Raw genomic sequence first — 461,373 nt, 5'->3', positions numbered from 1 at the left:
GCAACTCAAAGCCCAGGGTCGTCGCGTGGCCATGGCTGGCGATGGCATCAACGATGCGCCGGCCCTGGCGGCAGCCGATGTGGGCATCGCGATGGGGACGGGCACGGATGTGGCCATGTCCAGCGCCCAGCTCACCCTGGTCAAGGGTGATTTGAGGCGCATCGTGCAAGCCCGTGCCATCTCGTCTTTGACGGTGGCCAATATGAAGCAGAACCTGGGCTTCGCCTTCGTCTACAACGCCATCGGCGTGCCTATCGCCGCCGGCTTGCTGTATCCCAGCTTCGGCCTTTTGCTCAGTCCGATGATGGCGGCCCTGGCCATGAGCCTGAGCTCGGTTTCGGTGGTCACCAATGCCCTGCGTTTGTCCGGCTCCACCGTTGTTGCCACCCCCCACCCTGACCGCGCCGATGAGCCTGCGCGCGGCCATTCCTGTCACTGATGGCTCATATCCCACAAGGAGTACTGCAATGAAGCGTTATGCCTCCCTCTCGATGATGGCCTTGTTCCTGATGGCGGGCGCGGCCTTCGCCGGCGGCCAGACCACCACGCCCACCACCGACCACGGTCAGCACAAGCCGGCGGCGGCCGATGCCGATTTCACCAAGCTCGATGCCAACAAGGACGGCTCGCTGTCCAAGGAAGAACTGGCCAAGCACAAGCTGGCGCCGCACTTTGGCATGCTCGATAGCAACAAAGATGGCAAGCTGAGCCCGCAGGAATTCGCTGCCGGCAAGGGTATGTAAGTGTTCTCAGCCCGGGAGCTGTTCCAACAGTTCGCGGGTTCTTCCGCCGTTCTGCCATTCCCACGGAGATTGTTATGTCCTCTTCGCACGGTACGCACGAAAACGCGCAAGACCCGCAGTCCCAGCACGCAAAACCGCACGCCTCACACCAACCTGCCCACCAGGCACAACAAGGGCATCAAGGCCATTACGGCCGCCTGTTGTTGATGATGGGCCTGTCTTTCGTGGCCATGTACGCATTGATGTACGCAATGGTCGATCAGTGGGCTAACGTCTATAACAACGTGAACCAGTTCTACATGGCGGGCCTGATGGCCGCTCCCATGCTGCTGATCGAGCTGTGGCTAATGTCCAGCATGTACCCCGATCGCCGACGCAATCTGATTCTGGCTGGTCTGACGGTGGCGTTCATGCTGTTCTGCTGGTGGGGCATTCGCACTCAAGCAGCGGTCACTGACAAACAGTTCATCCGTTCGATGATTCCCCACCACGCTGGCGCCATCCTGATGTGTGAGGAGAATCGTCTGAAGGATCCTGAGTTGGTGAAGCTCTGCCAGGACATTATTACCTCGCAGACACAGGAGATCGCGCAAATGAAGCAGTTGCTGGCTGAGCGTTCCCATTAGCTCACTGCCTTTTGCCAGCCGATATCACTTCACTGAGCCTGCGCACTGACCATTCGGTGGATCAAACGCGCGGCCACACGTGCGGTGGCTTGATCCGGATCCAGGGGCGGACACAGTTCCGCCACGTCGACCACACGTACCTTGCCCGAGGCCATGACCAGATCCAGCAGGGCTTCCAGGACCTCCAGACTCACCCCGCGTGGGTTGGGGGCGCTCACGCCCGGGGCCACCACCATTGAGTACGCCGGCAAGATCACCAGCGGCTTGGGTAGCTACACCCAGTGGCGTGGCTTGGGCTCACTGCGTATGGGCAAGAACCGTTGGACCGGCGTCTATTCGGCGCAGTACATCGGCAGCGCGGACGACATCATCGCCGTGCCCGACACGATCGGCTCGCATGTGTCCAGCGTGGTGTACCACAGCCTGCAACTGAGCTACGGCATCAAGAAGAAGTGGGATATCTCCGCCGGCGTTGAAAAAGTGCTCGATAAGAAGGCGCCGTTCGTGAAGAACAACCCCAACACCGACACCGACACCATGACGTACGACTTGCTGGGTCGTCGCTGGAATGTCCGCTTTGGTTACCACTGGTAAGCCACGATCACGAGGAGCTACACATCATGAGAAACACGCAACTATCCGCCACACTACTGCTGTTCGCTGTGGCCGGCAGTGCCGGTGCGCACGACCTGTTTGTCGCTTTCTCCAAGCCTGGCACCGCAGCGGGCGAGGCGAACACAGCGTTGGTGAACAATGGCACCTTCGATGAAAGTGCAGGTGCAGTCACCCGAGCGCGTCTACAGGACGTTTCGCTGAGTCAGGGCGGCGCTAAGGCTGCACCGGACTTGGCCAGTTGGAAAGAGGTCGGCAAGCAGAGCCAGCTCACCGTGCATCCGGCGGGCGAGGGCACCTATCTGCTGGGGGTCTCGACGATGGCCTCCACCAGCACGCGTACGGCCAGCGAGTTCGGCAAGTACCTGGAGTTGGAAGACTTGCCCGATACCCTGGCCACCTATGATGCGAGCAAGTTTCCCAAAGGGGTCACCTATAGCTATACCAAGCATGCTCGTACCATTGGACAGGTGGGCACAAAACTGACCGACGATTTCGCTGCCTCGCTGGGCTATCCGCTGGAGATCCGCTTGGCCCGCAATCCTGGAAGCGTGAAGGTCGGCGAACAGCTGTCGTTCCAGGTGCTGCAGCAGGGCACGCCAGTGCCCAACCTACGCGTGTACGTCGGTCATCGTGCTGACGCACCGGTCAAGGGTGGGCACGGTAGCGCTACGCTCCTGCGCACCGATGCCCAAGGCCAAGCCAGTTTCCAGGTGACCACCGCCAAGACCTGGTACATCCACACCAATCACATTGTGCCCTCTACACAAAAGGGTTTGGATTTTGTGTCGGATCGGGCGTCGCTGAGCTTTGAGATTTCCCCGCACGCCGGGCACTGATAAGTAAGCATGTAGGCGGTACTCTCCCCTTTGACGCCAGTCATGACTTCTTCCATGACTGGCGTCTTTTTGTGGGGACTTACCTCAAGTGCTCAGTCTGTCTCTCATTGGTCGCCCCGCGCCGCGCGCAATCCACGTCGCCGCACTAGATAGAACGCTGCGGGAATCACCACCATAGAGAGCACCGGTGCGGTGAGCATGCCACCCAGCATCGGCGCGGCGATACGTTGCATGACCTCCGAGCCGGCACCGGCACCGACGAAAAGCGGAAACAACCCGGCCAGGATGACGGCTACCGTCATCGCCTTCGGGCGCACCCGTTGCACGGCGCCTTCGTAGATAGCCTCTTGCAGGGTAGACACATCTTCCGGCGCACCGCTGGCCAAGCGCTGCTCCCAGGCATGACGCAGGTACAGCAGCATGATGACGCCGAACTCAGCCGCAACGCCGCCCAGGGCGATGAATCCGATCATGCTGGCCACCGAAATCGCATGGCCCAGCCCCCAGATCAACCAGAAACCGCCCACCAACGCCAAGGGCAAGCTGAGCAGGATGATGGATACATCGCTAAGCCGGCGAAACACCATCCAGATGACCAGGAAGATGATCGCCAACGCCGCGGGCACCACCCATTGCAGGCGTGCCAAAGCCCGTTGCAGATACTCGTACTGCCCCGACCACGCCAGACCATAGCCGGCAGGCAAACTCACCTGGGTCTGCACCGCGGCTTGCAGGTCCTGGACCACCGATCCCAAGTCGCGATCGGCCACATCCACGTAGATGTAGCCCACCAACCGGCCGTTATCGCTCTTGAGCATCGGCGGGCCTGGGCTGATTGACAGCTCCGCCACCTGGCTCAAGGTCAGTTGCACACCGCCTGGCGCGATCAGCGGCAGATCCTGCAAGGCCTGCAACGAGTCACGCTGGCCACGGGGGTAGCGCAAGACGATGGGATAGCGTTCGCGCCCCTCGATCGTTTCCCCGATTGGATCACCGCCAACGACCGTGGCAATCAGTTGCTGGAGTTGGCCTTGAGTGAATCCGTAACGTGCAGCGATTTCCGGGCGCACCTGTACATCGACATAGCGCCCACCCGTGACGCGTTCGGCCAGTGCCGAACTCACGCCGGGCACAGTCTTGGCCACCTGCTCGATCTGCTGGCTCAGGCGCTCGATCTGCTCCACATCGGGTCCGGAGACCTTGATCCCAATCGGGCTCTTGATGCCGGTGGCCAACATATCGATGCGATTGCGAATGGGCGGGACCCATAGGTTGGTCAGACCGGGAATCTTGACCGCTGCGTCCAACTCCTGGCGTAGCTTCTGGGGGGTCATGCCCGGGCGCCATTGATCCCGCGGCTTGAAGGTCACGGTGGTCTCAAACATTTCGATCGGTGCCGGATCGGTCGCACTTTCGGCACGGCCCGCCTTGCCGAACACGTGCTCAACCTCCGGTACGGTCTTGATCATCCGGCCCGAGAGCTGGAGCAACTGACGGGCCTTGTCGGCGGACAGGCCGGGCAGGGCCGTGGGCATGTACAACAGGCTGCCTTCTTCCAAGGGCGGCATGAACTCACTGCCCAACCGGCTAAAGGGGATCAAGGTGAGCACTAGCAGCAGGCCGCTGAGCAGCAAGGTGACACCGGGATGTTTGAGGACCCACAGCAGGATGGGCCGATAGCCAGCGATCAGGATGCGATTGATGGGGTTCTGCTGTTCCGGGCGGATGCGGCCGCGGATCAGGTAGCCCATCAAGACGGGGATCAAGGTCACCGACAACCCTGCTGCGGCGGCCATCGCGTAGGTCTTGGTGTAGGCCAGAGGCGAGAACAATCGCCCTTCCTGCGCCTGCAGGGCAAAAACCGGCACGAAAGACAGGGTGATGACCAGCAAGCTGGCGAACAGGGCCGGTCCGACCTCGGCCGCCGAGCGGGCCATCAGCTGCCAGCGCTCCTCACCCTGAGGTTCCCGGCCGTGCGCCTCCCGCCAGTGCTCCAGATGCTTGTGTGCATTTTCGATCATCACCACCGCTGCATCGACCATCGCACCAATGGCGATGGCGATGCCGCCTAATGACAGCAAGTTGGCGGAGATCCCCTGGGCGTGCATCACGATGAAGGCCGCCAGGATACCCAAAGGCAGGGTGATGACGGCCACCAACGCCGAGCGTAGGTGCCACAGGAACAGCAGGCATACCAGCGCTACGACCAGAAACTCTTCGCCAAGCTTGTGGGTGAGGTTGCGTACCGCATCCTGGATCAGCTCGGAGCGGTCGTACACCGGCACCACTTCCACGCCCTCGGGCAAGCTGGATTGCAACGCCTGCAGTCGCGCTTTGACGTTCCAAATGGCCCCCAAGGCATCCTTGCCGGTCCGCAGGACGATCACGCCGCCGGCCACCTCACCTTGACCATCCAACTCTGCGATACCACGACGGAAGACCGGCCCGCGACTGATCGTGGCCACCTCGCCGAGCAGGACGGGGATGCCGTCGTTGCCGGTTACCGGCACCTGTTCGAACGCCTCCTGTGTGCGCAGGTAGCCTTCGCTGCGCACCATCAGTTCGGCTTCGCCTTGTTCGATCACCGAGCCCCCGGTAGCGCCGTTGGCCGCATCCACCGCCTCGATGAGCTCGGCCACCGTCAGTCCACGGGCCGCCAACGCCTGCGGATCGGGCTGGATCTGCCAGGCGCGCACCGCACCGCCCACACTGGCTACTTCAGCCACGTCCGGCACGGTTTTTAGCTCATAACGAAGAAACCAGTCCTGCAACGCACGCAGCTGCCCCACATCACGTTGACCTGTCCGATCCACCAAGGCGTACTGGTAGATCCAGCCCAGTCCTGTCGCATCAGGACCCAGCGCCGGATTCACATTCGGCGGAAGTCGATCGCGTACCTGGCTCAAGTACTCGAGCACTCGAGAGCGCGCCCAGTAAAGATCAGTGGCATCGTCAAACAGGATGTAGACGAATGAATCACCGAAGAAGGAGAAGCCGCGTACCGCCTTCACGCCCGGCACGGACAACATCGTGGTGGCCAACGGGTAGGTGACCTGGTCTTCGATGATGCGCGGGGTTTGCCCCGCCCATTGCGTGCGGATGATGACCTGGGTATCGGACAGGTCCGGCAGCGCATCCAGCGGCGTGTTCTTTACCGACCAGATACCGACCACCGCCAGCAGCGCGGCGGCAACCAGCACCAGCACGCGATTGGCGATGCAAGCATGGATCAGGCGCGCGATCATGGTGTGCCCTCCATCGCTTCGGACATGACCTCGCTTGCCTGGCAATCAGCGGCTGCGGCGGGGCCGAACTTGGGTACCAACTGCATATCCATGAACGGTGACTTGCCCGGCTTGTCGAAATGCTTCTCCGGCACCATCGGGTCATACCAGTACTGCACCGGGCAGCGCGGCGGCGTAGAGGTGGAGGTGTCTGGCGCGACAGGCGCCGGCTGTCTGGACGGTGACGGCACGACAGTGCGTGGTTCGTGCCCGGCGTCATGGCGCTCGTGCACACCTGATGCGCTGGCAGGGCGTGTCGGTTGTGCAGCACCCAGGCGCTCCAACGCACCGGAGAGACTGGCTTCGGAGTCGAGCAAGAACTGACCCGAGACGACCACGCGTTCACCACCGGCCAAGCCTGCCACGATCTGCGTGCGCCCTTGCACGCTACGTCCCACACTCACCCGCACTGGCCGGAAGCTCCCGTCCGGATCCTGCACGATGACCCGGCTGTCCCGCCCGGTGGCGATCAGCGCCTCCGTGGGAACGACTGGCAGGGCCTGCTCGGCGTCGGGCTGCACCAGAACCTCGGCGAACATGCCCGGCACCAGCCGACGCTGCGGGTTGCGCAGCACAATTCGCGCCCGCTGCGTGCGACTAGCCATGTCGACCTGGGGAAGCAACGCCTGGATCTGTCCGGCAAAGCGCTCTGCCGGCCAGGCACTGACCGTGGCCTGCACTGAGGTCCCCGGCCGCAAGGTGCCCAGCGCTGCCTGGGGTACCGAGGCCTCCAGCCACAACGTGTCCAGCCCATTGATCTTGAACAGTGGCGTACCGGGCATCACCGTCTGTCCCTCGCGTGCCAGGATCTCGGTCACGACACCACTGTGGTCTGCGCTAAGCACGACGCCACTTCTGGCCGAGGCGCCAGAAGGAACACCCAACGAACGCAACCGTTGTTGCGCCGCACCCTGCAGCTCACGCGCGCCCGCGGACTGAGCTTGGCTCAGGGCATGTGCTTCGGCGATGGCCGCGTTCCATGCCGGGGCCTGCACGGTGGCCAGCGTTTGACCACGACGAACCTCGGTAAACGGCGCCTTTACCTGCACGTGGGTGATCAAGCCTTCCATGCGCGCACTGATCACGCTTTCCTGGGTCAGATCCCACGTCAGTGTGCCCGGCACGCGTACGGCAGTCCCTAGTAACTCTACCGTCACTTCCTGAGTGCGTATGCCCACGTTCTGCTGCAGGCGCGGATCGATCTGCGTTCCGCCCCCTATGGCCTCATCTGCGTATTTGGGCAGCAACTCCATATCCATGAACGGAGATTTGCCCGGCTTGTCGAATCGCTGCTCCGGCGCCATGGGGTCGTACCAGTACAGCACCTTGCGTGCTTGATCTGCGACGCTCGTGCCGGGGGGCGGGGTGGTATCAGAGGTTCGAGTCATCCAGGCGTAGCCGCCGGCAAAGCCGAGCGCCAGCAACCCGAGGGCCACGGCGAGCTGTGTGAGACGCGTCTTGGTCGGGCTCATGGCGTGTTCTCCTCATGGGGTAGCAGATAGGCCAGTGCCGCCCAGGCACGGCCCTGTTCGCCCAGCAGACGGGCGTTCTCCAGGTGCAATTCGATCTCATCGCGCCGCGCTTCCAGCCACGGCTGCAGGTCGGCACCGGCGCCGTAGGCGGCCAACGCCGTGCGTGCACGATCGCGCGCCAAAGGCAGGCTCTGCGTGTTCTGGCGCTCCAACTGGCCGGTTAACCCGCGCCATCGCGCTATCGCGCGTTGCACCGACTCGGCTTGGATGCGCCGGGCCTCATCGCGCTCTGCGGACACCGCCTCCAGCTCGGCCCGCCGTGCCGCGATGCCTCGTGCTTGGCGGTTCTTCTGGAACAGCGGCAGGCCCACACCCACTTCCACCATGAGCATGTCGCTGCGCGCCATGCCGTCGGGTGCGCGCTCGCGACGTCCGTAGGTGAGCTCCACACTCCAATCCGGGCGGGTTTCGGCCACGGCCGCATCCACCTGGGCCTGGGCTAAGCTCTCGCGTGCCTCCCAGCCCAGTAGTGGCGTGTGTTGGTCCAGTTTGGCCAGCAGTTGGGTGGGCTCCAATGGCAACTGCGAAAAATCCGGTGCCGCACCACTGGCCAAGATCGCCTCTGGTGCAATACCCAACCACCGCGCCAGGCCGGCCTGCGCGGCGGCGTGCTCCGCATGTACCTGCTCCAGGCGATTGTCCAACTGCAGTAGGGCGGCCTGGGCGGCAAGCACATCACTGGCCCCGGCCGTGCCGCCTGCCAAGCGAGCACGCGCCGCACGCTCGGCTATACGGGCCGGCTCGCGCAGACCTTCCAACGCATCTACGGCTTGCTGCGTACTCCACAGCTCGATCCAGGCCAGCGCGGCCGCTTGGGCCACCATCTGCTGTTCGGCCATCGACAGTGAGCGCGCTTGCGCCAGCGTCGCTTGCGCCAACGCGTGCTCGGCACGTCGTTTCGCACGCGCAGGAAACTCCTGCATCAGACCGATTTGCTGGGTGGTCATCTCATCGGCCCGCAAGCTGAAGGCATCGGGTCCGCTGACGGGCCAGTTCGCCAGCCCCACGATCAAACGTGGGTCGGGAAGCGCGCCAGCACGCGCGGCTTCTTCGGTACTGGCATCGATCTGCGATCGGCGCACCTGCAGGGTTGGGGCGTTAGCAAGCGCCCGTTGTAGGGCTTCTGTGTAGCTGATCGGGATAGCGGGCGATGCCGCCAGCACAGGACCACTGAGCGCCAGGGCAAACACGAACCCACACGCCATCTTGCGCCTTGCACGCAAGAAGAAAGACATCTCCATAAGACCTCCGGGAAACGACAACGAGCGCGCTGCAACGCATGCAGCACGAGCACGGGTCAATCCAGGAGGGGGCTTAAATCAGCAGGCTACAGAAGCGCTGCAGGGGAGGCGGATCGGACACGCACACCGGAACATCCCGATACAACTGCGCGTGTACCGGTGGCAACAGAGCCTGCACCAGCGCGAAGGCGGCCAGCGCGGGCTGGTAAGGCACTTGAGGGGCCTTCGCATCGGCCGTGGCGATGTGATCGCGCTGGCAATGCTGGTCGCACAACGCCGGAGCATCGGGATCCGGCGTGGACATCTCTTCGCAACCGACCATCAGGGTCGCTTGTCCAGCTTCCACCGATTCCAGCGGACAGGCGTAAGCCACCAGCGCGAGTTGCTGCAGCAGCAGCGCCCACAGTCCCAGCCATGCCAGTCGGGCACGAGAACGGGGTCGCCGCCATCGCCTCAGCAGCCTCACCATGACAGCTCCCGCACGCCCGAAGCAGCGCCTGCGGACGCTGGGCAGATCAGGGCAGGGGACGTGCGAGCTCTCATGATGGCCAGTCTAGCCCTCTTGGGGCCGACTGTCATTGATCAGGATCAAGCCCTCGCGCGGACTCAGCGGTGGCATCCGCCGCAGCAGGAGGATGCGACGGCCGGGGCGGCCGGCGTACCAGCCTCAGAAGGGAGCACCGCAGCGATCACATAGCCTTGCCGCTGGATAGCCTCAACCGCCTGTTCTACGGCAAGCAGGCCCTCGATCTTGACCACGCCACTGCCCAGATCGACGTCCACCTGGGCGTGGGGGTCAAGGGCCTGAATGGCTTGGGTGACCGTTCGGACACAGTGACCACAGGTCATACCTTCAACAACGAGATTCATGGACAACCCTCCAAAAGCATCGGCGGTTTGCCGACGGCGTGACGATGAGCCTTCCCACGGTGGGAAGGTCAAACGACAGGCAAGTTGAGTGGTAATCCGTCCCGCGTTGTTGACCTTCCCATCATGGGAAGGCTCAGGCTACCTGCTCGTTCCTATTGGCCCTCACTCCATGGACATAACGCTCACTTATGCGAATTAAGTTATTGATTATATTACATTAATACAGGAATCGCAAGGTCTGTAGTTGCACCGTGCCCTGGCCGGCCACAAACGCGATAAGCTAAGCATTCCTTAGTGCTAGTCATTCTTGATGTCATGACGATGCCATCTGAGCGCACCCGCAATGTGCTGCAGGCGGGCGCGTTCCTCAGGCAGCTAGCGGCCAGCCAAGCCGTGCCTAAAGAGGTGCGGCAAGAGGCATATCGACTGCTGCGGCACTATCCAACCGTCAGCGACATCGAGGCGATTGCTGAGCACGAAGAGCGGCTGCGAGCGCTGACCCAGTCGGCCTTCGTACGACCCTACCTGAGCAGCGAGATCGAGGCGGATTGGTTCTCCGGGTACCCGCTCGGCCCTCATCGCATCTGACCATGAAGCAACCGAGCAGGCCGCGTGGAAGAGGGACTACGTCTGCGGAGACAGCGCTGGAGGCTTCCTTTGAACGGGCCCGCGACAGTGCGGCCGAGGAACGCGCATTCTTCAAGCGACTGATGGATGCGATCGTGTACGTGCATGCGCCCATCTCGGACGACGCGCAGACACTGCGGCTGGTCCAGTTCCGCCATCCTGACGGTTTCGATGCGATCCCTTTCTTTACCTCGCTCGACAAGGCGCAGGCGGCCAGCTCGTCTGCTGTCAGAATTCTGGGAGTTTCAGGCCGTGAGCTGCTAACCGGTACTCGCGGCGCGACGTTGATGCTCAATCCCAACTACGGCGGCGTTGTCCTGTACCCGGAAGAGGTTGCGACATTGTTGGATACGGGCTTTCTGGCCAGGGTGGAACGTCTGGCGCCGGCGGAGTTCGCGGTGAGACCTGCCCAGGCCGCGCCGGCTTGGCTCGCTCCGGCCATCAGCGGCAGCCTTGAGCACGCCGACTTCGTCTCGTCGGCCTATCTCCTGGAAACTCACTCGTCAGGGGGCGTCGAACAGCCTCCCGGTCTGTTGATCTGGCTGGTGGTGGACCTGGCTTTCGCCGAGCGGGCGGCTCGTCTGGTGACCACCGCCATACAGCCCTTATGCTCAGATTTGGACGTCATCATCGACTTGGCGGTCCACGACGTATCGCTGCCTTTGCCGGCGGGCTTGGATGATCCCCAGATCCTGCCCATATTTTTTCACGAGAATCAAGCCAACTTGAGCACAGCTCATCGGCCTATGAGCCCTGAAGATAAGCTACTAGCACTCCTTCCGGGATTGACCGAGGAAGAGAAGGAACGGCGGACCCGCGAGGGTATGGCCGACGTCGACGCTGGACGTACGATCCCGCACGAGGAACTACTGCAATGGATCAGGCGACGGTCAGAGCCTTCTTGAAGGTTTCCGTTGGGTCAGGAGCGTGGAAACTCTTGAATCCAATATTCAAGAAGGGCACGCGTGCCTGAGCAGTACTCCAGGAATGCCTGTGTCACGCGGCTTCTGGTTCAATCAAGCCTAGGTCTGTAATCCACGAACTGCCTGACGTCGAGGGGTGTTTCCTCGTTGAATCATGGTGTTAGAGACGATTCGGCTGTTTTTCTCACGAATCCCTGCCGACCTTCTTGAAAAACTGAACCAGACCTACCCAAACGCTTCCGTAAGGCAGGTGGTGAGAGGGCAGGTTAAGCACATCAGGGATAGCAATCCCAAGGAGATAGAAGCGCTACGACAGGAGGCCAACGATCAACTTCCTACTATCGCCGAGCTAAAGAGGGTCAGTGCGGTTGATCCAGAGTTCCGGATGGAAAACAGCTTCTTTGGGCCCAAGCCAGTCATCACCGCCCGCATCATCAACCGCTCAACACTGCCATTGAGCGAAGCGAGCTGGAATGCGGCGCTGTACATCAATGGCGATGTACAGCCTGTAGCCACGTCGAAGGTGCGCAGCGATTTCCGTTCCATCGAAGGCCTCAAGCCCGAACACCATGTTACGGCTCGATTCACTGTCGGATTCGTCAAGGGCGATAAGGCCTGGACCACCTTGGCAATTCGTCAAGCTACATCCACACGCGTCGAGCTGGAGATGATCCCTGAGACAGCAATGGACTTTACGGACAAAGCCTATCTAAGTGCCGATCTTCAGAAGCGCATTGATTTCCTTGAGAACCAACTCAAGCAAGCGAGCGAGTTCGAAGATGTCTGATGCTACCAAGCCCCGCCGGCGGATCACCCTCCGGCGGGGCTTGGTAGCGGTACCGACGTTCACCCCCGCCAAAGAGGACCATTACACAATGCGCCCGTCCATCCTCGCCTTGGACTTAGAAGGAACGCTGATTTCCAACGCTGTAAGCCAGATCCCGCGCCCGGGCCTCTACGAATTTCTGGAGTCGGCAAAGTCGCTCTTTGAGGGTCTAGTCATCTTCACCACAGTTCCGGAGCCTAGATTTCGCGAGATTGCCGACCTATTGGCTTGCGAAGGAGCGGCCCCGGGTTGGTTTGCCCGCTTGCCATACATAGACTGGACTGGGCCGACGAAGGATCTTGCCAACGTTTCCCAGCCCATCGGCTCAGCGACAGGTCGGAGTCGTTGAAGGTGTAGTAGCGGATCAGGTCATCCTGGCTTTCTGGCAACGCGAGCAGGGTGCCCCGCTCCGTGGCCGAGAGGATCAAGCGACGCGGCATGTGTCAGTCGTCCGTGCGGAGGTACTGGTAGAGGGTTTCCCGGCTGATGTTGAACTCGCGGGCAAGCTGCGCCTTGGGCTCGCCGGCCGTCGCTCGCTGCCGCAGGGTAGCAGCCTGCTCATCGGACAGGGCTTTCTTGCGGCCCCGGTACGCGCCACGCTGCTTGGCCAAGGTGATGCCCTCACGCTGCCGCTCGCGGATCAGGGCGCGCTCGAACTCAGCGAAGGCCCCCATCACCGACAGCATCAGGTTGGCCATCGGCGAGTCCTCGCCAGTGAACACCAGGCCCTCCTTCAGGAACTCGATGCGCACGCCGCGTTGAGTCAGCTTCTGTACCAAGCGACGCAGGTCATCGAGGTTGCGGGCCAGCCGGTCCATGCTGTGCACCACCACTGTATCGCCTTCGCGGACGAAGCTCAGCAGCGCTTCGAGCTGGGGGCGCTGGGTGTCCTTGCCCGATGCCTTGTCGGTGAACACCTTGCTCACCTGTGTCTGTTCCAGCTGGCGTTCCGGGTTCTGGTCGAAGCTGCTGACCCGGACGTAGCCGATGCGGTGCCCCTGCACGATGTCTCCTTGGTTGAAGGCGGCTTAAGTGCTCCTTCTGTTCCGTTGTGCCTCAAACCCCGTTTCTGTCAGGCTGAAATCTATGACCTTCGCAGGCATGTGTCAAAAAATGCGAAAGATGACTCTATTCTGACTAAGCGGCGCGGCCCTGCCTGACATCCAGTTAGGGTATGCCTCAATCTGACGGTAGCGAGTCGCAGGCGTTCGGATCGGCATCGGTTTCGTTCCCTGTCTTGGCACGCGCTTCGAAGCGTTGATAACACTCCAACCCGCAGAAGTGCTCGACGTATTCCGCGCCTTCCGGGGTGAAGGCGGCATCGAGCGGGATTTCCTTGCAGCACACGCAGCAACTGGTGGTGGTCGAGTCACTTGCATTCATGGTGGCACCCCTCCATTGACTGACGAAGACGGCGAATGCCGCCGCCGGCATTGGCTTCGCGAACAGGAAGCCTTGTCCTGTGTCGCAGTCCGCTTGTCGCAATAGATCAAGACTCGCCGATGTTTCCACGCCTTCAGCCACCACATCCATGCCCAGCCCGTGCGCAAGCTGAATCACGGTGTGCACGATGGTTTGGTCGCGGCGGTCGTTGGCGAGCCCGGCGACAAACGATTGGTCGATCTTGAGCGTGCTGATTGGGCAGCACTTCAGATGTTGCAGACAGGAATACCCCGTCCCGAAGTCATCGGCGGCGAAGCGCACACCGATCTGCCGCAAGGCGTCCAGGGCGGGGAAGATCGCCGGATCACCAAACGCGACCGATTCGGTCAGCTCGATTTCGAGATACTCGGCGGGCAACTCGGCATCAGCCAGCACGCCCTTTACCCACCCGTCGAAGTCCGGTCCCACTTGGCTCGCCGAAACATTGACGGCCAGCCGGAACGGTCGCCATGCCAGCATTCGCCAGTCACGCATCTGGCGGCAGGCTTCGCCCAGCACCCAAGCGCCGATTTCAGGCATCAGGCCGGACGATTCGACCACGGGCAGGAACTGGCCCGGTGGCAATAGTCCAAGCGTCGGATGACGCCAGCGCAACAGGGCTTCCGCGCCGACAATCCCACCACTGCGCAGATCGACGACGGGCTGGTAGTGCAGTTCAAGCTGCCCGCGCTCGACCGCTTGGGCCAGTTCCGGCGTCGTCCATCCATCCGGCCGGAAAGCGCTCATTCTCTTTCCCTGAATGCCCGCAACGCCCGCGACAGGGACAGAAGGAACAGGCCGGTCAAACCGAGCGCCGCGATGACCCAATGCTCGCCGAGGAAAGCACCGGCGGTTGTGCCGGCCAGCACGACAGCGAGGATGGGCAGGTGGCAGGGGCAAGTCAGCACAGCCAGTCCGCCCCACAGGTAGCCGGTGATCGGTTTGTGCGTCTCGGACGGCAAGCGCTCGGGGTTGTTCATGGCAGACTCTCCGCGTGCTGTGCCGGCTCGGTCGGCAGGGTGGCCAACTGCACTTCCAGATCGGCCAACGCTTCGCGCCGACGCTCGACGAACTGACGCAGCAGGGCAAGCTGCGCGGCCGCTTCGTCGCCGTCCGCCGCATCCAGCGCCCGGCACAGCCGCGCCAGCGCGTCGAGGCCGATGCCCGCCTCGAAGGCCGCCCGCACGAAGCACAGCCGTTGCAAGGCGGCGTCATCGAACAAGCCGTAGCCGCCTGGTGTGCACGCCACCGGGCGCAGCAATCCGCGCAGCAGGTAGTCGCGCACGATATGCACGCTCACCCCGGCATCAAGAGCCAGCCGGGACACCGTGTAGGCGTTCATTGAACACCTCCTTTTTCTCACCCGGCGCAGCAGGAAAGCTGCTTCACATCCTTGTTGAAGGTCTGCGCCGCGAGCTTCAACCCCTCGACCATCGTCAGGTAGGGGAACAACTGGTCGGCCAGTTCCTGCACCGTCATGCGGTTGCGAATGGCCAGAGCCGCCGTCTGGATCAGTTCACCCGCTTCCGGCGCGACCGCCTGTACGCCGATCAGCCGATGGCTGCCTTCCTCGATAACCAACTTGATGAAGCCGCGTGTGTCGAAGTTGGCGAGCGCACGCGGCACGTTGTCCAAGGTCAAGGTGCGGCTGTCGGTCTCGATCCCGTCGTGGTGGGCTTCCGCCTCGCTGTAGCCCACGGTCGCCACTTGCGGATCGGTGAACACCACGGCCGGCATTGCGGTCAGGTCGAGCGCCGCATCGCCGCCGGTCATGTTGATCGCGGCACGGGTGCCGGCCGCTGCCGCCACATAGACGAACTGCGGCTGGTCGGTGCAGTCGCCGGCCGCGTAGATGTTCGGGTTGCTCGTGCGCATGCCTTGGTCGATGACGATGGCACCTTGCGCATTGACAGTGACCCCCGCTGCGTCCAGCGCGAGGCTGCGCGTGTTCGGTGTCCGACCGGTGGCAACCAGCAGTTTGTCGGCGCGCAATTCACCGTGCGTGGTGGTCAGCACGAATTCACCGTCCATATGGGCGACCTGGCTGGCTTGCGTGTGCTCCAGCACCTCGATGCCCTCGGCACGGAAAGCGGCTGTCACCGCCTCGCCGATGGCCGGGTCTTCACGGAAGAACAAGGTATTGCGCGCCAGGACCGTGACCTTGCTGCCCAGCCGGGCAAAGGCTTGCGCCAGCTCCAGCGCCACCACCGACGAGCCGATTACGGCAAGGCGTTCGGGAATGGTGTCGCTCGCCAGGGCCTCGGTGGAAGTCCAGTAGGGTGACTCTTTCAAGCCCGGAATCGGCGGGACCGCCGGGCTGGCACCCGTGGCGACCAGGCAGCGGTCGAACATCACGACGCGCTCGCCACCCTCGTTCAAACGGACGGTAAGGCTCTGGTCGTCCTTGAAGCGCGCCTCACCGTGCACAACGGTGATGGCCGGATTACCGCCCAGGATGCCTTCGTACTTGGCGTGCCGCAGTTCGTCGACGCGGGCCTGCTGCTGGGCCAGCAGCTTACTGCGGTCAATCGTAGGCACAGTTGCCGCAATACCGCCATCGAACGGGCTTTCCCGGCGCAGATGGGCGATGTGGGCGGCGCGGATCATGATCTTGGACGGCACACAGCCGACATTGACGCAGGTGCCGCCGATGGTGCCGCGCTCGATCAGCGTGACCTGCGCGCCTTGCTCGACGGCCTTCAGCGCCGCCGCCATCGCGGCTCCACCGCTGCCAATGACCGCTACCTGCACCGGGGGCTCGTTGCCACTGTGCTTTTCGGCGGCGGCCATCCATCCCCGCACCTTGTCGAGCAGTCCGACGCGGTTGTCCGCCAGTGGCGCATCGGCTAGCGTTGCCTTGTAGCCCAGTCCGGCCACGGCGGCAGTCAGCGCGTCCGGCGATGTGCCCGGCACGATGGCGAGTTGCGCTGTGCCCTTCGGATAGGACACCAGCGCCGACTGCACGCCTGGCACTTTTTCCAGCGCTTCCTTGACGTGCGCCGCGCACGAGTCGCAAGTCATGCCGGTGATTTTTAGATGGGTCATGCAACAGATCCTTTATCGTTTGTGGCGCCAGACAATGACGTCCGTTGTGCTGCGGTGCCGTTTTCAGTGACTCACTGCTTGACGCTGGACGGATAGCCCGCGTCTGCGGTTGCCTTGGTCAGCTTCTGCACGCTGGTCTTGGCATCGTCGAAGGTGACGACCGCTTGGCGTGTCTCGAAAGTCACGTCAACTTTGCTGACGCCTTCGACCTTGGAAATCGCCTTCTTGACAGTGATCGGGCAGGCGGAGCAGGTCATGCCCGGTACGGACAGCGTGACGGTCTGGGTGGCGGCCCAGACGGGGGCAACAACGGCGGCGAGGGCGAGGGAGGCAAACAGTTTCTTCATGGTGAACTCCGATCAGTAGAAAAATGGCATGACGTAGGGAAATCCGAGCGCGACCAGAACCAGCGCGGCCACGATCCAGAAAATGAGCTTGTAAGTAGCTCGCACTTGGGGAATCGCGCAGACCTCACCCGGTTTGCAGGCCGCTGCCTGCCGGTAGATGCGCCGCCAGGCGAAGAACAACGCCACCAGCGCCACGCCGATAAAGATGGGGCGATAGGGTTCCAACACCGCCAAGTTGCCGATCCAAGCGCCGCTGAACCCCAAGGCGATCAGAACCAACGGCCCGAGGCAGCAAGCCGAGGCGAGGATGGCGGCAAGCCCTCCAGTGAAGAGCGCGCCGCGCCCGGTTTTTGGTTCAGACATGCGCTTGTCCTTTCGAATTGAAATTGGATAGCGTAACCTTACTTCCGTACTCATGTACGGAGTCAAGCGATATGGAAAACAATTTGGAGAACCTGACCATTGGCGTTTTCGCCAAGGCGGCCGGGGTCAATGTGGAGACCATCCGTTTCTATCAGCGCAAGGGCTTGTTGCTGGAGCCTGACAAGCCCTATGGCAGCATCCGCCGCTATGGCGAGGCGAATGTAACGCGGGTGCGCTTCGTGAAATCAGCCCAGCGGCTGGGCTTCAGCCTGGATGAGATCGCCGAGCTGCTGCGGCTGGAGGATGGCACCCATTGCGAGGAAGCCAGCAGTCTGGCCGAGCACAAGCTCAAGGACGTGCGCGAGAAAATGGCTGACCTGGCGCGCATGGAGGCCGTGCTGTCTGAGTTGGTGCGCGCCTGCCATGCGCGAAGGGGGAACGTTTCCTGCCCGCTGATCGCGTCACTACAGGGTGGAGCAAGCTTGGCAGGTTCGGCTATGCCTTAGCGTGCTTTATTTTCCGTTTTCTGAGACGACCCCTTAGAAAGCCTAGTCAAAGAGCTGTCACGAGAACACCGTTAGCTTAGCGTACGATTTTTTCCGAATTCTGCGGTTCCCCCTTCCTCCGCATCTACGAGCTTGCACTGCAGGCCAGCTTCCGCGCAGATTTCACAATAGAACAGCTATCTGCCGAGCTAGGGCTGGTGGTGGACCAACTCTGGCCGAACTTTGAGAAAGCGGTTAGCGAAGCGGGATTGCCGATCGAGCAACTCGGGACCGAGTTGGTGCTTGGTGGATGGTCGTTGAAGAACGGCCGGATGATGGCCACGGCGTATGCGAAGAGTGACAGCCGGCGCCCTTGCGTTGTCCAGCCGATCGGGGGGCAGATGGCGTCGCCGGGCGAACCGCTCCAGGCCGCGACCCCTAGCATGGCCCAGGTGGATCTGCTGGCCCATGCGCGTCTCCAGGTCAGCTACCTCAATGGGCAATTGGGCCGGAAAGTAGCAGGAGGTCGACTGCTAGTTGGGTTTCTGCAGAAGGGGCAAGCCCTGCTCAAGGATCTAGGAGAGATCTAGGTCGCGGGAGTCAAATACGCTAGGGGCTGAAATCGAAGTTCAGGTCTGGCCCTAAGGCAGAAGGCCAAAGCAGACCAAGGTCGTCCGTGGATTTGGGATGTTTATCGAGGGCAGGGTGGATGTCCGCTTCTGGCCGGAAGCGGACATTGGGCGGCGACCGGCCCGGTGATGGCATCCGCCTTCGACCCAAAGCGGGCATCGTTCTCGACACACCTGAGTTGATCCGTACTCCAAAGCCTGTTTCCGCTACCCCTTGTAGTGCTCGACGTAGAGCCCCAAAGCTGCCAACGACGCATACACGGCGGACCCAGCGTTGGTCGCGTACAAGGCAAAGGGAACCGGAGGATCGCAGGGAACTGTTGCGATGAACCACGGAGCTGAGCTCGTCAAGCTCGTCCTAGGTGATGTGAGGAATCCTAGCTCCCTACGCATACCTAGCGCCTCGCGGACGTACGCCTTGTTCCAGCCGCCAGTCTTGCACGAGACCCCAAGAAGTAACTCCGTAAATGCGGGATAGCGACGGGTCTTAATCGGACGATATACACCGACGTCAATCTCGTGACGGTCAGCCGCTTTGACCACCGTCGTGCCTTTCCAGCTATGGCTTAGTGTGGTGACCTGCACTGAAATCCTAATCTCGAGCTTCTCAGTAGACGTAGATCCACTGATGTAATCGTGATCCGGATGGTTTGCTTTGCATGGAGATCCTCCAAACGTCAGGACGCCTGCCATCTTGGGGGTACACGTGAGCTTGTAGCCCGCACTATCGATGATTCGCAGAAGCCTAAGCAGCACCCGAAGTTCGTAAGCCTTTCCTTGCGCGTAGGGAGACCCGCTCGCCTTAGCACGCGAAATGGCTGCTTTCACAGCGTTGAGGATTGCTAACTTACTGATCGTCACAGTCGCGGTCCTCGTGGCGCGTGTTCCTCGCGAGGGTCGTCCGGTGGCAGATATCGAGCGATATAGGCCTCAAGATCTGCCTGCTCGTGATCCGTCAAACGCTGGGGTGATACAGTTGGTAGATGTGACCGGATTGAGCGAACTCGGCGACCTTCTGGTGTCTCAACAGTGTAATGAACGTCCTCCAGTCCGGTGAGACCTTGGACCAGCTTCCCGATCTCACCCAAGGTTTGCGAGAGGGCGTCTTGGGTCGTCACAGGTCTAAAATCGAGAACCGCCGCAAGTGCGGCTGCAGCTTGTGCATTCGTGTCGTCCTCGTAATCAGACATCGCCTGAACAATCGCGGAGCGAAGCGATCTAACAATTTGTGGATCAAGCTCAGACGCAAGGGCTAGCGCCTTCCCTATCTCCCTAATTACCTCTTCACCACCTTGATCTTCTGCCATTCACAACTCCACAGCTGTAGACATTAACGGGCCGCGCGGGATGAACCGCCCGGATTCTCTAAATTCAATTGCCGAAGGTTGCCGTTGGCAATGTTCCTTAAGAGTAAGGCACAGTGCGGTTTGGTTCCATAAGCGGATCGCGCTGGCTGTATCCCGAAGTGTGCGATGACGCCGAAGCTGGATAGTGTCGCTGAATTGGACCATCAGGCACTTAGGTCTGAGCCCTGATACAGATTGATGATATGACTCCAAGTCGCGTACGGGCTGCGAAGAGCACCGGCTACTTTGGTCCGCTTCTGACCGAAAGCGGACATTCGTTTAACCAAGGGTGAAGGAAACTTTTAGGGCCAGGATGGACTTCAACTCTCTCGTTCGCTCGCTTCTATCCGATGCGAAGATGCGCCGTAACAAGCCTCTGCGAGACTAGTGCGCGAGCCAGGTCGCTGACATTGCTCCATGGCCTATGACGTGCCCCGCACCCGCTGGTCAAATGGAACCGCCCTCGGCACCATGGGCACGACCATCTAAGGAGTTCTTCATGCTCTACCAAGATAAGTACGTCGCCTTCATCGACATGCTCGGGTTCTCCGCACTTGTCCAAGAGTCGGCAGCCGACATGAGCAAGCTTGATGAAATAGCAGAGGCCATCGACAGACTAAAGAACACAGCGTGCTGCAACCCAGCAACAGGACTTTTGTTCACTTACTTCAGCGACTGCATCGTCATATCAAGCAGCCGCTCTCCTGCTGGCCTTGCCGACATCCTGAGCTGCATCAGAATGTTGGCCGAGAACCTGCTAGTTGTTGATATATTGATACGTGGAGGGCTCACAGTTGGAAGCATTCATCATGATTCTCAGATGATCTTCGGACCGGCGATGCTGGACGCCTATCGCATGGAATGTAAGGAAGCACGCAATCCCATGGTGCTCGTGAGCGAAGAGGTGCGATCGGATGCTCGCGCTGCGGGGTTAAGCAACCTGTTGACGTGGGATGACGAAGAGCCAGACCGCCACTATGTCCACTATCTGATCTCGTACAGCGCTTATGACTCTAATCCAAGGGCGGGCGTCGTGATTCTCGATAGCCAGGCCGCTCTCATCCGGCATTTCATCGCCAAGAGGCTGCTAGGCGCTCCGGGTAAGATCCTGGATAAAGCCGAGTGGATGGAACGATATTGGAACGAGAAGGTGGCGACAGGTGGAATTCTCGGACGTGTTGACAGGGTCGCAGACCTTGTTAGGCCCAATGCGCGACCATTTCGCAGCAGACTCGCCGTTCTAGCACCGCAACCGGGCGCCACTAGTGTGGACTAGCGAATCAGGCAAGCAGCTGCCGATTCCTTGCAAAGATTCAATTCAATTGGCCATACGGAAGCACGTGCAATCCCTGATGGCAGTCGGGACCACCATCTCCCCATTGCCAGCCGCGTCTGAACCAGCGCCCGGAACGCTTCAGCGGAAGGGGCTGGTCCCTTCCGCTGGTGCCTGCCCTGGTTGCACCGGCTATGCGCGGCCACCACGTTCCCGGACACGTCTCTGCCCCCGTCCTGTTGGGCCACCAGGTGCTCGGCGGCGCATTGAAAGGCTCGGGCCTTACTGGCCTTCAGCCCGAGCTCTGAGGGTGCAGTGAGCCACATCGGCAGGCCGCAATAGAAGCAACGGCCCGATTGGGCGTAGAAGGCAGAAGTGCGAAGGGATCTGCGGCGTTTGGCGGTCATGGATGGCTCCGGAATCGAAGGATTCCCGTGCCCCCATTGGGTGGACCTCGGGCACCCGGAGCCTATTGGCTATGCGGGCACAACACCGGCGCTTTATAGCGACTGGCTAAGGCGTTATAGCTCAGCGCTTGAGCCGCTACAAGGCCCAGATGCCGACCAGAACGGGAGGGAGTCACCGACGCCCAGTTAAGGTCAAAGCTTGGTCAGGGGGCGAGCGACGCGCTTGAGCAGGTGGAGCGGGGCGTGGCGCGTCACCCAGGGAAGTCGCGGTGTTGTAGTCCTGCTCAACCCGCTGAACTGTTCGCACGTTCAGGCCCGAGATCTCGTCTAATTGTTCTTGCGACCAATGTCGCGACTGGCGGAACTGGGAAGTGCAGGCGACAAGCTCTGACCGATCAGGTGCGCAGTTGGGAACTCAAGGGCGAGCTGGATGTGGAGCCAGAAATCGAGGGCGTCTTAGGTGCGGATCCAGGAATCAAGGGCATCTTTGGGGGAGATCTGGAAATCGCGGGCGTCCTTGTGGGGAAATACGGGCGGACAGCTGTGGGATCTGGGGCGTTTCCGTTGTGGCAGTCAGCCACGCGGACCCAACAAAGGCCCAGATCCGGCGGATACGAGATTTCGCAATCTTGGTAGGTATGTTTAGTGTTGCATCAGTAACGGACTAAATTTAAAAGCGTTTTTGCCGATATAGCACATTAATCTGTTGCGCCTTTTGCATCGAGCCTTGTGTTGCGCGACTCAGGCTCCTAAGCGCAACAGGCCAACTCGTGGTCCGCAACACCCAGAACAGTCGCTGCAAGGCTTCTGACTAGTGGCCAGTCCCCCTCGCCGCTTGTCCCCTCTTTGAGCTTCAAAGCTTGCGGCTTCATGGGTCAACGCATTTTTTTATCGGTGGGGCTGAAAGAGGTCGCCATTACCGTCTCCATGAACCAGCTCGACGTGGAGACCTTGCCTCCCGACAATGATCGAAAGCTGCGGTCGCTTGTCTTTTCTCCCCGTAGCCAGTCGGCGCCATTCCGAGCGGTCCAATCCGGACGGGGTCGGGTAGTCCTCCGGGTGGGTGTGCCATTCGCCCAGATATCGTACCGTGCCACGTGAGGCGCGCCAGCGATCAAGGGCAAGCTTGGAATGACCGAATGGGGAGCGGTGAAAAAAGGTGCGCAGCCTGAGGTCCCAGATAGTTGGGGCTGTGGCCTGTTCAATGATCAGATGCTCGCCATGAACTGTCCCAAGAAGTAGCCCGCCTGACTCGGGAGCTTGATCGCCGTCTTGCACGTAGCGGGCAAACACATCCAAAGTGGCCGGCGAGAGATGAATGAGCTCGCCCAAGCCCGCCAGGTCATCGCCGACTGGCGACGCGACTACAACCAGGTGCGACCACACAGCAGCTGCGGTCGAATCCCGCCTGCCCAGTTCGCTGCCAACCACCGAGCACAACAAGCCGACAACGCAGTAACCTTCAACCCCGGGCTTTATCAGTAATCACTGGTATGGCCAGTGGGGGCAGGTCAAAGCTGAAGTCTGATCCGGATGGCCCAGATATCTTTCAGCTTGAGCGGAGCCTTCTGTCCGATCAGCTTTCCCTTGTTCCAAGGCTCGTGGGGCTGAGATGTGTGAAGAATTGCCATGACCTACTCCTGATGAAGGGGGTGGTCAGGGTTCTCCCACGTCAAGAATCAAGGCGTGATGCGACCCGAAGCGGACATCTGCTGATTGAGGGTATTGCCAACGGACTGTACAAGGCCGAGGTGATCCACCGTCGCTCCTGGCAAAGCCTCGAGGCCGTCGAGCTGGCCACGCTGGAATGGGTGAACTGGTTCAATCTTCGACGCCTGCTGGAGCCGATCAGCAACATCCCCCCCAGCCGAAGCTGAAGCAGCCTACTATCAGCAGACCCGTGAGCTCGCCATGGCGGCGTGACTCACACCAACGAGCCTCCGGGATTTCCGGGGCGGTTCAGCCAGCAGATCGCTGGATATTGACGCTTGACTTTCGGCATGGTAAGCGCAATATCTTGCAAAGTCTTGCAAGAACTTCCTCAGGCGAGGCCGCGTGACGACGGAACTTGTGGGGGTGGTATGACAGCGCGCCAGCAGGCGATCTTCACACTCGACGAGTTGGCTGCCTACTTGAAAGTCGGCAAGCGGACGCTTTACCGGCTCGCCGCGCACGGGGACATTCCGGCCTTCAAGGTCGGCGGGACGTGGCGGTTTCGTCAAAGTGAAATCGATCGATGGATCAATGATCAGACCCAAGCAGGCAGAAAGAAGGAGGTGATACGCACGGATGAGCAGCCAAAGTCAGCGGAACAACCCGTGTCGCCAGGGCGCGCTGTCCGTCGCCGCAGGCAAACGGAGTGAGCGAGAGTCTTCAATTTTTCTTCTGGAGGTGTGACATGGACATTGATCTCAAGAAATTGGCTCCCTGGAACTGGTTCAAGAAGGAGCAGGAAGAACAACAGAGCACTGCCTCGCTGCCGGTGCAGCGCAATGACCTGCCGGTGGCGGGTGGGTCGGTCAGTCCCATCCTGCAATTGCATCGCGAGATCGATCGCCTGTTCGACGACGCGTTTCGAGGCTTCGGTTTCCCGACGCTGGCCATGCCACGCTGGCCGTCGGAGTGGCCGGGCCTGCTGAAGCCGGCCCTGGACATCCAGGAGACCGACAAGCAGTACAAGATCGCCCTGGAAGTGCCCGGGGTCGAGGAAAAGGACATCCAGATCACGCTCGATAACGATGTGTTGCTGGTGCGCGGTGAGAAGCATCGGGAACAGGAAACGAAGGATGGTGGTTTCCACCGCGTGGAGCGTTCCTACGGCAGCTTTCAGCGCGCCCTGAATCTGCCGGCCGATGCCAACCAGGAAACGATCAAGGCCGCTTTCAAGAACGGCGTGCTCACGATCACGATGGACAAGCGCGAGGCCAGTGCCCCCAGGCAGGGGCGCTCGATCCCGATCAACGGCTGACGCCGATCGGCTCGTCCTCCGAAAAACAACCAAGTGAATGGCGAGGCGCCGTGACCTTCGGTGCCTCGTCAAATCAGTCCCTTTAAGGAGCATCAGCATGGCCAGAAAGCAGTGCCAAGTCTGCGGCCAGCCCGCCACGGTGCGGGTGGAAGCCAATCTCAATGGTCGCCACAGCACCATGCTGTTGTGTGACGATCACTATCGCCAACTGGCGCGCCAGCAAAAGCGCACCGTCTCGCCGCTGGAGGCTCTGTTTGGCTCGCGCAGCGGTTCGTTCGAAGACTTCCTCGGCAGCGACTTCTTCCGCATCGGTGACGATGCACCGTCCGTGGCGGCCGATACCGACGAGGTCGTCGATGCCTCGTTCGGCGAATCCGCTCCCGCAACGGCGGGCACGGCGCGCCGCCGCGGCAGTGGGCTGGCCAGCCGTATCAGCGAACAGTCTGAGGCCCTGTTGCAGGAAGCCGCCAAACATGCTGCCGAGTTCGGCCGGCCCGAAGTCGATACCGAACACCTGCTGCTGGCGCTGACCGACAGCGACGTGGTCAAGACCATCCTGGGGCAGTTCAAGATCAAGGTCGATGACCTCAAGCGGCAGATCGAATCCGAAGCCAAGCGTGGCGACAAGCCGTTCGAAGGCGAGATCGGCGTGTCGCCACGTGTCAAGGATGCGCTCAGCCGTGCCTTCGTGGCCTCCAACGAGTTGAGTCATTCCTATGTGGGGCCAGAGCACTTTCTGATCGGCCTGGCCGAAGAAGGCGAAGGCTTGGCAGCCAACCTGCTGCGCCGCTACGGGCTCACGCCGCAGGCGCTGCGCCAGCAGGTGAGCAAGGTGGTCGGCAAGGGGGCCGAGGACGGCCGTGCCGAGACGCCGACCAATACGCCGGAACTCGACAAGTATTCGCGCGACCTCACCAAGATGGCGCGCGAGGGCAAGCTCGATCCGGTCATCGGCCGCGCGCAGGAGATCGAGACGACCATCGAAGTGCTGGCCCGGCGCAAGAAGAACAACCCGGTGCTGATCGGCGAGCCTGGCGTGGGCAAGACCGCCATCGTCGAAGGGCTGGCGCAGCGCATGGTCGCAGGCGAGGTGCCCGAGACGCTGCGCGACAAGCGCCTGGTGGAACTCAACATCAACGCCATGGTGGCCGGCGCCAAGTACCGCGGCGAGTTCGAGGAGCGTGTGCAGAAGGTGCTCAAGGAAGTGACCGAGCACCAGGGCGAGCTGATTCTCTTCATCGACGAGGTGCACACCATCGTCGGTGCCGGCCAGGGTGGCGGCGAAGGCGGGCTGGACGTGGCCAACGTGTTCAAGCCGATGATGGCGCGCGGCGAGCTGAACCTGATCGGCGCCACCACGCTCAACGAGTATCAGAAGTACATCGAAAAGGATGCCGCGCTGGAGCGTCGCTTCCAGCCGGTGATGGTGCCCGAGCCGACGGTAGCGCAGACCATTATGATCCTGCGCGGCCTGCGCGACACGTTCGAAGCGCACCACAAGGTCAGTATCACAGAGGACGCGATCATCGCCGCCGCCGAGTTGTCCGACCGTTACATCACCGCCCGCTTTCTGCCCGACAAGGCCATCGACCTGCTCGACCAGGCAGCCGCACGCGTGAAGCTGTCAGCCACGGCCCGCCCGGTTGCCGTGCAGGAGCTGGAGGCCGAACTGCACCAGCTGCGGCGTGAGCAGGACTACATGGCCTCGCGCAAGCAGTACGACAAGGCCGCCGAGCTGGGCAAGCGCATCGAGGCCAAGGAGGCCGAACTCAAGAAGCTCGTCGAGGAATGGGAACGCGAGCGCGCCTCGGGCAGCGCCGAGGTCAAAGCCGAGCATGTCGCGCAGATCGTCTCGCGGCTGACCGGCATCCCGGTCAGCGAGCTGACGGTGGAAGAGCGCGAGAAGCTGCTGCATCTGGAGCAGCGGCTGCACGAGCGCGTGGTGGGCCAGGACGAAGCGGTGCGCGCGGTGGCCGATGCCGTGCGTCTGGCGCGCGCGGGCCTGCGCGAAGGCAGCAAGCCGGTGGCGACTTTTCTGTTCCTCGGGCCGACCGGCGTGGGCAAGACCGAGCTCGCCAAGGCGCTGGCCGAGTCCATCTATGGCGATGAAGGTGCGCTGCTGCGCATCGACATGTCCGAGTACGGGGAACGCCATACCGTGGCACGCCTGGTGGGCGCGCCTCCGGGTTATGTGGGCTATGACGAGGGCGGCCAGCTCACCGAGAAGGTGCGTCGCAAGCCCTACAGCGTGTTGCTGCTGGACGAGATCGAAAAAGCGCACCCCGACGTCTACAACATCCTGCTACAGGTGTTCGACGACGGTCGCCTCACCGACGGCAAGGGCCGGGTGGTGGATTTCACCAACACCATCATCATCGCCACCTCGAATCTGGGCTCGGACATCATCCAGCGTCGGCTGAAGGCCCGTGGCGCCGCCGGCGAGGAATACGAGAGGACCAAGTCCGAGGTGATGGACGTGCTGCGCGGACACTTCCGCCCCGAGTTCCTCAACCGCATCGACGAGATCATCGTCTTCCATGCGCTGGGCAAGGAGGAGATCCGCCATATCGTCGGCCTGCAGCTCGATCGTGTGGCCCGCAACGCCGCCAGCCAGGGCGTGACGCTGACCTTCGATCAGACCTTGATCGATCACTTCGCGGAGGAAGGCTACAAGCCCGAGTTCGGCGCGCGTGAGCTCAAGCGGCTGATCCGCAGCGAACTGGAGACCGCATTGGCGCGCGAGATGCTGGGTGGCGGTATCGGCAAGGGCGATCACGCCAGCGCCCGCTGGGACGACAAGGCCGAACGCGTCGTCTTCGAGCGCAAGGAGCCACCCGCGCAGCCGGCCGAGCCTGATAAGTCCGATGCCGCGAACGTGGCCGAGGCACCGCCGAACGGCGAGAGCAAGCCTAAGCGCAAGAAGAAGCCGGCGGGCGGCGAATCTTGAGTCATGAGGAGGCTATCGTGTCCGACCCCAACGGGCTGACATGGGCAGCCACCCTCGTGTCGCTGGCGGTCGCTGTCCCCACGGCGGGGCACGCGGTCATCTACAAGCGTGACCCTCGATCGGCCACGCTGTGGATACTGCTGATCGCCTTGTTGCCGCTGGGCGGTTCGCTGCTGTATGGGCTGTTCGGCATCAACCGTTACCAGCGGCGGGCACGGCGGCTGTTTCCGGGGACGGATCTTGCTGTTCGACAGGATCTCTCGCCCACGGTGCCCGAGCCCGTATCGCCGCCGCTTGCCGGCCTGGCGCACCTGGTAGGACGCGCCACCGGCCAGTCGCTGACCGGCGGCAACCGCATCGAGCCGCTTGTCGATGGCGAGCGGGCCTACCCGGCCATGCTCGCCGCCATCGAATCGGCGCGGAACAGCGTCGCCTTGGCCTCGTACATCTTCGACAGCCAAGGCATCGGGGCGCAGTTCGTCGATGCGCTGCGCCGGGCTCATGAGCGCGGCGTGCAAGTGCGGGTGCTGATCGACGACGTGTATGCCCGCTGGACGCCCCGCAGCGCCTACCGCGCCTTGCAACGCGCCGGCGTTCCGGCGGCGACGTTCAACCCGACGTTGATTCCCGCGCGCCTGCATGCCGCGCATCTGCGCAATCACCGCAAGCTGCTGGTGATCGATGGCGAGGCAGGTTTCACCGGTGGCATGAATATCTGCAGCCCGTATTGGCGGCCCGATGCGCCGGGCCAGGCCTGTCACGATTTGCACTTTCGTCTGCGCGGGCCGGTGGTTGCGCATCTGATGCAGTGCTTCACCGATGATTGGTGCGATGCCACGGGCGAGCAGCTCGGCGAGGGTTTCTGGCGCGAATCGCCCGCAATGGCTGATGAGCAAGGGACCTCTTGGGCGCGCGGCATCGAGGCCGGTCCCGACGAGGCCCTGGACAGGATGCGCTGGACCTTCATGGGCGCTTTGAGCGCGGCGAAGCATTCGGTGCGCATCTGGACACCTTATTTCGTCCCCGATCAGCCGATGATCGCGGCGCTTAGCACGGCTGCGTTGCGCGGGGTGCGTATCGACGTGCTGACGCCCGCAAACGGTGACCATCCCGCGGTGCAATGGGCCGCGCGCGCCCACTACTGGCAGGTGCTGGAGCACGGTGTGCGCATCTTCGAACGTCCTGGCCCGTTCGACCACAGCAAGCTGATGCTGATAGACGGCCAGTGGTGCTGCCTGGGTTCGGCCAACTGGGATGCGCGCAGCCTGCGCCTCAACTTCGAGTTCAATGTGGAGGTGTACGACACCGCGCTGTCTACGCGGCTGGAATCCCTTTTTGATGCCGCCCGTGATGCATCGAACGAGATATCGGCCATGGCGTTGCGCGCCCGCCCGCTGGCCATCCGCTTGCGCGACGGGGTGGCCCGTCTGTTCACCCCCATTCTCTAGCGACACGACTTGCGAGGAACATTGCCGATGGAAAAGAAAGATCAATGGAACATCGGCTACTGGATCGTCGCCGGCCTGTTGCTGCTGACGCTGCAGAACTACTGGCAGGCGGCGAAGACGGTTGAACCCGTTCCCTATAGTGAGTTCGAGAAAGCGCTGGCCGAGGGGCGCGTCGCCGAAGTACTGGTGTCGGACCGCACGGTGACCGGGCGCCTGAAATCACCGGACAGCCGGGGCAAGACCACCATCGTGGCCACCCGTGTCGAACCCGACCTGGCCGAGCGGCTGTCCAAATACGACGTGCCTTACGCGCGGGTGGTGGAAAGCACCTGGCTGCGTGATGTGCTCTCCTGGATTCTGCCGGCGGTGGCCTTCTTCGGCGTCTGGTTCTTCCTGTTCCGCCGCTTTGCCGAGAAGCAGGGCATGGGCGGTTTCCTGAGCATCGGCAAGAGCCGCGCCAAGGTATTCATGGAGAAGAACACTGGCGTGACCTTTGCCGATGTCGCTGGCGTCGATGAAGCCAAGGCGGAGTTGGTTGAGATCGTCGATTTCCTCAAGAATCCGCAGGAGTATGGACGGCTCGGGGCGCGCATTCCCAAGGGCGTGTTGCTGGTGGGCCCACCGGGCACCGGCAAGACATTGCTGGCCAAGGCTGTTGCCGGCGAGGCGGCGGTGCCCTTCTTCTCCATCTCCGGATCAGAGTTTGTCGAGATGTTCGTCGGCGTGGGTGCGGCGCGCGTGCGCGACCTGTTCGAGCAGGCGCGCGGGCAGGCGCCCGGCATCATCTTCATCGACGAACTCGACGCACTGGGCCGCGCGCGCGGTGTCGGCGGTCCCATCGGCGGCCACGACGAGCGCGAGCAGACCTTGAACCAGTTGCTTACCGAGATGGATGGCTTCGACAGTTCGGTGGGGCTCATCATCCTGGCTGCCACCAACCGGCCCGAAATCCTCGACCAGGCGCTGCTGCGCGCCGGTCGCTTCGACCGTCAGGTGCTGGTGGACCGGCCCGACAAGAATGGTCGCCTGGATATCCTGAAGGTCCATGTCAAGAAGATCACCCTGGCCCACGGTGTAGATCTGGAACAGGTGGCGGCGCTGACCACCGGCTTTTCCGGCGCTGATCTGGCCAATCTCGTGAACGAAGCAGCGCTGAACGCGACGCGGCGCAAGGCGCAGGCTGTGGAACTGCAAAACTTCACCGCCGCCATCGAGCGCATCGTGGCGGGCCTGGAGAAGAAGAACCGCGTGCTCAATCCCAAGGAGCGGGAAACCGTGGCCTATCACGAGATGGGCCATGCGCCGGTGGCGCTGGCGCTGCCCGGCACCGACCCCGTGCACAAGATCTCGATCATCCCGCGCGGCATCGGCGCGCTGGGCTACACCCTGCAACGCCCCACCGAAGACCGCTTCCTGATGACGCGCGCCGATCTGGAGTACAAGATCGCCGTGCTGTTGGGCGGGCGCGCCGCAGAGAAGTTGGTGTTTGGCGAACTGTCGACCGGTGCCGCAGACGATCTCGCGCGGGCCACCGACATCGCCCGCGACATGATTACACGCTTCGGCATGGATGAGGGCTTGGGGTACGTTGCTTTTGAGGCACAGAGGCCGCGTTTTCTTGATGCGCCTGAACTGGTTCAGGGTGGCTGCCGGGTAGCCGAATCGACTCAGACACGCATCGACCAAGCCATCCGTGACATCGTGATGGGTGTGTTTGATCGTGCATACCGAATTCTCGAAATCAACCGAGAAGTGCTGGAGCGCTGCGCGCGCGAGCTGCTGGCGCGGGAAACGCTCGACGAAAGCGATATCCGTCAATTGACTCAAGGACTTGCTCGGAACTGAAAACAGTAGTAGGTGCCATTCAGAGTAAGCCGACGGCTCTGTTCAGTGCGTCATCCAATTCGCCGGCATTGTTCAAGGAGAACCGATATGTCTGCATTGACTCCGTGGGACCCCTTCCGGGAGCTGGATGAATTGCAAAACCGCCTGGCGACGATGTTGGGACGGACACCCCAGCGACAGGGCGCCCGTACCGGCAACGAAGCCATGACCACGGCGGACTGGGCACCAATGGTGGACGTCAGCGAGGATGAGAACGCATTCATCCTCAAGCTGGATCTGCCGGAGGTCCCCAAGGATGCCGTGCGCGTCAGCGCGGAAAACGGCGTGCTCACCATCAGCGGCGAGCGCAAACTGGAAAAAGAGGAGCAGGGCAAGAAGTTCCACCGCATCGAACGTGCGTATGGCCGCTTTGTGCGCAGCTTTGTCTTGCCTGACAACGTTGATCCGACCAAGGTGACGGCTTCGATGAAAGACGGCGTGCTGGAAGTGCGGCTTGTCAAGGCCGAGCAAGCCAAACCGAAACAGATTGAAATCTCAGTCAACTAACTTCAATCAGGAGCCCAAGATCATGAATATCAAACAGCCACAATACATCTTCTCCGCACTTGCCCTGGCGGTCGTCGTCGGACTGAGCGGACCGGCTCTGGCCCAATCGGCGGCAGGTTCTAGCCCAGGTGCTGCAGCACCCTCTGCCGCATCCAAGGCGGCACAGCCACAGGTAGATGACAAGGTCGCCCGGGAAGCCGCGGGAAAGCGCGCCAAACTCGCCCAAGATGCAATCACTGCGCTGGCCAAGACCCATGAGGCATTGATCCTCCTTGATGCAAGGAAGACCAAGGAGGCGCTCGCTGCGCTGGAACTGGCCAGCGGAAAGCTGGAACTGGTATTGGCGCGTGACCCAAAACTTGCTTTGGCGCCCGTCGATGTACGCGTCATCACCCATGACATCCACGCCGACGTGGAATCGGTCAAGAAAGCGGTCAAGTTGTCTCGGGAGTTGTTGGATGATGGCGAGGTGCAAAAGGCACGGCCCATCGTCGCCAATCTTGCCAGCGAAATCGTGATCGAAACCGACAACCTGCCGATGGCAACGTACCCGGCAGCGATCAAGTCGGCCGCACGGCTCATCGACAGCGGCAAGATTGACGATGCCAAGGCGGTGCTCGCCCGAGCGCTGAACACGATGGTGATGACCTCGGTCGCCTTTCCTCTGCCCGTGCTACGGGCCGAAGCCGCGATGGCAAAAGCGGAAAAGCTGGCCGAGACCGGCAAGCGCAATGCCAAACAGAGCGAGGAGCTCAGCGCCCTGCTGGCCTACGTGCGCACGGAGATCGAGCTGGCGCAGATCCTGGGTTATGGCAAGAAGGCGGACTTCAAGCCCATCTTCGATCAGGTGAAGGCTATCGAGCAGAAATCCGCCGGAGGAAAAAGCGGCAAGGGGTGGTTCGACGAGTTGAAGATGCGCATCCAAAGGCTGTCTTGATGTGGTGAAGGAGCTGACTGCACCATCGGCTAGTCTCGCGATGGGCGCAGTCAGCCCAATAGATTCGCCTATTTTCACTAACTCATACGAGACATATCACCATGAATGAGCAAACATCGAATCCCAATGCGACGAACAAAGAAATAAACGAACAGGCCGCGGTAAGCAGCCTTCCTGTCAGTCCAGAGGCCAAGCCTGAAGTCGTCACGGAGGTACAGCCTGAGGTTCAGAAGGAAACGGACTCGCAGGCGGCAGACAAACGTAAACAAGTCCTCGATGAGGCCGTCTCGGCCTTGGCGCTGACCAAATCAGCGCTGGCCGCACTTGACGGCAAGGACGCTGCACGCGCATTGGCAACGCTGGCCGAAGTGACGGGAAAGCTGGAGCTGATCGTTGCGCGCGAACCCACGCTCGCCCTGGCCCCCGTTGATGTGCGCACCATCGTGCACGACCTGTTCGCCAACACGGACACCATTGAGGCGATGACCGACGAGGCGCTGGATGCCCTCAAACATGGCGAGGTGCAACAGGCACGTCACGTGCTGGCTTTGCTGGCCAGTGAGATCGTGATCGCGGTCACCAACATCCCTCTGGCGTCCTATCCCGCAGCCGTGAAGTCAGTCGTGCCGCTGATCGATCAGGGCAAGATCGAAGAAGCCAAAGCCGCGCTGCAGGCAGCGCTCAGCACGCTGGTCGAGACGCGCAGCGTGCATCCGCTGCCCGCCCTGCGCGCCAGGCTGCTCCTGAAGCGCGCCGAGCCCCTGGTAGAAGATGGTCAGCGCAGCGAAGCATCCAATGAGCGCCTGGAGACATTGTTGAACGAAGCCCGGCAGCAGTTGGAAATGGCAGAACTGCTGGGCTATGGAAAAAGGAAGGACTTTGAGTCCATGTACGATGAACTCAAGAAAATCAAGCAGAAGACGGGAGGGGGAGGCGGCGGAAAAGGCTGGCTCGATGAAGTCAAGGCAAAACTGTCCAGGTTGTTCTGAAACCGCTGGAGAGGGGGCGCATAGCGCCCCCTCTCTTGTCCCATGAGTGTTTGATTTTTCATCTCGTATAGGTCTTTAGGAGATATTGCATGAACACAGACACCATCGCCAATTCCAATGCGGATGACCCCACCAAAGCACTGTGTTCGCTGAGCCAAAATTGGTGGCTTTTTGCGCTGCGCGGTGTCTTGGCATTGATTTTCGCAGCCCTTGCGTTCTGGATGCCACAATCGGCTCTGTTGGCCACGACCTTAGTGTTCGGCGCATTCTCCTTGGTCAATGGCGCTTTCAACTTGGTTGCAGCGGTGCGCCATATCCAGAAAAAAGAGCGCTGGGGCTGGCTGCTGTTCAGCGGCATTGTCGGCATGCTTACCGGCGTTGTCGTCCTGGTTGCTCCTTTGGTCGCCACGATGGTCATGGCTTCTTTTTTATGGGCTAGCGTGGGGGTCTGGGCGATTTTCACCGGTGTGCTGGAGATATCCGCCGCGGTTCGGCTGCGTCAAGAAATCAAGGGTGAAATCTGGCTTGCCTTCAGTGGACTGCTCTCGATAGTCCTTGGCGCTATCGTCTTGTGGATATTCTTCTCCCGTCCGGCCGAGTCATTCCTGGCCGCAGGCTGGCTGCTGGGCTTCTATGCGGCAGTCTATGGTGTCACGCTTTTGTTCTTGAGTTGGCGTCTTCGCAGAACGCGCCAGGGATAAGAGCGGGTCAAACTAAATTCTATGGATATGAGCATTTTCGGTTCGTGACTCCATAGAAATGACATCAAAGGAGTCATACATGCAGACGCAATATAGCTATCGAGCTGTCGACAAAGAGTTTCATGAACCATGGCAGAGAGCTTTGGGAAATGCGGTCGAGCACGCCCTCAAGCCATTGCTCGACAAACACACTAAAGATTCAGTGCGACTTCGAATCGTCCTTGATCGCGACAAGACCAAGCGGCAATTTCTGGCCAGTGGCTATATGCACCTGCCCGGCAGAAAGATTGTCAGCGTTACTGCATCACATGACGAGCTGACGCCCCTCGCGCAGATGCTCGCACAGTCGTTGTGCCGTCAGGCCAAGAAGCATTTTGACCGGCTGCATGCTCAGGACCAGATCAAGCGCAAAGCACGACGCGAGCGCTTGCGCGAGCTCAAGGTGCGAATTGCCGCAAAACCCGCGTCAGCCGCCCATGAGGCCAAAGTGACCCGAATGCCTCTACTGTCGAAACTTGAGGCTGTCGCAAGGCGTGAGCTGGCTTATCTGCGTGCCGTCGGCGATTTACCGCGCGATTATCCGACGCTGCGCGACGTGGTGGATGAAGCGATTGTCCAAGCTGAGGTGGAATGGCAATCCGTGCCGGAAGAAAAAGCGGCTTACTTCGGTCTTCTGAAGCATCTGTTCGCCGTGCTGGATCACGAAGTGGCAAACAGCCGGCAATTTGGCGAATTCGTTTCTCTGGACGCGCCGGTCGAAGCGGATGCCCAGGACGTCGCCGAGGCCATGGTGGAAGAGGAAGTCTTCGAATTTTATCAGCCCGATGACACACTCAGGCTGGCCGATATCATCGCTGACAGTCAGCATCCCGATGCCGCAACGATCGCGGAACAGCAGGAGCTAGTTGATCGGTCGAGCGAGTTCGCTTTTGCATTCGACCTGCTGAAGGACATGCCGCGTTTGTGGCGGCGCATTTTTCTGCTTATCCGTGTGGACGGGCTGGATGCCAGCAGCGTCTCTGAAATCCTGCTGATTCCTAGTAAGGAAGATACTGTCCAAAGGTGGCTCATGCAGGCCGAAGCGTTCATCGCTGCTCATTTGGAAGAGGCCGGAGTAAGCAAAGACGGGAACGATTGGCTCCAAGGCGTTGATTGGTCGGCATTGTCTGTGACCCGAAGCGCGGCAGCCTCACTGTGGTCCAAGGAGGCGAACCATGAAGAATGATCTTCACCTCGTCTGTCCGCATTGCCAGTCCATCAACCGCGTACCGACTGCGAAGCTATCGGAACATCCCAACTGCGGCCGCTGCCAGCAGCCCTTGTTCACGGGCGAACCCATCGAGTTGACCACGGCGACGTTCTCGCGCCACGTGGAGCGCAGCGACCTGCCACTGTTGGTAGATTTCTGGGCACCTTGGTGCGGGCCGTGCAAGATGATGGCCCCGCAGTTCCAGCAAGCGGCGCGTCAGCTCGAACCCAGGGTCAGGCTGGCCAAGGTCAATACCGAGGCAGAACCCCACCTGGCCGCGCAGTTCGGCATCCGCAGCATTCCGACGCTCGCCCTGTTCCAAGGTGGGCGGGAGATCGGGCGTCAGGCGGGCGCCATGGGCGCGCAGGACATCGTGCGCTGGGCATCTGCACAGGTGGGGCGCTGACCGATGCAGGACTTGCTCGGCGCCACCCTGATCCTGCTGGCGGCATGCAGTCTCGCGGCGGTGGCGACGGCGGCGTTCAGAGTACCCGCCTTGCTGGGTTACCTCGCCGTCGGCGCCTTGCTGGGCCCGTCGGTCAGCGGTGTAGTCGCGCCGGGAGAAGCGCTTGATTTTCTGTCCGAGCTGGGCGTGGCCCTGCTGCTGTTCATGGTTGGGCTGGAGTTCTCCCTCGGGCACTTCTGGCTTTCCCGTAAAACCGTATTGGCGGCCGGCAGCTTGCAGATGATCGCTGTCGCCACGCCACTGACCTTGATGTTGATGTGGCTGGGACAGCCAGTTCAGTGCGCTGCGTTGCTCAGCACTGCGGCGGCCATGTCGTCCACGGCGCTGGTCAGCCGACAGCTGGCCGACCAAGGCGAGCTCACCACCCGCCACGGCCGCAGCGCCATCGCCGTGCTGGTCTTTCAGGACCTGGCCAGCGTGCCCCTGCTGGCCCTGCTGGCGATCTGGGCGCGCGGCGAGTCGCCGAAGATCGAGAGCGTGCTGCTCGAAGTGTTGGGCGTGCTGATGTTGTTCGCGGCAGCGGCCCTCGCCTCCCGTCGTCTGTTGCATGGCCTGCTGGGCTGGGTGGCGCGGCAGGGCCACGAAGAATCCTTCGTGCTGGTTTCCTTGTGCGTGGTGGTGGCTGCCGCCGCTGCTGCACACGCGGTCGGCGTATCCGCCGCCCTGGGTGCGTTTTTGGCCGGCATGGTGCTGGGCGAGAGCGACTTCCGTCACCACATGGAAAGCCACCTCAAACCGTTTCGCGATGTGTTGTCGGGGGTGTTCTTCGTGACCATCGGCCTGCAGTTGGACGGAGCGCAGATTCTTTCGGCACCACTGGCGGTGTTCGCGTGGCTGGCAGTGCTGGTACCGGTCAAGATCGGGCTCAACACCCTGGCCTTGCGGGCGACGCGCCTGTCCGCCTTCGATGCCTGGCGCACGGGCATAGCGTTGGGGCATGGCGGCGAGTTCGCCCTGCTGTTGTTGGGCATGGTCTTGCAGCAGCATCTGATTCCCGCGACCGTCGTACAACCCATGCTGGTCGCGCTGGTGCTCAGCATGGCCTTGGCACCGCTGCTGATCCGCCATCACGATGTACTTGCCCGGTTCTTGAGCCGCACCGGCGGCGTCATTCAGCCACCCCAGGCTGAAGAAGTTGAGATCACCGCGCAGACAGCGCGATTTCGAGACCACGTCATCATCTGCGGCGCAGGCGAGCTTGGCCTGACAGTCAGCGAAATTCTTCGACACGCGGGCGTGGCGCATCTGCTGCTGGAAGCAGACGAGCAGAAGGTCGAGGCCGCACGTGCCGCCGGCGCGCCGGTGTTCCATGGCGATGCCAGTCGCCCCGATACCTTGCTGGCTGCCGGGTTGGCGCAAGCGCGTCTGGTGGTGCTCACGTTCGACCATGCCCAGCAAGTGCTGCGCATCGCCCAGGCGATTGCCGAGCGCCGTCCGGCGCTGACCTTGTGGGTGTCATGCAGAAGTACGACCGCGGCCGATGCACTTCGCGCCATGCCCAACGTGCATGTACACCAGCAATCCTTTGCCGCGGCCCTTGGGCTGGCGGAACAGGTGATGTCGTCGCTTGGCATGTCGGCCGAGCTCGTCGAACGAAACATCAGTGCGATGCGCCGCCGTCTCGACAGCGGCAATGTCGCAGGGAGTCCATCTGCATGAAGTCAACAGGCCGCAATCCATTTCAGGTCTTCCGTGACCAATGGGCCATCATGAGTTTATACGATCGCTTCGAGCAGGTCGTCGCCCTCGTTCTGTCGGCGGTAATTGCCGTCATCATCGTGGTGTCGCTGTTCCAGCTCATCGCCATCGTCTTCACGCTGCTGGTCCTCGATGCCTTCAATCCCCTGGATCACAAGGTATTCCAGAGTGTGTTCGGCATGATCATGACGCTCTTGATCGCGATGGAGTTCAAGCATTCCATTGTGCGCGTGGCGCTGCGTCGGGACAGCATCATCCAGGTCAAGACCGTGATCCTCATCGGTCTGATCGCGCTGGCGCGCAAGTTCGTGATCCTTGACCCCGAGGCGAGCCCCGCAAAGATAGCCGCGCTGGCAGGCGCCACGCTGGCTCTGGGTGCGACCTACTGGCTGCTGCGCGAGCGCGGCGACCGCGCCGCCGAGACCTCTTGACCTGCCCCCACTGAGCCGTACCACGTGAAGCTGTAAAGTCCGTCAACCCGAGAGGACGGACATGCGCAAGAGTCGCTTCACCACCGAACAGATCATCGGATTCATCAAGCAGGCCGAGGCCGGCATGGCAGTCGCGGAACTGGGCCGCCAGCACGGCTTCAGCCCCGCCAGCTTCTACGCCTGGCGGGCCAAGTACGGCGGCATGGAGGCCGAGGACGCCAAGCGCCTGAAGGAGCTGGAAGCCGAGAACAACCGGCTCAAGCGGTTGCTGGCCGACGCCCATTTGGACATCGAGGTGCTGAAGATCGGCTTCGGGGTAAAACGCTAGCCCCGCAACGCAAGCGCGAGGCAGTCCGACGCATGCTCGACCAGACGGTGTTGAGCGAGCGCCGGGCTTGCCGCCTTGCGGGGCTGTCCCGCGATGCCTTCCGCCACCCGCCCGTGCCGACGCCTGCCACCCAGGCACTGTCGGCACGGATCATCGAACTGGCCCAGATCCGCCGCAGGTTCGGCTATCGCCGCCTGCACGACCTGCTGCGCCCGGAGTTCCCAGACGTGAACCACAAGAAGGTCTATCGGCTCTACAGCGAGGCCAGCCTCGCCGTGCGCCGACGCAAGAAGGCCAAGCGCCCCCCGCTTGAGCGACAGCCTCTGGCGATCGCTACGGCGCCCAACCAGGTCTGGAGCATGGACTTCGTCAGCGACGCCCTGGCCAACGCCCGGCGGCTCAAGTGCCTGACCGTGGCCGACGACTTCACCCACGAGTGCGTGGACATCACGGTTGACCATGGCATGGGTGGCGCCTACGTCGTCCGGGTCCTCGACCAGGCCGCCTGCTTCCGGGGCTACCCGCGGGCCGTACGCACGGACAACGTGCTAACTCTGGAGTCAACAACAAATTGGGAGCGAACGGATCCGCGGACGTCGCTGACGTCCGGTCAGGCAAGTCGCACCGCTATTTGCACCAAGTCCCGTGGGCTTCCACGTCTTCAGGGTCTCCTGGTCTGACCATAGTGAACACGAGGTCCAGAACGGCCTCGAACGTGCCTAAAACAGCATGGAGTCCCGTGGAAGGCCCGAGCATTATCTACAGGATCCTAAGAGGTCCCGACGGCCCTACGGAGAGGGGTCGATCCACGGGGTAAAGCATTTTCGAAGTAGCAGCGGTATTGGGTTTGTTGCTTGACCAGGCCATAGGCGACACGCGCCATCTTCGCGGCCACGGCAGTCAGTGCTTTTCTTTTGCGGTCGGCGTTGGATGGATCGTTCCGGATGTAGCGCTCGTACTTCTCCCGGAAGCTGTTCTCCCGCATCCGGATGGCCACTGTGGCGGCAAACCAGAAGGCGAAGCGAAGGCGCGCATTGCCGCGCTTGGACAGCCGCTCCTGGCCCTTGTATTGGCCTGATTGGCACTTGGCCAGATCGAGGCCGCAGTACTTCAGGAACTGGCGATGGTGGGCGAAGCGACGCAGGTCGCCAGCCTCGGCCAGAATGGTCAGTGCAAGCACAGGTCCAATACCCGGAATCGAACGCAGCGACTCATAGTCTGGGCGCCCCGAAAGGGTCTGGTGCGCCTGTTCCGCGAGCCGGTCGCGCTGCTGGACCAGCTCCTGGAAGCGCTGCAATTGCAGGCGGAAGCTCTGAACCTCGAGCGAGTCATCGGCGACAGGCAAGCCAATGCTTCGCAGGGCGATTTCATATAGTTCGCGTAGCCATGCCGCCTTGTTGACCTTGCGCCCCACCAGGTCCCACGCCTCCTTGCGGAACGTCTCGTAGTCACGCTGTTGGATTGATGCCGCAGTAGGAAAGCGGAGCATGAAGCGGGCGAACCAGTCCGCATGTGCGCTGTCGAAGTAGCGCTCGATTTCGGGAAAGTACAGCGGCAGATAGTGCGTCATCAAAGCTGTGCTGCAGTCGCGTCCTTGCCAGGCTGATCTGATAGTGAGTCTTGGACAGCTCCTGCAATCCGTGGTACCCGGCCAGCAAGGGATCAATGTAGCGCAGCGTCATGCCCTGCTTGAGCAGGGCGAGAATCACGCGGGCATCTTTCGGGTCGTTCTTGCCCCATGAGTTGAACATTGCTTCGCGGTAGCGGGCGCCAGCGACCGATGAGACAAGGCAAACGTCGAAGCCTTCCGTGAGAAGCCGGAAAGCCAGCGTTCGATGGCAGTCTCCAGTGGGTTCCATGGCGATCCTGGCAGGCTGGGGTAATCCACGCAGCAGAGCGACCAGACGATCGTGCTCTTCCATCGAGCTGGCCATCCGAAACTGCTGCTGCTTGCCGTCAGGCGTTTCAATCAGGACGGCATGGTGACGCTTGGCAATATCAATCGCGACCCACGTGGCCGCAGGCGTAGCATTGGGCTGGGCAGTCATCGTCGGCAAGCTCCTGTGGTGTGTGAGAACCCTCAGGATGACCTTGGAGACGGTGGCTGCCCACGTCATGGGGATGCTTCCAGATGTACTACGGCCCCGAGTTCACCAGCCGGGCCTTCATCGCATGGACGCAACGCCACGGCATCAAGCACCTGTTGATCGAGCCGGGCAGGCCCATGCAGAACGGCTACATCGAGAGCTTCAACGGCAAGTTCAGGGACGAGTGCCTCAACGAACACTGGTTCACCTCGCTCGCCCAAGCCCGCCAGGTCATCGCCGACTGGCGACGCGACTACAACCAGGTGCGACCACACAGCAGCTGCGGTCGAATCCCGCCTGCCCAGTTCGCTGCCAACCACCGAGCACAACAAGCCGACAACGCAGTAACCTTCAACCCCGGGCTTTATCAGTAATCACTGGTATGGCCAGTGGGGGCAGGTCAGCCGCGCGAATCCGCGAGATGCACGAGGACAGCCGTGGCACTCTCGGCGCCGGTCGCATGCACGAAGACCTGGTCGATCAGGGCGAGTCGGCCAGCTTGAACCGCGTGGCGCGACTGATGGCGGCCGAGGGTTTGCAGGGCTGGCCGCGCCCGAAGCGGCGCGGTCAGCGCGGACGGCCGGCGCTCACGCCTCCGGGCGTGCGCAACCTGCTGGAGCGGGACTTCACCGCACTGGAGCCGGAGACCAAATGGGTCGGCGCTCAGCCTGTTCCAGGTCAAGAGCTATGCCGACGAATTCCGCGCGGCGGTGGGCGGCAAGTCCGCACCTCCGTTGCCGGTGGACCAGGACCATTCGGTGAGCCTGGTCACCGATGACATGGAAGACACCACCCGCGACTTCGTGCTCAAGCGCCTGGCGCAGGAATTGAAGGGCCTGCCTCTGGAGGATTTCGTGGTGCACCTGCTGCAGTGCATGGGCTACCACGCGCGCAAGACCCGTGTGAACGAGCCCAGCGTGGACGTGATCGCCCACAAGGACCACCTGGGCATCGAGCCGCCCATCATCAAGGTGCAGGTCAAGAGCAGCCCCAACACCGTGGCCGACAAGGACGTGTCGGCGCTGTACGGCAAGCTGTCCCACGGCGAATACGGGCTGTTCGTGACCCTGGGCAGCTACAGCCCGTCCTGCCGCAATTTCGAACAGGGCAAGGGCAACCTGCGCCTGATCGACGGAGATGAACTGGTGGACCTGATCTTCGCCCACTACGAGCAGTTCGATTCACGCCACAAGGGCCTGCTGCCGTTGCGCCGCATCTACGTGCCGCAGGTGCTGGAGGCGGACTAACAATGGCAGGGCTGCGAATTTGATGCATCGCTCCATCTATCTGGTACGCCACGGAGAAAGTGTCTCCAATGCGGGTGGCATCACCATGCCCCATGCCTTGATTCCACTAACAGAAGCGGGGCGCAAGCAGGCAGAGGCGCTATCGGCTCGGTTGCCAGCTCAGCCCCCCAGGATTCTTGCCTCGCCCTTTATCAGGGCGCTGGACACCGCCGAGCCTTACGCCAAGCGAAGGCAGGTCAAGATCGAGCAGGAGCCGTTGCTGCAGGAATTCGACATGATCGACCCGGTGTTGATCGCCGGCATGGACCAAGACCAACGGCGCCCGATCGCCGATGCGTTCTGGAAAGAGGGTGATCCCACAAAGCAGATGGGCGAGCAGGCCGAAAGCTTCGGGCAGTTCGCGAGCCGAGTATCCGCGTTCATGACCGACCGGCTCCCGCTGCTACCCGACGGAACGGTCTGCTTCGGTCACGGCATCTGGATCGGCATGGTGGCGTGGAAGCTGTTGGGGTTCGGCGCAGACACCAGTGATGACATGCGCCGCTTCCGGCGTTTCCAGACTGGCCTGCCGCTGCCCAACGGCGCGGTCTACGCGCTTGAGGAATTGGCGCCCGCTCAGTGGTTACTCCTCAATAGATTCGCGTGAATCACACGCTTCCGCACCGCGGTCGAAGCATCGCCGATTACTTTGGCCTGCGCTGCGGAAGTGACTCCACCGTTGCTTCTGGCAGCGCGCCCAGCTGCGCCAGCTGGTCCCTTGAGCCGCTGTACGATTCATAGAACTGTGCCCACTTGCTGAAGCCGCCCAGTTCGCCTACTGCGCGGATCATCGCGACGTGGGATGCCGTGAGCAGAGCGACCTGCGATTCAAGCTCGGCGATGCGCACATCGCGATCTGCCAGGGCGCTGGCCGCGGCATCACCAGAGAGCTTTCCAGGCCTGCCTCGCCAACGACGGAATTCGGCTTGCCGCTCCTGATACTGCGCAAGCATGCGGCTGCGTTCTTTGCTGCGGGTGATCGATGATGCGGCTTTGATTTGCGGATGCAAGCGTGCAACCGCCCGCGCGGTGATGTCCTCGTCGCGCGATAGCAGGTCGTCCAGCACTCGGCGCATTTCCGGATCGCAATCGCGTGTGGCTTGTTGCAAGCTGTCGTTATCCATCCATGACTCCGCTGCGGCGAGGAAGAGAGAGGTCGGGACCATCAGGGAATGGCTTATCGCCTTCCTTGGTCGCCAGGAGCGTGCGCACGCCGTCAAGTCTGACCTTGGCATGTTGAACCTGGTTCGTGCGGCCGATGCTCTTTGATGGCCTGGCTTCTGCGATCTCGACAGCCGCGGCCAACTTGAGTTCGAGCGTCCGCAGGTGACGGCGGTTCTCCGGCAAGTTGGTTGCCGACAGATGACGGCAGCCGGAGAAGCACTCCAGATGCTTTGGACACGGATCGACAGTGAAGCTGTTCAAGCAATGTCCGTATGGAGTCGCGTGAAAGCCATCGGCTTCGACCTTCAGAAACTCGAACGCTGCGGTGTCACCCTCCGCGCTCTGGATCTTCTTGAACGCATCCACGATTGGACCACTGGCTTTGCCGGATTGGATCATCTTCGCGACAGTGCTGGCTTTCTCGCCGAGTGCCATTTCCACGTCTGGAGGCAGTTCGAGTTGATCCAACTCTTCCGCCAAGCTGCGATGATCGTACTCGTAGCTTTGGGCCACGCTGCGGCGATTGAAGCGTTTGGAGATGACGGTGTCGGCTACGCCGAGACGGAAAAGCTCGGTGTTCTGTAGGTGACGCAGGGTATGGGAGGTGAGTACCAGGTCCTTGTCGTCGTCAGATTGCCCATACCGTTTGAAAAGCGTGTCGCGGGACTTCTGCTCGCCGAGGGAAAGATTGACCAAGCTTGTATCGGGCCGACCAACGGAGATGTATCGGGTGACATCGCAGACCCCATTGTTTCGCTCCTCGGCTAGGGACCGTTTCGGATGCAGGAAAAGGAATTCCCAGGAAGCAAAGCTGCGATCGGTCAGACTGAAAAGCTCGGTGTCCGGCAACTTTGAGCTGGCCGCGACACGAAGGTAACTTTCAAGATCTCCGATTCTTACGAAGACCTTGCTCATGTCGCGCTTGCCGTTGGGTGAGACCGCCCTGCCTTCGACGTCTCTCAGCACCAATGCGCCACCATCTTTGCCCTCGAATCCCGCCATCCGGCGAAAGTACATGCGAGCGGTCGCACTCATTTCACCTTGAAGACTGGCATTCAAGCTCTCTTGAACTTTCTGGAGCTCGTCGAAGCAATCAGCGGAATAGTTTTGACGGCACTTCTGCATCCAATACTGTTTCTTGTCCTCGGCCAGGTCTAGCCAGAAGGCGTTTCCGGAAAGGCGAGAGTAGATTTGCGTGGTCGGCACCAGCTCACCGAGCGCAAAGTCTGGCAGAACGCGCCCTGTTTCAGTTTGCTTCCTCAGCGTGCTTCGTAGCGGATTTGTGATTGCCTCAGCACGGGTCAGGGTCTCGCTCACGATCTCCTCGAACATCTGGGGAACGTAGTGAGTCTTGGCGACTAGCACCTTGCTATCTGCATTCTTTGCCTGCTGCTTTTCGGCGAAGTGCCGAATCATGAGCGATTTGGAGTAGCCACCTAGCTCCCCTGCAGGCCGCTGCTTCGAGTCGTAATAGTGCCGGTCCGTCCGCCACTCAGCGGGGAGGAGCGTGGCCTCACCAATTCGGAAGCCCGTCAAGATCATGATGCGAATGGCCGCAAAGCGCAGTTCGTCCATGAAGGTCAGGGGCTGCTCGGTCATAACGATCCGGACCAACTCCCAGAACGCGCGACGTTCTGGTAGGCGCTCAGCGCGCTTGCGATCTTCCAGGTTGTGCCGAATCTCCGCTTGAGAATTGAGAAATTTGGACCGCCGAGTGGCTCTAGGCTGGAGACGTGCGGCGGCGAGGGCAGGGTAGAGCGGCCCCACATCGGCCAAATGGTTGGCATCAAACACCACCTTGGTCAGACCCGCGATCAAGTCGCCAAGCTTGCCCGACGCCTGGATGCTGTTGCCGGTGCGAACCGCGAGAGCCATCTCGTCGACGGTGACACTCCACGGCTCAGCGTCCCCCGCGCATGTAGCGATCACGCGCAAGGGGCGTGCCACATTGTTGGCGATGTGACCGAACGAGTTGCGGCGAACAAACAGCTGTTCCATGACGGCAGCTTTGATGAGGTCTTGCCATGCGAGCGAAAAAGTGCGCGCATGCAGAACCGGTAGCCCGTTCGAAGAGTGGGCTGCGTTGAGCGCATCAAGTGCCGAAGGTTCCGAACTGAAGTGGCGCAAGCGATGCTTAGGTGCAACGCCTCCTGCAAGCGCAGTGAGGTCCCAGTCGTACCCTTTGATCGCCGTGCCGCTCTGGTCCAGAGGAATTCCCCAAGGAACCCCATGCGTCGCGGCCAGTTCCATTCCGAGCTTGATGAAAGCGGCGAAGTGGGGATTCAAGACGGCGTACCTTCGAGCTCAACCACCACTGCCTGAACCTCTGCGATCGTCCGTTCAAGCTGTAGATAGGCCGGCGAAACCGCGTCGCCACGAGACGAGTCGTGGAAAAACCGCGCCACATCCCGAAAGTCGGCTAGAACTCTCGAGTGCATCTGAACGTCGTGAATCGGCATGAACTTCCTGCAGCCGTAGCAGGACAAGATCGGGTTGTAGGGACACGCAGCCTGCCCGGAGGTGCACCCACCGATCCCCGCGATCGGAACACCATGTGGCGCTCCGCCAATCTGCTGGGACTCTTTCAATTGCGCGAGTTCTTCTGGACCGATAAAACGATTGTGGGCAATGCGAGCCACGCGCTGATAGATCTCGGAGATTCCCAGGGCTTTGTTCACCCGCTCAGCCTGGTTGGCCGATGTTTCGTAGTACACGAGCGCAGTCGTCATATCCGAGTGCCCAAGGAACTCGGCCAGTTCCTCTTGGCTTGCGCCGGCGTCAACGAGGCGTTGAGCGGCTGTATGTCGTAGATTGACGGCAGTCGCGCCAAGCTCGAGCAGATCGCGGAGTAGGGAGCTGATGCGACGACTTGCTTCATTTGCGGATGTGGCGCCGAACACCCTAGCGCCCGCGTCATCGCCATCAACCTGAAAGCGCCGTTCGATCTCGACGAAAAGAGGTGTCCACTCGCGTTTTACTCGTCTAAGCAGCGGCTTGGCGGCACTAGAACTCCGCTGTTTCGCCATGCGGAATGTGATGTGGACGGAAGCGAACATGTCGACGGATTCGTGACGAACTTTGACGTCACGAAACGTGAGCATTGCGATCTGAACCGGTCGCATCCCGAACTGGTACGCACACAGCAGCATCGCTGCGTCTTGCACATCTTCGAGGGTCAGCGACGACGCTTTGGCCTGGATTGCCGCTTCGTCCAAAAAACGAACTACCGCCGCTTCATCATCCACCGAGAGAAACGCTTCGCCAGACCGGACGACGGCGTACTTGTCGTTGAAGGGAAGGGGCAGGGCGGATATCACACCGTGATAGGAGTCAGCCCATTGGTTGAGTCGATATTTGCATAGCAGTCGCAGGATAGATTTCGCGCACGCGTACGCTTCCGCCGGCAGGTCGCGTGCAAAAAATGTCGCCCAGAATGATCCTATTCCTGTTGGTGCTACCCCCAACAACCTGACGATTTCTGCCTCGCCGATTGCCTTGCTGCCACGGGCGTACTTGCTTGCCGACGATGGAGCCAGGCCTTCACCCAGGAGGTACAAGAAGACGTGTTTTATCAACAAGGCGAGTTGCTCGGACAGATGATCAAAGCCAACTTTCACAACCCGGCCATCGATATGAACCGCAAAACATCTGGCATTGGCTGGATCTCGAATTGATCGTTGCTTTCCGTCGAAATCGTCGTAGTACCGAATCACCGGAGGCAACGACGGTAGTTGAGCAACTATTTCGCAAGCCCCAGCTTCCAGCTGCCATTGAATATTTTCATTTCTAGCCATGTCGCGCTCCAAGCGAGGCCTAGGAGGGGATCGCTCTTAGAACGGAAACTCTCTCGTCTAACGCGTCGTTCCAGACTGACGAGAGACGATCTTCAAACACTGCCCGGGCATAGCGAACTGGCATCTGTGACTCTCTGGACCAACCAAAAAACGCCCTGAGCTTCTGGAGCGCTTCTTCCATTGGATCACCCTGCTGCAGCAGCTGATTCAGTCTTACCACGGCGCATGTATGACGCAGATCGTGGGGTGTTATGGTCGTCTTCTGATTTCTGTCCGTTAGCTCTTTAAGGGCAGCGCGTGGGAGGCTCACGGAGATCTTTGCGAACATCTTCGTCAAAGACTCCGTTGACAACGGCGTGTTCTGCTGCGTGTTCAACAGGAAGGCGTGACTTGGCTTTCCTCGATAGTTCTCGACGTAGGTTTGCACCAACGCAGCAATCGTGTTGCTCACTGGCAGTTGACGAACGGAATCCGCAGATTTAATGCTGGGTCGCGAATACCGTGGATCAACCTCGTCATCGGAATACTTGCTTTCCGACACGTTCAACCAGTGCCGGGGTCGTTGTTGACGATCATCGAATCCGCTTTTGACAACATCCGCCGTGAGGAGCATCAGCTCACCGCGCCGGAGGCCCTGGTGAAGCATCAACAAGAAGGCCACGAAGGTTAGCCACCTGGTATGCGTTCTGGGGAATGGGTTGGTCGCAGATGCTGGGTCCAACATTTCGTATAACACTTCAACCACGCTGGCCGGCAGTGAACGGATCTGGCTCGCGTGCTTGCTCTTTCGCACATGTAGCTGCCCATAGAGATTGGACAGGCGATGCAGCCGACCCTCGATATGCCGTAATCGATCCGTTGGCAGGGTTGTCTTCGACAGCCAAGTGACTACGGCCGTGACGAAGGACAACCCGGTTCTCCAACGTGTCTCGTCGGCGGACCCTACGTAGGCTTGGTTTCGGATGGATATGAACCAAGACTCAAGAATCTCGGCAAGCCGTACGTCATCCAGGTCGCCCAATGCATCGTCTAGAGAACTGGTTCCAAATAGGCTGTCTGCGTGGGCGTAGAGGTTCTCCACATAGCGTAGCCGCTTGACCTGAGTGGATGCGGCAAGCTCAGAACTCGACATCGATGTCCAGACGCTGGCCCAGTAGCGCGGCAGCCTGTAGCGATCATCGACAATCAATGCGCCTCGGAGTGAGCTCGGGACTTGAGGATCATTCAGCAGTCTAAGCACAAGGAACTCTTGGAGAGAGCAACATGATTTGTACCATTTATCACGTCACTGTTGCGGTCAAGTAGGCCTAGAAGGCCTTCTCAACGCAACACCTCAATAACTACCACTTTTTCGCATAATGTATACACCGTGGGCTTTATCGAAGCCCGCGACTGCCGCCTGAGCCTTGTGGGGTAGCGCGAAACCTACAGCCAGACATAGCGCCATCGCTGTGGCGGCGAGCTTGCGCCATACCGCTTTTTCCTCGCGGCTGACCGCTCGTGCTTCTCCGACGATCCCTAGGACACGGGCCAGCGGAAGGCCGGTCAGGCCCGCCAAAGTTGCGCACATCACGGTATCCGGCAGCGAATAGCCTGATTTCCAGTTCGCAATCGTTCCGCGCGATACGCCGAGCTGCCGCGCAAATTCCGCGTCACTACTGACGTTCAGCGCTTTCCGCGCTGCATCGATGAGGTCTGTAACCGTCTGCATCGTTCAACCCTGTTGACACCCGTGTTCAACCCCTTTATACATTGCTCCGCGTTCAACGGCGTTGAGCGCCCCTCCACCGGCACCCCAAGGCCGGTCGGGGGGTCCCCTTGGGGCTTGGGGAGGGGTAGGGCACATGGACGCACTTGTTCTCGCCGTGCTGCTGGGGTGTATCGCAGCCGTGTCGTTGGGGTTAGCCAAATTCGTGACGTGGTGTGTTGATCGGCGTGCGTTCTCCGCTGGTCGTACTGCACGCGAAAGCCAGTTTGTTGCCCAGGCGGTCGTCGACCTTCGCCGCATGGAAATCGAAGCCACCAAACGCGGCAACCTGCTAGCCGCTGCTGAACTCGCTGAAGAGCAGGAGCGCGCCGCATGAGCAGGTTTCCTTCATTCGCCGAACTGGCGGAGTTCGATATGGGTCTTGCGGGGTGCGCCGCGCTCATCGCCGTTTGGCTGGGAGTGGCATTGCTCTCCATCGTGATCGAGCAGGCATGGCTGGCGCTTCGCTACTGGTTCAAGCGGCGGAAGGGCAATGTCCGATGAACAGTCACTTCCCCAACAGTCCGTGCTACCTGTGCGGGGGCAGCCTACAGACCCTCCGAGCATCGGATGCGACGCTGAACTGCTGCGCCAGCTGCGGCACGTTGATTACCAAGCGCAGGGATACGCCGAGCTACTCCAGCGCGTTCCCTGGCAACAGTTTTGGACGCTCACGTTCAAGCTCAGTAAGACCAGTCGAACAGGCGGCATGCACGAGGAAGCGGCTGATAAAGCGTTCCGCTACTTCGTCAGCTGCCTCAACCGCAGCATCTACGGTCCCAAGTGGGCATCACGCTGGCACGGCGGCATTCAGTGGGCGCGAGGGCAGGAGTTCCATCGCGATGGCCGCTTGCACTTCCACGCCGTTGCAGCTGCACCTACCGATGACCTCAACCGCCTCGCCAGTCGTTACGAGTGGCACGAATGGTGGTACCGGGAGTTCGGCCGCAATCGCATCGAAGCGCCGCGCAGCCAGGCAGACATTACCGGCTACGTAAGCAAGTACGTCACGAAAGGGGGTGTGGTCGATTTCTCGCGGAACTTCGGGGCATGGAACCCGCCGCCCATCGACTACACCCGCCGCCCAGAGCAAGACGCCTTGATCGCAGGCGACAGCAACACGCGATCCGACCGGCCAGGGCGACACCTGGTCACCGGGCGGACTGATGCAAGCATCGCGCAACGGGGCAACAAGCGGTCCACCACGTCTCCCTGCGGGGGGGTAGGGGGGGACTTAGCTTGACCCCACAGTACCGCCCGAAATTTGCCGAAGACGAAACAACGAAACCACACACAGACCCGAACGAGGAAATGAAATGAACGCTCCCAAGATCACGATCAACAGCGCTGTCGAGACCCGCTATGTCACCACGAAGGCCGGCGTGCAAAAGCCTGTGTACTCACAGCGTGCCACGTTGGAAACCGAAGCCATGCGCATCCAGGTGGAAGTCGAGGTTGATGGCCCCGAGAAGGGCTACGCGGTTGGCTCCGTCAAGGAATGGGACGTTGTCACTGACCTGGTGCCCGGTCGTTATGGCATCGAACTCGCTCGCCGCATGACCTTGGTTGACCCGGCAGGCGCGAAGCCGCAGCCGGCTAACAAGGCGGCCTGATCATGTCCGGCCCGGCACCCCTCTACGTGGTCGGTTGCGCTACTGAGAACGTGCAGCAGGACGGCACGTGTTCGGTGCCGGTCTGGATGCCATACCACCAGCCAATTCTGCCTCCCCTGGATTTGGCCGATGGGACCCTCGTTGCAGGAGCGATTGTTTTGTCCTGGGCGATTGGGTTGAAGGCGCGCCTCGTATTCCGCGCTGCGCGCATAGGGGTCTACTGATGACGAGGAAAACCACAATGAAGTACATGAACATCGCCCGCCGTTTCGGTGCCTCCGCGGTCGCCAAGCTCAGTGCCGGTACCACCGCCCTGGTCGTTTCAGGTGCCGCGCTGGCTTCCGGCAGCACCTCGCCTGGTGCGGCCATCGCTGCGGAGGTCTCCAAGGGCAACGCAGACATGGCGATCGTGATCGGCGCCATCGCCCTGCTGCTGGGCATCCTGGTGGTGTGGGCTTTCACCAAACGCGCCGCCAAGGGTTGATCGGGGCGCAAGGTCACTATCGGGGGTGCGCGGAAACGCTCGCCCCCTTTTTCATTTAGGGAGAAGTGTCATGGGGTACTTCGTGATTATCGCCTTCTGTGGTGCCTGCTGGATTGCGTTTGAGGGCGTGTGATGGGCCTCCGTCTACTTAGCACCTTTATCCTGATCCTGTTGATGCTGGTTGTGGGGACTTCGTTTGAGGCCACTGCGCAGGTTCCGGTTTACCCCTGTTCAACGTCGAAGGACGTGTACAGTAGTCAATGCCCTGATGAGGGTAAGGCGTATGCCGCAGCTTGGGCAGTGGCGAGGGCTGTAGCTCAGTCCTCAAACGCGAGTTCGCCGGGTGTTTGGTGTCCTGGCGTGAAGCGTGCGGGTGGGGCAACTGCATATACCGCCTATGTCACACCTTGTGCCAATCAAGGCCCTCAGTGGGAGACTCGCACTCGCACGTGGCCGCAAGGCCAGGAGTGTTCGAGTCAGACAGGCGGAGTGACGCCGTTCTTCCCTCCATCGGGCTCAACCAGGTGCCGCGAGGGGTGCGAGTTCCAGTACCGCGATAACGGCGACGATACGACGACCTATAGTGCTACCGGCAAGGTTTGCGATGGCAAGCCGGATTGCACGGCGGGCGGTCGCAACATGGTTTGGAACGCCATGCTGGGCGTGTGCCAGCCGGTGGAGCCCGAGTGCCCGGAGGGTAAGGTCAAGGTGGGTAACGCTTGTGCCGATGAGAAGCCCTGCCCGGATGGCATGGCGTTGGTCGCAGGCTCGTGTAAGAAGAAGGACGAAGAGTGTCCTTCTGGCATGGTGCGCAGTCCTTTGGGCAGCTGCATACCTGGCGACGGACAGTGCGCCAAGGGAGAGGTGCGCGGCCCCGATGGAACGTGTAAGCGCGATAGTGATAACGACGGCGACCCTGACCCGACCGGGCCGGATGATCCGGAGACGTTCAGCGGTGGGGATGCTTGTAATGCCCCTCCTTCGTGCAGCGGCTCCCCGATCATGTGCGGCCAGGCCCGGATCCAGTGGCGCATCGAATGCAATACACGCAGGAACAACAACATCAGCGGTGGACACTGCTCGCAGTCGGGCATGCCGACTTGCACCGGTGAGAAGTGCAACGCCATGGAGTACGCGGGGTTGTTGATGCAGTGGCGCTCTGCGTGTGCGCTAGAAAAGATGGCGGGAGAGAAGGCGGAGTCGCCCGGCACGAGCAAGACCGACGCGAATGGGAACGGTGTCCCTGATGCCCTGGAGGGCAGGGGAGAGGTCACCGGGATTGGGGACAACGCAGCTGATATCGCCAGTGCCAAAAAGTGGGGCATCGGTCTTTCGACCGACAGTCTTGACACTAGCAACATGTTCGGCGGTGCTGGAACGTGCCCTGAGCCTCCGGCGATCACGATCATGGGCAAAACCGTTAGTTCGGCAGAGTTCCCTTACTTCTGCCGTATTGCCGCAATCCTTCGCGCATTGATCCTGATCTTTGGTGCCTACTCCGCGATTCGAATTCTCATGGGAGGTCTTTTCTGATGGGCATGATTTCTGACTGGATCGTGGATGCAACAACGTCACTGGTCGGCAAGCTGAAGGATGCTGCAGCCGGGCTGGTTGGAAAAGGGCTTGCTACGTTCGGCCTGACTACTGTCACGTTCAATGCGCTGCTGCCCAAGCTCAAAGAGTTCGTCATGCAGTTCATTGGCGGAATCGACGGTCCTGCATGGCAGATGCTCAATTACCTTGGCGTTGGCATTTCTTTCTCAATGATCTTCTCTGCATTGACGGTGCGCATGGCCTGGAAGGTCTTCATCGTGCCCAAGGCTGTCGCTGACCAGTTGGGGGCGGGCTCATGATTTACTGGTATACCGGCCAGCCTGGGCACGGCAAAACGCTCCACGCCATCGAACGCTTGCTTGAGTTCAAGGATCAGGGGCGCATCGTCTACGCGTGCAATATTCGCGAGTTCGACTACGCTAAAACTGGCGTTCTAGAGATGACGCCGGAGCAGTTCCGCGACTGGCCCAACTTCCTTCCTGATGGCGCTGTCGCCCTGGTCGATGAGGCGTATGAGCACGGCATGCTCCCCAAGCGGCCAGCCGGTGCGAAGGTGCCGCATCACGTGGAGCAGCTTGCCAAGCATCGGCATAAGGGCTTGGACTTCATCTTCGTAAGCCAATCCCCCGACAAGCAGTGCGATCAGTTCGTACACGACCTGATTGAGCGCCACGTACATGTTCGTCGCCGCTTCGGAACGAAGTTTGTGCACCTGCGCGAGTTCGACAAGTTCGAGGCACGGGCTGAGAAGGCCACGCCCCTGACGATCAAGCGCAAGACGCTACCGAAGCGCCCGATGGGCATGTACAAGTCCACCGAACTTGATACCACTGAGCGCAAGATTCCTTGGTACTACATCGCGCTGCCGATTCTCATCGTCGCTGCCGTGGTGATGCTATACGTGGCGTTCGGGCGAATGGACAAGCGCATGAGCGGCGGCGAGCTTCCCGCGCCAGGTGGTGCCAGTGGCGTCAGCGCTCCGCGCGACGGAGCGTCAGCGACGGCGGGCGGAGCGGTGGCGACCAATCCTGCGCACCCTCTCAAGGATTACGTCGACAAGTTCTTACCGCGTGTCCCATCCCAGCCATGGAGCGCGCCGGTATACGACGACGCACTCAGTGTTCCCAGCGAGCCGCCGCGTGTGTTCTGCATGTCGTCGTTGGGTGGCGAGAATGGCCTCGGTGGTCATGACGAGCCTAGCTGCAATTGCGTGACGGAGCAGGGCAGTCGTTACGACCTGGACGAGCCAACGTGTCGGTACGTTGCACGGCGTGGGCAGTACGAGCCGTATCTGCCTCGGCGTGAGAACAGGCTTGTGGACGGTCAGACACAGATCAACCGCGCCCTGGATCAGATCGAGCAGCGGGGGCAGGGCGTAGCTATTGAGCGGCAGCCTCGCGCAATGGGGAGCTTTCCCGAATCGCCTCCCATCCCGACCAGCACCTATATGACAACGCCAGCTGGGGAGAATCGGCTATGACCAGCGGTGGACGTGAACTGCTCAAGTGGCTGGCCCTGGTGCTGATGACCGGCGATCACGTTGTGACTGTGTTTGGCTTGGGTCACGTGCCAGTCGTTTCCCAGCTCGGTCGGGTTGCATTCCCTGTGTTCGCCCTGGTCATGGCTTACAACCTGGCGCAACCTGGCGCCGATGCGGGGAAGTCTGCTCGGCGCCTGGCGCTTTGGGGCTTGGTTGCCACTCCCGCGGCTGTGCTGGCATTCGGCCAGGCGTTGCCGCTCAACGTCCTGCTGACGTTCGCCGCCGCAGCCGGCTGCATATGGGCGCTGGAACGCCGTCAGTGGGCGCTGGGCGCACTGCTTTGCATTGTCGCCCCTGTCGCCCTTGACTACGCCTGGCCCGGCGTATGGCTCGTTCTGGCGGCCTGGGCGTGGTTCAAGAATCATGGAAACCGCCCGCACTTCCTGCTGGGCTCTTGGGACTGGCGTCGCCAACACCTCTACCTGGTGCTGCCGATCTGGGTATGGGCTTGCATGGGTCTGCTCTGCCTCTACAACGGCAACGGCTGGGCGTTGTTGGCCCTGCCTGTCATCGTCCTGGGCGCACTACCGGCACGGATTCCACGATCAGGCCGGGCCTTCTACGCGTATTACGTGGGCCACCTCGCAATCTTGGTCGTGCTTGCGGCTATGGTCGGTGCATGAGCAGATTCTTCGACCTGCATTACTGGTTTGCCTGGTGGATGGACTGGGCGTTCAAGCGACGCTAGCCTTGTCGGAGTGATCAAACCTGACAGGGGTAGGGTATGGATATCCGCGCTGGCTTCCTTTTCGTACTACTGGCATTCGCTCTGCCCGCCACAGCGCAGCTGCAGTCGGCTACCGGCCCCAGGCCGAAGCCTCTCCCGGCGGCCCCGAAGCCTGCTTACAACTCGATGTCAAAGACCACCACGCCGCTCAATTGTCACGAATTGGCCTGGCCGAACCACCCGCATCCTGGCGTAAAGACGTACTGCGAGCACCTCGAAGCCCGTCTGCTTTCAGATGAGGCGCGCCGCGCCGGTCGCCCTGGTCCTTCCGATAGCGTCGTCGCGCTCCCTTCGCTCGGGTCCGAAGCTTCCAAGCGATCTGGACTCGCCTGTATTGGCGGCCAAGCCTTCCGAAAGCTCTCAAACGGATGGGAACAGGTTTCTTCGCCCGCAGGCGGCTGGCAGCGCTGCCGCGAGCAGTGACCGGGGTGTAGGGGCTGCGCCCCTACGGAAACGCCTTACACGCGCTCGCGACGTTTCGGCCCCGATACCGGCAGGATTGCTCCTGGTGGCTCGGCGTCGGGGCCAGCCATCGCCACCGCCGAACGCTCTTTGCGCCGGCTCACAACGTCTCGCAGATTGACGACAGTGGCAGGATGATGGTGAATGCCGGCGTTCCGATTGTGCACAATGCTGGAACTGTCGATCGACGGTGCCGAGCGCGCAGCTTCCATCATCCGGCGCCATTCCTGCGCCTGGCAGGCAGTGAGCGACAGCCAGGCCAGATCCTCGGGCAGCAGCTCGCGGCCTTCGGGCGTAATCAGACGGTCACCCAGGAAAGAAAAACCGGCCCAAGGGCCGGTCAAGTCGATACGGTGGTGCGGGTCGAACTCAATCATGCCGCGATCTCATCCTTGGCCGGGGTCCCAGGGCGCAGGCAAGAGCCGAGCCAGAGGCCCAGCCATTGCCACGCGGAGCCGACGAACGAGGACCAGCGCTGACCGAAGCGCCTGATACCACTTTTTCGCATAATGTATATTATGTTCACCTGAGACTGGACCGAACCGGTGGGTTGGCACCCATCCACTTCAGCTTTGCGTCTCCTCAAGACCTCTCTGTGAAGCCTCTGCGTAGGACGACCTTCAGCGCCATCTCTTACCGTCGATATCAAAGTGAACCGTCTTCACCTGCCGCCGGACATGACAAACCAGCAACACGATGAGCAATGCCTTGCCGAAATTCTGGGAATTCTCAACGAGCTGACAAGCGAGAAGCCGCTCTCGTTGCCCAGCACTACAGCGACCTGGCCATACCTCTTAGAACGCAGCCTTCTGATCGCATATGTTGGCGTGCTCGTGATCACTGCCGCCTCGGCAGTTGTGACTGCAGCTACATCTTTGCAGGAGCCGGCGGAGCCCTACCTTCAATCCGGTTTCTTTACAGGATTCGTACTCGTTGTCGCGTACATCCTATCCTCACTCGTCAATGCGGTTATCGCCAACCGAAGAGCGCGCAAGGATCCCACTCCTGCAATGCTCCGGAGAATGCGCCGCGACACGATTCAAGATTGGAAGCAGATCCAGTTGCTCCGCACCTTTCCAAAGCACCTTGTCGAGTACGCACTGACACAGTACAAGTGGCACTGGGACATGCTTGAGCAACGGGTTGGTCTCTTCTCGGGCGATCTCCGCCGGCTGGGTTTGGCCCCCGCATTGGCGGGCAGTGCTTTGGCTGCGGCCAATCTCATTAGGCAGGAAGGCGTGGTGTTGCTATGGGCGCCGATCGCAATGGCTTGTTGCCTCTACATCGTCGCCACTGTGCTCCTCGCATCCCGCGAAAGGCCGAGACAGGTCGTCGAGCTACTTTCATTCTTGATCAAGAGCTGGGAGTCGCTCAGCCCAACTCCAATGCCACAGCTCGCTCCCGAGCGCCTTGATCTGCCTATTGCGTTAGCTGCGGCTGGGCAATCACAGGAACCTGTGCATCACAAAGACATCCACCAAGCCCAGCGTCCCATGCCGGAACGCCTTCGGTAGCGTTCCCACCACATCGAACCCCAGCTTCCGATACAGCGCCACGGCCGGCCCATTGGTACTGACCACGTAATTGAACTGCATGGCCAGGAATCCTTCCGCCCTCGCCCGCTCCAGACTGTGTTCCACCAGGGCCCGGCCCACACCTTGCCCTTGTGCCGGCGCATCCACCACATACGTGGCGCTGGCCACATGCGCCCCAAGGTCGGGGAAATTCGGGCCCATCTTGTACATGCCCACAACTCGGCCCTCCAGCATAGCTACATGAGGTGCCTGGGCCTGGAACCAATGCGCGCGAAACGTTTCGACTCCAAAAGAGCCGGCAAAGGGCAGCGCATCCTGCGCCGCAATGGCCGCCTTGAACATGCCCCACATCGCGTCGAAATCGCCTGCACGGGCGGGCCGGATCTCCATGCGTCTCCTGCAGATCTGTGGTGGTGACCAGGCCGGACACTACCAGAATCCAGCCCCTGCCCCATGGCTGCTTCACGCGCCACCGCCGTCGGCTCCGCAATAGTTGTGGGAATTCCAGCCCTCAGAGCAGTAGATGCCTCCTGTTTCCGTGCACATCTCGCACCGGCTTCGACGGTGGCGCGTTCCCGCCTACGTCCTGCTGGGCATCTACCTGCTGTACCTGCTGGCCGGCAACATCTTCCTCAATACCCCGCTGTTCGATCAGGTCACCAACCGCAAGCCGCACAAGTTCGTGATGACCACCGGCCCGGCCATCACGCTGCTGCCCGGCCATGTCATCGCCTGGAACGTGCACATGCGCGGCCACGTGAACCACACGGTCTACGTGCTGCATGCCGAGCGCGCCAGCGCCCGGTTGGCGGTACTGCCCCTGTTCCAGCGCGAGGTACGGGTTCCGCGCTTGCAGGCGACGGGGGTTTCCGCCGAGATCAGCCGCGTCGAAGAAGCCATCCCGCCACCGCCGCGCAGCGACCGCGGCTGGACGCTCCGTTTCGACGCCATCCACAGCGACAGCATCCGCAGCGCACGCTTTGGCAAGTTGCTGATCATTGGCAAGGGCCGGGGTACGGTGGGCTTCCTCAAGCAGCTGCGCGGCGGGCCGTCGGAGCTCTTCGAATCCGAGGTGGCGTTCAGCGATGCGGACACCAGTTTTGACGGCGTGCAGCTGTTGGGCGACATGGATCTCACCGCGCGCTTCAGCTATCCGCGCCACTATCGGGACCAGGCGCCCGGTCTGGCCAAGTTGAAGCTGCTGCATGCCAAGCTCGAGGTCGACGCCCGCAGCCAGGGCCTGCGCATGGACACGGATGCCACAACGCCGAAGATCTCCAGCGCGCCCGTGCCCGGACGCCTGCAGCTGGCGCTGCACCTGATTGACGGCCAGCTGCAGCCCGGGGACCGCGCAATCTGGCAGGTGCCGCTCTACCTGGGTGACGGCGCCCCCAATCGCGGCGTGCTGGCCCTGCAGCTCAATGTGTCCAACGACCTGCGCCTGCAGGCCCGCCTGCCGCCAAAGCCCGGCTCAGGCAGCGAAGTGGATGCCGATCTGCACATCAGTGGCCGGAACGTTCCCTTCCAGCAGCCCGCCCAGCTGCTGGAACGCAGCTCCGGCACAGTGCGCGGCGAATGGACGTTCACTTCGCTCAACTGGATCCCTGCCCTGTTCGTTCGCAAGCCGTGGCTGCAGCTGGACGGCGGCGGCACGCTGAAGGCGGACCTGCGCGTGCGCAACGGCGAACTGATCGAAGGCAGCACCGTGGACATTCCGGCCGCCGAAGCCGTGGCCGAAGTCGCCGGCGTACGCCTGGCCGGCACGGCCAGCGCCCATGGCGAACTGAAGGCCGGCAGCCCCAGCCAGGCACAGCTGGCTGTCCGGCTGCCACGATTCACTGCTCGGCCAACCGATGCCAAGGACGTGCGCCTGTTCGACGGCCGTGATCTGGCCCTGGACCTGAGCGGCGATGGTCGCCTGCAGGAGCTGCGCAAGGGTGTCCGCGCGCACCTGCGATTCAGCCAGGCAACCATTCCCGACCTGGCCGCCTACAACCGTTACCTGGGCTCGCCGCAGGTGCGGCTGCTCCGTGGCACCGGCAGCCTGAGCGGCGATGCCACGCTCGACACCGATGGACGCGTCGGCCATGGCACTGCCCGGCTGCTGGGGCGCAATGCCAGTGCCAAGGTGGCAGGACTGGATATGGGCGGCGACATCGACGTGAAGGCAACACTGCGCCGCGGTGACTTCAATCAGCGTCATTTCGATCTGTCCGGCACCACCGTCGAACTTCGCAATGTGCAGGTGGCGGGCGCAGAGCGGGCAAGCGCATGGAAAGGCCGCGTGGCCTTCAAGCGTGGCCGCATCGACGCGCAATCGCCCTTCCAGGTCGATGCCACCACGGATCTGGATCTCAGCGATGCCCGGCCGTTGCTTGCACTGTTCGCAGAGCGTACCGACTACCCGCGCTGGACCCTGTCGCTGTTGGATTCCGGCCAGGTGCAGGCACGGGCGACGCTGCGCTGGCGCCCGGGCCATCTGATCATCGATGGACTGCAGGCCGAGAACGATCGGCTTTCGGTACGCGCGCGGCTGGACCTGCTCGACCAGCGCAAGCGCGGTGATCTCTACCTGCGCTGGGGGCTGCTGGGTGCGGGCATCGAGCTGGACGGTGACCAGCGCCAATGGCACCTGGCGAAAGCAAGGGAGTGGTTTGACCAGCGACCTTCCCTGCTGCCAGCGAGCCAGGGAGCGGGTGCCGTCGGTTCTTCAGATTGAAGGCCAGCAACCCGCATCCGTTCGCTGCCCCTGTGCGTAGACAGGCAGCACAAGCATCAGGGAGCTGCACGCTATGAAGCGGAGTTCACAGGTTTCCGGATTTCTGGGATGGGTGGCAATCACTTTCGTCGCGGCCACGCTGGGGGCATGGGCGTCCACGTCCGCGGCAAGCTTCTACGCTACCCTCACGCTTCCGGCATGGGCGCCACCGGCCAGCGTCTTTGGTCCGGTGTGGACGCTGCTCTACGCCATGATGGCGGTTGCCGCGTGGCTGGTCTGGCGCGAACGTGGCTGGCGCGGGGCACGACCCGCGCTGCTGCTCTATCTGGTGCAGCTGGCCGTCAACGCACTGTGGAGCTGGCTGTTCTTCGGCTGGAAGCTGGGCGCGCTTGCCTTCGCCGACATTCTCGTATTGATCGTGTTGGTGTGCGCGACGATCGTCGCGTTTGCGCGTACCCGCCCGGCCGCGGCAGTGCTGCTGCTTCCCTATCTCGCCTGGATCCTGTTCGCCTCGGCGCTCAACTTCGCCGTCTGGCGGGCCAATCCAGGGCTGCTGTGACACGCGGATCCAGCGTTCAGGCCTGGGCCACGGCCTGTGGGCACCAGGTCCGCAGCAGGGCCGGCTTGAACGCCTGCTGCCCGCAACCGGTGGGGCACCGCACCACTCGCGCTGCAGTATGGCTGACCAGGCCCTGCCCTTCTTCTGCCTTGAAGATCGTCTCGCAGGAAAGGCAACGCGCTACCAGCGAGTACAGGTGCAGCAGCCGGCCACTGGCTGGATCCTGCAGTGCATCCACATCCAGCAATTCAAATTGGCAGCTGTCAGGGAGCATACGGTACTGGGGCGCGGGTGCGGTCTGCAGGTTCACGGGCGTGGCATCTGTTGGAATTGCAGTCACCGTAGGGCAGTCGCTGTCTAGCCGGCGTGCAGCGCAGATGTGCTGGCCGCGAAACCTGCACCGGCCTCCGCATCGAAATCTGCTAGGGTGCGCGCCGATGCCTACATCCATATTGCCAGCACAGCCCGATCACCCCATGGCCCTCAGCGCTGCCCTGAAAGCGCACACCCGAGCGGCCCACGATCGCCTCGACCAGCACCTGTTGCAGCAACACATCTTCGCGTCGCGCCAGCGTTACCTCTGCTTCCTGCGCGTGCAATGGCACTTCCATAGCGCCGTTGCGCCGCTGTACCGGATGCAGGATCCGGGCGCGACCCGCTTGCCGCTGATCGAGGAGGATCTTCGCGACCTCGGCGCTTCCATGCCGGTACCCCATGCCTGGCAACCGCAGCCTCAAGCATTCTCGAAAGCGACCGTTCTGGGCTGGCGCTACGTGGCGGAGGGCTCGACGCTGGGAGCGTCCGTGCTGTTGAAGATGGCCGCTGCGTTGCAGCTTCATGCCGGGTACGGCGCGCGCCACCTGCGTCCTTCCGAGCTCGGTGTGGCCGAGTACTGGAGACGCGAGCGGGAGGAGCTGGATGCGCTCGTTTTAAGTGACCAGGAGCGCGCACAGGCATGCAGGGGCGCGACAGACGCCTTCCTGTTCATCCGTCGCTGCGTAGATGAAGAATTCAGGTTTGAATGAAAGGCCCTTCACATTCACGTGGTGGTATGCGGCGGCACGCTTTTGCTTCACCATCCATGCACACCGGATGCAGTGCTGGGCCGTTCCAGCCATCCACGAATCATGAGTCCCGCCCTTGACGCCTCCTACCGAATCCGCGCACGACACTGCCCTGTCCCGTTGCGCGCGCGAACCGATCCACACCCCTGGCGCGATCCAGCCCTACGGTGTGCTTCTGGTCGTTGAACCGCAGTCCCTGCAGGTACGCGAGCGCGCCATCAGCCACCCCGGGCTGCTGAAACAGTTCGGCGAACCGTTGATGCAGCACGTCAGTGAAGTGCTGGGCGGCGTGCTGGCACCGTTCCAGGGCGTGTTGCAACAGGCGACGGTGGGCAGCAGCGCGCATGTCGGTGCCGTGCACCTGGATGGGCACGGCCGCCATCAGTTGCTGGTGCACCGCTCCGCCACGGATCTTCTGGTCGAGCTGGAAGCACCGGTTCCCGGCCAGCCCGGCTCGCTGGAAGAACTGTATCCAGCCATCCGCGAGCTGATGACCGGCATTGAATCGGCAGCGACGGTGGAAGACCTGTGCAGGCTTGCGGCCGCGCACATGCGGCGGCTCACCGGCTTTGACCGCACCCTGGTCTATCAATTCGATGCTGGCTGGAATGGCATCGTGGTGGCCGAAGATGGCAATGGCCTGTTGCCGTCCTACCTGGACCTGCGCTTTCCCGAGTCGGACATTCCCGCACAGGCCCGCGAACTGTACCGCCGGAACCGGGTGCGCCTGATCGCGGACAACAACTATACCCCTACCCCGCTGATGCGGGCCGAAGACCACCGCGAGGCGCCACCGACCGACCTGAGCCTGGCCGTGCTGCGCAGCGTGTCCCCCGTGCATCTTCAGTACATGCGCAACATGGGGACCGGGGCGTCGATGTCGGTGTCACTGGTACATGAGGGGCGGTTATGGGGCCTGGTGTCCTGCCACACCGTGCAGCCACGCCGCCTGCCCTACCACGTGCGTACCGCCTGCGAGTTCATGGGCCAGATCCTGTCGCTGCAGATTGCACTGAAGGAGCGCGCGCTCGCGATTGAAGAACGCGTCGCGCGTCGCTCGATACTGGTCAAGCTGCTGGGCCGCATGGCCGGCGACGAAGAATTCATGGCGGCCCTGCGCCAGGACGAAGGCAGCCTGCTGTCGCTGACCGGCGCGGCCGGGGCTGCCATCGTGCACAAGGGCGACTGCATGCGCGTGGGTGAGTGCCCACCGGCCAGCGACGTGCTGGCCCTGGCCGATTGGCTGGCTACCCGGCAGGCCGGGCAGGAAACCTACTGCACCGACCACCTTGCCGCCGACTGGTCGCCTGCCGCGCACCTGGCCGATGTAGCCAGCGGCCTGCTGGCAGTGTCCATTTCGCAGCTGCATGACAGCTACCTGATGTGGTTCCGGCCGGAGGTGGTGCGAACCGTGCGCTGGGGGGGGAGACCCCCGCAAGACCGCAGCGCCCGGCGTCGCACTCTCCCCGCGGAGCTCCTTCGACGCCTGGAAAGAGACCGTGCGGCAGCGCAGCCTGCCGTGGACCGACGCCGACTGCGATGCGGCACACGAGATGCGCACGGCCATCGTCGATATCGTGCTGCGCAAGGCCGAGGAGATGGCGGAACTGAACGAGCAGCTCCTGCGCAGCAACAAGGAACTGGAAGCCTTTTCCTATTCGGTCAGCCACGACCTGCGCGCCCCCTTCCGCCACATCGTGGGCTATTCGGAGCTGCTTGGCAGCTCGGCGGGCGACCGCCTCAACGAGACCGAGCGCCGCTTCCTGGATACGATCGTCGATTCGGCAAAGTCCGCCGGCACACTGGTGGATGACCTGCTCAGCTTCTCGCAGATGGGACGCTCCACGCTGGGGCGGGTGCGGCTGGACATGGCTGCGCTGGCCGAGGACGTGCGCCGGAGCCTGGCGCTGGATTACGCCGGCCGCGACGTGCAGTGGACGCTCGCGCCGCTGCCGGAGGTGGAAGCCGACCCGACGATGCTTCGCCTGGTCTGGCAGAACCTGCTGGCCAACGCGATCAAGTTCACCCGCGAGCGTGAGCACGCGATGATCGAGATTGGGCACGACCGCAGCGACGACGAAGATCACTTCTTCGTGCGCGACAACGGCTGCGGCTTCGACATGCGTTACGTCGACAAGCTGTTCGGTGTGTTCCAGCGCCTGCACCATGTGGAAGAATTCGAAGGCACCGGCATCGGCCTGGCCAACGTACGCCGCATCATCGGCCGCCATGGCGGCCGTACCTGGGCCGAGGGCGAGCCCGGCAAGGGCGCGACCATTCACTTCACCCTACCCCGCTCCACAGGAGAACACCCATGAGGGACCTGCGGCCGATCCTCCTGGTAGAGGACAGCCCCAAGGATGCAGAGCTGACGATGGCCGCGCTTGAGCGCTGCCAGCTGTTGAACGATGTCATCCATGTACGCGACGGCGCCGAAGCGCTGGATTACCTGCGCTGCGAAGGCAAGTTCGCCGGTGCCATGCACGGCGGCCCGGTGGTCGTGCTGCTGGACCTGAAGCTGCCCAAAGTCAATGGCTTGGAGGTACTGGAGCAGGTCCGTGGCGACCCGTACCTGAGCAGCACCCCGGTTGTGATGCTGACCTCTTCGCGCGAGGAGCAGGATCTGGTGCGCAGTTACGAACTGGGCGTCAACGCATTCGTGGTCAAGCCGGTCGACTTCAAGGAATTCTTCGACGCCATCCAGGGCCTGGGCATGTTCTGGGGCATCACCAACCAGCCGCCACCGCATCGGCCCAACGGTTCGGGGCAGCGCAATGCGTGATGGATCGCGCCGCAGCGAGCGCCTGCGCATCCTCATGCTGGAGGACAGCGCGCTTGATGCGGAGCTGATCAGCGCCCAGCTGCAGCGTGCCGGCCTCGATTTCGAGGCCGAGCGCCTGTGGACCCGCAACGCGTTCATCGAGGCCATCGAAAACCGCCCGTTCGACGTGATCCTCGCCGATCATGTCCTGCCAGGCTTCGATGGTGACGCAGCACTTGCCCTGGCGCGCGAGTGCGTGCCGCAGACGCCTTTCATCTTTGTTTCCGGCACCCTGACCGAGGAACTGGCGGTACAGGCCCTCACGCGCGGTGCCCGCGACTATGTGGTGAAGCAACGCCTGCAACGCTTGCCCGATGCGATCCGCCGCGCCCGCCAGGAGGCGCAGGAGCGTATCCAGCTGGCCAATGCGCAGGCCGCGCTGAACGAAAGCCAGGCCCAGCTGCAGAAGGTGACCGATGCCGTCCCGGCGCTGATCGCCCAGTTGGACAAGGACCATCGCTACCGGTTTGCCAACAAGGCGTTCCTGGACTGGCATGGATTCAGCCTTGCAGAACTGCTGGGTCGGTCGGCTCGGGATGTCAGCGGCATTTCCGCCTTCGAGCACGCCCTGCCCAGCCTGGAACGGGTACTACAGGGCGAGCGCACCCGCTTCCAGGCCGAACTGATCCATCGCAGCGGCGAATCACGATTCGTGCAGATGGACTGCGTGCCTGAGCATGCCGCCGATGGCAGCGTGGCCGGGTATATCTGCCTGGGCAGCGACGTGTCGCTGCTGAAACAGGCCGAGCTGGCCCTGCGCGAAGACAACCAGCTGCTCGAGCAGCAGGTACAGGCACGCACGGCCGAGTTGCGCGCCAGCAAGCGGCGCCTGCAGGCGATCTTCGAATCCAGTTTCCAGCACCAGGTGCTGCTGGATCTGTCCGGACGCGTGGTCGATGCCAATGACGCGTCACTGGCCGCGGTGCTGGCAGACAAGAAGGACGTCGTTGGCCAACGCTTCGCCGAATCGGTCTGGTTCGGCACCACCGAGGGCATCGCAGCGCTGATCGATCGGGCCGTGGCCGCAGCGGTACAGGGCCGCAGTTCACTGCATGCGCTGGAACTGGAACTCCCGACCGGGCGGCGCAGCTTTGATTTCTCGTTCCGTCCACTACTCGATACGGAGGGCGTGGTCACCGCTGTGGTCTCCGAGGCCGTGGAAACCACCGCGCGCGTGCAGGCTGAGCATGCCCTGCGCCAGTCGCAGAAAATCGAGGCGGTCGGCCAGCTCACCGGCGGCATCGCACATGATTTCAACAACATCCTGACGGTCATCTCAGGCAACGTCGAGCACGCCATGCTGCTCAGCGAGCGCGCGGGCGAACCCGGAGCGATGGTGAGCCGTGCGCTGGACAATGCACTGAAGGGTGTCGGCCGTGCCGCCAGCCTGACCCAGCGCCTGCTGGCGTTTGCCCGCCGCCAGCCGCTGCGCAGCCAGGCCGCTGACCTCAATGTCCGCCTGCTGGACATGCACGACATGCTGCAGCGTGCGCTGGGTGAGCTGGTGCAGCTGGAGATCCGCAGCGCCGAGGACATCTGGTGCGTCGAGATCGACGTCAGCCAGCTGGAGGCCTCTGTACTGAACCTGGCGGTGAATGCCCGCGATGCGATGCCGCACGGCGGCCGACTGGTGATCGAGGTCGACAACAGCCACCTCGACCACGACTACGCCGCACTGTTCCCGGATGCAACGCCGGGCGAGTACGTGATGCTGCGGGTGCGCGACAACGGCCACGGCATGGATGCGGCGACGCTCGCCCGGGTCTTCGAACCCTTCTTCACCACCAAGCAGGTTGGCCGTGGCACCGGCCTGGGCCTGTCGATGGTGCACGGGTTCGTCAAGCAGTCAGGCGGCCACGTGCTGATCGATTCGGTGGAAGGCGGCGGCACCAGCATCACCATGATGTTCCCGCGTTCACTGCTGCCGTTGCCCAGCGAGGCGCGCACTCCGCAGACCGGCCTGGCAGGCTATTCGCCGCGCGAGGAAACCATCCTGGTGACCGAGGACAACGACGATGTCCGCGCCCACACGGTGGATGCACTGCGGCTGCTGGGCTACCGGGTATTGGAAGCCCACGACGGCCCTTCCGCACTGCGGCTGCTGGAACGCCCGGATACCAGGGTGGACCTGCTGTTCTCGGACGTGGTGATGCCCGGCATGTCGGGCTGGGAGCTGGTGCGGGAAGTCCGTGAACGCTGGCCGGAGGTCGCCGTGCTGTTCACGTCGGGCTATCCCCGCGACCACGACCAGGTGGGCAGCCAGGGCCGGGCCGTTGCGCTGCTGCCAAAGCCGTTCACCCGAAGTGATCTGGCGACGGCCGTGCGCACCGCGCTGGAAGCAGCGCCACACTGAGGTCAGGACGCCGGATCGCGCCCGCCGGCCGCGATCCGGTTGATGTCCGCGCATTCCACCGTGCCCGGCGGATGCTCCCTGGCGGCCAAGGCAATCATCGCCTGGCCCAGTGCCAGATTGCTCGTCACCAGCGAAGGCGCGACCGCGCCGACCAGTTTCATCAATGGCGCACCGCCCCAGTACAGCGGCTTCAGCACTGCATGACGGGTGCCGGTACCCGGTACCGGACGAACGCCTCCTGGGCGCAGCATCACCGAGCGCACCGGCAGGGCCTGCAATGCCACTTCGGTCTCGCCCTTGACCCTCAGCGGCATTACCCGGCTCTGCGGATCCGCACCCGCACCGGATACATATAGAAAGCGCCCCTCGGGATTCGCCGCCGCCCAGGCGCGTGCAACCGCCAGCGTGATGTCCAGGGTCACGCGTCGATACTCGGCCTCTGCCGTGCCGACCGGTGGCGCACCGGCACAGTAGAAGCATGCGTAGAAGCCGGCCAGTTGCTCATGCCGGCCTTGCATATGCAGAAAATCGGGGACGATCAGTTCGCTGCCAGGCCCGTTCAGGCTGCCCGGCCTGCGGACCAGGGCAGTCAGGTGGGCCACCTGCGGCGAGCGCTGGCAGGCCAACGCCACGCCCTGCCCGACCAGGCCCGAGGCACCGGTCAACAGAATCCTCAACGCACCTTTCCCGGCCATGGTCGCACCCACGCTAGAGTTTCACGAAACGCTGGAACTTCCGCGCCAGCCAGCCACTGAACACCAACGGCGCGTCCAGCGCTGAAACGCAGATGCAGGGAACACCCGGGGCAGTTACCGGTTGATGCTCCACCTCCTCGTCCAGGTCCGCCACGTCGCCCGGCGCGAACAGCCCCAGCGCGTCGTTGTACGAGCCTCGAAGGATGTGGGTCAGTTCGCTGCGGCCATGGCTGTGCATCGGCAGGCACTTGCCCGGGGCAATCTTCAGCATGATCAGCGAGGGCATCTGCTCAGCCCTGATGCAGTGCACGCCGGGCGCCATCCAGCGCCAGCGCAGGGCACTGAGCGAAGCGCCGAAGTAAGGATGCAACGAGGCGGGCAGATGGTCCGGATCGGCCTCGGGCCGCTCCCTCGGCACCGGGCGCCTGGCTCCGGCGATGGCGCTCGGCGCGTCCGAGGCCAGCTGCACCAGCATGGCCTCGCGCAACTGCTCGCGACGCGCGTCGGCCGCGGGCGGTTGGGTCTGCTCCAGCAGCACCGAGCCGATCGCCTCGGCATCGCGCAGGCGCTGGCGGCAGTGGGGGCACTGCTCGAGGTGGGCACCGGCCACGATGCTCAACGGCGCCGGCAGCGCGCCGGCGGCATAGCTCATCAGCGTGGATTCGTGCAGGTGGTGATGCGGATTCACAGCGCACCTCCCACTTTGGCCTGCAGTTGCAGGAACGCACGTCGCAGGTGTGACTTTACCGTTCCAAGCGGCATGCCCAGCGCCTGGGCAATCTCGCTGTGGCTCTTCGCCTCGAAATAGGACATCCGCACCAGCCTCGCCTGCACGGCGGGCAGCTCGTTGATGCGCTGGCGAAGGCGCGCCTGGTCGGCGAACTGCTCGGCGCTGCTGCGCTCGATCATGTCCACCGCCGCGGCGTCTTCCACCGCTGCCTGCACCTGCATCCAGCTGCGCTCTCGACGGATGCGGTCGATATGCAGGTTGCGCGCGATCCGGTACAGCCAGGTACTCAGCGCGCCTTGGGCCGCATCATACTCGGCCGCCCGCAACCACAGGCGCAGCAGGCACTCCTGCGCCATTTCCTCGGCCACGGCGTCGGGTGCGCCCAGGCCACGCAGATACACGCACAGCCGCGGCATGAAGTAGTCATAGATCCGCATGAAACAGTCGCGGTCGCGCAGCCGCGCCACACTGTCCATGTCATCGGCCCAGTTCGTCGGCTCGCTGCTGGGCTGCTGGGAACTGGACACGGTGCGTGCGGTATCGAAGTTGAGGAGGGTGCTGGCAGCGTCAGGGTACATCTGCGTGAGCGGCGGGCAGGTGAAGGTCTGTCCTCTCTACGCGCAGGGGCGGCCATTGGATGCAGCAGGCACTGTGCATCCAAGCAGCCGCGCCCGCCGTATGACCTGAGCCTCCCTACCGGATGAACACCATGCGCACTGCCTGGCTGCTGCTGTGCCTGCCCCATGCCGCGCTGGCGGCGCCCTGGCTGCGCAACGAGGGCGTGGCCACCTCGGCGCAGGGCGATCTGCTCTATCGTGAAGTGCACTGGCGGCGCGGCCCATCGGAGGGTGCCGAGCGCTGGGTGCTCTATCAGTGCCCGGATGGCCGCCCCTTCGCCCGCAAGCATCTGCCGGCCAGCGCCCGCCCGAAGGCCCGGGGTTATTCGCTGCAGGACAGCCGTAGTGGGCAAACCGCTGAAGTCGACGCGAGTGGCGAGTCGGTGTCGATCGCCTGGAAAGAAGATGCCGCCAGCGAGCTGCGTCAGCGTCGGCTTGAGCTGGCACCGGATGCGGTGATCGACACGGGCTTCGACGCCGCGGTGCGCCAGCATTGGCCAGCGCTGCTGCGAGGTGAACGCATCAGCCTGCCCTTCCTGGTGCCGGGGCGGCAGCGCTTCTTCCCGGTGCAGGTGCGGCGTACCGGCCCTGTTCGCTGGCAGGGCATCGACGCCCAGGCCATCGAGGTCAGTCTGGACACGTGGTACGGCGGCATCGCGCCGCGCCTGTCGCTGGTCTATGCCAGCGCCGACCGCCGCCTGCTGGAATTCCGCGGAACCAGCAACCTGCGCGATACCCGCGGCACCTATCCACAGGTCACGGTGCGCTTCAGCTCGCCGGTGGCCGAGCGGACCGCCAGCGAATGGCAACAGGCCTGGGCGCAACCGCTGGTCGAACGCTGTAGCGTGATGCCCAAGTGAAGCCGGAATTTTCCACAGTCGGCCGCATCCATTGCGCGCACTGCTGCGTAGAGGAAGACACGACACCCGCCGAGATCCGCCATGGCCTCTGTAGCGCCCCTCCCCCGCCGACGCTGGCGCCTGCTGCGCACCCTGAAGCGCTGGGTCGACACCGGCAGCGCTGCAGACCACGCCGCTGGCGAGCCCGGACGCATCGACTGGCTGCGCGCCGTACCGTTCGCGTTGATGCACCTGGCCTGCATCGCGGTGATCTGGGTAGGTATCTCGTGGACGGCAGTGATCGTCGCCGCAGCCCTCTACGCAGTGCGCATGTTTGCGATCACCGCCTTTTACCACCGCTACTTCTCGCACCGGACGTTCCAGGCATCGCGAACGGTGCAATTCGTGTTCGCGGTGATCGGCGCGTCCAGCGTGCAACGTGGGCCGCTGTGGTGGGCGGCCCACCATCGCCATCACCATCGGCATGCCGACCAACCGCTGGACCCGCACTCGCCGCGCGAAGGCGGCTTCTGGCGCAGCCACATGGGCTGGTTCCTCACCCGCGAGGCATTCGCCACGGATCTATCGCGCGTGCCTGACCTGGCGCGCTTCCCGGAACTGCGCTGGCTGGACCGCTTTGATACGGCGGTGCCGGTATTGCTGGCTGCCGCGCTGTACGCACTCGGCGCCGGCCTGGAGCGCTGGGCGCCCGGACTGCACACCTCTGGCCCGCAGTTGCTGGTGTGGGGCTTCTTCATTTCCACCGTGGTGTTGTTCCACGCCACCGTTACCATCAACTCGCTGGCCCATCGTTTTGGCCGGCGGCGCTTCGAGACCCGTGACGACAGCCGCAACAACCTCTGGCTGGCTCTGCTTACCTTCGGTGAAGGCTGGCACAACAACCACCATTTCTTCCCTGGGACCGTCCGCCAAGGGTTCCGCTGGTGGGAGATCGACCTGACCTGGTACGGGCTGCGCGCAATGGCGGCCATGGGCCTGGTGAGGGGGCTCAAGCCCATCCCCGAGTGGGTACTGGCCAAGGCGAGGTACTGACATGCGCATCGCGATCATCGGCTCCGGCATTGCCGGCCTGGCCAGTGCCTGGTGGCTGGACGGCGAACACGAAGTGACGCTGTTCGAGGCCAACGATTACCTGGGCGGGCATACCCACACCCATGACGTGCAGGTGGACGGCACGCGCATGGCGGTGGATACCGGTTTCATCGTCTTCAATCCCCTGCACTACCCACTGCTGACGGCACTGTTCGAAGAACTGGGTGTGGCCTCGCAGCCGACCACCATGAGCTTCTCCATGCACAGCGAGCGAAGTGGCGTCGAGTACAACGCCACTTCGCTGGATGGCCTGTTCTGCCAACGTCGCAATCTGGTTTCGCCACGTTTCTGGGGAATGCTGGCCGACCTGCGCCGGTTCTACCGGGATGCGCCGCTGCTGCTGGCGGAAGACGAAGGCCCGACACTGGGCCAGTACCTGCGCGGCCAGCGCTACGGCACCGCTTTCATCGACGAGCACCTGCTGCCGATGGCTTCGGCACTATGGTCGTCACCGACCGCCACGGTCATGCAGTTCCCGGCCCGCTACCTGGCCCAGTTCATGGCCAACCACCAGATGCTGCAGATGACCGGGCGCGCACCCTGGCGGGTGGTCAGCGGTGGCTCGGCACGCTATGTCGATGCCCTTCGCGCCCGCTGGCGGGTGCGTGAGCGGCTGGAATGCCCGGTTCACTCGGTCGAACGCATGCCGTGGGGCGCGCGCGTGCACAGCGCGGCCGGCGTGGAGGGGTTCGACGAGGTCATCCTGGCGTGCCACAGCGACCAGGCGCTTGCCCTGCTGCATGACGCCGATCAGGTCGAACGCGAAGTACTCGGCGCCATCCGCTACCAGCCCAACGAAGCAGTACTGCATACCGATGCATCGTTGCTGCCGCGCAACCGCAAAGCATGGGCTGCATGGAATGCACACGTGCCCAGGGATCCAGGCGCGCCCTGTACGGTCAGCTATTGCATGAACCTCCTGCAGGGCCTGCCCGGTGACACCCCGCTGGTCGTGACCCTCAACCGCAGCGAGGCGATCGATCCGGCCAAGGTGCTGCGCAGGCTGCACTATGCCCACCCGGTGCACGATCATGCCGCTATCCGCGCCCAGCAGCGCTGGGCAGAGCTGCAGGGCCGCCGCCACACCTGGTTCGCCGGCGCATACTGGGGCTGGGGCTTCCACGAAGACGGCATCCGCAGCGCCCGCCGCGTGGTGGACGCGATGCGCGAGTGCACCGCGCACCTTGACAGCGTTGCGCCCGGCGAGGTGGCAGCGTGAGTGCCAGCGCACTCTACTTCGGGCAGGTGATGCACCGACGGCATCATCCGCAGCCCCACGCGTTCCGCTATCCGATCGCGCAGCTGCTGCTCGATCTGGACGAGCTGGAGACCGTGTTCGCCGGGCGCTGGCTGTGGTCGGTCAATCGCCGCAACCTGGCCGAGTTCCGCCGCAGCGACTACTTCGGCAATCCCGCACAACCGCTGGCCGATGCGGTGCGCGATCATGCGGCGGCTACCCTGGGCTATCGGCCTGCCGGCCCGGTACGCCTGCTCACCCACCTTCGCTTCGGCGGGCACGTATTCAACCCGGTCAGCTTCTACTACTGCTACCAGTCCGATGGCAGCACCCTGGACTGCATCGTCGCCGAGATCACCAATACGCCCTGGAAGGAACGGCACGCCTATGTCCTGCCAGTCGCCACGGCCACCCACGAAGGCGGCTCGCTGCGCTGGCGGTTCGACAAGCGCTTCCATGTCTCGCCGTTCATGCCGATGGATTGCCACTACGACTGGCGGTTCAACTGCCCGGATGAGGATCTGCGCGTGCACATGCAGGTCTGGCGCCAAGGCGTTCGCCAGTTTGATGCCACCCAGGCCATGCAGCGACACGCCCTGGACGGCCGCGGGCTGGCCCGGGTCCTGGCCTGCTATCCCTTGATGACCCTGCAGGTGATGGCCGCCATCCACTGGCACGCGCTGCGGCTGTGGCTGAAACGCAACCCCGTGCATGACCACCCTGCCCTTGCCGAGAAACCGCGATGAACTCGACGACTCCCCTGATCGCCCTGCCACGTCCCGGCGCCTTGGATGCCTTCCTGCGCCGCCGCCTGCTGCAACAGCTTGCCCCCATGCGCGACGGCCGCCTGTGCGTGCGTGATGCACTCGGCGAAGTCTGGCTGGGCGATGCCCATGGCGAGCTGCATGTGACCGTCACCATCGATGACCCGGCGTTCTACCGCAAGGTTGCAGCGCAAGGCAGCGTGGGCGCAGGTGAAAGCTACATACAGGGGGAATGGCACTGCGATGACCTGGTGGCGCTGATCCGGCTGCTGGTACGCAATCGCGACCTGCTCGACGGCATGGAGCGCGGCCCGGCCCGCGTGGGTGGCTGGCTGCTGCGCGGCTGGAACCGCCTGCGCCGCAACAGCCGTGAAGGCAGCCGCCGCAACATTGCCGCGCACTACGACCTTGGCAACGACTTCTTTGCCCTGTTCCTGTCGCCGGACCTGATGTATTCCTCAGCCCTGTTCGACACAGAAGACGAGTCGCTGGAATCCGCCTCCCGGCGCAAGCTGGACCGCATCTGCCAGCAGCTCCAGCTCAAGCCGGGCGATCGCGTGGTGGAGATCGGCACCGGCTGGGGTGGTTTTGCGCTGCACGCGGCGCAGCACTACGGCTGCCACGTCACCACCACCACCATCTCCGCCGAGCAGCACGCGCTGGCTGCCCAGCGCGTGCAGGCGGCCGGCCTGCAGGACCAGGTCACGCTGCTGATGCAGGACTACCGCGACCTGCAGGGCCAGTTCGACAAGCTGGTGTCGATCGAGATGATCGAAGCCATCGGCGCAGAATACCTGGACACCTACATGGCCACGCTGCAGCGCCTGCTCAAGCCTGATGGCGTTGCCCTGCTGCAGGCCATCACCATCGAGGACCATCGCTACGAGCAGGCCCGGCGCAGCGTAGACTACATCAAGCGCTATGTGTTCCCCGGCAGCTTCATTCCGTCGATCAACGCGATCATGGCCGCCAAAACGCGGTCCAGCGACCTGCAGCTGATCGCCCAGCAAGACTTCGGTCACTCCTACGCGCTGACCCTGCGCGCCTGGCGCCAGCGCTTCCTCGCCCGGTTGCCCGACGTGCAGGCGCAGGGCTTCGATACGCGCTTCTGCCGCCTGTGGGAGTTCTACCTGGCCTACTGCGAGGGCGGCTTCCTGGAGCGCTCGATCGGGGTCTCCCATCTGCTGATGGCGCGCCCGGGGCATCGCCCGGGCGCCTCATCGGGCCAAGGCAGCTGAGATGCGCAGGTTCTGGCCCAATCTGCTTGGCAACCAGCTGGTCTGGCTGTGCGCCGTAGCCGGCGCCGGGCGCGGCTGGCAGTGGCCGGCGTTGCTGGCAGCCTCTCTCTACATCGGCAGCCAGCTGCTGACGTCGCCGCAACCACGGCTGGACCTTCGGTTGATGGTGTTGGCACTGGCCTGCGCATGGCTGGTCGATGCCAGCGCCGCCGCCAGCGGCACCGTGCGCTACGCCGCCGCCCCGCTGGGCTGGGTGCCACCCCCCTGGATCATGGCGCTGTGGGCCTCGTTCGCGATGACGCTGACCACCTCGATGCGCTTCCTGCTGCGCCACCCGGCCTTGCCGGCTCTGTTCGGCCTGCTGTCGGCACCGCTGGCCTATCTCTCCGCAGCGCGCGGTTTCGATGCGGTCCGTTTCGCCGCACCCACGTGGCAGGGCCTGCTGGTGTTGGGTGCGGGCTGGAGCATCGCGCTTTCGCTGCTGTGCGTCACCGCGCGTCGCGGCTCTCGCACCACCCCGCCCTCCCTGGCCGGAGCATCGTCATGATCAATCTGCTGTGGGTACTGCTGTATGCCGTGCTGGTGATGAGCTGGGGCTGGGCCTGGCAGCGCCGCCACCAGAACATCGGCGTTGTCGACGTGCTCTGGGCCAAGTGCGTGGGTGCCTCGGCCCTGCTGCTGGCGCTGCTCGGCGATGGCGCGATGTTGCCTCGGGTTGCGTTGGGCCTGCTCGGCGGCCTGTGGGGCGGCCGGTTGGCGCTGCACCTGTGGCGCCGGGTCCGTAGTGAACCCGAAGACGGGCGCTACCGTTATCTGCGCGAACACTGGCAGAGCCACCAGGGCAAGATCTTTGGCTTCTTCATGGCGCAGGCGCTGCTGGTCGTGCTGTTCGCTCTGCCCTTCGTTGCGGTGGCAGCCAATTCCCATGCCGGCCTGACACCGTGGACAGTCGCCGCAGCACTGGCCTGGCTGATGAGCGTCGGCGGCGAGAGCCTGGCCGATCGCCAGCTCGCACGTTTCCGTGCCGACCCGGCGAACAAGGGCCGCACTTGCCGCGAGGGGCTCTGGCGTTATTCACGCCACCCCAACTACTTCTTCGAGTGGCTGCACTGGTTCACCTATGTGCTGCTCGCCGTCGGTTCCCCCCTGTGGTGGCTGGCGTGGGCCGGGCCGCTGCTGATGTATCTGTTCCTGCGCTATCTCAGCGGCATCCCCTTCACCGAGAAGCAGGCGTTGCGCAGCCGCGGCGACGACTACCGTGCCTACCAGCGCAGCACGCCGATGTTCTTTCCCTGGTTCCCCCGTTCTTCCAAGGAGCATTCCGCATGAGCGCGATCCCGTCACTGAATCCGGCTGAAGATGCGGAAACCGGGCTGATCGCCTGGGCCGAACGCGGGCTGGTTCCCGATGCGGCGCTGCGTGCCGGCATCCGGCGCCTGTGCGCGCAACGCCTGCACGAGGAATCGGCGGGGGGTATCGAGGCACAGTCCGCGCGCTTCAGCCGTTGCATCGCAGAACTGACCGACAGTCCGCTCGCATTGCATACCGACGCGGCCAACCGCCAGCACTACGAAGTTCCCGCGGCATTCTTCCAGGCCTGCCTGGGAAAGCGGCTGAAGTACAGCAGCTGCTACTACCCTACCGGGCGCGAAACGCTGGACCAGGCTGAGGAAGCGATGCTGGAACTGTATGGCCAGCGCGCCGGACTTGCCGACGGCCAGCAGATTCTCGAACTGGGCTGTGGCTGGGGTTCGCTGACCCTGTGGATGGCCGAACGCTATCGGCAGGCCAACATCACTGCGGTATCCAACTCGCACAGCCAACGCCAGCACATCATGGCGCAGTGCCAGGCCAGGGGCCTGCACAACGTCGAGGTGCTGACCTGCGACGTCAACCAGCTTGAGCTGCCCACGGCACGCTTCGATCGCTGTGTCTCGGTGGAAATGTTCGAACATGTGCGCAACTACCAGCGACTGCTGGCGCACATCGCGCAGTGGCTGAAGCCCGACGGCGCGCTGTTCGTGCACATCTTCGCCCATCGCACGCTGATGTACCCGTTCGAGACCGAGGGCGGCGACAACTGGATGGGGCGCCATTTCTTCACCGGCGGCCTGATGCCGGCCGCCGACACGCTGCTGCATTTCCAGCGCGACCTGCGACTCGATCAGCGCTGGCTGCTGGACGGCACCCACTACCAGCGCACCGCCGACCATTGGCTGGCCAACCAGGATGCGGCCCGCGAGGCGGTGATGCCGGTACTGGTCGCAACCTACGGCCAAGCGGCGGCGAAGATCTGGTGGCAGCGCTGGCGCATGTTCTGGATGGCCTGCGCCGAGCTGTTCGGCTACGACGATGGCCAGCAGTGGCTGGTTGCCCACTATCTGTTCCGTCCCCGTTGAGGTGTGACATGCGCATGCGCTCCCTGCTTCCCCTGCTGGCCTTGAGCCTGTTCGGTTCCGGCTGCAGCTCCAGCGATACCCGTCCCCTGCCCCGCCCGCCCTCGGTGGACGTGCCGCGCTTCATGGGCGACTGGTATGTGATCGCCCACATACCCTCATGGCCGGAGCGCGAGGCCTTCGACGCGGTGGAGAGCTATGCGCTGCGGCCGGACGGGCGCATCCAGACGACCTTCACCTATCGCAAGGGCAGTTTCGACGCCCCGCAGAAGTCCATGCACCCGGTTGGACGGGTCGAGAAGAACGGCAATGGCGCGATCTGGGGCATGCAGTTCATCTGGCCGATCCAGGCCGAGTATGTGATTGCCTGGCTGGACGACGACTATGGCCAGACCATCGTCGCACGCAGCAAGCGCGACTATGTCTGGTACATGGCACGTACCCCGCACGTATCGGACAGCGACTACCAGCACGCCGTGGAGCGCATCGCGGCCATGGGCTACGACACCGGCAGGCTCAGGCGCGTACCTCAGTCGGTGCGATAGATCGCCAACCGCCGACCACTCGGCTCGCGGGTGACCAGGCACTTCGGCGTGACGCGTCACATTAATACCCCCCTCGAAGGGTGCCGGCAGCCCTGCAACCCAGGCCACCTGTACCCAGCGAGAGCGCACCAGGACACTGCGTCCACACGGCTTTCAACCTGACGATACGTCCAGCCCATGGATCAGCTCTTATCGATGGAGCTCATCCATCGATCTTTAGGAATAGTCGTAAAAACGCAACAAATTCGATGTTCGACGCGACAGCGGCGCCAGAATGGCGGCCACGCCCACGGGCGCTGACCACCTCCCGCGCATGAATGGATTTCCTGCACCGCGCCGGCTTCGACTGGCGCTCCTGGACGACCATGAAGTCGTCCGTCGCGGCACCGCCCTGCACCTGTCAGGCGATCTCCGGTTCGACATCGTCGCCAGCCATGGTTGCAGCAGTGCGCTGATCGACAGCCTGCACCGCTTGCCCGTGGATGTGGCCATCATCGATCTCACGCTCGCCCGTGGCGACCTGGGCGGCATCGAGCTGGTTACGCTGCTCTGTCGCGAATTCCCGCGCACACCAATGCTGGCCTTCGCCACGCTCTCTCCCACCACGAATCTCAACAGCCTGATCGATGCCGGACTCGGTGGGTTCGTCAGCAAGGCCGAACCCCTTGAGGCATTGTCCGACGCCATCGTGCGCGTCTTCCAGGGCCTGATCCGGATTCCGCCGGACGTCAGGCTGGCCGGCGATCGTGGCGAGCTCAGCCGCAACGAGCGGGAGGTACTGGAGCTGCTGTTGGAAGGCCTGACCGTATCGGAGATCGCGCTGCGCCGGCACCGCAGCATCAAGACCGTCAGCACACAGAAGGTCGCGGTGCTGCGCAAGCTGGGCTTGCGCAGCGATGTGGAGATCTATGCGCTGCGTGAACGGTTGGAGTCGCCGTGAGGCGCCATGCGCCATTGCGTCCGTGCCTGCTGATCCGGGGGTTGCTGGTACTGCTTCTCCTTCCCGCCGCGTCGGCGGAAGATATCCGGTCACCACGCTGGCTACCGGGCAGCAGCGTGCGGGTCTCCACCGCTCCGTCCCTACGCCCCGTGCCCGCAGCGATAGCCGATCCGTCATCACCGCCGACGCTCGCCCATGGCTACGCCAACCTGGTGGCGCGTCACGCCCAACTCAGCTTCCTGGAACACCCCTATCCGACGACCGCCGCATCAATCCTCGCTGTATGTCATCACGAGGCCGACCTGGTCATGGTGTTTGGCGGCGCGAGACACCAGAAGCTGCCCTGCCCCGACCTCGCCGCGTCCAGCCGCTTCCGGGGTGGCGCCACCCTGCTGGCAGGGCGCGCCGGTGAATGGCTGCCACGGGAGATACGCGAGCTCGACGGCCGGGTGGTGGCCGTCGTTGAAGGCGGGCCCTACGCCGGCTGGCTGCGCGCGCATCATCCTCAGATCCGGCTGCAGCACCTGCCTGATCGGTACGCAGCATTGACGGCAGTTCAATCCGGCCTGGCCGACGTGGCGATTGGCCTGGAATCCACGCTGCGCCCGCTGGTTCGACGCCATTTCAACGGCAGCCTGCGCCTGCAGCCATTCGACAGCGACTTCTCCACCGACCTCTACCTGCTCGTCCGCCAGGAAGACCAGCAGCTGCTTGAACGCATCGGACAGGCGTTGCGGGAGATCACGCTGGAGGAGCATGCGAGCCTGCTCCACCTGTGGGCAGGCCAGACCCTGCCAGCGGCGGCGGGAAACGCACTGGACTGGATGCAGGCCTCGCCCCCGCGCGGCTGGCTGCTGCTGCCCCCTCTGCTGGTCGCGCTGTTGCTGTGGCCCATGACCCGTCACCTGCGGGTACGCGGCGACCGCCGCAGCGCGCAGGCCATCGGGATGATCAGTCACGAGATGCGCAATTCGGCACAGGCCGTACTGGCCTCGATCGAGCTGCTTGGACGATCGACACTGCCGAAAGGCGAGCGCGATCTGCTCGCCGCTGCCAGCAGCGCCGGCCAATCCCTGCGCGGCCTGTTGAATCGCGCACTGGACTTTTCGCGCCTCGCCAGCGGCGCTTTCAGGCCGCATGCACAAGCCTGTGATGCGACCCGGCTTTGCCGGCAGGCACTGGAGGCCATTCGGCCTCAGGCGCAACAGAAAGGCCTGCAACTGCATCTTGATGCCCCGACCGAACCTTCGCCGATCATTCGGGTGGACATTGATGCGCTACGCCAGATTGCCAGCAATCTGCTGGCCAATGCGGTGAAGTTCAGTGATATCGGCGGCATCGAGCTGCGCCTGCGACTGCTTCCAGTAGCGCGGCCGCAAGAGCTGCTGCTGGAGGTGATCGACAGCGGGATCGGGATCGCGCCCGCACAGGTAGCCGAACTGTTCCAGCCTTTCCATCAAGGCAGCGGTGGGCATCAGCGTGGCGGTAGTGGCCTCGGGCTTTCCATTGCACGCGAGCTGGCACGTGCGATGGGGGGCGATCTGACCGTGCACAGCGTCCTCGGTCGCGGCAGCCGCTTCATCCTGCGCCTGCCGGTATGCGCTGCTGACTCTGCCGAGAGTGTCCGGGACATGCCCGTGGAGGGCACGCCACTGGCCGGGCTGCAACTGCTGCTGGTGGAGGACCACGCACTCAATCGCCACGTCATTGCTGAACAGTTGCGGCGCTGGGGCGCCGAGGTATGTGCCCTGGAAGATGCGGCCAGCGCGCTGGCCGAACAGATACGCCACCCCCGCCCTGCCGCGTTGATCGACATCGGGCTGCGTGGCATCGATGGCTACGCATTGGCACGCGAACTGCGCGCCCGTAACGGGCATCCGCTCCGCCTGATCGCCTTGTCCGCCCGCACCGGGCGAGGTCACCACGCACGCTGCCGCCGCTCGGGTTTCGACGCGGTGCTGGCCAAGCCGCTGCGCGCCGCCGAACTGCTCGCTGCGCTGGGCATTCCGGCGCCGGAGAGCGTGGACGCACTTGAGCAGGTGACTGAAATGGACGCGGCCTACAGCGCCGACATCTGCGATGAACTCGGCAGGATCGAGCGGATTGTCGATCATGCAGACGCATCGGCGCTCGGTCATCACGCGCACCGATTGCAGGGCGCGCTACAGATGCTGGGTCAATGCGAGCACGCCGCCATCGCGGCCGAGCTGGTCGATCTGGCGCAGGACGCCACGCCGGACTGGACCGACGCACGTCGCCTGCTGGGCGTACTGCAGGCCGGACAGGGCGCCCGCGTCGCGGGAACCCTGCCCACCCCCTTGATCACGCGGCCAGACGCTCGACCTGGCGACGGGTCAGGTCATTGAAGCGACCCAGCGACATCAGGTGCTGGTGGATCAGTGCCAGCCAGCCACTGCGGTGCCACTCGACCACGGTTGCTTCCGGCAGCGCGACGAACTTCTCGACGTCCACGACCAGGAAACCGTTGAGGTTGAACTCCCGGCCATCCGGGATACGCACGGTGGCGTTGCGCTCCACCAGCAGGCCGTTGTCGACCAGGGCCTTGGAGAAGGCCTGGGTCTGTTCGTGTTCGCGGGTGTACTGGCCGCAGAATTCCAGGGCCTGCTGCACCATCTCGGTGGCCTTGCCATCAACGAACAGCGGTTGGCCTTCCTCGCCACCCTTGACCACGCGTGGGCTCTCTTCGTCGATGCCCAGCAGGAAATCATTCTCCGCACCGGTGTCGATGAAGATGAAGGGGTGGCGGCGCAGGTAGGCGGGAATATAGGCCTCGTCTTCCCACAGGCCATCCTTGATGAACAGGTTCTGGTCGGACACGCCCACGGCAGCCATCGGAACCGCGCTCGGGCCGGCAAACAGGATCGGGAAGTGGTGCAGGGCCAGCGAGAACTCGCCCAGCACCAGCGGAATGGCATTGTTGCCGGCGGCGAACTCGAGCTTGCCCGGCAGGATGCGCAGATCGGCATGCACATCGGCCTGCAGCGGCACCGGGCGGGTATAGAACAGGGGGGCGCCGCTCGGCGCCGCTTCGGTGGTGGTGTCGCTGGTGGTGGTCATGTTGGGAACCGTTCGATCATGCGCGCCTGCCATCCCGGGCACGCCAGCGGGAACAACCTGAATCCCGCATTATCAACAAGCTCGATGACAACGGCCACCCCACCGGCGAACTATTTCAGCTGCAGGGGGTAGCGCTGCCAGAGTACGTGGACCAGGAAACCGGCCAGCTCGGTGTCGCGGGCACTGACCGCCGCACGGATCTTGTCCAGCAGCACCATGTCACTGCAGGAACGCACGTCGGCATGGTTGGCCTGCCCTGCCCTGCGCGCACGATAGCGCGCCGCCCGCTGCGCATCGCTCATCGCGTACCCGAACTTGGGCGGACGACCGCGCTTGCGCGGCAGGGTCAGCTCCAGGGTTCCGGGGTCTTTGTCATCACGCATGAGAGGGGTGCGGGCGGCGGCGAGCAACGGGGGGTGCGCAATTTATCGTGAGGCATCACTTTAATCCAGCTTTTTCTACAGATTTGGTGCGATGCAGCGCCAATGTTGCCGTGTCGGTGCGGATCCATCCACGCATGGCGTGGATCTACTGCAGAGCTCGCGACCCGGTCACCCGGTAGATCCACGCCATGCGCGGATACGGAAACCCGGACAAAAAAAATGGGAGCCCGCGAACGGGCTCCCTTGCCTTCTTCATGCCGCGCGTACTGGCTCATAGCCGTGCAGGTGCGCCTCACTGCTGGCCCGCCCCTGGCTGAGCGAACGCAGCGAGGTGGTGTACCCCACCAGCTGTGCCAGTGGCGCGAAACCACTGACCTCGGCACGACCGTCCTGGTCCTCGATGCGGGCGATGCGGCCATGGCGCCGGTTGAGGTCGCCGACCACATCACCTACCGACGCCGACGGCGAATGCACCGTCACCGCCATCACCGGCTCCAGCAGCTGCGTGCCACCCTCGGCCAGCGCCGCCTTGATCGCCTCGGCGCCTGCGCGATGGAACGCCATCTCCGAAGAGTCCTTGGCATGGGTCTGGCCATCGACAAGACTGACCTCGATGCCGACCACCGGATGTCCCTGCGGACCTTCCGACAGCGCGGCACGCACGCCCTTTTCCACCGCTGCGATGAAGCTGCGCGGCACCACGCCACCGACGATGCGGTCGTTGAACACGACAAGGTCGTCGTCGCGCGGCGCCACATCCAGCACCACGTGCGCGAACTGGCCCTGGCCACCGGTCTGCTTGACCAGCCGCCCGACGACACCGGTCATCGGGCGCATCGGCGTCTCCTGGTAGGCCACGCGCGGCGCACCTACGGCCACGTCGACCTTCCATTCGCTGCGCAGGCGCTCGACCATCACTTCCAGATGCAGCTCACCCATGCCCCAGACCAGGGTTTCACCCGTTTCCCGGTCCGTTTCCACACGGAACGAGGGATCTTCCTGGGCCAGGCTGGCCAGTCCCTGCGCCATCCGGATCAGGTCCGCCGCACGCGCCGGCTCCAACCGCCAGGCCAGCACCGGCGCCTGAGCCTGGATGTTCTCCAGGCGCAACGGCAGCGCACGGCTGCTCAGCGTCTCGCCACTGACCGCATCCTTCCAGCCCAGGACCGCGACGATGTCACCGGCCACGGCCTGCTCGATGTCATGGGTCTGGTCGGCCTGCACCCGCACCAGGCGACTGACACGCCGCCCCTGCGGATGCTGCGAACTGGCCACCGCGTCGCCCACCTTCAAGGTGCCCGAGTACAGCCGCACGAAGCTCAGCGCCCCGTGCTGCTGGTGGGTGATCTTGAACAGCAGGCCTGCCAGTGGACCGTCCGGATCCGGTGGCAGCATCACCTCGCCCTCATCGCTTTCAGCCCTGACAGCAGGGCGGTCCAGCGGCGACGGCAGGTAATCGACCACGGCATCCAGCAGCGTCTCGATGCCCTTGTCCTTGAACGCAGCACCGGCCAGCACAGGCACGCCTGCACCTGCCAGCGTCGCCCGCCGGATCGCCGCGCGCAGCATATCGGCACCAATCACGCGACCTTCCAGCCAGGCATCGGCCAGTTCTTCGTCATGATCGGCCACAGCTTCGACCAGCGCATCGCGCTGGGCCTGCCATTGGGCGCGCGCCGCTTCGTCCCACGGGGTCACCGTGGTTGCGCCGCCCTCCTGCCACTGCAGCACGCGCGCATCGACCAGATCGACCCAGCCACTGAAGCCGCTTTCGCTGCCCAACGGCACGCCCAGCGCCCACGGCCGCGCGCGCAGCTTGTCCTGCAGCTGCTCCAGCACGCGCTCAAACGAAGCGCCTACGCGGTCCATCTTGTTGACGAAAGCGATCAGCGGCACGTGATGGCGACGCGCCTGGCGCCACACCGTCTCGGACTGCGGCTGCACGCCATCCACGGCCGAGAACACCGCCACGGCGCCGTCGAGTACCCGCAGGGATCGCTCGACCTCGATGGCGAAATCGATGTGGCCGGGGGTATCGATCAGGGTCAACCGATGCGGCGGCAGATCACGCGGTGCCCACTGCGCCTGCACGGCGGCCGCGCCAATGGTGATGCCCCGTTCGCGCTCGATCGCCGAGAAGTCGGTGGTCGCATTGCCGTCGTGCACTTCGCCGACGCGATGGATCTCGCCGCTTTTCCACAGCAGGCGTTCGGTCAGCGTGGTCTTGCCGGCGTCGATGTGGGCAATGATGCCAAGGTTGCGACGGCGGGAAAGGACTTGGGTGTTCATGAGATAGGTTCCTGCAAAGCCAACTATGGGGGCCGCGCACCCCGGTTGGCGACAGGGTGCGCGGCTAGCGTTCGGTCTCGGCGATCTGGTGCATGGCACGTTCTCCTTGCGGTACGTCGGGTTAGGGAAATGAAACTGCAGAAACGAAAAGAGCGCCCCGAAGGGCGCTCTGTGGATGATCCAGCGATAGCCGCTTCAGCGGCCCTGTGGAGCTCCAGGCAGACACGCCCATTCCGCGCTTGCGCGGGTCAGGGTGAAAAACTTCAGGAGCGGCATCCGGTTCATGGGGCGCATTCTAGACCTGCCAATCTGGCGCGCAAGTGAATATTGCACGCATAAATGGAACGATGAGGCCGACAACGATCGGGGTCAGATCCCTTTGCCCCTGGCAAAGGAATCTGACCCCTGGCGGCCTTTACTTGCAGCCGTGCAGCGTGCGGGCATCCGCCACGGTCGCTGCCTGGTCATCCCCCATCGAAATCCACCCCTTCAACGACATCGCCGGATCCACATGCGGCTGCCGTGCGCCACCGTGGACCACCACTTCGGTCCAGCTGCCCACCGGCGCCAGTTCGGACAAGCGCGCCGCCTGGTCGTCCTCGGTGCTGAACATGTCGTCCGGACCCGCCGGAGGCGTGGCATTCACGGTTTCCGTCTTGCGGGTCCGGACCCGAAGTGCACCGTCCGGCAGCCGCTGGGTGATCACTTCGTATCGCTCAACACCATATGCCCAGCTATTTTCGCCAACGCTGCGGGTCTCGCTGCCATCATCAGCCACGGTCACCCTCTCCCCTGCCGGCCCGACAACGCCCGCGACAGCCGCCAGGCCGGACATCAATGCCTGATAGACGATCATCTGCCGCTGCCCGGTGGTCAACGCTCCGGCTTTGAGCTTGGCCGCAGGAATCTTCAGATACGCCGTCTCCCTGCACAGCACCAGCACCTGCTGGTCGTCCCAACTCACCGACATTTCCTCGTTGGCGAAGTACTGCGTCTTCATCGACGTCACAGCGGCGCCCTCGCCACTGGAATGCCGGGTTTCTATCAGCGAGGCGTTCTCGGCCGCGTCGGTCAGCGAAACCTGGGAGGTCGAAGCTGCATGGGCTGCGCAAACGGAAGCAACCATCGCGGCAAGCAGCACGCCGCGCGTAACGGTACGGATCATGGCATCAGTCCATTGAAGAAAACGAAGCAACCATGATACCCGGAGCAACCTGACGGCCTTCGCTCAGGTCACCACCACCAGCGGTACCCCGCGCCGCGGATGCTCCAGCACCACCACATCCTGCTGGTAGACCCGCTGCAGGTTACCTTCGGTCAGCACCTGCAGCGGCGTACCATCAGCGGCCACCCTGCCCTGCTCCAGCAGCACGATGCGGTCGGCATAGCCTCAACCACATAGGGGCTATGAATTCCCGTCGCAATTTTCCGCGTGCTGCAGGCAGTCCCAGTTTCCTTGCGCCTGCTCCCTCACACGACCGCTCCTATCCTTGGCGAGCGTCGGATACAACCTCGCGGCAAGCCCCTCCGAGATCCAACGCATGTGGCAAGCCACTCGGAATCTGACTTTGGCCATGGGGTGGGATGCGAGTTCAAACCAGACGCACTCTGTGGTTGGATGCGCTTTATTCAGCTTGCAAAGCCAGCTGCCGGCCGCCTCCCATGTCCCCGAGGCGCCGCCCACAAGACCCTTGCGAATCGCATTCAGTGCGCTCTCGATCGGAACGATGCCATCCTTGAAGTCGTGAATGGCATTGATGATGGCAAGCACCATCTGCAGTTCATCGTCCTTGCGGTGTCTGCGAATCGCGCATTTGATTTCATGCTCGCGGCCGAAGGTGAACATATGGGCTTCCTCGCTCTGGAACGCCCAATGGTCAGTCAACCCGAATCATCAAAGCAATGATCAACTACCACCGTACGCACCTGAAGGAGGGGCTCAGCCAGCGCAACTCCTACGACCCCAAGGCCCAACATCCCAGCCTCACCTGTGGCAGGGGCGGAGAATCACCGGACATCCACTCAGGACGACGTAAAAGACGCGGCTATTTGCGACACGAACCTCGAATCAGGTCACCACAACCAGCGGCACTCCTCGCCTTGGATGCTCCAGCACCACCACCTCCTGCTGGTAGACCCTACGCAGGTTGTCCTCGGTCAACACCTGCAATGGCGTTCCGTCGGCCGCCACGCCACCCTGCTCCAGCAGCACGATACGGTCGGCATAGCCGGCCGCCAGATTCAGGTCATGCAGGACCACGATCACGCACGCACCGGCTTGGGCACAGGCACGCACACTGCGCAGCGTGCGCTCCTGATGGCGCAGATCCAGCGCAGCAGTAGGCTCATCCAGCAGCAGCAATGGCGTGTCCTGTGCCAGCACGCGCGCGAACGTGGTCCGGGCGGACTCACCGCCGGAGAGCTGCTGCACCTCGCGCAGGCGCAGCGCCTGCAGTTCGGCGGCATCGATGGCCGCTTCCACCCGGGCATCGTCCGTGACCGGGTCCGGCGGATGCGGCAACCGTCCCATCGCCACCACTTCTTCCACGCTGAAGGCAAAGCGCACGCCATGCTCCTGCGGCATCACCGCGCGCTCGCGCGCCAGCGGCCCGGCCTTGTAGCTGGCCAGCGGCCTGCCCAGCAGGCTCACCTCGCCCGCATCGGCGCGCAGGTCGCCGGCCGCGACCGCCAACAGCGTCGACTTGCCCGCACCGTTCGGGCCCACCAGCGCGGTCACCGTACCCGGTTCGAACGCCAGGGAAATGCCGTGCAGGATCTCACGTTGCTGGCGGCGCACCACCACCTCGTGCAGCTTCAACAGCACGCTCATGGCACCGCCTTGCGGCGCTGCTGCAGCACCAGCCAGAGGAAGAACGGCGCACCCAGCGCCGCCGAGAACAGGCCCAGCGGAATCTCAGCGGGTGGATCCAGCGTGCGCGCCGCGGTATCCGCCACTACGATCAGCACTGCACCCAGCAGGCCGGACAACGGCAGCAACCAGCGATGGCCGGGACCCACCAGCAGGCGCGCCACGTGCGGCACCACCAGGCCGACGAAGCTGATCGAGCCCGCAAACGCCACCGCCGCCCCCACCAGCAGCGCGCTGAACGCTACCAGTCGGCGCCGCGTGCGGGTCACATCCAGCCCCAGATGCTGGGCCTGGCGCTCGCCCAGCGCCAGCATGTCCAGCGGCGTTGCCAATCGTTGCAACGCGAACACGCCAATCGCAAACAGCGGCACCACCGCCACCACATCGGCCCAGTTGGCACGTGCCAGCGAGCCCATCTGCCAGAACACCAGCGACTGCAGTTCGCTTTCGCTTGCGATATAGGTGAGAAAACCGATCAGCGCCGAACAGAAGGCCGCCATCGCGATACCGACCAGCAGCAGCGTCGCATTGCCACTGCCCTTGCCCGGCCGCGCCAGCGCATAGGTCAGGCCGATCGCCAGCGCGCCGCCGACGAAGGCTGCCACCGGCACCAGCCAGCCGGCCGCACCGGCAGCGCCGAGAACAATGGCAGCCACTGCACCCAGCGCAGCACCCTGGCTGACACCGACGATGCCGGGGTCGGCCAACGGATTGCCGAACAGGCCCTGCAGGCTGGCACCGGCCATCGCCAACGACGCACCGACCATCGCGCCCAACAGGGCACGCGGAATACGTAGCTGCCAGACCACCGCCAGATCGCGGCTGCTGACCGCCTGCGGATCAAGCAGGCCCAGCTTCACCGCCAGCGCCTGCATCACCTCCAGCGGTGGCAACCGCAGCGGGCCCACGGCGAACGACGCCAGCACCGCCCCCAGCAGGGCCAGCAAGGCCACCATCAACATCGCCCGCCCGCGACGGCGGCGCCGATCCGCCGGACTCATGCCTTCGGCAACGCTGCCAGGGCCTTGGCCAGCGCCAGCGCGCCCGCACCAGAACCCACGCTGGTGTACTTCAGCTGCACATCCGGCATCACCCAGACCCGGTTGGCCTGCCCGGCCGGGGTCTGCTTCAGCGTCGGGTACGCCTTCCACAGGCCATCGGCACCGCCGAACAGCTGCAGGTCGTGCTCGGTCACCAGGATCACTTCCGGTGCCGCCGCGACCACGCCCTCGTTGCTCAGCTGCGAGTAGTTCTTCACCCCGGCCTCGGTGCCGATGTTGATGCCGCCGGCCAGGGCGATCAGCTGCGCCGAGGCGCTGTCGGCACCCGCAACGGTGGGCGAGCCGCCAGCGCCGGTCGCCGATACGTGGATCAGTCGTGGCGCATGGCCCAGGCCCTTGCCAATCGCTGCAGCCTCGTCGAGCTGGCGCTGCACCTGCGTGGCCAGTGTTTGCCCCGCTTCGGCCAGCCCTAGTGCCGCAGCGACCTTGCGCACCTTGTCCGGCGCCGGCTGCAGGTCATCGATGACCACCGCCGGCTCGCCCACCTCGCGCAGCTTTTTCGCCAGCTCGGTGTGGCGGCGTAGGCTGTTGCCGAGGAACAGCGAGCCCTGCAGGCTCAGCACGCCTTCCACGCCCGTGGTGCGGTTGAACAGGAACTGGTGCGGGGCACCCAGGCCGGCCTGGGTGGTGGTGTTGGTTGGCGCAGCGAATACCTGCTTGCCCAGTCCCAGCGCCTCGATCACCGCGATGACGTCGTCACCACCGGCAATGATCCGGCTGGTGTCGGACACTTCAATGTCAGCGCCATCGTCGGAATGCACCTTGGCCGGGAGCACCGCCTTCTGGCCGTGCACGGTCGGCATTTCGGCACCTGCCACGCGCTGCCACCCTTCCGGCAACGCCGTTTCCGCAGCGGCCGTTGCGGCGGGCGGCTCGGCGGCCTTGTGGCCATCCGACGGCGTTGACGAGCCACTGCAGGCAGACAGCGCCAGCGAAACAGCCAACGGAAGCGCACACGGGCGCAGACGGGACGCGATGTTCATGGACGTTCTCCTTGCTGGCAGGGCGACGCGCACGCCGCCCTGCCCTGTGACTTACTGCTTCGGGGTGATGCGGGTGATGCGATCACCCTTCGGATCTTCGGCGCCACGTGACTTGTTCACCGCAAACACGTTGCCCTTGCCGTCGGCACGCACATGGTTCGGAAGGGTGCCGCCATCGAGGTTGGCCACCACCTTGCCGTCACCATTCACCACGGTGACCGTGCCAGCGCCACGGTTGCTGACATAGGCCAGGCCGGAGGCATCATCGAAGGCGACGTTCAGCGCGCCGGCGCCGACCGGCACGTCATGCAGCACCTTGCCGGCGGCCACGTCAACGATCAGCAGGTTGTCGGTGCCCTGCGAGGCCACATAGAGCCGGTTGCGTGCTGCGTCGAAGGCCACGCCAGAGGCGCTGATCGAATTGCCCAGGTCGATGACCTTGTCGACCTTGCCGCTGGCCACATCGATCACCGCCGCTTCCGGGGTACCGATGCTGACGGTGAACAGCTTGCCGCCCTTCTCGTCCAGCACCAGGCTCATCGGCGTGAACTTGCCGTCATCCACGCCGGATTCCAGCGTCACCTGCGGCAGCTCCTTGAACGTCTTCGCATCGAACACCGACAAATGGTCCTCACCCGTGGCCGACGCGAACACCTTGCCGTGGGTGCCGTCGACCACCACGTCGCGCGCGTGCGGCACGGTGTCGACCGGGAACTGGTGGACCAGCGACAGGTCCTTCTGGCGGTAGACCGCGATCGAGTTCTGGCGGGTATTGGTCACCCAGACAGTGCCGTTGGTGTCATCCACGCCCACGCCGTAGACCGCGTACACCGCACCATTGGTGCTGCCCGGCACCTGCGCCGGGGTGATCGCCTTGGTCACCTTCAGGGTCTTCGGGTCCAGCTTCAACAGCTGCGACTGGGTCACCGGCGGGCGGCCCACGGCCGAGGTGACGAACACGGCATTGCTGGCGGCGCTGTAGGCGGACTGGTACAGGCCCGGCACCAGCTTGTTGGACTGGGTGGCGAACTGCGCCTGGCCGGACAGCGGCAGCTGCGGCGACACGCGCAGCTTCAGCACGGTGGCTGCAGCCGGCTGGCTGGCGCGCACCACCACCGGGTGGGTGCCCGGCACCGCGTCGGTCGGAATGCTCAGCTGGGTCTTGAAGTTGCCATCGGCATCGACCACCACCGGCTGTGCGTTGAGCACGCTGTCGCCACGCAGCAGGCTGACCTTCTGGCCCGGCACGAAGCCCCGGCCGACCACGTCGGCGGTGCTGCCGGGAACCACGTTCTCACCGCGCGAGACGACCTCACCCTTGAAGGTGGCGTTGGCCGGCTGATCGAACACCGGCTGCGCGGTGGCGGTCACCGCGAGCAGCAGGCCGGCGGCGAGAGAGGTAAGGCGGAAAGACGGACGGAACGACATGGCAGGCTCCTTGCACACGTAGGCCGCGCCACGTGGCGCGGGAGTCATCGGTTGCCTGGGCCGCTGCACGCCGGCAGCCTCGCCTGGGTAGTGGGGTCGCACGGCATCGCGTGCGAAGGCATTCATTCGGCGGCGTTGTCCCCGCCACTGGGCGCGCCATCGCCGGCGCTGCGGTCGGACACGCCATACAGTTCATGCAGCGCAGCGTGGAACGACGCTGGCAGCATCGGGCCGTGACCGAGGCCGTCGAACTCGCGGTACTGCACGCTCAGGCCCGGCACCTTGCCCAGCCGCTCGGACAACTGCATCGCCGCATCCGGGGTGGCGCCACTGATCCGGCGCAGGTGCGCAACCACGCGCGGGTTGCTCATATCGCGCTTGCCGCGATCACCGACGCGCTCGGCGCCGCCCAGCATCAGCCAGAGCTTGGCCGGCTGGCCGTGCACGTTCTGCACGAACTGCTGCTCCGGATCACCCAGCGCCGCGCCCTGGCTCCACCACAGCGACGGACTGGCTGCCAGATAGGACTGGAACGCGGCAGGTCGCGTGTACAGCGCATTGAGCACGAATAGCCCGCCCAGCGAATGGCCCCACAGCGCCTGCTGCTGCGTATCGATGCGTGCGCGACGCTCGACTTCCGGCTTGATGCGGCGCTCGATCACATCCAGGAAAGCCGCAGCGCCGCCGCCGACGGCCTGGGCCGTGCCGCTCTCGTCGTCGGCACGGTCGATCCACGCGGTGTAGTCGCGGGTACGCGCCCTGGAATCGATGCGCAGGTCGTTGTCGTAGCCGATCAGCACCAGTACCGGCGGTGCCTTGCGCGCAGCCAGCTCGGCCAGCAGCGGCTGGTCCAGCACCATGGCCACGGCATTGCCATCCAGCGCGTACAGCACCGGGGATGGGGTCTTGCCGGCCCTGGCCGGAATCGCCAGGTTCACCCGCCAACGGCGCTGCTGGTCCGGGCTGTCCACCACGAAACGTTCAAAGCGATAGCTGGCCGCCGGCTCGTCCAGCACGGTGTGGCCGATCTTCTGCAGCGGATTGCGCTGCTGCGCATGGGCGTAGGGCGCGGCCATCAGGACCCCCATCATCAGGGCGGCCATGCCGCGGGCCAGTGGACCACGGCGCAAAGGCGGGACGAAATGCTTCATCAGCGGCGGCAGGAGCGGCCGATGGCCGCCGGTTCACAGGGGACCGCAGTCTACCTTAAACGCGAATGATTATCACATCGATCGAACGTCACGCTGTGTATCACGCGCGCGATGCGTTCATTTTCCCGGTTGCGCCGGAAACACCGGATCCACTATTTTGCCGGACAGCGGGGCGCAGGAGCGCCCTTCCCTCGCAGGGCTGCGGATGGATGGGCAATCGAGCCGCCGGCCGCGCCCTGTCCTTTGCCAAACCCATCCACGCATGGCGTGGATCTACTGACCACCATCCACGGGAATGAATCCCGTGACTGCGAGAACACCTTGAAGCGCACCGCCCTGATCGCCCTTTCCCTTGGCCTGATTGCACCGCTGGCCGCCCATGCCGCACAGGACCTGCCAACGCTCTACCAGGCCTTTGAAGAGGCCGGCAATTCGTCTCTGGGCATGGACGAACTCAACCAGACGGTGACATTCACTGCCGTGGCCCTGGGTGTCTCCAGCAACCTGGCGGGCGAGCCGCTGATCGAGGCCGGCGACGACCAGGGCAATGTCCTGGCCCGGCTGACCACCGACGACGAGCAGCAGGCGGCCAAGCTGGGCGCACTGGAAGAAGGCGCGACTTTCACCGCAAGCTGCACGCTGCAGTTCAGCTCGGGAACGGATTACCTGTCCTTCGGCGACTGCAGCATCAAGTAAGAAGGAAGCCGGCGAAACGCCGGCTTCGTTTTCCCGCCCTGTAGAAGTCGAGCCATGCTCGGCTGTCGCTTCCGCAGGTGCTGCTGGGTCGGTCCAGAGCGGAGTCGAGCATCGCTCGATGCTACATAAGCCAGCTCAACGGCCCTTCGCGGCCCTCGCCGCCTCACGTTCGGCGCGCAGCCGATCAAGCTTTTCCTTCAGCTTGATTTCCAGGCCACGCGGCACCGGGTTGTAGTACACGCGCTCGCCCATCGCATCCGGGAAACCGGTCTGGTCCAGCGCGATGCCGCCTTCGGCGTCGTGGTCGTACTGGTACTCGGCGCCGTAGCCGAGCTCCTTCATCAGCTTGGTCGGCGCATTGCGCAGGTGCAGCGGCACTTCTTCGGTGCCGCTCTGGCGCACGTCGGCCTTGGCCTGGTTGAACGCGGCGTAGCCCGCATTCGACTTGGCGGTGCTGGCCAGGTACAGCACCAGCTGGGCGAAGGCGAGCTCGCCTTCCGGGCTGCCCAAGCGTTCGTAGATGTCCCAGGCCTCCAGCGCCATGCTCTGTGCGCGCGGATCGGCCAGGCCGATGTCCTCGATGGCCATGCGGGTCAGCCGACGCGCCAGGTAGGACGGATCGCAGCCGCCATCGAGCATGCGGGTCAGCCAGTACAACGCGGCATCAGGATTGGAGCTGCGTACCGACTTGTGCAGCGCCGAGATCTGGTCGTAGAACTGCTCGCCGCCCTTATCGAAGCGGCGGGTACGATCGGCCAGCACCTGGGTCAGGGTCTGCGGGGTGATGCGCCCCCCCTCCCCACCCGCCAGTTCGGCGGCGATTTCAAGAAGGGTCAGTGCGCGGCGCACGTCACCATCGGCAGCGGTGGCGATTTCCAGCAGCAGCTCGGGCGCAACCTCGATACCCTCCTCGCCCAGGCCGCGTTCGCGGTCGCCCAGTGCACGTTCCAGCGCCTCGACGATATCGGTTGGCGAAACCGCTTCCAGCACATGCACGCGGCAACGCGACAGCAGCGCGGAGTTCAGTTCGAACGACGGATTCTCGGTGGTGGCACCGACGAACAGGATCGTGCCGCGTTCAATGTGCGGCAGGAAGGCATCCTGCTGCGCCTTGTTGAAACGATGCACCTCGTCCACGAACAGCACGGTGCGCCGGCCCTCGGCGAACCGTTGCGCAGCCTCGGCCAGCACCTGACGCACTTCCGGCAGCCCGGACAGCACGGCGGAGATGGCACGGAACTCGGCATCGGAGTACTCGGCCAGCAGCAGTGACAGCGTGGTCTTGCCGCAGCCCGGTGGCCCCCACAGGATCATCGAGTGCACACGTCCGGATTCGACTGCACGGCGCAATGCGCTGTCCGGCGCCAGCAGGCGCTTCTGCCCGACCATTTCGTCGAGGGTGCGCGGGCGCATGCGCTCGGCCAGCGGGCGCAGATGTTCCCGATCAACGCTCAGCAGATCGGGGCCGGGGAAGGAAGTTGAACGATGTCTTGCCACCCGCTCATTGTACCGCGACAGGGTGACGACGATTCCGGTAGTGCCGGCCGCTGGCCGGCAGATCAAAATTGCGTCAACCAAGGTTGACACCCACCAAGGCGGTGCCAGTTGACACCCACCGGAGCAGGCAGCGCCGGGCCATGCCCGGCATCCCCGATCAATTACCGATAACGTCGGTGCCCTTCGGCGGCGTAAAGCTGAAGGTGCCAGCCGCGAAGCCCGGGTTGCGCTTCCAGCCGCTGAAGCTGATCACGGTGCGCTGGCCAACCGCATCGGTGATTTCCATCTTGGCCAGGCCCTGGGCATTGAAGCCCAGCGCGGCGTACTGGAAGCTGGCCTCGGTCTCGCGCTTCGGCGACAGCGACAGCCACTGCAGGCCATCGCGCTGCGCGGCCTCTTCGCTGACGTCGTACTGCTGTTCCAGCAGCGCCGGGTTGATCAGCGCGGTCAGCGGGCTGTTCTGCTCTTCCTTGCCCTGCTCGCGCACGGTGGCCTGCTCCAGGTCCGGCTCGTACATCCAGACTTTTTTACCGTCGGCCACGATCAGCTGTTCGTGCGGGCGCACGTATTCCCAGCGGAACAGGCGCGGCGCCGACAGGGCCACGCGGCCACTGGTCGATTCCTTCACCTTGCCGCGGCTGTCGAACACCTGCTGGCTGAACTGTCCGTCCAGGCCCTTCAGGCCACTGGTGAAGGTCTTCAGGTCATCGCGGGCGCCAGCCCAGGCACTGCCGGCGGCGGCGCAGGCCACGGCCAGCGTGGTGGTGGCAAGGAAACGGCGGAAGCGGAAGTTCATGCGGAAATCCTGTGGGCGCGGGCGCCAGGAAAGGTGGTTGCCAGTGTGCCCGGAGAAAGATGAATGGCCGATCAGGGCGACATTATGCCGCCCTGAACGTCCATCGGCGATTCAGCCGCCAGATGCCGGCAGCTTGCCGTACAGCACCTGGCCGCGGAAGCCGCGACGCACTTCGCGGTACAGCGCGCGGAACGCGGGGTAGTCCTGCGGCTGGCACAGCGCCTCCGGCCCACGCACCGCGTTCTGCCGCAAGCGGTGGTGCACGATCACGTCCTGGCCCTCGCGGCTCCAGTCCACGCGGTACTCGCCGGCGGCGTTGGCGAAACGCTGGCTGGCCGGGATGGCGATGATCGGCGCATTGGCCGGGAACTGCAGGCGATAGGTTTCCTCGCGCAGGCTGGCATTGCAGTAGAACGGCGTCTCGTTGGCCTGCGCCGAGGCGGTGGCGTACAAGCCACGCACCGACTCGCCGCCCGGCGGATCCGGCACGGCCATGCCGCCGGCCACGCTGAAATCGGCGTAGTCCTCGGCCTGGAACGCCATGCGATAGCCGAAGGGCCGGGTCAGGTCGACCGGCACGCCCTGGATCTGCAGCTGCCCTCGCCCATCGAAACCGGACGAGGCCATGATCTGCTCTTCAGCGCGCGCACGGTTCTGCGCGTTGAGCTGTGAGAACTGCGCGCGCATGCCGATCTCGGCGTTCTCGCCCAGCTTCGGAATCGTTTCGCCGCGCAGGTTGCCGTTGGCATCAAACGTAAAACGCACTTCCATCGACGTCGCATTGCGCTCCGGCGTATTGGCCGGGGTACGCGCCAGCGTAGCGTCCCGGGTACGCATCACCGGCGCACCCAGGTCACCTTCCGGCAGCTGCCCGAAGCGTGCCCACGCGGTGGTCGAATCCAGGTAAAGATCAAACTCGGGGATATAGGTGATGGCGTGGTTGAAGCGGCCCAGCACCGGAATCTTCGGCAGCGTCGGGCCGCCCCCCGCACCGATCAGCACCGGCGAGCTGGCGATACCCTTGGCCGCCAGCAGCGCCTCGAGGATCGTCACGTGGTCCTTGCAGTCACCATAGTGATTGTCGAGGATGCTCTGCGCGCTGTTCGGCTCCAGGCCGCCGTTGCCCAGGTACACCGCCACATAGCGGATATTCTGCGCGACCCAGCGATACAGCGCATCAGCCTGTTCGCGGCGGTCGCTGATGCCGGCGGTGATCTCATCAGCGAGCGCCTGCAGCGCCGGGGTCACCTCGGCCGCCGGGCCCGCCTTGAGCTGGTAGGCGCGCCCCATCTGCGACCAGTCACGATACGTGCTGGCCATGATGTTCGGGCCGAACTCCCAGCCCGCCGCCGACCAGTTCTGCGCCGGCATCGCCTCGCGGCGCTGGTAGCGCCAGCGCCATTGCGCCTGGCCATTCTTCACGGTCGGCCGGTCACTGCCCTGCACGCCGCGGCTGTCGACGAACATCGGCAGGTTGGCCGGCGCACTCAGGGTGACCTCGGCGTCCTCGTACTCGGTGAAGACGTTGAAGGTCTCCCACAGGCCGAAATAGCCCGGGAAGTACGGCGTGGCCTGGGTGCGGCGCACCTGGTAGTACAGGCGCGTGCCCGGGGCCAGGTTCGGGAACACGATCACCCGCACCTTGCGGTCGGCATACATCGCCGCCGAAGCGCTGGAGTAGCTCTCCTGCGTGTAGATACGGTCGGCCGGAACGTCGCGGCGCTGGCCGTCGGCAGTGATGGTGTAGGCGCCGAGCACTTCCAGCGTTTCCATCTTCTCGCTGTAGCTCAGCCGCACCTGGCTGAACTGCTCGACGGAGGCCTTGGTCTTGAGCAGGACTTCGTAGGTTTCGGTCTGCACATTGCCCGCATCGGGCCGCACCTGGTAGTCGGCGCGGTAACGGACAATGCTGAAATTATTGCTGGCTTCGGTATCGCCGCTGGTGGATGGCGGCGCCGTGGCGGGCGCGGAGGTGGCGGTTTCTGCCAGTGCCGGGCCGGCAGCCATCAGGGCTGCCAGCGCCAGCGCCAGCGCGCTTGGTACGGGGTGAAGCATGCGTCGGTTCCTTGGACGTCGTGGGGGATACGTCGGGTCTTACCTCGGCGGCGGCGGTGCCAGCACCGTGCGGTCGCCGTTGTGCTCGGGCGGGCTGACCACGCCGGCCGCTTCCATGGCCTCGATCAGTCGCGCTGCACGGTTGTAGCCGATCTTCAGCCGGCGCTGCACGCCGGAAATCGAGGCACGGCGGGTCTCGGTGACCACCCGCAGTGCTTCGTCATACAACGGGTCGGACTCGTCGCCAGCGGAGCTGTTCTCGGGCAGGCCGGTGGCGCCGACGACCACGCCGTCGCCCATCGTCTGCACTTCGTCCAGCACGCCGTCGACATAGTCGGCCGGGCCCATCGCCTTGAGGTGCTCGACCACGCGGTGCACTTCGTCGTCGGACACGAACGCACCATGCACGCGCTCGGGCAGCGCAGTACCCGGCGGCAGATACAGCATGTCGCCGTGGCCGAGCAGGGTCTCCGCGCCGGACTGGTCGAGGATGGTGCGCGAGTCGATCTTGGAGCTGACCTGGAAGGCGATGCGGGTCGGGATGTTGGCCTTGATCAGGCCGGTGATCACATCCACCGACGGGCGCTGCGTGGCCAGGATCAGGTGGATGCCAGCCGCACGCGCCTTCTGTGCCAGGCGCGCGATCAGCTCTTCCACCTTCTTGCCGACGATCATCATCATGTCGGCGAATTCGTCGATGAAGATGACGATGAACGGCAGCGTTTCCAGCGGACGCGGCGCCTCGCCCAGCTCCGGGTTCGGCTTGAACAGCGGATCCATCAGCGGCTGGCCGGCGTCCTGGGCTTCCTTCACCTTCTTGTTGAAGCCAGCCAGGTTGCGCACACCCACCGCGCTCATCAGCTTGTAGCGGCGCTCCATCTCGGCCACGCACCAGCGCAGGCCGTTGGCGGCCTCCTTCATGTCGGTAACCACCGGCGCCAGCAGGTGCGGAATGCCCTGGTAGACGCTCAGCTCGAGCATCTTCGGGTCGATCATCAGCATCCGCAGGTCTTTCGGCGAGGCCTTGAACAGCAGGCTCAACACCATCGCGTTGACCGCCACCGACTTGCCCGAACCGGTCGTACCGGCCACCAGCAGGTGCGGCATGCGCGCCAGGTCGGCCACGGTCGGGCGGCCGGCGATGTCCTTGCCCAGCGCCAGGGTCAGCACGCTGGCCGATTTGTCATATTCCTTCGAGCGCAGCAGCTCGGACAGGAAGATCATCTCGCGGGTGACGTTGGGAATTTCCAGGCCGATGACCGACTTGCCCGGGATGACGTCGACCACGCGCACCGACTTCACCGACAGGCCGCGCGCGATGTCCTTGTCCAGCGAACTGATCTGGCTGACCTTGATGCCCGGTGCCGGCTCGATCTCGAAGCGGGTGATGACCGGGCCAGGGTTGGCGCCGACCACCTGCGCATCGATGCGGAAGTCCTTCAGCTTGAACTCGATCTGCCGCGACAGCGTTTCCAGCGTTTCTTCGTCGTAGCCCTTCGGCTGCGGCTTGGGATCATCCAGCAGCGCCAGCGGCGGCAGGTCGGAACCATCGCCGTTGACGCCACGGAACATCGGAATCTGGGTATCGCGCTTGGCACGATCACTCTTCTCGATCACCGGCTCAGGGCGCGGTTCGATCTTTACCGGCTCGCGCTTGGCGCGCACTTCGGCGTCGGCCTTGCGCACTTCCTGGCGCTCCTCGCGCATCACCCGGGTCTGCTTCCACTCGGTGACTTCTTCCTTCTTGCGTTCCAGCAGTGGCGCCAGCGACATCACGCCACGGCCGATCTTCTCCATCACCGTGAACCAGGACAGCCCGGTGGCCAGGGTGATCGAGGCCAGCAGCAATACCAGCACGAACAGGTTCGCCCCCAGCGCGCCGAAGCCCACCGTGAGCGAATTACCCACCAGCTTGCCGAGGATGCCGCCGGCACTGGCGACATCGCCACTGAACAGGCGCACATGCAGGAAGCCGGTGCCGGCGATCAGGAAACCGACCAGGCCGACCAGGCGCAGCGCCGGGTCCAGATCGTTCTCGCCCTTGCTCTCGCGCTTGAGGCCGAACATGGCGATCCACGCCAGTGCGCCGAGCACCACCGGCAGCAGGAAAGCGATGTAGCCGAACAGCTGCAGCAGCACGTCGGCAATCCAGGCCCCGGCGCGGCCACCCAGGTTGTGCACCGGCGCGACCACGCTGCCGGTATGCGACCAGCCCGGATCCGTGGCTGAATAGGTGAACAGACTGGCCGCCAGGTACAGCAGGGCCGGCGCGATGGCGATCAGGCCCAGATCGCGCCAGAGGCGCTGGCGGCGTGGATTGTCGGTCGTCGCCGCCGCGGCCGTGCGACGTGACGCCTTGCTGTCGTCGGACTTGGAGCGTTCGGGGACCTGCTTCGCCACCTTAGACCATACCTTTGGAATGCGCTGTTAGTGATTGATAATAAATGAGACGGCGTCAGTTTTCAGTTATGCGACGCCCGACAGGGCAATCCGAGGCCCGGAACCACCGTTGGATGACGGCGTTCTGTTCATCGGCTTGAATCGCCCTGCCCCAGCCGCCACTCTATGACCTGCCGAGGATGCTGCGCAAACGTCGCCAGCGCCTTGCCCCATCTACCTTTTCGCGAGTTTATATGAGCACCAGCCTGCCCTCCCGCCACCAGCGCCTCGTCATCCTCGGTTCCGGACCGGCCGGCTGGACCGCCGCCGTCTACGCCGCCCGTGCCAACCTGAAGCCGGTCGTCATCACCGGCCTGCAGCAGGGTGGCCAGCTGATGACCACCACCGAGGTGGACAACTGGCCGGGTGACGCCCACGGCCTGATGGGCCCGGACCTGATGGCGCGCATGCAGGCGCACGCCGAGCGCTTCGAAACCGAGGTCATCTTCGACCATATCCACACCGCCGACCTGTCGCAGCGCCCGTTCAAGCTGATCGGCGACAGCCACGAGTACACCTGCGACGCGCTGATCATCGCCACTGGCGCCACCGCCAAGTACTTGGGCATCCCGACCGAAGAGACCTTCAAGGGCCGCGGCGTCTCCGCCTGCGCCACCTGTGACGGCTTCTTCTACCGCGACCAGGACGTGGTCGTGGTCGGCGGCGGCAATACCGCCGTGGAAGAGGCGCTGTACCTGTCCAACATCGCCCGCAAGGTCTACCTGGTCCACCGCCGCGACACCCTGAAGGCGGAAAAGATCATGCAGGACAAGCTGTTCAGGAAGGTGGCCGAAGGCAAGATCGAGACCGTCTGGCACCACCAGGTGGAGGAAGTGCTGGGCAACGATGCCGGCGTGACTGGCGTGCGCGTAAAGTCCACCTTGGACGGCAGCACCCGCGACATCGACGCCCACGGCTTCTTCGTGGCCATCGGCCACCATCCGAACACGACCCTGTTCGACGGCCAGCTGGCGATGAACAACGGCTACCTGGAAATCCGCTCGGGCCTGGGCGGCAACGCCACGCAGACCTCGGTGGAAGGCGTGTTCGCCGCCGGCGACGTAGCCGACCAGCACTACCGCCAGGCGATCACCTCGGCCGGCTTCGGCTGCATGGCCGCGCTGGACGCCGAGCGCTACCTGGACGCGCAGGGGAAGGCCAGCTGACCGGCGGTTTGTAGAGTCGAGCCATGCTCGACTTAGGAAAACGGGCGCGCAAGCGCCCGTTTTCGCAACCCCACTACCCGCTCCAGGCACCACTCAGGCCCGGACACAGGACTGGGTGAACGCCACCGGCGCCGCGACGACATCGTCCGCATCGCGCATCAGGACATTCCAGCGGACTGAGCCGGGCTCCGTAGAGGAGCAGCTCACTCCGAACTTCACCGGCGCATCCGGATCCTCAAAGCGGCCCTTCCACGGCGTGCAGTATCCGGGCCGGTCACAATCTGCCACGACCACTTCAAGTTCCAGGGGGTACTGGGGATTGCCCGCAAAACCCACTGTCAGCTCGTGCACCGCCTGCAGCGGAACCTCGACATCGGGAATGGGGTGGAGCATCAAAGGCTCACAAGCCTTGCCCTGTGCCCACAGGCGATAGCCTTTCTCCACCCCTTTCATGGACGCCGAGCGAAAGACGGGGTCCTGCAAGGCAGCCACATCATCAGGATTGGAGTGATAGGCGGTTTCGATGATCACCGAGGGCATCTTCCCAATGCGGTTCTCGCCGTGCCTGGCCGAGGTCGAACTCTCGCGAATCGGGAAATGCCGATAGCCCGGTTGCGCTCGGATGATTTCACGCATCCCACAGAGGATGCTATCCGCTAGCGCCTTGTCCTGCGGTTTGTCCTGATGATAGTAGACCTCGGTTCCACGCAGACTGGCTGAATCGCTGCCATTGGTGTGCAGGCTCAGCATCACATCCACACCCAGATGGTTTGCGTAGTTGGGGCGAGCCCGTATGTCCTCTTCCTTTTCGCGAGCAGACTCTGGGCTGTTCGGAAACTCATTCCACATGTCGGTGCGTTCGGGGAAAAGAGCCTTCAGGTGGTAGCGGGATGACATGTGCTCCCATGGCTTCCCGGACTCCGGATGGAGTTCCGTGGAGCGGCTCCGTGCCCGGTGCACCGTCAAGCCGCTACGTTGTTCGATCAATCCTTGCAGTTCGTCGCCAAACAGTGGACTCAGCGTGTCTTCCTGAATGCCCAGAGGCGCCGGCCGCTCAAACTTCCATTCTCTACTGGGATGCAAGCTGATGTAGCCATGGCTTGCTGATACCAAAGCTGAGGTATGCGTCGATCTCGCCCGCGCCTGCGGCGGAACGGCGAGATCCTCCGGGTAGTACTCCTCAAGAGTTTTTCCGTCGAATAGGAAATCAATGTCGTTCACAATCAGTCCTGACTTTTCGGCATAGAACCTCAACGAGGACGCCATCGGAATCAGGAAGAGCTCGTCATAACCCCGATCGGGGCCAGGAAGATATCCAGGCCCAAAGCTGATCACCATTGATCTTGCCTTCGCATTGAGACGGATGCTGACGCTGACGTGTCGCAGCTCACCCCTCTCCTGCAAATGACGCGTCAACTGGCTCCCAACTTCACGCTCCAACAGCGCAACCACCTCCGCGTAGGCACCCGGATCCTCAAGCACTTCTGCTGGCTGATCTCCAAAAGCCAAAACAGGAAACGCAAAGATCAGGCCGCACGCGACCACGGCAGTTGCAAGCTTCAATCCCTTCATTGTTCATTTCTCCAACTGGTTGGATGCGCGCCAGTCATGCAGCGCCCCGCCACCCTGCCGACCCATGCGCCCGCGATTCCGCACCCAGCGCACATGGATGGAGACTTCAAACTTTCCTCATCCGTAACCAGAACAAACCAACCCAGCCCCGCCAGCACCGTTCGCGATCCACCTGGCCTATCCTTGCCAACCATGCCCTCCGCCCGCTTCCTCGACTCCCTGCAGTCCATTCCCGCCACCGACTGGGACGCCCTGCACGACGGCCAGAATCCGTTCGTCAGCCACGCCTTCCTCTCAGGCCTGGAACAGCACGGCTGCCTGCGCGAGGACTGGGGCTGGCAACCCCGGCACTTCACGCTTTGGGAGGGCGAGCGCCTGATCGGCGCCATTCCGGGCTACCTGAAGACCAACTCCCACGGCGAATTCGTGTTCGACCATGCCTGGGCCAACGCCTATGCCCGGCATGGCCGCGACTACTACCCGAAGTGGCTGGGCGCGGTGCCGTACTCGCCGGTCACCGGGCCGCGCCTGCTGGCCCGTCACGATTCAGAGCGCACCACGCTGCTGTCGGCGTTGCGCGACGCACTGCCAGCACTGGAGGTGTCATCGGCCCATATCAACTTCCACACCGCAGTGGACGAGGCCCTGTTCGGCGAGGACTGGCTGCTGCGCGAGGACGTGCAGTTCCAGTGGCAGAACCCGGGTGACTGGGCGACATTCGAGCAGTTCCTCGGTGCGATGAACCACAAGCATCGGAAGAACATCCGCCAGGAACGGGCCAAGGTCACCCGCCAGGGCATCAGCTTCCGCGTGGTACACGGCGATGAAGCCGGCCGCGCCGACCTGCAGGCGATGTACCGCTTCTACCTGCAGACCTTCCTTGAGTACGGCAATGCCCCGGCGCTGACCGAGGCCTTCCTGCGCCATCTGGCCATTTCATTGGGACGCGGGCTGGTGCTGTTCCTGGCCGAGCAGGAAGGCCAGCCGATTGCCGGCGCACTTTGCCTGCGCGGTGGTGACGCGCTGTACGGTCGCTACTGGGGCGGCGCCACATTGCCCGGCCTGCATTTCGAAGCCTGCTACTACCAGGGCATCGAATACTGCCTGCGCGAAGGCCTGAGCCGTTTCGAGCCGGGCGCCCAGGGCGAGCACAAACTGGCGCGCGGCTTCCTGCCAGCACTGGTGCGCAGTCGGCATTGGGTGGCCGACGCGGATTTCGCCGAGGCGTTGCAGGAGTGGTGCCGGCAGGAGCGGCGCGATGTGCGGCGGTACCGGCAGGAGCTGCTGGGGCACAGCCCATTTCGCGCGGACGGGTGACCAGCCAACCAGGGTTGGCATCTACCGCGGCATTCGCGCGGGGCCGCGACGACTACAATGCCGGCATGACCCGTCAGCTGCCCTGGCGCCTGGCCGATGCGCCGGACGCGCCCTTCCCTCCGGCCGAGACCGCCCTGCACCAGCCCGACGGCCTGCTCGCGGTGGGTGGTGACCTGCATCCAGCGCGCCTGCTCAACGCCTACGCCGGCGGCATCTTTCCGTGGTTCAGCGAGGGCGAGCCGATCCTGTGGTGGTCGCCTGATCCGCGAATGGTGTTCCGCACCGATGGCGTGCACCTGTCCAGCCGCTTCCGCCGCCACCTGCGCGGCACCAAGTGGGAGGTCACCGCCGACACCGCCTTCAGCCAGGTGATGCGCGCCTGTGCGGCGGCACCTCGGCCCGGCCAGGACGGCACCTGGATCAGCCCGGCGATGGTCGAGGCCTACAGCCAGTTGCACGACCTCGGCTTCGCCCATTCGTTCGAAGTCTGGGACCGTCAGTCGCTGGTCGGCGGCATCTACGGGGTGGCCATCGGGTCGATGTTCTTCGGCGAGAGCATGTTCAGCGGCGCCAGCGGGGGTTCCAAGATCGCGCTGGCGGCACTGGCGTCCACGATTCACGGCTGGGGCTGGGAGCTGATCGACGCCCAGGTGGAAAATCCGCACCTGCTGCGGATGGGCGCCGAACACCTGCCGCGCTCGGAATTCCTGCAGCACGTGCGCCAGGCCGTGCGCCATGACGGCCGTGAAGGCTCGTGGACACAGGCCGTCGGACGCTTGCCAGCCCGGCATTTGGCCGGCGGTTAACACAAACTTTGCAAGCTGGGCCGGTCACGCGTAAAATACCGCGCCTTAGGCCCAGCGTGGCCGTTTTCTGAACCGCACAGGACTACATGTCGAAAGACGATTCCATCGAGTTCGAGGGCACCGTCAGCGAGACGCTGCCGAACACCACTTTCCGCGTTCGTCTGGAAAATGGGCACGAAATCATCGCCCACATCTCCGGCCGCATGCGCAAGAACTACATCCGCATCCTCACCGGTGACCGGGTCAAGGTTGAAATGACCCCGTACGACCTGACCAAGGGTCGTATCACCTACCGCATGAAGTAAGCGGTCGGCGCGCTGCGCCACTTCGACAAGGCCAGCCCTGGTTGCTGGCCTTTTGTCATGCCTGCAATCCGGCCCTGCCGGAGGTCATCGTGACCGAACTCACCGTGACGTCGGTCAGCCCTGCTTGCGGCAGATTCGCATCTGCATCCGTAGCAGCATCGTGGGACCCGGTCCAGTCCGGACCGCCCCCCCCCCCCTGCCCTGCCATGAACATGCTCCCGCTGACCGCTCTGCTCGTCGCCCTTGCCGTGTCCGCCAGCGCGCTGCCTGCGCACGCCGCCGATGCCCCCGCTGCGGCGAACGCCGCTGACTGCATCCAACTGGGCAGCGACCAGCAACTGGTGCGCGCCGGCGCCTCGCGCAACATCCTGCTGCGCAATGGCCAGGACCACTACCTCGTGCATTTCCAGGACGACTGCTCGGCGGCAGGCTACTCGCGGAAACTGAGCTTCGCCACGGACGGCCAGCAGGGCCTGCTGTGCGCTGCCGGCCGCAGCCAGCTGAACACCGATTCCAGCCGCTGCATCGTGTCGCAGATCGAACCAGTTGACGAGGCAACCTTCAAGAAGAAAGCCCGCCAGCGCAGCCGCTGACGTCGCGTACAACAAGGGCGGCCGAAGCCGCCCTTGTCATTTCAGGTCCGCCGAAACCGGCCGGGGGGTCAGTTCATTCCACGGTGACCGGCAGCAGGCGCTCCGGTTCGGCCTGGGTTTCGACCACCAGCTCGTCGTCGCGCACATCGATGCTCACCTTGCCGCCGTTGACCAGCTTGCCGAACAGCAGCTCGTCGGCCAGCGGACGCTTGATCCTGTCCTGGATCACCCGGGCCATCGGACGCGCACCCATCAGCGGGTCGAAGCCGTGGTGTGCCAGCCAGTCGCGCGCGGTTGGCGTGGCCGAAAGGCTGACGTGCTTGTCCTGCAGCAGCATCTCCAGCTCGATCAGGAACTTGTCGACCACGCGCAGGATGTGCTCGAAGCCCAGCGCCTGGAACTGCACCACCGCATCGAGGCGGTTGCGGAATTCCGGGGTGAAGCTGCGGCGGATGGTCTCCATCGCGTCGGTGGCGTGGTCCTGCTTGGTGAAGCCGATCGAGCGCCGCGAGGCCTGCGCCGCGCCGGCATTGGTGGTCATCACCAGCACCACGTTCTTGAAGTTGGCCTCACGACCGTTGGTATCGGTCAGCACGCCGCGGTCCATCACCTGCAACAGGATGTTGAAGATGTCCGGGTGCGCCTTCTCGATTTCGTCCAGCAGCAGCACGCAGTGCGGCGTCTTGACGATCTTCTCGGTCAGCAGGCCACCTTGGTCGAACCCGACGTAGCCCGGAGGGGCACCGATCAGGCGGCTGATCGAATGCGGCTCCATGTACTCGGACATGTCGAAGCGGACCAGCTCGATGCCCAGCTGCAGCGCCAGCTGCTTGGTCACCTCGGTCTTGCCGACACCGGTCGGGCCGGCGAACAGGAAGTTGCCGATCGGCTTCTCCGGGTTGCCCAGGCCCGAGCGGGCCAGCTTGATTGCCGAGGACAGCGTCTCGATGGCCGGATCCTGCCCGAAGATCACCATCTTCAGGTTGCGCTCCAGGTGCTGCAGCACATCCTTGTCGGTGGCACTGACCTGCTTGGTCGGGATGCGCGCCATCTTGGCCACGATCGCCTCCACTTCCTCGACGTCGATCAGCTCCTTGCGCTGGCCTTCCGGCAGCAGGCGCTGGCGGGCACCGGCCTCGTCGATCACGTCGATGGCCTTGTCCGGCAGCAGGCGGTCGCCGATGTGCTTCACCGACAAGTCCACCGCAGCCTGCAGCGCTTCATCCGAATAGGTCACGCTGTGGTGCAGCTCGTACTTGGACTTCAGGCCCTGCAGGATCTCGTAGGTCTCGCCCACGGTAGGCTCGACGATATCGATCTTCTGGAAACGGCGGGCCAGCGCCCGGTCCTTCTCGAAGATGCCGCGGTATTCCTGGAAAGTGGTTGAACCGATGCAGCGCAGCTCGCCGGAGGCCAGCGCCGGCTTGATCAGGTTGGACGCATCCATGGTGCCGCCCGAAGCCGAGCCGGCGCCGATGATGGTGTGGATCTCGTCGATGAACAGCACTGCGTTGGGCACCTTCTTCAGCGCGGTCAACACACCCTTCAGCCGCTTCTCGAAGTCGCCGCGGTACTTGGTGCCGGCCACCAGCGCACCTAGGTCGAGCGAGTAGATCACCGCGTCGGCCAGCACGTCGGGTACCGAGCCCTCGACGATGCGGCGGGCCAGGCCCTCGGCGATGGCGGTCTTGCCCACGCCGGCCTCGCCCACGTACAGCGGGTTGTTCTTGCGGCGGCGGCACAGGACCTGGATGGTGCGCTCGATCTCGTCGCCACGACCGACCAGGGGATCGATGCGGCCGGACCGGGCCTGTTCGTTGAGGTTGCTGGCGAACTCGGTCAGGGCATCACCCTTCGGCTCGCCCTCCCCGCCTTCCATGCGGCCCTCGCCGTCGGAGGAGGAGGACGGCTGCTCGCCTTCCTCGCCCAGCTTGGCGATGCCGTGGGACAGGTAATTGACCACATCCAGCCGGGTCACGTCCTGCTGGTTGAGGTAGTAGACGGCGTGGGAGTCCTTTTCGCCGAAGATGGCGACCAGCACGTTGGCGCCGGTGACCTCCTTCTTGCCCGAGGACTGCACGTGGTACACGGCCCGCTGCAGCACCCGCTGGAAGCCCAGGGTCGGCTGGGTGTCACGGCCGTCATCTTCGGCCAGGCGTGACACCGAGGCCTCGATGGCCTGCTCCAGCTCCTGGCGCAGGCGTTCGGCGTCGGCACCACAGGCTTTCAGGACGGCCTGGGCGGACGGGTTGTCGAGCAGTGCCAACAGCAGGTGTTCGACCGTCATGAACTCATGCCGGGCCTCACGGGCGCGCTTGTAGCACTGGCCGATGGTGTGTTCGAGGTCTTTGCTGAACATGGATTACTCCGGCGGCAGATGGGAACAATATGCGGCCTGACTACGCGATTTCCATCACCCTAGCGGATTGCTGCGTTCAGATGGCGTTAGCACTGCAGAACGCTTGATCTTCGTTCACTCCAGAAGACCTCAATCGGCATGAGCGAACCCTACCTGAGCCGCTGGCGATTGCGGCGTGATGGCCCGGCCATCGAAACACCTCACGCCCGGCTCTGGCCGGTGCTGACCGCTGCCGGCGAGCCGGCGATGCTGAAGATCAGCAGCGAAGCGGAGGAGCAGAACAGCCATCGCCTGCTGCGCTGGTGGGACGGCGATGGCGCTGCCCGCCTGCTGGCCCACGCCGGGCCGGCGATCCTGATCGAACGTGCCGGCGGCGACTCGCTGCGGCAACGCTCGATCGAGGGCGACGATGAGGCCTGCGCCACGATCCTGTGCCAGGTCCTGCAACGGCTGCACCGGCCACGGAGCGCGCCGCCAGCGGAACTGGTCTGCCTGCGTACATGGTTCGCCGATCTGCTGCAGCCAAGGGCCGCGCTGCCGCCACTGCTGGAACAGTGCAGATCACTGGCGGAGGGGCTGCTGCGTGACGAACAGGAGATCCGGCCGCTGCACGGCGACCTGCACCACGACAACGTGCTGGATTTCGGCGCGCGCGGCTGGCTGGCGATCGACCCGAAGCGGCTGCTGGGCGACCGTGCGTTCGATTACACGACGCTGTTCAGCAACCCGGATCTCTGCGGCCCGGGCATCCACGTTGCGACGCGGCCCGAGCGGTTTGCCGCACGGCTGGAACAGGTCACTGCGCTGGCCGGCCTGGAACGTACGCGCCTGCTGCGCTGGATCGCGGCCAGTGCGGGGCTGTCGGCGGTATGGTTCAGGGATGATGGCGACCCTGCCGAGGTCGACGAGGCCGTGGCGCGGATGGCGCTGGAGGCGCTGGCGGCGGGGTGATCTCGACCTGTAGAGCCGAGCCCATGCTCGACTGTGCTTCCGGGAATGCGGAACATCTGAACGAAAAGCAGCCGAGCGCAGGCTCGGCTCCGCAGGCCTCTGCTTCGGTAGGTGCCCGCCTTGGTGGGCACACTGGGTCCGGGATCGTTGTGCCCGGACGAGAATCGCCAGCCGGTCAGGCCTTTTCCATCGTGCACAGCAGCGGATGCTGGTTCATCCGCGAGTACTCGTTGACCTGGGCAACCTTGGTCTCCGCCACTTCACGGGTGAAGACACCGCAGACGCCGCGGCCGCGGGTGTGGACGTGCAGCATCACCTGGGTGGCCTTGTCCAGGTCCATGCTGAAGAACTGCTGCAGCACATCCACCACGAAATCCATCGGGGTGTAGTCGTCGTTGAGCAGCATCACCTGGTAGAACGGCGGCGGCGCCACTTCCGGGCGCGCGGGCTCTACGGCAACGCCGTGCTCGTGCTGGGAATCGGGGGAGGACTCATGGGGCATCCGTCCATTATAGGGGCTCGGGCAGGCCTGCGTCGGCCCGCCGCAGATTGGACGGCACGCACGCCCACCGTCACAATTGCATCCTCTCCCAACACTGTTTCACAGGATCTTCATGAAAAGGACCCTTCTTCCCGCCCTGCTGATCGCGCTGGCCGCTGCCGGCTCTGCCACTGCCGCAACCAGCGCCGACAAGTCCGTGGCCCGCCACCTGGACAAGCTGGGCTATACCTACGAAGTCGACGAGGATGGCGACTACCGCATGGTCTTCGACGTCGAGGGTGACCGCACCCAGATGGTCTACGTGCGCTCGGCGGTGGAGGATTTCGGCAGCCACAACATCCGCGAGATCTGGTCGCCGGCCTACAACGCCAAGACCAAGCAGTTCCCGGTGGCCGTGGCCAACCGCCTGCTGGAAGATTCGCAGGACGCCAAGATGGGCGGCTGGGTGAAGCAGGACACCACCGCCATGTTCGTGGTCAAGATCGACGCCGATGCCACCCCGGACCAGCTCAGCGACGCCATCGATGCGGCCATCCGCACCGCCGACGCGATGGAGCTGGAGCTGACCAAGAAGGACGAGTTCTGAGTTGAACGCCACGCCGGACCCGCGCTGGGCACCGCACGCCACCGTCGCCACGGTAGTGGTTGACGGCGGCCGCGTGCTGCTGGTCGAAGAGACCATTGAAGGCCGCCAGGTGCTGAACCAGCCGGCCGGCCACCTCGAGCCAGGCGAAAGCCTGGCCGAGGCAGCCCTGCGCGAGACCCGGGAGGAAACCGGCTGGACCGTGCAGCTGACCCATTTCATCGGCTGCTACCAGTGGACTGCCGGCGACGGCACCGCCTTCCTGCGCTTCTGCTACGCAGCGCGCCCGGTCTCGCACGACCCGGCCCAACCGCTGGATACCGGCATCGACCGCGCGCTGTGGCTGACCCCGGCCGAGCTGCAGGCTGCCGGTGAGCGCCAGCGCAGCCCGCTGGTCTGGCAGGTGGTGGCGGATTACCTGGGTGGCCAGCGCCATCCGCTTTCGCTGGTCCGGGAGGTCGCATGAGCACGCCGCGCGTGGTGGTGGGCGTCTCGGGTGGTGTCGACTCTTCGGTCGCCGCCTGGCGCCTGGTCCAGCAGGGCGAGGCCGTGGCCGGCCTGTTCATGCAGAACTGGGCCGACGACGGCAGCGGTGACTGCCGCGCCGAGGATGACCGCCGCGATGCGGTCGCCGTATGCGGCCTGCTCGGTATCCCGTTCCACTTCCGGGACTTTTCCAGTGAGTACTGGCAGGGCGTGTTCGAGCACTTCCTGGCCGAATACGCCGCTGGCCGCACGCCGAACCCGGACGTGCTGTGCAACCGCGAGGTGAAGTTCAAGCATTTCCTGGATGCCGCCCGCGAGCTGGGCGCCGAGCGCATCGCCACCGGCCACTACGCGCGGGTGACCCAGCGCGGCCACCAGTGGCTGCTGCTGCGCGGCGCCGACCGTTCCAAGGACCAGAGCTACTTCCTGCACCAGCTGGGCCAGGAGCAGCTGGCGGCCACCCTGTTCCCGATCGGCGACCTGGAGAAGACCGACCTGCGCCGGATTGCGCGCGACGTCGGCCTGCCGACCCATGCCAAGAAGGACTCCACCGGCATCTGCTTCATCGGCGAGCGGGATTTCCGCGAGTTCCTCGGCCGCTACCTGCCGGCCAGGCCCGGCCAGATCCTCGACCCGGCCGACGGCAGCGTGATCGCCGAACATCCGGGCGTGTTCTATTTCACCCTGGGCCAGCGCGAGGGCCTGAACATCGGCGGCGTACGCGGCCGCCCGGCCGCACCGTGGTACGTGGTCGGCAAGGATGTGGCCAACAACGTGCTGTACGTCGACCAGGACCGCGACAGCCCATGGATGCTGTCCGAGCGCCTGCGCTCGGAGCCGGCGCATTGGATCGCGGGCTCGCCACCCGCGCGGCGCTTCGAATGCACCGCCCAGACCCGCTACCGACAGCCCGATGAGCCGTGTACGGTCAACGTGCTGGACGATGGCAGCGTGCTGGTCACCTTCGCGCGCCCGCAGCGCGCCGTTACCCCCGGTCAATCGCTGGTGCTGTATGACGGTGATGTGTGCCTGGGTGGCGCGGTGATCGCCGCCACCGATGCGCCGCTGGAACAGCGCCTGCGCACCACCCCCTCCCCCTTTTGAGGTAATCGCTGCATGAGTTTCACTGTCGACGACCGCGTCCTGGCCCTGGCCGGCATTGCCCAGGCCCTGCAGCAGGTACGCCGCATCGCCGATACCGGCCATTCCGACGCCGCCGCCGTGCGCACCGCCGTGGACAGCGTGTTCCGTGTCGATGCGTCCTCGCCGCAGGCGGTGTTCGGTGACCGCCATGCACTGAAGGCCGGGCTGCGCCTGCTGCACAACTACTTCCGCAACCAGGGCCAGGATCCGATCCTGCCGAAGCTGGCGCTGTCGGTGCTGCAGCTGGAGCGCCGCTTCGTTCAGGATGGCGCCACCGTGAACAAGGTTGCTTCGGGCATCGAGCGTGCCCAGCGCCAGGCCACCGAACTGGGCGACAGCGGCCACCCGGATGTGCTGGCCAGCCTGGGAAGCCTGTACGCGGACACCATCAGCCACCTCAAGCCGCGGGTGATGGTACAGGGCAACCCGCACTACCTCGGCCAGGCCGGCGTGGTGGCCGAGATCCGTGCCCTGCTGTTGGCGGCGGTGCGCTCGGCAGTGCTGTGGCGCCAGCTGGGCGGCAGCTACTGGGACTTCCTGTTCGGGCGAAAGACGATGATCGAGGCCGTGGACCGCCTGCTGGCCTGAGGGTGTGGGGTCAGAGCCCTTTCCCATGGAAAAGGGATCCGACCCCGAGACCGCACAGGCGCCGGAAATCCGGCGCATTCAGAATGCACTTCCAGGCACATCGACGTTAAAGAGAAAGGGGGTACGGCCGATACATCCTCCGTGCACCTCCCGAGAACGTCCATGTACTCACGCATTTTCATCCGTCTGGCCGCCCCCCTGGCTCTGACCCTGCTGCTCCCCTTCGCCATCGGATTCGAATGGCCGGCCGCCCTGCGATGGGCGATCCTGACCACGATGACGCTGAGCTGGCTCGGCTTTGCGTGGTGGACCACCCGCGCTCAGGCACACCGTTCCCCGGAACACGCCCGTGTCCTGCGTGAGCAGGACCAGCTGCTGACCGAACTGCGCAATTTCGTCGGCAACGAGATCGAGGGTTCGCGCGGCGAAGTGGAACGCGCCCGTGACCTGATCCGCCAGGCGGTCTCCAGCCTCGGTGGCAGCTTCGATGCGATGAACCGCAAGTCGCGCCAGCAGAGCCAGGCCCTGTCGCGTATCGTCGACCGCGCCGGCGATGAAGGCAATGCCGGCCTCGACGTTGCCCGTTTCGCCCAGCACGCCAGCCACCGCATGGAACAGCTGGTGGAAGCGCTGGAACAGGTGAGCGGCCAGAGCAGCACCACCGTGCAGCACATCGACCAGATGGCACAGCACCTGGATGGCATCTTCGCGCTGCTGGAAGACGTCAAGTCGATCGCCGACCAGACCAACCTGCTGGCGCTGAACGCCGCCATCGAAGCCGCGCGTGCCGGTGAAGCCGGCCGAGGCTTCGCGGTGGTCGCCGACGAAGTGCGCAACCTGTCCGAGCGCTCGACCACCTTCAACGAGCAGATCCGCAAGCTGGCGCACAGCTCCAAGGACGCCATCGCCAAGGTGCGCGAGACGGTCTCGCACATGGCCTCGCGTGACATGGACCGTTCCCGCGAAGCGCGCCAGGAAGCGGCGGCAATGCTCGACAACGTCGCGCAGATCAATGCCTCGCTCGGCGACGGCATGCGCGAAGTGTCCGAGTGCGCCCGCGCGATCGATGGCAGCGTGGCTGAAGCCGTGCGCGCCCTGCAGTTCGAAGACATCGCCACCCAGGCGCTGGGCGGCGTGCACACCCACCTGGACCGTCTGACCGCGATCAACCGCGAAGCGGTGGCCCTGCAGGAGCTGCTGCACCGCAATGGCGGCGTGTTCGACGAGGAGATCGCCACGGCCCTGCAGCGCACCGGCAACCGCCTGCGCGAACTGCGCAGCGAATGGGAACGCCCGCCGCACAAGCCGGTTGCCCAGCAGAGCATGGGTGCCGGCACGGTAGAGCTGTTCTGATCCTGATGTCCGCTGCCCTCGCCGGCAGCCCGCAAGGCCCCGGTTCGTCCGGGGCCTTTGCCTGTAACCCGCCGCTGGATGCATCCTGTACGCGCACCATGACCCTGATCCGCGCCCTGCCCGCCCTCACCGACACCGAGCGCCCGCGCAACGCGAGCGTGCGTGAGCAGCTGCAAAAGCTGGAAGAGGTGGCGCGTGAGGAGATCCGCGAACTGCAGCAGCTGGCGGATGCGCGCCCGGCCCCCGCTGTGGACGACCACGATCTGCTGGGGTTGGCGTGGGACCTGGGGTTGGATGGCGAAGCCCTGAAGTAGATCCACGCCATGCGTGGATGGGTGCCGCGACATCTGCAATCTCTGCTTCGCCTGTCGCCTTTTAGGATTTGTTGCATAGCCTGAGGAAGGGGAAGAGGACACACTGCCCACTCCTCCCCTGTCTCTCTGGCCTCTGCATGACGTTCAATCTGGAAGAAGCCCGCGAGGCATTTGAGCGATTCCTGGTGTTGATGGACGGCCAGATAGAATGGCTGGTTGCGCAGGCTCAAATGCATGGCATTGAACTGGATAGCAGCCCCGAAAGTCTCGACAGGCTGGAACACCTCCATGACTTGATGGCAGCCACGCTGTCTGAGGATGAGCGGGACTCTCTGAGGGTCGTGTTCGCCCGATATCTAGGAGAGACCGTCAGGCTGGTACACGGTGGGAAGTGGACCCTGCCACTTGATGACCCAAAGGACGTCAACTTCAACAGGCCTGTCATCGTGGGGCACTCGCGCTACCCCATGTGTGAATTCAGCCCCATCCATGCGATACGCGCCTACTCGCTTCGCCGCCGCCCGGGGCTGATCAGAAGCATCGTAGCCAGCAGCGTCAACCCGCAGATCCTGGACCTAAGCGATCTGGCGGAAGAGGATTGAGCCAAATCGATCCGGCAAGGCATGTGACTTGTTGCTCGCACTCGAACCCGCAGTGCTAGCGCCGGCCATCCACATGGCATGATGCCCCGGTCCCGTTCATGGAAGACCGATGGCCATCGCCCTCATCGCAGTGCTGTTGATCGAGACCGTCCTTTTGATGGCCTGGGTGGCCGGCTATTTCAGCTGGGGCATCACCCTGTTCAATGAGCGCATCGCGGCGTCACCGGCCATGCAGGCCCGGCTCTCGCTGGGCAGCCTGGAACGTGACCTGCCGCAGGACAAATGGCTGCACCTGGCATTCCATGCGCTACCCGACGGCAGCATGGCGTTCCGCGAGAGCTTCGCGCCGAGCTTCGGCCTGCGCTACTTCCCGGTGATGCGAGGACGCGTCGTGCTCAACGCGCGACGGCATGAGGTGCGGGTGATCGGCCTGTGCAGCTGGTTCGTGGCGATCCTGTCGCTGCTGCTGTTGCCGCTGGTGGCGATGCGCCCGATGGTGGCGCCGCTGCTGGTGGTGCTGCCGCTGTTCCTGGCCAGCTATCTGGTCCAGAAGCGGCGCTATGCGGACATTGTCGAGACGCTGCGCATGCAGTTGAAGGCGGAATTTTCGAGGTAGATCCACGCCATGCGTGGAGGGTCGCATGTGCAGGCATTGGTGCCGACCAAGATCCATGCCCACGAGGGTGGGGTTACGCCGAGCGCAGGCATTCGTGCCGACCAAGGTCGGCACCTACCAGCGTCGGGTGGTCAGCGCACCAGCACCGCTTCGCTGCTGGCGTCGGTGCGCATCGGTAACGGACGCTGCTGACGCAGCCACTGCGCCAGGTCGCGCGGGCTGAGCGGGCGCGAGTACAGGTAACCCTGGATTTCGTCGCAGCCCTGGCGGCGTAGCATGTCTTCTTCCTGGTGCGTTTCCACGCCCTCGGCCACCACCTTCATGCCCAGCGCGTGGCCCAGGTGCACGATGGCCTGGGTCACTTCGGCCGTGCCGGAGTCGTGCAGCATGCCCTGCACGAAACTGCGGTCGATCTTCAGGCGACCCACCGGGAAGCGGTTGAGGTAGTTGAGGTTGGAGAAGCCGGTACCGAAGTCGTCCACCGCCAGCGGCACGCCGTGTCGTTCGAGCACGTCGAAGCAGTGGCGCAGGATGTCGGTGTCACGGATCAGCGCCGATTCGGTCAGCTCCAGCTCCAGCCGCTGCGGCGGCCAGCCGTGGGCATGGCAGATCTCGATCACACGTTCGGCGAAGCCACGGTCGCGCAGCTGCACCGCCGACACGTTGACCGCGATGCGGTCGAAATGCAGTCCTGCCCGGTCCCAGGCCGTTGCCTGGCGGCAGGCTTCGTTCAGAACCCAGTCGCCGATGCGCACGATCTCGCCGCATTTCTCGGCGATGGGAATGAACTCGGCCGGGCTGCAATAGCCGATGCCGGGGCGATGCCAGCGCAGCAGTGCTTCGATTGCCGGCGGCTCGCCCTGGTGGGCATGCAGCAGCGGCTGATAGGCCAGGCTGAACTCCTCGCGCTCGATCGCACCGTGCAGCGCGTGCTCAAGCTCCAGCCTGCGCTGGATGCGGGCCAGGGCATCCTGGCTGTAGTACTGGTAGGTGTTGCGTCCGGCTTCCTTGGCCGCGTACATGGCGGCGTCGGCAGCGCGCAGCAGTGAATCGAAATCGGTCTGCGCATCGCCCAGCATCGCGATGCCGACGCTGGCGCCGACCTTCAACGTGGTCTCGCCACGGCGCAGCGGCTCGGCCAACGAGGCGATCAGCTTGCGCGCCACGTGGCCGGCGTCTTCCGGCTCGGCCAGGTCGCGCAGCACCACAATGAACTCGTCGCCACTGAAGCGGCCAAACAGATCGTTGTTGCGCAGGTTCTGGTGCAGGCGGGTCGCGGCAGCCTTCAGCAGCGCATCACCCGTGGCGTGGCCGAAGCTGTCGTTGATGGTCTTGAAGCCGTCCAGGTCGATGAACAGCATCGCCAATGAGGTGCCGCGATCACGCGCCTCCTCGATGGCCTCGGCGGTCTGTTCGCCGAGCAGCACGCGATTGGGCAGGCCGGTCAGCAGGTCGTAGTGGGCCAGCAGCTCAATGCGCTCGTTGGCCTCGCGCTCGCGGGTGATGTCACGGAACAGGACGACGAAGCGCGGCGGCAGTCCGTCACGACGATCCAGCTCGATCAGCACCTGCACCCAGACACGCAGGCCGGACTGGCGGTAGAAGCACAGGTCCAGCTGCTCGGGCAGGCCGCCGTTGGCGATGCGGGCCAGCGCCGCCTCGAACGCATCGCGCGAGTCTTCGGTATACAGCGCCATCGCCTGATCGAGGGTGATCGGCTCCTTGCGCAGGCCGTGGATGCGATAGCATTCCTCGGTCCATTGCATGCTCCGGGTCTGCACCTCGATCTCGCAGCCGCCGATGCGGCCCAGCGCGGAAACCCGGTTCAGCAGTTCGGTGCGCCAGCGAATCAACGCGTCGGTCTGGTGCTGTTCGGTGATGTTCTGCACCTGACCGAGCAGGCGCTTGGGCTGCCCGTCCATGTCCAGCAGCGGCTGCATCCACAGCCGCAGGTGCTGTGATGGCTCATGGCCACGGGTCAGCTCCAGCTCGAGATTGGCGGCACGACCATCGCGCCACAGGCGCCGCCATGCCGCACGCAACGCGCCACGCGAGCGCGGATGCAGCTGCTTCAGCCAGCGCCGCTGGCCGGGCACGGCGCCGTGCTCCAGCGCCAGCAGCGAGCGCAGTTCCGGCGACCACCAGAAGTGCCCGCTGTTGGGGTCGAACGACCAGCTGCCCATGCTGGCGATGCGCTGGGCCTCGCTTAGGTGCAGCTGCTGTTCCTGCAGCAGCGATTCGAGCTGCTTCTGCTGCTCGATGTCGGTATGCGTGCCGACCATGCGCAGCGGCTGGCCATCGGCGGTGCGCGCGACCACGCGGCCACGATCCAGCACCCAACGCCACTGGCCATCGGCCTGGCGGAAGCGGAACTGTGCACTGTACTGCTCACTGCGCCCGCGCAGGTGCTCGTCGAGCGCGGCACGCACCTGGTCGATGTCCTCGCTGTGCACGCGCGACAGCAGTTCGGTGGCCGTCTCGTCGCCCAGCGACGGCGTGCGCGCCACCCGGTCACTGGGGATGTCCCAGTCCCACAGGCTGTGGCCGGCGCTGTCCAGTGCCAGTTCCCAGCGCCCGCCCCCGTCGACCGGCACCGGCTCGGGAATGCTCAGGGTGAACGCCAGCAGGTTGCCGGCACCGTCATGCACGGCGCGCAGGTGACCGTCGTAGTGGCCGCGCGGGCCGCCCGGCAGCGTACAGGGCACGATGCCCCCATCGGCGGCCATCAGGCGCAGATCTTCCAGCATCGGCGCATAGGCAGCCACGGTGGCCGGCAGGCCATGCTCGCGCGCGGCCGGATTGGCCGCCAGCGGGCGCCCGGTACGGTCGACGATGACCAGCGCCGACGCAAGCGGGTGCTGCAGCAGGCTGGCGATGATCCCTTGGTCCACGCGATCTTGCTCCGGATGACACGCCCGTCAGCGGGGCACGCAGTGGTTAACGGCGCCTGCGGCGGATAATTGAGTGGTGACGGCACGCTGCAGGGTAAGATGACCGGCGCCCCTTTCACCCGCCCCATCCATGCCCGCAGAACCGACCGGCAACGCCCCAGTTCCCGACCCGCGGATGGCGCAGGCACTGAGCCGTGACCGGCGGCGGGTGGTGTTGAGCTACCTGGTGATGGCGCTGGCCTGGATGATCTCCACCGACAGCGTGGTGCAGGCGCTGGTGCCCGATCCGCAGCAGGCGGCCCTGTGGCAGGGCCTGAAGGGCTCGTTCTTCGCCCTGGCCAGCGCGGGCCTGCTGTACCTGCTGCTGCGCCCGCTGGCCGAGCACGTGCTGCATACCCACGCCCGCCAGCAGGCCTCGGAGCTGCGCCTGCGGCAGATGTTCGAGGGCAACCCCGGCCCGATCCTCGTCTATGACCTGGACACATTGGCGATCCTCGACGCCAACCCAGCCGCCTGCACCGCTTTCGGCTGGGAGCGCGATGAGCTGCTGGAACAGACCATCGACGCCTTGTGGCCACCCGGCCAGGGCCAGGCGCTGCAGGCCAAGCTGGAGGCGATCCGCGAGGCGCCCGACGAGCTGTGCATCCTGCGCGCGCAGCTGCAGCTGCGCGATGGCGCGCTGCGGCAGATGGAACTGCGCTCCAACGCGATCAGTTACGACGGTCACAATGCGCGCCTGCTGATCGCCATCGATCGCACTGCCGAGGACCTGGCCCAGCTGCGTCGCGACCAGGCGCTGGCACGGGTGGAAGAAGCCCACGAACTGGCCCGCATCGGCGCCTGGGAGCTGGACCCGTCCACCGGGCTGGGCCGCTATTCCAACCAGGTCTATCGCCTGCTCGGCCGCCGCCCGCCCGAAGCCCGCCGCTGGCACCGCTTCGACGAACTGCTGGTGCCGGCCGACCCGGCCACCGCCACCCAGACCGAGCAGCTGCTGGCCGAGCTGTGCTCCGGCGAGCCGGTACAGGTGGACGTGCTGCTACCGCTGCTGTCGATGGACGGGCGCGCGCTGATGGTGCACCTGCGCGCCGCCAGTGGTCTTGATGAAGCTGGCCGCAACCGCGTGCTGGGCACGCTGCAGGACGTGACCGAACGCGAGCAGTCGCGGCGCCTGCTGCGCGAGCGCGAGGAGCAGTTCCGCGAGCTGGTGCGGGTACTGCCCGACGGCGTGGTGATCCTCTCCGACGAGCATGTGCTGTACGCCAACGCCTGGGCCGCCGGCCTGTTCGGCTACGGCAGCCATACCCTGCTGGGCGAGCCCTTGTCGGCACTGGTCGCTGCCGCAGACCTGCCGCGGGTGCGCAGCCAGCTGCGTGCCGGCCAGCCACATCTGGGACCGGGCCACAGTAGCGTGGTGGCCATGCAGCGCGGCGACGGCCGCAGCTTCCATGCCGGCCTGGCGGTGGGCGACGTGCGCTACGGTGGCCGCGACTGCAAGCTGCTGATCGTGCGCGATCTCAGTGATTCCGAACGCATCCGCAGCGCGCTGGAAACCAGCAACCGCGAACTGCAGGCGATGGCCGGGCGGCTGTTCTCGCTGCAGGAAGACGAGCGTCGTGCGATTTCGCGCGACCTGCACGATGACATCGGCCAGGCCATCACCGCGATCAAGCTGTCGGCGCACGCGGCGCTGGAAGAGGACGATCCGCAGCGGCGTGGGCAGGATCTGGCGCAGATCGTCAGCCTGGCCGACACCACCGTGGCCAAACTGCGCGACATCTCCACCCTGCTGCGCCCCCCGCAGCTGGATGCACTGGGCCTGGAGGCAGCGCTCAGCTGGCAGGCGCGGGTTCTGTTCCGCTCCTCGCCGGTGGAGCTGCGGGCCGAGATCGAGCCGTTGCCGCATCGCCCCGACAACAGCATCGAACAGGCCTGCTTCCGCATCGCACAGGAAAGCCTGACCAATGCGCTGCGCCATGCGCGCGCCAGCCAGGTCCTGCTGCAGCTGCGCGATGTCGGCCAGCGCGGCCTGCATCTGCAGATCCGCGATGACGGCGAAGGCTTCGATCCGGACGGCCCGCGCGGCCTGGGCCTGATCGTGATGCGCGAGCGCGCACAGAGCGTCGGTGGCCACGTGCGGATTGAATCCGCGCATGGCGAAGGCACCTTGGTCGATGTCCACCTCCCCTACCAGGCGGCCAGCAGGGCTGCCGTCGATTCACCGGAATACTGAGCCTATGTGGAATCCCAACCTGCCCCCGGTCAGCATCGATGATGCCCCCGACCGCCTTGGCGCCGGCAACCCCGAGCTGCAGGCGATGGTTGCCGAGGCGGCCTCCGGCGGTATCGCGCTGATGCTGATGCACGTGGACATCGACCACTTCGCATCGGTCAACGAGAACATGAGTGCCGAAGTGGGCGATCAGGCGCTGGTGCTGGTGGCACAGCGCCTGCAGTCTTACCTGCGCGGGCGCGGCAAGCTGTGGCGGCATGGCAGCGACGAGTTCCTGATCGCGGTGCCGCGCACCGCCGATCTGCCGTTGCCGGAGGATTTCGCCGAGGAGATCCGCCAGCAGATGGAGCTGCCACTGTCGGTGCTGCCGTACACGTTGTTCATGACCGGCAAGCTGGGCGTGAGCCTGTGCCCGGAACATGCCAGCAGCACCTCGCGCCTGCTCGACCATGCCGAGGATGCGCTGTACCAGGCCGCCCGCGAAGGCGGCAATGCCGTGCGCATCCATGCGGTGGACACCCCGCCGAGTGCGCACAGCGAGAGCATCATCGCGCGCCAGATCGTCGATGCCATTCCCAATGGCGAGCTGAAGCTGCGCTACCAGCCGCTGGTAAGCGCGCGCGACGGCCACGTGGTGGGCATGGAAGCGCTGCTGCGTTGGCAGTCGCCGACCCTGGGCATGCTGGTGCCGGAGCGCTTCATGCGCACCGCCGAACGCCTGGGCATCATCGTGCAGATCGGCACCTGGGTGCTGGAAGGCGCCTTGAAGCAGGCGCGGCTGTGGCGCGACCAGGGCTTTGATGACTTCACCATCGCAGTAAACGTGTCCACCCTGCAGCTGCTGCGGCCGAACTTCTTCGCCGAAGTGATGTCACTGCTGCAGGCGGCGGGCGTACCGGCGCACATGCTGACGCTGGAGATCAACGAGAGTGCGTTGACCAACAACGTCAATTTCGTCCACGAAACGCTGGCCAACCTGCGCAACGAAGGCATCAGCCTGAGCCTGGACAACTTCGGTACCGGCGACTCCAGCCTCAGCGCGCTGGTGCGCTACCCGGTGGACAAGCTGAAGATCGACCGCAGCTTCATCAAGAGCGCACCGGCTGGCAATCGTGAAGCGGCCATCGCCCGCGCGATCATCGCCATGGGCCACCAGCTGGGCATGACCGTGATTGCCAACGGCGTGGAATCACAGGCCCAGCTGGGCTTCCTGCGCCGCAACGACTGCGACGTGTTCCAGGGCTACCTGTTCGGCGAACCGATGTCGGCCGATGCCGCCGGCATGACCCTGCGCCGCCGCTACCTGCGTCCGGAAGCCTTCGCCGAGACGCGCCCGGACCGGACGCTGCTGCTGCTGGATGACGAGGAGAACGTGCTGCGCTCGCTGGTGCGCCTGTTCCGCCGCGACGGCTACCGCATCCTGGCCGCCGGCAACGTGCGCGATGCGTTCGACCTGCTGGCGATCAACGACGTGCAGGTGATCCTGTCCGACCAGCGCATGAGCGACATGAGCGGCACCGAGTTCCTGGGCCGGGTGAAGATGCTGTACCCGGATACGATCCGCCTGGTGCTGTCGGGCTATACCGATCTGAACACGGTGACGGATGCAATCAACCGCGGCGCGATCTATCGCTTCCTGACCAAGCCGTGGAACGACGACGAACTGCGCAAGCACATCCACCAGGCGTTCCGCACGTACGAGGAGCAGCGCCGCAGCAATGCCGGCCCGGCGCCGGTGGAGAGCGGAGATGGCGGCGAGGATCGCCCATTGCGGTAGCCATCCCCTCTGGTAGAGCCGGCCGCTGGCCGGCTGCTCTGGATATCGGGTTCAATGAGATTGCCGGCCAGCGACCGGCACTACCAGAAGCGGTCAGCGCGGCTGCTTGACCGGCAGCACCACGCGGAAGCGCGAGCCCACGCCGGGCGTGCTGTCCAGGTCGATGCGGCCGTGGTGCTTGTTGATGATGCTGTAGGAGATCGACAGGCCCAGGCCGGTGCCACTGCCCACCGGCTTGGTGGTGAAGAAAGGATCGAAGATGCGCTGGCGCAGTTCCGGCGAGATGCCACCGCCGGTATCTTCGAACTCAACCCAAACGTGATCGCCATCAACGCCGGTACGCACCGTGATCGTGCCGCGCTCGGCGATGGCATGGCCGGCGTTGAGCAGCAGGTTCATGTAGACCTGGTTCAACTCCGATGGCAGGCACTCCACCAGGGGCAACTGGCCGAACTCGCGCACCAGGGTGACCTTGTACTTGAGTTCGTTCCAGATGATGTTGATGGTCGATTCCAGGCCCGCGTGCAGGTCGACCAGCTTCCACGACTCGTCGCGGCCGGAATACGAGAAATCCTTCAGGTCGCGCACGATGCGGGTGACCCGCTCGATGCCTTCGCGCGATTCCGCCATCAGCTGCGGCAGGTCGCGGCTGATGAAATCGATATCCAGGCGGTCACGGATATCATCGATTTCCGGGATCAGCGCTTTCGGGTCCGGCGCGCGCAGGGCACGCTCGTAGGCTTCGATCACGGTGAACAGGCTGCGCAGGTACTCCTGCAGGCTGCCCAGGTTGGAGTGCACGTAACCGATCGGGTTGTTGATCTCGTGCGCGACGCCGGCGGCCAGCTGGCCGATCGACGCCATCTTCTCCGACTGCAGCAGCTTTTCCTGGGTGCCATTGAGGCGCAGGTAGGCCTGGCGCAGTTCGGCATGACGCTGCTGCAGCTCGCGTTCGTAGTCTTCCTGCCCTTCGATGTGGCGGAACAGGGCGAGGAAATGCCCCTGGCCGACCGGACCATGGTGGTACAGATGGGCGATGACCACGCCCTCGCCCAGCGGCAGGCTGCCATTCCAGTGACCATGCTGGCGAGCCTGTTCCAGCGCATCGGGCGGCAGCAGTTCGCGCAGGCGCTGCGGCGGCGGCAACCCGCCGTCCTCGCCACTGGCCAGCAGGTTCTGTGCGGCCGGATTGGCCAGGGCCACCCGCCCGTCATCGGTGAACAGCAGCAGGCCTTCGCGCAGGCGCTCAAGCAGGGCCTGCAGCACCGGCTGCGGCGGAAGGGGGGCGGTAACCAGGGCGTTGGCAGCGGACACGGCGACTCGGGACGTTCGAACAGGCGCCCAATATACGCGGTCATGCAGCGGGCTTCAGCCCGCCGGGAGGGGATATGCGACCGCCGTCGCCTCAGGCGACGGCGAGGGGCCGGCCGATGCTGACCGTGTGCGACTGGCCCTTGGCATCGTAGGCCGAGGCGTCTTCGGTGCGGCCGAGCTGGCGCAGCGCCCAGTTCACCTCGCGGCGGCGGCGCGACAGCAGTACGCCGTTGGCCCGGTTGCGCTCGGCCAGTTCCTGCAGCTGTTCGCCCTCGCCCACCGGCGGCGCGCCTTCCAGCGCACGCAACGCTTCCAGCTTGGCGCCGGTAGCCCGGATCAGGGCGTGCACGTCGTGCTCGACCAGGGCCTGGCGTTCAACGTCCAGGGCCTGGGCGAGACGCTGCAGCGGCTCGCTCATCGCCGCAGTCATCCGTGCAGCTGCTGGTCCAGATCGAGCATGCGCGATGCGATCGCGTCCGGATTGATCTTGTAGGTGCCGTTCTGCAGCGACTCGCGCACGGCGGCCACGCGCTGGGCATCGATCGCCGGGGCGGTGGTCAGCTCGCGCTCGATGGCCTGCAGATTGGTGGCCTCGCCGGTCAGGCGCAGGCTGTCGGCCGCCTCGACCGGGCGCGCCGCCGCATCGGTGCTGACACCGGGCTTGTTGGCCGGGGTCGTCACGCTGCGCAGTGCCTGGGGGACCTGCAGGTTGCCGTCGATTTTCTGGCTCATGGGGTGTCCTGGAGTTGCCGTTCACAAGGGATAACGGCCGCAGGGCCGTGATCTTTAGGGATATTTTGCGGTAATTCAACGCGCCACGATTACGTCACCTGCGGCATCGACCGTGCCTTGCACGATCCGCCGCGAGGACAGGTTCTCGACCGAGACCCGTTCGTTCTCACCGGCATCACCCATCGCACGGCCGGCAATGCGGACCTCGACCGAACCGCGACGCGACACCAGGGAAACATTGTCTCCTCGCTTGATGAGACGCTGCACCACCAGATCGTTGTTCGACAGCAGGGCCCCGGCCTGCAGCGGACGGCGGGCGACGCGGCCGATCGCTGCATTGGGATCGGACAGCACCGCGCCGGCAATCCGGGCAGCGTCACGCTGGGCAGTGGTGATATCGGCGGCAGTGAGGGTTTCTCCAGTGCCGATTCCGCGGTTGAGCACCAGTACGGTCTGGTTGCGCCGCACCTTTACCGGCACGAACAGGCGCCAGCCGCCCGCATCCGGACAGCTGACCTCCACCGTGGTGTTGGCGGTGGGTTGCACCTGCAACGCGCTGCCACATTTCGGCAGGCGCAGCGCATCGGCCACCTGGGCCTCGCCCTCGCTGCCCGCCGGCAGCGTCGACAAGGCCGCCGCGCGGATGCTCGCCACCGGCTGCCAGTCGGCGGCAGCCGCCCACGGCGAGGCCAGTGCCAGCGCGATGGTGAATAGAGATGTGACCCGGCGCATGGCGCCTCCTTCAATCGGCAAGAGCTGGCCCAGGTGCGTGCAAGGCGTGTGCCAGAGGGGCAGAGCTGTCTCGGTCGAACATGGCGCGCCACCACAATTGCGGTGTGCAGCGCGCAGGTGGCAGAGCACCCTCAAGTTTGGCGCCCAACGCGCCGATACAGCAGCCATGTCCCATGACCTGCTCAACCGGATCGACCAGCGGACCCGACTGGCCGGCCACAACCGCCTGGCGCTGCTGCTGTTCCGTCTCGGCGGACGTCAGCTTTTTGGCGTCAATGTCTTCAAGGTGCAGGAAGTCCTGCGGCGCCCGGAGCTGTTCCAGGTACCCGGCCTGCCCAGCCAGTTCGCCGGTGTGGCCGACGTGCGCGGCCGCTCGGTGCCGGTGCTGGACCTGGGCCTGGCGATCGGCCACCCCGAACGTGAGCCCGATGCCGATACCTCGCCGGGTTACCTGGTCGTCACCGAATTCAACCGCTCGATCCAGGGGTTCCTGGTCAGCGGCGTCGAACGCATCGTCAACATCGCGGTGGAAGACATCCACCCGCCGCCGGAGCTTGGCGCCGAGTCGAGCTACCTGACCGCGGTAACCCGCTTCCAGGGTGAGCTGATCCAGGTGATCGACGTTGAAAGCGTGCTGGCCGATATCGCCCAGGTGCGCGGTGACGCCGTACTCGATCCGGCGATGGCGATGCCCGCCGATGGCCCCCAGCTGCAGGTGCTGGTGGTGGACGACTCGCGCGTGGCCCGCCAGCAGATCCGCAGCGTGCTGGATCAGCTGGGCGTGGGTGCCACCCTGCTTTCCGATGGCAAGCAGGCTCTCGACCATCTGTTGCAGATCCACGCCTCGGGCGAAAACCCGGCCGAACGCTATGCCATGGTCATCTCCGACATCGAGATGCCGGCCATGGATGGGTACACGTTGACGACGGAAATCCGGCGCCACCCCGGCCTGGCCGGCCTCTACGTGCTGCTGCACACCTCGCTGTCGGGCGTCTTCAACAACGCCATGGTCGAGCGTGTCGGCGCCAACGCGTTCGTCGCCAAGTACTCGCCGCACGAGCTGGCTGACTTCGTGCTGGACCGCCTGCGCAAGGTGGCGATGGCGGCGTAGGGCCCTATCCTGTGGAGCCGAGCCCATGCTCGGCTTGTGCGGCGCCTGAACGAAAGGCAGCCGAGCATGGCTCGGCTCTACCAAGACGCACCGTGCTTTGGCACACCCCTTGCAGCTTCCCGGGCAACGTTCCCGTGGGAGTGCACCGTGCGCAACCTGATTACCGACTACCTGGGCGTCCACGCCCAGGCCATGCCGTTGCGCGAACAGCGGATGAAGCTGATCGCCAGCAACCTCGGCAATGCCGACACCCCCGGCTACAAGGCCCAGGACCTGGACTTCGATGCCGCCCTGCGCCATGCCCAGGGGCAGGATGCCAACGGCCTGATGGCCACCACCCATGAGCAACACTACGAAATCAGTAGTGGCCTGAACCCGTTCCAGATCGCGCGCGAGGGCGTGCAGCCCAGCCTGGACGGCAACACCGTCGATCCCGATGCCGAGCGTGCCGCCTATGGCCGAGCCGCGCTCGAGTACCGCGCCTCGCTCAGCTTTGTCGAGAGCAAGGTGCGTTCCATGCTGACCGCGATCACGGGGCAATAAGCCATGAGCAACCTGCCGATCTTCGATATCGCCGGCTCCGCGCTGCAGGCGCAGTCGGTGCGCATGAGCACCATCGCCTCCAATCTCTCCAACGCCGACACCGTGGCCGGGTCTGCCGACGCCGTGTACAAGCCGCTGGAGCCGGTCTTCCAGGCCGTCACCAGCAAGAACGATCCCAACATCACCTCGGTGAAGGTGAAGGAGATCACCCAGAGCGAAGCGGCGCCGATCAAGCGCTACGAGCCGGGCCACCCGCTGGCAGACGCCGATGGCTACATCTACCAGCCCGATGTCGATCCGGTGGCGCAGATGGTCAACCTGATCTCGACCTCGCGCAATTACCAGGCCGGCGTGGAGATGTTGACCACCGCCAAGGAACTGGCCCTGGCCACCTTGACCATGGGCCGCTGAGGCCCGCAGCACCGGATACCGCCATGACCACCGCCGTCAACAACCAGACCAGCCAGGACGTCTATTCCGCGCTGGGCCTGAACGCCCCCAACAGCAACGCCACGAAAAAGAAGAACACGCTCGACCAGGCCGACTTCCTGCGCCTGATGACCGAGCAGCTGCAGCACCAGGATCCGCTGAAGCCGATGGACAACACGCAGATGGTCGCGCAGATGGCGCAGATGTCCACCGTGCAGGGCATCACCGATCTGAACAAGACGGTGAAGGGCTTCCAGGAATCGATGGCCAGCGACCAGGTGCTGCGTGGCGCGGCGCTGGTCGGCCACCAGGTGCTGGTGCCATCGGAAAAGCTGGTGCTGGAGAAGGAAGGCAGCGTCGAGGGCACGGTGGCCGCGCCGTCGGCCGGCATCATCACCGTGGATATCACCGATGCCACCGGCGCCAAGGTCACCTCGCTGAGCGTGGAAGCCAAGGCGGCAGGCGAAACCGCCTTCCAGTGGGACGGCAAGGACGCCAACGGCAAGCGCATGGAACCGGGCAAGTACTCCATCGTTGCCAACCATGTCGATACCGCCGGCAAGAGCACCAAGCTGTCCACCTATGTGCAGGCGCCGGTGGAAAGCGTGACCGTCGGGTCCGACGGCCTGTACCTGAACCTCAAGGGCCTGGGCACGGCCCCGATCGACTACGTGCTCCGCGTCAGCTGAGCCGCACATCCCGCATCAACCAGGAGCATCCCATGGGCTTCAATGTCTCGCTGTCCGGCATCAATGCCGCCAACACCGACCTGAGCGTCACCGCCAACAACGTCGCCAACGTCAACACCACCGGCTTCAAGCAGTCGCGCGCCGAGTTCGCCGATCTGTTCGCCTCCACCAGCTATGGCCTGTCGAAGAACCAGACCGGCTCGGGCGTGCGCGTCTCCAACGTCGCCCAGCAGTTCATCCAGGGCCACAACGAGCAGACCGGGCGCAGCCTGGACATGGCCATTTCCGGTGAGGGCTTCTTCACCATGAACATGAACGGTTCGCGTGTGTACTCGCGTGCCGGCAACTTCCAGACCGATTCGGCCGGCTACGTGGTCAATCCGCAGGGCGCGCGCCTGCAGGTGTTCGCGCCGAATGCCGATGGCACCAACTTCGACGCAGGCCGCCTGGTCGACCTGCAGCTGTTGACCACCGACAGCCCGCCGAAGCAGACCAGCGAAGTGAAGGTGGGCTTCACCCTGCCGGCCAACGCCAAGCAGCCGACCGTGGCCACGTTCGACCCGACCGACTCCAACAGCTACAACCACTCCAGCGGCGGCATCACCGTATACGACTCGCTGGGCGTGAGCCATATCCAGGTCTCGTACTTCGTGAAGGGCGCCAACCCCAACGAATGGACCGTGCACAACTATGTCGATGGCCAGCCCGCCGGCACCCCGACCGCGGTCACCTTCGACAACAGCGGCAAGCTGACCGCCCCGGCCAACGGCAAGGTTGGCCTCGGCACCTTCACCCCGACCACGGGCGCTGGCCAGCTGAACATGACGCTGGACATCAGCGGTTCGACCCAGTACGGCGAGAAGTTCGCCCTGCGCAACACCCAGCAGGACGGCTATGCCGCCGGCAAGCTCAACGAGATCACTGTGTCCGAGTCGGGCGTGGTCTATGCGCGCTACTCCAACGGCGACGACAAGCCGCTGGGCCAGGTCGCACTGACCACCTTCAACAACACCCAGGGACTGGAATCGAAGGGCAACAACCTGTGGGTGGAGACCTTCGAGTCGGGCACGCCGCGCACCGGCATGCCGGACACCTCCAATCTCGGCAAGATCCAGGCCGGCTCGCTGGAAGCGTCCACCGTCGATCTCACCGAGCAGCTGGTCAACATGATCACCGCGCAGCGCAACTTCCAGGCCAACGCGCAGATGATCACCACGCAGGACCAGATCACCCAGACCGTCATCAACATCCGTTGATGAGCTGCTGACCCTGTCACGGAACTCCCCGCATGGATAAAGCCCTTTACGTGGCGATGACCGGTGCCCGCGCCTCCCTGCAGGCGCAGGGAACGCTCAGCCACAACCTCGCCAACTCGGACACTCCTGGCTTCAAGGAAGCGCTGGCCAACACCGAAGCCTTCCCGATCAAGGGTCAGGGCTTTGCCTCGCGGGTGGATGCGCTGCACGTCGACGCCGGCTTCAACCGCCGGCCCGGCGCGCAGCACATCACCGGCAAACCACTGGACCTTGCACTGCAGAGCGGCACCTGGCTGGCGGTGCAGGCGAGCGATGGCAGCGAAGCGTATACACGCGGCGCAGCCCTGTCGGTGACGCCGAACGGCCAGCTGGTGACCTCTGGCGGCCGCACTGTGCTGGATGACAACAACAACCCGATCGCCATTCCGCCCTACCAGGCGATGGAGATCGGTGCCGACGGCACGATCTCGATCATCCCGCAGGGCGAAGGCCCGCAGACGATGGCGCAGATCGGCCGGATCAAGGTGGTGCAGGCGCCGGACGAGCGCCTCGAACGTGGCCTGGATGGCCTGTTCCGCAACACCGACCCGCGCCAGCCGTTCGCACCGGCACAGGGCACCGCCGTGCACAGCGGGCAACTGGAAGGCAGCAACGTCGATGCTGCCGGTGCGCTGGTGCAGATGATCCAGCTGCAGCGCCAGTACGAAATGCAGGTGCAGGTGATCAAGCACGGCGACGACAACGCGCGCAGCGCCAACAGCCTGCTCCGCCTGGGCAGCTGACGGATTTCCGGCGCCGCCCGGGCACGGCGCTGGCACACCGCTTGCACACCCGCTACCAAGGGCCGCATTGCGCGGCCGGCTTCACCCAGACAGGACTCCGAAGATGAACCAGGCATTGTGGATCGCGAAAACCGGACTGGATGCGCAGCAGATGCGCATGTCGGTGGTTTCCAACAACCTCGCCAACACCAACACCACCGGCTTCAAGCAGGACCGCGCCAGCTTCGAGGACCTGCTGTACCAGCAGGTGCGCCAGCCCGGCGGCTCTTCGTCGGCGCAGACGCAGCTGCCGACCGGCCTGCAGCTGGGTACCGGCGTGCGCGTGGTCGCCACCGCCAAGAACTTCGAGCAGGGTGGACAGCAGCAGACCGGCCGCGCACTGGACGTGATGGTCAACGGACGCGGCTTCTTCGAAGTGCAGATGCCCGACGGCAGCTCGGCCTACACCCGTGATGGCTCGTTCAAGATCAACCAGGACAGCGAGCTGGTTACCAACAGCGGCTACCCGGTGCAGCCGGGCATCCAGATTCCCGAGGGCGCGCAGTCGGTCACCATCGGCAGCGACGGCACCATCAGCGTGAAGATGGCCGACAACGCCGCCTCGGTGGAAGTCGGTGCGCTGACCCTGACCGACTTCGTCAATCCGGCCGGCCTGCAGGCGCGCGGCGAGAACCTGTTCCTGGAAACCACGGCCTCGGGCCCTGCCCAGAACGGCAATCCCGGCCTGAACGGTCTCGGCACCGTGGTGCAGGGTGCGCTGGAAGGCAGCAACGTCAATGTGGTGGAAGAGCTGGTGTCGATGATCGAAACCCAGCGCGCCTACGAAATGAATGCCAAGGCGATCTCCACCACCGACTCGATGCTCGGCTATCTCAACAACAAGATCTGACCGGCCCAACCGGGAAACCGCCATGTCGCCCATTTCCAACCTCGCCCGTACTGCCCTCGCCTGCACCGTGGTCGCCCTGCTCGGTGGCTGCGTGATCGCGGGCGACGTGCGCCCCTATCCGGCGATGGCACCGATCCAGCCGATCATGCCGCCGCAGGCCGCGCCGACCGCCGGTGCGATCTACGCCGCTGGCCCGACCCTGCAGCTGTATTCGGACCGCCGCGCGCGCGATGTCGGCGACCTGCTGACGATCACCCTGCTGGAAAACACCACCGCGCAGACCAGCGCCAACACGGCCACCAACAAGGAATCCAACCTGAGCCTGGGCACGCCGTCCATCCTCGGTGCGCCGGTCACCCTGGGCGGCAAGGACATCCTCAGTGCCACCGCCAAGGGCGCGCGTGACTTCACCGGCAAGGGCAACAGCGCGCAGAGCAACCGCCTGCAGGGCAGCGTCACGGTCACGGTGATCCAGCGCCTGCCCAACGGCAACCTGGTGGTGCAGGGGCAGAAGAACCTGCGGCTGAACCAGGGCGATGAACTGGTGCAGGTGCAGGGCATCGTGCGCCCGGGCGACATCAGCCAGGACAACACCATTCCCTCCAGCCGCGTGGCCGAGGCCCGCATCGTCTACGGCGGCCGCGGACCGGTCGCGCAGTCCAACGCGATGGGCTGGCTGAGCCGCTTCTTCAATTCCGGCCTGACGCCGTTCTGAGTATGGCCATGAAACTCTTCTCCTCTTCTTCCTGGCAGCGACGCATGGCGTCGCTCTACTGTGGCGTGTTCATGGTCTTCGCGGTGGCCGCCCCGGCCAGCGCCGAGCGCATCAAGGACCTCGCCCAGGTCGGCGGCGTGCGCGGCAATGCGCTGGTGGGCTATGGCCTGGTGGTCGGCCTGGATGGCAGCGGCGACCGTACCAGCCAGGCGCCCTTCACCGTGCAGAGCCTGAAAAACCTGCTTGGCGAGCTGGGCGTGAACGTGCCGCCGAACGTCAACCCGCAGCTGAAGAACGTGGCCGCCGTGGCGATCCATGCCGAGCTGCCGCCGTTCGCCAAGCCCGGCCAGCCGATCGACATCACGGTGTCTTCGATCGGCAACGCGGTGTCGCTGCGCGGCGGTTCGCTGCTGATGGCCCCGCTGCGCGGCGCCGATGGCCAGATCTATGCCATCGCCCAGGGCAATCTGATCGTGGGTGGCTTTGGCGCGCAGGGCAAGGACGGTTCCCGTGTCTCGGTGAACGTGCCCAGCGTCGGCCGTATTCCCAACGGCGCCACCGTGGAGCGTGCCCTGCCCGATCCGCTGGCCAACGGCGGCGACATCACCCTGAACCTGCACAACAATGATTTCACCACGGTCTCGCGCATGGTCGCCGCGCTCAACAACGCGTTCGGCGAAGGTGCGGCACGCGCGATCGATGGCGTGACCGTCGCCGTCACCGCACCGACCGATCCGGGCGCACGCATCGGCCTGCTGGCGCGCATCGAGAACCTTGAACTGACCCCCGGCAGCGCCCCGGCCAAGGTGGTGGTCAATTCGCGCACCGGCACCGTGGTCATCGGCCAGCAGGTGCGGGTCGGCCCTGCGGCGATTGCGCATGGTTCGCTGACGGTGACGATCCAGGAGAACACCAACGTCAGCCAGCCCAATGCGCTGTCGGGCGGCCGTACCGTGGCTAGCCCGCAGTCCACCATCACCGCCACCAACGACGGCAGCCGCATGTTCAAGTTCAGCGGCGGCACCACCCTGGACGAGATCGTGCATGCGGTGAACGCCGTGGGTGCGGCACCGGGCGACCTGATCGCGATCCTGGAAGCCCTGAAGCAGGCCGGCGCACTGAGTGCCGAGCTCGAGGTGATCTGACATGCGCATCAATCCCGCATTCGACCTGCACCCGGCGCAGCAGAACGATCCGGCGAAGATCGACAAGGTCGCACGCCAGCTGGAAGGCCAGTTCGCACAGATGCTGGTCAAGAGCATGCGCGATGCGAGCTTCGGCGACTCGCTGTTTCCCGGCGAGAACAAGATGTTCCGCGACATGTACGACCAGAAGATTGCCGAGGCGATGACCCGCGGCAAGGGCCTGGGCCTGTCCGGCATGATCACCCGCCAGCTGTCCGGCCAGGCCGCCGAAGGTCCGGCACTGGATACCCGCGTGGATCCGGCCAAGGCCAGCCGCGCTTACCAGCTCAACGCGCCGGCCAGGCCGGCACCGTCGCTGCCCCTGGAAGATGGCAGCCAGGCCGTGCGCATGCTGCAGCAGATGGCCGCAGGCGCGCAGCACGGTGCGCAGGCCGCGCTGGCACCGATGGAGCAGGCACTGGACCTGATCGCCGGCCGTGAGAGCAGCGGCCTGCACCGCTCGTTGGGCACCGAGGATCCGTACATCGGCAGCCTGCAGGGCGAGGACTGGGCCGCCAACAGCGACCAGTGGACGGCGACGGCCAGCAATCGCGGCACGGCCATGAGCCCGGCCGATGCCCTGGCCACGCGCACCGCCGTCGCCCAGCTCGGCGAGCATACCCCGGAGGGCTTCGTCGCCAGCATCTGGCAGCACGCACAGAGCGCGGCCAGGGAACTGGGCGTGGATGCCCGCGCCCTGGTCGCCCAGGCAGCGCTGGAGACCGGCTGGGGCAAGCGCCACATCAAGCATGCCGATGGCAGCACCTCGCACAACCTGTTCGGCATCAAGGCCACTGGCTGGAACGGCCAGCGCGCCACGGCCGGCACCCATGAATATGTCGATGGCGTGCGCCGCAACGAAACCGCCAGCTTCCGCGCCTACGGTTCAGCTGCCGAGAGCTTTGCCGACTACGTGCGCCTGCTGAAGACAAGCCCGCGCTACCAGCAGGCCCTGCAGGCCGGCACCGACGTGCAGGGCTTCGCCCGTGGCCTCCAGCGCGCCGGTTACGCCACCGATCCGCGCTACGCCGCCAAGATCGCTGCGATCGCCGGCGGCCCGACCATCGAGCGCGCCGTAGCCGCCGTGGCCGACGCCGGCTCGCGCCTTGGCCAGACCTTCGCCAGCACCGCGACCGCGGCGCTGGGTATCACTCGTCGTTGAGGAACACCATGTCCAGCGTACTTTCCACCGGTACCGGTGCCCTGCTCGCCTTCCAGCGAGCGTTGGCGACCACCAGCCACAACGTGGCCAACCTCAATACACCCGGCTACAGCCGGCAGAAGGTCAACTTCGCCACCGCCGATCCACAGAACTATGGCTACGGCACGGTCGGCAACGGCACCCGCATCACTGACATCCGTCGCACGGCCGACCAGCTGGCGATCTCGCGCCTGCTCGACAGCAGCGGTGAGCTGGCGCGCCTGAAGCAGCTTTCGGGCATGGCCGACCGGGTCAACGCGCTGTTCTCCGATGCTGCCACCAACGTGGCTGGCGTCTGGTCGAACTTCTTCGACTCGGTCAGTGGCCTGTCGTCCAACGCGGCCGGCACCGCCGACCGCCAGAACATGCTCGACGGTGGCAAGGCGCTGGCCAACCGCTTCGTGCAGCTCAACACGCACCTGAACAATCTCAACAGCGAGGTCAACAACGGCCTGCTGGCCGGTGCGACCGAGGTCAACCGCCTTGCGCAGGAGATCGCGCAGATCAACGGTGCCATCGGAACCAACATCGCCTCGGCTGCACCGGACCTGCTCGACCGCCGCGACCAGCTGATCACCCAGCTGATCGGCTACACCGGTGGCACCGCGGTGATCCAGGACGGCGGCATCATGAATGTCTACACTGCCGGCGGCAACGCGCTGGTGGTGGGTACCACGGCGACCAAGGTCACCACCGTAGCCGATCCTTACCAGCCCGAGCGCCTGCAGTTGGCACTGGAGACTCAGGGCAACACCATCCGTCTCGACCCGAAAGCGGTCGGTGGCCAGATCGGGGGCCTGCTGGAATTCCGCGACACCGTGCTGACGCCTGCGCAGGCCGAACTGGGCAAGCTGGCGGTGGGCCTGGCCGAGAGCTTCAACCAGGTCCACCACCAGGGTGTGGATCTGTATGGCCAGATGGGCGGGGACTTCTTCAACATCGGCAGCCCACGCGTGACCGGCAACAACAGCAATACCGGAACCGCCAGCCTCAGCGCCACCTATGGCGACCTGGGCAAACTGGACGCGCAGAACGTGGTGCTGCAGTTCGATGGCACCACCTGGAAGGCCAGCCGCGCCGACACCGGCGCCAGCATTCCCCTGACCGGTACCGGCACCGCCGCCGATCCGCTGGTGATCAACGGCGTGAACCTGGTCGTCGGCGGCACCCCGGCGGCCAATGACCGCTTCCTGCTGCAGCCCACCGCCGGCGTGGCCGGCAGCCTGGAGATGGCCATCACCGATCCGTCGCGCATTGCCGCGGCCGCCGCAGTCAAGGGCGCAGCCGCCACCGCCAACACCGGTACCGGCAAGCTGAGCGGCGTCACCGTCACCGATTCGGCCAACGCGAACCTGCGCAATCCGTCGGCGATCGTGTTCACCTCGGCGACCACCTACACCATCGACGGTGGCCCGCCGCAGACCTATACACCTGGCCAGACCATCAGTGCCAACGGCTGGAGCTTCGTACTGGACGGTGCGCCGAAGGTGGGCGATACCTTCAACATCACCCCGACCCCGGCCGGTTCGTCGGACAACAGCAACGCCTCCAGGTTGGCCAAGGTGGAAAGCACGAAGGCCTTCAACGCCGGAACGGTGACACTGAACGGTGCACTGGGTGGCCTGACCACCCAGGTCGGCGCCGCCGCCCGCTCGGCCGAGTACTCGCTCGATGCGCAGCTGGTGATCAATGACAAGGCACAGGAAGCCCGCGATGAGGTCTCCGGCGTGAACCTGGACGAAGAGGCCGCCGACATGCTGCGCCTGCAGCAGGCCTACCAGGCCGCCTCACAGCTGATCTCCACCGCCGACAGCATGTTCCAGACCATCCTGGGAGCCGTCCGCCGATGAGCAGCCGCATCTCCACCAGCATGATGTTCAACCAGTCGGTGTCGCTGATGATGGCCAAGCAGGCCAAGCTCAGCCACCTGGAGCAGCAGATTGCTACTGGCAGCAAGATCGTCAGCGCCAAGGACGATCCGGTTGCCGCCGGCACTGCAGTCGGCCTTGACCGCAGCCTGGCCGCACTGGACCGCATGAAGCTCAACGCCGGCAATGTGCAGAACCGCCTGGGCGTGCAGGAAAACACCCTGGCGCAGGTCAACGACCTGATGGCGCGCGTCAACGATCTGACCATCCAGGCCAGCAATCCGGCACTGAGCGCGGCGGACAAGAAGACGCTGATCACCGAGGTCAACCAGATCCGCGATGGCCTGCTGTCGCTGGCCAACGCCGACGATGGTACCGGCCGCTACGTGTTCGGTGGCACCAACGACGGTGACCCGCCGTTCGCCAAGATCAACGGCAAGGTCGTCTATCGCGGCGACCAGACCCAGCGCCAGGTTGAAGTCGGCCCCGATACCTATGTGCGCGACGCCCTGCCCGGCAGCGAGATCTTCATGCGCATCCCCACCGGCGACGGCTTCGTTGACGGCAGCGCCGCGGCCGGCAACACCGGCAACGGCGTGCTGACCAACATCACCCGCGACGGCAGCGACAGCTGGAACGGCCAGGGCTTCAGCGTGCGCTTCACCACCGGCACCCAGTACGAGGTGGTGGATGGTGCGGGCAACGTGACCGGCACCGGCACCTACAAGGCTGGCGACGACCTGGAAGTGAACGGTGTGCGCCTGCGCATCACCGGCGCACCTGCAGCGGGCGACAGCTTCAGCGTACAGGCCGCCAGCAGCCGCGACATCTTCGCCACCATGGACAACCTGGTCGCCGCGCTGGGTGCCGACACCGGTACCACCGCGCAGATGACTGCGCAGCAGAATCAGCTGCAGAGCGCACTGCGCGACGTCGCGCGCGCCTCGGAGCGGATGATCGATTCGCGCGCTGCCGGTGGTGCGCAGTTGAAGGCGCTGGACAACGCGGCGGAGATGCGCGAGGCCAATGGCGTGACCCTGAAGACCACGCTGTCGCAGATGCGCGACCTGGATTACGCCGATGCACTGAGCCAGTACCAGCTGCAGAGCACCGCACTGCAGGCGGCGCAGACGATCTTCTCGCAGATGCAGTCGATGTCGCTGTTCAACAAGCTGCGCTGACGCCTCTCCTGCGTCACCCCTGAAAGGCCGCGATGCCCTGCATCGCGGCCTTTTTCGTTTGCGCGCCTGCCCGCCACCACGCGGCCCTCTGGCCATCTCCGGCCGATTCTCCGTGATTGCCCATCAAGCCGGGTCGCACCCCGCCGATACCTTCATCAGCGCTGGTCAGGCCCTGCCCGACCGCCCCTCCCGGGCTCGCTTCCATCCTGGCAACAGGGCTGAAAACCCCGGGAAAACAGCTTCAGGCAACGAATTCTGGCTTCAGCGGAATTCACGGCTAAAGGTTGTTGACAAAGCGCCGTTATTCATTTGGCAACGGCGAAGCACACAGCCACACAAAAAAACAGGCGGCGCTTCGTTTCATTCACCAACGGGTTCCATATAAGAGGAGACGACCCCATGGCACAGGTAATCAACACCAATACGATGTCGCTCAACGCTCAGCGCAACCTGAGCACCAGCGGCAGCTCGCTCGCCACCACCATCCAGCGCCTCTCGTCCGGCCTGCGCATCAACAGCGCGAAGGACGACGCGGCCGGCCTGGCCATCAGCGAGCGCTTCACCACCCAGATCCGTGGCCTGGACGTGGCCATCCGCAACGCCAACGACGGCATCTCGCTGGCCCAGGTCGCCGAAGGTTCGCTGAACGAAGTCGGCAACAACCTGCAGCGCATCCGCGAACTGGGCGTGCAGGCCTCCAATGCCACCAACTCGGCCAGCGACCGCAAGGCCCTGCAGGCTGAAGTGACCCAGCTGGTTTCGGAAATCGATCGTGTGGCCAAGCAGGCCGACTTCAACGGCACCAAGCTGCTGGACGGCAGCTTCACCAGCCAGCTGTTCCAGGTGGGCGCCAACGCCGGCCAGGCCATCGCCATCAACAGCGTGGTCAACGCCAAGGCCGATTCGCTGGGGGCTGCCACCTTCGCCAACGGCTACACCGGCACTGCGCTGGCGGTGGACAAGGCCACGGCCGACACCACCTACTCCGGCCTGCAGGTCTCGGTCACCCCACCGGGCGGCACCGCCACCACGGTCACCATCAGCGACTTCACCGTGAAGGCCGGCGAGTCGATCACCTCGGCCACCGCTGCGGCGATCAACAACAAGCTGGGTGAAACCGGCGTGGTGGCCTCGGTCAATGCCGGCGTCATCAGCCTGGCTTCGGTCAAGGATGGCCAGACCTTCGCCCTGGGCGTCAGCGCAGCAACCCCGCCGGCCGGCGTCACCGCCGCGACCATCGCCGGCCTGGGCCTGACCGAGACCAGCACCAACGGCGGCACCCTGACCGGTGCAGCGGCCAGCTTCGTCAAGGACCTGAACGTCACCACCGCCGAAGGCGCACAGAAGGCGATGTCGATCGTCGACAAGGCCCTGGAATCGGTCAACAGCGTCCGCGCCGACCTCGGCGCGATCCAGAACCGCTTCACCTCGGTGGTCGCCAACCTGCAGACCTCCTCGGAGAACCTGTCCGCATCGCGCAGCCGCATCCGCGATACCGACTTCGCCAAGGAAACCGCCGAACTGACCCGCACCCAGATCCTGCAGCAGGCCGGTACGGCCATGCTGGCCCAGGCCAACCAGGTACCGCAGAACGTGCTCAGCCTGTTGCAGCGCTGACATGAGCCGCCCCCGGGGCACGTCGGGGGCGTCTGACCCAACTCACGTGCAACCGCTCAAGGACCTCTCCTCATGGCACAAGTCATCAACACCAATACGATGTCGTTGAATGCTCAGCGTAACCTGAGCACCAGCGGCAGCTCGCTGGCTACCACCATCCAGCGCCTGTCCTCCGGTTCGCGCATCAACAGCGCCAAGGACGACGCCGCCGGCCTGGCGATCTCCGAGCGCTTCGGCACGCAGATCCGCGGTACCGACGTCGCCATCCGCAATGCCAACGACGGCATCTCGCTGGCCCAGGTTGCCGAAGGTTCGCTGACCGAAATCGGCAACAACCTGCAGCGCGTCCGCGAGCTGTCGGTGCAGGCCGCCAACGCCACCAACTCGGCCAGCGACCGCAAGGCGCTGCAGGCCGAAGTGACCCAGCTGGTCTCGGAAATCGACCGCGTCGCCAAGCAGTCGGACTTCAACGGCACCAAGCTGCTGGACGGTTCGTTCTCCAGCCAGCTGTTCCAGGTCGGTGCCAACGCCGGCCAGGCCATCGCCATCGACAAGACCATCGATGCCAAGGCCAACGCCCTGGGCGGCGCCAAGTTCGACACCAACTCGCTGGCCCTGGCCGACCCGGGCACCAACGCCGACCTCAAGGTCACTGGCCTGCAGATCAATGGCGTGACCATCGCCGACGTCGATGTCAAGCAGGGTGCCGACGCCGCTGCTACCGGCAAGGCCTCCCGCGAGGCGCTGGTGACTGCCATCAACGCCAAGATCGGTGAGACCGGTGTCTACGCCGAAGTGAACGGTACCGCCGGCGTCACCCTGACCTCGGTCAAGGACAGCGTCAACGCCGATGGCTCGTTCAAGGCCATCACCGCTTCGGTGGGCACCTGGACCGGCGCCACCGCCCCGACCTTCACCGCCACCACTGCTGCTGCAGCGCCGGCCGCGAAGTACGCCAGCAACCTGGACGTCAGCACCGTGAAGGGCGCCCAGCAGGCGATGGAAATCGTCGACAAGGCCCTGGGTGCGATCAACAGCACTCGTGCCGACCTGGGCGCCGTGCAGAACCGCTTCACCTCGGTGGTGGCCAACCTGCAGACCTCGTCGGAGAACCTGTCGGCTTCGCGTAGCCGCATCAAGGACACCGACTTCGCCAAGGAAACCGCAGAACTGACCCGCACCCAGATCCTGCAGCAGGCCGGTACGGCCATGCTGGCCCAGGCCAACCAGGTGCCGCAGGGCGTGCTCAGCCTGCTGCGCTGATCCGCTCCCTGATCGACCTCCGGGCGCCGCATGACGCCGCGCCCGGATCCTGAAACACGTTCCACCTTCGCCAAAGGAAATGCACCATGGCACAAGTCATCAACACCAACACCATGTCCCTGAATGCTCAGCGCAACCTGAGCACCAGCGGCAGCTCGCTGGCCACCACCATCCAGCGCCTGTCCTCCGGTTCGCGCATCAACAGCGCCAAGGACGACGCCGCCGGCCTGGCGATCTCCGAGCGCTTCGGCACGCAGATCCGCGGTACCGACGTCGCCATCCGCAACGCCAACGACGGTATTTCGCTGGCCCAGGTCGCCGAAGGTTCGCTGACCGAAATCGGCAACAATCTGCAGCGCGTCCGCGAGCTGTCGGTGCAGGCCTCCAACGCCACCAACTCGGCCAGCGACCGCAAGGCGCTGCAGGCCGAAGTGACCCAGTTGGTCTCGGAAATCGACCGCGTCGCCAAGCAGTCGGACTTCAACGGCACCAAGCTGCTGGACGGCACCTTCTCCAGCCAGCTGTTCCAGGTCGGCGCCAATGCCGGCCAGGCCATCGCCATCGACAAGACCATCGATGCCAAGGCCGGCTCGCTGGGCACCTCGACCTTCGCCACCGGCGCGACCGCCGCCCTGGCCGCCAGCACCGACGGCGCACGCTTCTCCGGCACCGTGATGGGCGTGGACATCGGCACGGTTGAAGTCAAGGCCGGCGCCACCACGGCGGATGCCTCCAAGGCCGTCGCCACCGCCATCAACGCCAAGATCGGCGAGGCCGGCATCTACGCCGAAGCCAATGCCGACGGCTCCCTGAAGCTGAGCTCGGTGAAGGAAGGCAAGGCCGTTGCCGCTGCCGATATCGCCCTGATGCGCAGCGACTACGACGCCACCGCCAAGACCTGGGGCACCGCAGCGGCTGCCGGCGCCTACACTGCTGGCACCGACACCTCGGCGAACGTGCAGAAGCTGGACGTGAGCACCGTACTCGGTGCCCAGCAGGCCCTGGAAGTGGTCGACAAGGCCCTGGGTGCGATCAACAGCACCCGCGCCGACCTCGGTGCGATCCAGAACCGCTTCACCTCGGTGGTGGCCAACCTGCAGACCTCGTCGGAAAACCTGTCGGCATCGCGCAGCCGCATCAAGGACACCGACTTCGCCAAGGAAACCGCAGAGCTGACCCGCACCCAGATCCTGCAGCAGGCCGGTACGGCCATGCTGGCCCAGGCCAACCAGGTGCCGCAGGGCGTGCTCAGCCTGCTGCGCTGATCCACGGCAAGAAGGCGCCGCTACCGTCGGGTCGAACCGACGGTAGCGGCAACCGGGAAGCCACGATGCACGAAGGCGCGGGCCATGCCCGGCCCGGGATCAGTCCCGAACCGGCTTGGCATCGCCCGCTCCTGCGGACCTCTCTTTCAGCGCTGTACCTTTGACTGTACGTAACGGGCGGCTTCGTCTCCCCCCGATTGTCAGTAGCCTGATCCCTCCCCTGCATTGGGGGAGGGCTTTTTGCAGACTCCCGGCAGCCCGCGGTGAACCCACCCGCACCCTGCCCCAGCTCTCCTGCAACCCGCGTGCCAGAACCTGCGCCAGGCGAGTGGCACGGCACGTGCATCAACGAAGTCCTCAAGACCCAGCGGCGCAGGCCGCTATTTTCGTTGACGACGGGCCAGCGCACGACGGCCGGGCCCGGATACCAGGAGAAACGACGTGGCAGACTTTGGATACGGTGGCATTGGCTCGGGACTGGATATTTCCAGCATCGTCAACCAGCTGGTCGCAGCTGACCGCAAGCCCGCCGACAATGCGCTGAACCTGCAGCAGTCCAAGGCCAAGATGCAATTGTCGTCGATCGGCACCATCACCTCGGCCTTCGACAAGCTGAAGACGGCGCTGACCGCACTGAAGGCCACCACCGCGTTCGACACGCGCACGGTGACCGCCAGCAAAGGCGGCGACAAGGGCACCGACGAGATCCTGACGGCGTCGGTCGCGCTGTATGACGTTGGCACCACCAAGGCTGCGGCCTCCAACGGCACGCACGTGGTCAATGTCACCTCGCTGGCCACCGCGCACAAACTGATCGCCGATACTTCGGTACCCAAGACCGACACGTTTGCTGCCGGAACCTTGACGCTGACCGTTGGCGTGGGCGACAAGGCCAAGACCATGAACGTGGAGGTGGAGGACGGCGACACGCTGACCACCATCCGCAACAAGATCGATGCGGCCGGCCGCAAGGAAGGCGTGCAGGCCACCCTGATCAGCTCCGGCGACAACCAGTACCTGTCGATCGCACAGGAGAAGACCGGTGCCGCCAACGCGATCAAGCTCGAGTACGCAGGCAGCGACGCCAAGCTGGGGGGGCTGGTCAACAGCCTGAAGCAGAACACCGCCGCCGCCGACGCCGAGCTGACCATCGATGGCGTGAAGGTCGTCAGCGCCAGCAACACCGTGGCCGATGCGGTTCCGGGCCTGACCCTGAACCTGAAGATGCCGGGCACCAGCACGGTGACCATCAGCACCGACACTGCGGCGGCCACCAAGGTGATGCAGGAGTTCGTAACGGCCTACAACGCCGCACTGGCGGCGATCAACACCGAAACCAAGTACGACGCCAAGACCAAGGAAGCCTCCACGCTGACCGGCGATGCGCAGATGCGCGGCGCCACCAGCCAGCTGCGCTCGGTGATGTCGAGCGTGCTCAAGGACCTGGCCGGTGACAAGCTCGATGCCAAGGCGATCGGTCTGGATACCCGCGGCTACCCCAATGCCGACGGCACGCTGATCCTGGACACCACCAAGTTCGCCGCCGCACTGGCCAGCCAGCCGGAGAAGATGCGCCAGGCGATCACCGGTGATTCCGGCGGTGCCGGCAAGCTGTACACGCTGGTCGACGGCTATGTCAGCACCACGGTCGGCAAGGAAGGCGCGTTCGTCGCGCGCACCAAGGGCCTGAACACCACGCTGGACAACATCGACAAGCGCCGCAAGGACCTCGACACGCGGATGAAGAGCGTGGAAGAGCGCTACAAGAAGCAGTTCATCGCGCTGGACAGCCTGATGGGCAAGTTGCAGCAGAGCAACACGGCGCTGCAGCAGCAGCTGGCACAGTTGAACCGCTGACGATGCGTGCGTGGCACTCAAGTTTGCCGCGCAATGCACCGATAACGGACGCAACAGCAATCATCGCCGCGCCGCCGGCACCGATCCCCACGATCACCCGACGGCACCCCGCGCAAGGAGAATCACGAATGTACGGTTCCAGCCGTCAATATGCCGAGCAGTACCGCCAGGTGGGAGTGACCAGTGCGGTCGCCGATGCCGATCCGCACAAGCTGGTGGCGATGCTGCTGGCCGGCGCGCTGGAGCGCGTGCGTCGCGCCCTGGCCAGCCTCGAGCGGGGCGACCAGGCCGGCAAGGGCAAGGCGATCGGCGAAGTCTGCGCGATCGTCGGCCACCTCAACGGCTCGCTGGACCATGAGGCCGGCGGCGAGATCGCCGGCAACCTGTCGGCCCTGTACGATTACGTGCTGCAGCGCCTCACCGAAGCCAACCTGCACAACGACCGCGCCGCGCTGGATGAATCGCTGCAGCTGCTGGGCGAGATCGACAGCGCCTGGAACGCGATCCCGCACGAACAGCGCCGCCCGGCCGCGGTGGCGCCATGAGCCTGCCCGAACTGCACGCGCAGCTGGATGCCTTCGAGAAGGCACTGGGCGATGATGCCCTGGACCAGGCCGACAGCCTGCTCGACGGGCACGACAGCACCCTGCATGCCCTGCTCAGCCAGCCGCTGACCGCTGCGGACCACGGGCCGCTGAGCGCCCTGTTCGAGCGCCAGCAGAGCCTTCTGGGCCTGCTGCGCCAGCGCCGCGATGCAGCGGCCGCACTGATGAATGACGGCCAGCGCTCGCTTCGCGCCGCCCATGCCTACCTGCAGGCAGGATCGCTGGCATGACCCAGCTGCCGGCCACGTCGCTGCACCATCCTGCCGAAAGCGAGCTGTTCGACGAAACGCTCAGCTGCGAGCTGGCCCTGCCGGCCGAGTTCCAGGCGGGCAGCGCGGCCGGACGCACCAGCGGTGCCGAAGGCCTGCTGCGCAGCCTGGCACTGGTCGAAGACAGCCGTGTTGACGAGCACGACGAACGCAACGAGGCCACCCTGCAGCTGCAACGCCTTGAAGCCAAGCTGGACCTGGCGATGGTGCTGCTCGGCCGCTTGGTGCGCCAGCAGGGCCTGGAACTGCCCCTGCGCCCGGTGCGCTGGTCGCGCCGTGGCATCCGCCTGCAGCTGGGCCCGCGCAGCGGTGCCAGCCCCGGCCAGGCCGGCGTGGTGCGCCTGCAGCCCAGCGACTGGCTGCCCGACCACATCGACCTGCCGGTGGAAGTGATCGCCGAGGCAGCCGACGGCGGCGGCGGCCACTTCCTATGGCTGCGCTTCCAGCGCCTGGGCGACGGCCTGGAAATGGCCATGGAGCGGCACCTGTTCCGACTGCACCGCCGCCAGGTGGCCGAGGCACGCCGGGCGCGCTGAAAGCTGCCACCATCACGCTTGGCGGGCAAGCCTTGGCGCGCCCGTTCAGCTAAGTTAAGGTGGACTCCCCTACACGGATCTGTTGCGTGCCTGTGCGAGTTCTCATCGTCGACGATCACACCCTCGTCCGCGCCGGCCTGGCGCGGCTGCTGCAGGGGTTTGCCGACGTGCAGCTCGTCGCCGAGGCCAGCAACGCCGAACAGGCATTGCAGCTGGCCCTGCAGCACGCGCCGGATGTGGTGCTGATGGATCTCTCGTTGCCGGGCCGCACCGGCCTGGAAGCGCTCAGCGACATCCGCCTGCGCGCCCCCGGCACCCGGGTGGTGATGATGACCATGCACGACGATGCCGCGCATGTGCGCGATGCCCTGGATCGTGGCGCGGTCGGGTTCGTGGTGAAGGATGCAGCACCGCAGGAGCTGGAACTGGCGCTGCGCGCCGCGCATGCCGGCCAGGTGTTCCTGAGTCCCCAGATCTCGGCCAAGATGCTGGCCCCCATGCTGGGCCGCGAGAAGCCTACCGGCATTGCCGCGCTGTCGCCGCGCCAGCGCGAGATCCTGCGCCGCATCGGCAAGGGCGAAAGCAACAAGGAAATCGCCGCCGACCTCGGCATCAGCGTGAAGACGGTGGAAACCCACCGCGCACGCATGATGGAGTCATTGGGCTGCCGCCGCGCCAATGACCTTTTGCTGCTGGCCGCGCGCCACCAGCACGAGCTGGAGTAAGCGCCAGTAGCGGGCAAGGCCCTGCACTGACGACGAATTCCCGTCACCCCGACATTCCCTGACAGGAATCCGTACACCGGCCGCCGCGAACCCCGCCGCTTCGGCACGACGAATCAATGACTTGGCGGCCCGCTTCGTCAATATCCCGAGCCAATGTAGGGATAACCCCTACATCCTGTCGGGACAACCACGACCCCCCTCAGGAACCCCCCGATTCCGCCCACGCCGGATCAAAAGCAAGATGCGTTCCACAAGGCGCCGGGGAGCGGCGCCGGGGAACCACGATGAAGGCTGCACTCTCGACCCAGCTGGGCCAACAACTTCACCTCACCCCTCAGCTGCTGCAGTCGATCCGGCTGCTGCAGCTCGATGGCCTGCACCTGGAACAGGAAATCCAGCGCCTGCTGGACTCCAACCCGCTGCTGGAGATCGAAGAGGCCGAAGCGCCTGCCGCTGACGCCACCGAGGCCGCCGCCACCACGCTGGAAACCGCTGCGTTCGACGAGTTGCCGGAGTCTTCGATGTGGGACGTGGCCGGCGCCAGCTGGCAGGACGGCGACGACGATCGCATGGCGCGCATTGCCGCCGGTGAGTCGACCGACCCGCAGCTGCGCGTGCTGCAGCGCCTGGCGCTGGACATGGACGACCGCGAACTGGCGGTGGCCGCGTTCTGGCTCGACCACTGCGATGAGGCCGGCTACCTGCAGGCGCCGCTGGCGCAGCTGCAGCTGCTGGCCAGCGCCCAGTTCGACATCGCCGCCGAAGGCGTCGAGGCCATCCGCCAGCAGCTGCTGCACGGTGAACCCGCTGGCATGGCTGCGCAGGACCTGCGCGAAGGCCTGCAGGCACAGCTGCGCAGCCTGCACGGCGTGGTCCCTGCTCGCCACCTGGCCGCCCGCATCCTCGATGGCGCGCTCGATGCGCTGGCTGCGCACGACTACCCCGCCCTCGCCCGCCAGCACGACGCCGAGATCGACGACGTGCGCGAGGCGGTGCGCCTGATCCTCTCGCTGCAGCCGCGCCCCGGCGACAGCCTGCTGCCCGAACGCAACGCTGTGGTAGTGCCGGACGTCGTCGCCTGGCACGCCGATGGGCAATGGAAGGTGGCACTGAACCCGGCCACCAGCCGCCGCGTCTCGATCAACAGCCAGTACGAACAGGCGCTGGCCGAAACCAGCGAAGCCGCGCCGGCACTGCGCGAGATGCTGCAGGAGGCACGCTGGTTCAGCCGCGGCCTGTCGATGCGCTACGACACCCTGCTGCGCACCGCGCGGGTGATCGTCGAGCGCCAGGCCGCCTTCCTGGTCCGTGGCGAAGAGGCCATGGCCCCGCTGACCCTGAAGGAAGTGGCCGAGGAAATCGGCATGCACGAGTCCACCGTCTCACGCATCACCACCGGCAAGTTCCTGCAGACACCGCGCGGCACCTTCGAACTGAAGCACTTCTTCGCGGTGCGCCTGGAAGGCGCCAGCGTCTCCGGCCAGGCGGTGAAAGCCATGGTCCGCCGCCTGATCGACGCCGAACCCGCCGGCCGTCCGCTGGCCGACGAGGCCATTGCCGGCCTGCTGTCACGCCAGGGGGTGAACATTGCCCGCCGAACCGTCGCAAAATACCGAGAACAACTGGATATCGCCCCGGCCCGCGAACGGCGCCGGCTCAGCGCCAGGCAACCGCAGCTGGCCCGGGTGGGCTGAAAAGGATGTTGGACATGAACAAGCTCACGGTCCTGCTGGTCGATGACCACGAGGGCTTCATCAACGCGGCGATGCGCCATTTCCGCAAGATCGACTGGCTGCAGATCGTCGGCAGTGCCGGCAACGGCCTGGAAGCGATCGAGCGCTCGGAAACGCTGCGCCCGCAGGTGGTGTTGATGGACCTGGCCATGCCGGAGATGGGTGGCCTGCAGGCCACCCGCCTGATCAAGTCGCAGGACGATGCACCGTACATCGTGATCGCCAGCCACTTCGATGACGCCGAGCACCGCGAACACGCGCTGCGTGCCGGTGCCGACAACTTTGTCAGCAAGCTGTCCTACATCCAGGAAGTGATGCCGATCCTGGAAGGCCTCAGGGAGGAACAGTCGTGAGTGAATCGCGCATCCTGGTGCTGGACAACGACGCCGTGCGCGCAGAGCGCACCGTTGCCCTGCTGGAATTCATGGACTTCAACCCGCGCTGGGTATCCGACGCGGCCGACTTCGACCTGGGCCGGCAGCGCCAGAACGACTGGATGGCGGTGATCGTCGGCAGCCTGGACGACAGCCCCGCCAGCACCGCGCTGTACAACTGGCTGGGCGGCAGCAGCCTGCCGCCTCCGGTGCTGCTGGCCGATGGTGATGCTGCAGTGTTTGCCCGGCAGCACGGGCTGCATGAAGCGAACATCTGGCCGCTGGAAACGCCGCTGCGCCACGCACAGATGGAAGCCCTGCTGCGCCGCGCCAGCCTCAAGCGCCTGGATGCCGAGCATCAGGCAGGCGCCGCCCAGGACCAGGGCCCCACCGGCAACGGCCCGGCAGTGACCGCCCTGCGCACCATGATCGAGCAGGTCGCCGCATTCGATACCACCGTGCTCGTGCTGGGCGAATCCGGTACCGGCAAGGAAGTGGTGTCGCGCGCCATCCACCAGCGCTCGCCGCGCCGTGACGGCCCGTTCGTGGCGATCAACTGCGGCGCCATTCCGGCCGACCTGCTGGAAAGCGAACTGTTCGGCCATGAGAAGGGCGCCTTCACCGGCGCGCTGACCGCGCGCAAGGGCCGTTTCGAAATGGCCGAGGGCGGCACCCTGCTGCTCGACGAAATCGGCGACATGAGCCTGCCGATGCAGGTGAAGCTGCTGCGCGTGCTGCAGGAACGCAGCTTCGAGCGCGTCGGTGGCAACCAGACCATCCGCTGCAACGTGCGCGTGGTGGCCGCGACCCACCGCGACCTGGAGACCCGCATCGCCGAGGGCAAGTTCCGCGAGGATCTGTTCTACCGCCTCAACGTGTTCCCGATCGAAGTGCCCGCGCTGCGCGAGCGTCGCGAAGACCTGCCAGCGCTGGTGGAAACCATCGCCGCGCAGCTGGCCCGCACCGGCCGTGGCGAAGTGCGCTTCACCCCGGAAGCGCTGCAGGCCCTGGCCGGCTACGAATGGCCGGGCAACGTGCGCGAGCTGACCAACCTGGTCGAGCGCCTGGCGGTGCTGCATCCGGGTGGTTCGGTGCGCGTGCAGGACCTGCCGGCCCGTTACCGTGGCGATGCGGCACTGGCCGCCGCCACGCCGGCACCGGCACAGCCGGCCGCCAGCGAAGAACGCCTGGACCTGCGCAGCTTCTCCTTCCACACCCCGGGCAGCGGCAACCAGCCGGCGCTGGAGCACGGCATCGCCGTCAATCGCCCGGCGGCGCCGGCGGCGCTGCCTGACGAAGGCATGGACCTGCGCAACCACATGGCCAACATCGAACTGGGCCTGATCAACGAAGCACTGGAACGCACCCAGGGCGTGGTCGCCCACGCCGCCCAGCTGCTCGGCCTGCGCCGCACCACCCTGGTGGAAAAGCTGCGCAAGTACGGCATCGAGCGCGAGCAGGCCGAACTGGCCGGCTGAAACGCATTGCCAGCATGAAGGGGGCACGAACGCCTGGGCTTGCCCGGGCGTTGGTGTTTTGGGCCCCTGGGCTCACATCCCTTTGCTGCGGAACGGGATCTGAGCCCATTGCTTTTGCACGTTTTCCTAGAGACAACACCGCCGCAGTGCGGAGCATGGCAAGGACACCCCCAAGGAGGTTCCACCATGCATCGCCTTGCCCTGCTCGCCAGCCTGCTCTGCCCGGCCCTGGCCACTGCCGCCAACTGCACCCTGCCCGCAACGCTGGACCAGCGCCAGTTCATCAACCTCAGCGACCCGCTGTACGCCCCGGACAACCCCAACGCCGGACGCATGGTGCAGCTCAGCTTTGCCGGCAGCCAGTACGTGCTGGACATCCTCGGCACTGACTTGCGCATCGGCGGCAGCTACCGCTACCAGCGCCTGGCCCCGCATATCGCGGAAATCCAGATGACCGAGGCCCACCCGGCCGGTCCCGCCCACTACACCCTGCTGCTGACCTGCCAGAGCGACCGCCAGGGCCGCTTCATCTACACCCAGCACGACGGCCCCATCGCCCCGCGCCGGCGCCAGAATTCCGGCCGCTGGACCCTGCAGCCCTAGGCCAGAAAACCGACGCCGGATAAATGGCGCCACGACCGGGGTCAGAGCCCGTTGCGTTGCAACGGGATCTGACCCCATCCGATTAGTGCCGACCAACGGGCGGCACCCACCATCAGCAGCAGGTTCCAACAGATCGCGGCCAACTGTCGAAGGCGGGGTGGGTCCGGTTGCGGGGGCGTGAGCGCCATGGATGGCGCGACCGAGCCTACAGGGACGTATTCACGGCGTCCCCCGCAACCGGACCCACCCCGCCACCCCACGGATAGCCCGATTTTGACGTTGATGTTGACGTCGCGTCGGCGGGTGCAGGGCGCAGCCCTGCCACCAAACACCCACACCCTCACGTCACTGAATCGAAAACCGGTTTCGGCACGGCACTTGCACTGGTTCCAGCAGACAACCCCATCCCTGTTTCTGGAACCGTTGCAGATGTCCCACTCCGTCACTTCGATCCTTTCGCAGATCCGCTCCTATCAGACCCAGATGGGACAGCCGGCGCTCAACCCGCTGGGCGAAGCGCCGCGCAGCAACGCCCTGCCGGGCACGGTGCTGGACGCGCCGCAGGCCCAGCCGGCCAGCTTCACCGAAACCCTGCGTGGTGCGATTGCCGGCGTCAACGATGCGCAGCAGAAGTCCGGCGCCCTCGCCAAGGCCTTCGAAATGGGCGACCCCAGCGCCGACCTGGCCAAGGTGATGGTCGCCTCGCAGCAGTCCCAGATCGCCTTCCGCGCCACCGTGGAAGTCCGCAACCGTCTCGTCCAGGCCTACCAGGACGTGATGAACATGCCGCTGTAAGGAACATTGACGCATGGCACTGACGCTCTCCAAGGACAGCCTGAACGCCGAGAAGGCCGGGCAATGGTTCGACCGCCTGCAGAGTCTGCAGATCACCCGTCGGCTGGGCCTGATGGCGATGATCGCGGTGGCGGTGGCGGCAGGCCTGTCCGTGTTCTTCTGGTCACAGAAGCCGGGCATGGTCCCGCTGTACACCGGCCTGGACCAGAAGGCGACCGCTGAAGCGACCGACCTGCTGCGCGCGGCACAGATTCCGTTCGCGCTCGATCCGGCCACCGGTGGCATCACCGTGCCGGAAAAGAACCTGCACGACGCCCGCCTGAAACTGGCCGGCTCCGGCCTGACCGACAGCGGCAAGCTCGGCTTCGAGCTGATGGAACGCGATCCGGGCTTCGGCGTCAGCCAGTTCGTGGAAAGCGCGCGCTACCAGCACGCGTTGGAAACAGAGCTGTCGCGCACCATCAACACGCTGCGCCCGGTACGTGATTCACGCGTGCATCTGGCCATTCCCAAGCCCAGCGCCTTCACCCGCCAGCGTGACGTGGCCAGCGCCTCGGTGACCCTGGAACTGCGTGGCGGCCAGCAGCTGGAACGCAGCCAGGTGGATGCCATCGTGCACATGGTTGCGGCCAGCATTCCGGACCTGGCGCCGGAACGGGTGACCGTGGTCGACCAGAGCGGGCGCATGCTCAGCATCACCGACCCGAACAGCGAGGCGGCGGTCAACGCCGCGCAGTTTGAGCAGGTGCGCCGCCAGGAAACCTCGTTCAACCAGCGCATCCGCGAGCTGCTGGAGCCGATGACCGGCCCCGGCCGGGTCAATCCGGAAGTGAGCGTGGACATGGACTTCTCGGTGACCGAGGAAGCCCGTGAGCTCTACAACGGTGAACCGCAGAAGCTGCGCAGCGAGCAGATGAGCGAGAACACCACCAGCACGCCGGGTCCGCAGGGCGTGCCGGGTGCCACCAGCAACAGCCCGCCGGGCCAGCAGGCCGCGCCGGCCACCGCGCAGGCCCCGACCGAAAGCAGCAAGAACGCCACCCGCAACTACGAGCTGGACCGCACCCTGCAGCACACCCGCCAGCCGGCCGGCCGCATCAAGCGCGTGTCGGTGGCGGTGCTGGTGGACAACGTGCCGCGCGCCGGCGCCAACGGCAAGGTCAGCCCGCAGCCGCTGTCGGCGGCGGAACTGACCCGCGTCGAGGCGCTGGTGAAGCAGGCCGTCGGCTTCAACGCCGAGCGTGGCGACACCGTGTCGGTGATGAACGCCCCGTTCGTGCGCGAGACCACGCCCGAACAAGGCCCGGCCTGGTGGGAGCTGCCGTGGGTGCACGATGCCGGCCGCATGCTGCTGGGCGCGGTGGTGGTGCTGGCGCTGCTGTTCGGCGTGCTGCGCCCGGCGCTGCGCGCGATCACCGGCCAGAGCAGGAAGGACGACCCGCAGGCGCTGGAGCCGCATACGGCGGATGTGCAGCTGGTCGATGACGATGGCATTGCGCTGCCAGCGCTGGGCACCGACCGGGCAAGCCTGGGCGGACCGGATGCGCTCGCACTGCCGGTGGATTCATATGAGGAACGACTGCGGATGGCGCGTGAAGCCGTGAAGACCGACTCCAAGCGCGTGGCCCAGGTGGTCAAAGGCTGGGTGGCCAATGACTGAGGCACAACTGACCGGTGTACAGCGCGCGGCCGTGCTGCTGCTTTCGCTGGGTGAGCTGGATGCGGCCGAAGTGCTGCGCCACATGGAACCCAAGGAAGTACAGAAGATCGGCATCGCCATGGCCACCATGACCGACATCACCCGCGAGCAGGTGGAGCGAGTGATGGACCAGTTCGGCCAGGAACTGGGCTCGAAGACCTCGCTGGGCGTGGGCTCGGATGACTACATCCGCAACATGCTGGTGCAGGCGCTGGGCAGCGAGAAGGCCGGCAACCTGATCGACCGCATCCTGCTCGGCCGCAACACCACCGGCCTGGACGCGCTGAAGTGGATGGACCCGCGTGCGGTGGCCGACCTGGTGCGCAACGAGCACCCGCAGATCATCGCCATCGTGATGGCGCACCTGGAAACCGACCAGGCTGCCGACGCGCTGAAGCTGCTGCCGGACCGTACCCGCGTGGATGTGCTGCTGCGCATCGCCACCCTCGACGGTATTCCGCCGAACGCGCTCAATGAACTCAACGAGATCATGGAGCGCCAGTTCGCCGGCAACCAGAACCTGAAGTCGTCCAACATCGGCGGCGTGCAGTGCGCAGCCAACATCCTGAACTTCATGGACAGTGGCCAGGACCAGGCGATCCTGGGCGAAATCGCGCGCATCGATGCGCCGTTGAGCAACCGCATCCAGGACCTGATGTTCGTGTTCGACGACCTGGTCGACCTGGACGACCGCGAGATGCAGCTGGTGCTGCGCGAGGTGAGCGGCGAGCGCCTGGGCCTGGCCCTGCGCGGTGCCGACATCAAGGTGCGCGACAAGATCACCCGCAACATGTCGCAGCGCGCGGCCGAAATCCTGCTCGAAGACATGGAGGCCCGCGGTCCGGTGCGCCTGTCCGACGTGGAAGGCGCGCAGCGCGAGATCCTGGCCATCGTCAAGCGCATGGCCGATGAAGGCACCGTCACCATCGGTGGCAGCGCGGAGGCCATGCTGTGAGCAACGTCGTGCGCTGGCTTGCCCCGGACCTGCTGGCCCAGCCCGAACCGGTGCTGGAGCAGGAGGGTGCGTTCGGACTCACCGAGCCGGATCCGGAACACGATCCGGAGCCGCCGCTGCAGCTGCCGACCCTTGAAGAGATCCAGGCAATCCAGGACAGCGCCGAGAAGGAAGGGTTCGAACAGGGCCATGCCGACGGCTACGGCCAGGGCCAGGCCGAAGTACGTCGCCTCGCCGCACAGATCGAAGGGATCCTGGACAACTTCAGCCGGCCGCTGGTGCGGCTGGAGAACGAAGTGGTCGGCGCCCTCGGCGAACTGGCGGTGCGCATCGCCGGCGCACTGGTCGGCCGCGCCTACGAAGCCGAGCCGGCACTGCTGGCGCAGCTGGTCGGCGAAGCGATCGACGCCGTGGGGGGCAGCACCCGCGAGGTGGAAGTGCGGCTGCACCCGGATGACATCGCTGCGCTCGCCCCGCTGCTGAACCTTTCACCGGCGCAGCGCCTCGTACCGGATACCAGCCTCAGCCGTGGCGACCTGCGCGTGCACGCCGAAGCCGTGCGCATCGACGGCACCCTGGAAGCCCGCCTGCGCGGTGCGCTGGATGCGGTGATCCGCCAGACCGGAGCCACGGCATGAGTGCCGGACCACAAACCACTCCGCCGCCGGCCGACTGGGCCGTGGCCCGCAACCTGCGCCTGGCCCGGCGCCTGGATGGCCTGCGCGTGGACACCGCGCATGGTCGTGGCCTGATCCGCGAGGGCGTGTTGCGCCGTGCGGTCGGGCTGACCCTGGAAGCGGTCGGCTGCGAAGCGCCGCTGGGCGCCAGCTGCAAGGTGGAAGTGGTCGACGGTGGCTGGGTCGACGCCGAAGTGGTCGGCTTCGCCGGCGAACGCACCTACCTGATGCCCAGCGCCGAACTGCATGGCCTGCTGCCCAACGCCCGGGTGGTGCCATCGGCGCGCCGGGGCGGCGTGGAAGTGGGCGAAGGCCTGCTCGGCCGCGTCATCGACAGCGACGGCGTGCCGCTGGATGGCAAGGGCCCGATCCGCGCCGAAGGCCATGTTGGCATGGCCGGCGTGTCGATCAATCCGCTGGCGCGTGAACCGATCACCCAGCCGCTGGACGTGGGCGTGCGCGCGATCAACGCGCTGCTGCCGATCGGCCGCGGCCAGCGCGTCGGCCTGTTCGCCGGCTCCGGCGTCGGCAAGTCGACGCTGCTGGGCATGATGACCCGCTACACCGCCGCCGACGTGATCGTGGTCGGCCTGATCGGTGAACGTGGCCGCGAAGTGCGCGATTTCGTCGAGACGACGCTGGGCGAGGAAGGCCTGCGCCGCGCCGTGGTGGTCGCCAGCCCCGCCGACCGGCCGCCGCTGGCGCGACTGCATGGTGCCTACCGCGCCACCGCCATTGCCGAGTGGTTCCGCGACCAGGGCCTGAACGTGCTGTTGCTGATGGACTCGCTGACCCGCTTCGCCCAGGCGCAGCGCGAGATCGGGCTGTCGGTCGGCGAACCGCCGACCACCCGCGGCTATCCGCCGTCGGTGTTTGCCAAGCTGCCGGCACTGGTCGAACGCGCCGGCAATGGCGCCAAGGGCCGTGGCTCGATCACCGCGTTCTACACGGTGCTGACCGAAGGCGATGATCCGCAGGATCCGATCGCCGATGCCGCGCGCGCGATCCTCGATGGCCACATCCTGCTCTCGCGCCGCGTGGCCGACAGCGGGCTGTACCCGGCCATCGACGTCGAATCGTCAGTCAGCCGCGTGGTCACGGAAATCGCCGACGAACCGTGGCGCCTGCGCATCCGCAAGTTGAAGCGACTGGTCTCGGCCTACTCGGCCAACCGGGACCTGATCGCGATCGGTGCCTACCAGCGCGGCAACGACGCGGCCACCGACGAAGCCCTGGAACGCTGGCCGGAAATCATGGAGTTCCTCGGCCAGGACGTTGCCAAGGCCGCAGATCTCCCGCACAGCCAGGCGGCGCTGCAGCGCCTGGTGGAACAAGAGAGTTAAGCCATGAACCAGTCCAAGCGCATCGATCCCCTGCTCAAGCGGGCCCAGGAACATGAGGACGCGGTCGCCCGCGACCTGGCCGAACGCCAGCGCGTGCTCGACACCCATCTCTCGCGACTGGACGAACTGCGCCGCTATGCCGAGGAGTACGCCAACGCACAGATGGCGGCGACCAGCCCGGCACAGTTGCTCAACCGCCGCGCCTTCCTCGATCGACTGGACAGCGCGGTCGAGCAGCAGCAGGCCACGGTCAATGGCAACCGCGAAAAAGTGGAGGCCGAGCGCGCACGCCTGATCCTCGCCAGCCGTGACAAGGCGGTGCTGGAGCAGCTGGCCGCCAGCTACCGGGCGCAGGAAAAGGTGGTGACCGACCGCCGCGACCAGCGCGAGATGGACGACATTGGTGCACGGCGTGCACGCCTGGTGCAGGCCGAAGACCAGGACGGCGCCGAGCAGGGAGGCCGCTCGTGATGCCCGCCCCGCTCGCCAGCAGCGCCAACACGGCCACGCCCGCCACCAGCAACAGTGCCGCACGCGCCTCGCGCAGCGAAGGCGGAAAGGACTTCAGCCAGCTGCTGCAGGGCGGTGCGCCCTGCGCGCCCGCGTCTGCGGGAAACCCCACGACGCCGACGCCATCCACGCCGAGCCCGCCATCGACTGCCGACAGCAATGGCCAGGCACCGGATGAACGCAATGCGGGCGCCGAAGCGGCAACTGCTGAAACGCCGTCGCTGCCACCCGTTGCCGTGACCCCAGCGGGACCCGGCACCGAGAAGGACAAGCCCGCCGCGACCGAGGACGCCCCGTGGCCACCGCCCGGCCTGGCCGGCCTGGTGCTGGCGATGCCGATGCCTGCCGATCCGGCCGCTGCTCTGCCGACCACCGCTGCACCGGCGCTGGCCAGCGACGGTAGCGCGCTGCCTGCTGCTGCCCCCGCCACGAACCCGACACTGCCTGCAGACGCGCCGGCGACGGCCACCACAACCCCAGTGGCGGCTGACGCCAAACCGGCGGCGGCCAGTGCGGACGATGCGGCGCTGCCACTGCCGGAGATGATCCTGCCCGGCAAGCGCAGCGAGCGCGGCGAGCGCGGCGAAGGCAGTGACGTGGCCGCCGTTGGCGACCGCGCCAGCACATCCCTGCTGCACGCCCCGGCAGCAGCCGCCGTACAGGACCTCAAGGCGGCGCTCGCCGCCGGCAATGCGATCTTCAATGGCGAGCCGACGCCGAAACCCGTGCTGGGTGACGATGGCTTCGACCAGGCCATCGGCGCACGCCTGGGTTGGCTGGCCGACCAGAAGATCGGCCACGCCCACATCCGCCTGAGCCCGGACGACATGGGCCCGGTCGACGTGCGCCTGCAGTTGAACGGCGACAAGGTGCATGCCAGCTTCAGCAGCCCGCACGTGGACGTGCGGCAAGCGCTGGAAAGCAGCCTGCCGCGCCTGCGCGAGCTGCTGGGCGAACAGGGCTTCCAGCTGGCCCACGCCGATGTCGGCCACCAGTCACCGGGTGATGACGGCAATGCGCCGGGCCAGCCCGGTGGCAGCGGCATCATCGGCGACGGAGAACCGACGCCGGGCGAGGCCAGCATGTCGTCGGCGCAGTTGATCCGCCAGCGCGGACTGCTGGACGCCTACGCCTGACAGCCGTGCCGACCAGGGTCGGCACCCACCAGCGCAGAGCGGTCGGCGCCCACCAGGGCAGCCGGGCAATAGAGCCGCACCCACCCGTATCGCGTTGGTGGGTGCGGAGCTTGCTCCGCTCGGCCCCACCCAAACCCTGACGGAATTCCGTCGCATCCCGCTGCCCGGCCTTCGGCACGCCCCTTGCATATCCCGGTGAAGCAACCCTCAGGAGCTTCACCCGTGGCCGCAGCCGCTGACAAAACCAAGAAGACCGCAGAGAAGGACAAGGCCGCCAAGCCGCGTAGTCCGATCCTGATCACCGCGCTGGTGGCCGTACTGGCCGCCGCTGCCGCCGGTGGCGGCGTGTGGTTCTTCACCCAGTCCAAGCACGAAGAGAAGACCGCGCAGGCGCCGAAGAAGAGCGCGACCCCAGCCCCGGCACAGTACTTCGCGCTGGACCCGGCCTTCGTGGTCAACCTCAATGGCCCGGTCGACGGCCCGCGTTACCTGCAGCTGGAGGTCCAGCTGATGACCCGCGACCCGGCCGCGCTGGAAGCGATCAAGACCCACGCCCCGGCCATCCGTGCGCGCCTGCTGATGCTGTTCTCGCAGGTCAGCCCGGACCAGATCGCCGATGTCGCCGGCAAGCAGAAGCTGCAGGCCGCCTCATTGGCCGAGGTGCAGAAGGTGCTCAAGGCCGAGACCGGCAGCAACGGCGCCGACGATCTGCTGTTCACCAGCTTCGTGACCCAGTAAGGGCCCACCGATGAATGATCTGCTGTCCCAGGACGAGATCGATGCCCTGCTCCACGGCGTGGACAGTGGCGCGGTCGAGACCGATGCGGAACCCCCGTCAGGCGAAGCGCGCTCGTACGACTTCGCCAGCCAGGACCGCATCATCCGTGGTCGCATGCCGACCCTGGAAATGGTCCATGAGCGCTTCGCGCGCCTGTGGCGGATCGGCCTGTTCAACCTGATCCGCCGCTCGGCCGAACTGTCGGTGCGCGGCATCGAGCTGATCAAGTTCAACGACTACATGCACTCGCTGTATGTACCGACCAACCTGAACCTGATCCGCTTCAAGCCGCTGCGCGGCACCGGCCTGATCGTGTTCGAGCCGACCCTGGTGTTCGCCATCGTCGACAATTTCTTCGGTGGCGACGGGCGCTACCCCACCCGCATCGAGGGCCGCGAGTTCACAGCTACGGAAATGCGGGTGATCCACCTGCTGCTGAAGCAGACCTTCGCCGATCTGCGCGAAGCGTGGGCACCGGTGATGGATGTCGACTTCGAGTACATCAACTCGGAGATCAACCCGCATTTCGCCAACATCGTGACCCCGCGCGAGTACGTGGTGGTGTGCCGCCTGCACGTCGAGCTCGACGGTGGCGGCGGCGACATCCACGTCACCCTGCCCTACTCGATGCTGGAACCGATCCGCGAACTGCTCGACGCCGGCATCCAGAGCGACCGCAACGACCGCGACGAGAGCTGGGGCAAGACCCTGCGTGAGCAGCTCAACGTCGCCGAAGTCACCCTGTCCAGCGTACTGGCCAGCAAGCGCATGACCCTGCGCGACCTGACCCAGTTGAAGGTCGGCGACATCCTGCCGATCGAGCTGAGCCCGCAGGTGCCGCTGTGCGTGGAGAACATCCCCGTGTTCACCGGCGAGTTCGGCATCGCCAACGGCATGAACGCCGTGAAGATCACCGCTACCCATCCGCCGGGCACCCGCCCGCGCGTACCCGTCATCCAGGAAGACCCGCAATGAACGATATCGACGCCCTCGAACCGACCCCGGCCCAGTTCAGCAGCCTGCAGGCCGACGAGGCGAATGGTCCGGACCTGAACCTGGACGTGATCCTCGATGTGCCGGTGACCCTGTCGCTGGAAGTCGGTCGTGCCCGCCTGCCGATCCGCAACCTGCTGCAGCTCAACCAGGGGTCGGTGGTGGAACTGGAGCGCGGTGCTGGCGAGTCGCTGGACGTGTTCGTCAACGGCACCCTGATCGCCCACGGCGAAGTAGTAGTGATCAATGACCGCTTCGGCGTGCGCCTGACCGACGTGGTCAGCCCCAGCGAGCGTATCCGGAGACTGCGTTGAGCCTGCTGGCCTCCACCCTGCTGGCGGTCGGCAAGGCCGCCGCGCCGATCGGTCCGCAGGTCGGCCAGCATGCGGCCGCCGCACCCAGCCTGTTCGGTGCGGTGCTGGCGCTGCTGGCGGTGCTGGCGCTGGTGATCGGCCTGGGCTGGCTGCTCAAGCGCATGCCTGGCAGTGGCTTCCGCCCGGCCGAAGGCATGAAGCTGGTAGCCAGCCTCAGTGTCGGCGCCAAGGAGCGCGTGGTGGTGGTCGAGGTCAATGGCCAGCAACTGCTGCTGGGCGTCACCGCCGGCGGCATCAACACCCTGCATACCCTGCCCGAGCCGCTGCCGCCCCCTGCACCGGTGCGCGTGCCGGACTTCAAGAACCTGCCGAATTTCGCCCAGCTGCTGCAGCAGCGGCTGCGCAAGGATCCCTGACATGCGTGTCCCCCGTACCCGTCTCGCCACCCTGACGCCGTGGCTGCTGTTGCTTGCCCTGTGCCTGTTGCCGGCGCTGGCGTTCGGCGCACCCGGCGCTCCGGCCACCCCTCTGCCGGACGTCAACGTCGGCAAGATCGGCGGCCAGCCGGTCAGCCTGCCGCTGCAGACCCTGCTGCTGATGACCGCGATCACCCTGATCCCGTCGATGCTGCTGGTGCTGACCTCGTTCACCCGCATCATCATCGTGCTGGGCCTGCTGCGCCAGGCGCTGGGCACCGGCCAGACGCCGTCCAACCAGGTGCTGCTGGGCCTGGCCCTGTTCCTCACCGCAATGGTGATGATGCCGACCTGGGACAAGGCGTGGAGCGCGGGCATGGCGCCCTACCTCAACGGCGACATCGACTTCCAGACCGCATGGACGCTGACCACGCAGCCACTGCGCGGCTTCATGCTGGCGCAGATCCGCGAGACCGACCTGATGACCTTTGCCGGCATCGCCGGGCATGGCACCTACGCCAGCCCCGACGCGATCCCGTTCCCGGTGCTGGTCGCTTCGTTCGTCACCAGTGAATTGAAGACCGCCTTCGAGATCGGATTCCTGATCTTCATCCCGTTCGTGATCATCGACCTGGTCGTTGCCAGCGTGCTGATGTCGATGGGCATGATGATGCTGTCGCCGATGCTGGTATCGGCGCCCTTCAAGATCCTGCTGTTCGTGCTGGTCGATGGCTGGGTGCTGACCGTGGGTACGTTGGCGGCGAGCTTCAATCCGGCCTGATATCCCCCGTAACGCGCAGTCGAGCAGGGCTCGACTCTACATGAGCAGATGGAATCCGAATGTCTCCCGAACTTGCCCTGACTGAACTGCGTGGCGGCCTGATCACCGTGTTGTGGGTGGCCGGCCCGCTGCTGCTCACCGTACTGGTGGTGGGCGTGGTGGTTGGTGTCGTGCAGGCCGCGACCCAGCTCAATGAACCGACCATCGCCTTCGTCGCCAAAGCTGCAGCGCTGACCGCGGTGCTGTTCGCACTGGGCAGCCTGCTGATCGGCCACCTGGTTGAATTCACCACGCTGCTGTTCCAGCGAATTCCGCACCTGATCGGCTAGGACACGCGCTTCGATGGACGCCGCCACCCAGATGGCTGCCGACGGCCTTCAGGCCTTCGGCATGATCGGCACCGTACTGTGGACCATGCTGCGCATCGGCGCTGTGGCCATGGCCATGCCCATGGTCGGGACCCGCGCCGTCCCGTCACGGGTGCGCGTGGTGCTGGCTGGCACCCTGGCCATCGCACTGGCCCCGCTGCTGCCCCCGGTGCCGGACTGGACCGGCTTCGACGCCGCCACGGTGCTGACCATCGCGCGCGAGCTGGCCATTGGCGTATCCATCGGCTTCCTGCTGCGGCTGGTGTTCGAAGCCGGTGCGATGGCGGGCGAACTGATCGCGCAGGGCACCGGCCTGGCCTTTGCGCAGATGAGCGACCCGCTGCGCGGTGGTACCTCCGGCGTGATCGGACAGTGGTTCTATCTGCTGTTCGGGCTGCTGTTCTTCACCGCCAACGGCCACCTGGCGCTGATCTCGCTGCTGGTGGACAGCTATCGCGCGCTGCCGATTGGCGCCCCGCTGCCTGATCCCCATGCCTTCTTCAGCATCGCTCCGACCTTCCTGCTGACCGTGCTGCGCGGTGCGCTGACCCTGGCCATCCCGCTGACCGTGGCGATGCTGGCGGTGAACCTGGCCTTCGGTGTCCTGGCGCGTGCCGCCCCTGCGCTGAACCCGATCCAGCTGGGCCTGCCGGTTTCGCTGCTGCTGGGCCTGTTCCTCCTGGCGCTGCTGGCCGGGGAAATGGGGCCGCCGGTACAGCGCCTGTTCGACGTCGCCTTCCAGGCCGCGGACGCGGTCACACGCTGACCCGGTCATCACGTTCTATTGCTTGCCATGCATTTGTTTCTGTAGAGCCGAGCCCATGCTCGGCTGCCTTCGGCAGGAGTGGCAGCCGAGCATGGGCTCGGCTCTACAGGGGCGCAATTTCACGGATTGCCGCTTGAAGTCCCCCCCGGTCTGCGCGTTAGAGTGAATGCGCGGCAACCGGGGGGATGCCGCACCCGGCCGACGCCCGTTCGCGTTGGCCTGCCTCATGCATGCCCCACCGTGGTTTCCGTCGACAGGCAGGTCCGGGAGACTGACGAATGCTGGTAGGCACGTACAACCCGTGGCTGGTGGCGATCTCACTGCTGGTCGCCGTGATGGCGTCGTACACAGCGCTGGCCATGGCCGGGCGCACGGTCACCGCCCCGGGCCGGGCAGCCGCCTGGTGGTGGCGCCTGGGGGGCGGATTCGCCATGGGCCTGGGTGTCTGGTCGATGCACTTCATCGGCATGCTGGCCTTCGATCTGCCCATTGCACTGGGCTACGACCTGCCCATCACCCTGCTCTCGCTGGCCCTGGCGATCGCCTCGTCGGTGTTCGCACTGTGGCTGGTCTCACTGCGTACCCTGCCCCATCCTCGATTGGCCGGTGGTGCCCTGCTGATGGGCACCGGCATTGCCGGCATGCACTACGTCGGCATGGCAGCGATGCGCATGCAGCCCGGGATCGACTACGACCCGGGCTGGCTGCTGCTCTCCCTGGTGGTGGCGGTGGCCGCTTCGTGGACCGCGCTGTACGTGGCGTTCCGCCTGCGCGCGCAGCGCACCTGCGTCGGTGACCGGTTGGCGGCCGCCGGCCTGCTTGGCCTGGCCATCGTCGGCATGCACTACACCGGCATGGCCGCCGCGCGTTTCCCGGAAGGCAGCATCTGCGGCGCCGCGGTCGGTGATGGCCTGCAGAGCGAGTGGCTGGCGATGCTGGTGGTGGTGTTGACGGTTGCGATCCTGGCGGTGGTGCTGGTGGTCTCGTGGCTGGACCAGCGTGTGGAGGCGCAGCTGCTGCGGCTTCGCAACTCGATGCTGAGCACCTCGTTGACCGATGCCCAGCAGGAATTGACCCAGGCCGCGCTGCACGACCCGCTGACCCGCCTGCCGAACCGCCTGCTGCTGCAGCGGCGCATCGTGCAGGCGCTGGCCGAAGCCGAACAGGGCGGCAGCCGTTTCGCGGTGATGTTCATGGACCTGGACGGATTCAAGCAGGTCAATGATGCCTACGGCCATCAGGCCGGCGACGCACTGCTGGTGGCGGTGGCCGAGCGTACCCGGCAGCTGCTCCGGCCCAACGATATGCTGGCCCGTCTGGGCGGCGACGAATTCGTGCTGGTGGTGCGCATCGAGCACGACGAGGACCTGCCCACCCTCGCCCGGCGCATCCTGCAGGCGGTGGGCAGCGGCCCGTTGCTGCCGGACAACGAACTTCAAGTGACCGCCAGCATCGGCGTGGCGATCTGCCCCGACCACGCTGCCAGCGAGCGCCAGTTGATGGCCTTCGCCGACGCGGCGATGTACCAGGCCAAGGAATCCGGACGCAACGCCTTCGTGCTGTTCGCCGACTGGATGAACGACAGTGCCGAGCAGCAGTTCCGGCTGCTGGCCGACCTGCGCCGTGCGATCGGCAGCGAGCAGCTGTTCCTGCACTATCAGCCGAAGATCCGCGTGGCCACCCAGAAGGTGGCCGGTGCCGAAGCGCTGATCCGCTGGAAACACGCGGAGCACGGACTGATCCCACCGGACCGCTTCATCCGCCTGGCCGAACGCAGCGGCGCGATCAACGAGATCGGTCGCTGGGCACTGGACCAGGCCTGCCAGCAGCTGCGGCGCTGGCGCGACGCCGGGCATGAAGGCTGGTCGATGTCGGTGAACCTGTCGCCGGTGCAGTTCAGTTCGCCACACCTGCTGCAGGATGTGCGTGAAGTGATCGAACGCTATGGCATTGCCCCGCGCCACCTGGTGCTGGAGATCACCGAAAGCACGGTCATGCGCGATACCGATGCCAGCCTTCGCCTGCTGCAGGCGCTGTCGGCGCTGGGCGTGGGCATCTCCATCGACGATTTCGGAACCGGCTATTCCAGCCTGCTGTACCTGAAGCGGCTGCCCGCCACGGAGATCAAGATCGACCACGCGTTCGTGCGTGACCTGGAACACAGTGCGGAGGACGTGGTGATCGTCTCGGCGATCGTGGCGCTGGGCCATGCACTGGACATGGACATCGTCGCCGAGGGCGTGGAAACCGCCGCGCAGCGCGCCTACCTGGAGCGCCTGGGCTGCGACTTCCTGCAGGGGTACCTGCTCGGCCGCCCGGTCGACGCGGCGCGCTTCATGCAGCTGCACGACCTGCCGCGGCCGCGGGTGGAGCTGGCGCAGAGCCCGCCGCAACAACACCCGCCCGGATAGCGCCGGGCAGCGCGACCACCTGCCATCACGGAACGATTCCTGCGGCACCCTCCTGTAGAGCCGAGCCCACGCTCGGCTGCGCTTCGCGCCTGGACCCAACCGCAGCCGAGCGTGGGCCCGGCTCTACAAAAGGGTCGTCGGTTGATCCACGCCATGCGTGGAACAGTTCTTGCACGCCCTCCGGCAACCCCTGCCGCAGTACCCGTGATGTCCGAGAACGAATCCGCCGGCGAAAAGACCGAACAACCGACCGAAAAACGCCTGCGCGACGCCCGTGAACAGGGCAACCTGCCGCGCTCGCGCGAACTGGGCACCGCCGCCGTGTTCGGCGCCGGCGTGCTGGCGGTAATGGCCATGAGCGGCTCGATCGGACGCGGCGCCAGCGCCTGGATGAAGCAGGCGCTCAGCCCCGAGCAGAGCCTGCGGCAGAACCCGAAGGAACTGTTCGGCCACTTCGGTGATCTGCTGCTGCAGTTCATGCTGGTGATCGCACCGCTGGTGCTGGTCTGCCTGCTGGCCAGCTTCGTCGCCCCGCTGGTGATGGGCGGCCTGCGCTGGTCGCAGAAGGCGTTGCTGCCAGACATCAACCGCATGAACCCGATGAGCGGGTTCAAGCGCCTGTATGGCCCGGAAGCCATCGCCGAGTTCACCAAATCGCTGCTGCGCGTGGCCTTCGTCGGTGTCGCTGCCGGGATGGTGGTGTGGTCCGGCTTCGACACCCTGCGCGGGCTGATCCACCACCCGCTGGAGACCGCCATCACCGACGGCCTCGGCTTCACCCTGCGCCTGCTGCTGGCCACCGCCGGCGCAATGCTGGTGCTGGCCGCGATCGATGCGCCGTACCAGCGCTGGAACTGGATGCGCAAGCTGAAGATGACCCGTGAAGAGCTGCGCCGGGAAATGAAGGAAAGCGAGGGCAGCCCCGAGGTGAAGGGCCGTATCCGCCAGCTGCAGCAGCAGATGGCCAACCGCCGGATGATGGAAGCGGTGCCCACGGCGGACGTGGTGGTGGTCAACCCCACCCACTACGCGGTGGCCCTGAAGTACGAGGGCGGCGCCATGAACGCCCCCACCGTGGTCGCGCTGGGCGTGGACGAGACCGCCCTGCGCATCCGTGAAGTGGCCGACGGCAACAAGGTCGCGATCGTCTCTGCCCCGCCTTTGGCACGCGCCTTGTATCGGGAAGGCCAACTCGGAAAGGAAATCCCCGTGAGACTGTATTCGGCCGTCGCCCAGGTTCTGTCCTACGTCTACCAGCTGCGCGCCTGGCGCACTGGCCCGATGCCGGACGCCCCGCACATCCAGGTGGATGAATTCGGCAAGGGAGGCCGCCCGTGAGCGCCCAGCCCGCCACCGGATTCAACACCCGCCGTGCCCTGGAAATGATCCGCCAGGGCCTTGGCGCGCCGCTGATCGTGCTGGCCCTGCTGGCCATGGTCGTGGTGCCGCTGGCCGCGCCAGTCCTTGATGCGCTGTTCACCTTCAACATCGCCATCTCGCTGATGGTGCTGCTGGCGGTGGTCTACGTGAAGCGCCCGCTGGATTTCACCATCTTCCCGATCGTGCTGTTGATCACGACCATGCTGCGGCTGGCGCTGAACGTGGCCTCCACCCGCGTGATCCTGCTCAACGGCCAGAACGGCCACGACGCTGCGGGCAAGGTCATCGCCGCCTTCGGTGAATTCGTGATCGGCGGCAACTATGCGGTCGGCATCGTGGTGTTCGCGATCCTGACCATCATCAATTTCGTGGTCATCACCAAGGGCGCCGGCCGCGTCTCGGAAGTGACCGCGCGCTTCATCCTGGACGCGATGCCCGGCAAGCAGATGGCGATCGACGCCGACCTCAACGCCGGTTTGCTGACGCGCGAGGAAGCCAAGCTGCGCCGCGAGGAAGTCCGCGAGGAAGCCGACTTCTACGGTGCAATGGACGGTGCCAGCAAGTTCATCCGCGGCGACGCCATCGCCGGCATCCTGATCCTGTTCATCAACATGCTCGGCGGCCTGGCCGTGGGCGTGCTGCAGCATGGCATGCCGTTCGGCGACGCCGCTGCCACCTACACCCTGCTCTCCATCGGTGACGGCCTGGTGGCGCAGCTGCCGGCACTGCTGGTGTCCAGCGCGGTGGCGATGCTGGTCACCCGCGCCTCGCGCTCGCAGGACATGGCCCAGGCCATGACCGGGCAGGTGTTCGGCCAGTACCGCGCGCTGGCGATCACCGCCGGCATCATCGGCGTCGTTGGCCTGGTGCCGGGCATGCCCAACGTCGCTTTCCTGACGCTGGCCGCGATCCTTGGCTTCATCGCCTGGAAGCTGTATCGCAAGACCAAGGCACCGGCTGCCGATGCAACAGGCAGTGGCACCGATGCTGCCGCGCTCACTGCGCTCGGGCGCCCGGCCGTCGCGGCCCCCACTGCCGAACTGAGCTGGGACGAACTGCGCCCGGTCGATCCGCTGGGCCTGGAGGTCGGCTACCGGCTGATTCCACTGGTGGACAGCAACCAGGGCGGCGAACTGATGGCGCGCATCAAGGGCGTGCGCCGCAAGCTGACCCAGGATGTCGGCTTCCTGATTCCCTCGGTGCACATCCGCGACAACCTGGAACTGCCGGCCAACGGCTACCGCGTGCTGGTGCATGGCGTGCCGGTGGCCACCGCCGAGATCCACCCCGACCGCGAGCTGGCCCTGGATCCGGGCAGCGCGCTGGGCGCACTGGAGGGCATTGCCGGCAAGGATCCCGCGTTCGGCCTGGATGCCACCTGGATCCAGCCGCACCAGCGCGCCCAGGCCGAAACGCTGGGCTACACGGTGGTCGACCCGGCCACCGTGGTCGCCACCCATCTGTCGCACCTGATCCGCGAACACGCACCCGAGCTGCTCGGCCATGAGGAAGTGCAGCACCTGCTGGCCAACCTGGCCAAGAGCGCACCCAAGCTCGTCGAAGATCTGACGCCGAAGGCGCTGCCGCTGTCGGCGGTGGTGCGCGTGCTGCAGAACCTGCTGGTCGAGCGCATTCCGATCCGCCAGCTGCGCAAGATCGCCGAGGCACTGGTCGAACATGCGCCCAGCAGCCAGGACCCGGCCGTGCTGACCGCCGCGGTGCGCACCGCACTGGGCCGCTTCATCGTGCAGGAGATCGCCGGAATGTCGGCGGAGCTGCCGGTGTTCACCCTCAACCCGCAATTGGAACGTGTCTTGCAGGAGTCCACGCAGGGCAACGGCGCCGCGCTGGAACCCGGACTCGCTGAGCGACTGCACCAGAGCCTGGCCGAATGTGTCAGCAAGCAGGAAGCCCGCAACGAGCCCGCGGTCGTGCTGGTACCTGGCCCGGTGCGCGCCGCGCTGGCCCGCCTGGTCCGCCACAGCGTTCCTTCGCTGTCGGTCCTGGCCTACAGCGAGGTGCCGGAGGACAAGCGCCTGAAGCTGGTCGGAACGATCAGCTGACGCCGCCCGCCGATGCGCCAGAAAACAGACACCACTTTCGAACCAACGCAACAGACAGACACCAAGGGGAACCCGCACCGTGCAGACCACCGACCACCCGAGTTCCCCGACCGCCACCCCGCCGTCTTCGCCTCGTGACCACAGCATGAAAATCAAACGATTCGTCGCCGCCGACATGCGCTCGGCCATGAACCTGGTGCGCAAGGAGCATGGTCCTGACGCCGTGATCCTGTCCAACCGCCGGATCGAGGAAGGCATCGAGATCGTCGCCGCCGCCAACTACGACGAGAGCGCGGTGCAGCGTGCGCTGGAAGCCTCGCGCCGCGACGTCGCACCGCCGCCGGCACCCAAGCCGCGCACCGCCGCCGACGCGGTGATCGCCGCCGTCACCCGCCGCCGCAGCAGCACCCCGGCACCGGAACCGGTTGCCGCCACCACCTCGGCGGTGGCCGCCCTCGCCCGTGCAGCAGTGGGCGCTACCGGCCGCACCCTCGATAGCGCCGACGAGATCGTGCCAACCCGCGGCAGCACCGGCTTCGCCGCCACCCTGGCACGCGCCGCCGTCAATGAACCGGCACTGCCGGACCAGATCTTCGCCCCGTTCGCCGAGGCCATCGTTGCTCCGGCGCCGGCACCGACCGTCGCCGCGCCGGCCAACCGCGCCCGTTTCCAGATCGATCCGCCGCACGAGGCGCATCACGAAAGCGTGGCGCCGGCGGTGCAGCCGCCACCGCTGCCGACCGCAGCCCTGTCTGAAACGCAGCCGGAGGTCGCCGTCAGCGAACCGGCGTTGGCCGATGCCACCGTCGAAGCCGCGCCGACGCTCGCCCCAGCCCCTGTCCTGACCGTGGTCGCCCAAGACGACGCCGAGATCCGCCAGCTGCGCCAGGAAGTGGCCGGCATGCGCCAGGTCATCGAGCGCGAAATGAACCGCTTCACCGACGAGCGCCTGCGCGGCTGCCCGGTGCGCGCCACCGCGCTGGACCTGATGGACGAGTACGGCTTCGATGCTGGCCTGGCCCGCGACGTCGCCATGCAGATTCCGCTGGAGACCGAGGCGCACCGAGGCCGCGGCCTGATGCTGGGGCTGATCTCGCGCAAGCTGCCGATCGCCCCGGTCGACCCGCTGGAGGAAGGCGGCGTGATCGCGCTGGTGGGCCCGACCGGCGCCGGCAAGACCACCACCATCGCCAAGCTGGCCTCGCGGTTCGCCGAGAAGCACGCGCCGCGTGACGTGGCTCTGGTCACCACCGACACCACCCGCATCGGCGCCCGCGAGCAGCTGTATGGCTACGGCCGGCAGCTCGGCATCGCCGTGCACGAGGCCAACAGCGGCACCGACCTGGACCAGCTGCTGGAACGCCTGAAGGACTACAAGCTGGTACTGATCGACACCGCCGGACTGGGCCCGCGCGACCGCGCGCTGGCCGCGCAGCTGCAGTGGCTGCGCGCCGCGCGCCAGGTGCGCACCCTGCTGGTGCTGCCGGCCAACACCAGCTTCGGCGACATGGACGAGGTGGTCCGCCGCTTCGGTGCCGCCAACCTGCAGGGCCTGGTGCTGAGCAAGCTGGACGAAACCGGCCGCTTCGGCAACGCCCTGTCGGTGGCCGTGGACCACGCCCTGCCGATCACCTGGGTGACCGACGGCCAGGACGTTCCGGACGACCTGCACCGGGCCAGTGCGGCCAATCTCGTACTTCGCCTTGAAGATTTGCGCCGAGCGGCCGATATGCCCTGCAACCCGGAGTTGAACCATGCCGTCGCGTGAGTACGCCAAGCTGACCAAGACCTTCCCGCTGTCGGCCACCCGCAGCGAGCCGCTCGGCCCTGTGCGCACCATCGCCGTGACCGGCGGCAAGGGCGGCGTGGGCAAGACCAACGTGTCGGCCAACCTGGCCGTGGCGCTGGCCGGCATGGGCAAGCGCACGCTGCTGCTGGACGCCGACCTCGGCCTGGCCAACATCGACGTGATCCTGGGCTTGAACCCCACCTATACGCTGGCCGACCTGGTTGCCGGCCGCTGCTCGCTGGACGACGTCATCGTCGAAGGCCCGAACGGCGTGCTGGTGGTCCCGGCCGCGTCCGGCCGCCGGCACATGGCCGAGCTGGCCCCGGCCGAGCACGTCGGCCTGGTCAACGTGTTCTCCGAGCTGGAACGCGAGCTGGACATCATGGTGGTGGACACCGCCGCGGGCATCACCGACGGCGTGCTGACCTTCTGCCAGGCCGCGCAGGACACCGTGGTGGTGGTCTGTGACGAGCCGGCGTCGATCACCGACGCCTACGCGCTGATCAAGGTGCTCTCGCGCGAACGTGGCGTGGACCGCGTCCAGGTGGTGGCCAACATGGTGCGCGACCCCAACGAGGGCCGCGTACTGTACGAGAAGCTGACCCGCGTCTGCGAGAAGTTCCTCGCCGATGTCTCGCTGAACTACCTGGGCTGCGTGCCGCAGGATGACTGGCTGCGCCTGTCGGTGCAGCGCCAGCAGCCGGTGGTGAAGGCCTACCCGTCCAGCCCGTCCGCACTGGCCATCACCGAGATCGCGCGCCGCACGGCCCGCTGGCAGGCGCCCACCGAACCACGCGGCGGCGTCGAGTTCTTCCTCGAACGCATTCTCAAGCAGCGCGGGGTGGCGGCATGAAAGGCGCGGCCCAGTACAGGGAAGTCCAGCGCTCGGCGGCCAACGAGGTCATCGCCCAGCACTCGGACCTGGTGCGGCGCATCGCCCACCATCTGGCCGCGCGCCTGCCGGCCAGCGTCGAAGTCGACGACCTGATCCAGGCGGGCATGATGGGCCTGATCGAGGCTTCGCGCAGCTACGACGCCGACCAGGGCGCCTCGTTTGAGACCTATGCCTCGATCCGTATCCGTGGCTCGATGATCGACGAGATCCGCCGTGGCGACTGGGTGCCGCGCTCGGTGCACCGCCGTGCACGCGATGCTGCGGCCACCATCCGCCGCCTGGAACAGAGCAGCGGCCGCGCCGCCAGCGCCACCGAAGTGGCCGCCGCGATGGAGATGCCACTGCCCGAGTACCTGCGCCTGATGGAAGACGCCGCGCGTGGCCAGGTGCTGAGCCTGGAGTCGCGCATCGAGGACCAGGGCGAGCTGGACACGGTCGCCCAGGGTGGCCCGACCCCGCAGCAGGTGCTGGAGCGCAGCGAGTTCGGCCGCGAGCTGGGCAAGGCCATCGGCCATCTGCCCGAGCGCGAACAGCTGGTGCTCTCGCTCTACTACGAGCAGGAACTCAATCTGAAGGAGATCGGCGCGGTGCTCGGCGTGAGCGAGTCGCGGGTCTGCCAGATCCACGGCCAGGCCGTGCTGCGCCTGCGCGGCCGGCTGAAGGTATTCGAGGCCGTCGACGCCGGCCTCGAAGAATGAACATCCCCGAGGCAGCTGCCCCCGGCCGCCCGGAATGAACAACAAAGGAACTCTGCTTTGAACAAGAACATGCGCATCCTGATCGTCGACGACTTCTCGACCATGCGTCGCATCGTCAAGAACCTGCTGGGCGATCTGGGCTTCACCAACACCGCCGAAGCCGAGGACGGGCATGCCGCGCTGTCGCTGCTGCAGAGCCAGCCGTTCGATTTCGTGGTCACCGACTGGAATATGCCGGTGATGACCGGCATCGAGCTGCTCAAGGCGATCCGTGCCGACGCCAAGCTGAAGACCCTGCCGGTGCTGATGGTCACCGCCGAAGCCAAGCGCGAGCAGATCATCGAAGCGGCCCAGAACGGGGTGAACGGCTACATCATCAAGCCGTTCACCGCGCAGACGCTGGAAGAGAAGCTCGGCAAGATCTTCGAACGCCTGGCGGCCAGCGCCTGATGGACACCACGGTCGACAAGAATGCCCTCGCCCTGCGCCTGCAGGAAGCACTGGACGCACTGGAGTCCGGTGACGAAACCGCTTGGCGGCAACGCATCGACGGACTGGTCGCGCTGCGCACGCAGCCGATGATGAGCGGCCTCTCGCGGCTGGCCCGCGAGCTCGGGCAGGCCCTGGGTGAACTGCCGACCGTGCCCAGCGAGGCCGGCGAACTGGACGATGCCTGCGCACGCCTGGACCACGTGGTGGCGATGACCGAACAGGCGACGCACCGCACCCTGGACCTGGCCGAGGAATGCCGCAGCCTGACCGAACAGCTGCGCGCCGAAGGCCTGCAGCCGGGCCAGGATGCGCAGCTCGAGCGCATCCGCCACAACCTCACCGAGATCGCCCTGACCCAGAGCTACCAGGACCTGACCGGGCAGATCATCCGTCGCGTGGTCGGCATCGTCCGCCGCGTGCACGAGGGCTTCGGCGCGCTCGGCCTGCCGCCGGAACAGCATCGCACCGATCCGGAACTGGCCGGGCCGGCACTGAAGGGACTGGACCGCCACGCGGTCTCGCAGAACGACGCCGACGACCTGCTGTCGGACCTGGGGCTGTAAGCATGAGCGCGGTATCCGACGACATCACTGCCGATTTCATCATCGAGGCGCAGGAAATCCTGGATCGCCTGGGCGAACAGCTGGTGTCGCTGGAGCAGGCACCACAGGACACCGAGCAGCTCAACGCGGTGTTCCGGGGCTACCACACGCTCAAGGGCGGCGCCGGCTTCCTCGGCGTCACCGCCATGGTCGAGTTGTGCCACGCCGCCGAAGAAGCGCTGGGCATCGCGCGCGCGGGCCAGGCCGTGCTGCATGCCCATCACTTCGATGCCGCCCAGCAATCGCTGGACTACCTGCAAGCGATGCTGGATGCAGTTTCCTCCGGCACCGAGCCGGGCTATGCGCCGCCGGAGCTGATCGCCCAGTTCGACATGCATGGCGGTGCCGTGGCTGCACCCGCCGCCGCAGCAGCTCCCGCTGCGGGTGGCAGCGACCTGATCACCGACGACGAGTTCGAGGCCCTGCTCGACCAGCTGCACGGCGGCAACGCACCGACTGCAGTCGCGCCGGCAAAGAAGGCTGACGACGGCCTGATCAGCGAAGACGAGTTCGAAGCCCTGCTCGACCAGCTGCACGGTGGCGCCGCACCCGGCGCCAAGCCCATCGCTGCGGTAGCGCCCGCACCGATCGCGGCACCACGCCCACTGGCCGCACCGGCCGCACCGGCAACTGCAGCGGCGACCAAGCCGGCCGCCAAGCCGCTGGCCGAAGCCGAACATACCGTGCGCGTGGACACCAAGCGCCTGGACGCGATCGTCAATCTGATCGGCGAACTGGTGCTGTCGCGCAACCGGCTCAAGACCCTGCGTGCGCGCCTGCGCGACGAGGAACTGGACCGCGCCGTGTCGACCCTGGACATCGCCACCGCGCGCCTGCAGTCGGCGGTGATGCGTACCCGCATGCAGCCGGTGGGCAAGGTCTTCTCGCGCTTCCCCAAGGTCGCCCGAGACGTTGCCCGCTCGCTGAAGAAGGAAGTGGACCTGGAGCTGATCGGTGCCGAGACCGAGCTCGACCGCAACCTGGTCGAAGCGCTGGCCGACCCGCTGGTGCACCTGGTCCGCAACGCCATCGACCATGGCGTGGAAATGCCCGACCTGCGCGAAGCACAGGGCAAGCCGCGGATGGGCCATGTACGCCTGTCGGCCCAGCAGGAAGGCGACTACGTCAGCATTGAAGTGCAGGACGACGGTGCCGGCATCGATCCGGAGAAGCTGCGCGCGAAGGCGCGTGAGAAGGGCCTGATCGATCCGGAAGCTGCCGCGCGGCTGAGCAGCGAGGAGTGCCTGCACCTAGTGTTCCTGCCCGGCTTCTCGACCAAGCAGCAGGTCACGGATATCTCCGGCCGTGGCGTTGGCATGGATGTGGTGCAGTCGCGCATCCGCGAACTGAGTGGCCAGATCCAGATCCAGTCCGAGCTGGGCCGTGGCAGCCGCTTCCTGATCCGCGTGCCGCTCACCCTGGCGATCCTGCCGACCCTGCTGGTGCAGGCCGGCGAGGACGTCTATGCGCTGCCGCTGGCGCGCGTGATGGAAGTGCTGCACGCGCCGCGCACCTCGCTGGGCTGGTTCGATGGCCGCGCCGTGCTCGACCGCCGTTCGCACACGCTGCCACTGGTCGATCTGCGCCAGTGGCTGGATGTGACGCCGGCCGCCTCGACCCTGCTGACCATCGTGGTGCTGCAGGCCGGCGAAGCGCGCTTCGGCCTGGTCGTGGACCAGGTGCGCGGGCGCGAGGAAGTGGTCATCAAGCCACTGCCGAAAGCCCTGCGCGGCCTGCGCGGTTACGCCGGTGCAACCCTGATCGGCGATGGTCGCATGGCACTGATCCTGGATGTGGACGGCCTGCGCAGCCCGCACGACTGACCCGCTTGCTGAACCCGTAAAACTGTGAAGTCGCACCAGTAGCCCGTACCGGTGTCTCAAGTCCCATTCATACAAGCCGATACCGGATCCATGGATAGACTCAGCCTCATTGGACTCTTTCTCGCCCTGGCCTCGCTGGTCGGCGGCAGCATCCTCAAGGGCGCCGGCCTGGCGTCGCTGTGGTCGCCTGCGGCGTTCGTGATCGTCATCGTCGGCACCGTCGCTGCGATCCTGCTGCACACCTCGCCGGCGGTGTTCAAGCATGCGTTCAGCATCGTGCGCTGGGTCGTGCGTCCACCGCACAGCGACCGCCGCGAGCTGATCCAGCAGATCGTCGAGTGGAGCAACATCGCCCGCCGCCAGGGCCTGCTGGGCCTGGAATCGCAGGTGGAAGCACAGCAGGACCCGTTCCTGCGCAAGGGCCTGCAGCTGCTGGTGGACGGCGTCGAGCCCGAATCGATGCGGCACATGCTGGAAATCGAACTGGGCAGCCAGGAGCACCAGGACCAGGCCGGCGCCAAGGTGTTCGAAGCAATGGGCATCTATGCACCGACGCTGGGCATCATCGGTGCCGTGCTGGGCCTGATCGCAGTGATGAAGAACCTGGCCGACCCGAGCAAGCTCGGCCACGGCATCGCCGCCGCGTTCACCGCCACCATCTACGGCATCGCTTCGGCCAACCTGCTGTTCCTGCCGATCGCCGCCAAGCTCAAGAGTGTGATCTCGCACAACACGCGCGACCGCGAGATGGTCATCGAAGGCCTGATCTCGATCGCCCAGGGCGAGAACCCGCGCAACATCGAAACCAACCTCTCCGGCTTCCTGCACTGACATGGCCCGCCGCAAGCACCACGAAGAGCACGCCAACCACGAAGCATGGGCGATCCCCTATGCCGACCTGATGACGCTGCTGCTCGCCTTCTTCGTGGTCATGTATGCGATCTCCTCGGTGAACGAGGGCAAGTACCGGATCATGGCCGACGCGCTGACCGATGCCTTCGGTGGCGCACCGCGCACCATCAACCCGGTGCAGGTGGGCAACAAGCAGGTGCAGGGCGGCGGCTGGGACAGCCCCTCGGTGATCAAGTCCGGCACCAAGATCGGTCCCTCCGCGCCGGCGCCCTCGCACGACCCGACCCTGCTGCCGTCGATGGCCTCGCAGATGCGCATGCCGGTGTCAGTGCACAACCAGGAGCAGATCGCCCGTGCCGAGCGCCAGCTCAACACGATTGCCGATCGCCTCACCGCCGCACTGGCGCCGCTGATCGACCGCGGCATGATCAGCGTGCGCCGCACCGAACTGTGGATCGAAGTCGAGATCAACAGCGATATCCTGTTCCCTACCGGCTCGGCCGCGCTGGACGTGCATGCGCGGCAGACCCTGGCCAGCCTGGCCGAGGTGCTGCGCGACGTGCCCAACAGCGTGCGCGTGGAAGGCCACACCGACAACGTGCCGATCGCCACCGCGACTTTCCCGTCGAACTGGGAACTGTCGGCCGGGCGCGCCGCCAGCGTAGTGCACCTGTTCGCCGACCAGGGCGTGCAGCCGTCGCGGCTGGCGATGGTCGGCTATGGCCAGTTCCGCCCGCGCGAAGAGAACGACAGCGCGCAGGGCCGCAACCGCAACCGCCGGGTGATGGTCATCATCCTGGCCGACACGTCGCACTCGGTGGATCCGCTCGGCCAGCGCCTGAACGCAGCCACCGGCACCACAGACAGCACCGTCACCAAACAGGCCGCCGCAACTCCGGCCAGCGCCCCCACCTCCCCCATCGCACCGGTGAAGTTGCCGCCGGTGCCGGCTGGCAGCCGCGTCGGCGCCGCCGTTCCCCCGGCAATGAAGGAGTAATCCGATGCGCATCTGGGCAGTCGCCAACCAGAAGGGCGGAGTCGGCAAGACCACCACCACCCTCGCCCTCGGCCGCGGCCTGGCCGCACTCGGCCATCGCGTGCTGCTGATCGACCTCGATCCGCATGCCTCGCTCAGCCGCGCCTTCGGCGTGCCGGTGGACCCGCCGCCGGCCGGCGTGCTGGAGCTGTTCGGCACACCGCCAGCGGACCTGTCCGGCCTCTGCCATGCCAGCAACATCCATGGCCTGGACTACGTCTGCGCACAGTCGGCGCTGGCCACGCTGGAACGCCGCAGCGCCAACCAGCCCGGCCTCGGCCTGGCCCTGCAGAACGCGCTGGCGCGCCACCAGGGCCAGCACGACTACATCCTGCTGGACTGCGCACCCACCCTCGGCCTGCTGATGATCAACGCACTGGCTGCCGCCGATCGCCTGATCATCCCGACCCAGGCCGAGCCCCTGGCACTGCACGGCCTGGATGGCATGGTCCGCACCGGCGAGATGGTCGAGCGTTCGCGCCGCCGCCCGCTGCCGATCTCGATCCTGCCGACCCTGTTCGACCGCCGCACCCGCGCCGGCAACGAATCGCTGCGCACCATGCAGGATCGCCACGGCAACCGCGTGTGGGAAGACGCCATTCCGATCGATACCCGCATCAGCAACGCCGCCGGGCTGACCCTGCCGAGCGCTGGCGAGGACTACCCGGGCCGTGGCCTGGCCGCCTACCGGCGCGCCTTGAACTGGATCCTCGGCGAGGATGCCCGCGCCCTGGAGCAGGCCGCATGAACAGTACCGGCATCCTCGACGACTACCTGGACGAACTGCTGGGGGAGGCGATGGTCGCGCCGCCGCCTGCCGTTCTGCCGCCCGCAGGCGCCGGGCCAGGCCCGGCGATCGAAGCAGTCGCCGAACGCGAACCGACCTGGGACGACCTGCCGGCCGACGTGATCTACGAAACCGAAACCATCGCCGCCACGCCCAGCGGGGACAGCGCTGCGCTGGAAGCCGCCTTCGAGAGCGCCGCACCACCCACGCGCGAACCCACCTGGGATGACCTGCCCGCCGAGGTGATCTACGAAACAGAATCCGTCGCCGCCGCACCAAGCCCGGACGACGCGGTGCTGGAAGCGGCCTTCGAGAGCGCTGCCGCCTCCGCTAGCGCTGGGCCGGGTCCGGCGGGAGAAGCGGTTTCCGGACGCGAGCCGACCTGGGATGACCTGCCTGAGGAGGTCATCCACGAAACCGCGCCGGCACCCGCCGTCGTTGCAAACGCCGGTCCGGAACCTACCTGGGACGACCTGCCGGACGAGGTGATCTACGAAACCGATCCGGCGGACAGCCATCGCCTCGCCCACACCGACAGCCCCGGCCTGCAGGCCGCGTTCGAGGCGGCCGCGGGTGGCGAAGACGTAGCCACGCCACCGCCCGCCGTGGTCGCAGCACCGGTCGCCCCCACGGTTGCACCTGCAGCTCCGGCCCCGGCGGCGCGCACCGCCACTCCGCCGCCGCGCGTCGCCGTCGATGCCCCGGCAGGCAACCGTCCCGGCACCTGGCAGGAGCTGCAGGCGCAGGCCCACCAACCGGCCCGCAGCCCGCACCCGCAGAACCGACGCGCCGGCGAACGCACTTCGCGCTGGCTGCGCCTTCGCTGCGGCACCCAGGCCTATGCGCTGGAACTGCTGAAGGTGCAGGAAGTGGTGCTGCCGGTGCCCCTGCTGCCGCTGCGTGGCACTGCAGCGGCCATGCTCGGCATCATGAACCTGCGCGGCCAGGTGGTCCCGGTGATGGACCTGGGCCTGCACTTGGGCGCGGCCGCCGCCGAGGACGACGCGCAGACCCGCATCGTGGTCCTGGAGGAGGACGGCGAGACCATCGGCCTGCGCGTGTCAGCGGTCGAAGATGTCGCCAACCTCACCGATTCGCAGATCGAACCGCCCGATACCGCGCGCATCTGCCAGATCTCAAACGACCTGTTCCGCGGCGTGGCCCGGGTCAGCCAGCGGCCGATGATCCTGCTCGACGCCACCCGGCTGTTGAGCTGAGCCGCCAAGAAAAAGGGGACGGAGGGGATTAAGTCGCAAGTGGCTCGGTGCTTTGCACCGAAGCGGTGCCTGTCGGGGACGCAAGGAGTTGATCCGTTGGATCAACACCTTACGTCCCCACTGCGCGGTCGCCGTTGCAGAGGGCGCTGCAGTAGAGCCAGGTCGATTGCGACTTGATCCCCTCCGTCCCCTTTTAAGCAGCGACCGCATCGACGTACCGCGTCGATTCTTCTAAAGAACCCTACCGGGGTGCCGTTATGGATCACGGAACCGTTTGTCCGGAGCAACGATGAGCACTGTCGAACTGGGTGGGGATCTCGGCATCGAGAGCACTACCGAGCTCAAGAACCGCCTCGCCCCCCTCGTGGAGCAGGCTGGCGAGCTGACCCTGGATGCCAGCCAGGTCGCCCGCATCCACACGGCCGCCGTGCAGGTGCTGTGTGCGTTCGTGCAGGCCCGCCGCGAGGCAGGCCTGGGCACCGGCTTCCACGGTTGCACTGCAACCTTCAGTGACGCCGCGCGCCTGCTGGGCGTCACCCAGGCCCTGGGCCTGGACGTAACCCATGACAACCTGAAATCTGTGGAGAACGCTGCATGAGCGCACGTATCTTGGTGGTGGACGATTCGGCGTCGATGCGCCAGATGGTGTCCTTCGCCCTCACCTCGGCCGGTTTTGCCGTCGAAGAAGCTGAAGACGGCGCGGTCGCGCTCGGTCGCGCCAAGGGCCAGCGCTTCAATGCGGTGGTGACCGACGTCAACATGCCGAACATGGACGGCATCGCGCTGATCCGCGAACTGCGCCAGCTGCCGGACTACAAGTTCACCCCGCTGCTGATGCTGACCACCGAATCGGCCGCCGACAAGAAGTCCGAAGGCAAGGCCGCCGGTGCCACCGGCTGGCTGGTCAAGCCGTTCAATCCCGAACAGCTGGTCGCCACCGTGCAGAAAGTGCTGGGCTGATCGCCCGGCGCCGCTCCCCCTCCTCGCTTCCGGATCACCACTGCCATGAGCATGGACCTGCAACGCTTCCACGCCACCTTCTTCGAGGAGAGCCGCGAAGGCCTCGATGCGATGGAGGCTGGCCTGCTGGCCCTGGAATCGGGGCAGCAGGACGCGGAGATCATCAATTCGGTGTTCCGCGCCGCCCACTCGATCAAGGGCGGCGCCGGCACCTTCGGCTTCGACGCGATCGCCGGCCTGACCCACGTGCTGGAAACGCTGCTCGATGAGCTGCGCGCCGGCAAGCGGGTCCTGGAAGGCCACGCCGTCGACGCCATGCTGTCCTCGGTGGACGTGCTGCGCGCCCTGCTGCGCGAAGCCGAACACGGCCAAGCCGCAGATCCCGCCGCAGTCGCTGCGGTGAAAGCGCGCCTGGAAGCGGTTCTTTCCGGCCAGGCCGCAGCGAGCGCCCCGGCGGCCGCGGCAGCCAAGGTGGACGATACGCCGGAAGCCTGGCAGATCGGCTTCACCCCGGCGCCGTCGCTGTTCATGAGCGGCAACGATCCATTGCGCATCATCCGCGAACTGGAACACCTCGGTTCGCTGCAGGTCGCTGCGCGCATGGAACGCCTGCCGGGCTTCGCCCAGCTTGATCCGCTCGAAGCCCATCTTGCGTGGGATCTGGGCCTGGTCGGCAAGGTGCCGCGCAGCAAGATCGAAGACACCTTCGCCTGGGTGCTGGACGATTGCGAGCTGGACATCCGTCCCGCCGCGCCGCCGAGCCTGGCCACGCAGGCGCCGGCCGCTGCGGCTCCCGCTCCGGTCGCAGCGGCACCGTCTGCACCTGCCGCGCCTGCCGCCAGCGGTGGTGCCAGCCAGGAAGCGGAAACCTCGATCCGCGTCAGCGTCGACAAGGTCGATGCGCTGATCAACCTGGTCGGCGAGCTGGTCATCACCCAGGCCATGCTCAAGCAGGTCTCGCATGCGCTGGACCCGGTCCACGCCGAGAGCCTGTTCGCCGGGCTGGACCAGCTTGAACGCAACACCCGCGACCTGCAGGAAGCGGTGATCGGCGTGCGCATGCTGCCGGTTGATGCGGTGTTCCGCCGCTTCCCGCGCCTGGTCCGCGACCTGTCCAGCCGCCTCGGCAAGCAGGTGCGCCTGCGCACCGTCGGCGAAGGCACCGAACTGGACAAGGGCCTGATCGAAAAGATCGCCGATCCGCTGGTGCACCTGGTGCGCAACTCGATCGACCACGGCCTGGAAATGCCCGACGTCCGCCGCGGTGCAGGCAAGGACGAGACCGGCACGATCACGCTGGCAGCTTCGCATCAGGGCGGCCATATCGTCATCGAAGTCAGCGACGACGGTCGCGGCCTGGACCGCGCCAAGATCCTGGCCAAGGCTCACGAACGCGGCCTGGCCGTGCCGGACAACCCGACCGATTCGCAGGTCTGGGACCTGATCTTCCAACCCGGCTTCTCCACGGCCGATGCGGTCACCGACCTGTCCGGGCGTGGCGTCGGCATGGACGTGGTCCGCCGTAACATCCAGGCACTGGGCGGCGAGGTGCAGATCGAAAGCAGCCTCGGTACCGGCACCCGCACGCTGATCCGCCTGCCGCTGACCCTGGCCATCCTCGATGGCATGACGGTGGCCGTGGCCGGCGAAACCCTGATCCTGCCGCTTGCCTATGTGCTTGAGGCGTTGCAGCCGCAGCCCGAGGATATCCGCAGCATGGCCGGCGAAGGCCGCGTGCTGCGCGTGCGAGGCGAGTACCTGCCGATCCTATCGTTGAGCGAGTACTACGGCTACGGCAACCGCGCACCGGGCAGCGAATCGCTGGTGGTGGTGGTGGAAGGCGATGGCCAGAAAATCGCGCTGGAAGTGGACGAACTGGTCGGCCAGCAGCAGGTGGTGGTGAAGAACATCGAGAACAACTACCGCCGTATCGGCGGGGTGTCCGGTGCCACCATCCTTGGCGACGGCCGCGTCGCGTTGATCGTCGACATCGGCGGACTGGTGCGCTCGCTGCGGATGCCGCAGGCCGCCTGATCCACGCCGCATGCGGGTCATGGACCGCCGCCCTTCGGGGCGGCGGTTTTTGTTTGTGTGCTCCATTCCAGCCGGGGTCAGATCCCTTTTCAGGGAAAAGGGATCTGACCCCATCCCTTCTGTGAACTCCGTCGAGGCGATGGTTTCGCGCGCAACCACGTCATCCGAGCGCAAGCCCCGCCAGACCAGCACTTTCGTGCCGTCATCCCTACGCAACCGAATGTGATCTGCGTCCATAAAGTCCGCGCGGACGGCGCCGTTATTTCGCTTTGACGGTCGTCACCGAACCCCACCGGGCGCCCCCGTTCGCTCTGCAACCACCCCCAAACCGGCGCACAGACGCCGGCACTCTGCCCACCTGGAGCACCCTGCATGAAGTGGTTCCAAGATCTGCCCATCGCCCGCAAGCTGGCCGTGGGGTTCACCCTCACCACCCTGATGACCGTCGTACTGGGTGCCTTTGCCCTGATCCGCCTGTCCGAGGCCAATGCGCAGCTGCGCGACATGGCCGGCAACGATATCCCCTCGGTCCAGCACCTGGGCGAGGCGCGCTCGCAGCTCGGCGAGTTCCGCACCTACGAACTGGCCCAGCTGAGCATGCTCGACCAGCCGGAAAAGGTGGCCGACTACAACAAGCGCATGAACGACACCGCCAAGGCCGTGCATGACGAACTGGCGGCGTACACGGCGCTGCCGGCGCTGGACAAGGAGCGTGAACTGTATCGCGCAGCCAGCGCACAGCTCGACCGCTACTTCGCCGCCAACAAGGCGATGCGCGACGCCGTGACCGCCGGTGACGGCGTCCTGGCGCGGCAGATCTCCGACGAACAGTCACGCCCGGCGCGTCGCGACCTGTTCGCTGCGATGAAGGCACTGGGCACCCACATCGCCGGCCAGATGGACCGCAAGATCGCCGACGCCAACGCCACCCACCGCACCAGCATGATTGCCATCATCGGCTGCATCGTGCTGCTGTCGCTGGTCGCTGCCGCGCTGGCCATCGTCATCTCGCGTGCAGTGACCGGCCCACTCGGCAAGGCCGTGCATGCCATCCAGGCCGTTGCCCGCGGTGATCTCAGCGTCAGCACCCAGGCCACCAGCAACGATGAAGCCGGCAGGATGCTCGCTGCCACCGCCGAGATGACGGCGATGCTGCGACGCTTCAGCGAGCAGACACAGCTGATGGCACAGATGCACGCTGGCCCGGACATCAGCCATCGCATCCCGGAAGATTTCCCGGGTGTCTACGGCCAGCTGGCCAACGGCATCAACACGGTGATCTTCGAGCACCTCGATGCGATCGTCGATGCCATTGAAGTACTCAACCAGTACGCCATCGGCAATCTGAGCCCGGATGCACGCCGCCTGCCCGGCAGCCGCGCGATCCTGCATGAATCCATGGACGCAGCCAAGGCCAGCCTGCTGGCCATCAATTCGCAGATCCAGCACCTGGCTGCGGCGGCCGCCGCCGGTGACTTCAGCCAGCGCGGCGACGCACAGCGGTTCCAGCACGACTTCAAGCTGATGATCGAGCACCTCAACACCATGATGCAGGTGGCTGACGGCAACCTTGGCCAGCTCTCGCAGCTGCTGCAGTCGATCGCCACCGGCGACCTGACCGCGCGCATGGAAGGCCAGTTCAATGGCGTGTTCGCCCGCATGCGTGATGATGCCAACACCACGGTCGCGCAGCTGACCCAGATCGTCGGCCAGATCCAGGCCAGCGCTTCCAGCATCACCCTGGCCGCCGGCGAGATCGCCTCAGGCAACAGCGACCTGTCGCGCCGGACCGAGCAGCAGGCCGCCAACCTGGAAGAAACCGCAGCCTCGATGGAGGAACTGACCTCCACCGTGCGCCAGAACGCCGAACACGCCCGCCAGGCCAACCAGCTCGCCATCGGCGCGCACGGTGTCGCCTCGCAGGGCGGTGAAGTGGTCGGCCAGGTGGTCACCACCATGTCCGCCATCGAAGCCTCGTCGAAGAAGATCGCCGAGATCATCTCGGTCATCGACGGCATCGCCTTCCAGACCAACATCCTGGCGCTGAACGCCGCCGTGGAAGCCGCGCGTGCCGGTGAACAGGGTCGCGGATTCGCCGTGGTCGCCAGCGAAGTGCGCACCCTCGCCCAGCGCTCGGCCGCTGCCGCCAAGGAAATCAAGGGCCTGATCGACGACTCGGTCGGCAAGGTCGCCGAGGGCTCCAGCCTGGTGCACCAGGCCGGCAGCACCATGGGCGAGATCGTCGCCTCGGTGCAGCGTGTGACCGACATCATGGCAGAGATATCTGCGGCCTCGCAGGAACAGAGCGCGGGCATCGAGCAGGTCAACCAGACCGTGGTGCAGATGGACGAGACCACCCAGCAGAACGCCGCACTGGTGGAGGAAGCCACCGCCGCCGCACGTGCGATGGAGGATCAGGCCGTGCAGCTGGGTGAAGCCGTGGCCCGCTTCCGGCTGGCATCGCACGGCACGACGGCCATTCCGGCACGCCCGCTGGCGGCACCGGTACCGCGCCAGGTCGCAGCCGCCGCGCCTTCGGCAAAGCCGGCTTCCGCGCGCCCCCTGCGCAGCTCGACGGCGCAGCCGGTACTGGCCGCCGACGGCGACTGGCAGGAGTTCTGACAGAACCACGGGGTCAGATCCCTTTCCCGCAGAAAGGGATCTGACCCCTTACGCGTGGAAAGTGATGCAAATCCCACTTCATAATCCGGTGCAGAGGCCGATATCCCCATCGAGCCTCGCGCCAATGCGTGCTGGCGCCCGCCCCTGACCGTAGATTCCATGTCCGACGGCAACGACACTGCAGTGCATGATGTCCACGCGGCCGACGCCGCTGACGAGCGCTTCCTGGTCCGCAACCCGCGCCAGCTGCGGCAGCTGCTGCGCTCGCTGATCGACCAGCGATCACTGATCAACGCGCACATCGACGGCCGTGACCGTTCGTTCCCCACTGCGCTGCTCGACCTCGACGAGGACGAGGACTACCTGCTGCTCGATGGCAGCCCGCAGGAAGCTTCCAACCGCGCCGCTGAGCAGGCCGATCACCTGCTGTGCTTCGCCCAGCTCGAACGGGTGCTGGTGCGCTTCCGCCTGCACGAACTGCAGCGCGTGGACAACGACGGCCACGTGGCCTTCCGCGCCCCGCTTCCGGAAGAACTGGTGCACCTGCAGCGCCGCGAGCTGTATCGGCTGGAGACGCCAGTCACTGATTCACCGCAGCTGCTGCTGCCACCCGGCGAAGCGCGGGCCGAAGCGCTGTCGATGCGGGTGGTGGACATCAGCGGTGGCGGTCTGGCCGTGGTGGTGCCCAATGACTGCGCGGTATTTGGTCTGCAGAAGCGCTATCCGGCGCAGCTGTCGCTGCCGGACGGCCCCGACCTGGACATCGCGCTGGTGGTCTGCAACCTGTTGCCCCAGCGCCAGCCCAACGGCATCGAGGTCAAGCGCGTGGGCATGCGCTTCGACAGCCTGCCGCGCGGCGCCGACAGCGCCATCCAGCGCTACATCTTCCGCATCGACCGCCAACGCAAGGCACGCCGCAACGGCGAGCTCTAAGGCCCGGCCAACAGGTAGTGCCGGCCGCTGGCCGGCAACGTCGCGACAATGCGGGTACGGCCATTGCCGGCCAGCGGCAGGCACTACCGATCTCCGGTGGATCCACGCCATGCGTGGATGCCTTTCCCCGGGCACCTAAAGTCCCCCCCAGCGGAGCCGATATCGAGCCTGACACCGGGACTTCCGGCAGAACCAGGACCCCTCGATGAACGACAAGACCAGCTCCGCCGCCAGCACCGGTGGCGAATTCCTCAGCTTCACGCTTGGTGACGAGCACTACGGCGTGGACATCCTCAAGGTGCAGGAAATCCGTGGCTATGATGCGGTTACCCGCGTGCCGGATGCCCCGGACTACATCAAGGGCGTGATCAACCTGCGCGGCACCATCGTCCCGGTGATCGACCTGCGCCTGAAGCTGCGCCTGGACAACGCCCGCTACGACGCCTTCACCGTGATGATCGTGCTGAACGTCGACGACCGCGTGGTCGGCATCGTCGTCGACAGCGTCTCCGACGTGATCCCGCTGTCGGCCGAGCAGATCCGACCGACCCCGGAATTCGGTGCCGCCGTCGATACCCGCTTCATCTCCGGCATCGGTACCCATGACGATCGCATGCTGATCCTGCTGGACATCGAGACCCTGCTCGACAGCGCCGACATGGGCCAGGCCAGCCCCGCCGAAGACGTCGCCGCCTGAGCAACCGGAACTGCTTCACGTTCCAGTCACAAAACCCTTCAGTTCCCTTCGGCGGTGCCGATAGGGGGACAGAAGCCGGTCGCGCAGGAGCGCGCAGGACCGGCCCGATCGTTACCATCCCCGGAGATACCCTCGATGAAGTCCCTGTTTGCGTTCGTCTCGGCTGCTGTCCTAGCCACCACCGCCACCTCCGCTTTCGCCCAGTCGGCCGACATGATCCCGCCGGAAATGGCGCCGCGTTCGGTCGGCAAGGACGGCATGGTCTGTGGCAAGGTTGAAAAGGCCCGCTACGCAGAAGGTTCCGAAGGCCAGCCGACCTTCCTGTACATGGGCGGTGCCTTCCCGCGCCACACCTTCTCGGCCCGCATCGCCGGCGAGAACCGCGGCAAGTTCTCCTTCCCGCTGGAAACCCTGGAAGGCAAGACCGTCTGCGTGATCGGCAAGATCCAGCGCGACGCCTCGCGCGCGGAAATCGAAGTCAGCTCGCCGGCTGGGCTGAAGCTGGCCAACATCAAGTAATCCGCTGTCCGTCGAACTACGCCGGACCTGGTGCCGGCGTGGTTTCTGCTGCAACCGGGCCCGATGCCCGGGCGCGTCTGCCTTAGGAGCTCGCAACGCCCATGCCGTGGATCAACAACCTGAAACTGATGCCGAAGCTGCTGCTGACCTTCGGCGTCCTCCTGCTGGTGATGCTGCTGCAGGGCATCGTCGCCTATCGCGGCCTGCATTCGCTGAACAACGTCACCACCGAGCTGGCCGGTTCACGCATGGAAAGCATCCGCCTCGCCGGCGAGATGCGCGGCATGCTGGGCGAGTACCGCAATGCCGCCTACCAGCAGTTGATCCGCGCCAGCGACGACGTCAAGGCCGATGCGCGCAAGCAGGCCGTCGACCTGCGCACCAGCATGGACAAGTCGATCAAGGACTATCCGAAGCTGGTCGATAACGCACAACAGAAGAAGTTGTTCGACACCTTCGCCAAGGAATGGAAGGATGCCCTGGCGTCCTATGACAGCGTCACCGAGATGCTGGAACTGGACCTGCCGGACGACGCCATCGATACCTTCGTCGGCGAAACCCGTACCAAGCACCGCAAGGCTGCATCGGCGCTGGAAGCGCTGATCGCCGAAGACAACCGCCTCGCCCGCGCCTCGCGCGAAGAGGCCGCTTCCACCTATTCCGCCTCGGCCGTGCTGACCGTGATCGCCCTGCTGGGCGGCGCCGCGCTCGGCCTGGTGCTGGTGTGGCTGTTCGCACGCGCACTGGTCGGCAGCGTGCGTGGCGCCGTCTCGGTCGCCAACGACGTCGCCGGTGGCAAGCTCGATGGCCATATCGACGTCAGCCGCCAGGACGAAGTGGGCGAACTGATGCAGGCCATGCAGCGCATGCAGCGCGACCTGCGCGAGCGCATCGAAACCGACCAGGCCGTCGCCCGCGAGAACCTGCGCATCCGCACCGCGCTGGACTACAGCTCGACCGGCGTGTACCTGACCGACACCAGCAACACCATCGTCTACAGCAACCGCGCCCTGCAGCAGACCCTGAGCCAGTACCAGGACGAAGTGCGCCGCGACCTGCCGGACTTCGACGCCCAGGCCTCGCTGATCGGCAAGCCGGTCACCGTGCTCGAGCACCGTGGCGAGATGGACCAGACCCTGCTGGGCAACCTGAAGGCGCACGGTGTCGCGCGTCGCCCGATGCAGTACGGCGATGCCCAGTTCGCCCAGGTGGTGTCGACCATCCGCAATGAAGGCGGCGACACCGTCGGCTACGTGGTGGAATGGCGCGACCGTACCCAGGAAGCGCAGGTTGAAGCGGAAGTGGCCCGCGTGATCGCCCAGGCCGCCGCCGGCGACCTGTCCGGTCGCATTGACGCCACCGACAAGGAAGGCTTCTTCCTGCAGCTGGCGCAGCAGATCAACGGCCTGCTGGACGCCAACGCCGGCAGCATCGAGCAGATCTCCGGCCTGCTTGCGGCACTGTCGCAGGGCGACCTGACCGTGCGCATGCACGGCGACTACCAGGGCGTGTTCGCCCGCATGCGTGACGATGCCAACGCCACCGCCGCGCAGCTGAGCGAGATCGTCACCCGCATCAAGCAATCCAGCCGCGCGATCAGTTCGGCCGCCGGCGAGATCGCCTCCGGCAACAGCGACCTGTCGCGCCGGACCGAGCAGCAGGCCGCAAACCTGGAAGAAACCGCGGCCTCGATGGAGGAACTGACCTCCACCGTGCGCCAGAACGCCGAACACGCCCGCCAGGCCAACCAGCTCGCCATCGGCGCGCACGGTGTCGCCTCGCAGGGTGGCGAGGTCGTCGGCCAGGTGGTCACCACCATGTCCGCCATCGAAGCCTCGTCGAAGAAGATCGCCGAAATCATCAGCGTCATCGACGGCATCGCGTTCCAGACCAACATCCTGGCACTGAACGCCGCCGTGGAAGCCGCGCGTGCCGGTGAACAGGGCCGCGGCTTCGCCGTGGTTGCCAGCGAAGTGCGCACCCTCGCCCAGCGCTCGGCCGCCGCCGCCAAGGAGATCAAGGGCCTGATCGACGACTCGGTCGGCAAGGTCAACGATGGCTCGGCGCTGGTGCACAAGGCCGGCGCCACCATGGGCGAGATTGTCGCCTCGGTGCAGCGCGTGACCGACATCATGGCCGAAATCTCCGCGGCCTCGCAGGAACAGTCCGCCGGCATCGAGCAGGTCAACCAGACCGTGGTGCAGATGGACGAGACCACCCAGCAGAACGCTGCGCTGGTGGAGGAAGCCACTGCTGCCGCGCGTGCGATGGAAGAACAGGCCGGCCATCTCAGCGAAGCGGTGTCGATCTTCGTGGTCGACGAGGCCGAGGTCGTCGCCGCCCCGCGCGTCGCCGCAGCCCCGGCCCCGCGAGCCACCGCGCCGGCCGCCCCGGCACCGGTCGCACCGCCGGCCCGCCGCACCGCTGGCGGTCGCCCGATGGCCACCGAACTGGCCGACGGAGACTGGCAGGAATTCTGATGCCGGCCTGACCTGATCCACGAACACGCCCTGGCCCCGTGCTGGGGCGTTTTTGTTTACGGGGTATCTGGATATCCAGCCAACGGCGAAGCCCCTCGGGGTGGTCACGGAAAGCTGCGGATTTCCTTCGCTCGGGCCGGGAGGGTGGGTCGCGCAGGGGACGCCGTGAACCCGTCCATGAAGTGACCCCCGGGAGTTGGACATCAGATCCGACCCCGAGGGATACATGAACAGATACGACGCGCGTTTCAAACTGCAGGTCGCCAAACAGGCCTGCAAGACCTCCACATCGGTCAAAGCCGTTGCTCGTCGCTACGGCCTGGAGTTCTCCACGGTCAGGCGCTGGGTGGCGACCTATCGGCTGCATGGTTGGCGGGGATTTCATCGCCAGTCCCAGTCCTATGACCTCGCATTCAAGCTGGCTGTCCTGAAGAAGATGGGCCAGGACGGCATGTCCGGGCGGGAGGCCACCACTTACTTTCAAATTGGCGATGCCGGCGCGGTGGGTCGGTGGCGTCGCCTGTATGCTCAAGGCGGTGCCCAAGCGCTGGCACCACCTCCGCCGCCGCCCCGAAAGCCGATGAAAAAGACCCGTTCGTCCAAGCCACCTGAGGAAATGAGCCGCGATGAGCTGCTCAAGGAAGTTGCCTATCTGCGTGCGGAGACCGACTACCTAAAAAACTCGATGCCTTGATCCGGGAAGAGCAGGCGGCGCAGGACGCAAAGCGCAAGCCATCCAAGGATTGAGGCAGGTTCATACGCTGTCGCTTCTGCTCGAAGCGGCAGAGCTGTCACGCAGTACGTTCTATTACCAGAACCATGTCCTGGCCCATCCGGATCAGGATGAGGCAGCCCTGTGCGAGCGCATCCGGGCAATCTACGATCAAAGCCAAGGGCGCTATGGGTATCGCACGGTGACGCTGGAACTGGCCAATCAGGGCCATCGGACCAATCACAAGCGGGTACAGCGCCTGATGGGGGAGATGGGCCTGAAATCACGGGTACGCGTGAAGCGCTACCGGTCCTTCAAAGGGGCCGCCAATGTTGTGGTTGGCAATGACCTCAATCGCCAGTTCCATGCCGAGCGGCCCAACCAGAAGTGGGTGACTGACGTCACCGAGTTCAAGGTGCAAGGCATGAAGCTGTACCTGTCGCCGATCATGGACCTCTACAACGGTGAAATCGTGGCTTATCAGATCAAGCGCCAGCCTGTGTTCGATCTGGTAGGTCAGATGCTGGAGGAGGCCATCAAGAAGCTTTCGCCGGATGAGCGGCCAATGATCCACTCCGACCAGGGCTGGCAGTACCAGCATGAGAACTACCGGCACATGCTGGAAAAGCACTCGTTGAAGCAAAGCATGTCCCGACGTGGCAACTGCTTGGACAATGCGGCAATGGAAAGCTTCTTCGGGACGCTGAAGTCGGAGTTCTTCTACCTGAACAGCTTTGACAGCATCGAAAGCCTGGAGGCCGGGCTGGTGGAGTACATCAAGTACTACAACCAAGAGCGAATCAGATTGAAATTGAAGGGGCTAAGCCCGGTAAAGTACCGGGAACAGGCCCAAGCAGCCGCCTGACCCCACCGTCCAAGTCTCGGGGGTCACTTCACCATGGGGGCTTGGCCGCGGCATCCATGCCGCGGACACCCCTGCGCAACCCACCCTCCCGGCCACGGACAGTTTCCGTGCGCGTCCACCCCGGATTGAAGAAAGAAGAGCAAAAAACAAAAGCCAGGTCACTTCCGGGGTCAGATCCGTTTTCCGCAGGAAAACGGATCTGACCCCTCTTTCCACCTGGAACCCCAACGCTCTTTCCGTCCGACACCGAAATGCCGAGAGGGCTGGGCCGGGGTGGGTAGGCAGGACCGTTGGCGCCATGGATGGCGCCATCGAGCCCCCATGGACGGGTTTACGGCGTGTCCTGGCTGCCCACCCCGGCCCAGCCACCTACTGACAATCCAGCGCCGACCAACTGCTGTTGCTGTTGCTGTTGCTGTTGCTTCAAAACCAGCCTGCCGCAGGCAGCGCCGCAGGCAGCGCCGCAGCCGCCGCTGCACGGAAACCTGAATACGTTCGGACACCGCACCTCAATCCCCCGCCCTGACGGCCGATAACGGGGTTGTCACCGCTTGTCCCGCCGTGACCGGCTCGGCGCCGCCCGCCTGCTTCAACCGGGTCCTGCTCGATGAATCTCCTGCATCGCTGGCAACACTACTTCCGCAATCTTTCCGTCCGGCGCAAGCTCAACCTGCTGACGCTGCTCATCGCGCTCGGCGTGATCGCGCTCTCGGTGATCGCCGCCCGCATGCAGTACCTGGATCTCACCGAGACCCGCAAGGCCGCACTGAAGACCCAGGTCGAGCTGAGCTACGGCATCCTCCAGCACTACCACCGTCTGGCCAGTACCGGCGAACTCAGCGAAGAGGCTGCCAAGCGCGCCGCGCTGCAGGCACTGGAAGTGATGCGTGCAGAGAACGATACCTACTATTTCAACGTCTACGACACCGGCTACCGGCTGCTGATGCACCCGTTCCGCAAGGACCTGGTCGGCAAAGACATGAAGGACTTCCGCACCGACGATGGTGTGCGCATCTACTACGACCAGGTCGAAGCGGCCAAGGCCGGTGGCGGCTTCGTCAACTACCGCTGGGCCAAGCCGGGCAGCAAGGGCGACGTGGAGAAGGTCGCGTACGCCGGACTGTTCGCGCCGTGGAACTGGGTGGTCAGCAGTGGCGTCTACATGGACGACGTGCAGAAGCAGGCGCTGGTGTTCACCGCCATCATGGCAGTCTCCGGCGGCGTCCTGGTGCTGATCGTACTGGCCCTGAGCTGGGTCATCGGCAACCGCATCGCGGTACCGCTGAAGCAGGCCACAGCCGTCGCCGAAGGCATCGCCGCCGGCAAGCTCGACAGCCACATCGGACCGCAGCCGCACGATGAAACCGGTCGCCTGCTGGACGCCATGGCCGGCATGCAGCAGCAGTTGCATGCGGTCATCACCGGCCAGCGCGAAATGGCCCGCCGCCACGACGGTGGCGAACTCAGCTACCGCATCGACGCCAGCGCCTTCCCCGGCGAATACGGGCTGATGGTGCAGGAAACCAACGCCCTGGTGGGTAGCCACGTGCAGACCCTGCACGATGTGCTGGACGTGGTGCAGCAGTACGCGGTCGGTGACCTGAGCCGCGACATCGCCCGCTACCCGGGCGAGAAGGCGGCGATGACCACCACCGTCGACACCGTCAAGGCCAACCTCGGCCGCATCAACGCCGAGATCAAGCAGTTGGCCAGCGCCGCCGCTGCCGGCGACTTCAGCCGCCGTGGCGATGCGCAGCGCTTCGACCACGATTTCCGCCTGATGCTGGAAAACCTCAACGCGATGATGGCGGTCAGCGATGACAACCTCGGCAAGCTGTCGCAGCTGCTGTCGGCCATCGCCGAAGGTGACTTGACCGCGCGCATGCACGGCGACTACCAGGGCGTGTTCGCCCGCATGCGCGACGATGCCAACGCCACGGTCGCGCAGCTGACCCAGATCGTCGGCCAGATCCAGGCCAGCGCCTCCAGCATCACCCTGGCCGCCGGCGAGATCGCCTCGGGCAACAGCGACCTGTCGCGCCGTACCGAGCAGCAGGCCGCCAACCTGGAGGAAACCGCCGCCTCGATGGAGGAACTGACCTCCACCGTGCGCCAGAACGCCGAGCACGCCCGCCAGGCCAACCAGCTCGCCATCGGCGCCCATGGCGTCGCCTCGCAAGGTGGCGAGGTCGTCGGCCAGGTGGTCACCACCATGTCCGCCATCGAAGCCTCGTCGAAGAAGATCGCCGAGATCATCAGCGTCATCGACGGCATTGCGTTCCAGACCAACATCCTGGCGCTGAATGCCGCCGTGGAAGCCGCGCGTGCCGGTGAACAGGGCCGCGGCTTCGCCGTGGTCGCCAGCGAAGTGCGCACCCTCGCCCAGCGCTCAGCCGCTGCCGCCAAGGAGATCAAGGGCCTGATCGACGACTCGGTCGGCAAGGTCAACGATGGCTCGGCGCTGGTGCACAAGGCCGGCGCCACCATGGGCGAGATCGTCGCCTCGGTGCAGCGCGTCACCGACATCATGGCCGAAATCTCCGCGGCCTCACAGGAACAGAGCGCGGGCATCGAGCAGGTCAATCAGACCGTGGTGCAGATGGACGAAACCACCCAGCAGAACGCCGCACTGGTGGAGGAAGCCACCGCTGCCGCACGTGCGATGGAAGACCAGGCCGCACAGCTTGCAGATGCCGTGGCGATCTTCCGGCTCGACAACCAGGTCTCGGCCGCAGTGAAGGCTGTCGCCGAGCGCGTGGAACCGGCGCGCATCACCACCGTGGCACGTCCGCAGCCGACCAGCACCCCCGCGCCGGTACGTCGCAGCAGCAACGCCAGCACCTTCGCCGCCAGCGACAGCGACTGGCAGGAATTCTGAGACCCACCCGTGGCGGCTTCGGCCGCCGCCCCCGCCGATGGACACGTCCCCCGTGCAAAGTCCTACTCCCATCGTTACCGGCCCACGCGAATTCGAGTTCGCCGACCGTGATTTCCGCCGCGTCTGCGACCTGATCTACCAGCGCGTGGGCATTGCGCTTGCGCCGGCAAAGCGCGACATGGTCTACGGCCGCCTGTCGCGCCGCCTGCGCACGCTGGGCATGCGCAGCTTCCAGCAGTACCTGGACCATCTGGAACAGGAAGATGGTGACGAGTGGCAGGCGTTCACCAACGCCTTGACCACCAATCTGACCTCGTTCTTCCGCGAACCGCACCACTTCGACAAGCTGCGCGAAGAACTGCAGCAGCGCTCCAGCCGCACGCCGTTGCTGCTGTGGTCGTGCGCAGCGTCCACTGGCGAAGAGCCCTACTCGATGGCGATCACCGCGTGCGAGGCCTTTGGCACCCTGAAGCCGCCGGTGCGCATCATCGCCACCGACGTCGACACCCAGGTGCTGGCCACCGCCGGCCGCGGCGTCTACAACATCGATCGCGTCGCCAGCCTCGATCCGGACCTGCGCCGCCGCTACTTCCAGCGTGGCAGCGGCCCCAACGAGGGACAGTGCCGCGTACTGCCTGCGCTGCGCGAGCTGATCGAATTCCGCCCGTTGAACCTGCTCGCCCCGCGCTACGACGTCGGTGGCCCGTTCGACGCACTGTTCTGCCGCAACGTGATGATCTACTTCGACAAGCCGACCCAGCGCGCGATCCTCGGCCGTCTGGTGCAGCACCTGGCCGATGACGGCCTGCTCTACACCGGCCATTCGGAGAACTATCTGCACGCCGCCGACCTGATCCAGCCCTGCGGCCGCACCCTGTACCGCCGTGCGGCGAAGGCCGGCGCATGAATGCTTCGCTGCGTACCGACGATGTGATGCGCTACCAGGATGCGCGCTTCCAGACCATCGCCGCCAAGCTGCTGCCCACCCAGTACCTGGTGGTCGATGACACCACCGCGCTGACCACCACGCTGGGCTCGTGCGTAGCCGCCTGCCTGCGCGACCCGGTGCTGAAGATCGGCGGCATGAACCACTTCCTGCTGCCCGAGGGCAACGCCGGTGACGGCGCGCCCGCGCGCTACGGCAGCTACGCGATGGAACTGCTGATCAACGACATGCTCAAGCGTGGTGCCCACCGCAAGCGTATCGAGGCCAAGGTGTTCGGTGGCGCCAACGTGCTGAAGGGCTTCACCAGCAACCCGGTTGGCACCCGCAACGCCGAGTTCGTCCGCCAGTACCTTCAGGCCGAGCACATTCCGATCATTGCCGAGGACCTGTGCGGCATCCATCCGCGCAAGATCTGGTTCTTCGCCGATACCGGCCGCGTGGTGGTGCAGCGCCTGCCGCATGCGCATGAGGCCGAGGTGGCCGCCACCGAATCGGCGGTGCGTGCGCGCCTGTCCAAGGCGCCGGTCACCGGTGGCGTGGAGCTGTTCGAATGACCTTCACCGGCAACGCCCCCTGCCGGGTCCTGATCGTCGACGACTCCGCCGTCGTGCGGCAGATGCTCACGGAAATCCTGTCCAGCGACCCGGCCATCGACGTGGTCGGCACCGCGGCTGACCCGCTGCTGGCGCGCGAGAAGATCAAGCGCCTGCTCCCGGACGTGATCACCCTGGACGTGGAAATGCCGCGCATGGACGGGCTGGCGTTCCTGGAAAACCTGATGCGCCTGCATCCGCTGCCGGTGGTGATGATTTCCTCGCTGACCGAGCGAGGCGCCGACACCACCCTGCAGGCACTGGCGCTGGGCGCCGTGGATTTCGTCTCCAAGCCCAAGCTGGACGTGGCCCGTGGCCTGCAGGGCTATGCCGAGGAGATCATCGCCAAGGTCAAGATGGCGGCGCGCTCGCGCGTGCGCCCGCTGGTGCGTGCCAGCGCCCCCAAGCTCACGCTGGACGCAACGCCGGCGATGCGTGCTGCCTCGCCGCAGTTCCGCACCACCGACCGCCTGATCGCGATCGGCTCGTCGGCCGGTGGCACCGAAGCGCTGCGCGTGGTGCTGGAAGGCATGCCTGCCGATGCACCCGCCGTGGTGATGACCCAACACCTGCCGGCTAGCTTCAGCAGCGCCTTCGCCGAGCGACTGGACCGCCATTCGGCGATGGCCGTGCGCGAGGCCAGCGACGGCGAAGCAGTACTGCCCGGCCACGCCTACCTGCCACCCGGCGGCAAGCACCTGCGCATCATCCGCGACGGTGCGCGCTGGCGCTGCCGCATCGACGACGGCCCGGCGGTAAACCGGCACAAGCCCGCGGTGGACGTGCTGTTCCGCTCGGTCGCGCAGAGCGCCGGTGGCAATGCCATCGGTGCCATCCTCACCGGCATGGGTGACGACGGTGCGCGCGGCCTGCTGGAAATGCGCCAGGCCGGCGCGCCGACGCTGGTGCAGGACGAAGCGACCAGCGTGGTGTGGGGCATGCCCGGTGCCGCGTTCAAGCTGGGCGCTGCCGAGGAACAGGTGCCGCTGGAGCGGGTCGCCGAGCGGTTGCTCGCCCTCGCCCGCGGCTGACAGGCCCCTGTAGAGCCGAGCCCACGCTCGGCTCCGCTCCCTGCTGGACACCTCCAAGAGACGTCAGGCTCAATTGCCGATCCGCCGCCAGCACTTTCGACCATTGATGTTTCAACGGCGCTGATCGAGATCTGATCCTGCCGCAAGCCATGCGCGGCAAACGGGAGGCCCGCAGGACACCGACTGGAGCGCGGCTGGAGCGGGTCGTATAGTCAGGTATCGCACAGCAATGGAACGCCGATGAACGTTACCCCGCAAGGCCGCGCTGCTCGGGTACACAGGGTGGGAAGTCCGGGTAACGGACAATACCCACTGCGCAACCTGTCGCATTTGCCCAGATATGGCGCCATCGTCCGTGATGAGTCCGCATGTTCCAAGGATCAAGGACAATCCTGCAGCGACACGGACCGCTCATGCTGAAATTCGTCCCCAGCCTTGCTCATGTTGCGTTGATCGCCTTGATCACACTGGTTGTTGCAGGCTGCAACAAGGAACGCTCGTTCCCGGTCTATCGCGAGAATCCTGCGCCCAGAGATGCGCTGCCGATTGTGATTCGGGTCCACGATGCACCCGTGGATGTCCCCGTTCCTTCGGTCTTCGTCACGTATGAGATAGACCCACTCTGTCTGCCTCCGGTCAACAATTGGGAGGGGGTGCAGTACGAGCCGAACCAGCACAAGGTTGAGGTTCAGGCACAGCGCCTCAGTGCAACTGAATTCAGCAGTGCTGTTTTCAACGACGGTATGGAAGTTGCCGACTATTACGGTCGTGGCCCGTGCACTTGGACACCCGTGCTTGTGGAAGCTTCATTCCCCTTCATCATCGATGATCGCCCAATCCGAGCGTCCGTCGCAGCACTATTCACGGAAATTGAGGGCGGGAGAACCTTCACTGCTTACGTAAAGCGCGCATTGCCGCCCTTGACCACAGGACAGTCGACAGAGCGGACGCCAACCGAGCCTTCAAGTTGGTACGAAAAGATGCCCCCAGAGAAGCGCGAGGAATACTTTCCAATCGAAGTCTCCACACGGATTGAAGGAGCATCGCAATGAATCCTAAAGAAAGCGCGGCGCTTTCGGACGATGTCTATAAGGACCCGCTTCCGCCCGTCAGTTCCGACATCACCGTCGGCGGAACAAAGTATGAGGTCCTCGCTTGTCGTGACTCTGGGAGCGGATATCAGGGTATTGTCTACCTCAACATCAATACAAAGGAAGTCATCGTCGCCCATCGCGGTACCGAGTTTGATCGTCAGCCCATGCTTGATGGCGGCATCGACGCCGCGATGGTCACCGCCAGATTCAACGCGCAACTGACTGACGCGCTGGCGCTGACAAAGCAAGCCCTCAGGCTGGCCGAAGAAAGGGGAGCCGGGCCAGTACACGTCACCGGCCACTCCTTGGGCGGCGCGCTCGCGCAGATCACTGCACACCACTACAACCTCCCCGGCGACGCGTTCAATCCCTACGGTGCCGCCGGGCTGGCATATCGCCTTCCTGAAGGCCAGCCAGCCAACGCGGCCCCCTTCACCAACCATGTGATGGCAGGCGACCTGGTCAGTGCCGGCGGTCCCCATTACGGCAAGGTCGAGATGTATGCGCTGCCCAGGGAACTGGAGATCCTGCGCAACGCCGAGCACGGCCAGCGCATCGCCTCGATCGGAACACCCGGGATGAAGAGCGGCCATGTCATGTCCGCCGCGGTGGCGGTCCAGTTGGGCGACTCCCATCGAGTGGTTCATTTCCTTGATCGCATGACCGACAAGGGTCCGGTGCAATCTGTACTGGACAACCCACAGGCGCGGGTCACGGATCCTGAGGACCTGCGCCGGATTGCCGACTACCGCAGTGATGTTCATCAACTGCGTGCGGGTGCGACCGTGCTTGTCGGCGGCGGGCCCGGTCTGCTGCGCGACGGTATCAATTTCCTGCGCGGTGTCGAGGAAGCCGGTGCATACGCCCGCCGCGAGGCTGAAGCGGAGCAGCGGGCCCAGAATGCGCTCAAGCCGGGGGAGCAACTGATCCAGGATGCAACCGGCAAGGGCTCGCCCTCTCTCAGCAATCCCGCTTTCTCTCCCAAGAACCCTTTACAGGAGAGCATTGAATCAACCTTGGACAAGGCAGGCCAGGATCCCAGGAAGGAAGGCCATCCAGACCATGCGCTCTACCGGCAGATTCGCGAGGGCGTATCCACCGTGGATGCCAGGCACGGGCGCAGCTTCGATGAAACCAGTGAGCGCGTGACGGCCGGCCTGCTTGCGGCGGCCAAGGGCAGCGGCCTGGAACACGTCGATCATGTTGTACTGGGCAATTCACCCAGCGATGGCTCAGTCTCTCGCATGTTCGTTGTGCAGGGAGCGCTCGACAATCCAGCACACCTGCGGGCGTCGGTTCCAATCAGTGAGGCCGTCAATACGCCCGTAGAACAGTCGCTCGCCAAGGCCGAGCAGATTTCGCAGGCACAGCAGGTCGCCCAGCAGGACCTCGCCCACGAGCAGGTCCTCACGGCGAGGCGGATGGGCTAGGCCACCTGGCCGGGCACAATGAAAAACCCGGCTCTCACCGGGGATTTTTCATTTCAACGGGATGCCGGCCAGCGGCCGGCACTACCATGCGTCGTCCGCTCACAAAAAACCCCCGGCGCGAGCCGGGGGTTTTCCGTTACCGCATCAGGCAGCGACCGTGCTGGCCACGTCCTGGTATTCCTCGATCTGGTCGAAGTTCATGTAGCGGTAGATCTCCGCACCATTGGCGTTGATCACGCCGATGTCCGCCATGTACTCCTCCTTGGTCGGGATGCGGCCCAGACGCGAGCAGATCGCCGCCAGTTCCGCCGAACCCAGGTACACGTTGGTGTTGCGGCCCAGACGGTTCGGGAAGTTGCGGGTCGAGGTCGACATCGCGGTGGAACCTTCGCGGATCTGCGCCTGGTTGCCCATGCACAGCGAGCAGCCCGGCATTTCCATACGAGCGCCGGTAGCACCGAAGGTGCCGTACACGCCTTCCTTGGTCAGTTCCGAGGCGTCCATCTTGGTCGGCGGGGCCACCCACAGGCGGGTCGGCAGGTCACGCTTGCCTTCCAGCAGCTTGGCAGCGGCGCGGAAGTGGCCGATGTTGGTCATGCACGAACCGATGAACACCTCGTCGATCTTGGCACCGGCCACTTCGGACAGGGTCTTCACGTCGTCCGGGTCGTTCGGGCAGGCCACGATCGGCTCGTGGATGTCGGCCAGGTCGATCTCGATGACGGCGGCGTACTCGGCGTCCGCATCCGGCTCCAGCAGCTGCGGGTTGGCCAGCCACGCTTCCATCTTCTCGATACGGCGCTGCAGCGAGCGCGGATCCTGGTAACCCTCGGCAATCATCCACTTCAGCAGGGTGATGTTGCTGGTCAGGTACTCGATGATCGGCTCCTTGTTCAGGCGCACCGAGCAACCGGCCGCCGAACGCTCGGCCGAGGCGTCGGACAGTTCGAACGCCTGTTCGACCTTCAGATCCGGCAGGCCTTCGATTTCCAGGATACGGCCGGAGAAGATGTTCTTCTTGCCCGCCTTGGCCACGGTCAGCAGGCCCGACTTGATCGCGTACAGCGGGATCGCGTTGACCAGGTCACGCAGGGTCACGCCCGGCTGCATCTTGCCCTTGAAGCGCACCAGCACCGACTCCGGCATGTCCAGCGGCATCACGCCGGTGGCGGCAGCGAAGGCGACCAGGCCCGAGCCGGCCGGGAACGAAATACCCACCGGGAAACGGGTGTGCGAATCACCACCGGTACCGACGGTGTCCGGCAGCAGCATGCGGTTGAGCCAGCTGTGGATCACGCCGTCGCCCGGGCGCAGCGAAACGCCGCCACGGGTGGAGATGAACTCCGGCAGGGTGTGGTGGGTCTTGACGTCCACCGGCTTCGGGTAAGCGGCAGTGTGGCAGAACGACTGCATCACCAGGTCGGCCGAGAAGCCCAGGCAGGCCAGGTCCTTCAGCTCGTCACGGGTCATCGGGCCGGTAGTGTCCTGCGAGCCGACCGAGGTCATCTTCGGTTCGCAGTAGGTGCCCGGGCGCATGCCCTTGCCTTCCGGCAGGCCACAGGCGCGGCCGACCATCTTCTGCGCCAGCGAGAAGCCCTTGCCGGTATCGGCCGGCTGCACCGGCAGGCGGAACAGGTCGGTCGGGGCCAGGCCCAGCGCTTCGCGCGCCTTGCCGGTCAGGCCACGACCGATGATCAGCGGGATGCGGCCACCGGCACGCACCTCGTCGAACAGCACGTCGGACTTGACCTGGAACTCGGCGATCACTTCGCCGTTCTTCAGCGCCTTGCCTTCGTACGGACGCAGCTCGATGACATCGCCGTGCTCCATCTTCGACACGTCCAGCTCGATCGGCAGCGCACCGGCATCTTCCATGGTGTTGTAGAAGATCGGGGCGATCTTGCCGCCCAGGCACACGCCACCGGCGCGCTTGTTCGGGATGTACGGAATGTCATCGCCGGTCCACCACAGCACGCTGTTGGTGGCCGACTTGCGCGAGGAGCCGGTGCCGACCACGTCGCCGACGTAGGCGACCAGGTGGCCCTTGTCCTTCAGCGACAGGATCTGCTGGATCGGGCCGCGCTTGCCGTCTTCTTCCGGGGTGAACGGCGCGTCGTCGCGCTTGTTCTTCAGCATCGCCAGGGCGTGCATCGGAATGTCCGGGCGGGTGGTCGCGTCCGGTGCTGGCGACAGGTCATCGGTGTTGGTTTCGCCCGGCACCTTGAACACGGTGACGGTCAGGCTCTGCGGCACTTCCGGGTTGCTGGTGAACCACTCAGCCTCGGCCCAGCTCTGCAGCACGGCCTGGGCGTTGGCGTTGCCGGCCTTCGCTTTCTCCTGCACGTCATGGAACGCATCGAACACCAGCAGGGTCTTCTTCAGGCCGTTGGCAGCGATGGTGCCGACGCTGGCGTCGTCCAGCAGCTGCACCAGCGGTGCAACGTTGTAGCCGCCAAGCATGGTGCCCAGCAGTTCGGTGGCGCGCTCGCGGCTGATCAGCGGGTTCTGCTCGCTGCCCAGGGCGATCGCCGCCAGGTACGACGCCTTGACCTTGGCTGCGTCATCGACGCCGGCCGGCACGCGGTGGGTCAGCAGGTCGAGCAGGAACTCGGCCTCGCCCTGCGGCGGGTTCTTCAGCAGTTCGATGACATCGGCCGTCTGCTGCGCGCTCAGCGGCAGCGGCGGGATGCCAAGCGCAGCGCGCTCGGCGACGTGGTGGCGGTAGGCTTCCAACATGACAACTCCCGGGTAATGCGTAGGTTGAAAAATCAAAAGTGGGCTCAGGCGTGCGGCACGATCAGCTTCAGGCCCTTGAAGTAGTCGCGGTAAAACGTATCGTTCCAGGTGATCAGGCCATCGCACTGCAGCAGTGCATGGGCGCCGACCATGAATTCGTCCAGGCTGCGGCGGCTGCCACCGCGCTGGCGATGACGGCGGTGCATCTCGCCGGCGCGCAGCGCCGACTTGGCCTCCATCGGGTTGAAGTGCACGCCCATCTCTTCCAGTGCTTCGAGCACTTCGGCACCACCGCGCAGCGATGCGCACACTTCGGCCAGAGTCGCGCCACAGACCACCACGCGGCCACCGACCAGGCTCTGCCGGAGGATGGCCTCCACGGCATCGGCCTGCGGGCCGTTGCTGAGCAGTTCGACCAGTACCGGCGAATCGACGGCGATCATCACGGCTTACTCCTCGTCACGCACCGCGCGCACGGCCGCGTCGGACGACTCGAAGCCGTCCAGCGCGAACTTGCCGCGCGCCCGTGAAATGGCATCGTCAACACTCTTGCGCAGGATGATGCGGCTGCCGTCCAGCTCGACCTTCAGCAGCGTGCCCTTGGTCAGGCCGAGGGCATCGCGCACCGCCTTGGGCAGGGTGATCTGTCCGCGTTCTGCAACGGTGGCTTCCATGGGTAGGCCTCAAAAAGTATGTATGAATTATACATACCTGACGTAAACACCTCAAATCGGGCGAATTGTGACCTTGAACCAGAACCAGTCGCATTCGACCGCTAGACTGGCCGGGCAGCCCTCGCTGTACCGGGCCGGGACACTCCGGCACCGCACGCCCCCTCTCTCATAAAAGGACGTTCAATGCGCGCATTCATTCTGACCCTGGCTCTGGCCACCCCCCTGGCCCTGGCCGCAGGCCCGGCCCACGCCAATCCGTTCGCGGCCCACACCACCGGCACTGAGATCACCCAGAAGCAACTGGACGAGCTGGAGGTGGGCAAGGCGACCCAGGACCAGGTCCGCGAGAAGTTTGGAGCGCCGACGCGTCGTGAGCAGCTTGGCGACACCCAGGTCTGGTACTACGACTACGCCAAGATCAAGCACTTCGGAAAGAACGTGCAGGAATCGACCGTCTTTGAGTTCGGCAAGGACAACGTACTCAAGGTGAAATCCAAGGGCGCGGCTCCCGCCAAGACCGGCAATCCGTTCCTGGGTGGCTGATCGCCACTGACTGGCGCGCTGCCCGTCGGCGGCGCGCCCCCCGTGCCCGGTCAAGAACGCCTCGACCGCCACGATGACCATCGCTCAGCTCGGCTCCGCCCCCAGCGCCTGCAGCCCCCCCCATGCTGCCCTCCACCTGTCCCCCGGCGCCATACGGCACTGCCTCGAGCCTGTCAGCCCGCACTAAGTCCGGCGGCGCCATGACACGAAAACTACATACGAATTTATAACCTTGCGTTCTGAGCCCGCAGTTCTGCGGCCCCGACGGCATCGGCGATACTGGCCTTCTGCCCGGCGGCACGGACTGCCGGCCACCGCAAGCAGGCCTGCCCATGCGCGGGCCACTGCAAGCCATCCGCAAGAAGGAGTTAACCCGCATGAGCGATTCGTTCTCCACCCGCAGCCAGCTGAATGTCGGTGGCAAGACCTACGACTACTTCAGCCTGCCCACGCTGGGCCAGCGCTTCGATATCTCCCACCTGCCCTACTCGATGAAGATCCTGCTGGAGAACCTGCTCCGGCACGAGGACGGCGGCATCACCGTCGGCAAGGACCACATCGAAGCCGTGGCCCGCTGGAACCCGGCGGCCGAGCCGGACACCGAGATCGCCTTCATGCCGGCGCGCGTGGTCCTGCAGGACTTCACTGGCGTGCCCTGCGTGGTCGACCTGGCCGCGATGCGCGACGCCGTCGTCAAGCTCGGCGGCAAGCCGGAGCAGATCAACCCGCAGATTCCCTCCGAACTGGTCATCGACCACTCGGTGCAGGTCGATGTGTTCGGAAAGCCCGACGCGCTGGACCTCAACGGCAAGATCGAGTTCCAGCGCAACCAGGAACGCTACGGCTTCCTGCGCTGGGGACAGAAGGCCTTCGACAACTTCAAGGTGGTGCCGCCCAACACCGGCATCGTCCACCAGGTGAACCTGGAGAACCTGGCCCGCGTGGTGATGACCGCGCAGAAGGATGGCAAGGACATTGCCTACCCCGACACCGTGTTCGGTACCGACAGCCATACCACCATGATCAACGGCATCGGCGTGCTCGGCTGGGGCGTGGGTGGCATCGAAGCCGAGGCCGCCATGCTCGGCCAGCCATCGTCGATGCTGATTCCGCAGGTCGTCGGCTTCAAGCTGACCGGCAAGCTGCCCGAAGGCGCCACCGCCACCGACCTGGTGCTGACCGTCACCCAGATGCTGCGCAAGCTGGGCGTGGTCGGCAAGTTCGTCGAGTTCTACGGTGACGGCCTGCAGCACCTGCCACTGGCCGACCGCGCCACCATCGGCAACATGGCCCCGGAATACGGCGCCACCTGCGGCATCTTCCCGATCGACGCCGAATCGCTGAACTACCTGCGCCTGTCCGGTCGCAGCGAAGAGCAGATCAACCTGGTCGAGGCCTATGCCAAGGCGCAGGGCCTGTGGCACGAACCGGGCAGCCCGCACGCCCAGTACAGCAGCACGCTGGAACTGGACATGGGCACGGTGAAGCCGTCGCTGGCCGGCCCGAAGCGCCCGCAGGACCGCGTCCTGCTGGAAGACGTGCAGAAGAACTACCGCGAAGCGCTGGTCGGCATGACCGCCAACCGTGACAAGCGCAGCGAGGACGTTGCCACCTTCGTCAACGAAGGCGGCGGCGCCGCCGTCGGCAACGAGCAGCTGGCCAAAGGCTTCGCCGACATCGAGATCGAAGGCCGCAAGGTGCGGCTGAAGGATGGCGCGGTGGTGATCGCGGCCATCACCTCGTGCACCAACACCTCCAACCCGGCGGTGATGATCGGTGCCGGCCTGCTGGCCCGCAATGCGGCCGCCAAGGGCCTGAACCGCCAGCCGTGGGTCAAGACCTCGCTCGGCCCGGGCTCGCGCGTGGTCACCGACTACCTGGAAAAGGCCGGTGTGCTGAAGGAGCTGGAGAAGATCGGCTTCTACGTGGTCGGCTACGGCTGCACCACCTGCATCGGCAACTCCGGCCCGCTGCCGACCGAAGTCAGCGCCGGCATCGCCGCCGGCGACCTGGTGGTGACCTCGGTGCTGTCAGGCAACCGCAACTTCGAGGGCCGCGTGCACCCCGAAGTGAAGATGAACTACCTGGCCAGCCCGCCGCTGGTGGTGGCCTATGCCATCGCCGGCACCACCGACATCGACCTGACCACCCAGCCGCTCGGCACCGGCAGCGACGGCCAGCCCGTGTTCCTGCGCGACATCTGGCCGAGCAACAAGGAAATCGGCGACGTCATCGCCGCCACCATTGGCCCGGAGATGTTCAAGCAGAACTACGCCGATGTGTTCAAGGGCGATACCCGCTGGAACACCATCGCCTCGCCGGACGGCAACCTGTACGCGTGGAGCGACGCCTCCACCTACATCAAGAACCCGCCCTACTTCGATGGCATGACCATGCAGACCGGCAGCATCGACGACGTGCACGGCGCACGCGTGATGGGCCTGTTCGGCGACTCGATTACCACCGACCACATTTCCCCGGCCGGCAACATCAAGAAGGACTCGCCGGCAGGCCGCTTCCTGCAGGAGCGCGGCGTGCAGCCGGCCGACTTCAACAGCTACGGCAGCCGTCGCGGCAACGATGACGTGATGGTCCGCGGCACCTTCGCCAACATCCGCATCAAGAACCTGATGTTCGGTGGCGAGGAAGGCGGCAACACCCTGTACTACCCGGCCGGTGGTGGCCAGCCGGAGAAGCTGGCGATCTACGATGCGGCCATGAAGTACAAGGCCGACAAGGTGCCGCTGGTGGTGCTGGCCGGCAAGGAATACGGCACCGGCTCGTCGCGTGACTGGGCGGCCAAGGGCACCCTGCTGCTGGGGGTGAAGGCGGTCATCGCCGAGAGCTTCGAGCGCATCCACCGCTCCAACCTGGTCGGCATGGGCGTGCTGCCGCTGCAGTTCCGCAACGGCGAGAACGCACAGACGCTGGGCCTGGACGGCTCGGAAGTGATCGACATCACCGGCCTGCAGGACGGTGCCAGCAAGCGCGCCACGGTCACCGCGACCAAGGCCGATGGCACGAAGAAGACCTTTGAGGTCTCGGTGATGCTGCTGACCCCGAAGGAAGTCGAGTACTTCCGCCATGGTGGCTTGCTGCAGTACGTGCTGCGCCAGCTGGCAGCCAAGTAACGGCGCGGCTGCGCCCGATTGAGGAAAGGGCCGGATCCTTGCGGATCCGGCCCTTTGCGTTTGCGATGCCCTTGTAGAGCCGAGCCTGCGCTCGGCTGCTTCTGCGCCAACAGCAGCCGAGCATGGGCTCGGCTCTACAGAAGCGATCACCGGCGCGGCGCATCCGGGTCGGTGCGCAGGGCCTTCAACAGGCCCCACATGTAGAACGCCAGGGTGAACGAGAACGGCAGGCCGCACAGCACCACCGCGGTCTGCATCGCGCTGAAATTGCCAGCCAGCAGTAGGCCGACGCTGGCCACAGTGATGCCGGCGGCCCAGAACACGCGCAGCCAGATCGGCGCGTCATGGCCATCTTCCACGCCATCGTCAACGCGACGCGTGCACAGGTTGGCGATCATCAGCGTGCCCGAGTCGACCGGGGTCAGGAACAGCACGAAGCCGATCACCACCGCAGCACCGGCCACGTACGGCGCCGCAGGCAGGTATTCCAGCAGCTTGAACAAGGTCATCGCTGCATCGTGCTGGGCCACGTCACCGAGGATCGCCTGGCCATGGTTGAGCACCAGGTCGATGGCGGTGTTGCCGAAGATCGACAGCCAGGCCAGGGTGAAGCCGAGCGGGATCAGCAGCACGCCCAAGATCACTTCGCGGATGGTGCGGCCGCGCGAGATGCGCGCCACGAAAAGGCCGACGAACGGCGCCCAGGCGATCCACCACGCCCAGTAGAACAGCGTCCACGCCCCCATCCACTCACGGCCCTTGGGATCGTTGAGGTACATGTCGAAGCTCTTGCGCACGAACGCGCCGAGATAATCGCCGGTGTTCTGGATCAGGCCGTCGAACAGGTGCAGGGTCGGGCCGGTGACCAGCACGAACAGCAGCAGGCCGCACAGCAGGCGCACGTTGAGGTTGGACAGCCAGGCAATGCCTTTTTCCACGCCAGCGACCACGCCGATGGTGGCCACGACCATCATAACCAGCACGATCGCCACCAGCACCTGCGGTGTATCCGGGATGTGGAACAGGTAGACCAGGCCGGACTGCACCACCAGCGCGCCGATGCCGAGGTTGGTCACCATCGAGATCAGCGTGGCCAGGATGCCGAAGCCATCGACCATGTCGCCGATGCGGCCATGAATGCGCTCACCGAAGACCGGGTACAACGCAGAGCGCAGCGCCAGCGGCAGGTCCCGGCGATAGGCGAAATAGCCCAGTGCCACGCCGACCAGCGCATACAGCGCCCAGCCATGCAGGCCCCAGTGCAGGAAGGTCAGCACCATCGCCTCGCGGCCGGCGGCCACGGTGCCGCCGGGCTGCCCGGGCGGATTGAGGAAATGATCCAGCGGCTCGTAGGCGCCGTAGTACAGCAGCGCGATGCCGATGCCCGCCGAGAACAGCATCGAGACCCAGGCCACGTAGCCGAAGGCCGGTGATTCCTCGTTGTGGCCCAGGCGGATGCGGCCGTACGGCGAGAACGCCAGCCACAGCACGAAGCCCAGGCACAGCACGATCAGCAGCATGTACCACCAGCCGAACGCGGCCGAGACCTCGGCCTGCGCCCATTGCAGCCAGTGCTCGCTGCCTTCGGGATAGAGAACGGTGAGCAGCCCGAGGATGCCGATCGACACCGAGGAGCTGAGGAAGACAAAACGGTTCAAGCGCAGGGGCGAGCGCTTGGGATGAGCCAGGGAAGACATGGGGTCGTCTCATCAAGTCCGAGGGAGCACATGGGCGGGGCCGGACCGGTAAACCGGGCCCATGGCGTGGGGCGCGAGCGCATCCTAGGGTTTATTGATTGAACGTTCAATCAATAAAAAGCATAATGGCGGGCAGCCCGATCCTTCGGGTCGCAAACCGTGGAGAGACAATGCCGAAGAAAGGCGTGGAACCGGTACGGCGCGAACAGCTGATCCGGGCCACTTTCCAGACCATCGACGAGATCGGCATGGCCGATGCCACCGTCGCCACCATCGCGAAGAAGGCGGGGTTGTCCAGCGGCATCGTCGCCCACTACTTCGGCGACAAGGACGGCCTGCTCAATGCTGCAATGCGGCAGATCCTGCGCGAACTGAAGGACGCCGTCGCCCGCTACCGCGCCGACGCCAGCGACAACCCGCGCGAGCAGCTGCGCGCCATCGTCGATGGCAACTTCGACGACAGCCAGATCAACGGCACCGCGATGCGCGTCTGGCTCACCTTCTGGGCCGCCAGCATGCACCAGCCGGAACTGGCCCGGCTCCAGCGCGCCAACGACCAGCGCCTGTTCTCCAACCTGTGCCACCAGTTCAACCACCTGCTGCCCCACCCGCAGGCCCGCCTGGCCGCCCGCGGCCTGGCCGCGATGATCGATGGCCTGTGGCTGCGCGGCAGCCTGGTCGGCGGCCAGTTCAACGCCGAGAAGTCCCGGCGCATCGCTTACGGCTACATCGACTTCCAGTTGCAGGCTGCCGCGCTATAAGCGCTTCAGCACCCGCCCCCTTCCAAGGAGTACGCCCCATGTCCACCCTGCCCGTCCAACAGCTCTACATCCACGGCCAGCGCGTCGATGCCACCAGCGGCAAGACCTTCAAGACCGTCAACCCGGCCACCGGCGAGGTGATCGCCGAGGTGCAGGTCGCCAGCCAGGCCGACGTCGAACGTGCCGTGCAGAGCGCAGCCGAAGGCCAGAAGGTGTGGGCCGCGATGACCGCCATGGAGCGCTCGCGCATCCTGCGCCGCGCCGTCGAGCTCCTGCGCGAGCGCAACGACGAACTGGCCCACCTGGAAACCCTGGACACCGGCAAGGCGCTGGCCGAGACCACCACCGTGGACATCGTCACCGGTGCCGACGTGGTCGAGTACTACGCCGGCCTGGCCACCGCCATCGAAGGCATCCAGTTGCCGCTGCGCGAATCGAGCTTCTTCTACACCCGTCGCGAGCCGCTGGGCGTGGTCGCCGGCATCGGTGCCTGGAACTACCCCATCCAGATCGCCATGTGGAAGTCGGCACCGGCGCTGGCCGCGGGCAACGCGATGGTGTTCAAGCCGTCCGAAGTGACCCCGCTGACCGCGATCCGGCTGGCCGAAATCTACACCGAAGCCGGCGTGCCGGCCGGCGTGTTCAACGTCGTGCAGGGCCCGGGCCGCGAGATCGGCCAGTGGCTGACCGAGCACCCGGTGATCGAAAAGATCTCCTTCACCGGTGGCGTCGCCACTGGCAAGAAGGTCATGGCCAGCGCGGCGTCCTCGTCGCTGAAGGAAGTGACCATGGAGCTGGGCGGCAAGTCGCCGCTGGTGATCTGCGACGACGCCGACCTGGACCGCGCCGCCGACATCGCGGTGATGGCCAACTTCTTCAGCTCCGGCCAGGTCTGCACCAACGGCACCCGCGTGTTCGTGCCGCGCAGCATGCTGGCCGCATTCGAGGCGGCCGTCGTCGAGCGCGTCAAGCGCATCCGCATCGGCGACCCGATGGCCGCCGAGACCAACTTCGGCCCGCTGACCAGCTTCCCGCACATGGAAAACGTGCTGCGCTACATCGAGAGTGGCAAGGCCGAAGGTGCCCGCCTGCTGACCGGCGGCGGCCGTGCCACCGAAGGCGCGCTGGCCAACGGCGCCTACGTGCTGCCGACCGTGTTCTCCGACTGCCGCGATGACATGACCATCGTCAAGGAAGAGATCTTCGGGCCGGTGATGAGCATCCTCGCCTATGACGACGAAGACGAAGTGGTGCGTCGTGCCAACGACACCACCTTCGGCCTCGCCGCCGGCGTGGTCAGCAAGGACATCAGCCGCGCCCACCGCATCATCCATCGCCTGGAAGCCGGCATCTGCTGGATCAACACCTGGGGTGAATCGCCGGCCGAAATGCCGGTCGGTGGCTACAAGGAATCCGGCGTCGGCCGCGAGAACGGTATCTCCACCCTCGGCCACTACACCCGCATCAAGTCGGTGCAGGTCGAGCTGGGCGACTACGCCAGCGTGTTCTGACCGGCGCGCCCCGAGCACGCCCCATCGTCCGGCCTCCGCGCCGATCCGACATTCCGCCGGGACGCCTGCATGCAGCGCGCCCCGGCCTGCAGGAGACACCCATGAGCACCCATAACGAGTACGACTACATCATCATCGGCGCCGGTTCGGCCGGCAACGTGCTGGCGACCCGCCTCACCGAAGATGCCGATGTCAGCGTGCTGCTGCTGGAAGCCGGTGGCCCGGACTACCGGCTCGACTTCCGTACCCAGATGCCGGCGGCGCTGGCCTTCCCGCTGCAGGGCAAGCGCTACAACTGGGCGTACAAGACCGATCCGGAGCCCTTCATGAACAACCGCCGCATGGACTGCGGCCGCGGCAAGGGCCTGGGTGGCTCGTCGCTGATCAACGGCATGTGCTACATCCGCGGCAACGCGATGGACTACGACAACTGGGCCAGCATGCCGGGCCTGGAAGACTGGACCTACCTGGACTGCCTGCCCTACTTCCGCAAGGCCGAAACCCGCGACATCGGCCCTAATGACTACCACGGCGGTGACGGCCCGCTGCGCGTGACCACGCCGAAGGCCGGCAACAACGAACTGTTCGCTGCGATGGTCGAAGCCGGCGTGCAGGCCGGCTACCCGCGCACCGACGACCTCAACGGCTACCAGCAGGAAGGCTTCGGCCCGATGGACCGCACGGTGACCCCGAACGGCCGTCGTTCCAGCACCGCCCGCGGCTACCTGGACCTGGCCAAGCCACGCCCGAACCTGACCATCGTCACCCACGCGCTGACCGACCGCATCCTCTTCTCGGGCAAGCGCGCGGTGGGCGTGCAGTGGCTGCACCACGACCAGCCGCAGCGTGCCACCGCCCGCCGCGAGGTGCTGCTGTGCGGCGGCGCCATCGCCTCGCCGCAGATCCTGCAGCGCTCGGGCGTCGGCCCGGCCGACCTGCTGCGCAGCCTCGACATCGACCTGGTGCACCACCTGCCGGGCGTCGGCGCCAACCTGCAGGATCACCTTGAGATGTACCTGCAGTACGAATGCAAGAAGCCGGTGTCGCTGGCGCCGGCGCTGAAGCTGTACAACCAGCCGGCGATCGGTGCCGAGTGGCTGTTCCTGGGCACCGGCATCGGCGCCAGCAACCAGTTCGAGGCCGGTGGCTTCATCCGCAGCGACGCCGAGTTCGACTGGCCGAACCTGCAGTACCACTTCCTGCCGGTGGCGATCAACTACAACGGCTCCAACCCGATCAAGGCGCACAGCTTCCAGATGCACGTCGGCTCGATGCGCTCGCCCAGCCGTGGCCGCATCCATGTGCGCTCGAAGGACCCGCGCGAACATCCGAGCATCCTGTTCAACTACATGTCGCACGAGCAGGACTGGCGCGAATTCCGCGCGGCGATCCGCATCACCCGCGAGATCTTCGCGCAGCCGGCGCTGGCCCCGTACAGCGGCCGCGAGATCTCGCCGGGCAGTGCACTGCAGACCGACGCGCAGATCGATGCATTCGTGCGCGAGCATGCCGAGACCGCCTACCACCCGTCGTGCTCGAACAAGATGGGCCATGCCGATGACCCGATGGCGGTGGTCGATGGCCAGGGTCGCGTGCACGGCCTGGAAGGCCTCCGCATCGTCGATGCCTCGATCATGCCGCAGGTGGTGACCGGCAACCTCAACGCGCCGACCATCATGATGGCCGAGAAGCTGGCCGACGTGATCCGCGGCCGCACCCCGCTGGCCCGCAGCACTGCGCCGTACTACAAGGCCAACGGCGCACCGGTGCGCAAGCAGGGCTGACGCAAGCGGCCCGGTTGGCGCCACGGTAGTGCCGGCCGCTGGCCGGCACCAACCGGAATCCCGATCGAGCACAGATGCCGGCCAGCGGCCGGCACTACCCAGCAAAGAGGCCCTTCGGGGCCTCTTCGCGTTTTCCCTACGGCGGGGTATGCTGCAATGACCGGCCGTTGTCGATACGCTCAGGGCCGGAACCTAATACATCACGATTCCTGGAGGGGGAATATGAGTCTGGATCGTCCCTGGCTGCAGAGCTATCCGAAAGGCGTTCCCGCCGAGATCGACGTCAACGAGTTCCATTCGGTAGCTTCGGTCTTCGACGCTTCCGTCGCGAAATTCCGCGACCGTCCCGCCTACTCCAGCTTCGGCAAGGTCCTCACCTATGGCGAGACCGACGCGCTGGTCAATCAGTTCGCGGCCTACCTGCTGGGAGAGCTCAAGCTCAAGAAGGGTGACCGCGTCGCCCTGATGATGCCCAACTGCCTGCAGTACCCGGTGGCCACCTTCGGCGTGCTGCGCGCCGGCCTGACCGTGGTCAATGTCAATCCGTTGTACACCGCGCGCGAGCTCAAGCACCAGCTGATCGATGCCGGCGTGACCGCACTGGTGGTGGTCGACAACTTCGGCGACACCGTCGAGCAGGTCATCGCCGATACGCCGGTCAAGCACGTGATCACCACCGGCCTGGGCGACCTGCTTGGCGCCAAGGGCGTGATCGTCAACTTCGTGCTGAAGTACATCAAGAAGATGGTGCCCAACTACCATCTCAAGGGCGCGGTGCGCTTCCGCCAGGCGCTGAAGATCGGCAGCCGCCACAGCCTGCCCCAGGTCGAGATCGACCACGACGACATTGCATTCCTGCAGTACACCGGCGGCACCACCGGCGTGGCCAAGGGCGCGATGCTGACCAACCGCAACCTGATCGCCAACATGCAGCAGGCCTCGGCCTGGATCAGTGCGTCGGGCATCGAGATGGGCAAGGAGTGGATCATCACCGCCCTGCCGCTGTACCACATCTTCGCACTGACCGCGAACGGGCTGGTCTTCATGAAGTTCGGTGGCTGCAACCACCTGATCACCAATCCGCGTGACATGAAGGGCTTCGTCAAGGAGCTCAAGTCGGTGCGCTTCACCGCCATCACCGGCGTCAACACGCTGTTCAATGGCCTGCTCAACACCCCCGGCTTCGACACGGTCGACTTTTCCTCGCTGAAGGTCACCCTGGGCGGCGGCATGGCGGTGCAACGCGCCGTGGCCGAGCGTTGGAAGAAGGTCACCGGGGTGACCCTGGTCGAGGCGTATGGCCTGACCGAGACCTCGCCGGCGGCCTGCATCAACCCGCTCACCCTGACCGAATACAACGGCTCGATCGGCCTGCCGATCCCGTCCACCGATGCCTGCATCAAGGACGACAACAGCGCCATCCTGCCGCTGGGCGAGGTCGGCGAGCTCTGCATCAAGGGCCCGCAGGTGATGAAGGGCTACTGGCAGCGCCCGGAGGAAACCGCCAAGGCGATCGATGCCGACGGCTGGTTGCATACCGGCGACATGGCGAAGATGGACGAACACGGCTTCTTCTACATCGTCGACCGCAAGAAGGACATGATCCTGGTGTCCGGCTTCAACGTGTACCCGAATGAAGTCGAGGACGTGATCGCGATGATGCCGGGCGTGCTGGAAGTGGCCGCGGTCGGCGTGCCGGACGAAAAGTCCGGGGAAGTGGTCAAGGTGGTCATCGTGAAGAAGGACCCGAACCTGACCGCCGAAATGGTCAAGGAGCATGCCCGGGCCAACCTGACCGGCTACAAGCACCCCAAAATCGTTGAATTCCGAAAGGAGCTGCCGAAGACCAATGTCGGCAAGATCCTCCGTCGCGAACTCCGCGATACGCCCGCCCAGTAAGGGTTTGCGGCAATTTGAACGATGCAGGGCCCGGGGCGGAAACGTCCCGGGCCCTTTCGCATGCGACGCCCCTGGGGCGGTGTAGCATCGCCGCGTGTGTGGACCGTTCGGCCCGCCGGCCACCCACCTGACACTGCGGGCCGCATGCCGAGGACCCTTCCATGAGTACCATCGAAAAGCTGCCTTCAAGCGGCTCACCGTTCGCCACCATCCGCACCGAAGACAGCGCCGACGGCGCTGCCCACTGGCTGTTCATGCACGCCGATGCCGCCACTGGGATCCGCCCCTGCTGCCGCAAGGACATGCTCGACGAGATGTGGAGCTACATGGCGGCCATCACCCGCAGCCCTGCCGAACGCCACAGCGGAACATTGCGGCATTTCGTGCTGGCCTCCGATGCCGTCGCCTACAATCTGGGCGGCGACCTGGACCTGTTCACACGCCTGATCCGCGAAGGCAACCGCGACCTCCTGCTGAACTATGCCCAGCGCTGCGTGGAGGGCGTGCACCACCTGCACACCGGGTTCGGCGGCGACGTCCGTTCGATCGCGCTGATCCAGGGTGACGCCCTCGGCGGCGGCCTGGAAATGGCCCTGGCCTGCCACACCATCGTCGCCGAGGAAGGCAGCGGACTGGGCCTGCCGGAGGTGCTGTTCGGCCTGTTCCCGGGCATGGGTGCGTACTCCTTCCTGTGCAGGCGCGTGTCCCCCCACCTGGCCGAGAAGATCATCCTCGACGGCCGGGTCTACAGCGCCGAGGAGATGCATGCGATGGGCGTGGTCGACGTGCTGGTGAAGAAGGGCGAAGGCCGGGCGGCGGTGGAAGACCTGATCCGCCAGCAGCAGCGCACACCGCAGTCCTATCTGGCGATGAACGCCGCACGCGCCATCGCCCAGCCGGTCAGCTACGACGAACTGCTGGAGATCACCAAGGTATGGGTCGATTCCGCCCTGGCCCTCGGCGACCGTTCGCTGCGCACCATGGACCGCCTGATCAAGGCCCAGACCCGTCGCGCCAGCCTCGACGCGGCCTGATTCATCCCTCCCCCAGGATGGGTTCAAGCCCGGTTGGCCACCGGGCTTTTTTTATGCACCCTGCCGTGGTTCAACGCGCCTCGCCATCGTCGGCAGCGCCGCGCAGCCGGCGTTCGGCCCGTGCCTCCAGCGCGCGCCGGCCTTCCTTGATCGCCTCCTGCAGGATGCCCAGGCGCTGGCGCCATTCGGTCTTCAGCTGCCAGTCGGCCATCCGCATCAGCTCGCCGGCACGGTTGGACGCGCGCATCAGGCCAAGGTTGCTGGCCACGCCCTTGATCGCGTGGGATTGTTCGCGGAACACATCCCACTGCGTGGCCTCACCGGCCTGCTCGGCCTTGCCCATGCAGCCCGCCACGTCCTCCAGGCATTGGCGGATGAACTCACGTTCGAAGCCCTCGCCCATGCCCAGCGAGGCCAGCTCGTCCAGCACGCTGCTGTCGAGCACCCCATCCTGCAGCGCCATCGGTCGCACCACCGGTGCGGCCATGGTCTTCAGCTGGGCGTTGCTGGCGATCTCGGCCAGGGTATCGAGCAGGCGCACCGCCACCACGGGCTTGGCCAGGAACGCATGCGCCCCAGCCTGGGTACAGCGCTGGATCGCCTCGGGCGTGACATCGGCGCTGAGCACCAGCACCGGCGTGCGCGGTCCGCCGCCGGCCTGCATCACCCGCAACTCCTTCAGCATGTCCAGCCCGCTCATGCCCGGCATGTGCAGGTCGACGATGACCGCGTCGAACTCACTGTCGGCCAGCGCATCCAGCACCGCCTCACCGCCATCCACGCACAGCACGCGATGCCCGGCCTTCTGCAGCAGGCGCTGCAGGACCATGCGGTTGGCCTCGTGGTCGTCGGCCACCAGGATCTGCATGCTGCGCACGCGGGCGCGATGGCGCAGGAACGGGTCGGCAAATGCGATCACGTTGCCGCCCGGCCCCACGTCGTCGTCGCCGGTCAGGCTCGGCACCGCACCCGGCACCTGCGGCTGCGGCGGCGCGAACGGCAACTCGACCCAGAAGTGGCTGCCGCGCGGCGGGTTTTCCAGATAGCCGATGTCACCGTCCATCGCCTCGACCAGGCCCTTGGCGATGGTTGTGCCCAGCCCGGTGCCCTCGTGGCGACGCGCCATGCTGACGTCAGCCTGCTCGAAGGCATCGAACAGCCGCGCACGCATGGCCGGGGCCACGCCGATGCCGGTGTCGAGGATGTCGAAGCGCAGCCGCACCGCGCCACTGGTATCGGCCTGCACCACGCTGACACGGATTTCGACCCGGCCGTGATCGGTGAACTTGACCGCGTTGCCGGCCAGGTTCAGCAGGATCTGCCGCAGGTGCCCGACGTCCCCGCGCACGCGTGGCGGTACACCGTCAGCCACCTTCACCCGGTACTCCAGGCGCTTGGCCTTGGCCTGCGGCAACAGGATCAGCCCGATCGCCTGGATCACGTCGGCCACGGCGAAGTCTTCGGCCACCACGCGCAGCTTGCCGGCCTCGATGGCCGAGATGTCCAGCACTTCCTCCACCAGCGCCAGCAGGCTGCGCGAAGACGCCTGGATGGTGTTGAGGCACTCGCGCTGCTCATCGTCCAGGCGCGTGGTCGCCAGTACTTCGGTCATGCCGTTGAGGCCGTTCAACGGCGTGCGGAACTCGTGGCTCATGTTGGCCAGGAAACGGCTCTTGGCCTCGCTGGCACGGCGCGCCTCGGCCATCGCTTCGGTCAGCTGCCGCAGCAGCGTCGAGAAGTACAGCGGCACCGCCGCCAAGCCGAGCCAGAGGCCGATGGCCAGACGGAAATTCTGTTGCCAGTAAGGCGTCAGCAGCACCGTGCAACCGAAGCTCACCATCGCCATCGCCACCGCCACGTACAGGTAGTGGTTGCCGAAGCGCATGCCGTTGCCGACCGTCACCCACATCACCACGATGTAGACCCAGGCCAGGGGCTCGCCCATCTGCACCATGCCGGCAGCGATCAGGCCATAGTCGGCGAGCATGCCCAGCACGCGGCGGGGATCGGAACGCGCCGGCCGCCACAGCAGCCAGCCGAACAACAGCAGCGACAGGCTCAGGCCGGTCAATACGATCGCCAGCACGCCCACGTACTGCGTGTGCGGCAGGTCGTGGCGCGGCGCCGGCAACAGCACGTAGGCCAGGATCAAGCTGATCAGGACAATACGGACGATCTGCTGGCCGTGTTCGCTGTCCTGGCGCTGGGACAGGCGCAGCCGCAGCTGCGACAACAGCCGTTTCACGCGCCCAGCCCCGGGCGCGCGGACGCCATCGAATGCTCGGCGCAGATCTGGTCCAGCTGTTCGCGGCCGCGCAGCAGCGCGTCCACGCATCGGGGATCGAACAGCCGGCCACGCTGGGCGTAGAGATAAGCCAGGGTGGCTTCCATGGTCCATGCTTCCTTGTACGGACGGGGCGAAATCAGGGCGTCGAAGACATCGGCGACAGCCACGATGCGCGCTTCCAGCGGAATCGCATCGCCGACCAGCCCATCAGGATAGCCGCTGCCGTCGTAGCGCTCATGATGACGCAGTGCGATCAACGCGCCAACCTGGATGAAACGATTCTGGCTGCCGCTCAGCAGTTCATGGCCAATCCGCGGGTGCCGGCGCATGATCGCCAGCTCCTCCTCGTTGAGCTTGCCCTGCTTGAGCAGCACCGCATCGGGAATGGCGATCTTGCCCATGTCATGCAGCGGCGCAGCCATTTCGATCAGGCGCACCTCCTCCTCGGGCAGCCCGAGCTGTTCGGCAATCAGGCCGGCCACACGTGCCATGCGCTCCAGGTAGGCGCTGGTGCCGGCATCACGGAACTCGATCGCGCGCGCCAGCCGCGACAGCGTTTCGCGCTCCCGCTCTTCGACCTCATGCATGCTGGCCAGCAGGCGCTGCTCCAGCGACAGCGCCCGTTGCTTCACGTTCTCGGTCTGCTGGCGCAGCTGCAGCAGGTTGTAGCAGCGAGCACGCAGTTCGCGCGGGCGGATCGGCTTGACCAGGAAGTCGATGACGCCGGCTTCCAGTGCCGCCTGGCGGATCGGCTCGTCACCGACCACGGTGATCAGGATCACCGGAATGTCGCGGTGCTTGGGCAGGCGACGGAAACGACGGGCGAACTCCAGCCCATCCATCTCCGGCATACGGTAATCGAGCAGCAGCAGGTCGACCGGATGGGCTTCGCACCAGGCCAATGCGGTCAGCGGATCGCCGAAGTCATACACGCTCAGTTCCGGCGCGATGTCTTCGATGACGTGACGCAGCATCGTCCGGGCGGAAGTCTGGTCATCAACGATGACGATATTCAACGCGTACTCTGCCTGGTTTTTCGACCACGCTGGATCATCAGCAGGCGAGGATACTCTGCCGCTGCGAACGCTCGCACCCTGCATCGGCCTGACTCCCGTGTCATGCGTCCCGATTCATGATCGTCATCACAATGTGAAGCGGACTCCCCACACCGTGCCCTCCCCTGACGCCGATCAAGCCATAACAGGCGTCAAGGTAGTGCAATTACGATACGCCGAGTGCGGGACGCGTCAATCGCGCCGTCTCGTTTCGGGACGGCGCGCACAATCGGGAGTCAAAAACGCGACTTACTGCTCCGGACGCATGTACGGGAACAGCAGCACATCGCGGATCGAGCTGCTGCCGGTCAGCAGCATCACCAGACGATCGACGCCGATGCCGAGGCCGCCGGTCGGGGCCATGCCGTACTCCAGCGCACGGATGTAGTCGGCGTCGTAGTGCATGGCCTCATCGTCGCCACCTTCCTTCGCGGCCACCTGGGCCTGGAAGCGCTGGGCCTGGTCTTCCGGGTCGTTCAACTCGGAGAAGCCATTGGCCAGCTCCTTGCCGTTGACGAACAGCTCGAAGCGGTCGGTGTAGCCCGGATCATTGTCGTTGGCACGGGCCAGCGGCGAGACTTCCACCGGATGGTCGGTGATGAAGGTCGGCTGGATCAGGGTGTGCTCGACGGTGGCCTCGAAGATCTCAAGCAGCAGCTTGCCCCAGCCGTAGGACGGCTTGACGCGGATGTTCAAGCGCTCGCAATGGCGCAGCAGCGCGTCACGGTCGGTGCAGTCGGCAACCGAGATTTCCGGGTTGTGGTGGCGCACGGCTTCGTCCATGCGCCAGCGGCGGAACGCCGGGCCCAGGTCGATCTTCGCCCCGTCCCACTCGACCTCGGTGCTGCCGTTGACCGTCCTGGCCACGTCACGGATCACGCCTTCGGTCAGGTCCATGATCTCGTTGTACGTGGCATAGGCCTCGTACAGCTCCATCATGGTGAATTCCGGATTGTGGCGGGTGCTGACGCCTTCGTTGCGGAAGTTGCGGTTGATCTCGTACACGCGCTCCAGGCCGCCCACGGTCAGGCGCTTGAGGTACAGCTCCGGCGCCACGCGCAGGTACAGGTCCAGGTCCAGCGCGTTGTGGTGGGTGGTGAACGGCTTGGCCGCCGCGCCGCCGGGGATGTAGTGCATCATCGGCGTTTCGACTTCCAGGAAGTCGCGGTTGTCCAGCCACGCACGCATGGCGCGGATGATCTTCGAGCGCTTGATGAAGACCGCGCGCGACTCCGGGGTGACGATCAGGTCGACGTAACGCTGGCGGTAACGCTGCTCGACGTCGGCCAGGCCATGCCACTTGTCCGGCAACGGACGCAGCGACTTGGTCAGCAGGCGGATCGACTCGGCCTTGACCGACAGCTCGCCGGTCTTGGTCCGGGTCAGGCCGCCTTCGACGGCGATGATGTCGCCCACGTCCCAGCCCTTGAACGCGGTGTAGGCATCGCCCAGCACGGCCCCCTGCAGGAACAGCTGGATGCGGCCGGACTCGTCCTGGATCTGCGCGAAGCTCGCCTTGCCCATGATGCGCTTGGCCATCAGGCGGCCGGCCATCTTCACCTGGCGGCCGTTGCCTTCCAGCGCCTCGGCGGTCCACTGCTCGGCATCGGCGAATTCTTCCTGCAGGCGGCCGGCGAAGTCCTCACGACGGAAATCGTTCGGGTACGCGATGCCCTGCCCACGCAGCGCTTTGAGTTTCTCACGGCGCTCGGCGATCAACTTGTTCTCGTCGACGGGGGGGGTATCGGTAGCTTCGCTCATGGATCTGCGGGAATCGTGTAGTGAGGGGGATCTTGCGCCCGGCGCGGCCGGCTCCACAGCATACCAAAACCGCCCTGCCCCGGCCTGGAGAGGGGTCAGATCCCTTTGCGCTGCAAAGGGATCTGACCCCATCAGCGGATCGGCGCCTACGCGTTCCCGGGGAACGCCTGCCGCAGCTCATCCACCAGCACCCGCTGGTTCTCCGAGTAGTCGACCGGTACCGACACCAGGTGCACCCCGCCCTCGTTGAATGCCGCCTGCAGGGTCGGGATGAACTGCTCGATGGCGGTCACCTCATGCCCCTTGCAGCCATAGGCCTCGGCGTACTTCACGAAATCCGGGTTGCTGAAGGTCATGCCGTAGTCGGTGAAGCCATCCACCGCCTGCTTCCAGCGGATCATGCCGTAGGCGCCGTCGTTGAGGATCAGCACCACCAGGTTGAGCCCCAGCCGGCGCGCCGTCTCCAGCTCCTGGCTGTTCATCATGAAACCACCATCGCCACACACCGCCAGCACCCGCCGCTGTGGATACAGGATCGAGGCCATGATCGCCGATGGCAGGCCCGCGCCCATGGTCGCCAGCGCGTTGTCCAGCAGCAATGTGTTGGCCACCTGGGTACGGTAGTTGCGAGCGAACCAGATCTTGTACATGCCGTTGTCCAGCGCCACGATGCCGTCCGGCGGCATCACCTGGCGCACGTCGTGCACCAGCCGCTGCGGGGTGAAACGGGCCTCCTCGGCACGGTCGGCCAGATGCTCGAGGATGGTCGCGCGCAGCGGCAGCAGCGCGGCGGCATTCGGCACCGCGCCTTCGATGCGGTCGGCCAGCTGGGTCAGCGAACGGCCGATGTCGCCGATCACCTCCACCTGCGGGAAGTACACCTGTTCCACCGCCGCCTGCGAGTAGCCGATATGGATCACGGTCGGCCCGCCCGGGCGCATCACGAACGGCGGCTTCTCGGTGACCTCGTGGCCGATGGTCACGATCACGTCGGCCTGGTCGATCGCCATGTGGACGTAATCGCGCTCGGTGAGCGCTGCGGTGCCCATGTACAGGCCCGAGCCGCCGGCCACCGCGCCCTTGCCCATCTGCGTGGTGAAGAACGGAATGCCGGCGCGCAGCACGAACGCCGACAGCGCCTCGCTGGACTGCGGCCGCGACGCCGCCGAAGCGATCATCAGCAGCGGTCGCTTTGCACTGCGGATGGTCTCTGCCGCCCGATCCAACGCTTCCGGACTGGCGATGGAACGATCCACCGCGTGCGGCGGAACCAGCGCCACGCCCTCCACCTCATCGGCCGCGATGTCTTCGGGCAGCTCCAGCAGCACTGGGCCCGGGCGCTCTTCCTGGGCGACACGGAACGCCTCGCGGACGATGGTCGGGATCGTGCGCGCCGAGACGATCTGCCGTGCCTGCTTGGTCAACGGCTTCATCGTGCCGACGATGTCGACGATCTGGAAGCGCGCCTGCTTGCTGGCGACGATGCCCTTCTGGCCAGTGATCATGATCACCGGCCACGCACCGAGCAGCGCATAGGCGGCGCCGGTGGTGAAGTTGAGCGCGCCCGGACCGAGCGTGGCCAGGCACACGCCGGGCTTGCCGGTCAGGCGGCCATAGGTGGCGGCCATGAACACCGCTGCCTGCTCGTGGCGGGTGATGACCAGCTCGATGCTGGAATGACGAAGCGACTCGACCACGTCGAGGTTTTCCTCGCCGGGGATACCGAAAATGCGCTCGACGCCTTCGTTCTCAAGCGCGGCGACAAGCAGATCTGAACCCTTGGACATTGGAATGCCGTCCTTTTCGCTGGACTGATGGTGGATCGTTGCAGGAAGGAGGGAAGCTGCGCGTCAACGCTTGTCGAACCACACCGTCTGCGCGTTGACGAATTCGCGGATGCCGAAGTGCGAGAGCTCACGACCGAAGCCACTCTTTTTCACGCCGCCGATCGGCACGCGCGGGTCTGAAGCGGAGAAGCCGTTGACGAACACGCCGCCGGTCTGCAGCCGGCGCGCCAGCTGCATGGCCCGCGCGCGGTCGCCGGTCCACAGGTTGCCGCTCAGGCCGAATTCGCTCTGGTTGGCCAGTTCCACCGCATGGTCGGCGTCGCGGGCGCGACTGATCGAGGCCACCGGCCCGAAGGTCTCGGTATCGAAGGCCTGCATGCCCGGCTCCACGTCCGCCAACACGGTGGGCGCATAGAACGCGCCCGGGCGATCGAGCTGATGGCCACCGACGAGCAGCTTCGCGCCTGCGTCCACCGAGGCGCGCACCTGCACGTCCAACTGTTCCAGCAGGTCCTGGCGTGCCATCGGCCCGATGCGGTTGGCCGGGTCGCGGCCATCGCCGATGGTCAGTGCCTGCACCTTCTGGCAGAACTGCGCCACGAAACGATCGTAGACCGCGTCTTCGACGATGATGCGCTTTCCGGCGATGCAGACCTGCCCGGTGTTCTGGAAGCGCGAGGCTACCGCCGCATCAACGGCGGCGTCCAGATCGGCGTCGGCCAGCACGATGAACGGATCCGAGCCCCCCAGCTCCAGCACCACCTTCTTCAGCGCCTGCCCGGCCTGGGCGGCGATGCTGCGGCCTGCGGCCACGCTGCCGGTCAGGGTCACTGCGGCGATGCGATCATCGGCGATCGCGCGGCTGGTGCCCTCGCGGCTGATGTTGGCGGCGATGAAGGTGCCTTCCGGCAGCCCGGCATCGCGCCAGGCCGCGTCGAGCAGCTGCGCGGTACCGACGATGTTCTCGGCCGGCTTCAGCAGGAAGCCGTTGCCGCCCATCAGGATCGGCACCGCCGCACGCATCACCTGCCAGTACGGGAAGTTCCACGGCATGATGCCCAGCACCACGCCCAGCGGCAGGTAGGACACGTAGGCCTTGTCGTCGGGCACCTGGGTCGGTTCGTCGCGCAGGAACTGCGCGCCGTGGTCAGCGTACCAGTCGCACAGCACGGCACACTTCTCGATCTCGGCCAGCGATTCGGCCTGTACTTTGCCCATCTCGGCGGTAGCCAGCGCGGCCAGCTTTTCGCGGTCACGCCGCAGTACGGCGGCCATCGCACGCAGTACGTCTGCGCGCTGTTCGAGGCTCTTGACGCTCCAGGCCGCAAAGCCGACCTGGCCGCGATCGAGGATTGTTTCCAGCTCGGCATCGGTGGCGAAGGGATGGCTGGCGATCTGCTGGCCGGTGGCCGGATCGCGGGAAATGGCGGTGGTGGGGGCAGCGGACATGCAGGGCTCCTGTTGTCTCGGCAACGGGCAGCGGCCCGTCTTCTGCACAGGAATGTGGACCCGATTGGCGGAGGCAACAAGGCGTCTGCTTATCCTGTGACCCGCACTTACCTGTGTGAATGGGGTTATCGGCAGGGCTGCGCCCTGCACCCGCAGAGGCTTCAAGCCAAGCCGAGGCAACGGCAACGGCAACGGCAGAAGCTGGCATTCCGTGGGTTGGCGGGGTGGGTCCGGTTGAGGGGGACGCTGCAAGTACATCCATGTAAGCTCGGTCGCCGCATCCATGCGGCTCACGCCCCCGCAACCGGACCCACCCCACCTTCGACAGAGTTCTGCGATCTGTCGGGACGGCGCTCTGCGTTGCTGTTGGTGGGTGTCGACCTTGGTCGACACAGTAGATCCACGCCATGCGTGGATGACTCATTCGATATCTGAGAGAAAAATCGTGTCGACCAAGGTCGGCACCTACCAACAGCCGCGCGGAACAAAGCCGCAGTTGCCAACAGCCGCGTGAACCTGTCGAAGGCGGGGCGGTGTCGGAGTGCGGGGTGTCAGCCGCATGGATGCGGCTGCCAAGCCTACACGGACGTACTTGCGGCGTCCCCGCACCCCGACACCGCCCCGCCAAACCACGGAATCCAGCTCTGGCTCTGGCCGTTGCGTTGAGCAGGTGCAGGGCTGCAAGCCCTGCCGTAAACCCCTACCCTCGCGGCAGGTAGGTCACCAGGGACAGGTCGTGCCGGCTCTCCGGCACCAGCGCCACGTACTGCAGGTCCAGCAACCCCCGCGTGGGATGGTTGAGCTTCTTCGCACCTTCATCGAACCGACGCACGTCGTGCTCCGGCCACCATTGGCGAAACTCTTCGCTGTGCGCGGCGATGTCTTCCACCAGCGCCAGGAACGGGGCCTTGTCCGGGGCCTGCGCCATCGCCGCGCGGAAGCCCGCCAGCAGCCCGCGGGTCATTTCTTCCCAGTTGAGGATCAGCGTGCGGTACGGCGGGTACAGGAACATCAGCCGCAGCGTGTTGCGCTCATGCGGCGCCAGCTGGCTGTAGTCCACGAAAAGATCGGCGATGGCCGGGTTCCAGGCCAGGATGTCGAAGCGGGTATTGCGTACGTAGGCCGGGATCGGCTGCATCGCCTCCACCAGCTGGCGCAGGCCATCGGTCACGCTCTCGTCCGGCGATTCCAGCGGCACGCCGTAGCCGGACAGCGCGAACGCGTAGGCGCGTTCGTCGTCACTCATGCGCAGCACCTGTGCCAGGCGCTCAAGCACTTCGGGCGAGGCGCGCACTTCACGGCCCTGTTCGATCCAGGTATACCAGCTGACGCTGACCCCGATCGCCAGCGCCACTTCCTCGCGCTTCAGGCCCGGGGTGCGCCGGCGCCCGGCCGGGAGGCCGAGCGTGGCAGGGTCGACACGGGCGCGGCAGGCCTTGAGGAAGCCGCCGAGTTCCTTGCGTTCACTTTCGCTGCGCATCATCGGCCCGTCCTACCCTTTGTAGTTGTAGCGTTGAGCCATGCTCGACGCGTCTGCTACTGCGCCAACAGCAGCCGAGCATGGGCTCGGCTCTACCGGAAGCGTGATCAGCCACCCTCGGCGTTGCGCACGAGGGTGACGAAATACGCGCAGGCGCGTCGATCAGGCATCGGCGCGCTTGGAGCCCACGGCCAAACCGGCCTTCAGGCTGGCCTCGACGAACTCGTCCAGGTCGCCGTCCAGCACCTTCTGCGTATCTGAACGCTCGATGCCGGTACGCAGGTCCTTGATACGGCTCTGGTCCAGCACGTAGTTGCGGATCTGGCTGCCCCAGCCAATGTCGGACTTGGTGGCTTCCACCGCGTCCTTCTCGGCGTTGCGCTTCTGGATCTCCAGTTCATACAGCTTGGCGGCCAGCATCTTCATCGCGTTGTCGCGGTTCTGGTGCTGGCTGCGGCCGGTCTGGCAGGCCACAACGATGTTGGTCGGGATGTGGGTGATACGCACCGCCGACTCGGTCTTGTTCACGTGCTGACCACCGGCACCGGACGAACGGTACACGTCGGTACGCAGGTCGGCCGGGTTGATGGTGATGTCGATGTTGTCATCGATTTCCGGCGACACGAACACCGAGGTGAAGCTGGTGTGGCGGCGGTTGTCCGAGTCGAACGGCGACTTGCGCACCAGGCGGTGGACGCCGGTCTCGGTCTTCAGCCAGCCGTAGGCATAGTCGCCTTCCACGCGCAGCGTGGCCGACTTGATGCCGGCGACGTCGCCACCGGAGACTTCCATCAGTTCGGTCTTCCAGCCGCGCGACTCGCACCAGCGCAGGTACATGCGCAGCAGGATCTCGGCCCAGTCCTGGGCTTCGGTGCCACCGGCACCGGCCTGGATGTCGACGAACGCGGCCGCATTGTCCATCTCGCCGGAGAACATGCGCTGGAACTCCAGCTTCTCCACGTGCGCCTGGTGCTTGTCGAGGTCGGCGACCACCGCCAGTGCGGTCTCCTCGTCCTGCTCGGACTCGGCCAGCTCCAGCAGTTCAGTGGCGTCGTTCAGGCCATCGAGCACCGAGGCGATGCCGCCCACGGTCTTTTCCAGGCTGGAACGCTCGCGGCCCAGGTTCTGGGCGTACTCGGCGTTGTTCCAGACGTCGGGGCTTTCCAGCTCCCGCGTTACTTCTTCAAGACGCTCTTTCTTGGCGTCGTAGTCAAAGATACCCCCGAAGCGACAGCACGCGATCGGTCAGATCGGTGATGCGCTGGCGGACAGGATTCAGTTCGATCATGTCGGCGGTTATGCATTCAAAAGATGACTGGTAATGATACCGCAGGCCGGGGATGCCCGGAATGAGGGCCTGGGCCTGCGCCGGGGCTCCAGCATGATGCACTGGCGCTGCATTCAGGCAGGCGATGCCCGCCTTGGCGCGGGGAGCCGGCCGGGCCGCGGCCGACCCCACACAGGACCTCCTTGCCCAGAGCGGCGTCGACGAGGGTCTTCCTTGGCCCACCCTCGGACGGCCACTTGGGGCAGTTGACTACTTCACCTCGAACTCACCCACCAGCACGGTCTCAGCACGGTCCTTCAGCCGCATCGTCACCATCTGATCCTTCTGCTTCGGCGTGCCCCAGTGGGTGGTCAGCCGCAGCATCAGGGTTGTCGCACCGGTCACCAGCTGTTGGCGGCTGCCAAAGTAGTTCGCCTCCACCTTGTACTTGCCCGGCTTGGCGTTGCGCAGCGAGAACTGCTCGGGGCCATAGCCGCCGGTGAAGTCCTGCGACATCTGCCCGCCCTGGTAGGTCATCCGGTTGCCGTAGTAGGCGCGCTCGCCGTTCGGGTCGGTCACCCACAGGTCCATGTCGCTGTTGTCGGCGTCCCACGACAGCACCACGCGCAGGTCCAGCGGCATCGCCTGCAACAGGCGCGGGTCGATGCCGGTGGTATCCAGCCGGGGCGTGCTGCCGGCCACCAGGTTGGTCAGCTCATCCAGCGCGATCAGGGCGATGCCATCGAAGCGGCTGTCCCACGGCCGCACCACCACCTGGTACAGCGGCGCCAGTGCCTGCTGTGGCTTGCCGGCCGCTGCCAGCGCCAAGCCCAGGTCGCGGAAGCTCTGCGGTTCTTCCTGGCCCATCGCCAGCACCTGCTCGAACACCGGCACCGCCAGTGCGGGAGCATCGGCCTGCATCAGTCGGTAACCGAGCACGCGCAGCAGGTGGCGGTTGTCCAGATCCATTTCGGCCAGGTTCGACAGCACCCGCAGTGCCAGCTCGCGCTGGCCCTGCTCCAGCAGCAGGTCGGCCACATCGAGGAAGAAGGCGCTGCTGTCGGCGTGGGCATCGCGCTCGGCCAGATAGCGGTCATAAAGCTGCGATGGCGGCCCCTGGCGCAGGCGCCGGGCGACGGCCGAGTCCGGCTGCCAGGCCGCCAGCTGGATGCCGAGCTGGCCATCGTTGGCGGCTGCAGCGGCATCGACCGAGCCGCCGGTGACCACAATCGAATCCAGTGCATTCTCCGACGCGGGCGCCGGACGACGCGCGCGTGCGCTGCTGGCCTGCATGCGCTGTTCTGCCGCCGCGGCCATCGGTGCAGGCGCGGGCGGTGCCGCGGGCGCCGGTGCGACGAGCATCGCCATCGGCGCTGACTCGGCAGGATAGTCGGCCGAAGCAACGTCCAGCGCTGCTTCCTTGGCCCGCGGCGGCGCACCCTTCGGCCAGCTGCGGTTCCACCACTGCTGGCGCTCCTTCCAGCGGGCGGCCACTTCATCCAGGCGCTGGCGATCAGCAGCGGCGCGATCCCTGACCTGCACTGCAAACCTGGCGTCGTACTCCGCGCGCAGCGTGTCCGAAGGGCGGATCGCATAGCGCAGGTAGTCCTCCAACGTCTCCAGCACGATCAGCGAGGTATCCGGCCCCACCAGGCCAAACTGCTGGGACAGGCGCTGCATCGCCTCGCGGTTGCCACGGCGGTCGGCGGCCAGCTGCTGCAGGCGCGCCTGCGCCCACAGGCCGGACAGCAGCTCTCCGTCGTCGCTCTTCTGCGTGGCGGGCAGCGCCTGCCATTCGCCGCCACCCACGCGCACCCGCATCGGCACACCGTCGGCCGCCAGTCGTGCATGCAGCCACAGCCAGCCCTGGGCTTCACTGCGACGATCGATCACCACGTCCTGCACGCCGCGCCCCGCATCGACCTGCACATCCAGCGGCGACGACAGCAGCGCGCGCGCCGCCGAATCGACATCCTTGCCCAGCGCAACGAAGCGACCGCCATGCGCCTCACTCCAACCACGCAGCCGCACGGCATCAGTGCGCGCACCGGCACTGCTGATCGCAAACAGGCGCTGATCCGACGCCATCGCCGGCAGCTGTTCCGGCCCATAGGTCAGCAGGCCATCGCTGACCAGCAGGTATTCCTTCACGCCCGGCTGCGGCTGCCACTGTGCCAGCGCGCTGGCACCGTCCGGGCGCACGGCCTGCAGGGCTGCGCGCAGTTCACTCCAGTTGCCGGCGCGGATGCGGAACCGACGTACCGGCTCGGCGCGGTCGCGCAGCACGGTCAACGCCACGGTGCCGTCACCCAGCGCTGCGAAGTAACGGTCCAGCAGTGCGAACTCGCGCGTGCGATCGCGCTGACCCGCCGAACCGGAGCCGTCCCACAGCAGGCCGATCTCGCTGGGCAACGTGCGCGGCGTACTGCTGGCCGCCACCGGCAGCTGCGCCAGTAGATAGTGGCCATCCTGCCAGGGCGCCACCTGCACCTGTGCCTGGCGGGTCGCCGGCAGATCCCACTGCAGCTGCTTCGGCAGCTGCGCCCCCTCGCCCTGCCACTGCAGCTGGCCCGCGCTGATGCGGAATGGCGCCGTACCTGCGGTGGTCGTGCCAGGTGCCTGCAGTTTCAGTTCAACCGAGGCTGCACCGGCGGCAAACTGCAGCGGCAGCGTCCACTGCCAGCCTTGGCCGGCGAAGGCCAATGGCTCGCGGATCACCAGCTGCACGCGCCGGCTACCACCGGCCGGCAGCGGGTAGATGCGCAGCCGGAACTGATTGCCGGCGGTCTGTTCCAGCAGGCCCGGGTCAACGCCGCGGCGGGCAATCTCCTCGAACACCTGGCGGCCGCGGTCCTTCGGCACCGGCACCGCGTCACGCATCTCGCCGTTGATATCCAGCGCGAAGCCGCTGATCTGCTGGCCCTCGGCCAGCGGGAACTGCAGCTCGCCCTCCAGCACGCGCCGGTTCGGGTTGTGGAATTCCAGGGTGATCCGGGTCTGGGCGATGCCGGCCTGGATCTCGCCCTCGATGCGGGCGTGTTGCAGTTGGACCGCCTGCTCAGCCGCCGGTGCGATCAGCAGCGGGGTGGCGGCCTGCGGCCGGGAGATCGGCGGCAACTGCGCGCCAGCGGGCCAGGCCGCAAGGGCCAGCAACAACACAGTGCAGCAACGGGCGAAGACCATGACCGGACTCCAGTGGGATCGTGGATCGTTGAACGCACCAGCAGCCGTAACGGGGTTGGGAGACCCAAAAAGGGGACGGAGGGGATTAAGTCGCAACTGGCAAACAAGGCACAAGCGACTTAATCCCCTCCGTCCCCTTTTTCTCAGGCGGGCAGGCAGTGCTCGACGATCAGCTGGATGGCGCTGCCGCCGCGATAGTCGTCGCAGGCGAGCCGATAGGCGAGATGCACGTGGCGACTCGGCGCGTTGCCGTGCCAGCCGCCGAAATGGATGGCGTTGATGGTGCCGGGTACGCCGGGCAGGCGCAGTTCCAGCTTCAGGTGACGCTCCTTCAAAACGCGCCAGTTGGCTACTTCAAAGTGGCCGTCGAACAGGGGCTCGGGGAAACCCTGGCCCCACGGGCCGGCCAGGCGCAACGCATCGGCGTGGCGATGGTCCAGCTCGTCCGCCGCCAGCTCGCCGTCACTTAGCACCTGCTGCTGCAGTGCCGCCGGATCGAGCATCTCCAGCACCACCGCGACGAAGGCGGCCTTGAAGTCATCAACGTGGTCACGCCGCAGGCTGAGCCCAGCCGCCATGGCGTGGCCGCCGAAGCGTTCGATCAGGCCCGGATGGCGCGCATCGACCAGCGCCAGGGCGTCACGGATGTGCAGCCCGGGAATCGAGCGCGCAGACCCGCGCAGGGTATCGGCGCCGGGTTCGGCCGGGGCGAAGGCGATCACCGGGCGATGCAGGCGATCCTTCATCTTCGAAGCGACCAGGCCGACCACACCGGGATGCCAGTCGGCATCAAACAGGCAGGCGGCCACCGGCCGTTGACCGGCCGTGTCCAGCACCACGCGGGTCAACACCTGCTCGGCGTCATCGGTCATCGACTGCTGCACCGCGCGACGTTCCGCATTGATCTGCTCCAGCGTCTGCGCGATCTCGCGCGCCTGGCGCGGGTCTTCGGTCAACAGCAGCGCGATGCCCAGCGCCATGTCTTCCAGCCGGCCTGCGGCATTCAGGCGCGGGCCGAGTGCGAAGCCGATGTCGGTGGCAGTGAGCCGCGCGGCATCACGGCCGCTGGCTTCGATCAGCGCACGCAGGCCGACACAGCCCTGCCCTGCGCGCAGACGGCGCAAGCCTGCGCTGACCAGCGCACGGTTGTTCGGGTCCAGCGCTACCAGGTCCGCAACGGTGCCCACCGCCACCAGATCCAGCAGCGTGGTGAGGTCTGGCCCCTTGCCATCGGCAAAGACACCGGCCTCGCGCATCTGCCGGCGCAGCGCCATCAGCACGTAGAAGATCACGCCGACGCCGGCCAGTGACTTGCTGGGGAAGGCATCACCGTCGAGATTGGGATCGACGATGACATCGGCCGGCGGCAACTGCGGCCCGGGAAGGTGATGGTCGGTGACCAGCACCTGCCAGCCGCGCGCCTTGGCCGCGGTCACGCCCGCATGGCAGGCAATGCCGTGGTCGACGGTCACCAGCAGGTCCGGCTGCAGCGCGGCCAGCTCTTCCACCAGCGACGGTGACAGGCCATAGCCATGCACCATGCGGTTCGGCACCGCGTGGAAGACGTGTTGCGCGCCGAGCATGCGCAGGCCACGCACGCCGACCGCACAGGCGGTCGCGCCATCGCAGTCGAAATCACCGACCACCAGGATGCGCTTGTCGTTGGCGATGGCCTCGATCAGCAGACCCACCGCATCATCGATGCCGGTCAGCAGCTCGGGCGCGTGGAGGCTGCCCAGTTTGGGCAGCGCCAGCTCTGGTGTACCCGCACCGCGGCTGGCATAGAGTCGCGCCAGCAATGGCAGCGTGCCCTCTGGCCAGCTGCCGGGCACGACCGCATCGCGGCGGCGGATCAGCGGTATATCAGAGGGCGGCTGCGCAGCATCGGCGGCAAGGGACATCGGCATCGCCGGTTACAAAAGACCCGCACATCATAACGTGCACCGCTCCCCCGGTCGGCTGCCGCCGCTGACGAGGCCCCTTGGCCCTTCGGCCAGCAGCATTTGGATTTCACGACCGCATCTTCCATGCTTGCCTGCCCTGGAACGGACTTCCATCCATGACCCGCACCCTGCTGACCGCGCTGATGGCACTCGCCGTGGCCCCGGCCGCTCACTCCGCGACGCCTGAACCCAGGCCCGGGGTCGAATTCGAACACAACGACTGGTCGCTGGCCTGTGACAACACCCGCACCTGCCGCGCGGCTGGCTACAGCCCGCAAGCTGCGGGCAACCTGCTCAGCCTGATGCTGGAGCGCGCCGGCGGCCCGGGTACGAAGGTGCTCGCGCGGCTGCGCAATGGCGAGGATGGCGAAAGCCCGACGCCGACCGGGGCGCTGCGCCTGCACCTGAACGGCAAGGACCTGGGCCCGGTGCGCGACACCGGCGACGGGGACACAGTGTTGTTGCAGCAGGCACAGACCGATGCACTGGTCGCCGCACTGCCGCGCCAGGCACGCATCGAGATTATCGACGGCAAGGCCAAGGCGTGGCCGATCTCCGACAGCGGTGCAGCGGCCGTACTGCTGAAGATGGACGAGGCCCAAGGCCGGCTGGGCACGCCCGGTGCGCTGGTGCGGCGTGGCGACAAGGCTGAAGCGAGCGTGCCTGCGGCGTTGCCGGTGCCAGTGATCATGCGCGGCACGCTGGTGGCACCGCGCGCCTCCGACGCGGCACTGGCGATCGCACCGGGCCTGCGCAAGGCACTGATCGCCAGCCTACCGAAGCCGGATGAGTGCGGCCGCCTGAGCGATGGCGGGACAGATGAGATCGAGATCCAGCGACTGGACGCCCAGCATGTGCTGGCAAGCACCAGCTGCTTCGTGGGTGCCTACAACTTCAGCAGCGGCTACTGGGTAGTGCAGGACAAAGCACCGTACCAGGCGAAGTTCGTGACCTCCAACGCGGAGGACTTTGATCGCGATGACGCGACGCTGCGCGGGCGCTTCCGTGGGCGCGGCATCGGTGACTGCTTCTCCGGCCACGACTGGGCTTGGGATGGCGCGCGATTCGTGAAGAGCAGCGAGTTCACTACCGGGCAGTGCCGGGGCGTCGCGGGCGGGCACTGGACGCTGCCAACGGTGGTGAGCGAGGTCCGTTGAGGCGCCGCTATCTGCGGTAGTGCCGGCCGCTGGCCGGCAACCCCGACAAACCCTGGGGGGTCAGAGCCGTTTTCCGATGGAGAACGGATCCGACCCCGGTCAGTCGTGAAGCTGGCGCGGCTTCTTCCAGAACTGCCAGCGCTGGCCACGGTCCAGCTGGAACTGCAGGCCATCCTCGAAGTCCAGTACCAGCCGCTGCAGTTCGCCACGCTTGAGCGCGGCCAGCAGCGGCCGGATCGCATCGTTGCCGAGCTGCTGCAGCGAACGCAGCTGGCGCAGATCAACGAGTGCATCCACCGCTTGTTCGCCATCCACGGCCACACCGGCCGCCAGGGCCAGGCCCTGCAGCAGGGCATCGCGGCTGCGCACCTGTGCGTGCGGCGTGCTGACCGATACCGGCATCACGCCACCGCCCCAGAACCACAGCGAATTGATCGGCTGTTGTCCTTGCGCGGCGCGCTGCTGGTTCCAGGAATGGTTGTGCAGCAGTACCTGCGCCTCGGTCATCAGCGCCCGCCAGCGACGGCCGTCCTGCCCTTCCGGCAGGTGCGAGAACAGGTCATCGCCGAGCACCTCGTCCGGACTGTCGAAGTCCGGCAGGGCCAGGTCGATCGGCAGGCGCAGGTACCAGCGCGAGGGATCGGGTGCGTCGAGCACGAAGCCGGCATCGGCAAACAGCGGCTGCAGCACTGGCAGCAGGGCGAGGCTGTCGGCCACCGTCGGCCGCAGTGTTTCGCCGTAGGCCATCATCCGCGCGCCGTGCATGTCCGGCACCATGCAGGCCGGATCGGCACGCAGCCAGCTGGCGCCGGCGGCATCGCCGACGTCGCGCTGGCGGGTCAACGCGGCCACCGGCCAGTGCGGCGCGGCAACCGAGAAATGGCGTGTCAGCTGCGCGCGCTCGCCCGGGACGACCTGCACCGTCGTGGCACGACCGAGCGCGCGTGCCACATCGTCCGGCAGCGCAGCCGCGGCAAAGCGGCTGCGTGCCGGCAACAGCAGGGTCGCCGTTGCCACCGGGTCAGTCCACGTAGCTGACGCTGACGATCTCGTACTCGCGTTGGCCGGCCGGGGCGTCGATCACGATCGAATCACCTTCCAGCTTGCCGATCATCGCGCGCGCCACCGGCGAGGAAATCGCGATCAGGCCCTGCTTGATGTCCGCCTCCAGGTCACCAACGATCTGGTACTTCTTCTCTTCGTCGGTTTCCACGTCGGCCAGGGTCACGCTGGCACCGAACACCACCTTGGAGCCGGCATTGAGCTTGCTCACGTCGATGATCTCGGCGTGCGACAGCTCGCCTTCGAGCTGCTTGATGCGGCCTTCGATGAAGCCCTGTTCCTCGCGCGCGGCGTGGTACTCGGCGTTCTCCTTCAGGTCGCCATGCTCACGTGCTTCGGCGATGGCCGCGATCACCTTCGGGCGCTTGACCGACTTCAGGTGATCCAGTTCGTCGCGCAGCTTCTGCGCGCCCTTCATCGTGATGGGGGCTCTCATGCATTCAACTCCTTGTGCAGCTCCTGCAGCGACCAGACGGGGCCGGTGCCGCGGAATTCCAGTGAATCCACCAGCGCCTTGGCGCCGGCAATGGTGGTCGAGTAGGTGACGCGATGCTGCAGCGCCTCGCGACGGATCGAGAACGAGTCGTTGATCGCCGAACGACCTTCGGTCGTGTTGACGATGTAGACGATCTCGCCGTTCTTGATCGAGTCGACGATGTGCGGACGGCCTTCGACCACCTTGTTGATGATCTCGCAGTCCATGCCGTGCTGCTGCAGCCACGCGGCGGTGCCACGCGTCGCGACCAGACTGTAGCCACGCGCCAGCAGCGCCTTGGCCACCGGCAGCACGCGCTTCTTGTCCGGATCGCGGACCGAAACGAAGGCCTTGCCGACCGGCGGTGCCTTGATGCCGCCGGCTTCCTGCGCACGCGCGAAGGCGGCGTTGAAGCTGCGGCCCACGCCCATCACCTCGCCGGTGGAGCGCATCTCCGGCCCGAGGATCGGGTCGACGCCCTGGAACTTGGCGAACGGGAAGATCGCTTCCTTCACCGAGTAGTAGTCCGGCACGATTTCCTTGGTCGCGCCCTGCTCGGCCAGCGTCTTGCCAGCCATGCAGCGGGCGGCGATCTTGGCCAGCGGCATGCCGGTGGCCTTGGACACGAACGGCACGGTGCGCGAGGCACGCGGGTTCACTTCCAGCAGGTAGATGGTGTCGGCACCTTCGTCGCTGGTCTGGATCGCGAACTGGGTGTTCATCAGGCCGACCACGTTCAGGGCCTTGGCCAGCTCCACCACCTGGCGGCGCAGTTCGGCCTGGGTTTCAGCCGACAGCGAGTACGGCGGCAGCGAGCAGGAGGAATCGCCCGAGTGCACGCCGGCTTCTTCGATGTGCTCCATCACGCCACCGATCAGGACGTTGCCATCCTTGTCGGCGATGATGTCGACGTCGCACTCCACGGCGTTGTCGAGGAAGCGGTCCAGCAGCACCGGCGAATCATTGGACACCTTCACCGCGTCGCGCACGTAGCGGGCCAGGTCGGCTTCGCCGTAGACGATTTCCATGGCACGGCCGCCCAGCACGTAGCTCGGGCGCACCACCAGCGGGTAGCCGATCTCGCGGGCCAGCAGCAGGGCTTCCTGATCATTACGGGCGATGCGGTTCGGCGGCTGCTTCAGCCCCAGCGTGTCGACCAGCTGCTGGAAGCGCTCGCGGTCTTCGGCCAGGTCGATCGAGTCCGGGCTGGTGCCGATCACCGGCACGCCGTTGGCTTCCAGCGCGCGCGCCAGCTTCAGCGGGGTCTGGCCGCCGTACTGCACGATCACGCCCTTCGGCTGTTCCAGTTCGACGATCTCCAGCACGTCTTCCAGGGTCAGCGGCTCGAAGTACAGGCGGTCGGAGGTGTCGTAGTCGGTCGACACGGTTTCCGGGTTGCAGTTGACCATGATGGTTTCATAGCCATCCTCGCGCAGCGCCAGCGCCGCGTGCACGCAGCAGTAGTCGAACTCGATGCCCTGGCCGATGCGGTTCGGGCCACCGCCCAGGATCATGATCTTGTCGCGGTTGCTCGGCGCGGCCTCGCACTCGTCCTCGTAGGTCGAGTACAGGTAGGCGGTACCGGTGGAGAATTCACCGGCACAGGAGTCCACGCGCTTGTAGACCGGGCGCACCTTGTGCGCACGACGCAGCGCGCGGATGGCGGCTTCGTTGGTGCCGGTCAGCTGCGCCAGGCGCGCGTCGGAGAAACCGGCGCGCTTCAGCTTGCGCAGGCGCGCAGCGTCCAGTGCGTCGATGCCACCGGCGGCGACTTCGCCTTCGGCCGCGATGATTTCCTCGATCTGGTCCAGGAACCAGTGGTCGATGAAGGACAGCGCGTAGATCTCTTCCACGCTCATGCCGGCACGGAAGGCGTCGGCGACGAAGAACAGGCGCTCCGGACCCGGTGCCTTCAGTTCGCGGCGCAGGGTCTGCAGGTCATCTTCGTTGCCCAGGTCCAGGCCGGTCGGGTCGAAGCCGACCTTGCCGGTTTCCAGGCCACGCAGGGCCTTCTGCACCGACTCCTGGAAGGTGCGGCCCATCGCCATCACCTCGCCCACCGACTTCATCTGGGTGGTCAAGCGGGCATCGGCGGCCGGGAACTTCTCGAAGGCGAAGCGCGGGATCTTGGTGACGACGTAGTCGATCGACGGCTCGAACGAGGCCGGGGTCAGGCCACCGGTGATTTCGTTCTTCAGTTCGTCCAGGGTGTAACCCACGGCCAGCTTGGCGGCGACCTTGGCGATCGGGAAGCCGGTGGCCTTGGAGGCCAGCGCCGAGGAACGCGACACACGCGGGTTCATCTCGATGACGACCACGCGGCCGGTCTTCGGGTTGATGCCGAACTGCACGTTCGAGCCGCCGGTGTCGACGCCGATCTTGCGCAGCACGGCGATGGAGGCATCGCGCAGGCGCTGATACTCCTTGTCGGTCAGGGTCTGCGCCGGCGCCACGGTGATCGAGTCACCGGTGTGCACGCCCATCGGATCCAGGTTCTCGATCGAGCAGACGATGATGCAGTTGTCCGCGGTATCGCGGACCACTTCCATCTCGAATTCCTTCCAGCCCAGCACCGACTCTTCCACCAGCACTTCGGTGGTCGGCGACAGCTCCAGGCCGCGGCTGACGATCTCGACCAGCTCTTCGCGGTTGTAGGCGATGCCGCCACCGCTGCCGCCCAGGGTGAAGCTGGGGCGGATGATGGTCGGATAGCCGACGCGGGTCTGGATTTCCAGCGCTTCGTCCAGGGTGTGGGCGACGGCGGCGGTCGGGCACTCCAGGCCGATCTCACCCATGGCCACGCGGAACAGCTCGCGGTCTTCGGCCATGCGGATCGCTTCGCGCTTGGCGCCGATCAGCTCGACGTTGTACTTCTCCAGCACGCCGTTGTCGGCCAGGTCCAGCGCGCAGTTCAGCGCGGTCTGGCCACCCATGGTCGGCAGCAGCGCATCGGGCTTTTCCTTGGCGATGATCTTCTCGACCGTCTGCCAGTTGATCGGCTCGATGTAGACGGCGTCGGCCATCTCCGGGTCGGTCATGATCGTGGCCGGGTTGCTGTTGACCAGCACCACGCGGTAACCCTCGTCACGCAGGGCCTTGCAGGCCTGGGCACCGGAGTAGTCGAACTCGCAGGCCTGGCCGATGACGATCGGGCCAGCACCGATGATGAGGATGGTCTTGAGGTCAGTGCGCTTGGGCATTTTCTTCTCTAAGTCAGTACAGCGTGACAAGGGGGAGTGATCGCACGCTGTCGATCAGGAATCTTGATCCGCAGCGCCGCGCCAGTGGCAGCAGCGATGCGGGGTTTACGGTCCATCGCGACGCCACCGGGGGGCCGGCGGCGTACTGATCACGCCTTGGCCTGCTCCATCAGCGCCACGAAACGGTCGAACAGCGGACCGACGTCGTGCGGGCCCGGCGATGCTTCCGGGTGGCCCTGGAACGAGAACGCCGGCACGTCGGTGCGGGCGACGCCCTGGTTGGTGCCGTCGAACAGCGAACGGTGGGTCACGCGCAGGGTCGGCGGCAGGGTTGCTTCATCGATCGCGAAACCGTGGTTCTGCGAGGTGATCATCACCCGGCCGCTGTCCAGGTCCTGCACCGGGTGGTTGGCACCGTGGTGGCCGTGGCCCATCTTCATGGTCTGCGCGCCCGAGGCCAGGCCGAGCAGCTGGTGGCCCAGGCAGATGCCGAAGGTCGGGACCTTCACGTCGATGAAGGTCTTGATCGCTTCGATGGCGTAGTCGCACGGCTCCGGGTCACCTGGGCCGTTGGACAGGAACACGCCGTCCGGCTTCAGTGCCAGCACCTCGGCGGCCGGGGTCTGCGCCGGCACCACGGTCACTTCGCAGCCGCGCTCGGCCAGCATGCGCAGGATGTTGGTCTTCACGCCGAAGTCGTAGGCCACGACCTTGAACCGGGCCGGCACGCTGACGAAGGCGTTGGCATCCAGGTCCAGCTGGCCCTCGGTCCAGGTGTAGGTCTTCTCGGTAGTGACGACCTTGGCCAGATCCATGCCCTTCAGCCCCGGGAACTTGCGGGCGGCTTCCAGTGCCTTTTCCACGTCGATGTCGCCGGCCATCAGCGCACCGTTCTGCGCGCCCTTCTCGCGCAGGATGCGGGTCAGCTTCCGGGTGTCGATGCCGGCGATGGCGACCACGCCACGCTGGATCAACCAGTCCTGCAGCGACACCTGGCTGCGCCAGTTGCTGGGACGGCGCGGAACGTCGCGCACGATCAGGCCGGCCGACCACACCTTGGACGCTTCGTCGTCCTGGTCGGTCATGCCGGTGTTGCCGATATGCGGATAGGTCAGCGTGACCATCTGCCGGGCGTAGGACGGGTCGGTCAACACTTCCTGATAGCCGGTCATGGCGGTGTTGAACACCACTTCACCGACGGACAGGCCGGGCGCGCCTACGGATTCGCCCTCGAATACGGTGCCGTCTTCGAGGACGAGGATTGCGGCTTGGGTCACGGGAATCTCACTTTGGCTACCGAGGGGGCTGCCGAAGTCACGCCTGCGCTTCACGGAAATCCGGTTGCAAAAAAGCGCGGACGTACGGTCTGGGACCGGTCCGGCTTTCGTGATTCGGCGAGTGCGAATTGTAGCGCTGCCGGGGCGCTCGCGCCAGCGGTTATCGCGCTTCATGAACAGGCGATTGCGCATTCATTTCGATCCGGCCGGGTATGCGGCACCCGCCACCCGGTAGTGCCGGCCGCTGGCCGGCAACCCCATTGGCTCCCGTCACCCAAGGTTGCCGGCCAGCGGCCGGCACTACCGCCTTACGCCAGCAGGTCCCGCACCCGGTAGCTGCCCGGGGCCCGGCCCTGCAGCTGGCGGGCGGCGAACAGGGCGCCGCGGGCGAAGATGTCGCGGTTGGTGGCCCGGTGTACCAGCTCGATGCGCTCGCCCAGCCCGGTGAACTGCACCAGGTGCTCGCCGACGATGTCGCCGGCGCGCAGGCTGGCGTAATGCGGTTCCGCCCCACCCCGCTGGGCGGCCGCGCCCAGGGTCAGTGCAGTGCCCGATGGCGCGTCCTTCTTCTGGGTGTGGTGCAATTCGACGATGTCGCAGTCCCAGCCGGCCAGCGCCTGCGCCGCGCGCTCCACCAGTTCGTCCAGTACGGCCACGCCCAGGCTGAAGTTCGAGGCCCATACCAGCGGGATCTTCGCCGCTGCCGCATCCAACGCCTGGCGCTGCGTGCTGGAAATGCCGGTGGTACCCGACACCAGTCCTGCCCCGCGATCCACGCACAGCGCCAGCAGCGGGTCGAAGCCCTCCGGCAGGCTGAAGTCAATGGCCACGTCGAACACCGGCGCACCGGGCAGTTCGCTGGCCGCGAAGAACGGCACGCCGTCGACTACGCGCTGGGCCGGCGCGCGACCGGTCACGGCGGCCACGATCTGCAGGGTTTCGGAATGTTCGGCGGCCAGCCGCAGCAGGGCTTGGCCCATGCGCCCGGAGGCACCGTGAATGAGCAATCGCAGGGGAGTCTGGTTCATGCCTGCAGGCTAGCGGCAGCACGCCCGCTCCGGCAAGCGCCATCGCTGCGATGCTGCTTGCCCCTGCGGTGACGGGTTTGCCACTGGACGCGGCAACGCTCCCCTTCAAGTCTGTGGCCCTTCCCTCAGCCCGGGCAAAACCCATGAAATCCTCGACCGTCTTCAGCAAATGCGCCAGGAAGACCGGTTATGCCGGGACGTCGACCACGCGCTACCGCTTGCTGGATGCCGCCCTGCTTGTCGTTAATCACCAGCGCGCCAGCGAAAGCCGGGGCTTCTATGTGAATGCTGGACTCTACTTTCCAGAGCTGCTCGCGTATCCCCTCGCACCTGACGATCTTGAAACGGCTTTCCGGTACCGCTCCAGCATTCCCACGCCCCATGTCGACTGGCGGATCGAAGAAACGCCAGGCCTGCGCCGGACCTTCATCCAGCAGGACCTTGAAGATCTGCTGGAGGCCGGCAACCGCGACGCGTTGAAGGCCCTGCTGCTCGATGCCCTGGCCGACGTGGCGGGTTTCGCAGCAGCCCATGGAAACCGCGAATCGGTGCGGCGATTGAATCAGGACGGGAACTTCCGCGCGATCATCCGCAGAGAGGTCTGAACCCTGGAAAGCGTGCGGGTCGAAAGTTCGCACCCTCCGGACAGCCGCGGTCGAGCATGGCTGGACGCTACTTCTTGGTCGGCCCGCAGCTGTCGCACCCCCCACAGGCACCGCCACCACCGCTGGCCGGCGGCGCGATCTTCCGCCCCAGCGCCTGCAGCCAGGCCGCGCGACCCGGCTTCAGCAGGGCCAGCGCCAAGGCCCCGCGCAGCGTGCGCACGGTACCCGGGAACTGCTTCTTCAGTACCACCCAGGCACTGACCAGCACGGCCACCGCGATGATCAGGTACTGGATCAGCAGCCCGGTATCCATCAGCCGCCTCCCAGCGCCTTGGTCACCTGATAGGTAATCAGCGCGGCCACGTAAGCCGCGGCAAACAGGTAGAACGCGGCAAAGCCCATCTGCTTCCACGAGTTGGTCTCGCGTTTGATGGTCGCCAGCGTCGAGATGCACATCGGGGCGTAGATGTACCAGACCAGCAGCGACAGGGCCGTGGCCAGCGACCAGCCATCGCTGATCAACGGGGTCAGCGCCTGGCTGGCGGCATCGTCATCGGCGGCCGACAGCGCATACACGGTGGCCAGCGAAGATACCGCCACCTCACGCGCGGCCAGGCCCGGGATCAGCGCGATGCAGATCTGCCAGTTGAAGCCCAGCGGTGCGAAGAACACCGCCATCGCATGGCCGATCCGGCCGGCGTAGCTGTAGTCGATGGCCGGCATCGTGGCATCGGCCGGGGCCGCCGGGAACGACAGCAGCACCCACAGCAGGATGGTCAGCGCCAGGATGATGCCGCCGACACGCTTGAGGAAGATCATGCCGCGCTCATACAGGCCCACCGCCAGGTCACGCACATGGGGCAGGCGGTACGACGGCAGCTCCAGCATCAGCGGATGCTCGCTCTTGTCGCGGCGCCACTTCTTCATGATCCACGACATCGCCAGCGCACTGAGGATGCCGGCGGCGTACAGGCCGAACAGGACCAGGCCCTGCTGGTTGAATACCCCCCACACCGTCTTCTGCGGAATGAATGCACCGATCAGCAGGGCGTACACCGGCAGGCGCGCCGAGCAGGTCATCAGCGGTGCGACCAGGATGGTGGCCAGGCGGTCACGCGGGTCCTGGATGCTGCGCGTGGACATGATGCCCGGCACCGCGCAGGCGAAGCTGGACAGCAGCGGGATGAATGAGCGGCCGGACAGGCCGGCGGCGGCCATCATGCGGTCGAGCAGGAACGCCGCACGTGGCAGGTAGCCGGATTCCTCCAGCACCAGGATGAAGAAGAACAGGATCAGGATCTGCGGTAGGAACACCACCACGCCACCGACGCCGGCGATGATGCCGTCGGTCAGCAGGCTGGCCAGGGGGCCCTCCGGCAACACGCTGCCAACGAGAGCACCGAGCCAGGCGAAGCCAGCCTCGATGCCATCCATCAACGGCGTCGCCCAGGCGTACACCGCCTGGAAGATCAGGAACATCACCACTGCAAGGCTGATCAGCCCGAACACCGGGTGCAGCAGCCAGCGGTCCAGCGCGTCGTCGATCTTCGCGGTCCGCGCCGGCATCCGCACGGCGACCGACAGGATCTCGCGCACCTTGCCGTGGTAATCGATGCCACCTTCCGGACCCGGCACCGGCGCATCCAGGTGCGGCACCATCGCATCGAGGCGCTCGACCAGGGCCTTGGCACCCTGCTTGCGCACCGCCACGGTCTCCACCACCGGTACGCCCAGCTCGCGCTCCAGCGCGGCCACGTCCACCTGGATGCCACGGCGCTGGGCCGCATCGACCATGTTCAGGGCGACCACCATCGGCTTGCCCAGCTCACGCAGCTCCAGCGCGAAGCGCAGGTGCAGGCGCAGGTTGGTGGCGTCGATCACGCACAGCAGCACGTCCGGCGCAGCTTCGCCCGGGTAGAAGCCCCGGCACAGGTCACGGGTAATCGCCTCGTCCAGGCTGGCCGGATGCAGGCTGTAGGCGCCCGGCAGGTCGAGCACGGCGAATTCGCGGCCGGACGGCGCACGCAGGCGGCCTTCCTTGCGCTCGACGGTGACGCCGGTGTAGTTGGCGACCTTCTGCCGGCTGCCGGTCAGCTGGTTGAACAGCGCGGTCTTGCCGCTGTTGGGGTTGCCGACCAGCGCGATGCGCAGCGGTGAGGCGGAGACAATGGCGGTCATGCGCGTCGTTCCTGACTGACGGCGTCGACCACGACGCGCTTGGCTTCACTGATCCGCAGCGCGAACCGGGTGAACCCGACCTGCACCAGCAGCGGCTCGCCCCCCACCGGGCCCTTGGCCACCAAGCGTACTTCCTCGCCATTCACGAAACCCAGCTCGCGCAGGCGGCGGGCAATGGCATCGTTGGCATGCAGGTCCTGCACGGACTCGACCACGGCCGAGGTGTGCAGCGGCAGTTCGGACAGCGTCATCTAGCGTGTTCTCTGCTGGATGTAAATGGTTCTCGATTCTAACATTCCCGCGTCGCGTCATGGCCCATGACCAATGGCCCGCTATGATCCATACAGGTATGGAGTGACCCTGGAATCCCATGAACGATGCTTTGCAGATCGAGCGCCGTGGCGCTGTCCTCACCCTCTGGCTGAACCGGCCGGAGCTGCACAACGCCTTTGACGCCAGCCTGATCGCCCGGCTGACTGCCGCACTGGAAGCCGCCGGCGGCGATGATTCGGTCCGGGCCGTGGTGGTCGCCGGTCACGGCGCTTCCTTCTCGGCCGGTGCCGACATGCAGTGGATGCGTGGCATGGCCGCGGCCAGCGAGGCCGACAACCGCGAGGACTCGCTTGCCCTGGCGCGGCTGATGCGCACCCTGGACGAGCTGCCCAAGCCGACCCTGGCCCGGGTCCACGGCGCGGCCTTCGGTGGCGGCGTCGGCCTGGTTGCCTGCTGCGACATTGCCATCGCCAGCACCGCGGCCCGCTTCGGCCTGACCGAAAGCCGCCTGGGCCTGCTGCCCGCCGTCATCTCGCCCTACGTGATCGAGGCCATCGGCCCGCGCCAGGCCCGTCGCTGGTTCGCCACCGGCGAGCACTTCGATGCCGACACCGCGCTGCGCATCGGCCTGGTCCATCAACTGGTCGAACCCGAGCGCCTGGACGAGGCGCTGGAACGCCAGCTGGCCCTGCTCGACAAGGCCGGCCCGATCGCCTCGTCCACCGCCAAGCAGCTGGTGCGGCAGGTCCGCGACAGCCATGACCGCGACGCACTGGATCGCGATAATGCGGCCCTGATCGCGCGCCTGCGGGTCTCCGCCGAGGGCCAGGAAGGCCTGGGCGCCTTCCTCGACAAGCGCGCCCCCCACTGGGTCACGGAAGCCTGAACATGCTCGATCATCTTGGTTTGACCAGCGCCGACCTGGCGCGCAGCAGGACCTTCTTCCTGCAGGCACTGGCGCCGCTGCAGATCGGCGTGGTGATGGAAGTGACCGCCGAACAGACCGGCGACCACGACCACGTCGGCTTCGGCAGCGACGGCAAGCCGTTCTTCTGGCTCGGCAATGGCGGCACCGCCAGTCACGGCGTACACGTGGCCTTCGCCTGCGCCAGCCGTGCGCAGGTGGATGCCTTCCATGCCGCCGCGCTCGCCGCCGGCGGCCGCGACAACGGCGCGCCGGGCCTGCGCCCGTGGTATCACCCGGATTACTACGCGGCCTTCGTGCTCGACCCGGACGGCAACAACATCGAAGCGGTCTGCCACCGCCCCGCCGATGGGGCAGCCGCATGAGCGATTACGTCCGCATCGTCGAGGTCGGCCCGCGTGACGGCCTGCAGAACGAAAAGCAGTCGGTGTCCACCGCCGACAAGATCGAACTGATCAACCGCCTGTCGGCCACCGGCCTGCGCAGCATCGAGGCGACCAGCTTCGTCGGCCCGAAGTGGATCCCGCAACTGGCCGACGCCGCCGAGGTCTATGCCGGCATCCAGCGCAGGCCGGGTGTCCACTACCCGGTGCTGGTACCGAACGAACAGGGCTACGACCGCGCCCGTGCGGTCGGCGTCGAGGAGGTGGCGGTGTTCACTGCCGCGTCCGAGGCGTTCAACCGCACCAATACCAATGCCGGCATCGACGAGTCGCTCGCCCGGTTCGAGCCCATCCTGCGCCGCGCCGCCGCCGATGGCGTGCGCGTGCGCGGCTACGTCTCCACCGTGCTCGGCTGCCCCTACCAGGGCGAGGTGCCGCTGGCCGACGTGGTGCGCGTGGCGCGCGCGCTGCACCAGATGGGCTGTTACGAAATCTCGCTGGGCGACACCATCGGCGTCGGCACCCCGCGCAAGGCACGGGCGATGCTGCAGGCGGTGGCGGCCGAGATTCCGATGACGGCACTGGCCGTGCACTTCCACGACACCTACGGCCAGGCCATCGCCAACATCGCCACCTGCCTGGAAGAAGGCGTGCGCGTGGTCGACAGTGCCGTCTCCGGCGCCGGTGGCTGCCCGTATGCGAAGGGCGCCAGCGGCAATGTGGCCAGCGAAGACGTGGTCTACCTGCTGCAGGGCCTGGGCCTGGACAGCGGCGTGGACCTGCCGGCACTGGCCGAGACCGGCCGCTGGCTGGCCGGCCTGCTCGGTCGCGCCACCGCCAGCCGCACCGGGCAGGCGCTGGCCGCCGCAGGTTGACCGCCGCACTGCGCCGCCCTGCTGCGGCGGCGCAGTGCACAACAGCGACGGTCGCGGCTTCCGTTAGAATCGGCGGTTCTCGAACCTGCAGGACCGTTCAATGCAGCTGTCTTCCGTACGTGCCGTGATCACTGGTGGCGTCTCCGGCCTCGGCCTGGCCGTGGCCCAGCACCTCGTCGCCCAGGGCGGCAAGGTGGCCCTGTTCGATCTCAACGACGACAAGGGTGCGACCGCCGTTGCCGGGCTGGGTGCCGACAACGCCCGCTATTTCAACGTCAACGTCAGCGATGAGGCCGCCGTGGCTGCGGCCATCGACCAGGCCCACGATTTCCTCGGCGGCCTGAACGTGGCAATGAACTGCGCCGGCATCCTCGGCGCCGGCCGCGTGCTGGGCAAGGACGGCCCGATGCCGCTGGCCGGCTTCCAGGGCACGGTGATGGTCAATCTGGTCGGCAGCTTCAATGTCGCCAAGGCCGCGGCCAACCGCATGCAGCACAACGAGGCCGGCATCGATGGCGAGCGCGGGGTGATCATCAACACCGCCAGCATCGCCGCCTATGAAGGCCAGATCGGCCAGGCCGCCTATGCCGCCAGCAAGGGCGGCGTGGTGTCGATGACGCTGCCGATGGCACGCGAACTGTCGCGCTTCGGGATCCGCGTCAATACCATCGCCCCGGGCGTGTTCTGGACGCCGATGGTCGATGGCATGCCCGAAGCCGTGCAGCAGTCGCTGGCTGCCTCGATCCCGTTCCCGTCGCGCCTGGGCAAGCCGGAAGACTTCGCCAGCCTGGTCGGCTTCATCCTTGGCAACACCTACCTCAACGGCGAGACCATCCGCCTGGACGGCGCTACCCGCCTCGCTCCGAAGTGATTCCCCCGGGCGCCGGGACGGCGCCCTCCCCCAACGACCTAGATCACCATGAAAGCCAACGACATCAAGAAGGGCAACGTCGTCGAGTATAACAACGGCGTGTACCAGATCCGCGACATCGAGCGCAGCTCGCCGCAGGGTCGCGGCGGCAACGTCCGCTTCCGCTTCATCATGTACAGCGTGCCGGGCGGCAACAAGCTCGACGCCAGCTTCGATGCCGACGACAACCTGGTCGAGGTCGAACTGCTGCGCCGCCAGTCCACCTATTCGTACAAGGACGGCGATGCCTTCGTGTTCCTCGATGACGAGGACTACACCCCGTACACCCTGGACGCGGACGTGATCGGCGACGACGCCGGTTACATCACCGACGGCCTGACCGGCATCTACGTGCAGGTGATCGACGAGCAGCCGGTGGCGATCCAGCTGCCGGCCTCCGTGGTGCTGGAAGTGATCGAGACGCCGCCGGAACTGAAGGGTGGCACCGCCACCAAGCGCCCGAAGCCGGCCAAGCTCAACACCGGCATCGAGATCATGGTGCCGGAGTACATCGTCAACGGCGAGCGCGTGCTGGTGAACACCGCCACCGGCGAATTCGCCGGCCGTGCCGACTAAGCACCCTGCGCCGATCGTCTGCCGATCGCTGCCTGCGGCAAGTTCGCCGCAGGCAGCAAGCGGCGCATCGCTGACAGCAGTTGTGTAGAGCCGAGCCCGCGCTCGGCTGCGGTGGGTTGGACAGGTGCTGCAGCCGAGCGTGGGCTCGGCTCTACAGGAAACTTACGGCTGTTTCGCACCGAAGTTGCCGCAGCCATGGTACTGGCGGGTACCGACAGTCAGCATCGCCTTGGCCTCGAATGCCTCGCCGCTCATGTCATCCTGGCAGGTGGTGCGCTGGAAGCTGAGCTTGACGTCGGTGCCGTCGGACGCCTTGCCGCTCCATCCATCAGCGCCCTGGGTGGGCCTGGCCACGTCAAAGCGGCGCTCGCCGTAGTCAACTTCCACCTGCAGGCCCGGCATATCGCCATCGACGACTGCTAGCCATCCAGGTTCATTGCCGGTGGCACGGAACGCGGCATTGCCGGCGCTGCCATCGCCTTCGGTGGCTTCCACCGCATGGCACTCGCGATCCGGCTCGCCCTTCAGGCTCAGCAGGCCATCATCGCTGCCCTTGGTCCAGAAGCTGTTGCCAAGGCCATCGCTGTACTTGGCGCCGGATGCCGCGCGCTCGGAGGTCATGGCGAAGCGACGCTCGCCGATCACCAGCGTGGCAGCATCCTCGCCATTGAAGGTCGCGCCCACACTCAGATCACCACACTGGTAGGCGGTCTCGCTGCCACCTTCCGTGTTGGCGCTCGGCTGCAGCGTGGCAGGCGAGGCGTCATTGCTGCCCGCCGCGGGTGCCTGGGCCGGCTGGCACGCGGCCAGAACCAACCCCAGGGACGCTGCCAACAGACTGGGAACTACACGCATGGCTCGACTCCTTGTCGACACTACAGGAATGCTCGACCCTACCACCTCGCGGTGAGCGGGGCCTGAAAACGGCCTGACCGCACTCATGCGGCCAGCACCGCCATCGACAGCAGCTGCGCGCCACTGCCGCCGGAACTGCAGGTCCAGACCCGCAACAGGCGCAGCTTCAGTTCGCGCTCGCGGCCCTGCTGCCAGACCGACATCCGCACGTTGCTGGACAGCAGTGCCAGCCGACCACACAGCAGCGTTTCAACGGCGTGCAGCTGCAGGCCTCGCACCTGCAGGCTACCCGCCAACCAATCACCCAGCCACGGCAGATCGAGCATGCGGCCACCGTGGCCGTCCATCATGAACAAGGCTGGCGATACCAGCGCGTTCAACGCATTGTGATTGTTCTCCAGCAGCGCTGCGCACAGGCGCTGCTCCAGCGCCAACAACTGCTGCTCATGCAGATCTTCAACGATGTTCCGTTCCATCCACGGTTCCTCCCGGCATCGGCCGGCGCCTGCGCAGGCGCTGCGCGATCCACTGCCGCGCGCCCTGCACCACTACATAGAAGACCGGCACGAAGAACACCGCCAGCACGGTCGCACTGACCATGCCGCCGAACACACCGGTTCCAATCGCCTGCTGGGTTTCCTTCGACGCGCCCTGCGCCAGCATCAGCGGCACCACGCCCAGCGCGAACGCCAGCGAGGTCATCACGATCGGGCGCAGGCGCAGCCGCGCCGCCTCCAGCGCTGCTTCAACCAGACCGCGCCCCTGCTGCTGCAGCTGGCGCGCGAATTCGACGATGAGGATCGCGTTCTTCGCCGACAGCCCGATCACGGTGATCATGCCGACCTTGAAGAACACGTCGTTGGGCATGCCGCGCAACAGCACCGCGGCGACCGCGCCAAGCAGGCCCAGTGGCACCACCAGCACCACCGCCAACGGAATCGACCAGCTCTCGTACAGCGCGGCAAGCACCAGGAAGACCACCAGCATCGACAACAACAGCAGCCACGGCGCCTGCGCCCCCGACTCACGCTCCTGCAGCGACTGGCTGGTCCACTGCAGGGCAAAACCGGACGGCAGCTTTTCGGCCAACCGCTCCATCTCCGCCATGGCCTGGCCGGTCGACACGCCAGAGGCCGGGGCGCCGGACAGGTTCAGCGCCGGGAAGCCAAGATAGCGCTGAAGCTGCAACGGCGCTTCGGTCCAGTGCGGGGTGACCAGCTCGGACAACGCCACCATGCCGCCCTCGCTGTTGCGCACGTACAGCTTCAGCACGTCTTCCAGCTCCATCCGGTGCGGCGCATCGGCCTGCAGGATCACCTGCTGCAGCCGTCCCTTGTTGGGGAAGTCGTTGACGTACTGCGAGCCCATGGCTGCCGACAGCGTGCTGCTGATCTGCTCGAAGCCCACGCCCATTGCCTCGGCCTTGGCCCGGTCGATGTCCAGCCGCACGCTGGTGCCGGCCGGCAGGCCATCGGCATGCACCTCCGACAGCAGCGGGCTGGCTTCGGCCAGCTTCAGCAGCTGCTGCAGGGCCGCGCGCAGTTCGGCCTGGCCCTGCCCGGTGCGCGCCTGCAGCGCCAGCGAGAAGCCGGACGAACGTCCCAGGCTGTCGATGGCCGGCGGCATCACGCTCATCACCTCGCCCTCGGCAATCGTGGCCATCGCCTGCTGCGCGGCCTCCACCTCACCGGCCGCGGTTGCGCCTGCGCGCTCACCCCAGTCCTTCAGCATGGTGTAGGTCAGCGCCGCACTCGGGCCGGAACCGGAAAAGCTGTAGCCGAGGATCGACTGGTTGGAGCCGATGCCCGGACGCGAGGCCACGTGCCGTTCGTAGGCTTCGACCACGGCCAGCGTACGCTCGGCCGTCGCCTCGGCCGGCAGCTGGATCGAGGTCATGAAATAGCCCTGGTCTTCTTCCGGCAGGAATGCGCCCGGCAGCCAGTGCAGGCCCAGCAGCAACGCCGCCACCAGTGCGGCGAACACGCCCATCACCCGCCCGCTCCGCTGCAGCACCGTCGCCACACCACGCTGGTAACGCCCGGTCATCCGCTCGAAGCCTTGGTTGAAGGCGCCGAACAGCCCGCCGCGACCGTGATGGCCGTGGTTGGCCTGGCGCAGCAGGGTCGCGCACAGCGCCGGCGTCAGGCTCAGGGCCAGCAGCGCCGAGAACAGGATCGACACCGCCATCGCCACGGTGAACTGACGGTAGATCGCGCCCACCGAACCGCTGGCGAACGCCATCGGGATGAACACCGCGGTCAGCACCAGGGTAATGCCGATCACTGCGCCGGTCAGTTCACGCATCGCCTTGATGGTGGCCTCGCGCGGCGGCAGGCCCTCCTCGGCCATGATCCGCTCCACGCCCTCGACCACCACGATCGCGTCGTCGACGATGATGCCGATGGCCAGCACCATGCCGAACATGGTCAGCACGTTGATCGAGAAGCCCAGCGCCAGCATCACCGCGAACGTACCCAGCAGCGCGATCGGTGCGACCAGCGCCGGGATCAGCGTGTAACGCCAGTTCTGCAGGAACAGGTACATCACCGCGAACACCAGCAGCATCGCCTCCAGCAGGGTCTGCACTACCTTCTGGATCGAGATCTTCACGAACGGCGCGGTGTCGAACGGGATGCTCGCTTCCACCCCGCGCGGCAGCAGCGGCGCCAGCTCAGCCACGCGCTCACGCACCGCCGCAGCGGTACGCACCGCGTTCGCGCCCGGGCGCAGCTGCACGCCGGCGGCGGTGGCTGGATGGCCGTCCTCGCGGGTGCCCCAGGCATAGCTCTGCGCGCCCAGCTCGACGCGGGCGACATCACCCAGCACCACCCGTGAACCGTCGGCGCCGGCACGCAGTACGATCGCCGCGAACTGTTCCGGCGTGGACAACTGGCCGTCGGCACTGAGCGGCACGGTGATGCGCTGGCCTGGAACACCCGGCGAATCACCAATGCGTCCTGGCGAAATCTCCAGGTTCTGCTGTTCGATGGCGGTTGCCACATCGCCCATGGTCAGGCCGTAGCCGGTCAACCGGGTCGGGTCCAGCCACACGCGCATCGCCTGCTCGGCACCGAACAACTGCACGCGGCCGACGCCATCGATACGGCGCAGCTCTTCGATGATGTTGCGCGCCATGAAATCGCCCAGCGCGGCCTCGCTGACGCTGGCATCGGGCGAACGCAGGCCGACCAGCATCAGGAAGCCGGAATCAGCGGCCTCCACGAACAGGCCGTTCTGGCGCACGCTGCGCGGCAGCCGCGGTTCGATCGCCTTGATCCGGTTCTGCACGTCCACCTGCGCCAGCTCCGGATTGGTGCCGGGCTTGAAGGTGGCAGTGATCGACGCTTCGCCGGACGTGTCCACCGACGACTCGAAGTACAGCAGGTGCTTGACGCTGGACAGCTCGCGCTCGATCAGGCCAACCACGGCATCATTCAGCGTCTGCGGGCTGGCACCCGGGTAGCTGGCATAGATGCTGACGCTGGGCGGGGCGACTGCTGGATAGCGCTCCACCGCCAGCCGCGGGATCGCCAGCACGCCGGCCAGGATGATGAAGATCGCCAGCACCCAGGCGAACACCGGGCGATCGATGAAGAAACGTGCCATGTTGGATTTCCCTGGAGGGACCGGCCCCGGAAAGGCTCAGCCCTTGCTGCCGGCCTGCACTGCACCGGCGCTGGCGACCGGCATCTGCCAGTCGCGCGCATCGACCACCACACCTTCCTGCAGGCGCTCCTGGCCCTCGACCACCACCTTCTCGCCGGCCTTCAGGCCCGTGCGCACCAGCCACTGGCGATCGACACTGCCGTCCACTTCCAGCGTGCGGATCACCGCCTTGCCGTCCGCGCCGATCACCCAGGCATAGGCCTGGCCACCGGCGCTGCGCAGCACCGCCTGCTGTGGCACGGTCAATGCACTGGCCGGCGCGCCACGTGGCACCCTCGCGCGCACGTACATGCCGGGCAGCAGCTGCCGCTGCGGGTTGTCGACCAGGATGCGCAGGATGACATCACCGGTTCGCGCATCGACATTGATGCCGGAGAACAGCAGCTGGCCGCGTTCGGGCAGTGGCTTGCCGCTGGCACCGATGATCGTCACCGGCAGCTCGCCGCCACCGGCGGCACTGCGCTGCAGAGACTCCAGCTGCGCCGCCGGTTGGCGCACATCGACGTAGACCTGGTCGATCTGCTGCACCACCGCCATCGGCTCGGCATCGGCCACGCCGACCAGCGCACCTTCGGTCACCAGCGCCTGGTCGATACGGCCGGCAATCGGCGCACTGACCGTCGCATAGCGCAGGTCGAGCTGGCGACGGGCCAGGATCGCGCGCGCCTCGTTCACCGCGGCACGGGCCTGTTCGTACTCGGCACTGGCATCGTCGCGATGCTGCTGGCTGACGGCCTGTGCGGCGGCCAGTGCATGCAGGCGCTGCGACTGCACGCGGCTGCGGCCCAGCGCCGCTTCGCTGCGCTGAAGGGCTGCCAGTGCCGAATCAACATCTGCACGGAACGCCGCCGGATCGATCTGGAACAGGGCCTGGCCGGCGCTCACTTCGGCCCCCTGGTCGAACAGGCGGCGCTGCACGATGCCGCTCACCTGGGCACGGATCTGTGCGGTGCGCACGGCAGCCACGCGGCCGGGCAGTTCGTCATCGCGCTGTACCACCTGCGGGCCGACGGTGACCACGCTGACACGCGGTGCGGCTTCGGGAGTGGCTTCGGGGGTTGAGCAGGCCGTCATGGCCAGGGCGAGGGCCGCGATCAACGCGACCGGAGTCCTGAAGGTTCTCATTGCTGTGCACAATGCCGCGCAGGCGGCGGATAGGTTCTGAAGCGCGCAGTGTGCGTGGCAATGATGGGGTTTCGATGGAGGAACTGTGGAGATACGATGGAGGCAAGCACCTTACGGCCCCGCCCCTGCATGCATGCCTCCCCCGCCCTCGCCGCCCTGGTCCTGATCGTCGAGGATGAGGCCGAGATCGCCGATATTCTCAGCGCCTACCTGGAACGGGAAGGACTGCGCACGCTGCGCGCGGCCGATGGCCATAGCGCACTGGACCTGCATCGCAGCGCCCGTCCTGACCTGGTCCTGCTCGATGTACAGCTGCCACGCCTGGATGGCTGGAGCGTGCTGACCCAGCTGCGCCAGCGTGGTGAGACGCCGGTGATCATGCTGACCGCGCTGGACCAGGACCTGGACAAGCTGACCGCGCTGCGCATGGGTGCCGACGACTACGTGGTCAAGCCGTTCAACCCGGCCGAGGTGGCGGCGCGCGTGCGCGCGGTGCTGCGGCGTACGCTGCGCGCCTCGCGCGTGGACGCGCCCACTGCGCTGCGCGTCGGCCCGCTGCTGATCGACTCGGCCACCCACGCCGTGCACGTGGAGGGCGAAGGCTATAGTCACGAAGTGCTGCTCACGCTCACCGAGTTCAAGCTGCTGCACTGCATGGCGCTGGCACCGACCCGCATCTTCAGCCGCAGCGAGCTGATGCACGAATGCCTGCCGGAAAGCGAAGCGCTGGAGCGCACTGTCGACAGCCATGTCAGCAAGCTGCGCCGCAAGCTGGACGAAGTGGGCATGGTCAATGTTCCGGCCAGTGTGCGCGGCGTCGGCTACCGGTTGATGGCTGACCGCTGATGGCCCGACTGCGCCGTTCCGGGCTCAGCCGCCACATCATCGTCTCGATGTCGCTGATGGTGATCGGCGTCATCGTGATGATGATCCTGTCGTCGTGGCTGCTGTACGCGGTGCTGGTCGAGTTCTTCCCCGGAAGTACCGAAGAGCCGGAAAGCTGGCTGCCGACCGGGCCGGAGCTGGCATGGATGGTGGGCGTGATCCTGACCGGCCTGGCGCTGGCCATCGCCGCCTCGTTCCGCCTCGCCCACCGCATCCTGTCGCCGTTGAATTCGCTGGTGGACAGCGTGCGTGCGCTCGCCAGCGGTGACCTTGGGGCGCGCGCCAGCGTCGAGGAGAATTCTCCGGGCGAAGTGGCAACCCTGGTTGAGGACTTCAATGCGATGGCGCGCCGCCTGCAGCACATGGAGAGCGAGCGCGCGATGTGGCATGCGGCCATCGCACATGAGCTGCGTACTCCGGTGACGATCCTGCGCGGCCGCCTGCAGGGACTGGCCGAGGGCGTGTTCCAGCCGGACGAGTCGCAGTTCCGCAGCCTGCTCGCCCAGGTCGAAGGGCTGTCGCGACTGATCGAAGATCTGCGCGTGCTGAGCCTGTCCGACAATGCGCGGCTGGACGTGCGTCGCGCACGCACCGACGTGGTGGCCGAGGTGCATTCGGTGATGACGCTGGTCGACCCGCAGTTCCGCGCTGCGGGCTTCGTGCTGGAACTGGAAACCAGCCGCGAGGAACACAACGCGCACTGTGATCCCACGCGCCTGCGCCAGGCGCTGCTGGCGCTGCTGGAAAACGCGCGTCGCTATGCCAGCCCAGGCAAGGTGCGGATCGCCGTGCATGACACGCCGGGCCATGTGCAGGTGGCCATCGAGGATGAAGGCCCGGGCATCGATCCCGGACTGCATGCCGACATCTTCACTCCGTTCATGCGCGCCGACGGCTCACGTTCGCGCCAGGGCGGTGGCAGCGGGCTCGGCCTGGCGGTGGTCAAGGCCATCGCCGATGCACATGGTGGCCATGCTTACTGCACGCCCGGCAGCTGCGGCGGCAGCCGTTTCGTCATCGAACTGCCGCGCCAGTAGCCGGACCAGCGGCCTGCGTGCGCAGGTGTGCTCCCAGCGCGGCCAGATTGGCGTCGATCGCATCCATTTCCTCACGCTGCTGCGCCGGCAACTGCTGGCGAAGCTGCACACGCAATGCCTGCCATGCCGGTACCGCGTGCGCACTGGCAGTGGCCACGGCCGCAGACAGCAGTACCTGCTCGTCGCCCAGCGGCAACCCATAGCCGCCGTCCTGCAGCAGCGTCCCCGGGCGCAACCACTGCCCACTCTGCGCCAGCAGGCCGCGCAGGCTGCGGGTTTCCGCGCTGTTGGCAGCAGCCAGCAGCTGCCGCTTGAGCACATCGCGTGCCCGCAGCTCGGCACGCCGCTGTGCGGCCTGTTCCAGCAACAGCAGGCCGGCACTGGCGCGCAGGTCGCCCTTCAGCAGCCACGGTGCCCGTTGTTCTGCCGGCAGCTTCAACCAGCCGCGCACATCGCGCGCGGGCAAGCTCAGCTGGGTCGCTGCCACTGTGAACAACTGCTGATAGTGGTCGCGCGCGGAAGCGAAGTAATAGCCCTGTGCCTGCGCGGCGTTGCGGTCCGTGAGTACCCGCTCGTCGAGCATGCCCAGCCGCGCCAGCCGGCGCTTGAGACCACGCGGACTCAGCTGGGCCAGCCCGGCCTCGCCCAGCCGCGGCACTCCGGCCTGCAGCAGCTTGGCGGTCTCCACCGCACAGTTGTTGCTGACGAAGTAATAGCGCCCGTCATAGCTCCAGTGCACCTGGGCGGTGCGCTCGAGCAGGCTGGCGATCTCATCGCGCTGCAGCCGCAATGGCAGCGACTGCAGGCCGCGCAGTTCGACCTTGGTGTACTCGTCCACCACCTGCTGCAGCGGCAGCACGAACAGCCGCGACGGGTAGCCGCCGGTCAAGCCGCGCCAGTTGGATATCTGCACGTCGCCCACGAACGCGCGGAAGGACAGCACGCGGTGGTGTTCGAGATCCAGCCTGCAGTCCGGCCCCGGTGCGCGCCCGGGCCTGCAGATCACCAATCGCAGCATGCTGTGGCCCCAGCGGCTCATCGGCTGCGCGCTGCCTTCGGCGAACAGGTAATCCACGGCGTAGACACGCGCGGGGTCGAGCTGCAGCAGCGATGCCGCCCCCTCTTCCGATTCGGCCTGCAGCAAGGGCAACGCGGTCGCGCAGTGCGACTGCGGCAGCGATGGCGGGGTTCCGAAATGGGCCTGGTACCACCGCGCCAGTGCCGGGCGCCGGCAGGCGAACTCGCTGTCGAGCACGAAATGCTCGGCGTTCACTGCCAGGTACTCGGCCGGGTCCTTCAGTTCATACGCATCGGGGCTGCGGTCACGGAAGTCGTTGTCGCCACGGCCGAGATGCCAGGGCTTGCGCTGCCAACCCGCGAGGTCACGCCATCGCATGCTCTGCGACCAGTTCGCACCGCCACGGTCGGCGACGTGCGTCAGTTCGTGTACCAGCGCGCTGCGGCGTGCGCGCCGGGCGCCCGGCGCACTGTCGCCCAGCAGACTCCGGCGCAACGCGATACGGCCAGCGAAGGTGCGGCCATGCACATCGGCCGGCAGGTCATCCGTCCAGCGCACCCGTACCTGCGCCGGCAACGCAGCCAGCAGGCCGTCCGGCAATAGTGACTGCACGTCGGCCAGGGTCTGGCTGGCGAGCCGCTGCTGCGCCGGATCGAGACCGGACGGATCAAGCTGCAGGCGATCAGCTGCAGACGCGACGTGGGCGGTCAGCAGTAGAGCCACGCCAAGCGTGGCGGCGTTCCGTGCAGATGTCATGGAATTGCCGGCCAGCGGCCGGCACTACCCGAAGGCCGGATCAACGCGCCAGCAGTGTGCGGGCCAGTTCCAGGTCGCTCTGCTGCTGCGCGGCGGCGCTCTGCTCACGCAGGTGGGCCAGTGCGGCCTGCAGGCGGGCGCCACGGATCTGGCCGTCGCTGGCAACGAACGCAGCGGCATCGTCGCGCGCGGCCAGCACCACCTTGTCGTCACCCGAGCTGCTGCCCGAGGAGCCGGAGGAAGCACCGGTGGCAGAACCGGCCGAGGTGCCGGCGAAGCTGGAAGCAAAGCCGGCCAGCGGCAGGGACAGCAGGGCGAGCAGTAGAAGCGGACGGGTCATCGGTTCGAAGCCGGTTGTGAGGATGCGTGGAGCGTAACGGGTGCGTGAAGGATTTGCCCGGCTCAGGCGTCAAACAGCTTGCCGGGATTCAGCCGCGCTTGGGGATCGAACGCGCGTTTGACCGCTTTCATCAGCGCGATTTCGGCCGGGCCGCGGGTGCTGTCCAGGTAGCCCTTCTTGACCAGGCCGATGCCATGCTCGGCCGAGATGCTGCCGTCGAAACGCGCCAGCACCTGCGCCAGCAGCTTGGTGACGTGCTCGCACTGCGCCACGAAATCGGCGTCACTGGTGTCGTCGGGCTTGAGCACGTTGATATGCAGGTTGCCGTCGCCGATGTGGCCGAACCAGACCACGTCGAAGTGCGGGTAGGCTTGCCCGATCAGCGCCTGGGTCTCGGCCAGGAACGCCGGCATCGCCGAGATCCGTACCGAGACGTCGTTCTTGTAGGGTTTGCAGCGCGCCAGCGATTCGGTGATGCCTTCGCGCAGGCGCCACAGCTGGGCGGCCTGGGCGTCGCTGGCACTGATCACCCCGTCGCTGACCCAGCCGTTGCCCATGCAGTCCTCGAAGGCCGCCATCGCCGCCGCTTCCTGCGCTTCGTCGTTGGCGGCGAACTCGGTGACCACGTAGTACGGGTGCACCTCGTCGAACGGCGCCTGCGCGCCGTGCGCCAGCACATGTTCCAGCGCGCGGTCGGTGAAGAACTCGAAGGCCTGCAGCTGCAGGCGCGCGCGGAACGCGGCGAACACCTGCATCAGCACTTCGAAGCTGGGTACGGCCAGCAGCATCACGTTGCTGGCCGGCGGCGGATCGGTCAGCTTCACCGTCGCCTCGACGATCACCCCCAACGTACCTTCCGAACCAATCAGCAGCTGGCGGAAGTCATAGCCGCTGGAGTTCTTGATCAGGCCCTTGTTGAGCTCGAGCAGTTCGCCACTGGCGGTGACCACCTTCAGCCCGGCGATCCACTCGCGGGTGTTGCCGTAGCGGATCACGCGGATGCCGCCGGCATTGGTGGCGATGTTGCCGCCGATCGTGCACGAGCCGCGCGCGGCGAAATCCACCGGGTAGATCAGGCCGTGGTCCAGCGCGGCGTTGTGCACGGCTTCCAGCGGCATGCCGGCCTGCACCACCAGGGTGCGGTCGACCGCGTCGTAGGCCAGTGCCTTGTTCATCCTCTCCAGGCTGAGCACCAGCTCGCCGTTGGCCGCCACCGCGCCACCCGAGAGGCCGGTGCGGCCGCCCGACGGCACCACCGCCACGCCCTCGGCGGCACTCCAGCGCATCACCGCCTGTACCTCCTCGACCGTGGCCGGCAGTGCGACCGCCAACGGCGCAGGCGTCCAGCGCCGGGTCCAGTCGCGCCCGTAATGCTCCAGGTCGGCCGGGTCGGTCTTCAGCTTCAGGCCGGGACAGGCCTGCTGCAGCGAGGCAATGCGGGAATCGGTCATGACGGTCCAGCGCGGGGCGTGAAGAACGGGCAAGCGTGCCAGCGGCACGCGCCAGCGTCCAGCCCCGCAGCCGGGCCGATAGCTACGGATGCAACCAATTGCGCACTGCACCATGAGCGCCGTGATCTGGCATAGTGGTCAGCCCCTGTCCCACTGGCCGTGTTGCCCCATGTCGCCGAAGAAGACCTCGTTCCCGAAGCAGGATATCCGCGTGCTGTTGCTGGAGGGGGTCAGCCAGACCGCCGTGGAGGTGTTCAGCGCCGCCGGCTACAGCCAGATCGAAGCGCACACCAAGGCGCTGCCCGAGGACGAATTGAAGGCACGCATCGCCGAGGCGCACATCGTCGGCATCCGCTCACGCACCCAGCTCAGCGCCGAGGTGCTGGCCGAGGCCAAGCGACTGATCGCGGTGGGCTGCTTCTGCATCGGCACCAACCAGGTCGACCTGGATGCGGCCGAACTGGCCGGCATCCCGGTGTTCAATGCGCCCTATTCCAACACCCGCAGCGTGGCCGAGCTGGTGATCGCCGAGGCGATCATGCTGACCCGCGGCATCCCGCAGAAGAACGCCGAATGCCATCGCGGCGGCTGGTCGAAGTCAGCCAGCGGCAGCCATGAAGTGCGCGGCAAGACGCTGGGCATCATCGGTTATGGCCACATCGGCACCCAGGTCGGCGTGCTTGCCGAATCGCTGGGCATGCAGGTGATCTTCCACGACGTGGAAACCAAGCTGGCACTGGGTAATGCGCGTGCAGCGGCCAGCCTGGACGACCTGCTGGCACGCGCCGACATTGTCACCCTGCACGTGCCGGAGACGCCGGCCACGCAGTGGATGATCGGCAGCACCGAGCTGGCGAAGATGCGCAAGGGCGCGCACCTGATCAACGCCGCCCGCGGCACCGTGGTCGACATCGATGCGCTGGACGCTGCGCTGGCCAGCGGCCACGTCGGTGGTGCCGCGCTGGACGTGTTCCCGGTTGAACCGAATGGCAACGGCGATATCTTCGAGTCGCCGCTGACCCGTCACGACAACGTGATCCTGACCCCGCACGTCGGTGGCAGTACGCTGGAAGCGCAGGACAACATCGGCGTGGAAGTGGCGGCCAAGCTGGTGCGCTACAGCGACAACGGCAGCACCTTGTCGGCGGTCAACTTCCCGGAAGTGACCCTGCCCGAACACGAAGACAGCCTGCGCCTGCTGCACATCCACCAGAACGTGCCGGGCGTGCTGTCCAGGGTCAACGAGATCTTCTCGCGCCACAACGTCAACATCGACGGCCAGTTCCTGCGTACCGACCCGAAGGTGGGCTACGTGGTGATCGACATCACCGCCAGCGAGGAACAGGCCGCCGCCGTCCGCGACGAACTGGCCGCCATTCCAGGAACGTTGCGTACGCGCATCCTGTATTGACGCGCGCTGTATTGACGCGCGTCCCGCCTTGCACGTGTAGAGCCGAGCCCATGCTCGGCTGCGGTTCCGGCCTGCATCGAGCCGAGCATCGGCTCGGCTCTACAGGTTGCTAGCGCGCCAACCACCGGCGCGCCATGCGCTGCATCGATTCATCCGATTCGGGGTCGACCGCGACTTCGGTCACCGCCCGCCAGGCCAGGTCGAGCGATTCCTCGCTGAGCACGAAGGCCTCGCCACCCAGCGCCCGGATCACGAAACGCACGTCGTAGTGCCAGTGCCCCGGCACGTCCTTGCGCTCGGGAATCCAGTGCTTGTCCAGATCGAAGATGGCCGGGTCTTCCAGTACCAGGCCGCTCAGGCCGGACTCCTCCTCGGCTTCCTTCAGCGCCACCTGCGCCAGATCACGGTCGCCGTCGGCGTGACCGCCCAGCTGCAGCCAGCGCTGCAGCTTTCGGTGATGGGTGAGCAGCAGGCGCTGGCCGTCGGCACTGACCAGCCAGCAGCTGGCGGTGAAATGCCCGGCCAGCCGTTCGCGACGGAACGGATCTTCTGGATCGTCCAGCAATGTGCCGAATTCGGCAGCCAGTGCGTCGTGGGCGGGCTCGCGGCGGGCATAGTCCCGCAACAGGCCGCGTAGGCGATCGTCAAGCACGGCAAGGGTTTCGGCGGTCTGGCGCATGAATGGGGGCGGTTCGGAAAAATACTGCTCATTATCGCCGTTCATTGTTGCGATTGCGCTTGTGCGTTGGCTTCAGCTTTGGCTAAGGTACAGCGGGCCGTTCGCACGGCCTTCACCGTTCAAGGTTGCCGGCAACGTATCGGCGGCCCACCCCATCCGATCATTAGGAAGTACTGCATGCTGAAAGCTCTGTTGAGGGTCAAGCCGGTCCAGCCGGCCGGGCACGTCGATGCCGGCGAACCCATCGAAGGCAGCCTGGACGGCGAAGCCACGCTGAAACGGACCCTCACGGCTAAACACCTCATCCTGCTTGGCGTGGGTGCGGTGATCGGCGCTGGTATCTTCGTGCTGACCGGCCAGGCCGCGGCCAACCACGCCGGCCCGGCGGTGATGCTGTCGTTCGTGCTGGCCGGCTTCGCCTGCGCCCTGGCGGGCCTGTGCTACGCCGAGTTCGCGGCGATGATGCCGGTCTCCGGCAGTGCCTACTCCTATTCGTATGCCACCCTCGGCGAAGGCATGGCCTGGTTCATCGGCTGGTGCCTGGTGCTGGAGTACCTGTTCGCCTCGGCGTCGGTCGCGGTGGGCTGGTCGGCCTACCTGATCAGCTTCATCACCACCACGCTGCACATGCCCTTCCCGGACCTGCTCAGCGCCGCGCCCATCGCCTGGACCGGCAGCGAGTTCGTCTCCTCCGGCAAGCTGTTCAACCTGCCGGCGGTGCTGATCGTGGCGGCGGTGTCCGGCCTGCTGTACGTGGGCGTGACCCAGTCGGCGTTCGTCAACGCCATCATCGTGGCGATCAAGGTCACCGTCATCTGCCTGTTCATCGGCATCGGCGCGGCCCACATCGATCCGGCCAACTGGCAGCCCTTCATTCCGGAAAACACCGGCGTGCCGGGTGAGTTCGGCTGGAGCGGCATCTTCCGCGCGGCCACCATCGTCTTCTTCGCCTACATTGGTTTCGATGCGGTCTCCACCGCCGCCGGCGAAACCAAGGATCCCCAGCGCAACATGCCGATCGGCCTGCTCGGCTCGCTGGCCGTGTGCACCATCGTCTACATCATCGTCTGCGCGGTGCTGACCGGCATGATGCCGTACCACCTGCTGGGCACCGACAAGCCGGTGGCCACCGCGCTGGAGCCCTACCCGACCCTGTCCTGGCTGAAGACCCTGGTCGAGATCGGCGCCATCGCCGGCCTGTCCTCGGTGGTGCTGGTGATGATGATGGGCCAGACCCGCATCGCCTACACCATTTCCCGCGACGGCCTGCTGCCGAAGTTCTTCGGCAAGGTCCACGCTCGTTTCCGCACGCCCTATTGGGCCACGATCGTGGTCGGCGTGATCGCCGCCGCACTGGCCGGCCTGGTGCCGCTGAACGTGCTGGGCGAACTGGTCTCGATGGGTACCCTGCTGGCTTTCGCCACGGTCTGCATCGGCGTGCTGGTGCTGCGCTATACCAAGCCGGAGATCCATCGCCCGTTCCGCGTGCCGGCGGTGTGGATCATCTGCCCGCTTGGCGCTGCGGCCTGCCTGTTCCTGTTCTGGCAGGCGTTCGTGGTGCACTGGCACCTGTTCGTCGGCTGGACCGTGCTGGGCATGCTGATCTATCTCGGCTATGGCATGCGCAACAGCAAGCTGGCCAAGTCACCCTGATCCGCCTACGGGCCGGCCCTGTGCCGGCCCGTCCGTTTTCCCCGCGCGCCAGACACGGCGCGCTTCGACAAGACCACCACACATGTTCAAGCAACTGTGGGCCACCAAGCACCCGCATGCCGCCCATGAAGACGCCAACGGCCTGAGCCTGCGCCGCCACCTCGGCCCCTGGGGCCTGACCGCCCTCGGCATCGGTGCCGTGATCGGCGGCGGCATCTTCGTCATCACCGGCCAGGCCGCCGCCAACCACGCCGGCCCCGCGATCATGCTGTCGTTCGTGCTGGCCGCCATCTGCTGCGCCTTCTGCGCGCTGGCCTACGCCGAGTTCGCCTCGATGGTGCCGGTCTCCGGCAGCGCCTATACCTATACCTACGCCACCTTCGGCGAACTGTCGGCCTGGTTCATCGGCTGGATGCTGGTGCTCGAATACGGCGTCTCTGCGTCGGCGGTGGCGGTCAGCTGGACCGGCTATTTCCTCAGCCTGCTCAGCCAGTTCGACATCCATCTACCGGCGGCGCTGGTCAGTGCCCCACTCGATGCACAGCTGCGCCCCACCGGCGCGATCGCCAACCTGCCGGCCGCTGCGCTGGTACTGCTGCTGACCTGGCTGTGCTACGTCGGCATCAGCAAGTCATCGGCAATGAACATGGCGATGGTCGTGCTCAAGACCGGCCTGATCCTGCTGGTCATCGTGGTCGGCTGGAAGTATGTGGACACCAGCAACTGGACGCCGTTCATTCCCGCCAACGAAGGCCCCGGCAAGTACGGCATGGAAGGCGTACTGCGTGGCGCGGCGATGGTGTTCTTCGCCTACATCGGCTTCGAGGCGGTATCGGTGGCGGCGCAGGAATCGAAGAATCCGCAGCGCGACATGCCGATCGGCATGATGCTGTCGCTGGTGGTCTGCACCGTGCTCTACATCGCGATGGCCGCGGTGATGACCGGCCTGGTGCCGTTCCAGCTGCTGGGCACCGACGAACCGGTGGTGACCGCGGTGGCCGCGCATCCGCAGCTGGGTTGGCTGCGCTGGGTGGTCGAGGTCGGCGCGCTGGTCGGCCTGTCCTCGGTGGTCCTCGTGATGATCATCGGCCAGCCGCGCATCTTCATGATCATGGGCCGCGACGGCCTGCTGCCGCCGGTGTTCACCAGGATCCACCCGAAGTACCGCACCCCGCACATCAACACGGTGATCACCGGCATCGGCATCGCGCTGCTGGCGGCGCTGTTCCCGCTGGACATCCTGGGCGAGCTGACCTCGATGGGCACGCTGATCGCGTTCGCGGCGGTGTGTGCCGGCGTGCTGATCCTGCGCCGCACCCAGCCGGACCTGCCGCGCCCGTTCCGCATGCCGATGGCCTGGCTGATCTGCAGCCTGGGCGTGCTGAGTTGCCTGGCCCTGCTGTCGGCGATGACGATGCACAACTGGATGCTGATGGGCGTCTGGACCTTCGTCGGTTTCGTGATCTATTTCTGCTACGGCTTCAGGCACAGCCGTCTGCGGGGTAAGTGAGGTTTTCTGCATTGCAGGGCCTGCGGCCCTGCACCCGCCTTTGAAGCCGGAGCAACGGCAAGAGCGGGACTGTGGGTTTGGCGGGGAGGCATGGGTTCGCGGGGGACGCCGCAAGTACGTCCATGTAGGCTTGGCAGCCGCATCCATGCGGCTGACACCCCCGCGAACCCATGCCTCCCCGCCCCTGACAGTCTCCCGGCGCGTCCGGTAGATCCACGCCATGCGTGGATGAAGCGTTCCCGGAAACGAATGTATCGGGACGAATCTTCTGTAGAGCCGAGCCATGCTCGGCTGCGAGCAAGCGTAGCGCCGCGACCCGCTTTTCGCTCTTCCTTCTTCACTCCGTGGCCGGCCGCACGCCGGAACCTGTCCGAGGCGGGGCGGGTGGGCCGTGCAGGGGCGTGAGCCGCATGGATGCGGCGACCGAGCTTACAGGGACGTACTTGCAGCGTCCCCTGCACGACCCGCCCGCCCCGCCAACCCCATGAACCGCTCTACACGACCCGCCACGAGGGGCTCAGCCGTTGGCCGAATCCAGTAAAATCGTCGGCATGAACGCCCCCACCTTCCCCTACGACACCGCGCGCCTGAGCGAACTGGCCCAGCTGCTGATCGACAACGTCCGCGAACTGGCCCATGCCGGCTGGACCCCGGCCACCAGCAGCAACTTCTCCCACCGCCTGGACGATCGCCACGCGGCGATCACGGTGTCCGGCAAGGACAAGGGCCGCCTGATCGAGGACGACATCATGGTGGTGGACTTCGACGGCCAGGCCGTCGGCCGTCCGCTGCGCCCGTCCGCCGAGACCCTGCTGCACACCCAGTTGTACCGCCGCTTCCCGGAGGTCGGCTGCGTGCTGCATACGCACTCGCCGGTGCAGACCATCGCCTCGCGCCTGTACGCGCCGCAGGGTCATGTCCGCCTGGAAGGCTACGAGCTGTTGAAGGCCTTCGCCGGCAACAGTACCCACGAAATGGCCATCGATGTGCCCGTGTTCGCCAACACCCAGGACATGAACGTGCTGTCGAAGCAGGTCGATGACCTGCTCGACCGGCGGAACCTGTGGGGCTATCTGATCGATGGCCACGGCCTGTACGCCTGGGGCCGCGACATGGCCGAGGCACGCCGCCACCTGGAAGCGTTCGAGTTCCTGTTCCACTGCGAACTGGAGCTGCGCAGGCTGCGCGGCTGAACCGGCGCGCAGGTGCAGATGCCGATCCGGAATCTGCGCCCTACACCCACCCTGCTACCCTGTCTTCCCCCCGAGACGTTCAAGCTGCCGCCATGAGCCGACTGCGCATCTACGACGACACCCGCCCCGATTCGCCGCTGCTGGACACCCAGGACGGCGCGGTCATCACTGCCGAGCTGCAGAAGATCGGCGTCACCTTCGAGCGCTGGCAGGCCACCGCGCCCGTCGCACCGGGCGCCAGCCAGGAGGAAGTATTCGCCGCCTACCGCGCTGACATCGACCGCCTGGTCGCCGAGCGCGGCTTCAAGAGCGTGGACGTGGCCTCGATCGCCCCGGACAACCCGAATCGCGCCGAGCTGCGCAAGAAGTTCCTCGACGAGCACTTCCACAAGGAAGACGAAGTGCGCTTCTTCGTCGCCGGCTCGGGCCTGTTCACCCTGCACGTGGGTGACAAGGTCTATGAGATCGAGTGCGTGAAGGATGACCTGATCGCCGTGCCCGATGGCACCACCCACTGGTTCGACATGGGCGAGGAACCCAGCTTCGTGGCGATCCGCTTCTTCACCGAGCCGGATGGCTGGGTCGGTCACTTCACCGGCACCGACATCGCGCAGAAGTTCCCTCGTTACGTACCCACCCAGGCGTCCTGATCCATGCAAGCCCGCGTCATCCTGACCGATATCGAAGGCACCACCAGCAGCATCTCGTTCGTCAAGAACGTGCTGTTCCCCTATGCGCGCAAGGCATTGCCCGCGTTTGTCGCCGAGCATGGCCAGCAGCCGGACGTCCGCCGCTGGCTGGATGCGGTGGCAACCGAGATCGGCGGTGCCTGCCAGGACAGCCTCGTGGCCGAGACGCTGCAGGGCTGGATCGACCAGGACCGCAAGCACACCGCACTGAAGGCGCTGCAGGGACTGATCTGGGACGAAGGCTACCGCCGTGGCGACTACACCGCGCACTTCTACCCGGAAGTAGCGCCGGTGCTGAAGGGCTGGCACGCCTCCGGGCTGCCGCTGTACGTGTACTCCTCCGGCTCGGTGCCGGCGCAGAAGCTGTTCTTCGGCTTCAGCGATGCCGGGGACCTCAGCCCGCTGGTGTCGGGCTGGTTCGACACCGAAGTCGGCGGCAAGCGCGAGGCCGACAGCTACCGCCGCATCGTGCAGGCCATCGGCGTACCGGCCGGCGAGATCCTGTTCCTGTCCGATGTGGTGGAAGAACTGGATGCCGCCCGCGAAGCCGGGCTGCAGACCCGCCTGATCGATCGCCTGGATGATTACCCGATGCCGCGTACCGGGCAGGCCGCCAACGGCCACGAACGGGTCGAGAATTTCCAGCAGATCCAGCTGTAAGCAAGAAAAAGGGGACGGAGGGGATTAAGTCGTTTGTGGCACACATGGGCCACAAACGACTTAATCCCCTCCGTCCCCTTTTTTGCTCAACGGTCGTTGAGGGTCTTCACCTTCAGCGCTTCGCGCAGGGTAACCAGATCCACCGGGCCGCGCACCGCGATATCGCGGGTTTCACCCGGCAGCAGGTCCAGCAGGTTGTCTTCGACCTGCACATCCAGCGCGCCGAAGTCGATCCACGCCGCGCGCACATACGCCGCGCTTTCCAGCCGCAGACGATAGTGGTCCCCTTCGATGGACAACGTGGCCTTGAGTTTCTGCCGCGGCAACACCTGGTCCTTGGCTTCAACGAAACCGACCACCTGCCGCGCACTCACGTTGCCGTCCTGCAGCAACTCGAACACCGCCACCGTACGCATCGGGTCGGCACCGGCCAGCAGCTCCGCATCGCTGAAATCGCCCATCGGGGTGACACCCGCCGCCGCCAACGTCACCGTTTCCTCGCGACGACGCAGCACCTTCCCTTCCACGTCCATCACCCGCAGACGCCAGCGCGCATCCAGTGCGGCACCGTCGTTGATCAGGCGCACCCGCGTGCTGCCCTCGTCGCGCAGCGCTGCCACCGTCACTGGCGCGAAGAAACGCCGCGCGGCGAAGTGCAGCGCCTTCCAGCGGCCGAAATAGTCCACGCTGGACCACGAGGCGCCGGGCCAGACATCGTTGAGCTGCCAGTACAGCGAGCCCATCGTGTACGGGCGCGAGGCGCGATGGTGCAGTGCCGCCAGAGCGATGCCATCGGCCTGCATGACCTGGCTGAGGTAGACGAAGTCCTCGAAGTCCTTCGGCGTACCGTAGCCCAGCTCGATGTAGTGCAGCAGGCGGCTGTTGCCCTCGCCCGCCATGAACTTCTGGTGCGCACGGATCACCGGGCTGTCGATGCGCTGCTCGGCGCGGGTGGCGATCTGGTCCACCGTCGCCACCGACGGCCACGCCTGCAGCCCGTACTCGGACATGAAGCGCGGCGTCTCACGCAGGTAGGCCTGCACCGGCAGCGCCGGATTGCCCCAGACCTGCCAGTAGTGCTTGTCGCCGCGGGTCGAGTCGTTGGCCTTTTCGTCAAGATCGTTGCTCGGTGAACTGGACCAGTACGGCACGCCCAGCCCTTCCTCGCCCACCACCGCGCGCAGATCGTTGCCGAACAGGTCGACATAGCCCTGCCAGACCTTCGCTGCAAACGCCGGGTCGGCCGCCTTCAGGTCGCGACCATGGCCCCAGTCCTTCCAGGCGGTTTCTTCCTCGTTGTTGCCACACCACAGCACGATGCTGGGGTGGTGGCGCAGACGGCGCACGTTGTCGCGTGCTTCGGCCACCACGTTGGCACGAAACGCCGGATCGTAGCCCGGCTGCATGCCGCCGCCGAACATGAAGTCCTGCCACACCAGCAGGCCCAGTTCGTCGGCGATGTCGAAGAACGCGTCCTCCTCGTAGTAGCCGCCGCCCCAGTTGCGCAGCATGTTCATGTTGGCGTCGCGCGCGGCCGTCAGCACCTGGCGCAGGCGTGCGGCATCGACGCGCGCGGGGAAGGCATCGAACGGAATCACGTTGGCGCCCTTGGCGAAGATCTCCACGCCGTTGATGACGAAGGCAAAGCCCTGCCCGCCCTTGCGGTCTCCCTCGCGGCGCAGTTCGACCGTGCGCAGCCCGATGCGCTGCTCGCGCGCCAGCTCCGGCGCGCCACCTTGGTCCAGGCGGGCCTGCACCGTGTAGCGGTCCTGCGCGCCGTAGCCGACTGGCCACCAGCGCCGCGGATCGGCCAGTTCAACCGGAACCTCGATGCTGTTCTGGCCGGGCTTCAGCAGCACCGTGCGCTGCACCTGGGCCACGCTGCGACCCTGCGGATCGCGCACATCGACATTGACCACCGCAGAACCGGCAGCGTCGCCCTGCTCTACTTGCAGCAGCACGGCCAGCTTCGCCTGCTCCGCGCTCAATGCATCCGTGCGCACCGCAAGATCGGTCAGGCGGTGCGCGTCCCAAGCCTGCAGATCGATTCCGCGCCAGACGCCGGCGGTGACATAGCGCGGACCCCAGTCCCAGCCGAAGTGGTAGGCCGGCTTGCGCGCGAAGTTGCCGACCATCGCGTCCTTCGGCTCATCGCCATACGGCGACGGATAGTTGCCAGCGATCTTGTGCGGCATTGCCTGCACGCCCGGCAGCAGGGTGCGGATCGGCGAACGGAACACGATCTGCAGTTCATTGTCCCTGGCCCGCAGGCGCCCATTCACGCGCGCGCGCCAGGTCCGGTGCGCGTTGTCCGCACGCAGCAGCGGCTTGCCGTTGAGGCTGACGTCGGCGTAGGTATCCAGACCGTCGAAGCGCAGCTCGGCATTGGGCTTGGCCAGCGTCGCCGCATCCACGTCGAAGCGCGCGCGGTACTCCCAGGCGGCCAGGCCGATCCATTGCAGTTCGGCCTCTGGTGCGCCGACATACGGATCACGGATCAGTTCGTGAGCGAGCAGGTCGGTGTGCACGCTGCCCGGCACCGTCGCCGCCCGCCATTGCTGCAGACCTGGATGAGCGGCGCCCTGCGCGTCGCCGGGCAGCATGCGGAACTCCCACTGTGCCTGCAGCGGCGTGGCAGCGACCGGGAAGGCGGACGCCGCGATCAGCAGCAGGAGCAGGCGGACAACGAGGGGAAGGCGATGCACGGGATGCTCCTGTTATTCCGCCGGGCATGGTCGGGCGCTACCTGCAAGTCCAGTTCACGGCAGTGCCGGGCCATGCCCGGCGCGCCAACCTCAACGCACCACGTTCAACACTTCGTAGCACGCACCCATGGTGTGGTAATCCACCTTGCCGGCCGGGCTCTTCTCGTCGCTGTACTTGCGATTGTCGGCATCGAGGATGCGGAACCAGGCGCCGTACCGGTGATCGACGAAGTGTTCCCACGAATACGCCCAGATACGCTCGTACCACTGCCAATAGCGGTCATCGCCGGTACGCTTGGCCATCAGTGCGGCGGTCGCAAGCGTCTCCGCCTGCACCCAGAAATACTTGTCGTCGTCGCAGACGAAACTGTCGCCACCGATCGGGGCGCCATCCATGCCCGGCTGCCGGCGCGACTCCGGCGCGAAACCGTAGTACAGGCCACCCCGCGCCTCGTCCCAGCTGCGCGCCACGGCCACGTCGAACAGGTGCTGCGCGGTCGGCACCAGCCAGTCGACCTGCACATGGCGGTCCAGGATCAACAACAGCTTGGCCCATTCGGTCTGGTGGCCCGGCTGGAAGCCCCATGGGCGGAACAGGTGCTTGGGGTCGTCCAGGTTGTAGTCCCAGTCGATCTCCCAGTTGGAATCGTAGTGCTCCCACACCAGGCCACCGGCCTTGGCGGCCTGGCGACGGGTCATGTTGTCGGCCAGCTGCAGCGCGCGCTCCACATAGCGCTGTTCGCCGCTGGCCTCGAAGGCGGCCAGCATCGCCTCGCACATGTGCATGTTGGCGTTCTGGCCACGGTAGCCGGTGAAATTCCACTGCCCATCGGCTTCGTCCTTGTAGAGGCCGTGCTGGGGCTCCCAGAAGCGCGCCTCCAGCAGCTGCCAGGTCTCGTCCATCCATGCGCGGGCCTGTTCGAGACCGGCCTTCAGTGCGCAGCTGTAGGCCAACAGCACGAACGCCACGCCGTAGCAGTGGTTCATGTCGTCCTCGACCTTGCCGTCGCGCAGGGTCCAGGCGTAACCGCCGGTGGCCGGGTTGCGGTGCACCTCGCGCAGGTAGCGCACGCCGTGCTCGACCGCCTCACGGTACTCGGCGTTGCCGAATTCGCGGTAGGCCATCGCGTAGTTGAAGACGAAACGCGTGCTGCTCACCAGATGGCGATGGTTGGCGTCGTAGATGCTGCCGTCGTCACGGAAGTAGTGGAAGAAGCCACCGTTCGGATCGATGCACCGCGGATGGTAGAACGCCATCGTATCGGCGATGTGCGCGCGCAGGAACGCGGGCGAACGGAAGTCGGGGGAGGTGCTCATGCGTTAATGTCCTGGGCCTGCAGCAGCTGCTGCACTTCATCGAGCGAGGGCATCGCGGCGAACGCGCCCTTGCGGGTAACAGCCAGCGCACCGACCGCAGCACCGAAGCGCAGCGTGGCGGTGATCGCCTCCGGGTCCTGGCAGAAGGCGGCAAAACCGGCACCGGCGCCGCTGCGCTCCAGCAAGCCGACCAGCACGCCACCGACGAAGGCATCACCGGCCGCGGTGGTATCGACGGGAGCCACGCGGAAGCTGGTGACCGTGCCGTGGTTGTCGCGCGTGTACCAGTGCAGCGTGGCCGCACCGTCGGTGACGATCACCCAGCGCACGCGCGCAGCGAGCAGGCGCCGCAGTACCGCAGCCTCGCCATCGGCACCCAGCGGCGCGGCCAGGTAGTCCAGCTCCTCGCGCGACAGCTTGACCAGGTCGGCGCGTTCCAGCGCCTGCCACAGGCGCGGTGTCGGGTCCTCGTTCGCCGGCCACAGCGCCGGACGCAGATTGAGGTCGAGGCTGACCACCGCACCAGCCGCACGCGCGCGATCCATGCCGGCGAAGGTCGCCTCGGCGATCGCCGCTTCGGTCAGGCTGTTGGAACAGACATGGAAGCACTGTGCGCTGTCGAAGCACGCCGCCTGGAAGTCGCTGTCACGGAACAGCAGGTCGGCTGCCGGCGGGCGATAGAAGCTGAAGCTGCGCTCGCCGCTGGCATCCAGTGCGACGAAGGCCAGTGCGGTCTTGGCCGCATCGGTACGCACGATGTAATCCGTGCCCACGCCGTGCTCGACCAGGCTGTCGGCCAGGAAGTCGCCGAACATGTCGCGGCCCAGCGTGCCGACGAACTGCGTCTTCGCACCCAACCGGGCGGCCGCAACGGCAACGTTGGCCGGTGCACCACCGGCGTACTGCAGGAAGGCGCGCGGCGTGTCGGCCGAGGCCGGCGGCTGCGCTAGTAGATCGATCAAAATTTCGCCGAAGCAAACGATGGCACCCATTCCGGACTCAGCCTCCCTGCGGAATGCGGGTCGACGGGCGCGAGCCCACCAGACCGTAGAAAATAATGTAGAGGTAGCAGGCGATAGGCAGCAAGAAACTCAAGTGCAGGCCAATGCGATCGGCCAGCATGCCCTGCAGCAGCGGGATCACCGCACCACCGACAATGGCCATGATCAGCAGGCTTGACGCCTTGTTGGTCAGCGGCCCCAAGCGTTCGATTGCCAGCGAGAAGATGGTCGGGAACATGATCGAGTTGAACAGGCCCGTGGCCACGATGCCGTACATGGCCGCCTTGCCGCTGGCGGCCAGAGTCACGCCCAGCAGAATCACATTGGCGACAGCGAAGCCAGCCAGGAGACGCCGCGGCGAATACTTGGCCAACAGCCAGGAACCGGCAAAACGGCCAACCATCGCGCATCCCCAGTAGGCCGACACATACTTCGTGGCCTGCTGCTCGCTCATGCCACCGATCTCCGGCAGGGCGAGATAATTCACCATCAGACTGCCGATGGAGACTTCGGCGCCCACGTAGAAGAAGATCGCCAGCACACCGAACAACACGTGCGGCTGCTTCAGCGCATCCAGCAACGTGTGATGATTCGTATCGGCCTTCTCGGTGGTCTCGGCCAGACTGGGCAGGCGGAACAGGTAGACGAACACTGCCAGCAGCACCAGCGCGATCGCCAGGCCCACGTATGGCCCCTGCACGGAGTGCGCTTCAGCGGCGCGATAGGCCACCTGCTCGGCCACGGGCAGGGCGTCGATCTCGTCGCCGCTCTTCACCGTGGTGCTGAGGATCAGGAAGCCTCCGAACAATGGTGCCAGCGTGGTACCCAGCGAATTCAGCGCCTGGGCCAGGGTCAGGCGGCTCGAGGCGGTCTGTTCAGGCCCCAGCAGCGCTACGTACGGATTGGCAGCAACCTGCAGCACGGTGATGCCGGTGGCCAGCACGAACAATGAAGCGAGGAACGCGTCGTACGTGCGCAACGCCGCTGACGGCCAGAAGCCGAGCGCGCCGACACCGGCGATCAGCAGGCCAGCGATGATGCCCTTCTTGTAACCAAGGTGGGCCACCAGCCGGCCTGCCGGCAACGACATCAGGAAGTACGCGCCAAAGAAAGTGAACTGCACCAGCATCGCGCGCGTGTAGTTCAGCTCGAACACCGCTTTCAAGTGCGGGATCAACACATCGTTCAGACTGGTCAGGAAGCCCCACATGAAGAAGATCGTGGTGGCCACCGCCAGTGCGGCACGTGCGTTCATCACCGGCGCGGTGCCGCTGGAAGAAGAACCCGATGGACGGGGCGTTGCGGAGATCGGCATGCGGTACGCGCCTCGATGCGCGGAAGGTCGTTGTTGCGTGGAAGGGGGTATGCAGAAGGAATCAGTTCGGTCGTGCGGCACTGCTTTCGCGGATGCGCAACTGCACCGGCGCAACCGTGCGCCGTGGCGGCGCGTCCGGTTCGTCCAGCCGCTGCAGCAGCAGCGCGGCAGCCTGGCGGCCACGCTCGCGCGGGTCGGCGGTGAGCGTGGTCAACGGCGGAACCGCGACCGACGCCTCGGAAATATCGTCGAAGCCTGTCACGGCAAAATCACCGCCCGGACGGATACCGCGCGAGTTCAAGCCCAGCATCAGGCCAAGCGCGACGGTGTCGTTGTAGCAGACCGCCGCACTTGGGCGATGGCCATCGGCGAACAGCTCATCGGTGCGCGCTGCCGCTTCCAAGCGATTCGGGGCCGATTCGATCATCCAGCCCGGCGGCAGCGACAGGCCGGCCTCGGCCAGCGCCTGCTGGAAACCCGCGCGGCGCTGGTGGCAGGAACTGGATGCGGCGTGGCCCCCGAAGAAGGCGATCTGGCGATGGCCGCGCTCGATCAGGTGGCGCGTGGCCAGATAGGCGCCGTGCTGGTTGTCCAGGGTCAGGAAGTCCCAGTCGGCCCCGGCCAGTTCGCGGTTGAACAGCAGCACGTTGGCATTGGCGCCCAGTGCCTGCCGCAGCTGTGCGGTATCGCTGCCCTCGGCCGGCGACAGGATCAGGCCGGCCGGGGTGTGCTCCATCAGCGTGGACAGCACCGCCTGCTGCCGCTCCGGCGATTCACCCGTGCTGCCGAGCAGGGTCACGTAGCCACGCCCGCCCAACGCCTCGTCCACGCCCGATGCGAACTCGGCGAAGAACGGGTTGGAGAGATCGTTGATCACCAGCGCGATGCTCGACGAGGTACGACGGCGCAGGTTGGCCGCCGCGCGGTTGTAGACGTAACGCTGGCGGCGCAGTTCGGCCTCGACCTTGGCCCGGGTATCGACGTTGACCAGCGGGCTGCCACGCAGCACCAGCGACACGGTTGCCCGTGACACGCCGATCGCGCGCGCGATGTCGGTCACCGTCACCGCCTTGCCGGCGCGCTTGCTGGGACTGTTGCCGTTGTCGTTCATCGTCTTCCCGGACTCCGCTGGAGGCTCAAGCCTAATGGATCAGGGCCGTGTCGTGCCGTGCCGTTCGCTGGGTCAGCGCGAACGGCACAGTCCGGCTCAGCGCAGCTGGCTGCCCGGTGCCGCGCACCAGGACACCGGCAGGTCCTTCACCGCCGTGCCCCAGCCCTGCTCCGGCGCCTTCGCGTCGAGTGCGAACTGCAGGCGCGGGCCCTGCTGCAGGCGGTCCCAGTCCAGCCACACCGGTGCATGCGGCTGGCCGTCGACCCGCACACCCTGCACGTACTGCAGGCGGCGGCCATCGGCACCCGGCGCGTCGATGCGCAGGGTCCGGCCATTGCCCATGTCCACTTCGACCTTGCTGAAGCGCGGCGTGTGCAGCAGGAACTGGCCGCTGCCCGGCACCGCCGGGTACACGCCGATGGCGCTGAACAGGTACCAGGCCGACATCGTGCCGAGGTCATCGTTGCCGGTCACGCCATTGGGGGCATTGGTGAACAACTGCTGCGCGGCACGCACCACGGCCGCGGTCTTCCACGGCTGGCCGATCAGCGTGTACAGCCACGGCGAGTGCAGGTCCGGCTCGTTGTTCGGGTTGTAGCGGAACTGGTTGTAGTAGCTGTACGGCCCGACCACCCACGCCTTGCGGGCGGCATTGAGCGGATCGGCCTGCAGCGCGTCCATCGCGAAGAACGCATCCAGGCGGCGACCGGCCTGTTCGCGGCCGTCCATCGCTTCGACCAGGCCCGGCACGTCCTGCTGCGCCAGCCACTGGTACTGCCACGCCGTGCCCTCATGGAAACCGTGGTGCGAACGCGGACTGTAGTGGCCATCGGCCGGCGTGTACCACTGGCCATCCTCGGTGCGCGGGCGCGGGAAGCCGGTGAAACCCGTCTCGGCATCGCGCACCTGCGGGTCCCACACCTTGCGCCAGTTGCGGCCACGCTCACGGAGTGTCGCCGCATCCTGCGCATGGCCCAGGCCATCGGCCATCTGCGAGAGCGCGCAGTCGGCCAGCGCATATTCCAGCGTGGCCGAACCACCATGGTGCGGATCGACATCCATGCCCTTGGACGGGAACGCGCGGTCGTAGGCCACATAGCCCTTGTCCAGGTAGGTCGGGTTGCCGGAGCGTCCGGCCATGCGCGAGTTCAGTGGTGGCGTGCCGAAGGCATTGCGGCGCAGTGCATCCCAGGCTTGCGATTCACGGCCCTTGAGCGCGCCGAAGCGCCACAGGTCGACCATGAACGGCGTGACCGGATCGCCGGTCATGATGTTGGTCTCGAAGTTGGCATAACCCCAGCGCGGCAGCCAACCGACCTGTTCGTCGATCGCCAGCAGGGTACGGCCGATGTCGCGCGCCACGTCCGGGCGGGTCAGCGCCAGCCACTGGTTCTGCGCGCGGTAGGTATCCCACAGCGAGAAGTACTGGTAATAGGTCCAGCCATCAGCGCGGTGGATACCGTCGTCATAACCACGGTAGCGGCCGTCGGCGTCGTTGCCGGTCATCGGCTGCAGCAGCGCGTGATAGACCGCGCTGTAGAACACGGTGCGGTCATCGGCGGTGCCGCCCTGCACGCGCACCCGGCCCAACTGCTCACGCCAGGCCTGCTGGGACAGCGCGCGCATGCGGTCGAAGCCGAGCAGCGCCCCACCCTGCATGCCCTCCGCGCGCAGGTTGGTGCGCGCGCCTTCGGCATCCACGTGCGAGATCGCGCTGACCGCTGTCACCGACTGGCCCTTGGCCAGGTCGAAGCTGAGCCAGGCACCGTTCGGCTTCTGCTCGCCTTCCATGCTGTGGCGCGCGCCCGGCAGGCCACCGCCCTCGCCCCAGGTGCCATGCGCCTTGAACGGACGGTCGAACTCGATGCGGAACCAGGTGGTGTACTGATGACCGCCGCAGAAACTCTTGGTGACCAGCTTGCCCTCGACCACGCGGTCGCCGACCACATCGACCACGCTGCCGATCACCGAATGGCGCTCGTTGGCCTGGCCGACGTTGACGAGGACGTGGCCATCGCCGCTGCGCTGGCTGAAGGTGTAGCGCTCGGCCGCGGCACGGGTACGCGCGGTCGCCTCGGCATCGATGCCACCGTAGCTGGTCAGGCGCACCTTGTAGTAGCCGGCCTGGCCGACCTCGCCATCGTGGGTGTAAGCCGACGCATAGGCCTTGTGGTCGAACTGCTTGGCATTGCCGGTATCGAAATCGCCACCCGGACCGATCGAGCCGGTCACCGGCAGCACCGACACCTGCCCGCCCTGTTCCCAGCAACCCGCGCCGGACAGGAAGGAGTGGCCGAACCCGCGGATCTTCTCGTCGTCATAGCGCCAGCCCGAGTAGTGGCTGCCGATCGGACTGACCTGGATCAGGCCGAACGGTGCCGACGCACCCGGGAACGTGTTGCCGTCGTCCTTGCTGCCGATGAAGGTGTTGACCTCGCGCTCCAGCGCTGCCGGGGCAGCCTGCAGCAGCACCGGCACTGACGACAGCGCGAGCAGGCAGGCCAGGCGCACCAGCGGGCGCGAGGACAATGGGACGGCGGGAGCGGACGGCACTGGGCGCATGTCGGGTTCCTGTAGTCGATGACGCGGAGGCAGACGGCCGGGGGCGTTCGGCACCGTTCCGCTGAGCCCTGCCCTGACCTGCAGAGAGCTCCCCCTGGAATGACGCCCGACCCACCAGACCGTGAATTTAGATCGATTCAAGTAGAGCATGCAGGTTCAGCCGAATGCATTCTGCGGCGCAGCATGAGATGGGGTGTTCGGCAGGGCTGCGCCCTGCACCTGCTACGAGCTGGAGCAACAGCAACCGCAACAGCAGAAGCAACAGCAGAAGCCGGTTTCCTGTGGGGAGTCGGGGTGGGTCCGGTTGCGGGGGACGCCGTAAACCCGTCCCCGCAGTCCGACACCGCCCCGCCAAGCCACAGACAACCCAGAGCCGCTTTGGCTTTGGCTTTGGCTGTTGCCGGCCAGCGGCCGGCACTACCGCGGGTGCAGGGCGCAGCCCTGCCGACCCACCCTCCCCTGCGCACGAAAACGATTTCACTGTTTTCAGCAAACCGTCATCCCTTCGCCACGCCAGTACCATATTGCGGAGCAGCATGCGCCCACGGGCGACCCGTGCTAAAAATCGCCCGCCCATCGCTTAGATCGATCCAAGAGCGACACTGCGATGGCCGGGAGTTGGGGGAGCAGCAACAGGACGTACCAGGCCACGCGCGCGGCGCCACTGGCAGTTGCTTGGCGACAGCGACAAAGTCACTTCAAATTAGATCGATTCAAGTTGTCCGTGCCACGTCACCGGATCAATCCATGAGAGAGGGAGAGATGGGAATGAAGCATTCAACACGTACGCATGGCCAGGACGCATTGTCGTTGGCCATCGCGCTGGCCTTGGCCGCCGCCGTCATTCCGGGTGGCGCCGCCGCGCAACAGGCCGCTTCCACCGGCTCGCAGGACGCCACCACTCTGGACAGCGTCCAGGTCACCGGCTACCGCTACGCCATTGAAAAGAGCCTCGAGCAGAAGCGCGACGCCAACGCGGTGGTCGAGGTGATCACCGCCGAGGACGTCGGCAAGTTCCCCGACAAGAACGTGGCCGACGCACTGCAGCGCGTGCCCGGCGTGGTCATCACCCGCAGCGGCGGCGAAGGCAAAAGCGTCAGTGTGCGCGGCCTCGCGCCGGACCTGACCCTGACCCAGTTGAACGGCAACTTCGTCGCCTCGTCAGAGACCAACAACGAAGCGACACGCTCCTTCAACTACACCCTGCTGCCATCGAACATGTTGTCCAGCGCGGAGCTGTTCAAGTCGCCGGAAGCACGCATCGACGAAGGCGGCATCGGCGGCACGGTCATCCTGCATACCCGTCGCCCGCTGGACATGGAATCCAACTCCGGCTACGTGAACCTGGAGGGCACCACCTCCGATACCAGCCACGATGTCGATCCGCAGGCGTCCGCGCTGTACTCGTGGCACAGCAAGGATGAGCGCTTCGGCGTCCTCGTCGGCGTGACCCAGCAGAAGCGCACCACCCGCACCATGGAAGCCAGCACCGAGGACTACCAGTGGTACGGCAATGGCACCACGGCCCGCGATGCCAACGGCAACCTGCTGGAGCAGGATGGCATCCACTACTGGTGGGGCCAGTCCGGCTTCAACAACCAGGCTGGCAAGAACTACAGCGAATTCTTCATGCCGACCTCGGTGAACTTCGCGGTGAAGGAAGAAAAGCGCGAGCGCAAGGGCGGCCAGCTGACCTTCCAGTTCAAGCCGGTCGACAACGTCACGATGACCGCGAACTACTTCCGCTTCGAGCTGCAGGGTGACTACACCCAGAACATGCTGAAGGTGCCGGAGTGGAACCTGGCCCGCTACAACCAGGACGGCAACTGGGCCGGCGGCCGCCTGCTCAACGGCCTGGATTTCGACCCGAGTGGCAGCATCGTCACGGGTGCGCAGTACCAGAAGCTGGCCGGAAAGACCTATTACTGCAGTGAGGAAGAAGCAGCGGCAGCCGGCCTGGAACCCGGTGGCTGGGGCCCGGACGACTGCACCATCCCCACTCCGCAGCTCACCGGTGGATACAGCAAGGAAAAGGCACTGTCGCAGACCGCCGACCTGACCATCGACTGGGATATCAGCCCGCTGTGGAAGGCCTCGTTCACCGGCGGCCGCACCTGGTCCGAAGGTGGTCCGTCGATGAATTTCCGCATGTCGGCCAAGCCGCGCCGCAAGGTTGGCAACCAGTGGCAGTCCGGCAACCAGTACACCGCCTGGGACCTGACCGGCACGCCGTCGGTGCAGTTCTCGCCGGACCTGCAGCAGCAGTTGATGGCGGGCGTGGCCGAAGTCGATACCGGCTCGACCGATTCGTCGTGGATGCAGACCGAGGTCAAGCAGAACTACTTCCAGGCCGACGTCACCAAGCTGTTCGAGGCCGGCTGGCTGGATTCGATCCAGTTCGGCGCCAAGTACCGCGATGGCAAGGTCCACCGCAACACCGGCAACACCTATTGGGTGTGCCCGGGCCTGGATCCGTCCGACTATGACAACAATCGCTACCAGGCCGGCTGCGATCCGACCGCAGGCGATGCGCAACCGGGCTTCTTCCTGTCCAACCCGATCAGCAACATCACCGGCGCGTTCAACGCCAACGTGTTCCCGGGCATCAACTACCCGGCCTACATCGACTACCTGAACAAGACCTACGGTGGCTCGCACAACCGTACCGAAGAAGACTTCGTCTACGACGTCAACGAGAAGATCCATTCCGGCTACTTCCAGGCCAACTTCCGCACTGAGCGGGTACGCGGCAACATCGGCGTGCGCGTGGTGCGGACCAAGCAGTTCGCCCAGTCCAGCGATTCGGTCGAGCGCTTCAACGACTATTTCGTCGACAACGCCAGCGGCGCGCCGATGAGCTGCGATGATCCGGCCGCCGACCCGAACCTGCGCTGCCAGGGTGGCTTCGTCCGCCTGCCCGACCCGCAGGTGCGCGACAAGGTGTATGCCCTGTCGTCGCTGGAAAAGACCTATACCGACGTGCTGCCCAGCTTCAACATTGCCTGGGACATCACCGACAACCTGGTGCTGCGTGGCGCGGCATCGAAGGTGGTCGCGCGCCCGAGCTACACCAGCATCGCCTATCCCGGTGGTCTGCGTTACATCAGCGAAGAGTACGCCAACGACCGCCGCGTCACCGGCGGCACCGACACGCCCGGCTGGTACGGCTCGGGCAGCAACAAGGCGCTGGAACCGTTCAAGGCAGTGCAGTTCGACCTGGGCCTGGAGTGGTACTTCAAGCCGGGCGCGGTCGCAGGTGTTTCGCTGTTCCGCAAGAACGTGGACAACTTCACCGTGCCGGTGGTGCGCGACCAGCAGATGAACGTCGGCGGGCAGTCGGTCACCGTGCAGAAGTACGAGACCCAGGCCAACGGCCGCGATGGCGTGTCGCAGGGCGTGGAACTGTATGGCCAGTACACGTTCGACTTCGGACTGGGCGTGCAGGCCAACTACACCTACAACGACACCAACCTGGCCTCGATCGTGCTGGATGGCGAGGAAATCGGCTCCTCGCCGCTGGTCGGCAGTGCCAAGAACCAGGCCAACGTTACGGTGTTCTACGAGAACGACAAGTTCCTGGCGCGCGCCTCGTACAACCGTCGTGGTGAAGTGGTCGGCGGCCTGAACAATGGCATGACCACCTACACCAAGCCTTACAGCCAGCTTGACCTGAACGTGGCCTACAACCTCACCCCGGACTGGACGGTGACCGCCGCCGTGCTGAATGCCACCAAGTCCGAGCTGCGCAGCTACATCGGCAACGACAGCCAGGCCCGCCTGCTGTCCAATCTGTACGCCGGGCGCCAGCTGTATTTCGGCGTGAACTGGAAGTTCTGAGGCAGCGCCGGGCCTGGCCCGGCGTAGTCTTGCCCGCCCCGACGGGAATGGTCCTCCACGGCAGCCGCGCTGGTACAGGCGGCTGCCGTTTTCATGGGTGCCTGCGCCGCCGTTCAGCCACCTGCTTGACCCTGCCATCGTTGGAAGGTGCACACTGGTTTCATCTCACGAGCACCGAAGGAGCTACAGATGGAATTCCATGTTGACGGCATGACCTGCGGCGGCTGCGCGCGCAGCGTGACCCGCGCGATCCAGCAGATCGATCCGAGCGCCAGTGTGGTGGCCGATCCGCCGACCGGCCTGGTCAAGGTGCAGACCACCGCATCACAGGAGCAGGTGTTCGCCGCGCTGAACGATGCGGGGTTCCCGCCGCGCACTGCCTGATCCCCTGCTTTCTGCCACAGCGGAGCCCGCCCCCTGCACTGTCACTGGGCGGGCTTTTCAGTGCATGCGAACATGAAAACTCAGTGCTTGCGTGCGCGGCGGCGCACCGCGCCGGTCTTGGCCGCTTCCACCGGCAGCGGAGCCTCATCGTCTTCACCCAGCCGCTGCAGGATCGGGCATTCCGGGCGCTCATCGCCGGCACAGCAGCGGATCAGCGATTTCAGCGTGTCGGCCATCTGCCGCATGTGCTCGATGCGCTGTTCCAGGTCGGCGATGTGCTGCTCGGCCAGCTGCTTGACGTCGGCACTGTGGCGCGACGTGTCGTTCCACAGGCCCAGCAGGTCGCCGATCTCGGCCACCTGGAAGCCGAGATCGCGCGCGCGGCGGATGAAGCGCAGGCGATGGATGTCGGCCTGCGAATACGCCCGATAGCCCGACTCCGTTCTATCCGCCGCAGGAATCAGGCCGATCTGTTCGTAGTAGCGGATCATTTTCGCCGACACGCTGGAGGCCTTGGCGGCGTCACCGATATTCATGCGATTCTCCTTCAGTGGGTCGCAACGGCGGCATCCGCCATCGGCGGCTGGAAGCGGCGCAGGCGCAGTGCGTTGCCCAGCACGAACACACTGGACAGCGCCATCGCACCGGCCGCGAACACCGGCGACAGCAGCACGCCCCAGGCCGGGTACAGCACGCCGGCGGCCACCGGAATCAACGCGGTGTTGTAGGCGAAGGCCCAGAACAGGTTCTGCCGGATGTTGCCCAGCGTCGCCTTCGACAGCGCAATGGCATTGGGCACGCCCTGCAGGTTACCCGACATCAGCACCACGTCGGCCGACTCCACCGCGATATCGGTGCCGGTACCAATGGCCAGGCCGACATCGGCTTCAGCCAACGCAGGGGCATCGTTGATGCCGTCGCCGACGAAGGCGACGCGCCCATGCGTGGCCTTCAGCCGACGCACTGCCTCGACCTTGCCTTCCGGCAGCACCTCGGCCACCACTTCATCGATGCCGAGCTGGCGCGCGATCGCCTGTGCGGTCCCGGCGTTGTCGCCGGTGATCATCGCCACCTTCAGGCCCAACCGATGCAGCGCCGCGATCGCTGCGGGGGTGCTCGGCTTGATCGGATCGGATACCGCAATGATCGCGGCCAGGCGTCCATCGATGGCCACGTACATCGGTGACTTGCCCTGCGTGCCGAGTTCCGCCGCCAATGCTGCGAATGCGGTGATGTCCACGCCCAGGTCGCGCATGAAGCGATCGGCACCGACCTCCACGCGTGCACCCTCGACACTGGCCCGCACGCCCATGCCGGTGACCGATTCGAAGTCGACCATGCCCGGCAACGCGATGCCCTGCCCGGTCGCGGCATCAACAATCGCGCGGGCGATAGGATGCTCCGAGCGCGACTCCACCGCGGCCACTGCCGCCAGAACCCTGTTGCGATCGAAGCCGGCAGCAATCTCCAGATCGGTCAGGCGCGGGCGGCCTTCGGTCAGCGTGCCGGTCTTGTCCACCGCCACCACCTGCGCGTCCTTCAGCAGCTGCAGGGCCTCGCCCTTGCGGAACAGCACGCCCATTTCGGCGCCACGACCGGTTCCGACCATGATCGAGGTCGGCGTGGCCAGGCCCATCGCGCACGGGCAGGCAATGATCAGCACCGCCACCGCATTGACCAGTGCGAAGCTCAGTGCCGGCGATGGTCCGAAGATCAACCAGACCGCGAAGGTCGCCAGCGCGGCCAGCATCACCGCCGGCACAAACCACAACGTGACCTTGTCGACCACCGCCTGGATCGGCAGCTTCGAGCCCTGCGCCTGTTCGACCATGCGGATGATCTGCGCCAGCAGGGTCTGCGCGCCCACGGCCGTGGCCCGCACCGTCAGTGCGCCCTTCTGGTTGACCGTGCCACCCACCACGTTGCTGCCGGGCAGCTTCTCGACCGGAATCGGCTCGCCGCTGATCATCGATTCATCGATGTAGCTGCGGCCTTCAACCACCTCGCCATCCACCGGCACGCGCTCGCCCGGGCGCACTTCCACCAGGTCGCCGCTCTGCACTTCATTGATCGGGATGTCGACCGCGCGGCCGTCACGGACCACATGGGCCACCTTGGCCTGCAGGTTGACCAGGCGCTTGATCGCTTCGGAGGTGCGGCCCTTGGCCCGGGCCTCCAGGAAGCGGCCGAGCAGGATCAGCGCGACGATCACCGCCGCCGCTTCGTAGTAGACGTTCACCGTGCCCGGCGGCAGCAGCCGCGGTGCAAAGGTCGCTACCACCGAATAGCCGAACGCCGCGGCGGTGCCCACCGCCACCAGTGAATTCATGTCCGGCGCCAGCCGCAGCAGCGCCGGGAAGCCCTTCTGGTAGAAGCGGCGCCCGGGGATGGCCAGCACCAGGAGCGTCAGTGCGAACTGCAGGTACCAGCTGGCCTGCATGCTGAGGGTGGACATCACCCATGCGTGCATGCCGGGGATCAGGTGCGAGCCCATTTCCAGTACGAACACCGGCAGTGCCAGCGCGGTGGCCACGATCAGGTCGCGCTTCAGTCCGGCGCGCTCGGCATCCTTCTTTTCCGCAGCCTGATCATCGGACTGCACACCCGCCTCGATCACACGTGCGTCATAGCCGGCCTTGTCGATCGCGGCGACCAGCGCAGCCACGTCCGCCATGCCACGCACCGTGGCGCGCTCGGTGGCCAGGTTGACGCTGGCCTGGCTGACGCCGGGCACGGCCAACAGCGCGCGTTCGACACGGCCCACGCAGGAAGCGCAGGTCATGCCTTCGACCGCCAGCTCGGTGGTCGCCGCGGGCACGTCATAGCCCACCCGCTCCACCGCCTGGACAAGCGCCGCGCGATCCACCGGGCCCGACGGACGAATGTCCGCCCGCTCGGTGGCCAGGTTCACCGAGACACTGCCCACGCCCTCGACCCTGGACAGTGCTGCCTCGACCCGGCCCACGCAGCTGGCGCAGGTCATGCCCTCGATGGGCAGGCTGATGGTGGAGGGGCTGGCGGGGGCGGCAGCGGCGCGCGGCGTGCTCATGATCGGATTCCCGGGTTTCCTTCTGGATGCGGACAGGCTAAACCTTGCCATCGTGGGAAGGTCAAATCCAGCCTGTCCGCATGCCTGAAGGGAGCGCCGCCCCCGCCGTCCCGTTTCCGCATCCACGCATGGCGTGGATCCAGCGGCGGAGGTCGGTCTCCTCAGAAGGTGAACACATACTCCAATGCGAACTCGCGGCCGACCGCGCTCAGCAACCGGGTCGGGGCGAAGTCATAGTCCAGCTTGTACGGGTCCTTGTGGTTCCAGCTGGCCGAATTGAACACGTTGTTGACGTAGACATTGACCTTGGCGTGCTCGGTCACCTGGTAACCCACGTTGACGTTCCAGGTGATGAACGGGCCGACCCGGCCGAAATAGCGCGAGGTCTGCTGGCCCGCGTTGGGGTTCGGGTTCACCGAGCCATCCGGCAGCTGTGCCGGTTCCAGGCAGTTCAGCGACGGGCTGTCACTGGGCACGTAGCCGTCGGCGAACGGCAGGCAGCCGCCGGGATTGTCCAGGCGGTCGGTGCCCCAGTGATAGCGCACGCCCGGCACCGAGCCCACGCGGTCGGCATAGACGTTGGCGTTCCAGTTGCCGCGCTGCCAGGCCAGGCTCGCGCGCAGCTTGCTGCGCAGGTCCCGGTCGCGCCGTTCCGGGTTCGGGTCGTTGGCGTAGCGCTGTTCCTTGGTCGAGATCTGGTTGGTGTAGTTCAGGCCCAGCTGGAAGCTGCCCCACTGCGCGGTTTCCAGGCGATAGCGTGCAGTCAGGTCGATGCCGCGCACTTCCCGGCTGGCCAGGTTGAACGGGCCGCGCTCGATCGATACCAGGCGGCCGCTGCTGTCGCGGTTCACGCGGGCCAGGATGCCGGCGCAATAGTCGCCACCGGCCGGATTGGCCCACGGCGTGCCATCGATGTTCTTGCCGGTCAGGCAGCCGGCCTCGCTGGCCAGCACCTCGTCGGCGCCGACGTCGACGATCATGTCTTCCAGCTTGATCGCCCAGTAGTCGGCGCTGAACGACAGGTTCGGCATCACGTCCCAGACGAAGCCGACCGTCCACGAATCGCCGGTTTCCGAACGCAGCAGCGGCGTGCCACGCCGGTTCACGTCGAAGGTGTACCAGATATCGGTGTTGCCCACGCCACAGTTGTTGACCAGGTAGGCACCGCTCTGGATGCAGCGCAGGCGGTCATAGGTCTGCACTTCGGAACTGCTCGGCTGGCCCAGCAGGTAGTGCATGTCCGGCGCGTGGAAACTGGTGGCATACGAGCCACGCACCAGCAGCGATTCGACCGGGCGCCATTCCAGGCCGACGTTCCAGGTGGTCTCCTTCTGGCTGCCGATATCCAGCGCTTCACTGCTGTCATCGGCCTTGTAGTTGCCATAGCGGTCGTAGCGGGCGGCGGCGGTGGCCGTCACGCTCTCCAGCAGCGGGATCTTGAACTCGACGCCGGCCGAGTAACGGGTGCGCTCGCCGCCACCGCGATCGACGTTCTGCAGATCGAAGTCGATGCCGGCGCGCGGGTCCGGGCTGAGGTGATAGCCCTGCTGCGCGACTTCGGCCACGGCGGCGAACGAGATCGGGCCGGCCCAGCCCTGAAACAGCTCGCCGGTGATGTCCGCCGAGGCCTGGTTGACCCACGATGACGCGCGGTTCCTGGCGACCGTGCCCATCTGCCAGTACTGGTCCGGCGTGAGCGGATTCCACCAGCGCGATTCGTTCAACGCGTAGATCGCCTCGCCATCGGCGGTGGTACCCAGGCGCGGGCCGAGGAAGAAGTCGTACGACTTCTGCTCGTCCACCACGTTCTGCCGTTCTTCCACGCGATAGTAGGAACGCCCCACCGTGGCGCTCCAGTCGAAGCGGTCGGCAAGGCGGCCACGCAGGCCCGCGCTCCAGTCCCATGACAGCTCGCGGTTGGTGTTGCGCAGGGTGTCCAGGCCGCCGACTTCGTTCGGGGTGAACTGGCGCACGCCCAGGATCGGGCGGTTGCGGTTGGCATCCCAGTAATAGCCGTTGTCGTCGTCGATCAGCGAGACGCTGGGCGGGTTGGTGCCCCAGATCGCTTCGGAGCGGTACACCGCCAGGTTGGTCCAGGCCTGCAGGTCGCTGCTGAAATCGAAGGTGGCATACAGGTTGCCGTACACGTTCTCGGCACCACCGGTCAGCAGCCAGTTGGCGTAGTCGGCGCTCATGCCGCACAGGCGGCCGGTGTTGGTGATGGTGTTGGTAGCGTAATTGTAGACGAGCCGATCGGCAGTGTAGTACTCGCCGTCGAACTTCTCGCAGGTGCCTGCAGGCGGTGCCAGGCGCTGGCCGTTGGTCGGGTCGATCAATGCCAGGCCCGAGGTGGGGCGGAAGCCGACCTTGCGCTGCTCCATGTTCCAGGAGGGATACGGTGCGTCGTCGGCGTCGTCCATCTGCGGTCGGTCGCGTCCGAACAGCGGATCGCGCTTGGTGTACTGCAGCGCGTAGGTCACGCTCCAGTTGTCGCCGGTCTTGCCGCCGGCCCAGGACAGGTCCCAGGTATCTCGCCCACCTTCTGTGGAGGTACCGCCACGCACGCGCACTTCGTCGCCGTCGTAGTTGGTCTTGAGGATGACGTTGACCACGCCGGCGATCGCATCCGAACCGTAGATCGCCGAGGCGCCGCCGGTCAGTACTTCGATGCGCTCGACCGCGGCAGCGGGAATGTTGCCGTAGTTGGAGAAGTTGGTTTCACCGCCATACGGCAGCGGGTAATCGGCCACGCGACGGCCGTTGACCAACAGCAGCGAGCGGTTCGGGCCCATGCCGCGCAGGTTCAGGCCACTGGCGTTGGGCGTGTGCGAGCCCCATTGCGAGGCGGCTTCAACGGTGCCGGTCGCTTCGGTGAGCGTCTTCAGCGCGTCATACACGCTGACGAAGCCCTCTTTCTGGATCTGCTGCGCGGTAATCACGTTGACCGGGGCCGGGCCTTCGACCGCGGCGCGCTTGATGCGCGAACCGGTAACGGTGACCGCATCCAAGTCTTTGGTGGACGAACTGGCCGCTTCCTGTGCGCCCGCGGCCAGGGGCAACAGGGCCAGGACCAGTGCCTGGGACAGCAGGTGACGACGCTTGTGGACGATCTGAGCCATGGGTGGTTGCTCTTCGAAGATGTGGACGCACGGGCGGACGGTGGCGCGGCACTACGACGGATCCAGGCGCCTGGATCGGTTCACGACCGATATGGCACCTCCCCTGTGGATCGATCCAAACTAAAGCACAGCTGAACCACGCCGGGCATGCGGCGATGCAGCAACACCCTACGCAATGCCGCTATCAGCCGCAGGTATCAAGAACAATCAAAGGGTTGCGAAACATCGCTGAGAGAACAGCGCACACGTCAATGACACGATCACGACAACCGCGCGCGGAACGGTTTTGTCCGCGTCGTCGCGTGCGACTGTAGAGCCGAGCCCGTGCTCGGCTGATGTCGTTTGCCGCAAAGCGCAGCCGAGCGTTGGCTCGGCTCTACAGCAGAAGCGGGCTACCTTGCGCCGTCCAGCGCCTGCCGCAGCGCGGCCACGGTCGCGGTGGCGGTCTGGCTCCAGTCCGGGTCCAGGCCGCGCAAAGCCGGGTTCTGGAACTGCATCGCCGAGCGGCGCAGGCCCTTGGCCGAGGCGTGCAGTTCGGTGCAGCCGGTCCGTCGCGCAACGGCGGCGATGTTGGCCGGGCCCAGCCCGGCGCCGGCCATCACCGTGATACGTCCCGCCGCCTGGGTGACCAGACCCGCCAGCACATCGGCGCCGGCCTCGGCGCTGACCTGGCCGCCCGAGGTCAGCACGCGCTGGCAACCCAGTCCGATCACCTGCTCCAGCGCCGCCGGCAGATCGCGGGCCGCGTCGAAGGCACGATGGAAAGTCACCTGCAGCGGCCCGGCGGCCTGCACCAGTTCACGGCACAACGCCAGGTCGATACCGCCCTGCACATCCAGCGCACCGATCACCACGCCATCGCAGCCCAGCGCGCGGCACTGCGCGATGTCACGCAGCATCAGTTCGGTTTCCAATGCGTCGTAGTGGAAATCACCCGGGCGCGGGCGCACCAGCACGAACAGCGGAATCGACAGGCGTTCGCGGGCGATCGCGATGGTGGCAAACGACGGCGTGGTGCCACCCTCGGCCAGGTTCTCGAGCAGTTCGATGCGGTCGGCACCGCCGGCCTGCGCGGCCAGCGCCGAGGCCAGCGAGTTGCTGGCGATCTCCAGGGTCAGCCGCGTGCTCACGCCTGAGTGCTCATGTAGATCGACGGCGAGTCGCGCAGGTCGTCCTGGCGCTGTCCATCGCACACGGCGTATACGAAGCCGCGGTGCAACGCGTAGGCACCCACCTCGCCCTGCTTGTTCATGGCCAGGAAGCACACCTGCAATGTTCTGCTCGCTTCGGGGCGCTTGCGCACCACGCGGTCGATGGCTTCGCGGCAGGCCTGCGCGGGCGAGCGCCCTTGGCGCATCAGCTCGACCACCAGGAACGAGGCGGCGTTGCGGATCATCTCCTCACCCACGCCCGAAGCAGTGGCCGCGCCCACTTCGTTGTCGACATACAGGCCGGCGCCGATGATCGGGCTGTCGCCGACCCGGCCGTGCAGCTTCCAGGCCATGCCGCTGGTGGTGCAGGCACCTGCAAGATGGCCCTTGGCATCCAGCGCCAGCATGCCGATGGTGTCGTGGTTGTCGCTGTTGCCGGGAATACCACGGCGCTCGGCATTGATCTGCGGCTGGTACTTCTCGGTCTTCAGCCACTCGCGCCAGGCCGCTTCGGCCTGCGGCGTCAGCAGGTGCCTGCGTTCAAAGCCCTGCTGCACCGCGAACTGCTGCGCGCCCTCGCCCACCAGCAGCACGTGCGGGCTGTTTTCCATCACTTTGCGGGCCACCGACACCGGATGCAGGATGTCGACCAGCGCGGCCACCGCACCACAACGGCCATCGCCATCCATGATGCTGGCGTCCAGGCTCAGCACGCCGTCGCGATCCGGGTTGCCGCAATGGCCGACGGTGGGGTTGCACAACTCGCTCTCGGCCCAGCGTGCACCGGCTTCAACTGCATCCAGTGCGCTGCCACCCTGCGCCAGCACCTTCCACGCGGCCTGGTTGGCCGGCACGCCGAAGTCCCAGGTCGAGACCACCCTGGCCCCACCCTGCGTGCGCGCCTGCACGCCCGGCAAGGCCACCATGCCTGCGGCCAGTGCGCCGGCCTGCAGGAACTGCCTGCGATCCACCATCTTCCCCTCCCAGTCTGCAATACACGGCCGGCCCGATGCCGGCCACGCCGATCAGTCGTGCGTGGGCTGCCGTGCGGCGTACCAGACCGCTGCGCCGAGAACGCCCAGCTGGCCATGCTCCACGCGCCATACCGGCACCTGGCGCAGCACCTCGGTCAGCACGCCCTTGTTGAGGAAGCGCTCACGGAAGCGACCATCGGCCAGGAAATCCTGCACATGCGCAGAAATACCCCCGGCCAGGTACACCGAACGCGCACCCACCGCGATCGCTGCGTCGCCGGCCAGGCTGCCCAGCCAGGCACAGAACACCTGCAGCGTTTCCACCGCCAGCGCATCCTCACCGCTGCGCGCGGCACCGATCAGTGCCTCGGTACTGCTCCACACCGGAGTGACGCCGCGCAATTCGCACAGGCACGGATACAGGTTCATCAGGCCACTGCCGGACAGCACGCGCTCGTTGTCCACGTGCGGCCAGCGCTGCAGCAGCTTGTCCAGCACCTGCAGTTCCAGCGCGTTGCCGGCGCCGAGCGCGGCATGGCCGATCTCGCTGGCCAGCACCGGACGCTCGCCGTCGGCAAAGCGCAATGCTGCACCCAGACCGGTACCGGCGCCCAGCACCAGCGCCGGGAACGCCTGCGCCGGGTCAGCATCGCCATTGAGCGGCACCAGGGTGTCAGGCTGCAGGTAGGGAATGGCCAACGCCACCGCTTCAAAATCATTGATCAGCTGCAGCTCATGCAGCCCGGACTGCACCCGCGTGGCCGACAGCGAGACCGTCCACGGCAGGTTGGAATTGATCAGCACATCGCCATCGAGCAGGCCAGCGATGGCGACCACGGCGGCCTGTACCGGCTGGCCGAGGCCTGCGGTGAAATCAGCAAGGATCGCGGCCAGGCTGGGATGCTCGGCGCAGGCGTAGGTGCGATGGCTGCCCAGCAGTGGTGCCTGGCCGGCTTGCGTTTCAGCCAGCGCCAAACGGGCGAAGGTGCCGCCGACATCGGCGACAACGAGACTGCGCGGAAGACCGCCGCGGGCGGAGTCGGTGGAAACCGGGGACGCTGCTGCGATGGTCACGCTGGCCTGCTTGGATCGATTGAATCGCCCCGATTCTCAGGCATCCGGGCGGCTTTGCCTAGCGCGCCGGCGGTTCAGGTTGGCCTACATGCCTTCCTGTTCGGCCACCTGCACGCCATCCACCAGCACGCGCAGGCGCTGCGGGCGGAAGCCGGCGAACAACAGCGGCCGGGTGCGCTCGACCAGCACCTCATGGCCGGCGATGTGGCGCAGCCACGACTGTACCAGTGAGAACGAGAAGTGGGTGCCCGGATGCAGCGGATGCTGCACCCAGACCTTCTCGGCGGCGCTCTGCAGCAGCATCGCGCCGGTGAACCAGTGTCGGCTGAGGGTCACCGGCGTGGTGCCGGCCATGAAGCGGATATCCATGCGGGGTCCTTTCGCTGGAGAGGCCTTGCGGCGTGTCAGGGCTGGGCCGTCTGCAGGCTGTAGCGGGTGGTGGCGGTGAACACCACGCCATCGGGCTGGGTGGAGCGTACCTCTACCTTGTGGCTGCCCACGGCCAGGTCGGTCGGCAACGCCCCACGCCACAGGTGCGGCGAAGCGGTGGCCTCCGGCGAGCGGTCGTAGCCACGCAGGCTGTCAGCCAGATCGTCGGCCACGTTCTCTACCATCAGGCGCGGGTCGGGCTGGCTGACCTGCTTCATCGGCTGCCATGCGCCGCCATCAACGCGGTACTCGACCACGCTGGCGTCCTCGCCCATGTAGACGTTGGCGTACACACCCCACGCCGGATAGGCCCCCTGGCGCAGCACCTTCGGCGCATGCAGGCCGATCTGCTCGCTGGCCGGCTTGCCGGCCACCCGGTACTGCAGTCTGTAGCTGCCATTGGCGGCGACGTCCAGCAACGCGTAGCCCTTTGGCGTGCCATCACTCATGGTGCTGTCCGGCACGCCGGCGGCATCCTTCACCCCCGACCAGAACGCGCCGCAGTTGGCACCGACGTTGTATTCGTGCAGCGGCTTGTCACCGTTCCAGCCGTCGGCCTTGCCGTGGTAGACGTGCTGCTGGGTGTGGCTGTGGCCACTGAGCACCAGCACGTTGCGGAAGTCCTTCAGCAGGTCGAACAGGCGCTGGCGGTCAGCATGACGGAAGGTCTCGCGCCCCGGCGCGGCGTCGAACAGCGGGATGTGCATGCCCAGCACCAGCAGGCGGTCCTTGTGCAGGCCCTTCAGGTAGCCGGCAAGGAAAGCGAACTGGTCTTCGCGCAGGCCACCGACATACTTCGGCCTTGCGTTGGGGTCATACACCACGTCGTCGAGGAACACGAAACTGGCACCGCCCTCTTCCACCGCGTAGGTATCCGGGCCGTAGATATTGCGCCAGCTGTCCAGCGAATGCTCATCGCTGGCGGCATCGAAATCGAGATCGTGATTGCCCGGCACATGGAACCACGGCACGCCCAGCGACGTAGTGACCTTGTTGATTGCCGGATACAGGGTCAGGTCATCGTTGACGATGTCACCCAAGGCGGTGCCCATGCGCGCCTTGGTCTGGCCGACCAGCGGCGACACGATCGACTGCTGGTAGTAGCCGATGTCCTTCAGGCTGGCGGTCTGGGAGTCGGTGAAGACCAGCATCTGGAAGCCGCGACGGCTGTCATGGCGATCCGGCTGCAGCGCGAAATCCCAGTTGCGGGTGACATCGCTGGTGGCGGCGATGCCGCCGTACTTCAGCGCCGGCGAGCCGTTCGGGCGGAAGTGGCGCCAGAACGAAGGCAGGCCGTCTGCCGCCTTCGGGAACGAATACGCATCGGGCTTGATCACGAACACGGTCTGGCCGTCGCGCACCGGCAGGCTGTAGCTGCCGTCGGCGGCGGTCTTGACGATGGCCTCGCCGTTGGAAACCTGCACCCCGGCCAGGCCCGGATCGGTCGCACCGCGGCCCGGCTTGCCGTCACGCTCCAGATAGACCTTGCCGGTGACCACGGTGTCCGCAGCCCAGGCCGGCGAGGTCAGCAACAGGCAGCACAGCCAGGCGGCAGGCAGTTTCATGGGAGGCATCCGGAGAAAGGGATCCGGTATTGTAGAGCCGAGCCACGCCCGGCTGCATTTCCAGCGGGTAGTGCCGGCCGCTGGCCGGCAACCCCTCGATGCCCGAAGATGATGAGGTTGCCGGCCAGCGGCCGGCCACTACCACGCTTCAACGATGGCGTTTTTCCAGCACCGCCCGCGCATCGTCCAGCGACAGACCGCGCGCGCGCAGCAGTACCAGCAGGTGGTACAGCAGGTCCGAAGCCTCACCGAGCAGTGCCTCGTCATCCTGCGCCACCGCCGCCAGCGCGGTCTCCACCCCCTCCTCACCCACCTTCTGTGCGATGCGGCGGATGCCGCCCTCGAACAGGCGGGTCGTATAGCTGCCCGGCGGGCGCTGCGCCTCACGCATCGCGACCAACTGGTCCAGCCCGCCCAGGAAGTCCTTCGGCGCCTGGTCGAAACAGCTCTCCGCACCCGTGTGGCAGGTTGGCCCCGCCGGGCGGGCCATCACCAGCAGCGTGTCGGCATCGCAGTCGACGCTGATCGACTGCACCACCAGCACGTTGCCGGACTGCTCGCCCTTGGTCCACAACCGCTGCTTGCTGCGGCTGAAGAACGTCATGTGGCCGATGGCCAGCGTGGCCGCCAGCGATTCTGCGCTGACATAGCCCAGCATCAGCACCTGCAGGGTATCGGCATCCTGCACCACGGCCGGCAGCAGGCCGTCGCCCTTGCCCCAGTCCAGCGCCTGCAGCGCATCCAGCGATGGCCTGACTTCAATAGACATCCCGCACCTCGATCTGCTGTGCGCGCAGGTAGCGCTTCAATTCCGGAATGGCGATGGCGCCGCTGTGGAACACGCTCGCCGCCAGCGCACCATCGACGTCGGCCTGGTCAAAGGCTTCGGCGAAGTGCTGCATCGCACCGGCGCCACCGGAGGCGATCAGCGGCACCTGGCACAGGGCCCGGGCCTGCTGCAACTGAGCGACATCGTAGCCGCGGCGCACGCCATCGCTGTCCATGCAGTTCAGCACGATCTCACCGGCGCCCCGACGTTGCGCCTCGACAATCCAGTCCAGGGTGCGCAGTGGCACCGCCTGGGTCTTGTCCGGGTCTCCGCTGAAGCGGCGCACCCGCCATTGGCCATCCGCTTCGCGCACCGAATCGACACCGACCACCACGCATTGCACGCCGAACTCGTCGGCCAGTTCAGTGATCAGTTCCGGGCGGCCCAGCGCGGGGGAGTTGATCGACACCTTGTCGGCACCGGCGAACAACACGCGACGCGCGGTTTCCACGCTGTCGATGCCACCGGCCACGCAGAACGGAATGTCGATCAGCCGCGCGATGCGCTCGATCCAGGCAACGTCGACCGAACGCGCCTCGGGGCTGGCGCCGATGTCATAGAACACCAGCTCGTCCGCCCCTTGGTCGCGATAGCGCTGCGCCAACTCAGCGATGTCGCCCATGTCGACGTGGTCGCGGAAGCGCACGCCCTTGACCACGCGGCCATCGCGCACGTCGAGGCAGGGAATGATGCGGCGGCTCAACATGCCAGCGCCTCCGCCAGGTCCATGCGCTGCTCCAGCAGTGCCTTGCCGAGAATCGCACCACCGCAGCCAGCGGCACGCGCCTCGGCCACATCGGCCACGTCACGGATGCCGCCGGACGCCTGCACCGCCACCCCCGGCAGCAAGGCCGACAGGTGCTGGTAGAGGCCGATATTGGGCCCGGCCAGCATGCCGTCGCGGGCGATGTCGGTGCACAAGAGATGGCGCATGCCGGCGCGCGCGTAGCGCTGGGCCAGGTCATCCAGGGTCACCCCGGCGTTCTCGGTCCAGCCGTGCACCGGCAGCTGCCACTGCCCCTGTGCGTCCTGGCGCGCGTCCAGCGCAATCGTGATGCGCTCGGCGCCGAATTCCTCCAGCCAGCCGACCACTTCATCGGGACGACGCACCGCCAGCGAACCGACCACCACGCGGCCGGCACCAGCATCAAGGATGCGCGCCACATCGTCGCGGCCACGCACGCCACCACCGGTCTGCACCTGCAGCGGCGCCTGCGCGCGGATCGCCGCCAGCAGCGGCGCCAGCGTATAGCCACCAGCGCGTGCAGCATCCAGGTCGACCAGATGCATCCACTGCGCGCCCTGCGCGGCGAAGGCCTGCGCGCGCGGCAGCGGATCGTCGCCGTAGGAGGTTTCCTGCGCGTAGTCGCCCTGGCGCAGCCGCACCACGCGGCCATCGCGGATATCCAGCGCGGGGTAGACGATGAAACTCATGCAGCAGTGCCCTCGAGGAAATTGCGCAGCATCAGCGAGCCGGTTTCGCCGGAACGTTCGGGATGGAACTGCGCGCCGTAGTAACGCCCCTGCTCCACCACGGCGGTGAACAGCCCGCCGTGGTCGCAGGCAGCGACGGTGTGGGTATTCAAGGGTGCCGCATAGCTGTGTACGAAGTAGGCGCTGGCGCGTTCCGGCACACCCTGCAACAGCAGCGACTCACGTAGCGGCAGCAGGCGGTTCCAGCCCATGTGCGGCACGCGGATGCCACAGGCCGGCACCAGCTTGCGCACCACGCCCGGAATCAGTCCCAGTGTCTCTACGCCCGCTTCCTCGGAGCGTTCGAACAGCAACTGCATGCCAAGACAGATGCCCATCAGCGGCACCTCCAGCCGCTGCAACGGCTCCACCAGGCCCTGCGCGTGCAATCGCTGCATGCCGGGACTGGCGGCGCCGACGCCGGGCAGGATCACCCGCCGCGCCCCCACCAGGCCGTCCGCGTCGCGCACCAGCCGCACCGTCGCGCCGAGCCGCTCCAGTGCGTAGCGCACCGAGCCCAGGTTGGCACCACCGGCATCGATCAGCGCGACGTCGCTCACAATGCCCCCTTGGTGCTCGGCAGTGCCGTGCCCTGCCGGGCCAGCGCCGGGCGCAGTGCGCGCGCCAGCGCCTTGAAGCAGGCCTCCACCTTGTGGTGATCGTTGTCGCCGCGTACCTGCAGGTTGAGGTTCAGGCCACTGGCATCGCACAGCGAACGGAAGAAGTGCGGCACCAGCTCAGTCGGCATGTCGCCCACCCGCTCGCGCTTGAACTCGCCCTCGAACACGAAGTACGGGCGGCCGCTGAAGTCCAGCGCGGCGCTGGCCAGGGTCTCGTCCATCGGCACGGTGAAGCCGTAGCGGCCGATGCCGCGCTTGTCGCCCAGCGCCTCGCGCAGGGCCTGGCCCAGGGCCAGCCCGGTGTCCTCGATGGTGTGGTGCTCATCGATGTGCAGGTCACCCTCGGCCTGGATATCGAGGGCGAAGCCGCCGTGCTTGCCGATCTGTTCGAGCATGTGGTCGAAGAACGGCAGGCCGGTGGCGATGCGCGCATCACCAGCGCGATCCAGGTCCAGCTCAACGCGGATCTTCGTTTCTTTGGTGTTGCGCTGGACCACGGCGGTGCGTGGCGCGTCGGCCAGTGCGTGCGCGATGCCCGGCCAGTCCCACTCGCCACCGAACTGTTCGGTACGCAACTGGAAGCCCCGGATGTTGAGGTTGTCGGCGAACTGCAGGTCGGTGATGCGGTCGCCAACCATGGCCGAGCGTGCCCAGTCGATGCTGCGGTCCTGCAGGTAGCCAGTCATCAGGCCGATGCCCGGCTTGCGGGTCGGCGCATTGTCCTGCGGCCAGCTGCAGTCGATCAGCACGTCACGGAAGGTGATGCCCTGGCTCTCGAAGATCTGCAGCATCAGGTCGTTGGGGCCATCGAAGCTGGCGCGCGGGTAGCTTTCGCTGCCCAGGCCATCCTGGTTGGTGACGATCACGAACTGGTAGCCGGCATCGCGCAGCTTCAGCAGGGCCGGGATCACCTGCGGCACGAAGCGCAGCTTTTCGTAGGCGTCGATCTGGAAATCGGCCGGCTCCTCGATGAGGGTGCCGTCGCGATCGATGAACAGGATCGGGGTCATGCTGCGGCCCTCCGCGCCGACAGGGCCGCAAGCACGCGGTCGTTTTCTTCGGGGCTGCCGATGCTGATGCGCAGGGCATCGCCCAGCTGCGGCGCGGCGCGCTGGTCACGCACCACCACGCCCGCAGCCAGCAGCGTATCGAACGCGGCCTGGGCATCGGCGAAGCGGACCAGCAGGTAGTTGCCGGATGAGCGGTAGACGCGACGCACGCCGGGCAGGCCCAGCAGCGCCACGCGCAGGCGTTCGCGCTCGGCAATCACCGTGGCTACGCGTTCGGCGGTCCTGGCCAGCGTGGCGGGTTGCAGCGCCTGTACCGCCAGTTCCGCGCACGGCGTCGGCACCGGGTACGGCGCCTGGCAGCGGCGCAGCACAGCAATCAGCTCCGGGGCGGCCATCAGGGTTCCAATGCGCGCGGCGGCGAGAGCGTGCGCCTTCGACAGCGTGCGCAGTACCGCCAGGTTGGCGTGTGCGGCCAGAAGCGTGGTGGCCGATGCGCGCCCTGCGTACTCCACATAGGCCTCGTCCACCACCACCAGCGCCTGCCCGCGCAGCGCAACCGCCACACGCTCGACCTCTTCCAAGGCGATGTCACTGCCGGCCGGGTTCGACGGTGCGCACAGGAACACCAGCTTGGCACCCTGCGCCTTGGCCGCGTCGATCACCGCATCCAGATCGGCGCGCAGGCCATCCTCGCTGTCCACCAGCGGTACTTCAATCAATGCGGCGCCCTGCAGGCGTGCGCAGACGGCGTACATGCCGAACACCGGCGGCGTGACCAGCACGCCATCGCGACACGGCACGCACAGCGCGCGTACCAGCAGATCAATGGCCTCGTCGCTGCCGCGGCCGACCAGCAGTTGCTGCGGCGTCACGCCGTACAGCGCCGCCAAGCCTTCGCGCAACGCCAACGGTTGCGGCTCCGGATAGCGCCGGCTGCTGCCAGCCGCATCGGCCGGATTGGCCCAGGCCGACTCGTTGGCGTTCAACCAGACCTCGCCCTGCACCGCTGCGCTGCGTGCCGAGCTGTAGCCGGCGAACGCCTGCAGATCCGGGCGCACCAGCGCCAGCACCCCCTCGATAGCCGCGCTCATGCCGCCACCTCCATGCGCAATGCCACCGCACGCTCGTGGGCATCCAGGCCTTCGGCGCTGGCGATGATGCGCGCGCAGCCGCCGATTGCCGCCAATCCCGCAGCGCTGGCGCTCTGCACGCTGATCAGGTTCTGGAAGCTGGCAACACTCACGCCGCTGTAGGCACGTGCGGCACCGGCGGTGGGCAGCACGTGGTTGGTGCCGCTGCAGTAGTCACCCAGTGCTTCGGGCGTGTAATCCCCCAGGAACACCGAGCCGGCCGCCTGCACCTTGTCCAGCCACGCGCGCGGATCACGCAGTGCCAGGATCAGGTGCTCCGGCGCATAGCGGTTGCTGATCGCGAAGGCTTCCTCCAGCGAATCGACCTGGATCAGGCGCGACGCTGACAGCGCCTGGCGCGCAATCTGCTCGCGCGGCAGCAGGGCCACCTGGCGCTCGACCTCAGCCTCGATCGCCGCCAGCATCCCGGCATCGTCGGTCAGCAGCAGCACCTGCGAATCCGGGCCGTGTTCGGCCTGCGACAGCAGGTCGGCGGCCACGAACGCCGGATTGGCACCGGCATCGGCAATCACCAGCACCTCCGAAGGACCGGCCGGCATGTCGATGGCGGCGGCGCCCTCCTGTGCGACCTGCTGCTTCGCTTCGGTCACGAAGCTGTTGCCCGGCCCGAACAGCTTGTCGCAGGCGGGAATGCTTGCGGTGCCATGGGCCATGGCAGCGATCGCCTGCGCGCCGCCCAGCTTGAACACGCGCTGCACGCCGGTCAGCCGCGCCGCCACCAGTACGGCCGGGTCTGCGCTGCCATCGGCTCGCGGCGGCGTGCACAGCACCACCTGCGGGCAGCCGGCCAGCTGTGCCGGAACGCCCAGCATCAGCGCGGTAGACGGCAGCGGCGCGCTGCCGGCCGGCACGTACAGGCCCACCCGCCCGATCGGACGCAGCATGCGTTCGCAGACCACGCCTGGTGCGGTTTCAACTGCGTATCCCTTGCCCACGCCGGCGGCGTGGAAGCGGGCGATGCGCTCGGCGGCGTCCACCATGGCCTGGCGCAGTTCGGCGGGGACAGCGGCTTCGGCCGCCGCGAACTCGGCTTCGCTCACTTCAAAGGACGACAGTTCGACACCATCGAAGCGTGCGGTGATCGCACGCAGCGCGTCGTCGCCCTGCGTGCGTACCTGTGCGATCAGCGTTGCCACCGCGTCGCGGGTCTGCTGCGCCACGGTCTGCACCGGGCGGGTCAATGCCGCGCTGCGCGCGGCCTCATCAAGTCGGGACCAGATCAGACGGTTCATGCCAGCGACCGCTCCACGCTCAGTACCATCAGGCCCTGCGCACCCGCGCGCTCGAGTTCCTCCATGCGCTGCCAGCTCAGCGGGCCGGGGCACATGGTCTGCAGGCGCAGCGCACCGCCATCGGCGGGCAACCGCACCAGCGGCTCGGCATCGGCCAGCAACTGCGCCAGCGCGTCGACGCGATCCTCGCTGGCGCGGAACATCAGCAGCTTGCGGTCCTGGCGCTGCACCACGCCATCGAGGCGGCGCAGCAGCATCGCGCGCAGCGAAGCGCGTGCATCATCCGGCACCCGTACTGCACCGGCCAGCACCGCCTCGCTGTCGAGCAGGTTGTGTACCGGGGTCAACTGGTTGGCGCGCAGCGTGGCACCGCTCGAGACCAGATCACAGATCAGGTCGGCAGTGCCCAGGCGCGGGGCGATTTCCACCGAACCGGACAATTCGACCACCTGCGCGTCCACGCCCTGCTCCGCCAGCCACTGCGTGAGGATGGCCGGGTAGCTGGTGGCGATGCGGGTACCGGCCAGCTGCGCCGGACCCTGCCACTGCCATTCCTCCGGCACCGCCAGCATCAGCCGGCACTGGCCGAAGCCCAGCCCGCGCAGCGCCTGATAGGCGTCAGGCAGGCCGATCTGGCGGCGTGCCGCGGCCTGCTCGTCCAGTTCATTGCGGCCGACGATGCCGAGGTCGCAGACTCCGTCAGCGATCAGGCCGGGGATGTCGTCGTCGCGCACCAGCAGCAGGTCTACCGGCAGCGATTCACCGTAGCAGAACAACTTGTCACGGCTTTCGCGCCAGCTCAGGCCACAGGCGCTGAGCAGGTTGCGGGCGGGCTCGGCCAGCCGGCCACTCTTCTGGATGGCGATACGCAGCCGGTCTCGTGCCGGCGCTGCCTGGGTTGCACTCATGGGGGAGGTCTCGAAGTTCGGAACGGGGCGCGGATCAGCGCGAAGCAAGGCGGTCGATGGCAGCGGCATAGCCTCGATGGCCATGCTCAAGCGTGCGTGCCACCCGTCCGGTGGTGGTCACGCTCACGCCGGTGCGCTCGTGGATCTCGCGATACGGCACGCCCTGCTGCAGCAACGGCACCACTTTCCAGCGGTCGGCCATGGCTTCCAGTTCGGCCGGCGTGCACAGATCGCGCAGGAAGGCTTCCACCTGCTCCGGCTCGCGCAGGGCGGCAAAGGCCAAGGCCAGGGCTTCCAGGTCGGCCTTCGGGTCTTTGGCGGCAATCTCGGGGCGGGCTTTCACGGGGCTGTTTCCATGCATCAATGTAATAGCGCGTTAGTACATTAGCGCATTCTTGCGCAGTGCGTCAAATCGTCAGTTGGGGTACGGCAGGGCTGCTGCCCTGCACCCGCAGAGGGAAGAGCCAGAGCAACAGCAAAGCTGGTTTCCGAGGGTTGGCGGGATGGATCCGCTTGAGGGGGGCGCTGCAAGTACCCCTCCGGGGCCCGGCCCAGCCGCTGGCGGCTGTGCGTTCGGGCGCTTGCGAAGCAGTGCTTCGCAAGCAAAGCGCCCTCCCCCATGTAAGCTCGGTCGCCGCATTTATGCGGCTCACGCCCCCTCAACCGGACCCACCCCGCCTTCGACGGTTGGCCGCGAGCTGTCGGGACGGCCGGGGCCCGGAAACGAAAACGCCCACCGGTTGGTGGGCGTTTCCTTGAAGCGTTGCATGCTGCCAGTGGCCGTTACATCACCTTGGATTGCTCCAGCTCGACCTGCAGGGTGCTGGCCAGCTCGTCGCGGGAGACTTCGAACTGCTGCTCGCGCACCAGGTCCTTCACCGCCACCACGCCGCGCGCCAGCTCGTCCTCACCGGCCAGCACCACGAAGCGGATGCCCGCCTTTGCGGCGTACTGGAACTGCTTGCCGATCTTCTTCGGCTCCATCTGCACTTCGGTGTTGATGCCACCGGCGCGCAGGCGGCGGGCGATGTCCAGCGACTGCGGCATGCCCTGCTCGTCCATCAGTGCCACCAGTGCCTGCACGCTGCTGGCCTCGATGCCATCGATCAGGCCGGCTTCGCGCAGCTGCCAGAACAGGCGCGACAGGCCGATGGAGATGCCCACGCCCGGCAGCTTCGACTTGCTGTAGTGGCTGGCCAGGTCTTCGTAGCGGCCGCCCGAACAGATCGAGCCGATCTGCGGATGGTCGGTCAACGTGGTCTCGTAGACGGTGCCGGTGTAATAGTCCAGGCCGCGCGCGATGGAGAAATTCAGGCAGTACGCGCTCTCCGGCACACCCAGCGCCTGCACCAGCTGCAGCACTTCGCGCAGCTCGGCCACGCCGGTGCGCAGGATTTCCGAAGAGCCGCCGTCGGCTTCAAGCGTGGCCAGCTGCGCCAGCGCATCGGCATGGCCCTGCGAACGCACGGCCACAAAGGCCAGGATCTTCTCGACCTGCTCGCCCGGGATGTTGAAGCCCTCGCCCACCAGCGTCTCGCGCACGTAATCGGCGCCGCGCTTGTCCAGCTTGTCCACTTCACGCAGCACCGCCAGCTGGCGCTCGCCTTCGGCCACGCCCAGGCTCTCGAAGAAGCCGCGCATGAGCTTGCGGTTGTTCAGCTGGATGCTGAAGTCACCGATGCGCAGTTCCGAGAACACGGCGTGGATGACCGCCAGCACTTCGGCATCATAGCGAACGCTCAGGCTGTCCTTGCCGATCACGTCGATGTCGCACTGGTAGAACTCGCGGAAACGGCCGCGCTGAGCACGCTCGCCGCGGTAAACGCGCTGCATCTGGTAGCGACGGAACGGGAAGGTGAGTTCGTGTTCGTGCTCGGCCACGTAGCGTGCCAGCGGCACGGTCAGGTCGAAGCGCAGCGCCATCTCCGGCAGCGAACGGTCGCCCGATTCGGCCGCATTGGCCAGCGCACCGGTGGACTGCACGAAGTACACCTGGCGCTCGGTCTCGCCGCCGGACTTGGTCAGCAGCACGTCGGACAGCTCGAACACCGGCGTCTCCACCGGCAGGAACCCGAAGCGCTCGTAGTTGCGGCGGATCACGTCCAGCATGCGCTGGAACGCAATCTGCTCGCGCGGCAGCAGTTCAAGGGTGCCGGGCGGGGTACGGGGCTTGATCACGGGCGGAACTCCTGCTGGAACGGGACGTGGGAGGGGGCGACATTCTAGCGCCCCCGCCTCGGGCAGGGTCGAACGGCCGCTTGAAGTATCATAAGGCCCTCCCCCGCCCGCGATACGCCCCCGCAACATGTCACGGCCTTCCGGCGCTCCGCCCGCCACCAACGATCCCGCCTCGCCGTCCTGCACCACGCTGGACTGCCTGCACTGCTCGGTTCGCCACCTTGCGGTGTGCTCGGCGCTGTCGCCCGATGAAGTGCAGGCGCTGGAACAGGTCACCGTTTCGCAGCAGGTCAGCATGGGCAGCACGCTGGCCCGCACGGGTGAAGAACGCGACCATGTCTATACATTGACTGCCGGCGCACTGCGCCTGGTACGCACCCTGGCCGACGGCCGCCGCCAGATCAACGGCTTCGTGCTGCCCGGCGACTACCTGGGCCTGAGCGGCAGCGACCATCACCGCTACGACATCGAAGCCATCGCCGACAGCCGTGTCTGCCGCGTCGCGCTGCCACAGATGAAGGCGCTCCGCAGCCGCTTCCCGCACCTGGAGCGCAAGCTGCTGCAGCGTGCCTGCCAGGAACTGGATGCCGCGCAGGACGCTGCACTGGCGCTGGCACGCCTGCAGCCGGCCGAGAAGCTGGCTGATTTCCTGCTGCGCCTGGCCGCGCGTGAAGCCAGGCTGGGCGGCGACGGCCTGCGCGTGTCGCTGCCGATGGGCCGAGGCGACATCGCCGACCATCTGGGCCTGACCATGGAAACGGTCAGCCGCACCTTCACCAAGCTGCGCCAGCAAGGGCTGATTGCCCTGCCCCACCTGAACGTAGTGGAGATCCTCGACGAGGACGGGCTGCGCACGCTGGCCGGTGAAGGGTTGATCTGACCGCACTGCGGTTGCTGGGATTGCCGGCCAGCGGCCGGCAATCCCATCCATCTCCGATCAACGCAACAACACCTCGCGCAACGCCGCGTAATCGGCGGCCAACGGTTCGGCGTGCGCCGCCCGTTGCAACAACGCATCCAATGCCGGCGGCACGGCCACAGGTTCGCCGATCAACGGCTCGACCACGGCCTCGAACTTGGCCGGATGCGCGGTGGCCACCACCGCCCAGTCGCCCTTGGCACCACGGGCGCGCAGGTCCTGCAGCACCTTCACCGCCGTAGCCGTATGCGGGCAGAACAGCTCGCCCCTGCTGGCATGCGCGGCGGCAATGGTGGCCCGGATGGTCACGTCATCCACCGCAAACGCCCGGAAGGCAGCACGCAGTTCGGCATCGTCACCCTGGTAGAGCCAGCGCAGGCGCTCGAAGTTGCTGGGCGCCCCCACATCCATGGCATTGGCCACGGTCGCCACGCTGGCCTGCGGGTGGTACTCGCCACCGTTGAAGTACGCCGGCAATACGGCGTTGGCATTGGTGGCCAGCACGATCTGTCCGATCGGCACGCCCAGCGCGCGCGCCAGCACTGCGGCCATTGCGTTGCCCAGGTTGCCGGTCGGTACCACCAGGTTGAGCCGGCGACGATGCAACGCGTAGTGGCTCAGTGCCGTATGTGCGTAGTAACTCATCTGCGGCAGCAGGCGACCGAGGCTGATGCTGTTGGCCGAGCTCAGCGGCACCTGTGCCTGCAGTTCGCGGTCGGCCAGCGCCTGCTTGACCATGGCCTGGCAGTCGTCGAAGGCACCGGCCACGCACAGCGCCTGGATGTTGTCACCGAAGCAGCCGAGCTGGTGCGCCTGGCGCGGTGACACGCGGCCATCCGGATACAGCACCACCACGCGTACGCCTGGCTGGCGATGGAAGGCCGCGGCAACGGCGGCGCCGGTATCGCCAGAGGTGGCGACGACGATGGTCAGTTCGCGGTCCTTGCCGGCCTGCAGCCGCGACAGCGTACCGGCCAGGAAACGCGCACCAATGTCCTTGAACGCCGCCGTCGGTCCATGGAACAGTTCCAGCACGTGGTCACCGTCACCGAGCGCGCGCAGCGGCACCGGGAAGTCGAACGCCTCGCGGCAGATCGACGGTAATGCGGCCTCCAGCGCATCCCCGGCGAAGAACGGTGCCAGCAGGTCTGCAGCGGTATCGGCCAGGGTCGCACCGGCTTCCAGCTCACGTGGCGCCGGCAGTGCCTGGGGCACGTACAGGCCACCATCGGGTGCCAAGCCTGCAGCGATGGCCGCGCTGAGGCCAACGGCCGGGGACCGGCCGCGGGTCGAAACGAATTGCATGGGTTCAGTATCCAAAGAGGGAGAAGGATTCAGCACAGCCGGGCTCCCGGCGCATCCAGCGGCGACACCCAGGCATCGCTGTCGAAGCCGGCAGCAGCGAATGCGGCCTGCACCGGCGCCGCGGCAGCGTGGGCCTGGTCGGCATCTTCGAACCAGGCGAATACGCTGGGGCCGGCACCGGAGATGCCCGCGCCCATTGCACGGGCTGACAACGCCGCATCGCGAGCCATCTCGAAGCCGCCGATCAGACCCGCCCGTCGCGGCTCCACCAGCACATCGCGCAGGCCAGCGCGCACCAGCGCCGCGTCGCTGCGATGGCAGCCGCTGAGCACCAGCGCAAGATTCGCACTCTGCGCCACGAATTCACCCAGCGCATAGCTGCCTTGCAGCGCCTGGCGTGCCAGACGGGTTTCCAGCACCGCGTGCGGGTGCACCAGCAGGCTGTGCCAACTGGCTGGCACAGGGATCGTCAGCAGGCGGTCAGCCGTGCACAACGCCAGCCCGCCGAGCAGCAGCGGCCCCACGTTGTCACCATGGCGGCCCCCACTGGCCACGGCCTCGCCATCCAGTGCAAACGGGTACAGCGCCTCGCGCGAGAGCGGCGCATCCAGCAATGCATTGGCAGCAACCAGCGCAGCGACGGACGAGGCTGCCGAGCCCCCCATGCCGGAGCCGAATGGAATGCCCTTGTCGATCTCCACCGCGAAGCCGAAGTGCAGGCCCAGCCCTGCGCGCAGCGACATCAACGCCGCACCTGCCGTGTTTCCGGCCGCCTCCAGCGGCAGTTCGACCGCACTGCCGCGGATCGCCTCGATGCGCACCACCGGCTCATCGATACGCCGCACGCTCACCGTATCGCCAACGCCTGCAATGGCATGCCCCAGTATGTCGAAGCCCACCGCCACATTGGCCACCGAGGCGGGCGCAAATGCACGTGCGATCACAGGCGTGCTCCCTCGCCAGCGGCTACCCGCAGCAGGTCGGCGAACACGCCCGCCGCCGTCACTTCCGGTCCAGCGCCCGGTCCCTGCACCACCAGCGGGTTGTCGCAGTAGCGGCGGGTACGGAACTGCACCACGTTGTCGGTCAGCCGCAGGTTGGCGAAGGCATGGTCGGCCGGCAGTTCCTGCAGGCCCACCGAGGCGCCGTCGGTGCCCAGCCGTGCCACGTAGCGCAGCACCGCGCCACGCGCCCGTGCATCCTGCAGGCGCTGCAGCAGGCTAGCGTCGGACTCGCCCAGCCGTGCCATGAAGTCATCCACGCTGCCGTCGCGCAGCAGTGCCGGCACCAGGCTTTCCACCTGTACCTGTTCCAGGCTGAGCGCGTGGCCGGCCTCGCGTGCAAGGATCACCAGCTTGCGTGCCACGTCCACACCGGACAGATCATCGCGCGGATCCGGCTCGGTATAGCCCATCGACCGCGCCTGCGCGACCAGCTGCGAGAACGGCTGGCTGCCATCGAAGCGGTTGAACAGCCAGGCCAGCGTGCCGGAGAAGATGCCCTCGATGGCCAGCACCTCGTCACCCGTATCGACCAGATCGCGCAGCGTGGTGATCACCGGCAGGCCCGCGCCCACCGTGGCCTCGTAGCGGAAGCGCGCACCACTGGCCGCTGCGGCGGCGCGGATGCGCTGGTAGCGCGGCAGCGGCCCGGCACCCGCCTGTTTGTTCGGGGTGACCACATGGATGCCTGCCGCCAGCCAGCCCTCGTAGCGCTCGGCCACCTCGGCACTGCCACTGCAGTCGATCACCACCGCATGCGGCAGGTGCGCAGCCAGCAGGTGCTCGGTGAAACGATCAAGATCGCTGGATTCACCCGCGTCCCGCAGGGCCTCGCGCCAGTCCGCATGCAGGCCGTCCACTTCCAGGCGCATGCGCGAACGCGAGGCCAGCGCACGCAGGCGAAGATCCACATTGGCCTTGGCCAGCAGCTGCGGGCGCGCGGCCAGCAACTGGTCCAGCAGTGCGGCGCCAACGTTGCCGGGCCCGATCACACCGACCGCGAAGGTCTGCGGCGACAGCCAGAAGCCTGCATGCGCCGCGCGCAACGCACGGGTGGCATCGGCACTATCCACGGCGACCGAGATGTTGCGTTCGGACGAGCCCTGCGCGATCGCCAGGATGTTCACCTGCGCACGCCCCAGTGCCTCGAACAGGCGCGCCGCCACACCTGGCTGCCCGGCCATGCCGTCACCGACCGCAGCCAGTACGCTGACGCCCTCACTGACCTGCACGCGCTGCACCTGTCCCGCTGACAGCTCGTGCGCAAATGCGTGCAGCAGTGCCTCGCGGCCGCGCGCAGCTTCGGCGGCGCGCACCACGCAGCAGATCGAATGTTCCGAGGAACCCTGCGAGATCATCACCACAGAGACCTGCGCCTGGCGCAGGGCGGCAAACACACGCTCGGCGGTACCCGGCACGCCGATCAGGCCAGTGCCCTCCAGGTTCAGCAGCGCCAGCCCGGGACTCAGGGTCAGGCCCTTCACCGGCCCGCGCGGCGAGCGCTCGGCGCTGATCCGCGTACCCGGATGCGCCGGCTGGAACGTATTGCGGATGAAGATCGGCAGGCCGAGTCGGATCGCCGGCGACATCGTCTGCGGATGCACCACCTTGGCGCCGAAGTACGCCAGTTCGCAGGCCTCGTCGTAGCTCAGCGCTTCCAGCTGCACCGCCTCGGGCACCAGCCGTGGGTCCGCCGACAGCACGCCATCGACATCGGTCCAGATGTGCAGCTCGTCAGCGTTGAACAGCGCGGCAAAGATCGCACCGGAATAGTCGCTGCCGTTGCGACCGAGGGTGGTGATGCGGTCATCGCGATCGCGTGCGACGAATCCGGTGGCAACCAGGCGCGACTGCGGATGCTGCAGGCGCCACTTGGCCAGGCGGTCGGCACTGGCTTCCCAGTCGACATCCACGCCGAGTTCGCCATGCCCGACCACCAGCACATCGCGCGCGTCGAGTACCGCGCAGTCTTCGCCCAGCGCGCGCAGATGCGTGCCGAGCAGCTGTGCGGAAAACACTTCGCCCAAGCCCTGCACACGGTCCAGCACCTCGCGCGGCAGCTCGCCGATCACTTCCAGCGCGGCCAGCACTTCGGCCAGCTGATCGAAGCGGGCGTCGATCCATTCGACCGTCTCGCCCACCTGCTCGCCCAGCAGCGCCACGGCAGCGCCGCGATGGCGTGCGCGCAGGGCATGCCAGGCCTCACGCCAGCCTCCATCGCCCTTGGCCGCCAGCTGGGCCAGTTCGATCAGCGCGTCGGTGACGCCCTTCATCGCCGAGACGACAGTGACCTGCAGCGATTCGGGACGGGCCAGCAACAGGCCGCCCACATGGCGATAGCGTTCGGCATCGGCCACCGAGGTGCCGCCGAACTTGTGCACGACGGTGAACGCGGCAGCCAGGTCGGCCGGGGCAACGGAATGAGCGGGGGCGTGGGGAGACATGCAGACCTCGGTAGGAGGCCCCGTCGCATGCAGGTGTCGAGTTTCCCCGCCACCTGTAGGGTGCGGGGCCGTGGTTTTCGGGAGTTACACGAAGACGACGGGCCGCACCAGGGCAGTGGTGGCGGTGGTGGTGGTAATGGTGGTGATGGTCGCGACCGGCGCAGTCGAACGGCCGGCAATGGCGGGGGCGATCAGGCTGGCGTGGGCGGCATCAAGAACCATGGCGCACAGAAAACACCGTGCGCCTGCCGCTGTCAAGTGCTGCGATGCAAAAAACCGATGCAGCGATCATCGGCCAACGTGCCGACATTTGGTTGCAACTGAGACAAAGCCGGCATCAGCACGCTTGACGACTGCATTCAGCCGGCATGTTCGGCGATCGCCCGTGGTGTGCGATGCGCATGCGCGCACAGCATCACACCGGCCACCAGGAACACGATCGCCAGTGCTTCCAGCAGCGAGGGCCAGCGCTGCTGCCAGGCGAAGGCATAAAGCAACGCGAACAAGGTCTCGAACACGATCATCTGGCCGGTCAGGGTCAGTGGCAGCAGGCGGCTGGCGCGGTTCCAGAATGCGTTGCCGAGGATCGAGGCCACCACTGCCACGCCGGCGCTGATCGCCCAGAACCCGCTCCATTGCGCCGCCGTATGGCTGCCGGTGTGCCCGCTGAAGGCCATCGGCACCAGCAGCAGGGCCAGGCCGCCAGTGGTGACGCCGGTCAGCAGCGACCAGTCATGGCTGGACAGGTCTGGCCTGCGCGCCAGCCAGCGGCTGTTGCCGATCGAGTACAGCGCCCACGAGAACAGCGCACCGAACGCGCACAGCAGCCCGATCAGGCGCTGCCGCCACGGGGTGACCAGGTGCTCGGACATCAGCGCTTCCCAACCCACCAGGGCGACCCCCAGCACGCACAGCCCCAGTGCCGGCAGCAGCTGTTTCAGTGGTACAGCGCCCGGCTCGCGCACGCCAACGAGGGTGACCACCACCGGTATCAGGCCGACGATCAGCGATGCCGCAGCGCCACCGGCCCACTGCACGGCGGTCGCCAGCAGCAGGAAATACACCAGGTTGCCTGCCAGGCTCAGCCACAGCAGGCCGATCCATTCGGCACGGCCCAGCCGCAGTGCCAGCCGCTTCCATCGCGGCAGCAGCAGGGCGACTGCCATCAGGCCATAGACCAGGTAGCGGCCGGCGGACAGTTGCAGCGCATTGAACGACTGAAGCACGGCAGGCGCGAGAAAGACCACGCCCCACAGCGCGCCAGCGGCCACGCCATTGGCGATGCCCACGGCCATCGGGTTGTTGCGCATTCGGGTTGTCCGGGGGGATGGAACGGGCCGCGCAGTGTAAGCGCTGGCCGCTGGGCGCTCTTGACCCAGGCTGCTGCCTTGTCACCTCTGTAGAGCCGAGCCAATGCTCGGCTGCGATTCGCCGTTGTGCAGACAAGGGCAGCCGAGCATCGGCTCGGCTCTACAACTCAGCCGGCACCCCTGCGCCACGCAGCGGGGGTCTGGCCACATTCGCGGCGCAGCGCACGGGTCAGTGCGCTCTGCTCGGAATAACCTGCAGCCAGTGCGATATCGCTGATCGGCGCGGCAGTGGTGCGCAGCTGATGCTTGGCCCAACGCAAGCGGCACGCACTGAGCCAGGCCTGCGGGCTCAGCCCGAACTCGCGCTGGAACAATGCGTGCAACCGGCCCTCGCTGACACCGACAAATCCGGCCATCCGGGCAACCGGCCAGGCCCGGCCGGGATCGGCCTGCACCGCCGCGCACAGGCCCTGCATGCGCGCCCCACTGCCCGCCGGTGCAAATACCTGCAGCAACTGCGGCAGCAACGCCGGCATCGGCTGCCCTGCCTGCACCTCGGCCAGGCGCAGACGCAATGCCAGCGGCAGATGCAGCCAGCGCTGGCGGCACAGATGCTCCTGCGTGCCGTCATCCAGCACGCCTGGAGGACAATCAACGATCACGAAACCATTGGGGCCGTCCGCCATCTGGTCATGTGCTTCGCCGGCGGCCACAAATGCCCCCTGCAGCAGGTCCAGCCGGCCGCCGCGCCCTTCCATCTCGAACTGCAGTTCGCCCTGCAGCGGAAGCACCCACTGCGCGTAGTCATGGCGGTCCAGGCCGGTGGCCTGCCCGTAGTGCCGCAGATGGAAGATGGCGCCCATCCGGGCAGTGTGCGCGTGTAACAACGGCCGTGCAAACCGCTGCTATAGTCGATCCGTCATCCAACGCAGGGGGTGCAGGTCATGACCCATCAGCAGCTGTCCCTGGTGCTTGCCACCAGCCTCGGCCTGGCGCTCACCGCCTCGGCCTCCGCGCAGGAACGTACGCCACCGGCCCCGCACTGCATGGACGCGGTCGGCGTCCAGGAAGTGGAGCAGGCTTCATCGCGTTCAATCGCCCTGCGAGCCGCCTCGGGCCAGGCCTATCGGATCGACTTCAGCGAAGAGTGTCCCGGCGTCCGCGGTGCCACCACGCTGAAACTTGAAGCACCCGCCGGCTGGGCCTGCGGTCGCCCCAGCGAGCGTGTGGTGGTCGATGGCCGCAGCTGCGCGATCAGCGCGGTGACCCCCGTGCAGGATCGCGACTACGCCAGCGTTGCCCGCGACAGCGATCGCCTGCGCATGGCCACCCTGCCCGCCCTGACCATCCGCGAGCGCAGGGACATCCGCCGCAGTTTCGGTGGTTCGCCGTCGTACTGCTTTGCCACGCGCAACGTGCGCGCGTGGTCGTCCGACCCGCAGGGCATGCTGGTGGAGACCAATCCGCATCGCAATGGGGGTCACCGCTACTATCGCGTGGAGCTTGGCAGCCACTGCCGCCAGCTCGACCGTGCGCCACAGCTGAGCTTCCACTCCGGCATGCAGAACGGCCTGATCTGTGGCAATCCGGGCGATCGCATCCTCACCGCCGGATTCGAGAATGGTGACCTGCGCAACGACGCGCTGGCGCCGCTGCCGCAGTACACCCGCGGCGGCTGCACGATCCAGGCGGTCTATCCGGCTTCCAGCCAGGCGTCGAACTAACCGTCGACGCCGAGGAACGCAAACGGTGCGCTGGGCACGAAGTGGCCCAGCGCGTCGCCGGAAAAGGTATTGCGCTGGTCCGGACCGAGATCGAGCTTGAGCACCTTGCCGCCGAAATCGACCTTGTTCAGGTCGACCCAGAAGGTGTTCGGTGTCAGTGCCGATTCGAAGAAGTACAACCGCCGCTTGTGGTCGGCCACGGTGCGCCAGCGCGTGGATGAAATATTCGGTTCGCCCGGGGTGGTGATGCCATACGGTACCGAGGCGTTGCGGATCACGCTGAACACACTGGCCAGCGCCACCACCGGGTCTTCCGCCTTGGGAATGGCGTTGATGTAGAACGAGGCGCGCGCGAAACGGTCGGCTGAGCGGTTGGTGCCCGGCAGCATCACCGTGCCGCCGATCTGCTGCCAGTAGCTGTTGAGTGCCAGCTGCTGCTCGAAGATCGGTGAGTTGGTCATCACCTGGTAGCGCCGGTCATGGTGGATCACCTGGCGACCGCCGATGTATTCGACGATGGCGCTGTCGCCACTGGCATCTGACAGCGACAGGTGCAGCGTGGCCTGGCGGTCTTCGCCCGGCACCTTGTCGGTGACGATCGAGTACGGCTCGCGCTGCAGCGCCGCGACCGCCTCGTCTACGGTGGCGAAGTTGTCCAGCACATACTGCGCCCATAGTGAGATGGCCAGGCCCGGCTTGTTGCCGCGCTGCTTCGGATACTCCGATTCGACCAGCCACAGCAGGTTGGCCACCAGGCCTTTCTCGTTCATGCCATCGGTGGTCGATACGTCATAACCGGTGGCCACCACCGAGCCGTAGCGCGCCGTCCAGGCCACGACTTCGGCCCGGCCTGGCCGGTGCGCGCGATGCCGCGCGGCAGCACGTAGAGGTTGGTCGCCACATCGACCTTCCAGTCCATCGAGCGAGCGGTGATCACATCACCGTTGTCGCCCAGGTAGACCGCGCGCGTGCAGGCCAGCGCCGGTGCCACTGCGGCAGCCAGCGCGACCGCCAGCAGTGCCCTTTCCTTCCACTTCATCCGTGCCATGTCGTTGCGCTCCTTTCCCCGTGATCCGTGGATATGACGCGATTCAGGGTGACACAGCGGTGAAGCCCGGGCGAACCAGGCGATCGTGCAGCCAGAAACCTGCAAGCATCGCCGGCACCAACCAAAGCGCTTCGCGCGATCCCACCGCCAGCCCGGCGATTGTTCGGGGGTGAGATATTCCAAGGGGGCCGGGCGGGATAATTGATGCCGGACTACCCGGGATGTGGCGGGACTACCCAGTGCAGATCCGACGACGTGGCGCCAGCGGCAATCCATGCCAAGCGGCGGCGATTGTTGCGACATCGCAACATTTGAGCCAGCTTCACCCTCGATCCAAATGCCGCGCCGGCGCGGCATTTGCCTGAGTGAAATGCGTCGACGTCGACGCATTTCGGACACAATGTCCGTTTTGGCGTAGCAGCGTCACTGCACCGCTGGCCCAGCCCGGGCTATACCACACCGCCTGCTAAGCACCCAAAAGCGACATCGTGTCGCTTTTCGAGCCTCGTCATCAGATGACACCAGTCCTTGATCGTGGCGACCGTCGCCGGATTGCCGCTGTCGTCGGCGTAGGGCGCCCCGACGTAAGCCTTTGATTCAACAGTGCTCGCGTACTGTTCGGCGATGATTTTGTCGGCGACCGTCGCCGCGACGAGCGCCGACTGGATGCACCCGACGCGCATGGCGACACTTGCCCAGCCCGGGCTATGCCACACCGCCTGCCAAACTGCCAAAAGCGACTCAGAGTCGCTTTTCGAACGCCGCCATACGTTGCGCGGGGCCGTCCACCAGGGCAAAACGGCCGACGTCGGCCGTTTTCGTAAGGCCCATTGAATCGCGTGAAATGTCGCGACGTCGCGACATTTGGACAATACAGAAATCATGCGAATTCGCATGATTTGGCCGATACAGTGCCGATCACCAAAAGTGCCACTGTGGCACTTTTGCCAGTCATTGCCGCCTGTCTCACGCCCCAAATCGTGCGGCGCCGCACGATTTGCCTGCCATCCCCATAGAGGAAAAACGCTCGGCGCCGAGCGTTTTGAGCGAAATCTCATTTCTAGAAACTGGTTTCAGGGAATTGCCTCGACGCCACCGGAATACTTTCGTCACCCGGACAGCTGTCCGGTTTCATGAATGTCATCTGGAGCAAGAGCGTGTCGGCCAACAGAACCTTTTTCGATGAGGTTACGGACGTGATCCGTCTTGTCCTCAGTAGCGCGGATGTTCCGCATGCCGACGCCCTCGCGGTATCCAGCCAAGTGTGTGGTCGGATCAAGTCCCAATTTGGAGGCAGCACGATCTACCTGCCGACGAACCGGTCCAAGGCAGGAGGGCATGCCAGCAAGCTGGGGATGGAACTCCTCGACCTGGTTGAGGACGAACTCTCTCATCAACTGCGCCAGGCGGCCCTGCTGGATGACCTGGAGCTCGCCGCTGCGACCGAAGACGTTCGCCAGGAGCTGCTGGCTCGATGCTGCTCTCTTTGCATCTACGTACCCAGCGGGCAACGGGATGCCGCATTGGCAAGGGCACTACAGGCTCACTCCCACCTTCAGAACAACAAGAGCAGGAGCGAAATCGCGACGATGCTGAATGTATCGACCCAAGCCGTCTGCAAGATGATCAGGCGTGCAGAGAAACACCTCCAAGCGACGAACAAGCTAAAGGACGGTGAGCACCACAAGGAGTGCCAGGTATGACGCTTCGTTCATTCCAGATGCTTGCCATCGAGAGCGGCAAGCGGACCCTCTACTCGCTTTCCGTACCGTGCGCACCCGGACCCGGGTCCTCATGAGACAGCTGTCCGCTTCTGTTTCAATTCGCTCACAGACCCTGAGGTGAAAAATGGCTAAGAAGATTGGAAACGTGGATGCCGAGCTGGGCACCAGCGAGGCGACGCAGATGACTGAAACCGGCAGTGAAGGCGGCCAGGCTGAACTGGAGATATTGATGGGCGAAGGCCAGGTTCGGGTGGCCGGCCAACAGCTCTCTGTACGTGAGTACACCTTCGCCGAGGGGCTTTTCATCCAGGCTACCGCTCGATCCTTCCTGGAAGATCTGTACGGCGTGTTCAAGCCAGGCAGCACCGTTCCCAGCTTCGAGCAAGTGAGTGCGATCTGCGCTCGCAATGCCGATGTGATTCTGGACCTGATGGCGAAGTCAGCCAATGTCGAACGCAGTTGGGTGGAGTCTCTGGCTGAGGCCGAGGGTGAACTGCTGATGCTTGCCTGGTGGAGAGTGAACTCCGGTTTTTTTATCCGTCGGGTCCTCCGGCGCGCAATCGCAGAGGCGCCCCAAAGCAACCCGTGAGCTGGGCCAAGGTCTTCAGCGCCTTGACCCAGGCGGGCTATGGGCCTTGCCAGCAACTGAAATCAATGACGGGACGTCAGTTGCAGCTTCTCTACCGCGAATCGCAGCTACAGCGCCGTCGCTTTCGCGCTGAACGCATCAACGACATGAATGCCGCCGTGAACGGCGCACCCAAGGAAACCGCAGCGCTGCTCAGGCATCTGCTGTCAGAGGAATAGTCATGGCAAGCAAGCGCAGCATGGAACTGGCGATGCGTATCGCCGTGGATATCGAGCAGGCGCAAAAGGCGCTGCCGGTATTGCAGCGTGGCTTGAGCTCGATTAAGGATGCTGGCAGTGCTGCTGGTGTTGGCTTTGACGCGTTGGCGCAGAAGTCCACCAAGGTTGCACAGGCCTTGGACAAAGCCAGCAGGAGCAGCTCTGAGTCCGCAGGCCGCATGGAAGAGGCGGGGGCAAGTGCTGCCAAGGGTGCCGCTGGCATGGAGGCAGCGGGCGGCTCGGCCAAAGCCATGTCAGCAGATGTTGCAGCTGCGGCAGATCGCGTGCGTGCATCTGGCACCGCCGTTCAAAAGACGGTTGCTGACGAAATTCGCATGATTGGAGAGCTTGATGCCCGGTTGCAGCGCGGTGCAGCAAGCATGGCCGACCTGGCTGAAACGGAGACCCTGCTCGATAGGGCGATGTCCAGAGGGTTGCTCAGCACCGAGGACTACAACAACGCAATCAAGACTCTGGATAAGCAGGGTGGCGCGCTCGCGCGCACTGAGCGACAGCGCGAGCAGGCCGTGGATGGGGCTGTAGGGCGCTACGACAAAGCCTCGGTCAAGCTCCAGAAGCTCGAGCAGGATGAGCGTGCACTCAAGGTTGCAGTAGACTCCGGCCGAATCAGTCGTGAGCAGTACAATCGCGCGTTGTCGGACCTGACCGCGCAACGCAATGCGGTCAAAAACGCTGATGCGCTCTCGCGCTCAATGGGTGCTGGGGCCGTATCTGCGGGCCAGTATCAGGCCGCCATGCGGCAGTTGCCTGCGCAAATCACCGATATCACCACCAGCCTGGCAACAGGCATGCCGATCTGGATGGTGGCGGTGCAGCAGGGCGGCCAGATCAAGGACTCTTTCGGCGGCATCGGCCCTGCTGCGAGGGCGGTGGCGGCGGCCATCAACCCGATGGTGCTGGCTGTCGGCGGTACCGCTGCGGTGCTGGGCTCTATGGCGTATATGGCCCACCGTGGCTACACGGAATTGCTATCGCTGGAGTCGGCGATCATCGCCAACGGTGGCAGCTCGGGCAGGACTGCTGGCCAGCTGAACCAGCTTGCCGGTGAGGTTGGCGGGCTGGTCAAGGACTACGACCTGGCGCGCGCGTCGGTGGAGCAGCTCACTCGAAGCGGTCAGCTCTCAGGAAAGACCCTGGACGATGCCAGTCGCGCAGCAGCTGCGATGGCAAAGCTGACGGGTGATTCCATCGATTCGACCACCGCCAAGATTTCCGAAATCGCCAAGTCACCTACCGAAACGCTGCGCAAGCTCAGTGACCAATATGGCTTCCTGACCGTTGAAGTCTACGAGCATGTGCGTTCTCTCGAAGAGCAGGGGCGCGAGACCGACGCGGTTCGGGTGGCGGTGGAGTATATGGCCGACGTCTACACCGAGCGGCTCAAGCGCGTGCAGGATGCCACTCGCGGCCTCACTGGCTTTGTGAGCCAGCTTCGTCAGGAGTGGCAGGCCTTTACGGCAGACCTGAAGAACATTTCCAACCCAACGCTGGAAATCGATATTGCCAAGACTCAGCAGCAGCTTGCGGCGCTGCGCAGTGGCGCTTTCGTTGCACCTCGATATCTGAGCGATCAGAACCGGGCCAACGATATCGCCGAGCTGGAGCGCCGACTGGCGCTGTTGAAGGCGCAGAAGGAAGACCAGGACGAACTCGCGTCGGGCGAGGCTTTTGTGACAGGACTGCGCCGAAAGGGTGTTGCCGTAGCAGATGACCTGGCACGTGCGCTCGATAGTGGTGCCAGCAAGGCCGAGAAGCTGAGAAAGGCCACTGCGGAGGTCGCCGATCAGTTCCGTACGCTTCGTGCGATCAGCCCCGGCAGCGACCTGCTCAAGGGAGTGGTGTTTGGGGACGATGGCAGCGTCAGCGGCGGTGCCTATGACCGGCGCGTCAAGCAGCTACAAAGTCAGTTTCGGGAGACGACGCCCAAGGCTCGAAAATCCGACGCGCAGAAGGATGAGGCCGCTGCACAGCGAGAACTGGAGCGGCTAAAGCAGCAAATTCAGCTGGTTGGAACGCTGGATGAAATGCACAAGAAGGCTACCGAAAAGGCTCGTATCGAGGCCGCTATTGCCGAGGGTGAGTTCAAGAATGCCACTGCGCGCACAAAGCAAGAGCTGCTGGACAAGGCAGCGGAGAAAGACCTGGCTGACCAGCGCCTTGATGCTGAGCGGCAGCTGCTCGGGGTCAGGGATCGAATTGCCCAATTGCAGGGGCAAGGCCCGGATGCGGAACTGGCGAAGACCCGCCGAGAGCTGAACCTGCTCAAGCAGGAGCTGGAGCGGCTGGGCGAAACAGCCAAAGCGGCCGACGTCACCAAACTACTCAACTTGAGCGAGGCGAGCACACGCTTCAAGACGTTGCAGGAGACCTACAACCAGACGATGGGTGCGATCGCGCTCGAGCAGCAGCGCATCCAGGTCGAGCTTCAGGCGGGGCTCATTACCGAGGCGCAGGCTCAAGATCGCATTGTGGCGGTCTACCAAAGCAAGCTCAGCACCATCAGGGAGATTCTCCCGGAGATGCGTGCCATCGCGTTGACGCTCAAGGACCCGGCAGTCATTGCGGCGGTGGATCAGATTCAGCTGAAGCTCCAAGAGATGGGGCAAACAACCAGCCTTCTGCAACAGTCGATCCGCAACACCCTGGAAGGGTCATTCAAGAACCTGTTCATGTCCCTGGTTACGCAAACCGATTCACTGAGTGATTCGATTGCCAACTTCTTCTCCAGCTTGGCGCTGGGTATTGCCGAGTTCGCCGCAGCTCAGCTTGCTCAAGCCGCAGCCATGCGTCTTATGAGCCTGTTCCCCGGTTCGAGTGGCGGTGGAGATGGGGCGCAAGAGATGACCAAAGCAGCAACGGTTGCGGCAGCAGCCGGTGCAGCTATTGGCCTTGGTGCCGCGAAGCTGGAGACCTCTGCAACCACTCTGGGGTCCTCGGGACTCGGCCTGGTCATCGGCGCGCAGGCGGTCAGCAAGGCCGCTAGCCAGATGCAGGCTGCTGCCGCGGCTATGGCTGTGTCCAGTGCAGCCAGCTTTGCAACTGGTGGTTGGACCGGGCCTGGTGGTAAGTACCAGCCTGCCGGCATCGTGCATGCCGATGAATTCGTCTTGCGCCAGGAAGTGGTTCGTCAGTCTGGTGCCAAGACATTCCTCTCAGCATTCAATCGAGTGGGCATGGCTGCCATCGGCGGCTGGCGCGATGGCTACGCGGAGGGCGGCCCGGTCAGCCTTGGACAGCCCATGTCGGTCTCACAGCCAATGGCGAGGATGGTGGCTACTGGCGCTCCCGCGAGCCAGGCACCGCGCATTGGATTGCGGATGGTGAATGTGGTGGAGCCGAGCTTGCTGGCGAACTACCTGGATGACCCCGGGAGTGACCACGTGTTTATTAACAAGATCAATCGCAATTCCGAGGCGATCCGCCAGGTGTTGGGAGGCTGACGTGCAAGATAGACGCTCAAAGACTTGTGATCATCCGCTCAAATGCGGCTGCGCGCCCGCAGACGCGTGTCAGACACCAGCGGGCAGGGGTGCGGCTGACGATGGGCAGGGTCAGGGGTGGGCGACAAAGGTGAGCGACTTGGCGCCATTCTCAAATGAGGGCTCGGGTGTGATGGAGGGCCTTGCTGCCGCTCTTGCGCGTGCATTGCACAAGCTGAATTCAGAGGTGGACGTTCCTGCGGTAGTTGGAGCGGCTATTCAGTACGTCGCGCGGGAGCATGGCGGGGTCAATCTGTGCTTTCCGGTCTCCGCCGAAGGTGCGGGACGCCGCAGCGACACCAAGGCTCGCCGGGACGGATTCATTGCCGGATTGAAAGCGGAGGTCATCCGCCAACTGGTAATCCGTGGGTGCGACCAGGACAGACGCGAGGCGGCTGGTGCAGCGGCCGTGGCGTCTGTGCTGACGGCATTCTCTGGGGGATCGGTCTATATCCCATCGATGGCGGCTTACCGCCAGGCCGAGCAACACGCGGCAATTGTTTCCCGCTACCGAGCCGGAGAGAGAACTCATGAAATTGCTGCGTCCTGTGGCATCTCCGAGCGCTCGGTCCGTCGAATCTTGCAGCGAAGCCGCGAACGCAATCGACGTGAAGGTCGGAACTGGAAAGCAACAACTGATAGGCCGTAGAAGCACGTGATTGCTGCGTATGCAGCTCTCTATTCCTACCCTGTGACAGGCATTTCAAAATGGCATTGCGTGCATTTCAAATCTTCCGAGCTGGAACATGGAACTCTCAGTCTGGCTCGGTCACCATCGACAAGCGGGCCGTCACCGCCGTTGCCCTCAACTATAGCCAAGCGGTAAAGGCTGCCCCCTTGGTGCTCGGTCACCCTGAGGTCGAGACGAACACCTATGGTCAGGTGCGAGGCTTGGCTGAAATGGATGGCGAGCTCTACGCCTTTGCCGATGTGGATGACAGCCTGATCGGCTCGGTGCGAACTGGCTCCTACAAGAGCGTCTCAGCCTCGATTTACCTTCCCAACTCGCCAGGCAACCCCATGCCGGGTACCTACTACCTCCGGCATGTCGGCTTTCTGGGTGCTCAAGCCCCCGCTGTAAAGGGAATGCAGCCGTTGAGCTTTGCAGAACCTGCGCATGGCGGCACTCCCTCTGTTGCGAACTTCTCCGCACCCATCGGGTACCAGGTTGATCGTGCACAGATGCAGTTGTACGAACTGGCGCGTGATGTGCAACACGCCAACCCATCTATCGGCTTTATCCAAGCCGCGATCATGGCCCAAAAGGCCATTCAACGATAAGAGGTCCCCATGAACACCATCACGGAAATCCAGTCCAGCATCGAAAGCCTGGGCGCGATCAAAGAGAAAATCACTGCCGCCGTTTCTGAGCGCTACCAGCGCTTGGAGGTGCTGGCCGGGGAAAGGGGCAGGATCGTCTCGCAGCCCGTGTCGCGCAGGGACTACACGACGCTCGTGTGGCGCATGCTGGATCTGAAGGCTGATCACTATCGTCAGAGGCTCACCGATGAGCTCAGGAAATCCATCTTTGGGAACGGTGACCCCGGCCAGATGAAGGCCACTGTAGGGTCGGCCATGCGGGTCAACACGATGAAGCCCGACGATATGCTTGGCATCCTGCCGGGACAGCTGCGCGGAGCGGTCTACGGCGGTGATTTTGACAGGGAGCCGCTCACCCAGCTTGCCGCTACCTACTTCCTCCTGGATGAGATGAAGCTGGCGACTGCCGACGCCCTGGATGGCATCGCAAATTGGCCCAAGGCCCTCCCGCTCAAGGCTTCGCTGGCGAAGATCGGCGAGATTGATCGGGAAATGCTCAGCATTGAGTCCGAGCTGGAGTTGCTGAAAAAGGATGCGCACCGCATCGGCCTGACCCTGCCACCGAAGCCGGTGAAGGTGGAGCCGATCCAGCCGGGTAGCTGGGAGTGGTTGAATCAGCTGACTGAGAGCGTGGAGCGTCGCCGGCGACAGGAGGCGATTGACGATCCCCTGCGCGCTCGGTCAATCGTTGTGCGGGATGGCGTCAGGGGCTGGATGCGCATGAATCTGGAAACCGGCCAGGAAGAGTTTGTTCCCGAGCGCTGAGCCAGGCGCTAACGGACAAGCGGTGCGTGTCCGTGGGCCTCGGCCTCAACAACGACCGCAGGGTGGGCTGCTCTTCCGGCCGTTGGCCGTTCGCCAGATTCTCCGAGGGCGAAGTCACGGGGCGGTGACCACCCAACCCCAGAGCTGTTGCATGTGCAGCCTCGGGGGTGTAATGTCTGTCCCGTCGCCCCACATGGGCGTCCGGGATTGCAGTCCCATCAACCTGAGGCGCATAAAGCGCCCATCGCCCGATGAAGGCGCTTTTTTGTTGTCCCGCATCGGGCGGGGGCGGCCAGTCAGTTTTATGGCGGGCGGTGCGCGGGGGTCGAAAGACCCACCGGTCCTCAGGCCGGTACTGCAACCGTGCATCGTCCGCCACCATGATTGCAGTCCGGGTGGCGGTCACTCACAGACCTGAGGACCCGACAATGAACATGACCAATTCCGCCAGCCAGCCCCCTTCCCGCTCGCTCAAGCTGGCAGCATCCCAAGCCCATGATGACCTTGACACCATTGCCGGAGCGCTGAATGGCCTGCGCGACGCGCTGGAAGTCCGGGGCAACAACGACGCCATCAACCGGGATAACCTGGCGATGCTCTTCCACGCCACTGAGGCACGCAACTTGCCGGAGGGCGTCAGTGATGAGGGGATTGGCGAGGCCCGCGCTGCGATCATCGACCTGATCAGCCCCGAGGCCAACTTGAACGGCATCTCTCGCGCCCGTGTGTGGTCGCTGGTCTGCCTGCTGGCCAAGCTGCAAGAGGTTGCCGTCCACCGGCTCGGCGAGATCGTGCACGGCCATCCAGCTCTGGATGCTTGACCGCCCTATTCGGTCCACAGCAGCCTCAACCTGACGCCCCGGCCATCCGGGGCGTTTCTGCATCTGCAAATTCGTTACACGCTACGCAATCTGCGGCAGCATCCATTTATCGCGCATTCCACGCCCCATTTATCGCGCGCCGTTACAGGCGATGGCAGGGCCCGGGCAATAGCCTGCCCATCCCCAACCCATTCCGAACAATGCCGCGCCCAGCACGAGGCGTACATCGACACCGCGCGCAGCGGGCAGTTGGAAGCCCGTTGCGCATGACGGCCGCGGGCGCCGCAGCACCCAGCGCTGGCCGACCGCGCTGACCAGCAGTGCCGAGGCCAGCACCCAGGCCAAGGTGGGATCGAAATCGCCGGCGATGTCGAGGAAACCGAGGACGCGGCGCGGATCGGTCATGCCGGCCAGCGCCAGGCCCGCGCCGAACAGCGCCCCTGCCGCGCCGGCGGCCACCATCACGCGGCTCATGCGAAGCCGCCGCCATGACGGATCAGGAATGTGGTCAACATTGCGCAGGCCATGAACACCACCACCGCCAGCAGTGACCGCATTGAGCCGCGGGCCAAGCCGCACACCCCATGACCACTGGTGCAGCCGTTGCCCAACCGCGTACCGAATCCGACCAGCAGGCCGGCGCCAACCAGCTGCCACGCCGGCAAGGCGTCACGCAACAGGTCGCGGGGCGCTTGGCCTGGCACGGCCTGCCAGTACAGCACACCCCCGCCAGCGGCAAGCAGGCCGAGCAGGAATGCCCAGCGCCAGCCGCGATCGCCCGGCGTTGCGCGCACGCTGCCAGCGGCGATGCCGCTGATGCCGGCTACCCGGCCCGTGGTTGCCAGCAACACCACCGCCGCCGCACCGATCAATGCGCCCCCCGCGACGGCGGCCCACGGCACGGTCATGACCTGCCTCCACTTGTTCCGTTCATTCGCTTGCCTTTTGAATTAGATTTGTCTAAATTAGCTTCTTCTAAAACAAAAGGTCAACCATGACCCGCATCGAGCTCGACAGTGCCGCGATGGCCGGGCATGCCGCCCAGGCCGCTGCGCTGCTCAAAAGCCTGGCCCATCCTGCACGGCTGCGCGTGCTGTGCCGGTTGGTTGAAGGCGAGGCGCCAGTACCGGAACTGCAGGCACTGACCGGGCTCAGCGCATCAGCGCTGTCCCAGCATCTGGCGGTGCTGCGCGGACTTGGCATCGTCGCGACCCGGCGCGAAGCGCAGGCGATCCACTACCGGGTGGTGGAAGGGCCGGCGCTGGGCGTATTGCAGGCGTTGCACGCCGCCTACTGCGGAAATGCAGCGCGCTGAACCTTCCACGCGGGTTCAACCTGCGTGCAGCACCGGTTGCACGACCTGATCGAGCAGATCCACCGGGGTCGGCGCCGACAGGTCACCATGCAACGCGCGGGTGAAACCTGACCAGTCGCTGGAAGACAGTTGCCGCAGCAGCGCCTCCTCCACCGGCAACGCGCGCATCGACCAGTACGGAAACTGGCGCTGGCCGAGGCGGCCACGCGCCAGTTCGATGATGTCGATATGGCTACCGGCCTGCAGGATGCGTTCGTACACCGAATCGATACCATCCGGCGGCCCTTCGATGTACTGCAGGAATCGCCCGCCGTCATGCAGCAGCACACCGGTCACGCCCGCCATCTTGTTGAAACGGGCTGCATCATCGACCAGCGCCCGCAGCCGTTCAGCGGAAAGATCCGGCAGCGCCTGGCTGACGTAGGCGATGGCACGCAGTGGCATGGCGCTTCCTTGACAAGATGTACAGCCACGGTAGCAGCTGCGGACGAGTCCGTCTCAGTGCCCGCGGGTGTTTCCTGAAGAATTCAGGTAGCGGCCGCCGGCAGCGCCTCTACGCGCCTCGGCAACCGGGCTTCGAACACCACCTGACCGGCTTCATTGCGCGCTGCGATATGCCCGCCGTGCGCGCGCACGAACTGATCGACGATATACAGGCCCAACCCCAGGCCATTGCTGGGATGGAAGCTGGCCTTGAACGGCTCGAACAGGCGCGGCAGCAGCGCGTCGTCGATCCGTCCCGCGTTGCTCACCCGCAGCAGCACGCTGCGCGGATCACGGCCGTCCACCTCCACCCGCGCCTCACTGCCATGGGTGAGCGCATTGCCGATCAGGTTGGCGGCAACCTGTCCCAGCCGATCCAGATCACCCTGCAGGCGGGTATCGCCCAGCATATCCAGATGCACCCGTGCGTGGCCGTGGGCGCTGCCCGCTTCGGCCACCACCGCACGCGTGACCTCGGCAAGATCACAGGCGCTGGCCTGCAGGCGCAGCCCGCCGCTGCGGATCCGCGAAAAGTCCAGCAGCTGCTCGACCATGCGCGCCATGCGCAGCGTGCTGGCCTCCAGGTGCTTCAGGGTCTGCTGCGCGCCGTCATTGCCCGCAGGAAGCTCCAGCGCCAGCTTGTCGGCACACAGCAGGATCGCCGACAGCGGCGTGCGCAGATCGTGGGTGAGCACCGCCGCCATCGTCTCGTTGAGCTTGAGCGAGCGCTCCAGCGCCTCGTTGCGCGCCTTCAGCAGCTGCCGCTGCTGGTACAGCTCGATGAAGACATTGACCTTGCTCAGGATCACCTGCGGCGCCACCGGCTTGTGCAGGAAGTCGACCGCGCCGGTTTCGTAGCCCTTGAACGCGCGCAGCGGGTCGTCCGGCGAGGCGGTCAGGAAGATGATCGGCACATCCCGGCTGCGGTGTGAACCGCGCATCAGCTCGGCCAGGGTGAAGCCATCGATCTCCGGCATGTGCACGTCCAGCAGGGCAAGCGCCACCTCATGCTCGAGCAGCAGTTCCAGCGCCTGCGCGCCCGAGCCCGCCAGCAGCAGGTTCACGCCTTCGCGCTGCAGCAGCGCCTGCATGGCCACCAGGTTCTGCGGCACGTCATCGACGATCAGCAGGTTGACCGGGGTCTGCGACTGCGCAGGGTCCGGCGGCAACAGGTTCATGCAAACAGCTCCTTCAGGCGACGGCACATCAGTTCGAGGGGCAGCACGGCATCGGCGCCGGCGTGCTGCAGGGCGGAGGCCGGCATCATCGATGCCTCGGCCTCCTCGGGACATTGCAGCCAGGCGCGGCCGCCGGCGGCGCGCACCGCGGCCACCCCTTCACTACCATCGCTGCTGGCACCGGTCAGCAGCAGGGCCAGTACCTGCGCGCCGAACACGGCCGCAGCCGACTCGAACAATGGATCGATGGCCGGGCGGGAAAACAGCACCGGTGCGTCCACCGACAACGCCAGCGAACCGGCGTCTTCCACCAGCAGGTGATAGTCCGGTGGCGCAAAGGTCACCGTGCCAGGCTGCAGCGGCTGCTTGTCTTCGGCCTCGCGGACCGGCAGCGCGCAGTACGGCGCCAGCACGTCGGCGATGCGGCTGCTGCGATCGCGCGGAAGGTGCAGCACGGCCAGCACCGGCGCCGGCAGAGCCGCAGGCAGCGCACCGAGCACCGCCTGCAGGGCCGCGACGCCCCCCGCGGAGGCCCCGATCACCAGCACGGCCGGTCGTGTCGGCGGTGCCATCAGGCAACCTTCCGGTACAGGCGATGCTCCCGCGAGCAGGTCTCGAACGCGCCGTGGTGGCGCCCGAACTGCAGCGACTCCTTGCTGCCCAGGCCAAGGAATCCGCGATGCACCAGCGCTTCACGGAACAGGCCCACCGCGCGGTCCTGCAGATCGCGGTTGAAATAGATCAGCACATTGCGGCACGACACCAGATGCACCTCGGAGAACACGGTGTCGGTGGCCAGGCTGTGGTCGGCGAACACCACGTTGCGGCGCAGCTGGCGATCGAACACCGCGCCATCGTAGGCTGTGGCGTAGTAGTCAGACAGCGAGGCGCTGCCACCGGCCGCCAGGTAGTTCCGGCTGAACTGGGCCATCCGGTCGATGCCATAGGCGCCGGCCTCGGCGGTGGCCAGGGCTGCCGGATTGATGTCGGTGGCGTAGACGATGCTGCGCTCCAGCAGGCCTTCCTCGTGCAACAGGATCGCCAGCGACCACACTTCCTCGCCGGTACTGCAACCGGCCACCCACAGCTTCACCGACGGGTAGGTGCGCAGCACCGGCACCACCTGCTCGCGCAGCTCACGGAAATAGGCCGGGTCGCGGAACATCTCCGAGACCTGCACGGTGAAGAACTGCATCGCCTGCGCGAACAGGTCCGGCTCGTGCAGCAGGCGGTGCTGCAGGTCGGCCAGCCGCTCGCACTCATAGCGCTGCATGGCCTGGCGGATCCGCCGGCGCAGCGACGACACCGCATAACTGCGGAAATCGTAGTGGTAGCGCTGGTAAAGCGCTTCCAGCAGCACCTTCAGCTCGAGGTCGAACAGGGCCTGCTCGTTCATTGCCGCGAGCACCAGACCCGGCACAGCGAGACCAGCTTGTCGACGTCGATGGGTTTGGCGATGTAGTCGTTGGCGCCGGCCTGCAGGCAGCGCTCACGGTCGTCCGGCATGGCCTTGGCGGTCAGCGCGATGATCGGCAGGTCCCGCAGGTGGCGCTGCGCGCGGATTTCGCGCATCGCAGCAAGGCCATCCTTCTCCGGCATCATGATGTCCATCAGCACCAGGTCGACCTCGCGCTCGGCCAGGCGATCCACCGCTTCCTGGCCATTGCGCGCGATCTCCAGCGTGACGCCGAGGGGTTCGAGCACGCTGGACAGTGCGAAGATGTTGCGCACGTCGTCCTCGGCCAGCAGCACCGTCCGACCGTCGAGCACGGTGTCGCGACGGCGGGCCTCGCGCAGCAGGCGCTGCTGGTCGCTGGGCAGGTTGGCCTCCACGCTGTGCAGGAACAGGGTCACCTCGTCCAGCAGGCGCTCGGGCGAACGCGCGCCCTTGATGATGATGCTCTTGGAATAGCGGCGCAGTCGCTGCTCTTCCTCGCGGCTGAGTGCGCGGCCGGTATAGACGATCACCGGCGGGAAACCGACATCGTCGTTGCCGGCCATGTGCTCGAGCAGGTCGTAGCCACTGCCGTCGGGCAGCGACAGGTCCATCACCATGCAGTCGAACGTGACCGTACTGAGCTGTTCCAGTGCGCCGGCCAGGGTGCCTACGGCGACGATCTGCAGCTGGTCGCGGCCCAGCAACAGTTCCAGGTTGTGGCGCAGCTCGTTGTCGTCCTCCACGATCAGCAGCCGCCGCATGTCGCGCTGGCTGGTCTGTTCCAGCTGTTCGATGGCCGTCACCAGCCGCTCGCGCGTGGTCGGCTTGATCGCAAAACCGATCGCGCCCAGCTCACGCGCCACCTGGCTGCGGTCCGTGGCCGAGACCACATGCACCGGGATGTGGCGCGTGTCCGGGTTGCGCTTCAGGCGTTCCAGCACGCTCAGGCCCGACACGTCCGGCAGGCCGATATCGAGCAGGATGCCGTTCGGCCGCAGTTCGCTGGCCAGCGCCAGCGCCTCTTCCGCCGTGCCCGCCACCACGCAGTCGAAGTCCAGTTCATGGGCCAGCGCCACCAGCGCTTCGGCGAACGTGGCATCGTCCTCGACCGCCAGGATCAGGCGCCCGGCACGCTGGCGGCGACCGCGGTCGTCGGCTACGCCGGCCATCGCAGTGACCGGCGCTGCCGCGGTCGCAGCGCGTGCGGGCGCGGCCGGCAGCACGGCCGGCGCCGTCGGCGGCGCAGCCACGGGAACCTCGGCAGCGTCGGCTGCGCTCGCCGCGGGCGCACCCTGCAACGGCAGCTCCAGGATGAAGCAGCTGCCGCGCCCGGGCTCACTGTCGACCTGGATGCCGCCGCCCATGCGCTCGGCCAGATCGCGCGAGATCGACAGGCCCAGGCCGGTGCCGCCGTAGCGACGGCGGGTGCTGCCATCGGCCTGGCGGAACGCTTCGAAGATGACGTCCAGCTGCTCGCGGGCAATGCCGATGCCGGTGTCACAGACCTCGAACCGGATGCGACCGTTGCCGCCGGCACGCACGTGCAGGCTGACCTTGCCATGCTCGGTGAACTTCACCGCGTTGGCCAGCAGGTTCTTCAGGATCTGCTGCAGCCGCTGGCTGTCAACCACCATCTGGGTCGGTGCCAGGGCGTCGGCTTCGATCTGCAGGGCCAGGCCCTTCTGCCGCGCCATCGGCTCGAACGTCTCGCGCAGGCGCTGCAGCGCGCTCTCGACCACCACCACTTCATCGGACAGTTCGACATGACCGGCCTCGATGCGCGACAGGTCGAGGATGTCGTTGATCAGCGCCAGCAGGTCGTTGTTGGACGACAGGATCGCACGCGCGTACTTCACCTGTTCCTCGGTCAGCGTGCCGTCCTTGTTGTCGGCCAGCAGCTTGGCCAGGATCAGCGAGCTGTTCAGCGGCGTGCGCAGCTCATGCGACATGTTGGCCAGGAATTCGGACTTGTAGCGCGAGGTCGCCGCCAGCTCGTTGCTGTTGCGCACCAGCTGGCTCTGCGCAACCAGCAGTGCCTGCTTCTGCGCCTCCAGCTCGTGGGTGCGCTCTTCCAGCTGCACGTTGCTCTGTTCCAGCTCAGCCTGCTGTTCTTCCAGGTGGCTCTGCGACTGCAACAGGCTGCGGCTCTGCTCTTCCAGTTCCTCGTTGGCCACACGCAGCTCTTCCTGCTGGGCCTGCAGCTCCTCGCCCTGGCGCTGCGACTCTTCCAGCAGCACCACCAGCTGCGCACGCAGCAGCGATGCGCGCAGTGCCATGCCGATGGTGTCGGCGCAGCGCTCAAGCAGCTCGCGATCCAGATCACGCTGTTCACCCGCCCGCGCGCGGCCCAGCTCGATGACACCGACCACCGTACCATCGCTGCTGATTGGCGCCAGGATGCGCTCGCGCACCGGCAGCCGGCCCAGGCTGGTCTGCAGTTCGAGCACGGCAGCGTCTTCGCCGTGCAGGTGGCGGATGCGTTCGTCCCGCGCAACCTGCCCGGCCAGTCCTTCGTGCAGGGCCAGGGAGGCCGGCGTCCCAGTGGGCAGCGCCACGCCACCGGTCAGCTGCAGCCGGCCGCCGTCCAGGCGATAGACCGCACCGACCTCTGCATCCAGCTGCCCGGCCAGGCTTGCTGCTGCCGCCTCGGCGATCTGCTCCGGCCCAAGGTCACCGCGCAGGCTCAGCGCCACCGCGTTCTCGGCCTCCTGCAGCCAAAGCGCGCGCATCGCCTGGCGCCGGGCCTGGATCGCGCGCGAGACGATCAGTGCGATCATCAGGAAGGCGCAGCCACCGACGGTACGGTTGACTAGCGAGAACGACGAATTGTTGCTGGCTGGCGCAACGTTGAAGCCGATCACCAGCAGGACACAGGCGATCATCGCGACCACGAACGGCGCGCGTGCACTGCGCTGGAACACCGTCACGCCGACCGCGAGGAAGTAGGCCAGCCATACCGCATAGCCGAGCGGGACGACCAGTTCCAACACGATGGTCGCGGCCAGCAGCACGGCGGACGTCATCCAGATCCAGCGGTCACGCGTAGTCGCACCAGGACGCATGCAGGTCGGTTCCAGAAGGCAAAGGGTGGAAGATGGTACTCCGTGTCGCATTCAGCCGCACAGGACAAATGGCACGTGTCAGGTGTGCACGCATCCTTCACACTTGAGTGCCTAGCTTCACGTCCCTCACAGGGGTAACACTTATTTACACGTGGACGCAGCCGCTTCTACGACGTCCGTGCTGACGGACCCTTCCCGACAACTGCGACTGCTGATCGACAGCGTGCGCGACCATGCGCTGTACCTGCTTGATCCTGAAGGCATCGTGTGCAGCTGGAACCCGGGCGCCGAACGTATCAAAGGCTATTCAGCCGATGAAGTGGTGGGAACGCACTTCAGCCGCTTCTACCTGGCCGCCGACCGCGAGGCCGGCGAACCGCAGCGCCTGCTTCGCGTCGCAGCGCAGCAGGGGCATGTCGCCAGTGAGGGCTGGCGCGTTCGCCGCGATGGATCGTCGTTCCGCGCCAGCGTGGTCATCGAACCGGTCGTGGAAGCCGGCGAACTGCTCGGCTTCGTCAAGATCACCCGTGACATCACCGAGCAGTGGCAAGCGCAGCGGCTGCTGCGCGATGCCCAGCGTGCGCTGCGCAATACCCAGCAGTTCGAGACGGTTGGCCGGCTCAGCCGCGGCCTCTCACATGAGTTCAACAACCTGCTGACCACCATCGGCAACGCCCTGGACCTGCTGTCGCTGCGTGTCAGCAGTGACGATGCACGCGCAGCCGAGCTGCTGGATGCCGCGCAGGCAGCCACCGACCGCGGCGCGCTGCTGACCCGCCAGCTGCTGGCCTTCAGCACCGGCCAGACCCTGATCCGGGAATCGGTGGACATCAATGCACTCGTACGGCAGTGGCTGCCGGACCTGCAACGCGCCTGCCCGCCCACGGTGGTACTGGATGCCGATCTCACCCCGGGCCTGCCGCAGGTGAGCACCGATGCGATGCAGCTCCAGACCGCCCTGGCGAACCTGGTGGCCAATGCCGTGGAGGCCACCGCCGATGGCGGCCGCATCCTGATCGGCACCGCGTTGGAACATCGCCTCGATCCGGATGCGGACACCATGCTGCAACGCGGCTATGTCACCCTCAGCGTCTGCGACGAAGGCCACGGCATGGCCGCCGACGTCGCCGAGCGGGCCAGCGAGCCCTTCTTCACCACCAAGGACATCGGCAAGGGCAGCGGCCTGGGCCTGAGCCAGGTGTTCGGATTCACTACCCAGAGCGGCGGCTTCGTCGATGTGTCCACCACGCCCGGTGTCGGCACCACGGTCAGCCTGCTGCTACCCGCAACCGAGGAATTTACCCATGACCGATGACCCGATCCGCGTACTGATGGTGGAGGACCAGAACGATCTGCGCGAGATGATCGGCATGGCCCTGCGCGATTTCGGCATCGAGGTGTCCACCACCGCCGACGGGCATGAAGCGGCTGCGTTGCTGAAGGGCGACGCACGCTTCGACGTGGTGTTCAGCGATGTCAGCATGCCCAACGGCATGTCCGGCATCGAACTCAGCGAGCACGTCGCGCGTGAGCAGCCGCATGCACGCATGATCCTGTCCTCCGGCTATGCGCGTTCGCAGCTGCCGCCGCTTCCGGAGCAGGTGGAGTTCCTGCCCAAGCCCTATCGCCTGCGCCAGCTGGTTGAACTGCTCAGGCAGGACTGAAGGCGTACCGGCCTGCGTGGCCATGCTCAGCGCCGGGCCCGCTGCATGAACAGCAGCGCCGGCGTGGATGCAGTGTTCACCGGCTCGAAGCCGAGGGTCCGGTACAACGCAACTGCGGCGGCATTGTCCCGATAGACCCGCAAGGTCAGCCGTTCAACGGCATCAGACTGGAACGCCTGCTCGATCAGCGCCTGCACCAACCCACGCCCGAGACCGCGGCCCCGCGCCTGCGGGGCAACCAGCAGACGGCCCAGATGCATCGTACCCGGCTGGGTGCGCCAGGCCTGGCCGAAACCCACGCGCACGCCGTTTTCTGCCAGCAGCAGCCATCCTGGGCGTTCGCGCAGCTGCAATACCTGCTCGAACTGCTCGGGTCGCAGTGGATAGGGTACGCCCGGTCCAGCCCAGCGCAGCGTGCCTGCGGCCGAATCCAGCCACCCGGCGATGAGCGCGTAGTCGTGGGGTTGCACGGGCTGCAGGCGGTGGTCCATGGCGGCCGGATCGAGGTGAGGCGCCAGCATATCCGAGTGACCTCGCGGGCAGCGCGCGGACGTGGCGCCGCGAACATGGTGACCCCGGCCCGATTCGAACGGGCGACCTTCCCCTTAGGAGGGGGACGCTCTATCCAGCTGAGCTACGGGGCCATGCAGCCGGGAAGTTTACAGGCAACGTGCCCTGCCCTCCAAGCATTCATGTTCCACCCGGTTCCCCTGGCGCGTTGCACCATGGCCGGTCGGGGCGCTCTGCTACCATCGGCGATTCAGTTCATCGCGTCCCCCACCTGCCCGCGATGGCGCCAAACAACGTAACGAAACACAGGAGTCTGCATGTCTTCCGAGCTGCTCAAGTCCCTTGGCCTGGACGCGATCAACGCTGGCACGTACCTGGGCAACGGGGAGTGGTCGAGCGCGACCAGCGGTGAGCTGATCACCCCAGTCAACCCGACCACTGGCGAGCCGATTGCGCAGGTCCGCGCCACCACTGAGGCCGAGTACGAGACCGTCGTCGCCCGCGCCCAGGAAGCCTTCAAGGTCTGGCGCACCACGCCGGCGCCGCGCCGCGGTGAAGCCGTGCGCCTGTGCGGTGAAGCACTGCGCAGGCACAAGGACGCCCTGGGTTCGCTGGTTGCCCTGGAAATGGGCAAGAGCAAGCCGGAAGGCGATGGCGAGGTGCAGGAGATGATCGACATCGCCGATTTCGCCGTGGGCCAGAGCCGCATGCTGTACGGCTACACCATGCATTCCGAGCGCCGCGGCCACCGCATGTACGAGCAATACCACCCGCTGGGCCTGGTCGGCATCATCTCGGCCTTCAACTTCCCGGTCGCGGTGTGGAGCTGGAACTCGTTCCTGGCGGCGATCTGTGGCGACGTGTGCATCTGGAAGCCGTCCAACAAGACGCCGCTGACCGCCATCGCCTCGCTGAAGATCTGCAACGATGCCCTGCGCGAAGCGGGCTTCCCGGACATCTTCTTCCTGATCAACGATGCCGGCACCGCGCTGTCGGAAAAGATGGTCGATGACCGCCGCGTGCCGCTGATCAGCTTCACCGGCTCGACCCAGGTCGGCCGCACCGTCAACGAGAAGGTCGCACGCCGCCTCGGCCGCTGCCTGCTGGAACTGGGCGGCAACAACGCGATCATCCTGGACGAAACCGCCGACCTGAAGCTGGCGGTGCCGGGCATCGTGTTCGGCGCCGTGGGTACCGCCGGCCAGCGCTGCACCACCACCCGCCGCCTGATCGTGCACCGCTCGATCTACGCCGACGTGCTGGCCACCCTGGTCAAGGCCTACAAGCAGGTGGAAGGCAAGATCGGCGACCCGACCGATGCCGCCAACCTGATGGGCCCGCTGAACAGCGAAGGCGCCGTGCAGCAGTTCCTCGATGCCATCGCCCAGGCCAAGGCGGCCGGCGGCACCATCGAGACCGGCGGCACCCGCATCGACCGCGCCGGCAACTTCGTGCTGCCTGCAATCGTCACGGGCCTGAAGAACAGCGACGCCGTGGTCCAGCACGAGACCTTCGCACCGATCCTGTACGTGATGCCGTACGACACCCTCGACGAAGCCATCGACATGCAGAACGGCGTGCCGCAGGGCCTGTCGTCCTCGATCTTCACCCAGAACCTGAAGACCGCCGAGAAGTTCCTGTCGGCCGCCGGCAGCGACTGCGGCATCGCCAACATCAACATCGGCACGTCCGGTGCGGAGATCGGCGGCGCCTTCGGTGGCGAGAAGGACACCGGCGGTGGCCGCGAGTCCGGTTCGGATGCCTGGAAGGTCTACATGCGCCGCCAGACCAACACCATCAACTATTCGGATTCGCTGCCGCTGGCGCAGGGCATCAAGTTCGACCTGTGATGGCAAACGACGCGGACACGTCTGTGGGTCAGAGTCCCTCCGGGGATCTGACCCGTGCCCAGGGTCGGATCCCCGCAGGGGCTCCGATCCTCGATCTCAGCGGCCGCCGCGTGCTCATTGCCGGCGGCAGCAAGGGCATTGGTCGTGAAATGGCACTGGCCTTTGCTGGTGCCGGTGCACAGGTCTCGGTCTGCGCGCGCGGCCAGGCCGGCCTGGAGGCCCTGCGCGCCGATGCACAGGCGCAGGGCACGCCATTGCATGCGTTTTCCACCGATCTGGCCGATCCCGGCCAGATCCAGGCCTGGCTGCAGGCCGCCGCCGATGCCCTCGGCGGCATCGATGTGCTCGTCAACAATGCCACCGGCTACGGCATGGCCGACAATGAGGAGGGCTGGGCCGCCAGCCTGCAGATCGACCTGATGGCGGCCGTGCGTGCCTCGCGCCTGGCCCTGCCCTGGCTGCGTGCGTCCGGCGATGCCTGCATCCTCAATCTGTCGTCGATTGCCGCGCAGCAGCCGCGTCCCGGCGGCGCACCCTACGCCGCTGCCAAGGCCGCGCTTTCGCACTACACCACCTCGCAGGCGCTGGCACTGGCCAAGGACCGGATCCGGGTCAACGCCATCGCACCGGGCTCGATCGAGTTCGATGACGGGCTCTGGGACCGTCGCCGCATCGAGGATCCAGCGCTGTACCACGGCACCCTGGCGAAGATCCCGTTCGGCCGCTTCGGCCATCCGCGCGAGATAGCCGACGCGGCCCTGTTCCTGTGCTCGCCACTGGCGCGCTGGGTTACCGGCAGTGTGCTCAACGTGGATGGCGGTCAGGTGTTGATGGGCTGAATTTGTAAAGCCGAGCCCATGCTCGGCTTGCACGCAAGACGCGGTCGATCCCGCATCAGCCCAAGGGGGCAGCCGAGCATGGGCTCGGCTCTACAGGGCACTGCCCATGGGATTGCCCGGGCAGAGGCACTATCATGTGCACACTGCCAAGGAGGACCCGATGAGCGTGGCACCCCGACAGACAAGCGCCCTGGCCGTGGTCAGCCTGGTCATGGGCATCGCCAGCTGGACCGTCCTGCCCTTCGTGGCCAGCATCGTCGCCATCATCACCGGCCACATGGCCCGCGCCGAGATCCGCCGCCGCCCGCATGAACTGGAAGGCGACGGCCTGGCCGTTACCGGCCTGGTGCTGGGCTGGGTCATGGTCGGCGCCGTGCTTGCCGCCATCCTGGTCTTCATCCTGTTCTTCGGCGGCCTGGCATGGCTGGCGGCAGTGTCGAACTGACGCCATGACCGCCTCCGACAGCACTGAACGCTTCAGCAGCCGCGTCGCCGACTACGTCCGCTATCGGCCCGATTATCCGCCCGCCCTGTTGGAGTGGCTGCATGGCCCGATGGGCGTCAGCCGCGAGGCCGTGGTCGCCGACATCGGCGCCGGCACCGGTATTTCCAGTCGCCTGTTTCTGGCCAGCGGTCATCCGCTGGTGGCGGTCGAGCCCAACGCTGCCATGCGCGCCGCCGCCGAACAGTGGCTGGCGCCGCAGTATCCGGACTTCTCCGCTGTCGATGGCCGTGCCGAGGCCACCGGCTTGGAGGACGCCAGCATCGATCTGGTCAGCGTCGCGCAGGCCTTCCATTGGTTCGACACCGTGGCGGTGCGCGCCGAGTGGCAGCGCATCCTGCGCCCCGGTGGCCAGGCACTGATCTACTGGAACTCGCGCCTGCTCGATGCCAGCCCGTTCCTGATCGGCTACGAACAGTTGCTGCTGGACTACGGCACCGACTACACCGCTGTGGCCGAGCGCTACCAGGACGATGCCACCATGCAGGCCTGGTTCGGCCCCGGCCTGCGCGGCAGGGTAGAGCTGCCGAACGTGCAGCATCTGGACTTCGACGCCCTGCGCGGGCGCCTGCTGTCCTCCTCCTACGCACCCCAATCCGGTCATCCCCGCCACGCGGCGATGATCGACGCTCTGCAGGACCTGTTCGCCGCCCATGCGGTGGACGGCCAGGTCGCGTTTGAATATCGAACCCGAGCCTTCCTCGGCACGCTGGACTGAACCGACGCATGTATTCGCTTGCCCGCCCCTTCCTGTTCTCGCTCGACGCCGAGCGCGCCCACGGCCTCGGCCTGTCCGCACTGGACCTGGCCTATCGCACCGGCACCACGCCGCTGCTGGCCGCACGCATCGCGCCGATGCCCAGCACGGTGTTCGGGCTGACCTTCCCCAATCCGGTCGGCCTGGCCGCCGGCCTGGACAAGAACGGCGAGCACATCGATGCACTGTTCGCGCTCGGCTTCGGCTTCGTCGAAATCGGCACCATCACCCCGCGCCCGCAGGCCGGCAATCCGCAACCGCGCCTGTTCCGCCTGCCGGAACACAACGCGATCATCAACCGCATGGGCTTCAACAATGCGGGCGTGGACGCGCTGGTGCGCAACGTCGAGCGCGCGCGCAACCGCCGCGGCCTGCTCGGCATCAACATCGGCAAGAACAAGGACACCCCCAACGAACAGGCCGTGGACGATTACATCGCCTGCCTGGACAAGGTCTACCCGCTGGCCGATTACATCACCGTCAACATCTCCTCGCCCAACACCGCCGGCCTGCGTGAGCTGCAGGAAGAGACCGCGCTGCGCCAGCTGGTCAGCCAGCTGCGCGACCGCCAGGAAGACCTTGCTGCCCGCCACGGCCGACGCGTGCCGATGCTGGTGAAGGTGGCGCCGGACCTCAGCGAACGCGATATCGACGCCGCCGCCCGCGTGCTGGGCGAACTGCAGGTGGACGGCGTGATCGCCACCAACACCACCATCGACCACAGCAAGGTGGCCGGCGACCCGCTGGCCAATGAGGCTGGCGGCCTGTCCGGTGCACCGGTGCTGGAGCAGTCCACGTTGGTGCTGCGCCGCCTGCGCGCGCGCCTGCCCGAATCGGTGCCGCTGGTCGGCGTCGGCGGCATCCTGTCCGGCGCCGATGCGGTAGCCAAGATGGCGGCCGGTGCCGCACTGGTGCAGTGCTACAGCGGCCTGATCTTCCGTGGACCGGCGCTGGTTTCCGAATGCGTGGAGGCGATCCGTCGCCGCCGTGAAGCGCCGAGCCGCGGCGCGGTGGCCCCGCTGTGAGCGCGCCCATGGATACCATCGACGGCAACGCCCCGCTGCGCTGGACGCTCACCCGCAATGCGCCGCTGCAGGCGCTGAATACCTTCCATGTGCAGGCCAGCGCCGCGCAGCTGCTGGAACTGCACGATGCCGCGCTGCTGCCGGACGTGCTGGCCTTGCCCGAGGTGGCCAGCGGCCCGATGCTGGTGCTGGGCAGCGGCAGCAACGTTCTGATCGCCGAGGACCTGCCCGGCACCGTGCTGGTGTTCGGCAACCGTGACATCAGTTTCCTTGAACACCGCGCCGACCATGCGGTGATCCGTGCCGGTGCCGGCGTGCCGTGGCATGGCCTGGTGATGTGGTCGCTGCAGGAAGGCCTGTCTGGCCTCGAAAACCTGGCCCTGATTCCCGGCACGGCCGGTGCCGCGCCGATCCAGAACATCGGTGCCTATGGCGCGCAGGTCGGCGAGTTCATCCAGGCGGTCGAAGCGTGGGACTGCCAGGAGCAGGCCTGGGTGCGGCTGGACAACGAACAGTGTGGCTTCGCCTACCGCGACAGCGTGTTCAAGCAGCAACCCGATCGCTATCTGATCTCCGCCATCGAACTGAAGCTGCCACTGCTGCATGATCTGCGCATGGACTACGCCGGCATCCGCGAGGAACTGCAGGCACAGGGCGTGGAGCTGCCGAGCGCAGTGGACGTGGCCAATGCCGTGATCGCGATCCGCCGCCGCAAGCTGCCCGACCCGGATGTACTGGGCAACGCCGGCAGCTTCTTCAAGAACCCGGTACTGCCGCTGGAACAGGTCGACGTGCTGCTGCAGCACTTCCCCGACCTGCCGGTGTTCCCGGCCGAGCAGGACGACAAGCGCAAGGTCTCCGCTGCCTGGATGATCGAATCCTGCGGCTGGAAGGGCTTCCGCGAAGGTGATGCCGGCGTGGCGCCAAGCCACGCGCTGGTGCTGGTCAACCACGGCAATGCCAGCGGTGCTGAGCTGCTGGCGCTGGCGCGCCGCATTTCGGCCTCGGTGCTGGAGAAGTTTGGCGTGCCGATCGAACCGGAGCCCCGCCTGCTCGGCGCACAGTGGTGAACACCCCCGCCCTTTCCCCAAGCGCCCCGATGCGGGCGGCGCTGCTGATGCTTGGCAGCACGATGGCATTCGGCCTGATGGCGGTCGCGATCCGCTACGCCACCCGGTACGTGCCAACCCAGGAAGTGGCGTTCTTCCGCAATGCCTTCGGCTTGCTGGCGTTGCTGCCGATGCTGCTGCGGCCGGGCCGTGCTCCGCTGAAGACGCAACAGCTGCCGCGCTATTTCGTGCGCAGTGCGATTGGCCTGGGCTCGATGCTATGCGCGTTCTGGGCACTGGGCCACCTGCCGTTGGCGCAGGCGGTGTCGCTGTCGTACTCCACGCCGCTGTTCGTCACGATTGCCGCCGTGCTGTGGCTGGGTGAAACCGTGCGCGTGCGCCGCTGGGCCGCAGTCGTGGTCGGCTTCATCGGTGTGCTGGTGATCGTGCGACCCGGTACCGCCGGCTTCACCGCGGGCAGCCTGGTCGCCGTGGCCGCCGCGGTGCTCAGTTCGCTGGTGGCGATCCAGATCAAGCAGCTGACCCGCGTCGACAGCGCCGATACCGTGGTGCTCTACACCTACGTGTTCTGGGTGCCGCTGTCGCTGGTTCCGGCGCTGTTCGTCTGGGTCTGGCCGAGCGGCATGGCCTGGCTGTGGCTGCTGGCCACCGGCGTGCTCGGCACCATCGGCCAGCTGTTGTGGACGCGGGCGCTGCGCCTGGGTGAAGTCTCGGCGCTGACCCCGATCAGCTTCCTGCAGCTGCCGCTGGTAACGCTGTTCGGCTGGATGCTTTTCAACGAAAGCGTGGACCGCTGGACGATCATCGGCGCCGGCATCATCCTCGCCGCCAACGCCTACATTGCCCACCGCGAGGCCGTACTTTCGCGCCGCGCCGCCAGCGCAGCCGCCTCGTCAGCGGCGAAGCCCGCCGAGTAAATCCGCGCCACGCGTGGATGACGCTGCACTCCTCTGTAGAGCCGAGCCTACGCTCGGCTGCTCTTCGCGCCTCCACCGTTGACTGAGCGCGCAGGGTTCATTCACGCATGGCGTGGATCTACAGCGCGCGATACACCCGCTCGGCCGCGTCGAACACATTGCCCGGGGCGAACTGTTCGCTGAGGAAATGCAGCGACTGCCGGCGCAGCTGCGGCGACCGGTCCTCTCCATCGCTGCCCAGCAGGACCTGCTGGAACTCGATCAGGTCCTGCAGGATGCGCCAGTGACGGTACCAGGCGATCCAGCGAGGGTCGCCGCGGTCACTGCCATAGCCCTCCTCGAATCCCACCGGGTTCTCGCGGCCCCAGCGCCCGCCGACAGCGCCACCGATGAACATCAGGTCGCGCTCGCGCGGTGCCAGCGACAGGCCATCCCAGTCGATCAGGTGCAGGCCGCCGTCATTGCCCATCAGCAGATTGCCGGCATGAAGGTCGGTGTGGCACAGGTGCAGCCGCACCGGCACATCCTGCAACGCCGCGTGCAGCTGCAGTGCCTGCGCGTGCAGCGCCGCGATGCGCGCGTGCTGCTGGTCCCAGACGGAGACGAAGGCACGGCCCAGCCCATCCTTGGCAGCAGCCAGGCCTTCGCCGGCCAGCCACTGCCCGACGGTATCAAGCGCTGCGGTTTCCATCCGGATGCTTGGCAGCGCTTCCTGCAGCGCCGGTGGCGGGCACGCCTCGTGCAGGCGCCGCAGCACCTCGCCCAACCGTTGCCATTGCGTGCGGCTCAATGCCGCCTCGAAACCGGACTGGCCTTCCACATACGGGAACAGGGTGAACTGCAGGCCCCAGCGCTGCACCGATGCCCCGCCGGTCAGCGCCGGCCAGGGCGCAACGATTTCCTCGACACCCAGCGTGCCGCGCAGCCAATGCAGGGTGTCCCAGACGGCTGGGGCCACCTGGTAGCTGCGGCATTTCAACCACCACTGCCCGCGCCGTGCATCGATGCGATACACGCTGGCGTTGGCATCGGCGCCAACCGGGCGTGGCACCACAGCGGTCGCGGTGATGCCATAGGACTGCTGGAGGACTTCGCCGAGATGCTGCGCCGAAGCGGATGACATGGATGCAAGCGGAAAGTGTTATCTGCGACAACTATCGCAGATGTGCCCGCCACGACACAGACATGACCGTCACAACATCGTGCCCGCGCGACCAACGTGCTAGCCGGCGACGCGACGCATCACCGCTTCCAATGGCCCCCGCGTGAACCGCCACGACCACAGCCACGCTGCGCCCGTGGCCAGCATCAGGAACAACAGCGCCCACAGCAGCACGGTCGGTAGCGACGCGCTGCCATCGAGCAGCCCCAACCATTCCAGCGTACCCATGCCCAGCAGGATGTGGCCGACGTAGAGGGTCAGGGTCATTCGCCCTGCTGCAGTCAGCGGTTCCAGCCAATCCCCCGGATAACGGCGGCTGATCCAGAGGCACGCGGCAATCGCGCTGCAAGCTGCCCCCGCACCGGTCAACACGTAGGCCGGTCCCGGCGGCATCGGCTGCGTTCCCAGCCACGGCTGCCAGGGCGTTCCCTGCGCAAGGTGCTGCACGGCCTGGCCTGCGCCGATCAGCAGCAGGCCCACCAGCAGCAACGCACGCTGCACCCGCGGTTGTGACAACGGCAGGCGCGCCAGCAGCATGCCCAGCAGGAAGAAGCACATCCAGGGCAGCAAGGGATGGAAGCCGTTGAACAACAGGTTGCGCGCGGCACCCGGCCATTGCCAGAGACCGGCATACTCCAGCGTCTGCCAGTTCCAGCCCTGGCTGTAATTCCAGTGCAGCAGTGCCCAGGACGACCCGGCCGCGAGGCCGGCGATGCTGGCCAGCAGCACCCGTGGCGACGCACGCAGCCACAGCACCGCCAGCGCGAAATACACCGCGTAGTAGTGCAGGATGTCGGCCGGGAACAGGGTCAGGTTGAGCAGGCCCAGCACCAGCAGGAACAGCGCGCGCCGCCAGGTCTGCGCGCCGGCCCGCATCCAGCCAAGGCGCTGCGTGGCCAGTACCAGGCCAAGTCCGGCCAGGGTGACGAAGGTCGCAGAGGCCTTGCCTTCCAGCAGATGGAAGAAGCCGGCCAGCCAACTCGCACCCTCTGCCGGCACGGCCATCGCCAGGCGGAAATTGACCAGCACCATGCCTGCCAGCGCCAGATACCGTGCCAGATCAAGGCCGTGCAATCGCCGCTCAACCGCGCTCATGCGCGTGCACCGAGCAGCAGCGCGAGCAGGCCTGGGTCCAACGGAGCCTCATCGGTGCCACCGGCTTCGCCCAGCCCCCGGCGCAGCGCATCGCTTTCGATGGCATCCAGCAGCACCTGCGCCTGCAGTGCCGGGGCCAGTACGGGACGCCGACGTTCACGCTGTGCCACCTGCTGCAGGGCTTCGGCCAGCACAGCCTGCAATTGCCTGCGATTGGCCGCAAATGCCTCGGCCACGGCCCGATTGCGTGCGCTCTCGGCCAGCACTTCGACGGCGAGCGTCGCCCATTCCGGCTGGCTGCACAGTGCGTGGAAGTCCTGCAGGAACGCCAGCACCTGCGTGCGATCACCGTCGGCCGCGGCCAGTCGCTGCAGCAACGGCGCCACTTCTTCGCCCTCGGCCACGGCCACTGCAAGGATGATCGCTTCCTTGCCGGGGAAGTGATTGTAGAGATTGCCCAGGCTGACGCCGGCCGCCTGCGCGATGTCACGCATGCTGGTCTGGTGGAATCCCTTGGCGAGGAAGCACTGCAGGGCGGCCTGCAGGATCTGCTCGATGCGTTGCGCGTTGCGGTCGGCTCGGTTCATGGCGCCAATAGTGAACGAACGTTCGTCCAACTTGAAGATGGCAACCCGTTCATCAGCGAGTTCCGTTCAGCCGGCCCTTGACCTCAACAGCGGTTGAGGCCCGATGCTGCGTGGCCCGTTCCAAGCCCAACCCGGAGAGACTTCATGCCACGGATGATCACCGCCCTGCTCGACAGCCGCCTGCTGTGGTTCCTGGCCCGACTGCTGCTGGCGGTGGTGTTCCTGTCATCGGGTCTGGCCAAGCTGCTGGCGTGGGACAACAGCGTGGCCGAAATGCAGGCGGCCGGGCTGCAACCGCCTGTGCTGTTCAACCTCGCCAGCGCCGTGGTGCTGCTGGGTGGCTCACTGTGCCTGCTGCTTGATCGCCTGCTCTGGCTGGGCAGCGGCGCGCTGGCGGTATTCATGCTGCTGACCATTGCCATCGTGCATGCCTTCTGGACCAAGCACGGCGCGGAACAGCAGCTGGCCCTGTTCTTCGCACTGGAACACCTGAGCGTGGTCGGTGGCCTGATCTGCGCGGCCATCGCCAGCCGCGCGCGGGCTCAGAAGAACTCGTCGAGCAGCCGGTAGAACGCCAACCGGCGCTCGTCGGCCACAGCGCCGTAGCGTTGGAACAACGGCGTGACCCAACGCGTATCTCCGAAGTTGTGGACCAGGCTGCGCGCGGCCAGCGCCAGGTCCTGGTAACGGTCGGCCACGCCCAGCCGCCCACAGTCGATGAACCCGCTGAAACGCCCCTCGGACACCATCAGATTCGGAAGGCAGGCATCGCCATGACTGACCACCAGATCTTCATGATCGGGACGGGTGCTGCACAGTTGGGCGAAGACCTGCTGTGGACTCTGTCCCAGGCGTTCGTCATCGAAGTCATCGGCATCCACGCGCCCCGCCTCGACCCGTGCCTGCGCGGCCGGCAGGCGCGAGGCCAGCCGCTGATCGAACGGACAGGCTGCTACCGGCAACGCATGCAGCCCGCGCAGCGCGTCGGCCAGTATCTCCACCCGTTGCTGCGGCGCGAGTTCCGGCGACGAAGCCAGATCGCGGCCAGGCAGCGCGCTCATCAGCAACCAGTGCCGGCCCGCTTCTTCGGCCGTGGCAATCACCGTTGGCGCCGGTTGTCCCTGTGCCTGCAACCAGCGCAGGCGCGCGATCTCATCGCCCAGCTCACTGAAGGCGTCGATCAGTTCCGACTTGAGGAAGGCATCGGGGCGGCCCGGCCGCAGCACGCGGGCAACGTCGGCCCGCGAGACACCCATCGACTGCCGCTCGATGCGCGCATCGGCCAACGCCTTCTGCCACGCCAACGGCAGCGGCATGCCATCAGGGGTGGCGTTGTGCTCGTCCATGCCAGGAGATTCCTGTTGCCGGTGACCCTGTGCATTCTCGCTCATCCTGGCGCACATCGACCCGCGGGCGGCCGGCAGCCACTACGCCCCAGCGCCTGCAGCAGCGACGGCTGCTGCCACGGTGCCGGTGCCAGTTCGACGACACGGCCTCGACCCTTACCGCCGAACGCGGCGGCCTGCGCGCGTTCGCCAAGTGGGGCACCGTTCTGGCAGCCGATCGTGGCTGCCGCAGTACAACGAGGAAGCAACATGAAATTGATGGTCATCGGCGCCAGCAAGGGCCTGGGACGCGCGTTCGTGGAAGGCCTCTGTGCTAGGGGTGACACTGTGATTGGTGTCTCGCGCAACCGCCCGTGCGGCATCGCCTGCGCTGACGGCGTCACCCTGCAATGGATCGAAGCAGACCTGTCCCGGCCGACCGTGGCTGCCGACCACATCGCAGCGCAGGCACCGGCCGATATCGATGTGCTGATCCACAACCTGGGTATCTGGGAAGACAAGGCCTTCAGCGACGAGTACGCCTTCCTCGATGAAAGCGATGCTGCACTCACGAAGCTGGTCGACGTCAACATCACCGCGACCCTTTTACTGCTGCAACGCCTGCTGCCCCGCGTACTGGGCGCAGCGCGCCCGCAGCTGGTGCTGACCGGTTCGACCTCGGCCCTGCCTCGCAGTGGCCGCCCGGAAGTGGCGTTCGGCGCCTCGAAGTTCGCCCTCAACGGCATCGCCGATGCGCTGCGCGAAGGCTTCCGCGATCGCCGGCTGGCGGTGACCAGCCTGCAGTTGGGCTACCTCAACACCGACGACGCCTTGTCGGTGCCGGTGGCCGAGGCCGCAGCGCGCGGCGACGGTGAGCAGGTGCCGGTCCACGATGTCATGGCCATGGTAAGCGCCCTGTTGCAGCTGTCATCCTCCGGCTTCGTGCGCGAACTGGTGCTGCCCGCCATCGCCGACCCGCGCTACTGACCTTGCCGGCCGCGGCAGAGCACCCTCAGTGGCCGCGCGCGCGGTCGTGGTTTACCCTGCTCGTCACTGGCCGTCGGTCACAGGCGGGAACCTGCTATGGATGCGCTTTCACGGGTCTCGGCCCAGGTCCTGGACAGCGCCCTGCCCAGCCTGCCGCTGTATCTGCTGCAGGCCACGGCAGTGATCGGCATGATCGGCGTGCTGCTGATCGCCACCCGTCGCGCCGGGCACGCCATAGAAGGCCGTCGCCTGTATGTCGGCGTAGCGCTGGGCCTGATCTACCTGTTCAATTCCTGGTTCGTGGCCCGTTATTCCCAGGGTGTCGTCAAACTGCACCTGGGCTTCGACATCCTGCTGGTCAGTGGCCTGCTGGGCGGCTGGCGCGGCGGCTTGGCCTGCCTGGCTGCCGCCCTGCTGGTCCGCTACCAGTTCGTCGGTATCCCGTTCTTCCTGCCTGCCAGCCTTGAGGCCGTGTTGCAGATGGTGGCGGGCGTCTGGCTGCGCAGGCACCTGTACCCGCGCATGCTCAACGAGCTCTCGCCGCGCATGATCCTGCAGGCATGGTCCGTGCGCATCGGGGTAACCGCTCTGGGTTTGGCGCTGGGTGTGGCGATCATTGGCGCCGATCAACTGCCGGTGGCCGAGCTGGCGATCCAGCGCGCGCTGGCACTGCCGGTCTCGCTGCTCGTGCTCGGCGCCGTGTTCGCGCTGGTCTACAACGATGCCCAGATCGATGCGCAACGCCAGCGCGAACAGGCCTGGCTACGCATCGATCCGATCAGCGGGCTGCCCAACATGCGTGCGCTCGGTGAACGCCTGCAGCAGTACTGGCGGGATAACGACGGCACCGGCAAGGCCTGCCTGATCGTGGCCGAGATGGGCAACCTGCGCGATCTGCGCCTGCGCTACGGGCCGTTGCAGGACAACGGCCTGTGGCAGCGCGACAGCACCGAGGAAGTGCATCGGTTGCTGCCGTCGCTGCCGGCTGCGCAGCTGGAGATCTACCAGTTCGGCGATGCCGCGCTGGCGATCCTGGTGCGCGGCCTGACCTTGTCCACACTGCGCACGCAACCGCAGATCACTGAGCTGGCCAGCAACCTGGCCGATCGGGTCGGCCGCGATTGGCCGGGCTTCCGGCCGCTGTTCCGCTGTGCAGTGGTTGAATTGAAGCCCCCTGCTGATGCCGATGAAGGACATCTTCCGTTCCGCGCCATCACCGTGGCACTGAGCGCGATCGAGTCGGGCGTGGTGTTCTTCGATGACCCGATCCAGCGCGACAGCGAGATCGACGCCCTGATCGAGGTTGCCCTTGAGCACTGGCTGCAGCAGGGCAATGCGCCGCTGTGCTACCAGCCCAAGCATCGCCTGCAGGATCGCCAACTGGTCGGCGCCGAAGCACTGCTGCGCATGCGCGACGGCGAAGGCCGGCCGATTGCCCCGATGCGGGTGATCTCGCTGCTGCGCCGCCAGGGGCGGCTGGCAGACCTGGAATGGGCCACGCTGCGGTCGGCGGTGCACTTCCTGCAGCACTGCCGGCGGGACGGCGCGGCGCTGACCATTGCAGTCAATGTTTCAGCCGAATCGCTGCGCCTGCCCGACTTCGGCCTGCGCCTGCAGGAGCTGCTTCAGCTGCATGACATCCCCGGTGCGATGCTGCGCCTGGAGATCGTCGAATGGACCGAAATCGTCGAGCGCGACGTGGTCGATGCCAACATCGCACAGCTGCTTGCAGCCGGGGTCACCCTGTCGCTGGATGATTTCGGCGCCGGCTATTCAACCCTGATCCTGCTCTCGCGGCTGGCCATCGCCGAGGTCAAGATCGAGCAGGCGCTGATCGCCACGCTGTCCGACGCCAAGTCGCAGTCGATCGTGCGCTTCATCGTCGAGGTCGCGCACCGCTGCGGCGCGATCGTGGTGGCCGAGGGTACCGAGACCTTGGCCCAGGAACAGAAGCTGCGCGCACTCGGGGTGGATGTCGGCCAGGGCTACCTGTACTCGGCGGCGCTGCCGGCCGACGAGTTCCGTCGCTTCGCAGCCGGCTAGACCGCGTAGAACCCCAGGAACATCGCCACCGCCGATTCGGCCACGCGCGCACGTTCCTGCGCGGTCAACGGTGGCTGCCCCATCGTGACCTGCGGCCAGAACGCGAAGCTCTTCACCAGCCCATGCAACTGGTGGCCGGCAAAGTCCGGATCCACCTCGCGCAGGCGGCCATCGGCAATTGCCGCGCGGATCCAGGCACTCTCGCCGCTTTCCTTCTCGCCCATGCGGCAGACGATGGCCTGCGCGCGCTCCGGTGAATGGATGATCTCGGCCATCGCGACCCGCGCCAGATCGATGAAATTCCCATCGCTGAGCAGGTCCAGCTTCTGGCCCAGCAACTGCAGCAGCTGCGTCTGCAGCGGCTGGTCGGCGCGGTATGGCAGTGCGTCGCTGGCCACGCTGCGCTCCCACAGCTCCTCCAGGATCATCGAGAACAGTGCTTCCTTGCTCGGGAAATGGTTGTAGACGGTGCGCTTGGAGACCCCCGCCGCCTCGGCGATGCGGTCCATGCTGGTCGCCTCGTAGCCCGATGCACGGAACTCCTCCACCGCCGCACGCACGATGGCGTCACGTTTGCGGTCGGTCAGGCGTTGCGGGGCACGGGACATGGCGGAAACCGGATAACTGAACGGATGCCTCCATTTTACACTCGACAGTGTACTTTTGAAAAACACGAAACTACACTGTGCAGTGTACTCAGCGGACGTCGCCCATGAAGCGCTTGCTCCTTGTCCTACTGCTCGGAATCCTCGCCGTGACCGCCTACACCTTCTGCAAGTCCTGGTCCCTTCCCGACTTCCCCGATTCGCCGCAGTACCGTGATGGCAAGTTCCGCAATGCCCTGCCCCGTCCGGCGATGGGCCTGCGCGACGGCGCGGAGATCTGGTGGACGTTCCTGTTCAACAAGCCCAAGGGCACCGTGCCCGCGCACCCGATTCCGGTGAAGCCGCTGGACCGCGCCGCGCTGGACGCCGCACCAGATCGCAGCCTGTTCCGGCTGGGGCACTCCACGATCCTGCTGAAGCTGCGTGGTCAGTACTGGCTGACCGATCCAGTGTTCTCCGAGCGCGCCTCGCCGGTGCAGTGGATGGGGCCGGCACGCTTCCATGCACCGCCGATCAGCATCGACGCGCTGCCGCCGATCGCCGGTGTGATCCTCTCGCACAACCACTATGACCACCTGGACCATGCCGCGGTCATGCAGCTGGCCGGCAAGACCGCGCGCTTCATTGCACCGCTCGGCGTCGGCGACCAGCTGGCCGCGTGGGGGGTGGATGCGCGCAAGGTCGAGCAGCTGGACTGGTGGCAATCCACCGAAGCCAACGGCCTGCGCCTGACCGCGACCCCGGGCCAGCACTTCTCCGGCCGCGGGCTGGGTGACAGCGACCGCAGCCTGTGGGCGTCGTGGGTGATCCAGGACGGTGACTTCCGCATTTTCTTCAGCGGCGACACCGGCTACTTCGACGGCTTCAAGGCCATCGGCGAGAAATACGGTCCGTTCGACCTGACCATGATCGAGACCGGCGCCTATGATCCGCGCTGGGCATTCGTGCACATGCAACCGGAACAGACGCTGCAGGCGCACCTGGACCTGCGCGGCAAGTGGCTGCTGCCGATCCACAACGGCACCTTCGATCTGGCCCTGCATGCATGGCAGCAGCCGTTCGAGCGCATCACGGCGCTGGCCGCTGCAAACAGTGTTCCAGTGGCTACGCCGATGATGGGCGAAGCACTGGACATGCAGGCGCCGCAGGCGGGTACGCGCTGGTGGGAGACGGTGGAGCTGTAATGCGGTCGGCTCCGATTCTGGCCGCCGCTACGTCTTCGGGTGAAGCCTGCGCCCTTCCCGGGCCAGATTGATCTGTAGCGCAGCGGCGGCGAGCTCGGTCATTTCCGTCGTGACTTTCCCGCTGCCGCGCGCTCGCAGCCAACCGAGAATGTCGACGAGATGCCAGATCGAGGTCGAGCCGTCATGCACGGGGGACGGAAACGACTGCGGGTTGGCCAGCATGAGCTTCCGCATGTTCTGGCGCGACATTCCGAGCAGGTCTGCGACGTCAGTGAGCCCAACCAGATCGGGGCTCACTTCAACCAGTTCGGCACCGGGCACGGCCCGCTGCACATCGTCCAGCGCCGAACGCAGGGCAGCCCCTGCGCTATCTGCTTCGCGGCAGAACGCCAAGGCCAGCCGTCCCGGCAGCCCAAGGCCCACAAGCGCGTCGTCACAGCCGCCTTCGGCCAGGCGCTGCTCGAGGACGCCGATTTCAATACCTGTGTCCGGCAAGCGGTACTTCAGGGTGAAGTCGAACTCCATGATTGACCCCCTTCGCTTCTGACGAAGCGTGATCTCATTGCTCACGACTGCAGTTCTCGACCACACGCCGCAAGGCTCTTGCATGATGGCTGCCGCTACGCGGTGTGCTCCAGATGCTCACGATGCAGAACTCCCCGCATCGGCAATCGGTGTCGTTGCAAGGGCAATACATCCGGCCCCACGCATGGCCGCCCGCCATACGGAGCCTCCACCCACGATCCTCCGCGAACTGCAACGCCGCTTCGATGTCCTTGTCTGGATGACGCGCTCGAGACCTTCCTTGTTCTCCATAGTCTGCACACGGTTCACATTGGTTGTCAGATGACAACCCACTTAAAAGGACTTTCGACGTGACCCTAGCCAATTCGCGCTACACGTCCAGAGCCACATCCGTCAGCCCTCCCGTGATGGCAGCGGCAGCGTCCAGCGGCGCTGCAGTGCGTCATGTAACCGGTTACATCCCTTGCTAGCGTAGCGCTCGCCCGATTCCGGCCGAACCTGCGAGGCTGTCCGTAATGACGTTGCGCGCCGAACGCTCCAAGGTCTCCACACCGCCTTTCCCGTTGCGCCCTGCCGCTGCCCTGCTGTTGGCCGCCCTGGCCTCCAGCGCACAGGCACAGACCCTTCCCCCGCGCAGCCAATGGCAGGCCAGCAGTTCCTCGCAGCAGGTGCCGGCGATGGCGATCAGCCACCTGATCGACGGCAACCCGAAGACCGTTACCGGCGGTGCATTCAGTCCGGGCCACTGGTTCCAGATCGATCTCGGCGCGCCTGCAATGCTGGCCGGCGCGCGGCTCACCTGGGATGTCTCCAACCCGGAAGGCTATTCACTGCAGACCTCACTGGACGGCAGGCAGTGGCAGACCGCGTACACGATGGCCGATTCGCTGGGCGACGTGGAAACGCTGTACTTCGCGCCACGGCAGGCGCGCTACCTGCGGCTGGCCAGCCCGCAGCGCACTTCCGACTGGGGCGTGTCGATCTTCGAGATGGAGCCGCTGGACAGCACGCTCAGCGCACGCGTCAGCGGTATCGATGCAGCGCAGGCGGCGGCGCTCTGGCAAGGCGGCGGCACCGTCGCGATGCCGGCCGGGGCAAATGGATCCCATACGTTCGAGATCACGCTGCCGCAGGCCCAATCAACGGCTGGCCTGGTGGTCGACTGGGCCGATGGCGCACGAGGCGCTGCCCGACTACAGGCGCAGGATGCACGGGGCCGTTGGCAGGACCTCGCATACGATGCACAGACGGCCAGTCACCGGCAAAGCTGGCTGGCCGCCACTGCAGCACAACCATTGCGTGCTTTCCGCCTGAGCGTGGACGGCGCTGCGCCGCAGATCGCACGCCTGCGCCTGCTCGGTCCGAAAGCCGTGATGACGCCGATGAAGCAGTATCAGATCGTCGCCAGCGGCGCCCAGCGCGCATTGTTCCCGGCCTCGCTGCAGATGCAGCAGACCTACTGGACGGCCGTGGGTGTGCATGCAGGACGACAGAAGTCGATCTTCGACGAGTACGGCAACCTGGAAGCCTTCAAGGGCGCACCGCTGGTGCAGCCCATCTGGCGCAATGCCGATGGCCAAACCGCCGGCGCCGCCGGGCAGGCCATGCAGCATGCCCTGCGCGACGGCTGGAAGCCGATGCCCTCCGCCACCTGGTCACCGCAACCCGGCCTGCAGCTGCGCAGTGAAGTGTTCGCCATTGAGCGCGATGGCCAGCCGGTGACCTTCCTGCGGCATCGCCTGCAGAACACGGGAAGCACGAAGATCGAAGGCACGCTCAGCCTGGTCGTGCGCCCGATGCAGATGAATCCGCCATGGCAGAACGGCGGGCTGTCCCCGATCCGCGAGGTGACCATCGATGGGCAGGCCCTGCGTATCAATGGCCGCACGCTGCTGCAGTCGCTTACTCCAGTGACCGCATCCGGCGCGGCGCCATTCGGCAAGGATGGCGCAACGGAGATCACCGCAAGTCTCGCTGCCGGCCAGCTGCCTTCCACACAACAGGCGCGTGATGACCAGGGGCTTGCCTCGGCTGCGTTGAACTACCGCGTCTCGTTGGCGCCGGGAAGCAGCGATGCCATCGTGGTCGCGTTCCCGTTGGGCACCGCCGCCGCCGATGCCAATGGCGTGCTGCCCGAAGCGCCTGCGCTGGATCTGGCCACGCTGCCCCGCGATGCCAATGCGGCGTTTGATTCACTGGCCACGCAGGCGTCTGCGGACTGGCAGGCACGGCTGGGCCAGGTCGGCCTGCGCCTGCCCGATCCGTCGCTGGTGGACATGCTGCGCGCGCAGGCCGCCTACATGCTGATCAACCAGACCGGTCCAGCCATGCAGCCCGGCCCGCGCAACTACAACCGTTCCTTCATCCGCGACGGCATGGCCACCTCGGCGGTGCTGCTGCGGATGGGCGAAGCCCGCGTGGCGCGCGACTACCTGGCCTGGTACAGCGAACACGGCGTGCATGCCAACGGCCTGGTCTCACCGATCCTCAACGACGATGGCAGCGTCAACACCGGCTTTGGATCGGACATCGAGTACGACAGTCAGGGCCAGTACGTCGCGCTGGTGGCCGATGTCGCGCGCCTGGACGGCGGACCCGAGTCGGTGCGTGACTACCTGCCGAAGGTGAAGGCCGCGCTGCGCTTCCTGCAGGAGCTGCGCGAGCGCACGCTGGTGCCCGGTTACAAGGCCGACCAGCCTTCGCCGGAACGGTTCGCGGGCATTCTTGCGCCGTCGATCAGCCATGAGGGCTACCCCTCGCCCACCCACAGCTATTGGGATGACTACTGGGGCCTGAAGGGCTGGCACGACGGCGCCTGGCTGGCCGAATCGCTCGGCGACCACCAGACCGCAGCCTGGGCGCGCGAACAATACAAGCTGCTCTACGACGCACTGCATGCCTCGATCCGGGCGACGATGGCGTGGAAGGGCATCGACTTCATTCCCTCCTCGGCCGACCTGGGCGATGGCGATCCCACTGGCGTTTCGATCGCACTGGACCCGACCGGCGCACAGAGCGTGTTGCCCGCCGAGGCGCTGCGGACCACCTTCGCGCGCTATCTGGACGATGTGCGCAAGCGCAGCCAGCCCGGTGCGCTGTACGCCTACACCCCGTACGAGATCCGCAACGTGCTGAGCTATGTGCACCTGGGCCAGCCGCAGGTCGCCGATGAGCTGCTGCAGGGGCTGCTGCATGACCGGCGCCCGCTTCGGTGGCAGGTGCTGGCCGAGGTCGTGCATTCGCGCCTGCGCTTCCCGCGCTACCTGGGCGACATGCCGCATACCTGGATCGGCGCCGAATACGGCCGCACGCTGTTCGGCATGCTGATGCGCGAAGACGATGATGCGCTCTCGCTGCTGCCGGGCACGCCGCCATCGTGGGTGGCGGGCGATGGATTGGCGGTGGAAGGCCTGCCCACCGCGTATGGCACGTTGCAGATGCAGGCACGGCAACGCGACGGCACGCTATCGATCACGCTGGGCAAGGGCCTGCGCAGTGGGACGGCGGTGAAGGTCTGGTGGCCGGCGCGGACGATGCCGAAGACCGTGCGTGTGGATGGGCGCGACGTTACCGCGTTCGATGCAGAGGGCGTGCGCCTGGCAAGACCATTCAGAACGCTGGAGGCGCGTTGGTAGAGCAGCCGAGCATGGCTCGGCTCTACAGAAGCAGCGGTAGCGCCGGGCCACGCCCGGTGTCATTGCAGCGTCGGCAACCCCGGCGGATTGGTCTGCGATTGCGGCACCGCCTCCTCGGCCACGTTCCAGCGCTTCAATGCCTGCGCATAGGTGCCGCTGCCGATCTGGGTGTTCAACGCCTGCGTCACCGCATCGGCCAGGCCGCTGCCCTTGCGCGTGGCCACCGAGATCGCCGCAGCGTTCGGCCAGCCACCGGGGAACAGGCCCACGCGCCGCACCTTGCCATCGCGTGCCGAGTAGGCGCCGGTGGCATTGGGCTCGAACGAGACATCGGCGCGGCCAGTGATCACCGCCAAGCGGCCGACCACGGCGTCATCGAAGTACTGGTACTCCACCGGTTTCAGGCCGGCCGCAATGTTCTGCCGGTCCCACTGCCGCAGGATCTGGTCCTGGTTGGTGCTGGCGCCCACCACGACCTTCAGCCCGGCCACATCAGCGGGTTTCTCGATCTTCTGGATGGGCCCATCGCTGCGCGTGTAGATGCCCAGAAGATCGTAGCGGTAGCTGGAGAAGTCGAACTTCTTCTTGCGCTCTTCGGTCACCGTCACGTTCGACAGCACCGCATCGTACTTGCCCGATTCCAGCCCCAGCGGCCAGTCCGCCCACGCGACCGGCACGATCACCAGCTTCAGGCCCAACGCATCGGCAATCAGCCGCGCGATGTCGGGCTCGATGCCGACCACGTCCTTGCTGTCCGCGCCGTAGTCGGCCAGCGGTAGCTGCCCCGGATGGGTCGCCACGGTGAATGCGCCCGGCGTGACGAAGCGGTAGCCCGCAGGAATCAGGGCCTGCGCCTTCGGGTCGAGCGTGCCCTTCAGCACGGCGGTGTTGGTACCGGCCAGGCTGGTCGCGGCCACAGTGGCAGCCTCCGGGGCCTGGCGCACGCGCGAGTAGACGATGCCGGCGATGCCGATGACCAGCACCGCCACGATCAACAGGGTGCTGCGCGAGGGGCGACGCGGCGCTGCAGGGCTCATGGTGTTCCTTCCGGGGTTACAGGGTCTTGGCCAGGAAATCGGCGGTGCGTTGCTGGCGCGGGCGCTCGAACAGAGCCTCGGGCGTGCCCTGCTCGATCACCCGGCCCTGGTCCATCATCACCACGTGGTCGGCCACGCGGCGGGCGAAGCTCAATTCATGGGTGACAATTACCAGCGTGGTGCCGGAGCGGGCCAGCTCTTCGATCACACTGAGCACTTCGGCCACCAGTTCCGGGTCCAGCGCAGAGGTGGGTTCGTCGAACAGCAGCACCTTCGGTTGCAGCGCCAGCGCGCGGGCAATCGCGATGCGCTGTTGCTGGCCACCGGACAGCTGGCGCGGGAAAGCATCGGCCCTGTCGGCCAGGCCGACCCGCTCCAGCAGCGTGCGCGCCTGTTGTTCGGCCTGCACACGGGGCACGCCACGCACCGCGATCGGTGCCTCGATGATGTTCTCCAGCGCGGTCAGGTGCGGGAACAGATTGAAGCCCTGGAACACCATGCCCACCTCGGCACGCCGACGGCGGATCTCACGCTCAGGCAGTTCGTACAGGGTGTCACCGTCACGGCGGTAGCCGATCAGCTGGCCGCCGACGGTCACATAGCCGCTGTCGGCACGCTCCAGGTGGTTGATCAGCCGCAGCAGCGTGGACTTGCCGGCGCCCGATGGGCCGATCAGCACCGTCACGCTGCCGGCGCGCAGGTCCAGGTTCACATCCTCCAGCACCGGCTGGTCGCCAAACACCTTGCCTACGCCGTGCAGCGATACCGCCGCGCCCTCGCCCGCTTCGACCTGGGGGGCGATGCGCGGGCGGTGGATCGAGCGCTGCGCAGCATCGCTCTGCACGCGCAGCGGCGATGACACGCGCGACGCCGTGCGCTCGCGCTGCAGCTGGCCGCGCGCGAAGCGCTGCTCCACCCGTCGCTGCAGCAGTGAAAGTGCGGTCAGGATCACCAGGTACCAGACCGTGGCCACCATCAGCAGCGGCACCACCTCCAGGTTGCGGCGGTAGATCACCTGCACCGTGTAGAACAGCTCAGGCAGCGCCAGCACGTAGACCACCGACGTGCTCTTGGCCAGGCCGATCACATCGTTGAACGCGGCCGGCAGGATCGAGCGCATCGCCTGCGGCAGGATGATGCGGCGCACCTGGCGGCCACGTGGCAGGCCCAGCGCGGCCGCGGCCTCGTGCTGGCCGTGGTCAACCGACAGAATGCCGCCGCGGATCACTTCGGCCGAGAACGCGGCCTGGTTCAGGGTCAGGCCCAGCACCGCGGCAGTGAACACACCGATCAGCTGCGTGGTCGGGTACGAGAACAGGTTGATGCCGGTGAACGGCACGCTCAGTTCGATGGTGCTGTACAGGTAGCCCAGATTGTTCAGCAGCAGCAACAGCACCAGCAGCGGGATCGAGCGGAACAGCCAAACGTAGCCCCACGACACCGCCGACAGCAGCGGCGAGCCGGAGACGCGGGCCAGCGCAAGCAACGTGCCCAAGGCGAAGCCGAGGCCAGTACCGAGCGCGGTCAGCAGCAGCGTGCGGCCCAGTCCCTCAAGCACCGGGCGCGCGAAGAACCATTCGGCGAAGGTGCCCCAGCCCCAGCGCGGATTGCCCAGCACGGACTGCAGCCCGATCAGGATCAGCGCCAGTGCCAGCACCGTGCCGAAGACCTGCAGCGGATGCCGGGCCGGCACGATCTTCAGCGCCGGCGCTGGCGCCGGCCGGGTTGCAATGCCATCCAGCGCGGTCGAAGGCGTGCTCACGCGTGGGCTCCTTGCAGCTGGGTCTGTGCAGGCACGATGGGGGGCGCCGGTGCCCGCAGGTGCTTTTCGAACGGCAGGTGCGCAATGGTTTCGGGATCCGCATCCAGATCGAACAGCGCGGTGTAACCATGGCTGAGGTACAGGCCAACAGCTTCAGGCTGGCGGAAGCCCGTCGTCAGGAACACCCGCCGATACCCTTGCCGCGCCGCCTGCTCTTCCAGCTCCTGCAGCACGCGCCGCGCAATGCCCTGGCGACGCAGCCCGGGCAGCGTCCAGATGCGCTTGAATTCGGCGGTATCCGGATCACAGTGCGGCATGAACGCACCGCCGGAAATCGCCACCCCGTCGCGCAGCAGCAGCACGAAGGCGCCCACCGGGGCCGCAAAGGCCTGCGCCGGATAGCGCTGCAGCTCCTCGCGGGCGCTGCCACCGATGCGTCGACGCACGTCGGCGTAGCGGCTGTCGTACTCCTGCTCCAGGCCGTCGAACAGCGGCCGCGCCAGTGGGTCATCCACCGAGGTGTACAGGAAGCGTTCGTTGCTGCTCATGCCACGTCCTTCACCAGATAGTCTTCGGCCAGCCGTGCCCACAGGCTGGCAGCGGGTGCAATGGCGGCGTCGTTGAACACATAGCGTGGGCTGTGCAACGGTGCGCTGTCGCCGTTGCCGACGAACACGAAGCTGCCGGGCCGCGCCTGCAGCAGGAAGGCAAAGTCCTCACTGGCGGTGCGCGGTGCGAAGTCGGGCACCACCTGTTCGGCGCCGAAGCCCTGCACCGCCACCTTGCGGACGTAGGCGGTCTGCTGCGGGTGGTTGATCACGCTGGGGAAGCCGCGCGGGAACTCAATCTCGGCGCGCGCGCCGAACGCGGCGGCGGTCTGCTCGGCAAGTTCCGTGACCCGGCGTCGCAGCGTGTCGCGCACCTCGGGCAGGTAGGCGCGCACGGTCAGCTTCAGCTCGACCACGTCCGGAATCACATTGGCGGCCTGGCCGCCGTGGATCGAGCCGACGGTGACCACGCCCATCTGCCGCGGATCGACATTGCGCGACACCACGCTCTGCAGCGCGGTAACGATGTGCGCTGCCGCCAGGATCGGGTCGATGCTGCCCTGCGGCTCGGCACCGTGGCCGCCCTTGCCGATCACCTTCAGCCGCGCCCAGTCCACCGACGCCATCGCCGGGCCATCGACAAAGCCGAAGTGCCCCACCGGCGCGCCCGGCCAGTTGTGCAGCCCATAGATCGCATCCACCGGGAAGCGTTCGAACAGGCCATCGGCAATCATCTTCGACGCGCCCGAACCCGTCTCCTCTGCAGGCTGGAATACCAGCTGCAGGGTGCCGTCGATATTGCCGTGATGGGCCAGGTAATGCGCGGCGGACAGCAGGATGGCGGTATGGCCATCGTGACCACAGGCATGCATCAGGCCCTCGGTCTGGCTGGCGTAGGCCAGGCCGGAGTCCTCGCGGATCGGCAGCGCATCGATGTCGGCACGCAGCCCCAGCCGACGACTGCCCTGCCCGCGCTGTAACGTACCGACCACGCCGGTACCGCCGAGGCCAGTGGTCACGTCATAACCCCATTGCTGCAGAAGTTCGGCCACACGTGCGCTGGTGCGATGCTCCTCGAAGGCCAGCTCCGGGTGCCGGTGCAGGTCATGGCGGATCGCAATGGCGGCCTCGGCATGTGCTGCGATTTCGGGCAACACGCCAGTCGCTGGGGAACTCCGCCGGGCCTGGCCCGGTGCTACTGCGGTTTCTCCGCTCATTGCCCTACCCCACCTTCCGCGCCGGTTCGGCGTCGGTCGCATACCGGCTGGCCTTGTACGGCAGGCCCAGATGCTCGCGCAGCGTCTGCCCTTCCAGCGCGCGCTGGTGGTAGCCCCGCGCCTGCAGGATCGGCAATACCTGGGTCACGAAATCGTCCAGGCCCTCGCGCTGCGCGGCAAAGCCGAGAATGAAGCCATCGCTGGCACCGGCATCGAACCAGCGGATCAGCTCATCGGCCACGTGCTCCGGCGTACCGATGAAGTTTGGTCGCGGGCTCACTGCCTCCAATGCCACCTGGCGCAGGCTCAGGCCCTTCTCACGCGCATCCTGCTTGATGCGGTCGGTGGTGGAGCGGAACGAATTGCTGCCAATGTCACCCAGCTCCGGGAAGGGCGCGTCCGGATTGTACTGGCTGAAATCGTGGTGGTCGAAGAACCGGCCGAGATAGGCCAGCGCATCCTCCAGCGTTGCCAGTGCGGCAATCGCCTGGTACTTGGCTTCAGCCTCCTCGGCAGTACGGCCGACGATGGGGCCGATGCCCGGAAAGATCTTCACGTCATTGCCGCTGCGGCCATGCGCGATCGCCGAATTCTTCACCTTCCGGGTGACCGCGCGGGTTTCCTCCAGCGACGGCGAGTGGGTGAACACCGCGTCGGCGTACTTGCCGGCCAGCGCGATGCCGTCGTCGGACGAACCGGCCTGGAAGATCACCGGCTGGCCCTGCGGCGAACGCTGGATGTTGAGCGGCCCTTCCACCTGGAAGAAGCGGCCCTTGTGGTCGAGGCGGCGGAACTTTTCCGGCGCGAAGAAGATACCGCTGTCGCGCTCGCGCACGAAGGCGTCGTCGTCCCAGGAATCCCACAGCCCCTGCACCACCTCCAGATACTCGTCGGCGATCTGGTAGCGCAGCGCATGTTCCGGGTGTGGCCGGCCATAGTTGCGGCCCGAACCCTCCAGTGGCGAGGTCACCACGTTCCAGCCGGCACGGCCGCCGCTGAGCAGATCCAGCGAGGCGAACTGGCGGGCCACGGTGAACGGATCGCTGTAGGACGTCGACAGCGTACCCGCCAGGCCGATCTTCTTCGTTGCCGTGGCCAGCGCCGACAGCAGCGAGATCGGCTCGAAGCGGTTGAGGAAATGCGGGATCGACTTCTCGTTGATATACAACCCGTCGGCCACGAAGCCGAAGGCGATACCGTTGTCCTCGGCCGTGCGCGCGATGTCGATGTAGAACTGCAGGTTGACGCTGGCATCAGCCGGATTGGACGGATGCTTCCAGGCATGCATGTGGCTGCCGGGGCCCTGCAGCATGATGCCGAACGGAATGTGGCGCGGGGTCGTGCTCATTGGGAATCGCTCCTGCAGGTCAGGCCACCGCCGCGCGCGGCGCAGGCGACAGCAGTTCGAGGGATGTCAGGCGTGCGTCAAGGTCGGCCACCGGCGCGTCGAGGATGAATTCGCCCACGCCGAAACGCCGGTGCAGCGCGTCCAGTTCGCCGCGCACATGCTGCGCATCACCGGACAGCACGCTGGGGCGCGTTTCCTCGATGCGGAAGTCGGCCAAGCCCACCTGGCGCGCGTACTCGGCAGCCGCCTCGGGGCTGGGCAGGTTCACCGCCTGCCCCGGACCGAGGTGCAGCTTGTAGACGCGCAGCGCGCCGATATGACGCGCTGCTGCTTCGGCAGTCGGTGCGGCGAAGGCCACCGTGGCCAGCAGCGGGGGCTGCGAGGAGACGCTGCGGTAAGCGTCGAACGCAGCCTCGATATGTTTCGGGTCGCCATCGAAGTGCGCGGCGTACACGAAGCGCCAGCCCAGCTCGGCTGCTTGCTTCGCGCTCTGTGGGCTGGCCCCGAGCAGGAAGCGCTCAGGCGCCTGCTGTGGAATCGGGCGCGCCAGCGCCTCGGTCGCGGCACCGGACAGATAGCCCTCCAGGTCTCGCAGCTGCTGGTCGAAATCGGCGAATGCCGGGCGTCCCGCCGCCAGCGCGGCGGTCGACGCTGGCAGGCCACCGGGCGCCTTGCCCACCCCCAGATCCACGCGCCCCGGCGCCAACCCCGCCAGCAGGTTGAAGCTCTCTGCAACCTTGTACGGCGCATAGTGGCGCAGCATCACCCCGCCACTGCCGATGCGGATGCGCCGGGTCTGCGCCAGCACCCAGGCTGCCAGCACTTCCGGCGCCGGGCTGGCAAGCGCCGGGGCAGCATGGTGCTCGGCGAACCAGTACCGGTGGTAACCCAGCTGCTCGGCACGCTGCGCCAGCTGCAGGCTGTTGCGCAGCGCCTGTTCGGGCGAAGCACCTTCGGCCACCGGGCTCTTGTCCAGCACACTGATGAGATAGCTCACGGTCGCGTCCTCGCTCAGGGGTGGGCTACAGGAATGCCAAGCAAGCCGTTCAGCGCGGCCAGGATTGGCTCGGCACCGGAGATGTACTGGCGGTCCTGATGCACGCCACTGGCCAGCTCGCTGCGCACACCCTGCGGCAGCACCAGCTTGGGCAACGACTGGTCCTGCTCGCCGATCTCGGCGATCACCTCGCGGCGTGGCCGCGCGAAGCCGATGCGGCGCACATCCAGCTGCGCGTCGAGGCCGTCGATACTCGACAGCGCCCCTTCCAGCAGCAGGCTGTGCCGGCAGAAGAAACGCTGGCCAGGAATCAGGCCATCCTCGAACTCGCGGTCGAGCAGGAACAGGATGGGTTTGCTTGCTGCGTCCAACGCCACGGGAGTGTCCTCATCAGGGCCGGCAATGCGATGCCGCTTCGATTTCGATGCTAGGGATGCCGGTGCTTGCGGTGGCGGTGCCAGGCGACAATCGGCGGTCAGATCCGGCCACGCAGATGCGCCTTGGCCATATGCAAAGCGCCGCCGGTTATGGCATCAGGCGATGCGTCGCAGTGGCGCCGCTACCGCCAGCGCCTGCGTAGCCAGATGCCCGGCCGCACGCTCGGTCGCCAGCGCGATGCGGGCCTGCAACGCTGCACTGTTGATGTGCTCGCCATCAAAGTCGGCAGGCGTGGCATACACCCCGATCGGCAGCGTGTGCGCCTGCAGGAAACTGAACAACGGCCGCAACTGATGGTCGATCACCAGTGCATGGCGCTCGCTGCCCCCGGTCGCCGCCAGCAGCACCGGTGTATCCACCAGCGCCTCCAGCTCGATGAAGTCGACCAGGTGCTTGAACAGCCCCGGATACGACCCCCGATACACCGGCGCGGCCACCACCAGCAGCTCGGCCGCCTCGATCGTCTGCAACGCCTGCTCCACCGCAGGCTCCGCCTCATCGCGAGACAACGACTGCCCCAGCGAGCGCGCGATCGGCGCCAGCTCCACCACCTCCACGCTGGCGTGTACCCGCTGCTGCAACGACGCCAACAGGTGCCGCACCAGCAGCAACGTGCGCGACGTCGCCGAGCTGGTCGGTGACCCTACCACTGCAACCACCTTCAATGCAGAAGACATGAACTGCTCCTCGATGATGCCGAACCCCGTCCGGCCGCCTTTCGCGTTCTGTAGAGCCGAGCCATGCTCGGCTGCTGTTGCCTTTGTAGAGCCGAGCCATGCTCGGCTGCTCCACCTCAGAACCGGTAATTGATCCGCCCGTACCAGAACGTCCCGATCCGGCTCAGCACATCGCCCGAATCCCACGTCGTCTCGATGCTGGCCACATCGGTAGCACTGCGCGCGTACTCCGGCACCTTGCGCGTGCGCTTGTCGAACACGTTGTTGACGCCCAGCGCCGCGCTCCAGCCCGCACCCAGCTCCACCGCACCTGAAAGGTTGGTCACCAGCACCGGCGGCTGCCTGTATTCCACGCCGTTGTTCAGGCGCTTGATCGGGCCGTAGTAGGTGAAGTCGACATTCGAGCGCCAGCGCCCGTTCTGCCAGCCCAAGCCCGCCACCTGGGTGTAGCTGGGCGTGCGGAAGCGCAGTGCGTACTCGCTGGATTTGGTCAGCAGGTTGATATTGGGCAGCCCCTGCAGCGCCGCCGGAATATCACTGACCTTCCGGATCGTGGTGCGGCCGACGTTGGCCGCATAGCTCCAGCGCAGCTTGCCCCACGCCGTTTCCTGGTTCGCTTCCAGGGTCAGCTCGACACCGCGTGTGCGGGTATTGCCCACATTGGTGAAGTAGCTGGCGTAGAACGCATCACCCGGCAGGATGCTGATGCCGGCTGAACCCAGCAGCGCATCGATGGTGTTCTTCTGCGCCGCACTCAACACCGTACCGCTGTTGTCGGTGATGCGCGCTGGATCCTGCGCGTTGTAGCCGATCTGGCTGGACTGGCCGAGCTGGCCGCGGATGTCGATCTGGTAGGCATCCACGGCCAGGTGGAACGCAGGGCTCGGGTCCCAGGTCACGCCCAGGCTGTAGTTGGTGGCCTTTTCCGGCTTCAGCGGTGTGGCACCCAACGCAATCGCCGCCGGCGAAGACACCTGTGCCACCAGCGTGGTGCCGCACGGGCAGCTGCCGGTGGCCTGGTAGAACTGCGCGCCCAGGCTGGGCGCATGGAAGCCGTTGCTGACCGTAGCGCGCACACCCAGCGCATCGGTGAAATCGAAGCGGGTGGTCAGGCGGCCGGTGGACACGCTGCCGAAGTCGGAATGATCTTCCCAGCGTGCAGCCGCATCCAGATACCAGCGCGCGGTGATGTTGCTGGCCGCGCCCACATAGACCGCCTTGCTGTTGCGCGTCGCCTTCACCGCATCGGCGGTGGAATAGCCCACGAACGCGGCGGCACCGAAGCCGGTGTACGACTCCCACTGCCCGGCGCCGCGTTCGTACTGTTCGTGCTGGTACTCGGCACCTGCGCTCACTTCCAGCGGCGAAGCGAATGCCGCCACCTCGAAGCCACGGCGCAGGTCGAGGTTGGCGATGCCCTGCTGGTAGTCCAGCTTGCCATCATAGAAGTCAGTGGGCGAACCAGGGTACGGCAGCGAGTAGTTCACCGAGTTGCGGGTATAGGTGCGTACCGTGCTGCGGTTGCCGGTCAGGCTGGCGTCGTAATCCCAGCCCGCGATCTGGCCTTTCACACCTGCGGTGCCGGTGTACTGCTTCTCCTTGGTTTCCAGCAACGGCAGGAAGCCATCGGGAAACACGCTCAGCACACCCGGCGCCTTGTAGGTGGTGAAGATGGTCGCCGGCAGGCGGAAATTCTGGATCGCCTGCGCGGTTCGATCACTGGCGGTGGCATTGGCGTAGAACTGCGCGCTCTCGCCCAGGCCATGGCCCACGTTCACCGCAAACGCCTTCAGCGCATACGATGGCGAACTGAGGATGGTGTTGGCCTCGGCATCGCGGTTGGCCTCGGCCGGGTTCGGCGATGCGCCGGCCGGCAACCGGTTGTTCGGTCGCAGCGCGACCAGATTGCCGTTGGCATCTACCGCCGGATAGCTCAGATAGCCATCAATGTAGCGGCGGGTACGGATCGCGTGGTGCTGCCGCGTGGTTTCGCCCGACAGGTTGACGAAGCCATCGGCGCCCCACGGCAGGCCCACGTTGGCACGCAAGCTGGTGCGCGCGCCATCGCCATCAATGCTCTGCCCGCTTTCCACGGAAAGCTCGCCACCGTGTGCCTGCGATTTCAGGATCACGTTGACCACGCCGGTGATCGCGTCCGAACCATAGATGGCCGACGCGCCATCGCGCAGCACTTCCACATGGTCGATCGCCGAGACTGGAATCAACGCCAGGTCAGCCCAGGCATGGCCGGGGAAACCGCCGCCGTTGGCACCGCTCACATAGGCACTGGCATTGCGGCGCTTGCCGTTCACCAGCACCAGCGTGTAACCCGGCGAGAGATTGCGCAGCTGGTAGCCACGGATCAGGCTCTCCTGGTCGCTCTGGTAGCCACCGATCTGGCTCAGCGACGGCAGGCTGCGCTGCAACGCTTCCAGCAGGTTGGCCTGGCCGGTCGCAGCAAGGTCCTCTGCGGAAATCACATCGATCGGGGTGGAACTGTTCTTCACCGTGCGCGTGCTGGTGCGCGACCCGGTAACGACCACCGCATCCAGCGTGGACGCTGCCACGTTGGCCGTTGCAGCGGTGGCAGCAGGATCCGCATCGGCGTCAGCCGCATTGCCAGGCGATGCGGCCAGAACGCTGGCGATCAGGACGGCGAGAGTGTTCAGCACAGGGGCGTGGGCAGCAGGCATGGGGGCTCGTGGGGGTGGGCCGGAAACACGCTTCCATTCAAGGGCCTGTTCACCCACCGCGACAGGCGCGATCGCGTCACCCAGCCGTAACATCCGGCCACCCACATGACCGCTGGTAATGACGTTAGGTGGCCGCAACGGTGCGCTGCTGCCTGTAGAGCCGAGCCCACGTTCGGCTGCTCTTCGCGACGGCGTCAGATGCATCCACCCCGCCGGCACTGAACCGAGTGTGGGCGCGGGCCTACAGGAAGGGAGCGACCGCTCCATATGCCTGCCCGGCATCACCTCATGCCCTCGCACCACGCAGCGCCACGCGTCTGCATCCGTAGCATCAAGCCATGCCCAGCCCACCCGCCGATCCCACCGCACCGCTCGTCGCCATCGTTGCCTGCCACGGCCAGGGGCTGTTCGAATTCGGTTGTGCGGTTGGCCTGTTCGCACCGGTGCGGCCAGAACTGGGCGTGGCCTGGTACCGCACCCAGCTGTGCGCGGGTGAACCCGGTGCACTGCGCATGCTCGGCAATGCACAGGTGCAGCTGCCCTACGATCTCAGCACTGTTGATGACGCCGACATCATCGTCATTCCCGGATGGCGCGAACCCAGCGAGCGTCCGCCACAGGCGCTGCTCGATGCACTCGTCCGCGCCCACGCGCGTGGTGCGCGCATCGCCTCGATCTGCTCTGGCGCCTTCGTGCTGGCCTGGGCCGGGCTGCTCGATGGCCGCCCGGCCACCACCCACTGGCGCCTCACCGAAGCGCTGGCACGCGACTTTCCGCGCATCGATGTGCGCGAGGACGTGCTGTACGTCGATACCGGCAGCATCATCACCTCGGCCGGCTCGGCCACCGGCATGGACATGATGCTGCACATGGTGCGCAAGGACTACGGCGCGCGCGTGGCCAACCTGGTGGCCGAGCGGCTGGTACTGGCGCCATGGCGTGATGCCGAACGCAGCCAGCGTGTCAGCCGCGCCATTCCGAATGGCGAGCCCTCGCGTCTGGCAAAACTGATGGAATGGATGCGCCGCAACCTGCGCGAGCCGCACTCGCTGGGCAGTCTTGCCGAGCAGGCCGCGCTCAGCCAGCGCACGCTGCAGCGGCAGTTCCTGGAAGCCACCGGCCTGTCACCCATCGACTGGCTGATCCGCGAGCGCGTGGCATTCGCCCGCGAGCTGCTGGAAACCACCGACCGGCCGCTGCAGTGGATTGCCGAGCAGGCCGGCTTTGGTTCGCAGGAGTCGTTCCGCCGGCACTTCCGCGGCCAGGTGGACGCCAGTCCTACCCAATACCGCAGCCAGCATCGCGGCGGAATTGGCGCGGATCGGTTGGTGGGCTGCTGATCCAACGCATCACTCCCCGGTGATGCGTGAGGAAAGGCTCACGGCAGGCTATGGCGACCCACGTATAGTGACGGGCGTCACAAGAAGCCCCTTCCATGCTCCACGCATTTGCCTACTCCAGCCACATGTCGGCTGGGCTTTCCGATGAAATGCTCCGGCAGATCGTCTCCCGCTCTGCCACGTTCAACCGTCGCGTGGACGTTACCGGAGCGCTGCTCGTCGACGGGCAGCGGTTTTTCCAGTACGTCGAAGGTCCGCCCGACGGCCTGGAGGCGGTCAAGCACCGCATCCATGACAGTCGCTCGCATGCTGCCGTCGTGCCGGTACTGGACATGGCCATCAGCGCGCGTGCTGTTCCCTATTGGGCCATGACCCGCATCGACACCGGGCAGGTCGTGGTGTCCGGCCTGGTCAATGCGCGATGGGACGAATTTGGCCATGCCGTTCCGGGCATGGATCAGCTCGTCGGCCTGCTGCGTCCGCACTTTCCGCGCATCGGCCCGCTCAGTGCGCACCATGCGTCCGTCGGATCCAGCTGAACCGCCGCCCTGCGCGCGTAGTCCCACGCGGCCGCGTACTCCCTGCACACGTCATCATTCAAGCCGCGTTACCCATCGTTCCTGCCAGATCCACAGCATGCCTGTACCCGCTCAACCTTCAACGGAAACACGTCCCTCGCCCGCCGAGTTGTTCGAGGTTGTCGTCCTGCGTGCAGGCACCGCCCTGTTCGCGATCGACGTACAGCTGGCCGTGGAAATACGCGGCCCCGAGACCTTCGGCCCTGCGGACCAGCATGGCAGGCGGAGCCTGGAGGTACGGGGGCAGCCGTTGCCGGTGGCCGACCTGCGCAGGCTCAGCGGGCAACCGGCATTCGATGGCGGCAGCCCAGCCATGCTGTTGATCACCGCCGGCACCGCAACCCTGGCGCTGGCGGTAGATGAAGTGCTGGAAATCGAAACACCGGACGCAACGCCAGACGTATCCGCGCCTGCCGAGGGTCGGGTGTTCAATTTCTGCAGCGGGCACGTTCGGGTGGATGCCACACGTTCGGCTGCGCTGATCGAACCGCAGTCGCTGCTGGCCGCGCTCGCGGTGCGGGACTGAGGCGCCTCTGCTCAAGGGCGCCTGCGAACCGGTTCAAACCGCATGCGCCAGCACTGCGCGGCAAAGCCGATCACAAACACCACCGCCAATCCCAGCAACGTGTGCAGCACCACCGGCGCCATCGGCGCCGCAGCAATCGGATGCGCTGCCGGCAACCGTGTCAGCGTTTCATTCACGCCTGGCACCAGCGACAGCAGGAAGCTGAAGGACAGCGCAAACGTCGACACGTAGGGTGCGGCGCCACCCAGCCAGCGCAGCCGGCCGGCCAGCACGCCGCCGAAGGCGATCAGCAGCACGATCACTCCGAATGCGTGGCCCGGGTTGATCCCGCCCGTACTGGAGACGGTGAACGACGTTGCCACCGACAGCACAAGCCCGAGCAGGTACAGCTTGCCGGAGCGTGTCGCGGGGTCGATCGCGCGATGGCGAATGAAGGCATACAGGGCGGCGAACACCGGTACAAGGCTGACGGCCGTGTGGATCACGCCCAGCGTGGACAGAGAGTGCGACATGGAACATCTCCAAGGGTTGATTGAACCTACTAGTAGGTAGACTTCTGAACCAAAGAAAAGGCCTACGTTGCCGCAGGCCCACCACACATCTATCAGGCAGCCGCGCTCACCCGCGCGATGGCCAGCCGTGCCAGCGCAGCAAACGTCGCCGCATCGCCGAAACCGCGCGCGGCCAGCATCGCGCCATGCACCGATGACATGAACGCCTTGGCCTCATCGGCCACCGAACCCTGCAGGCGCAGTTGACCCAGCGCCGCGCCCTTTTCCAACGTGAGCGCCAACCAGCCACTCAAATCATCGAAATGCCCGCGTACTTCTTCGGCAATCTCCGCAGGGATCATCGGCGCCTCTGCCGCCAGCATCGCGCAGATGCAGAACGAAGACGTGCCACCGGCAATACAGCTCGACCAGTAGTCCACATACGCGTTGAGCTCCTGCAACGGGTCGTCCAGCTGCCGGTCCAGCAGCGCCAGGCCTTCGCGCGCCTCGGCCCGGTACAGCTCAACCACCGTGCGCACCAGGTCCACCTTGCTGGGGAAATGGTGATGGATGCTGGCCTTGCTGATGTTCACCCGCGCCGACACGTCGGCGTAGCTGAAACCGTTGTAGCCACCGGCCTCCAGCAGCGAACGGGCGTGGGCCAGGATCTCCTGGGCTTTGGGCGAGAGCGACTCTTTCATGCAGCCAACCTACTAGTAGGTTGAAGCGCTGTCAACTCCCCGCAGCCGGGTGGGCAGCATCTGGTAGTGCCGGCCGCTGGCCGGCCACTGCACGCACCCAACTCCACCGGGATGCCGGCCAGCGGCCGGCACTACCACATCCGGGCGTTCGTGGCCGGTTTTGACATGCAGGTATTTACCTGCATATAGTCCACTCAAGGGCGGCGCCTGCCGGCCCATGCGAGGAACCTGCAATGGTGGATATCGCACACCGGGTCGGCATCAAGGTCCCCGCAAGCCAGGTGTATCAAGCACTGGCCACCCCACCAGGCGTCCCTGGCCGGCCCTGCCGAATGGATCGGCACCCACGTGCGCTTCGCGCTGAAGCAGGAAGGCGACTACTGCATCGTCCTGTTCACCCACGAAGGCTGGAAGGAACGCGTCGAGTTCACCTCCCACTGCAGCACCAAGTGGGCGGTCTTCCTGCTGAGCCTCAAGGCCCTGCTGGAAACCGGCAAGGGTCAGCCCAATCCACACGACATCAGGATCGACAACTGGAACTGAAGACGCCCCGCATGAATGCAGACAAGGTGTTCAAGGCACTGGCCGACCCCACGCGTAGAACGCTGCTGGACCTGCTTTGCGAAGACAACGGCCAGACCCTGGGCCAGCTCTGCGAACACCTGGACATGGCCCGGCAATCGGTCACCCAGCACCTTGGCCTGCTGGAAGACGCCAACCTGATCAGCACGGTGCGCCGTGGCCGCGAGAAGCTGCACTTCATCAACCCGGTGCCGCTGCATGAAGTCTACGAGCGCTGGGTACGCAAGTTCGAGCAGCAGCGCCTGAGCCTGCTGCATGACCTGAAACGCGAACTGGAAGGAGAATGACGATGTCCGCAGAGACCACCCGCTTCATCCACGTGATCTACATCGCGTCCACGCCACAGAAGGTGTTCGAGGCCATCACCCGCCCCGAGATCGCCAGTCGCTACTGGGGCCACGAGAACGTCTCGGACTGGAAACCCGGCTCGCGCTGGCAGCACGTGCGCGCCGACGAAACGCGCTCGGTCGAGCTGGTCGGCGAAGTGGTGGAAAGCACCCCGCCCTCGCGGCTGGTCATCACCTGGGCCGCCGCCTCGCAGGCCGACGACCCGGACGCCTACAGCCGTGTGACCTTCGAGATCGTGCCCTACCAGGACATGGTGCGGCTTACCGTCACCCACGACGAATTGGAACCCGGCAGCGGCATGGATACCGGCATCCGCCAGGGCTGGCCGATCGTGCTGTCGAGCCTGAAGTCGCTGCTGGAGACCGGCAAGGGATTGGATGTGTTTGCGAAGCCGAGCTGAGTCGTGCCGCTATCGGCGGCGGAGCGCCATCCGCCGCCTGCGCCACCATCCGCTCAATCGCTCACTGTGCGCGCGCGCCCGTATTGTCCGTGCACATCCTGCTTGATCCAATCCGCCAGCAGGCGCAGATAGCCGTCGGTGATCCGCGTCGACACGCGGTTGCCCTCGGCATCGGTACGGAACTCGACCATGCCATGGTCGGTGTCGGGGAACAGGTAGGTCTCGATCGGCCGCCCTGACGCGCGCAGGCGCCCCAGGATGGTGCGCGTGGCCGCAATCGGTGCGGCCCGGTCCTGTTCGGCCAGCACCCATAGCAACGGCACCTTCAGGCGGCGCAGCGCAGCCTCGGCGTCGTAGTCCCAGATCAGCTCCAGGTTGTCGAAGCGCGCGCGACCGATCCGGCGCAGGTCAGCGTCGCTCATGCGCAGCATGTCACCGCTGTATTCACCACTGATCGTCTTTGCCCACGGCGCGTCACCGATCTTCGCACGCACCCTGGCCAGCGCCTCGAAACCTTCACTGAAATGCGTGCGCATCAGCTGCGCGGTGGCCTCTGACAGCTGCCCGACCTGCTTCATGGCCGCCGGATCCAGTTGCAGGCGGTGCGCCTCGTCGAACAACTGCTCGCGGTCCTCCTCGATGGGCGAGACCACCAGCCCGAAACCGATCGCCACGAAATCCGCCTGCGAACGCGTGGCCGCCAGCGGCGCGATCCAACCGCCCTGGCTGCCACCGAAGTACCCGGCACGGCCGAAGCGACCTTTTGCCAGTTCCCGCGCCTTAGCAAGCGCCGCCGCTGCGTCGTCAGCGAGCAGCTCGAAGTTCTGCGTGTACTCGCCTTCCGAATCGCCGGTGCCACGCTTCTGGTAGGCGAACACCGAGATTCCCTGCGCCACCAGCATGCGTTGGTAGATCGCCGCCACCGCCATCGTGCGTTCCGAGCCATGCACCAGCACCACCAGCGGCCGATTGGGATCGGCCGGACCGGCGGGTTCGATCAACTGCCCGACCAGCTTGGTTCCGGCACTGGTGAAAGTTGCATCGGTATCGCGGGTGGGCAGTCGTTGCCAGCGCTGCGTGGCCCCCGCAGGCGAGCTGACGCTGACCACATCGCCGCTGCAGCTCACCGGCGCGTTGGCATCGCCGGTGGCGCCACGTCGCCCGTCCAGCATCAGATAACGCTGCCCCGTGGCCGGTGCCGCGGCGGGTGCGCCCAGCACCACGATGTTGCCCTGCCCGTCACCGTAGGCACTGACCGTGCACAGCTCGGCGGCTGCAACCGGCAGGCCCGAACACACCAGCACCGCGCTCAACAACGAACGACTCTTCCACCCTGCCATGCCCGTCCCCATTACAGTAAACCCGCGTCGCGCAGGCGCCGGGCGCAGCCTAGCGCGTTCGTTCGCCAGATTCATGCTGCACCCGCTCGCCGTCGCCTTCTGCCATAGCCATACTGGAAGGACGATACGGACTTCAGAACGCCATGCACCCACACTTGGAACACATCGGCACCACCCGCATCCTGCGCGTGGAGCCGCAGGGCCCGATGCTCGATGCCGGCGCCCTACGCAACCTGGTCGGCGATGCCCTCGGGCACCAGGCCGAGTGGATCGCCGTGCCGGTGCAACGCCTTTCGGCGGACTTCTTCGAGCTGCGCTCCGGCATGGCCGGGCAATGGCTGCAGATGCTGGTGAACTACCGCCTGCACTTCGCCGTACTGGGCGACGTCAGCGCCTACCGCGCACAAAGCCCGTCGCTGGATGCATGGATCACCGAGTGCAACCGCGGCCGCGACGGCTGCTTTGTCGCCGATTGGGATGCCCTGCTGGCGCGTCTTCCCGTGTCGGCCAGCTAGCGCGCCGTCCAGCCCCCATCCACCGGCAGCGCCGTGCCGGTGATCTGGGCAGCGGCATCCGAGGCCAGGAACACCACCATCCCGCCCAGTTGCTCGGGCGTCACGAACTGCAGCGAAGGCTGCTTCTCGGCCAACAGCGCGCGAGCGGCGGACTCCTGATCCGTGCCTTCCTTCTCCGCCAACGCGGTGATCTGCTGCTCGACCAGCGCCGTTCGCACCCAGCCTGGGCAGATCGCGTTTGCGGTGATGCCGGTGCCCGCATTCTCCAGCGCGGTCACCTTGGTGAAGCCCACCACGCCATGCTTGGCCGCCACATAGGCCGACTTGTTCACCGAGCCGACCAGCCCGTGCACCGACGCGATGTTGATGATGCGGCCGGCGCCCTGCTGCTTCATGTGCGGCAGCGCCGCCGCCGTTGCATGGAACACCGCCGACAGGTTCAGCGCAAGGATCGCATCCCACTTGTCGACCGGGAATTCCTCGATCGACGCGGTGTGCTGGATGCCCGCATTGTTCACCAGGATGTCGATGCGGCCCATCGTCGCCACGGCGCGGTCGATCATCCCGCGCACCGCCTCGCCCCGGGAAAGGTCCGCGCCATCGTGCACCACCCGCACGCCGAACTCAGCTTCCAGGCGGGTACGGATGCGTTCGATCTCCGCCGCATCGCCGAAGCCATTCAGCACGATATCGGCACCTTGCCGCGCCAGCGCCGTGGCGATGCCAAGACCGATACCGCTGGTGGAGCCGGTGACCACCGCAACCTTTCCACTGAACATGGGTGAGCTTCCATTGGGCGTAGGTGGCCAGTGTAGCTTCACCGGCGCGCCCCTTTAAGCGACGCTACCTTGGTCAATCAACGGTTAGAACGCGTTGGGTACCCGCGGAGGGAAGTGTCCAGCGTTCATTCAAAACGGTACACCTCAGAGGGGGCGCAGTCGTGGCCTGCTAGCGATACTGTCCGACTCCCACATAGGGCAATGCATCCATGCTTTGCCCGGCGGATCGAAATCGAACAGGTCCGAAAATAGCTTCTGCAGCCGTTCTACTCCCCCCACCGCCAACCGGGGGGGGGCGCCTTTCATCCAGCAGATGAGGACGAGGACCAACACTACGGCCCACGTGTAGAGCTGAAACGCGATGGGCTCGCGAAATGGAGAGAACAGAAACGGACCCGCCAGCAGCAGGCCGAATGCGACTGCGTACACCAGCCAGCCCTGCCACGCGCACGGCATCCCCCAACCCCATCCGTACTTTTTCCTGGTAAACCAGTACTTCCTGCTGATCATTGCAATCTTCCTCGATGGCCGCCGGTCTCACGTACCTGATCCAAGCATGCTTTGAGCTGTTCGTGAAGACGTCGGTCCAGAATCAAGTCAGTATCCCCTCTGGTTGTGACGAGAACAGAGCTACGGTCCGTGCGCAGCACGAAGACGTTGCGACCGTTCTGCATGCGGAACTTGCCAAGTTCAACGCCCCCTGTGCTGGTCCCAAGTTGCCGGTGAGGCAGCGTGATCCTTGAAGCATCGGAAGCGTCCTGCCACGAGACACTGGAAAGCGGGAGCTGCAGTCGGACAAACGCTGCTGACCCAATCAGCTGGCCATCTGTAACGGCGATGTACGCTGTTCGCGCTTGATATACGAGGCCAAAGGCAACTAAGACAACAACGGCCAGCGCCGAGCCGAGCGCAATATTCCTGGCTGGCACCCCGCCAGAGCGGGATGCAAACCATATTGCGATCAGAACCACGGCTGCTGCCACGCATATGCCGAGAGGAAGCGCATAGGCGTGAATCAGGGATACGTCCAGCGTGGATCGGCACATCATCAGGAACTACTCCGCAGAGATTGACCGCATGCCATAAACGTAAATCGTCTCGACAATTGCCTCAAATGCGTCTTCGTCACGGGTGACAAGGCCCACGCTTCGCATCGCACGCAGAAACGAGCGGACCTCGTTCCATGTTACGGGCTTTGCGTGTTCATCGCAGATCATACTTGCACTGCCACGCATGAGAATGCTTCGGCATCAGATACCGCGCAACAAACGCCCATCTCTCATCGATCACATCGGTCGAACATGGGCTGCGCGCTGTGATGCCATTTCAGTGACACTGTTCATACCGAACTTCAAACACGCTCTAGAAGAGAACGCTCGCTCGATCAACGGTCGCGAGCGGGTTGGCCTTTCGCACCGCCTCCAGAAAGAGCAGGAAGTCGCGGTTGAACAGCGACAGGTTGTTGGTGAACGTCACGCACTTTCTACCCGATGCTCTGCTGAAGCACACCTGCCAGACATAGCGCCCGTAGATCCTGTCGGACGTTCGCGTGACTGAGGTGATCTGCGAAAGCGGAACCGCCGTAGGCACCGGCCCACGCTGCAGGTAAAAGGACGCCGCATCGAAGAAGTAGTGCTCGCGATCCTCTTTGCCATCCACCATCACCAAGGTCATGGACCTGCCGGAAATCCGGCGCGGAGCATGCAAACGCAGCCCCGAGTTCACGGACGAGCGAGCACTTGCTGCCATTCGCCGAAGGGTGAACCAGAGGATCACCAACGGAAGCGCCGCGAGCACAATGAAACCCACGGTCTTCAAAACAGTTTCCAGCGTGCTGGACACACAGATCTCCAGGATGAACTTTCAAGCGATGCCCAAGTAGATCCACGCCATGCGTGGATGCTCTGGCTTCGATGCCCCATCACTTCCAGTGATCCGGCCCCAGGAACGGCAGGCTCAACACGAACACCGGAACCGCCACAGGGATCAGCGCCGCGCCGAGCACCTTGCCGGCCGCCGAACCCACACCCGGCTTGTCCTCCCTCTCCGGCAGGATCCGCTGCGCCCGTGCATTGATCGGCTGTGCCAGCTTTCCCTTCTCCGCCAGCGCCGCAGCATCCGGCAACTTCACCCGCTCGCCGTCGCCCTCGAACAGCGCGCTGTAATAGCTGCCGCCCTTCCTTGAAAGATTGCAGGCGCGGTCAAACGCCAGCGCGTAGCGGGTCCGGTCCATCGGCAGGTAGTAGCGCGCCCGCTCCTCCACGGCCTTGGCCTCACGCGAGGGGACCTCAATCCGCTCCAGCTTGAACTGCGCGGCCTGCTCCGCCGTCACCTGCTCCGGCCGCAGCAGCAGCGCATAGCTGCCATGCACCTTGGCCTTGTTGGCCGGGTCACGCCAATCCTCATGGAAGTACATCTGGGCGCAGGCCACCGCCTCGCGCAGCGGGCTGTCCATCAGCGCGCGGTACTCACGGAACGGCGCGGCATTGAAACGCATCGGCTCGTCATAGCGCGGCAGCAGGTACAGCTGGCCGTCGTCGGCCACGAACGCACTGGTGATCTCGCGGCTTGAGGCGTGCTCCTCCGGGCCACTGGCACAGCCGGACAGCAAGCCAAGGCACAGGGCGGAGAGGATGAAGAAGGACGTTCGCATGTCGTGTTCGAGGGCTTCCCTGGGAAAACGGCCCCGCCCGAAGGGACGAGGCCAGCCCGTCATGGTGCCATGCCGGGCTTGCCATGCCCAATCAGTGCGACTCCACCACACCCACGACACGGTCAAACCTGCAGTTGCGCAGATCCTCACGACTCAACCAGAACGTGGCCTGGCCACAATCACCAAAGACCAGGTCAATCGCCGGATCACACGCCAACTGCAGCAGGCAGACCGCGTCGCCCTCGCCTTCCACGTCGGGCACGGTGCCGTGCAAGCGCGGTACGTGCCCCAGCATCTGGTGCACCCGCGTCTCGGCGCAGCGCTTGCGGCCATCAGGCAACGTGCCCAGGCTTTCATCAAACGGCAGATGTTCGTCCTGCAGGTGGCGGTACATCAGTGCAGGTATGCGCGCGGCCGCAGCCGGCGAGCCCGCCGCGTAGGCAACTGCCGCCAGCAGTCCCTTGGTGAACGCCCGGCCCATGCCCAGGTCGGTCAGCGTCATACGCTCGAAGTCGTCGCTGATCTGTCCGATAATCCACTCACGGAATGCCTCCCGCGTTGCATCATCCGGGGCTTCATCCAGACCAACGGCGGCGGCGCGCTTCACCCACGCGCGTACGTCGGCGTAATCGATTTTCCCGCGCTTGCCTGCACGCCGTTCATTACCGATCACCCGCGAAAGGCGGTCAATGATGATGCCTACCTGGGGAAAATCGGTCTGGTAACGCAGCCATTGCACCGGGAACGTCCACGCAGGTGACTGCGGGCGCTCCCATTCCGTGGCGGCGTCCGCGCGCGGAAACAGGCCCGTGGCCGCCACCACCGCACCCAGCCGCATTTCGTCCCGGCGCGAGGGGTAGATCTCGTAATACGGCCGATCCTCCTCACCCGGCGGCAGCTCCAGCTCATCCGGCCAGGTATCCATGTGCCGCGCCACCAAGGGCCATTGAACATGCACGCACGGCCCATCTTCCTCAGGCAGCAGCCATGCAGGATTGCGGTGCGCATGGTCCGAGGGACCTTCATCCAGAATCGGCCGCATGCCGTCCGGCAGCGCACGCACGTGCTGATCGACCGCGACCTCGGGCGCGTACAGCACACGCACGCGTTGCTGCGGTTCGTCCGTGTCCCATATCTGCTCTTCGTCGTTCATGGCGAAGAAGAACAGCATGCCTTGCGAGGGCATATCGGGATCCACGCGTGGCAGCTCGGCGCAATCGATCTGCGCCAGGAAGTGCATCGGCGCCGCTTCGCCGTAACTCTCGCCAACCGGCCAATCCATCCCATCGGGCAATTGCGGCAGACCGCCTAGACGGCTGCGAACCCTGGGGAATGCCGCCGGCGGGTAGAAACGCTGCAGCACCAGGGCCGGGGTTCGGTGCTTGGCGAAGAAGGCCTCAAGCACGGCTTCGGCATGGTGGTCGCGCTGGTCGGCGTGGTACATTGAATCTGCCTGAGCATCCATTTCAGTGACGTCCTTTTGAGTCTGGATCGAGCACCACAGGTATATCACTACCCGGCCTGCCTGTAGCGCCCGGCGATGATCCACTCACCAGCGCGCCAGATTGCTCCTTGGTTGGCGGAATGAGCCAGCAGCTGCGGGCCGTGCACCTTGCCCAAGGGCCAGGTCAGCCACCCGGCAGGCCTTTGAAGAAGCGCCGCGACATAAGCCGCATTTCCAGCATGCCGATTGCGGCATCCGTGGGTCGCCGCCCCCTTCAGCCGTGCCGGCGCAGTCGGCATCGCGATTGCCGCCACGTCTGTCGCAATCGCCAAACACTTTGCCCCGCTACTGGGGAACCGATGAAGAAGAAAGCCCACTCTTGAGAGGAGAGCGCGTAAATGAACGCTGATGATGTGAAGTCAATACCGATGATGGACCCGCTCGCGAACCAGCACACCGGTGGATCGAGTGCATCCAGACGCACCATCTACGTAGATCTTGATGGCGTAATGGCCGACTTCGACGCGGCATTTCCCGCCCTGTTTGGCCTGGACCACCGCGTGCTTGCCGACGATGAAATGTGGGGGAACATCAACAACCACCCGTCATTCTTCCGCGACCTTCCGCCGATGCAGGGTGCAGTGGAGTTCTTCCACAGCATCCACCACTTGAACCCGGTGATTCTCACGGCCTGCCCGAAATCGAACTATCCACTCGCTGCCATGCAGAAGCGGCAGTGGGTTCGCGAACACCTGTCAGCGACCTGTCTGGTGTTGCCTGTGCTCGGCGGCAGGCACAAGCCTCTCTTCATGCACCAGCCGGGCGATGTTCTGATCGACGATTTCGAAGCGAACTGTGATGCCTGGACAGCGGCCGGAGGCGTGGCGATCAGGCACGCCGGCGATTGGACCGCGACGCGTCACTCCCTTTCCCAGATTGAAGATCTGTCAGGAGCAGCGCTCGCGAAGGGCTGATGCCCTCTCTGCCGACCACGTTGGCACTTCCATGGACAGGCCGAGGCGCTGGCCCCTCGGCCCAGAGCTGGCAACCTGCTGTGCAGCCCTACTTCAACCGCTCCACCAACCGCTGCCCCACCTCCAGCGCCGAAGCCGGGTTCTGCCCGGTAATCAGCTCGCGGTCCACCACCACATGCCCGGTCCACGGCGTGGTGTTACTGCTGAACGTCGCACCCGCCCGCTGCAGCGCGGTCTGCGGGTAGAACTTCATCTCACCGCCGCCCAGCAGCGGCTTGGCCTGTTCTTCTTCCTGGTTGCTGATCACCGTCATCTGGTAGCCGCTGTAGATCCACTTCGGCGTGGCCGGCGTGGCACCCGCCTCCAGCTTCGCCACGAAACCTGCCGCATCCGGCAGCGTGGACAGCAGCGCGATCGGCCCGTGGCAGACCAGCGCGGTAGTCTTGTTGCGCTGGTGGAAGTCGGCCAGCAACCGGCCCAGCGCCGGGCTCTTCAGCAGGTCCTGCATCGGCGCGTGGCCACCGGGAATGTAGACCGCATCGAAACGCGCGTAACCCTGCTGCTCGATGCGCGCCAGGCTGACCACCGGCGAGGCCGTCGGCGAGGTCAGCGCCAGCTTCTCCAGCAGCTCCTTGTGCAGCGTCAGCTGCGCCGCATCGTTGCCGAAGTACGCCGGCGTCACCGAGGACGCATCCACCGTCGGCACCCGCCCCTGCGGCGTGGCGAAGGTCACCTGGTGGCCCGCGTCCAGCAGCAGCTTCACCGGCTGCATCAGCTCGTTGAGATAGAAGCCGGTGGACAGCACCTTGCCGTCCTTCAGGTCCAGGTGGTTTTCGTCGGACAGCACCACCAGCACGTTGGCGGCCTGCGCGCCGCTGGCGGCCAGGGTCAGGGCCAGCGCTGCGGCCAGCCGGGTCATCAGGTTCATGGGGTAGCTCCTATCGGGGAATGGCCGCCACTTTATTCATAGCCACAACGGCGATAAATTGGCTCCATCGCAAAACATCTATTCCCCGGAGAGCCAAATGAGCCGCAAGTTCGACTATCTGGGCGATGTGGAGGTGTTCCTGGCGGTGGTGGAGCACGGCTCGTTCACCGCCGGCGCGGTGGCGCTGTCCACCACACCCTCGGTGCTGAGCCGCGCCGTCACCCGCCTGGAAGCGCGGCTGGGCCGGCAGCTGCTGCAGCGGACCACCCGCCGCGTGGGCCTGACCGACGCCGGGCGGCTCTATCTGGAACAGGTGCGCACCGCCTTCGGCCTGCTGGACGACGCCGAGCGCGACGTACTGGCCCAGGACGGTGCGCTGGCCGGCCGCGTGCGCCTGAGCGTGCCCACCACCTATGGCCACTACCGGCTGCCGCCCGTGCTGGCGCGCTTTGCGCAGCAGTACCCGCAGGTGCAGGTGGAACTGAACATCACCAACCGCAACGTGGACCTGGTGGCCGAAGGCTTCGACCTGGCCATCCGCCTGGGCCAGCTGCCGGACAGCGGGCTGGTGGGGCGGAAGCTGGAAGATGCGCCTTTGGTGCTGGTGGCCGCGCCGGACTACCTGCAGCGCCGCGGCACGCCGCAGACGCTGGAGGATCTGGAGCAGCACCTGTGCCTTCCCTTCGTGATGCCGCGCACCGGGCGGCTGGCCCCGTGGATCTTTCACGACGACGGGCGCGATGTGGACTGGCTGCCGCGTTCGTCCATCGAGACCTCCGACGACGTGCTGGGCGTGGTCTCGCTGGCCGAACAGGGCATCGGCATCTGCCAGAGCTATGAGTTCATCGTGCGCGGCCGGTTGCAGCGTGGGCAGTTGGTGGAAGTGCTGCCGCAGCTGCGCGGGAGATTGCGGCCGTTCTCGGTGATCTATGCGCCGCATCGGCGGCAGTCAGCGGCGGCGCGGGCGATGATTGAGTTGCTGGTGGAGAATGCGGGTGAGGATGGAGCTGGTTGAAGCCCCAAGGCTCGCTGGCGGTGTCGGGTTTGAACCGATTTTCGGGGTGTGCAGCTGATCGCACGCCGTTGCGTGGCGAGGCTGACTAAGAACTTTTGCAAAGAAGGCCGTCGCGCTATGCGCTTGTGGCGTGGGCGATTGCGCCACTTTGATTCGGAATCAACAGAGCAGCTGCGCGAATGCGTCTTGCGGTGTCGCGTGCCGCACGAATGCCACGTGCAACAATAGTTCTTCGCTCTCGGATTCCGCGATTCCTTCGCGAATTTCTATTGGCATTCGAAGCGGCAGCGTAAACACCATGGCGCGCCACCGACAACGGGTGGCAGCGGGCGTCCAAACCCGAGACAGATAGTTGTTTACGCTTGCCCGTCGGCACCGTCCTTAACCGGTGCCGGCGGGCAATCCGTCGGCCTTTATGGCGGGCGGTGCGTGGGGGTCTTCGGACCCGCCGGTTATTGACAACTGTCTGTCCCGGTTTGGAACCCGCACCGTCCGCCACCTCTTCGCGGTGGCGCTGTTAAGCACAGCCACGGAAGCCGACGCCATGAATGAACCCGACACCTTCTCCTCGTACAACGTTGTTGAGCCCATCAACGACGAGACTCCCCTGCCCGACCTGAACTCCCTACTTGGCATCCTCAAGCGCATGCGTGGCTGCGAGGGTGCAGATGGGCATCCTTGGCCGGACGCCGATGTCTCGCCCGGCCGCCGCGTGAGCCTGGCGAGAACCGAACGCGCGTTGGTGGGGCTGCTGACGGTGCTGGAGGTTCTGCATTCGGCCGACCGCTGCCGGGTAGCAGCGGAGCCAGAGCGGCATCTGGATGAGGGGATTGTGGATGGATTGTTTCTGGCTTGCCGGGGATTGGCTGAGTGGGCTTGTCGGGAGGTTAGGCCGGAGTGACTTAAGCCTACTCCTGGCAGCTTCTGTCCTTAAACGTGATCGGCCAGCGAGTGAAGACACTTAGAGACTGCTCACCATCCCACTTACCGATTCGCTGAGCCCGCCGCCAGCATCGGCACCGGACAAAGCCAGAAGGCATCCAAATACGACAAGCAATGTCCATGCCAAACTACGCGAAGGCCCTCTCATTCCCCCTTAAGGGCTACCGACCAGCGCTTCTCAACCTGTGAGAAGCGAGAAGAGTAGCCTTCATACCCAGCACTTCGTAAGGAAGTGCCTGACGGGTTAAAGTTGGCAATTGGAAATCGCCAAGTCAGGGGACCAGATGGAATTGTTGAGAGGAGCTGTGATCCATAGCCTTCAGAAGGAGGCCCACGCAAACACCGCAGAGATCAAGTGGGCTCAAAAGACTCTGAATCCGTGCGACGACATGGTCTTGAAGCTGGCCGAACAGCTTGCCGACCTGGTGGGCAAAGACGGAAACTCAGTTCTTTGGGGACAATTTCAGCGCGCCTCTCGTCAAGGCGACTTCCCGGGCGCCGTGTCTGGCTTGATTGATCCCAATGACGATACATCACTAATGGGACTTTCCAAGGTGGCAATGATCGAGCTTCGTGATCAGGCGAGATTCAAGCCTGGCGCCACGGGTGGCCACATCTTCTTCGGTCACTACCAGAGACAGGGCAAAGACTATTTGCTCGTGGCGATGATCAAGCAAAAAGGGGCCATCACTCTTACCCCTGACATGCGGCCAACTGCCATCAAGGAAATTGACATGTCTAAGCTGCACCAAGCAGCTCGCATCAATCTGGACCGCTTCCGCGATCATCTCGCCACTGAAACTGTTATGACTTCGACTTCGTCGGAGTTGTCTTCCCCAACTGGTACAGCGGCCAGCGGGAAGTCGAGTGGCAGCAATACGTCCGACACAGCGATTGAGAAGACTTATCTTTGCTTCGTGAACAGAAAAGGAAGAGAAGAGGTTGCTGACTACTTCATTGATGCGCTTGGATGCCGAAAAGGAACCTCCTCCTCGCAAATGACGACCGGACTACTGCGGAGTCTTCGGAACTTCGTTCGCTCGAGGCCGAACATTTCCCATGCGCAGGTCGAGATCAAGCAGGGCGTGGTTGATTACATGCAATCCCTCCCTGAGGACATGCCCTTGGTCCGACTCGACGAAGTGGTTCAAGCGGCAAGAGCGAAGGTCGCCCCTCAGTTGCACTCTGAATTTGATGACCTAAAGAGCTACCTCAATAGCGAGGCGCAAGGGATCCACGCGGAATTCACCCTCAGCAGAGCGGCCCTGAAGGCGCACATTCGAATTAATGCCAAGAAATCGAATTGGGGACTTTGGTTCGAGACATCGGCTGTCGGCACACAGAACTCAGAACTCCTCTATAGCGTTGAAAGAAAAACCCTTACTCTTACTTCCCTACCGACTGATACAGTCGAGGGTATCGAAGAAACACTGCGAGCCCGTGGTCAGATGTGAACGCCTTCCATTCGGTCGTAGAACTATATCGGGCAGCAGGGCGCCCTAACATCATAGAAGACCGCTTCTCCTTCGAAGGGAGCGGCTGCGACAGGCTGCGTTCGGCGCTCGATGTTTGCGGCTCGCTAGAGCCCCGATTCGGGCGCTTTGACGACGCCCCGTATTGGCATGACGGCACGATTGATTTCTCGTGGTCATTGGCAAGCAATGAGTCTGGCCGATTCTACCTATCAGTAGATGACTTCGTCAGGCGGTGTGAGTCATTGCATCGCGGCGTGGTTCCCGGCAACTTTTACATCGCTGACATCGACCATCTATCCTCTCAATCTCCTCCGAACGAAAATTCCTGCGTCTCCGATCAAGACAAACTGGCAGCTCTCCCACCGATGCTTGTAAGAGTTTTCCAACTTTGCCAATTGATTCGTCTACTTGGAGAACTCAGCCTTACAGGCAGCGTAGTTTCGGAGGCAGGCAAACCGTCGCACCTGGTCTTTGTTAAGCCTGCATCAACTGGCGCGGCGCCGCTCACCGTGGAAGTAGTAACTCGAATCAGCGCCGACATGATCTCTGACAGCTGCGCACCAGACCTATTAATTCTCACCGACCTTCTTGGAAACCAAGAATCTGGCAGGGTAAGAAATGAAGAATATCGCGCCGTGTTTCGGCTAGCCATTGCAAACATCGGCGCCGAAGAGATCACCACATCAAGTCGATTTAAGTGGCTCGTCGATAATTGGGAACGAATCCTCGCGCGCTTTCGCTACGATGTTGAATGCCTTGTAGATCGACTATCATTTGAGGGAGTCAAAAGAGAAATACTTGACGCCGAATTACTATTCATTGGCAAAATTAATTCATCCATTGTCGAAAATGCGGCGAAATTTCTTGGCATTCCACTATCACTAGTAGCCCTAACGACCATCTTGTCCAGCAACTCCGCATCGAGCGACATTGTCGTTTGCCTCGGAGCCCTTCTAGTTAGTTTAATAATCAGCGGGACTGCAAAGGCAATCGGCTATCAGATGGGCTCGATCGACAGCGCATTTCAGGGCACTCTGAAGAGCTTACGCGCGCGAGCCGCCTCAGATGGCGAAGTTTCCTGCAAGCTGGACGGCCTGCAGGAAACCTTCCTTGATCGACTCAGGTTCGCTAAACGAACGGTACTGACCTTTCGAATGCTGGCTTGGATTCCACCGTGCGTAGGATTGGCACTCATTGCGTGGAAATACCCACCCGAATGGCTGAAGAACTTGATGCAACTCTTAGCAAACCTTCTAGATCACTAGTCGCATCAGCGAGCTGTCTAACACTATTCTTACGGCACAGGCTCTTACGGCAACCGATGCTTGGACATGTCAACGGCTCTTAGATTGATCCCCTAAGTTTGGGGCTCTACGGAAGCACGGGCTGCGATGGTGACAGCTCGAGAAAGCACCTCTGCATGCACTGGCGACTTCTCGCGCAGCACTTCTGCACTTATCTTCAGTTGGCTAATGAATCCCTCCAACTGTGCAGCCGGATTGTGGACAATCGCAAAGTGATCAATTGCCTCACCAACGACTCTACCAAGATCGGCGGTGATTTCAGCACCGCTCTCGGCTTTGCAAGCCAGCTGATTAACACGCGTCAAATACTGATTGACTAGTCCGACATCTACATCACCCATGATCTTTCTCCAAGGTCTGGCTGACATCAAGTAACGCCGATGTCCCATGCAGGATTGAGAATTCGGACGAACGCGTCCGCCCGCGCCCTTTCACGACATTTGCCTACTTTACTCAATCTACTAATAACGCACTGACCCATTACGAACTTCGAGCCCTTGCGACTAGCGAGCCGCGCATTCTTATTGGAGTGCGTCGCCAGCAGGATCAAGGAAAGCTAGAATCGCAATCAACGCCCCCCCACGTCAAATCTCAGCAAGCCAGACGTTAACATCCAGTAGTATGAATTGGAGACACAACAATGGCCACCAGGAAGTCCAACGCTGCGACGCCCGTCGCAGCTGCTCTTACACTCGAGCAAATGCGCTCTGCAATCCCCAAGCTAAAGCGCCGAATCAAGGACCTTGAGCAACTTGACCCCAAGTCGCTGACTCACAGGTCCGACCCGCGGCTCGACGCAATTGAAAGGAAGCTCCAGGATACCCTTGCAGAAGTTTTCGGACATGGCACGTTAGAGTACAACCGATTCAGTCCGGGGGCGCTAGACAATGCCGGCTACAACATGATGCATGAAACTCCATTTCATGAGGTGATTGCCAGTGTTGAGGAAAGTAGGCAGCGGGAAATTTCCAATCTTCAGACCGTAATTGATTTATTTGAGGAGAAGCTTGAGGACGGCGAAGACTCGCCGGCAATCAGGGGACGTCGAGCGTTCGGCGACCTGTCGCTGCACCCGGAAATCGCTCGAGTATGCTTCAAGCTATTTGAAGATGGCCATTACGCGCAGGCTGTCGAAAACGCCTGCAAAGTCTTGGATGCGCTGGTGAAGCTAAGAAGCATGCGCTCGGAGCCAAGCGGCACTGAACTCATGCAGCTTGTTTTCAGCCCCAGATCACCAATACTGAAGTTCAACGATCAAACGAACAGCAGCGAAAAAAGCGAGCAGCAGGGAATGATGTACTTGTTCGCCGGCGCTATGCTTGCCATTCGAAACCCTCGGGCACACGGACTAGTTGAAGATCACCCTGATAATGCCGTTGAGTACATCTCATTCATCAATATGCTGGCAAAAGCGCTAGATCGAACCAGCACCAACTTGACGGAATAACCGCCTAGAACAGCGGATTTAGGCGAACTCTTTCAACAAACAACAAGGGCGCCTCTCGGCGCCCTCGTTCTTTCAACTCATTCCCACTCAATGGTCGCTGGCGGTTTCCCCGAGATGTCATAAACAACCCGCGACACCCCCCGCAACTCATTGATGATCCGGTTGCTCACCGTCCCCAGGAACTCATACGGCAGATGGGCCCAATGCGCCGTCATGAAGTCGATCGTCTCCACCGCACGCAGCGCAATCACCCACTCATAAGCGCGCGCGTCACCCACCACACCCACCGACTTCACCGGCAGGAAGACGGCAAAGGCTTGGCTGGTCTTGTCGTACAGATCCGCCTTGCGCAGCTCATCAATGAAGATGGCATCGGCCTTGGCCAGCAGTTCGGCGTATTCGCGCTTCACCTCGCCCAGGATACGCACGCCCAGGCCCGGGCCCGGGAACGGATGGCGGTAGACCATGGTGCGCGGCAGGCCCAGCTCGACGCCCAGGCGGCGCACTTCGTCCTTGAACAGTTCGCGCAGCGGCTCCACCAGGCCCAGCTTCATGTGCTCCGGCAGGCCGCCCACGTTGTGGTGGCTCTTGATCACATGCGCCTTGCCGGTCTTGCTGCCGGCCGACTCGATCACGTCCGGGTAGATGGTGCCCTGCGCCAGCCACTTGGCGTTCTTCAGCTTGTTCGACTCTTCGTCGAAGATCTCGACGAACAGGTTGCCGATGATCTTGCGCTTGGCTTCCGGGTCGCTCACGCCTTCCAGCGCGGCGAAGTAACGGTCGGCGGCATTCACGCGCACGACCTTCACTCCCATGTGCTCGGCGAACATCGCCATCACCTGGTCGCCTTCCTGCCAGCGCAGCAGGCCGGTATCCACGAACACGCAGGTCAGCTTCTCGCCGATGGCCTTGTGCAGCAGCGCGGCCACCACGGACGAATCGACGCCGCCGGACAGGCCCAGGATCACTTCGTCATCGCCCACCTGTTCGCGCACGCGGGCGATCTGGTCGTCGATGATGTTGGCGGCGGTCCACAGGGTCTGGCAGCCGCACACATCCACCACGAAGCGGCGCAGCAGCGCCTGGCCTTGCAGGGTGTGGGTCACTTCCGGGTGGAACTGCACGCCGTACCAGCGCTTTTCTTCGTTGGCCATGGCGGCCACCGGAATGCGGTCGGTGGTGGCGGTGATGGTGAAGCCCGGCGGTGCAACGGAGACGTGGTCGCCGTGGCTCATCCAGACATTCAGCTTCGGCTCGCCGCCGTGGTCGCTCAGGCCCTTGAACAGTGCATCGGGGTTGATCACGTTCACTTCGGCGTGGCCGAATTCGCGCTGGTCAGCCGCTTCGGTGGCACCGCCCAGCTGCGCGGCCAGGGTCTGCATGCCGTAGCAGATGCCGAAGATCGGCAGGCCGCTGTCGAACACTTCCTGCGGCGCGGCCGGGGCGCCCGGCAGCGTGGTCGATTCCGGGCCACCGGACAGGATGATGCCCTTGGCGCCAAACGCGGCGATCTCGGCCGGGTTGTGGTCCCACGCCCAGATTTCGCAGTAGACGCCCAGCTCGCGGATGCGGCGGGCGATCAGCTGCGTGTACTGCGCGCCGAAATCGAGGATGAGGATCTTGTCGTTATGGATGTTGGTCATGGCGCCCCGGCAATGCAGTAGGGAAAACGAAATCAGATTTACGGCGGCAGATGGAGAAAGAGGAACGGGAAGTGCTTCCCCGTTCCTCTTTGCTCGGCCCGCATCAGGCGCGGTAGTTCGGCGGCTCTTTGGTGATCGTCACGTCGTGGACGTGGCTCTCACGCTGGCCGGCGCCGCTGATCTTCACGAACTTGGGCTTGCTGCGCATCTCGTCGATGGTGGCGCAGCCCACGTAGCCCATGGTGGCGCGCAGGCCGCCCATCAGCTGGTGGATGATGCCGCCCACCGGGCCGCGGTACGGCACGCGGCCTTCGATGCCTTCCGGCACCAGCTTGTCGGCGGTGGCGGCGTCCTGGAAGTAGCGGTCCTTCGACCCCTTCTCCATGGCAGCCAGCGAACCCATGCCGCGGTAGCTCTTGTACGAACGGCCCTGGTACAGCTCGGTCTCGCCCGGCGATTCCTCGGTACCGGCCAGCAGGCCGCCGACCATGATGGTCGAGGCACCGGCGGCCAGCGCCTTGCCGATGTCGCCCGAGTAGCGGATGCCACCGTCGGCGATCAGCGGGATGCGGTCCTGCAGCGCTTCGGCCACCAGATCAATGGCGGTCACCTGCGGCACGCCGACGCCGGCGACGACGCGGGTGGTGCAGATCGAGCCCGGGCCGATGCCGACCTTGACGGCGTCCGCGCCGCTGTCCAGCAGCGCCAGTGCGGCTTCGCCGGTGCAGATGTTGCCACCGATGACCTGCACGTTCGGGAAGTTCTTCTTGACCCAGCTGACGCGGTCCAGCACGCCCTGCGAGTGGCCGTGTGCGGTATCGACCACGATCACGTCCACGCCGGCGGCGACCAGCGCTTCCACGCGGCGATCGGTATCGCCACCCACGCCGACGGCCGCGCCGACCAGCAGGCGGGTCGACAGATCCTTGGCGGCGTTCGGGAAGTCGGTGTTCTTCTGGATGTCCTTGACGGTGATCAGGCCACGCAGTTCGAACGAGTCATTGACCACCAGCACCTTCTCGATGCGGTTGCGGTGCAGCAGCTGCAGCACTTCGTCAGACGCGGCGCCTTCCTTGACCGTGATCAGGCGATCCTTCTTGGTCATGATGTGGCGGACCGGATCGTCCAGCTCGGTCTCGAAGCGCATGTCGCGGTGGGTCACGATGCCGGCCAGCTGGCCGTCGCTGCCCACCACCGGCACGCCGGAGATGTTGTGCGCCTGGGTCAGGGCCAGCACGTCGCGGATGGTGGTTTCCGGGCCGACGGTAATCGGGTCGCGGATGACACCGGCCTCGAACTTCTTGACCTTGGCCACTTCCGCGGCTTGCTGTTCCAGGCTGAGATTCTTGTGGATGATGCCCATGCCGCCGAGCTGGGCCATGGCGATGGCCAGGCGGGCTTCGGTGACGGTATCCATGGCGGCGGACAGGATCGGAAGCTTCAGCTTCAGGTCTCGGGTCAACCGCGTTTCGAGGTTGACGTCCTTGGGCAGGATGGTCGAGTGGGCGGGGACGAGCGAGACGTCGTCGTAAGTGAGTGCTTCAGCCTGGATGCGCAGCATCGGCATACCCGAGATGTGGGGAAGCGCGACATTTTACCCTGTTTTCGCGTCGCGTGGCAGGGGGTAGATGCGACGCAGTGTCGCGCCGGCGGTGATTGGTTCAGGGGCCCGCCTACCACTTTGGTGGGTGCGGACCGTTGGTCCGCACTACCCTTCAGACACCTGTGCCCCAGCATTGCGCCGACCAACGGTCGGCACCCACCTTAAGAGGATCACTCGGGCCAGCACTGGAGCGCCTGTGGTAGGTGCCAACTTTGGTTGGCACCTACCAGGAGCGAGTCATCGGCCTGCCTTTGGTGGGTGCGGACCGTTGGTCCGCACTGCCCTTCAGACACCTGTGCCCCAGCATTGCGCCGACCAACGGTCGGCACCCACCTTAAGAGGATCACTCGGGCCAGCCCTGGAGCGCCTGTGGTAGGTGCCAACTTTGGTTGGCACCTACCAGGAGCGAGTCATCGGCCTGCCTTTGGTGGGTGCGGACCGTTGGTCCGCACTGCCCTTCAGACACCTGTGCCCCAGCATTGCGCCGACCAACGGTCGGCACCCACCTTAAGAGGATCACTCGGGCCAGCCCTGGAGCGCCTTTGGTGGGTGCGGACCGTTGGTCCGCACTGCCTTCATATACCTGTGCACCGGCATTGTGCCGACCAACGGTCGGCACCCACCTTGAGAGGATCACCCGAGCCAGCCCTGAAGCGCCTTTGGTGGGTGCGGACCGTTGGTCCGCACTATCCCTCAGGCACCTGAGAACAGCCCCAGGTGAGGTCAGCTCAGCGCTTCCGCCGCTTCCAGGGTGTTCTGCATCAACGTGGCCACGGTCATCGGGCCCACACCACCCGGCACCGGGGTGATCCAGCTGGCCCGCTGGGCCGCCGCCTCAAACCCGACGTCGCCCACCAGGCGGCCGTCATCCAACCGGTTGATACCGACGTCGATCACCACCGCGCCCGGCTTCACCCACTCGCCCGGCACGATGCCCGGGCGACCGACCGCCACCACCAGGATGTCGGCGTTGCGCACGGCCTGTTCCAGCACGTCCTTGGGGGTGAACTTGTGGCAGCTGGTCACGGTGCAGCCGGCAATCAGCAGCTCCAGGCCCATCGGGCGGCCGACGTGGTTGCTGACGCCCACGATGGTGGCGTTGCGGCCACGCACCGGCTGGTCGGTGTGGCCCAGCAGCGTGGTGATGCCGCGCGGGGTGCACGGGCGCAGGCCGAACTCGCGCAGGGCCAGGTGGCCGACGTTTTCCGGGTGGAAGCCGTCCACGTCCTTGCGCGGGTCGATGCGCTGGATCAGCCGGCGCGCGTCGGGGATGCCCGGCAGCGGCAGCTGGATCAGGATGCCGTTGATCTTCGGATCGGCGTTGAGCTGGTCGATCAGGTCGAGCAGCTCGGCCTCGGTGGTCCCGGCCGGCAGGTCGTAGTCATGTGCCTCGATGCCGACCTTCTCGGCGGCACGGCGCTTGTTGCGCACGTACACGGTCGAGGCCGGATCGCCCCCCACCAGCACCACGGCCAGGCCCGGGCGGCTGCCGCCGGCGGCCACGCGGGCGTCGACGCGCACCTTCAGGCTGTCGAGCAGGTCCTCGGCGATTTGGCGGCCATCAAGGATGCGGGCAGGATGCTGGGGGGCGGAATCGGTCATCGGGGGCAGGCGTGGGGCGGCGGGGACGCTATTGTCCCTGATTCAGGCCCCCTCGCCCACCGCCGTGCGCCGACTCCGCGCACCGGTAGTGCCGGCCGCTGGCCGGCAACCTCATGACGTCGGAACGTTCGCGCATCTGCCGGCCAGCGGCCGGCATTACCAACCGCCGGCTTCGGCAATTCCCCACACGGTAGTGCCGGCCGCTGGCCGGCAACCTCATGACGTCGGAACGTTTCCGTATCTGCCGTCCAGCGGCCGGCACGACCGGGCTTTATTCTTCCTCTTCCGGCACGTCCTGCGGGTTCAACGTCTTGCTTGCCCGCTTCGGCGCGGTGAACGGCGTCGGCGTCGGCACGCCCTGGCCGGAATTGCCGAACACCATCTTGGCGCCGGCATTCAGACCACCACCGGCAATCTCCAGCTCGAAGCGCTCGGCGTCGCGGCGACGGATCTGCTCGGCAATTTCGATCGCATCGTCCTCGTCCGCACCCAGTTCCACCAGCGCGGCCTGGCCGAACAGCACCGCCGACTCGAACGTCTCGCGGATCTGGAAATCGACACCGGCATGGATCAGCCGCAGCGAATGCTCGCGGTCGAACGAGCGCACCATCAGCTTGGCCTGCGGGAACTCGTGCGACACCAGCTCAACAATGCGATCAGCCGCCTCGGCCTTGTCCACGCACACCGCAATCGCACGTGCGGTGGCCGCGCCCGAGGCATGCAGCACGTCCAGTCGCGTACCGTCGCCGTAGTAGATCTTGAAACCGAAGCGCGCCGCGCTCTGGATCATCTCCACATCGTTGTCGATGATGGTCACGTCCACGTCGCGCGCCAGCAGCGACTGGCTAGCGACCTGGCCGAAGCGGCCGAAGCCGATCAGCAGCACGCTGCCGGACAGGCCGTCGGCCTCGTCCACGCCGTCCATGTTCACCGTCGGCTTCGGCGCGATGCGCTTGTAGAGCAGCACCACCAGCGGGGTCAGCGCCATCGACAGCACTACCACGGCGGTGAAGTTGGCATTGATCTCCAGGTTGATCACGCCGGCCGAGGCGGCGGCGGAGAACAGCACGAAGGCGAACTCGCCACCCTGCGCCATCAGCACGCCCCGGTCCAGCGCCTGCGCGTGGTCGCTGCCCATGATGCGCGCGACCACGTAGATGCACAGCGCCTTGGCTGCCATCAGCGCCAGCACCAGGCCGAGGATCAGCTGCCAGTTGCCCGCCACCACGCCCAGGTCCAGCGCCATGCCGACGCTGAGGAAGAACAGGCCCAGCAGGATGCCGCGGAACGGCTCGATGTCCGCTTCGATCTGGTGGCGGAAGGTGGATTCGCTCAGCAGCACGCCGGCCAGGAACGCGCCCATCGCCATCGACAGGCCGGACAGCTGCATCAACAGCGCGGCGCCCAGCACCACCAGCAGCGCGGCGGCGGTCATCACCTCGCGCGCCTTCGACTCGGCCAACACGCGGAACAGCGGATTGAGCAGGAAGCGGCCGACCAGCACCAGGCCGACAATGGCGCCCACGCCGATCGCCACCGACAGCCAACGCGAACCCTCGCCGCCGGCACTGCCCGCGCCCGGCGCCATCCAGGCCACCAGCGCCAGCAGCGGCACGATCAGCAAGTCTTCGAACAGCAGGATCGAAACGATCTTCTGCCCCGACGGCAGCGCGATGTCACCGCGCTCGGCCAGCAGCTGCATCACCACTGCGGTCGAGGTCAGCACGAAGCCTGTGGCACCGATGAAGGCGACCTGCCAAGGGAAACCGAACAGCTTGGCGATGCTGGTCAGCACCAGCGCACAGGTGACGATCTGCAGCGTCCCCAGCCCGAAGATTTCCTTGCGCAGGCTCCACAGGTGCGAAGGCCGCATTTCCAGGCCGATCACGAACAGGAACATCACCACGCCGAGCTCGGCGGTATGCAGGATCGCCTGCGGGTCGGAGAACCAGCCCAGCCCGAACGGTCCGATCGCCAGGCCAGCGGCGAAGTAGCCCAGCACCGAGCCCAGGCCGGCCCGGCGGAACAAAGGCACCATCACCACCGCCGCGCCCAGCAGGGCGACGACCTTGACCAGCTCGCTGGTCGCTGCTTCTACCGCCATGCGGTGTGTTCCCCGAGATCCAGAATCGGGTTCAACAATAGAGCAATGCCGATGACGGCAATAGCACGCATGTTGCGCCGGATTGTCTTGGCGATGGAACGATGCAGGGAGCGATCCCCAGCATCATCCCGAAACCCGATACATCCATCCACGCATGGCGTGGATCTACTAATGCGTCGGTAGATCCACGCCATGCGTGGATGATGCCCCGGCCGGGTTCAACCACCTCGGCAGAACGCGGCGTAATCGATATACCCCGGGAACGGCACGCCCGGCGCGCACACCGGGCAATGCGGGTCCGGGCGGATGCCGGTCTCGCGGAAGCGCATGCCCAGCGCATCGAAGCGCAGCAGCCGACCGACCAGCGGCTCACCGATGCCCAGCAGCAGCTTCAGCACCTCGGTGGCCTGCAGCACGCCGGCCAAGCCAGGCAGCACGCCCAGCACACCGGCCTCGGAACAGTTCGGCGCAAATTCCGGCGGCGGCGGCTCCGGGAACAGGCAGCGGTAGCACGGCGCCACGCCACGCTGGCGGCCAGCGTCAAACACGCTTACCTGGCCGTCAAAGCGCTCGATGGCGGCATACACCAGCGGTTTGGCGTGCTTGATGCAGGCGTCGTTGAGCAGGTAGCGCAGCGGGAAGTTGTCCGAGCCATCCAGCACCACGTCCACACCCTCGAGCAGCGCATCCACGTTCTCAGAGGTCACCCGCTCCGGCACCGCCTCGACCTCGATGGAGGGATTCAGCGCCAGCAGGCGCTCGCGAGCGGAATCGACCTTGAGCTGGCCGACGCTGGCTTCGGTATGCACGATCTGCCGGTGAAGGTTGCTGCGCTCCACGCGGTCGTGGTCGGCAAAGCGCAGGTGCCCTACCCCGGCGGCGGCCAGATAGAAGCCGGCTGGCGCACCCAGGCCGCCCGCGCCCAGCACCAGCACGCGTGATTGCTGCAGCCGGCGCTGGCCGGCCTCGCCCACCTGTGGCAGCAGCAGATGCCGCGAATAGCGATCAAAGAAATCGCGGTCGGCGGCGCTGGCCAGCGGCTGCACCAAGGGCAGCGACTGCTCGCGCCAGGCCACGGTACCGCCCGTCACGGAAGCGACGTTTGTGTAGCCGGCCTCCAGCAGGAACTGCACGGCATCGGCCGAGCGCTTGCCGCTCTGGCAGATCAGCAGGATCTCCTGGTCGCGCCGCGGCAGATGCGCGGCCGGGTCGGCCTGCAGCTCGCCCTTGGCCACGCCGCGCGCGCCCTCGGCCATGCCGCCGGCCCGCTCGTGCGCCTCGCGCACATCGATCAGCACGGCGCCATGGGCCAGGCGCTCGCGTGCCTGCGCGGGGGAAAGCTCTTGGATGCTCATGGCCGCATTATCGCGCACGTGGCGGCAGGCCGCCTTGACCGATACCTGCAAACATGGGGTAGTGCCAGCCGCTGGCCGGCATGGCCATGAACGCACCGGACGACGCGAGGTTGCCGGCCAGCGGCCGGCACTACCGGTGGGAGCGCGAACGAAGAAGGCGGCCCTGCGGCCGCCTTCCCGTGAATCACTTGCCCTTGACGTGCTTCATCAAGCGCCGCTTGGCCTTGACCTGCCGCTCGGTGAGGACGTTCTTCTTGCCCTCGTACGGGTTGGTACCCTCGCGGAAGATGAAGCTCACCGGCGTGCCGATCAGCTTGAAGCGCTTGCGGAAGAAGTTCTCCAGGTAGCGCTTGTACGACTCCTGCAGCTCCTTCAGGCGCGTGCCGTGCACGATGAAGGTCGGCGGGTTGGAACCGGCCGGGTGCACGTAGCGCAGCTTGGAGACATGGCCCCGGATGGTCGGCGGCGGGTTGGTCTCGTAGGCCACTTCCAGCGCCTTGTTCACTTCGCTGGTGGTGAAGGTCTTGTTCGCCGATTCGTGCGCACGATGCACCGCACGGAACAGCTCACGCAGGCCCGAGCCGTGCTTGGCCGAGATGCGCACCGATTCGGCCCACGGCACGAAGCCCAGCTTCAGCGACAGCATGGTCTCGGCCTGCTCGCGCTGGTACTCGGTCAGGCCATCCCACTTGTTGATGGCGATCACCAGCGCGCGGCCGGCATCGAGCACGGCACCGAGCACGGTCGCGTCCTGGTCGGTCACGCCTTCGGTGGCGTCGAGCATCAGCACGGCCACCTGGCACTGCTCGATCGACTGCATGGTCTTGACCACCGAGAACTTCTCGACGACCTCGTCCACGCGCGAACGGCGGCGCAGGCCGGCGGTGTCGATCAGGCGGTACTCACGGCCGTCGCGCTCCAGGTCCACCGCGATCGAGTCGCGGGTGGTACCCGGCACGTCGGAGGCGATCATGCGCTCCTCGCCGAGGATGCGGTTGACCAGGGTCGACTTGCCCACGTTCGGGCGGCCGACGAAGGCGATGCGGATGCGGTTCGGGTCGTTGTCCAGCTCTTCGCCGCTGCCTTCTTCCGGCAGGCGCTGGATCACTTCGTCCAACAGATCGTCCAGGCCCTGGCGATGCGCGGCCGAGACGGTCAGCATCTCGCCGAAGCCATAGCGGGCGAACTCGGAACGCACGCTGTCCTCGTCGGTGCCGTCGATCTTGTTGATCAGCAGCAGCGTCGGGCGCGACAGCTTGCGCAGCCAGGCCAGGATCTCGTCGTCCAGCGCCGACGTACCCTCGCGGGCATCGACAACGAACAGGATCAGGTCCGCTTCGGCAGCCGCCGCCCGGGCCTGGCGCGTGGTGGCGCCGGCCAGGCCTTCGTCTTCCCCGGCGATACCGCCGGTATCCACGACGAGGAAATGGTTGTCCTCGTCGAGGCGGCAGACACCGTAGTTGCGGTCGCGGGTGACGCCGGGCTGGTCGTGGACCAGCGCGTCACGGGTGCGCGTAAGCGCATTGAAAATAGTCGACTTGCCGACATTCGGCCGTCCAACCAGGGCGACCAGAGGCAGCATCGCGATTACTCCAATTTTTTAGTTTGCCAACCGGAAGGCGGTCAGCTTGCCATCCACGTTCTGCACCAGCAGCACACCGTCTACGACGACCGGCTGGGCCAGCAGGGCGTCGCCGCCACTTTTTGCCCGTGCCGCCATCGCACCATCGGAGGCCTGCAACCAGTGCACGTATCCCTTGTAGTCACCGACCACGACGTAGTCGCCGTGCAGTGCCGGGCCGGTCAGGGAGCGACGGGCCAGTGCCGTCTGCGACCACATGGCTGCGCCGCTGGCCTTGTCCAGGCCGAACACGCCGCCCTTGTTGTCGGTCACGAACACATTGCCCGACGACACCGCCACGCCACCTGCGCCGCCATGGTCGCGCGCCCACAGCGGGCGACCGGTCGGGCCTTCGATGGCCATGGTCTGGTTCTTGAAGCTGCTCACGTACAGGGTGTTGCCATCGAGCACCGGTGCGCCGTCGACGTCCGCCATGCGCTCCAGCTCGGTGCGGCCTTCGCCGTTGCCGAGGTTCTGTTCCCACAGCGTGCGGCCATCCTGCTGGGCCAGGGCCGCAACCGCGCCCTCGTCCTTGCCGATGAACAACACGCCCGGGCCGGTCACCACCGGCGCGTTGCCGCGCACGGTCAGCGCCGGCAGCTCGCTCGGGTTGAACCACTTCTGGGTGCCGTTGCCGACATCGAAGGCGGTCACGCGGCCGTCGTTGCTGCGCACGTAGACCATGCCCTGGGCAACGGCCGGCGCGGCGATCACTTCACCCGGAACACGGGCGCGCCACTTCTCGCTGCCGTCGTTGATGTCCAGCGCGATGACCTGGCCATCCAGCGTGCCGATCACGACCAGGTTCTCACCGACACCCGGGCCGCCGGACAAGCGCAGCTTGGCCTTCTTCTTTTCCTTCTTCGGCTCCCAAGTCCAGACCTTCTTGCCGGTCTGCAGGTCGATGGCGTGCACGCCACCGGTGATCGCCGCAGCGAACACGTGGCCGTTGGCCACCGCCGGGCCCTGGCGCACACCGATGCGACGCTCGCCCTTGCCGAGGTTGACCGACCAGATCTTGCTGACCTTCACGGTCGGCTCGAACTTGACCAGCTCAGCCGGTTCCTGTGCCTTCTTCGCCGCCGCGTCCTTGCCGGCGAACCAGCCCTTCATGGTGCCGCAGCCGGTCAGGGCCATGCCCATCAGGAGCACGGTGGCGACGCGGGTGATCATGACCTTCTGACTCATCAAACCGACTCCGCAGGGGCGGCAACGGTGCCGCCGGCGTCCATAACCTTGGTTTCCAGCAGGCGCCGCTGCGGCGCTGCCACGTCCAGCGTCTTCAGCGCCTTCTCGTACTGTACGCGGGCCTCATCGCGCTTGCCCTGCGCCATCAGCGCATCGCCATGGATTTCCAGGCTGCTGCTGTCGGTGGCGCTGCCCAGCAGCTTGATGGCCTCGTCGCTCTTGCCAGTGGCCACCAGCAGGCGGGCCACACGCTGGTCGACCACGCGCTGCAGGTCGCCTTCGACCTTCACGTTGCGCAGGGTGGCCAGTGCCTCTTCGTTCTTGCCGGCGTCGACCTGGGCCTTGGCCAGCTGCAGCGCCGCGAGGTCGCCGTAGATGCTGGACGGGCCGGCTTCGAGCGCCTTGACCGCCTTGGCGGCGTCGTCAAGCTTGTTCTGCTGCAGGCCCTGCAGGGCCTTCTGGTACTCGACATTGGCCGAGGCCAGCTTGCTGCCCTGATCCTTCTGGTACCACTGCCAGCCGGCAATGGCACCGATGGCGATGACTACGCCACCGAGGATGCTGGCGCCATTCTTCCGCAGCCAGCTGCGGACGCGTTCACTTTGTTCGTGCTCGTCGAGCAGATCGTCGATCGCCATGCGTACTCTCGCCCCGCCCGTCGGGAGGGACCATTGGGTTTAATCGAAGGTGGTGAAACCGCGCCTCAGTGCGAAACCGGGACTACGGAGCCTTCAGAGGATACCTGAAAGCGTGCCACGTTGGCTCGCTGGTAGGGGGTCAGATCGACGATAGCGCCGTTCTGCTGAACCTGGACCGCCGAGGCGTTGCCCAGGGTCACCCGGGTCACCTGGCCCGGCGTGAAGCTGCGGGTCTCGCCGGACTTGATCAGTGCCTTCTCGACGGTGCTGCCGTCCGGGCCGCCGATGTCGACCCAGCTGTCGCCGCTGAACTGCATTTCCAGCGCATTGCCGGCAGCCGGGGCCGGCGCCGGGCGCGGCACCGGGGCCAGCGAGGCGACGTAAGGGGTGGCCGCCGGCTTGCTGGCCGGGGCCATGGCCGCTTCGGCCGGGGCGGCCGTCTCGCTACCGGCTGCGGACGGAGTGACTGGCACGGCGGCCGGGATCACGTCCAGCGAGGCGGTGCTCGGCGACGGGGTCGCGCTGCCGTCGAAGTGGCCACGGGTGGCGAACCACACCGGCACCGCCAGCACGGCGGTGATGCCGACATACAGCACGCGCCGGCCGAGGTTCTCGGCAATGCGGCGCGCACGCGGGGTATGGGTATGGCTGACCAGGGTGGGCGGAACCACCGGGCCGACCTGGGCCTGTTCCAGCAGCTCGCCCACGTCCACGTCGAGCAGGCGCGCATAGCTGCGCAGCTGGCCGCGCACGAACACCGGCGCCCCCAGCTTCTGCCATTGTTCCTCTTCCAGGGACTTGACCACCTGGACCGGCATGCGCAGGCGCGAGCCGACATCTTCGAGGGTCAGTCCGGCCGCTTCACGGGCCTGGCGCAGGCGGGTGCCGCAGCCGGCCGCAGTCTCGAGAGCGCTCACAGTCTGGTCATCAATCACAATGCATCAACCCTGGAGTTAGGAGCCCGCATCCTGCGGAAATTCCTGTCGAATCCGCTGCAGATAGCGATCAGATGCCGCCCGATCGCCCAGCCTCGCTTCGATTTGAGACGCAAGTTGTAACACGGAACGCGTTGCGGGTGCAGCCGCAATCCTACGTTCGGCGAAGGCCCGGGCCTCCATGTAGCGGCCCTGGCGGAAGCTCAGCTGGGCCATCGACTCCAGCGCCACCGGGTTGGCCGGCGCCGCGACGAGTGCCGCGCGCAGGTCGCGCTCGGCACGTTCGAGCTGCCCAGCGTCCAGTGCGCAGCTGCCGGCATTGGCCTGCGCTTCGCCCGGGGTGGCATAGCCCGGCGCCTGCAGCGCCCGGTCGAACCAGACCAGCGATTCGGCCGGCTGGCCCTGCTGGCACAACCAGGCACCGTAGTTGTTGAGCACGTCCCCGCGCTGCGGCGCCAGCTCGGCGGCCTTGCGGAAATTCTCGCCCGCCTGGCGGGTGCGGCCACGACGGTCATCGATGCCGGCCTGCAGCACCAGCGCATCGGGCGCCTCGGGCGCCAGCTTCAGCGCTTCGCGCACCTTGCGCTCGGCGGCGTCGAGATTGCCGACCTGCAGGTCACGGGTCGCCAGGGTCAACAGGTCGCGCCAGCGCACTTCGCGCCGCACGCTTTCCGGGTCAGCCACCGAATAGACCGGCGCCTGGCTCGGCCCAAGCTTGGCCTTGGGATGGGATTTGCAGCCGCCGACCGCAACGGCCAGCACGCCCGCGAACAGAACCAGCCAGAGGCGGTCAGGCCGCGGCATCGCTCCCCTTCCCCGCCTGCAGCGTCTTGTTGAACTCCGCTTGGCGGCGGGTGCGGTCCATCACCTGGCCCTTGAGCTGGCCACAGGCGGCATCGATGTCGTCGCCACGGGTGCGGCGGACCATGGTCAGCACGTTGCTGTCGAGCAGGATCTTCTGGAAGGCGCGGATGTGCGCTTCTTCCGATCGCTCGTAGCGGGTGCCCGGGAACGGGTTGAACGGGATCAGGTTGACCTTGCCCGAATCCTTGGCCTGCACCGCGTTGTCGAACTGGCGCATCAGGCGGGCCAGCTCCCGGGCATGCTCAGGCTTGTCGTTGATGCCCTTCATCAGGGTGTATTCAAAGGTGACCGACTCGCGGCGCTTGTTGGCGCGCAGGTAGCGTGCACACGAGGCCATCAGCTCGGCGATCGGGTACTTCTTGTTGAGCGGCACCAGCGTCTCGCGCAGCGCGTCGTTCGGCGCATGCAGCGACACCGCCAGCGACACGTCGCTTTCGGCAGACAGGCGGTCGATCTGCGGCACCAGGCCAGAGGTCGACAGGGTCACGCGCTTGTTGGCCAGGCCGTAGCCCAGGTCGTCGCGCATCACACTCATGGCGCGCACGACGTTGTCGAAATTCATCAGCGGCTCGCCCATGCCCATCATCACCACGTTGGTGAGGCGGCGCATCTGGTGCGGCACGTTGCCCAGGTGGCGTGCGGCAACCCACACCTGGCCGATGATCTCGGCGGTGGTCAGGTTACGGTTGAAGCCCTGGGTGGCGGTGGAGCAGAACGTGCAGTTCAGGCCGCAACCGACCTGCGAGGACACGCACAGCGTGCCACGGGTCTTGTCCGGGATGTACACGGTCTCGATGGCGTTCTTGCCATCCACGCCCATCGCCAGCAGCCACTTGTGGGTGCCGTCGGCGGAGGGCTTGTCGAACACGATGTTGGGAACCAGCACCTCGGCATGGGCCTGCAGCTTGGCGCGCAGGACCTTGCCGAGGTCGGTCATTTCATCGAAGTCGGTGACGTAGCGATGGTGGATCCACTTCATCACCTGATGGGCACGGAACTTCTTTTCGCCGAGGACCTCGACGAAAAACTTCTCCAGGCCCGCGCGATCGAGGTCGAGCAGGTTCTGCTTGCCAGCCGTGGGTGCCGACTTCGGCAGCGGCTGGATGGCGGGGGACTGTACGACCTCGTTCACGGCATTACTCTCAGCGCGAGACGACTTCGGTGGCGGCGAAGAAGTAGGCGATCTCAATCGCGGCATTCTCGACCGAGTCCGAGCCGTGGGCGGCATTGGCATCGATGGATTCGGCGAAGTCGGCGCGGATGGTGCCCGGCGCGGCTTCCTTCGGGTTGGTGGCGCCCAGCAGGTCGCGGTGGGCCAGGACGGCGTTCTCGCCTTCCAGGGCCTGGATCATCACCGGGCCGGAGATCATGAACTCGACCAGCGCGTTGAAGAACGGACGCTCGCGGTGCACGGCGTAGAAGCCTTCGGCTTCACGGCGGGACAGCTGCTTGTACTTGGCGGCCACGACCTTCAGGCCGGCCTTCTCGAAGCGGGCGTAGATTTCGCCGATGACGTTCTTGGCAACGGCGTCCGGCTTGATGATCGAAAGGGTGCGCTCCAGCGCCATGGGATGTCTCCAATGGAATCGGGCCGCTGATGGCCCGAAGGGTAACATGAAAAAAACCCGCGTCGGGACGCGGGCTTAGCCTGATAAACGTAGGCGAATTGTAAAAGATAACGCGGCTGGGTGGTAGAGGGCCTGCGGCCCTCCTGTAGAGCCGAGCCCATGCTCGGCTGACCTTTGGAAAGAGCAGCCGAGCATGGGCTCGGCTCTACAGGTTCAGATCCACCCATTCACCCACCTGAGTGAAATCTGACCGGCCCGGGCAATTTTGCTGCACTGCAAAATGCCATACGCTACCGTCTGGTTCTAGTATCAAACAATCGTTTGATTAAGGTCCGCCCACCGATGGCCAAGCCCGCACACTTCTCGACCAAGGACCGGATCCTCGGCGCGGCCGAGGAGCTGTTCGCACAGCACGGCTTCGCCGGCACCTCGCTGCGTCAGGTCACCAGCCAGGCCGACGTCAACATCGCGGCGGTCAACTACCACTTCGGTTCCAAGGAAAACCTGGTCAACGAGGTATTCCGCCGCCGCATGGACGAGATGACCGGCGCCCGCCTGTCTCAGCTCGAACGCGCCCGCGCCGAGCACCCTGGCGAACTGCGCCCGGTGCTGGCCGCCTTCGTCGAGCCGGCCCTGGCGCTGGCCCAGGACCGCCAGAACGGCGGCGCCTTCGTGCGCGTGATCGCCCGCGCCTATGCCGAGAAGAACGACAACCTGCGCAAGTTCCTGTCCGACCACTACGGCCACGTGCTGCGTGCATTCGGCAAGGCCATCGGCGAATGCGTGCCCGGCCTGAGCAAGGAAGAGTTGTACTGGCGCCTGGACTTCCTGGCCGGTTCGCTCACCTATGCCATGGCCGACTTCGGGCTGATCAAGCGTCCCGCCGGTGTCACCGAAGCGGCGCATCGTGCCCATGCCGCCCACGAACTGATCCATTTCGCCGAAGCCGGGTTCCGCGCCGCCGCACGCGCCAGCGCCCTGCCCGCTTCCGTTTGATTCCACCCAGTAACTGCTGACCAACAAAGGCCCTACACCATGTCCAATTCCCTGCTAGTCCGCCGCGCCGCCGTGCTGGGTGCCGGCGTCATGGGTGCCCAGATCGCCGCCCACCTCACCAACGCCGGCGTCGACACCGTGCTGTTCGACCTGCCTGCAAAGGAAGGTCCGGCCGACGGCATCGTGCTGAAGGCGATCGCCAACCTGGGCAAGCTGAGTCCCGCGCCGCTGGCCAGCAAGTCGCTTGCCGAAGCCATCACCCCGGCAAACTACGAGTCCGGCCTGGAGCAGCTGAAGGACTGCGACCTGATCATCGAGGCCATCGCCGAGCGCATGGACTGGAAGCAGGACCTGTACAAGAAGATCGCCCCGTTCGTGGCCGACCACGCGGTGCTGGCCTCCAACACCTCGGGCCTGGGCATCAACAAGCTCGCCGACGTGCTGCCCGAGCAGCTGCGCCACCGCTTCTGCGGCGTGCACTTCTTCAATCCGCCGCGCTACATGCACCTGGCCGAGCTGATCCCGGCCACCACCACCGATGCCGCCGTGCTGGAAGGCCTGGAAGCTTTCTTGGTCACCACCCTGGGCAAGGGCGTGGTGTACGCCAAGGACACCCCGAACTTCATCGGCAACCGCATCGGCGTGTTCTCGATCCTGTCGACCATCCACCATACCCAGCAGTTCGGCCTGGGCTTCGACGAAGTGGACGGCCTGACCGGCCCGCTGGTCGGCCGCCCGAAGTCGGCCACCTACCGCACCTCCGACGTGGTCGGCCTGGACACCATGGCGCACGTCATCAAGACCATGGGCGACACCCTGCCGAATGACCCGTGGCATGAATTCTTCAAGTCCCCGAAGTGGCTGGACGCGCTGATTGCCAAGGGCGCGCTGGGCCAGAAGACCGGCGCCGGCATCTTCCGCAAGGTCGGCAAGGACATCGTCGTGCTGGACCTGGAGAAGCAGGACTACCGCCCGGCCGACCGCACCGCCGCCCCGGAAGTGGTCGAGATCCTGAAGATCAAGAACCCGGCCGAGAAGTTCGCCAAGCTGCGGGAAAGCCAGCACCCGCAGGCGCAGTTCCTGTGGGCGACCTTCCGCGACCTGTTCCACTACAGCGCCTACCACCTGGCCGACATCGCCGAGACCGCGCGCGACGTCGACCTGGCCATCCGCTGGGGCTACGGCTGGTCGCTGGGCCCGTTCGAAACCTGGCAGGCCGCCGGCTGGAAGCAGGTCGCGCAGTGGATCGCCGATGACATCGTGGCCGGCAAGAGCATGAGCAACGCACCGCTGCCGGACTGGGTGTTCGATGGCCGCGATGGCGTGCACGCCGCCGAGGGCAGCTACAGCCCGTCGCGCAACGCCAAGCTGCCGCGTTCGTCGCTGCCGGTGTACCAGCGCCAGCGCTTCCCGGATCCGCTGCTGGGCGAGAAGTTCGCGCCGGGCGAGACCGTGTTCGAGAACGACGGCCTGCGCATGTGGCACGACGGTGACGGCATCGCCGTGGTCAGCTTCAAGACCAAGATGAACACCGTGTCCGACCAGGTGCTGGATGGCCTGCAGGAATGCGTCAGCCGCGCCGAGAAGGACTTCCAGGGCCTGGTGATCTGGCAGCAGAAGGAACCCTTCTCCGCCGGTGCCGACCTGGCCGGTGCACTGGGCCTGCTGCAGGCCGGCAAGGTCGACCAGTTCGAAGAGATGGTCGCCAACTTCCAGCGCACCAGCCAGCGCATCAAGTACTCGCTGGTGCCGGTGGTGGCCGCCGTGCGCGGCCTGGCCTTGGGTGGTGGCTGCGAGTTCCAGATGCACAGCGCCAAGACCGTGGCCTTCCTGGAAAGCTACATCGGCCTGGTCGAAGCCGGTGTCGGCCTGCTGCCGGCCGGTGGCGGCCTGAAGGAACTGGCGGTGCGCGCCTCGCAGGCTGCGGGCCCGGGTGGCGACGTGTTCGCCGAACTGAAGAAGACCTTCGAGACCGTGGCGATGGCCAAGGTGTCCAACTCGGCGGTCAACGCCAAGGAGCTGGGCCTGCTGCGCAGCACCGACAAGGTGGTGTTCAACAGCTACGAGGCCCTGCACATCGCCAAGGCCGAAGCACGCGCCCTGGCCGAAGCCGGCTACCGTCCGCCGCTGCCTGCACGCCGCATCCAGGTCGCCGGGGACGTGGGTATCGCCACCTTCAAGATGATGCTGGTCAACATGCTGGAAGGCCGCTTCATCAGCCCGTACGACTACGAGATCGCCGAGCGCATCGCCACCGTGCTGTGCGGCGGCAAGGTCGATCGCGGCACCCTGGTGGACGAAGAGTGGCTGCTGACCCTGGAGCGCAAGCACTTCGTCGAACTGGCCCAGCAGGAAAAGACCCAGGCCCGCATCGCGCACATGCTCAAGACCGGCAAGCCGCTGCGGAACTGACGGAAGACATCGGTAGTGCCGGCCGCTGGCCGGCAACCTCTTCCAACCCCTATTCAAGAGATCATTGCAATGACCAAGCAAATCCAGGACGCCTACATCGTCGCCGCCACCCGTACCCCGGTTGGCAAGGCGCCCAAGGGCATGTTCCGCAACACCCGCCCCGACGACATGCTTGCGCACGTGCTGCGCAGCGTCGTCGCCCAGGCCCCGGGCGTGGACGTCAACCGCATCGATGACGCCATCATCGGCTGCGCCATGCCGGAAGCCGAGCAGGGCATGAACGTGGCGCGCATCGGCGTGCTGCTGGCCGGCCTGCCGAACACCATCGCCGCACAGACCGTGAACCGCTTCTGCTCCTCTGGCCTGCAGGCCGTGGCGCAGGCCGCCGACGCGATCCGCCTGGGCAACGCCGACCTGATGCTGGCCGGCGGCACCGAGTCGATGTCGATGGTGCCGATGATGGGCAACAAGATCGCCATGGCACCGAGCGTGTTCGACAACGACCACGTCGCCATCGCCTACGGCATGGGCATCACCGCCGAGAAGGTGGCCGAAGAGTGGAAGGTCTCGCGCGAAGACCAGGACGCGTTCGCCCTGGCCTCGCACCAGAAGGCCATGGCGGCGATCCAGAACGGCGAGTTCAAGGACGAAATCAGCCCGTACGAGATCGTCTCGCACCTGCCGGACCTGGCCGATGGCCAGCGCATCATCACCCGCAACAAGATCGCCGACACCGACGAGGGCCCGCGCCCGGATTCCTCCGCTGAAGGCCTGGCCAAGCTGCGCCCGGTGTTCCGCAACGGCCAGTTCGGCGGCACCGTCACCGCCGGCAACTCGTCGCAGATGAGCGATGGCGCCGGTGCCGTGTTGCTGGCCTCGGAGCAGGCGATCAAGGACTACGGCCTGACCCCGCTGGCCCGTTTCGTCAGCTTCTCGGTGGCCGGCGTGCGCCCGGAAGTGATGGGCATCGGCCCGATCGCCGCGATCCCGAAGGCTCTGAAGCAGGCCGGCCTGACCCAGGACCAGCTGGACTGGATTGAACTGAACGAAGCCTTCGCCGCGCAGTCGCTGGCAGTGATCCGCGATTGCGGCCTGGACCCGAGCAAGGTCAACCCGCTGGGCGGCGCGATCGCCCTGGGCCATCCGCTGGGCGCGACCGGCGCGATCCGTACCGCGACCCTGCTGCACGGCCTGCGTCGTCGCCAGCAGAAGTACGGCATGGTGACGATGTGCATCGGCACCGGCATGGGTGCGGCGGGTATTTTCGAGGCGCTGTAAGGTTCAAAGCGTTTCCGGCTGATTGTTGGTTGGCTGTGGGGCCCGGGTGGGTGAGGCTGCCCGGGACACGCCGTAAACCCGTCCCTGAAGTGACCCCCGGGAGTTGGACATCAGATCCGACCCCGAGGGATACATGAACAGATACGACGCGCGTTTCAAACTGCAGGTCGCCAAACAGGCCTGCAAGACCTCCACATCGGTCAAAGCCGTTGCTCGTCGCTACGGCCTGGAGTTCTCCACGGTCAGGCGCTGGGTGGCGACCTATCGGCTGCATGGTTGGCGGGGATTTCATCGCCAGTCCCAGTCCTATGACCTCGCATTCAAGCTGGCTGTCCTGAAGAAGATGGGCCAGGACGGCATGTCCGGGCGGGAGGCCACCACTTACTTTCAAATTGGCGATGCCGGCGCGGTGGGTCGGTGGCGTCGCCTGTATGCTCAAGGCGGTGCCCAAGCGCTGGCACCACCTCCGCCGCCGCCCCGAAAGCCGATGAAAAAGACCCGTTCGTCCAAGCCACCTGAGGAAATGAGCCGCGATGAGCTGCTCAAGGAAGTTGCCTATCTGCGTGCGGAGACCGACTACCTAAAAAACTCGATGCCTTGATCCGGGAAGAGCAGGCGGCGCAGGACGCAAAGCGCAAGCCATCCAAGGATTGAGGCAGGTTCATCCGCTGTCGCTTCTGCTCGAAGCGGCAGAGCTGTCACGCAGTACGTTCTATTACCAGAACCATGTCCTGGCCCATCCGGATCAGGATGAGGCAGCCCTGTGCGAGCGCATCCGGGCAATCTACGATCAAAGCCAAGGGCGCTATGGGTATCGCACGGTGACGCTGGAACTGGCCAATCAGGGCCATCGGACCAATCACAAGCGGGTACAGCGCCTGATGGGGGAGATGGGCCTGAAATCACGGGTACGCGTGAAGCGCTACCGGTCCTTCAAAGGGGCCGCCAATGTTGTGGTTGGCAATGACCTCAATCGCCAGTTCCATGCCGAGCGGCCCAACCAGAAGTGGGTGACTGACGTCACCGAGTTCAAGGTGCAAGGCATGAAGCTGTACCTGTCGCCGATCATGGACCTCTACAACGGTGAAATCGTGGCTTATCAGATCAAGCGCCAGCCTGTGTTCGATCTGGTAGGTCAGATGCTGGAGGAGGCCATCAAGAAGCTTTCGCCGGATGAGCGGCCAATGATCCACTCCGACCAGGGCTGGCAGTACCAGCATGAGAACTACCGGCACATGCTGGAAAAGCACTCGTTGAAGCAAAGCATGTCCCGACGTGGCAACTGCTTGGACAATGCGGCAATGGAAAGCTTCTTCGGGACGCTGAAGTCGGAGTTCTTCTACCTGAACAGCTTTGACAGCATCGAAAGCCTGGAGGCCGGGCTGGTGGAGTACATCAAGTACTACAACCAAGAGCGAATCAGATTGAAATTGAAGGGGCTAAGCCCGGTAAAGTACCGGGAACAGGCCCAAGCAGCCGCCTGACCCCACCGTCCAAGTCTCGGGGGTCACTTCACCCTGGGGGCTTGGCAGCGGCATCCATGCCGCTGACAGTCCCGGTCAGCCTCACCCACCCGCGCCACCCGGCATTCCGCTCGGCGGAAGGGTAAGCAAAGGCAAGGCAAGAGCCGGGGTCAGAGCCCTTTGCTACGCAAAGGGCTCTGACCCCAACAAGCAAAAAAGGCAGCCTATGGCTGCCTTTTTTGCTTTTGCTTCTGCCTTTGATTCCGCCCTTCCCGTCCGCGCCCGCAGGAAACTGTCGAGAGGGGGCGGATGGCCCTCTCCAAAACCGTTGGCGCCAGGGATGGCGCCATCGAGCACCATGGAAGGGCTTTGGCGTGTTTTGGAGAGGGCCATCCGCCCCCTCCCCCATGTATCAATCAAAGCGCTGACGGAGCGCTTGATAAACCCCTTATTCCGCCAGCATCGCCGCCAGCTTCTCCCGCGCGGGGCCGGCCAGCTTCGGGTTGTCCAGCGCGAAGCGGATCGTCGCCTCCACCAGCCCCAGGTGCGTACCGCAGTCGAAGCGGGTGCCCTCGAAACGATAGGCATCGACTTCTTCGGTCTTCAGCAGCTCGGCAATCGCATCGGTCAGCTGGATCTCGCCACCGGCACCAGTCCGGGTCTGTTCCAGTAGTTCGAAGATCTTCGGGCTCAGCACGTAGCGGCCGACCACCGCCAGGTCACTCGGCGCGTCCTCCGGCTTCGGCTTCTCGACGATCTGCGAAATGCGGCCCTTGCGGCCATCGAACGCCTCAGTGGCGACGATGCCGTAGCTGGCGGTCTTTTCGTGCGGGACGTCTTCGACCGCGATCACGCTGGCACCGCTGGCTTCATTGAGGTCGGCCATCTGCTTCAGCGCACCGGCACCGCGGTTCCAGATCAGATCGTCGGGCAGCAGCACCGCGAACGGCTCGTCACCGATCACAGCCTTGGCACACAGTACTGCGTGCCCGAGGCCCAGCGCCTCGGCCTGGGTCACGAAGATCGCGCGCACGCCATTGGGCAGCACATGCCGGATCAGCTCCAGCTGCTCCTGCTTGCCGGCGCGCTCGAGCTTCTGCTCCAGCTCGTAGGCCTTGTCGAAATAATCGGCGACCGCGTGCTTGTAGCGGTTGGTGATGAACACCAGCGTGTCGCAGCCGGCTTCGATGGCTTCATCAACGGCGTACTGGATCAGCGGCCGATCAATGATCGGCAGCATCTCCTTCGGCACAGTCTTGGTTGCTGGCAAAAAACGCGTTCCCAGTCCTGCCACCGGGAAAACTGCCTTGCGAATTCGCTTGCTCATTGGTGCCTGTTTGCCTCACGTGCCGGAAAGGGCACGACTTTAGCGGATGAAATGTAAGCATCCTGTTCGATTGGCGAGAATTCCGGCATCGTCGCAAACAGGATTTCCTGGATGCTGGCAGTGTCGTAGCTGGCAATCGCCTCGCGCAGGCGCGGAACATTGCCCAGCACCAGGTCGCGCGAGAACGTACGCACGCCGGCCTCGAGAATCTTCGGGTGCGCGGTCGAACGGTAGTCTTCGTCCGAATAGAACAGGGTCTCGTGCAGCTTCTCGCCCGGGCGCAGGCCGGTGTAGATGATCTGGATGTCCTTGTACGGCTGCTTGCCGGTCAGGCGGATCATCTGCTCGGCCAGCACACGGATCGGCACCGGCTCGCCCATGTCCAGGGTGTAGATCGCACCATGCGACGCCGACGCGGCCGCCTGCAGGATCAGCTGGCAGGCCTCGGGGATGGTCATGAAGTAACGGCTGACTTCCGGGTCGGTGACCGTGACCGGACCACCGCGCAGGATCTGCTCGCGGAACAGCGGCACCACGCTGCCGGCCGACGCCAGCACGTTGCCGAAGCGCACCGTGACGAAACGGGTGTGGGTGGACTTCTGGTCCAGGCTCTGGCAGATCATCTCGGCGTAGCGCTTGCTCGCACCCAGCGCATTGACCGGGTCGACCGCCTTGTCCGTGGAAATGAACACGAAATGCTCCACGCGGGCTTCCAGGCACGCGCGGGCGACGTTCTCGGTCGCCAGGATGTTGTTGCGCACCGCTTCGCGCAGCTGCCGCTCCAGCACGGGCACGTGCTTGTAGGCGGCGGCATGGAAGGCGGTATCGACCGGGTGCAGCGACAGCGCGTGGCGGATCACCGCCGGGTCACCGCAGTCGCCCAGCACCGCCTCGATCTCGACATCGGGGAAGCTGCGCCGCAGCTCGCCTTCGATGGTCAGCAGCAGCAGCTCGCTGATTTCCAGCAGGATGATGCGACCTGCACCGTGCCGCGCGCACTGGCGACACAGCTCCGAGCCGATCGAACCACCGGCGCCGGTGACCATCACAGTGCGCCCACCCAACCAGCCGCGGATCAGGTTCCAGTCCGGCATGATCGGCTTGCGGCCCAGCAGGTCTTCGATCGCCACTTCCTTCAGCTGGCCTGGCAGCGACTGGCCCTGCAGGATGTCGCTGAGCTTGGGCACGGTACGGAACGGAACGCCGGTGCTTTCGCAGATCGCGACAACGCGCTGCATGCCTGCGGCGTCCAGTGACGGCATGGCAATGACCAGCAGCTTGGCAGCGGTCTCGCGGACCACCGTCGGGGCGTCATCCAGGGTGCCGAGGATCGGCAGGCCCTGCAGCTTGGCGCCCCGCAGGTGCGGTGCATCGTCGAGCAGGCCGACCGGCTCGAAGTTGCCGGAACGACGCAGGTCGCGCACCAGTGTTTCCGCCGCCTGGCCGGCGCCGAGGATCAGCACGCGGCGGGCGCTGGAATCGGACTGCAGTGCCTGGTAATCCTTCCAGGCCCGGTACAGCAGGCGCGGTGCGCCCAGCAGGGCCGACAGCGCGAACGGGTAGATCACCAGCACCGACATCGGCACGCCGTCGAAGCGCTTCCACATCAGCACCAGGACGATGGCGACCATGCCGATGAAGCTGGCCTTGAAGATGTTCAGCAGGTCGCTGACGCTGGCGAACCGCCATAGCCCGCGATACAGGCCCACGCGCCAGAACACCAGGCCCTGCAGCAGCAGCACCAGGGTGGTATCGACGTTCCACAGGGGCAGCGCCGGAGCGTTGGGCAGGATCGAGTAACGCCCTGCATGGAGCAACTGCCAGCATGCCCAGACCATGAAGAGGTCGTGGCAGACGATGGCCGAACGCGGCATCAGGCCGAGGATTCTGTCCCGCCAGGGTGAAGCCATAAGTCAGGTATTTCCTTGTCGGTAGCGCATTCCATTGCGCAGGAGGAGCCAGAGGACGCTCAGCGCGGTGAACCACGCGATCGCCACGGCAGCCTCCCACCTCGGCTGCAAATTGGAGCAGACATTGAACACTGTAATACTGAACAGGCCCAAAGCAAAGTACATCCCTGTCACCTGGGGGTGACTGGCTCCTGCCTGCACCGCGCGCTGGTAGACGTGCTGGGTATGGGGTTCCATCCAGCGTTGTCCCGAAATGATGCGCGCCAGCAGTGTGAAGCCCGCGTCCACGAGGAACGGCGAAACCGGGACCAGCAGCAGGATCCAGTTGATATCGGTACGCACGCTGGCGAGCGCCAGCACCGCTGCGACCGCGTACCCCAACGCGCCGCTTCCGACATCGCCCATGAAGATCCGGGCCCGAGGGAAGTTGAACGGCAGGAATCCAAGGCAGGCCAGGCCCAGGGCCACGGCAGCCAGCGAGTACGGCCACGGCAGCACCGGCGCCAGCCCCAGCATCGCCACGACGGCCTGGCTGGCGGCAATGCCGTTGATGCCGTCCATGAAATTCCAGATGTTGATCAGTGAGGCGGTGAACAGCAGCACCAGCGCCGCCAACAGCCAGCTGCCGCCATTCACCTTCACCAGGCCGGCCAGCAGCGTCGCGGCGATGAAATGCACCAGCAGGCGACGCATCGCTGGCAGGGGCTTGTGGTCGTCCCACCAGCCGATACCGGCCACCAGCACCAGCCCAAGGCTGGCCACCAGTACTGTCGGCGTGCTCTCGGGCCAGGCCCAGATGGCCACGGCTGCAGTCACCAGCAGGCTGATGACGATGGCGATGCCGCCACCGCGCGGTGTAGCGACGCTATGGCTGCGGCGTTCGCCGGGCTGGTCCATCAACTGCTGGCGCAGCGCATAGCCACGTGCAGCCCAGGTCAGCACCGCACTCAGCAGGGCGAGCCCCAGCAGCGCGCCCATCACAAGCCAGGGCATGGATCAGAGCACCGCGTAGTTCAGCAGTGGCTTGACCGTTCCCCACTCCTTGCAGCTCGGGCACTGCCAGTGGTGGGTACGCGCACCGAAGCCGCAGCGGGTGCAGCGATAGGCCGGGTTACGCACCAGCAGCTGGTCAGTGATGTGCTTGAGGTCATGCAGGGTGGCGGTGGAATCGGCGCCCTCGGCGAGGGTGAGGTCGATCAGCGCGGACTCGCCACGCACCGACGGGCGATCCTTCAGCTGGCGGCCGAGGTAGGCACGCGCTGGGGCCACGCCTTCCTGCTCCTCCATCAGCCGGGTCAGCGCCAGCACCGGGGCAATGCCACGGTAATGCTCGGTCATCTCCGACAGGAACGCGCGCGCACCTGCCAGATCGCCCACCTTGCGATAGTTCTGCATCAACGCCGGCAGCAGTTCCGGCAGGTATTCGGGATCGTTGCGCGCGGCGCGCTCGAAGGCGCGCACGGCGGCCTCAGGATTGCCTGCGTCGGTTTCCAACCGGCCCTCGATGATGCCGGCGCGCACCGACATCGCGTCGGCCTGATAGGCGCGGGCGATCGCTGCCCTCGCCTCTTCCAGCTTGCCGGCGCCACGGAATCGCTCGGCCAGTTCGCACTCGAACTGCCCGATCAGCTTGCCCATCGGCTCGCCGGTGACATCCTCGAAACGGGTGGCGTTGTCGATCGCCTTTTCCCAGTCACGCTCGGCCTGGTAGATGCCGATCAGGTGCTTGAGCGCCTGCGGTGCGCGCTGATCCAGCTGGGCCAGCTCGGTGAACACGGTCTCGGCACGGTCCAGCAGGCCGGACTTCATGTAGTCCTCGCCCAGGGCCAGCAGGGCCTGCACGCGTTGTGCGTCACTCAGGTCATGGCGATTGACCAGGCCCTGGTGCAGGCGGATGGCGCGGTCGACCTCGCCACGACGGCGGAACAGATGGCCCAGCGCGACCTGGGTCTCGAAGGTTTCCTTGTCCAGCTCGGCGATGTGCAGGAACAGCTCGATGGCCTTGTCCGGCTGCTCGTTGAGCAGGTAGTTCAGGCCACGGAAATAGGTGCTCGACAGGCGGCTGACCTGGCTGTCACCGTGGCGTTGGCCACCACGCCGCCCGATCACCCAGCCGGCCAGTGCGGCCAGCGGTACGAACAGGAAGAACCAGAACCACTCGGTGACGAAATCCATCTTCGATCAACGTCCATCAAAAGATTGGGGGGAAGCAACCGGTGCCGGCGAAGCGGCAGCGGACTTGTTGGCGCGACGCAGCTGGCCGTAGAGCGGAATGACCACGCTCACCAGCACCAGGCCAGCACCGACGATGACGCCGATCAGCAATGCGGCAATGATTGCCACGCCGACCGAGGTCTTCAGTTGGGTGAAAACAAGGTTGATGGTCATCTCGTCCATGTTCATGGCACCGATGATCAACCCAAGAATGAGTACCGCCAGCAGGACCAGCAGACGAAAAACCTTCATGCGACAGCTCCAGTGGCAGGAGTCCGTAGCTTATCCGACTCGCGGCTGGATTCGCACGCGGTGGCGCGACGGCAGGCTCAGGCCGGATCGGCGTCCAGCGGCAGCACACTGCTGACCCGCTCGCGCAGTTCCTTGCCCGGCTTGAAATGGGGGACATGCTTGCCCGGCAGGGCAACCGATTCGCCGGTCTTCGGGTTGCGACCCAGGCGCGGCGGACGATAGTGCAGCGAGAAGCTGCCAAATCCACGGATTTCGATGCGATCCCCGGCGGACAGCGATCCGCCCATCATTTCCAGCAACGACTTCACCGCCAGATCGACATCATCGGCCTTCAGGTGCGCCTGGCGGCGCGCAAGGATTTCGATCAGTTCGGATTTGGTCATTACCGGCTCACATCAGGGGCATCTCAGCCTGAAACGGCCCCGGCAATGCCCGGGCCGTCCAGGAAACATCAAACAGCCTAAGGCCGATTACTCGGACTTGTTGCCGTTCAGCTGTGCACGCAGCAGCGCGCCCAGCTGGGTGGTGCCGCTGGAAGCCGAAGAGGACTGGTATTCCTCCAGCACTTCGCGCATTTCAGCGTCGTCCTTGGCCTTGATCGACAGCTGCAGGGTACGGCCCTTGCGGTCCATGCCCACGAACTTGGCTTCGACCTTGTCGCCGACCTTGAGGTGCTGGGTGGCGTCGTCAACGCGCTCGTTGGCGATGTCGCGGGCCGAGACGTAACCTTCGATGCCGTCAGCCAGCTCGATGATCGCGCCCTTGGCGTCGACTTCCTTCACCACGCCTTCGACCTTGGAACCCTTCGGATTGGCAGCCATGTACTGGCCGAACGGATCCTGCTCCAGCTGCTTCACGCCCAGGGAGATGCGCTCGCGCTCCGGATCGACGGCCAGGACGACGGCGTCCAGGGTATCGCCCTTCTTGAAGTTGCGAACGACGTCTTCGCCGGTGGTGTTCCAGCTGATGTCGGACAGGTGGACCAGGCCGTCGATGCCGCCGTCCAGGCCGATGAAGATGCCGAAGTCGGTGATCGACTTGATCTGGCCCGACACCTTGTCACCCTTCTTGTGGGTGGCAGCGAAGGTTTCCCACGGATTGGCGGCAACCTGCTTCATGCCAAGCGAGATGCGGCGACGCTCTTCATCGACGTCCAGCACCATCACTTCGACTTCATCACCCACCTGGACAACCTTGGACGGGTTGACGTTCTTGTTGGTCCAATCCATCTCGGAGACGTGCACCAGGCCTTCGACGCCCGGCTCGATCTCAACGAACGCACCGTAATCGGTGACGTTGGAGACCTTGCCGAAGACGCGGCTGTTGGCCGGGTAACGACGGCCGATGTTGTCCCACGGATCCTCGCCCAGCTGCTTCAGGCCCAGCGAAACGCGGTTGCGCTCGCGGTCGAACTTCAGCACGCGGACGTCCAGCTCGTCGCCGACGTTCACGACTTCCGACGGGTGACGCACGCGCTTCCACGCCATGTCGGTAATGTGCAGCAGGCCGTCGATACCGCCCAGATCCACGAACGCGCCGTAATCGGTCAGGTTCTTGACGACACCCTTCAGGATCGCGCCTTCCTGCAGCTTGTCCATCAGCTGCTCGCGCTCTTCCGAGTGCTCGCTTTCGACGACAGCGCGGCGCGAGACCACGACGTTGTTACGCTTGCGGTCCAGCTTGATGAGCTTGAACTCGAGTTCCTTGCCTTCCAGGTAGGCCGGATCGCGCACCGGGCGCACATCGACCAGGGAACCCGGCAGGAAGGCGCGGACATCCTTGATGTCCACGGTGAAACCACCCTTGACCTTGCCGCTGATGCGACCGGTGATGGTTTCGTTCTTTTCCAACGCTTCTTCCAGCTCGTCCCACACCATCGCGCGCTTGGCCTTCTCGCGCGACAGGACGGTTTCGCCGAAGCCGTTCTCGATCGAGTCGAGGGCGACCTTGACGATGTCGCCTTCGGCGACGTCGATTTCGCCAGCGTCGTTACGGAACTGTTCGATCGGCACGATGCCTTCGGACTTCAGGCCAGCGTTGATCACCACGACGTCGCCGCGGACTTCAACAACGGTACCGCTGACGATGGCGCCCGGCTTCAGCTTGGCCAGGTTGGCCTGGCTGGCTTCAAACAGTTCGGCAAATGATTCGGTCATTAGATTTACTCTGTTGGACACATGGGTCGGTGGCGTCCCTTCAGGGGAATGGCGACCGCCCGCCTGTTGGTCGACCCCGGAAACGCAGGTCGTGTGTAGTAGGAAAACCGCCACGCATCATTGCGCGACGGGGCTGGTACAGCACTGCTATGCGCGACCACTGCCGATGCGGCTGGCAGTGCTCCCGCGCGAACGGATCAGGCAGCCGGAACCGGAAGCAGATCCATCACTCGGGCAACGACATCATCGATGCCGATGCCTGTGGTGTCGATGAGGACAGCATCGTCTGCCGGCTTCAGGGGCGCCACGGTACGCTGAGCATCACGGGCGTCGCGGGCCATGATCTCGCGCAGGAGGTCATCAAAGTTAACAGAAACCCCCTTGTCTTTCAACTGCTTATGCCGGCGCTCGGCGCGCTCCTCGGCACTGGCGGTCAGGAAGACCTTGTAGGGGGCGTCCGGAAAGATCACCGTGCCCATGTCGCGGCCGTCGGCGACCAGGCCTGGCAGTTCCCTGAATGCGCGCTGCCGCTCCTTCAAGGCGGCCCGGACCTCCGGGATGGCGGCAATGGCCGAGGCCAGCGCCCCGGTGGTCTCCAGGCGCAGCTCGTCGGTGGCATCGGTGCCGTTGACCATGACCCGCATGGCATCGCCCTGCTCGACAAACTGAACGTGAGTGTCAAAGGTGCAGCGGACCAGCGCGGAGGCGTCGGAGGTGTCGATGTCGGCCCAGCTTGCGGCCACGCCCACCGCCCGGTACAGCGCGCCCGAATCCAGGTAATGCCAGCCCAGCCTGCGCGCGATGATGCGGCTGATGGTACCCTTGCCGGCCCCGGATGGGCCGTCGATGGTCAGGACGGGAGCGAGTGGATTCATGGGGGTCCCAGAGCGTGTGAAGAGGCCATTCTAGCCCCTGCCAGACGCCCCCAGCGGGATCTTTTGTGCAACCACTTGAAACCATGAGGAAAAGCCCGGTAGAATGGCGGGCTTGAACGAGCGTCAACTGCCGATTGTCTTTCGCATATCGCGGCCACGCTCCACCCGAACAACTACTGTTTACGCCGAGGTATGCCATGAAAGTCCTGTCCTCCCTGAAGTCGGCGAAGGCCCGTCACCGTGACTGCAAGGTCGTGCGTCGTCGTGGCAAGATCTTCGTCATCTGCAAGTCGAACCCGCGTTTCAAGGCGCGTCAGCGCTAAGCCTCACAGCCTTCCGGCTGCGGCTGGCCCTACGCGGGGCCGACCCGATGCAAGAAACCGCCTTCGGGCGGTTTTTTGTTTATGCGGCTTTTTCCTGCCGTTTTTGCTGTAATCGCCTTTCTTGACCACTGGGGAGTAGATCGAGATGAAGCGTTACCTGTCCGCCCTGGCCGTAATGGCCACCCTGGCCGCCGCCACACCGGCACTGGCCGATACCCTGCTTGTCGACCGTGCCCGCGAGAAGCCGGCCGGTGCCCTGCCCGTGCGCGGCCAGAGCATGCAGCAGGTGCAGGCGCAGTTCGGCGCGCCCAGCGAACAACTGCAGCCGCGTGGCGGGCAGAAGCGGCAGTGGCCGACCATCAACCGCTGGGTGTACCCGCAGTTCACCGTCTACTTCGAGAAGCAGAAGGTGATCGACGTGGTGGCCAACCAGGCGGACCCGAACGAAATCGGCCCGAAACCACCGATCCGTTGATCCCTTTACCCGCCGTGGGCGGGCCTGTGTAGCGAGACCATGAACCAGACCCTTCGTTTTCCTGCCGAGTGGGAAGCCCAGAGCGGCGTCCTGATTGCCTGGCCCACCGCCGACACCGACTGGGCCGACCGCCTGGGCCAGGTGGAAGAGACCTACATCGCCCTGGTCGCGGCCATCACCCGCTTCCAGCCGGTGCTGATCTGCGTGGCCGACGACGATGTGGAGACCTATGCCGAAATGCGGCTGCGCTCCAACCGCATCGACATGGACAAGGTCCACTTCACCACGGCCGCCTACGACGATACCTGGCTGCGCGACTCCGGCCCGATCACCCTGCGCCGCGCCGACGGCGGTTTCCAGCTGCTGGACTTCCGCTTCACTGGCTGGGGCGGCAAGTTCGACGCCACCCTGGATGACCAGCTGGTGGGCGTGCTCGACCAGGCTGGCGTGTTCAACGACGCCCCGGTGCGCAGCATTCCGTTCGCGTTGGAAGGCGGTGGCATCGAAACCGACGGCGAAGGCACCCTGCTGACCACCTGGAAGTGCCTGCACGAACGCCACCCGGACCGCGACCGCGCCAGCCTGAGCGCCGACCTGGCCGACTGGCTGCAGCAGGACCGCGTGCTGTGGCTGGACCACGGCTACCTGGAAGGCGACGACACCGACGCCCACATCGACACCCTCGCCCGCTTCGCCTCCGCTGACAGCATCGTCTACCAGGCCTGCGACGACGAGAGCGATTCGCACTACGCCGAGCTGCAGGCGATGGGCAATGAGCTGGCCGCGCTGCGCACCAAGGACGGCCAGCCGTATCGCCTGTTCCCGTTGCCGTGGGCGCGGCCGGTGATCGACCAAGGCCGCCGTCTTGCTGCGTCATACGCCAACTACCTGATCGTCAACGGCGCGGTGCTGATGCCGGCCTATGGCGACCCGGCCGACGACCTGGCCCGTGATGTGCTGGCCCAGGCGCATCCGGGTCGCGAGATCGTGCAGGTGCCTTGCCGCTCGCTGATCTGGCAGAACGGCAGCCTGCACTGCATCACCATGCAGCTGCCGGCCGGGTTGTTGAAGGTCTGAGAAAAAGGGAGTGCCGGCCGCTGGCCGGCAACCAGGCAATGCCTGACGGATTGATGGGGATGCCGGCCAGCGGCCGGCACGACCATCACCCATTCAGCGCGCAACACGCCGTCGCCGCCCATCCGCGCTAACATGCAGGTTTTCCCCCGCAGGAACGCCCCGCATGAACTCGCGCAGCCCCCTTACCGTCGCCCTGATCCAGGAGCGCAACCACGGTGATGCCGCCGCCAACCTGGCGGTGATCGAAGCACGCGTGGCCGAGGCGGCTGCGCAGGGTGCCAAGCTGGTGCTGCTGCAGGAACTGCACAACGGCCCGTATTTCTGCCAGCACGAATCGGTGGACGAATTCGACCTGGCCGAATCCATTCCGGGCCCAAGCACCGAGCGCCTGGGCGCACTGGCGAAGAAGCATGGCGTGGTGCTGGTCGGCTCGCTGTTCGAGCGCCGCGCTGCCGGCCTGTACCACAACACCGCCGTGGTGTTTGAAAAGGACGGCAGCCTGCTCGGCAAGTACCGCAAGATGCACATCCCGGACGACCCGGGCTTCTACGAGAAGTTCTACTTCACCCCGGGCGATATCGGCTTCAAGCCGATCGATACTTCGGTGGGCCGCCTGGGCGTGCTGGTGTGCTGGGACCAGTGGTACCCGGAAGCGGCACGCCTGATGGCGCTGGCCGGCGCCGAGCTGCTGCTGTACCCGACCGCGATCGGCTGGGACCCGGACGACGTGCAGGACGAGAAGACCCGCCAGCGCGACGCCTGGGTGCTGAGCCACCGTGGCCACGCCGTGGCCAACGGCCTGCCGGTGCTGAGCTGCAACCGCGTCGGCCACGAGGCGTCGCCGCTGGGCGCGTCGGGCATCCAGTTCTGGGGCAACAGCCACGTGCTCGGCCCGCAGGGCGAGTTCCTGGCCGAGGCCGGCACCGAGGCCACCGTGCTGCTGTGCGACGTCGACCTGCAGCGCAGCGAGCATGTGCGCCGCATCTGGCCGTTCCTGCGCGATCGCCGCATCGATGCATACGGCGACCTGCTCAAGCGCTACATCGACTGAGCCGGAGCCCGCGCATGGCCGTCCTCATCCGTGATGCCGGCCCGGCCGACATCGACGCGATCACCGCCATCTACGCGGTGGAAGTGACCGATTTCGTCAACACCTACGAGTACGACATCCCGGACGCGACCGAGATGCTGCGCCGCATGCGCGACATCATCGATCGTGGATTCCCCTACCTGGTCGCCGAGATCGACGGCCAGGTGGCTGGCTATGCCTATGCCAACACCTATCGCACCCGCATTGCCTACCAGTGGACCGTGGAGAACTCGGTCTACGTCGATGCCGCGTTCCAGGGCAAGGGTGTCGGCACCGGCCTGCTGCAGGCCTTGATCGACGCCTGCGTGGCACGTGGCTACCGGCAGATGGTGGCGGTGATCGGCGAACCGACCAACACCGCCTCGATCAAGCTGCACGAACGCTTCGGATTCGAGCTGGTGGGCGTGTTCCGTGGCCTCGGCCGCAAGCATGGCCGCTGGCTGGACACCGTACAGATGCAGCGCGCGCTCGGCGATGGCGCCGACACCGCACCCTCCAATGAATGAACCCATGACCGAAACCCTTCCCGAGACCGGCGACGACCTGTTCGCCGGCCAGCCGGTGCGCGTCGTCGAACGCGACGGCGTGCGCTACACCCTGCTGGGCACCGCCCACGTCTCCCGCGCCAGCGTCGAGGCCGTTGAAAAAGCCATCGACAGCGGCCGCTTCGATGCCGTTGCCGTCGAGCTGGACCCGCAGCGCCTGCAGGCGCTGAGCGACCCCGACACACTCGCCAAGCTCGACCTGGTCGAGGTGATCCGCAAGGGCCGCGTCGCCCTGTTCGCCGCCAACCTGGCTCTGTCCGCCTATCAGCGCCGCCTGGCCGAGCAACTCGACATCGAGCCCGGTGCCGAGCTGAAACGTGCGGTGGAACTCGCCCGCGAACGCAACCTGCCGGTGCACCTGATCGACCGCGAGGTTGGCCTGACCTTCCGCCGCGCGTCGCAACGGCTGGGCTTCTTCGGCAAGCTGAAGCTGGTTGCCGGCCTCGGCGCCGGCCTGTTCTCGTCCGAGGAAGTGGGCGAGAACGAGATCGAGAAGCTCAAACAGGGCGACATGCTGGAATCGAGCTTCGGTGAGTTCGCCAGCGAGAGCCCGGCGCTGTACGAAACCATCATCGGCGAGCGCGACCGCTACATGGCCACCCGCCTGCGCGAAGAACACGACCCGCACCAGCGCGAAGTGCTGGCAGTGGTCGGAGCCGGCCACCTGGCGGGTCTGGCACGCCACCTGGAAACCGACACCGAGGCACCGGCGCCGCTGCGCGCCGAGCTGGAGGCGGTGCCGAAGAAGCGCAACATCCCGTGGTTCACGCTGGGCATCCTGGCGATCGTGGCGACCGGCATCGGCGTAGGCTTCTACCGCGGCGGCCTGGGCGTAGGCACCGAGCTGCTGGCAACCTGGGCGATGTATACCGGCGGCCTGGCCGGCCTGGGCTGCCTTCTGGCCGGCGGTCACCCGCTGAGCATCCTCACCGCGATCGCGGTGGCCCCGTTCAAGCCGTTCCGCCTGAGCATCCCGACCGGCGCCTTCTCGGCACTGGTGGAAGCGCGTGTGCGCAAGCCAGCCTACGAGGACTTCCTGAAGCTGCGCGACGATGCGCAGAGCCTGAAGGGCTGGTACCGCAATCGCGTTACCCGCGTGGTGCTGACCTTCATGCTGACCAACATCGGCAGCATGCTAGGCCTGTGGCTGACCACGTTCAAGGTGTGGGGCAAGGTGGCGGGGTAAGCCTCAACCGGCCACAGAATCTGTAGCGCCCGAGCCCATGCCCGGGCGATGCCGCAACGCGGCGAACAGCAGCCGAGCATGGCTATGCCGGCCGTCCTGGCCGACACCCTCCGGGCCGTCGCAAGCGACGTTGGCAGCGGCTCCTGCCGCTGCCTTCGGCTCTACAGAGGCAAGCAGACGCGGCGAGCAAAAAAAGGGGGAGACCGCCCCACTACGACCGGCCTCCCCCACACCACAACACGTTGACGTGCGTTACAGCCGGGCAGCGCCCGGCTCTACCATTTCCACTCCACGCGCACGGCGGATCAGGCGCGTCACGGCATTACGCAGGTCATCGAGCACCGCGTAGATCGTCGGCAGGAACAGCAGGCTGACCACGGTCGAGAACGCCAGGCCGCCGGCAATCGCACGCGCCATCGGCGAGTACTCCGGGCCATTGCCGAACATCTGCGTGTCGGTCAGCGAGATCGGCACCATCGCCAGGATCGCCGTGCCCATGGTCATCATGATCGGGCGCAGGCGTTCGCGTGAGCCTTCCACCAGCGCCTGGGTACGGCCCATGCCGCTGCGCCGCAGGTTGTTGATGTGCTCGATCATCACGATGCCGTTGTTCACCACCACGCCCATCAGCACCAGGATGCCGATGAAGGACATGATCCCGAACGAGGTGCCGGTGATCCAGAACAGCCAGAACACGCCGAAGATCGAGAACAGCACGCCACTCATGATTGCCGCCGGGAACAGCAGCGACTCGAACACCGCCGCCATCACCACGTAGATCATCACCAGCGCGATCAGCAGGTTGAACACCATCTGCTGCATGGCTTCATCATCGTTGCCGTAGTCGCCGCCATCGAAGGTGAAGCCGTAGCCGGCCGGGAAGTTCATCGGCTTGAGCACGGCTTCGATCGCCTTGCGCCCGTCCGGCGCGGTGACCTTCCCGGCCAGGTTGGCCTTGATGGTCAATGTCGTCTGACGGTTGGTACGGCCGATCTGGGTGGCCGACGAACCAACGTCCACGGTGACCAGGCTCAGCAGCGGCACGCTGCGGCCATCGCCGGTACGCACGCTGAAACCGGCCAGGTCTTCCGGGCTGCTCTGCTCGGCGCCGGCAAAGCGCACCCACACCGGCACTTCATTGTCACCGCGGCGGAACTCGCGCATCGGTGCGCCGCGCAGCGCCAGGCCGACGAAGCTGGCCACCTGTTCGGCGTTGAAGCCGAACGCTGCGGCACGCTCACGGTCGACGCGCACCTTCAGCTCGCCGCCCTTCTCGCCATTGTCGATGCGCACGTCCCGCAGTTCGGCACGCTGCGCCAGCAACGGCACCACTTCCTGGCCGATCTCCTGCAGCATCGAGCTGGAATCGCCCACCAGCTGCACCTGCACGCCCTGGTTGCCGCCACCCCCACCATCGCCGCCCTGGTTGCCGACGAAATAGTCGGTGCGGGCGGACTTCGGCAGGCCCTTGCGCAACTCTTCCTGCAGCGCCTTGATGTCCTTGGCGTACTTCTCGTCCAGGGTGACCACCGTGGAGCTGCCTTCCTGCTCGCTGTACCAGGAGTACACCTGCTTGACGTGCAGGCGCTCGCGGTTCTGGTCGATCCAGCTCTCCACGCGCGCCACTTCCTCGGACATCTGCCGGTAGGTGTAGGCGCCCTTCCACATGTAGCCGATGAAGATGTCCTTGCCGCCCTCGCCACCGAACATGTCGACCTTGGTCAGCTTCATCGGCACCAGGCTGACCAGCACCACCAGCAGGATGCCGAGCAGGCTCCAACCGCGGTGATGCAGCGACCAGTCCAGCAACTGTGCATAGCGCCGCTGCAGGCGCGCGATCAGGCCGGTCTGCGAGTGCACCAGCTTGGGTGTGGCCATGCGTGCGGACAGCATCGGAATCAGGCTGACCGCGACCAGCCACGAGGCCAGCAGCGAGACCGAGATGGTGATCGCGATCTGCGCCATGAAGATGCTGATGTTGTTGGTCTCGCCGAACAGGTTCGGCACGAACACGATGCAGTGGCACAGCGTACCGGCGCTGAGCGCGATGGCCACGTTGCGGGTGCCGATGATCGAGGCCAGCCGTGGCTGCCCCGGCATGCGCTCGCGCTCCTGGTAGATGCTCTCCACCACCACCACGGCGTTGTCGACCAGCATGCCCACGGCCAGCAGCAGGCCCATCATGGTCAGGATGTTCAGCGTCACCCCGACGAAGTACATGAAGCCCAGGGTGATGGTGAAGCAGATCGGAATGGCCAGGGTCACCATCAGCGTCGACGGCCAATGGCGCAGGAAGAAGAACAGCACCGTCACCGACAGGATCAGGCCGACCGCACCGGCTTCGGCCAGCTCCAGCAGTGACGAGGTCACTGCCTTGCCCTGGTTGTCGATCACCTTGATCTGCACGTCGCGCATCGACGGCTGCGCGCGGATCGCCTCGACTTCGGCCAGCGCCGCACGCGAGACGTCCACCAGGTTGGCACTGCGCTCCTTGAAGATATCCAGGCCCACCGCCGGGTTGCCGTCCAGACGGCGCCCGTAGTTCATCCGCGCCGGCTTCAGGCGCACGTCGGCGATATCGCCCAGGCGCAGGCCCTTGGCGTTGATCACCAGGTCGCGCATTTCCTGCAGGTCGGTGATCTCGCCCACCGGCTGCACGCGCACGCGCTGGCCGTTGTCGTCGATCTGACCGGCCGAGATCGAGAAGTTCAGCGTGCGCAGGCGCTCGCTCAGCTCGTTGATGCTCAACCCATGCGCGTTGAGCCGGTTCGGATCGATGGCGATCTCCACCTCGTTCGGCGGCGCACCGGTGATATCGACGCGGGCCACACCCGGGATGCGCTCGATGCGCCGCTTGAACTCACGGTCGAGCATGTCATAGGCAGTGGTCAGGTCGGTGGTGCTGGCCAGGCGCACCTTCAGTACCGGCTGGTCACTGCTGGACCACTTGAAAACGTTGTAGCGCTGCAGGTCGTCGGGCAGGTCGCTGCGGATCGCATCGATACGCTCGCGCGCGTCGGACGCGGCAATGGCGATGTCGCGGTCCCAGTCGCTGAACTCGATGTAGATCAGCGCCGCCTCGGAGGTGGCCGATGAGCGCATGCGTTTGATGCCGGTCATCGTCGCCAGCGACTCCTCGACCGGGCGGATGATGGTCCGCTCCACTTCCTCGGGCGTCGAACCGGTGTACGGGATCTGCACGAACAGGAACGGCGCGGAGATGTCCGGCAGCGCCTCCAACGGCAGCCGGAACGAAGCGATCAGGCCGATCACCACCAGCGACACGAAGCACATGATGGTAGTGACCGGGCGGCGGATGGAGAACTCGGCAACGCTCATGCCGGCTCCTCCACACCCGCCGCGCTGCCTGCTGCGCCCGGCTCGATCTCGCCGGCGTGCTTGCGGCCGCGCTCACGGTAGTAGGCGTCGCCGCGACGATCCATCAGGTCGTACACCACCGGGATCACCAGCAGCGTCAGCAGCGTCGACACCAGCAGGCCACCGATCACGGTGATCGCCATCGGTGCACGCACTTCGGCGCCCTCGCCCATCGCCACCGCCAGCGGCAGGAAGCCGAACAGCGTGCACAGCGTGGTCATGATGATCGGGCGCAGGCGCGAGCGCGCACCTTCCACCAGCGCCTCATGCTTGGCCACGCCGGCTTCGCGCAGCTGGTTGACCTTGTCGATCAGGATGATCGCGTTCTTGGTGACCAGGCCGACCAGCAGGATCAGGCCGATGAACACCACCACCGAGATGGGCTTGCCGGTCAGCATCAGCGCCAGGATCGCGCCGACCAGCGCCAGCGGGATGGTGAACAGGATCACGAACGGGTGCAGCAGCGACTCGAACTGCGAGGCCATCACCAGGTAGACCAGGAAGATCGCCAGTCCAAAGGCGAAGATCAGCGACTTCGCCGCCTGCGCCAGCTCCTCGCCCTGGCCACCGATGTGCAGGCCAACGCCCGCGCCCAGCGGCTGCTCGGTCACCATCTGCTGCACTTCGCGCATGGCGGCGCCAAGGTCGATGTCGCGCAGGTTGGCCGATACCACCGCCACCCGGGTCTGGTCGGCACGATGGATCTCGCTGGGGCCGGTGGTGGCGACCACGTCGGCCACTGCGTCCAGGGTGACCGGGCGGCTGCTGCCCGGATTGACGATCAGCCGGCGGATGCTCTCGACGCTGGCGCGGTCACCTTCCTGGGCACGCACCAGCACGTCGATCTTGCGATCACGGAAGCTGTAGCGGGTGGCGACGTCGCCGCGCACCTTCTTCACCACCACGTCGGCGATCTGGCGGGTGGTCAGGCCCAGCGCACCCGCGCGTTCCTGGTCGAAGCGGATCTGGATTTCCGGGAAGCCCTCTTCCACCGTCGATTTCACGTCGGCGTAGTGCGCATTGCCGCGCAGCATCGCCGCCAGGCGTTGCCCGGCCACTTCCAGGGTGGCCATGTCCTGCCCGCGCAGTTCGATTTCCAACGGCGTGGAGAAGCTGAACAATGCCGGCCGCGCGAAGTCGACCTGGGCGCCCGGGTGCTGGCTCATGGTGCCGCGCAGGCGCTCGGTGATTGCTGCTTCGGTGCGCGCGTTGCCACCACCTTCCATCACCACAGTCAGCTTGCCGATGTTCTCACCGCTTTCGGTCGGACTGGCATCCAGCCGGGTGCCGCTGCCACTGACGCCATACAGCGAGGCCACGCCCTCCCCCTTGCCGTGCGCCAGCTGCAGCTCGCGCACCAGCGCATCGGTCTGCTTCAGCGGCGTGCCGGCCGGCAGCTTCACCGTCATTTCGAACCGGTCCTGCGCCAGCTGCGGAATCAGGTCCGCGCCAAGCATCGGTACCAGCGCCATGGTCGCCACGAAGATGATGGCTGCCACGCCCAGCACCTTGCCGGGATGCGCCAGCGCACTCGGCAGCAGGCGCAGGTAGCCTCGCTCGGCGCCTGCATAGGGCTTCATCGCCAGATCACTGGCCTTGCGCATCACCGGGCCGACCACTGCCACCACGCCACGCCACACGCGCACGACAAGCCAGGCCAGCGCATAGAAGCTCCAGCGCACGCTGGCAACCACGCCACGGCGGCCCAGCGCGACCGGCTTCTGCCAGCGCTTCTGCGGCTGCCATGCTGCGTTCGGCGCCTCTTCCGGGAACGCCAGCGGTGGCCGCCCCTTCAGCGAGCTCAGCATCGGGATCAGGGTCATCGACACCAGCAGCGAGATCGCAATGGCGATCGCCACGGTCAGCGCCTGGTCGCGGAACAGCTGTCCGGCAATCCCGTCGACGAACACCAGCGGCAGGAACACGGCGATGGTGGTCAGGGTCGAGGCAACCACCGCCATGCTCACTTCGCGGGTGCCGGCAATGGCCGCCTGCAGGATGCCCAGGCCACGCTCGCGGGCCTTGGCGATGCTCTCCAGCACCACGATCGAGTCATCCACCACCAGGCCGGTGGCCAAGGCCAGGCCGCCCAGCGACATCACGTTCAGACTCAGGCCGAGCTGGCCCATGAAGAAGAACGTGGCGATGATCGAGACCGGCAACGACAGGCTGATCACGAACGTGCTCCAGCCATCGCGCAGGAACAGGAAGATGATCAGGATCGCCAGCAGGCCACCGATCACCGCATCCTTCTTGACGTCGGCGATGGCGTGCTCGATGAAGCGCGACTGGTCCTCGATGGTGGTCAGCTCGACATCGGACGGGAACGTGCCCTTGATCTGCTCCAGGCGCTTGCGCAGCGCTTCGGCGGTCGACACGGTGTTGGCATCACCTTCCTTGTAGATGGCCAGCTCGACCGCCTCCTTGCCGCCCAGGCGGATGATCGCTTCGCGCTCCTTGTAGCCCTGGCGCACGGTGGCCACGTCCTTCAGGCGCACCGGCACGCCGTTGGCGACCACGCTGGAGCCGCCGCCGGATGATGCGCTCTGTGCCGCCGACGCCGCCGCGATGGCTGCCGCCGAACCGGTCGACGCGGCGATGTTGAACATCTGCTGCAGCGCCGAATCCGCTGCGCTGCCGTTGGCGGCCTGGGTGGTGACCAGCAGGTTGCGGATTTCCTCGAGGTCAGCGAACTGGTTGACGGTACGCACCAGGAAGCGCTGGGAGCCCTCTTCCAGGCGGCCGCCGGAGATGTTGATGTTCTCGTCCTTGAGACGCTTGATGACGGTGTCGATCGGCAGGTTCAGCTGCGCCAGCTTCTGCTGGTCGATGTCGACCTGGATCTCGTCTTCCAGGCCACCGCCCACCTTCACTGCTGCCACGCCGGTGACCGGCTCCAGCTTCTTCTTCAGGTCTTCATCGGCATAGCGGCGCAGGCCGGTCAGCTCGCGGACCGCATCGGCATCGCTGGTCGGCGCGACCTTGTTGGACAGCACCAGGCGCATGATCGGCTCGGTGGACGGATTGAAGCGCAGCAGCACCGGGGCCTTGGCCTCCAGTGGCAGGTTCAGCGCTTCCATCTTGTCGCGCACCTCCAGGCTGGCCTGGTCCATGTTGGTGCCCCAGGCGAACTCCAGCACCACATCGCTCTGGCCGGTGCGCGAGACCGACTTCAGCTTGCGCAGGTTCTTGACCACGCCCACCGCTTCTTCAACCGGCTGGGTGATCAGGGTTTCGATTTCGGTCGGCGCCGCACCGGTGTATTCGGTGCGCACGGTCAGCGTCGGGTAGCTCAGGTCGGGCAGCAGGTTGACCTTGAGGTTGCCGAGCGCGATCAGGCCGAACAGCAGCAGGGTGACCGTGCACATGGCGATGGTCACGCGGCGGCGCGTGGCGAATTCCACCAGGCCGCCGCGCATGCCGGCGGCGGCGCCGTCGCTCGCCGGCGAGGCACCGTGGTCGTGGCCCGGGGCAGTCATTGCTTGCTCCCGGCCTTGTCTGCGGGCTTGGCGGCCGCCGCGACCGCCTTCGCCTTCGGATCGGCAATCACCTGCACCGTGGTGCCGTCGCGCAGGGCGACCTTGCCGGCGGTGACCACCTGATCACCGGCCGCCAGGCCATCACGGATCTCCACCCACGGGCCCTCGGCGTAACCCAGCTTGACCGGAACGCGTGCGACCTTGCCTTCGCGCACGCGGAACACCGCAGGTTCACCGTCATCGAGCAACGCCAGGCGCGGCACCACCAGCGCATCGGCACGCTGGTCGTAATCGATGCGGATGCGGCCGAACATGCCGGGCTGCAGCGCGTGGGCGGCGCCATCGAAGGCACTGACCACGCGAAACGTGCCGCTGCCCGAGTCCACCACCGGCGCGATGCGGTCAACGGTGCCGGTGAAGCTCTGGCCCGGCAGTGCGTCGGCCGCCAGCGTCACCGGCTGGCCGGCACGCAGGGTGGCCAGCTCACGTTCGGGTACGTTGAGCGTGGCCTCCAGCCGCGAGTTGTCAACGATGCGGAAGATCGGTGTATTGATCTGCACGAAGTTGCCGGTCTTGATCGAGGGTGAGGCGATCACACCCGAGATCGGTGCCACGACCGTGGTGTAGGACAGCTCCAGCGTGGCCAGGCGGTACTGCGCACGGACGTTCTCCAGGTCGTAGCGCAGCTGGTCGACATCGGCAGCGCTGACCATCTGCTGGCCGACCAGCTTCTGTGCGCGCTGGTAGTTGTTTTCCAGCTTTCGCATCTGCGCTTCGCTCTGCGCCACGGCCAGGCGCGCGCGGTCCGGGTCCAGCCGCACCAGCGGCTGGCCGGCGGTGACCCGCTGCCCTTCCTCGACCAGCACCGCCAAGGCCACGCCGGAGGTTTTGGCGACCACCTGCGACTCTGCACGTGGCTCCAGCGCCGCGGTGCCGGTGTAGCTGGCTGCGACCGCACGATGGCTGGCCACCGCCACTTCGACCGGGACTGCGTCGACCTTCTTCTCCTCCTTGGTCTCGGCAGCCTTGGCTTCGGAATTGGGCCCTGCGGCGCAACCGCCCAGCAGCAGGGAGGTGGAGATCAGCAGTGCGGCAGCGCAGATTCCGCTGCGACGGCCGGACAGGAAGGTTGGGTGCGACATCGTCAGGTCCCTGGAGGATGCGTGGACAGGTGTGGTAGCAAAGTAATGCACCACTTCACGGCAACACCATATCCCAAAGGTCATGGTGTCTTCACGCCGCTGGTCGGCCCGCCCCCATTTCAGCTAGATGAAACCTGAGGCTATACTCGGGTCGTTCCGTACCCCACGCCGGAACGACCAGACCCGAATCCCCGGAAACGACACCATGCGCCCGCAGCCGCTCGCCGCTTGTCTCGCTCTGGCCGTCCTCCTGCCCCTTGGGGCCGCCGCACAGCCCGCTCCCGCTCCTGCCACACCCGCCCCGGCGCCTGCCGCCGCGCCGGCGCCTGCCACGCCCACCGGCAACTTCGACAATGGCCGTGTCCTGGCCTACACCTGCCAAGGGTGCCACGGCATCACCGGCTACAAGAACGCCTACCCCAGCTACCGGGTGCCGAAGATCGGCGGCCAGACCCAGCAGTACCTGGCCCAGGCCCTGACCGAGTACCGCCAGGGCAAGCGCCGGCATCCGACGATGCAGGCACAGTCGATGAGTTTCAGCGAACAGGAGATCGCCGATCTCTCTGTTTACCTGTCCACCGTCAAGTAAGGCCCGCCCATGTCGAAAGCCGCGCATCCGATGCGTCACGCCATCGCCCTGTCCGTTGCCCTGCTGCTGGCGGCCTGTTCGCAGTCGCAGGTGGAAAACAGCGAGAAATCCGCCGCCGACCCGGGCCATGCCAGCGGCGAACACGGTTCTTCGTCCTCCGCTGGCCTGCCGGCAGGCCGCGAGGCCGCCGGTGAAGCCCGCGCCAAGGTGAAGGGCAAGGCCACCAACCAGAGCTGCATCGACTGCCATGGGGCCGACGGCAATGCGCCGATCGATCCGACCTATCCGAAACTGGGTGGCCAGTACGGCGACTATCTGGCGCATGCGCTGCAGGCCTACCGCGCCGGCGACCGCCAGCATGCGCTGATGACGCCGCAGGCGAAGGACCTGAGCGATCAGGACATCGCCGATCTGGCGGCGTATTTCGGCAGCCGGCCGAGCCAGTTGCGGGATCTGCACGGGGTCAAATGACCGCTCTGCGCGGATCATGACTGCTGCAATCTGATGCGTTCATGGGCGTTACTTTTCTTGATGACGCACATCCTTGTGCGTCACCCTGCGGGCCGGCTATGCCGTTCCGCTCTGCTCCTGCAGTGCGGTGCTCGCAAAGAAAAGTAACCAAAAGAAACGCTCCGCCGTCCGCGAGCCGATGCTACGCACCGGTACCCTGCGCTCCTCGGTCCACCGAGGGACGGCGCGGGAACTCGCTGCGCTCAGACACCCGCGCCTCTTCGCCCTCGCCGGACCTGCGGTGCTCGGCTCGCTTCAAGGCGGAATCAGATCAAAAACCACAGCCGCCCGCAGGGCGAGACGGCCGTGGTAGCCGCTCAGCCTTCCAGCTCTTCCCAGCGCGCGTACGCGGCATCCAGCTCGGCCTGCACCTTGGCCAGCTGCTGGGTGTGCGCGGTCACTTCGGCACTGCTGCGGGTGTAGAACGACGGATCGTTCATCGCCGAGGTCAGCCCTTCGACATCGCTTTCCAGCTTCTCGATGGTCTTCGGCAGCTGCTCCAGCTCGCGCGCTTCCTTGTAGGCCAGCTTGCGCTTGGGCGCAGCCGGGGTGGCAGCAGCCGGCGCGGCAGGTGCTGCGGCTGCCGGCTTGGCGGCGGGGGTCGCGGCAGGCGCTGCCACGCTGGCCGCATAACGCTGCCAGTCGCTGTAGCCACCGACGTACTCGCCGATCACGCCGTCGCCTTCCATCACCAGCGTGGAGGTCACCACGTTGTCGATGAAGTCACGGTCATGGCTGACCAGCAGCAGGGTGCCGGTGTACTCGCCCAGCAGCTCTTCCAGCAGCTCCAGGGTTTCCACGTCCAGGTCGTTGGTCGGTTCGTCCATCACCAGCAGGTTGGACGGCTGCGCGAACAGCTTGGCCAGCAGCAGGCGGTTGCGCTCGCCACCGGACAGGCGGGTGATCGGCGCACGCGCGCGTTCCGGGGTGAACATGAAGTCCTGCAGGTAGGCATGCACGTGCTTGCGCTTGCCGTTGAACTCGAGGAAATCGCGGCCTTCGGCCACGTTCTCGATCGCGCTCCAGTCTTCGCGCAGCACCGCACGGTACTGGTCGAAATAGGCGATCTGCAGGTTGGTGCCGGCGTTGACTTCGCCCTTGGCCGGCTGCAGCTCGCCCAGCAGCAGCTTCAGCAGCGTCGTCTTGCCGCTGCCGTTGGGGCCGATCAGGCCGATGCGGTCGCCGCGCATGATGGTGGTGGTGAAGTCGCGGACCATGGTGCGCTCACCGAAGGCGAACGAAATATCCTTGACGTCGATGACCTTCTTGCCAGAGCTGATGCCCTGTGCGGCTTCCATCTTGACGTTGCCGCTGAGATCACGGCGCTGCGAACGCTCCACGCGCATCGCCTTCAGGCGGCGCACGCGGCCCTCATCGCGGGTGCGGCGCGCCTTGATGCCTTGGCGGATCCAGACTTCTTCCTGCGCCAGCAGCTTGTCGAAGCGCGCGTTTTCCTGCGCCTGCGCGTTGAGGCGTTCCTCCCGGCGACGCTCGTAGTTGGCCCAGTCGCCCGGCCAGCTGGTGACCTGGCCACGGTCGATCTCGACGATGCGGGTGGCCAGTGCGCGCAGGAAGCGGCGGTCATGGGTAACGAACACCACGCTGCCGCTCCAACCCTTCAGGAACGCTTCGAGCCAGTCGATGGCTTCGATATCGAGGTGGTTGGTCGGTTCGTCCAGCAGCAGCACGTCGGGGCTGGACACCAGCGCACGGGCGAGCAGCACGCGGCGCTTCATGCCGCCGGACAAGCGGCCGAACTCGGCCTCGCCGTCCAGGTCGAGCTTGGTCAGGGTTTCGCTGACGCGCTGATCGAGGCCCCAGCCGTTGGCGGCGTCGATCTTGGCCTGCACGTTGCCCAGGGCTTCGCCATCAAATACTTCGGCGTGGCTGAGGTGATGGAATTCGGCCAGCCACTGGCCCAGTTCACCGAGGCCATCGGCGACGACGTCAAACACCGAGCCGGCGGCGCCATGTGGCACTTCCTGCTCCAGGCGGGTGACGCGCACGCCCTGCTGCACGCGGACTTCGCCGTCATCGGGCTTGTGGTCGCCGGACAGCAGCTTGAGCAAGGTGGATTTGCCGGCGCCGTTGCGGCCGATCAGGGCGATGCGTTCACCCGGCTCGATCGACAGTTCGGCCTTTTCCAGCAACAACGGGCCGCCGACGCTGAAGTCGACGTTCTGCAGAGTAATCAGAGGCATCCGGATATTGTACGGGTTGGGGGCGTCGGCCGGGTTGCACCCGGCACCCGCGGTAGTGCCGACCGCTGGCCGGCAGCCTCAACGGCAACGTCAAAAAGCTGGTTTCCTGTGGGACGGCGGGGCGCGGATCCCGTCGTGGAATTCGCGCTGTGCGGATGGATCCCGGCTACCCCACCTCCCCCAGCAACGCCTGCAACCCCGGCAGCCATTGCTTGCCGGGGTGGCGTACCAGCCACAGCGTGCGCTGCAGCGGAGGCAACGGGGTTTCGAGCACGCGCAGACGACCCAGCGCCAGCGGCTCTTCCAGCGCGTGACGCGAGAGGCAGGCCAGGCCGAGGCCGGCGATCGCGGCCTGCTTGATCGCTTCGGTATTGCCCAGCTGCAGCGTCTGGGCGAAGCCACGCAGGTGCGGCAGCAGGGCCTGTTCCACTGCTTCACGGGTGCCGGAGCCCGGTTCGCGCAGCAGCCAGCGGGCGCGGCGCAGTTCGTCCAGCGACCAGCGCGGGAGAACGTCGGCGGCGCCGACGATCACCAGCGGATCCTGCTGCCAGGCCGTGACCTGCAAACCGCGCTCATGGCACGGGCCTTCGATCAGGCCGGCGTCGACGTCCAGGCGCTGCACGGCGCCGACTACGCCAGCACTATTGTCGATGCGCAGGTCGACTTCGGCCTGCGGCGCCTGCCGCAGCAGTTCAGCGATGCGCTGCGGCAGCAGGTAGTTGCCGATGGTGGTACTGGCGGCCAGCACCAATCGCAGCGGCGCGCCCTGCGACGGGTCGCCGCCGGCGGCCAGCTGCCGCTCCAGATCGGCGGCGTTGACCAGTAGGGTGCGCGCCGGCTCCAGCAGCGCGCGGCCATGACCATTCAGGGCCAGGCGGCGGCCGATGCGGTCGAACAGTGGGGTGCCGAAGTGCGCCTCCAGCTCCTGCAGGGCGGCGCTGCTGGCCGACTGCGAGAGCGCGATGGCCTGGCCGGCGGCGGTGGTGCTGCCGTGGTCGGCGATGGCAACGAAAACCTGAAGCTGGCGTAGGGTCAGGCGCATGCAGATTACCCATCTTATAGGTAGCTTTTACCCATAGTATTCGTTTTACAGGTCATGAACGAAGGCGCACGCTTGCCTCGTCACCACAGCCCTGCCCTGCCATGAACGCCCCCGCCCTCTCCCCCTGGTCCCTGCCCGCCCTGCGCCAGCGCTGGCAGCCGCGCCTGCCTGGTCTACTGCTGGTGGGCCTGATCGCGGCGGTATCGCTGTACCTGGCCGAGCTTTCCTGGCTGCAGGCGCGTGGTCTGAGTGCACTGACGGTAGCCATCGTGGGCGGCATCGTGGTGGGCAACACGCTCTACCCGCGGCTGGCACCGAGCAGCGCGGCCGGCGTCGGTTTCTCCAAGCACTGGCTGCTGCGCGCCGGCATCGTGCTGTACGGCCTGCGCCTGACCTTCCAGGACATCGGCCATGTCGGCGTCAGCGGCGTGCTGATGGACGTGCTGGTGGTCGCCAGCACCTTCGGCCTGGCCTGCTGGCTGGGCGTTCGTGTGTTCAAGATGGAACGCGAGGCGGCAATGCTGATCGGCGCCGGCAGCGCGATCTGCGGTGCGGCAGCGGTGATGGCCGCCGAACCGGTGGTGCGCGGCCGCGCTGCGCAGGTCACTGTCGCGGTTTCTACCGTCGTGGTGTTCGGCACGCTGGCGATGTTCCTGTACCCGGCGCTGTACGCGCTGGTGCAGTCGCACGGCTGGCTGGCGATGGACGCGCGGCAGTACGGCCTGTTCACTGGTGCGACTGTGCACGAAGTGGCGCAGGTGGTGGCCGCCGGCCGCGCGGTCAGCGAAGCCGCCGCCGATACCGCGGTGATCACCAAGATGGTGCGGGTGATGCTGCTGGCGCCGTTCCTGGTCGTGTTGTCGTTGTGGCTGGCGCGTGGCGGCAAGGCCAGCGCCGACGGCAGCAAGGCGCGCATCGTGGTGCCGTGGTTCGCGTTCGGTTTCGTGGCCGTGGCCGGTTTCAACTCGCTGCATCTGCTGCCGGCCGGCCTGCAGGCCGGGCTGGTGCAGCTGGACACGGTGCTGTTGGCGATGGCGATGGCCGCGCTGGGCCTGACCACCCACGTCTCGGCGCTGCGCCAGGCGGGCCTGAAACCGCTGCTGCTGGCGCTGATCCTGTTCGCCTGGCTGCTGTTCGGTGGCCTGGCGATCCACCAGGGTGTGTTGGCGGTGCTGGGCTGAGCAGGAGCGTACCGACCAGGGTCGGCGCCCACCCGTAGATCCACGCCATGCGTGGATGACGGCACCGTTGGGGTCAGATCCCGTTCCTGAGGAAAGGGATCCGCCCCCGGGCCCACCAGGCGGGACCAGCCGCGCAGGCAGGTACAATGCGCCATGACTGATTTCTCGACCCTGCCGCTGAGCCCGGCCCTGCAGCCCGGCCTGGACGCCCTCGGCTACACCACCCTCACCCCCGTGCAGGCGCAGAGCCTGCCGGCCATCCTCGATGGCCGCGATGTGATCGCACAGGCGCCGACCGGCAGCGGCAAGACCGCCGCCTTCGGCCTGGGCCTGCTGCAGGCCATCGACCCCAGCCTGATCCGCGTGCAGGCGCTGGTCCTGTGCCCGACCCGCGAACTGGCCGACCAGGTCGGCAAGCAGATCCGCAAGCTGGCCACCGGCATTCCCAACCTGAAGCTGTTGCTGCTGGTGGGTGGCGTGCCGCTGGGCCCGCAGCTGGCGTCGCTGGAAGGCCACGATCCGCACGTGGTGGTCGGTACGCCCGGCCGCGTGCAGGAGCTGGCACGCAAGCGCGCGCTGAATCTTGGCGCGGTGCGCACGCTGGTGCTGGACGAGGCCGACCGCATGCTCGACATGGGCTTTGAGGAGCCCATCCGCGAGATCGCCGGCCGCACCCACAGGGATCGCCAGAGCCTGCTGTTCTCCGCCACCTTCCCCGACAGCATCCGCGCCATGGCGCGTGACCTGCTGCGCGACGCGGTGGAGGTGACCGTGGAAGGCGCCGACCAGGCACCGGCCATCCGCCACCTGTTCTGCGAGGTGGAACCGGCGCATCGCCAGAAGGCGCTGGCCGGCCTGCTCCTGAAGTACGCGCCGGAATCGGCGGTGGTGTTCTGCAACACCCGCAAGGATGTGGACGAAGTGGCCAACTCGCTGCAGCAGTTCGGCTTCTCCGCACTCGCCCTGCACGGCGACATGGAGCAGCGCGACCGCGAGGAGGTGCTGCTTTTGCTGGCCAACCGCAGCTGCAACGTGCTGGTGGCCAGCGACGTGGCTGCACGCGGCCTCGATGTGGAAGAGCTGGCGGCGGTGATCAATTACGAGCTGCCGACCGACGTGGAGAGCTACCAGCACCGCGTGGGCCGTACCGGCCGTGCCGGTGCGAGCGGCCTGGCGATCAGCCTGGTGGCTGGCCGCGAAAAGACCCGCGCCGAAGCCATCGAAGCGCAGATGGGGCAACCGCTGGATTGGCAGAAGACGCCACTGGCGACCTCGCGCCCGGCCGAGTTGCCACAGGCGGCGATGCGCACCCTGCGCATCGACGGCGGCAAGACCGACAAGCTGCGCCCGGGCGACATCCTCGGCGCACTGACCGGCGATGCCGGCCTGTCGAGCAAGTTCATCGGGAAGATCGCGATCTTCCCGACCCGCTCCTATGTGGCGATCGCGCGTGAACAGGCCAACAAGGCCGTCACCAGGCTGGAAGCCGGCAAGATCAAGGGCCGTCGTTTCCGCGTACGGATGATGTGATTGAAGCCGCGTTGCCAACCACGGTTGGCAACGACCGGCTCCCGGCCCTTCGCTCTGGTAGATGCCAACCCTGGTTGGCATTCACCCTTCGATCAGAACACCAGTTCGGTGTGCAGTGGCAAGCCCGCCTCCCAGCGGGCCCGGCCGCCCAGGCCGTCGAGCTCGACCAGCACGCCTGCACCGACCACTTCAACACCCAGGCGGCGAACCAGCGACAACGCAGCGATCAGCGTGCCGCCGGTGGCCAGCACGTCATCGATGATCGCGACGCGGGCACCGGACGGCAACGCGTCGGCGTGCACTTCGATGCAGTCGCTGCGGTACTCCAGCGTGTATTCCTCACGCAGCACCTGGCCCGGCAGCTTGCCCGGCTTGCGCACCGGCACGAAGCCCACGCCCAGCTCCAGTGCCATCGCGGCGCCGAGGATGAAACCACGCGATTCGATGCCGACCACCGCGTCCAGCTTCTGGTCGCGCCAACGGTCGGCCATCGCGGTGATCGCGCCGCGGAAGTCCTCGCCGTGGGCGAGCAGCGGCATGATGTCCTTGAACAGGATACCGGGCTTGGGGAAGTCGGCGATGTCGCGCAGGCGGGAGGCCCACTGCGGAGCGACGAGGGCGTCGGTCATGTCACATTGGCTATCTGATGGCGGCATAGGGTACCTGTTCCGGGCGCCGGCTGCCTGTTGGGGGTGTCGGCAGGGCTGCGCCCTGCACCTGCGGAGGCTTCAAGCAACGGCAACGGCAGAAGCTGGTTTCCTGTGGGATGGCGGGGTGGATCCGATGGCGGGAGACGCCGTAACCCGTCCATGGGGGCTTGGCCGCGGCATCCATGCCGCGGACACTCCCGCCACCGGACCCACCCCGCCTTCGACAGTTTCCTGTGATCTGTAGTAGATCCACGCCATGCGTGGATGAATCTCAATCGAAATCGAATATTTCGAGAATTGAACGAAAAGCATCCACGCATGGCGTGGATCTACCGTGTCGACCAAGGTCGACACCTACCAACAGCCGCCGGAATCTGTCGGAGGTGGGGCGGTGTCGGAGTGCGGGGTGTCAGCCGCATGGATGCGGCTGCCAAGCTTACAGGGACGTACTTGCAGCGCCCCCGCATTCCGACACCGCCCCGCCAAGCCACGGGATCCAGCTCTGGCCGTTGACTTGGCCTCTGCAGGTGCAGGGCGCAGCCCTGCCGAAACCCACCCTCAGGAACTGCAGGACAGCATCGAGCAGCCGGCGCGGTTGTCGGCCCACGCCGGGCGCTTGCCGGCGAAGTGTTCAAGCCCCGGGCGTTCGGTGTATGGGTCGCGCAGCACGTCCTGCAGCGCATGCACACCGCCGAGGTCACCCTGCTCTGCGCGGTCGATCGCCTCCTGGGCCAGCCAGTTGCGCAGCACGTACAGCGGGTTGGCCGCTGCCATCTTCGCCAAGCGTTCGCGGGCCGACAGCGGATCGCTACGCAGGCGCGCTGCGTAGTCCTGCAGCCATTGCTGCAACGGCGCCTGCACCGAATGCTTGCGCGCCTCGTCGTAGTACACCGCGTCCAGAACCGTAGCGTCCGCTGCCGACGGGTCGATGCGCATCAGTGCACGCCAGGCCAGGGTCATGTCCATGGCGCCCTCCTGCATCAGCTGCTGCCAGCGCTGGTAGAGCTGCAGGTCGTCATCGTCGGCAGCAGCCAGCCCCAGCTTCGATGCAGCATCGCGACGCGTGCAGGCCACGAAGGTGGACTGGTAGGCCGCCAGGCCCGCCTGCAGCGGTGCGACATCGGCGAACAGCGGCGACAGCGCCTGCGCCAATCGGCTCAGGTTCCAGTACGCCACCTGCGGCTGGGTGCCGAAGCGGTAGCGGCGCCCCTGGGCGTCGGTGGTGTTCGGCGTCCACTCCGGATCGAAATCCTCGACCCAGCCATAGGGGCCGTAATCAAGTGTGAGACCGAGCACGGACAGGTTGTCGGTGTTCATCACACCATGCACGAAGCCGACACGCATCCAGTGCGCGATCATCTCGGCGGTGCGCACCGCGATCTGCGCGAACCAGTCGCCATACAGTGCCTCGCCCTGCCCCTCCAGCCCGGGGAAATCACGGGCGATGCAGGTGTCCACCAGCTGTTGCAGCAAGGCCGTCTCGCCACGCGAGGCCGGCAGCTCAAACGAACCGAAACGCAGGAACGACGGCGAGACCCGGCACACGATGGCGCCAGGCTCGGCACGCGGGTGGCCGTCATAGAACATGTCGCGCACCACCTCCTCGCCGGTACCGACCAGCGACAACGCGCGCGTGGTCGGCACGCCCAGGTGGTGCATCGCTTCGCTGCACAGGAACTCGCGGATCGACGAGCGCAGCACTGCCCGTCCATCGGCACCGCGCGAGTACGGGGTCGGGCCGGCCCCCTTCAGCTGCAGCTCCCAGTGGCGGCCATCGGGTGCCACCAGCTCGCCCAGCGAGATCGCACGTCCGTCGCCGAGCTGGCCGGCCCAATGGCCGAACTGATGGCCACCGTAATTGGCGGCCCATGGCTGCATGCCGGCGTACAGCGCGTTGCCGCCGAATACATCGGCGAAGCCTTCGCTCTCGATCTCGGCAGCATCGAAGCCGAGCATCGTGGCAACCTCAGGCGACCACGCCAGCAACGTGGGCGCCACCACCGGGGTCGGCATCACCGGCGACCAGGCCGCGCCCAGCACTTCGCGCCTGCGCGGGCCGGATTCGGGGTCGCCCGGCAGGGTGTGCAGCAGGCGGTTGTCGAAACGGAGGCTGTCGGTATCCATGGTGCTGAAGATGGGGACGACGGCCGCCCGCCTCAATTGCCGCTGAGCGCCTGCAGGTGGCCGCCGTGGGCCTCGGCACGCTGGTAGGCCGGGCGCTCACCAATACGCTTGAGAAAGCCGCGCAGCGCCGGCTTGTCGTCGAGACCGCCACCGCGCGCGGCAGCAGCCTGGATCGGGAAGCTCATCTGGATGTCGGCCGCACTGAAGCGCTCGCCGGCAAACCACTGGCTTTCAGCCAGGCGGCGCTCCATCCAGTCCAGATGCAGCCGCCGCTGCGGGCCGATGAAGCCGCGCTCGGCCTTGTCGGCAATGCTGCGTGCCATCGGGCGCGCAAAGAACGGCATCGGCGCGTTGCGTATGCGGCCCATCACCAGGGTCAGCAGCAGCGGCGGCATCGCCGAGCCTTCGGCGTAGTGCAGCCAGTAGCGGTAAGCGATGCGTTCGGCCCCGTCAGCCGGCATCGGTGACGGCGACAGCTGGCGTTGCGTGTCGTAACGGTCAGCGAGGTAGTCGAGGATCGCACCGGACTCGGCCAGTACCAGCTCGCCATCCTGCAGCACCGGTGACTTGCCGAGCGGATGCACGTTGCGCAGTTCCGGCGGCGCCAGCAGCGTCTTCGGATCACGCGGATAGCGGCGCAGTTCGTAGTCCAGCCCCAGCTCCTCCAGCATCCACAGCACGCGCAGGGAACGGGAGTTTTCCAGGTGATGAACGATGCGCATGGGGACGGTCCTCGGGAAGGTCTCCATCCTACCGCGCCCGCTGCATGCCCTTTGTAGAGCCGAGCCATGCTCCACTGTCTTTGAGAACTGTCGAGCGTGGCTCGACTCTACAAAAAACAGCGGGCAATAAAAAACGCCGGAAGCTCTCGCTTCCGGCGTTCTCTGGCTACCCAACGGTAGCAGACGGATTAGACCGCCTGCACCTGGTCAGCCTGCATACCCTTCTGACCCTGGACGGCGATGAAGGTAACCTTCTGGCCTTCCTGCAGGGTCTTGAAGCCGGTGCCCTGGATCGCGCGGAAGTGCACGAACAGGTCCGGGCCGCTTTCCGGGGTGATGAAGCCGAAGCCCTTGGCGTCGTTGAACCACTTGACGGTGCCGGTCTGACGTTCAGACATTTTACTAACTCCTGAAACACATGTTGAAAAAAATCGCAGCCACCGGGTATCGGGGCCGAGACTGAGTTGCAGGCGTTGGTAAAGCGGATCGATGAGCGGATCGTGAGATCAACTGCACCAGGCCACGATTCACGGTGACCCTAGCAAACACAGTGGGTCGCACGATACGCGTGTTTTCCGCAAAAAGCGATAGTCCCGACGTTCATGGGAACAGGTCACCCGCTAGGCGTGACAAGGGTTGGCAGCCGTTCGCGGCTAACCCCGAGCCCCCATTCAGGTTTTTCCTACCCTACACTGGGGAAATGACTGAAGCTGAAACCCCCGCTGAATACGCGCCCTCTCGCATCTGGGTGGACGCGGACGCCTGTCCCACTGTCATTCGCGACATCCTGTTTCGTGCGGCTGAACGGGTGGGGATCGAACTGACCCTGGTCGCCAACCAGTGGATCCGCACCCCGCCCTCACGCTGGCTGCGCTCGATCCAGGTGCCGCAGGGCCTGGACGTGGCCGACAGCGCCATCGTCGAGCGGGTCGCCGCCGGAGACCTGGTCGTCACCCAGGACATCCCACTGGCTGCGCTGGTGCTGGAGAAAAAGGCCGTGGCGCTGAACCCGCGCGGCCAGCTGTACACCCCGAACAACATGGCCGAGCGGCTGTCGATGCGCAATTTCATGGAGGAACTGCGCGGCGCCGGGGTCCAGACCGGCGGACCGCCGCCCTTGGGACCCCGCGACCGGCAGCTGTTCGCCGCCGAGCTGGACCGCTGGCTGGCGCGACGCCCGGCCCGCTGAGCGCCTGGCCGCCCTATGCCGGAAGGCTCAGGCTGCGGCCGCTGCTGAACATCCGTCGTGCGCCACTCAACGGGTCGTCGAAGGCCAGGCCCCGCGCCAGCAGCTGCAGCGGTGACTCGGCCACATTCAGTGGCCGTTGCCGAAGCTGCGGGTACAGGTCGTCACCCAAGATCGGCGCCCCCAGCATGGCCATGTGCACGCGCAACTGATGCTTGCGGCCGGTCTCCGGCAGCAGCCGGTAGCGCCAGATCGCCCCTTCGGCCTCGATCAGCTCGATCCGGCTGCGCGCATTGGGCTGACCGGTCACTTCGGACATGCGGAAGAACGGCTCGCCCGGCACCAACCGGCTGTCCCGCTGCAACGGAAACGCCAGCCCCGGCAGCGCCGGTGCCAGGGCCTCATAGGTCTTCTCGATGCGCCGCTCACGGAACAGGCGCTGGTAAGCATCGCGCGACCCTCGCTGGGTCGAGAACAGCACCAGCCCGGCCGTCAGCCGATCCAGCCGGTGCAGCGGTACCAGATCAGCATTGCCGGTGCGGGCGACCAGCCGCGCCAGCAGCGTCTCGCGCACATGCCCACCCGCAGGTGTCACCGGCAGGAAATGCGGCTTGTCGGCTACCAGCAGGTGCGCATCCAGATGGACGATGGTCTCGACAAAGGGAATCACCGGTTCGTCGGCCACCTCGCGGAAGTACTGGATCTCCCGCCCGACCTGCCAGGGCATGTCCGCAGTGAGCGCCCTGCCCTGCGCATCCAGCACACGGCCACGCGCGAAGCGATCCTGCCATTGCGCGCGCGCGATGCGCGGGAAACGTGCACACAGGCCATCCAGCAGGGTGGCCCAGGGCCCGGGCGGCAACTGCAGTCGGCTGGGCAAGGTCATGGCGTCCACTCCGGCCACGGGAAAGAACGCAAGCGTGCCACCGTTGACGCTGCGCAGACAGCCCGGCCACGGACACCCCCGGAGCAAACCTCTATCATTGTCCTCTTTAGTCCACGGATCCCCCATGGCTCTTACCGCCACCATCCGCAAGGCCGAACTGCAGATCAGCGACATGGATCGCGGCTACTACGCGACCCACAACCTGACCCTGGCCCAGCATCCGTCCGAGACCGACGAGCGCCTGATGGTGCGCCTGCTCGCCTTCGCGCTGAACGCCGGCGACCGCCTGGAGTTCGGCCGCGGCCTGAGCACCGATGACGAACCCGACCTCTGGGAACACGACTACACCGGCGACATCCTGCAGTGGATCGACCTGGGCCATCCGGACGAATCGCGCATCCGCAAGGCCAGCAACCGCAGCCGCCAGGTGCAGGTGGTCAACTATGGCGGCAACGCCTCGGAGATCTGGTGGGGCAAGCAGAGCAAGGGCCTGGCGCGCTTCGACAACCTCTCGGTGGTCGACCTCGACGGTGCCTTCGTAGAGCTGTGGGGCCAGCAGATCCAGCGCGCGATGCGCTGGAGCGTGCTGATCCAGGACGGTGAAGTGCAGCTGCTCAACGATCAGATGCAGCTCGACGTGATCCCGACCTGGCGCAAGCGCGCCAAGGCATGAGCACGATCCGTTGTGACGTGGTGGTCATCGGCGCTGGCGCAGCCGGGCTGATGACCGCGATCACTGCCGGCCAGCGCGGCCGCCAGGTGCAGGTGATCGACCATGCCAACAAGGTCGGCAAGAAGATCCTGATGTCCGGCGGTGGCCGCTGCAACTTCACCAACACCGGCACCACACCGGCCAACTTCCTGTCGGCCAACCCGCATTTCTGCAAGTCGGCGCTGGCCCGCTACACACCCTGGCATTTCATCGAGCTGGTGCACAAGCACGGCATCGCCTATCACGAAAAGGAACTGGGGCAGTTGTTCTGCGATGTCTCCTCCAAGCAGATCGTGAAAATGCTGGTGGACGAATGCCAGGCGGCCGGCGTACAGATCCGTACCGACTGCAGCGTGCAGCGCATCGAGCATGGCAGCGATGGTTTCCGCGTGCACACCACGCACGGCCTGTTCCATTGCGCCTCGCTGGTGGTTGCCACCGGTGGCCTGTCGATTCCCAGCATGGGGGCCAGCGGCTTTGGCTATGAAGTGGCCCGCCAGTTCGGTCACCAGGTGCTGCCGACCCGCGCCGGGCTGGTACCGCTGACCCTCAGCGGCAAGCACCAGGAGCGGCTGGCCGACCTCAGCGGCGTCGCACTGCCGATCGAGGCGCGCTGCAACGGCAAGAGCTTCCAGAACTTCATGCTGCTGACCCACCGTGGCGTGAGCGGCCCGGCCATCCTGCAGATCTCTTCGTTCTGGCAGCCCGGCGATGCGCTGGAGCTGGACCTGTTGCCGGGCCAGGATGCGGGCGAGTGGCTGCGCCAGATGAAGCGCGACCGCCCCGCCGCCGAGCTGCGCACGGTGCTGGGCGAGGTACTGCCGAAGCGGCTGGCACAGCGGCTGTGCGAGCACTGGCTGCCCGACCGCCCCGTGCGCCAGCTGGACGAGCCGGTGCTGCGCCAGGCTGCGCAGCTGCTGGGCGCATTCCCGCTGGTGGCCAGCGGCACCGAAGGCTACCGCACCGCCGAGGTCACCCTGGGCGGCGTGGACACCGCCGAAGTGTCATCCTCAACGATGGAATCCAAGCGCGTCCCCGGCCTGCACTTCGTTGGCGAGGTGCTGGACGTGACCGGCTGGCTGGGCGGCTACAACTTCCAATGGGCCTGGGCAAGCGGGCACGCAGCGGGCGGCGTGGTGTGAACCACTTCGCCGTTCCATGCGCGCAAGGGGGACGCGCATGGACGGTTCGCCGCGCATCGTGTATCTAGATTCGCAGATTGGGGAGCAGTGCATGCAGAACGCGAACGACATCACCATCCGCCTGCTGATCGTCGATGACAGCGGCGAGAATGCCGAAGCCATCGTCAGCACCCTGCGCAACAGCGGCATCGCGGTACGCCCGTGGCGCCCACAGGATGCAACCGAGCTGGCCCAGGTGCTGACCAGCCAGGCCATCGACCTGGTGCTGGCCTCGCCGTCGCAGGGCATTCCGCTGCAGCTGGCAGCCCAGCACATCGCTGCCAGCGGCAAGGACATCCCGCTGGTGCTGCTGGCCGAGCGCATCGACGAGGACGAACTCGTGCAGGCCAGCAGCCATGGCATCCGTGCCCTCGCCCTGCGCCAGCGCCCCGAGCACCTGCTCGCCGTGGTCCGCGACCAGTGGGTCGACCTGCAGGCACGCCGCGGCCTGCGCCGCATCGAGGCGCAGATGCGCGAGACCGAGCGCCGCTGCGACGCGCTGATCGCCTCCTCGCGCGACCCCATCGCCTACGTGCATGAAGGCATGCACATCCGCGCCAACGACGCCTACCTGGAGATGTTCGGCTACGAGCATTTCGACGACATCGAAGGCATTTCGCTGCTGGACATGGTCGCCGCCCAGCACGTGGAGGGCTTCAAGCAGCTGCTGAAGGGCCTCAGCCGTGGCGAGGCGCCGCCGCCCCAGTACCAGCTCGACGCGCGCCACCAGGACGGCAGTGCGTTCCCGGCGACGATGGAATTTGCGGCGGCCACCTACGAGGGCGAGTCCTGCCTGCAGGTGGTGCTCCGCCGCCGCATGGAGTTCGACCCCGAACTGGCACGCGAGGTCGAGGACCTGCGCCAGCGCGACCAGGTCACCGGCCTGCTCAATCGCCCGACCTTCATGCTGCAGCTGGAAAGCGCGGTGGCCCAGGCCGGGCGCAGCGAGGGCCAGTTCGGCCTGCTGCTGATCGAGCCGGACCACTACGCGCGCCTGCTGCCGGATATCGGCCTGGCCTCGGCCGACACCCTGATCGGCGCCCTCGCCGCCCTGCTGGCCGAAGTGGTTGGCGAGGACGCGCAACTGGCCCGTTTCGGCGAGCACAATTTCGCCGTGCTGCAGGCCGGGCCCTACGCACAGACCGTGGCGCTGGCCGAGCGCATCCGAGAAGCCTACGCCGCACACGTCTTCAGCATCGGCGCACGCTCGGCCACGGTGACGGTCAGCATCGGTGGCGTGCAGGTCGGTGAGAAGATCGCCAGCATCGGCCAGGTGCTGGCGCGCGCCAGCGAATGCACCCAGGCTGCAGCCGAGCTGGGTAACACCTGCCGCATCTTCGACCCGGCTGCTGCCGACCGTGTCGAGGAAGAGCGTGTGCAGCGCTGGGTGGCGCGCATCCGCGAGGCGCTGGCCGGCGACGGTTTCCAGCTTCACTACCAGCCGGTGCTGAACCTGCAGGGCGAACCACTGGAGCTGTACGAAGCCTATCTGCGCCTGGAAAACAATGGCGAGCTGCTGAGCCCGACCGCGTTCCTGGGCATCGCCGAGGAACACGGCCTGCTGGCCGACATCAACCGCTGGGTGGTCTCGCAGGCGATCGCGGTGCTGGGTGAACGCGCACGTGCGGGTCATGCCACCCAGGTGCTGGTGAAGGTCACGCCGGAATCGTTCGATGACCCACAGATGATCGCCACCCTGCGCCGCGAGCTGCAGGCACAGGGCGTGCCCGGCGAACGGCTGTGGCTGCATGCACCGGAAGCGAAGGTGTTCACCCACCTGCGCAGTGCACAGCAGTTCCTTGCCGAAGTGGCGCCACTGGGCTGCCGCATCGGCCTGGAGCAGTTCGGTTCCGGGCTGGACTCGTTCCAGCTGCTGGCCCACTTCCAGCCGCAGTTCCTCAAGCTGGACCGGGGCTTCACCAGCGACTTGGCCGCCACCCGCGAGAACATCGACCGCATCAGCCAGATCACCGCGCGTGCTCAGGAAGCGGGCATCTGCACCATTGCCGAATTCGTCAGCGATGCCAACTCGATGACGCTGCTGTTCAGTGCCGGCGTGGATTACGTGCAGGGCGATTTCGTCGGCCCGGCGCTGCCGGAGATGGGCTTCGAATTCGGGTGATGCCTCTCTGTAGCCGAGCCATGCTCGGCTGCGGGACTCAAGCGAAGAGCAGCCGAGCATGGCTCGGCTCTACACAAACCAGAAGGCCGGCTTTCGCCGGCCTTCTGCTTGATCAGGTCATGTCGACGAGATTTTCGATCTTCACGTCCGGATTGACGTCGGCCTCGTAGTCGACGCCCTCCACGCCAAAACCGAACAGGCGCAGGAAGTCGGCCTTGTAGCCGGCCAGGTCGCTGATTTCGTACAGGTTCTCGTTGGTCACCTGCGGCCACAGCGCGACCACCTTGCCCTGCACGTCTGCGGCCATTTCCTTGTAGTCCGCACGCAGGCGGCCTTCCTCATCGACCAGCGCGACGGTGTGGCCGCCGCCATCGACCAGGTCATGGCGCAGGCGATCAACCGCCGTGCCATCAGCCTTGCCGCCGTAAAGGATGTCGTACAGCACGTCGAGCTGCTCGATGCAGCCTTCGTGAGCGCCTTTTTCCTTCATCACCTTGAACAGCAGCGACAGGTACAGCGGCATGGTCGGAATGGCCGAGCTGGCCTGGGTCACCACGGCCTTCAGCACCGACACGCGCGCGTCGCCGCCGATTTTCGCCAGCTTTTCGCGCAGGCCCAGCACCTTGGTGTCCAGGTCCTTCTTGGCCGCGCCGATCGAGCCATTCCAGTAGATCGCCTGGGTGATCTCTTCGCCCACGTAGGTGAAGGCCGTGGTGGTACAACCATTGGCCAGCACGCCGGCATCGGCCAGTGCATCGATCCACATCTGCCAGTCCTCGCCGCCCATCACCGCGACGGTGCCGGCGATTTCTTCCGGGGTGGCCGGCTGCAGGGTGGTTTCGGTGATCACTTCCTTGTCGGTATCCAGCCCGCGCAGGGTGATCGGCTCGCCGATCGGCTTCAGCGTGGAGCTGATGATCTCGCCGGTCTTCGGGTGCTTGCGGCGCGGCGCGGCCAGGCTGTAGACAACCTGGTCGACCTGGCCCAGATCGGCCTTGATCATTTCGATGGTCTTCGCCTTCACTTCATCGGAGAAGGCATCGCCATTGATGCTCTTGGCATACAGGCCGGCTTCGTCGGCGTACTTGTGGAACGCGGCCGAGTTGTACCAGCCCGCGGTACCCGGCTTGGTTTCACTGCCCGGTCGTTCGAAGAAGATACCGAGGGTGGCAGCGCCACTGCCGAAGGCAGCGGTGATGCGTGCGGCCAGGCCGTAGCCGGTGGAGGCGCCGATCACCAGCACACGCTTGGGACCGTTCTGGATCGGCGGGCGCGCACGGATGTAGTCGATCTGCTGCTTGACCGCGGCCTCGCAGCCGGTCGGGTGGGTGGTGACGCAGATGAAGCCGCGGACGCGCGGTTTGATGACCATGGATACCTCGGGTTGGCAGATGCGGCGCACGGGGCGCTCAGCAGGAGTACGGGCGCGCACGCGCGCGAACCGCAGGATCGTAGTGCGCGGGGGAAGATTGCACAACCGACGCTGGCGTAGGGTGGTGTTTCTTTTGCAGGGTTGCACCCTGCACCCGCAGAGGCCTGAGCAACGGCCAGGGCCAGAGCAACGTCAAAAGCTGGGTTCCTGGGGGTGGGCGGGGTGGGTCCGGTTGAGGGGGACGCTGCAAGTCCCCCTCCGGGGGCCGGCCCAGCCGCTGGCGGCTGTGCGTTCGGGCGCTTGCGAAGCAGTGCTTCGCAACCAAAGCGCCCTCACCCATGTAAGCTCGGTCGCCGCTTGCTCGTGTGCGCTGTCCTGCGCACACGGCAAGACCGGGGTTGGGCGTCCTGCCCAACCCGCCCGAGGCATGCCTCGGGCCCATGCGGCTCACGCCCCCTCAACCGGACCCGCCCCGCCTTCGACAGTTCTCTGCGATCTGTCGGAACAGTTCGTTGGGTATCGATATCGGACAGATTTCATCCAAGCATGGCGTGGATCTACCCGATCGCGGGAATCTGTCAGAGGTGGGGCGGTGTCGGAGTGCGGGGTGTCAGCCGCATGGATGCGGCTGCCAAGCCTACACGGACGTACTTGCGGCGTCCCCGCACTCCGACACCGTCCCGCCCACCCATGGAATACACGCTGTTGCTGTTGCCGGCCAGCGGCCGGCACTACCGCGGGTGCAGGGCTGCAAGCCCTGCAAACAAAAAACCCCGCTTGCGCGGGGTTCTCTGTGTGTTGCGTGCAGCGCGAACGCTTACGGGCGACGGGCCAGGGCCTCGACGTCCTTCGCCTTCGGCAGCAGGTCCTGCTTGCTCACGCGCAGCACACCAATCGTCAGCATCGGCACCGCCACCAGGATCGAGGACAGCACCACGATCACCGCGCCGATCATGTGCGTCTCGGCCAGCCCTTCCATCGAGCTGCCACCGTACAGGTACAGGGCAAGCGCCGACAGGAAGAACATCACGGCAGTGATCACCGTACGCGACAGCGTCTGGTTGATTGAACGGTTCAGCACTTCCATCGAGTCCACGCGCAGGCTGCGGAAGTTCTCACGAACGCGGTCGAAGACCACGATGATGTCGTTGATCGCAAAGCCCATCACCGACAGCAGGCCGGCCAGCACGGTCAGGTCGAACTCACGGCCCAACAGGGACACGTAAGCGACCGTCACGATCAGGTCGAACATCGCCACGATGCTGGCGGTGACCGCGAACTTCCACTCGAAGCGCACCGCGATGTAGATCAGGAAGCCGGCCAGCATGAAGATGGTGGCATACAGGCCATTCATCGCCAGGTCCTTGCCAATCTGCGGGCCCACGAACTCGTTGCGGAGCACGGTGGCCTGATTGTCGGCAGTGGACAACGCCTTCACCACGGCAGCGGCCGTGGCCTTGTCCTCGTGGGCGGCATCGCCGGTACCCGGAGCATGCTCGCCGTGCGGGGCCAGGCGGATCAGCAGGTCGGTGTTGCCACCGACGCTCTGCACCTGGGCGCCTTCGAAGCCACTCTGCTCGAGCTTGGTGCGGACCTGCTCAACATCCACCGCCTTGTCGAAGCGGGCTTCGATCAGGGTGCCGCCGGTGAAGTCCAGTGCGTAGTTGAAGCCCTTGATGCCGATGATGGCGACCGAGGCCAGGAACACCACGATGGTGACTGCCATGGCGACATGGCGCCAGCGCATGAAGTCGATCTTGGTGTCGTTCGGGAGGATGTGCAGCGGAAACAGTTTCATTGTGCGTGTCGTCCCGTCAGATGGCCACGTTCTGGAGCTTCTTGCGGCGGCCGTAGATCAGCGTCGCCAGCGCACGCGACACGGTGATCGCGGTGAACATGGAGGCGAAAATACCGATGATCATGGTCAGCGCGAAGCCCTTCAGCGGACCGGTACCGAATGCAAACAGCGCCACACCGACGATCAGGCCGGTCAGGTTGGCGTCGAGGATGGTGCCCGAGGCACGCTCGTAACCGGTCACGATCGCCGTCTTGCCCGGCACGCCGGCTCGCAGCTCTTCACGGATACGCTCGTTGATCAGCACGTTGGCGTCCACCGACAGGCCGACCGACAACGCCAGGCCGGCAAAGCCCGGCAGGGTCATGGTGGCACCGAACAGCGACATCACCGCCACTACGATCAGCAGGTTGAACAGCATCGCTGCCGAGGTGATCACACCGAACATGCGGTAGTACACGCTGAAGAACACCAGGGTGAACAGGAACGCGAACACCACCGCGCGCATGCCGTTCTTGACGTTCTCGGCGCCGAGGCTCGGGCCGACCACGCGCTCCTCGACGAAGTCCATCGGCGCAGCCAGCGAACCCGACTTCAGCAGCTTGGCCAGGTCTTCGGCTTCCTTCTTCTGCAGGCCGGTGGTCTGGAAGTTCTTGCCGAACACGCCGTTGATGTTGGCCACCGAGATCACTTCCTCGTTGACCTTGAAGCCACGCACTTCCTGGCCGTCGACGACGGTTACGGTTGGCACGCGCTCGGTGTAGACCACCGCCATCGGCTTGTTCACGTTGGCGCTGGTGAAGTCGAACATGCGCTGGCCACCGACGTTGTTCAGCGTCACGCTGACGGCCGGCGAGCCGCTGTTCGAATCGGTCACCGCCTGCGCACCGACCATCTGGTCGCCGGTGACGATCACGCGCTTGTTCAGCAGGATCGGGCCGCGGCCGTCACGCTGCTGGTAGACCTTCGCTTCCGGCGGAATGCGGCCGGAGTTGATGGCGTCCTGCGCATTGCCTTCAACCACCGCACGGTACTCCAGGGTGGCGGTGGCACCGATCATGCGCTTGGCTTCGGCGGTGTCCTGCACGCCCGGCAGCTGCACGACCACACGGTCGGCACCCTGGCGCTGGATGATCGGCTCGGCCACGCCGAGCTGGTTCACGCGGTTGCGCAGGGTGTTGATGTTCTGCTCGATGGCGCCGTTGGCGATCTGCGTGATCTCGGTCTCCGGCACGGTGACCGTGATGCGGTTGCCGCTGACGTCATAGCCGAGGGTCGGCTGCGCCTTGACCAGCGCGGCGCGGGCGCGCTGCGCGGCGTCATCGCCGGCGGATGGGCTCAGGTTGGCCACGATGCTGTTATCGGCGCGGCGTTCCACCGACTGGTAGGCGATGCGCGCGTCACGCAGGGTGCTGCGCACGTCTTCGGTATAGGCATCCAGGCGCTTGTCGAGGGCAGCCTTCTGGTCGACCTGCAGCACGAAATGCACGCCGCCCTGCAGGTCCAGGCCCAGCACCATCGGGCGACCGCCGAGGTTGGCCAGCCAGTCGGGTACGGTCGAAGCCAGGTTCAGCGCCACGGTGTACTTCTCGCCGACGGTGTCACGCAGGACGTCGCTGGCAGCGGACTGCGACTTCAGGTCCGACAGGCGGACGATCAGGCTTTCCCCTTCCTTTTCGGCACCGATGGTGGCGATGCCGGCCTTTTTCAGATCGGCCAGCACACGGTCGCGCAGCGCATCGTCGATCTGCCCGCCACGGTTGGCGGTGATCTGGATGGCCGGGTCCTTCTGGTAGATGTTGGGCAGCGCATACAGCGCGCTGAGCGCCAGTACGATCAGGATGACGACGTACTTCCAGCGTGGAAATTCGAGCATTGCTTGGGTCCCGCGCGGCGCCATCCCCGGCGCCGCGGTTGTGCTTCGGAAAGGGAGTGGCTTACTTGGCCGAATCCAGGGTGCCGGTCGGCAGCACGCTGCCGACAGCGCCCTTCTGCACGCGGATGCGCACGTTGTCGGCCACTTCGACGGTGATGAAGTGGTCGCCAATGTCGGTGACCTTGCCGGCGATGCCGCCGTTGGTCAGCACTTCATCGCCGCGCTTGATCTTCTCCAGCATGGCCTTGTGCTCCTTCTGCCGCTTCATCTGCGGGCGGATCATCAGGAAGTACATGATGGCGATCAGGATGATCGGGAACAGCAGCGTGGTCAGGCCCATGCCCTGCGGTTGGCCGCCGGCGGCCTGGGCGTGGGCGGCGGGAATCAGGAAAGCAAGCAGGTTCATCGTTGGTCCTTTGGTTGGGCGGCGCTCCCGTCCCTTGAGGGGCGGGGGTGTCGACCGCGGATCTGGGTCAGCCTTGAAGTATGCCACGGCCCCGGGCGTTCGTCCTTGGGCCGTTCGGCAGGGGGGCGTCGGGGTTACAGCGGCGGGGCCACCGCTCCGCGTGCCGCGTAGAAGGACTCGCGGAAGGCCAGGAAGGTTCCCGCCTCGATCGCGGCACGGATGTCGGCCATGAGCTTTTCGTAATAGAACAGGTTGTGCAGGGTGCCCAGCATCGGCGCCAGCATCTCGTTGCAGCGGTCCAGGTGGCGCAGGTAGGACCGGGTGTAACCGCCGGTGCAGGCCACGCAGCCGCAGCCCGGCTCGATCGGGTCCATGTCCCGCGCGTACTGGGAATTGCGGATGCGAACGGTGCCGAACGAGGTGAAATAGTGGCCGTTGCGCGCATTACGGGTCGGCATCACGCAGTCGAACATGTCCACGCCGCGCGCCACGCCCTCGACCAGGTCCTCCGGTCGGCCCACGCCCATCAGGTAACGCGGCCGGTCGCCCGGCAGCTCCGGATCCAGGTGGTCGAGCATGGCATTGCGCTCGTGCTCCGGCTCGCCCACGGCCAGGCCGCCGATGGCGTAGCCGTCGAAGCCGATCGCCTGCAGGGCGTCGGCCGAGCGGCTGCGCAGGTCGGTGTGCACGCCCCCCTGGACGATGCCGAACAAGGCCGCGTCGTTGCCCAGCTCGTCATGCGCGTTGCGGCTGCGCTGGGCCCAGCGCAGGCTCAGCTCCATGGAACGGCGGGCAACGTCTTCGGTGGCGGGGTACGGGGTGCACTCGTCAAAGATCATCACGATGTCCGAATCGAGCACCTTCTGGATCTTCATGCTCTCCTCGGGACCGAGGAACACGCGGGCGCCGTCGGTGGGCGAGGCAAAGGTCACGCCCTGCTCGGTGATCTTGCGTCGATGGGCCAGCGAGAACACCTGGAAACCACCGGAGTCGGTCAGGATCGGGCCATCCCAGCGGCAGAAGCCGTGCAGCCCGCCGTGGTCGGCGATGATGTCCAGGCCCGGGCGCAGGTACAGGTGGAAGGTGTTGCCGAGGATGATCTCGGCGCCCAGCGCCCGCACCTGGTCCGGCAGGATGCCCTTGACCGAGCCATAGGTCCCCACCGGCATGAAGGCCGGCGTTTCCACCGTGCCACGCGGGAAGGTCAGGCGGCCACGGCGGGCACGGCCGTCGCGGGTCTGGAGCTGGAACTGCAGTCGGGACATGGAGCGGTCATTCGGGCAAATAGTTGTCTATTGTCTCCCAAGAAGGCGTACGCACCAAGGTGCGCACCCACGCACCCATAAGTACCCCGGCTTCCCAGGCGCTCTGCCCTCCCAAGGTGCCCTGCCTGCTCAGCCCGCCTGCGGGAACAGCAGCATCGCGTCGCCGTAGCTGAAGAAGCGGTAGCGCTGCTCGATCGCGTGCCGGTAGGCCTCGAACACGCGGTCCTTGCCTGCAAACGCCGAGATCATCATCAGCAGCGTGCTTTCGGGCAGGTGGAAATTGGTCACCATCGCGTCGACGCTGCGTATGCGGTAGCCCGGGGTGATGAAGATCTGGGTCTCGCCGGCGAACGGCAGCAGTTCGCCATCGCGCATCGCGCTTTCCAGCGCGCGCACCACGGTGGTGCCGACGCCGATCACCCGGCCACCGGCCGCGCGCGTGCGCCGCACCTGCTGCACCAGCTCGGCGCCGACGTTCAGCCACTCGCGGTGCATCACGTGGTCCTTCAGGTCATCGGCGCGCACCGGCTGGAAGGTGCCCGCGCCCACGTGCAGGGTGACGTGGCCGAACTCCACGCCCTTGTCCTTCAGCGCCGCCAGCAGCGGTTCGTCGAAATGCAGGCCGGCGGTCGGTGCCGCCACCGCGCCCACTTCGCGCGCGAACACGGTCTGGTAGCGCTCGCGGTCGTCCACGCCCGGTTCGCGCTGGATGTAGGGCGGCAACGGCAGGCGGCCGGCATGCAGCAGCCACTGCTCCAGCGACTCCGGCACATGGAACTGCAGCACGTAGAACTCGCCATCGCGGCCCAGCACCTCGGCTTCGCCACCGGCATCCAGCGCGATGCGGCTGCCGGCCTTCGGCGACTTGCTGGCGCCGACCTGCGCACGCGCCTGCTGAGCGCCGAGCAGGCGCTCGATCAGGATCTCCACGCGGCCGCCGCTGGCCTTCTGCCCGAACAGGCGCGCCGGAATCACCCGGGTGTCGTTGAACACCAGCAGGTCGCCCGGCTGCAGCAGCGACGGCAGGTCGCGCACCTGCAGGTCGGTGAAGGCACCGGGCGCCGGCGGTACCACCAGGAGGCGGCTGGCGGAACGTTCGGCCAAGGGAGCCTGCGCGATCAGTTCAGCCGGCAGGTCGTAATGGAAATCGGACTTCTTCAAGGCGGTGGGCGGCAACAGGTCGACAATGGCGCGCATTGTACGTCCAGCGTCTGCGAGCCGGCGCACTTCGCGGCGAACGTCGCGCAAAATGCTGCTATGCAGCAGGTTTCTGCGGGGTTATCGCGCAAAAAAACAAGTGCTAGCATCGAACCGGAAGTCCGCTGCACGAGCCTGCCCCAAGCGCGCGTGATGACGCGCGTTTTGCTTTTGATGGCCCGTGCGACCCATTGTTTCAGGAGATCTGCAATGAGCTTCATCAAACGCCTCGCCCCCCTGCGCAACCAGCCCGGCACCCGCCTCACCACCGGCCTGGACGATGCCACCCTGACCGCCCTGTCCGCCAACCACCCGCAGCTGATCGCCGCAGTGGACGCCGCCGCCGAGGAATTCGCGCGCGTGCAGGCCGACCTGGGGCCGCTGCTGGCGCAGGACGAACAGGCACAGATCGACGCGATGCAGGACGGATTCGTCAATTTCTATGCCGATGACGCGGTGACCCCCTACGTGGCGCTGGCCGCGCGCGGCCCATGGGTGGTCACCCTGAAGGGCGCCGTGCTGTACGACGCCGGCGGCTACGGCATGCTCGGCTTCGGGCACACCCCGGACGCCGTGCTGGAAGCCATGGCGCGCCCACAGGTGATGGCCAACATCATGACCCCCAGCCTGTCGCAGCAGCGCTTCATCACCGCCCTGCGCGCCGAGATCGGCCACCGCCGTGGCGGCTGCCCGTTCGCCCGTTTCATGTGCCTGAATTCCGGCTCCGAAGCCGTCGGCCTGGCCGCGCGCATCGCCGACGTCAACGCCAAGCTGCAGACCGATCCGGGTGCACGTCACGCCGGCGCTGCGATCAAGCGCGTGGTGGTCAAGGGCAGCTTCCATGGCCGTACCGACCGCCCTGCCCTCTATTCGGATTCCAGCCGCAAGAGCTACATGCAGCACCTGGCCAGCTACCGGGGCGAGGACTCGGTGATCACCGTGGCGCCGTACGATGAGGCCGGCCTGCGCAAGGTGTTCGAGGATGCCGCGCGCAACCAGTGGTTCATCGAAGCGGTGTTCCTCGAACCGGTGATGGGCGAAGGTGACCCGGGCCGTTCGGTGCCGCCGTCGTTCTATGCCGTTGCCCGTGAGCTGACGCGTGCACACGGCAGCCTGCTGCTGCTGGACTCGATCCAGGCCGGCCTGCGTGCGCATGGCGTGCTGTCGGTGGTCGACTACCCGGGCTTCGAAGGGCTTGACCCGCCGGACATGGAGACCTACTCCAAGGCGCTCAACGCCGCGCAGTACCCGCTGTCGGTGCTGGCGGTGACCGAGCACGCCGCGCAGCTGTACCGCAAGGGCATCTACGGCAACACCATGACCAGCAATCCGCGTGCGCTGGACGTGGCCTGCGCCACCCTGGCCCAGCTGACCCCACAGGTACGCGCCAACATCGCCGAACGTGGTGCCGAGGCCGTGCGCAAGCTGGAACAGCTGAAGAACGAGCTGGGCGGGCTGATCACCAAGGTGCAGGGCACCGGGCTGCTGTTCTCCTGCGAGCTGGCCCCGCAGTTCAAGTGCTACGGCGCCAACTCCACCGAGGAATGGCTGCGCCAGCACGGCATCAACGTGATCCATGGCGGCGAAAACTCGCTGCGCTTCACCCCGCACTTCGGCATGGACAGCGAGGAGCTGGACCTGCTGGTGGGCATGGTCGGCCGCGCCCTGCGTGAAGGCCCGCGCCGCGAGCAGGCTGCGGCGGCGTAAGCCGCCGCTTGCGTAGAGCCAAAGGCAGCGGCAGGAGCCGCTGCCAACGTCGCTGGCGACGGCCCGAAGGGTGCCGGCCAGGACGACCGGCATAGCCCTTGCTCGGCTGGCCTTTGCCGCGATCTGAACGAAGAGCAGCCGAGCATGGCTACAGAAGGGCTCATAATCCAAGGGCACCCCGTCTCTGACCGCCTTGCGGTCGGTGACGGGGCGTTTTCGTTTCCGGTCAAGAGACAGAAGATCCATGAAATCGATCTGTGTGTACTGTGGTTCCAACGCTGGCAGCAAGCCGGCCTACACCGAACGCGCCATTGCCCTGGGTGATCGCATCGCCCGCGATGGCCTGCGCCTGGTGTATGGCGGCGGCAACGTTGGCCTGATGGGCACCGTGGCCAACGCCGTGCTCGCCGCTGGCGGCGAGGTGACCGGCGTGATCCCGCGCCAGCTGGCCGACTGGGAAGTGGCCCACCGCGGCCTGACCGAACTGGAGATCGTCGGCTCGATGCATGAGCGCAAGTCGCGCATGTTCGACCTCGCCGATGGCTTCGTTGCCCTGCCCGGTGGCTTCGGCACCATGGAAGAGATCTTCGAGATGCTGACCTGGCGCCAGCTGGGCATCGGCAACAAGCCGTGCGCGTTCCTCGATGTGGAAGGTTTCTACGCGCCGCTGATCGGCATGATCGACCGCATGGTGGAAGAGCGTTTCCTGCATCCGGACCAGCGCCAGGACCTCTGGTACGGCTCGGACATCGAGGAAATGCTGGTGTGGATGCAGAACTACCAGCCGGCGCAGGCCTCGAAGTGGATCGACGAGAAACGTCGCTCGGCTCTGCGCTGAAGTGAACCGTCGCGGTGGCTCACGCCAGCGTCCGCGCCCACGGTGCGGGACGGCCCAGCAGGTAGCCCTGGCCATAGTCGCAACCGAGTTCGCGCAGTGTCTGCCGCTGCGCCTCGGTCTCGATGCCTTCGCCAATGGTTTCGATGCCCAGAGTGCGGGCCAGTGACAGCACGCCTTCGACCAGCGCGCGCGTGCTCTGCACTTCCGGCCCGTGCAGGCCGGCGATGAAACTCTGGTCGATCTTCAATGTACTGATCGGGAATCGGTGCAGGTAGGACAGCGCAGAGAAGCCGGTACCAAAGTCGTCCAGCTGCACCTGGATGCCACGCTCGCGCAGGCCCTGCAGGATGCGCAGCGTGTGCGGCGCATCGTCCAGCAGCGCGACCTCGGTAATCTCCAGCCGCAGCCGGCGCGGATCGGCGCCACACGCGTCGAGCAGGCCGAACAGGCGGTCGCTGAACTCGGCCGAGCGGAAATGGCGCGGCGAAACGTTCACCGAGACATAGCTCTGCCCACCTTCGGCCAGGCGCGCGATGACCTGCTCGTAGATCAGCCAGTCGACCTGTTCGATCAGGCCACTTTCCTCTCCCAGCTCCAGGAACGCGCCGGGCAACAGCAGGCCACGACGCTCGTGCTGCCAGCGGAGCAATGCCTCATGTCCCACCACTTCGCCATCGGACAGGCGCACGATCGGCTGGAAGAACGGAACGAAATCACGGTTGTTGATTGCGCGGCGCAGATCGGCTTCCAGGTCGAGGCTGCGCATGGCCTGTTCACGCATGTCCTCGTCGAAGATCGCGCAGCGGTCATGGCCCTGTGCCTTGGCCCGGTACATCGCCGCATCCGCATCACGCAGCAGTTCCTCGCCGGTACGGTAGCGCGGATTCCACAACGCGATACCCAGGCTGCCGGACGGGAACAGCTCGCGGCCGGCGATCCATATCGATTCCTGCAATGCCAGCAACAAGCGCTGGCCGAAATCCAGCGCCTGTGCCAGGCCCTGCGGGCATTGCAGCAGCACCGCGAATTCATCACCGCCCAGCCGTGCCACCACGTCATCGGCGCCGGCCATCGATACGATGCGCTTGGCGACCTCCACCAGCATGCGGTCACCCGCGGCGTGGCCGATGCTGTCGTTGACCAGCTTGAAGCGATCCAGGTCGAGGAACAGCACGGCGAACACCGGCCCACCCTCGCGCTTGGCCAGCGCCAGCGCATCCTGCAGGCGATCGAGCAGGTGCAGCCGGTTGGGCAGGCCGGTCAGCGCATCGTGCATGGCCTGATGGGTCAGGCGTTGCTCGGCCCGCAGGCGCTCGCCGATCTGGCCGAGCAACTTCTCGTTGACCTCGGCCAGCTCACGCGTGCGTTCCTCCACGCGCTTTTCAAGTTCGGCATGCGCCAAACGCAGCCGTTGCTGGTCGCGCTGGCGCGCCAACCCGGTTCCGATGTTCTGCGCAACGAACGTCAGCAGCCGCTGATCGTGCACGCTGAACGTACTGTTCTCGCTGTAACTCTGCACCACGATCGCACCGACCACCTCGTCATCGCGCAGCAGCGGCACGCCCAGCCAGCAATGCGAGCGCGCGCCGGATTCACGCACCTCGCCACTGGCCAGCAGCGCATCGATCTGGGCGCGTGAGGCCAGTAGGGGCCGCCGGTTGCGCACCACGTATTCGGTCAGGCCGCGACTGAACGGACGAGGTGCACGGCTGGCATTGTGCTCGTCCACCGAATAGACGAAGTCCAGGCCGTTGCCGCTTCCGTTCACCAGCGCGATATAGAAGTTGCGCGCATCGAGCAGGCGCCCGACCACGCCATGCACCTGCCCGTAGAACTGGGCCAGGCTGTCGGCCGACATCGCCATTTCGGCAATGTTGTACAGCGCGGTCTGCAGTTGCTCGGCGCGCCGGCGCTCCGCCACTTCATCCTGCAGGCTGCGGTTGGCACGCTGCAGTTCCAGCGTGCGCCGCTCCACCTGTTGCTCCAGCCGGACCTGCGCCTGGCGCCGATCCATCGCAGTCTGCACGTGCTGCGCGACAAAGCCCAGCAACGCCCGCTCGGCCTCGCCATAACGGGCCGCCAGCTCATAGCTCTGCACCACGATTGCGCCGCATACCCGGCCATCGCGCAGCATCGGCACACCCAGCCAGTCCAGGCTCTCGGGGCCACGCTGCGGGTCGTGCTCCTGCTCGACCACGCGTGCCAGAAGTTCGCGCGAGGGTCCGCTGAGCGGCTTGCCGTGGCGCAGCAGCGCGACGGTCAGGCTGCGCGGCATCTCGGCGGCGTCATGGCTCTGCGACGGGTCGGCGACGAAATCGTCGACCTGGTCGGCGAAGTACAGGAAGCGGATCTGGTCACGCACATCATCGTACTCAACGATGTAGCAGTTCTCCGCATACATCAGCGTGCCGAGCACGCCGTGCACGTGACGCAGCATCTCCGACATCTCCAGATCGGCGCCGGCCAGATCGGCGATCTGGAACAGCGCCTGCTGCAACCGTTCAGCCTCTTCCAGCGCCTTGATCTGCCCGGCCTGGCGGCCACGCTGCAGTGCCAGTTCCATGGCCTGACGGGCCAGCCCCCACCACGCCGCGGAAGGCACGGCGCCTTCCACCGACAGCTGCAGGCGTGCACCGTCATGTTCCCAGCCATGGCAGCCGTCGCCGATGCCCGGCGCAGTGAACGCGCCTGCCGCCCCATCGGCCGGCCACCCGTCCTGACCCCGCCCGAGCTGCGGGTCGTCCCAGCCGACGCGGACCACAGCCGTTTCCGGCAAAAGCGCATGCAACGCGCGCACCAGCGCCGTGCTCAGCACGGCCTCGTGTGGTGGCTCTTCCGCCGGTTCAGCATGCGTGGACAAATGACAATCTCTTGGCGCCGTCTATGCGTCGCCTCCCCTGAGCCGCCGAGCATAGCGCGCCACCCGGGGGGCAATGGAAGCCCGTAAACCCCGAATCGTGCGCCCGTACGTTTTTCCTGCTGTCCGCAGCCCCTTCCGAGCCATGACCCTCGCCCTGCCCGCCCCTGCCACCGGCTATGCGCCATCGCCTGCAGGCCTTACCCTGTACGCCGTGGAAGCCAGCGCACTGCCAACCGATGAAGCCTTGATGCTGGCCTGGGCCGGCGGCGACCTGCACGCGTTCGAAAGCCTGTATGCGCGCCATCGCAAACGACTGTTCGGCTTCCTGCTGCGCCAACTGCGCGACAACGCGCTGGCCGAGGAGATCTTCCAGGACGTCTGGCAGCGGGTGATCAGCGCCCGTGCCGGGTGGCAGCCCGAAGCGGCGTTCAGCACCTGGCTGTTCCGCATCGCCCACAACCGCCTGAACGACCATTGGCGCGCCGCCCGCCATCGCCCTGCCGCGCCGGCCGACGCCGACCTGCGCCTGGCCGCGATCGAGGACGGGCAGACCCCGGAAGCCGAACTTTCCGAATTCGAACAACGTCGCCGCATCCAGCTGGCGATGGAGCAATTGCCGCCGGAGCAGCGCGAAGTGCTGCAATTGCGGCTGGATCAGGAACTGAGCCTGGAGGAGATCGGCCAGATCACCGGCGTAGGCCGGGAAACCGTGAAATCGCGGCTGCGCTATGCGATGGACAAGCTGCGTGCGGGATTGAACGCATGAACCGAGACGAACCGCTGACGCCGGAAGAACGCGAGCTGGCCCGGCTGCTCGGCCGTCGCGCCGAGCAGGCACCACCGGCCGCACTGGACGCCGCCATCCTGGCTGCGGCGCGTGCCGCCGTGGACGCTCCGGGTACAGATGTTGCCGCCTCTCCCGAGGCGCCGCGCAAGCAGCGCACAGGCCCGCGTTGGCCAGCGGTGTTCGGCATCGCCGCTTCGATGGTGTTCGCCATCGGCATCGCCTGGCAGCTGCGTCCTGAACCGCCGCCGGTTCCGGCGGGCGAGACTGCTGTTGCCGCAGCACCGGCTGCGGCAGAAGACGTCGCGACTGCCGATCAGGCCGCTGGAAGTGGTTCGGCCCACAGCGCAGTGGCGGTTGCGGAACCAGCCGCTGCGCCGGCAGCACCCGAGTCCGCCCCTGTTTCCGCTGCCCCGGCACCGGCCATCGCGCGTGCGCACAAGCCTGCGCCGGCCAAGACCGCTGAAGTGCCGGCCCAGGCCGCACGATCCATGGCTGCGGATGCGGCCGCCGACACCTCCTTTACGACGCTCCCGCCCGCTCCGGCTGCAGCACCGCCCGCGCCACCTGCACCGACCGCCTACTCGGCACCCGCACCGGCATTCGCGCCAGCAGCGTCCGGGGCAATGAAAGCACGCACGGCGGCGGCACCGGCAGCCAATGCCACCGAGGCCGAGCGGGCGCAGGCGCTGGATCGGGTGGAGATCACCTCGATGAAGCGTGAGGCGCCCAGCCGTTCCGCACCGGGCGTCATGCGCCGCGGCAGCGATGCGGGCCTGAGCGCGGATGCCGTGCAGGCCGAGGTGGACGCAGACGCGCGACTGCCGCGCCGGCAGTGGCTGCAGAAAATCCGCGCGCGTCGCGACGATGGCCAGCGCGATCTGGCCCGCGCCAGCCTGGAGCGCTACGTGCAACAGTATCCGGAAGCCCGCCTGCCGCGCGACCTGCGCCCGTTGCTGGACGACTGAAGCAGAACGTGATCTCCGGCGACCCCGTAGAATGACGGGAATGCTCGATACCCTCGCCCAGCCTGTCAGCCACACGCTGGAAGTCAAACACAGTCGTTTCATCGCCCATGCTGCGCCGATCGACAGCGCCGCAGCGGCCATGGCGATCCTGCAGCAGGTTGCAGCAGCCGACGCGACCCACAACTGCTGGGCCTACCGGTACGGCCAGGACTACCGCTCCAGCGACGATGGCGAGCCCGCCGGAACGGCCGGACGACCGATCCTGGCGGCGATCGATGGCCAGGGGTTCGACCGCGTGATGGTGGTGGTGACGCGCTGGTTCGGCGGCATCAAGCTGGGCGCCGGTGGACTGGTGCGCGCCTACGGTGGCGCTGCCGCCGAGTGCCTGCGCACCGCCCCCCGCCTGCCCCTGGTGGCGATGGCCCGGCTGCAGCTGCTGGCCGGCTTCGAGGACCTGGGCACCCTGCACGCCACCCTGCCCGCCTTCGGCGCCGGGAAGCTCGATGAACGGTTCGATGCCAACGGCGTGTGCCTGCGGGCCGAATTGCCGGCCGATCAGGTCGATGCATTGAAAATCCGCCTGCGCGACGCCACCCGTGACCGTATCCGCATACAAGACGACACCCAGGATGACTGACAAGGACGACGCCCCTGCCTCGACCCCGCCGCTGCGCCGCCTCGGCAGCCTGCGGACGTTGTGGCCGTTCGTGCGCCGCCATAGCGGGTTGTTCACCGCCTGGCTGCTGGCCCTGGCGGTCTCTTCGGCCGCCACGCTGAGCCTGCCCCCCGCCGTGAAGCAGATGATCGACCACGGCTTCACCAGCGGTGGCCAGATCAACCGTGCCTTCGCCCTGCTGATGCTGGTGGCGGTGGTGCTGGCACTGGCGACGGCCGCACGGTTCTTCTTCGTGTCGCTGCTGGGCGAGAAGGTCGTCGCCGACCTGCGCAGCCGCCTGTACGCACACCTGATCCAGCTCGGCGCCGGTTTCCACGACCGCAGCCGCAGCGGCGAACTGGTCTCGCGCCTGACCGCCGACAGCGAACTGCTGCGCAGCGTGGTCGGTTCGACCATGTCGGTCGCCCTGCGCAGCAGCGTCACCGTGGTCGGCAGCCTGGCGATGCTGTTCGTCACCAGCCCGCGGCTGGCCGCGTGGTCACTGCTCGGCATCCCGCTGGCGGTGCTGCCGATCATCATCGGCGCGCGCAAGCTGCGCACGGTTGCGCGCAGCAGCCAGGACCGCATCGCCGATGCCAACAGCCTGGCCAGCGAGACGCTGGGCGCCGTGCGCACGGTGCAGGCGCATGCGCGCGAGCCCTATGAGCGCGGGCGCTTTGACAAGGCGCTGGGCGATGCCATCGGTGCCGCACGCCGGCGCATCGGTGCGCAATCACTGGTTACCGCCAGCGCCATCCTGCTGGTATTTGGCGCCATCGTTGGCGTGCTGTGGCTGGGCGCGCACGATGTCATCGACGGCCGCCTCAGTGCCGGCACGCTGGGCCAGTTCGTGTTGTACGCGCTGATCGGCGGCGGCTCGGTGGGCGCCCTGGCCGAAGTGTGGAACGAGCTGCAGCGTGCGGCCGGTGGCATGGGCCGTATCAGCGAGCTGCTGCAGGAAGACATCGAGATCCGTGCGCCCGCGCAGCCACATGCACTGCCGCAACCGCTACGCGGCGAAATCCAGTTCGACGACGTGGTGTTCCACTACCCGCAGCGCCCGGACCAGGCCGCGCTGGACCACTTCAATCTGCATGTCCGCCCGGGTGAGACCGTGGCCCTGGTCGGCCCGTCGGGCGCAGGCAAGAGCACGGTGCTGTCCATGCTGCTGCGCTTCCACGATCCGGCCAGCGGCCGCATCTGCGTGGATGGCATCGACGTGCGCCAGGTCGATCCGGCCGAGCTGCGCGCGCAGCTGGCACTGGTACCGCAGCAGCCGACGCTGTTCGCAGCCAGTGCACGCGACAACATCCGCTACGGCAGGCTGCAGGCCAGCGACGCCGAGGTCGAGGACGCCGCACGTGCAGCAGAGGCCGATGGCTTCCTGCGAGCATTGCCGCAAGGCTACGACAGTGAACTGGGCGAACGCGGTGCGCGCCTGTCCGGTGGCCAGCAACAGCGCGTGGCGATCGCCCGCGCGTTGCTGAAGAATGCGCCGATCCTGCTGCTGGACGAAGCCACCAGCGCGCTGGATGCGCAGAGCGAGCATGGCGTGCAGCAGGCACTTGAGCGGCTGATGGCCGGTCGCACCACGCTGGTCATCGCCCACCGCCTGGCCACCGTGCTCAAGGCCGACCGCATCGTGGTGATGGACCAGGGCCGTATCGTCGCCGAAGGTACCCATGCGCAGCTGCTGGCCGAAGGCGGACTGTACGCTGAACTGGCCCGACTGCAGTTCATCGATTGATGACGGCCGGCTAACATCGGCAAGACCAAGCTGGCCGCGCACCCGCAGCATCCGCTGAAGGAGGTACGCGATGTCGTTCCGTCAGTTCCCCGCCGTCGACAGTAATGGCGAAAGCCACATCATCATCGAATTCAAGCCCGAGGCGAACGGCAGCGGGCACCACTCCGAAGCCACGCCGCGCTATGAGCTGGATGACGGGCGCCAGCTGGTGCGCAATGGACGCGAGTTCACCACCAGTGGTGGTGAACTGCGGTTGACGATTTGAGGTTCGCCGGGCATGGCCCGGCGCTACCGCATTCGTGCTGCTCCGCGCTCGCGCTACCGGATCTCCATCCTCCGCTCTGGTAGGTGTCGACCTGGGTCGACACGCTTGTCGCCAAAAGGAGTCGAGCATGGCTCGACCCAACAAAGAAGCGTGGCCAATTTTTCGCCAGGTATCTTGACAGCCTTTGCCAGCAAGGGCTGAGCGAGGTTATCCACACATTTGCTCAGGATCCATCCACACCACCTGTGGATGAATGTGGTCAGCCGAGCACCCGCCCGATGCCGCTGGCATCCACTTCCGCAGCCGCCCGGGTGATCGCGGCCGGATCACTGCCGGCGATGAACCCGATGCGGAAGTGCACTTCGCCGCCGGGCGTACGTGAGGAATGGATCGAGGCCAGGCTGATGCGATGCTGCTCGAATACATTCAGCAGCTCACGCAGCGAGCCCGGCCGGTCTTCCGGCAGGTGCACCGACAGCGCGTTGCGCTCGGTCAGATCGGCCAGCAGATAGCCCACGCGTTCGAACGTATGGTTGCCGTCCGCCAGCGCCTGCTCACCGAAAGCACTGCGATTGGCCGACAGGAGCTGCTCGCGGAAGGCATCACGTGCACCGTCGTCCCCCTGCCCGACCTGCGCCTGCAGGGCCTGCAGCTGGCCCACCAGCCGCTCCAGCATCGGCGCCACATACGGGTTGCCGAACTGGATGTCTTCGTAGATCGCCGGGTTGAGCGACAGGATGCGCGAAATGATCGCCGTATCCAGCTCGAACGATGCCGAACGGTACGGCATCATCGCAGCCAGATCGCCCAGCTGCGGCTGGTACTGGCGCAACACGCCGGCCTGGGCCAGATGGGTGGCATGCACCATCGCCTGCACCAGCGCCATCATCTGGTCGTGGTGCTGCGGCGTGGCCCGCACGCACTCGGCCTGCAGCGCGGCGCACAGCGTATCGACCCACGCCTGCCAGAGCTGCAGCCGCGCTTCGCAGACCACCATCACCCGCCCCTTCAGGGTCGGCGCCTTCGGTGGTGCGGTCATCGGGTGCAGGCCAACCACTTCGGCCTGCGAGGCCAGCATCGCCTGCACCGGCGCCTCCTTTACCGAGGTCACATCCAGCCACAGCCTGCCCTGCTCGCGGCCCGCCGATTGCCGCACGTACTCGGCGATCAACGCCGGCGTGTGCCGGATCGGTGCCGAGAACACCAGCACATCGGCCTGCGCCAGCAGGTGTTCCGGCGTGTGCGAACCTCGGTCGGCCGGATCGTGGCCGATCACCTGCAGCTGCAGGTGCTGCTGGAAGAAGCGGGTCAGCCAGCGCCCGTAGGCGCCAGCGCTGCCGATGATGCCGACCGTGCGCGGCGTGCGTGGGTCCAGGCCGCTCATGCCACGCGTTCGGCGCGGAAGCGCATTCCTTCGGCCAGCGCCGCCGGCGCGGCGGCGACCACGTCGAATTCCTCGAAGCCGTTGTCCAGGGTCGCCTCCAGCGCCGCATGGGTGCCGGCAATCGCACGCGAAATCGCCTGCTGCATCGATTCGCCGCGCAGCAGGAACGACACCACCAGCGACATCAGCACATCGCCGGTACCGGCCACGTCCACCGGCAGCAGCGGCGAGGTCCAGCGCCAGGTTTCCTCGCGGCCGACGGCCAGGGTCACCAGTTCACCCGGGGTGCCGCCCACGCTGTGCGCGATCACCCAATGCGGGCCGCGATCCAGCAGCGTGCGCGCGGCGGCGAGGGCATCGGCCTCGGCCAGCGCCGGCATGCCGGTCAGGCGATTCAGTTCGAAAGCGTTGGGCGTCACCAGCCAGGCATGCGGCAGCAGGCGCTCGGCGAAGATCGCTTCCAGCCCGGGTTCCACGTAGGGGCCGGTGTGCGTGTCGCCAATCACCGGGTCCAGGCAATAGCGCAGCTGCGGGCAGCCCGGCAGGATGTCGTCCAGCCAGTCTGCGAAGGCGGCACCGTTGGCGGTGCTGCCGAAGTAGCCGGAGACCAGCATCTTCGCCCGCTGCGGCAGGCCGCGTTCGTGGGTGCCCAGCAGCAGGTCGGCGAACCAGTCAGCCGGCAGCACGCGGCCACGCGTGGTGTCGTAGAACGGCGCGTTGCTGAGAAGCACCGTCGGAATGCTTGCCACGCGCACGCCCAGCGCGCGCATCGGCGGTACGGCAGCGCTGTTGCCGGCGTGGCCGTAGACAAGTTGCGACTGGACCGAGATGACATCGATCGGCGACGGGCCGTCGGGCCGCTGGCGGCGGCCGTGGACCAGGTGGTTATCAAGGGATTCGCTCATGGTCGCATTCTACGCCCAAGGGGGTTTTCGGCAGGGCTTGCAGCCCTGCACATGCCGAAGCTGCAAGTAACGGCAACGGCAAAAGCGAGCTATCCGTGGGGTAGCGGGGCGGTGTCGGAATGCGGGGACGCCGCAAGTACGTCCCTGTAGGCTTGGCAGCCGCATCCATGCGGCTGACACCCCGCACTCCGACACCGCCCCGCCTTCGACAGGTTCACGCGGCTGTTGGTAACTGCGGCTGTTGGTGGGTGTCGACCTTGGTAGACACATCTGTCAGATATCAAATGAATTCATCCACGCATGGCATGGGTCTACCGTGTCGACCAAGGTCGACACCTACCAGAGCAGTACACCGTTCCGACAAATCGCAGGAAACTGTCGAAGGCGGGGTGGGTCCGGTTGCGGGGGCGTGAGCGCCATGGATGGCGCGACCGAGCCTGCAGGGACGTATTCACGGCGTCCCCCGCAACCGGACCCACCCCGCCAATCCACGGATAGCGCGCTTCGGCTGTTGCCGTTGCCTCTGCGGGTGCAGGGCTGCAAGCCCTGCAACCCAACCCCCTCAGCGAGCAGCAGGCCGCGACGGCGGCAGCCACGCCGCCACGATGCCCAGCAACGGCAGGAACGCGGTCAGCTGGTAGACGTACTCGATGCTGGTCCTGTCCGCCAACAGGCCGAGCACGGCGGCACCCAGCCCGCCCATACCGAACGCGAAACCGAAGAACAGGCCGGACACCATGCCGATGCGGTGCGGCATCATCTCCTGCGCGTACACCACGATGGCCGAGAATGCCGAGGACAGCACGAAGCCGATCAGTACCGCGAGCACCGTGGTCCACAGCAGATCGGCATGCGGCAGCATCAACGCAAACGGCGCCACGCCGAGGATCGAGGTCCAGATGATCGGCTTGCGGCCGATCCGGTCACCCAACGGGCCGCCGAGGAAGCCGCCAGCGGCGGACGCCACCAGGAACGCGAACAGGTGCAGCTGCGCCTGCGCCACCGGGATGCCGAAATGGTGGATCAGGTAGAAGGTGAAGTAGCTGCCGATGCTGGCCATGTAGAAGTACTTGCTGAAGATCAGCACCAGCAGGATCGCCAGCACCTTGGCCACCGTGCGTGGTGGATGGCGCGGCGCCATCGAGGCGGTACTGGCTGGGCGCGGCGTGCCCAGATGCAGCGCGTACCAGCGGCCGACATAGGTCAGCAGCGCGATGCCGATCAGGGCCGCGCCTGCGAACCACGACGCGGCATGCTGGCCGTACGGCACGATCACTGCCGCCGCAATCAGGGGGCCCAACGCGGTACCGAAATTGCCCCCCACCTGGAACACCGACTGCGCGAAGCCATGACGGCCGCCCGAGGCGAGCCGCGCGATGCGCGAGGCCTCCGGATGGAAGATCGCCGAGCCGATGCCGACCATTGCCGCTGCCAGCAGCACCATCGCGTAGTTCGGCGCGAAGCCGAGCAGCAGCATGCCGCACAAGGTCGAGGCCATGCCGATCGGTAGCGAATACGGTGCCGGGCGGCGGTCGGTGGCTACACCGATCAACGGCTGGAAGATCGACGCAGTGAGCTGATAGGTCAACGTGATCAGGCCGATCTGGGTGAAGCTGAGACTGAAGCCACCCTTGATCACCGGATAGATGGCCAGGATCAGCGACTGCATCATGTCGTTGACGACGTGCGAGGTGGAAATGGCGGCCAGCACGCCGGGGGCCGCCGGGCGTGAGGTCGTTGCGGGAGAAGCCAGGGTGGACATGGACGCAGTCAGGTTGGGGGCGAGCCCCGCATGCTACGGTTGCCCTTCCCTCCCTTCTGCCGCGTTCAGGTCATGCCCTATCGCAAAAAGGACATAGCCAGTGACGTCGATCCGGCCGCGCCCTGGCGGGAGGTTCCACTGCATCGCCCGGTCACCTATCGGGTCACCCAGTACCCCGTAGGTACCCACATCCCTGGTCACAAGCATCAGCGCCACCAGCTGGTCTACGCCATCTCCGGCCTGATGGTGGTGCGGTCGGAAGTCGGGCGCTGGGTGGTGCCATCGAACCGCGCGATCTGGATGCCGGCCGGCATGGTGCACGCGGTGGACTGCATCGCCGCCGTGCACATGCGCAGCCTGTACATCGACCCGCCGTTTGCCCCGCACCTGCCGACCGAGCCGTTCGCGGTGCAGGTGTCGCCCCTGCTGCGCGAGCTGCTGCAGGCCGCCACGCTGGTCAAGGGCGAGCACATCGAGGACAGCCGCGATGGCCGCGTGGTGCGCCTTCTGCTGGACGAACTGCATCGCATGGACGTGCTGCCTCTGCACCTGCCTGCGCCAAGCGACCCGCGCCTGCTGCGGATCTGCCAACACCTGCAGAAGCACCCCGGCGACGACGCCACACTGCAGGACTGGGCACAGGCGCTGGAGGTGGACGTGAAAACCATCCAGCGGCGCTTCGCCACCGAGCTGGGCATGACCTTCGGCCAGTGGCGGCAGCAGGCACGGCTGCTGGCCGCGATGGAACGGCTGGCGGTCGGTGACAAGGTCATCGATGTCGCGCTGGCGACGGGCTACGACAGCCCCAGCGCGTTCACCAGCATGTTCAAGCGCCAGCTGGGGCAGACACCTGCGGCGTTTTTCCGGTAACGCCGTCCACGCATGGCGTGGATCCACCATCGCGGCGCATGCCCGGCGGAAACCATCGCAGATCGCAAACGAGAACGCCGGGCATGGCCCGGCGCTTCCGCTTAACGCTTCGGTTGAAAAACTCAGGACGTCATCCGGTCCCAGAAGCCCTTCACGCCGTCGATGAAGGTGGCCGACTTCGGCGAATGCTTGCGCGCTTCCTCGCCGACGAAGGTGGCTTCGAACTGCTCCAGCAGCTTGCGCTGTTCGGTGGTGAGGTTGACCGGAGTCTCCACCACCACGCGGCAATACAGGTCGCCTTCGCTGCGGCTGCGCACCGAACGCACACCCTTGCCGCGCAGGCGGAACAGCTTGCCGGTCTGGGTCTCGGCCGGAATGCGGATCTCCGCTTCGCCGCCGAGGGTAGCCACGCGCACGGTGTCACCCAGTGCCGCCTGCGAGATGCGGATCGGCACTTCGCAGTGCAGGTCGTCGCCATCGCGCTGGAAGATCGCATGCTCGCGCACGCGCACTTCCACGTACAGGTCGCCCGGCGGCGTACCGGCCGGCCCGGCTTCACCCTCGCCCTGCAGGCGGATGCGGTCACCGGTATCGACGCCCGCCGGCACCTTCACCGACAGCACCTTGTCTTCCTCGACGCGGCCGTTGCCGTGGCAGGTCTTGCAGGGCTTGGCGATGATCTGGCCACGGCCGCCGCAGTTGTGGCAGGCCTGCTGCATGGCGAAGATGCCGCGCTGGATGCGCACCTGGCCGCGGCCATGGCACACGTTGCAGGTCTCGACCTTGCCGTCCTCGGAGCCACTGCCATCGCAGTCGCCGCACTCGGCCAGGGTCGGAATCTCGATGCGGCGCTCGACGCCGCGCACGGCCTCTTCCAGATCCAGCTCCATCACGTAGCCGATGTCGGCGCCGCGACGGGCCTGGCGCGGACCACCGCCGCCACCGCCAAAGATGTTGCCGAAGATATCGCCGAAGATATCGTTCATGTCCGGGCCGCCCGGGCCGCCGCCGCCCATGCCGTGCTCGAACGCGGCGTGGCCGTGGCTGTCGTACATGCGGCGCTTGTTGCCGTCGGACAGCACTTCGTAGGCTTCCTTGCACTCCTTGAAGGAGGCCTCGGCCGCCGCATCACCCGGGTTGCGGTCCGGATGGAACTTCATCGCGCAGCGACGGTACGCCTTCTTCAGCTCGTCGTCGGTGGCGGTGCGGGCAACGCCCAGCACTTCGTAGTAATCGCGCTTGCTCATATCGTGAATCGGGTTCCGGAAAGTCGGGATTCGTCAAAGCGGAAGAGCGGAACCAGGTCCGCTCTTGCGTCGGGCGCCCCGACACGCCGGTGGGCGGTCAGGACCCTGATGCGACAACGGGACGCTGGTGGCCAGCGTCCCGCGTCGGTCCGGATCAGGACTTCTTGTCGTCCTTGACTTCGGTGAACTCAGCGTCGACCACGTCATCCTGCGCCTTGCCGGCATTGCCGGCGTCGGCACCCGGGGCACCGCCCTGGTCGGCCGAAGCAGCGGCGAACAGCGACTGGCCAGCTTCTTCCAGTGCCTTCGACTTGGCTTCGATCTGTGCCTTGTCGTCGCCCTTCATCGCGGTTTCCAGGTCGGCCAGCGCCGCCTCGACCTTGCCGATGACATCGCCGCCGACCTTGCTGCCGTGCTCGGTGATGGCGCTGCGGGTGCCGTGGATCAGGGCGTCGGCCTGGTTGCGGGCCTGCACCAGTTCCTGGAACTTCTTGTCTTCCTCGCGGTTGGCTTCCGCGTCGGCGACCATGCGCGCGATCTCTTCCTCGGACAGGCCCGAACCGGCCTTGATCTCGACCTTCTGTTCCTTGTTGGTCTTCTTGTCCTTGGCCGACACGTGCAGGATGCCGTTGGCGTCGATGTCGAAGGACACTTCCACCTGCGGCAGGCCACGCGGGGCCGGCTCGATGCCGGACAGGTCGAACTTGGCCAGCGACTTGTTGAAGCGGGCCTGTTCGCGCTCACCCTGCAGCACGTGCACGGTCACGGCCGACTGGTTGTCCTCGGCGGTGGAGAACACCTGCGAGGCCTTGGTCGGGATGGTGGTGTTCTTCTCGATGATCTTGGTGAACACGCCACCCATGGTTTCGATACCCAGCGACAGTGGGGTCACGTCCAGCAGCAGCACGTCCTTGACGTCGCCGCCCAGCACGCCACCCTGGATCGCCGCACCCAGTGCCACGGCTTCGTCCGGGTTGACGTCCTTGCGCGGTTCCTTGCCGAAGAACTCGGTCACCGCCTGCTGCACCTTCGGCATGCGGGTCTGGCCGCCGACCAGGATCACTTCGCTGATGTCGCTCGAACGCAGGCCGGCATCGTTCAGGGCGACGCGGCACGGCTCGATCGACTTCTTGATCAGGTCGTCCACCAGTGCTTCCAGCTTGGCGCGGGTCAGCTTGATGTTCAGGTGCTTCGGACCCGACGCGTCAGCGGTGACGTACGGCAGGTTCACTTCGGTCTGCTGGGCGCTGGACAGCTCGATCTTGGCGCGCTCGGCAGCATCCTTCAGGCGCTGCAGGGCCAGCGGATCCTTGCGCAGGTCGATGCCCTGGTCCTTGTTGAATTCTTCAACCAGGTACTCGATGACGCGGTTGTCGAAGTCTTCGCCACCCAGGAAGGTGTCGCCGTTGGTGGCCAGCACTTCGAACTGCTTCTCGCCGTCGACATTGGCGATCTCGATCACCGAGACGTCGAAGGTGCCGCCGCCCAGGTCGTACACCACGATCTTGCGATCCTTGTTGTCGCCCTTGTCCAGGCCGTAGGCCAGCGCAGCCGCGGTCGGCTCGTTGATGATGCGCTTGACGTCCAGGCCGGCGATGCGACCGGCGTCCTTGGTCGCCTGGCGCTGGCTGTCGTTGAAGTAGGCCGGCACGGTAATGACCGCTTCGGTGACCTTCTCACCGAGGAAGTCCTCGGCGGTCTTCTTCATCTTCTCCAGCACCTTGGCCGAGATTTCCTGCGGGGCCATCTTCTTGCCGTCGCTGGTGGCGACCCAGGCATCGCCATTGTCATGGGCCAGGATGCTGTACGGGACGTGGGCGATGTCCTTCTGCACCTCGCCATCGGTGAACTTGCGGCCGATCAGGCGCTTCACCGCGTAGAAGGTGTTCTTCGGGTTGGTCACGGCCTGGCGCTTGGCCGAGGCACCGACCAGGACTTCGCCGTCCTTGGTGTAAGCGACGATCGACGGGGTGGTGCGATCGCCTTCCGAATTCTCGATGACGCGGGCCTTGCCGCCGTCCATGATCGCCACGCACGAGTTGGTGGTGCCGAGGTCGATACCAATGATCTTGCCCATGGGGGAGACTCCTGAGGATGCTTGTTGGGGTCAGTCCGGCCGTTCGGCCGGTGGATGAATACGATGTGGGGGAGGCCCGTGGAACATTCAAGCCACCTCCCGAACGCTGTGTTTCCGGTCGCCCGGCGCGTTCAGCGTCGGGCCGGGTCGCAGGTCATTCCCGCCGCCCGGCCCGGCAGGGTCAGTCGGCGGCCACCACCACCAGCGCCGGCCGCAGCAGGCGCTCGTTGAGCAGGTAGCCCTTCTGGAACACGGTCACCACGCTGCCCGGGGCAGCGCCCGGGGTCGGCGCCTGGCTGATGGCCTGGTGGTGCTCCGGGTTGAACGGCTGGCCGATCGGGTCCAGCAGGACCAGGCCGTTGTCGGCAGCGACCTTGAGCAGCTGCTTGTAGGTCAGCTCCAGGCCTTCGCGCAGCGGGTGCGGATCGTCGCCGGCGGCCTTCAGGCCGGCATCCAGGCTGTCGAACACCGGCAACAGCTCGCCCAGCAGCTTCTCGTTGGCGAACTTGCGGGCCTGCTCGATGTCACGGGCAACGCGCTTGCGCTGGTTTTCCAGGTCGGCGCGCTCACGCAGCGCATCGGCCTTGACCTGCTCGACTTCGGCGCGCAGGCGCTCGACTTCGTCGTTGACGCCGGCGGTGGCAGCCGCATCGGCGGCACTCTGCTGGGATTCGATATCTGGATGTTCGTGGTTCATGTCTGGGTCCCTGGCGGTCACTCTCCGCCTCCACCCACCCTAGTGTGGGCGGGATGCTGCGTTTCAAGCGTCGGATGTTCCCGGCGTGCGTCCGGCCGGCGAAAAGGCCGCGCCAAGCACATCGGCGGTGGCCTGGACCAGTGGGATCACCCGGTCGTAGGCCATCCGCTTGGGACCGATCACGCCCAGCACGCCCAGCACCTGGCCATTGGCGGTATACGGGGCAGTGACCAGCGAGACGCCCTGCAGCGGCATCATTCCGGTCTCTTCGCCGATGAAGATGCGCACCCCCGGCGCCTGGATGGTCCGCTCCAGCAGCTGCAGGATTTCGCGCTTGCTGGAGAACAGCTCGAACAGTTCGCGCAGGCGCTCCAGGTCGGACAGGTCCTGCACGCCCATCAAGCGGGTCTGCCCGGCCACCAGCATGTCGTCGGCCGCCGGCTGCAGGGCCTGCTCGGCCAGTTCGATGCTGTGGGCCAGCAACTGCTCCAGTTCGGACCGGGCGTCGCGCAGCTCCAGCAGCAGGCGGGTACGGATCTCGGCCATCGGCAGGCCGGCGAAATGCGCATTGAGGTAATTGGCGACCTGCTCCAGCTGGCCTGGCGCAAACTCCTGCCGGGTCTCGATCACCCGGTTCTGCACCTCGTTGTCGGCAAATACCAGGATCGCCAGCACCCGGCGCCCGTCCAGCGCCACGAAATCGATCTGGCGGAAGGCGAACTGCTCACGCCGCGGGGCGCTGACCACGCCGACGAAGTGGCTCATCGCCGACAGCAGCTCCGAGGCGCTGCCGAGCAGGGCCTGGGTACTGCCGCCGCCGGCCAGTTCCTGGCGCAACCGGGCCAGCTCGCCCTCGCCCGGCGGCTGCATCTGCAGCAGGCTGTCGACGAACACCCGGTAGCCATGCGCGGTCGGGACGCGGCCGGCCGAGGTATGTGGCGAGGCCAGCAGGCCCAGATCCTCCAGGTCGCCCAGGATGTTGCGGATGGTGGCCGGGCTGACCTCCAGGCCGGCCACGCGCGCCAGCGTCTGCGAGCCGACCGGCTCGCCGTCCTGGATGTATCGCGCGATCAGCGTGCGCAGCAGGTGGCGCGCACGCGGGGCAAGCTGGTCGGGAGAACCGTGCATGGAATCAACCTGTGAGACACGGACACTAGATAATGGCGGCGCATCGCCTTGGCAAGTCATTGGACCTCCCGCGCCCGCGTGCTAGCGTTGCGCGGCTGCTGACACCCCCTTACCCATGCTCAGACATCTTTCGATCAAGGATTTCGCCGTCGTCCGCGCCACCGAACTGGAGTTCGGGCCAGGCATGACCGTGGTTTCAGGCGAGACTGGCGCCGGCAAGTCGCTGATGGTCGACGCACTGGGCTTCCTGTCCGGCCTGCGCGCCGACAGCGGCGTGGTCCGCCATGGCGCCGCACGCGCCGAGCTTTCCGCCGAGTTCGCGCTCGAGCAGCTGCAGGCCGCCCGGCAGTGGCTGGCCGACAACGAGCTGGACGACGAGGACCAATGCCAGCTGCGCCGCGTGATCCGCGCCGACGGCGGCTCGCGGGCCTGGATCAATGGCCGCCCGGTGACGCTGGCACAGCTGGGCGACCTGGCCTCGCTGCTGGTGGAGATCCACGGCCAGCATGAACAGCAGGCGCTGCTGGCGCGCCCGTCGCAGCTGGCCCTGCTGGATGCCTATGCCGGCAACGAGAACGAGCGCCGCCAGGTGCGCCACGCCG

The 461,373-nt window shown here is 65.8% G+C and carries 402 protein-coding genes, 1 tRNA gene and 16 pseudogenes (2 of these 419 only partly in view); 228 read left to right on the top strand and 191 right to left on the bottom strand.

Annotated elements, in window-relative coordinates; all coding sequences use genetic code 11:
* From ROV93_RS05370 to ROV93_RS05350, 5 genes are all read left to right on the top strand, one after another.
* Positions 1–439, top strand: partial view of a copper-translocating P-type ATPase gene (locus tag ROV93_RS05370; protein WP_219625521.1) — the 3' end only. 1,883 nt of this gene lie to the left of the window's left edge; the window shows 439 of its 2,322 coding nt (coding positions 1,884–2,322); its start codon lies beyond the left edge, outside the window; its stop codon occupies positions 437–439.
* Positions 440–467: 28 nt separating this feature from the next.
* Positions 468–743, top strand: a complete 276-nt coding sequence (locus ROV93_RS05365; protein WP_005413412.1) for a hypothetical protein — start codon at positions 468–470, stop codon at positions 741–743.
* A 74-nt stretch (positions 744–817) separates the two neighbouring features.
* Positions 818–1,369, top strand: coding sequence for a DUF305 domain-containing protein (locus tag ROV93_RS05360; protein ID WP_031269107.1), 552 nt, complete (start codon positions 818–820; stop codon positions 1,367–1,369).
* Positions 1,370–1,522: 153 nt separating this feature from the next.
* Positions 1,523–1,963 (top strand): TonB-dependent receptor, encoded by a 441-nt coding sequence (locus tag ROV93_RS05355; protein WP_229298439.1) that lies wholly within the window; start codon positions 1,523–1,525, stop codon positions 1,961–1,963.
* Between the two features lie 26 nt (positions 1,964–1,989).
* Positions 1,990–2,820: a DUF4198 domain-containing protein gene (locus ROV93_RS05350; RefSeq protein ID WP_005413408.1), complete on the top strand. Its 831-nt coding sequence runs from the start codon at positions 1,990–1,992 to the stop codon at positions 2,818–2,820.
* A gap of 104 nt (positions 2,821–2,924) precedes the next feature.
* On the opposite strand, the gene ROV93_RS05345 is transcribed toward ROV93_RS05350, so the two are convergent.
* The 5 genes from ROV93_RS05345 to ROV93_RS05325 all read right to left on the bottom strand — a co-directional run bounded on the left by ROV93_RS05345 (position 2,925) and on the right by ROV93_RS05325 (position 9,726).
* A complete protein-coding gene (locus ROV93_RS05345) occupies positions 2,925–6,065 on the bottom strand; it encodes a CusA/CzcA family heavy metal efflux RND transporter (RefSeq protein WP_021201836.1) in 3,141 nt (1,046 codons plus the stop codon).
* On the bottom strand, positions 6,062–7,576 hold the full coding sequence (locus tag ROV93_RS05340; RefSeq protein WP_005413406.1) for an efflux RND transporter periplasmic adaptor subunit: 1,515 nt from the start codon (positions 7,574–7,576) through the stop codon (positions 6,062–6,064). Before ROV93_RS05340 ends, ROV93_RS05345 begins: the two co-directional genes overlap by 4 nt.
* Positions 7,573–8,877, bottom strand: coding sequence for a TolC family protein (locus tag ROV93_RS05335; protein ID WP_170935783.1), 1,305 nt, complete (start codon positions 8,875–8,877; stop codon positions 7,573–7,575). The genes ROV93_RS05340 and ROV93_RS05335 overlap by 4 nt, the downstream gene beginning before the upstream one ends.
* A gap of 73 nt (positions 8,878–8,950) precedes the next feature.
* Entirely contained in the window at positions 8,951–9,346 is a 396-nt protein-coding gene (locus ROV93_RS05330) for a hypothetical protein (protein WP_005413404.1), read from the bottom strand.
* Positions 9,347–9,483: 137 nt separating this feature from the next.
* Complete coding sequence (locus ROV93_RS05325) at positions 9,484–9,726, bottom strand: cation transporter (RefSeq protein WP_224482004.1); 243 nt, start codon at positions 9,724–9,726, stop codon at positions 9,484–9,486.
* 336 nt (positions 9,727–10,062) lie between these two features.
* Between ROV93_RS05325 and ROV93_RS05320 the strand changes: the two genes are divergently transcribed.
* The 3 genes from ROV93_RS05320 to ROV93_RS05310 all read left to right on the top strand — a co-directional run bounded on the left by ROV93_RS05320 (position 10,063) and on the right by ROV93_RS05310 (position 12,084).
* Positions 10,063–10,335 (top strand): BPSL0761 family protein, encoded by a 273-nt coding sequence (locus ROV93_RS05320; protein WP_019184714.1) that lies wholly within the window; start codon positions 10,063–10,065, stop codon positions 10,333–10,335.
* 2 nt (positions 10,336–10,337) lie between these two features.
* Positions 10,338–11,279 carry an SseB family protein gene (locus ROV93_RS05315; RefSeq protein ID WP_049401588.1) on the top strand — a complete coding sequence of 314 codons (942 nt, stop codon included), beginning with the start codon at positions 10,338–10,340 and terminating at the stop codon, positions 11,277–11,279.
* A 172-nt stretch (positions 11,280–11,451) separates the two neighbouring features.
* A complete protein-coding gene (locus ROV93_RS05310; protein ID WP_021201832.1) occupies positions 11,452–12,084 on the top strand; it encodes a hypothetical protein in 633 nt (210 codons plus the stop codon).
* 482 nt (positions 12,085–12,566) lie between these two features.
* Here ROV93_RS05310 and ROV93_RS05305 read toward each other — a convergent pair whose 3' ends face one another.
* From ROV93_RS05305 to merT, 7 genes are all read right to left on the bottom strand, one after another.
* A complete protein-coding gene (locus ROV93_RS05305; RefSeq protein ID WP_010921730.1) occupies positions 12,567–13,127 on the bottom strand; it encodes a recombinase family protein in 561 nt (186 codons plus the stop codon).
* 175 nt (positions 13,128–13,302) lie between these two features.
* Complete coding sequence (locus ROV93_RS05295; RefSeq protein WP_003132006.1) at positions 13,303–14,292, bottom strand: DUF3330 domain-containing protein; 990 nt, start codon at positions 14,290–14,292, stop codon at positions 13,303–13,305.
* A complete protein-coding gene (gene merE, locus ROV93_RS05290) occupies positions 14,289–14,525 on the bottom strand; it encodes a broad-spectrum mercury transporter MerE (RefSeq protein WP_003132004.1) in 237 nt (78 codons plus the stop codon). The genes ROV93_RS05295 and merE overlap by 4 nt, the downstream gene beginning before the upstream one ends.
* A complete protein-coding gene (gene merD / locus ROV93_RS05285) occupies positions 14,522–14,887 on the bottom strand; it encodes a mercury resistance co-regulator MerD (RefSeq protein ID WP_000995360.1) in 366 nt (121 codons plus the stop codon). Before merD ends, merE begins: the two co-directional genes overlap by 4 nt.
* A 17-nt stretch (positions 14,888–14,904) precedes the next feature.
* The gene (merA, locus tag ROV93_RS05280) at positions 14,905–16,590 is read right to left on the bottom strand and encodes a mercury(II) reductase (protein ID WP_003156770.1); all 1,686 of its coding nucleotides are present in this window, start codon (positions 16,588–16,590) and stop codon (positions 14,905–14,907) included.
* A gap of 71 nt (positions 16,591–16,661) precedes the next feature.
* Positions 16,662–16,937, bottom strand: coding sequence for a mercury resistance system periplasmic binding protein MerP (merP, locus tag ROV93_RS05275; RefSeq protein WP_003131987.1), 276 nt, complete (start codon positions 16,935–16,937; stop codon positions 16,662–16,664).
* Positions 16,938–16,949: 12 nt separating this feature from the next.
* Positions 16,950–17,300 (bottom strand): mercuric ion transporter MerT, encoded by a 351-nt coding sequence (gene merT, locus ROV93_RS05270; RefSeq protein WP_003131974.1) that lies wholly within the window; start codon positions 17,298–17,300, stop codon positions 16,950–16,952.
* Positions 17,301–17,371: 71 nt separating this feature from the next.
* On the opposite strand from merT, the gene merR reads away from it, so the two are divergent.
* Positions 17,372–17,806, top strand: a complete 435-nt coding sequence (gene merR / locus ROV93_RS05265) for an Hg(II)-responsive transcriptional regulator (RefSeq protein ID WP_005413387.1) — start codon at positions 17,372–17,374, stop codon at positions 17,804–17,806.
* Positions 17,807–20,259: 2,453 nt separating this feature from the next.
* Positions 20,260–21,036 carry a hypothetical protein gene (locus ROV93_RS05260; RefSeq protein ID WP_032966761.1) on the top strand — a complete coding sequence of 259 codons (777 nt, stop codon included), beginning with the start codon at positions 20,260–20,262 and terminating at the stop codon, positions 21,034–21,036.
* A 576-nt stretch (positions 21,037–21,612) separates the two neighbouring features.
* On the opposite strand, the pseudogene ROV93_RS22275 reads toward ROV93_RS05260, so the two are convergent.
* Positions 21,613–21,795, bottom strand: a pseudogene (locus ROV93_RS22275) (hypothetical protein); the annotation flags it as partial.
* A gap of 533 nt (positions 21,796–22,328) precedes the next feature.
* Positions 22,329–22,718 (bottom strand): Mov34/MPN/PAD-1 family protein, encoded by a 390-nt coding sequence (locus ROV93_RS05255; RefSeq protein WP_312539424.1) that lies wholly within the window; start codon positions 22,716–22,718, stop codon positions 22,329–22,331.
* Between the two features lie 51 nt (positions 22,719–22,769).
* Here ROV93_RS05255 and ROV93_RS05250 point away from each other — a divergent pair.
* The 16 genes and pseudogenes from ROV93_RS05250 to ROV93_RS05175 all read left to right on the top strand — a co-directional run.
* A pseudogene (locus ROV93_RS05250) lies at positions 22,770–22,925 on the top strand (integrase core domain-containing protein); the annotation flags it as partial.
* Positions 22,926–23,146: 221 nt separating this feature from the next.
* Positions 23,147–23,363 (top strand): annotated as a pseudogene (locus tag ROV93_RS05245) (IS3 family transposase); the annotation flags it as partial.
* 158 nt (positions 23,364–23,521) lie between these two features.
* Entirely contained in the window at positions 23,522–23,803 is a 282-nt protein-coding gene (locus ROV93_RS05240; protein ID WP_032961707.1) for a helix-turn-helix domain-containing protein, read from the top strand.
* Between the two features lie 35 nt (positions 23,804–23,838).
* A complete protein-coding gene (locus ROV93_RS05235; RefSeq protein ID WP_005409669.1) occupies positions 23,839–24,408 on the top strand; it encodes an Hsp20/alpha crystallin family protein in 570 nt (189 codons plus the stop codon).
* Between the two features lie 97 nt (positions 24,409–24,505).
* A complete protein-coding gene (gene clpK / locus ROV93_RS05230; RefSeq protein WP_180890376.1) occupies positions 24,506–27,355 on the top strand; it encodes a heat shock survival AAA family ATPase ClpK in 2,850 nt (949 codons plus the stop codon).
* 17 nt (positions 27,356–27,372) lie between these two features.
* Positions 27,373–28,803, top strand: a complete 1,431-nt coding sequence (gene cls / locus ROV93_RS05225) for a cardiolipin synthase (RefSeq protein WP_188218419.1) — start codon at positions 27,373–27,375, stop codon at positions 28,801–28,803.
* 27 nt (positions 28,804–28,830) lie between these two features.
* Positions 28,831–30,648 carry an ATP-dependent zinc metalloprotease FtsH gene (ftsH, locus tag ROV93_RS05220; protein ID WP_005409666.1) on the top strand — a complete coding sequence of 606 codons (1,818 nt, stop codon included), beginning with the start codon at positions 28,831–28,833 and terminating at the stop codon, positions 30,646–30,648.
* A gap of 87 nt (positions 30,649–30,735) precedes the next feature.
* Complete coding sequence (gene hsp20-GI, locus ROV93_RS05215; protein ID WP_005409665.1) at positions 30,736–31,194, top strand: small heat shock protein sHSP20-GI; 459 nt, start codon at positions 30,736–30,738, stop codon at positions 31,192–31,194.
* Between the two features lie 22 nt (positions 31,195–31,216).
* On the top strand, positions 31,217–32,131 hold the full coding sequence (gene yfdX1, locus ROV93_RS05210; RefSeq protein ID WP_005409664.1) for a heat resistance protein YfdX1: 915 nt from the start codon (positions 31,217–31,219) through the stop codon (positions 32,129–32,131).
* A 101-nt stretch (positions 32,132–32,232) separates the two neighbouring features.
* Positions 32,233–33,120: a heat resistance protein YfdX2 gene (yfdX2, locus tag ROV93_RS05205; protein ID WP_005409663.1), complete on the top strand. Its 888-nt coding sequence runs from the start codon at positions 32,233–32,235 to the stop codon at positions 33,118–33,120.
* Between the two features lie 89 nt (positions 33,121–33,209).
* Complete coding sequence (locus ROV93_RS05200; RefSeq protein WP_005409662.1) at positions 33,210–33,821, top strand: HdeD family acid-resistance protein; 612 nt, start codon at positions 33,210–33,212, stop codon at positions 33,819–33,821.
* 79 nt (positions 33,822–33,900) lie between these two features.
* A complete protein-coding gene (locus tag ROV93_RS05195; RefSeq protein WP_005409661.1) occupies positions 33,901–35,046 on the top strand; it encodes a hypothetical protein in 1,146 nt (381 codons plus the stop codon).
* Complete coding sequence (trx-GI, locus tag ROV93_RS05190) at positions 35,036–35,476, top strand: heat resistance system thioredoxin Trx-GI (protein ID WP_005409660.1); 441 nt, start codon at positions 35,036–35,038, stop codon at positions 35,474–35,476. The genes ROV93_RS05195 and trx-GI overlap by 11 nt, the downstream gene beginning before the upstream one ends.
* A 3-nt stretch (positions 35,477–35,479) precedes the next feature.
* Complete coding sequence (kefB-GI, locus tag ROV93_RS05185; protein ID WP_005409659.1) at positions 35,480–37,195, top strand: heat resistance system K+/H+ antiporter KefB-GI; 1,716 nt, start codon at positions 35,480–35,482, stop codon at positions 37,193–37,195.
* Complete coding sequence (psiE-GI, locus tag ROV93_RS05180; RefSeq protein WP_032961714.1) at positions 37,192–37,665, top strand: heat resistance protein PsiE-GI; 474 nt, start codon at positions 37,192–37,194, stop codon at positions 37,663–37,665. Before kefB-GI ends, psiE-GI begins: the two co-directional genes overlap by 4 nt.
* Before the next feature lie 61 nt (positions 37,666–37,726).
* Positions 37,727–38,538, top strand: a pseudogene (locus tag ROV93_RS05175) (IS3 family transposase); the annotation flags it as partial.
* A 224-nt stretch (positions 38,539–38,762) separates the two neighbouring features.
* On the opposite strand, the pseudogene ROV93_RS05170 reads toward ROV93_RS05175, so the two are convergent.
* Positions 38,763–40,041, bottom strand: a pseudogene (locus ROV93_RS05170) (IS110 family transposase).
* A gap of 92 nt (positions 40,042–40,133) precedes the next feature.
* Between ROV93_RS05170 and ROV93_RS05165 the strand changes: the two are divergent.
* The 4 genes and pseudogenes from ROV93_RS05165 to ROV93_RS05150 all read left to right on the top strand — a co-directional run.
* Positions 40,134–40,454: pseudogene (locus ROV93_RS05165) on the top strand (integrase core domain-containing protein); the annotation flags it as partial.
* A 35-nt stretch (positions 40,455–40,489) separates the two neighbouring features.
* Positions 40,490–40,738, top strand: a pseudogene (locus ROV93_RS05160) (IS3 family transposase); the annotation flags it as partial.
* Positions 40,739–40,838: 100 nt separating this feature from the next.
* Positions 40,839–41,327, top strand: a complete 489-nt coding sequence (locus tag ROV93_RS05155; protein ID WP_312538659.1) for a restriction endonuclease — start codon at positions 40,839–40,841, stop codon at positions 41,325–41,327.
* Positions 41,328–41,349: 22 nt separating this feature from the next.
* A complete protein-coding gene (locus tag ROV93_RS05150; protein ID WP_005409645.1) occupies positions 41,350–41,973 on the top strand; it encodes a histidine phosphatase family protein in 624 nt (207 codons plus the stop codon).
* Positions 41,974–42,010: 37 nt separating this feature from the next.
* On the opposite strand, the gene ROV93_RS05145 is transcribed toward ROV93_RS05150, so the two are convergent.
* The 5 genes from ROV93_RS05145 to ROV93_RS05125 all read right to left on the bottom strand — a co-directional run bounded on the left by ROV93_RS05145 (position 42,011) and on the right by ROV93_RS05125 (position 48,035).
* Entirely contained in the window at positions 42,011–42,490 is a 480-nt protein-coding gene (locus ROV93_RS05145) for a hypothetical protein (protein ID WP_005409644.1), read from the bottom strand.
* Positions 42,483–44,816 carry a hypothetical protein gene (locus ROV93_RS05140; protein WP_258012483.1) on the bottom strand — a complete coding sequence of 778 codons (2,334 nt, stop codon included), beginning with the start codon at positions 44,814–44,816 and terminating at the stop codon, positions 42,483–42,485. Before ROV93_RS05140 ends, ROV93_RS05145 begins: the two co-directional genes overlap by 8 nt.
* A complete protein-coding gene (locus ROV93_RS05135) occupies positions 44,813–46,324 on the bottom strand; it encodes a site-specific integrase (RefSeq protein WP_049449467.1) in 1,512 nt (503 codons plus the stop codon). The genes ROV93_RS05140 and ROV93_RS05135 overlap by 4 nt, the downstream gene beginning before the upstream one ends.
* Before the next feature lie 19 nt (positions 46,325–46,343).
* Entirely contained in the window at positions 46,344–47,564 is a 1,221-nt protein-coding gene (locus tag ROV93_RS05130; RefSeq protein WP_032960048.1) for a site-specific integrase, read from the bottom strand.
* A 93-nt stretch (positions 47,565–47,657) separates the two neighbouring features.
* On the bottom strand, positions 47,658–48,035 hold the full coding sequence (locus ROV93_RS05125) for a DUF3693 domain-containing protein (protein ID WP_154350808.1): 378 nt from the start codon (positions 48,033–48,035) through the stop codon (positions 47,658–47,660).
* A 133-nt stretch (positions 48,036–48,168) separates the two neighbouring features.
* Between ROV93_RS05125 and ROV93_RS05120 the strand changes: the two genes are divergently transcribed.
* The 9 genes from ROV93_RS05120 to ROV93_RS05080 all read left to right on the top strand — a co-directional run bounded on the left by ROV93_RS05120 (position 48,169) and on the right by ROV93_RS05080 (position 53,885).
* On the top strand, positions 48,169–48,408 hold the full coding sequence (locus tag ROV93_RS05120; protein WP_154350807.1) for a hypothetical protein: 240 nt from the start codon (positions 48,169–48,171) through the stop codon (positions 48,406–48,408).
* Positions 48,405–48,575 carry a hypothetical protein gene (locus ROV93_RS05115; RefSeq protein ID WP_154350806.1) on the top strand — a complete coding sequence of 57 codons (171 nt, stop codon included), beginning with the start codon at positions 48,405–48,407 and terminating at the stop codon, positions 48,573–48,575. Before ROV93_RS05120 ends, ROV93_RS05115 begins: the two co-directional genes overlap by 4 nt.
* The gene (locus ROV93_RS05110) at positions 48,565–49,314 is read left to right on the top strand and encodes a replication endonuclease (protein ID WP_229298551.1); all 750 of its coding nucleotides are present in this window, start codon (positions 48,565–48,567) and stop codon (positions 49,312–49,314) included. Before ROV93_RS05115 ends, ROV93_RS05110 begins: the two co-directional genes overlap by 11 nt.
* Before the next feature lie 73 nt (positions 49,315–49,387).
* Positions 49,388–49,684: a hypothetical protein gene (locus tag ROV93_RS05105; RefSeq protein ID WP_154350805.1), complete on the top strand. Its 297-nt coding sequence runs from the start codon at positions 49,388–49,390 to the stop codon at positions 49,682–49,684.
* Positions 49,685–49,925: 241 nt separating this feature from the next.
* A complete protein-coding gene (locus ROV93_RS05100) occupies positions 49,926–50,168 on the top strand; it encodes a hypothetical protein (protein WP_154350804.1) in 243 nt (80 codons plus the stop codon).
* Positions 50,169–50,657: 489 nt separating this feature from the next.
* Entirely contained in the window at positions 50,658–51,701 is a 1,044-nt protein-coding gene (locus ROV93_RS05095; protein WP_312538646.1) for a virulence factor TspB C-terminal domain-related protein, read from the top strand.
* On the top strand, positions 51,701–52,021 hold the full coding sequence (locus ROV93_RS05090; protein ID WP_154350802.1) for a DUF2523 family protein: 321 nt from the start codon (positions 51,701–51,703) through the stop codon (positions 52,019–52,021). The genes ROV93_RS05095 and ROV93_RS05090 overlap by 1 nt, the downstream gene beginning before the upstream one ends.
* Positions 52,018–53,202 (top strand): zonular occludens toxin domain-containing protein, encoded by a 1,185-nt coding sequence (locus ROV93_RS05085; RefSeq protein WP_154350801.1) that lies wholly within the window; start codon positions 52,018–52,020, stop codon positions 53,200–53,202. Before ROV93_RS05090 ends, ROV93_RS05085 begins: the two co-directional genes overlap by 4 nt.
* Positions 53,199–53,885, top strand: a complete 687-nt coding sequence (locus ROV93_RS05080) for a TraX family protein (protein ID WP_312538638.1) — start codon at positions 53,199–53,201, stop codon at positions 53,883–53,885. Before ROV93_RS05085 ends, ROV93_RS05080 begins: the two co-directional genes overlap by 4 nt.
* Before the next feature lie 562 nt (positions 53,886–54,447).
* Here the strand turns inward: ROV93_RS05080 and ROV93_RS05075 are convergent.
* A complete protein-coding gene (locus ROV93_RS05075; RefSeq protein WP_099562425.1) occupies positions 54,448–54,828 on the bottom strand; it encodes a DUF3653 domain-containing protein in 381 nt (126 codons plus the stop codon).
* A 273-nt stretch (positions 54,829–55,101) separates the two neighbouring features.
* On the opposite strand from ROV93_RS05075, the gene ROV93_RS05070 reads away from it, so the two are divergent.
* Positions 55,102–55,965, top strand: a complete 864-nt coding sequence (locus tag ROV93_RS05070) for a hypothetical protein (protein WP_141653543.1) — start codon at positions 55,102–55,104, stop codon at positions 55,963–55,965.
* Here ROV93_RS05070 and ROV93_RS05065 read toward each other — a convergent pair.
* Complete coding sequence (locus ROV93_RS05065; RefSeq protein WP_072167010.1) at positions 55,897–56,376, bottom strand: GNAT family N-acetyltransferase; 480 nt, start codon at positions 56,374–56,376, stop codon at positions 55,897–55,899. The two genes, ROV93_RS05070 and ROV93_RS05065, sit on opposite strands and share 69 nt — an antisense overlap.
* Before the next feature lie 133 nt (positions 56,377–56,509).
* On the opposite strand from ROV93_RS05065, the gene ROV93_RS05060 reads away from it, so the two are divergent.
* Both ROV93_RS05060 and ROV93_RS05055 read left to right on the top strand, forming a co-directional pair.
* Positions 56,510–58,705, top strand: a complete 2,196-nt coding sequence (locus tag ROV93_RS05060) for a hypothetical protein (RefSeq protein ID WP_072167009.1) — start codon at positions 56,510–56,512, stop codon at positions 58,703–58,705.
* Positions 58,706–58,778: 73 nt separating this feature from the next.
* Positions 58,779–59,264, top strand: a complete 486-nt coding sequence (locus ROV93_RS05055; RefSeq protein WP_072167008.1) for a TspO/MBR family protein — start codon at positions 58,779–58,781, stop codon at positions 59,262–59,264.
* Positions 59,265–59,280: 16 nt separating this feature from the next.
* Here ROV93_RS05055 and ROV93_RS05050 read toward each other — a convergent pair whose 3' ends face one another.
* On the bottom strand, positions 59,281–59,574 hold the full coding sequence (locus ROV93_RS05050) for a hypothetical protein (protein WP_088497482.1): 294 nt from the start codon (positions 59,572–59,574) through the stop codon (positions 59,281–59,283).
* 166 nt (positions 59,575–59,740) lie between these two features.
* On the opposite strand from ROV93_RS05050, the gene ROV93_RS05045 reads away from it, so the two are divergent.
* From ROV93_RS05045 to ROV93_RS05030, 4 genes and pseudogenes are all read left to right on the top strand, one after another.
* Entirely contained in the window at positions 59,741–60,289 is a 549-nt protein-coding gene (locus tag ROV93_RS05045; protein WP_072167006.1) for a biliverdin-producing heme oxygenase, read from the top strand.
* Between the two features lie 115 nt (positions 60,290–60,404).
* Positions 60,405–62,646: pseudogene (locus tag ROV93_RS05040) on the top strand (ATP-binding protein).
* Positions 62,643–63,110 carry a response regulator gene (locus ROV93_RS05035; RefSeq protein WP_005416517.1) on the top strand — a complete coding sequence of 156 codons (468 nt, stop codon included), beginning with the start codon at positions 62,643–62,645 and terminating at the stop codon, positions 63,108–63,110. The pseudogene ROV93_RS05040 and the gene ROV93_RS05035 overlap by 4 nt, the downstream one beginning before the upstream one ends.
* Positions 63,103–65,502, top strand: coding sequence for a hybrid sensor histidine kinase/response regulator (locus ROV93_RS05030; protein WP_072167005.1), 2,400 nt, complete (start codon positions 63,103–63,105; stop codon positions 65,500–65,502). Before ROV93_RS05035 ends, ROV93_RS05030 begins: the two co-directional genes overlap by 8 nt.
* Before the next feature lie 2 nt (positions 65,503–65,504).
* On the opposite strand, the gene ROV93_RS05025 is transcribed toward ROV93_RS05030, so the two are convergent.
* Genes ROV93_RS05025 through ROV93_RS05015 form a run of 3 tightly spaced genes read right to left on the bottom strand, consistent with a single transcriptional unit; the run spans position 65,505 to position 67,505 of the window.
* Entirely contained in the window at positions 65,505–66,197 is a 693-nt protein-coding gene (locus ROV93_RS05025; RefSeq protein WP_072167136.1) for an oxidoreductase, read from the bottom strand.
* Between the two features lie 13 nt (positions 66,198–66,210).
* Positions 66,211–66,885: a ChrR family anti-sigma-E factor gene (locus tag ROV93_RS05020; RefSeq protein WP_072167004.1), complete on the bottom strand. Its 675-nt coding sequence runs from the start codon at positions 66,883–66,885 to the stop codon at positions 66,211–66,213.
* Positions 66,882–67,505: a sigma-70 family RNA polymerase sigma factor gene (locus tag ROV93_RS05015; RefSeq protein ID WP_049414756.1), complete on the bottom strand. Its 624-nt coding sequence runs from the start codon at positions 67,503–67,505 to the stop codon at positions 66,882–66,884. Before ROV93_RS05015 ends, ROV93_RS05020 begins: the two co-directional genes overlap by 4 nt.
* Before the next feature lie 131 nt (positions 67,506–67,636).
* Here ROV93_RS05015 and ROV93_RS05010 point away from each other — a divergent pair, with 131 nt between their 5' ends.
* The 11 genes from ROV93_RS05010 to ROV93_RS04960 all read left to right on the top strand — a co-directional run bounded on the left by ROV93_RS05010 (position 67,637) and on the right by ROV93_RS04960 (position 78,982).
* Positions 67,637–68,404, top strand: a complete 768-nt coding sequence (locus ROV93_RS05010) for a hypothetical protein (RefSeq protein ID WP_072167135.1) — start codon at positions 67,637–67,639, stop codon at positions 68,402–68,404.
* An 81-nt stretch (positions 68,405–68,485) separates the two neighbouring features.
* Entirely contained in the window at positions 68,486–69,436 is a 951-nt protein-coding gene (locus ROV93_RS05005; protein WP_065178583.1) for an acyl-CoA desaturase, read from the top strand.
* Position 69,437: 1 nt separating this feature from the next.
* The gene (locus ROV93_RS05000) at positions 69,438–70,715 is read left to right on the top strand and encodes an FAD-dependent oxidoreductase (RefSeq protein ID WP_072167003.1); all 1,278 of its coding nucleotides are present in this window, start codon (positions 69,438–69,440) and stop codon (positions 70,713–70,715) included.
* The gene (locus tag ROV93_RS04995; RefSeq protein WP_072167002.1) at positions 70,712–71,479 is read left to right on the top strand and encodes a DUF1365 domain-containing protein; all 768 of its coding nucleotides are present in this window, start codon (positions 70,712–70,714) and stop codon (positions 71,477–71,479) included. The genes ROV93_RS05000 and ROV93_RS04995 overlap by 4 nt, the downstream gene beginning before the upstream one ends.
* Positions 71,476–72,735, top strand: coding sequence for a cyclopropane-fatty-acyl-phospholipid synthase family protein (locus ROV93_RS04990; protein WP_072167001.1), 1,260 nt, complete (start codon positions 71,476–71,478; stop codon positions 72,733–72,735). Before ROV93_RS04995 ends, ROV93_RS04990 begins: the two co-directional genes overlap by 4 nt.
* 1 nt (position 72,736) lies before the next feature.
* Positions 72,737–73,282, top strand: coding sequence for a DUF2878 domain-containing protein (locus tag ROV93_RS04985; protein WP_072167000.1), 546 nt, complete (start codon positions 72,737–72,739; stop codon positions 73,280–73,282).
* Positions 73,279–74,064 (top strand): DUF1295 domain-containing protein, encoded by a 786-nt coding sequence (locus ROV93_RS04980; protein ID WP_072166999.1) that lies wholly within the window; start codon positions 73,279–73,281, stop codon positions 74,062–74,064. The genes ROV93_RS04985 and ROV93_RS04980 overlap by 4 nt, the downstream gene beginning before the upstream one ends.
* Complete coding sequence (locus ROV93_RS04975) at positions 74,061–75,134, top strand: cyclopropane-fatty-acyl-phospholipid synthase family protein (protein ID WP_072166998.1); 1,074 nt, start codon at positions 74,061–74,063, stop codon at positions 75,132–75,134. The genes ROV93_RS04980 and ROV93_RS04975 overlap by 4 nt, the downstream gene beginning before the upstream one ends.
* Positions 75,135–75,142: 8 nt before the next feature.
* Positions 75,143–75,676: a lipocalin family protein gene (locus ROV93_RS04970; RefSeq protein WP_072166997.1), complete on the top strand. Its 534-nt coding sequence runs from the start codon at positions 75,143–75,145 to the stop codon at positions 75,674–75,676.
* 313 nt (positions 75,677–75,989) lie between these two features.
* Positions 75,990–76,616: a response regulator transcription factor gene (locus tag ROV93_RS04965; RefSeq protein ID WP_312539421.1), complete on the top strand. Its 627-nt coding sequence runs from the start codon at positions 75,990–75,992 to the stop codon at positions 76,614–76,616.
* On the top strand, positions 76,613–78,982 hold the full coding sequence (locus ROV93_RS04960) for an ATP-binding protein (protein ID WP_312538629.1): 2,370 nt from the start codon (positions 76,613–76,615) through the stop codon (positions 78,980–78,982). The genes ROV93_RS04965 and ROV93_RS04960 overlap by 4 nt, the downstream gene beginning before the upstream one ends.
* On the opposite strand, the gene ROV93_RS04955 is transcribed toward ROV93_RS04960, so the two are convergent.
* The 11 genes and pseudogenes from ROV93_RS04955 to ROV93_RS04905 form a co-directional block, all read right to left on the bottom strand.
* Entirely contained in the window at positions 78,939–79,694 is a 756-nt protein-coding gene (locus tag ROV93_RS04955; protein ID WP_053496662.1) for a SapC family protein, read from the bottom strand. The two genes, ROV93_RS04960 and ROV93_RS04955, sit on opposite strands and share 44 nt — an antisense overlap.
* 110 nt (positions 79,695–79,804) lie before the next feature.
* The gene (locus ROV93_RS04950; protein ID WP_005409616.1) at positions 79,805–80,077 is read right to left on the bottom strand and encodes a hypothetical protein; all 273 of its coding nucleotides are present in this window, start codon (positions 80,075–80,077) and stop codon (positions 79,805–79,807) included.
* 252 nt (positions 80,078–80,329) lie between these two features.
* Positions 80,330–82,366, bottom strand: coding sequence for an elongation factor G (gene fusA, locus ROV93_RS04945; protein WP_088497494.1), 2,037 nt, complete (start codon positions 82,364–82,366; stop codon positions 80,330–80,332).
* A 415-nt stretch (positions 82,367–82,781) separates the two neighbouring features.
* Positions 82,782–83,531, bottom strand: coding sequence for a hypothetical protein (locus tag ROV93_RS04940; protein WP_072166993.1), 750 nt, complete (start codon positions 83,529–83,531; stop codon positions 82,782–82,784).
* A gap of 63 nt (positions 83,532–83,594) precedes the next feature.
* Positions 83,595–83,756 (bottom strand): annotated as a pseudogene (locus ROV93_RS04935) (hemin ABC transporter ATP-binding protein); the annotation flags it as partial.
* Positions 83,757–83,771: 15 nt separating this feature from the next.
* Entirely contained in the window at positions 83,772–84,212 is a 441-nt protein-coding gene (locus tag ROV93_RS04930) for a hypothetical protein (protein WP_072166992.1), read from the bottom strand.
* A gap of 222 nt (positions 84,213–84,434) precedes the next feature.
* The gene (locus tag ROV93_RS04925; RefSeq protein ID WP_072166991.1) at positions 84,435–85,196 is read right to left on the bottom strand and encodes a heme ABC transporter ATP-binding protein; all 762 of its coding nucleotides are present in this window, start codon (positions 85,194–85,196) and stop codon (positions 84,435–84,437) included.
* The gene (locus tag ROV93_RS04920; RefSeq protein ID WP_072166990.1) at positions 85,193–86,236 is read right to left on the bottom strand and encodes an iron ABC transporter permease; all 1,044 of its coding nucleotides are present in this window, start codon (positions 86,234–86,236) and stop codon (positions 85,193–85,195) included. The genes ROV93_RS04925 and ROV93_RS04920 overlap by 4 nt, the downstream gene beginning before the upstream one ends.
* Entirely contained in the window at positions 86,233–87,279 is a 1,047-nt protein-coding gene (locus ROV93_RS04915; RefSeq protein ID WP_072166989.1) for an ABC transporter substrate-binding protein, read from the bottom strand. The genes ROV93_RS04920 and ROV93_RS04915 overlap by 4 nt, the downstream gene beginning before the upstream one ends.
* Positions 87,280–87,330: 51 nt before the next feature.
* Entirely contained in the window at positions 87,331–88,707 is a 1,377-nt protein-coding gene (locus tag ROV93_RS04910; protein WP_312538628.1) for a YncE family protein, read from the bottom strand.
* 122 nt (positions 88,708–88,829) lie between these two features.
* Positions 88,830–89,858: an alpha/beta hydrolase-fold protein gene (locus ROV93_RS04905; protein WP_072166987.1), complete on the bottom strand. Its 1,029-nt coding sequence runs from the start codon at positions 89,856–89,858 to the stop codon at positions 88,830–88,832.
* 321 nt (positions 89,859–90,179) lie between these two features.
* Here ROV93_RS04905 and ROV93_RS04900 point away from each other — a divergent pair, with 321 nt between their 5' ends.
* Positions 90,180–90,554, top strand: coding sequence for a hypothetical protein (locus ROV93_RS04900; protein ID WP_072166986.1), 375 nt, complete (start codon positions 90,180–90,182; stop codon positions 90,552–90,554).
* A 135-nt stretch (positions 90,555–90,689) separates the two neighbouring features.
* Here ROV93_RS04900 and ROV93_RS04895 read toward each other — a convergent pair whose 3' ends face one another.
* The 4 genes from ROV93_RS04895 to ROV93_RS04880 form a co-directional block, all read right to left on the bottom strand.
* The gene (locus ROV93_RS04895) at positions 90,690–91,967 is read right to left on the bottom strand and encodes a replication-associated recombination protein A (RefSeq protein ID WP_227836677.1); all 1,278 of its coding nucleotides are present in this window, start codon (positions 91,965–91,967) and stop codon (positions 90,690–90,692) included.
* Between the two features lie 241 nt (positions 91,968–92,208).
* The gene (gene lolA / locus ROV93_RS04890; protein WP_005413289.1) at positions 92,209–92,847 is read right to left on the bottom strand and encodes an outer membrane lipoprotein chaperone LolA; all 639 of its coding nucleotides are present in this window, start codon (positions 92,845–92,847) and stop codon (positions 92,209–92,211) included.
* Positions 92,848–92,958: 111 nt separating this feature from the next.
* Positions 92,959–94,902 (bottom strand): DUF3857 domain-containing protein, encoded by a 1,944-nt coding sequence (locus ROV93_RS04885; RefSeq protein WP_072166985.1) that lies wholly within the window; start codon positions 94,900–94,902, stop codon positions 92,959–92,961.
* Positions 94,903–94,941: 39 nt separating this feature from the next.
* On the bottom strand, positions 94,942–97,302 hold the full coding sequence (locus ROV93_RS04880; protein ID WP_072166984.1) for a DNA translocase FtsK: 2,361 nt from the start codon (positions 97,300–97,302) through the stop codon (positions 94,942–94,944).
* A 233-nt stretch (positions 97,303–97,535) separates the two neighbouring features.
* Between ROV93_RS04880 and trxB the strand changes: the two genes are divergently transcribed.
* Entirely contained in the window at positions 97,536–98,507 is a 972-nt protein-coding gene (gene trxB / locus ROV93_RS04875) for a thioredoxin-disulfide reductase (protein WP_005416486.1), read from the top strand.
* Positions 98,508–98,600: 93 nt separating this feature from the next.
* Here the strand turns inward: trxB and ROV93_RS04870 are convergent, their stop codons facing one another.
* Positions 98,601–100,079, bottom strand: a complete 1,479-nt coding sequence (locus ROV93_RS04870) for an N-acetylmuramoyl-L-alanine amidase (RefSeq protein ID WP_312538625.1) — start codon at positions 100,077–100,079, stop codon at positions 98,601–98,603.
* Between the two features lie 192 nt (positions 100,080–100,271).
* Here ROV93_RS04870 and ROV93_RS04865 point away from each other — a divergent pair, with 192 nt between their 5' ends.
* The 4 genes from ROV93_RS04865 (at position 100,272) to ROV93_RS04850 (ending at position 103,100) form a co-directional block, all read left to right on the top strand.
* Positions 100,272–101,396 (top strand): GNAT family N-acetyltransferase, encoded by a 1,125-nt coding sequence (locus ROV93_RS04865; RefSeq protein ID WP_072166982.1) that lies wholly within the window; start codon positions 100,272–100,274, stop codon positions 101,394–101,396.
* A 65-nt stretch (positions 101,397–101,461) separates the two neighbouring features.
* On the top strand, positions 101,462–102,202 hold the full coding sequence (gene aat, locus ROV93_RS04860; protein ID WP_072167134.1) for a leucyl/phenylalanyl-tRNA--protein transferase: 741 nt from the start codon (positions 101,462–101,464) through the stop codon (positions 102,200–102,202).
* An 86-nt stretch (positions 102,203–102,288) separates the two neighbouring features.
* Entirely contained in the window at positions 102,289–102,507 is a 219-nt protein-coding gene (gene infA / locus ROV93_RS04855; protein ID WP_005409596.1) for a translation initiation factor IF-1, read from the top strand.
* Positions 102,508–102,713: 206 nt separating this feature from the next.
* Complete coding sequence (locus tag ROV93_RS04850) at positions 102,714–103,100, top strand: hypothetical protein (protein ID WP_072166981.1); 387 nt, start codon at positions 102,714–102,716, stop codon at positions 103,098–103,100.
* A gap of 73 nt (positions 103,101–103,173) precedes the next feature.
* Here the strand turns inward: ROV93_RS04850 and clpA are convergent, their stop codons facing one another.
* Positions 103,174–105,459, bottom strand: coding sequence for an ATP-dependent Clp protease ATP-binding subunit ClpA (clpA, locus tag ROV93_RS04845; RefSeq protein ID WP_061478688.1), 2,286 nt, complete (start codon positions 105,457–105,459; stop codon positions 103,174–103,176).
* A gap of 138 nt (positions 105,460–105,597) precedes the next feature.
* On the opposite strand from clpA, the gene ROV93_RS04840 reads away from it, so the two are divergent.
* Positions 105,598–106,410, top strand: coding sequence for an APH(6) family putative aminoglycoside O-phosphotransferase (locus tag ROV93_RS04840; protein WP_312538624.1), 813 nt, complete (start codon positions 105,598–105,600; stop codon positions 106,408–106,410).
* Positions 106,411–106,585: 175 nt separating this feature from the next.
* Here ROV93_RS04840 and clpS read toward each other — a convergent pair whose 3' ends face one another.
* A complete protein-coding gene (gene clpS / locus ROV93_RS04835; RefSeq protein ID WP_005416477.1) occupies positions 106,586–106,912 on the bottom strand; it encodes an ATP-dependent Clp protease adapter ClpS in 327 nt (108 codons plus the stop codon).
* Positions 106,913–107,024: 112 nt separating this feature from the next.
* Between clpS and ROV93_RS04830 the strand changes: the two genes are divergently transcribed.
* From ROV93_RS04830 to ROV93_RS04795, 8 genes are all read left to right on the top strand, one after another.
* The gene (locus ROV93_RS04830) at positions 107,025–107,498 is read left to right on the top strand and encodes a hypothetical protein (protein ID WP_005416476.1); all 474 of its coding nucleotides are present in this window, start codon (positions 107,025–107,027) and stop codon (positions 107,496–107,498) included.
* A gap of 1 nt (position 107,499) precedes the next feature.
* Positions 107,500–107,961, top strand: a complete 462-nt coding sequence (locus ROV93_RS04825; RefSeq protein ID WP_072166979.1) for an NUDIX hydrolase — start codon at positions 107,500–107,502, stop codon at positions 107,959–107,961.
* Complete coding sequence (gene mnmA, locus ROV93_RS04820) at positions 107,958–109,085, top strand: tRNA 2-thiouridine(34) synthase MnmA (RefSeq protein WP_072166978.1); 1,128 nt, start codon at positions 107,958–107,960, stop codon at positions 109,083–109,085. Before ROV93_RS04825 ends, mnmA begins: the two co-directional genes overlap by 4 nt.
* 12 nt (positions 109,086–109,097) lie before the next feature.
* Entirely contained in the window at positions 109,098–109,712 is a 615-nt protein-coding gene (gene hflD / locus ROV93_RS04815; RefSeq protein WP_312538622.1) for a high frequency lysogenization protein HflD, read from the top strand.
* Positions 109,713–109,874: 162 nt separating this feature from the next.
* On the top strand, positions 109,875–111,065 hold the full coding sequence (locus tag ROV93_RS04810; protein ID WP_033835503.1) for a methyl-accepting chemotaxis protein: 1,191 nt from the start codon (positions 109,875–109,877) through the stop codon (positions 111,063–111,065).
* A gap of 98 nt (positions 111,066–111,163) precedes the next feature.
* On the top strand, positions 111,164–111,379 hold the full coding sequence (locus ROV93_RS04805; protein WP_072166977.1) for a hypothetical protein: 216 nt from the start codon (positions 111,164–111,166) through the stop codon (positions 111,377–111,379).
* A gap of 137 nt (positions 111,380–111,516) precedes the next feature.
* Entirely contained in the window at positions 111,517–111,981 is a 465-nt protein-coding gene (locus ROV93_RS04800; protein ID WP_072166976.1) for a hypothetical protein, read from the top strand.
* Between the two features lie 109 nt (positions 111,982–112,090).
* Positions 112,091–112,597 carry a hypothetical protein gene (locus ROV93_RS04795; protein ID WP_059034401.1) on the top strand — a complete coding sequence of 169 codons (507 nt, stop codon included), beginning with the start codon at positions 112,091–112,093 and terminating at the stop codon, positions 112,595–112,597.
* A gap of 131 nt (positions 112,598–112,728) precedes the next feature.
* On the opposite strand, the gene ROV93_RS04790 is transcribed toward ROV93_RS04795, so the two are convergent.
* Entirely contained in the window at positions 112,729–115,488 is a 2,760-nt protein-coding gene (locus tag ROV93_RS04790; protein WP_072166975.1) for an EAL domain-containing protein, read from the bottom strand.
* 130 nt (positions 115,489–115,618) lie between these two features.
* Between ROV93_RS04790 and ROV93_RS04785 the strand changes: the two genes are divergently transcribed.
* Together ROV93_RS04785 and ROV93_RS04780 are read left to right on the top strand one after the other, a co-directional pair.
* The gene (locus ROV93_RS04785; protein WP_072166974.1) at positions 115,619–117,721 is read left to right on the top strand and encodes a PAS domain S-box protein; all 2,103 of its coding nucleotides are present in this window, start codon (positions 115,619–115,621) and stop codon (positions 117,719–117,721) included.
* Between the two features lie 4 nt (positions 117,722–117,725).
* Positions 117,726–119,498: an EAL domain-containing protein gene (locus ROV93_RS04780; protein WP_005416466.1), complete on the top strand. Its 1,773-nt coding sequence runs from the start codon at positions 117,726–117,728 to the stop codon at positions 119,496–119,498.
* 93 nt (positions 119,499–119,591) lie between these two features.
* Here ROV93_RS04780 and ROV93_RS04775 read toward each other — a convergent pair whose 3' ends face one another.
* The 4 genes from ROV93_RS04775 to flgA form a co-directional block, all read right to left on the bottom strand.
* A complete protein-coding gene (locus ROV93_RS04775; RefSeq protein WP_053496680.1) occupies positions 119,592–120,812 on the bottom strand; it encodes an ATP-binding protein in 1,221 nt (406 codons plus the stop codon).
* A gap of 91 nt (positions 120,813–120,903) precedes the next feature.
* Positions 120,904–121,242 (bottom strand): FlgN family protein, encoded by a 339-nt coding sequence (locus tag ROV93_RS04770; protein WP_014037132.1) that lies wholly within the window; start codon positions 121,240–121,242, stop codon positions 120,904–120,906.
* Entirely contained in the window at positions 121,239–121,544 is a 306-nt protein-coding gene (gene flgM, locus ROV93_RS04765) for a flagellar biosynthesis anti-sigma factor FlgM (RefSeq protein WP_005409579.1), read from the bottom strand. Before flgM ends, ROV93_RS04770 begins: the two co-directional genes overlap by 4 nt.
* A gap of 75 nt (positions 121,545–121,619) precedes the next feature.
* Positions 121,620–122,276, bottom strand: a complete 657-nt coding sequence (gene flgA, locus ROV93_RS04760) for a flagellar basal body P-ring formation chaperone FlgA (protein ID WP_072166973.1) — start codon at positions 122,274–122,276, stop codon at positions 121,620–121,622.
* A 166-nt stretch (positions 122,277–122,442) separates the two neighbouring features.
* Between flgA and ROV93_RS04755 the strand changes: the two genes are divergently transcribed.
* The 66 genes and pseudogenes from ROV93_RS04755 to ROV93_RS04430 all read left to right on the top strand — a co-directional run bounded on the left by ROV93_RS04755 (position 122,443) and on the right by ROV93_RS04430 (position 193,819).
* Entirely contained in the window at positions 122,443–123,387 is a 945-nt protein-coding gene (locus ROV93_RS04755) for a chemotaxis protein (RefSeq protein WP_019659622.1), read from the top strand.
* Positions 123,388–123,534: 147 nt separating this feature from the next.
* Positions 123,535–123,930 carry a flagellar basal body rod protein FlgB gene (gene flgB / locus ROV93_RS04750; RefSeq protein WP_005409576.1) on the top strand — a complete coding sequence of 132 codons (396 nt, stop codon included), beginning with the start codon at positions 123,535–123,537 and terminating at the stop codon, positions 123,928–123,930.
* Between the two features lie 3 nt (positions 123,931–123,933).
* A complete protein-coding gene (gene flgC / locus ROV93_RS04745; RefSeq protein ID WP_072166972.1) occupies positions 123,934–124,341 on the top strand; it encodes a flagellar basal body rod protein FlgC in 408 nt (135 codons plus the stop codon).
* A 23-nt stretch (positions 124,342–124,364) separates the two neighbouring features.
* Complete coding sequence (locus tag ROV93_RS04740; protein ID WP_005416460.1) at positions 124,365–125,048, top strand: flagellar hook capping FlgD N-terminal domain-containing protein; 684 nt, start codon at positions 124,365–124,367, stop codon at positions 125,046–125,048.
* A gap of 32 nt (positions 125,049–125,080) precedes the next feature.
* Positions 125,081–126,304: a flagellar hook protein FlgE gene (flgE, locus tag ROV93_RS04735; RefSeq protein ID WP_005416459.1), complete on the top strand. Its 1,224-nt coding sequence runs from the start codon at positions 125,081–125,083 to the stop codon at positions 126,302–126,304.
* Positions 126,305–126,336: 32 nt separating this feature from the next.
* Positions 126,337–127,086 carry a flagellar basal body rod protein FlgF gene (locus tag ROV93_RS04730; protein ID WP_072166971.1) on the top strand — a complete coding sequence of 250 codons (750 nt, stop codon included), beginning with the start codon at positions 126,337–126,339 and terminating at the stop codon, positions 127,084–127,086.
* Positions 127,087–127,189: 103 nt separating this feature from the next.
* Positions 127,190–127,975 (top strand): flagellar basal-body rod protein FlgG, encoded by a 786-nt coding sequence (gene flgG / locus ROV93_RS04725; protein WP_005416457.1) that lies wholly within the window; start codon positions 127,190–127,192, stop codon positions 127,973–127,975.
* A 22-nt stretch (positions 127,976–127,997) separates the two neighbouring features.
* The gene (flgH, locus tag ROV93_RS04720) at positions 127,998–128,690 is read left to right on the top strand and encodes a flagellar basal body L-ring protein FlgH (RefSeq protein WP_005416456.1); all 693 of its coding nucleotides are present in this window, start codon (positions 127,998–128,000) and stop codon (positions 128,688–128,690) included.
* A gap of 2 nt (positions 128,691–128,692) precedes the next feature.
* Positions 128,693–129,835 carry a flagellar basal body P-ring protein FlgI gene (locus ROV93_RS04715; protein ID WP_312538617.1) on the top strand — a complete coding sequence of 381 codons (1,143 nt, stop codon included), beginning with the start codon at positions 128,693–128,695 and terminating at the stop codon, positions 129,833–129,835.
* 1 nt (position 129,836) lies between these two features.
* Positions 129,837–131,036, top strand: a complete 1,200-nt coding sequence (flgJ, locus tag ROV93_RS04710; RefSeq protein ID WP_072166969.1) for a flagellar assembly peptidoglycan hydrolase FlgJ — start codon at positions 129,837–129,839, stop codon at positions 131,034–131,036.
* An 8-nt stretch (positions 131,037–131,044) separates the two neighbouring features.
* Entirely contained in the window at positions 131,045–132,925 is a 1,881-nt protein-coding gene (gene flgK / locus ROV93_RS04705; RefSeq protein ID WP_053496686.1) for a flagellar hook-associated protein FlgK, read from the top strand.
* Positions 132,922–134,124, top strand: a complete 1,203-nt coding sequence (gene flgL / locus ROV93_RS04700; RefSeq protein ID WP_053496687.1) for a flagellar hook-associated protein FlgL — start codon at positions 132,922–132,924, stop codon at positions 134,122–134,124. Before flgK ends, flgL begins: the two co-directional genes overlap by 4 nt.
* A gap of 399 nt (positions 134,125–134,523) precedes the next feature.
* On the top strand, positions 134,524–135,741 hold the full coding sequence (locus ROV93_RS04695) for a flagellin (protein WP_005416451.1): 1,218 nt from the start codon (positions 134,524–134,526) through the stop codon (positions 135,739–135,741).
* 72 nt (positions 135,742–135,813) lie between these two features.
* Positions 135,814–137,004, top strand: coding sequence for a flagellin (locus ROV93_RS04690; protein ID WP_072166968.1), 1,191 nt, complete (start codon positions 135,814–135,816; stop codon positions 137,002–137,004).
* Between the two features lie 86 nt (positions 137,005–137,090).
* Positions 137,091–138,269: a flagellin gene (locus tag ROV93_RS04685; protein WP_072166967.1), complete on the top strand. Its 1,179-nt coding sequence runs from the start codon at positions 137,091–137,093 to the stop codon at positions 138,267–138,269.
* 441 nt (positions 138,270–138,710) lie between these two features.
* Positions 138,711–140,126, top strand: a complete 1,416-nt coding sequence (gene fliD, locus ROV93_RS04680) for a flagellar filament capping protein FliD (protein WP_061478707.1) — start codon at positions 138,711–138,713, stop codon at positions 140,124–140,126.
* A 128-nt stretch (positions 140,127–140,254) separates the two neighbouring features.
* Positions 140,255–140,671, top strand: coding sequence for a flagellar export chaperone FliS (gene fliS / locus ROV93_RS04675; RefSeq protein ID WP_005416447.1), 417 nt, complete (start codon positions 140,255–140,257; stop codon positions 140,669–140,671).
* The gene (locus tag ROV93_RS04670) at positions 140,668–140,961 is read left to right on the top strand and encodes a hypothetical protein (RefSeq protein WP_072166966.1); all 294 of its coding nucleotides are present in this window, start codon (positions 140,668–140,670) and stop codon (positions 140,959–140,961) included. The genes fliS and ROV93_RS04670 overlap by 4 nt, the downstream gene beginning before the upstream one ends.
* Entirely contained in the window at positions 140,958–141,536 is a 579-nt protein-coding gene (locus tag ROV93_RS04665) for a PilZ domain-containing protein (RefSeq protein WP_072166965.1), read from the top strand. The genes ROV93_RS04670 and ROV93_RS04665 overlap by 4 nt, the downstream gene beginning before the upstream one ends.
* A gap of 92 nt (positions 141,537–141,628) precedes the next feature.
* The gene (locus tag ROV93_RS04660) at positions 141,629–142,261 is read left to right on the top strand and encodes a response regulator transcription factor (protein WP_005413261.1); all 633 of its coding nucleotides are present in this window, start codon (positions 141,629–141,631) and stop codon (positions 142,259–142,261) included.
* Positions 142,262–142,545: 284 nt separating this feature from the next.
* Positions 142,546–143,955, top strand: coding sequence for an RNA polymerase factor sigma-54 (gene rpoN, locus ROV93_RS04655; RefSeq protein WP_072166964.1), 1,410 nt, complete (start codon positions 142,546–142,548; stop codon positions 143,953–143,955).
* Between the two features lie 14 nt (positions 143,956–143,969).
* A complete protein-coding gene (locus ROV93_RS04650; RefSeq protein WP_005409556.1) occupies positions 143,970–144,347 on the top strand; it encodes a response regulator transcription factor in 378 nt (125 codons plus the stop codon).
* Positions 144,344–145,846: a sigma-54 dependent transcriptional regulator gene (locus ROV93_RS04645; RefSeq protein WP_072166963.1), complete on the top strand. Its 1,503-nt coding sequence runs from the start codon at positions 144,344–144,346 to the stop codon at positions 145,844–145,846. Before ROV93_RS04650 ends, ROV93_RS04645 begins: the two co-directional genes overlap by 4 nt.
* 186 nt (positions 145,847–146,032) lie before the next feature.
* Positions 146,033–146,449, top strand: a complete 417-nt coding sequence (locus ROV93_RS04640) for a hypothetical protein (protein WP_072166962.1) — start codon at positions 146,033–146,035, stop codon at positions 146,447–146,449.
* Between the two features lie 429 nt (positions 146,450–146,878).
* Complete coding sequence (gene fliE / locus ROV93_RS04635) at positions 146,879–147,244, top strand: flagellar hook-basal body complex protein FliE (RefSeq protein WP_061478712.1); 366 nt, start codon at positions 146,879–146,881, stop codon at positions 147,242–147,244.
* 13 nt (positions 147,245–147,257) lie between these two features.
* Complete coding sequence (gene fliF, locus ROV93_RS04630; protein WP_072166961.1) at positions 147,258–148,904, top strand: flagellar basal-body MS-ring/collar protein FliF; 1,647 nt, start codon at positions 147,258–147,260, stop codon at positions 148,902–148,904.
* Between the two features lie 7 nt (positions 148,905–148,911).
* Positions 148,912–149,898 (top strand): flagellar motor switch protein FliG, encoded by a 987-nt coding sequence (gene fliG, locus ROV93_RS04625; RefSeq protein ID WP_024958226.1) that lies wholly within the window; start codon positions 148,912–148,914, stop codon positions 149,896–149,898.
* Positions 149,895–150,536 carry a FliH/SctL family protein gene (locus ROV93_RS04620; protein WP_072166960.1) on the top strand — a complete coding sequence of 214 codons (642 nt, stop codon included), beginning with the start codon at positions 149,895–149,897 and terminating at the stop codon, positions 150,534–150,536. The genes fliG and ROV93_RS04620 overlap by 4 nt, the downstream gene beginning before the upstream one ends.
* Positions 150,533–151,918 (top strand): FliI/YscN family ATPase, encoded by a 1,386-nt coding sequence (locus ROV93_RS04615; protein ID WP_065178546.1) that lies wholly within the window; start codon positions 150,533–150,535, stop codon positions 151,916–151,918. The genes ROV93_RS04620 and ROV93_RS04615 overlap by 4 nt, the downstream gene beginning before the upstream one ends.
* 3 nt (positions 151,919–151,921) lie before the next feature.
* A complete protein-coding gene (gene fliJ, locus ROV93_RS04610) occupies positions 151,922–152,389 on the top strand; it encodes a flagellar export protein FliJ (protein ID WP_005416437.1) in 468 nt (155 codons plus the stop codon).
* On the top strand, positions 152,389–153,564 hold the full coding sequence (locus ROV93_RS04605) for a flagellar hook-length control protein FliK (RefSeq protein WP_072166959.1): 1,176 nt from the start codon (positions 152,389–152,391) through the stop codon (positions 153,562–153,564). The genes fliJ and ROV93_RS04605 overlap by 1 nt, the downstream gene beginning before the upstream one ends.
* A gap of 222 nt (positions 153,565–153,786) precedes the next feature.
* A complete protein-coding gene (locus ROV93_RS04600) occupies positions 153,787–154,302 on the top strand; it encodes a flagellar basal body-associated FliL family protein (protein ID WP_005416435.1) in 516 nt (171 codons plus the stop codon).
* A 10-nt stretch (positions 154,303–154,312) separates the two neighbouring features.
* Entirely contained in the window at positions 154,313–155,317 is a 1,005-nt protein-coding gene (gene fliM, locus ROV93_RS04595; protein WP_005416434.1) for a flagellar motor switch protein FliM, read from the top strand.
* Entirely contained in the window at positions 155,314–155,649 is a 336-nt protein-coding gene (gene fliN / locus ROV93_RS04590; RefSeq protein ID WP_005409543.1) for a flagellar motor switch protein FliN, read from the top strand. The genes fliM and fliN overlap by 4 nt, the downstream gene beginning before the upstream one ends.
* A gap of 17 nt (positions 155,650–155,666) precedes the next feature.
* Positions 155,667–156,065, top strand: coding sequence for a flagellar biosynthetic protein FliO (fliO, locus tag ROV93_RS04585; RefSeq protein ID WP_171956126.1), 399 nt, complete (start codon positions 155,667–155,669; stop codon positions 156,063–156,065).
* A 1-nt stretch (position 156,066) separates the two neighbouring features.
* Positions 156,067–156,846, top strand: a complete 780-nt coding sequence (gene fliP / locus ROV93_RS04580; protein ID WP_072166958.1) for a flagellar type III secretion system pore protein FliP — start codon at positions 156,067–156,069, stop codon at positions 156,844–156,846.
* Between the two features lie 59 nt (positions 156,847–156,905).
* The gene (locus ROV93_RS04575; protein ID WP_005413254.1) at positions 156,906–157,175 is read left to right on the top strand and encodes a flagellar biosynthetic protein FliQ; all 270 of its coding nucleotides are present in this window, start codon (positions 156,906–156,908) and stop codon (positions 157,173–157,175) included.
* Between the two features lie 13 nt (positions 157,176–157,188).
* Positions 157,189–157,980: a flagellar biosynthetic protein FliR gene (gene fliR / locus ROV93_RS04570; protein ID WP_072166957.1), complete on the top strand. Its 792-nt coding sequence runs from the start codon at positions 157,189–157,191 to the stop codon at positions 157,978–157,980.
* A gap of 278 nt (positions 157,981–158,258) precedes the next feature.
* Entirely contained in the window at positions 158,259–160,391 is a 2,133-nt protein-coding gene (locus ROV93_RS04565) for a bifunctional diguanylate cyclase/phosphodiesterase (protein WP_312538601.1), read from the top strand.
* Between the two features lie 207 nt (positions 160,392–160,598).
* Positions 160,599–161,729, top strand: coding sequence for a flagellar biosynthesis protein FlhB (flhB, locus tag ROV93_RS04560; RefSeq protein ID WP_072166955.1), 1,131 nt, complete (start codon positions 160,599–160,601; stop codon positions 161,727–161,729).
* Between the two features lie 44 nt (positions 161,730–161,773).
* Positions 161,774–163,834, top strand: a complete 2,061-nt coding sequence (gene flhA / locus ROV93_RS04555; protein WP_176698768.1) for a flagellar biosynthesis protein FlhA — start codon at positions 161,774–161,776, stop codon at positions 163,832–163,834.
* Between the two features lie 145 nt (positions 163,835–163,979).
* The gene (flhF, locus tag ROV93_RS04550) at positions 163,980–165,602 is read left to right on the top strand and encodes a flagellar biosynthesis protein FlhF (protein ID WP_072166953.1); all 1,623 of its coding nucleotides are present in this window, start codon (positions 163,980–163,982) and stop codon (positions 165,600–165,602) included.
* A complete protein-coding gene (locus tag ROV93_RS04545; RefSeq protein WP_072166952.1) occupies positions 165,589–166,476 on the top strand; it encodes a P-loop NTPase in 888 nt (295 codons plus the stop codon). The genes flhF and ROV93_RS04545 overlap by 14 nt, the downstream gene beginning before the upstream one ends.
* Positions 166,473–167,216 carry an RNA polymerase sigma factor FliA gene (locus ROV93_RS04540; RefSeq protein ID WP_005416423.1) on the top strand — a complete coding sequence of 248 codons (744 nt, stop codon included), beginning with the start codon at positions 166,473–166,475 and terminating at the stop codon, positions 167,214–167,216. The genes ROV93_RS04545 and ROV93_RS04540 overlap by 4 nt, the downstream gene beginning before the upstream one ends.
* A 57-nt stretch (positions 167,217–167,273) precedes the next feature.
* Complete coding sequence (gene cheY / locus ROV93_RS04535; RefSeq protein ID WP_005413247.1) at positions 167,274–167,666, top strand: chemotaxis response regulator CheY; 393 nt, start codon at positions 167,274–167,276, stop codon at positions 167,664–167,666.
* Positions 167,666–168,271 carry a protein phosphatase CheZ gene (locus ROV93_RS04530; RefSeq protein ID WP_032129220.1) on the top strand — a complete coding sequence of 202 codons (606 nt, stop codon included), beginning with the start codon at positions 167,666–167,668 and terminating at the stop codon, positions 168,269–168,271. The genes cheY and ROV93_RS04530 overlap by 1 nt, the downstream gene beginning before the upstream one ends.
* 2 nt (positions 168,272–168,273) lie before the next feature.
* Entirely contained in the window at positions 168,274–170,133 is a 1,860-nt protein-coding gene (locus tag ROV93_RS04525; RefSeq protein WP_072166951.1) for a chemotaxis protein CheA, read from the top strand.
* Positions 170,134–170,223: 90 nt separating this feature from the next.
* Positions 170,224–170,964 (top strand): flagellar motor protein, encoded by a 741-nt coding sequence (locus tag ROV93_RS04520; RefSeq protein WP_049413360.1) that lies wholly within the window; start codon positions 170,224–170,226, stop codon positions 170,962–170,964.
* Between the two features lies 1 nt (position 170,965).
* Positions 170,966–171,832: pseudogene (motD, locus tag ROV93_RS04515) on the top strand (flagellar motor protein MotD); the annotation flags it as partial.
* Between the two features lie 154 nt (positions 171,833–171,986).
* Positions 171,987–172,769, top strand: a complete 783-nt coding sequence (locus tag ROV93_RS04510) for a ParA family protein (RefSeq protein ID WP_069138615.1) — start codon at positions 171,987–171,989, stop codon at positions 172,767–172,769.
* Entirely contained in the window at positions 172,766–174,025 is a 1,260-nt protein-coding gene (locus ROV93_RS04505; RefSeq protein ID WP_072166949.1) for a chemotaxis protein CheW, read from the top strand. The genes ROV93_RS04510 and ROV93_RS04505 overlap by 4 nt, the downstream gene beginning before the upstream one ends.
* 289 nt (positions 174,026–174,314) lie before the next feature.
* The gene (locus ROV93_RS04500) at positions 174,315–174,623 is read left to right on the top strand and encodes an STAS domain-containing protein (RefSeq protein ID WP_061478730.1); all 309 of its coding nucleotides are present in this window, start codon (positions 174,315–174,317) and stop codon (positions 174,621–174,623) included.
* Complete coding sequence (locus tag ROV93_RS04495) at positions 174,620–174,985, top strand: response regulator (RefSeq protein ID WP_005409521.1); 366 nt, start codon at positions 174,620–174,622, stop codon at positions 174,983–174,985. The genes ROV93_RS04500 and ROV93_RS04495 overlap by 4 nt, the downstream gene beginning before the upstream one ends.
* 45 nt (positions 174,986–175,030) lie before the next feature.
* Positions 175,031–177,019, top strand: a complete 1,989-nt coding sequence (locus ROV93_RS04490) for a chemotaxis protein CheA (RefSeq protein WP_072166948.1) — start codon at positions 175,031–175,033, stop codon at positions 177,017–177,019.
* A 372-nt stretch (positions 177,020–177,391) separates the two neighbouring features.
* On the top strand, positions 177,392–179,641 hold the full coding sequence (locus ROV93_RS04485) for a methyl-accepting chemotaxis protein (RefSeq protein ID WP_072166947.1): 2,250 nt from the start codon (positions 177,392–177,394) through the stop codon (positions 179,639–179,641).
* 159 nt (positions 179,642–179,800) lie between these two features.
* Positions 179,801–180,574, top strand: coding sequence for a flagellar brake protein (locus ROV93_RS04480; protein ID WP_005416413.1), 774 nt, complete (start codon positions 179,801–179,803; stop codon positions 180,572–180,574).
* Positions 180,575–180,779: 205 nt separating this feature from the next.
* A complete protein-coding gene (locus tag ROV93_RS04475) occupies positions 180,780–181,271 on the top strand; it encodes a chemotaxis protein CheW (RefSeq protein ID WP_072166946.1) in 492 nt (163 codons plus the stop codon).
* A gap of 213 nt (positions 181,272–181,484) precedes the next feature.
* Entirely contained in the window at positions 181,485–181,790 is a 306-nt protein-coding gene (locus ROV93_RS04470) for a hypothetical protein (RefSeq protein WP_223224824.1), read from the top strand.
* Positions 181,791–181,891: 101 nt separating this feature from the next.
* Positions 181,892–184,270, top strand: coding sequence for a methyl-accepting chemotaxis protein (locus tag ROV93_RS04465; RefSeq protein ID WP_065178536.1), 2,379 nt, complete (start codon positions 181,892–181,894; stop codon positions 184,268–184,270).
* Between the two features lie 226 nt (positions 184,271–184,496).
* A protein-coding gene (locus ROV93_RS04460; protein ID WP_312538594.1) for an IS3 family transposase occupies positions 184,497–185,847 on the top strand; the annotation gives its coding sequence in 2 pieces (ribosomal slippage) (positions 184,497–184,948 and positions 184,947–185,847; 1,353 coding nt in all).
* A gap of 607 nt (positions 185,848–186,454) precedes the next feature.
* On the top strand, positions 186,455–188,725 hold the full coding sequence (locus ROV93_RS04455) for a methyl-accepting chemotaxis protein (protein ID WP_072168977.1): 2,271 nt from the start codon (positions 186,455–186,457) through the stop codon (positions 188,723–188,725).
* Positions 188,726–188,762: 37 nt separating this feature from the next.
* Complete coding sequence (locus tag ROV93_RS04450) at positions 188,763–189,632, top strand: CheR family methyltransferase (protein ID WP_049416359.1); 870 nt, start codon at positions 188,763–188,765, stop codon at positions 189,630–189,632.
* Positions 189,629–190,225, top strand: a complete 597-nt coding sequence (cheD, locus tag ROV93_RS04445) for a chemoreceptor glutamine deamidase CheD (RefSeq protein ID WP_014037083.1) — start codon at positions 189,629–189,631, stop codon at positions 190,223–190,225. The genes ROV93_RS04450 and cheD overlap by 4 nt, the downstream gene beginning before the upstream one ends.
* On the top strand, positions 190,222–191,295 hold the full coding sequence (locus ROV93_RS04440; protein ID WP_072168978.1) for a chemotaxis response regulator protein-glutamate methylesterase: 1,074 nt from the start codon (positions 190,222–190,224) through the stop codon (positions 191,293–191,295). The genes cheD and ROV93_RS04440 overlap by 4 nt, the downstream gene beginning before the upstream one ends.
* Positions 191,296–191,708: 413 nt before the next feature.
* Positions 191,709–192,347 carry a hypothetical protein gene (locus tag ROV93_RS04435; protein ID WP_072168979.1) on the top strand — a complete coding sequence of 213 codons (639 nt, stop codon included), beginning with the start codon at positions 191,709–191,711 and terminating at the stop codon, positions 192,345–192,347.
* A complete protein-coding gene (locus tag ROV93_RS04430; protein ID WP_072168980.1) occupies positions 192,344–193,819 on the top strand; it encodes an XVIPCD domain-containing protein in 1,476 nt (491 codons plus the stop codon). The genes ROV93_RS04435 and ROV93_RS04430 overlap by 4 nt, the downstream gene beginning before the upstream one ends.
* A 144-nt stretch (positions 193,820–193,963) precedes the next feature.
* Here the strand turns inward: ROV93_RS04430 and acnB are convergent, their stop codons facing one another.
* Genes acnB through ROV93_RS04415 form a run of 3 tightly spaced genes read right to left on the bottom strand, consistent with a single transcriptional unit; the run spans position 193,964 to position 197,229 of the window.
* The gene (gene acnB / locus ROV93_RS04425) at positions 193,964–196,555 is read right to left on the bottom strand and encodes a bifunctional aconitate hydratase 2/2-methylisocitrate dehydratase (protein ID WP_180890809.1); all 2,592 of its coding nucleotides are present in this window, start codon (positions 196,553–196,555) and stop codon (positions 193,964–193,966) included.
* Between the two features lie 44 nt (positions 196,556–196,599).
* Positions 196,600–196,998: a type II toxin-antitoxin system VapC family toxin gene (locus ROV93_RS04420; protein ID WP_005416402.1), complete on the bottom strand. Its 399-nt coding sequence runs from the start codon at positions 196,996–196,998 to the stop codon at positions 196,600–196,602.
* A 6-nt stretch (positions 196,999–197,004) separates the two neighbouring features.
* Positions 197,005–197,229 carry an AbrB/MazE/SpoVT family DNA-binding domain-containing protein gene (locus ROV93_RS04415; protein WP_005409505.1) on the bottom strand — a complete coding sequence of 75 codons (225 nt, stop codon included), beginning with the start codon at positions 197,227–197,229 and terminating at the stop codon, positions 197,005–197,007.
* Positions 197,230–197,412: 183 nt separating this feature from the next.
* On the opposite strand from ROV93_RS04415, the gene bamE reads away from it, so the two are divergent.
* Entirely contained in the window at positions 197,413–197,772 is a 360-nt protein-coding gene (gene bamE / locus ROV93_RS04410) for an outer membrane protein assembly factor BamE (RefSeq protein ID WP_069138623.1), read from the top strand.
* 377 nt (positions 197,773–198,149) lie between these two features.
* The gene (gene acnA / locus ROV93_RS04405; RefSeq protein WP_072168982.1) at positions 198,150–200,903 is read left to right on the top strand and encodes an aconitate hydratase AcnA; all 2,754 of its coding nucleotides are present in this window, start codon (positions 198,150–198,152) and stop codon (positions 200,901–200,903) included.
* A 146-nt stretch (positions 200,904–201,049) separates the two neighbouring features.
* On the opposite strand, the gene ROV93_RS04400 is transcribed toward acnA, so the two are convergent.
* Positions 201,050–202,600: a BCCT family transporter gene (locus ROV93_RS04400; protein ID WP_072168983.1), complete on the bottom strand. Its 1,551-nt coding sequence runs from the start codon at positions 202,598–202,600 to the stop codon at positions 201,050–201,052.
* A 170-nt stretch (positions 202,601–202,770) separates the two neighbouring features.
* Here ROV93_RS04400 and betI point away from each other — a divergent pair, with 170 nt between their 5' ends.
* The 5 genes from betI to ROV93_RS04375 all read left to right on the top strand — a co-directional run bounded on the left by betI (position 202,771) and on the right by ROV93_RS04375 (position 209,589).
* Entirely contained in the window at positions 202,771–203,361 is a 591-nt protein-coding gene (gene betI / locus ROV93_RS04395; protein WP_072168984.1) for a transcriptional regulator BetI, read from the top strand.
* A 38-nt stretch (positions 203,362–203,399) separates the two neighbouring features.
* Positions 203,400–204,872 (top strand): betaine-aldehyde dehydrogenase, encoded by a 1,473-nt coding sequence (gene betB, locus ROV93_RS04390; protein WP_072168985.1) that lies wholly within the window; start codon positions 203,400–203,402, stop codon positions 204,870–204,872.
* A gap of 101 nt (positions 204,873–204,973) precedes the next feature.
* Complete coding sequence (gene betA, locus ROV93_RS04385; RefSeq protein ID WP_072168986.1) at positions 204,974–206,656, top strand: choline dehydrogenase; 1,683 nt, start codon at positions 204,974–204,976, stop codon at positions 206,654–206,656.
* A 222-nt stretch (positions 206,657–206,878) separates the two neighbouring features.
* Positions 206,879–208,555: a long-chain fatty acid--CoA ligase gene (locus ROV93_RS04380; protein ID WP_065177624.1), complete on the top strand. Its 1,677-nt coding sequence runs from the start codon at positions 206,879–206,881 to the stop codon at positions 208,553–208,555.
* A 161-nt stretch (positions 208,556–208,716) separates the two neighbouring features.
* On the top strand, positions 208,717–209,589 hold the full coding sequence (locus tag ROV93_RS04375) for a crotonase/enoyl-CoA hydratase family protein (protein WP_072168987.1): 873 nt from the start codon (positions 208,717–208,719) through the stop codon (positions 209,587–209,589).
* 70 nt (positions 209,590–209,659) lie between these two features.
* Here ROV93_RS04375 and ROV93_RS04370 read toward each other — a convergent pair whose 3' ends face one another.
* The 10 genes from ROV93_RS04370 to recJ all read right to left on the bottom strand — a co-directional run bounded on the left by ROV93_RS04370 (position 209,660) and on the right by recJ (position 225,759).
* Positions 209,660–211,834, bottom strand: coding sequence for a response regulator (locus ROV93_RS04370; RefSeq protein ID WP_180890806.1), 2,175 nt, complete (start codon positions 211,832–211,834; stop codon positions 209,660–209,662).
* The gene (locus ROV93_RS04365; RefSeq protein WP_049435901.1) at positions 211,831–212,976 is read right to left on the bottom strand and encodes a two-component system response regulator; all 1,146 of its coding nucleotides are present in this window, start codon (positions 212,974–212,976) and stop codon (positions 211,831–211,833) included. Before ROV93_RS04365 ends, ROV93_RS04370 begins: the two co-directional genes overlap by 4 nt.
* Positions 212,977–213,180: 204 nt before the next feature.
* Positions 213,181–214,692: a lysine--tRNA ligase gene (gene lysS / locus ROV93_RS04360; RefSeq protein WP_072168989.1), complete on the bottom strand. Its 1,512-nt coding sequence runs from the start codon at positions 214,690–214,692 to the stop codon at positions 213,181–213,183.
* A 146-nt stretch (positions 214,693–214,838) separates the two neighbouring features.
* A complete protein-coding gene (locus ROV93_RS04355) occupies positions 214,839–216,479 on the bottom strand; it encodes an acetolactate synthase large subunit (RefSeq protein ID WP_072168990.1) in 1,641 nt (546 codons plus the stop codon).
* Between the two features lie 63 nt (positions 216,480–216,542).
* Positions 216,543–217,928, bottom strand: coding sequence for an NAD-dependent succinate-semialdehyde dehydrogenase (locus tag ROV93_RS04350; protein WP_072168991.1), 1,386 nt, complete (start codon positions 217,926–217,928; stop codon positions 216,543–216,545).
* Between the two features lie 700 nt (positions 217,929–218,628).
* Positions 218,629–219,411: a helix-turn-helix transcriptional regulator gene (locus ROV93_RS04345; RefSeq protein ID WP_072168992.1), complete on the bottom strand. Its 783-nt coding sequence runs from the start codon at positions 219,409–219,411 to the stop codon at positions 218,629–218,631.
* A gap of 159 nt (positions 219,412–219,570) precedes the next feature.
* Positions 219,571–220,696 (bottom strand): peptide chain release factor 2 gene (gene prfB, locus ROV93_RS04340; protein WP_111008336.1). Its coding sequence is split into 2 segments (ribosomal slippage): positions 219,571–220,620 and positions 220,622–220,696, totalling 1,125 coding nucleotides; the frame shifts between segments, so codons are not numbered across the junction.
* The gene (locus ROV93_RS04335) at positions 220,619–220,867 is read right to left on the bottom strand and encodes a hypothetical protein (RefSeq protein WP_172412160.1); all 249 of its coding nucleotides are present in this window, start codon (positions 220,865–220,867) and stop codon (positions 220,619–220,621) included. The genes prfB and ROV93_RS04335 overlap by 78 nt, the downstream gene beginning before the upstream one ends.
* A gap of 78 nt (positions 220,868–220,945) precedes the next feature.
* Positions 220,946–223,858, bottom strand: coding sequence for a VIT domain-containing protein (locus tag ROV93_RS04330; protein ID WP_180890613.1), 2,913 nt, complete (start codon positions 223,856–223,858; stop codon positions 220,946–220,948).
* Positions 223,859–224,001: 143 nt separating this feature from the next.
* Positions 224,002–225,759: a single-stranded-DNA-specific exonuclease RecJ gene (gene recJ, locus ROV93_RS04325; protein WP_072169010.1), complete on the bottom strand. Its 1,758-nt coding sequence runs from the start codon at positions 225,757–225,759 to the stop codon at positions 224,002–224,004.
* A 158-nt stretch (positions 225,760–225,917) separates the two neighbouring features.
* On the opposite strand from recJ, the gene ROV93_RS04320 reads away from it, so the two are divergent.
* Positions 225,918–226,958, top strand: coding sequence for a DUF1176 domain-containing protein (locus ROV93_RS04320; RefSeq protein ID WP_072168994.1), 1,041 nt, complete (start codon positions 225,918–225,920; stop codon positions 226,956–226,958).
* 99 nt (positions 226,959–227,057) lie between these two features.
* Here ROV93_RS04320 and ROV93_RS04315 read toward each other — a convergent pair whose 3' ends face one another.
* The 5 genes from ROV93_RS04315 to dapB all read right to left on the bottom strand — a co-directional run bounded on the left by ROV93_RS04315 (position 227,058) and on the right by dapB (position 234,000).
* Positions 227,058–227,975, bottom strand: coding sequence for a phosphoglycerate mutase (locus ROV93_RS04315; RefSeq protein WP_180890612.1), 918 nt, complete (start codon positions 227,973–227,975; stop codon positions 227,058–227,060).
* A gap of 4 nt (positions 227,976–227,979) precedes the next feature.
* Positions 227,980–228,456, bottom strand: a complete 477-nt coding sequence (gene greA, locus ROV93_RS04310; protein WP_005409483.1) for a transcription elongation factor GreA — start codon at positions 228,454–228,456, stop codon at positions 227,980–227,982.
* Complete coding sequence (gene carB, locus ROV93_RS04305) at positions 228,453–231,695, bottom strand: carbamoyl-phosphate synthase large subunit (RefSeq protein WP_072168995.1); 3,243 nt, start codon at positions 231,693–231,695, stop codon at positions 228,453–228,455. The genes greA and carB overlap by 4 nt, the downstream gene beginning before the upstream one ends.
* Positions 231,696–231,844: 149 nt before the next feature.
* Positions 231,845–232,972, bottom strand: a complete 1,128-nt coding sequence (gene carA / locus ROV93_RS04300; RefSeq protein ID WP_072168996.1) for a glutamine-hydrolyzing carbamoyl-phosphate synthase small subunit — start codon at positions 232,970–232,972, stop codon at positions 231,845–231,847.
* A gap of 308 nt (positions 232,973–233,280) precedes the next feature.
* Positions 233,281–234,000: a 4-hydroxy-tetrahydrodipicolinate reductase gene (gene dapB, locus ROV93_RS04295; protein WP_072168997.1), complete on the bottom strand. Its 720-nt coding sequence runs from the start codon at positions 233,998–234,000 to the stop codon at positions 233,281–233,283.
* 143 nt (positions 234,001–234,143) lie between these two features.
* On the opposite strand from dapB, the gene ROV93_RS04290 reads away from it, so the two are divergent.
* Entirely contained in the window at positions 234,144–234,605 is a 462-nt protein-coding gene (locus tag ROV93_RS04290; protein WP_072168998.1) for a DUF4304 domain-containing protein, read from the top strand.
* Between the two features lie 67 nt (positions 234,606–234,672).
* Here the strand turns inward: ROV93_RS04290 and ROV93_RS04285 are convergent, their stop codons facing one another.
* The 3 genes from ROV93_RS04285 to ROV93_RS04275 are packed head-to-tail and all read right to left on the bottom strand — an operon-like array spanning position 234,673 to position 237,034.
* Positions 234,673–234,918, bottom strand: coding sequence for a DUF6587 family protein (locus tag ROV93_RS04285; RefSeq protein ID WP_065177612.1), 246 nt, complete (start codon positions 234,916–234,918; stop codon positions 234,673–234,675).
* On the bottom strand, positions 234,918–236,783 hold the full coding sequence (locus ROV93_RS04280; RefSeq protein WP_072168999.1) for a ferrous iron transporter B: 1,866 nt from the start codon (positions 236,781–236,783) through the stop codon (positions 234,918–234,920). Before ROV93_RS04280 ends, ROV93_RS04285 begins: the two co-directional genes overlap by 1 nt.
* Positions 236,780–237,034 (bottom strand): FeoA family protein, encoded by a 255-nt coding sequence (locus ROV93_RS04275; RefSeq protein WP_049464336.1) that lies wholly within the window; start codon positions 237,032–237,034, stop codon positions 236,780–236,782. The genes ROV93_RS04280 and ROV93_RS04275 overlap by 4 nt, the downstream gene beginning before the upstream one ends.
* A gap of 119 nt (positions 237,035–237,153) precedes the next feature.
* On the opposite strand from ROV93_RS04275, the gene ROV93_RS04270 reads away from it, so the two are divergent.
* The 5 genes from ROV93_RS04270 to yeiP all read left to right on the top strand — a co-directional run bounded on the left by ROV93_RS04270 (position 237,154) and on the right by yeiP (position 240,725).
* Positions 237,154–237,942 carry an enoyl-CoA hydratase/isomerase family protein gene (locus ROV93_RS04270; RefSeq protein ID WP_061479265.1) on the top strand — a complete coding sequence of 263 codons (789 nt, stop codon included), beginning with the start codon at positions 237,154–237,156 and terminating at the stop codon, positions 237,940–237,942.
* Between the two features lie 2 nt (positions 237,943–237,944).
* Positions 237,945–238,346, top strand: a complete 402-nt coding sequence (locus ROV93_RS04265) for a VOC family protein (protein ID WP_072169000.1) — start codon at positions 237,945–237,947, stop codon at positions 238,344–238,346.
* Positions 238,343–239,239: a hydroxymethylglutaryl-CoA lyase gene (locus tag ROV93_RS04260; protein WP_312538589.1), complete on the top strand. Its 897-nt coding sequence runs from the start codon at positions 238,343–238,345 to the stop codon at positions 239,237–239,239. The genes ROV93_RS04265 and ROV93_RS04260 overlap by 4 nt, the downstream gene beginning before the upstream one ends.
* A 100-nt stretch (positions 239,240–239,339) precedes the next feature.
* Positions 239,340–240,110: an SDR family oxidoreductase gene (locus ROV93_RS04255; protein ID WP_065196763.1), complete on the top strand. Its 771-nt coding sequence runs from the start codon at positions 239,340–239,342 to the stop codon at positions 240,108–240,110.
* A 48-nt stretch (positions 240,111–240,158) separates the two neighbouring features.
* Positions 240,159–240,725 (top strand): elongation factor P-like protein YeiP, encoded by a 567-nt coding sequence (gene yeiP, locus ROV93_RS04250; protein WP_005409468.1) that lies wholly within the window; start codon positions 240,159–240,161, stop codon positions 240,723–240,725.
* Positions 240,726–240,887: 162 nt separating this feature from the next.
* On the opposite strand, the gene ROV93_RS04245 is transcribed toward yeiP, so the two are convergent.
* The 4 genes from ROV93_RS04245 to ROV93_RS04230 all read right to left on the bottom strand — a co-directional run bounded on the left by ROV93_RS04245 (position 240,888) and on the right by ROV93_RS04230 (position 246,371).
* On the bottom strand, positions 240,888–241,580 hold the full coding sequence (locus ROV93_RS04245; RefSeq protein WP_072169001.1) for an MliC family protein: 693 nt from the start codon (positions 241,578–241,580) through the stop codon (positions 240,888–240,890).
* Positions 241,581–241,663: 83 nt separating this feature from the next.
* On the bottom strand, positions 241,664–242,056 hold the full coding sequence (locus tag ROV93_RS04240; RefSeq protein WP_072169002.1) for a nuclear transport factor 2 family protein: 393 nt from the start codon (positions 242,054–242,056) through the stop codon (positions 241,664–241,666).
* The gene (locus tag ROV93_RS04235) at positions 242,037–245,186 is read right to left on the bottom strand and encodes a multidrug efflux RND transporter permease subunit (protein WP_312538586.1); all 3,150 of its coding nucleotides are present in this window, start codon (positions 245,184–245,186) and stop codon (positions 242,037–242,039) included. Before ROV93_RS04235 ends, ROV93_RS04240 begins: the two co-directional genes overlap by 20 nt.
* Positions 245,187–245,222: 36 nt before the next feature.
* The gene (locus ROV93_RS04230; protein WP_072169004.1) at positions 245,223–246,371 is read right to left on the bottom strand and encodes an efflux RND transporter periplasmic adaptor subunit; all 1,149 of its coding nucleotides are present in this window, start codon (positions 246,369–246,371) and stop codon (positions 245,223–245,225) included.
* Between the two features lie 129 nt (positions 246,372–246,500).
* Here ROV93_RS04230 and ROV93_RS04225 point away from each other — a divergent pair, with 129 nt between their 5' ends.
* Together ROV93_RS04225 and ROV93_RS04220 are read left to right on the top strand one after the other, a co-directional pair.
* Complete coding sequence (locus tag ROV93_RS04225) at positions 246,501–247,217, top strand: response regulator (RefSeq protein WP_005416361.1); 717 nt, start codon at positions 246,501–246,503, stop codon at positions 247,215–247,217.
* Positions 247,217–248,293, top strand: coding sequence for an ATP-binding protein (locus tag ROV93_RS04220; protein WP_072169005.1), 1,077 nt, complete (start codon positions 247,217–247,219; stop codon positions 248,291–248,293). The genes ROV93_RS04225 and ROV93_RS04220 overlap by 1 nt, the downstream gene beginning before the upstream one ends.
* Here the strand turns inward: ROV93_RS04220 and ROV93_RS04215 are convergent.
* The 3 genes from ROV93_RS04215 to ROV93_RS04205 all read right to left on the bottom strand — a co-directional run bounded on the left by ROV93_RS04215 (position 248,271) and on the right by ROV93_RS04205 (position 251,858).
* Positions 248,271–250,067, bottom strand: a complete 1,797-nt coding sequence (locus ROV93_RS04215) for a DUF4105 domain-containing protein (protein WP_072169006.1) — start codon at positions 250,065–250,067, stop codon at positions 248,271–248,273. The genes ROV93_RS04220 and ROV93_RS04215 overlap by 23 nt on opposite strands.
* Before the next feature lie 40 nt (positions 250,068–250,107).
* The gene (locus ROV93_RS04210; protein WP_065196996.1) at positions 250,108–250,407 is read right to left on the bottom strand and encodes a DUF2388 domain-containing protein; all 300 of its coding nucleotides are present in this window, start codon (positions 250,405–250,407) and stop codon (positions 250,108–250,110) included.
* Between the two features lie 62 nt (positions 250,408–250,469).
* Positions 250,470–251,858, bottom strand: a complete 1,389-nt coding sequence (locus tag ROV93_RS04205; RefSeq protein WP_072169007.1) for an FAD-binding oxidoreductase — start codon at positions 251,856–251,858, stop codon at positions 250,470–250,472.
* Between the two features lie 169 nt (positions 251,859–252,027).
* Here ROV93_RS04205 and serA point away from each other — a divergent pair, with 169 nt between their 5' ends.
* Complete coding sequence (gene serA / locus ROV93_RS04200) at positions 252,028–253,269, top strand: phosphoglycerate dehydrogenase (protein WP_180890609.1); 1,242 nt, start codon at positions 252,028–252,030, stop codon at positions 253,267–253,269.
* 109 nt (positions 253,270–253,378) lie between these two features.
* Here the strand turns inward: serA and ROV93_RS04195 are convergent, their stop codons facing one another.
* Positions 253,379–253,993: an NUDIX hydrolase gene (locus ROV93_RS04195; RefSeq protein ID WP_080376960.1), complete on the bottom strand. Its 615-nt coding sequence runs from the start codon at positions 253,991–253,993 to the stop codon at positions 253,379–253,381.
* A 132-nt stretch (positions 253,994–254,125) separates the two neighbouring features.
* Between ROV93_RS04195 and ROV93_RS04190 the strand changes: the two genes are divergently transcribed.
* The 5 genes from ROV93_RS04190 to mtnC all read left to right on the top strand — a co-directional run bounded on the left by ROV93_RS04190 (position 254,126) and on the right by mtnC (position 259,653).
* Positions 254,126–255,601, top strand: coding sequence for an amino acid permease (locus ROV93_RS04190; protein ID WP_005416354.1), 1,476 nt, complete (start codon positions 254,126–254,128; stop codon positions 255,599–255,601).
* A gap of 82 nt (positions 255,602–255,683) precedes the next feature.
* Positions 255,684–257,111 (top strand): amino acid permease, encoded by a 1,428-nt coding sequence (locus ROV93_RS04185; protein WP_053500013.1) that lies wholly within the window; start codon positions 255,684–255,686, stop codon positions 257,109–257,111.
* A 551-nt stretch (positions 257,112–257,662) separates the two neighbouring features.
* Positions 257,663–258,304, top strand: coding sequence for a methylthioribulose 1-phosphate dehydratase (locus tag ROV93_RS04180; RefSeq protein WP_072169086.1), 642 nt, complete (start codon positions 257,663–257,665; stop codon positions 258,302–258,304).
* A 92-nt stretch (positions 258,305–258,396) separates the two neighbouring features.
* A complete protein-coding gene (locus ROV93_RS04175) occupies positions 258,397–258,954 on the top strand; it encodes an acireductone dioxygenase (protein ID WP_065177596.1) in 558 nt (185 codons plus the stop codon).
* A 3-nt stretch (positions 258,955–258,957) separates the two neighbouring features.
* Positions 258,958–259,653 carry an acireductone synthase gene (mtnC, locus tag ROV93_RS04170; RefSeq protein ID WP_061479251.1) on the top strand — a complete coding sequence of 232 codons (696 nt, stop codon included), beginning with the start codon at positions 258,958–258,960 and terminating at the stop codon, positions 259,651–259,653.
* 86 nt (positions 259,654–259,739) lie between these two features.
* Here mtnC and ROV93_RS04165 read toward each other — a convergent pair whose 3' ends face one another.
* The 6 genes from ROV93_RS04165 to ROV93_RS04140 all read right to left on the bottom strand — a co-directional run bounded on the left by ROV93_RS04165 (position 259,740) and on the right by ROV93_RS04140 (position 269,664).
* Positions 259,740–262,358: a glycoside hydrolase family 2 protein gene (locus ROV93_RS04165; RefSeq protein ID WP_072169085.1), complete on the bottom strand. Its 2,619-nt coding sequence runs from the start codon at positions 262,356–262,358 to the stop codon at positions 259,740–259,742.
* Between the two features lie 90 nt (positions 262,359–262,448).
* Complete coding sequence (locus tag ROV93_RS04160) at positions 262,449–263,675, bottom strand: AGE family epimerase/isomerase (RefSeq protein WP_065177594.1); 1,227 nt, start codon at positions 263,673–263,675, stop codon at positions 262,449–262,451.
* Entirely contained in the window at positions 263,672–264,667 is a 996-nt protein-coding gene (locus ROV93_RS04155) for a carbohydrate kinase (RefSeq protein ID WP_072169084.1), read from the bottom strand. The genes ROV93_RS04160 and ROV93_RS04155 overlap by 4 nt, the downstream gene beginning before the upstream one ends.
* A gap of 7 nt (positions 264,668–264,674) precedes the next feature.
* A complete protein-coding gene (gene fucP / locus ROV93_RS04150; RefSeq protein ID WP_227837248.1) occupies positions 264,675–265,931 on the bottom strand; it encodes an L-fucose:H+ symporter permease in 1,257 nt (418 codons plus the stop codon).
* A 121-nt stretch (positions 265,932–266,052) separates the two neighbouring features.
* Complete coding sequence (locus tag ROV93_RS04145; protein WP_061479246.1) at positions 266,053–267,102, bottom strand: LacI family DNA-binding transcriptional regulator; 1,050 nt, start codon at positions 267,100–267,102, stop codon at positions 266,053–266,055.
* A 96-nt stretch (positions 267,103–267,198) separates the two neighbouring features.
* On the bottom strand, positions 267,199–269,664 hold the full coding sequence (locus tag ROV93_RS04140) for a GH92 family glycosyl hydrolase (protein ID WP_072169082.1): 2,466 nt from the start codon (positions 269,662–269,664) through the stop codon (positions 267,199–267,201).
* Between the two features lie 762 nt (positions 269,665–270,426).
* On the opposite strand from ROV93_RS04140, the gene ROV93_RS04135 reads away from it, so the two are divergent.
* Together ROV93_RS04135 and ROV93_RS04130 are read left to right on the top strand one after the other, a co-directional pair.
* A complete protein-coding gene (locus ROV93_RS04135) occupies positions 270,427–273,501 on the top strand; it encodes a TonB-dependent receptor (RefSeq protein ID WP_072169080.1) in 3,075 nt (1,024 codons plus the stop codon).
* A 189-nt stretch (positions 273,502–273,690) separates the two neighbouring features.
* On the top strand, positions 273,691–273,885 hold the full coding sequence (locus ROV93_RS04130; RefSeq protein WP_005416342.1) for a heavy-metal-associated domain-containing protein: 195 nt from the start codon (positions 273,691–273,693) through the stop codon (positions 273,883–273,885).
* A gap of 80 nt (positions 273,886–273,965) precedes the next feature.
* Here ROV93_RS04130 and cueR read toward each other — a convergent pair whose 3' ends face one another.
* From cueR to hisS, 18 genes are all read right to left on the bottom strand, one after another.
* A complete protein-coding gene (cueR, locus tag ROV93_RS04125) occupies positions 273,966–274,421 on the bottom strand; it encodes a Cu(I)-responsive transcriptional regulator (RefSeq protein WP_065177589.1) in 456 nt (151 codons plus the stop codon).
* Between the two features lie 11 nt (positions 274,422–274,432).
* On the bottom strand, positions 274,433–276,934 hold the full coding sequence (locus tag ROV93_RS04120; RefSeq protein ID WP_072169079.1) for a heavy metal translocating P-type ATPase: 2,502 nt from the start codon (positions 276,932–276,934) through the stop codon (positions 274,433–274,435).
* A gap of 161 nt (positions 276,935–277,095) precedes the next feature.
* Entirely contained in the window at positions 277,096–280,053 is a 2,958-nt protein-coding gene (locus ROV93_RS04115; protein ID WP_072169078.1) for a TonB-dependent receptor, read from the bottom strand.
* A 392-nt stretch (positions 280,054–280,445) separates the two neighbouring features.
* Positions 280,446–281,183: a copper homeostasis protein CutC gene (locus ROV93_RS04110; RefSeq protein WP_072169077.1), complete on the bottom strand. Its 738-nt coding sequence runs from the start codon at positions 281,181–281,183 to the stop codon at positions 280,446–280,448.
* Complete coding sequence (locus ROV93_RS04105) at positions 281,180–282,178, bottom strand: N(4)-(beta-N-acetylglucosaminyl)-L-asparaginase (RefSeq protein ID WP_072169076.1); 999 nt, start codon at positions 282,176–282,178, stop codon at positions 281,180–281,182. The genes ROV93_RS04110 and ROV93_RS04105 overlap by 4 nt, the downstream gene beginning before the upstream one ends.
* Before the next feature lie 51 nt (positions 282,179–282,229).
* Positions 282,230–283,252, bottom strand: coding sequence for a glucokinase (locus ROV93_RS04100; RefSeq protein ID WP_180890608.1), 1,023 nt, complete (start codon positions 283,250–283,252; stop codon positions 282,230–282,232).
* Positions 283,253–283,336: 84 nt separating this feature from the next.
* On the bottom strand, positions 283,337–283,621 hold the full coding sequence (locus tag ROV93_RS04095) for a hypothetical protein (RefSeq protein ID WP_072169074.1): 285 nt from the start codon (positions 283,619–283,621) through the stop codon (positions 283,337–283,339).
* A gap of 35 nt (positions 283,622–283,656) precedes the next feature.
* Entirely contained in the window at positions 283,657–285,246 is a 1,590-nt protein-coding gene (locus ROV93_RS04090) for a calcineurin-like phosphoesterase family protein (RefSeq protein ID WP_180890607.1), read from the bottom strand.
* A gap of 148 nt (positions 285,247–285,394) precedes the next feature.
* A complete protein-coding gene (gene hisIE, locus ROV93_RS04085) occupies positions 285,395–286,015 on the bottom strand; it encodes a bifunctional phosphoribosyl-AMP cyclohydrolase/phosphoribosyl-ATP diphosphatase HisIE (protein WP_072169072.1) in 621 nt (206 codons plus the stop codon).
* Positions 286,005–286,781 (bottom strand): imidazole glycerol phosphate synthase subunit HisF, encoded by a 777-nt coding sequence (gene hisF, locus ROV93_RS04080; protein WP_072169071.1) that lies wholly within the window; start codon positions 286,779–286,781, stop codon positions 286,005–286,007. Before hisF ends, hisIE begins: the two co-directional genes overlap by 11 nt.
* The gene (gene hisA, locus ROV93_RS04075; RefSeq protein WP_072169070.1) at positions 286,775–287,509 is read right to left on the bottom strand and encodes a 1-(5-phosphoribosyl)-5-[(5-phosphoribosylamino)methylideneamino]imidazole-4-carboxamide isomerase; all 735 of its coding nucleotides are present in this window, start codon (positions 287,507–287,509) and stop codon (positions 286,775–286,777) included. The genes hisF and hisA overlap by 7 nt, the downstream gene beginning before the upstream one ends.
* Positions 287,506–288,108, bottom strand: a complete 603-nt coding sequence (gene hisH / locus ROV93_RS04070) for an imidazole glycerol phosphate synthase subunit HisH (RefSeq protein WP_072169069.1) — start codon at positions 288,106–288,108, stop codon at positions 287,506–287,508. Before hisH ends, hisA begins: the two co-directional genes overlap by 4 nt.
* Entirely contained in the window at positions 288,105–289,178 is a 1,074-nt protein-coding gene (gene hisB / locus ROV93_RS04065) for a bifunctional histidinol-phosphatase/imidazoleglycerol-phosphate dehydratase HisB (protein ID WP_072169068.1), read from the bottom strand. Before hisB ends, hisH begins: the two co-directional genes overlap by 4 nt.
* Entirely contained in the window at positions 289,175–290,269 is a 1,095-nt protein-coding gene (hisC, locus tag ROV93_RS04060) for a histidinol-phosphate transaminase (protein ID WP_072169067.1), read from the bottom strand. The genes hisB and hisC overlap by 4 nt, the downstream gene beginning before the upstream one ends.
* Complete coding sequence (hisD, locus tag ROV93_RS04055) at positions 290,266–291,561, bottom strand: histidinol dehydrogenase (protein ID WP_312538580.1); 1,296 nt, start codon at positions 291,559–291,561, stop codon at positions 290,266–290,268. Before hisD ends, hisC begins: the two co-directional genes overlap by 4 nt.
* Complete coding sequence (gene hisG, locus ROV93_RS04050; RefSeq protein WP_049438529.1) at positions 291,558–292,469, bottom strand: ATP phosphoribosyltransferase; 912 nt, start codon at positions 292,467–292,469, stop codon at positions 291,558–291,560. The genes hisD and hisG overlap by 4 nt, the downstream gene beginning before the upstream one ends.
* 34 nt (positions 292,470–292,503) lie before the next feature.
* Positions 292,504–292,812: a YerC/YecD family TrpR-related protein gene (locus ROV93_RS04045; RefSeq protein WP_088497315.1), complete on the bottom strand. Its 309-nt coding sequence runs from the start codon at positions 292,810–292,812 to the stop codon at positions 292,504–292,506.
* Positions 292,813–293,252: 440 nt separating this feature from the next.
* Positions 293,253–294,647: a histidine--tRNA ligase gene (gene hisS, locus ROV93_RS04040; RefSeq protein WP_072169064.1), complete on the bottom strand. Its 1,395-nt coding sequence runs from the start codon at positions 294,645–294,647 to the stop codon at positions 293,253–293,255.
* Between the two features lie 127 nt (positions 294,648–294,774).
* Between hisS and ROV93_RS04035 the strand changes: the two genes are divergently transcribed.
* A complete protein-coding gene (locus ROV93_RS04035) occupies positions 294,775–295,527 on the top strand; it encodes a helix-turn-helix domain-containing protein (RefSeq protein WP_005416324.1) in 753 nt (250 codons plus the stop codon).
* Between the two features lie 57 nt (positions 295,528–295,584).
* On the opposite strand, the gene thrC is transcribed toward ROV93_RS04035, so the two are convergent.
* The 6 genes from thrC to ROV93_RS04005 all read right to left on the bottom strand — a co-directional run bounded on the left by thrC (position 295,585) and on the right by ROV93_RS04005 (position 302,489).
* The gene (gene thrC / locus ROV93_RS04030; RefSeq protein ID WP_072169063.1) at positions 295,585–296,871 is read right to left on the bottom strand and encodes a threonine synthase; all 1,287 of its coding nucleotides are present in this window, start codon (positions 296,869–296,871) and stop codon (positions 295,585–295,587) included.
* 29 nt (positions 296,872–296,900) lie between these two features.
* The gene (locus ROV93_RS04025; RefSeq protein WP_072169062.1) at positions 296,901–297,815 is read right to left on the bottom strand and encodes a homoserine kinase; all 915 of its coding nucleotides are present in this window, start codon (positions 297,813–297,815) and stop codon (positions 296,901–296,903) included.
* Entirely contained in the window at positions 297,812–300,316 is a 2,505-nt protein-coding gene (gene thrA / locus ROV93_RS04020; protein WP_072169061.1) for a bifunctional aspartate kinase/homoserine dehydrogenase I, read from the bottom strand. The genes ROV93_RS04025 and thrA overlap by 4 nt, the downstream gene beginning before the upstream one ends.
* Before the next feature lie 84 nt (positions 300,317–300,400).
* Positions 300,401–300,538, bottom strand: coding sequence for a hypothetical protein (locus tag ROV93_RS04015; RefSeq protein ID WP_172412145.1), 138 nt, complete (start codon positions 300,536–300,538; stop codon positions 300,401–300,403).
* A gap of 137 nt (positions 300,539–300,675) precedes the next feature.
* Complete coding sequence (locus ROV93_RS04010; protein ID WP_180890605.1) at positions 300,676–301,626, bottom strand: DMT family transporter; 951 nt, start codon at positions 301,624–301,626, stop codon at positions 300,676–300,678.
* A 167-nt stretch (positions 301,627–301,793) separates the two neighbouring features.
* On the bottom strand, positions 301,794–302,489 hold the full coding sequence (locus tag ROV93_RS04005) for an AraC family transcriptional regulator (protein WP_072169059.1): 696 nt from the start codon (positions 302,487–302,489) through the stop codon (positions 301,794–301,796).
* An 81-nt stretch (positions 302,490–302,570) separates the two neighbouring features.
* Here ROV93_RS04005 and ROV93_RS04000 point away from each other — a divergent pair, with 81 nt between their 5' ends.
* Positions 302,571–303,350, top strand: coding sequence for a DUF6491 family protein (locus ROV93_RS04000; RefSeq protein ID WP_005416318.1), 780 nt, complete (start codon positions 302,571–302,573; stop codon positions 303,348–303,350).
* On the opposite strand, the pseudogene ROV93_RS03995 reads toward ROV93_RS04000, so the two are convergent.
* The 3 genes and pseudogenes from ROV93_RS03995 to ROV93_RS03985 all read right to left on the bottom strand — a co-directional run bounded on the left by ROV93_RS03995 (position 303,347) and on the right by ROV93_RS03985 (position 305,282).
* A pseudogene (locus ROV93_RS03995) lies at positions 303,347–304,398 on the bottom strand (linear amide C-N hydrolase). The gene ROV93_RS04000 and the pseudogene ROV93_RS03995 overlap by 4 nt on opposite strands.
* A gap of 43 nt (positions 304,399–304,441) precedes the next feature.
* Positions 304,442–304,558, bottom strand: a pseudogene (locus ROV93_RS03990) (YeeE/YedE family protein); the annotation flags it as partial.
* A 289-nt stretch (positions 304,559–304,847) separates the two neighbouring features.
* On the bottom strand, positions 304,848–305,282 hold the full coding sequence (locus ROV93_RS03985) for a hypothetical protein (protein WP_143568576.1): 435 nt from the start codon (positions 305,280–305,282) through the stop codon (positions 304,848–304,850).
* 249 nt (positions 305,283–305,531) lie between these two features.
* Here ROV93_RS03985 and ROV93_RS03980 point away from each other — a divergent pair, with 249 nt between their 5' ends.
* From ROV93_RS03980 to ROV93_RS03950, 7 genes are all read left to right on the top strand, one after another.
* Positions 305,532–306,101 (top strand): hypothetical protein, encoded by a 570-nt coding sequence (locus tag ROV93_RS03980; protein WP_061782624.1) that lies wholly within the window; start codon positions 305,532–305,534, stop codon positions 306,099–306,101.
* Positions 306,102–306,246: 145 nt separating this feature from the next.
* Entirely contained in the window at positions 306,247–306,711 is a 465-nt protein-coding gene (locus tag ROV93_RS03975; protein WP_049450007.1) for a DUF6631 family protein, read from the top strand.
* Positions 306,708–306,929 (top strand): hypothetical protein, encoded by a 222-nt coding sequence (locus ROV93_RS03970; protein ID WP_125899025.1) that lies wholly within the window; start codon positions 306,708–306,710, stop codon positions 306,927–306,929. The genes ROV93_RS03975 and ROV93_RS03970 overlap by 4 nt, the downstream gene beginning before the upstream one ends.
* A 2-nt stretch (positions 306,930–306,931) precedes the next feature.
* Positions 306,932–310,429, top strand: a complete 3,498-nt coding sequence (locus tag ROV93_RS03965) for a phage tail length tape measure family protein (protein WP_049450005.1) — start codon at positions 306,932–306,934, stop codon at positions 310,427–310,429.
* Between the two features lie 747 nt (positions 310,430–311,176).
* Complete coding sequence (locus tag ROV93_RS03960) at positions 311,177–311,749, top strand: hypothetical protein (protein ID WP_051924758.1); 573 nt, start codon at positions 311,177–311,179, stop codon at positions 311,747–311,749.
* A gap of 9 nt (positions 311,750–311,758) precedes the next feature.
* Positions 311,759–312,553, top strand: coding sequence for a hypothetical protein (locus ROV93_RS03955; protein WP_038646116.1), 795 nt, complete (start codon positions 311,759–311,761; stop codon positions 312,551–312,553).
* Positions 312,554–312,981: 428 nt separating this feature from the next.
* Entirely contained in the window at positions 312,982–313,374 is a 393-nt protein-coding gene (locus ROV93_RS03950) for a hypothetical protein (protein WP_024957167.1), read from the top strand.
* 147 nt (positions 313,375–313,521) lie between these two features.
* Here the strand turns inward: ROV93_RS03950 and ROV93_RS03945 are convergent.
* Together ROV93_RS03945 and ROV93_RS03940 are read right to left on the bottom strand one after the other, a co-directional pair.
* A pseudogene (locus ROV93_RS03945) lies at positions 313,522–313,848 on the bottom strand (DUF6691 family protein); the annotation flags it as partial.
* Positions 313,845–314,288: pseudogene (locus ROV93_RS03940) on the bottom strand (hypothetical protein); the annotation flags it as partial. The pseudogenes ROV93_RS03940 and ROV93_RS03945, both read right to left, overlap by 4 nt.
* 80 nt (positions 314,289–314,368) lie before the next feature.
* On the opposite strand from ROV93_RS03940, the gene ROV93_RS03935 reads away from it, so the two are divergent.
* The gene (locus tag ROV93_RS03935) at positions 314,369–314,689 is read left to right on the top strand and encodes a metalloregulator ArsR/SmtB family transcription factor (protein ID WP_072169056.1); all 321 of its coding nucleotides are present in this window, start codon (positions 314,369–314,371) and stop codon (positions 314,687–314,689) included.
* 15 nt (positions 314,690–314,704) lie between these two features.
* Here ROV93_RS03935 and ROV93_RS03930 read toward each other — a convergent pair whose 3' ends face one another.
* From ROV93_RS03930 to ROV93_RS03910, 5 genes are all read right to left on the bottom strand, one after another.
* Positions 314,705–315,133, bottom strand: a complete 429-nt coding sequence (locus ROV93_RS03930) for a BLUF domain-containing protein (protein WP_005416313.1) — start codon at positions 315,131–315,133, stop codon at positions 314,705–314,707.
* An 83-nt stretch (positions 315,134–315,216) separates the two neighbouring features.
* Entirely contained in the window at positions 315,217–316,350 is a 1,134-nt protein-coding gene (locus ROV93_RS03925) for a hybrid sensor histidine kinase/response regulator (RefSeq protein WP_072169055.1), read from the bottom strand.
* Entirely contained in the window at positions 316,347–316,922 is a 576-nt protein-coding gene (locus ROV93_RS03920) for a chemotaxis protein CheB (protein ID WP_053499917.1), read from the bottom strand. The genes ROV93_RS03925 and ROV93_RS03920 overlap by 4 nt, the downstream gene beginning before the upstream one ends.
* Complete coding sequence (locus tag ROV93_RS03915) at positions 316,922–317,746, bottom strand: CheR family methyltransferase (protein WP_053499919.1); 825 nt, start codon at positions 317,744–317,746, stop codon at positions 316,922–316,924. Before ROV93_RS03915 ends, ROV93_RS03920 begins: the two co-directional genes overlap by 1 nt.
* Positions 317,743–320,850, bottom strand: coding sequence for a response regulator (locus ROV93_RS03910; protein ID WP_088497308.1), 3,108 nt, complete (start codon positions 320,848–320,850; stop codon positions 317,743–317,745). Before ROV93_RS03910 ends, ROV93_RS03915 begins: the two co-directional genes overlap by 4 nt.
* Positions 320,851–321,028: 178 nt before the next feature.
* Between ROV93_RS03910 and ROV93_RS03905 the strand changes: the two genes are divergently transcribed.
* Both ROV93_RS03905 and ROV93_RS03900 read left to right on the top strand, forming a co-directional pair.
* A complete protein-coding gene (locus ROV93_RS03905; RefSeq protein ID WP_072168927.1) occupies positions 321,029–322,165 on the top strand; it encodes a PAS domain-containing sensor histidine kinase in 1,137 nt (378 codons plus the stop codon).
* Positions 322,155–322,514 carry a response regulator gene (locus tag ROV93_RS03900; protein ID WP_069139920.1) on the top strand — a complete coding sequence of 120 codons (360 nt, stop codon included), beginning with the start codon at positions 322,155–322,157 and terminating at the stop codon, positions 322,512–322,514. Before ROV93_RS03905 ends, ROV93_RS03900 begins: the two co-directional genes overlap by 11 nt.
* A gap of 26 nt (positions 322,515–322,540) precedes the next feature.
* Here the strand turns inward: ROV93_RS03900 and ROV93_RS03895 are convergent, their stop codons facing one another.
* Together ROV93_RS03895 and ROV93_RS03890 are read right to left on the bottom strand one after the other, a co-directional pair.
* Positions 322,541–323,005, bottom strand: coding sequence for a GNAT family N-acetyltransferase (locus ROV93_RS03895; RefSeq protein WP_072168928.1), 465 nt, complete (start codon positions 323,003–323,005; stop codon positions 322,541–322,543).
* Between the two features lie 76 nt (positions 323,006–323,081).
* Positions 323,082–323,158, bottom strand: a tRNA-Arg gene (locus tag ROV93_RS03890).
* A 183-nt stretch (positions 323,159–323,341) separates the two neighbouring features.
* On the opposite strand from ROV93_RS03890, the gene ROV93_RS03885 reads away from it, so the two are divergent.
* The 7 genes from ROV93_RS03885 to ROV93_RS03855 all read left to right on the top strand — a co-directional run bounded on the left by ROV93_RS03885 (position 323,342) and on the right by ROV93_RS03855 (position 329,984).
* On the top strand, positions 323,342–324,874 hold the full coding sequence (locus ROV93_RS03885) for an aldehyde dehydrogenase family protein (RefSeq protein ID WP_312538568.1): 1,533 nt from the start codon (positions 323,342–323,344) through the stop codon (positions 324,872–324,874).
* On the top strand, positions 324,874–325,713 hold the full coding sequence (locus ROV93_RS03880) for an SDR family NAD(P)-dependent oxidoreductase (RefSeq protein ID WP_072168929.1): 840 nt from the start codon (positions 324,874–324,876) through the stop codon (positions 325,711–325,713). Before ROV93_RS03885 ends, ROV93_RS03880 begins: the two co-directional genes overlap by 1 nt.
* Positions 325,714–325,873: 160 nt before the next feature.
* Positions 325,874–326,158 carry a DUF4190 domain-containing protein gene (locus ROV93_RS03875; protein WP_005413144.1) on the top strand — a complete coding sequence of 95 codons (285 nt, stop codon included), beginning with the start codon at positions 325,874–325,876 and terminating at the stop codon, positions 326,156–326,158.
* Positions 326,159–326,162: 4 nt separating this feature from the next.
* A complete protein-coding gene (locus tag ROV93_RS03870) occupies positions 326,163–326,933 on the top strand; it encodes a class I SAM-dependent methyltransferase (RefSeq protein ID WP_065197022.1) in 771 nt (256 codons plus the stop codon).
* A gap of 8 nt (positions 326,934–326,941) precedes the next feature.
* The gene (locus ROV93_RS03865; protein ID WP_061477858.1) at positions 326,942–327,997 is read left to right on the top strand and encodes a quinone-dependent dihydroorotate dehydrogenase; all 1,056 of its coding nucleotides are present in this window, start codon (positions 326,942–326,944) and stop codon (positions 327,995–327,997) included.
* Positions 327,998–328,005: 8 nt separating this feature from the next.
* Positions 328,006–329,067, top strand: coding sequence for a UDP-N-acetylmuramate dehydrogenase (murB, locus tag ROV93_RS03860; RefSeq protein WP_072168930.1), 1,062 nt, complete (start codon positions 328,006–328,008; stop codon positions 329,065–329,067).
* 29 nt (positions 329,068–329,096) lie between these two features.
* The gene (locus ROV93_RS03855) at positions 329,097–329,984 is read left to right on the top strand and encodes a DMT family transporter (RefSeq protein ID WP_072168931.1); all 888 of its coding nucleotides are present in this window, start codon (positions 329,097–329,099) and stop codon (positions 329,982–329,984) included.
* Positions 329,985–330,102: 118 nt separating this feature from the next.
* On the opposite strand, the gene ROV93_RS03850 is transcribed toward ROV93_RS03855, so the two are convergent.
* The 3 genes from ROV93_RS03850 to ROV93_RS03840 form a co-directional block, all read right to left on the bottom strand.
* Positions 330,103–331,107, bottom strand: a complete 1,005-nt coding sequence (locus ROV93_RS03850) for an aminoglycoside phosphotransferase family protein (RefSeq protein ID WP_072168932.1) — start codon at positions 331,105–331,107, stop codon at positions 330,103–330,105.
* A 99-nt stretch (positions 331,108–331,206) separates the two neighbouring features.
* Positions 331,207–332,241 carry a heparan-alpha-glucosaminide N-acetyltransferase domain-containing protein gene (locus ROV93_RS03845; protein WP_072168933.1) on the bottom strand — a complete coding sequence of 345 codons (1,035 nt, stop codon included), beginning with the start codon at positions 332,239–332,241 and terminating at the stop codon, positions 331,207–331,209.
* Positions 332,238–332,828 carry a TetR/AcrR family transcriptional regulator gene (locus ROV93_RS03840; RefSeq protein ID WP_072168972.1) on the bottom strand — a complete coding sequence of 197 codons (591 nt, stop codon included), beginning with the start codon at positions 332,826–332,828 and terminating at the stop codon, positions 332,238–332,240. The genes ROV93_RS03845 and ROV93_RS03840 overlap by 4 nt, the downstream gene beginning before the upstream one ends.
* A 144-nt stretch (positions 332,829–332,972) precedes the next feature.
* Between ROV93_RS03840 and ROV93_RS03835 the strand changes: the two genes are divergently transcribed.
* Positions 332,973–333,398, top strand: coding sequence for a DoxX family protein (locus ROV93_RS03835; RefSeq protein WP_072168934.1), 426 nt, complete (start codon positions 332,973–332,975; stop codon positions 333,396–333,398).
* Here ROV93_RS03835 and ROV93_RS03830 read toward each other — a convergent pair.
* On the bottom strand, positions 333,371–334,174 hold the full coding sequence (locus tag ROV93_RS03830) for an APH(3')-II family aminoglycoside O-phosphotransferase (RefSeq protein WP_072168935.1): 804 nt from the start codon (positions 334,172–334,174) through the stop codon (positions 333,371–333,373). The genes ROV93_RS03835 and ROV93_RS03830 overlap by 28 nt on opposite strands.
* Positions 334,175–334,423: 249 nt before the next feature.
* On the opposite strand from ROV93_RS03830, the gene ROV93_RS03825 reads away from it, so the two are divergent.
* Complete coding sequence (locus ROV93_RS03825; RefSeq protein ID WP_180890603.1) at positions 334,424–335,140, top strand: SDR family NAD(P)-dependent oxidoreductase; 717 nt, start codon at positions 334,424–334,426, stop codon at positions 335,138–335,140.
* Positions 335,141–335,236: 96 nt separating this feature from the next.
* Positions 335,237–337,183 carry a GGDEF domain-containing phosphodiesterase gene (locus ROV93_RS03820; RefSeq protein ID WP_180890602.1) on the top strand — a complete coding sequence of 649 codons (1,947 nt, stop codon included), beginning with the start codon at positions 335,237–335,239 and terminating at the stop codon, positions 337,181–337,183.
* Here the strand turns inward: ROV93_RS03820 and ROV93_RS03815 are convergent.
* Positions 337,180–337,791 (bottom strand): TetR/AcrR family transcriptional regulator, encoded by a 612-nt coding sequence (locus ROV93_RS03815; RefSeq protein WP_072168938.1) that lies wholly within the window; start codon positions 337,789–337,791, stop codon positions 337,180–337,182. The two genes, ROV93_RS03820 and ROV93_RS03815, sit on opposite strands and share 4 nt — an antisense overlap.
* 104 nt (positions 337,792–337,895) lie before the next feature.
* Here ROV93_RS03815 and ROV93_RS03810 point away from each other — a divergent pair, with 104 nt between their 5' ends.
* A complete protein-coding gene (locus ROV93_RS03810) occupies positions 337,896–338,972 on the top strand; it encodes an MBL fold metallo-hydrolase (protein WP_072168939.1) in 1,077 nt (358 codons plus the stop codon).
* A 27-nt stretch (positions 338,973–338,999) separates the two neighbouring features.
* Here ROV93_RS03810 and ROV93_RS03805 read toward each other — a convergent pair whose 3' ends face one another.
* On the bottom strand, positions 339,000–339,497 hold the full coding sequence (locus ROV93_RS03805) for a DNA-binding protein (protein WP_072168940.1): 498 nt from the start codon (positions 339,495–339,497) through the stop codon (positions 339,000–339,002).
* Positions 339,498–339,531: 34 nt separating this feature from the next.
* On the bottom strand, positions 339,532–339,744 hold the full coding sequence (locus ROV93_RS03800) for a hypothetical protein (protein ID WP_252744555.1): 213 nt from the start codon (positions 339,742–339,744) through the stop codon (positions 339,532–339,534).
* Positions 339,745–340,012: 268 nt separating this feature from the next.
* Between ROV93_RS03800 and ROV93_RS03795 the strand changes: the two genes are divergently transcribed.
* Positions 340,013–343,132 (top strand): discoidin domain-containing protein, encoded by a 3,120-nt coding sequence (locus ROV93_RS03795; RefSeq protein ID WP_180890601.1) that lies wholly within the window; start codon positions 340,013–340,015, stop codon positions 343,130–343,132.
* A gap of 59 nt (positions 343,133–343,191) precedes the next feature.
* On the opposite strand, the gene ROV93_RS03790 is transcribed toward ROV93_RS03795, so the two are convergent.
* The 9 genes from ROV93_RS03790 to ROV93_RS03750 form a co-directional block, all read right to left on the bottom strand.
* Positions 343,192–344,169, bottom strand: coding sequence for an ABC transporter substrate-binding protein (locus tag ROV93_RS03790; protein ID WP_072168942.1), 978 nt, complete (start codon positions 344,167–344,169; stop codon positions 343,192–343,194).
* A gap of 16 nt (positions 344,170–344,185) precedes the next feature.
* Positions 344,186–345,931, bottom strand: a complete 1,746-nt coding sequence (locus ROV93_RS03785) for an amino acid ABC transporter permease/ATP-binding protein (RefSeq protein WP_072168943.1) — start codon at positions 345,929–345,931, stop codon at positions 344,186–344,188.
* Positions 345,928–346,479, bottom strand: a complete 552-nt coding sequence (locus ROV93_RS03780; RefSeq protein ID WP_072168944.1) for a GNAT family N-acetyltransferase — start codon at positions 346,477–346,479, stop codon at positions 345,928–345,930. Before ROV93_RS03780 ends, ROV93_RS03785 begins: the two co-directional genes overlap by 4 nt.
* Entirely contained in the window at positions 346,476–347,696 is a 1,221-nt protein-coding gene (locus tag ROV93_RS03775) for a M20 aminoacylase family protein (RefSeq protein ID WP_080376958.1), read from the bottom strand. The genes ROV93_RS03780 and ROV93_RS03775 overlap by 4 nt, the downstream gene beginning before the upstream one ends.
* Positions 347,697–347,700: 4 nt before the next feature.
* Entirely contained in the window at positions 347,701–349,044 is a 1,344-nt protein-coding gene (locus ROV93_RS03770; protein ID WP_072168946.1) for an LLM class flavin-dependent oxidoreductase, read from the bottom strand.
* Positions 349,045–349,063: 19 nt separating this feature from the next.
* Positions 349,064–350,041, bottom strand: a complete 978-nt coding sequence (locus tag ROV93_RS03765; RefSeq protein ID WP_312538562.1) for an MsnO8 family LLM class oxidoreductase — start codon at positions 350,039–350,041, stop codon at positions 349,064–349,066.
* 14 nt (positions 350,042–350,055) lie between these two features.
* Positions 350,056–350,418 carry a DUF3088 family protein gene (locus ROV93_RS03760; protein WP_072168948.1) on the bottom strand — a complete coding sequence of 121 codons (363 nt, stop codon included), beginning with the start codon at positions 350,416–350,418 and terminating at the stop codon, positions 350,056–350,058.
* A 156-nt stretch (positions 350,419–350,574) separates the two neighbouring features.
* Positions 350,575–351,156, bottom strand: a complete 582-nt coding sequence (gene msuE, locus ROV93_RS03755) for an FMN reductase (RefSeq protein WP_072168949.1) — start codon at positions 351,154–351,156, stop codon at positions 350,575–350,577.
* A 116-nt stretch (positions 351,157–351,272) separates the two neighbouring features.
* On the bottom strand, positions 351,273–353,849 hold the full coding sequence (locus ROV93_RS03750) for a TonB-dependent receptor (protein WP_072168950.1): 2,577 nt from the start codon (positions 353,847–353,849) through the stop codon (positions 351,273–351,275).
* A gap of 338 nt (positions 353,850–354,187) precedes the next feature.
* On the opposite strand from ROV93_RS03750, the gene ftrA reads away from it, so the two are divergent.
* The 3 genes from ftrA (at position 354,188) to ROV93_RS03735 (ending at position 356,293) form a co-directional block, all read left to right on the top strand.
* Entirely contained in the window at positions 354,188–355,189 is a 1,002-nt protein-coding gene (ftrA, locus tag ROV93_RS03745) for a transcriptional regulator FtrA (protein WP_072168951.1), read from the top strand.
* Positions 355,190–355,284: 95 nt separating this feature from the next.
* Positions 355,285–355,728, top strand: coding sequence for a BLUF domain-containing protein (locus ROV93_RS03740; RefSeq protein WP_088497288.1), 444 nt, complete (start codon positions 355,285–355,287; stop codon positions 355,726–355,728).
* A 148-nt stretch (positions 355,729–355,876) separates the two neighbouring features.
* Positions 355,877–356,293, top strand: coding sequence for a chemotaxis protein CheW (locus tag ROV93_RS03735; protein WP_245884996.1), 417 nt, complete (start codon positions 355,877–355,879; stop codon positions 356,291–356,293).
* Between the two features lie 11 nt (positions 356,294–356,304).
* On the opposite strand, the gene ROV93_RS03730 is transcribed toward ROV93_RS03735, so the two are convergent.
* Together ROV93_RS03730 and ROV93_RS03725 are read right to left on the bottom strand one after the other, a co-directional pair.
* A complete protein-coding gene (locus ROV93_RS03730) occupies positions 356,305–356,805 on the bottom strand; it encodes a hypothetical protein (protein ID WP_072168954.1) in 501 nt (166 codons plus the stop codon).
* Positions 356,806–356,897: 92 nt separating this feature from the next.
* Entirely contained in the window at positions 356,898–357,485 is a 588-nt protein-coding gene (locus ROV93_RS03725; RefSeq protein ID WP_072168955.1) for a TetR/AcrR family transcriptional regulator, read from the bottom strand.
* Between the two features lie 233 nt (positions 357,486–357,718).
* Here ROV93_RS03725 and ROV93_RS03720 point away from each other — a divergent pair.
* The 3 genes and pseudogenes from ROV93_RS03720 to ROV93_RS03710 all read left to right on the top strand — a co-directional run bounded on the left by ROV93_RS03720 (position 357,719) and on the right by ROV93_RS03710 (position 358,815).
* A pseudogene (locus tag ROV93_RS03720) lies at positions 357,719–358,028 on the top strand (SRPBCC domain-containing protein).
* A gap of 11 nt (positions 358,029–358,039) precedes the next feature.
* The gene (locus ROV93_RS03715; protein WP_005416268.1) at positions 358,040–358,354 is read left to right on the top strand and encodes a metalloregulator ArsR/SmtB family transcription factor; all 315 of its coding nucleotides are present in this window, start codon (positions 358,040–358,042) and stop codon (positions 358,352–358,354) included.
* 2 nt (positions 358,355–358,356) lie between these two features.
* A complete protein-coding gene (locus tag ROV93_RS03710) occupies positions 358,357–358,815 on the top strand; it encodes an SRPBCC family protein (RefSeq protein WP_088497286.1) in 459 nt (152 codons plus the stop codon).
* Between the two features lie 53 nt (positions 358,816–358,868).
* Here ROV93_RS03710 and ROV93_RS03705 read toward each other — a convergent pair whose 3' ends face one another.
* Positions 358,869–360,155 carry an alpha/beta hydrolase gene (locus ROV93_RS03705; RefSeq protein ID WP_072168957.1) on the bottom strand — a complete coding sequence of 429 codons (1,287 nt, stop codon included), beginning with the start codon at positions 360,153–360,155 and terminating at the stop codon, positions 358,869–358,871.
* Positions 360,156–360,298: 143 nt separating this feature from the next.
* On the opposite strand from ROV93_RS03705, the gene ROV93_RS03700 reads away from it, so the two are divergent.
* Positions 360,299–360,670, top strand: coding sequence for a DUF4180 domain-containing protein (locus ROV93_RS03700; RefSeq protein ID WP_072168958.1), 372 nt, complete (start codon positions 360,299–360,301; stop codon positions 360,668–360,670).
* Here ROV93_RS03700 and ROV93_RS03695 read toward each other — a convergent pair.
* The 5 genes from ROV93_RS03695 to ROV93_RS03675 form a co-directional block, all read right to left on the bottom strand.
* Positions 360,667–361,449 carry a 3-hydroxybutyrate dehydrogenase gene (locus ROV93_RS03695; RefSeq protein ID WP_072168959.1) on the bottom strand — a complete coding sequence of 261 codons (783 nt, stop codon included), beginning with the start codon at positions 361,447–361,449 and terminating at the stop codon, positions 360,667–360,669. The genes ROV93_RS03700 and ROV93_RS03695 overlap by 4 nt on opposite strands.
* 144 nt (positions 361,450–361,593) lie before the next feature.
* Entirely contained in the window at positions 361,594–361,959 is a 366-nt protein-coding gene (locus ROV93_RS03690) for a hypothetical protein (protein WP_255299209.1), read from the bottom strand.
* An 852-nt stretch (positions 361,960–362,811) separates the two neighbouring features.
* Positions 362,812–363,291 (bottom strand): hypothetical protein, encoded by a 480-nt coding sequence (locus ROV93_RS03685; RefSeq protein ID WP_227837161.1) that lies wholly within the window; start codon positions 363,289–363,291, stop codon positions 362,812–362,814.
* Between the two features lie 79 nt (positions 363,292–363,370).
* A complete protein-coding gene (locus ROV93_RS03680; protein WP_069139953.1) occupies positions 363,371–364,102 on the bottom strand; it encodes a hypothetical protein in 732 nt (243 codons plus the stop codon).
* A 91-nt stretch (positions 364,103–364,193) separates the two neighbouring features.
* Complete coding sequence (locus ROV93_RS03675) at positions 364,194–365,546, bottom strand: DUF1963 domain-containing protein (protein WP_072168960.1); 1,353 nt, start codon at positions 365,544–365,546, stop codon at positions 364,194–364,196.
* 398 nt (positions 365,547–365,944) lie between these two features.
* Between ROV93_RS03675 and ROV93_RS03670 the strand changes: the two genes are divergently transcribed.
* Entirely contained in the window at positions 365,945–366,520 is a 576-nt protein-coding gene (locus tag ROV93_RS03670; protein ID WP_072168961.1) for a hypothetical protein, read from the top strand.
* An 88-nt stretch (positions 366,521–366,608) separates the two neighbouring features.
* Here the strand turns inward: ROV93_RS03670 and ROV93_RS03665 are convergent, their stop codons facing one another.
* Entirely contained in the window at positions 366,609–367,448 is an 840-nt protein-coding gene (locus ROV93_RS03665; RefSeq protein WP_072168962.1) for a type 1 glutamine amidotransferase domain-containing protein, read from the bottom strand.
* Between the two features lie 97 nt (positions 367,449–367,545).
* Between ROV93_RS03665 and ROV93_RS03660 the strand changes: the two genes are divergently transcribed.
* From ROV93_RS03660 to ROV93_RS03645, 4 genes are all read left to right on the top strand, one after another.
* Positions 367,546–368,463 (top strand): LysR family transcriptional regulator, encoded by a 918-nt coding sequence (locus tag ROV93_RS03660; protein WP_072168963.1) that lies wholly within the window; start codon positions 367,546–367,548, stop codon positions 368,461–368,463.
* Positions 368,464–369,007: 544 nt separating this feature from the next.
* Positions 369,008–369,364, top strand: a complete 357-nt coding sequence (locus ROV93_RS03655) for a hypothetical protein (protein WP_072168964.1) — start codon at positions 369,008–369,010, stop codon at positions 369,362–369,364.
* A gap of 298 nt (positions 369,365–369,662) precedes the next feature.
* A complete protein-coding gene (locus ROV93_RS03650) occupies positions 369,663–370,859 on the top strand; it encodes a nucleoid-associated protein (RefSeq protein WP_258012566.1) in 1,197 nt (398 codons plus the stop codon).
* Entirely contained in the window at positions 370,856–372,145 is a 1,290-nt protein-coding gene (locus ROV93_RS03645; RefSeq protein ID WP_180890598.1) for a hypothetical protein, read from the top strand. The genes ROV93_RS03650 and ROV93_RS03645 overlap by 4 nt, the downstream gene beginning before the upstream one ends.
* 92 nt (positions 372,146–372,237) lie before the next feature.
* On the opposite strand, the gene ROV93_RS03640 is transcribed toward ROV93_RS03645, so the two are convergent.
* Entirely contained in the window at positions 372,238–372,525 is a 288-nt protein-coding gene (locus ROV93_RS03640) for a hypothetical protein (protein ID WP_141653602.1), read from the bottom strand.
* A gap of 299 nt (positions 372,526–372,824) precedes the next feature.
* Here ROV93_RS03640 and ROV93_RS03635 point away from each other — a divergent pair, with 299 nt between their 5' ends.
* Positions 372,825–373,631, top strand: coding sequence for a TIGR02391 family protein (locus ROV93_RS03635; protein WP_072168967.1), 807 nt, complete (start codon positions 372,825–372,827; stop codon positions 373,629–373,631).
* A gap of 77 nt (positions 373,632–373,708) precedes the next feature.
* Here ROV93_RS03635 and guaA read toward each other — a convergent pair whose 3' ends face one another.
* The 12 genes from guaA to ndk form a co-directional block, all read right to left on the bottom strand.
* The gene (gene guaA, locus ROV93_RS03630; RefSeq protein WP_005413109.1) at positions 373,709–375,274 is read right to left on the bottom strand and encodes a glutamine-hydrolyzing GMP synthase; all 1,566 of its coding nucleotides are present in this window, start codon (positions 375,272–375,274) and stop codon (positions 373,709–373,711) included.
* A 103-nt stretch (positions 375,275–375,377) separates the two neighbouring features.
* Positions 375,378–376,835: an IMP dehydrogenase gene (guaB, locus tag ROV93_RS03625; RefSeq protein ID WP_032958143.1), complete on the bottom strand. Its 1,458-nt coding sequence runs from the start codon at positions 376,833–376,835 to the stop codon at positions 375,378–375,380.
* A gap of 765 nt (positions 376,836–377,600) precedes the next feature.
* Positions 377,601–378,479 carry a bifunctional methylenetetrahydrofolate dehydrogenase/methenyltetrahydrofolate cyclohydrolase FolD gene (folD, locus tag ROV93_RS03620; protein ID WP_312538554.1) on the bottom strand — a complete coding sequence of 293 codons (879 nt, stop codon included), beginning with the start codon at positions 378,477–378,479 and terminating at the stop codon, positions 377,601–377,603.
* A 271-nt stretch (positions 378,480–378,750) separates the two neighbouring features.
* Positions 378,751–380,583 (bottom strand): monovalent cation:proton antiporter-2 (CPA2) family protein, encoded by a 1,833-nt coding sequence (locus ROV93_RS03615; RefSeq protein WP_072168968.1) that lies wholly within the window; start codon positions 380,581–380,583, stop codon positions 378,751–378,753.
* Between the two features lie 218 nt (positions 380,584–380,801).
* A complete protein-coding gene (gene moeB, locus ROV93_RS03610) occupies positions 380,802–381,938 on the bottom strand; it encodes a molybdopterin-synthase adenylyltransferase MoeB (RefSeq protein ID WP_072168976.1) in 1,137 nt (378 codons plus the stop codon).
* A gap of 184 nt (positions 381,939–382,122) precedes the next feature.
* A complete protein-coding gene (gene der, locus ROV93_RS03605; RefSeq protein ID WP_005413118.1) occupies positions 382,123–383,520 on the bottom strand; it encodes a ribosome biogenesis GTPase Der in 1,398 nt (465 codons plus the stop codon).
* Positions 383,521–383,538: 18 nt separating this feature from the next.
* Positions 383,539–384,747 carry an outer membrane protein assembly factor BamB gene (bamB, locus tag ROV93_RS03600; RefSeq protein WP_005416243.1) on the bottom strand — a complete coding sequence of 403 codons (1,209 nt, stop codon included), beginning with the start codon at positions 384,745–384,747 and terminating at the stop codon, positions 383,539–383,541.
* Positions 384,747–385,385, bottom strand: a complete 639-nt coding sequence (locus ROV93_RS03595; protein WP_061477900.1) for a tetratricopeptide repeat protein — start codon at positions 385,383–385,385, stop codon at positions 384,747–384,749. The genes bamB and ROV93_RS03595 overlap by 1 nt, the downstream gene beginning before the upstream one ends.
* A 65-nt stretch (positions 385,386–385,450) precedes the next feature.
* On the bottom strand, positions 385,451–386,320 hold the full coding sequence (locus ROV93_RS03590; RefSeq protein ID WP_072168969.1) for a RodZ domain-containing protein: 870 nt from the start codon (positions 386,318–386,320) through the stop codon (positions 385,451–385,453).
* 18 nt (positions 386,321–386,338) lie between these two features.
* Positions 386,339–387,124 (bottom strand): type IV pilus biogenesis/stability protein PilW, encoded by a 786-nt coding sequence (gene pilW, locus ROV93_RS03585; RefSeq protein WP_072168970.1) that lies wholly within the window; start codon positions 387,122–387,124, stop codon positions 386,339–386,341.
* The gene (gene rlmN / locus ROV93_RS03580) at positions 387,111–388,316 is read right to left on the bottom strand and encodes a 23S rRNA (adenine(2503)-C(2))-methyltransferase RlmN (RefSeq protein ID WP_005409296.1); all 1,206 of its coding nucleotides are present in this window, start codon (positions 388,314–388,316) and stop codon (positions 387,111–387,113) included. The genes pilW and rlmN overlap by 14 nt, the downstream gene beginning before the upstream one ends.
* A gap of 10 nt (positions 388,317–388,326) precedes the next feature.
* Complete coding sequence (gene ndk / locus ROV93_RS03575) at positions 388,327–388,752, bottom strand: nucleoside-diphosphate kinase (protein WP_005409295.1); 426 nt, start codon at positions 388,750–388,752, stop codon at positions 388,327–388,329.
* 342 nt (positions 388,753–389,094) lie between these two features.
* Between ndk and ROV93_RS03570 the strand changes: the two genes are divergently transcribed.
* The 4 genes from ROV93_RS03570 to ROV93_RS03555 all read left to right on the top strand — a co-directional run bounded on the left by ROV93_RS03570 (position 389,095) and on the right by ROV93_RS03555 (position 394,922).
* The gene (locus ROV93_RS03570) at positions 389,095–389,748 is read left to right on the top strand and encodes a TetR family transcriptional regulator (RefSeq protein ID WP_061477903.1); all 654 of its coding nucleotides are present in this window, start codon (positions 389,095–389,097) and stop codon (positions 389,746–389,748) included.
* A 39-nt stretch (positions 389,749–389,787) separates the two neighbouring features.
* Positions 389,788–392,160: a 3-hydroxyacyl-CoA dehydrogenase/enoyl-CoA hydratase family protein gene (locus tag ROV93_RS03565; RefSeq protein ID WP_088496169.1), complete on the top strand. Its 2,373-nt coding sequence runs from the start codon at positions 389,788–389,790 to the stop codon at positions 392,158–392,160.
* A 69-nt stretch (positions 392,161–392,229) separates the two neighbouring features.
* The gene (locus tag ROV93_RS03560) at positions 392,230–393,438 is read left to right on the top strand and encodes an acetyl-CoA C-acyltransferase (protein WP_005409292.1); all 1,209 of its coding nucleotides are present in this window, start codon (positions 392,230–392,232) and stop codon (positions 393,436–393,438) included.
* A 133-nt stretch (positions 393,439–393,571) separates the two neighbouring features.
* Positions 393,572–394,922, top strand: a protein-coding gene (locus ROV93_RS03555) for an IS3 family transposase (protein WP_312538553.1) whose coding sequence is annotated in 2 segments (ribosomal slippage) — positions 393,572–394,023 and positions 394,022–394,922 — 1,353 coding nt in all. Because the reading frame shifts where the segments join, the coding sequence is not laid out codon by codon here.
* 427 nt (positions 394,923–395,349) lie between these two features.
* On the opposite strand, the gene galU is transcribed toward ROV93_RS03555, so the two are convergent.
* The 8 genes from galU to cmk form a co-directional block, all read right to left on the bottom strand.
* Entirely contained in the window at positions 395,350–396,228 is an 879-nt protein-coding gene (gene galU / locus ROV93_RS03550; protein ID WP_072168277.1) for a UTP--glucose-1-phosphate uridylyltransferase GalU, read from the bottom strand.
* Positions 396,225–398,138 carry a nucleoside-diphosphate sugar epimerase/dehydratase gene (locus ROV93_RS03545; RefSeq protein WP_032954120.1) on the bottom strand — a complete coding sequence of 638 codons (1,914 nt, stop codon included), beginning with the start codon at positions 398,136–398,138 and terminating at the stop codon, positions 396,225–396,227. Before ROV93_RS03545 ends, galU begins: the two co-directional genes overlap by 4 nt.
* A gap of 3 nt (positions 398,139–398,141) precedes the next feature.
* Positions 398,142–399,131: a glycosyltransferase family 4 protein gene (locus tag ROV93_RS03540; RefSeq protein ID WP_072168278.1), complete on the bottom strand. Its 990-nt coding sequence runs from the start codon at positions 399,129–399,131 to the stop codon at positions 398,142–398,144.
* A gap of 3 nt (positions 399,132–399,134) precedes the next feature.
* Entirely contained in the window at positions 399,135–400,313 is a 1,179-nt protein-coding gene (gene lapB / locus ROV93_RS03535) for a lipopolysaccharide assembly protein LapB (protein ID WP_005416232.1), read from the bottom strand.
* A gap of 6 nt (positions 400,314–400,319) precedes the next feature.
* The gene (locus ROV93_RS03530; RefSeq protein WP_061477908.1) at positions 400,320–400,604 is read right to left on the bottom strand and encodes a LapA family protein; all 285 of its coding nucleotides are present in this window, start codon (positions 400,602–400,604) and stop codon (positions 400,320–400,322) included.
* Between the two features lie 77 nt (positions 400,605–400,681).
* Positions 400,682–400,987, bottom strand: a complete 306-nt coding sequence (locus ROV93_RS03525; protein WP_005409286.1) for an integration host factor subunit beta — start codon at positions 400,985–400,987, stop codon at positions 400,682–400,684.
* A gap of 87 nt (positions 400,988–401,074) precedes the next feature.
* Positions 401,075–402,760, bottom strand: coding sequence for a 30S ribosomal protein S1 (gene rpsA, locus ROV93_RS03520; RefSeq protein ID WP_005416230.1), 1,686 nt, complete (start codon positions 402,758–402,760; stop codon positions 401,075–401,077).
* Positions 402,761–402,957: 197 nt separating this feature from the next.
* A complete protein-coding gene (cmk, locus tag ROV93_RS03515) occupies positions 402,958–403,635 on the bottom strand; it encodes a (d)CMP kinase (RefSeq protein ID WP_061477909.1) in 678 nt (225 codons plus the stop codon).
* 197 nt (positions 403,636–403,832) lie between these two features.
* On the opposite strand from cmk, the gene ykgO reads away from it, so the two are divergent.
* The 6 genes from ykgO (at position 403,833) to ROV93_RS03485 (ending at position 408,331) form a co-directional block, all read left to right on the top strand.
* Positions 403,833–403,958: a type B 50S ribosomal protein L36 gene (gene ykgO, locus ROV93_RS03510; RefSeq protein WP_005409283.1), complete on the top strand. Its 126-nt coding sequence runs from the start codon at positions 403,833–403,835 to the stop codon at positions 403,956–403,958.
* 145 nt (positions 403,959–404,103) lie between these two features.
* The gene (locus ROV93_RS03505) at positions 404,104–404,433 is read left to right on the top strand and encodes a hypothetical protein (protein ID WP_005416228.1); all 330 of its coding nucleotides are present in this window, start codon (positions 404,104–404,106) and stop codon (positions 404,431–404,433) included.
* 39 nt (positions 404,434–404,472) lie between these two features.
* A complete protein-coding gene (locus ROV93_RS03500; protein ID WP_072168279.1) occupies positions 404,473–405,510 on the top strand; it encodes an agmatine deiminase family protein in 1,038 nt (345 codons plus the stop codon).
* Between the two features lie 163 nt (positions 405,511–405,673).
* On the top strand, positions 405,674–406,561 hold the full coding sequence (locus tag ROV93_RS03495; protein ID WP_005416226.1) for a carbon-nitrogen hydrolase: 888 nt from the start codon (positions 405,674–405,676) through the stop codon (positions 406,559–406,561).
* 14 nt (positions 406,562–406,575) lie between these two features.
* Complete coding sequence (locus ROV93_RS03490; RefSeq protein ID WP_005416225.1) at positions 406,576–407,106, top strand: GNAT family N-acetyltransferase; 531 nt, start codon at positions 406,576–406,578, stop codon at positions 407,104–407,106.
* Positions 407,099–408,331 carry a TraB/GumN family protein gene (locus ROV93_RS03485; RefSeq protein ID WP_049411467.1) on the top strand — a complete coding sequence of 411 codons (1,233 nt, stop codon included), beginning with the start codon at positions 407,099–407,101 and terminating at the stop codon, positions 408,329–408,331. The genes ROV93_RS03490 and ROV93_RS03485 overlap by 8 nt, the downstream gene beginning before the upstream one ends.
* Before the next feature lie 252 nt (positions 408,332–408,583).
* Here ROV93_RS03485 and ROV93_RS03480 read toward each other — a convergent pair whose 3' ends face one another.
* From ROV93_RS03480 to ROV93_RS03470, 3 genes and pseudogenes are all read right to left on the bottom strand, one after another.
* Positions 408,584–411,670 carry an efflux RND transporter permease subunit gene (locus ROV93_RS03480; RefSeq protein ID WP_065185171.1) on the bottom strand — a complete coding sequence of 1,029 codons (3,087 nt, stop codon included), beginning with the start codon at positions 411,668–411,670 and terminating at the stop codon, positions 408,584–408,586.
* Positions 411,667–415,122: pseudogene (locus ROV93_RS03475) on the bottom strand (efflux RND transporter permease subunit); the annotation flags it as partial. The gene ROV93_RS03480 and the pseudogene ROV93_RS03475, both read right to left, overlap by 4 nt.
* Positions 415,123–415,184: 62 nt before the next feature.
* Positions 415,185–416,330: an efflux RND transporter periplasmic adaptor subunit gene (locus ROV93_RS03470; RefSeq protein ID WP_312538548.1), complete on the bottom strand. Its 1,146-nt coding sequence runs from the start codon at positions 416,328–416,330 to the stop codon at positions 415,185–415,187.
* 205 nt (positions 416,331–416,535) lie between these two features.
* On the opposite strand from ROV93_RS03470, the gene ROV93_RS03465 reads away from it, so the two are divergent.
* Both ROV93_RS03465 and ROV93_RS03460 read left to right on the top strand, forming a co-directional pair.
* Positions 416,536–416,919 carry a c-type cytochrome gene (locus ROV93_RS03465; RefSeq protein ID WP_061477913.1) on the top strand — a complete coding sequence of 128 codons (384 nt, stop codon included), beginning with the start codon at positions 416,536–416,538 and terminating at the stop codon, positions 416,917–416,919.
* 9 nt (positions 416,920–416,928) lie between these two features.
* Positions 416,929–417,390, top strand: a complete 462-nt coding sequence (locus tag ROV93_RS03460; RefSeq protein ID WP_005416218.1) for a cytochrome c — start codon at positions 416,929–416,931, stop codon at positions 417,388–417,390.
* A 356-nt stretch (positions 417,391–417,746) separates the two neighbouring features.
* Here the strand turns inward: ROV93_RS03460 and ROV93_RS03455 are convergent, their stop codons facing one another.
* Both ROV93_RS03455 and ROV93_RS03450 read right to left on the bottom strand, forming a co-directional pair.
* Positions 417,747–419,630, bottom strand: coding sequence for an ATP-binding cassette domain-containing protein (locus ROV93_RS03455; RefSeq protein ID WP_061477914.1), 1,884 nt, complete (start codon positions 419,628–419,630; stop codon positions 417,747–417,749).
* A gap of 166 nt (positions 419,631–419,796) precedes the next feature.
* Entirely contained in the window at positions 419,797–420,672 is an 876-nt protein-coding gene (locus ROV93_RS03450; protein WP_072168282.1) for a LysR substrate-binding domain-containing protein, read from the bottom strand.
* A 101-nt stretch (positions 420,673–420,773) separates the two neighbouring features.
* Here ROV93_RS03450 and ROV93_RS03445 point away from each other — a divergent pair, with 101 nt between their 5' ends.
* A complete protein-coding gene (locus tag ROV93_RS03445) occupies positions 420,774–421,853 on the top strand; it encodes a YeiH family protein (protein ID WP_072168283.1) in 1,080 nt (359 codons plus the stop codon).
* A gap of 153 nt (positions 421,854–422,006) precedes the next feature.
* The gene (dbpA, locus tag ROV93_RS03440) at positions 422,007–423,383 is read left to right on the top strand and encodes an ATP-dependent RNA helicase DbpA (RefSeq protein WP_072168284.1); all 1,377 of its coding nucleotides are present in this window, start codon (positions 422,007–422,009) and stop codon (positions 423,381–423,383) included.
* A 92-nt stretch (positions 423,384–423,475) separates the two neighbouring features.
* Here the strand turns inward: dbpA and ROV93_RS03435 are convergent, their stop codons facing one another.
* From ROV93_RS03435 to ROV93_RS03420, 4 genes are all read right to left on the bottom strand, one after another.
* Entirely contained in the window at positions 423,476–424,012 is a 537-nt protein-coding gene (locus ROV93_RS03435; RefSeq protein WP_072168285.1) for an adenine phosphoribosyltransferase, read from the bottom strand.
* Positions 424,013–424,591: 579 nt separating this feature from the next.
* The gene (locus ROV93_RS03430; RefSeq protein ID WP_072168287.1) at positions 424,592–426,157 is read right to left on the bottom strand and encodes a protein adenylyltransferase SelO; all 1,566 of its coding nucleotides are present in this window, start codon (positions 426,155–426,157) and stop codon (positions 424,592–424,594) included.
* A 32-nt stretch (positions 426,158–426,189) separates the two neighbouring features.
* Positions 426,190–426,879 (bottom strand): glutathione S-transferase, encoded by a 690-nt coding sequence (locus tag ROV93_RS03425; protein ID WP_072168288.1) that lies wholly within the window; start codon positions 426,877–426,879, stop codon positions 426,190–426,192.
* 188 nt (positions 426,880–427,067) lie between these two features.
* Positions 427,068–427,277 carry a cold-shock protein gene (locus ROV93_RS03420; protein ID WP_005416210.1) on the bottom strand — a complete coding sequence of 70 codons (210 nt, stop codon included), beginning with the start codon at positions 427,275–427,277 and terminating at the stop codon, positions 427,068–427,070.
* Between the two features lie 302 nt (positions 427,278–427,579).
* Between ROV93_RS03420 and ROV93_RS03415 the strand changes: the two genes are divergently transcribed.
* Positions 427,580–428,068 carry a YaiI/YqxD family protein gene (locus ROV93_RS03415; protein WP_072168289.1) on the top strand — a complete coding sequence of 163 codons (489 nt, stop codon included), beginning with the start codon at positions 427,580–427,582 and terminating at the stop codon, positions 428,066–428,068.
* A gap of 13 nt (positions 428,069–428,081) precedes the next feature.
* Here the strand turns inward: ROV93_RS03415 and ROV93_RS03410 are convergent, their stop codons facing one another.
* Positions 428,082–428,951 (bottom strand): pseudouridine synthase, encoded by an 870-nt coding sequence (locus ROV93_RS03410; RefSeq protein ID WP_072168290.1) that lies wholly within the window; start codon positions 428,949–428,951, stop codon positions 428,082–428,084.
* A 124-nt stretch (positions 428,952–429,075) separates the two neighbouring features.
* Here ROV93_RS03410 and ROV93_RS03405 point away from each other — a divergent pair, with 124 nt between their 5' ends.
* From ROV93_RS03405 to ROV93_RS03395, 3 genes are all read left to right on the top strand, one after another.
* Positions 429,076–429,624 carry a YaeQ family protein gene (locus ROV93_RS03405; RefSeq protein WP_072168291.1) on the top strand — a complete coding sequence of 183 codons (549 nt, stop codon included), beginning with the start codon at positions 429,076–429,078 and terminating at the stop codon, positions 429,622–429,624.
* On the top strand, positions 429,621–430,805 hold the full coding sequence (locus tag ROV93_RS03400) for an NAD(P)/FAD-dependent oxidoreductase (RefSeq protein WP_061477923.1): 1,185 nt from the start codon (positions 429,621–429,623) through the stop codon (positions 430,803–430,805). Before ROV93_RS03405 ends, ROV93_RS03400 begins: the two co-directional genes overlap by 4 nt.
* A gap of 91 nt (positions 430,806–430,896) precedes the next feature.
* The gene (locus ROV93_RS03395; protein WP_072168347.1) at positions 430,897–432,966 is read left to right on the top strand and encodes an EAL domain-containing protein; all 2,070 of its coding nucleotides are present in this window, start codon (positions 430,897–430,899) and stop codon (positions 432,964–432,966) included.
* A 112-nt stretch (positions 432,967–433,078) separates the two neighbouring features.
* On the opposite strand, the gene fabV is transcribed toward ROV93_RS03395, so the two are convergent.
* From fabV to queA, 6 genes are all read right to left on the bottom strand, one after another.
* Positions 433,079–434,338 (bottom strand): enoyl-ACP reductase FabV, encoded by a 1,260-nt coding sequence (fabV, locus tag ROV93_RS03390; protein ID WP_312538544.1) that lies wholly within the window; start codon positions 434,336–434,338, stop codon positions 433,079–433,081.
* An 817-nt stretch (positions 434,339–435,155) separates the two neighbouring features.
* On the bottom strand, positions 435,156–436,136 hold the full coding sequence (secF, locus tag ROV93_RS03385) for a protein translocase subunit SecF (protein ID WP_049413603.1): 981 nt from the start codon (positions 436,134–436,136) through the stop codon (positions 435,156–435,158).
* A gap of 16 nt (positions 436,137–436,152) precedes the next feature.
* Positions 436,153–438,009: a protein translocase subunit SecD gene (secD, locus tag ROV93_RS03380; RefSeq protein WP_072168294.1), complete on the bottom strand. Its 1,857-nt coding sequence runs from the start codon at positions 438,007–438,009 to the stop codon at positions 436,153–436,155.
* Between the two features lie 61 nt (positions 438,010–438,070).
* On the bottom strand, positions 438,071–438,415 hold the full coding sequence (yajC, locus tag ROV93_RS03375) for a preprotein translocase subunit YajC (RefSeq protein WP_005416201.1): 345 nt from the start codon (positions 438,413–438,415) through the stop codon (positions 438,071–438,073).
* Positions 438,416–438,549: 134 nt separating this feature from the next.
* Positions 438,550–439,680, bottom strand: coding sequence for a tRNA guanosine(34) transglycosylase Tgt (gene tgt, locus ROV93_RS03370; RefSeq protein ID WP_014646826.1), 1,131 nt, complete (start codon positions 439,678–439,680; stop codon positions 438,550–438,552).
* Positions 439,681–439,809: 129 nt separating this feature from the next.
* Positions 439,810–440,877: a tRNA preQ1(34) S-adenosylmethionine ribosyltransferase-isomerase QueA gene (gene queA, locus ROV93_RS03365; RefSeq protein ID WP_072168295.1), complete on the bottom strand. Its 1,068-nt coding sequence runs from the start codon at positions 440,875–440,877 to the stop codon at positions 439,810–439,812.
* A 210-nt stretch (positions 440,878–441,087) separates the two neighbouring features.
* Here queA and ROV93_RS03360 point away from each other — a divergent pair, with 210 nt between their 5' ends.
* Complete coding sequence (locus ROV93_RS03360; protein ID WP_180890719.1) at positions 441,088–442,584, top strand: aminotransferase class III-fold pyridoxal phosphate-dependent enzyme; 1,497 nt, start codon at positions 441,088–441,090, stop codon at positions 442,582–442,584.
* A gap of 244 nt (positions 442,585–442,828) precedes the next feature.
* A complete protein-coding gene (locus tag ROV93_RS03355; protein ID WP_005416197.1) occupies positions 442,829–443,422 on the top strand; it encodes a TIGR00730 family Rossman fold protein in 594 nt (197 codons plus the stop codon).
* Between the two features lie 19 nt (positions 443,423–443,441).
* Here ROV93_RS03355 and ROV93_RS03350 read toward each other — a convergent pair whose 3' ends face one another.
* A complete protein-coding gene (locus ROV93_RS03350) occupies positions 443,442–446,282 on the bottom strand; it encodes an EAL domain-containing protein (RefSeq protein ID WP_072168297.1) in 2,841 nt (946 codons plus the stop codon).
* 247 nt (positions 446,283–446,529) lie between these two features.
* Between ROV93_RS03350 and ROV93_RS03345 the strand changes: the two genes are divergently transcribed.
* The 5 genes from ROV93_RS03345 to ROV93_RS03325 all read left to right on the top strand — a co-directional run bounded on the left by ROV93_RS03345 (position 446,530) and on the right by ROV93_RS03325 (position 450,701).
* Entirely contained in the window at positions 446,530–447,048 is a 519-nt protein-coding gene (locus ROV93_RS03345; RefSeq protein ID WP_229298559.1) for an RNA polymerase sigma factor, read from the top strand.
* Positions 447,045–448,034: a hypothetical protein gene (locus ROV93_RS03340; RefSeq protein ID WP_072168298.1), complete on the top strand. Its 990-nt coding sequence runs from the start codon at positions 447,045–447,047 to the stop codon at positions 448,032–448,034. Before ROV93_RS03345 ends, ROV93_RS03340 begins: the two co-directional genes overlap by 4 nt.
* Positions 448,035–448,074: 40 nt before the next feature.
* Complete coding sequence (locus tag ROV93_RS03335; protein ID WP_072168299.1) at positions 448,075–448,671, top strand: YigZ family protein; 597 nt, start codon at positions 448,075–448,077, stop codon at positions 448,669–448,671.
* The gene (locus ROV93_RS03330) at positions 448,664–450,436 is read left to right on the top strand and encodes an ABC transporter transmembrane domain-containing protein (protein WP_072168300.1); all 1,773 of its coding nucleotides are present in this window, start codon (positions 448,664–448,666) and stop codon (positions 450,434–450,436) included. Before ROV93_RS03335 ends, ROV93_RS03330 begins: the two co-directional genes overlap by 8 nt.
* Positions 450,437–450,506: 70 nt before the next feature.
* Positions 450,507–450,701, top strand: a complete 195-nt coding sequence (locus ROV93_RS03325) for a hypothetical protein (protein ID WP_005416191.1) — start codon at positions 450,507–450,509, stop codon at positions 450,699–450,701.
* 259 nt (positions 450,702–450,960) lie between these two features.
* Here the strand turns inward: ROV93_RS03325 and ROV93_RS03320 are convergent, their stop codons facing one another.
* The 3 genes from ROV93_RS03320 to ROV93_RS03310 all read right to left on the bottom strand — a co-directional run bounded on the left by ROV93_RS03320 (position 450,961) and on the right by ROV93_RS03310 (position 454,752).
* Positions 450,961–452,085, bottom strand: coding sequence for a prephenate dehydrogenase (locus ROV93_RS03320; RefSeq protein WP_072168301.1), 1,125 nt, complete (start codon positions 452,083–452,085; stop codon positions 450,961–450,963).
* A complete protein-coding gene (gene pdxY, locus ROV93_RS03315; RefSeq protein ID WP_061477932.1) occupies positions 452,082–452,990 on the bottom strand; it encodes a pyridoxal kinase in 909 nt (302 codons plus the stop codon). Before pdxY ends, ROV93_RS03320 begins: the two co-directional genes overlap by 4 nt.
* A 562-nt stretch (positions 452,991–453,552) precedes the next feature.
* Positions 453,553–454,752, bottom strand: coding sequence for an MFS transporter (locus ROV93_RS03310; RefSeq protein WP_072168302.1), 1,200 nt, complete (start codon positions 454,750–454,752; stop codon positions 453,553–453,555).
* A 72-nt stretch (positions 454,753–454,824) separates the two neighbouring features.
* Here ROV93_RS03310 and ROV93_RS03305 point away from each other — a divergent pair, with 72 nt between their 5' ends.
* Entirely contained in the window at positions 454,825–455,622 is a 798-nt protein-coding gene (locus tag ROV93_RS03305) for a helix-turn-helix transcriptional regulator (RefSeq protein WP_065179663.1), read from the top strand.
* Positions 455,623–455,744: 122 nt separating this feature from the next.
* Here ROV93_RS03305 and dnaJ read toward each other — a convergent pair whose 3' ends face one another.
* The 4 genes from dnaJ to hrcA all read right to left on the bottom strand — a co-directional run bounded on the left by dnaJ (position 455,745) and on the right by hrcA (position 460,771).
* Positions 455,745–456,869 carry a molecular chaperone DnaJ gene (gene dnaJ, locus ROV93_RS03300; RefSeq protein WP_072168303.1) on the bottom strand — a complete coding sequence of 375 codons (1,125 nt, stop codon included), beginning with the start codon at positions 456,867–456,869 and terminating at the stop codon, positions 455,745–455,747.
* Positions 456,870–457,023: 154 nt separating this feature from the next.
* On the bottom strand, positions 457,024–458,946 hold the full coding sequence (gene dnaK, locus ROV93_RS03295) for a molecular chaperone DnaK (RefSeq protein ID WP_005416183.1): 1,923 nt from the start codon (positions 458,944–458,946) through the stop codon (positions 457,024–457,026).
* 181 nt (positions 458,947–459,127) lie between these two features.
* A complete protein-coding gene (grpE, locus tag ROV93_RS03290) occupies positions 459,128–459,643 on the bottom strand; it encodes a nucleotide exchange factor GrpE (protein ID WP_061477936.1) in 516 nt (171 codons plus the stop codon).
* Between the two features lie 63 nt (positions 459,644–459,706).
* Positions 459,707–460,771, bottom strand: a complete 1,065-nt coding sequence (gene hrcA / locus ROV93_RS03285) for a heat-inducible transcriptional repressor HrcA (RefSeq protein WP_005416180.1) — start codon at positions 460,769–460,771, stop codon at positions 459,707–459,709.
* A gap of 115 nt (positions 460,772–460,886) precedes the next feature.
* Between hrcA and recN the strand changes: the two genes are divergently transcribed.
* Positions 460,887–461,373, top strand: the 5' portion of a protein-coding gene (gene recN / locus ROV93_RS03280; RefSeq protein WP_072168304.1) for a DNA repair protein RecN. Its footprint extends 1,175 nt past the window's final position; only the first 487 of its 1,662 coding nucleotides appear in the window; its start codon is at positions 460,887–460,889; its stop codon lies off the right edge, out of view.

This window comes from Stenotrophomonas maltophilia group sp. msm4, assembly GCF_032025605.1.
Taxonomy (GTDB): domain Bacteria; phylum Pseudomonadota; class Gammaproteobacteria; order Xanthomonadales; family Xanthomonadaceae; genus Stenotrophomonas; species Stenotrophomonas sepilia.
This window is presented reverse-complemented; position numbering and strand designations above follow the sequence as displayed.

Coding starts and splice junctions, on each gene's coding strand:
- ROV93_RS05365 (WP_005413412.1), top strand. CDS start 468: ATGAAGCGTTATGCCTCCCTCTCGATGATGGCCTTGTTCCTGATGGCG.
- ROV93_RS05360 (WP_031269107.1), top strand. CDS start 818: ATGTCCTCTTCGCACGGTACGCACGAAAACGCGCAAGACCCGCAGTCC.
- ROV93_RS05355 (WP_229298439.1), top strand. CDS start 1,523: ATGACCAGATCCAGCAGGGCTTCCAGGACCTCCAGACTCACCCCGCGT.
- ROV93_RS05350 (WP_005413408.1), top strand. CDS start 1,990: ATGAGAAACACGCAACTATCCGCCACACTACTGCTGTTCGCTGTGGCC.
- ROV93_RS05345 (WP_021201836.1), bottom strand. CDS start 6,065: ATGATCGCGCGCCTGATCCATGCTTGCATCGCCAATCGCGTGCTGGTG.
- ROV93_RS05340 (WP_005413406.1), bottom strand. CDS start 7,576: ATGAGCCCGACCAAGACGCGTCTCACACAGCTCGCCGTGGCCCTCGGG.
- ROV93_RS05335 (WP_170935783.1), bottom strand. CDS start 8,877: ATGGAGATGTCTTTCTTCTTGCGTGCAAGGCGCAAGATGGCGTGTGGG.
- ROV93_RS05330 (WP_005413404.1), bottom strand. CDS start 9,346: ATGGTGAGGCTGCTGAGGCGATGGCGGCGACCCCGTTCTCGTGCCCGA.
- ROV93_RS05325 (WP_224482004.1), bottom strand. CDS start 9,726: ATGACCTGTGGTCACTGTGTCCGAACGGTCACCCAAGCCATTCAGGCC.
- ROV93_RS05320 (WP_019184714.1), top strand. CDS start 10,063: ATGACGATGCCATCTGAGCGCACCCGCAATGTGCTGCAGGCGGGCGCG.
- ROV93_RS05315 (WP_049401588.1), top strand. CDS start 10,338: ATGAAGCAACCGAGCAGGCCGCGTGGAAGAGGGACTACGTCTGCGGAG.
- ROV93_RS05310 (WP_021201832.1), top strand. CDS start 11,452: ATGGTGTTAGAGACGATTCGGCTGTTTTTCTCACGAATCCCTGCCGAC.
- ROV93_RS05295 (WP_003132006.1), bottom strand. CDS start 14,292: ATGAGCGCTTTCCGGCCGGATGGATGGACGACGCCGGAACTGGCCCAA.
- merE (WP_003132004.1), bottom strand. CDS start 14,525: ATGAACAACCCCGAGCGCTTGCCGTCCGAGACGCACAAACCGATCACC.
- merD (WP_000995360.1), bottom strand. CDS start 14,887: ATGAACGCCTACACGGTGTCCCGGCTGGCTCTTGATGCCGGGGTGAGC.
- merA (WP_003156770.1), bottom strand. CDS start 16,590: ATGACCCATCTAAAAATCACCGGCATGACTTGCGACTCGTGCGCGGCG.
- merP (WP_003131987.1), bottom strand. CDS start 16,937: ATGAAGAAACTGTTTGCCTCCCTCGCCCTCGCCGCCGTTGTTGCCCCC.
- merT (WP_003131974.1), bottom strand. CDS start 17,300: ATGTCTGAACCAAAAACCGGGCGCGGCGCGCTCTTCACTGGAGGGCTT.
- merR (WP_005413387.1), top strand. CDS start 17,372: ATGGAAAACAATTTGGAGAACCTGACCATTGGCGTTTTCGCCAAGGCG.
- ROV93_RS05260 (WP_032966761.1), top strand. CDS start 20,260: ATGCTCTACCAAGATAAGTACGTCGCCTTCATCGACATGCTCGGGTTC.
- ROV93_RS05240 (WP_032961707.1), top strand. CDS start 23,522: ATGACAGCGCGCCAGCAGGCGATCTTCACACTCGACGAGTTGGCTGCC.
- ROV93_RS05235 (WP_005409669.1), top strand. CDS start 23,839: ATGGACATTGATCTCAAGAAATTGGCTCCCTGGAACTGGTTCAAGAAG.
- clpK (WP_180890376.1), top strand. CDS start 24,506: ATGGCCAGAAAGCAGTGCCAAGTCTGCGGCCAGCCCGCCACGGTGCGG.
- ftsH (WP_005409666.1), top strand. CDS start 28,831: ATGGAAAAGAAAGATCAATGGAACATCGGCTACTGGATCGTCGCCGGC.
- hsp20-GI (WP_005409665.1), top strand. CDS start 30,736: ATGTCTGCATTGACTCCGTGGGACCCCTTCCGGGAGCTGGATGAATTG.
- yfdX1 (WP_005409664.1), top strand. CDS start 31,217: ATGAATATCAAACAGCCACAATACATCTTCTCCGCACTTGCCCTGGCG.
- yfdX2 (WP_005409663.1), top strand. CDS start 32,233: ATGAATGAGCAAACATCGAATCCCAATGCGACGAACAAAGAAATAAAC.
- ROV93_RS05200 (WP_005409662.1), top strand. CDS start 33,210: ATGAACACAGACACCATCGCCAATTCCAATGCGGATGACCCCACCAAA.
- ROV93_RS05195 (WP_005409661.1), top strand. CDS start 33,901: ATGCAGACGCAATATAGCTATCGAGCTGTCGACAAAGAGTTTCATGAA.
- trx-GI (WP_005409660.1), top strand. CDS start 35,036: ATGAAGAATGATCTTCACCTCGTCTGTCCGCATTGCCAGTCCATCAAC.
- kefB-GI (WP_005409659.1), top strand. CDS start 35,480: ATGCAGGACTTGCTCGGCGCCACCCTGATCCTGCTGGCGGCATGCAGT.
- psiE-GI (WP_032961714.1), top strand. CDS start 37,192: ATGAAGTCAACAGGCCGCAATCCATTTCAGGTCTTCCGTGACCAATGG.
- ROV93_RS05150 (WP_005409645.1), top strand. CDS start 41,350: ATGCATCGCTCCATCTATCTGGTACGCCACGGAGAAAGTGTCTCCAAT.
- ROV93_RS05145 (WP_005409644.1), bottom strand. CDS start 42,490: ATGGATAACGACAGCTTGCAACAAGCCACACGCGATTGCGATCCGGAA.
- ROV93_RS05135 (WP_049449467.1), bottom strand. CDS start 46,324: ATGGCTAGAAATGAAAATATTCAATGGCAGCTGGAAGCTGGGGCTTGC.
- ROV93_RS05125 (WP_154350808.1), bottom strand. CDS start 48,035: ATGCAGACGGTTACAGACCTCATCGATGCAGCGCGGAAAGCGCTGAAC.
- ROV93_RS05120 (WP_154350807.1), top strand. CDS start 48,169: ATGGACGCACTTGTTCTCGCCGTGCTGCTGGGGTGTATCGCAGCCGTG.
- ROV93_RS05115 (WP_154350806.1), top strand. CDS start 48,405: ATGAGCAGGTTTCCTTCATTCGCCGAACTGGCGGAGTTCGATATGGGT.
- ROV93_RS05110 (WP_229298551.1), top strand. CDS start 48,565: ATGTCCGATGAACAGTCACTTCCCCAACAGTCCGTGCTACCTGTGCGG.
- ROV93_RS05105 (WP_154350805.1), top strand. CDS start 49,388: ATGAACGCTCCCAAGATCACGATCAACAGCGCTGTCGAGACCCGCTAT.
- ROV93_RS05100 (WP_154350804.1), top strand. CDS start 49,926: ATGAAGTACATGAACATCGCCCGCCGTTTCGGTGCCTCCGCGGTCGCC.
- ROV93_RS05090 (WP_154350802.1), top strand. CDS start 51,701: ATGGGCATGATTTCTGACTGGATCGTGGATGCAACAACGTCACTGGTC.
- ROV93_RS05085 (WP_154350801.1), top strand. CDS start 52,018: ATGATTTACTGGTATACCGGCCAGCCTGGGCACGGCAAAACGCTCCAC.
- ROV93_RS05080 (WP_312538638.1), top strand. CDS start 53,199: ATGACCAGCGGTGGACGTGAACTGCTCAAGTGGCTGGCCCTGGTGCTG.
- ROV93_RS05075 (WP_099562425.1), bottom strand. CDS start 54,828: ATGATTGAGTTCGACCCGCACCACCGTATCGACTTGACCGGCCCTTGG.
- ROV93_RS05065 (WP_072167010.1), bottom strand. CDS start 56,376: ATGGAGATCCGGCCCGCCCGTGCAGGCGATTTCGACGCGATGTGGGGC.
- ROV93_RS05060 (WP_072167009.1), top strand. CDS start 56,510: ATGCCTCCTGTTTCCGTGCACATCTCGCACCGGCTTCGACGGTGGCGC.
- ROV93_RS05055 (WP_072167008.1), top strand. CDS start 58,779: ATGAAGCGGAGTTCACAGGTTTCCGGATTTCTGGGATGGGTGGCAATC.
- ROV93_RS05045 (WP_072167006.1), top strand. CDS start 59,741: ATGGCCCTCAGCGCTGCCCTGAAAGCGCACACCCGAGCGGCCCACGAT.
- ROV93_RS05035 (WP_005416517.1), top strand. CDS start 62,643: ATGAGGGACCTGCGGCCGATCCTCCTGGTAGAGGACAGCCCCAAGGAT.
- ROV93_RS05030 (WP_072167005.1), top strand. CDS start 63,103: ATGCGTGATGGATCGCGCCGCAGCGAGCGCCTGCGCATCCTCATGCTG.
- ROV93_RS05025 (WP_072167136.1), bottom strand. CDS start 66,197: ATGGCCGGGAAAGGTGCGTTGAGGATTCTGTTGACCGGTGCCTCGGGC.
- ROV93_RS05015 (WP_049414756.1), bottom strand. CDS start 67,505: ATGTACCCTGACGCTGCCAGCACCCTCCTCAACTTCGATACCGCACGC.
- ROV93_RS05010 (WP_072167135.1), top strand. CDS start 67,637: ATGCGCACTGCCTGGCTGCTGCTGTGCCTGCCCCATGCCGCGCTGGCG.
- ROV93_RS05005 (WP_065178583.1), top strand. CDS start 68,486: ATGGCCTCTGTAGCGCCCCTCCCCCGCCGACGCTGGCGCCTGCTGCGC.
- ROV93_RS05000 (WP_072167003.1), top strand. CDS start 69,438: ATGCGCATCGCGATCATCGGCTCCGGCATTGCCGGCCTGGCCAGTGCC.
- ROV93_RS04990 (WP_072167001.1), top strand. CDS start 71,476: ATGAACTCGACGACTCCCCTGATCGCCCTGCCACGTCCCGGCGCCTTG.
- ROV93_RS04985 (WP_072167000.1), top strand. CDS start 72,737: ATGCGCAGGTTCTGGCCCAATCTGCTTGGCAACCAGCTGGTCTGGCTG.
- ROV93_RS04980 (WP_072166999.1), top strand. CDS start 73,279: ATGATCAATCTGCTGTGGGTACTGCTGTATGCCGTGCTGGTGATGAGC.
- ROV93_RS04975 (WP_072166998.1), top strand. CDS start 74,061: ATGAGCGCGATCCCGTCACTGAATCCGGCTGAAGATGCGGAAACCGGG.
- ROV93_RS04970 (WP_072166997.1), top strand. CDS start 75,143: ATGCGCATGCGCTCCCTGCTTCCCCTGCTGGCCTTGAGCCTGTTCGGT.
- ROV93_RS04965 (WP_312539421.1), top strand. CDS start 75,990: ATGAATGGATTTCCTGCACCGCGCCGGCTTCGACTGGCGCTCCTGGAC.
- ROV93_RS04955 (WP_053496662.1), bottom strand. CDS start 79,694: ATGACCACCACCAGCGACACCACCACCGAAGCGGCGCCGAGCGGCGCC.
- ROV93_RS04950 (WP_005409616.1), bottom strand. CDS start 80,077: ATGCGTGATGACAAAGACCCCGGAACCCTGGAGCTGACCCTGCCGCGC.
- fusA (WP_088497494.1), bottom strand. CDS start 82,366: ATGAACACCCAAGTCCTTTCCCGCCGTCGCAACCTTGGCATCATTGCC.
- ROV93_RS04940 (WP_072166993.1), bottom strand. CDS start 83,531: ATGATCCGTACCGTTACGCGCGGCGTGCTGCTTGCCGCGATGGTTGCT.
- ROV93_RS04930 (WP_072166992.1), bottom strand. CDS start 84,212: ATGTTCACCTTCGGCCGCGAGCATGAAATCAAATGCGCGATTCGCAGA.
- ROV93_RS04925 (WP_072166991.1), bottom strand. CDS start 85,196: ATGAGCGTGCTGTTGAAGCTGCACGAGGTGGTGGTGCGCCGCCAGCAA.
- ROV93_RS04920 (WP_072166990.1), bottom strand. CDS start 86,236: ATGAGTCCGGCGGATCGGCGCCGCCGTCGCGGGCGGGCGATGTTGATG.
- ROV93_RS04915 (WP_072166989.1), bottom strand. CDS start 87,279: ATGAACATCGCGTCCCGTCTGCGCCCGTGTGCGCTTCCGTTGGCTGTT.
- ROV93_RS04910 (WP_312538628.1), bottom strand. CDS start 88,707: ATGTCGTTCCGTCCGTCTTTCCGCCTTACCTCTCTCGCCGCCGGCCTG.
- ROV93_RS04905 (WP_072166987.1), bottom strand. CDS start 89,858: ATGAAGCATTTCGTCCCGCCTTTGCGCCGTGGTCCACTGGCCCGCGGC.
- ROV93_RS04895 (WP_227836677.1), bottom strand. CDS start 91,967: ATGCGCCCGCGCACCCTCGACGAAATGGTCGGGCAGAAGCGCCTGCTG.
- lolA (WP_005413289.1), bottom strand. CDS start 92,847: ATGAACTTCCGCTTCCGCCGTTTCCTTGCCACCACCACGCTGGCCGTG.
- ROV93_RS04885 (WP_072166985.1), bottom strand. CDS start 94,902: ATGCTTCACCCCGTACCAAGCGCGCTGGCGCTGGCGCTGGCAGCCCTG.
- trxB (WP_005416486.1), top strand. CDS start 97,536: ATGAGCACCAGCCTGCCCTCCCGCCACCAGCGCCTCGTCATCCTCGGT.
- ROV93_RS04870 (WP_312538625.1), bottom strand. CDS start 100,079: ATGAAGGGATTGAAGCTTGCAACTGCCGTGGTCGCGTGCGGCCTGATC.
- ROV93_RS04865 (WP_072166982.1), top strand. CDS start 100,272: ATGCCCTCCGCCCGCTTCCTCGACTCCCTGCAGTCCATTCCCGCCACC.
- aat (WP_072167134.1), top strand. CDS start 101,462: ATGACCCGTCAGCTGCCCTGGCGCCTGGCCGATGCGCCGGACGCGCCC.
- infA (WP_005409596.1), top strand. CDS start 102,289: ATGTCGAAAGACGATTCCATCGAGTTCGAGGGCACCGTCAGCGAGACG.
- ROV93_RS04850 (WP_072166981.1), top strand. CDS start 102,714: ATGAACATGCTCCCGCTGACCGCTCTGCTCGTCGCCCTTGCCGTGTCC.
- clpA (WP_061478688.1), bottom strand. CDS start 105,459: ATGTTCAGCAAAGACCTCGAACACACCATCGGCCAGTGCTACAAGCGC.
- ROV93_RS04840 (WP_312538624.1), top strand. CDS start 105,598: ATGAGCGAACCCTACCTGAGCCGCTGGCGATTGCGGCGTGATGGCCCG.
- clpS (WP_005416477.1), bottom strand. CDS start 106,912: ATGCCCCATGAGTCCTCCCCCGATTCCCAGCACGAGCACGGCGTTGCC.
- ROV93_RS04830 (WP_005416476.1), top strand. CDS start 107,025: ATGAAAAGGACCCTTCTTCCCGCCCTGCTGATCGCGCTGGCCGCTGCC.
- mnmA (WP_072166978.1), top strand. CDS start 107,958: ATGAGCACGCCGCGCGTGGTGGTGGGCGTCTCGGGTGGTGTCGACTCT.
- hflD (WP_312538622.1), top strand. CDS start 109,098: ATGAGTTTCACTGTCGACGACCGCGTCCTGGCCCTGGCCGGCATTGCC.
- ROV93_RS04810 (WP_033835503.1), top strand. CDS start 109,875: ATGTACTCACGCATTTTCATCCGTCTGGCCGCCCCCCTGGCTCTGACC.
- ROV93_RS04805 (WP_072166977.1), top strand. CDS start 111,164: ATGACCCTGATCCGCGCCCTGCCCGCCCTCACCGACACCGAGCGCCCG.
- ROV93_RS04800 (WP_072166976.1), top strand. CDS start 111,517: ATGACGTTCAATCTGGAAGAAGCCCGCGAGGCATTTGAGCGATTCCTG.
- ROV93_RS04795 (WP_059034401.1), top strand. CDS start 112,091: ATGGCCATCGCCCTCATCGCAGTGCTGTTGATCGAGACCGTCCTTTTG.
- ROV93_RS04785 (WP_072166974.1), top strand. CDS start 115,619: ATGCCCGCAGAACCGACCGGCAACGCCCCAGTTCCCGACCCGCGGATG.
- ROV93_RS04780 (WP_005416466.1), top strand. CDS start 117,726: ATGTGGAATCCCAACCTGCCCCCGGTCAGCATCGATGATGCCCCCGAC.
- ROV93_RS04770 (WP_014037132.1), bottom strand. CDS start 121,242: ATGACTGCGGCGATGAGCGAGCCGCTGCAGCGTCTCGCCCAGGCCCTG.
- flgM (WP_005409579.1), bottom strand. CDS start 121,544: ATGAGCCAGAAAATCGACGGCAACCTGCAGGTCCCCCAGGCACTGCGC.
- flgA (WP_072166973.1), bottom strand. CDS start 122,276: ATGCGCCGGGTCACATCTCTATTCACCATCGCGCTGGCACTGGCCTCG.
- ROV93_RS04755 (WP_019659622.1), top strand. CDS start 122,443: ATGTCCCATGACCTGCTCAACCGGATCGACCAGCGGACCCGACTGGCC.
- flgC (WP_072166972.1), top strand. CDS start 123,934: ATGAGCAACCTGCCGATCTTCGATATCGCCGGCTCCGCGCTGCAGGCG.
- ROV93_RS04740 (WP_005416460.1), top strand. CDS start 124,365: ATGACCACCGCCGTCAACAACCAGACCAGCCAGGACGTCTATTCCGCG.
- flgE (WP_005416459.1), top strand. CDS start 125,081: ATGGGCTTCAATGTCTCGCTGTCCGGCATCAATGCCGCCAACACCGAC.
- ROV93_RS04730 (WP_072166971.1), top strand. CDS start 126,337: ATGGATAAAGCCCTTTACGTGGCGATGACCGGTGCCCGCGCCTCCCTG.
- flgG (WP_005416457.1), top strand. CDS start 127,190: ATGAACCAGGCATTGTGGATCGCGAAAACCGGACTGGATGCGCAGCAG.
- flgH (WP_005416456.1), top strand. CDS start 127,998: ATGTCGCCCATTTCCAACCTCGCCCGTACTGCCCTCGCCTGCACCGTG.
- ROV93_RS04715 (WP_312538617.1), top strand. CDS start 128,693: ATGGCCATGAAACTCTTCTCCTCTTCTTCCTGGCAGCGACGCATGGCG.
- flgJ (WP_072166969.1), top strand. CDS start 129,837: ATGCGCATCAATCCCGCATTCGACCTGCACCCGGCGCAGCAGAACGAT.
- flgK (WP_053496686.1), top strand. CDS start 131,045: ATGTCCAGCGTACTTTCCACCGGTACCGGTGCCCTGCTCGCCTTCCAG.
- flgL (WP_053496687.1), top strand. CDS start 132,922: ATGAGCAGCCGCATCTCCACCAGCATGATGTTCAACCAGTCGGTGTCG.
- ROV93_RS04695 (WP_005416451.1), top strand. CDS start 134,524: ATGGCACAGGTAATCAACACCAATACGATGTCGCTCAACGCTCAGCGC.
- ROV93_RS04690 (WP_072166968.1), top strand. CDS start 135,814: ATGGCACAAGTCATCAACACCAATACGATGTCGTTGAATGCTCAGCGT.
- ROV93_RS04685 (WP_072166967.1), top strand. CDS start 137,091: ATGGCACAAGTCATCAACACCAACACCATGTCCCTGAATGCTCAGCGC.
- fliS (WP_005416447.1), top strand. CDS start 140,255: ATGTACGGTTCCAGCCGTCAATATGCCGAGCAGTACCGCCAGGTGGGA.
- ROV93_RS04670 (WP_072166966.1), top strand. CDS start 140,668: ATGAGCCTGCCCGAACTGCACGCGCAGCTGGATGCCTTCGAGAAGGCA.
- ROV93_RS04665 (WP_072166965.1), top strand. CDS start 140,958: ATGACCCAGCTGCCGGCCACGTCGCTGCACCATCCTGCCGAAAGCGAG.
- rpoN (WP_072166964.1), top strand. CDS start 142,546: ATGAAGGCTGCACTCTCGACCCAGCTGGGCCAACAACTTCACCTCACC.
- ROV93_RS04650 (WP_005409556.1), top strand. CDS start 143,970: ATGAACAAGCTCACGGTCCTGCTGGTCGATGACCACGAGGGCTTCATC.
- ROV93_RS04640 (WP_072166962.1), top strand. CDS start 146,033: ATGCATCGCCTTGCCCTGCTCGCCAGCCTGCTCTGCCCGGCCCTGGCC.
- fliE (WP_061478712.1), top strand. CDS start 146,879: ATGTCCCACTCCGTCACTTCGATCCTTTCGCAGATCCGCTCCTATCAG.
- fliF (WP_072166961.1), top strand. CDS start 147,258: ATGGCACTGACGCTCTCCAAGGACAGCCTGAACGCCGAGAAGGCCGGG.
- ROV93_RS04615 (WP_065178546.1), top strand. CDS start 150,533: ATGAGTGCCGGACCACAAACCACTCCGCCGCCGGCCGACTGGGCCGTG.
- fliJ (WP_005416437.1), top strand. CDS start 151,922: ATGAACCAGTCCAAGCGCATCGATCCCCTGCTCAAGCGGGCCCAGGAA.
- ROV93_RS04605 (WP_072166959.1), top strand. CDS start 152,389: ATGCCCGCCCCGCTCGCCAGCAGCGCCAACACGGCCACGCCCGCCACC.
- fliM (WP_005416434.1), top strand. CDS start 154,313: ATGAATGATCTGCTGTCCCAGGACGAGATCGATGCCCTGCTCCACGGC.
- fliN (WP_005409543.1), top strand. CDS start 155,314: ATGAACGATATCGACGCCCTCGAACCGACCCCGGCCCAGTTCAGCAGC.
- fliP (WP_072166958.1), top strand. CDS start 156,067: ATGCGTGTCCCCCGTACCCGTCTCGCCACCCTGACGCCGTGGCTGCTG.
- ROV93_RS04575 (WP_005413254.1), top strand. CDS start 156,906: ATGTCTCCCGAACTTGCCCTGACTGAACTGCGTGGCGGCCTGATCACC.
- fliR (WP_072166957.1), top strand. CDS start 157,189: ATGGACGCCGCCACCCAGATGGCTGCCGACGGCCTTCAGGCCTTCGGC.
- ROV93_RS04565 (WP_312538601.1), top strand. CDS start 158,259: ATGCTGGTAGGCACGTACAACCCGTGGCTGGTGGCGATCTCACTGCTG.
- flhB (WP_072166955.1), top strand. CDS start 160,599: ATGTCCGAGAACGAATCCGCCGGCGAAAAGACCGAACAACCGACCGAA.
- flhA (WP_176698768.1), top strand. CDS start 161,774: ATGATCCGCCAGGGCCTTGGCGCGCCGCTGATCGTGCTGGCCCTGCTG.
- flhF (WP_072166953.1), top strand. CDS start 163,980: ATGAAAATCAAACGATTCGTCGCCGCCGACATGCGCTCGGCCATGAAC.
- ROV93_RS04545 (WP_072166952.1), top strand. CDS start 165,589: ATGCCGTCGCGTGAGTACGCCAAGCTGACCAAGACCTTCCCGCTGTCG.
- ROV93_RS04540 (WP_005416423.1), top strand. CDS start 166,473: ATGAAAGGCGCGGCCCAGTACAGGGAAGTCCAGCGCTCGGCGGCCAAC.
- ROV93_RS04530 (WP_032129220.1), top strand. CDS start 167,666: ATGGACACCACGGTCGACAAGAATGCCCTCGCCCTGCGCCTGCAGGAA.
- ROV93_RS04525 (WP_072166951.1), top strand. CDS start 168,274: ATGAGCGCGGTATCCGACGACATCACTGCCGATTTCATCATCGAGGCG.
- ROV93_RS04520 (WP_049413360.1), top strand. CDS start 170,224: ATGGATAGACTCAGCCTCATTGGACTCTTTCTCGCCCTGGCCTCGCTG.
- ROV93_RS04510 (WP_069138615.1), top strand. CDS start 171,987: ATGCGCATCTGGGCAGTCGCCAACCAGAAGGGCGGAGTCGGCAAGACC.
- ROV93_RS04505 (WP_072166949.1), top strand. CDS start 172,766: ATGAACAGTACCGGCATCCTCGACGACTACCTGGACGAACTGCTGGGG.
- ROV93_RS04500 (WP_061478730.1), top strand. CDS start 174,315: ATGAGCACTGTCGAACTGGGTGGGGATCTCGGCATCGAGAGCACTACC.
- ROV93_RS04495 (WP_005409521.1), top strand. CDS start 174,620: ATGAGCGCACGTATCTTGGTGGTGGACGATTCGGCGTCGATGCGCCAG.
- ROV93_RS04490 (WP_072166948.1), top strand. CDS start 175,031: ATGAGCATGGACCTGCAACGCTTCCACGCCACCTTCTTCGAGGAGAGC.
- ROV93_RS04485 (WP_072166947.1), top strand. CDS start 177,392: ATGAAGTGGTTCCAAGATCTGCCCATCGCCCGCAAGCTGGCCGTGGGG.
- ROV93_RS04480 (WP_005416413.1), top strand. CDS start 179,801: ATGTCCGACGGCAACGACACTGCAGTGCATGATGTCCACGCGGCCGAC.
- ROV93_RS04475 (WP_072166946.1), top strand. CDS start 180,780: ATGAACGACAAGACCAGCTCCGCCGCCAGCACCGGTGGCGAATTCCTC.
- ROV93_RS04470 (WP_223224824.1), top strand. CDS start 181,485: ATGATCCCGCCGGAAATGGCGCCGCGTTCGGTCGGCAAGGACGGCATG.
- ROV93_RS04465 (WP_065178536.1), top strand. CDS start 181,892: ATGCCGTGGATCAACAACCTGAAACTGATGCCGAAGCTGCTGCTGACC.
- ROV93_RS04455 (WP_072168977.1), top strand. CDS start 186,455: ATGAATCTCCTGCATCGCTGGCAACACTACTTCCGCAATCTTTCCGTC.
- ROV93_RS04450 (WP_049416359.1), top strand. CDS start 188,763: ATGGACACGTCCCCCGTGCAAAGTCCTACTCCCATCGTTACCGGCCCA.
- cheD (WP_014037083.1), top strand. CDS start 189,629: ATGAATGCTTCGCTGCGTACCGACGATGTGATGCGCTACCAGGATGCG.
- ROV93_RS04440 (WP_072168978.1), top strand. CDS start 190,222: ATGACCTTCACCGGCAACGCCCCCTGCCGGGTCCTGATCGTCGACGAC.
- ROV93_RS04435 (WP_072168979.1), top strand. CDS start 191,709: ATGCTGAAATTCGTCCCCAGCCTTGCTCATGTTGCGTTGATCGCCTTG.
- ROV93_RS04430 (WP_072168980.1), top strand. CDS start 192,344: ATGAATCCTAAAGAAAGCGCGGCGCTTTCGGACGATGTCTATAAGGAC.
- acnB (WP_180890809.1), bottom strand. CDS start 196,555: ATGTTGGAAGCCTACCGCCACCACGTCGCCGAGCGCGCTGCGCTTGGC.
- ROV93_RS04420 (WP_005416402.1), bottom strand. CDS start 196,998: ATGATCGCCGTCGATTCGCCGGTACTGGTCGAACTGCTCAGCAACGGC.
- ROV93_RS04415 (WP_005409505.1), bottom strand. CDS start 197,229: ATGGAAGCCACCGTTGCAGAACGCGGACAGATCACCCTGCCCAAGGCG.
- bamE (WP_069138623.1), top strand. CDS start 197,413: ATGCGCGCATTCATTCTGACCCTGGCTCTGGCCACCCCCCTGGCCCTG.
- acnA (WP_072168982.1), top strand. CDS start 198,150: ATGAGCGATTCGTTCTCCACCCGCAGCCAGCTGAATGTCGGTGGCAAG.
- ROV93_RS04400 (WP_072168983.1), bottom strand. CDS start 202,600: ATGTCTTCCCTGGCTCATCCCAAGCGCTCGCCCCTGCGCTTGAACCGT.
- betI (WP_072168984.1), top strand. CDS start 202,771: ATGCCGAAGAAAGGCGTGGAACCGGTACGGCGCGAACAGCTGATCCGG.
- betB (WP_072168985.1), top strand. CDS start 203,400: ATGTCCACCCTGCCCGTCCAACAGCTCTACATCCACGGCCAGCGCGTC.
- betA (WP_072168986.1), top strand. CDS start 204,974: ATGAGCACCCATAACGAGTACGACTACATCATCATCGGCGCCGGTTCG.
- ROV93_RS04380 (WP_065177624.1), top strand. CDS start 206,879: ATGAGTCTGGATCGTCCCTGGCTGCAGAGCTATCCGAAAGGCGTTCCC.
- ROV93_RS04375 (WP_072168987.1), top strand. CDS start 208,717: ATGAGTACCATCGAAAAGCTGCCTTCAAGCGGCTCACCGTTCGCCACC.
- ROV93_RS04365 (WP_049435901.1), bottom strand. CDS start 212,976: ATGCAGGGTGCGAGCGTTCGCAGCGGCAGAGTATCCTCGCCTGCTGAT.
- lysS (WP_072168989.1), bottom strand. CDS start 214,692: ATGAGCGAAGCTACCGATACCCCCCCCGTCGACGAGAACAAGTTGATC.
- ROV93_RS04355 (WP_072168990.1), bottom strand. CDS start 216,479: ATGTCCAAGGGTTCAGATCTGCTTGTCGCCGCGCTTGAGAACGAAGGC.
- ROV93_RS04350 (WP_072168991.1), bottom strand. CDS start 217,928: ATGTCCGCTGCCCCCACCACCGCCATTTCCCGCGATCCGGCCACCGGC.
- ROV93_RS04345 (WP_072168992.1), bottom strand. CDS start 219,411: ATGATGCGCAGCGAAAGTGAACGCAAGGAACTCGGCGGCTTCCTCAAG.
- ROV93_RS04330 (WP_180890613.1), bottom strand. CDS start 223,858: ATGGTCTTCGCCCGTTGCTGCACTGTGTTGTTGCTGGCCCTTGCGGCC.
- recJ (WP_072169010.1), bottom strand. CDS start 225,759: ATGTCCCTTGCCGCCGATGCTGCGCAGCCGCCCTCTGATATACCGCTG.
- ROV93_RS04320 (WP_072168994.1), top strand. CDS start 225,918: ATGACCCGCACCCTGCTGACCGCGCTGATGGCACTCGCCGTGGCCCCG.
- greA (WP_005409483.1), bottom strand. CDS start 228,456: ATGAGAGCCCCCATCACGATGAAGGGCGCGCAGAAGCTGCGCGACGAA.
- carB (WP_072168995.1), bottom strand. CDS start 231,695: ATGCCCAAGCGCACTGACCTCAAGACCATCCTCATCATCGGTGCTGGC.
- dapB (WP_072168997.1), bottom strand. CDS start 234,000: ATGAACCAGACTCCCCTGCGATTGCTCATTCACGGTGCCTCCGGGCGC.
- ROV93_RS04290 (WP_072168998.1), top strand. CDS start 234,144: ATGAAATCCTCGACCGTCTTCAGCAAATGCGCCAGGAAGACCGGTTAT.
- ROV93_RS04285 (WP_065177612.1), bottom strand. CDS start 234,918: ATGGATACCGGGCTGCTGATCCAGTACCTGATCATCGCGGTGGCCGTG.
- ROV93_RS04280 (WP_072168999.1), bottom strand. CDS start 236,783: ATGACCGCCATTGTCTCCGCCTCACCGCTGCGCATCGCGCTGGTCGGC.
- ROV93_RS04275 (WP_049464336.1), bottom strand. CDS start 237,034: ATGACGCTGTCCGAACTGCCGCTGCACACCTCGGCCGTGGTCGAGTCC.
- ROV93_RS04270 (WP_061479265.1), top strand. CDS start 237,154: ATGAACGATGCTTTGCAGATCGAGCGCCGTGGCGCTGTCCTCACCCTC.
- ROV93_RS04265 (WP_072169000.1), top strand. CDS start 237,945: ATGCTCGATCATCTTGGTTTGACCAGCGCCGACCTGGCGCGCAGCAGG.
- ROV93_RS04260 (WP_312538589.1), top strand. CDS start 238,343: ATGAGCGATTACGTCCGCATCGTCGAGGTCGGCCCGCGTGACGGCCTG.
- ROV93_RS04255 (WP_065196763.1), top strand. CDS start 239,340: ATGCAGCTGTCTTCCGTACGTGCCGTGATCACTGGTGGCGTCTCCGGC.
- yeiP (WP_005409468.1), top strand. CDS start 240,159: ATGAAAGCCAACGACATCAAGAAGGGCAACGTCGTCGAGTATAACAAC.
- ROV93_RS04245 (WP_072169001.1), bottom strand. CDS start 241,580: ATGCGTGTAGTTCCCAGTCTGTTGGCAGCGTCCCTGGGGTTGGTTCTG.
- ROV93_RS04240 (WP_072169002.1), bottom strand. CDS start 242,056: ATGGAACGGAACATCGTTGAAGATCTGCATGAGCAGCAGTTGTTGGCG.
- ROV93_RS04235 (WP_312538586.1), bottom strand. CDS start 245,186: ATGGCACGTTTCTTCATCGATCGCCCGGTGTTCGCCTGGGTGCTGGCG.
- ROV93_RS04230 (WP_072169004.1), bottom strand. CDS start 246,371: ATGAGAACCTTCAGGACTCCGGTCGCGTTGATCGCGGCCCTCGCCCTG.
- ROV93_RS04225 (WP_005416361.1), top strand. CDS start 246,501: ATGCATGCCTCCCCCGCCCTCGCCGCCCTGGTCCTGATCGTCGAGGAT.
- ROV93_RS04220 (WP_072169005.1), top strand. CDS start 247,217: ATGGCCCGACTGCGCCGTTCCGGGCTCAGCCGCCACATCATCGTCTCG.
- ROV93_RS04215 (WP_072169006.1), bottom strand. CDS start 250,067: ATGACATCTGCACGGAACGCCGCCACGCTTGGCGTGGCTCTACTGCTG.
- ROV93_RS04210 (WP_065196996.1), bottom strand. CDS start 250,407: ATGACCCGTCCGCTTCTACTGCTCGCCCTGCTGTCCCTGCCGCTGGCC.
- ROV93_RS04205 (WP_072169007.1), bottom strand. CDS start 251,858: ATGACCGATTCCCGCATTGCCTCGCTGCAGCAGGCCTGTCCCGGCCTG.
- serA (WP_180890609.1), top strand. CDS start 252,028: ATGTCGCCGAAGAAGACCTCGTTCCCGAAGCAGGATATCCGCGTGCTG.
- ROV93_RS04195 (WP_080376960.1), bottom strand. CDS start 253,993: ATGAACGGCGATAATGAGCAGTATTTTTCCGAACCGCCCCCATTCATG.
- ROV93_RS04190 (WP_005416354.1), top strand. CDS start 254,126: ATGCTGAAAGCTCTGTTGAGGGTCAAGCCGGTCCAGCCGGCCGGGCAC.
- ROV93_RS04185 (WP_053500013.1), top strand. CDS start 255,684: ATGTTCAAGCAACTGTGGGCCACCAAGCACCCGCATGCCGCCCATGAA.
- ROV93_RS04180 (WP_072169086.1), top strand. CDS start 257,663: ATGAACGCCCCCACCTTCCCCTACGACACCGCGCGCCTGAGCGAACTG.
- ROV93_RS04175 (WP_065177596.1), top strand. CDS start 258,397: ATGAGCCGACTGCGCATCTACGACGACACCCGCCCCGATTCGCCGCTG.
- mtnC (WP_061479251.1), top strand. CDS start 258,958: ATGCAAGCCCGCGTCATCCTGACCGATATCGAAGGCACCACCAGCAGC.
- ROV93_RS04160 (WP_065177594.1), bottom strand. CDS start 263,675: ATGAGCACCTCCCCCGACTTCCGTTCGCCCGCGTTCCTGCGCGCGCAC.
- ROV93_RS04155 (WP_072169084.1), bottom strand. CDS start 264,667: ATGGGTGCCATCGTTTGCTTCGGCGAAATTTTGATCGATCTACTAGCG.
- fucP (WP_227837248.1), bottom strand. CDS start 265,931: ATGAACGCACGTGCCGCACTGGCGGTGGCCACCACGATCTTCTTCATG.
- ROV93_RS04145 (WP_061479246.1), bottom strand. CDS start 267,102: ATGAACGACAACGGCAACAGTCCCAGCAAGCGCGCCGGCAAGGCGGTG.
- ROV93_RS04140 (WP_072169082.1), bottom strand. CDS start 269,664: ATGCGCCCAGTGCCGTCCGCTCCCGCCGTCCCATTGTCCTCGCGCCCG.
- ROV93_RS04135 (WP_072169080.1), top strand. CDS start 270,427: ATGGGAATGAAGCATTCAACACGTACGCATGGCCAGGACGCATTGTCG.
- ROV93_RS04130 (WP_005416342.1), top strand. CDS start 273,691: ATGGAATTCCATGTTGACGGCATGACCTGCGGCGGCTGCGCGCGCAGC.
- cueR (WP_065177589.1), bottom strand. CDS start 274,421: ATGAATATCGGTGACGCCGCCAAGGCCTCCAGCGTGTCGGCGAAAATG.
- ROV93_RS04120 (WP_072169079.1), bottom strand. CDS start 276,934: ATGAGCACGCCGCGCGCCGCTGCCGCCCCCGCCAGCCCCTCCACCATC.
- ROV93_RS04115 (WP_072169078.1), bottom strand. CDS start 280,053: ATGGCTCAGATCGTCCACAAGCGTCGTCACCTGCTGTCCCAGGCACTG.
- ROV93_RS04105 (WP_072169076.1), bottom strand. CDS start 282,178: ATGGTGGATCGCAGGCAGTTCCTGCAGGCCGGCGCACTGGCCGCAGGC.
- ROV93_RS04095 (WP_072169074.1), bottom strand. CDS start 283,621: ATGGATATCCGCTTCATGGCCGGCACCACGCCGGTGACCCTCAGCCGA.
- ROV93_RS04090 (WP_180890607.1), bottom strand. CDS start 285,246: ATGAAACTGCCTGCCGCCTGGCTGTGCTGCCTGTTGCTGACCTCGCCG.
- hisIE (WP_072169072.1), bottom strand. CDS start 286,015: ATGTCTATTGAAGTCAGGCCATCGCTGGATGCGCTGCAGGCGCTGGAC.
- hisF (WP_072169071.1), bottom strand. CDS start 286,781: ATGTTGAGCCGCCGCATCATTCCCTGCCTCGACGTGCGCGATGGCCGC.
- hisA (WP_072169070.1), bottom strand. CDS start 287,509: ATGAGTTTCATCGTCTACCCCGCGCTGGATATCCGCGATGGCCGCGTG.
- hisB (WP_072169068.1), bottom strand. CDS start 289,178: ATGACCCCGATCCTGTTCATCGATCGCGACGGCACCCTCATCGAGGAG.
- hisC (WP_072169067.1), bottom strand. CDS start 290,269: ATGAGCGCGGCTATCGAGGGGGTGCTGGCGCTGGTGCGCCCGGATCTG.
- hisD (WP_312538580.1), bottom strand. CDS start 291,561: ATGAACCGTCTGATCTGGTCCCGACTTGATGAGGCCGCGCGCAGCGCG.
- hisG (WP_049438529.1), bottom strand. CDS start 292,469: ATGAGTGCAACCCAGGCAGCGCCGGCACGAGACCGGCTGCGTATCGCC.
- ROV93_RS04035 (WP_005416324.1), top strand. CDS start 294,775: ATGTCACGGCCTTCCGGCGCTCCGCCCGCCACCAACGATCCCGCCTCG.
- thrC (WP_072169063.1), bottom strand. CDS start 296,871: ATGCAATTCGTTTCGACCCGCGGCCGGTCCCCGGCCGTTGGCCTCAGC.
- thrA (WP_072169061.1), bottom strand. CDS start 300,316: ATGTCTCCCCACGCCCCCGCTCATTCCGTTGCCCCGGCCGACCTGGCT.
- ROV93_RS04015 (WP_172412145.1), bottom strand. CDS start 300,538: ATGGTTCTTGATGCCGCCCACGCCAGCCTGATCGCCCCCGCCATTGCC.
- ROV93_RS04010 (WP_180890605.1), bottom strand. CDS start 301,626: ATGCGCAACAACCCGATGGCCGTGGGCATCGCCAATGGCGTGGCCGCT.
- ROV93_RS04005 (WP_072169059.1), bottom strand. CDS start 302,489: ATGGGCGCCATCTTCCATCTGCGGCACTACGGGCAGGCCACCGGCCTG.
- ROV93_RS04000 (WP_005416318.1), top strand. CDS start 302,571: ATGACCCATCAGCAGCTGTCCCTGGTGCTTGCCACCAGCCTCGGCCTG.
- ROV93_RS03985 (WP_143568576.1), bottom strand. CDS start 305,282: ATGATTTCTGTATTGTCCAAATGTCGCGACGTCGCGACATTTCACGCG.
- ROV93_RS03980 (WP_061782624.1), top strand. CDS start 305,532: ATGAATGTCATCTGGAGCAAGAGCGTGTCGGCCAACAGAACCTTTTTC.
- ROV93_RS03975 (WP_049450007.1), top strand. CDS start 306,247: ATGGCTAAGAAGATTGGAAACGTGGATGCCGAGCTGGGCACCAGCGAG.
- ROV93_RS03965 (WP_049450005.1), top strand. CDS start 306,932: ATGGCAAGCAAGCGCAGCATGGAACTGGCGATGCGTATCGCCGTGGAT.
- ROV93_RS03960 (WP_051924758.1), top strand. CDS start 311,177: ATGGCATTGCGTGCATTTCAAATCTTCCGAGCTGGAACATGGAACTCT.
- ROV93_RS03955 (WP_038646116.1), top strand. CDS start 311,759: ATGAACACCATCACGGAAATCCAGTCCAGCATCGAAAGCCTGGGCGCG.
- ROV93_RS03950 (WP_024957167.1), top strand. CDS start 312,982: ATGAACATGACCAATTCCGCCAGCCAGCCCCCTTCCCGCTCGCTCAAG.
- ROV93_RS03935 (WP_072169056.1), top strand. CDS start 314,369: ATGACCCGCATCGAGCTCGACAGTGCCGCGATGGCCGGGCATGCCGCC.
- ROV93_RS03930 (WP_005416313.1), bottom strand. CDS start 315,133: ATGCCACTGCGTGCCATCGCCTACGTCAGCCAGGCGCTGCCGGATCTT.
- ROV93_RS03925 (WP_072169055.1), bottom strand. CDS start 316,350: ATGAACCTGTTGCCGCCGGACCCTGCGCAGTCGCAGACCCCGGTCAAC.
- ROV93_RS03920 (WP_053499917.1), bottom strand. CDS start 316,922: ATGGCACCGCCGACACGACCGGCCGTGCTGGTGATCGGGGCCTCCGCG.
- ROV93_RS03915 (WP_053499919.1), bottom strand. CDS start 317,746: ATGAACGAGCAGGCCCTGTTCGACCTCGAGCTGAAGGTGCTGCTGGAA.
- ROV93_RS03910 (WP_088497308.1), bottom strand. CDS start 320,850: ATGCGTCCTGGTGCGACTACGCGTGACCGCTGGATCTGGATGACGTCC.
- ROV93_RS03900 (WP_069139920.1), top strand. CDS start 322,155: ATGACCGATGACCCGATCCGCGTACTGATGGTGGAGGACCAGAACGAT.
- ROV93_RS03895 (WP_072168928.1), bottom strand. CDS start 323,005: ATGGACCACCGCCTGCAGCCCGTGCAACCCCACGACTACGCGCTCATC.
- ROV93_RS03885 (WP_312538568.1), top strand. CDS start 323,342: ATGTCTTCCGAGCTGCTCAAGTCCCTTGGCCTGGACGCGATCAACGCT.
- ROV93_RS03880 (WP_072168929.1), top strand. CDS start 324,874: ATGGCAAACGACGCGGACACGTCTGTGGGTCAGAGTCCCTCCGGGGAT.
- ROV93_RS03875 (WP_005413144.1), top strand. CDS start 325,874: ATGAGCGTGGCACCCCGACAGACAAGCGCCCTGGCCGTGGTCAGCCTG.
- ROV93_RS03870 (WP_065197022.1), top strand. CDS start 326,163: ATGACCGCCTCCGACAGCACTGAACGCTTCAGCAGCCGCGTCGCCGAC.
- ROV93_RS03865 (WP_061477858.1), top strand. CDS start 326,942: ATGTATTCGCTTGCCCGCCCCTTCCTGTTCTCGCTCGACGCCGAGCGC.
- murB (WP_072168930.1), top strand. CDS start 328,006: ATGGATACCATCGACGGCAACGCCCCGCTGCGCTGGACGCTCACCCGC.
- ROV93_RS03855 (WP_072168931.1), top strand. CDS start 329,097: ATGCGGGCGGCGCTGCTGATGCTTGGCAGCACGATGGCATTCGGCCTG.
- ROV93_RS03850 (WP_072168932.1), bottom strand. CDS start 331,107: ATGTCATCCGCTTCGGCGCAGCATCTCGGCGAAGTCCTCCAGCAGTCC.
- ROV93_RS03845 (WP_072168933.1), bottom strand. CDS start 332,241: ATGAGCGCGGTTGAGCGGCGATTGCACGGCCTTGATCTGGCACGGTAT.
- ROV93_RS03840 (WP_072168972.1), bottom strand. CDS start 332,828: ATGAACCGAGCCGACCGCAACGCGCAACGCATCGAGCAGATCCTGCAG.
- ROV93_RS03835 (WP_072168934.1), top strand. CDS start 332,973: ATGCCACGGATGATCACCGCCCTGCTCGACAGCCGCCTGCTGTGGTTC.
- ROV93_RS03830 (WP_072168935.1), bottom strand. CDS start 334,174: ATGGACGAGCACAACGCCACCCCTGATGGCATGCCGCTGCCGTTGGCG.
- ROV93_RS03825 (WP_180890603.1), top strand. CDS start 334,424: ATGAAATTGATGGTCATCGGCGCCAGCAAGGGCCTGGGACGCGCGTTC.
- ROV93_RS03820 (WP_180890602.1), top strand. CDS start 335,237: ATGGATGCGCTTTCACGGGTCTCGGCCCAGGTCCTGGACAGCGCCCTG.
- ROV93_RS03815 (WP_072168938.1), bottom strand. CDS start 337,791: ATGTCCCGTGCCCCGCAACGCCTGACCGACCGCAAACGTGACGCCATC.
- ROV93_RS03810 (WP_072168939.1), top strand. CDS start 337,896: ATGAAGCGCTTGCTCCTTGTCCTACTGCTCGGAATCCTCGCCGTGACC.
- ROV93_RS03805 (WP_072168940.1), bottom strand. CDS start 339,497: ATGGAGTTCGACTTCACCCTGAAGTACCGCTTGCCGGACACAGGTATT.
- ROV93_RS03795 (WP_180890601.1), top strand. CDS start 340,013: ATGACGTTGCGCGCCGAACGCTCCAAGGTCTCCACACCGCCTTTCCCG.
- ROV93_RS03790 (WP_072168942.1), bottom strand. CDS start 344,169: ATGAGCCCTGCAGCGCCGCGTCGCCCCTCGCGCAGCACCCTGTTGATC.
- ROV93_RS03780 (WP_072168944.1), bottom strand. CDS start 346,479: ATGAGCAGCAACGAACGCTTCCTGTACACCTCGGTGGATGACCCACTG.
- ROV93_RS03775 (WP_080376958.1), bottom strand. CDS start 347,696: ATGAGCGGAGAAACCGCAGTAGCACCGGGCCAGGCCCGGCGGAGTTCC.
- ROV93_RS03770 (WP_072168946.1), bottom strand. CDS start 349,044: ATGAGCACGACCCCGCGCCACATTCCGTTCGGCATCATGCTGCAGGGC.
- msuE (WP_072168949.1), bottom strand. CDS start 351,156: ATGTCTTCTGCATTGAAGGTGGTTGCAGTGGTAGGGTCACCGACCAGC.
- ROV93_RS03750 (WP_072168950.1), bottom strand. CDS start 353,849: ATGCCTGCTGCCCACGCCCCTGTGCTGAACACTCTCGCCGTCCTGATC.
- ftrA (WP_072168951.1), top strand. CDS start 354,188: ATGCCCAGCCCACCCGCCGATCCCACCGCACCGCTCGTCGCCATCGTT.
- ROV93_RS03740 (WP_088497288.1), top strand. CDS start 355,285: ATGCTCCACGCATTTGCCTACTCCAGCCACATGTCGGCTGGGCTTTCC.
- ROV93_RS03730 (WP_072168954.1), bottom strand. CDS start 356,805: ATGTCGCACTCTCTGTCCACGCTGGGCGTGATCCACACGGCCGTCAGC.
- ROV93_RS03725 (WP_072168955.1), bottom strand. CDS start 357,485: ATGAAAGAGTCGCTCTCGCCCAAAGCCCAGGAGATCCTGGCCCACGCC.
- ROV93_RS03715 (WP_005416268.1), top strand. CDS start 358,040: ATGAATGCAGACAAGGTGTTCAAGGCACTGGCCGACCCCACGCGTAGA.
- ROV93_RS03710 (WP_088497286.1), top strand. CDS start 358,357: ATGTCCGCAGAGACCACCCGCTTCATCCACGTGATCTACATCGCGTCC.
- ROV93_RS03705 (WP_072168957.1), bottom strand. CDS start 360,155: ATGGCAGGGTGGAAGAGTCGTTCGTTGTTGAGCGCGGTGCTGGTGTGT.
- ROV93_RS03700 (WP_072168958.1), top strand. CDS start 360,299: ATGCACCCACACTTGGAACACATCGGCACCACCCGCATCCTGCGCGTG.
- ROV93_RS03695 (WP_072168959.1), bottom strand. CDS start 361,449: ATGTTCAGTGGAAAGGTTGCGGTGGTCACCGGCTCCACCAGCGGTATC.
- ROV93_RS03690 (WP_255299209.1), bottom strand. CDS start 361,959: ATGATCAGCAGGAAGTACTGGTTTACCAGGAAAAAGTACGGATGGGGT.
- ROV93_RS03680 (WP_069139953.1), bottom strand. CDS start 364,102: ATGCGAACGTCCTTCTTCATCCTCTCCGCCCTGTGCCTTGGCTTGCTG.
- ROV93_RS03675 (WP_072168960.1), bottom strand. CDS start 365,546: ATGTACCACGCCGACCAGCGCGACCACCATGCCGAAGCCGTGCTTGAG.
- ROV93_RS03670 (WP_072168961.1), top strand. CDS start 365,945: ATGAACGCTGATGATGTGAAGTCAATACCGATGATGGACCCGCTCGCG.
- ROV93_RS03665 (WP_072168962.1), bottom strand. CDS start 367,448: ATGAACCTGATGACCCGGCTGGCCGCAGCGCTGGCCCTGACCCTGGCC.
- ROV93_RS03660 (WP_072168963.1), top strand. CDS start 367,546: ATGAGCCGCAAGTTCGACTATCTGGGCGATGTGGAGGTGTTCCTGGCG.
- ROV93_RS03655 (WP_072168964.1), top strand. CDS start 369,008: ATGAATGAACCCGACACCTTCTCCTCGTACAACGTTGTTGAGCCCATC.
- ROV93_RS03640 (WP_141653602.1), bottom strand. CDS start 372,525: ATGGGTGATGTAGATGTCGGACTAGTCAATCAGTATTTGACGCGTGTT.
- ROV93_RS03635 (WP_072168967.1), top strand. CDS start 372,825: ATGGCCACCAGGAAGTCCAACGCTGCGACGCCCGTCGCAGCTGCTCTT.
- guaA (WP_005413109.1), bottom strand. CDS start 375,274: ATGACCAACATCCATAACGACAAGATCCTCATCCTCGATTTCGGCGCG.
- guaB (WP_032958143.1), bottom strand. CDS start 376,835: ATGCTGCGCATCCAGGCTGAAGCACTCACTTACGACGACGTCTCGCTC.
- folD (WP_312538554.1), bottom strand. CDS start 378,479: ATGACCGATTCCGCCCCCCAGCATCCTGCCCGCATCCTTGATGGCCGC.
- ROV93_RS03615 (WP_072168968.1), bottom strand. CDS start 380,583: ATGGCGGTAGAAGCAGCGACCAGCGAGCTGGTCAAGGTCGTCGCCCTG.
- moeB (WP_072168976.1), bottom strand. CDS start 381,938: ATGAGCATCCAAGAGCTTTCCCCCGCGCAGGCACGCGAGCGCCTGGCC.
- der (WP_005413118.1), bottom strand. CDS start 383,520: ATGCTGCCTCTGGTCGCCCTGGTTGGACGGCCGAATGTCGGCAAGTCG.
- bamB (WP_005416243.1), bottom strand. CDS start 384,747: ATGAGTCAGAAGGTCATGATCACCCGCGTCGCCACCGTGCTCCTGATG.
- ROV93_RS03595 (WP_061477900.1), bottom strand. CDS start 385,385: ATGGCGATCGACGATCTGCTCGACGAGCACGAACAAAGTGAACGCGTC.
- pilW (WP_072168970.1), bottom strand. CDS start 387,124: ATGCCGCGGCCTGACCGCCTCTGGCTGGTTCTGTTCGCGGGCGTGCTG.
- ndk (WP_005409295.1), bottom strand. CDS start 388,752: ATGGCGCTGGAGCGCACCCTTTCGATCATCAAGCCGGACGCCGTTGCC.
- ROV93_RS03570 (WP_061477903.1), top strand. CDS start 389,095: ATGGCCAAGCCCGCACACTTCTCGACCAAGGACCGGATCCTCGGCGCG.
- ROV93_RS03565 (WP_088496169.1), top strand. CDS start 389,788: ATGTCCAATTCCCTGCTAGTCCGCCGCGCCGCCGTGCTGGGTGCCGGC.
- ROV93_RS03560 (WP_005409292.1), top strand. CDS start 392,230: ATGACCAAGCAAATCCAGGACGCCTACATCGTCGCCGCCACCCGTACC.
- galU (WP_072168277.1), bottom strand. CDS start 396,228: ATGAGCAAGCGAATTCGCAAGGCAGTTTTCCCGGTGGCAGGACTGGGA.
- ROV93_RS03545 (WP_032954120.1), bottom strand. CDS start 398,138: ATGGCTTCACCCTGGCGGGACAGAATCCTCGGCCTGATGCCGCGTTCG.
- ROV93_RS03540 (WP_072168278.1), bottom strand. CDS start 399,131: ATGCCCTGGCTTGTGATGGGCGCGCTGCTGGGGCTCGCCCTGCTGAGT.
- lapB (WP_005416232.1), bottom strand. CDS start 400,313: ATGGATTTCGTCACCGAGTGGTTCTGGTTCTTCCTGTTCGTACCGCTG.
- ROV93_RS03530 (WP_061477908.1), bottom strand. CDS start 400,604: ATGAAGGTTTTTCGTCTGCTGGTCCTGCTGGCGGTACTCATTCTTGGG.
- ROV93_RS03525 (WP_005409286.1), bottom strand. CDS start 400,987: ATGACCAAATCCGAACTGATCGAAATCCTTGCGCGCCGCCAGGCGCAC.
- rpsA (WP_005416230.1), bottom strand. CDS start 402,760: ATGACCGAATCATTTGCCGAACTGTTTGAAGCCAGCCAGGCCAACCTG.
- cmk (WP_061477909.1), bottom strand. CDS start 403,635: ATGAATCCACTCGCTCCCGTCCTGACCATCGACGGCCCATCCGGGGCC.
- ykgO (WP_005409283.1), top strand. CDS start 403,833: ATGAAAGTCCTGTCCTCCCTGAAGTCGGCGAAGGCCCGTCACCGTGAC.
- ROV93_RS03505 (WP_005416228.1), top strand. CDS start 404,104: ATGAAGCGTTACCTGTCCGCCCTGGCCGTAATGGCCACCCTGGCCGCC.
- ROV93_RS03500 (WP_072168279.1), top strand. CDS start 404,473: ATGAACCAGACCCTTCGTTTTCCTGCCGAGTGGGAAGCCCAGAGCGGC.
- ROV93_RS03495 (WP_005416226.1), top strand. CDS start 405,674: ATGAACTCGCGCAGCCCCCTTACCGTCGCCCTGATCCAGGAGCGCAAC.
- ROV93_RS03490 (WP_005416225.1), top strand. CDS start 406,576: ATGGCCGTCCTCATCCGTGATGCCGGCCCGGCCGACATCGACGCGATC.
- ROV93_RS03485 (WP_049411467.1), top strand. CDS start 407,099: ATGAATGAACCCATGACCGAAACCCTTCCCGAGACCGGCGACGACCTG.
- ROV93_RS03480 (WP_065185171.1), bottom strand. CDS start 411,670: ATGAGCGTTGCCGAGTTCTCCATCCGCCGCCCGGTCACTACCATCATG.
- ROV93_RS03470 (WP_312538548.1), bottom strand. CDS start 416,330: ATGTCGCACCCAACCTTCCTGTCCGGCCGTCGCAGCGGAATCTGCGCT.
- ROV93_RS03465 (WP_061477913.1), top strand. CDS start 416,536: ATGCGCCCGCAGCCGCTCGCCGCTTGTCTCGCTCTGGCCGTCCTCCTG.
- ROV93_RS03460 (WP_005416218.1), top strand. CDS start 416,929: ATGTCGAAAGCCGCGCATCCGATGCGTCACGCCATCGCCCTGTCCGTT.
- ROV93_RS03455 (WP_061477914.1), bottom strand. CDS start 419,630: ATGCCTCTGATTACTCTGCAGAACGTCGACTTCAGCGTCGGCGGCCCG.
- ROV93_RS03450 (WP_072168282.1), bottom strand. CDS start 420,672: ATGCGCCTGACCCTACGCCAGCTTCAGGTTTTCGTTGCCATCGCCGAC.
- ROV93_RS03445 (WP_072168283.1), top strand. CDS start 420,774: ATGAACGCCCCCGCCCTCTCCCCCTGGTCCCTGCCCGCCCTGCGCCAG.
- dbpA (WP_072168284.1), top strand. CDS start 422,007: ATGACTGATTTCTCGACCCTGCCGCTGAGCCCGGCCCTGCAGCCCGGC.
- ROV93_RS03435 (WP_072168285.1), bottom strand. CDS start 424,012: ATGACCGACGCCCTCGTCGCTCCGCAGTGGGCCTCCCGCCTGCGCGAC.
- ROV93_RS03430 (WP_072168287.1), bottom strand. CDS start 426,157: ATGGATACCGACAGCCTCCGTTTCGACAACCGCCTGCTGCACACCCTG.
- ROV93_RS03425 (WP_072168288.1), bottom strand. CDS start 426,879: ATGCGCATCGTTCATCACCTGGAAAACTCCCGTTCCCTGCGCGTGCTG.
- ROV93_RS03420 (WP_005416210.1), bottom strand. CDS start 427,277: ATGTCTGAACGTCAGACCGGCACCGTCAAGTGGTTCAACGACGCCAAG.
- ROV93_RS03415 (WP_072168289.1), top strand. CDS start 427,580: ATGACTGAAGCTGAAACCCCCGCTGAATACGCGCCCTCTCGCATCTGG.
- ROV93_RS03410 (WP_072168290.1), bottom strand. CDS start 428,951: ATGACCTTGCCCAGCCGACTGCAGTTGCCGCCCGGGCCCTGGGCCACC.
- ROV93_RS03405 (WP_072168291.1), top strand. CDS start 429,076: ATGGCTCTTACCGCCACCATCCGCAAGGCCGAACTGCAGATCAGCGAC.
- ROV93_RS03400 (WP_061477923.1), top strand. CDS start 429,621: ATGAGCACGATCCGTTGTGACGTGGTGGTCATCGGCGCTGGCGCAGCC.
- ROV93_RS03395 (WP_072168347.1), top strand. CDS start 430,897: ATGCAGAACGCGAACGACATCACCATCCGCCTGCTGATCGTCGATGAC.
- fabV (WP_312538544.1), bottom strand. CDS start 434,338: ATGGTCATCAAACCGCGCGTCCGCGGCTTCATCTGCGTCACCACCCAC.
- secF (WP_049413603.1), bottom strand. CDS start 436,136: ATGAAACTGTTTCCGCTGCACATCCTCCCGAACGACACCAAGATCGAC.
- secD (WP_072168294.1), bottom strand. CDS start 438,009: ATGCTCGAATTTCCACGCTGGAAGTACGTCGTCATCCTGATCGTACTG.
- yajC (WP_005416201.1), bottom strand. CDS start 438,415: ATGAACCTGCTTGCTTTCCTGATTCCCGCCGCCCACGCCCAGGCCGCC.
- tgt (WP_014646826.1), bottom strand. CDS start 439,680: ATGTCCCGACTGCAGTTCCAGCTCCAGACCCGCGACGGCCGTGCCCGC.
- queA (WP_072168295.1), bottom strand. CDS start 440,877: ATGCGCGCCATTGTCGACCTGTTGCCGCCCACCGCCTTGAAGAAGTCC.
- ROV93_RS03360 (WP_180890719.1), top strand. CDS start 441,088: ATGAGCTTCATCAAACGCCTCGCCCCCCTGCGCAACCAGCCCGGCACC.
- ROV93_RS03355 (WP_005416197.1), top strand. CDS start 442,829: ATGAAATCGATCTGTGTGTACTGTGGTTCCAACGCTGGCAGCAAGCCG.
- ROV93_RS03345 (WP_229298559.1), top strand. CDS start 446,530: ATGCTGGCCTGGGCCGGCGGCGACCTGCACGCGTTCGAAAGCCTGTAT.
- ROV93_RS03340 (WP_072168298.1), top strand. CDS start 447,045: ATGAACCGAGACGAACCGCTGACGCCGGAAGAACGCGAGCTGGCCCGG.
- ROV93_RS03335 (WP_072168299.1), top strand. CDS start 448,075: ATGCTCGATACCCTCGCCCAGCCTGTCAGCCACACGCTGGAAGTCAAA.
- ROV93_RS03330 (WP_072168300.1), top strand. CDS start 448,664: ATGACTGACAAGGACGACGCCCCTGCCTCGACCCCGCCGCTGCGCCGC.
- ROV93_RS03325 (WP_005416191.1), top strand. CDS start 450,507: ATGTCGTTCCGTCAGTTCCCCGCCGTCGACAGTAATGGCGAAAGCCAC.
- ROV93_RS03320 (WP_072168301.1), bottom strand. CDS start 452,085: ATGAGCGGCCTGGACCCACGCACGCCGCGCACGGTCGGCATCATCGGC.
- pdxY (WP_061477932.1), bottom strand. CDS start 452,990: ATGAGCGAATCCCTTGATAACCACCTGGTCCACGGCCGCCGCCAGCGG.
- ROV93_RS03310 (WP_072168302.1), bottom strand. CDS start 454,752: ATGTCCACCCTGGCTTCTCCCGCAACGACCTCACGCCCGGCGGCCCCC.
- ROV93_RS03305 (WP_065179663.1), top strand. CDS start 454,825: ATGCCCTATCGCAAAAAGGACATAGCCAGTGACGTCGATCCGGCCGCG.
- dnaJ (WP_072168303.1), bottom strand. CDS start 456,869: ATGAGCAAGCGCGATTACTACGAAGTGCTGGGCGTTGCCCGCACCGCC.
- dnaK (WP_005416183.1), bottom strand. CDS start 458,946: ATGGGCAAGATCATTGGTATCGACCTCGGCACCACCAACTCGTGCGTG.
- grpE (WP_061477936.1), bottom strand. CDS start 459,643: ATGAACCACGAACATCCAGATATCGAATCCCAGCAGAGTGCCGCCGAT.
- hrcA (WP_005416180.1), bottom strand. CDS start 460,771: ATGCACGGTTCTCCCGACCAGCTTGCCCCGCGTGCGCGCCACCTGCTG.